Raw genomic sequence first — 461373 nt, 5'->3', positions numbered from 1 at the left:
AGGGAATAAGAATACAAGGGCAAGTTCTCCTAATGGTTATCTTTGGAGCAGCTTTTCTTCTTATGTTTCTAATATATAGATTTGCAGATCTTGATAAATGGATAAGAATATATACCGGAGAGGAATATAGAAACAGAAGAAAAAAAACATAGAAAAACGATGTCTTTTCTTTCGATATCATAGCTTTGAAGGGACAAATGTAGTATCTGGTTTGCGGGGGCAATACGGGAGAAGTGTTGCAATCTCCTCCACCGGAGTCGGAGCGGTTGTAGGCACACCTGCTACAGCCGAAGGTGTTGCAATGGCGACTCACGGCACGTTGATGATGTTCAGTGCCGGCAAGGTGGATTCACAAATATTGTTGCTTTTGCTCAAAACAAAGCCGAATTTAAAAAAGAACAAAAAAGAATATTTGGAATTCCATAAACAAAATCTTATGAAAAAAATAATTTTATTTTTAATAGTTTACGCATTCTACATTGTGGAAGTCTCGGCTCGAAACAATTTATCTGGTCGCTATTATGCAGAGTCTGGAGTTTATATAGAAATAAAAGACAAAAATTTTAAATTAATTATGCCTAATAATGCTATAAACGGATGGAACTCAGAAATAATGGCAGAAGGTACTATCAATAAAATCGGGGATTCTTTTTTAGAATTAAATACAAATAAAAATCCCATTATCGAAGCTCTTAAAAACTTAAATATCACTCAAACACAAGAATCCATTTCCATTCCAAACGACAGTATCAAAGTGAAATTCTTAATTCCTTATCAAAGAGGAAAACTTAAAATATTAGTATTTACCAATACTTCAAAAATTTTTAGCCTGAATTATTCGATGACTGTTAATGAAATAAATATCCCTAAAGATACAAAATCTATTTCATTTTATATTAGTCCTGATTTCATAAAAGCGCATACAACAGATGGGATATTTTATGGTATAGTGGGACTTGATTCTATGCAAGAATATCAAATACAAAAAAATATCAATTTCATTAAAATAGAAATACCAGACATAACTAACTCCTTTTTTGAAACTTATTACATAAGAGGCGATTATGCACGAATGACTAAAGACGGTATAATATGGAAAGGAATAATATACAGAAAATCCCTCAAATAGGATCAATATGTAGTTCGATAAATTCAGTATCCGTTTGGTTTGCGAGGGCAATACGGGAGAAGTGGTGCAGAGCCTCGAATATTTCCCGTCGGGTCTGATATTCCGAAGCATGTGTTTCGAATGGCAACCTTACCGTTTTACAGGAAAGGAGTTGATAACGGAACACGGTCTCAACCGGTACGACTCGAAGGCGAGAATTCAGGATTTTCAGATACCCGGATTCACGACATTAGATCTACTATGTGAGAATTATTACGGAATATCGCCGTATGCGTATTGTTTTAATAACCCAGTTAGATTTCCTCCTGACAAAAAAAACAATAAAAGCGCAAATTCATTCACATGGAAGATTTGAAGAAGGATATGATAATAACAATTTTTCTAATGGAGATAAATGGGTATATTATAATGCAGGAATAGACGGATTTTTAACGACGCCCGATGGATCGTTAAAAAAATACAACGTAAGAACCGCTAAAGTAAATGTCATCTCGGAAGATCTGCCTAGTGATCCGAAAGATCCAGAAAGGAAAAACCAAGTTAACCCGATAGATGTCCCTAAAATAAAAGAAAAATCTTTATATACAAAAAAATATCATATGAAAAAAAATAGATTTATATTTCGGATTATTTTATGTTCAATCGGTCTTTGTTTTTGGGGGTGTTTTTCAGAAGAAAATAGAGAGAATAAAGTTACTGGACAACTTGAAACTCAACAAGACTACATCCCAAATGATTCTTTATCATTAAGCGAATATTCATCTGTTCATGGGTTTATGCCTGAAGATGGCTTGATTCCGACTGCAGAATTGGCGATTCAAGTGGCAGAGCTTGTCCTAAAAAATATATATGGATCAGAGAATATAGAAGAACAAAAACCCTTTTTTATAAATTTAAAAAATGATATCTGGATTATAGAAGGGAATTTAGATGATGGTTATTATGGAGGTGTTGCGCATATAGAAATCCGAAAAAATAATGGTGAGATATTGAAAGTTATCCATGGTAAATAATACAATAATTTATATTCATGTTAGATATAAATTATGGGATGGATTTGGATCAAATCTAATAAGAAAGATGTTATTCTGTTTTTTCTGATGAATATATTATTCGTATTATGCCGGGAATCCGGTAAGTCGGGTTGACCCGAACGGAAGAGATTTTTGGGACGTTCTAAAAGGTATCGGAGTCTCCATTAGCGACAATGCGACATTAGGAGGGGTCAATCGAAGGGGCACAATAGCTTATAAAGATGCTTCCGACTATAATTTAGGCCAGAACATCGGAGACGCGCTTAGTGTTATAATCGGAGGAGGAGAAGCTTTTACCTGAATGGGCGGGACAATATTCGGAACGGGTATATCTGCAACGGGATTCGGCGCAGTCGTAGGAGCACCGGTTATGGCAGAAGGTGCATTAATGACGGCTCATGGTACGTTGATGATGTTTAGTGCCGGCAAGAATCTGAACAGTCAGAAAGGCAGGGTGGATGAAGGTTCTGGAAAAGACAAGAGAAATGTTTCATCCGGAAATAAGAATAGTCCTCATGCAAATCAAAAAGCAAAAATATCTGCCGGTCAAAAATATGAATGAGCGAAAGAACAATTTAATCAATTAAAGAATATGCCAAATAAAACACCTGAACAGAAAAAGGAAAGAGATGCAGCAAAAAGGGAAATGGATTACTGAAAAAAAGCAGGATTTCTCCGGTGAGAATCACAGTAGAAACGCAAAAGGGAATTAAATATGGAAAGATATACGTTTATAGCGGAATATAGAGGCGGTACATATACGAGCCAATATGATGTTGAGAATTTAGAAGACGGACTGAAACTATGGGCTGAAAATCTGGATTTAAAATATTTCTCAAAATCAAAAAAAGAAAAAATCATAGCAGAAACAAAGGACAGAGACTTATTTCCTGTCGAATTGGACGGCATCAAAAATACTTGGTGTGCATCTTATCTGAGAGGGAAATTTGAATTATTATTAAATATAGTAAAAACTGCTATCGATTGACCTCTAACATTTAGCAGAATAGAAAAAGAACAAAGAAAACAGATTGAGACAGACTGTATCCGATGGCAAGGTGACGGATACTGTGACTTATAAATCTAATGAATTATCAAAAAAGATGAAAAATATGTTAGAAACAATTACGACTATATATTTTACACAGAAGGTGTAAATGTAAAAGAACCTCAATATAATGTTAATCCAAAAATAGGTGAAGTTTTCCAAAATCAACCTAAAGTAAGAGAAGCATATCCGGATGAAATTCCTAGATAAAATTAAATTATGAAAAAAAATATATTCAAATTAAACATTTCTCTTTTGTCGGATTATGATGAATTTTTAAATGCTAATCCAGACAACTGGAATATTGTGTCTTATTTAAACTTAAAATATGATACGAATGCGGCTTTAGCATTTTCCAAATTCTTTTTTCCGGATTTTGTGGAAAAAAAAGGTTGTGTAATTTTAGATTTTTTGTTCGACAAAAATATTTTTAAAGATTGGTTTAATTCATATAAGGGAGATATTTCAAGAGTTGAATATATGTGTAATATGTATGAACTGAAAGATTATTTCCATATCAATGATAATAGCGATGATGATACCGTCTATTGGGAACGGTTATTCGCTTTGGGGCGTGTAATGCAGCGGGCTTGGCAGATAAATCTGAAATTGCTTTACCCTGATCGAAAATTCAAGGTCGTACTTGTTGATGATCGAGAAATGGATATGTATTATATTACATTCTTTTCTATCTCCTCAAAAACAAATCGAGCAATAAAGTAGAAGTAAATAACTTTATCATATTTTTGATAGTTTGATATATATGGAAAATTTTAAAATTGAAGATTTTAAAAAAGAATACGGATATGATTTTCCAACTTTTTATCATTTGTCTGAAAAAGAATGTTCTGATATAAAAGAGCGTTGGACTAAAAAGTTTAACAGTAACAATAATGGTTTAGAAATTCTTTGTAAGATTAGGAAATTGTAAAAAAATAAAAAGTGTTAATGCGGAAGATGATAAGATATTCATACTAAAAAATATCTTTAATAAGTTGAATATTCATCCGGAATCGGTATTAATAAATTTTTGTCGTTTTGATGATATAGATGAAATGAAACTGGATGATTTAAATAAATATTTTTATGATATATGGTATCCAGTTGCCGAAGATATAGAAATTTTTGACCGGGAATGTAATTGGATGGTCTTAATTAGTCATGATGGTGATGTTGGATATATTTCATTCTGATAAAAAAACTAAAACTGTTCATGGAATTACCCATACACATGAAACATATACTAATAAAGATACGGGAGGCAAAAAACATACAGGAGTTTCTATAAATAACACACATATTCCTATATTTGAAGAAGTAGAAAGAGTTAAAAATAACACTGTAATAAAAAGCAAATGAAAAAAAACGTATATAAAAATGAAGAAGTAAATGACATAATACTTGACGAATGTGGTATTATTGGTTTTTCATGGATCAATGAAGAATTAGATTTTGATATACAAATAGATTGGAATGGACAATCTGATTTAGCGGATGATTTTGATTTTATGGAGACAAAAGCACATCTTGTTTTTCATTGGATCACAGAACTTAAAATTATGTTGGACTATAAAGACCAAATAAAAGCATCTAGCATAGAATCCTTTTCTTTCAAAAAAAATGAGTATGGATATAATATAAATATTAATTGTAACTTTGATTCTATAGGTTACATTAACTTCAATTGTTATGATTTTTATTTTGAGATTATTGAGAACATTTAATAAGTAAAAAATTATGAGAACACATAAGATCGGATCAATTAGATAATATTTCCAAATTATAGAGTAAGGAGTTGATAACGGAACACGGTCTCAACCGGTACGACTCGAAGGCAAGAATTCAGGATTTTCAGATACCCGGATTCGCGACATTAGATCCGCTATGTGAGAATTATTACGGAATATTGCCGTATTGCGTATTGTGCCGGGAATCCGGTGAGATATGTCGATCCGGACGGAAGAGATTTAAAAGGTATCGGAGTATTCATTAGTGACAATACGACCATGCAAATCAAAAAGCAAAAATATCTGCTGGTCAAAAATATGAACGAGCGAAAGAATGATTTAATCAATTAGATAAAATACAAAATAAAACACCTGAACAGAAAAAGGAAAGAGATGCAGCAAAAAGGGAAATGGATCACTGGAAAAAAAGTAGGATTTCTCCGGTGGGAATCACAGTAGAAACGCAAAAGGGAATTAAATATGGAAAGATATACGTTTATAGCGGAATATAGAGGCGGTACATATACGAGCCAATATGATGTTGAGAATTTAGAAGACGGACTGAAACTATGGGCTGAAAATCTGGATTTAAAATATTTCTCAAAATCAAAAAAAGAAAAAATCATAGCAGAAACAAAGGACAGAGACTTATTTCCTGTCGAATTGGACGGCATTAAAAATGCTTGGTGCAGGTCTTATTTAGGAGGTAAATTTTATTTATTATTGAATATCGTAAAAACTGCTATCGATTGATCTCTAATATTTAGCAGAATAGAAAACAAAGAAAACAGATTGAGACAGACTGTATCCGATGGCAAGGTGACGGATACTGTGACTTATAAATCTAATGAATTATCAAAAAAGATGAAAAATATGCCAGAAACAATAGAATTCAATAATCTTAACGTTCGTAATTTTTCATTATATACATGGGAAACCATACCTAAAAATATTCGTTATTGATGGATATGGATTGGATAAATATTATGGGTAAATTTGATTACAAAAACATTTGTGTGCAGATAAAAGTACGGGAAAACCTTACGGATCAGAGATTTGTTGAATTTACGAAAGAGTGGGGTTTTACAGAAAAGGATTTCGATGCGTTTTTAGATACAATCGAAGGAGGGGCTTGTAATGAGCGCGCAAGAAAAATAATAGAGTTTTTTGTCGAATATGAAGGCGGGTTTATACTCCCGGATAAATATAACGGATACGAGCCTATAAAAAAGATATTTAACAAAGACGATATATCGGATCCCGTTGCATGGCTAAGTTTTCCTGCGGGGAGTCTATATCTGAGGAAGAGATATAAGTTCGATGTGGAAATAGTGAATGAGTACTGGGCGATTATATTCTCGGAAGGAATAGCAGAAAAACCGGTGAGGGTACTACCGGAGTATATGGGAGTTATAACCTTTTGGTTCAGTAAGCAGCGAAAGATAGATATGGAATTTTTGAAACGGCTGTTGAAAGATTTTTGTGAGTATCTGAATACCGATTACGGGGTGATATTCGATCAGGAAACGCATGAGGTATTGTTCGATCTTTTTGAAAAAGAGAAATAGAAAAAAGGTATTTTTCCGTATTTACCGGGCGGATCGGAATTTGAGTATTTGATTTATCAACTCGGTACAAATTTGTTAAACGCAGTACACAAAAGTCTGCCAAAGATGCCGCCAGAAATGAAGGGAAAAATGCGCCTATAAAACATCTTAATCCTGAAAAAGGAAATAGCCATTATCATTCAACGGATATACATAAGGAAAAAAACTAATAGTACACTTCATGAATATTAATCAGCAATTATGGATAGGCTTAGTTGGTGTCCATCCCCATTCTGAAAACTCAATATTAGGAAGTTATTCGGGTGGATTCACAAATATTGTTGTTTTTGCTCAAAACAAAGCCGAATTTAAAAAAGAGGTATCAAAATTTTGTTTAGAAAATAATTTAGATGTTTTTGAAATTGAGGATATTGAACGAGTTAGTAAACGAATGAAAAAACATAAATTAGGAACATCTGTTTTGAAAATTATAGAGTATGTAAGGGTAACAGGATTACCATGTATGAGTGATTTACACGTTATATGAGTCTGATGATTGGGACAATTGCATAAAATATTTGCAATAGAAGCATATCACATGCAATATTCCTTTGATAAATCTTTTCCCGGCAGTAAGGAGGTAAAGGTCTTCAAGGTATCGATTTCCATTCTGTTGGAAATATCCGAAATGGGGGGACATTGGTTTATCCTATCATAGTATATCAATATTGAGATTGATGCTAAGGATGTAGGTTTTGATGATTCGTTTATTTATGATGAGCTTGAATTAAAACCTGCAGATCGTAAGCTTCCTTCTAACTTTGTTGAGGAATGAAGCGATAAAAGCTTTTGAAATGTGGGATACCAAAGCGGATAAAATAGAATATTGAATTAAAATATTGTGAAGAAGTGGAATAGTTAGATTATGATTTCACTCCTTTTTTATTTTTATAATTATAATGGAAAACGTAGATGAGACATTTTAATAAAAGAGAAAAGGATGTAATAAAGATTCTTGTCAGCAAGGATTTTACGAATGTGAGCAGTTTTTCTGTAGAGTTAAATAAGATGTTTTTTAATGAGGAAAACGGAGCGGCTTTGGCCGTTGATCGTTCGGAAAAAGTTTTTTATTTATTTATTCGGAATTTTGAAGACCAAAAGCGTGTGAAGATTTGTATCGGAGAGTTTTTGGAACTGGTAAATTTACTTCTTTATTTGAGTGATAACAATTTGGTGAATATTTTGCCATATTCAAATTTACCGTCGTTTTTCCTTTTGCATGATACATTCAGGCAGGTAGATTCTGATTATGATGGAGGATGTATTTTGGATGGTAAGGGGCATTATTTTAATATTCGGGATTTGCTTTATATTTATAATAGAGAAGGTGTCCCGGAATACAAATCTTTTCGGTTTAACGGAAAATACTATGATTTGGTATTGAGTCTATTATTTGGAGTAATATACCCTACGGCAGAATTGTACGCTTTTGTAGAACGAGGCAATATGACGGAGGAAGAGTTGCGATTTAAAGTTCAGTTCGAGGAGTCAGTCAAACAACACCGATCCGCAATGAAAAATGCAGAGGAACAGTTAGAGAAAACCAAGCGATCGTTAAATATGTCTTATATTGCATTGTTTATATCTTTTGTCGCTTTGATTGCTACCTTATGTTCCAATTTATGGATGAAGACTTCTATTGAACCTTACCAATTTCAAAGTGTTAAAAATCTTTTGGAGAAAATTGAAAAAAATACTAAAATCGAGAGTTTGAAAGATAATGATAATCTGGAGATAAACCCCTCAATTATTGATATGCAAATGAAAGATGACTCATTAAATTTTAAAATAGATAAATAAAACTATTTGATCAATGGTGCGAACAGTTGTAGCGGAATATCTCTTCGTATCTACTTTGTTGTTTTGAATTTCTCATTAATCGGGATATTTCTGTAAAGCAACGCAATTGGGGTTTTATCGTTTTATTAAGGACTGCATCTCTGACTTTGCTGAGATCGGTAATAGGTGCGGTAAAGATATTATCTGTTTCTATGACAATTGTAGATGTGCAGGAAGTGTTGTGTTGACAATTTGAAGCGTACAGGTCATTTGATATTTCGATAAGACTTTCCATTGCTATTTCATCGCACTGTCCTGTACTGAAAGAAAGTTTTTGGCTGTTGTTTTTTATGTATTCGCGTACGGGTTTGAATAACTCCCTTAATAGCATTGTTTCGTCGAGTAATCTTTGGGGATTACCTTTGCTTTTATATACAAGGTATTCACATATTGATGGTAATTTGATTGCCGGTCCTTGATTGATATACAATTTGTTGGATTTTTCTATAACTTGATTGATCGCTTTATAAATCTTTTGGTTAATGAACGCCTCTTCTCTTGCTCGTTTTATTGATGCAGAATAGAGTAGATGTTTGTTTTGGGCAGTTATGCTATTTTGCAAAACACGAGAATCGCTGATCAGTTTTAAAGTAAGATTTTCATTCCATTCATTTTCTTTTTGGAATTCCAGTATCTTTTGAAGTAACGTTTTATTTCGGGTTATGATATCGACAAATGCTCCATCCATTTTATCGTTAAGGGAAATTTCCAATAGTTCACCTGTTAATAAATCTATATTGTTGTCTTTTATAGCATTAGTTATGGTTGTCACTACGGACAAAATATTATCTGACAAATGAGGCAGATATTGTAGAGGATTTTGTGTCATCTTGCAGCTTTCAAGAGTCCAATTGATATTATTTAGTAGATCTTTTGAAACTTCATTGCAAACATTGTTATAGAAGCGAGAAGAGTTGTCGTTAAGAACGGAAATATTATCGAAACCATATCTTGCTATTTTGTCAATGATGTGTATACTGTTGTCTTTGACATAGTCTGGAACGAAATTTGATAATTGCAATTGGTCACAAAAAATTTGCTGTATGCAAATTTGAAGAAAGTCATCAATATCGTCATTGTTTCGGGCTTTTCCATTAAGACATTTATCAATGCATTGGAATGCGTTATGTTCTATTAATAAATCCATGCGGTCGAGATTAAGGTACATTTACAAATATAAGAGATTCTGTATTAAAAAATCTTACTTGATACTTTAATTTTTGTATCTGTCTGTAAATTCAATCGAAAATCGTATCTTTGCTATACGATACAGAAGATTTTGATATTTTCTCGTATTTGCGATAATAATTAATGAACGAGGTAAATAAAATGAGTACTTGGTTTGAATGTAAAGTAAAATACGATAAAATGATGGAGAACGGCATGCAGAAGAAAGTTACCGAACCTTATATGGTCGATGCTCTTTCTTTTACCGAAGCCGAAGCTCGCATTATAAAGGAAATGACACCTTTTATTTCGGGCGATTTTTCTGTCGCTAATATTAAAAGAGCCAATATCAGCGAGTTATTTTTTGATGAGACGGGCGATAAGTGGTTTAAATGCAAAGTCAATTTTATTACGCTCGACGAAAAGAGCGGTGCGGAGAAGCGGACCGCAAGTTATATGCTCGTGCAGGCACAAGACTTGCAGAAAGCTTTGGAAAACCTGTTGGAAGGGATGAAAGGTACTATGGCCGACTTCGAAATAGCTGCTATTAACGAAACGCCTATTATGGATATATATCCCTATGCGGCTGAAGATGAAGACCTTCCTCCTGTTGCAGAATCTTAGATATGAATATTGTTGCAGAAAATATAGAGCGGGTAAAGCAAACTCTTCCTTCGGGAGTGAGATTGGTTGCTGTCTCCAAATTTCATCCGGTAGAGATGATACGGGAGGCATATGATGCCGGTCAACGACTTTTCGGAGAGAGTAAAGTGCAAGAATTGCTTTCTAAAAAGCCTGTTCTGCCGGAGGATATAGAGTGGCATTTCATAGGACATTTGCAAACGAATAAGGTGAAGCAGATCGTACCGTTTGTTTCTATGATACATAGTGCTGATAGTCCTAAATTGCTGCAAGAAATAAATAAGGCGGCGGAAAATGTCGGGCGTGTGGTTTCGTGTTTGTTGCAAATACACATTGCCCGAGAAGAAAGTAAATTCGGTTTTTCTTTTGAGGAGTGCCGTGACTATCTCCGGTCGGGAGCATGGAAAGATCTTCGCCATGTGCGGTTTTGCGGAGTAATGGGAATGGCTACATTTACAAATGATTGTAAACAAATAGAATCGGAGTTTCTATCACTCCGTAGTTTTTTTGATGAAATAAAGAAAGACTATTTTCCCGAAGATAGTTCGTTTTGTGAAATCTCTATGGGGATGTCCGATGACTATCTTTTGGCGGTAAAAGCCGGAAGTACGCTGGTACGCGTGGGAAGTCGTATTTTCGGGGAAAGAGTATATTAAAAATCTAAACTTACCATTATATGGAAACACTACAGACTGCATATGCCGGACTTACATTGCGTAATCCTCTCATTGTCGCAAGTTCAGGGTTAACAAATAATATAGATAAAATTAAGGATCTTGAAAAGGCCGGAGCAGGAGCTGTTGTCTTGAAGTCTCTTTTTGAGGAGCAGATACTTGATCAGGCAGATCATGTTTTGTATCATTCGGCGGATTATCCCGAAGCGTATGATTATGTGCAAAATTATGTGCGGTCGCATAGGATAGAGGAGTACCTGACGTTGATACGTGAAGCCAAAGCTTCGTGTTCGATACCGATTATTGCCAGTATTAATTGTTATGATAATGGGAGTTGGGTATCTTTTGCACGTGATATGGAGGCAGCCGGAGCAGATGCGATAGAGATTAATATTTTAAAAATAGCGACGGTATTAGACGAGAAACCCGGTGAATATGAAAAGCTGCATACCGATATTTTGAAAGCGATTAAAAATGCGGTGAAAATTCCGGTTACGGTAAAAATGGGACAACGTTTCAGCAATATTGTAGCGGTCGTCAACCAACTGAAAGCAAATAATGCAGATGGTGTGGTATTGTTCAATCGCTTCTATCAGCCTGATATTGATATACATAAAATGCAATTTACCTCTGGAACGGTATTCAGCAGTTCTTCTGATTTTAGCAATACGATGCGATGGATCGGAATCGTGTCGGGACAAATTCCGAATTTGTCTTTGGCGGCTTCTACCGGAGTTCATGAGCCGGAAGCGGTAATTAAAGCTTTGCTGGCAGGGGCTTCGGCTGTAGAACTTTGTTCTGTCTTATATCAGCATGGAAACGGTATTATTATGCAGATGCTTACTATTCTTGAAGAGTGGATGCAAAGTCAGGGGTTTAAGACGATAGGAGAATTTAAAGGATTGCTTAATTTTAAGAATGTTCCCGACCAATCGTATTATGAGCGGGTACAATTTATGAAATATTTTTCTAATCGGGATTGATTGTTCATCATGTTAGAGTTGAGGTATGAAAGAAGTCCTTGATCGATAAGTAAGATATGAAGGTGAAAAACCGGAAGTTAGTAACTGTTTATCATTTATTAGCTTCCGGTTTTTTTGTTCCTGTTATCGGTGAAGTCGGTTATATATTGTTCTCTCGGCCGGAAAATTCGATATGTTTTATCGTGTCGATCCATATAGAAGCTGTCTAAGTTTTACTCGGGTCAGTTTTGAAAGTTTTTTTCGAGGTTATTTTTCTGTTTTCCCTTGTCAGATAGTTTGCTATCTGACAAGGGAAAACGGGAAAAAGACCGGAAGAAAACGCAAAGATGAGCTGATCATATTTTTGTTGGAGAATTTAGATAGGTTCTAAATCTGACCCGATAATATTTTCTTATCGGAAAATTTAAACGGGCTTTTATTCAAATGATGTTTTAGGAACAATATTGTATTGTCCTTTTATCGGCTTCCAACGATACTCTCCATTCTCGTCCAGCACTGCTTTTTCAAATCCGTCGAGTTTTCCGTTTCGGTAACAACGACGATATATTCCGAAAACTCCTTTTAAGCCTTCATTTTTTAAATAGCGTTGTATAAAATTCTGTTCTTGAGATTTGCGTTTCTTTTGGTCTATATGAAAGTCTCTGTTGGCATATGTAAATACTCCATCATTCAAGGCTTTCTTCATTTTCTCCTGATCTTCTATCGTTATGTAATATTCGGTATCGGGAGTAAAAGTGGCCATCAATGAATTATTTGTATTTTTGCGGTCTTTTTGAGACTCTGCGAATACCCACATATCTCCCGGAGAAGGAGAGGATGGCCGGGGACCGGGATGCGTATGGATAAAGCCCGTTGTTTCCGTATCCGGTAGGTTATCCATGTCACCGTTCCACGGATGATAAAGGAATCCGTTTTTTACGTATGGCGCTTGTCCTTTCGTGATCGGATCGGCTTTCAATTCGAGTGAGTGGCCGTTGCCGGATGTATTGTATTGTCGGACAACAGTTCCGTATTCTATATCTTTATCTGACCGGGATATCGATCGGAGAGTATCCGCACTTAATCCTGTCGGGTTTGAAGTCAGATATGGTTCGATAATGCGAAGGAAATCGGGGTCGGAAATTTTTTTAGGAATAAGTTCGCCTGTGAGTAGTGAAGGAACCCATGTAATACGATCTTTCATAAACTGATTATTTTTTTAGTTAAGTGAATTATGAAAGCAAATGTAAATACGCTGTTTTATGATATGATGCGATAAATATAAAAAATGAATCGGTTATTTGATTCTGATGCTTTTTACAATGTCGTCCATTACTGTTTTAGCCCGCTCGGTCATAAGGCTGTCATGAGGGAAGCACATAAAAATATCGAATGTCTGTTTTTGTAGGTGAAGGTCTGCCGAATGGCTGTCCGGAGGGAAATCATCGCCTCCGGACAAATATAAACTGTAAGGGTCGTTAAAATATTCGATTCGAGCTACACAAATGAAATTACTGTCGGGATACTCTATATAGTCGTACAGCTCTCGATTCTCCGGTTTTCTCCGCCACTTTTTTGCAGTGCCCGGATCTTTTTTTAAAGAAAAATATAATTCAATAATTTCATTCGTATCTTTACCTTGATAAATATAAGAGGCTATATAATGTTCTTCTCCGATAAGGTCTCTTTCTGAGAATATTTTTTTTCACGGGTTTGCGGTGCGCTGGTCTTCAAATCCCGGAGGAATTATGAGACTGACCTCTTCTCCTTCGGGCGTAGTGAACGAAAACGGAGTTCCTTTTTCCCGACAACCGATAAGAGATAAAAGAAATAAACCTATAACGATGGATAAGGTAGGATAATAATGCTTCATTTCTTTTTGATTTTGATGCTTTTTACGATGTCGTCCATTACAGTTTTAGCCCGTTCGGTCATAAGGCTGTCATGAGGAAAATAAAGTTGAATATCCAAGGAGTTTTTTTGAAGATACATGATTGCATAATGAATATCTACACCATTATTTATCCCTAAAGAAAGTATATACGGGTCGGATATATATTCGACTTGTAATACGCAAATAAAATTACTGTCGGGATATTCTATATAATCATATAGTTCCCGATTTTCCGGTTTTCTCTGCCATTTTTTTGTGTTAATGTCGGAATATTCTCTTAAGTTGAGATACAATTCCATAATTTCCTCGGGATTATCGGCATTGCAAACGTATGCTGAAAAATAGTTTTTAAGATCTTTATCCAATTTCTTCCACGGGCTTGCGGTGCGCTGGTCTTCAAATCCCGGAGGAATTACAAGACTGACCTCTTCTCCTTCGGGCGTAGTGAACGAAAACGGAGTTCCTTTTTCCCGACAACCGATAAGAGATAAAAGAAATAAACCTATAACGATGGATAAGGTAGGATAATAATGCTTCATTTCTTTTTGATTTTGATGCTTTTTACAATGTCGTCCATTACTGTTTTAGCCCGCTCGGTCATAAGGCTGTCATGAGGGAAGCACATAAAAATATCGAATGTCTGTTTTTGTAGGTGAAGGTCTGCCGAATGGCTGTCCGGAGGGAAATCATCGCCTCCGGACAAATATAAACTGTACGGGTCGTTAAAATATTCGATCCGTGCCACACAAATGAAATTACTGTCGGGATACTCTATATAGTCGTACAGCTCTCGATTCTCCGGTTTTCTCCGCCACTTTTTTGTACTGTTATTGATATCTTCTTCTAAATAAAAATACAACTCTATAATTTCATCCGGATTGTCGGCATTGCAAACGTATGCTGAAAAATAGTTTTTGAGATCTTTATCCAATTTCTTCCATGGGCTTGCGGTGCGCTGGTCTTCAAACCCCGGAGGAATTACAAGACTGACCTCTTCTCCTTCGGGCGTAGTGAACGAAAACGGAGTTCCTTTTTCCCGACAACCGATAAGAGATAAAAGAAATATGCCTATAACGATGGATAAGGTAGGATAATAATGCTTCATTTCTTTTTGATTTTGATGCTTTTTACAATGTCGTCCATTACAGTTTTAGCCCGTTCGGTCATAAGGCTGTCATGAGGGAAGTAAAGTAGAATATCCAAAATATTTTTCTGAAGATACAGATCGGCATAATGAATATCTACACCATTATTTATCCCTAAAGAAAGTATATACGGGTCGGATATATATTCGACTTGTAGTACGCAAATAAAATTACTGTCGGGATATTCTATATAATCATATAGTTCCCGATTCTCCGGTTTTCTCTGCCATTTTTTTGTGTTAATATCGGAATATCCTCTTAAGTTGAAATACAATTCCATAATTTCCTCGGGATTATCGGCATTGCAAACGTATGCTGAAAAATAGTTTTTAAGATCTTTATCCAATTTCTTCCACGGGCTTGCGGTGCGCTGCTCTTCAAATCCCGGAGGAATTATGAGACTGACCTCTTCCTCTTCGGGTGTAGTGAACGAAAACGGAGTTCCTTTTTGTACGCAACAGTAAAAGATGGACAAAAAAATAAAAAAAGAGATGATCAACCTAATGTCTGGTAGTTTCATATACAGATGGTTTGGTATATCCAAATATAGCTAAAAAAAATAATTTATGCAAAGTAATATTATTAACGTCTCTCTTTTTCTTATTTAATGAAAGATTCCTTGCTACTTGTTATTTGGAGAGGATCATTTATTATAGAATCAAAACAGATTCGTAATCTGAAACGGGAAAATAGATTTTTATGTTATAAAACATACGCTTTTGAATGACAACATTAGTGAATAAGCGTTATTTTTACACCAAATATACAATATAAAAATAATTATCATGGCAAACACCGATTCTCAAAAAGGAAAGACTCTTTCCGGGCTTCTCAAAGAGAAGTTTGATACTCAGATAGCCGGGAAACCGGTAGCGCTTTATACTCTTACCAATAAAAACGGAGCAGAGATTTGTATTACCAATTTTGGAGGTATTGTGGTTTCTCTTATGATACCCGATGTTTCCGGAAAGATGACCGATGTGGTTTTAGGGCATGAATCGATAGAGGAATATCTGAATACTCCGGAGAAATTTCTCGGAGCTTTGATCGGCCGCTACGGAAATCGTATAAAAAAAGGTTCGTTTGTTTTGGATGGAACACGTTATAATATTCGTTCCAATAATCCGGACTGTGTATTGCATGGCGGTATAGTAGGTTATAACAACGTTGTGTGGGATGCCCGTCAACAAGATGACCAGACATTAGAACTGACTTACCTTTCGAAAGACGGAGAAGAGGGTTTCCCGGGCAACCTTTTCGTGAAAGTGATTTATCAGCTTACTGATAATAATGCGATGAAAATCGATTATGAGGCATTTACCGATAAACCGACCGTAGTAAATCTTACTCATCATTCGTTTTTTAATTTGAATGGAGACGGAGGTGGAGAGGTTACCAACCATAAAGTGATGATCAATGCCGATTATTTTACACCAATGGATGATAAATCTGTACCGACAGGAGAAATACGTCCGGTGAAAGATTCTCCTATGGATTTTACTGAACCTCACGAAGTGGGAGAACGAATTGATAGTAATTATGAACAACTTATTTTCGGAAAAGGGTATGATCATAATTATGTGTTGAATAAGAATTATCCCGGTGAAATGACTTTAGCGGCTAAAGCCGTCTCTCCTAAAACCGGAATTTCTATGGAGGTGTATACGACCGAGCCGGGAGTACAGCTTTATACCGGAAATTGGTTAAATGGATTTATAGGGAAAAAGGGACGCAGTTATTCTGAACGTACGGCAATTTGTTTTGAAACGCAGCATTTCCCCGACAGCCCGAATAAACCGCATTTCCCATCAACGGTATTGCGTCCCGGTGAGATATATGCTCAGACTTGTATATACACGTTCGGCATAGAAAAATGATGAAGTGAAACAGCACAGAAAAATTTTGCGAATATTCGATTACATAGGTATTATGCATTTTAATCTGTACGAAAAAATCAAAATAACTAAATAATTTATCAACAGTAAAAAAACTATGAGTGACACAACTAACAAGAAGAATTATGCATTGCCTATTGCAATGATGTTCGCCCTGTTTGCAATGATTTCGTTTGTAACAGGACTTACCAATCCGCTGGGTGTAATTGTAAAGAATCAGTTCGATGTTCCGAACTGGATGACTCAGTTGGGTAATGCCGCCAATTTTATCGCTTATGCTTTTATGGGTATTCCGGCGGGTATGATGCTTAAAAAAATAGGATATAAAAAAACGGCTCTTGCAGCTATTGCCGTTGGTTTTATCGGTGTAGGTATTCAGTTTTTTTCGGGACAACTCGATAACTCCAGTAGTTTCGGAGTTTATCTTGCAGGTGCATTTGTTTCCGGTTTTTCTATGTGTATGCTGAATACGGTCGTGAACCCGATGTTGAATACATTGGGCGGTGGTGGAAAAAGAGGAAATCAACTGATTCAGTTCGGTGGTTCTTTGAATTCCATTTCGGCAACGATCGTTCCTATTCTCGTAGGTTATTTGATCGGTAACGCAGCTAATGCGAAGATCAGCGATGCTTCTCCGGCATTGTTTATTGCTATGGGTATCTTTGCCGTAGCCTTTATTGTGTTGTCGATAATGAGCATTCCGGAGCCTCACATGGAGCCGGCTAAGGCTAAGACTGAAAAAGATACGCACAGTGCGCTTTCTTTCCGTCATTTTATATTGGGGGCTGTAGCGATTTTCTTATATGTGGGAGTTGAAGTGGGAATCCCGAATTTCTTGAATTTGTTTTTGACGACGTCGCCCGATGCTTCCGGTGCTACCGGCATGGGAATCGATGCTGCTATGGCAGGATCGATTTGCGGTACTTACTGGTTCTTGATGATGGTTGGACGTTTATTCGGAGGTATTCTCGGCGGTAAATATTCAAGTAGAACCCAGATGATTTTTGTGTGTACATTGGCTTTGATATTTTTGTTGATCGGAATATTCGCTCCGACGACCAGTCAAATATCCATGCCGGTATTCAAGTCCGATATCAGTTTCGGTATGACAACAGTTCCCGTAGGAGTAATGTTCTTTGTTCTTTGCGGACTCTGTACGTCGATTATGTGGGGTGGAATCTTTAACCTTGCAGTCGAAGGATTAGGTAAATATACTGCTATGGGATCGGGTATATTTATGGTAATGGTTTGCGGTGGAGGTATTTTGCCGTTGTTACAAGGCGGTGTAGCCGATATCTTCAGCAACTATATTGTCAGCTTCTGGGTAGTATTTGCAGCAGTTTGCTATATGCTGTATTATGCCTTGATCGGTAGTAAAAACGTAAATACCGATATTCCTGTAGAATAAACATTTTTATTTTTTTCCGAATTATTCGGTTTGGAGGTAATATTTAAAAAAGATAATAATTATGGATAATAAAATAGTCAGAGAAAAATTTGCAGAATTATTTGGAACAGCCGGAGATCTTTATTTTTCACCGGGGCGGGTAAATTTAATTGGAGAACATACCGATTATAATGGAGGTTTTGTTTTACCGGGAGCTATTGATAAAGGTATGTTGGCTGAGATAAAACCGAATGGAAAGAATATAATCCGGGCTTTTGCTGTCGATCTTAATGAATATTCGGAGTTCGGTATGAACGAGGAAGACGCTCCGAAAGAAAGCTGGGCTCGTTATATTTTTGGTGTCGTGCGCGAAATAATTAAACGCGGAGGAAAAGTCGAAGGTTTTGATACAGCATTCTCGGGAGATGTTCCTCTGGGGGCGGGTTTGTCTTCTTCTGCAGCGTTGGAAAGTACGTTTGCTTTTGCTCTGAATGAGATATTTAATCTGGGTATCGATAAGTTCGAACTGGCAAAAATAGGACAAGCTACCGAACATAATTATTGCGGTGTGAAATGCGGTATTATGGACCAATTTGCTTCGGTATTTGGTAAGGAAGGTCACTTGATCCGTCTGGATTGTCGTTCTTTGGAATACGAATATGTTCCTTTTGATCCGAAAGGATATAAGGTCGTGCTGATAGACTCTGTGGTGAAACATGAATTGGCTTCATCAGCTTATAACAAACGGAGAGAGTCTTGCGAAGCTGTTGTTGCGGCAATTAAGAAAAGACATCCTGAAGTGGAACTGTTACGTGACGCAGATATGAAAATGCTCGATGAGGTGAAGAATGAAGTGTCGGCAGAAGATTACCGTCGTGCGGAATATGTAATTGAGGAGATACAACGGTTGCTCGATGCTTGTGATGCTCTTGAAAAAGGCGATTATAAAACTGTAGGAGAGAAAATGTATGGTACACATTACGGCATGAGTAAACTTTATGAGGTAAGTTGTGAAGAGCTCGATTACTTGAATGATGTAGCCCGTGAATGCGGAGTTACAGGCTCTCGGGTAATGGGAGGCGGATTTGGCGGTTGTACGATAAATCTTGTGCCTGAAGATAAATATGATAATTTTATCACGACTGCTGTTAAAGGATTTACTCAAAAGTTCGGAAAAGAACCCAAGGTATATCCGGTGAAGATCGGAGCAGGATCACGTAAATTATAATACATAGTCTGATATGGCGGGTATCCGGAATCAAATGTAACATCATTTCGGATACCCGCATTTTATTTTTAACTTATGCATGAAGACAGTTTTTATGGAGTCCAGGCACGTTTCCTGATAGCAGTAGATTGTACTATACTCGGATTTATCGACAATGAGATCAAGCTGCTTACGTTTCGAAGAAAAATCGAACCTAAAAAAGGCGGACTTTCTTTATTGGGAGGTTTTATGAATGAAAATGAAAATATCGATCAGGCGGCGAGTCGGGTGTTGAAGACTTTGACAGGGCTTGACAATATTTATATGCAGCAGGTAAAAGCTTACGGAAATGTAGATCGTGATCCCGGAGAACGAGTGATATCTGTGACCTATTATGCTCTGATTAATGTGACCGATTATGCTAATAGTTTGTTGCCGGAAAGTGATTTGGAATGGATTTCGTTGGACAGGAAAAGAGAACTTATTTTCGACCATGAACAGATGCTTGATGATGCTATATTACTATTGAGGCGTCATGCGGCACTGCATCCGATAGGATTTAATCTGTTGCCTGAGAAGTTTACATTGACGCAATTGCAGTCGCTTTATGAATCGATTTATGGTGAAACGATGGATAAGCGTAACTTCCGTAAAAAAATTTTAGGGATGGACATTCTTGAACGGCTTGATGAAAAAGATAAAAAAAGCTCTAAACGTGGAGCTTATTATTATGTGTTTAATCGTCAACGATATGAATCGATGCTCGATAAAGGATTTGTATTCACTATGTAAGAGGTTGATGTGATCGGGGTGGAGTTTGCTATGAGTGCCATGCGTAAATTTGAAAAATAGTTTTGTAAGTTTTGAGCAGGTTTGTAAATTTGAATTTGTTTACGACTTTTGTTAATGTCGGTGGATTGTAAATTTAAAATGCGATGATTATGAAGAAATTGATTTTTGTTGTTCTTTTGTGTATCACGTCTTTAAGTTTTGCGAATGCGCAAAAAAATGCAGTAGGGTTTCGTTTCGGAGGAGGTGCTGAGTTTCTTTATCAGAGAGATTTGAGTACTAAAAATTTTCTTCAGTTTACATTAGCTATTCCCAATTACGAGGGATTGTCGTTGACTGGTATATATAATTGGCGGTGCTGTCAGTGGGATTGGACACCCCGAACTTGTGATTGGTATTTGAATGCTGGAGTCGGTGGAGCATTAGGATTTTATGATTTCGATGATTCGGGGCTTTTGTTCGGAGTAGCCGGTTCTTGTGCTTTCGGCTGCCAATTTAAAAAAGTGCCCATTTCTCTCGAAGTCGATTATCGTCCGGTTATTGGTACGGTTATCGGAGGATATAGCGAAGGTTTCTTTACTCCCGGTTTTTGGAATTTCGGACTGGCTGTGGCATTTCATTTTTAATGGCGGTTCTATTTTTTTTAAAACATTTATTTAATACCGAACCGGGCGATCATCGAATAGCGTAGTTTGATGGTGCGAAACGAGCCGAAGGATTGGGCTTGAGATGAAATCATATTGCTTTGTACAGAAAGAGTATAGTCGTTTATACTTTCTCGCGGTTCTACAATGCGTATGACATCTCCTAATTGTTTACCGAGAGATTCAGTGAGATAGGCTGCTTTTTTTGCCGCTCTCAATGCCTTTATCTTTCCTCGTTTTCGATATGTCTGCATTTCTTTGTTCTTCAATTCACCTATATACATATTATTGATACCTTTTGTGTCGATATTTTGTACGATTTTGTCGATCAGTTTAAGGGCCTATCTCAATTTTCCGACAAAAAATATTATCAGGTCATCTTTGCGTTTTCTTTCGGTCTTTTTCCCCGTTTTCTCTCGTCAGATACTCGCTATCCTCCTCATAAAAACATACTTGCAAGAAATTCTCAACCCTGATCCGAGTAAAATTTAGACGACAGGCTCTTAGAGTTTTGTTTAAATTTTATCCATTAAGTATATAAACATATTTTATAAGGCGATCTGTTTTTTTTTGTAAGAATTGATGACTGCAATACGACTAACTTTTCAAAACATCTTAAAAAATGGAAAAAATGGAAGAGGACTTCGTAAAGCTGATTAACCAGAATCAAGGAATTTTGCAGAGAATATGCAATATTTATTTTTATCAGCATCCGTACCGTGAGGATTATTATCAGGAGATATTGATTCGATTATGGAAAGCATATCCGAAGTTCAAACAAAAGTGTGCTTTCTCGACTTGGTTGTATCGGGTTGCTTTAAATGCAGCCATTGATCTTGTACGGAAAGAATCGATACTGCCTGTTTGTAAAGGATTGTCGGCACAGGAAGACAGTATATGTGATAGTTGTTTGGAAGAAAATTATGTGGTAGACGAAAGAGAAAGATTATATCAAGCCATTAATCAGTTGCCAGATGTAGAAAAAGCAATTATAATTCTTTATCTCGAAGGTTATGAATACAAAGAAATCTCTGCTATTATAGGAATTTCTGATACGAATGTTGGAGTGAAAATTAATAGAATCAAAAAACAACTTATTAAACGAATACAAAATGGAAGACAATGATTTGAAAAAAATTTGGAAAGAGATGTATACTGGAATGGAATGTAAATCTATTGATATCAAGGAAATAATACATAAAAAGCATTCTGTTGTAATTTCTCGTGTTTTACACCGTCAGAAAAGTCTGATATGTTTATTTGCTTTCTTTTTTATTTTATCGGTAACAAGTAATATTTGGCATTCAGTTTTAATGGGAAGGGCGTCTTTCCCTTTGTGGGTCGTAAATATTTTTTTATTATTTATACTCTTTTCTGTTATTTGGGGGTATCGACTGTTTATAAAATCTGCAGATTTATGTTCTGTTAAAGAGTCGGGAATAATCCTTAAAAAGCAGTTAGAACGGAAGATGCATTTTGATTTTATTATTTGTTTAGTGTTTTTTTACGGTATGGCGATTAGATTTATTATTATGTATTTGAACCAATTTGATGAATTAAAAGAAATGAGTTATATCTTAGTCTTTTTTATAGTCCTTTTTTTAGCTATTCCGTGGTTGATGAGATATTATCAAAAGTGCCGTTACAAGTCTTATTTATTTTCCCTTGAACGGGGTTGGAAACTGTTGGAAGAGATTGAATAGTATATGGAATTTAATCTTTATTTACGATATAAAAATGTCAGATATAATACTTTACCCATAAGTCAGTATCTATATCTACAATAAGATATTGCTTTTATATCTATTTAGTAAATAGACTATGTGAAATTATATAATTGTTATAAATACAGTAAGTACTTTTGGCAGATTACAAATACTTTTTTATAGGCTTTTCATTTCGGTTTTTAACCTTTGGAGAACTCTTTTTTAAATAGAGAATAATCCTTATCTTTGTAAAAAATACATTATCCCATGACAAATACGACTGTACTTAACAAAGCAGCTGATAATATCCGTATCTTGGCTGCATCGATGGTTGAAAAAGCGAAGTCGGGTCATCCCGGTGGAGCGATGGGGGGTGCTGATTTCGTAAACACCCTTTTTGCCGAATTTTTAGTGTATGATCCTTCTGATCCTAAATGGATTAATCGTGACCGCTTTTTTCTTGATCCCGGCCACATGTCTCCGATGCTTTATTCGGTATTGGCATTAACCGGAAAATTTACGCTTGATGAACTGAAACAATTCCGTCAGTGGGGAAGTCCTACACCGGGACATCCCGAAGTCGATGTGATGAGAGGTATCGAGAATACTTCAGGTCCTTTGGGACAAGGTCATGCGATGGCAGTCGGGGCGGCAATAGCCGAACGTTTTTTAGTTGCCCGTTTCGGTGATTGGATGGCTCATAAAACGTATGCATTTATTTCGGACGGAGGTATTCAGGAAGAGATTTCTCAAGGGGCTGGACGCATTGCCGGTTATTTAGGTTTGAACAATCTGATCATGTTCTATGACAGTAATGACATACAATTATCTACCGATACCGATGCCGTAACTAAGGAAGATACTGCCGCCAAATACCGGGCATGGGGATGGAATGTCCTTGAAATAAACGGTAATGATGCAGATGCAATCAGAGGTGCTCTTATCGAGGCCGGGCAGGAGCAGAGCCGTCCGACTTTGATCATCGGTAAAACGATTATGGGTAAGGGTGTTGTGACCGAAGAAGGACAATCTTATGAAGGGAAATGTTCTACGCATGGGCAACCTTTGAGTGCTGCCGGTGCTTCTTTTGCGAAGACCATTGCTCATTTGGGGGGAAATCCGGACGAGCCGTTCGCTATCTTTCCAGAAGTGGAAAAATTGTATGCCGACCGTAAAGCCGAATTGTTGAAAGTTGCTGCTGATCGCAAGGCTAAACAAGCAGCTTGGGAGAAAGAAAATCCTGAGCTTGCAGTGAAATTGCATCAGTTCTTTTCCGGAAAAGCTCCTGAAATCGATTATAAAGCTATTGCTCAGAAACCGGGAATTGCTACTCGTGCTGCATCGGCAAACGTATTGGCTGTTTTTGCGGAGCAGATCGAGAATATGATTGTTTCATCTGCCGATTTAGCTAATTCGGATAAAACCGACGGATTCTTGAAAAAGACGCATGCTTTCAAGAGTGGGGATTTTACCGGAGCTTTTTTACAGGCTGGAGTGAGCGAACTTACTATGGCTGCCATTATGAATGGGATGATGCTGCATGGCGGTGTTATAGGAGCATGCGGAACATTCTTCGTATTTTCCGATTATATGAAACCCGCAGCACGTATGGCGGCACTGATGGAAGTTCCTGTAAAATATATCTGGACGCACGATGCTTTCCGTGTAGGAGAAGATGGCCCTACACATCAACCGGTAGAACAGGAAGCTCAGATTCGTTTATTGGAACAGCTTAAAAATCATCATGGTAAAAACAGTATGTTGGTGTTGCGTCCCGCTGATGGTCCGGAAACTAGTGTGGCATGGAAATTGGCAATGGAAAATACCGAAACTCCTACTGCTTTGATTCTTTCCCGTCAGAATATCAAAGATCTGCCTGCTGCTTCGGGAGATCGTTTCGAAGAAGCTTTGCAAGCGGCTAAAGGAGCTTATGTCGTGATTAAGGATGAAAATCCGGATGTCGTGTTGGTCGCTAACGGATCGGAGGTTTCTACTCTTGCAGAAGCTGCTCCGTTGTTGAATGAAGCAGGAATAAAAGTTCAAGTAGTTTCTGCTCCGTCCGAAGGACTTTTCTTCAATCAGTCGAAAGAATATCAGGAATCTGTAATTCCTTCAAACCTTCCGGTATTCGGACTTACGGCCGGTTTGCCTTCGACTTTGGCTCGTTTGGTAGGAAAGAACGGTGTCGTTTGGGGACTCGAACATTTCGGATATTCTGCTTCTTATCAGGTACTTGATGAGAAACTCGGATTCACGACCGAAAATGTCTTGAAACAGGTGAAGGCTTTGCTGAAGAAATAATTTATCTTTCATTTATCGGGATACGATAATTGACATAAAACAGAATACCCTCGAAATATGAAGATTCGAGGGTATTCTGTTTTTATTTAGTGGGATGGAATTTTTAAGAAACAAAATGTCGATCATTTTTGAGAAAATGGATGGGTAGTATTCTCGGATATTTTTTATGTATTTTATTGAAACGAGGGAATACTGGCAAAGTTTGATTACTTATTTTTTACTTAGGGAGAAAAGTATCCTGTTCGGTCTTATATAGGTAAATAAAGGCCGAATAGGATATTTATTTTATAGAGATAACCCTTTTTACATCTATTTTAATAAAAATGTAATAAATATTATCTCTGTTTTTTAATACTGTATTTTCTAAGTTTGAAATATAAAACAGTAACCAAATTATCTTATCCGATCATGAAAAAACTATATTCTTTGTGTCTCGTTTGTTGTTTTGCAGGGATTTTGCAGGCGCAGACTAAAATTCGCTATTCTTATGATGTTTCGGGAAATCGTGTTAGGAGAGAGATTGTATTAAGTCGGGTTCAAAACCGGGCATTGGCCGATCCGGAAGATGAGAAACCTTTATCTGAAAAATTTGCCGGGCAGACCGTTCGTTTTTACCCTAATCCGACCAAGGGACAAATAACGATTGCCATTTCCGGTAATACGGAAGAACTATCGGGAGATGTGAAAATTTTTACCATGAACGGAAAATGTATTGCCACCCGAAAAATCGTTTCGTCAAAAGTCTCTTTTGACCTTAGCAATCAGCCGGCCGGAAATTACATCCTGAAAATGACATTAAATGGAAAATCTGCAACCTGGAAAATAATAAAGGAATAACTTGCTATCATTGTCATATGCGCACATCGTTAACCTTATTTTTGTTGTGTCTTGCATTCGGAGTTTATGCACAGACTTTAGGAGGATCATATCCTCAACCGATTCGAAATTCGGATACGGCAGTGATAAAACATGTCGATTGGGTACAAAATCCGGAGATTTTGCCGGACTCGACGTTAGAACAATTGATGCGGGATATTCAGGCTTACAAAGAGCCGGAAATGAAAAACGTGTCGACAGCCATAAGTCCTTTATATACCCCCGGAGAGATCACCGTTCATACTTCGGTCAGTCCTTTAGGCTCGACGATCTGCGAGGTCCCTATCGAATTGCCGAAAGGACGAGGAGAATGCGCTCCGGAAATTTCATTATGTTATACACAATTCAGCGGTGACGGAGTTTTGGGATGGGGATGGCGATTACAAGGATTCTCATCCATAAACAGTGTCGATTTCAATGGATATTACAATGATAAGACCGCCCCTGCTGTAACCGATGCTTCGGCTGCATTTCAACTTGACGGATCTCAGCTTGTCGAACAGTCGTCCGGGTGGTATCGTACCGAAAAAGGAAATATCAAGGTAAAATGTCTTACGCAAGGGGACAAAATCGTGTCGTTTACCGTATTTCGTCCTGACGGTTCGCAATCGCTTTATAAGCCGGTTGTTAATGACGGATTGGAGTATCCTTTATCGAGAGTGACCGATGTTGCCGGCAATCATATCGATTATACTTACGAGTATAAATACGGGCATCATTACTTGCTTTCCGTTTCGTATGGAGGTAGAGGTCCGGTCGATAATCCCGGACATTTTGTCCATGTAGATTTTATTTATGGGGAGCATCGACAAGATATTCCTTTATCTTATACGGCAGGCATTGAAAAGAAAGAACCTCGTTTATTGCAGGGAATCATGATAAAACTCGACACCAATATCGTGAAGATTTATTCAATGTCCTACAAAAATACGACACCCTCTTTGTTAAGCGAAATTAATTGCTTGGTCGGTTCGAAAACTCGCCTTGCCCCCTTGCGTTTTGCCTATGCTTCCGGTAATCAGGGAGGTATTAGACAATATACGTCGAGTATTTCTTTATACTATCCCGATATGGAAGAGTTAGTCGTCCGTTCCGGAAAGTTGTCATACGGCAGTGATGATGACGGGATTATCTCATATCCTGATCCCGGACTATACCGAAATCCGCAAGAAGAATATTATTATGTCGCGCTTGATCCGAGTCATAAATTGAACCTTTATCCGGGCATCGGATCGAATTCGGCTTATGCTCTTGAGCTTCAAGTTGAAGCAGGATTTAATTCTGCTTTTTGCGCCAATATCGACTATGTCCCGGGTGACGAGATCGTACGTATCAATAGCGGAGTGATGTCGGGAAAGGATGTGGTTTGCATCGCAGCCTATGCTCCGGCCTATATGAATACCGGAGTGGATCTGAAAGAAGATGTTTATTATTTTACGGGAGATGCGATAAAAAAGAAAGATACCTATTCATTCTGTCCTAAAACCTATTTGAGCGGAGATTTTACAGGGGACGGAAAGGATGAGATATTTGCGGTTTCGATGAATGCCCCGTTAGATATGGCTCAGCATAAATCCGTATGTTATCTGTTCGATTTGGATCAGATATTATCACCTGTGTTTCAAAGACCCGTGTTTAATTACAATATGGGCGCTGATATGGTGACGGTAGTTGATTTCGATGGAGATGGCAAAGCCGATATTTGTCATATTCATCCCGCAGGTTTCGATATCTATACATTTGTTTCTGTAAATGGAGATTGGCAATTAAACAAGATATACTCCGATAACCGGATATCGAATTCTTTTTTGTCGGATAAGCGAATGCTGCTGTCCGATGTAAACGGTGATGCTAAAACCGATTTTATCATTTCCCCGGAATTCGTTCGTACCCGGACCGAATACGTCCCTGTCTATTCTCCGAGAGAATGTCCTGTATGTCATGGGCATGATTTCGGATATGAAGGATTTAATTCCATGACCGGTTTGCCGGATGTATGGTGTTATACCTGTGAACAATATATACAGCCCGGTTATACCTGTGTGGAATGCGGGGCTGGATTAACATCCGATTTTACTTGCCCGGATCATGGCAGTCATGTAAATTATACGTGGCGGACCGAGGATACTCAGTGGCAGGTGTTGTTTTCTACCGGTACGGAGTATAAGTTGGAATCCATACCGGGTTTCCCCGTAGAGAAAAGCGATAATCTGCTTATGCAAGATATGGACAATGACGGGATTCTCGATATTGTGTGTCAAAAGGAGAATAAAGAGGTCAAAATATATCCGGTAAGAAATAACGTCATTGTTTATGAACCGAATAATATCGTCACCGCGACCTTATCCAATCCGGCGATATTAGTCCCCGCTACCGTGATGCAGGCTACTAATCATTTGTTTTTGTACGGGTTGTATAAGAATGAAGTGTATAAGATCAATTACGGAATAGATCAGTCACAATCCCGTTTACTTTCTGCCGCTTATACCAGTACCGGCAACGAGATTCGTTTTTCTTATCAAAAAATGAATAGCGGTTACAATTATAAGATTGGGCAAGGAGCGGTTTTCCCTTATATCGATTTTACTGCGCCGATATGGATAACCACGGCAAAAGACGGTTATAGCGGAGGAACGCTTTTCGAATCGTTGCAATTCAGTTATGAAGGAGGTATATCTCATGTGCAGGGGCTGGGTTTCAGAGGATTTAAAACCGTCAATACGATTGACGGGCTGCGGTTCTGGTATGGTAAAAAGATTTTCGATCCAACCCGTTACGGTATCTTGCTGAAAGAAGAGACCGAGCAGACCGTATCCGATTTTGAATATGATTTTGTGTTGCATGACGATAAGACCGTGAAATCGTTATTGTTGAGGAAAACAGAAAAAGATCTTTTAAACGATAATACTCATATTACGACATATACCTATGACGATAAGGAAAATCCGATAAAAGAGGTGGTCGATTACGGGGACGATCTGAAAACCACGATCGAAAATACTTATCAGAATATCGATACGGAGAGTAAATATTATACCGGATTGTTGAAAACCCGTACTACAACATATTCAGCTTCCGGTCAAACGGATTTACGAACATCGGAAAGTTATGAATATGATGATTATCAAAATCTCATGTATAAATCGGTAGTTAAAGGAGAGTCGTCTCTTGTATCGGAAGAAAATTATACGTATGATGAGGATCAGAATATGATAGCGTACGACATACAAAGTTATGGCTCTATGTATCAAATAACTTTCTATGAATACGATGCTTATGGAAGACCTGTTAAAAAGACCGATCCTATGAATTTGGTTACACAGTGGCAGTATGATATTTACGGTAATATGGTTCGGGAAACCAATCCCGAAGGGTTGCATACATATTATGAATATGACGGTTTGGGACGTACCTTAAGAACTGTTTATCCCGACAGTACCGAGACGGTCGTTACTTATGCGTGGGCTTCGGGACCGGAGTCGGCATTGACCGAGATAACGACAACCCATACGGGTAAACCGACGGAGAAACTGTTTCAGGACGCTTTAGGCCGGGAAGTCCGCAAAGGAGCGCAACGTTTTGACGGACACTATCTCTTTACCGATAAAGTGTATAATCAGCACGGTTTGCTCGAAAAGGAATCGTTGCCTTTTCGTTCTCAGAGTCCCTCGGCGTGGAATCAGATGACGTATGACTTTCATGATCGGCTTGTCCGTACCGATTATGCTTCGGGACGTACCGATGTGTATGATTACGGGCAGAATACCGTTACCGAGACCAAAAAGGGAATAACAGTTTCAAAGACGTTCGATGCAGTCGGTAGGGTGATTCGGGTTTCAGATATGGCGGGAGATATACAATATACATTGCGTCCTGATGGTCAGCCCGAATCGATTACAGCGCCGGGTAACATACACATTCACCTATAATGTGTACGGACAGAAAATCGGAATGTCCGATCCGAGTGCCGGTACGATCGAGTGGAGATACGGTCCTTTTGGAAATCAGACTTATAAAAAAGATGCGAATGGGGTCGAGACCCGAACTTTGTATGATTCTTACGGGCGAAAAGACTCGATTCATATCTCCAAAGACAATAAAGAGTTGCGTACTGTCAAGTTCGGTTATGACAATTATAACCGTTTATTGCAAGTTGTCGAAAATACCGGTTCGCGTTTTTATAAGTACGACCGGTATGGCCGCTTATCGGAAGATATACAGTATATCGATGATTATTTTAGTTTAGAACGCAAGTATGCTTATAATGAGTTGGGGCAGATAAGTTGGATAAATTATTACGGTTATTTGCCGTGTACGATAGGGAGAGTGCATTACACGTATGCCAATGGGCATAAGACCGAGATCAAAGTCGATGCTTCTGCTCCGGCATGGAAGCTTGTTGCCGAGAATGATATGGGATTGCCCGTATCGATAGAGACGGGACCGCTGACCCGGACTTTTGAATACGACCGGTACGGATTTCCGTTAAAACGTACCGTAACCTGCGGTGATCGGATTATTCAGGATATGAGTACCCGATTCGATTCTCATACCGGAAATCTGACCTGGCGGCAAGATAATACGCGGAATATCCGGGAAGATTTTTCTTATGATGCCTTGAACCGTCTCACAGGATTTAACGGCAAGACGATAACTTATGACGGAAAGGGAAACATCACCGACCATTCCGGAGTCGGGTCTTTCGAATATGCCGAAGACCGTCCTTATGCGATAGAGTATATTACACCTTACGGAGATTATGTTCCGGAGGCTGCACAAGAAATTACCTATAATGAATTGTTGCGCCCTCAGAAGATAGTTGAGGGGGATATAGAAACTTCGTTCCAGTATGATTATGACGGAAACTTTAATTATGAGAGGATCGAAGGAACAGATTCTCTCGGAAAAGAATTTTTTAGAGAGCATTTTTCATGGGATAATAAATATGAGGAGCTGAACGGTTATCATTTCGGCGGAGTGTTGTATCTCGACGGAGATGTCTTTTCGGCGACCACCGCTTGGTGTACGTCACCGATAGGGGGAGAAAATGAGTGGGAATACCTCTATATATGTCGTGATTATATGGGTAGCATTACCCATGTTATAGACAAATCCGGAAATGTATTGCAAGAATTGAGTTACGATCCGTGGGGACGTTTCCGCGATCCCGATACGCAGGAACTGTATGCTCCGGGAGAGACGCCCGAATTGCTTTTGTTGCGGGGGTATTGCGGACATAAACATGTTGAGTATCACGGATTGATACACATGAATGCCCGGCTGTATGATCCTGTAATAGGACGCTTTCTCAGCCCCGATCCCTATGTGCAGATGCCGGATTTCAGCCAAAATTTTAACCGTTACACCTATTGCTTGAATAATCCGTTGGTTTATAAAGATGAGAATGGAGAGTTTATTATAGCATTTTTTTCTCATTTTATAAAAGGTTTAGTCAAAAAACAGAATCCTTTTAAAACAGGTTGGCAGGGAGTTAAGAATGAATATATGCTTCTAAAGGGTTTGTTTTCCGGAGGAAGTCAACGGACAAAGAGTCGTTTCACTCGGGAACTTCCGCAAACAGCTGCCGGTTTTTGGGCATCTTATTTTAGTAATTTATTTGGTTTTACTCGTAAAGTAAGCAGTTGGGGCGGGGCGACTGTTTCGCAATTAGAACCGGCATTCTTGAAAGGAAGCAAAGCATTTACATTGGGTTCGTATATTATGGGAGGCAGTAGTATTGAAGCCGATCCCAATAACGTCATCTTTCAGCATGAGTACGGGCACTATTTGCAGAGCCAGGAGATGGGATGGAGTTACCTGTTCAAGGTCGCTATTCCGAGTTTGAAAAGTGCTGCGGGAGATGGGATGCATTGTTTTTTTAAGACGGAGCAAGATGCCAATATGCGGGCGTTAATTTATCTGAGTGAAAATGTTGAGGGATTTTATCGAAGTGAAGATGTAGATTATAATAATTAAAGGATGGGACTTTTGGAAAAATTCATTAGATCCAGAGCAAAAGCAGGTAAGAGGTCGTTATTATGATGTAAGAGATGCTTCCGTTCGTTCTGATTTGATAAAGAGTTTGAGTTTGACAGGAGGTTTATGGTATATAAAATAAAGTTGTTATGAGAAAATTAATTTATGTGGTATCGATAATATTTCTATTCGGGAATTTTTCATGTGGGAAGGTTTTAACACGAGAAGTGACGATTTATAATGACATAGATACAACGATTTTATTTAGTTGTATTGGAGATGTTACTCATATATATGATAATTCTCCTAATCCGAGTCGTTGTTTTACATCCCAAATGCATAAGATAGAACCAAGTGGGACTACTCTATGTACAGTGGAATTAGATTTTTATACCGAAGATATATATGTATATATATATAAAGATTTATCAGGAAAAGATTATGATTTAAATATGGTAAAAGATTGTGAGGAAATAAGTATAAAATATGTTAATAGTATGAATTATACGTTGCAAGATCTTGAAAATATGAAATATACAATTGTTCTGGATAGTCTTACGTTAGGTTTGAAGTCTCCGGAATGATTCAAAGTAAATATTGAGCAAGGTCGTAACACGTTTCACAGCTTTTTATCCTTTCCTAAGAGCAGCATTTGGTATTTAATTTCCCTTTTGAGAGGAGACACAGAGATGTTTGAGGTATGAGTAACGGGTGCTATTCGGAAATTCCGATATGAATACCGGACTAAGAACAATCCGGTATTCATATCGAATAGTAACACGCTATGGAGTCATATCTATAATATATAAAGCTCTTGGAGCAAACTCCATTCGAGGGGAGCATATAAAAGGTTCTCCGCTGATTATATCTATACCTCCCTCACCCGGTTTCAGTATCTCTTTATAGCGACTCATATCGATGCTTTTTGCAGTATCGTTACCGTTCATAATAACGATGATGCGTTTATCTTTAAATTTTCTTTGGTAGAGGTAAATGCCGTTTGTCGGCATGAAATGTGTCATATTGCCTTTACTGATCACTTCATTACCTTTGCGCCATTTCAAGATTTTTTGAATGAAATCGAAAGCTTCATTTTGTAAGGGAGTCCGGTCGGCAGCGATAAAATCATTCACTTTGTCTCCCGGAAAGCCACCCGGAAAGTCGAGCCGTACCAGTCCGTCGCTTTCCTTTTTGTTTCCGTGCATCAGTATTTCCGTTCCATAATAAATTTGCGGGATGCCCCGTGTCGTCAGTAAAAATGCAATGGCTTGTTTGAAGAAACCCAGATTATCGGGCTCTTCCGATAAAAATCGGTCGGTGTCATGATTATCGAGGAATGTAAGTACAGCCATAGGATCGCTATACATAAAATCCAGAGCAAGACGGTCGTATATTTTGTTCAATCCGGTCCAACTGTCGGTTTGGGACATAAAAGCCTCCCGTACGATTCCCTGAAGCGGGAAGTCCATAACCGTTTTCAGATGCGAATTTCGGGTTTTGTCCAATATGCTGTTTTCCTGCCAGTAAGCCGATCCCGCTTCTGTATTGTACCAGCATTCTCCTACGATGTTGAAGTCGGGATATTCGTTCTGAATCTCTTTGCACCACTCCGCCATCGAATCGAAAAATACATACGGATGAGTATCCATTCTTATGCCGTCGATACCGGAGTATTCGATCCACCAGATGCTGTTTTGCGTAAGGTATTTCATCAAGTGCGGATTATGTTGGTTCAGGTCGGGCATCGACTCCACAAACCATCCCATATCCATAATATTTTTATCGTAAGTTGAAACGTAAGGATCGAAATGAGGCGTCAACCGATAAGAAGTCTGTACATATCCGTCCGGAAAGTTGAACCAATCTTTCGAAGGGCGGTCGAGAAACCATATATGTTCACTCCCGCAGTGGTTGAAGATCATGTCCATTACCACTTTCATATTTCGTTCGTGACATTTTTCAATCAGCCCTTTGTAATATTCATTCGTCCCGAAGCGCGGATCTACTTTGTAGTAATCCGTCGTAGCGTATCCGTGATAAGATCCTCCCGGCATGTCGTTCTCCAGTACCGGATTCAGCCAGATAGCTGTCACTCCCAGATTTTGTATATAATCCAGATGTTGTTCTATGCCTTGCAGATCGCCTCCATGACGGGCATTGGGATCATTACGATTTACAGGAGCAGGAAACCGCATGGACGGTATTACATTTGTTTTCGGGTCTCCATCGGCAAATCGGTCGGGCATGATCAAATACAGTACGTCCGATGCATCGAATCCCGTATAGTCCCGGTCGGGTCCGTTCCGTTGTAGTAATTCGAAAGTGCGGGATGTGTGTTCTTTTCCCTGATCGAATCGGATGGTCATCTTACCCGGTTTTGCATTATCCGATATATTCAGATATAAAAATAGGTAATTGGGACTGTCGAGGCGTACGGTTTTTTCTAAGGTGACACCCGGATATTTGAGAGATGCTTTCGCGTCACCGATTTTATCGCCGTATACCATGATTTGCAATTCTTTGTTTTTCATACCGCACCACCAGAAAGCCGGATCTATACGTTTAATATTGATTGCAGCCTGCAACCCGGCTATGCAGAAAAAGAATAAACAAAAGGAAATTAATTTTCTCATATCGTAATTTTAATCAGTGTTTTTATTCTTTAGGTAACCAGATTGGACGTGCTTCCGGAGTTTTATTTATGTCTCCGATGCGTCTTAATCGAATGAAATCGATCAATGCGCTGTTTATCTCTCCGTTCATGTTTTCATCTTGTGGAGAGATAAACCGAATCGAAATTTTATTCCCGCCTCGATTCAGGTTAACGATTACCGGGTTAGAATATCCCCAGTTCGCCCATTCGTTTTCTCCCCGTTGAGGCATTACCAATGCTCCTTTAAATTGTCCGTTTGCAAAAAGCGAGCGTATTGCACATTTGTTTTGTGTGTTGATAGGTCCGTTTCCATTTGCGTATCGTACGTCTATTGCATATTGCCCCGGAATGTTTATCGGAATCATTAAATCTATTTTTCGATTTTTCGTCTTGCTGATTTCGATGAATCCCTTACCCGAATATTCTGATCCTTTTATTGGTGATTTGGGAATTACCGACTCTGCTTCTATCCGTATTTCGCTGTGTGGAGGTAACCACGTAAAAGGTTTGCCGGTAAAACCTGCAACTCCGCTCCGGTTTACCGGGACGGCAGCGACCCGGGTGAAACGATCCAACACCGGAAGACCGTAATAACGCTGCATGATAATGCGCTCGCCTTTACCGTTAAGATAAACGATATATCGGTTGTCGGGGCTATAGTTTAATATTTCGAGGGTATTGTTGTCTTTTTGATAACCCAGTCGACTGGTTTCGGGCATGTCGGTTATAGGACGCACCGTGATGCTGTCCCGTGTCCGGAAATCCGTTTCCAACTCTATTTTGATCGTGTGCATTCCTGTCAGTGTTGCAGGGAAAAAAGCCTCTGCCTGTTCCTCATTGTCGATCGTAAATTTTTTTATGCGGTTTCCCGTACCCGAAAGGTCTATTTGAAGCACGGCTTTCCGGTAGTTGAAGTTCGATATCCTTTTATTGCCTGCAATACTTTGGGGAACAAAAGGAGTAAAACGTATTCCGTCCGTCTCGAATTTCATTCCGTAAAACAGTCGGTATATCATGGCGATATTACCTGACAGACTCCATAACATTTTATCCGAATTTACTGCCGTACCGCTGTAATCACCTGTCGATGCGACGAATAATTCTTTATTCGTGGTAAATAAAGCTGCTGCACGATATAATGCGCCCAAACCTCGAGTTACCGAAGCTTCGTTTTCTGCTTTAGCTGAAGCCAGATTCCAAAACGCTTGTACGAACGGCCACACGGCATTATTATGATACGGCTTTATTTCGCCTATTTGTGGGTAAATGCTCGTTGCACCGTATTCAGCGACCGGTATGCGGGCTATCATGCGGCGTGCCTGTTCGTTGGAGGCTATATCGAACAAAATACTTAGCGATTCGCCGAGATTATCGATGCCCGGTGACAATATGGGATAGATACCTCCGTATAAATATTGTCCGTAATATTCTTTCGTCTCTATCCATAAATGACGGTTTATCGCTGTTTTCAGAGAATCGGCCTGCTGTTGGAATATTGACGCATCTTTCCCCAATTCGGCGGCCATTTCAGCCAAAATGCCGTATGTTCGACAATGTACGGCATTTGTTCCCAGACAAAGCGACTGATAAATATCTGCCGGCTGCATCCAACGAGGATAAGATTGTTCTCTCCAATCGAGATAACTTTGCTCTCCCCTGAATAATCCCGTCGTAGGGTCTTTTAATGTAAATTGATCATCTTGAGCCGAGTTGCGGATTACTTCAAAAGCATATTGCAGCCACTCTTTATCTCCGGTGTATTTATAAAGTTCCCATGCCGCTACGCTCCAGATCATCCGGTCGCTCGATACAGGCCATGCTCCCCCTGTTCCCGTATCTTGAATGATCCGATTATTGTTGACTTTTGCGACAAGACTTTTTTGCGCAGCATCCGGATAAATATAGGCGAGTGCCAGATAAATGGAGTAACTGATGTCGCGAGTCCACACTCCATCCCATGCTGCACCGGCACGGAGAGTTCCGTCCGGACGAATATTGTCTAATAGTTCATTCAAAGACATGCGGTATAAGGCATCTATCAGGAGTTGCTGTGAACCATATTGAGGAAATGCGTCGATGTCGGCAGATAAGCTCCATACAGAATAGTTTTCTTTGCGTGGTTCTTTGGTGTTCATCGTAAGAGAAATCTCATATATACCGTTTTTGTCCGGATCAGAAAGTTCCGTGCCCTCCCGACTATACAGGTTTTCAAAGTCCCATGTCATCGGTTCGCTGCCACCGGCGATATATACTCCTTTGAAATCGGATTCCGAAATGATGTCTCCTGTCGGAGTTTTGTAAAATCCTTGTTTTTTAAAAGCTTCGAACATGGGAGACATATCGACTTTGACTGTCCATACCGTACGATGAGGCAACGGAATAGACTCGGCATTCGTATCGATGGCCGTGTATCTTTCGCCGAACAGAATTACCGGAGAAACACATGTATCGTTCTGGGGTTTTAAAGTGATGATATGTTCTTCACCTGCCGGGAGTTCGTTATCACGGCTATTGATACTGAATTTGAAATGTATGGTAGGAGAGTAACCTTTGTCCGCAGGGCTTTCATAATCAGATCGTATTTCGTCTTTTGAAATGGCAACTGCTCTGAATTTACCTTGTTCTACCCGGTTGTCATATACCGTGTAAGTATTTCCTTTGTATATCACGGTGTTTTCCTTTTGAGTGCATGCTGTCGTAAGAAAGACTCCTGAAATTAGAATCGCAGAAAATATTTTCATGACTTTTACTGTTTATCGTTGCCTAAGAGCCGGTTTAAATTTCCCGATAGAGATTCAATTAGAGCATTCTTTCTATTTTCTTTCGGTCTGTTCGCGGTTATTCTTATAAAAACAAAAAGCGATCACAAAACCGATCCGATCAAAATTTAAACAAGCTTTTAATTAAACAAACTGTTCCGGTGAATAGTTGAATGTTATTCGTTAATTTTCTTACCGGTACGGGAAAAGTCGATTGTCGAAAGAATAGGTGGTGTATGTTATGAGGTTTGTGGATCACATCGGATAAGTGGGTTGGAACGATACAGGAGGTCTCCGGATTACGATCCGATTAAGGACTGTCGTTTTTTTGATCGGGTTATTCGGTTACTTCTATTGCTTCTGTGAATTTCAACAGAGACGTAGCGTCCGGGTCGTGAAATGAGAGTTGATTGAATAGTTTGTGTGTTTTTAGTATTTCTATGGTAGCATTGGCAGTAATTAAGTGAAAAAAAGCATGACATTTGTTTGTTCGATTCGGTTATGCTTGGCTCGGTTCGATTTATGGTTTTATACCTTTTTTAATTGGTGGGATATCCTGTAATTCTCGGTAGAACGGATATCTTATCGTTTATCGGGACGGATAATATTGGGAATATGGCAGGAATTTGATACTTTTGTTTCATTGTTAAACGAAATACTATGTCCGATCATATTGTATTATTGATTACGCCGCCTTTTACGCAGTTAAATACACCTTATCCGGCAACCGCTTGTTTGAAAGGGTATCTTAATACATTAGGAATAAAGTCCGATCAGATGGATCTTGGTTTGGAAGTAATCTTGCGGATTTTTTCAAAAGAAGGGCTTCGTCGGATGTTTCGTGAGGCAGAATTATATTATTCATCGCATATTACTCCGGAATTTCGTAGAACATTTGTCCTCCGGGAAGAATATGTTCTGACAGTAGATAGGGCAATAGCTTATTTGCAAGGAAGAGAGCAAACTTTGGCTCATACGATTTGCGAAAGATCTTTTCTCCCCGCAGGTAATCGAAAACCTGAGGAAGAAGATATGGAGTGGGCATTCGGTACGATGGGATTACAAGATAAGGCCAGGCATCTTGTAACGCTTTATCTCGAGGATATTGCCGACTTTATCACGGGAGTTATCGATCCTCATTTCGGTTTTAGCCGTTATGCCGAGAGACTGGGCCGTTCGGCTTCATCTTTTGACGAGTTGTATAAGGAATTGCATAAATCCCTTACTTATATAGATCGGTTGATGTTTTCTGTTTTGCGGGAAAAAATAGAAAGTTGCAATCCGGATTGGGTGATGCTGTCCGTTCCTTTTCCGGGAAATCTGTACAGTGCATTACGTTGCGGTAAATTTATAAAAGATAATTATCCTGATATTCGGGTGGAGATGGGTGGAGGATTTGCCTCTACCGAATTACGGCAATTGTCCGATGTTCGGGTATTTGAATATGTCGATTTTATTACGTTGGATGACGGTGAAACGCCTTTACGTCAGCTATTGGTCGGGAATGAAGCGAATTATGTCCGCACTTATTTATGTCGGGACGGAGAAGTTCGTTATTTGAACAATCCTGAAATTCCGGATGTTCCGATGCGGGAAAGGGGTGTTCCCGATTATGCAGGACTGCCGTTGGATAAATATCTTTCGGTTATCGAGGTCACTAATCCGATGCATGCCCTGTGGAGTAACGGACGATGGAACAAATTGATTCTGGCGCATGGCTGTTACTGGGGGAAATGTGCTTTTTGCGATGGGTCTCTTGATTATATAGGTCGATATGAGCCTTTGACGGCAGTCGAAATTGCCGATCGAATGGAGGAGATGATACGTCTTACAGGAGAAAGAGGCTTTCATTTTGTAGATGAGGCAGCGCCTCCTATGCTGTTGAAAGAGTTGGCGTTGGAAATATTGAAACGTCGTATGTCTGTTGTGTGGTGGACGAACGTACGGTTTGAAAAGAGTTATACACGAGATCTCTGCCGTTTGTTGAAGCAGTCCGGGTGCATAGCCGTCTCAGGAGGTTTGGAGGTTGCCTCTGACCGTTTGTTGAAATTGATCAATAAAGGTGTCTCTTTGGAGCAGGTTTCTCGAGTGACCGATCATTTTACTGCTGCCGGAATTATGGTGCATGCTTATTTGATGTATGGGTTTCCTTCTGAAACAGCTCAGGAAACGATCGATTCGTTAGAAGTCGTACGGCAACTTTTTTTGAACGGACTGGTGCAATCTGCTTTTTGGCATCGGTTTGCCTTGACAGCTCATAGTCCGGTAGGATGCCATCCCGAGAAATATACGGTGCGAATTACCGAAAAACCGTTCGGAGGGTTTGCACGAAATGATGTTGATTTTGAAGATACTGCCGGAGCTGATCATGATATTTTCGGAGAGGGATTGCGGAAATCTCTATATAATTATATGCGTGGAGCTGGTTTTGAGCTGCCTTTGCATAAATGGTTTGATGATCCGGTTCCCAAGACACAAATTCCGCCAACTTATGTCGCTCGTTTTCTTGTTGATGAACAAGATTGTGTGCAGCGTGATGGGCATAAGAAAGTATATTGTTTGTTAGCGCTACTACCGGAAGTGCGTTATTATGACCGGAATAAGAAAGGAAAAAATGTCCGTACTGCCGAGTTCTTGTTCCGTTTTCGTGATGGAGATGCCCGTTTTCAGTTAAAAGCCGATTGGGGAAAGTGGCTGGAAAATTTGTTAATCCGGTTATCGGATAAAAATGAGAAAACGGTAACTTTGAAAGATTTGGAGATTGAATTCAAAGCCTGTCATTTCGGAAGTTTTGATCAGTTTATCACTACTCCGCTTTGGCAGTCGTTAAGGGAACATGGTTTGTATCTGTTATAATAAATGAAGTATAAGGTTTTCATATCGCTATTATTGTCGCTTTTGTTGTTTTCTTGTGACAAAGAGGAGGAGATTTATACTCCTGTGTATCCCCAGAAAATATATGCAGTTTATCATGAGGGCGAAGAACCTTATCCCGATCTGCCCGTACTGTATCTCGATCACATGTTTTACCTGAAGAAACGAGCTCCGCTTTTTTTTCAGGCTACCGGTAACGATCAGTTGCCGTTCGGGAGCGATCAATCTGTTCAAAATTCGGATGTCCAGGAGACTGATATTTCGGTTGGGATAAATAAATGCGATGTTCCGGTTATGATTACTCGGGTTTCGACAAAATCAACGGTAGGTAAAGGTCGGCAGATACGCTTGCTTCCGATAGGAGATAGTGTGGGTGCCGGATATGGAGGACAGTGGAATTGCCCCGAAGGAAGAGCGTCGGTTTCTTGGTCGATTGCCCGGCAGTTTTTTATGCAGGATAGATATTCTGATGGTACAATGCCGACAGTGTCGGATTTTATAACCATCGGTACGACAAATAAAAATACCTTTAGTGTCCTTACGGACGAGGGAATTGTGACTTGTACCGGATATGGCGAATGCCGGGGCGGTTGGAGGCTTTCGGATTATCTCTATTCTCGTGTTGTAGAAAAAGCCGAAAATCCTTTTTATGATGAAAATCGGCCGGGGGAGAATAAATTCTCATTAGCAGCCTATTTGAAACGTTTTAGAACGCATACCGATAACGGAAAACCTTTGTCGGCAGAAACTGTAACCGATGCGTATGTGTGTACTCCCACACATGTTATTATTCAGTTAGGATTAAATGACCTTTATAATCAGGAATATAAAGACCAGATCGCTTCTTTGGTTTCCCGTATTAAAGAAGAGTTTCCCGATATGATTGTCGGATTGTCACTGACCGATGCGTTCGGTACGGCTTTTTCGAAATATTATCCGGATTATGATTTTTCTTCCAATGCCATGACTTTACTTAAAAATAATCTGCATTATAAATGCTGGTCTTGGAATCCTGTTTTGCAACAGTTGGAAAATCCTGCCGAAAAGATTTTTTATATTCCTAATTATTATGTTCAGCCGTCGGCAGAGTCAGTACCTTATGAAATCTCGAGCTCCGGATTAAGGACACCGGCTTATGATACCTCCCATTATCACCCGAATAGCAATGCCCATTATGCTTGGGGATATCAAATTTATGCGTGGTTGAAATATACATTGACATTAATTTAGGAACTTGGATATCGATGTCTTTTAGTCCGATATCGGCTACGTATAAAAGACATTCTCGAAAGAAACCTTCCAATCTGACCCGTACAAAATTTAGAAAGGCTATAAAACTGAAAAGAGAGTGTGCATAAAATGAAGTGCCCTTTGAATGTTTAGCTTGGAGTCTATTTAATTGAAAATTATGTATAAGTTATTGTACCGTGGAAAATTTATCCTATATATATTTAACTAAAAAAGACTATTTCAAAGAATGTCTGAAATAGTCTTATACATCACCTTTTAAGTCCCCTATTCCCTTTTTTATAAAGTAACATAACAACACTTATTTACTATATGGTTTTGTCTAATTAAATGTTCGTTTGATTGGACAAAAGTAATGCTTTTTTCTCATACTTTATAATAAATATAGAACAATTTGTCTTTCAAACGTTTATAAGATTATATATATAAACATATTTTTCGATTTAAGCTAAAACCCTTTTGTATAATAAAACGAACATTTTTTTGTTCTGTTTTTTTATGATTATTATATTAAGTTGTTGTTTTACAATTTAATATATGAGTGGTTTTTAGTTGACGAAATAGTATTGAAAGTTTTTAGATATATTCAACATACTAAAAATGCGTATAAAAAATATAGTTTATATATTAATTTTGTTATTTATTCCTGTACAGATAAGCCAGGGGCAGGATTGGGAGAAAGGAAAAAATGTCCCTTTTTGTTCGGATACGGCTATTCTATTTCGCTTTGTGCCTAAGCAACTGATGTTTTATTCTCCTTATAATGGTAATGAAAAAGCAATTTCTCAAGCTATGAAATTGCTCAGGATGCATCGTAAAGCGATTGTTAGCGGTGATGCGGTTATTCGCATTCAGGGTTTTTGCCAGTCTTATCCTACAGAAAAGGAAAATATGGCGGCAGCTAAAAATCGCAGTAATCAGGTAAAATCTTATTTTATTACCCATTTGGGAATGAAAGAGGCTTATTATCGTACATCTAATAAAGCCGTACCCTATAAAGGAATGAGGGATATTGTGGCATTAGTGGATGTTGAGTATTTGAATGTCCCTTCCGTAGCACAGAATTCTATTCCGGAAGTAGAAGAAAAATCTGATACGGTATATTCAAGGAAAATATCGACACAATTAGATACGATCCCTTTTGAAGCGGTTATAGAGTTCGACACGATTTTCAAAAAAGAACTTGAAGGAATACCGGAAGTAGAGTCGGTTTCTATAATGAACCGTGAGTCGAAATATTCTCATCGTAACATTCCTTTGTCTATCAAAACCAATCTCCTTTATGATGTATTGCTTATGCCTTCGTTAGAATTGGAATACCGTTTCAACAAACATTGGTCGGTCAATTTAGAAGGTACTATGGCGTGGTGGCATAAAGATACGAAGCATAAATATTACCAGTTGGCACAGATTAGTCCCGAAGTGCGGTATTGGTTCAAATCCGAAGGAACTCGTAAAGGACATTATTTCGGACTGTTCATCGGTGGAGGCTGGTATGATCTGGAGAACGGAAATCGAGGTTATAAAGGTGAAGGCGAGTATGCCGGTATCAGTTACGGATATATGTTTCCTATCGGAAAATATTTTGCTTTAGAAGCCGGTATCGGTGCGGGTTTTCTGCATGCAAATTCTGAAGATTATTTACCTATTGACGAACATTATGTGTATCAACAGTCGATACGTACCAATTATTTCGGTCCATTAAAACTGAAGTTGGCTTTTGTCTGGAATATCGGTTGTTGGATGGAAAGGAAAGGAGGTAGAAGATGAAACACTGTCTCTCTGCGATGATAAGGTACGGAGTGTTTCTGATACTGCTTCTATTGACTTTCGGATGCCGGAAAGATTTATGTTATGACCATGAGCTACATAGTGCTTCGGTAAAAACGATGGTGGCCGCCGATTGGGAACAGGAGTGGGAACGTACTTATGATTTTGATTGGGAACAAAATTGGAACGTTTTGTGGGGACGTGAATATGATGAATTGCGTCCGGATATTGCTGAGGGCATCCGGGCTCTTGTCTATTCTGCCGGTGGCGGTTTCTCCGAAAATAATTTGTCGGCAGAGGGTGGCCGTTTGCCCATGAAAGAGGGTGTCCATTCATTGCTGTTTTATAATAATGATACCGAATACATTCTTTTTAATGATCTTACCACTTCGGCATCTGCTTCGGCTACGACCCGTACTCGTACGCGCAGTAGTTTTAAAGAGTTGCATGCCGGAGAACGCACGGTAAGTCCGCCGGATATGCTTTATGGTGCTTATGTGAAAGAGCATTTTGCAGAACGTACGTTAGAGTCGATAGAGTTACCTGTTATTATGCGTCCGTTGACTTATACCTATCTGATACGTTACGAATTTAAAAAGGGTGCGCAATATGTGGCATTGGCACGAGGTGCATTGGCGGGTATGGCAGAAAGCGTTTACCTCGAAGACGGACATACGGGTGCGGATGCCGTAACGGTGATGTTCGATTGCACGGTAGAAGATTTCGGTGCAGAAGCTCTTGTTTATTCGTTCGGAGTGCCGGATTATCCGGGAGATCATTATGTTACGGGTAGACAGGGAAAGCACTATGCCTTGAACTTGGAGGTACGAATGTTGAACGGAAAATTCAAGACTTTTGAGTTTGATGTGACAGATCAGGTTACAGGGCAGCCTCGCGGTGGCGTTATTGTCGTGAAAGATATTGAAATATCGGATGAAGAAGGAACAGAAGGAAGCGGCAGTTTTGACGTGACAGTGGATGGTTGGGGAGAATATATCGATGTAGAACTTCCGTTAAACTAAAAGATATAAAAAACAATAAGTAATTTATTTAATTTTTAATTGTAGAAGTTATGAAAAAAAGTTTATGGATTCTTGGAGCGGCTGTTATAGCCTTAACCGGTTGTACGAACAATGAAGTGGTAGATATACCTCAGTCTCGTGCAATCAATTTTTCGAATGCTTTTGTAAACAATACCACAAGAGCAGATGTGACGAATGCCGATTTCAAGCAGTTTTGGGTGTATGGTGATTATCAAAATGAATCGTCATGGGTTGATGTGTTCAACAATGTAAAGGTTTCGGGTGCTTCTGTGGGTAGCGGTGCTGTTTGGACTCCTGATGAGACCGCTTATTGGCAAGTAGATAAAACTTATAATTTCGGTGCTTATGCCGACGGAACATCTCAGTTGACTACAGGTATATCATATAATCCTACATCTAAGACTTTGACGTTTTCAGATTATTCCGCTGGAGCAAATGACTTGATTGCTGCTACTTCAGACGATGCATCATGGAATGGTTCTGGAGATCCTTCAAAGGTGCAACTTTCTTTTAAGCACATGCTTTCTAAAGTTAAATTTACGTTCAAAACCGATGCTGCCGAAACCTATACGATGAAAGTTTCAGAATTGAAGATTTCTCAAGCTATTCAGACAGCAACCGGTACAATGGTAGATAAAGTTGTCGGTACGTGGTTAGGAGAAAGTACAGGAGAATATTCTTTTGCCGATATCGACGATTACGCGACAGCTGAAGGTCAGGCAGAGTCAGAAGTAAAATATGTGATTCCTCAAGAAAACACGAATTCTATTGCGGTTTCTTTCAGAGTAACAGTAACTGATGGCGGTGGTTATAGTAAGGAAGGAACTTTTACGGGAACTATGGCTATTGCTGAATCAAATAAGTGGGATGCCGGGTTAGCATATAATTATACGGTTACGATCAATCCAGATAAAGTGGATGATACATTGAAACCTATATTGTTTGATGTAACGACAGTAGAAGAGTGGGACGAATTTACCAATCCTGATCTTGACCTCAATTAAAATATACTTTTAGTTATATATAGGCTATAAGGGGTTGAATGTCCCCTTGTAGTCACTCAAAACAACACTTCAGAGATGTTTTTATCTAAGAAATAAGCTGGTATATATGGGGAGAATCGAAAGAATGGTGAAAAAGTTTTTTTATTTCCCGATGATAACGGTTACGTTACTGTTAACATCATGTACAAACGTTCTCGTACATGATATGGAGAAAGGCGGAGTCGATGGCATGGCGATTGATTTCCGTACTCCGGCATTAACTCGGGTTGCAGTAGAGAGTTTTACTGCGGGTAGTTCTTTTTCTGTTTGGGGATGGTATCTGCCGAAAGATGCTGCCAGTGAGGTTTTTAATGCTACTACGGTATCGACACCGAACGGTTCTGTTTGGACCTATGAGGGATTACGCTATTGGAAAGCGGACAAAACATATTCATTTTACGCTTTATATCCGTCGGTAACCGATCTAATGGCAAATGCAGCGACTGCTGCCCATTATGATGAAGACGGAGATATTTCTGTTACGGCTTTCGACGCTTCTAAAGGATATGATCTCATGGCAGCTTCTGCCTTGAATATTTCCGGCAGTAATACCGGTAAAGTGGCTTTCACGTTCGGTCATTTATTAGCACGTGTGGAGTTTGTGGTAAAACGTAATGCGGCCGCAGACGGTATCGAAGGTTTTAATCCGGTTATCCATTCCGCTAAGCTTTACGGTATGCATAAGACGGCTGATTTTTTAGCCTCGGCAGCCGATTTAACCGATAAAGAAGCTATATCTGCCGGATGGGCTATTTCTACCGATGAGAGCGACCGTACTACAAAGAACGAACCCTTTGCTGTGTTAAGCGAGGAGATTTCGGTAAATGCAGATGGAACGACCTTGATAGACGCTTTACTGTTTCCGCAAGATCTTACTATCGAATATTATTTTGAAGTGACTTATTCTTCGGCGTCGGATAGAGAACCCTGCACATCTACGGTTCCGTTGGTTTCTCTGCCGTTGACGACATGGGAAGCGGGTAAGCATTATCGTTACACGTTTACTGTTTCGGATGAAGACCGGATATTGTTCGATACGCCTACTGTAAATGCGTGGGGTGAAGCTACGGGTGGAATTATTATTGTCGAGTGATAAAATAAAAGGATAGTCTGATATGATAAGCTTGAGACATCTGTTATATGGAGGTGCGTTTTTGGTTGCTTGTGTTGCTTGCAGGGAGGAAAATCTTGTCGGTTCCGTTCCGAAAATGTCCGATCTTATTTTGTTCGATACACCCTCTTTATCGGTAGAAACAGTTTCCCGCAGTACATTGATAAATGCTCTTGTCCCGGGTGATGCGTTCGGTGTACTGGGGTATTGTGTCCCATATACCGTAGGAACTTCTGATCCGAATTATCTTTCCGCTTCCAGTGTTTGGTCATTAAAACGAAACCAATGTCCACCGGATGTATTCTTTAAACAAAAAGTAGTCGTGGGAGTTAACGGATGCACTTATGATAGAGATGGCGGTATGGATAATAATCCGAAATTTTGGTATCGCGACGGTTATGATACGAATAATAATCCGGTTGGAGCTATTACGGGAGCAGATCAATACCGTTATTCATTTATAGCTTATTATCCTTATGAGGGAGCATTTACGATCGATCAGCCTTTAACTGAGACTACGGCAGGAGCTCCTAAATTGACATTTACTATGCCGCAAAGCGGTTCTGCTCTGACTCATCCGCTTTCTCTTTCTGCGACTCCTGATGCAATGCTTGCCGTCTTATATAATAGTAGAAAATCTGATGGTAATTTACATTTCAATTTTAATCACATACTGACAGGTCTTGGTTTCGAGGTGAATAATTTCAGTGAATTCGATTTGACCGTGCATTCCGTTACTTTGAGCGGATCATTCTATAAAACGGTAAAGATAGACTTGACAAAAGATGTGGTGTCTTATACATTTCCGGAAAACGATCGTTATGTAGGAACTTATACGATATTTGACGAAGACTTGCCGTTGCCGCCTCCCGATGTGGAGAAGAATGAAACCGTGACCTCTTCCGGTTTATTGGGAGGAGAGCATTTGTTGTTGATATCGGGGACGGGAACGAGTTTCGGAGAAGATGTAAAAGTCCGGATCGATTATACTTTCAACGGGAGAACGACTTTTTACGAGACACAGCGTCCCGGCACATTTACTCCTCGTCCCGGTATTAAATATACGGCTCAGCTCAATTTTGTAGGAGATGCTTTCATATTGGAGTTTGTCGTCGACAATCAAGGACAGTGGGAAGATGGAGAAGCTGATGATGGTGATGAAACGAATGATGATGTAGTATTCGAGTAACAATTCGTAAAGACGAGGAAAAGATGATAAAGGTAAAGATCAATAAAATTTTAAGTATAGCTTTTCTGTTCCTTATAATAGTTTTTTCAGCTTGTAGGGAAGAAGAATTATTCGATCAGTCCACTGTTTCGACGGGAAATATAACTACTCTTAGTTTCTCCGGTAATCCGATGGATTTGCTGAAGGTGACGACTCGTGCAAGCGATATAAAGGATGAGAACGAGAAAAAAATAAATCAGCTTTATATATTCTTTTTCGGCTCTGATGGTGAATATCTGAAGGGCGGTTATCTTACCGGATATCGGGATGCACCCGATGATGGAGGATATTATGCACCCGGGCAAGGAGTGAGCCTTCTTAAGATAGATAATCAGGCATTTGCGAATAAGGACCTTGCCAGTAAAGCCACTGTGTATGCCATTGCGAACGTAGATCCTGTTATTTTCGGAAGAGACAGGAATGGAGACGGACGGCCTGATGGCATTACGAATCTGTCGGATTTGAAAAATCTTGTTTATGCTCCGGAAAATGTTTCGCTCGGTTTACCTTCCGGAGGAATGCCGATGGTAGGATATAAAGTGATCGATCTTACCAAAACGGAGACTTCGACGGATGATGAGCGACGTATCGATCTGACAGCTTTGATGGTACGTATAGATGTCAATATCCAGCTCGATAGTGAGGTAGAAGAGAATAATTTACCTGCTCTTACTCTTGTAGAATGGACGGCAAAAAATCTTTCTACGAAAGTACCTTTTTCTACTCTCGCAGTAAATACCGAAACAGGAGTCGATTGGGAAGATAGTTGGACAAAGAGCATAACGACATCGATGCAACGTACGATTTTTAATAAGAACGGACAAATTGCTTTTACTTTCTATATGTATGAGAATATGCAGAATGCAGAATGGAAAGTAGATGAGGGAGAGAAATGGGCAGATCCTTCTTTGGCAGGAGAAAAAGGGCTTTATCCCGATAGTATTAAGGATTATCAGAAACAACGTTATAAGCCTTATCTCGCTAATAAAAATGCTGCGGCAGTAGAATTGCATGGTTTTTATACTACCTATAACGGAGCAACTTATGAGGTACGCTATACGCTTTATTTGGGAGCGAATCATACCGATAATTTTCAGGTAAAACGTAATCATCAATATAAAAATAATATTACGATTAAAGGTTTGACTTCTCAAAATATAGAGACAGGAGAGTATACTCTTGATGCCCGGGTGAATATTGAGGAGGATGACAATGAATTTTATATTGCCATGTTGCGTGAACGTAACCATGACGCTCATTTTTGTGTAACGCCGATGGATGTCTATATGTTTGCCGATAAATCGACAAAAAATCCGACTATGGAAGTGATTTTGGGAGAAGTGCCGGATAATAGTGAGACTCCGGTAACTGTTCCCGACTGGATTCGGATGGAGAAAATCAAGGCTTCCGATATGGAGAAGGGGACTGTAACAGAATCGGGTTTTACTGCTTATGATGAGGGTTCTAATACAGGAACTCATTTGGCTACCGGAACGGCGTGGACAGCCGGTAATGGTAAGCGGGCATTCTTTACAAAAGGATTGGTTACAAGAACGTTGAGTGAGACGGGTAAGAGAGTTACGGTCGATAATTCTCGGGATAGGGTTTATTTCTATATTGATGAGAATCTGTCGACAACAGAAAATCGGCGAGTGACAGTTACTTTAATTTATAAGGAGAATAGAAAGGAAATAAAACGTCGTACGGTAGTGTTGGAACAGGTTCATTTATTGCCGGTAAATATGCGTGACGGCGGCACTTTATATATGGAGCAATATGAAGAATACTTGGATCATTATGACCCGTTGGATGAATATTTTACTGAACAAGTTTATACAGGATTGCCTTGGGCCGAACAGAATTCAGACCTTCATGACTTCACAATAGAGGAGTTGTATAGGTATAGTGTTTTAGGTATACCGGGAGGCCCGTATGATCCTCCGGGGCAAATTTTTAATGATGGACATCCTTATACAAGTTTTATCATTTTTAGGTCGGGACAAGTGCTTATGACCTTGAATGATAAGCCTCGGTCTGCTTTTGAATATTGTTATAACAGGAATAAGCGGAGTGATAACGGAACAATCGTGTCGTCATATATACCTCGTAGAACTGCTGGTTTAGTGGGCGATAGAGTTTATGAGGAGGAAAGTAATGAAAGCAAATGGTTCTTGCCCGGTATTCGTCAGATGGAAGATGCGTTAACACAGTATTATACTGTTTTTGGAGAGTTTCAGGACAATTATTATTGGAGTGCTTCAGCGGGGGAAAGAGAGAACGGTTCAAGTGGGCAAAGTAGTGTCCGTGCCCGGGCTACGAAAGTATTGCCAGATGGTAGTTATGCAAATAGTGGAGGCGGTGATGGAGAAGGAGCAGATCATTATGCTTATGAGTTAGGCAATGGTGGTTATGCTTTACGTACGACATCTTTACGTATTCGGGCTTTCCGGGTGGATACTGAGCCTATGGACGATTAACGGAAGTGAATTTTTAATGCATAAGATAAGGATACTACGTATTTATGCGGTATCCTTATTTTTTAATTCTATGTTATAATCAATTTCCTTTGTAATGCTTATATTTGAAATTCTGAAAAGTAATACATGAATATGCGATACGGTGAGATAAAGATTCTTTGTTGGGCTGTTTTGTCTTTTTTTCTCTTTTCCTGTGAGAAAGATGAGCCTGATATAGTGACGACAAGTCGGAAAACACTATTTATGTATTTGCCGTGGTCTTCTAATCTGACGACGAATTTTTATACGAATATTTCGGATATGGAAGAGTGTATAAAAAAGCGGGGATTAAAAGATGAAAAAGTTGTCGTGTTTATGTCTTCCAGCAGCACCGAGGCTTCTATGTTCGAAATTGTTTATAAAAATGGTAAATGCGAACGCAAAACGTTGAAGAGTTATACGAATCCGTCATTTACGACGGCAGAGGGCATTACCTCTATATTGAATGATATGAAGACATTTGCTCCGGCATCTATATATGCCATGACGATCGGGTGTCATGGTATGGGGTGGCTTCCGGTAGATCGAATGAAGACGATGTCTGTATCTTCTGTAAAAATGCATTGGGACTATGAGGGAAAACCGTTGACCCGTTATTTCGGAGGTTTGACAAGCGAATATCAGACAGATATAAGTACCCTTGCTAAAGGTATTGCGGATGCAGGCATAAAAATGGAATATATTTTGTTCGACGATTGCTATATGTCTTCGATCGAGGTTGCTTATGAGTTGAGAAATGTTACTGATTATTTGATTGCTTCTGCCAGTGAGATAATGGCATACGGGATGCCTTATGCCGTGATTGGTGAATATTTATTAGATGATTCTGATTTTCAGGCTGTCTGTGATGGCTTTTACGACTTTTATTCGGCTTATAGTATGCCTTATGGAACGTTGGCGGTAACGGTTTGTGCCGAACTGGAAGATCTTGCGACGATTATGAAAAAAATTAATACGGAATATATTTTCGATGAATCTTCCGAAAATGCTTTGCAACGAATGGATGGCTATACTCCGATAATATTTTACGATTACGGTGATTATGTAGAAAAGTTATGTAAAGATCCCGTTTTGTTGGAACGGTTTGAGCAGCAGTTGTCTCGGGCTGTGCCGTATAAAGTGCATACGGACTATTTTTATTCTGTGACCAAAGGTAGAGTTCCGATTTATACTTTCTCTGGAATAACGACATCAGATCCGAGTAAACATTCCCTTACCGTGTCAAAAACCGATACGGAGTGGTATAAGGCTACGCATTAATTGCTAAGAGCCTGCCTAAATTTTGTTCGGGTCGAACTTGAAAGTTTCTTTTAAGGGTATTTTGTGGTTTTTACGGAGATGGTGGCGGGCTACCAGACAAATGAAAATGGGGAAAAAGACCGGAAGAAGACGTAAAAATGATCTGATAACATTTTCTTATCGGAGAATTAAAACTGGCTCTGAATATGACTTCGATTTATTTGTGGAAGGAAAAAGCCGACCTACATTTTATGATTTCCTTTAAAAGATATATCTTTGTGAAAGAAAGACCGTGCAAACCGAATGTAAAATAAAAATATATTCGATTATTTTGCTGGGATGCAGTCTGTCTTTGTGAAACAAAAATGACGATATGAATTCTTTCAACGCTTTAAAAAAGATATATTCCAGACGGGCTGAGATCAAAAATTTACCGCATATTAAAGTTGCAGTTGTCGGTGATACAGCCACGCAGTTTCTCGCTATGGCAATTTACGGTACTGGCGTGGAGCGAGGTTTTGATATAGAGCTTTTTGAAGCAGAATATAATCAGGTAGAACGACAGTTTCTGGATAAAGCATCTGATCTATATCGGTTTGATGCAGATTATATCGTTGTTTTCCAGTCAACGCATAAATTACTTACTCGGTATGGGAAATGTGGGGATGCAGACCGGTTACGGTTGGCTGATGAACGTTTGGATTTTGTGAGGACAATTTGTGAGACTACCGATGCGAAAATTATTTATTGTAATTATCCGGAAATAGACGATGCCGTTTTCGGTAATTTTGCCAATCAGGTAGAATTTTCTTTCCTTTATCAATTGCGTAAACTTAATTACAAATTGATGGAGGTAGCTCGGGAATGTCCTAATCTTTATATCTGCGATCTAGCGACGATACAGAATAAACTGGGGCGGGATGCCGTATTTCAGCCGTCGATTTATGTCAGTACCGAAATGGTATTGTCTATCGAAGCTTTACCTTGGGTTGCATCCCGAATACTCGATATTATTTGTGCGCTGAAAGGAAAGATAAAGAAATGTCTTGTATTGGATCTCGATAATACGCTTTGGGGAGGGGTTATCGGAGATGACGGTATAGAAAATATTCAGATCGGTCATGGTTTGGGTATCGGCAAAGCTTTTTCAGAGTTCCAATTATGGATTAAAAAACTGAAAGAGAGAGGGGTAATTCTTGCAGTATGCAGTAAGAATACCGAGTCTGTAGCGAAAGAGCCGTTTGTCAAACATCCCGATATGATATTGAAATTGGATGATATCGCGGTGTTTGTCGCTAATTGGGAAAATAAAGCGGATAATATACGTCGAATACAGCAAATTCTGAATATAGGATTTGATTCTATGGTATTTTTGGATGATAATCCTTTTGAACGCAATATGGTGCGTGTGAATATTCCGGATATAGTCGTTCCTGAATTGCCAGAAGATCCCGGTGAATATCTTGAATATTTGTATGGACTGAATCTTTTTGAAACAGTTTCATATTCTGCTGCAGATTCGGAACGTACCCGACAGTATCAAGTAGAAGCCCGGCGAGTATCGGAGAGAATGAGTTTTGCAAATGAAGATGAATTTCTTGCAAGTCTGGAAATGGTTTCCGATATACAAGCGTTTACGCCTTTTAATATTCCCCGTGTCGCACAGCTTTCGCAACGTTCTAATCAATTTAATTTGCGTACGGTACGTTATACTGAAGGAGATATCGAGCGCATGGGTAAAGACCCGGAACGTTATGCTCCTTTTACATTTACGCTTGCAGATAAGTTCGGGGATAACGGACTTATTTGTGTGGTTATACTTGAGAAAGACAACCGTGCTAAGACTCTTTTTATCGATACGTGGTTTATGAGTTGCAGGGTATTGAAACGAGGAATGGAACGGTTTACTCTGAATGTCTTAGTGAGATATGCCAGAGAAAACGGGTTTAAGAAGATTATCGGAGAGTATATCCCGACCGTTAAAAATAAGATGGTGGAGGATCATTATGCACAATTAGGGTTTGTAAAGTTACCGGAAATGGAGAAAAACCTTTATATGCTTGATGTAGATTCTTATATAGATAAAACTTGTTATATATTGTCTAAATAATTTATGATATGACTCAAGAAGATATTTTAAGTAAAGTTCAAAATATTTTTAGGGATGTATTGGATGAAGAAAACATTTCATTGACATCTCAGACAACGGCAAATGATATAGAAGAATGGGACTCCTTAACTCATATTCAGCTCGTTGTGGCAATCGAAAAATCGTTTAAGATAAAATTTACTTCAAAAGAAATTTTATCTTGGAAAAATGTCGGAGAAATGGTTGAAACGATTCATGCTAAATTGTAGTGGTGACCTGTCTGAATTTTTCGGTAAGAAAATTATATCAGGTCATTTTTGCGTTTTTCCGGTCTGTTTCTTGTTTTTGCACGTCATATAGCTTGTTATGCTCTTTTATCGGAAATAGAGAAACACTCTCAAACGCAACTCTCGAAAAAGGACTGTGCAAAATTAAAACAGGTTCTGAACGATTTTGTCGAAGTGTTCAGGAGAGAATATCGAAAGAGAAGGGAATATTTGTAAAATAAACCGATATATAAAGTTATGATTATCAATTCATTTGAATTTTTGCTGTTTTTTATAATTTTCTTCGTTATATATTATATTCCCCGCTTAAATACAAGATATCAGAATCTTTTATTACTTGTCGGAAGTTATTTCTTTTATGGGTATGCAAGTCTGAGAATGTTGCCTTTGCTTATTGCGGTTACGATCATTTTTTATTATTTGGGTTTAGCGATACAAAAAAGCGGAGATACTAAAAAAGCATCGATTCTGACAGCTTTAGGTGTGTGGTCGGGAGTCGGTATTTTATTGTATTTTAAGTATTTCAATTTTTTTATTACTTCTTTTTCTGAATTGTTTGAATCATTCGGTTTACAGACTAATTGGCATACTTTCAATATTATAATGCCTTTGGGCATAAGTTTTTTCACTTTTAAATTAATTAGTTATATTATAGAGATACATCGTGGTCATATAGAAGCAGACCGGGATTTTATCTCTTTTGCAGCTTATGTCTCTTTTTTTCCGTGTATTCTTTCAGGACCGATAGACCGTCCTAATTCGTTTATTCCGCAGTTGTCTCAAACTCGTCGTTTTGATTATGATATGGCATCGGACGGCTTGCGTCAAATATTGTGGGGAATGTTTAAAAAGATGGTATTGGCTGATAATATTGCGGTTGTCGTAGATCAAGTTTGGAGTAGTTATACTGCATTTCCGAGCAGTACGTTGATATTGGCTGCCGTCTTATATTCATTTCAGATGTATACGGACTTTTCAGGTTATTCCGATATGGCAATCGGAGTCGGCAAAATTTTAGGAGTTAAGGTTACTCCCAATTTCAATTATCCGTTTTTTGCGTTGAATATTGCCGATTATTGGCGTCGTTGGCACATGTCTTTGACTTCGTGGTTGACCGATTATATATTTATGCCATTGAATGTACGGTTTCGTGATTGGGGCAATTGGGGTATGATCGTTGCTATTATCATCAATCTTGTGGCAGTAGGTATGTGGCATGGAGATAATTGGACATTTGCCGCATTCGGTTTGTATCATGGTTTGTTGTTTGTTCCGTTAATTCTTACAGGGGCTTTTTTTAAAAAGAACAAGATGAAAACCACTTATTGGGGATTGCCGACATTTCGCATGGTTTTGAAAATGTTGTTTACATTTATGCTGGTCACAATAGGATTGGTCATTTTTAAGGCGCATGATGTGACGCAAGCTTTTGACTACTTGTTATCTTGTTTTGGTACGGGCATATTGTCTTTGCCGAAAGTTCAGGGCGACACGAACGGAACGCTTTTATTCTCGTTGCTGTTTATTATTATGTTGCTTGTTATAGAATGGAAACAAAGAAGCAAGGAGTATGGATTGTCTATTGACAATTTGAGCCGTGTAAAGAGGTTAGGAGCTTATTCGTTTTTTTTGTTGGTGATTTATTTCTTCGGAACAGATACTTCTTCGTTTATATATTTTCAGTTCTAAATTATTTTTGTGTGATGAGATTATGAAACTTACAAAAAAGCAAATTGAAAATGTGGCGCTATTCGGAGGAGTATTTATCGTGTTGTTGATAATACTTAATGTAACAGCTCCCTATGTATATAAATTGTTTCCGAATGATTACTCCCGGATAGGGATTATATTGGATGCTCTGAAAACTCGTACTGTAACTCCGGAAATCGTTGTTTTCGGAAATAGTAAAGCTATGAGCGGAGTAGATGCCAATATGATACAAGAACATTTGTCCGGAAATCCTGAAACATATAACTTCTCATCGGTAGGGCAATCGATCGGGGAGAGCTTATTGTTCTATCCGATGCTACCTGATGATACAAAAGCGGTAATACAATGTTTTAAATTAGAGGAGTTTACGCAACCGCTTGTCTTTAATGAACCCGCGATTATCGCTTTGAAAATGGGGAAATATCCGATGAATGAAGATATAAAGCAATTGCTCCCAAAGGCGTTTTGGGAAAAGTTAGATAGGCCGGATGTTTATTATAATTTCAAGTCCCGCCAAACCGTGAGTTCGGGGTTGATACGTTTTTTACGTCTTCATTTGGATGAGGATGCTCCTGACAGCGGTATTCTCGATGATTTGAAGTTCCCTTATTTATTCCCGTCCGAGATAGATAAAGCTCCGAATTATCAGACCGTAATACAGATGTTGGAGAAGGAAGATTATTCTTGGGCTGATGATTTTTCTATTTCGGAAGAATGTAAAGATTTGCTTATTAAAGCAAATGATTATTTAGAACGAAAGAATGTGAAGTTGTATATAGCAATTATTTCTCATGCTCCGGATGTGAAAGGTCTGTCATCTGAAAAACAAGAAAAGATTATCGGAAAATTGCAGGGAGAACTGCCGCAATTGAAATTCATAGATTGTCGGAAATCTCTTACTTCAGATGATTTTTATGACCCGTTACATCCTAATAAAAAGGGAGCTGAAAAAATTTCGACTATAATCTCGACAGCGGTGAACGCTGATTTTTAGCTGTTTTAAAAGAAAATTGAGGGGAAAATTTTATATTTTTTGATTAACGGTCGTTTTATTTGTATTTGCAGACTTTTTTTCAGGGAATAACTGATCTTGAGGAACTCCCAATTCCTCAGCTATGACTTTTTGAGTCAGAGCATCCGGAGTTTGTACTCCGGCAATCCACATTCGTACAGTTTTTTCCGATTTCAATGTTTTATGTGCGATATATTCCACAAAAGCACTTTTGGGTGCTTTTACTACCCGACGGTCGGGAAGAGATTTGTAATATTCGACAAAGGATGCATTGCCGACAGGAAAATCTTTAAATGTCATTTTTCTGTATCAAAGTTGTTTATTCACTGTAATATTTATATTTTTGTTTCGTAATATATATTATTACGATGCAAATATATAACAATGTTCGTTAAAATCCAAACAAATAATGAATTTTGTTCGTTATATAATTAAAAATACCTGATATGGATTCAGTAAAAGAGAGGCTCAAAGCATTTATAGAATATAAAAAAATTTCGATAAGAAGTTTTGAGAATCGGTGTGGCTTATCATATGGGTATGTAAACAATATGCGGGTTTCTATACAGCCGGCAAAATTGAAAAGCATATCTCTGCAATTTCCTGATCTGAACAAAAGTTGGTTGTTGACAGGAGAGGGGGAGATGCTTGTTCCCACAGAAGGGAAAACCGTAGCGACCGAATCTATCGGTAATTATGGTAGTGTATTTAAGTCTTCGGGAATCGTTTCTATTCCGGCTAAAGTTTGGGATGTTATTGAAAAGCAGGCAGACAGTTTAAAAAGTAAAGATAAGCAGATCGATGATCTTATTTCATTACTGAAAGGTTTGATTCAAAAATAATTTTTGTGGTTGTAAGTATTAGAAGGTGCTTTTATTGAAGAGCACCTTTTTTATATAAATGGATATGCTCATAATTTATTGCTATAATTTGTTTTTATAGATTTGCCCGTCTTTTATAATCAATAGAATATTGTCATCGGGGTTTTCCAGTAATTGAATATTTTCCAGAACATTTTCGTTTATAAGTAACATGTCGGCAAAAGCACCTTCCTTGATTACTCCTAAATCTCCGGGATAGGGTTCCTCGATCCCGAAAGAGACAATAGCCGGGCATTATCATAGGTGACCATTCTCAGTATTTCGAAATTATTGAACCAGTTTTTAAGTTTCCCTATATCTTTATTTTGGTTTTTCGTATTAGCAGGATTGAATAACAGGTCTGTTCCCCATCCGAGTTTTACCTGATATTTCTTTGCCAATCTGTAAGCATTATCTGTATTTTGAACAATCATCTTATGTTTTTCCTGTTGTTCTTGAGTGGGATATTGATTGTCATCGAGGGTAAAAGGTTGCATACAGAGCCATACTTCTTTTCGAGCGATCAATTCCATTGTCGCTTCATCGATCAAGTGTCCGTGTTCTATGCTTTTTACACCGGCTTGTATTGCTCGGGTGATTGCTTGCGGTACATAGACATGTACCATTACATAAGTACCTGCATTTTCAGCCGCTTTTACAGCGGCATGAATCTCTTCTTCAAAATATTGGGAATCTTGCAGGCGATCATAAAGTGAGGCGACTCCGCCTCCGGTCATCAATTTTATTTGGCTAGCACCCAACCTCAGATTATTCCGTGCTGCGATGGTAACGGCATCCACTCCGTCTGCGATAATAGCCGCACCTATTTTTTCGGTGTGAGTCAGACAACAACAGCCGAAAGGTCGGGGATCGTCATATACAGCCCTGAAATCACCATGTCCTCCGGTTTGAGAAATGAGGGATCCGCTCGGATAAATTCTGGGACCCGGAATTATCCCTTCATCGATGGCGCGTTTTAGTCCGAACACCGGACCTCCGGCATCCCGTATCGTAGTGAAACCGCGCATTAGGGTTTTCCCTGCTTCGACACCGGCTTTTAATTGTGTGTAGTCCGTTTCTGCAGTAAGCAAGTCTATCATTGTGTTGCAACACATGTAGGAGTGCCAGTGTGCATCGATGAGTCCGGGCATCAGAAATTTACCTTTTCCGTCGATTATCGTTCCTTCTGCCGATATCGTTCCGGGTTCAGCTATTTTATTTATTCGGTTGTTCAGGATCAGAATATCTCCCATAACCGTTTTTTCGTCTGTTCCGTTGAATATCCGGACGTTTTTTATTAAAATAGTTTGTTCCATATCGAAAGATGCTATTTTGTCGATAAAACGGAATTACGTGAAAAAAGTTTGTCTTTTTACGGATAATTGGATAACGATCTTTGTTCAGTCTGACTGTCGTTTGAATTTTTATATCCGAAGAGAGAAGGGGAGGGGTGATTGAAAAAATGAGTGAGCCGGCAATCATTCAAATGTAAAGAGACTCCTAAAAGTCACGTAAAAACGACTTTTAGGAGTCTCTTCAGATCCGATTTTCAAGAAATATGTCTTTATGTCTGAATTTAGATAATACCTTGAGCCATCATGGCTTTTGCAACTTTCATAAATCCGGCTATATTAGCCCCTTTCATATAATTGATATATCCGTCTTTTTCAGTACCGTATTTTACACATTGGTGATGAATATCGCTCATGATCTGATGCAGTTTGGCATCAACCTCTTCGGCAGACCAACTGATATGCATGGCATTTTGAGTCATTTCGAGTCCGGATGTCGCAACTCCTCCTGCATTTACTGCTTTTCCCGGACCATACATGATACGGTGTTTGATAAACAAATCTATTGCTTCGGGGCGACAACCCATATTCGAAATTTCTCCTACACAGATGACTCCGTTAGCGATTAGTTGCTTGGCGTCGTCTTCGTCCAGTTCGTTTTGTGTAGCGCAAGGAAGGGCTATGTCGACTTTTTGCTCCCAAGGTCGTTTCCCCGGGAAAAACTCTACTCCGAATTTCTCGGCATACGGGGCAACGATATCATTGCCCGAGCTGCGGAGTTCGAGCATGTAATCGATTTTTTCGCCGGAGACTCCGTCTGGATCATAAATGTAACCGTCAGGTCCTGACAAGGTAACGACTTTAGCTCCTAATTCGGTCGCTTTGGTTACTGCTCCCCATGCTACATTTCCAAAACCGCTTACGGCAATTGTTTTTCCTTTGATTTCTATCCCTTTGGTCGATAACATCTGTTTTACGAAGTATAATCCTCCGAATCCTGTGGCTTCGGGGCGGATTAAAGAACCTCCGAATTCCAGTCCTTTACCTGTAAATGTGCCTGTATTTTCTCGTTTCAGTTTTTTATACATTCCGTACATATAACCCACTTCACGGCCGCCTACGCCTATATCGCCGGCAGGGACATCAGTGTCAGGACCTATATGCCGCCATAATTCGAGCATGAAGGCTTGGCAGAAACGCATTATTTCACCATCGGACTTTCCTCGCGGACTGAAGTCCGATCCGCCTTTAGCTCCGCCCATAGGCAGGGTTGTCAATGCATTCTTAAATGTCTGTTCGAATCCTAAAAATTTCAGAATAGACAGGTTTACGGAAGCGTGGAATCTTATGCCGCCTTTATACGGGCCTATCGCATTATTAAACTGTATACGGTATCCGAGATTTACTTGGACATTGCCTTTGTCGTCTACCCAAGGTACTTTAAATGTAAATATCCGGTCAGGTTCGACAAGTCGTTCTATGATTTTAGCTTTTTCAAATTCGGGGTGTTCATTATAGGTTTCCTCGATCGATAGAAGTACCTCGTGGACAGCTTGAAGATACTCCGGTTCGCCCGGGTGTTTAGCCTCGAGCGATGCCATGATGTCTTTTATGTTCATAGCGATGTGTTTTTATAAGGTTACTTATTTATTTTTAAGAGCTTTGGATAGTACCTTTAGCCCTTATTGCAAATTTAATCATTTATGCGGATAAAAAAATTATTTTTGCTAAATTTGAACATCAAAGAGCTAAAATAAATTTTAGCATTTTGTAATCTGAATATACCGAAATTGATTATGGAAACTCAAAATATAAAGCAATTATATTTGAAAGACACCTCTTTTGCTAACTTAATGCAAAAACGAATCTTTAATGTGTTGCTTATTGCCAGTCGTTATGACGCTTTTATTCTTGAAGAGGACGGGCGCGTGGACGAACAGATTTTTTTCGAATATACGTCTTTGAACTTGAGTTCGCCTCCTCGAGTTACTCAGGCAAATAGTTTTGACGAAGCTTTTCGGGAACTATCCGGAAAACGTTATGACCTGATAATTGCTATGCCGGGAATTGAAAATAGTGATACGTTCGAGAAAGCGAAAGAGATAAAAAGCATTTATCCCGATATCCCTATCGTAGTGTTGACCCCGTTCTCTCAAGAAGTATCGCGGCGGATCAGTAACGAGGATCTCAGTGGTGTCGATTATGTGTTCAGTTGGCTTGGTAATGCCGACCTTTTGCTGGCTATCATCAAACTGATAGAAGATAAAATGAATGCTGAGGAGGATATAAACTCCGTAGGGGTACAAGTAATTTTGTTGGTAGAAGATTCGATTCGTTTCTATTCTTCTATTTTGCCGCACCTTTATAAATTTGTATTGAAACAGTCGCAAATATTCTCGACCGAAGCTCTGAATCAGCATGAGCAGATGCTTAGAATGCGTGGACGTCCTAAAATAAAACTTGCCCGTACCTATGAAGAGGCGGTAGCGATTTATAACAAATATCCTAATAACATGTTGGGAATTGTTACTGACGTGTCTTTCAAAAGGGCTGGAGAAAAAGATAAGAAAGCCGGTTTGAAATTTTGTTCTTATATACGAGAGAAAGATGAATTTCTGCCGATTATAATCGAGTCTTCAGAGGTGGAGAATCAAAAAGACGCGATGTTTCTGAATGCTTGTTTTTTGGATAAGAACTCTAAAAAGTTGCCTGTCGATTTGCGTAAAACTATTCTCCGAAATTTTGGTTTCGGGGATTTCGAGTTTATTAATCCTCATACGGGTGAGGTTATTGCAACGGTACGTAATCTGAAGGATTTGCAAAATACGATAATGTCTATTCCCGATGAGTCGCTATATTATCATGGTTCTCGTAATCATATTTCTCGCTGGCTTTATTCCCGGGCGATGTTTCCGATAGCCGAATTGCTTCGCCAGAAACAATTTACCGACATTAGCGAATCGCAAGAAATGCGACAGCTTATTTTTGATGCTATCGTACAGTATCGTAAAATGAAAAATCGGGGAGTCGTTGCTATCTTTCAGCGGGAGAGATTTGATAAATATTCTAATTTTGCCCGTATAGGACAGGGATCTTTAGGGGGAAAGGGACGTGGACTTGCGTTTATCGATTCTATGATCAAGCGGCATCCGATACTTGAGAATTATGAGGGCGTGAGTGTCTCGATTCCTAAAACGGTGGTTCTTTGCACCGATATTTTCGATGAGTTTATGGAGACGAACAATCTTTATCAGATTGCATTATCCGATCTGCCGGATGAGGATATTTTGGAATATTTTTTGAAAGCTAAATTACCGGATAAATTGGTCGATGATTTTATGGCATTCTTCGAGGTAGTAGGGCGTCCGATTGCTGTTCGTTCATCCAGTCTGCTCGAAGATTCTCATTACCAGCCTTTTGCAGGAATATATTCGACTTATATGATTCCGTTTCTTGAAGATAAAGATGAAATGCTCCGGCTGTTGAGCGACGCTATTAAAGGGGTATATGCTTCTGTTTTTTATGCCGACAGCAAAGCATATATGACCGCAACATCTAATGTAATCGATCAGGAAAAGATGGCGATTATTTTACAGGAAGTGGTGGGCTCACAATATGGAGATCGTTATTATCCATCTTTTGCCGGAGTAGGAAGATCTTTGAATTATTATCCGATCAATGATGAGAAAGCGGAAGACGGAGTCGTTGATGTTGCCGTGGGATTAGGGAAATATATTGTCGATGGAGGACGGAGTTTACGTTTTTCGCCTAAACATCCATGTAATGTATTGCAGACCAGTACGCTCGATTTGGCGCTTAGCGATACTCAAACGCGTTTTTATGCTCTTGATTTGAAAAGCATGGGAAAAACTTTTTCGATCGATGATAGTTTTAATTTGTTGAAACTATCTATCCGAGATGCAGAAAAAGATAATTCGTTACGAGGGATGGTTTCGACTTTTGATCCGTATGATCAGATAATCCGTGACGGATATTATGAAGGAGGAAGAAAAGTCGTTACCTTTGCAAATATCTTGCAACATGGGGTATTCCCTTTAGCTGAATTATTAAAAATGATGCTGGAGTTCGGGTCTCAGGAGATGGGACGTCCTGTAGAGATAGAATTTGCAGCGAATTTACCTAATCAGGAACACAAACAGGGGATGCTGTATTGGTTGCAGATACGCCCTATCGTAGATACGAAAGAAATGCGAGATGACGAAATCGGAGAGGTGAGGGATGAGGACCTGCTTTTAAAGACCGACTCGGCATTGGGACATGGCATTATGGATAATATATGTCATGTGGTATATGTAAAAAGCGATAATTTCAGGTCTTCGAACAATTCTTTGATAGCAAGAGAAATAGAGAAGATCAACCGTATGTTTACCGAACGGGGTGAAAATTATATATTGGTAGGACCGGGACGTTGGGGATCGAGTGATACGGCTCTCGGAATACCTGTTAAATGGCCTCATATTTCTAATTCGAAGTTGATTGTCGAGACGGCGTTGGCCGGTTATCATATAGAGCCGAGTCAAGGGACTCATTTTTTTCAGAATCTAACCTCTTTCGGGGTGGGATATTTTACCATCAACCCTTCTTCAAAAGGATGTTTGTTCGATGAAGAGTATTTAAACCGCCTGAATGCGGAACAGGAAACCGATTTTCTTCGGGTCGTACGGTTCGAACGTCCGGTGATAGTAAAGATAAACGGGAAAAAGAGCATAGGTATTGTTATAAAACCGGATGCCGGAAATGTAAAAGAAAAGTAAAATAATTTATATAAAACGGGAATGAAATCAAAATTTATGAAATCGATGCAATTGCTGTGGCAAGCTTCTTCGGTTACAAATGAAGAAGATGAAGTGCTTCAAGAGAAAGAGAGTGCCCGGCAGGATTGCTCTATTGACCCGGCTTTGGCAAAAGAATATGTCCGGGCTCTTACCGAAGAACAGATACCACAACCGTTATTGGATAAAATGGCTGATCTTATCAACGAGTCTATTCCCGAGTTGGTTCGTCAGTCGATAGATAAAGAAGCTGAGAAACGGAATATATATAATCATTTGTTATCTCCGTTTACCGATTATATACGGTTTATATATGAGAAGATACAAACAGAAGGCTCTTCACAGTGGAAACAAGATGAAATCCGGTTGAAAGAGCAGGTAAAAGAGTTGAATGACTATATACATGAGCTTTCTTCGAAACAAGAGGAGTTTCAAAGTCAGTATTTAAGCGCCGAACGGCAAAAAAGGGCATTAGGCGAGCGGGTTCATGAATTGGAAATGCGCATTGTGACTTTTGAGGCTGACAAAGAGCAAAGCGATATGGAAAAAAGTGCACTGAACAATAAGCTTAAAGTTGCGGCTGTGCAGGAAAAAAATAAGGCGGATGAGTTGGCTGCTTTGCAGGAAGAAAAATCTCGTCTTGAGCAGGAGTTGGCGAAAGTGCAACAAGTAGATTTGTCCCTTCCTGATAAATTGCAGAAAGCTACAGAAAAGGCGGAGAATTTGCAGAAACATCTGGATTCTGTTATTGCGAAACAACAAGATGCCGATAATGCCTTTGTTACTTTGCAGACTGAAAATGCCGGATTGCAGGATGAGCTCGATCAGATGATAGCTGAAAATAAGGAATTGCATGAATCTCTGACGAAAGTATTGCACGCCAAAGATGATGCAGTAAGGCAGGCTGTAGAGCGAGAAGAAATGTTGAAACGTAAAGTTGATTCTCTGTTGCTGGAGAAACAACAACTTTTCGACTTGTCGGTTTCTAAAGAGAATGAAATAGAATCTGCTCGAAATGAACTGCGTATATTAACTGAAGAGTTGGAAAAACAGAAAAATGCCGATAAGATGTTGACAGAAACTCTTGATGCAAAAGCTCGTTTGGAAGCGGCTCTTTCAGAATCGGAAGATCAAGTGCGTTCTTTAAAACAGAATATCGGAAATGAAGAGCGTAGGAGTGGAGAATTGCAGTCTTCTGTGAAATTATTGGAAAGTCGGATTGATCTTTTGGAAAAAGAAAAAAAAGATGTATCGGCATTATTGGAAAAAAAGTCTGCTGAATTGGACGCTCAGCGAAAGCAGACTGAGGAAACAGAGGCAAATCTTCGGGATATGATAGATATTAAACACCAATTGTTGGTTGCTAATGATATGTTGGCCGCGGTGAAAGCGCAACGGCAGGATTTGTTTGCAGAAGTAGAAAAAGAGAAGTCGGAACGAACGGAATTGCAACAGAAATTGTTAATATCTGAAGAGACGCTTCGGCAATTTGAAAACGATCAGCAGATCGACAGAAAAAATATCCGGGCATTGATGGCTGAAATAGATGTTTTGAAAGATGAACTGAAGAAAAACAGTCGGGATAGCCGATTTTTAGATGAACCTGAAGAACTTGATTGGTTAGTTCCTACACGTCCTGATACACCGGAAGAAATAGCTCGTAAAAAAGCGGAAAAGAAACTGCAGGAGAAAGAATTGATGGCAGAGGAAGAAAAGACGGAGGTAAAACCGGATCCGTCACAAATGAGTTTATGGTAATTTAAATATAATAAAAATATGCGCAAGATTGATATTTCTGTATTGAAAGATAATGTTATAGATCTTATCGGAAAACAATGGATGTTGATTACGGCTGGAAATATAGATCATTATAATATGATGACGGCCAGTTGGGGGACAATTGGATTTTTATGGGGTAAACCGGTAGCTTGTGTCGTTATACGCCCTCAGAGATATACGCTTGAATTTGTCGAAGAAGAAGAATGTTTTACTCTCTCTTTCTTTAATGAGCAGTATCGGAGTGCCCTTAAATTGTGCGGTACGAAATCGGGAAAGGAAATAGATAAAGCGAAAGCGGCAGGTATAACGCCTTTTGAGCCTTCCCGGGGATGCGTTGCTTTTAAAGAAGCACGATTAATTTTTAAATGTCGGAAGTTATATTGTGATCAATTACGAGAAAATTCTTTTATTGATAAATCTATTTTGGAAACTTGGTATCCTTCCCGAGACCTGCATAAAATATTTATTGGAGAAATAGAAGAGGTCTGGGAAGAATGATCTTAATTCGTTAATTGTTGTGCAGTTGCTGAAGGGTCTTCGTTTTTTTCTTCAATAACCATAGACAGTACTGTTTGTAGGAATTTTATTTGTTCTACAGGCAAATTTCTGGCTATGGTTTCTATCATTATAGCAATTTCTTCAAGTGTGAAAGTTGCGCCCCCTGTAATCGTATGCGATACTTCACTGAAGAAGATACCATAATTGACATGTTCTTCTTCACACTTTTGTTGTAAAGCGATGGCCAGCTTTTTTATCTCATTCATAATGCCGGTTTTTGTGGTTAAAATTTTTTTATCTGTTTATATCGGGTGATGATAAATCTTTAAAATTTTGTATATTAGTTATTGCAAAACTAACAAAATAGTTCTCTGCTTTTGCACAAATAAGTACAAATTTATCGATTAAATATTATTTTAACATGGCTGTGACGAAAAAAATTGTCTATTCCGGAGATAAATTCAGGGAATATTTAAACCGGCATAAGATAACTTATCAAGAAGCTTCGCTACAATTAGGTATAGATAAGAATACGATCGGAAAAGCAGTCAGAGGTGGTAACCTGAATTTGAATGTTTTATTGACGATTTGTAATTTCTACGGTTTAGATATTTCGGAATTTTTTAAATCAGAAACTCTTTCCGACAAAAATAGCGGAGGATATCCTGCTTCGGTATCGTTGTCCGATCTTTCCAAGACTGTTCCTTTTGTTGCGGAAGAGGTTGCCGGATATATTGTCAAGAATGGAGTTACTCCGGAAATAGAAGAACTGATTCTTTCGAAAGATAAAGAAATATCGTTGTTGAAGGAAATGAACAACTTGTATAAAGAGCGACTTGATCTCTATCAAAAGAAATTATTTTCTATCTGATCCTATTTTTGTAGTTTAAAAATTCGGATAGACAGAGGAGTTTTCTCTTGTTTTTGTTCGGTATATTCTGCGAAATCTAAATATTATATCCTAAATAATAGAAATTATAAGTTAATTAATATTAAATAATTTATTTGCAAGAGGTTCTTTGAAGTCTCGTTGGAAATAGAATAAAAAGGTTTTCAAGATAGTTTTAGGAAGACATTTTATTTTTCTCCTATATAGATAGAACATATTCCGAAAGTCAGTTTTTTGCAGTAGGTTTTGGAAAACCCGGCTTTATGAAATATTTTCAGCATTTCTTCTCCTTGCGGAACGGCAGCGATCGATCGGGGTAGGTATGTATAGGCTTGGCTGTCTTTGGTAAACAGTTTTCCCATTAATGGGATAATATGGAATGTATATAATCGGTAAAGTTGTTTGAATGGAAAATGTTCGGGGGTCGAAAATTCGATCACTACCAATGTACCTCCGGGTTTCAATACCCGATACATCTCGGAATATCCTTTTTCCAAATGTTCAAAATTGCGAACGCCGAAAGATACCGTAATCGCATCGAATGTATTGTCTGCAAATGACAGTGAGAGACAGTTCTCGCAGAAGAACTTTATTTTGTCATTGAGATGGTATTCATCTATTTTTTTGCGGGCTATATTTAGCATTCCTTCCGACAGGTCTATTCCCGTAATACTTTCGGGAGAAAACATTTTTTCCATGAGCAGAGGCAAGTCTCCCGTGCCGGTAGCAATGTCGAGTATTGTTTTGGGGCGATATGCTGCGAGCCGTTTCATCGCCGCACGTCTCCATTGTTTGTCTATACCGAAAGTCATCATTCTGTTCAGCATGTCGTATGTCGGGGCAATTGTGTCGAACATTTGCCGGACTTGAGAACTTTTTGACTCTTTTTTATTATAGGGAAGTATCGATTCTGCTTTGTATTTATCCATAAAAAGGATTATTTGAAAAAATAATATTGAAAAGCAAAAGCCGAAGAACGTGTTTATCGGCAATTGCTTTTCATTGTATGATTTATTCCGGCATTTATTGTTTGTTTAAAAATTCCGTGACATTATGCTCTATACGGGCGGCGACATTCTCGGTGTCAGCTTTGATAAATTTTTCACCGACGATATGTTCATAAAGTTCTATATACCGTTCTGAGACGCTTTCGCAATATGCAGGAGTCATTTCCGGCACTTTTTGACCTTCTTTCCCTTGAAAACCATTTTGAATAAGCCATTGACGGACGAATTCTTTAGAAAGCTGTCGTTGTTCTTCGCCTTTGGCAAGACGTTCGGCATAACCATCTGCATAAAAGTAACGAGAAGAGTCCGGAGTATGTATCTCATCAATCAGGATGATTTTACCGTCTTTTTTTCCGAATTCATATTTTGTATCGACAAGAATCAATCCTTTCTCGGCTGCCATTTCAGTACCTCTCTTAAATAATGCCTGTGTATATTTTTCGAGTTGTTCGTAATCTTCTTTTGACACAATACCCTGAGCAATGATCTCTTCTTTCGAAATATTTTCATCATGGCCTTCATCAGCCTTGGTTGTCGGAGTGATGATCGGAGTTTCAAATTTTTGATTTTCTATCATTCCTTCAGGTAAAGTAATACCGCATAATGTTCGATCTCCGGCTTTATAAGCTCGCCATGCGCTACCGGTCAGATAACCTCGAATGACCATTTCTACTTTAAACGGTTCACAGCGAACGCCGACAGTAACCATCGGATCGGGAGTTGCGATTTTCCAGTTCGGGACAATGTCTGAAGTCGCATCAAGAAATTTTGCGGCAATTTGATTCAATACTTGTCCTTTGTAGGGAATCCCTTCTGGAAGTATTACGTCGAAAGCGGAAATTCGGTCACTGGCGACCATTACCAACAGTTCGTCGTTGATATTGTACACATCGCGTACTTTCCCGTGATATACACTTTTCTGACCCGGAAAGTTGAAGTCTGTTTTTACCAAAGCATTTTTCATTTCTGTAATACTTATTATGTTGTTATAGTTCTTTTTTTTCTATATTTATTTCGGGTATCGTTGCAGTTTTTGTTTCTTTTTTTTGTTTTTCTTCAAACTTTTCATAAGCCTCGACAATTCGTTGTACTAGTTTATGTCGTACGATATCTTTCTTCCCGAATTCTACTTTTCCGATTCCCGCCACACCTTTCAATATTTTTATAGCTTGAACCAAACCGGATGTCTGAGAGGAGGGGAGATCGATTTGGCTCATATCTCCGGTAACTATCATTTTTGCATTCATGCCTAATCGTGTAAGGAACATTTTGATCTGGTGCGTCGTAGTATTTTGAGCTTCATCGAGGATGATGACGGCATCGCTCAAAGTTCGTCCCCTCATAAATGCCAGCGGGGCTATTTGTATGACGTTGTTTTCCATTAGGTCTTTCAATTTGGCTGCGGGAATCATATCTTGTAGAGCGTCATAAAGAGGTTGTAGATAAGGGTCGATTTTATCTTTCATATCTCCCGGAAGAAATCCCAGTTTTTCTCCTGCTTCTACTGCGGGACGACTTAGAATAATTTTTTTTACTTCTTTATTTTTTAATGCCCGAACCGCCAAAGCTATAGCTACGTACGTTTTTCCAGATCCGGCAGGGCCTAAAGCAAATACAAGATCGTTCGTTTCGAAGGTTTTTACCAGTTTTTGTTGGTTTTCGGTACGTCCTATGATCGGTTTTCCGTTTACTCCATGTATAATGAGATGTTCCTGTTTTACCTCAGTAGGAGTTTGTCCTTTTATAATGTCGATAATAATTTCTTCATTGAGGATATTGTATTCTGCACAATATTTTTCAAGCTGTTTTATTTTACTTTCGAAAATCGCCGTTTCATTTTCATCTCCGATTACCTTGATAACCATTCCTCGTGCGGTAAAACGTAGTTTCGGAAATAAAGTTTTTATCAATTGTATGTTGCAGTTGTTGATTCCGTAGAATACAATCGGGTCGATGTTTTCCAAAATTATTATTCTCTCGATCATCCGGTAAGTTTATCTTCTCTATTAAAATTGTAATTTATTGTATATAAATGGTTTTGTGATATACGACGATTGTTTCGAATAACACGGGCAAAGGTAATAAATAAAGCATATATTTCCGCATCTGTAAAAGTAAAAGATGAGTAACAGAACATATTATTATCTTTGTATTGTTATAGTAACAATTAATCGAGGAAATATGGCATGGATTTATCTTTTTTTAGGAGGTTTGTTTGAGATAGGGTGGCCGCTCGGATTTAAATTGGCTCATGGTTCGTCAGGTAAAATCTTATGGATAACATTCTCGGTGTTGTCTATGGCTTTGAGCGGTTTGTTTCTTTTTATGGCTCAGAAAACAATTCCGATCGGTACGGCTTATGTCGTTTGGACAGGAATCGGTGCTGTCGGAACTTTATTGATTGGCATATTCTTTTTCAATGATCCGGCTTCGTTTTGGCGGTTATTTTCTGCATTTCTTGTGGTTGCCGGAATAATCGGCATAAAAATAGCCTCTTGATAGTTTGTGCCTGTCGGAATTTTGCTTGATTCAGGTTTGAGGGGGGCTTTTGGGTGTTTTTCTGAGAGAGAAACAGGTTATCGAGTAAAAACGCAAAATAACCTAGTGATATTTTTTATTGGAAAACTCAGACAGGTCTTATATAATTTTATTTCGTTTTGGAGCAAAATTGAATTTGTATTCAAATTTTAGGAAATGTTTGTATGTTAGGAGTGTTGGGTTTAAGTACCGCGGCTGCTGGGATAAACTATCCCAGCAGCCGCGGTACTTAATTTTTTATATTCTTAAAATAAACTCCAGGCGACAGTAAGCCCTGCCATGACAATTGCGACCATACTCATGAGTTTGATCAGAATATTTAAGCTTGGGCCTGAAGTATCTTTAAACGGATCTCCTACGGTGTCGCCTACGACGGTAGCCTTGTGAACCTCACCGCCTTTGCCTCCGAAATTGCCTTCTTCAACATATTTTTTTGCATTATCCCACGCTCCTCCGGCATTTGCCATAAAGATAGCAAGAACAAAACCTGAACTGAGTCCTCCGATTAATAGTCCGATGACTCCCGGAACTCCGAAAATAAGTCCGGTCGCAATGGGTGCGATAATTGCCAATAATGAAGGAAATACCATTTCTCGTTGAGCACCTTTGGTAGAAATTGCCACACAACGGGCATAATCCGGTTCAGCTTCTCCGGTAAGGATACCTTTTATTTCTCTAAATTGTCTGCGAACTTCTTCCACCATGTGTGCTGCAGCTCGCCCCACAGCATTCATTGTAAATCCACAGAAAAGAAATGCCATCATAGAACCGATAAAGATTCCCGACAACACTTTGGGATTCATTAAAGTTACGTCATAGTAATACATAAAATCTACGAATGTAGCTTTATGCGTTTCTATCATACTTCCGTCTGCAAATATAAGAATCTCTTCTCCGATGCGAGTCAGACCGATGCGTATTTCCTCGATATAGGAAGCCAGTAACGCTAATCCGGTCAGTGCTGCCGATCCGATGGCAAAACCTTTTCCTGTGGCGGCAGTGGTATTTCCCAATGAGTCGAGAGCATCGGTACGTTTCCGCACTTCTTGACCTAATTCGCTCATCTCTGCATTTCCTCCTGCATTATCGGCGATAGGTCCGTAAGCATCGGTCGCTAAAGTGATACCTAATGTCGAGAGCATTCCTACTGCAGCAATTCCGATTCCGTAAAGTCCCATAGAGATATTTGCAAAGTCGAATCCTGAAGCGAACCAATAGGAAAGAATGATGCCGAGAACTACGGCCAATACCGGTATGGTTGTGGATACCATACCTAAACCTATTCCTGAAATAATTACGGTAGCAGGTCCGGTTTTACCGCTTTCCGAAAGTTTTTGTGTCGGTTTATAAGATTGAGATGTGTAATATTCTGTAGAACGCCCTATTATGACGCCGACTAATAGTCCTATCACTACGGCGCAAGATATGTATATCCAGTTTTCAAGTTGTAAAGCCCATAAAATCAGAAATGTAGCTGCGATTATCAATATTGAACTGAGGTTTGTCCCCAAAGAAAGAGCTTTGAGAAGGTCCTTCATTTTTGCATTTTCTTTTGTTCTTACGGAAAAGATTCCGATAATAGACAGAACGATACCTACTGCGGCGATCAACATCGGTGCAATAACGGCTTTAAATTGCATATCTATATCTCCGCTACCGATAAATGCCGCCGCACCGAGTGCTGAAGTTGCCAGTATCGAACCGCAATAAGATTCGTACAGGTCAGCTCCCATACCGGCAACATCGCCCACATTATCACCTACGTTGTCAGCAATAGTCGCCGGATTACGCGGATCATCTTCAGGAATTCCTGCTTCCACTTTTCCCACGAGATCTGCACCTACGTCAGCAGCCTTAGTATAAATACCTCCACCGACACGAGCAAATAGAGCTTGGGTAGAAGCACCCATTCCGAATGTCAGCATTGTCGTGGTTATGATACATAATTTATTTGCCGGATTTATTGCGTCAGCCGGAATACAATAGTCGAGAAGAATATACCAGAAAGAAATATCGAAAAGACCTAAGCCTACAACGACAAGTCCCATGACAGCTCCGCTACGAAAAGCAACGGTCAATCCTCCGTTCAGAGAAGTGCGTGCTGCATTTGCCGTTCTTGCAGAAGCATAAGTTGCTGTTTTCATGCCTAAAAAGCCTGATAATCCGGAAAAGAAACCTCCGGTCAGAAAAGCTACGGGCACCCAAGGATTTTGCAAATTAAATCCGTATGCCATAATAGAAAAAAGGATTACTAGTCCCAGAAATACCAGTCCTACAACTTTATATTGCTGTTTGAGATAGGACATAGCGCCTTTGCGGACATGTGAAGCAATTTTTTGCATTGTTTCCGTACCTTCGCTTACGTGCATCATTTGTTTGTAGAAATACCACGCTAAAATCAGGGCGAGGATCGAAGAGGCTGGGATCAGCCAGAATAGTGAACTCTCCATTGTGCTTTCAGATTTAAAGATTATTTTCTAAAAATATGAATTTCAGCTAATAAAACAAACTGAAATCTACTAAATTATTTTAAAGGAAAGAATGTTACAATGGAAATGTTGGAATTGTAGTGTTTGTGTTTTCAGAGCCTGCCTAAATTTTTCTATGAGAATACATATCTTCTATCTTCCTGAATCATTCTTCGATCTGTTTTTTTCTGTTTTTATTCATCAGATAGTTCGCTATCTGATGAATAAAAACGAAGAAAAGGACCGAAAAAACACAAAGATGATCTGATAGTATTTTTTTATTGGGAAATTTAAACAGATTCTTAGTAAAAGATTATTTATTCAATATATCTTTTTTCATTCGGGCAATATCATCCAGATAATCTTGAAGATCTTGTTCATGATCTTCTTCTTCCGCTAAGATAAATTTTGCCATGTTACAGGTAGTAAAGTCTATTCCTTCGGTAAATGAGGCTATATCTTCGTAACGTTTTATGGCGCATCGTTCGGCAATTACGTTTTGAAATAGAATTTTCTGAACATCGAAATCATCGGGAGCGCTGTATTGACAGCGTGCCAGTTCAAACCATTTTTTTGGATTTAATACCGGAACGCCTTCCAGTTCTATAATTCGGTCTGCTACGAGTTTAGCGTGTTTATATTCTGCTTCGGCATGTTTTTGCAGCTCTTTTTGAATTTCGGCTCGCATAGCGCCTTCTGCCACAAGAGCTCCGATCCAGTATTGATAAAAAGATAGCCATTCTTCAGATAGCGCAGCATTCAGTTGTTCCAATACTTTGGAAACATCGATTTTATTCTTTAAAATTTCAAGACTTCCTTTTGCCATAATTTTTTTACATTAAGTTTGTTTGTCTGCTACGTAAAACAATCGATGGCAAGCATCGTTTATAGAATAAGGAATTCTTAACAGTAAAAAATAGCTCTCCTGAGTATCTGAAGTTCGGGAGAGCTATTTGGAGGACTTTATCTTATTGATATCTTATTTCTTCTTTTTCCCGAATAAACGGAAAATTTCACCGATCCATAAGACTAATGATGTAGAGCCGATGATCAGTAACCAATCTTGCCATGAGAGAGGAACTGTACGAAATACGTCCCCTCCGAATGTGACGATAAAAAACTGTCCTATGATAATCAATAATGCAACAGTAATAAATCCTGTATCATGCAGTAATCCGTTAAAGGCCGATTTCCCGGTTGCAAAGGCTTTAGCATTAAATAAATTCCAGAATTGCAGCATTACAAAAATAGTGAAGAAGCAAGCGAGGTCGTGACGGTTTATTTCTCCTTCTGCATTGGTGAAATAGTAGAGTAGTCCCATTAAAAATGCCACGAATGCCAATCCTATCCATAATATTTGATTTCTCATAGGAGGGGTAACGATAAATGCCTCGTTTTTGCGGGGTTTGTCTTTCATTACTTCTTTATTCGGCGGTAATGAAGCCAGGGCTCCGGCGGCAAAAGTGTCCATAATGAGGTTGACCCATAGCATCTGAGTCACCGTGAGAGGCAATTCGTGACCGAAGATCGAACCTAAGAATACGATTACCAGTGCAACGACATTAATTGTAAGCTGGAATAAAAGAAAACGCTGGATATTTTGGTATAAAGAACGTCCCCACATGACTGCTGTCGCAATACTTTTGAATGAGTCGTCCAGTAATGTTATATCACTGGCTTCTTTTGCGACAGAAGTACCAGTTCCCATAGATAATCCTACATTGGCATGGTTCAGAGCCGGAGCATCATTCGTTCCATCTCCGGTTACGGCGACAATTTGTCCGTCTTTTTGAAGCAGTTCTACTAATCGTTGTTTGTCCGTCGGACGTGCCCGGCACATGACTTTCAGTTTCTTTACCCGTTCAAAAGCTTCATCATCCGGCAGTGCCTCGAAATCTGTACCGGTAATGATATTCTCATCCGTATCTTCCGGTTTCCAGATTCCGATCTGACGGGCAATTTCCCGTGCTGTCGCAGTAGTGTCTCCTGTGACGATTTTGACCTGAATACCAGCATTTAAGCATTCGGCTACGGCAGCCGGAACATCTTCTCGAACAGGATCTGAAATTGCAACAAATCCGAGAAATATGAGTCCGGTATCGGCTAATTCAGGAATAGGTTGGTCGTTGTCCTCATTTATAATTTTATATGCAAACCCGAGAGTTCGCATAGCTTGATTTTGGTAAGCAAGCAGTTGCTCCTCTATCTGTCCTTTATATTCCGATACGGGTTTTTCTCCTTCCGGAGTTTCTACGGTCTTGCATTTTGAAAGTACGATTTCAGGTGCACCTTTCATATATAGCACTTTTTTACCGACAAGAGGTGAGTTTACAAGAGTTGCCATATATTTGCGCTCGGTAGAAAATGTCAGTTGTTTATCGACGTGGGCATTTTCACGCAAAGGAGCATACTCTATACCTTTATTGTGCAACCAGAGCAGTAAAGCTGCTTCGGTGGGGTTACCCATTGTCGATATTTTTTGAGGATCGGAGTAATCTAAAAATGCTGTGGAGTTGGCGGCAATACCTTCTTTAATAAGATTGCTGGCAGTGTTGTCTGTCAATTTTTGATTTTTCAAGGCGAAGAAATTGCTTTGGAAGACTCGCATTTGGTTTTGGGTGAGAGTTCCGGTTTTATCGGTACAAATAACGGTTGTTGCTCCCATTGTTTCACAAGCGTGCATTTTGCGTACCAAATTATTGGTTTGCAACATTCGTCTCATACTGAGAGCCAGACTCAGTGTTACACTCATCGGTAATCCTTCAGGGACAGCTACGACAATTAATGTTACTGCAATCATAAAATATTGTAGTATTCTGTTAGCTTCTTCAATATCGATCCATGAAGATGAGTTCAGCGGATTTACACCGAATAATACACCTATGCTACAGAAGATGGCGAAGATTATTATACCGAATATAAGCCATGTTAGCCATCCGAAGCGGTTAATGCAGCGGGGAAGAGGTTTTTCTTTTCCTGCGAGAGAAAATGCATCGTACAGAATCGGTACCCAAACTTTGGATAAAGCAATGATTCCCCCTGCCATAACAGCGCCCAATAGCCCGAATTGTCCCCATGTGATGGGGTGAGTTATCAGATCTTTAATAAATAGAGTTCCGAAAGTAAGGATAGCTAAAGCAAAACCTGCGACACCGATAAATTTTGCCAGCCCGTTTAATTGACGGTTTAGCGGAGTTTCTTCTCCGCTGATTTCTGTCGCTTTTTCGGCTACTTGTCCGTATTGAGTGGCATCGCCTACTTGCTTTACCTCCATAATGCCATGTCCGTCAAGTACTTTTGTTCCCCTCATCACCCAGTTAGAGGGATAGGTTGCTTCTGAATCGAAATCTTCGGGATTCGTGGTTTTGTCGATCATCAATTCTCCGGTAAGGCAAGACTCATCTATTTGGAGAGAGATAGCTTCGAGTAATTCTCCGTCTGCAGGGACTTCTTCTCCTGTTTCGAGTAAAACTATGTCTCCGACGACAATATCTTTTTTAGGAACTTCTTGAAGATTTCCGTTCCTGATTACTTTTATCATAATATCGTCGTTTACTTGATTCAGAATATCAAATTTTTTGTTTGCATCCATTTCAAACCAAAACGCAACGCCGGTTGCTAAAAATATAGCACAAAATATTCCGATTGTTTCAGCATATTCGTTATGAATGAACGAAATACATAATGATAATAATGCTGCGATGAGTAAAATACGGATAATAGGATCTTGAAATTTTTCGAAAAAAAGTTTCCAAAGAGGAGTTTTTTGAGGTGGAGTAAGCAGATTGCTTCCGAATTTTTCCCGACTTTCCTTCACTTGTGCATCGGTAAGTCCGGAATAGTGTTGTTTAACGTCCATTGTTTGATAGTTTAATATAAATAATTTATCGGGTACGAATATAACATTTTAAAATGGAATAGAGTTAGAGCCAGTTTAAATTTTACTCGGGGCAGATTTGAAAGTTTCTTTCGGAAATGTTTTGTCGCTTTTAACGAGGATAATAGCGAGTATCTGACAAGTGAAAATGGGAAAACAGACTGGAAGGAATCACAAAAATAACCTGATAATATATTTTTATCGGAAAATTTAAAATAGCTTCTTATCGTATTATTTTCAGTCGTCTATTTCGGATATAATAAAAAATTTCTACTTCTTTTATCTCTTTTGAGATTTTAGGTAAACTTACTATTACGGTATTCTTAAACGATTCGGAAGATTTTTTATTCTGTTTCGAATGAAATTTCAAATAAATTCTATATCGAAAGATTTTCATTATGACAGTGCATAATAATGGATGCTGAAAGGGTAATGTAATTATTAATTTAGATCAAATGTAATAGTGTATTAATAGCAAATTAAATATTAAACAGATTGATTACTATGCTATTATAAATAAAAAAAGAGGCTTTTTCTCAAAAGTCCCTTTTTAAAGGTTTTCAATAGGTATTAATTTTTTAAGGTAAAAAAGATTGTTCTAGGTTAATGCATGCAAAGATGTACTTTTTCCTGAATCTCGCAAAAAAAATATATATGTTATATAACCTATTTTTAAGTGTCTTTTATACAATTATATATAATTAATTTTCTGTATTTTAGTGCTATATATATAAAAAAATGTATCCTTATGGTGATTAAAAATTTGCTTAAAAACGAATTATTTTCTCTTTTGGAGCTTTAAAACTTGTGCAGATCGAGCCGGCAGATACAATCTCAGCCACTCTTTCTTTTCTTTTTTATATAGAGGATCTGGAATCGTGAAATGCTCGATTGATTCGTCAATCAATCCGTATCCTCCGAATGTATAAGAATCGGTATTTAATACGGTTTTATAGCTGCCTTTGGGTGCTAATATACCGTAATCGGTAAAGGATTTGAACGGATGGAAGTTGAATATGAATAATAGATCTTTTCGCATAAATGCTAAAATCTGGTCTCCTCCGTTGTCCCATAATTTGATGATGGGACTTTGTTCAAAATGTTTTACATCTTTTACCAATTTGATCATTGCCTCGTCAAAGTTTCCTAAATATTCGTATTTAAGATCTTTTCTATCAACAAGACTCCATTGTCTGCGGGCATATTTATAAGACCAACCGTTACCTTCTCTCGGAAAATCGATCCATTCGGGATGACCGAATTCGTTTCCCATAAAATTCAGATAACCTCCATTGATAGTCGATAAAGTGACTAATCGTATCATTTTGTGCAGAGACATGCCCCTGTCAACGGCCATATTGGTGTCGTTTTTCATCATGTGCCAATACATTTGATCGTCGATAAGTCTGAAAATTATTGTCTTATCCCCGACAAGAGCTTGATCGTGACTTTCTGCATAATTGATGGTTTTTTCGTCAGATCGTCGGTTGGTCAGCTCCCAAAAAATTGCAGAAGGATTCCATTCCTCATCTTTCTTTTCTTTGATTATCTTAATCCAGAAATCGGGGATACCCATAGCCATACGGTAATCAAACCCGATACCTCCGTCTTCTGTTTTCGCAGCAAGACCCGGCATTCCGCTCATCTCTTCGGCAATCGTTATTGCATGAGGATTAACTTCATGAATTAATTTATTTGCCAAAGTAAGATACGTGATCGCATTTTCGTCTTGTCCTCCGTCGTAATAATCATTATAACTGCCAAAAGCTTTTCCTAATCCATGATCGTAATAAAGCATCGAGGTGACGCCGTCGAAACGGAAACCGTCGAATTTGAATTCTTCAAGCCAATATTTGCAGTTGGATAATAAAAAATGAATTACCTCATTTTTTCCATAGTCAAAACAAAGAGAGTCCCATGCAGGGTGCTCTCTTCTGTGATCTCCGTAAAAAAATTGGTTGTAAGAACCATCGAAACGCCCTAATCCTTCGACTTCATTTTTTACCGCGTGAGAATGTACTATATCCATGATTACGGCTATGCCCGAAGCATGAGCTTCGTCTATCAGCTGTTTCAGTTCGTCAGGTGTGCCGAAACGGGAAGAGGGTGCGAAAAAACTTGAAACGTGATACCCGAATGATCCGTAATAAGGATGTTCCTGAATAGCCATAATTTGTATAGCATTGTATCCGTCTTTTGCGATGCGTGGGAGAATTTTTTCTCGGAATTCGTTGTAGCTGCCTATTCGTTCTTCTTCTTGTGCCATACCTATATGACACTCGTAAATCAGTAAAGGGGAGATTTGAGGCTTAAATTTTTTTTTCTTGAATTTATAAGGCCTCGAAGGTGACCATACTTGAGCAGAAAATATGTAAGTCTTTTTATCTTGGACAACTCGAGTTGCCCATGCAGGTATGCGTTCACCATGACCGCCATTCCAATGCATCGATAATTTATATAAATCGAGGTGCTTTATTTCTCCGGTTTTTAGTTTAAGCTCCCATACGCCGTTTTTTAGTTTTGAAAAGCGATATTTAGTATTCTCTTTCCATTCCGAGAAATTTCCGATCAGGAAAATATCTGTTGCATTAGGAGCCCATTCTCGTATGACCCAACCTTGCTCTGTTTTGTGAAGCCCGAAATATAAGTATCCGTCTGCGAAATCAGATAAAGATTTGCCTTTTCCGGCCAGTTCTTTTTCTTTGGAAACCGAAAGTTGAAATCGATGTTCGATATCCGTTTTATAAGGTTCGAGCCAAGGATCGTTTTTTATTAAATTGAGAGAATCCATAATATCTTGTATCTTACTTAAAGTGGTAGATAGAATAAAGTTGCAGGAGAATCGTAAAATATCGGTATTACAAAGGGCAGATAAAACGTAATGTCGACTTTTTTATAATTAACTATGTCCAGATTCGGACATAGTTAATTATAAAAAGTGTTTCTATGTTTCGGTATTTATATACGTACTTTAACGATAACTTTTTTGAAGTTTCCTTCAGCGATACCGGGAGCATGTCCGTCTTCAGGAAAGAATATGGCAAATTCTCCGGGTTGCACTTGTATGTAGGTTGTCGGGGTATCAGCAAAGAATGTTATGTCTTTTTCCTCATTATAAGGTTGTGTTATCTTTTTCAATTCTTTTGTCGCTTTCCAGCCCATTGTTTCAGTTGTGGTCAAAGGCATCTGTATGTCGATATATTTATTGTGAGTTTCCATTTTAGCAGCATCTTTACTTTTTCCCACAGGTTCTGCTATGGAAACATATAAATCATCTCCGTCGAGAACTATTTTCCCGGCTTCTTTGGTAGAGAAATCGGTCGATTTTAGAAAATCGAATGCTTTTTTAAATAATGGGTGCAACTGTTCGATCGAAGCTGAGTTGCTGAGAGAATCTAAGATCATGATGTTTGTTTTTTAGTATCTTAATTTAGCAATCGGACATCTTGTTTTTTGTCCGGAACTATGCAAATTTATAAAAATATTTGAGATAAGCCTTGTTTTTCCTGATCTTTTATTATCTACTTGCATGTTATTAATTTTTCATTTAAAAGCGATCGGTAAGGGTTGGGTAGGGGTGTATCCGCTTCGGATACGCCACTCTTGTGGATATAAATTGTTTGCTCTGTTTCCGAGATTTTTTGCCCACCCTAATGGCATTCCCTCGAATGTCAGTAGAAAATAATCACGTTCATTGCTTTGCAGTTGAAAAGACTCTCTACGCAAATAGGATAGAGCCGTGTTTAAAGGTAGCTCTTCTTCCGGAAAAATGTTTCGATTCAGGAATGTTGATAAAGCTAATGCATGTTCGGGAATATAGTCTTTTCCTTTGGCGTAAGCCAGAGGAATTCCTGCATGTATAACGTTTGTCCGGGACTCGAACAGGGGCAGGTCTTCTGAATATTCTGACGGAAATGCGAATATCGAATTTGCGTTAGAACTGAAAAAGAACTTTTCATTGTTTCTGATCCATGATCTGATATTATCGGGAATAGAACATCCATTCCGATTCTTGTTCTTTTTTGCTGATATTCTATTCTGTAGCCTCTCTCTTGGAATAATATCTTCGCTCTCTGATTTGCGGAATACGGTCATGAAAAGACCTTCTCCCTTAGTAACATGCGGCATAAACCGGTAGCAAGGAACAGTACCGGTCAACTCTTTATGGATACCCCATTCCGGATCTGTTTTTACCGGTAGAGGTGTAGCTCCCAATCTATTTTGTATATAATCGGCTATGAGTTCGTTCTCATCGGTGTTGTAGGTGCAAGTACTGTATATCAGTATACCACCGGGACGTAAAGCATCCCAGATATTGTGCAGTATTTCTTTTTGACGTTCCGAACATAGTCCGACATTCGATGCAGACCACTCTTGTACAGCCACCGGATCTTTGCGAAACATGCCTTCTCCGGAACAAGGAACATCGGTGAGAATAACGTCGAAATAGTGTTTCAGTGAATTGAACGTCGCCGAGTCGTTATTCGTGACGATACAGTACGGATTCCCCCACTTGATAATGTTCTCTGCAAGAACATGCGCACGATTGCGGACTATTTCATTGCAGACGACCAGACTGCCTGCGGGCAGAGCTGATAAGGCCAATGTCGTTTTTCCACCGGGTGCGGCACATAAGTCGAGATAACGAACTGGTCGGGTAATATGCTGCCTGATGACGTGATCGAGAAACATGGACGAAGCTTCTTGCACATAATAAGCTCCGGCATGGAATCGAGGGTCGAATGTGAATGCGGGACGATCTTGCAGGTAATAACCGTTTTTGCACCAAGGGACTTGCTCTTGTCCGGATAATCCGGAATTGGTTTTTAAAGGATTTAGCCGGATACTTATCGGAGATTCTTCTCGCAGAGCTTTTTCAAAAGCCGGATATTCGTCTTTCAATAAATTTTTTGTTCGGTCGGTAAAAGCAAGAGGTAATTCCATGTCGTGTTTCTGTTATTTGTACAAAATTACATACTTTTCGGATATAAAGAAACGGTTTTGCATTTATGATAAGTGCCGGGAAATCTTTACCTTTGTCGCAAAGAGTATTGTATCTATGCATTCAGCAGCACTTTATCTGATCCCTGTAACATTGGGAGACACGCCGGTAGATCGAGTATTGCCGGTTTATAATAATACGATAATATCCGGTATCTCTCATTTTATAGTGGAGAATATCCGTACGGCACGTCGTTTTCTAAAAAAGTCGAATCCGGAAATCAATATAGATTCCTTGACATTTTATACATTGAACGGACATACACGTCCTGAAGAGGTTTCGGATTATCTGACGCCATTAGCGGCAGGTTTTTCCGTCGGAATTATTTCGGAGGCCGGATGTCCGGCAATTGCCGATCCCGGTGCGGATGTCGTGGCGATTGCCCAGCGAGCCGGATATAAGGTAGTTCCTTTAGTCGGTCCGTCATCTATTTTGATGTCGTTGATGGCTTCAGGATTTAACGGTCAAAGTTTCGCTTTTCACGGCTATTTGCCGATAGATGCGGGAGAACGGGCTCGGATGCTTAAGAATCTGGAACATCGTATCTATGCCGAGAATGAGACGCAGATATTCATAGAGACACCTTATCGGAACAGTCGCATTATAGATGATTTTATAAAGACATGTAATCCTCTCACTAAATTGTGTATTGCAGCGAATATTACGTGTGAAGATGAGTATATCCGTACCTTGACATTAAAGGAATGGAATAAGGTAAAGCCTGATTTGGGTAAAAAGCCGTGTATCTTTTTACTTTATAAATAGTTTGGCAATCCTCTTTTTTTGACGCAAAAGAATTATCTTTGTAGACTTCAAAGACAAAAAGAGAGTTTGTAGATGAATTTACGTTTTTTGAGCCTTGCCAGCGGAAGCAGTGGAAATTGTTATTATCTTGGAAATGACGAATATGGAATTCTGATCGATGCAGGTATAGGCATACGCACTATAAAGAAGCACTTAAAAGAACATAATATCCCGTTTGAAAATATTGTCGGTCTGTGTATCACTCATGATCATGCCGACCATATAAAGTCTGCAGGTTGTTTGGGTGAAAAATATTTTATTCCGGTATATACGACAAAGGAAATTCTTGCCGGAATGAATCGCAGCTATTGTATGACCGAAAAGATTTATACGGCATGTCATCCTATCTGTAAGGAAGTTCCTTTTGAGATTCGGGATTTTAAGATTACTTCGTTCGAAGTTCCCCATGACGGTACGGATAATGTCGGTTATTTTATAGAATACGGAGACCGAAAATTTGCTTTTGCCACAGATCTCGGACATATTCCTCCGGGTGTGGCACACTATCTCCGCAAAGCGAATTATTTGGTTATAGAGGCGAATTACGATATTGAGATGTTGACCCATGGGACATACCCTCCGCATTTGAAACAAAGAATTATTAACCCGAACGGTCACATGAGCAATGCCGATACGGCCGAGTTTTTGGCTCGGAATTTTACGGAAGATATGCGATATATTTTTCTTTGTCATTTGAGCCGGGAAAATAATCATCCCGAATTGGCCTATAAAACAGTGGAATATCGTCTTTATCAGGAAGGAATACGTGTGGGAAAAGATGTTCAGTTAGTTGCTCTCAAAAGAAATCATCCTTCAGAATATTACAATTTCGAATAAAATTTTATTGAAAACGTTTTGTTGTTTTTTTGAAAAGCATTACTTTTGCAACCGCAACCAGCAAAAGAAATGACTCCGTAGCTCAGTTGGTAGAGCAAATGACTCTTAATCATTGGGTCGAGAGTTCGAGCCTCTCCGGGGTCACAGAAAAAAGTCTTTAGATACAATTTCTAAAGGCTTTTTTGTTTTTAATATGTTTTTAGTGTATGTCTGAATTTTCCGATGCAGAAAATATTATCAAGATATTTTTATAGTTTTTTTCAATACTATAAAAAGCTATTGTTTCTTTTATCTTGATTTCGTTATCACATCCTGTTCATTTGATTATTGTTTTTTACTTTTGCTGACTTATTTACAAAGTGTAGCAGTTTTTCAAAAATGCCTCTTTATAATATTTATTTGTTAAATAGATATTATTGATTACATTTGTTTTTATTATTAATTTTGAAAAAATAAGAGATTGTTATCTAATATCTATGGGCATGAAAAGATTAATATTTGTCATTTGTGCAATTTTATGTAGCAGTTTATTTGTCTCGGCTAAGGATTTTCGAGAAGTCGTTTATTTGAAAAATGGGAGTATAATTAAAGGTATTATTCTTGAGCAGATACCAAATGAAACTATTAAAATAGAAACAAGTGATGGTAGTGTATGGGTTTTCCAAATGTCAGAAGTATTGAAAATCACGAAGGAATTTTCTTCTCGAAATTCTACAATGAGGATGAAGAATAGGCATGGTGAAAGAGATGAGTTTAAAACAAATGGCTATAAAGGATTTGTGGATGTAGGTGGTGCTTTTGGCGTGGGTACTTATGGTGACGGACTTGTTTCCGTGTCTTCTACTCATGGTTATCAGTTTAATCCATATTTCTTTTTAGGTGCTGGAGTGGGAGTGAACTATCATTTTAATTGGTCTACAGTTTTTATTCCGGTATATGCCGATGCGAGGGGGTATTTTATGAATAATGATATTGCTCCTTTTATTGGATTGAAAGTCGGTTATTCTGTTTTTGACGGTATGGGGTTCTATTTTAATCCGAGTGTCGGTGTGCGTTTTATCGCTGCACCTAAATTGGGTTTGAATTTATCTATTGGATATAATATGCAGAGAACAGATATTACATTCCGTCAATATTATTACAATCCACGCACCCATGATAGTTATGTGAATTCGTATGACGAAAGAAATACAATTGGAGGAGTTATGTTCAAATTGGGTTTTGAATTCTAATTTTGATTTATAAAACGATTCCGCTGGCGGATTATCCGCCAGCGGAATCGTTTTATATAGTTTGATAATCAATTATTTGCTTGTATTCCTTCTGCTACGATACGGAAACTCTTTTTTAGTTTTATATCTTCGGATGAAGCTCCGATGCGAACTTCAAATTCTCCCGGTTCTACGTTCCAATTCATATTAATATCCAGTATTTCGAGATCTTCGGGATGCAGAGTGAATTGTATGTTTTTCGTTTCTCCCGGTTGCAGAGAAACACGTTTGAAGCCTCGTAACAGAGATTCGTAAGAGATTACACTGCTCACTTTATCTTTTACATATAACTGTACGATTTCGTCTCCGGCTCTTTTCCCTGTATTCGTGATATCGAACGATACCTGAATATCGCCTTTAGGACCTTGTTTCTCAGGAGAAACTTTCAGATTGGAATATTCGAATGTTGTATAACTGAGTCCGAATCCGAAAGGATACAAAGCCCCGTTGACCCGTGTTTTTCCGTATCCATTCGGTCCGGCTTCGGGCTGTTTCGACTGAGAGGCCGGTTTGAAAGGGAAGTTCAATTCGATCTGTCCCAATGTTTTGGGGAATGTGACCGGAAGTTTCCCCCCCGGATTATAATCTCCGAAAAGAGTTTCTGCAATGGCAGTTCCTCCCATTTGTCCGGGAAACCAAGCTTCCAGAATTGCCGGAATATAACGGTCTGCCCAATTGATAGTAAGCGGTTGTCCATTGATAAGAACCAGTACGATCGGTTTTCCTGTAGCATATAACGCTTCGAGAAGCTGTTGCTGGCGTCCCGGTAAATCGAGTCCTGAACGAGATTTGCTTTCGCCGGTACTTTCTTCATCTTCACCGAGTACGGCAATAACAATATCGCTTAGTTTTGCTTTTTCAACGGCATTTTGTATTTCTTGCTGTTCTTCTGTCGTCAGCGGAGAATGTATTATTTCGCTTTCCGGCCATTTGGCATCTTTAACCTTACAGCCTAAAGCGTAATCGACAGCAACTTTATTTCCGAGATAGTTTTTAATACCTTCATATACCGTGATATTTTCCAGTTCTTGAGGTCCGTAACGGCTTACCATATAATTTTCTTCTTTGGCAAGCGGTCCGGTGATCAGTATTCGGGACAACTTGTTTTTATCGAGAGGCAATAAATTATTTTCGTTTTTTAGAAGAACCAAAGATTGACGTTGTATATCGAGCACAAAGTCTTTGTTCTTGTCTGCTCCGACGATTTTATCTGCAGCTTTAGGATCTGCGACAAAGGGTTGGTCGAAAAGTCCGAGACGGAATTTTACCCGTAAGACGTCAGCGACACGTTCGTCTATGACTTTCATCGATAATCGTCCCTCTTTTACCAATTTTCGGGCAGGCAGAATGAAAATATCTGGTGCGGCAAAAGTCGTTCTTACGTTGAGACCGGCTTCAAGAACCATTCTCACGGCTTCTTCATAAGTTTCGGCGACATGATGTTTGTTATATACATACTCTACCGCATCGCTGTCACTGACTACATAACCGTCGAATCCGAATTCTTGACGAAGTAACTGGGTCAAGAAGTAATAACTTGCGGTAACCGGAACGCCGTCCCAGTCGTTATAACTGCTCATGACTCCCATCGGGTTGGCGTCTTGGATTACTTTTTTGAACGGGTACAGATGCATTTGGTGCATTTCCCGGGGCGCAACATGAGGATCGGTGCGTACACTGCCGTCCCGCCCACCTTTGGGAACGCTATATACGGCAAAGTGTTTTAGAGTTGCTGCCACACCTTGTTCTTGAATACCTTTAACCATCTGTGTTCCGAGTGTAGCGACAAGAAAGGGATCTTCTCCATAACATTCAAGAACACGTCCCCAGCGGGGATCTCTGGCAAGATCTAATATTGGTGCATATATGTTGGTATATCCGAGGGCTTTGGCTTCTTTTCCCGCAATTGATCCGGCTTTGTAGACCAAAGGTGCGTTCCATGTACTTCCTATGCCGATAGGTGCGGGCAGGGGAGTCGCTTTTGTATGATTGAGTCCGTGGATTGTTTCGTTGGAAAAATCTACCGGAATACCCAGACGAGTCTCTTCGATAAACCATTTTTGGGTTTTGTTGATTGCCTCGGCATGTTTGCTGAAAGGATAGATCAGGTCTTGGGCGATTTTCGCTCCACGACCGACTCCGTTCAATTGTTCATCGATATTGGCGATTCCGTCTTTCCAAATTTTATTTTTCCATTCCGGAGTCGGTAACGAGTCGCTCATTACCCTTTTATATCCATATAAAGTTGCCAGTTGACAGGTCTTTTCGTCCAGATTCATTTGGGATAATAAATCTTGCACTCTTTTTTCGATCGGTTGCTTAGGATTTTCGAATATATCCATTTCCCCATTTTTGTTGAAATCGATCCAACCGTCATGATAAATAGAACCTTTGTTCCCTTTGGCAAAAGCCATTTGCCCTGCCAGAAAAACGCTTCCGGCGATTAGCATACATTTTTTCAGCATAGTGTTTTTGTCGCGTGTTTTCATAAAATTCGATTATGCGCAAGTTATTTTTCCACAAAGAAAAGTGCATTCTCTTAATTTTTTTATAATATCGGGTTAACGGGAATCTTAAAAACAGATTAATTCTTTTTTTATACCGATGATTCCGTTTTTCGAGGTTTTATTCTCTGAATTTAGCTGTTCTGTACCTTGTATCTCTAAGAGATAACTTTTACCTTTGTCAGATAAATGCAGCGAAAATGAAAAAAGTTTTATGTCCCAAATGCGATAATGATATAACGTTTAATGAAGATCGTTATGAAAAAAATGTCTCTTTGTTTTTCGTTTGTCCTTATTGCGGGAAACAATTCAATGTGTCGGTTGCCGATTTGACTGATAATCAAGAGATTTCTGATTGCGGTTTTATTGTCGTATTGGAAAATTCATACGGATACCGTCAAGAACTTCCTCTTTTTATGGGAGATAATATAATCGGACGTCGCTCTAAAGGAACGGAAATTCATGTACCGATAGAGACTACGGATGTTACCCTTGCACGTCAGCATTGTGTTATTAATGTAAAGAAAAATAAGGCTGGGGGTTTTATATATACATTACGCGATTTTCCGAGTGTATCCGGAACATATTTACGGCACGAGCGTCTGGGGAAAAAAGACCGTGTGGTTTTGGAAAACGGGGCTATAATAACGGTGGGCTCAACGACATTTATCGTGCATTTTGCAGGAGTACAGGATAATGAAGATTAAAAACAGCATATATGCAGAACATTATTCTTTTTGATACGACGGGAATTCATCAGGAGTTTCTGCCATTGACATTTACAAGGCCGGTTTCGGACATACGTATCGGTATCTTTACGATACGGGAAAAATGGGAATCTCGGTTGCCGGGAATTTATTCTTATGATACGGCTGATTATTTGACAGTGAAATATCCGATGAATATTGCTTCTAATAGCTTTTTCATTGCCGGGAATGTATGTCCGGATGAGAAACTGGTCGCAGCCATTTCTTCTTTGTCGGAGTGTGAATCTCTTTTTTACGGAGATGAGCTGATTGCTTTTTACGGTTCGTTGGATGCTTTCCGTAAGAAAGATTTCGGTGTAAAGCATACTTTGAATGAAGAACCTTTTATGATTCGGAAATTGTATGATATATTTCTGAAGAACGGAGAGGCTTTAGAAGCAGATTATCGATATATCGTCTCTTCCGGGAAATCCGAACCGTTATCCGCATCGAACAGGGTAATCGGTGATCCTTGTTTTCCAGACGGTACACCTAAAATATTTATAGAGCCAGGTGCGGTTGTCGAATGTTCGGTATTGAACGTGACAAAAGGTCCGGTTTATATCGGGAAAGATGCCGAAATCATGGAAGGAGTATGTATTCGTGCTCCTTTTGCGGCTTGTGAGCATGTGGTCGTGAATATGGGAACAAAAATTTATGGAGCGACGACATTAGGTCCTTATTGTAAAGTAGGGGGCGAGTTGAATAATGTGGTGATGCTTGCCTATTCAAATAAAGGACATGATGGATTTCTCGGAAATTCGGTTATCGGAGAGTGGTGCAACTTGGGAGCAGGAACTAATGCATCGAATTTAAAAAATGATTATAGCGAGATAAAACTATGGAATTATCCTACTGGACGTTTTTTGCGTACCGGCTTGCAATTTTGCGGGTTGATGATGGGTGATCATTCTAAGGCAGGAATAAATAGCATGTTCAATACCGCTACGGTTGTTGGAGTGGGAGTGAACATACACGGTTCGGGTTTTCCTCGGAATTTTGTAGCTTCTTTTAGCGAGGGCGGTGCTGCCGGTTTTTCTGATGTGCAGTTGCCCAAGTTTTATTCGATTGCTGAACGGATGATGGCACGGCGCGGAAAAACGCTTACCGATGTCGATAAGGATATTTTGGAAGCGATTTATAATCAGACCGAAAGTTTGAGGTAAAGATCGAAACAGCGGGGAGATTTTTTTCACTAAATTTCCCCGTTGTTCTGGTCTTTGATTATTTTACAATTTTTTTGATTTCTTCTTTTACCAGTTTCTCCATGATCTTGTAACCCTCTCCGTTCGGATGTACGCCGTCTTTGCTCAACTTTTCAGGAAGACCGTTCTTTTCATCTTTCATAGCGGAGAAATAATCTACATATCCGTATTTGTTTGCTTTGGCATAAGCTTCTATTTCTTTGTTTAAGGCTATAATTTTTTGAGGGGCATCTTTGATGTCGAGCCGCCATTTTATTTGTGATGCGGGAAGTACCGATGTAAGAATCACCTTGATTCCGTTTGCTTCGGCGATGGAAGCCATAGCTTTGATATTGTTGAGTGTAAACTCAGGATGATAAGCACCAGTATTTTCTGCGACGTCGTTTGTTCCGGCGTTAATGACTACTGCTTTCGGCTTGAGGGCGACAACATCCCCGTAAAAACGCATAAGCATTTGCGGACTTGTTTGCCCGCTGATTCCACGGCCGATATAATTGTTTTCTGTGAAAAATTCAGGATGTGTACCGACCCAACCTTCGGTTATGGAGTTACCCATAAATACCACGCGTTTTTCTTTTTTTGTGGTAGCCGGAAGTTCTTGATTTGCTTTTTCATATTTCCGGATGTTTGCTTTTTCGTATAAATCTTGAGATTTAACGGAGGAGATGAACGGGAACGAAAATAAGACAGTCCCACAGACGATTAAGATTAACTTTTTCATTTTCATATTATTAATTATGTGTATTTAGATAATCAGAACAGAGTGAATAGGTAATTCCGTCAGCAATACCTATGGTAGGTACCCATATAGATTTACAGTTGAGGTGTCGTGTTATTTGTATGAATAATTCTGCGGCGGGTACGATAACGTCTGCTCTATCAGGTTTCAGATCGTACTGCTTCATTCGTTCTTTTATGGGGAGTGCCTGAAGCATGTTCGATACTTGATACAAGGATTCGAGCGATAACGGTTCTCCTTTTGTCGTACCCGACAGTTTATATATTTTATTGATATTTCCGCCAGATCCTATGATAGAAATATCTGGATATTCCAATGCTAATGATTTCAAGTCGGAGTATAGCTTGAGAAGCTCTTCTTTTTTGACTTTGTTATTGAGAATACGTACGGTTCCTATATTATAGGAACGAGAATCCTTAAGTTTGCAATCTTGGATCAGGCTCGTTTCGGTACTTCCTCCTCCGATATCTACATATAAATAGTCTCCCGGACGGTTTAATATATCGACGATGTGGCTGTCATATACGATTCTCGCTTCTTCTTTTCCGTCTATAATATCAATTTTTATACCGGTTTGTTCGGATATGTAACGGACAACTTCTGATCCGTTCGAAGCATCTCGCATGGCGGAAGTTGCACAAGCTCTGTAACTGATGACTCTATATACTTGCATCATTTGTTTGAATGCGGCAATGAGCCGTAACAGTCGTTCAGTTTTGTCGTTCGATATTCTGCCTAATGTGAAAGCGTCTTGCCCTAATCGCAAGGGAACTCTGACAATAAAAGTCTTTTTTAGTTGGTTTGCCGTCTCCCCTTTGTATATTCCCTTTATGAGCAGGCGCACGGCATTTGATCCTATATCGATTGCTGCAAAATTTATTTGCTCCATAAATTTTTTCGTTTTCTTTTGCGAATATAATGAGAAAAATTTTGTTTTTATCCCGGATGATTCTGAAAATCGTTTTAGTACTTGTTTTAGTTTTTACTCAGTCTCTTTCAGAGAGGGGAATCGTACCGATATATTGTTAACAATGTTATAGTCCGGAAAAAAACACAAAGATGACCTGATCGTACTTTTATTGTAAAATTTAGAAAAGAATTTAATAGCTCTTACCGGGCAAGATCAAGGCGGATCGATACACCGAAACTGCTGTCAGAGATGGGATATGAAGTCGATGATACCAACGGAGTATTGATTTGGTGATCATAGAAAGCCCGTAGTGTAATGAGTTTGCTTAAAGCATAATCGGCAGAGAAATTGAGCATCATTACTTTTGTACCGGAAGTAGCCTGAGTGAAATTCTGTTCAATACGGCGTATTAAGGATTGATCTCTTTTGAAAGAGAAGTTTGCTCGTAATTTCAGATCATTGTTAAATGTCCCTTGTTTACCGCCTTTTCCTCTCCAAATGGCGTTGAAATCGGTAATTGTATAGCCTGCACCGACAGTAACGCCTTGACTTGTATATTCGACAATTTGTCCTGCTGAAGAATTCAGGCTTAATGTACGGGAATTTTGATACTCTACTTTAGCTGTGATACTGTTTTTAAAGGTCATATCTAATCCGAGTAAAGGTGCAAAACTTTCATTAATGCTTACAGAAGAGATATCGTATGGAGAGGACGGTATCGGATTCCCTGTGAGTTCGTCTTTCGCAAAACCGAAATCTTTTTCTTCAGCTTCAGCCCAGTTCAGGAAAGAGGAAAAAGACCCCACGGTATAAGTACATCGGTAGGCATGACTCAGGACGATACTTTTGAAGTATTTCTTTAATGCCTTTATCTTAGATAGACCATCATAGGTTATTTTCCAGTTAGGTAATAAACTTCTGATCGACGGAAAAGCCGTTAATCCGATTTTTCCCGCGTCTTTGCCACTGTAAGCGGCGATAAATGCAGGTATCATGACATCGGGAGAATTACGGTTAACCCCTCCGTTTTCTGAATTATATCGTTGCCCGACTAATCCTTTTTCACTGATAAATCCTGCTGAAGGATATGTCATTTGACTATACTTGGCTTCTAATCGTTGAGCAATAATCTCACGATTTTGCAAAAAGTTCTCAAAAGCTTTGGAATAATATCCGTTCGATGCCTTTGCACTTTTCAGAGATGAGGCAATCGCAACGTGAGTCATTGTGAAACTTCCTCCTCGTATGGTGGGCATTCCGTCATACATAAATTGTATTTGGTTGTTGTTGCTCACGGTGCGGTTGGCATTTAACGTGATTTTGAATCCTTTAAACGGTTCTAAGGTGGCATCTATGCTGAATTCTTCTGTACGATTCATAATAGCAGGGCTTACTAATGAGTCGTTGACAATAAGCCAACCTCGGTCCTTGATTTTTTCGATATAGCTTTCGTCTGTCAATCCGAAAGCGAAATCAAGTCCCGGAGCTAAGGTACTGGTTGCTGTGGATTGTCCGAACATGTCCCCGACATTAGGCAAGAAAGACGGAATATACATTGAGTTACTGTTTTTGTAATGGACGTTCACATTTCTTACCATCATGGCAAACCGTGTTGTGTATTCTGCTGCTTTATACCAGAAAGAATCTTCAGGACGTTTGCCGGGCAGTACGGTTAGTGTTATTTGGGCCGTATCTCTGTTTTCAATAAGAATTGTGTTTTTATCCACAACTTTATATTTGACGGAATAATATATTCCGTCTTTGGTTTTTGCGGAAACTTTTACTTTTTTATTGTCCAAATTGTGTTTCACCGTAGTTGTCGTGTCGCTTTTTAACGAGATATTGCGCTGGAATCTCTTTTTCTGGGTACTGCTACGGGAAGATGACCGAGAGGTATTGGCGAATTTCCGATTTACTTTTTTCAGAAAATCCGATTTATTGTAGAGAGTTTCCAGATTGAAACGACCGTCGATTCCGAATTGACCTTGATTATTCAGATTATTACCCATTGTCGTTTCACTATCAATATAAACCCCTCTGTCCCAAGAATATGTCGAGTTGTATTTCGCCGATAGGGTCATCCAATTCAGCATGGGAATTTTAGATAACGGAACGTCGAAAGAGGCGTTGAATGTTTGGTTATAATTCCAGGGTGTTCCTAAGTGCCATATACTTTGCATGACCGTGTCTTTCCATGCTTTATATTCATCGGGGAAAAGCTTTTTATTTACTACACCCGAAGGTTCGTCGATACGGGCATTTGTCATGGTAGCTAAAGACATGTTTAAGGATTTCAACAGATTCCATTGAATAGAGAACTGCCGATCCCATAAGAAGTTCTTACTTACCGAAATAGGAAGTTGCGTGCTTGTGCCGTCTTCTCCTAACTCTCGCAATTGTTGCTCGTAGTAGTAACGAGACATATTAGTATAGAACGAAATATTATTCGGTACATAGTTAATACTCATGTCTTTGATAACCTTCAAATGTTTCGATCTGCTTTTTAGTGATTTAAAGGGTTGAAGGGGTTTCACATACGGTGTATAACTGTAACTGAAATTTCCTCTTCTGTCCAGTGTATTTTCGAATAGAATTGTCGGGTCTTGCTTATTTTGGATGTTTGACGAGTAGCTAAAAGTAAAGTTTGCCGGATCATAAGGCATCGGATTTTTACTTTGTATGTCGAATCTCAATCCGGAAATACTGAAACTCTTAACTGTCGATATATCGATAGATGCATTTTTGATCGAATCTCTTTCAGCGTCAGAACCGGCAGCGTCTAAAGCATCTGAAAGTAAAATATCCTGATCGAGCGGGTTGTATTTCGGCAACGTCCGTTCTTCAGATAATGAGTAAAATATCGGTGCTTTGAGTTTCAATTTTTCAGGTAAAAAACGACCGACATCTACCATTGTAGCTATATTGTATTGATAATAATCGTCAAGTCGACGTTCATTCAGGCTTTGATCTATCCCTCCGAAGCCGCAAGTTTCGATGTGTCCCCCGAAATTTACGGTGGCTATATCGGATATCGCCAGATTTACATTAGCTCGGGCAGCCCAACCTCCGCTCTCATTAAAACCGGATAGTCTGAGTTCGTTAACCCATACCACAATATCTTTATTCGTCCCCGCATTATTCCGGACACCGATCATAATTGTCGATATGTCGGACAGGCTCGGATTTCCGATTACCGAGACTTTATTTCTTGGATGATCAGGATCGTATATCGAATAAACGTCTTGATAGCTCGAACCTTCATCCCCTCTTCGTTTTGCCGCATTCCGTTTTAATTTCAATTCTGTTACCAGAGATAAGGGAACGTTGATCATGTTTTGTGTAGGCCAAACAGTCTCTTGGTCTTGTGAATTGTATGTGTTATAAGTTCCCGGAGGAGTAAGTGCCAAAGGCACTTCATATTCATAATAATTGTTTCGGTAATCAGACCCGAAACGAATGAATACAGAAGTTTCTCCGTTCCTTAAGTCTGTGTTATCATCAATTAGTTTTTCGGCATGAGTAAACATTTGCAAATATTTGTAATTACGCATGTCAAGACTCGTATTTTTATATACGGCACGAGCATTTTTAGGAGGTAAATCTCTTATTTTTAAAGATAAAGATTGCTCGTTTAATTGAGTGATCTGGGATTGGTCGGGAGAAATTATCCGGCTGACTCCAGGAGGCAGTACATAGTTTACAGGAGTTTGTCCTGCATTTTCTTCTATATTGACAACCGATACATCCAATTCCCCTTCTGCCGGCAGTGATGTGTTGGGTGATTCTCCGGTTTGTAGACGAAGAGAGTAACTTCTCCAGTCTCCCCGTACAAGTTCGAGTGAAGCAAAACGCAGGTGTGTTTCTTTTTCGAATCCGGTCATGAACATCCGTGCAAAACGGATTGTCTTGAAATCTTGTATAGAACCGTATTTTTTTCGTGGAATATGGGTTTCATCGTCGCTGTCGTCTTTCAAAGGTATTTTAAATTGATACCATGTAACTTCTGATTCCTGACCATTTCTCAGACGAACGACAGTCGTGCGTTTATCAGTGATGTAATTTCTTCCTACTTGAAGATTCTGAGGAGATATTTTTATACCGTATTCATAGTATCTTTCGTATTCGTTCAACGTGTTGTCTTGATTGATATCTTCGACGTCCGGAACGCTTTTGGAGGATTGGTAGTACTTGTCTGCTGCATCATCCGGAGAACTTGAGTTCCCTTCTACTCCGTTATAATGTTTATATCGGCTGAGAATATCGAGCTGCATGTCATCGTAGTCTACACCTCTGTAAAAATGATAATTATCTCCTGCAGGGTCGTTCAAAGGAGAAAAAGGATCTTCCAACATTTTGGCTTGAGCTTCTGCCGTCGTATTTTGTTTCAATTTCTCTAAAAAGTCGGAATAGGTGGAAAAAGTAAATTCTTCATTGTTTGTAAGCCCGTCGAGTCCTACGTCTTGTTTTTCACGAGCACCGTCTGCGTTCTCGAAAGCATAGGTCATAGATTGGCGTTTCGAAACTTTTCCCCATACGGTGGTTGTCAGATTCGATTCATCTCCATCGACAGGAAGACCGTTTTCGAACGATTTCATACCATCTTTCAGTATATCTTCCGATATTTCTCCAAAATTGAAATACAGGTATCCGACCTGACTTTCATTCCCCGGATTGTCCGGATCGAGGAACGGGTCCATCATCCAAAATTGTAAATATTCGATGTTTGCAGCTTCAAAGTCGGTATTATCCATTTTTCTCATAATCCCTCCCCAGCGTTGTTCCGGGAATTTGAGAGAACCGTCATTGTTTATTTTATCCGCATCTACATTGTACGGTCCTCTTTCTGTCGGATAATACGATAGGTTCAGAACTTGTAGGACAGAAGATTCGCCGTAACCGAGTTCTTTGTTCGGGAATACCTCGCTGACATCGATTTCCCGTACATAATGATTGGATAATTGATCTAAATCGTTTTTAATATGGGCAGGAGTTAACGAGGAATTTTTTTGAGTAAACATCCGGTCTATATAATACCAAGATATTAAAGCCCGATTCTTTCCGTAATCAGCATTGTTGGAATATTTTGATTCGGGAAACATAGACGGAGTCGAGGCGAGTGACCATGAATATGGTGTCCTCAGATCATAACCCGATTGAGAAGACTCGAAGTCATCGATATAGGAGAGCGAGTTGTTTTTCCCTTTTCCCGGTATTAACTGTGCAAATTCTGCATTTAGCGATAATCGGGACGGGGCTGTTGCATTCACGGTCGGTATTTTGTTGATCAAAGATGTTAGCCATTGGAATTCTGTATTGTAAGAAGTATTTAATCCCCACAGAGTATTATTCAGCACTTCATCTCCGATGTTCACTTTCTCGGTCAGAGACTTTTCTCCCAAGTGCATAATTGTAGCTCCGACATTAAAATCTTTAGAGAAAGCATAGTTAAGATCTAATCCGACCATTGTTTTTCGTTGCATGTTGAATAATGACTGGTCTTCAAGACTGACGCTGATCGGAGTTCCGGAGTCGATATAACTTTGATTTAAAATAGTTACAGTTCCCATTGTGTAATCGACCGAATAATCTACATTCTCGGTCAGGGTCATACCTCCGGCCGTGACTCGTACCGATCCTCGGGGCACGTGCGTGGCGTTAAGTTGTATTTCTGCTCCTGATGATGCTTTATATTCACCTTTGATTACGAACTTGTTCTTATCGGCATACTGTCTGGCTGCTGTTAATGTAGTGTCGTACAGTTCTTGATAGACATATTGGTCAACATTCGGTATGTTTCCGATTTTCTTTTTTAAGTGTGAGCCAAAAGGTTCTACTACCGGGAAAAATACTCGACCTTTGGATGCAAGAATCGTGTACCCTTCTACAAAGTCGAAAAATCCGTCGGGATTTGTCTCTTGGTTGTTATCTAATCGGTCAAGGTTCATAACCTTCAATAAGGTTTCGTTCTTGATGTTTCCGATAGGCATATATGTCAATTGTGTCCCGGCCGTGTCGCTTTTATAGTAAATATTTAACCGGAACTTTTCTTTTTGTATCTGAGTAGCGTTAAGGGAATATACATTTTTCATCATCAACTTCCATGCCGGAACGCTTGTCGAGATTGTTGTCCCTTTTAATAGCTTTACATACAGGCTCTTGTCTGTATCTGTAATATTCCCTGAAAATTCTCCAACCTGATATGTCTGCCCGTTTTTCGTATATTCGAATGCTACTGCCAGTACTTCATCCGGATTGAGCTGACTATTTAAAGAAATATATCCGAGTTGACTGTTCAGTGTATATTCCGAACTGGTGAGCAGTCGGGCACTTTCGACTTTGACATATTCTTGTCCGCCATTGAATCCTTGAGCTTCAAGAGGCTCTAATACCTGAGTCACCTGGTTAATGTTTCTGGCATCGGGATAGTTGGTTTGAATGTATTCATATAAACTATTTGCATTGTTTGCCGGACATGTATAGCTTCCGTTTGTATGCCATAGATCCGGATTTGCTAAATTATTTCTGTTTTGTTCTCCAAGGTCCATAAACCCGACGATGTTACGCGCCTGGTCATAATTTCCTCTTTTATTGGTCACCCATACTTCTATACGGTTAATAGTCACTCCCGAAGATATATAAGGGAGTTTTGACATAGAATTATCATAATTATCTCTAAAATAGTGGGCTAAAAAATAGTGACGATTTTCATCATACTGGTCGGCGCTGAAAGAAAATTCCGTAGTTTGAGCACCGCCTTTTGAGTTGACAGTTTTAGACTCTGATTCTTGTTGGGAGACTAAAGCGGTAACAGTCAGTTTACCGAATTGCATCTTAGTTTTTATCCCGAATAAAGCTGATCCTCCACGTATTAAGGAAGATCCTGTGGTCATACTAACATTACCGGCTTCGATACTTTTGATGATTTCGTCTTCTTTCCCTTCATAATTCAAATTCAGTTTTTGGGAATCGAAATCGAATGTTGCTCCGGTATTATAGTTCATGTTAAAATTGAGCTTGTCTCCTACTTTTGCTGTAATATCCGCTTGGATTTGTTCCTCGAAATCGAAGTAGGTCTTTTTCCTTGCACTCAATGCCAATGCCGGGTTATCGATTTTATTTGTCTTTATACTCATGGTCAGTTCTGCCGACCCTTGAGTTTTAATTTGCACACCACCCGGACCGAAAACTTTTTCTAACGGACCGAGATTGAATTTCATATCGAGAATATCGAAAGGGTCTTTTCCCTTACCTGCATTTTCTTTGTTTTTTTCCCGATAGTAGGCTTCTATGGATTTTCGTAAGGAATAATCTTTGTATTCTTCAGGGGTCAGCATAAAAGGCGTAGACACTTCCATATCTCCGACTTTTGTACGCACAACGTAACATTGAGTTACCGGATCATATTCGAACACTGAGCGTACGTTCTCAGGAGTTTTTAGATCTGCCGGACTGTTTTTATAAAGATCTTCATAAGTCTCTATCGAAGTTTTAGCTACCGGGAAACGGCTTTTTTTTGTAGTATCTTCAGGTGCTGGAATGGATGAGACGGATGCTTCCGGAAGGTTTAGTGAGGAAAAGGTACGGTTATAAGCCGCAAAGGCAGAGTAGATTCCTATCCCGCTGATACATAGAAAAATATATAAAAGATAATAGAGCCTTTTATTCATTGATCCGTGAATCCTTTTCCCTTCTCCCGTATGTGTGTTTTACAGCATTTTAAGTGCAGCTTTGATAATAGCTTCTACTTTTAATGTGGGAGATTCGTTCAATAATTTTTGTACGACCTTCATTGAAGCGGTTTGCGGAAATCCTAACATGACCAAAGCGGCCACAGCCTCATCCTGTACCTCTTGATTTTGGGGCATACTTATATTTAACGTATTGTCCCCCGGTTTTATTTTATCTTTAAGGTCAACAATTATGCGTTGGGCGGTTTTTGCACCGATCCCTTTAACGCTTTTCAATATGTTTACGTTTTCAGAAACGATAACTTGCTCCAGTTCAGGAGCAGAGAGAGAAGAAAGAATCATTCGTGCGGTATTCGGTCCGACTCCGGAAACGGAAATTAACAACAAAAACAAGTCTCTTTCGCGACGGCTGATAAATCCGAAAAGTACGTGAGCATCTTCGCGTATAGATTCATATACAAATAGCTTGGTTGCAGTATTCTGGGATAGTGCACTGTAAGTCGTTAAAGATATATTGAGGAAATAGCCTATTCCATTACATTCTATTACTGCCGATGCCGGAGTTAATTCGGAAATTTTACCTGTGATATATTCTATCATTCTGCTGTTATTTTTCTTGCCTTCAAAGGTAAGAATTATCTATTAATCGTGAAAGAACTGTAAAAAGAAACGCTTTTATATTTTGAATAATCTGTCTTGGTTATTAATAGGAAAATTCAGACAGGCTTTTATTGTATCTTGAATAAAATTAGTCTATTAAATTATTGAAGCGTCGAATGAATTTTAAAATTCATTCGACGCTTCAATAATTTAAGTTAGTCGTGTTATTTTTCTGATTCTTTTACGACAGAAAACTTTTCCATAGCTTGTTTAAACAATTTGCTTCCTGTTGCGGCATCTACATGTGCTGAAGGACCTGTTACACATCCACCCTCACAAGCCATTACTTCGATAAAGTTAACCGGTGCTTTACCTTTGGAGAATGCCCGAAGTAGGCCGATGTTCTTTTTATTAAGATTCGATACTTGCAAAGCTTTCAGATCGGGGATTAGGTTTTGCGCTTTTACAGCTCCGATAACTCCTCCCGACATGCCAAAACCTTTTCCTTCTTTAGGTGCTGAACAATGGAAAGATTCATTATTTTTGGGGGTTATATCAATAGATAATCCGTCGAATATGGCGTTAATTTCTTCAAACGTCATTACATAATCTACAGCTTCGTCCCTGCGGGCTTCTGAACGTTTAGCAACGCAAGGGCCTATGAATACGACAAGACTTTCGGGGTATTTTTCTTTTGCCATTCGTGCTGTGTAGTACATAGGACTTCCGGTAGTTGATACATACGGTTTCATATCTTTGATATGTTTGTTTACCAGCTCTATGTAAGATGGACAGCATGATGTTGTCATAAACGGTTGTCCTTCTTCCAGTTTTTCTTTCAGTTCTTCGGCTTCTCTTCGGGTTGTCTCCATCGCTCCGTCGGCTACTTCGAGAACATCATGAAAACCGATTTCACGTATCGCTTCGAATATGGTTTCCATTTTTTCGGAATATTGTCCCATGATAGAAGGCGCGACGATTGCAATAACTTGTTTTCCTTCTTTTATTTTAGAGAGAACATCGAATACTTCAGATATTTCAAAAATAGATCCGAAAGGACAAGCGTTGATGCATTTGCCGCAATAGATACATTTCGATTCATCGATATGTTCGATGCCGTTCTCGTCTTTAGAAATGGCTTTTACCGGACAGGCTTCTTCACAAGGTACTGGAATATATACGATGGCATGATAAGGACAGGCTTCTTTGCAAATTCCGCAACTGACGCATTTGCTGTGATCGATTCGGGCTTGGCCATTTTCTCCGAAAGAGATTGCTTTTCGAGAACAATTCATATAACAAGCTCTTGCTACACATCCTCGGCAGAGATTGGTTACTTCGTAATTTACCTGAACACATGCAGAGCAAGCTTCATCAATGACACATAAAATATTTTCTTTATTGTTTTTCCCTCTTTTTAAAGCTTTTTCTGCATAATAAGAGAGGGGAATCAGTTCGTCTTGTTCGTCATTCATATCAAAGCCCAGCAACGGAAAAGATTTATATTTCCAGACAGCTCTTTCTTTGTGAATGCAACAGCGTCCCATAATTTTCGCATTACGCGGACTGAGTTCGATAGGTAAACGATCAATGTGTTCTACCAAACGGTCTTGTTTCCATAATTCAACAAGTTTTGCCATTAATACCCGGCGGACAATGAGTACATTATTCGCAAAAGCCATAAATATAATTTTGTATTTGTGATTTTTTAAACGGCTGCAAAGGTACTGCTATTTTCTCAAACAACTGTATGAATGTTATATAAAAATAAGAGAGGTTATAGATATTTTCTATTGCTGGAAAGTCCGCATCGAACATTGCCCGTTTAAATGTGCATTAGGCTCTATTACTAAGGTCGTAACCGTAATATTCCCTTCCAGAAAAGAACTTGACTTTAAAACCAAAGTATCTGCTACAACTATATTACCGCATACAGTTCCCATAATCTCGGCATTGACAGCTTTTATGTCTCCCTGTACACGTCCTTGCTCTCCGATAATGACTTTTCCCTGACAATCAAGATTTCCTTGAAGAATTCCGTCTATACGAATATCCGTAGAGGCCGAAATGTTTCCGGTAACGGTCGTCTCTACAGTCAGTGCGCTATGCGCCATCCCGGTAGGTTGGTTTTCCTTTGCCATATTATTATTTCTCCTATGGTTGCAAAATTACGATTTCTAATGAAAAAACAATTCATGCCGGATAAAAACTTTTATAAGTTCAGTGCTTGGCTGAGTTTAGCTCGGGGTTGATTTGAGAATTTTTTATTGTAAAATTTAGACAGGTTCTTAGTTGGAATTGATATGTCGATGTATGGAAATAGATAGAAAAATGTACTTTTGCGGTAGTCTTTAAATAAAAGCAGATATGAATACGTTTGTAGAGTTGAGAAAAATTCGTTTTTATGCTTATCATGGTGTTGCTGAACAAGAACGATGTGTAGGAAATGATTATGAAATATATGTTAAAGTAAAATATCCTTTCAAGGATGCTATGGAGACGGATAATTTGGACGCTACGCTTAACTATGCGCAGTTGTATGAAATTATTTGTCGGGAAATGAAGATTCCTTCTCATTTGTTAGAGCATGTTGCGGGGAGAATCATACGTGCGATACAAACAGAGTTTCCTCTTTCTGAGGGGGGAATATTGAGTATTTCGAAACAAAAACCCCCTATATCCGGAGATATAGAGGGTGCATCTGTTATTGTTGAATGGTAAGCTATTAGAATAAGATACCGTATTCTGATATAAATAGATCGAGTTTAAGGTTTTTGTTCTCGACCTGCAGTTTATTTTAAATTTAGTTTTTTAGCGATGTCTTTGGGTATGGCTTTTTTGTTAACTACCATATTCATAGTTTTATAAAGAACATACGGCTCTGATGCGTAAAAAAATCCTTTATATACACCGCCATCGCCCCATGAGTTTTTTACTTTATAATAAGTCGTTCCGTTTTGATCGATGGCTTTTCCTACAATTTGCATGCCGTGGTCATCGGTCGTTTCAAACTTGTCGTATGCAGCTTGACGGAGCTCTTGAGTAATTTCTTGCTCTTTTCCCGGACCTTTCTGTTTTGCTGCTTTTCTTTCCTCTGGAGATAGTGTTGTCCAGCGGGCTTTTTCTGTTCCGGCTTCACTTTCGATCTTCTTTTCTTCAGGAATTACAGCATAACCTTTGTTGTAGTTGAATCCTTTTTCACTGACATCGGCTGCCCAGAAAATAGTATATCCATTATCTATGGCGTTATTTAAAATGCGGTCAAAGTCATTTAACGGGACATTGTACGATTCTCCCCATGCCCAGTTGTCAGGAACTTCTATTGCAAATGTCTCGTAGAACGGATGATGAGTGAAAGAGGTGACTGATACGTAATCGTCTATATTCAGACCGAGAGATTCTGCAAAAGATTTGGGTGTGTATTCTTTCCCTTGATAAGTGAACTTTTCTGGGAATTTACCCAGATAAGCATCAAGAATTCCGTTAAATCCTTCTTTCCATGCTGGCGTAATTTGTGATTTGCGATCAACGATAGTCTTAATATATGCAGAAAGTACGGCATCCAATTCTCCGTGGTTGTGTTTTGTCGAACCGTAATTAAGTCCCGAGTATGCTTCTTCAGGAACTATTCCGTACTTTTTGATAATATTCATGACATCATGAGTCGCTCCTCCTGCACTGAAGTTTCCGGTTCCGTGCATACGTACATATTTTTCGGCTTTTTCTAAATATGTCATTCTGACTATAAACATTTCTGAAAGATCGACTTCAGGCTTACCTTGTCGCAACATTTCGCTTTCTAAAAATGCCAAACCGGAAAAACTCCAGCATGTACCTGAGCGGCTCTGATCTTTTACAGGCGTGTATTTGGCAATCTTAGTATCGGTGAATTCGTACCCGTCGGTTTTTGCTTTTTCTTTGTCGTTTTTCGGTTCTTGTGCCCAGCTATAAGATATAAATAGCAGACAAAGGGAAATCGATATTAAATTTTTTATCATAACATATATTGGTTTTAGGTAAGCATAATATAAAAAGTGGGTCAAAGATAACATTTCATTTTTGTATAAGAGGTTAAAATTGGCTGATTTTTCAGGAATATTCTTTTTATCTCTCTAAATATGACTATTTTTGTTTTATAACTTATTGTACGATTATGATGCGATTATGTCTGTTGTTATTATGTTTTTGGATGGTTGTTCCGGTTAAAGGACAAAAAAAGATATATAGAACCGAAGCTCTTGATCCGTTGATCCAGACTTTGCAAGTACGTGTAGAGAATGCTCCTTTATACCCTCCGATAATTTCTTTACGAGGTGATGACCGAATTATCGTTTCATTTGATCAGTTTGTCGATGATCCGCAATATTTGAGTTATAGTGTAATTCATTGTAATGCGGATTGGACTCGTTCGGGCTTATCTGAATTGGAATATTTAGATGGTTTTAACAACCGTCCGGTAGAATATTCAGAAATGTCTCTCAGTACATATAGAAACTATATTCATTATAAAATTGTACTGCCGAATGAATCGATGAGGTTCAAAGTTTCCGGGAATTATGTGGTAATCGTATATCCCGAAGATGAGCCAGATAAAGTACTGTTGCATGCTTGTTTTTCTATTTCTTCAGATCAAGTGTCGGTGCCTTGTCGCATCTTGACAAAAACAGATATCGATTATAATAAGGCTCATCAACAAATAGAGTTTAATGTACAATATCCTCATTATGATATTCGTAGTCCGCAAACTGAATTGAAGATTTATGTCTCGCAGAATAATCGTCGTGATAATGAAGTGCTTATAACACATCCGCTCTATGTCAAATCCAGAGAGTTGGTCTATGCTCATAATAAGGACCTTATTTTTGAAGCAGGAAATGAATACCGCCGTTTTGAGATGGTAACGACGAAGTATAAAGGAATGAGAGTAGCCGAACTGCGTTATTATGATCCGTATTTTAATGTGACGCTTTTTCCGGATTTCCCGAGGGCTGGAAAAAATTATCTCTATGACCAAACTCAAAATGGGCGGTTTACGATCCGCGAGAGCGATGCGGTTGATAGTGACCTTGAAGCAGATTATTTTATAGTTCACTTTTCTTTGGATTACGATAAACCGTTATTGGATGGCAATATTTATTTGGAGGGAGAGTTTACACATGACTTGTTTAATGATCGGAGTCAAATGATATATAATCCGGATACTCGCCGGTATGAAAAAACTCTGTTTTTAAAACAAGGAGCATATAATTATCAATACCTCTATTTACCTTTCGGACAGATGAAGGCGACTCCTTCTCTTATTGAAGGGAATTATGTGGATACTAAAAATGAATATTTGATTAAGGTTTATCATCGAGTACAAGGAGAACGGTATGACCGTTTGATCGGGATAGGACGTTGTATTCTTTAATGGCGTTTAAAGTTCGGTTATGTGTTTATTGCATAGAATATTTAAAGAAAGATATCAATTGTCTGGAGATAATGTTTCTCTTCTTTTTGAGAATATGGAGCAAATTACATTTTCTAAAAGAGATATTATACAGAAAGAGGGACGGCTGAGCTTCTATCTTTATTTTGTGGAAAGAGGTATTGTGCGCAGTTTTATATCAAGAGAAAACAAAGATGTGACGATATATATAGTTGCGGAAGGAGATACTCCTCTGGATTCGGTGGGACTGACTGAAATTTTGAACTCCAAATTCTCGATAGAGGCTATTGAAGATGTTGTTCTTTGGAGAATACATAAAAAACAATTAAAAAGTTTGTGTAGCAATTCTGTAGTTTTTGCTAATTTTTGTAGGCAATTATTGGAGACTCAGATGAGGGAAATCGAAGTTTATTGGACTGAATATTACTGGATGGACAAGAAGGAACAGTATAAGCTTATGCTGAAACGGCAACCTGAAATTTTTCAACGGATTTCACTGAAAGATATAGCTTCTTATTTAAATGTTACTCCACAATCGTTGAGTAGAATTAGAACCTTGATCGATTAATTATCTTATGGTAAATACTTCATATTAGATACTTGTTATTTTTGTCTCCGAAAATTTAAATTTGGAGAATAAGATGATGAAAGGTTATTTATTTTTAATTATTGCGATTATTTTAGAAACGATAGGAACATCTTTACTTAAAGCATCCGACCAATTTACAAAATTGTTTCCATCTCTCGGTGCGATAATAGCTTATATCGGGTGTTTTTATATTTTGAGTTTATCCCTTAAAACGATTCCGATAGGTATTGCTTATGGAATTTGGGCAGGGGCAGGTATCGTGTTGGTTATGCTTGTCGGTTTTTGTTTTTTTAAACAGATTCCGGATTTTGTGGCAGTATTGGGAACGATACTTATTATTTCCGGAATAGTAGTTATTAATGTTTTTTCAAAAATGGGGATTCATTAAATTTGTTTTGAATCTGTTTAGACTAGTTCTTAGCTATAATATTATTGCTAAATTGTTTTTTTGACATAATAAACCATTTTAGCCTTTTTTAGTCTGTATTTAATATAAATGTAATTCGTTGATTAACCTGTTTCGAATTATTTTGAAACAGTTCTTATTATTCTGCGAAAGTATAGAAAGGTGCTATATTTCATTGTGGCTATTATTTTGTCTAACTATTAAATATAAATTTATGGGTTCATCAAAACTTTCTTCGGAGACAGAAAGAATTGTCTTTCTCGATTATTTACGAGTATTTGCCATGTTTTTGGTATTTGGCGTTCATGCATCGGAAAGTGTTTATTCCGATGGTACGTTAAATTTTTTATTTAAAAATGAAACTGACAGACTCAGTGTTTCATTTATGAGTAGTTTTTCTCGTTATGGAGTAGATTTGTATGTAATGGCATCAGCATTCCTTTTATTACCGCTTAAAACAGACAGTAAAACGTTTTTTAGACGGCGTTTTACTCGGGTTGTCATCCCTTTTATTTTTTGGTTATTGATGTATGCGTTTTTGCCCTGTTTATGGGGTGCATGTGATGTTGCGCAATTGAAGGATTATCTCGTACAATTATGTGTAAACACGATTCCGCCAGCTAACCATTTGTGGTTTATATATATGCTTATCGGTCTTTACATGTTAATGCCAATCTTGTCTCCGTGGCTTAAACAGGTGAGCCGTAGAGGAGAAGAATGTTTTCTGTTAGTATGGTTATTAACGACGGTGATTTCTTTTATTCATGACCGTTTTGGCTATATGTATGGAGAGATGCCCGGATATCCTTACGGAATGTTCTATTACTTTTCCGGATTTATCGGATTTTTGGTATTAGCTCATTATATCCGTAATTATGTGAACTGGTCGATGAAAAAGACTCTGATTATTTCTATCCCGTTATTTTTAGCCGGTTATGCTATGTGTGTATATTCTTTTTATAACCGTTCGTTTTATGTCGATTGTGTCGAAGATTTGGAACATGGCTGGGATAATACCGGTATGGCAACAGTTATGATGGCTATCGGGGCATTTATGTTAATTAAAAAGATTACATATTCCAAAGGATTTCTTTATAAGTTGGTAAAAGATATTTCTCTTAAAAGTTACGGTATGTATTTGGTGCATATGATGTTTCTTCCGTTTATATATGCTTATTTAAGTTCTGTGTTACCAACTCCTTGGACGATATTTCTGTCGGTTTTAATTACTTATGTTGTAAGTTATTTAGCTGTAAAAATAATTTCATTTATTCCAAATAGTAAATATATTATTGGGTAAACGAGAAATGGGAGGGACAAGATCGTTCCTCTCTCTTTTTTTATGATAATCATTTTTGCTTTTTTTGATATAAAAAATAATGTTTTTTGTAATAATAGGTATAATAGATAATTTGGGTATAGATAAAAGAAAGATAATCAAAAGAGTGACATAATTTGCTAAAACCTGAGGACGAGTAAATTAATTACGGAAAAAATTCTTTATATTATATATGTTTTATAACAGAATTGTTATCTTTGCACACAAATTAAAAAATCTATTTATTACAACATGGCGAATGTGATAAAGTTAAAAAAAGGCTTGGATATACCTTTGGAAGGAAAGCCGGTCAAAGAGGTCGTTGATGCTCCGAGAAGCGAGTATTATGCTCTTATTCCGGATGACTTTCACGGGGTAATTCCTAAGGTAATTGTGAAAGCCGGTGATCATGTAGATGCGGGAACACCGTTGATGTATGATAAAAATCGCCCGGAAGTGAAGTTTGTTTCTCCAGTAAGCGGAGAAGTCGTAGCAGTAAACCGGGGAGAACGACGTAAAGTGCTGGATATAACGATAAAGTCTGATAATGAACAGACTTATGTCGATTTTGGAAAAGTTGATTTGACGAAACTCTCGGGAGAACAAGTGAAAGAATTTGTTCTCAATGCCGGATTGTTTCCGTTCATTAAGCAGCGTCCTTATGATATAATCGCCAATCCGGAAGTATCTCCTCGTGATATTTTTGTTTCGGCTTGGGATTCTGCCCCTTTAGCCCCTGACTTTGCTTTTGTATCGAAGGGTGAAGAGAAAAATTTTCAAGCAGGATTGGACGCATTGAAGAAGATGACGGCAGGAAAGGTTTATGTAGGTATGTCAGTTCAAAATACGGTTGATATATCTGGGGTAGAAACTGTTCTCTTTGAAGGACCGCATCCTGCCGGGAATGTTGGAGTACAGATTCAGCATATTGCACCTATCAACAAAGGTGAAGTCGTTTGGACACTAAGTGCTTTTGACGTATTGTTGATAGGTCGGTTTTTTAATACCGGGAAAGTCGATTTTTCCCGAATCGTTGCCGTGACGGGATCGGAGATTGTTAAACCGATATATGTGCGTACTGTTGCCGGAGCTCGCTTAGACAGTATATTGGGAAATAACGTCAAAAAAAGTAATTATAATCAACGTTTTATAAGCGGGAATGTCCTTACGGGAGTAAAGGTCGATCCAATGGGGTATTTACGAATGCCTCATAGCCAGTTGACCGTTATACCTGAAGGCGATGATTGTAATGAATTTTTCGGATGGGCGACTCCCGGACTTGATAAATATAGTGTAAGCCACAGTTATTTTACATGGTTGTTGGGACGAAAAAAAGAGTATGCTTTGGATGCTCGTCTGCATGGTGGTGAACGGGCTATTATTATGTCGGGGGAGTATGATAAGGTGTTCCCGATGGATATTTTACCGGAGTTTCTGATTAAAGCGGTTATTGCTTTTGATATTGATAAAATGGAAAATCTTGGTATTTATGAGGTTGCTCCCGAAGATTTTGCATTATGTGAATTTGTTGACACATCGAAACTCGAAATTCAGAAAATTATCCGTAACGGACTCGATCAGTTAATGAAAGAGATGAATTAAGCAGACATAAACCTATTTAAATAAAACTCACATTGAAAGCTTTAAGAAATTATATCAATAGAATTAAACCTAATTTTGAACCGGGCGGGAAGTTTTCGATGTTTCAATCTGTCTTTGAAGGGTTTGAAACATTCCTTTTTGTCCCGAATACAACGTCAAAATCAGGTGTGCATATTCATGACAGCATCGATACGAAACGTACCATGACTGTAGTGATTATTGCTTTACTTCCGGCTCTGTTATTCGGAATGTATAATGTCGGTTATCAACATTATTTGGCGATAGGAGAGTTAGCTCAGACCGGATTTTGGATGACTTTCCTTTTCGGATTTTTAGCCGTACTTCCTAAGATTATCGTTTCTTATGTCGTCGGATTAGGAATCGAATTTGCGGTAGCACAAATGCGAGGACATGAAATTCAGGAAGGTTTTTTGGTTTCGGGGATTCTTATTCCGATGATTGTTCCTATCGACACTCCATTATGGATGATTGCAGTCGCTACGGCTTTTGCAGTTATTTTTGCTAAGGAAGTGTTCGGCGGAACAGGAATGAATGTATTTAATGTTGCTTTGATTACCCGGGCATTCCTTTTCTTCGCTTATCCTTCCAAGATGTCAGGTGATTCTGTTTTTGTTCGTACTTCCGATACATTCGGTTTAGGAGCTGGTCAAGTTGTAGAGGGTTTTTCCGGAGCAACTCCGTTGGGGCAGGTTGCAACATATACGGCGGCCAATGGTGATCTTACGTTAGTGAATATTTTGGGAGAAAAAATTTCTACTTTAGATTCTTTTTTAGGCCTTATTCCCGGTTCTATCGGAGAGACTTCTACGTTGGCTATTTTGATCGGTGCGGCGATTCTTCTTTTTACAGGAATAGCCAATTGGCGGATCATGTTTTCTGTTTTTGTAGGAGGCTTGTTTATGGGATATATTGCGAATCTTTTTGCTTCACCGACATATCCCGGCTCATTCCTTTCTCCATTGGATCAGATTTGTCTCGGCGGATTTGCTTTTGCTGCTGTGTTTATGGCTACCGATCCGGTAACAGGAGCACGTACGACATTAGGAAAATATATATACGGTTTTTTGATCGGGGTTATTGCTATAATTATTCGTGTATATAATAACGGTTATCCAGAAGGAGCTATGTTGGCAGTATTGCTGATGAATGTTTTCGCTCCTTTGATTGATTATTTCGTTGTGGAAGCGAATATGAAAAAGAGATTGAAAAGAGCTAAAACTAACGCATAAAAAAGAGAATCATGAACAAGCAGAGTAATGTATATACAATAATATATGCTTCGGTGATGGTGATCGTTGTTGCCGCCGTATTAGCTTATACAGCTTTATTGCTGAAAGAACCGCAGACTAAAAATGTGGAAATTGATAAAATGAAACAGATCTTGAGTTCGGTGAATATTGCATCCGATGCGACAAATGCTCAGGAACTGTATAAAAAATATATAGTAAATACGTATGTCATCAATGCCGATGGAGAAAAAATCGATGGAGTAAATGCATTTGACGTAAATACGGCTAATCAGGTGAAAAAAGCCTCATCGGATAGAGAGTTGCCGGTTTTTGTCTGTAGATTGGAAGATGGTTCTGAAAAATATGTTATTCCGATGAATGGCGCTGGATTGTGGGGGCCTATCTGGGGATATGTTTCTGTCGATAAAGATGGAAATACCATTTATGGAGCTTATTTTGCACATCAGGGCGAAACTCCGGGATTAGGAGCTGAGATTGAGAAACCTATGTTTTCAGATCAGTATAAAGGTAAGCATTTATTTATTGACGGTGAATTTAAGTCGATTGCTGTAGAGAAAAAAGGACAGAAACCTGTCGATGGGGCTGAATATGTAGATGCTATCTCCGGGGGAACGATTACGAGTAAAGGTGTACAAGATATGATGAAAAATAGTCTTGAACCATATCAGAATTTTTTTAAGTCATTAAAATAAGTGGAGAAATAGATATGTTATCCAAGAAAAATAAAGAAATCCTTTTAGGTCCGCTCTCCAAAAATAACCCGGTCATAGTACAGATATTGGGTATCTGTTCGGCTTTGGCTGTAACGGCAAAATTGGAGCCGGCTTTTGTTATGGCAATTTCTGTAACGGCTGTTGTCGCTTTTGCTAATGTGATAATCTCGTTGTTACGCAATACGATTCCTAACAGCATTCGTATTATTGTTCAATTGGTTGTTGTCGCTGCGTTGGTGATCATTGTCGATCAGGTGTTGAAAGCTTATGCTTATGATGTAAGCAAGCAGCTTTCGGTGTTTGTAGGATTAATTATAACCAACTGTATATTGATGGGACGTCTTGAGGCATTTGCGTTGGGGCATGGCCCGTGGGAATCTTTTCTTGACGGAATAGGCAATGGTATCGGTTACGGACTGATCCTTGTTATTGTGGCTTTTTTTCGTGAGTTGTTAGGTTCTGGAACTCTCTGGGGCTATCAAGTCGTTCCTGACATATTTTATAAATGGGGTTATGAAAATAACGGGTTGATGATATTACCTCCGATGGCATTGATTACGGTAGCATGTATTATTTGGATACATCGTTCCCGAAATAAAGATTTGCAGGAGAAGTAACACATAATTAATGCAGTAGAAAATGGAAAATTTGAATTTATTTATTCGGTCTATATTCATAGACAATATGATATTCGCCTACTTTTTAGGTATGTGTTCTTATCTGGCAGTTTCTAAAAATGTGAAAACGGCGATAGGTTTGGGTATTGCGGTGACATTTGTTTTGGCAATTACCCTTCCTGTGAATTATTTGCTTGAAAATTATATATTGAAATCGGGTGCTCTTTCTTGGTTGGGAGAGGAGTATAAAGGTGTTGATCTGAGTTTCTTAAGCTTAATTTTGTTTATTGCTGTTATTGCCTCTATGGTACAGTTGGTAGAAATGGTAGTTGAGAAATACTCTCCCTCTCTATATGCTTCGCTAGGTATATTTTTACCTTTAATTGCCGTAAATTGCGCGATTCTTGGAGGATCGTTATTTATGCAACAGCGAGAATTCCCGAATGTCGGTACGGCTACCGTGTATGGCATCGGTTCTGGTATCGGGTGGATGCTTGCAATTGTGGGCATTGCTGCAATTCGTGAAAAACTGGCATACTCGAATGTTCCGGCTCCTCTTCGGGGTATTGGCATTACTTTTATTATAACCGGACTAATGGGGATTGCTTTCATGAGTTTTCTGGGGATTAAACTTTAATTGTATTCTAAAATTATAAACGATGATCGAATTAATGATGAGTAATCTCACTATATTGGCAGCAGTTGTAATCTTTTTAATATTGACTCTTTTGCTTGTTGCAATATTATTGCTTGCCAAAGCTAAGTTGACTCCTTCCGGAGAATTGAAGATACGTATTAACGGGGAGCGGGAGGTGATTACTTCTGCCGGTTCTACGCTGTTATCTTCTTTGGCTGCGAATAAGATATTTTTACCTTCTGCTTGCGGCGGTGGTGGAAGTTGTGGCATGTGTCGCTGTCAGGTAGAAGAAGGCGGTGGCGAAATTCTTCCTACAGAGGTGGGCTTTTTTACCCGAAAACAGATTAAAGATCATTATCGCTTGGCATGTCAAGTAAAAGTGAAAAATGATTTGGAAATAAAAATACCGCAATCAATATTGGGTATTAAGAAATGGGAATGTGAAGTCGTTTCGAATAACAATGTGGCATCCTTTATTAAGGAGTTTGTCGTTCGTCTGCCTGAAGGAGAAACATTGAATTTTCAGCCCGGTAGTTATATTCAGATTGATGTTCCTAAATACGATATTAAGTTTGCGGATATGGATATTGATGACAAATATCGTGATGAATGGGATAAATTTAAGATGTGGGGATTAGTTTGTAAAAATGATGAGGAAACTTATCGGGCTTATTCTATGGCGAATCATCCGGCAGAAGGAAATATCGTTATGCTGAATATTCGTATTGCGACACCGCCGTTCGATCGAAATACCGGGACATGGGCGGCTGGTATTAAACCGGGTATCTGTTCTTCTTACATCTTTTCGCGTAAACCCGGAGATAAAGTTACGGTTTCAGGACCTTATGGCGAATTTCATATTTTGAATACAAAGAGAGAAATGTTGTATATAGGTGGAGGAGCTGGTATGGCGCCATTGCGTTCGCATTTGCTGCATCTGTTTAAGACATTGAAGACAACGGATCGTAAGATATCATATTGGTATGGAGCTCGTTCTCGCCGTGAGATTTTCTATGAAGAAGATTTTAGAGCTATCGAACGCGATTTCCCGAACTTCTCTTTCCATATCGCTTTGTCCGACCCTCAGCCTGAAGACAATTGGACAGGGTATACCGGTTTTATTCATCAGGTTATTTATGATCATTATTTGAAAGATCATGATGCTCCTGAAGATATTGAATATTACATGTGTGGTCCTGGACCTATGGCTAATGCTGTGAAAAAAATGTTATGGGACTTAGGAGTTCCTCGAGAAATGTTGATGTATGATGATTTTGGTGCGTAATTGTAAATGAAATATATCAGATACCCGGAGGTTTGCTTCGGGTATTTTTTTGTGTTTGTTTTATGGTTGTTAAATTCGAATTTTGACCGAATAGGGGAATAATAAATATGATAGACAAAAGAATTATTTAAAAAGTCGGAAAGCCCCTTTTTGTTATTTATAGTTTAAAAGTAAAAGGTGTGAAATTATCCTTATGCTTTGATAGAAAAAAGAAATAACCTCAGGTTTATTGAATGATATTTTATTAAAGACTTGCAAATTGTATGTTAAGAAACAAAGAGCAGAGGGAATGGCCTCTTATTAAGGGCAGTTTAAGAGCTACACGGACAAAGTTTGAGAAAAATCCATGTGAATACTCAGTTCTCTTTTCGATAAGGGATAAAAAGGGAGTGTTGATGGTATTGAACTTATGCCAATAGATTCGAAAATTGTATTAACAGTATTGCAACTAAATGACACTCCTGCCCCTTTCAATAAGAGAACTTACTGATAACCGTCAACAACATTGTTATAGGCTGTAAGAAAACGCAAGAATAATCCAATAACGTTTTTCTTATTAAAAAATTTAAATTGACTTTAAGAAGATATGCCTTGTCGAAGACTATTTTTTCACTTGTAATGCAGATAATATTTTAGAAAAAATCTCAGTATTGTCCTGTACTCCTCTGAATAATTGAGCTTGTGGCCCGTATGCATATACCGGAACCATAATAGGACTATGTCCGCTGGTTGCGAAGTGAGCTTTAATATATCCTTTTTCTATGTTTCCATTACTTAAAGACATGCCACCGGTTTCATGATCTGCTGTAATGATAACTAAAGTTTCTCCATTTTTATCGGCGAACTTTAAAGCTTCTTCTACAGCTTTATCAAAATCTAGAACTTCTCGAACCACATTTTCAATAACATTATTATGACTTGCCCAATCGATTTGTGCTCCCTCTACCATCAGAAAAAATCCCTTTTTTGATTTGTTAGATAAAAATTTGATGGCTTGGGCCGTTGTTTCTTTAAGATAGTTCGGGTCACGGCCTTCGCTGATAAATTTGGCATTCATCTCATCACATATCAAGGCAATTTTTTCTGCCTCCATCGATAAGGGTAGATTTTTGTAATCATGCAACACCTTAAAATTTTTCTTTTTTAGTGCGTCTAATTTCTCTGGATTGTTTTTTTCAAAATCTTTTACACTGCTTCCGGCAATAAATAATGCTTTAGTATTGACCAAATCTTCTAATATCTCTTTAGTCATATTTCGCTTGATCTGATGTGCGTAAAATGCCGATGGCGTAGCACCTGTTATTTTATCGGTAGTTACGATTCCTGTTGCGTATCCGAGAGGGGACAAAATTTCTGTCATGTTCGGTAACTTATTGCCTAAAGAATCTACACCTATACATCCATTTTTAGTTTTTTTGCCTGTTGCGTATGCTGTTCCTGCAGCTGCAGAATCGGTAATGAAATCATTGAGAGAGAATGTTTTTATTAAACCGATGTTTTTTAAATTAGAGATTGTCAATGTATTGTGATTTGCATACATTCCGGCCGAGGTTTGAGCTAATCCCATACCGTCTCCTATCAGTAAAATTACATTTTTAACAGGTTTATTTAAACCGTCATTTTTATAATTGGGTTTATAATCTGTGTGAAATTCCGTATTTTGGTATGAAGAAGGAGCTTTTGTCTTTTCTTTATTTTGTGAGAAAGCTACGGTTACACAAAAAAAGACAAATAAAAAAGAGAAAATTTTGTTTTTCATAATGGATTAACTAAAAGTGTTTATTTTAATTTTGATGTAAGCAAAGTTAATAAGTAAAAACCAAGTTTGTTATTAACGCGCTGTTAATTATTTACTACAAATGGATTAAATTATACATTCACAACGTTGGAGAATCGTTGGTTATGTGTTAGAAAAAAGAATATAATATCTTATCTTTTGTTATATTTGTGTACTTATTTAAAAGATTGGTAAATTAAGATAGATTCATGAACCGAAAAATATTCTTTTCTCTATTAGTCGGTGTTTCGGTAATAGCCGAGACCGCTTTTGCTCAGATTTCCGGAGGTATAGATGATGCAATGATGCAAGGAATAAAAAACGCTTATAAAAATACATCGGCAGACAAGGCTATACGTAATGCATTAAATGCTAATAGCATACAGAAGTTGGCTGTAAGTGCGGATCAGAAGGATGTTATAGATGGATATTTTTCTGATCGGGTATATTCCCGTGGAGTTACTGATCAAAAAGCATCGGGGCGGTGTTGGCTATTTACCGGATTGAATGTATTTCGGGCGAAGATGATAGATAAATATAAATTACCGGAATTTGAGTTTTCCCAGAATTATAATTTTTTTTACGATCAGTTGGAGAAGGCTAATTTGTTTCTTCAAGGAGTTATCGATACACGTCAGAAGCCGATGTCTGATCAAATGGTCGAATGGTTGTTTAAGAATCCGTTGAGTGATGGAGGACAGTTTACCGGAATATCTGATATTATAGGTAAATATGGAGTTGTTCCGAAAGAAGTTATGAATGAAACATTTGCCAGCAATAATACTTCGCAAATGGCTTCTCTGCTGAAACTTAAATTACGGGAATATGGTTTGCAACTTCGTGAATTACCTGTTCAGACAGATATGGAGGATATAAAAAGAATAAAAACTGAGATGTTGGGCACTATGTATCGAATGTTAGTGTTAAATCTCGGAGAACCGCCGCTTGAGTTTACTTGGACAAGAAAAGATATAAATGGAAAACCGGTGGAGACTAAACAATATACGCCGAAGTCATTTTATAATGAATATATAGGAAAAGATTTGACAAACGGTTATGTTATGTTAATGAATGACCCGACACGGGAATATTATAAGTTGTATGAAATAGATTATGACCGTCACATGTATGATGGTTATAATTGGAGATATGTAAATCTTCCAGTAGAAGATATAAAGAAAATGGCGATAGCATCTATAAAAGATAGTACGGCAATGTATTTTTCTTGTGATGTGACAAAGTTTTTAAATCGGGATAAAGGAACTTTGGATTTGAATAATTATGATTATGAATCATTGATGGGTACTACTTTCGGAATGAATAAAAAACAGCGTGTGCAATCTTTTGCGAGCGGCTCTTCACATGCGATGACTTTAGTTGCCGTAGATCTGGATGATTCGGGGAACCCGATAAAATGGTTATTGGAAAATAGTTGGGGGGCAACTAATGGATATAAAGGACATTTGATAATGACTGATCGTTGGTTTGATGAGTATATGTTCCGCCTTGTTGTAGAAAAAAAATATGTTCCTAAGAAAATATTGAATATTTTGAGTCAAACTCCGGTACGTTTACCGGCTTGGGATCCGATGTTTGCTCCAGAAAAGTAATGAACTGTGTGAATATGGATACGATTCGTTGGGGAATTATAGGTTGTGGAGATGTCTGTGAAAAGAAAAGCGGACCGGCATTTTATAAAATAGAGCATTCTGAGCTGAACGCTGTAATGAGGCGGGATGCTGTAAAGGTCAAGGATTTTGCTCTCAGGCATCATGTTCAGAAATATTATACCGATGTTCAGGATATAATTTCTGATCCGGATATAGATGCGATATATGTCGCTACACCGCCGAATACGCATAAAGAATATTCTATAAAGGCAATGCGTGCAGGCAAGCCCGTGTATGTGGAGAAACCGATGGCGATGAGTTATGAAGAATGCCGTGAAATGATCGTGGTCGCTCGAGAAACCGGACAAAAGCTTTTTCCTGCGTTTTATCGTCGTGCATTACCATATTTTATTCAAATAAAGTCTTTATTAGAAAAGCAAGCTATCGGGGATATTCTTTTGGTTACAGTTTCTCTTAATAAGACTCCGTTAGAGTCGGATCTCATTCCGGATAAACACTCTTGGCGAGTAGATCGGCAAATTGCAGGTGAAGGATATTTTTATGATCTGGCTCCTCATACGTTCGATATTCTCGATTTTCTTTTGGGGGAGATTGTGGATGCAAAAGGTTTCTCCGCTAATCTTGCCGGTTTTTATGATGTGAAAGATACTTTTTCTGCTTCTTTTTATTTTAAGTCGGGAATAATAGGTTCAGGGCATTGGTGCTTTGCCGTTGCCTCGAATATGGAACGGGATATAGTAGAAATCATCGGTACGAAAGGGAAAATTGTTTTTGCAACATTTTCTTTTGCACCTATACGGTTAGAAACAGATTCTGGTGCCAAAGTTTTTGAGTTTATTCTTCCGGAGCATATCGAACAACCTTTGATTCAGAAAGTTGTAGATGAATTAAGGGGAGTCGGTAGTTCTCCTTCGACAGATGAAAGCGGAGCACGTACCGCTAGGGTGATGGATTGGATTTTAAAAGGAAAATGATGTCCTGATTAAAAGATCGGGACTATTGTTTTTTCTGTACTATTATCGTTTGACAATAAGTATAAATACGGTTGAGAAGTTGCTGAAAGATATATGCGATTAAAATACTTGTCAACAAATATAAGATTCCGATTGGTACTCCTAGATTTTGTTCTACGATTTTTTCTTCACCAATTAGGCCGAAAAAAGCTCCTCGTATAAACGAATGGATAGCAAACAGGTAAAAAGATATTTTACCCATAAATTCCCAAAATGATTTGATCGGAAAGTTTCGGAAAAGGGGAATGAATGCTAAAGGGAACAAAAGAGATGAAAATAACCAAAAATACGCATTGACATTACTACATAAAAATAGTATCATTAATATAATGGGAATTGAAGGTTTGCATGTAGTAACGGGTTTTTTAGCATAATAAATGCCTAAACAGAATATCGGTAACCATCCTATGCTATTGTATCGTAAGCGGAATAAAATATTTTCCCATCCCCAAAATATAGTTATTGCTTGTATAAACAATGCCGATAAACTTATTATAAGCAGAAACCGGTTACTTTTTTTATGTAATAAGAAAATATATATAATATATAATTGGAGTATAGCTCCGAAAAACCACCATGGACCGCTAACGACAAATTCTTTACCGGGAATCAATGTTTGTGTGAATGTTATAATGGATAAATATTCTCCGATGTGATCGGTCAGCGTTTCCCATAGGCCATTCCCATATTTTATCATTTTGACGAGTACAGAGAGCGGTATTAGCGGTATTATGACCTTCCAGAAACGTAATATTCTTTTCCAGATGAAATGTATTTTCTCTATATTGGAAAATTCTTTAGACGAATATTTTATCGTTAATCCATATCCGCTGAGAAATATAAATAAAGCGACTCCGTAATGTCCGAAAAAAGAAAAAAAGTCGGTGAAAAGGGAAGTGATGTTTATCGGTGAAAAGGAATCTATAACGGATTTAAGGTAATAATTGGTATTTTCGATGTTGAAAAAAAATTCATTTTCAATAGGGGCTTGGGGTAATACATGATAAAAGTTATGTAAAACAATCAAAAGAATAGCCATTCCTTTGAATCGATTCGTGTCGTTGTATGATATAGGAGAAATAAGCATTTGTAATTTGTTATAAAGGCTAAGAAAAGAAAAGCATGAAAAACTGTTTTTTCATGCTTTTAATAGAAGTGACCCCGACAGGACTCAAACCTGTGACCTTCAGAACCGGAATCTGACGTTCTATTCACTAAACTACGGGGCCAAATGCGTGGCAAAAGTAAGAAATATTTGTAGCTTTGCAAAAAGTTTTCACGAAAAGTTTTTAATGCCTATGGATGTTCGTATAGAGAAAAGTTGGAAAGACCGGTTACAGAATGAATTTGATAAACCGTACTTCGAGCAACTTACTGATTTTGTTCGTCGCGAGTATAGAACTTCAACTGTATATCCTCCTGGAAATCAAATGTTCAGAGCTTTTGATATCTGTCCTTTTGATAAGGTAAAAGTTGTTATTTTAGGGCAAGATCCTTATCATGAACCGCGTCAGGCGCATGGGTTATGTTTTTCGGTGAACGATGGTATTCCTTTTCCGCCTTCTCTTCTCAATATTTTTAAAGAGATTGAGTCTGATCTTGGTATTCCTATGCCCAAAAGCGGAGATTTGACTCGTTGGGCTGATCAAGGTGTTTTGCTTTTAAATGCAACGTTAACAGTGAGAGCACATCAAGCAGGCTCTCATCAGAATAAGGGTTGGGAGCAGTTTACGGATGCCGTTATTCATCGATTGGCAGAAGAGCGAGAACACCTTGTCTTTATTTTGTGGGGATCATATGCACAACGTAAAGGGGATTTTATCGATCGTTCGAAGCATTTGGTTTTAAAATCTCCTCACCCGTCTCCTTTGTCTGCGCATAGAGGCTTTTTCGGTAATGGGCATTTTAGTAAGGCAAATGCATACCTAAAAGAGCATGGAATAGAGCCTATTCAATGGTAATAAAAATGGGAGAGATGGATATAAATATAGAAGAAAGGGTGCAGAAGGCCGTAGATCTTTTTAAGAGCGGGTATAATTGTTCTCAATCGGTTTTTCTCGCTTACAATGATCTTTTTGCTATCGAAGATACTTTGGCTGCTACATTGTTAGCTCCATTGGGTGGAGGTATGGGACGTCTGAGAGAGGTTTGCGGTGCTGTTTCGGCATCTTTTATGATAATCGGTCTTAAATATCCTGCGAATGATCCGAATGATAAGCCTGCAAAGACCCGTAATTATACTGCAGTTCAGGAACTGGCTGCTGAGTTCAGGAAGAAAAACGGATCGATTGTTTGTCGGGAGTTGTTGGGTTTAGTTCAAAAACAGGATGATCCTGAGCCTTCAGATCGCACGGAAGCGTATTATAAGCGTCGTCCTTGTGCCGATTATGTGGCAGTTGCAGCGCGTATTGTCGGGGAAAAATTGAAGAGTGAATAGTAGATATAATTAGAGAATAAATGCACCAGGAGTTATAAAGTTACATTATTGCCCTTGGTGCATTTTTATTATTATAGATTATTATGATGCTTATAGTCTTGTATTGATTTTTGATACTCTTTCCATGTATTATATTGTTCTTCGGTTAGTATCTTTTTAAGCTTTTTCTCTCTTTTCCGAGTCTCTTTTTTCAGTTTCTCAGGATTCTGTAGCGGTTGGGGATGGGGTCGCATCGGTACTTCATTAAAAAAATTTCTCATAGGGGGACGATCGGGAAATTTATCCTGATTTCTGTCAGGCATAGGAGGAGGCATTATTCCTTGTCTGTTTTTTCGTTGGACATCGATCGATTTTGCCTCTTTCAAATTTAGTTTGAATATTTTTTTGAATTGTTTTTCCGACAGTTGCAGAAGTTTGTCCATCTGTTCAGTCTTTTTCCTGGCTGTTAATTCAGGTGATAGTCGTTCTTGTGGAAAGCCTCTTTTTTCAAATGTTTGAGCTGCAATATCGGTTATGATATTACAGCAAAACAATCCGAATAAGGTAAATAGAATTTTGTGGTTCATCTTATTATATGTTTTGTGTTCGTCCGTGAAAATATTTCTCTTTAAGTGTTTCGACAACATAAATAGATGTAGACAGCTTTTTTATAGATAAAATGCTTGTTTGTTTTTTATATGATAAAGAAAAGCGGAGAATAAATTTTATTCTCCGCTTTTCCTTTATCACTTGTTTTTAACAGAATCAAATTGTGATACCGATAATTCCTTTATCGGAACTTTCAATGAAATTGATCAAATATTTGATTGCCGGACTTTCAGGAATCAATTCCTTGATTCTGAGAAGTGCATTCTCGAGGCTTGTGCCGCATTGGTATATTTGACGATATGCTTTCGCAATATCATCTACTATATTGTCCTTAAATCCTCCGGCTTTAGACATCAATACCGCATTGATTCCATAATAAGTAATCGGATTGTGAGCAGCGACAATAAAAGGAGGTACATCTTTGTTGGCACGGCAACCGTCCCGTAAAAGTGACCAGCTACCTACATGGCATCCGTGTTTCAGAATAACACCGCTTCCTAATATTGCTTTATCATCGAGTTTGCAATTTCCTGCGGTTTTAGTACCATTTCCTAAGATACAGTCATTCCCGATATAGGTATCATGGGCGATATGTACACCTTCTAGTAGGAAGTTTCCATTACCAATAACAGTACTATCTCCTTTATTTGTTGCACGGTTGATAATGACTTTTTCCCGAATTGTATTATTGTCTCCGATGATCAAAAGAGTTTCATCACCTTTAAATTTGAAATCTTGTGGTGCAGCTCCGACGATTGCAGCTTGGTAAACGATATTGTTATTTCCCATACGAGTCCCGTCCAGAATGCTGGCATAAGGCATAATCGTACAATTGTCACCGATTTCTACATTTTTATCGATGTACGCAAACGGATGAATAGTGACATTTTTCCCGATTTTTGCGCTTGAATCGATATAAGCTAATGGACTAATCATATTACATGGAATTTAGGGTTAATTTATTCTGTTCGTCCTCCACCTAAGGCGTGGTATAAATTTACGACAGCTTGTATGCGTTGGAACTCATCCGATATTCCGGATAATTGGGCGCTTAACAATGATTGCTGTGCCGTAAGAACTTCTAGATAAGTAGAAGTCCCTAAAGTTAGCAATTGTTGTGTATATTCGACCGATTTTTCTAAGGAATTTATCTGTTTTTCCCGTTGGATGGTCTTCTCGTTAGCTGCTTGATATTGATAAAGGGCATTGCTGACTTCACTTCCTGCATTTAGTATGGATTGCTGGAAATTGAGAGCAGCTATCTCTTGTTGCGCTTTAGCTGTTTTCAGTTTTGCTAAGTTAGCGCCCCGATAAAATAAAGGTTGAGTCAAAGTTCCAAGAGCAGACATGATCATTTTGGGGACATCGAAAATCGGCATCCCTGTGACACTATTTGTCCATCCTAACGTTCCTGTTATAGATATTTGTGGATAGAAAGCCGATCGCGCTTGATTTGTACTGTAATAAGCTCCGGCCAAAGACATTTCTGCAGCTTTTACGTCTGGACGATTAGCTAATAATTGTATAGGAACTCCGGAATTAAGTACTTCGGGAAGTTTTTGTTCTTCTAATGTCCCTCTTTTGATTTTTTGCGGAGCTTCTTTAAGAACGAGAGAAAGGGAATTTTCTGTTTCTCTGATTTGTTGTTTCAAATCAGGTATTGAGGCTTTAATCATATAACTGTTAGCTTCGCTCTGTACGATTGCCGCCTCATTGACCATTCCGGCTTCTTTCATCGACCGCATGGTCTCGATACTTTTATCCCAGATGATAGAAGTTTCTTCAGTTATAGCCAATTGTTTGTCCAACATCAGTAATGTGTAGTAGCAGTTTGCGATTGTTGCTATTACCTGCGTTTGTACAGCCTGTTTGTAAGCTTTACTTTGTAATAAAGCTACTTTGGCACCTCGCTTTGAATTAAGAAGTTTCCCGAACAAGTCGACCTCCCAGCTTGCAGATATAGGGAGCGTATAAGTCCAGCTTCTTTTAGATCCTTCTAAATGGCTGACTCCTCCTTGTGGTGCAATTGCAAGAGAAGGAGCATAAGCCAGCCGTGCCGACATAAGTCCGGCTTCGGCTGCTTTTACATTTTGTATTGCACTTTGTAGATCAGTATTTTGCTCTAAACCTAATCGGATGAGAGCTTGTAATTGGGGATCGGTGAAGACTTGTTCCCAAGGTAAGTTGCCCATGTTGGTCGTATCCGAAGCGAGAGTATCGTTATCTGATACCGGATCTCGATACAACCCTTGTGTGTCCACTTCAGGACGATCATAGGATTTATATATGTGACAGCTACTCATCATGGCTGCCAGACATACAGTATATAAAATTATTTGTTTCTTCATTTTCTTTTCTTTAATGTGAAAACCTTTATTTGGTATATTGTTCAATCTCTGCCTCGATCTCGCTGTTATCCGTATCGTGCCATTCGATAGGTTTGAATTTTTCCTGTATTATTTCAAATATAACGAAAAGAGCAGGTACGATAAAGATCTGACAAACCATACCGATGAACATACCGCCTACAGCTCCTGTTCCCAGCGTACTGTTTCCATTTGCACCTACACCGTGAGCGAACATCATAGGAAGAAGCCCTATAACCATTGCCAAGGAGGTCATAAGAATAGGACGTAAACGGGCTGCTGCTCCTTGTATCGCAGAATCGACGATACTCATACCTGTTTTTCTACGGTCAAGAGCAAATTCAACGATAAGAATAGCATTCTTTGCCAACAATCCGACCAACATGATTAAAGCGATTTGCAGATAAATATTGTTTTCTACACTCATTATTTGGGCGAAAATAAAACTTCCCGCTAAACCGAACGGTATGGAAAGTATTACTGCCAACGGAAGAATATAACTTTCATATTGGGCACTCAATAGCAGATATACGAAAACAAGACATAAAGCAAAGATTATTACAGTCGTATTGGCTCCTGTGCTTTGTTCTTCCCTCGTTATACCAGAGAATTCGTATCCGTATCCGACAGGCAATGTTTCTGCGGCTACTTCTTCTATAACTTTGATTGCATCTCCTGAGCTGACTCCGGGAACAGGAGACCCGTTTACTTTCATAGAAGTGTACATGTTGAAACGTGTGATATTATCCGGACCGTATACTTTCTTTAATGTTACGAATTGAGTGATCGGAGCCATCTCATTACCATTGCGTACTTTAATACTGTTTAGTGTTTCCGGGCTGATGCGGCTTTGCGGATCGGCTTGGATCATAACACGGTATAGTTTACCGAAACGGTTGAAGTTTGAAGAATACAAACCTCCATAATATCCTTGTAATGTAGTGAGAATATCTCTCGGACTGATGCCGGCTTGCTTACATTTTGCCGCATCAATATCGATCATGTATTGGGGGAATACCGGACTAAATGCTGTTTGTGCTGCCGCAATTTCCGGACGGGCATTCAGCTTTGCTAAGAAATTTTGAGCGACTTCAAAGAAATCGTTCAAATCTCCTCCGGTTTTATCCTGTAAGTTGAGTTCGAAACCGCTACTTACTCCGTAACCCGGAATCATAGGAGGTGCGAAGAAAAGAATCTGTCCTTCATTAAATATTTGGGCAGACTTCCCATATAGCATTTTAATGATATTGTCCGAACTTTCTTCCGAGCTACGCTCTTTCCAATCTTTTAGTTTGACGATGATAGATCCGTAAGAATTACCTTGTCCAGCAACAAAGTTATATCCCGTAATTTGAGTTCGTCCTTTTACGGCCGGGATAGCAGCGATCATGCTGTCAACTTTTTGCATCATGGCATCAGTACGTTCCATAGATGTTCCGGGAGGCATAGATACCATAGCAAAGATTGTTCCTGTATCTTCGTTGGGTACTAGTCCTGTCGGGGTTGATCTCATCAAGAAAACTAATACTATAACGCTAAGGACTACCGTCCCTATAGATAGCCATTTATGATTTATAAAGAACGATGTCTGGCGTTTGTATTTTTTGAGTACGATGTCATATGCCGTGTTGAAAGAAGTGTGAAAACGGTCTATTAAACTCATTTTCTTTTCTCCTTCTTTCTGATGAGGTTTCAAAAACAAAGCACATAATGCCGGACTAAGAGTCAATGCATTGATAGCTGAGAACCCAATGGCTATAGCCATAGTCAATCCGAATTGGCGATAGAATGTACCGGATGTACCTCCCATGAAACTTACAGGGATAAATACGGACATCATTACCAATGTAATAGAAACGATAGCACCACCTAATTCACTCATGGCATCGATGGAAGCTTTACGGGATGATTTATATCCCTGGTCAAGTTTCGCATGGACGCCCTCGACGACGACTATTGCATCATCGACGACTATCGCAATGGCAAGTACCATAGCACATAGAGTCAACAAGTTCAAACTAAATCCGATCAGGTACAAAGCAAAGAATGTACCGATGAGGGCTACCGGGATAGCGATAGCTGGGATCAATGTAGAACGGAAGTCTTGTAAGAATATATATACTACGAAGAATACGAGAATAAATGCTTCGACTAATGTTTTGATAACCTCCTCGATAGAGGCGAAAAGGAAGTCATTGGCATTTAATAAGACTTCAGTTTTTATTCCTGACGGGAATTGTTTTTCCGCTTGAGCAAGATATGCTTCTATATCTTTGATGATTTGGGTTGCATTCGATCCTGCTGTTTGGAATATGATGGTGGTAACACCATTATGTCCGTTGACTTTGTTGTCAAACCCGTATGTTAATCGTCCAAGTTCAATTGTAGCAATGTCCTTTAATCGTAGAATTTCTCCGTTTTCAGTAGCTTTGATAACAATGTCTCCAAACTCTTCTTCGGTTTGTAAACGTCCTTTATATCGCATGACATATTGGAACGACTGATTTCCGTTTTCGCCGAATTGACCTGGTGCAGCTTCGATATTTTGTTCTGCTAAAGCAGCGGATACGTCGGTAGGCATCAATTTATATTGTGCCATAACATCTGGTTTCAACCAGATACGCATGGAATAGTCTGCACCCATCACCATTGCATCTCCGACACCGGGAATACGTTTTACTTCAGGTATGATATTAATGTTTGCATAGTTTTCGAGAAATTTTATATCATATCGATCATCTGTACTATAAATAGCAAATCCCAATAACATACTGGTTTGGCGTTTCTGTGTCGTCACACCGATTTGGGTAACTTCTGACGGCAAGAACCCTTGAGCTTTAGTAACGCGGTTTTGTACGTTTACGGCAGCCATATCCGGATCTGTTCCCTGATTGAAATAGACCTCGATGCTTGCTTCTCCGTTATTAGATGCCGTTGAGGTCATATACATCATATTCTCTACCCCGTTTATCTGTTCTTCCAGAGGTGCGATTACACTATTCAATACAGTTTGGGCATTAGCTCCGGTATAAGTTGCAGATACACGTACGGTAGGGGGGGCGATATCCGGATACTGTGTAATAGGTAAGGATACCAACCCTAATATTCCCAAAATGACTATCAAAATGGAAATAACCGTCGAAAGCACAGGGCGGTTTATAAATCTATCTAGCTTCATATCTTTATTATACTGTTTATGAATTTATTATTTATTTTTTCCGGCAGCTTGTGTTTGTGTCATCGCTTTCAGTTTGGCTGCAGCTTCTTCAGGTGAGATCGGTTTTATTTGAGCACCGTCTTTCAGGGTACCTGCACCTTCAAGAACAATTCTGTCTCCAGCTTTTAGTCCTGACGTTACTACAAAGTTTTTCCCGTCATCTACATTTAGGATTTTTATTTCCGTATTTTTTACGGTAGAATCATCTTGTACGATATATACAAATCGTTTATCTTGCATTTCGTATGTCGCGGCTTGAGGAACTAAAATGGCTGAATCAAGCTTTATCGGAACAAGTATATCTCCTGTATTTCCGCTACGAAGTAACTGGTCGGGGTTTGGGAATGCTGCACGCAAGTTGGAAGTCCCTGTTGACTGATCTATAATTCCGCTGATTGTGGCGATTTTTCCTTTTTTATTATATAAAGTTCCATCTGATAATTTTAGTTGAACTTCCGGAAGATTTTGTACCAGATTGTTTGCTCCATGTTCGCGTGCCAATTCGAGAATCTGCTTTTCGTTTAATGAGAAATAGGCAAACATCTCAGAGTTATCGGAAACGGTTGTTAATGGAGTTGCCGAACTGGGGCTTACCAAACTTCCTACACGTAGGGGAATTGTGCCGACAACACCGTTGGACGGACTGATTACCTTAGTATATGATAAATTTTGTTTGGCATTGATTAATTGGGCTTTTGCTTGTGCCAATGCTGCTTTTTGAGTAGCCAAAGTATTGAATGCCATCTGTTTGTCATAATCGCTGATAATGTTCTTTTTTGCCAGTTCCGCTTTGTTGTCTGCTGTTAGTTGGGCCGTGGCTACATTAGCTTCAGCAACTTTAACTGCTGCTTCGGCAACTTTAACTGCTTCTTCATATTGGACAGGATCTATAACGAATAGAAGTTGTCCTTTGTGAACAGTTGCACCTTCATCTACACAAAGTTGTGTAATGAATCCGCTGACATTAGGTCTGATTTCTATATCTTGACGACCTTTGATTGTTGCCGGATAGGAAGTATTCAGTTCTACTGATTCCGGTTGTAAAGTGGTGACTGGGTATTCTTTTACCATGTTAAACCCACTTTGTTGTTGTTTACCGCATGAAAAAAGTGACAAGCATATTGCTGTCGATAAAATTACTCGTTGTGATTGAATAATCATAGCTTTCCGAATTTTCATATTTGTCTTAATATTGATATATCTAATACCTATTTTTTAAAGAAGGAATAGAATGTATCTTGCCGTTACGGAATCGACTTCCCTACGAAAATTTACCAATCTTCTATACCTTAGAAATTCAAACAATCTAAATTTGGGTACAAATGTACCGTGATAAAAGGAATTGTGTTTTGATATATGTCAAAAATAATTCTTTTGAGATTGTAAATCTCGTTAAATGCTGTGTTAAATTAACAATTTTATCCTTTGGAAATTAACATATCAACTAAGTTTGATCAAAGCGGGTATTTTTCAGAACGTATTCTACTGATCGTTTCTTGGGTGATTCCTAAGAACGAGGCAATTTGTCCTAATGTAGCTCGTTGTAATAAACGAGGGTAACGCGTCACGACCCATTCATACCTTTCGCGGGCGCTTCTGCATTGTAAATTAATGATTCTTTCTTCCAGGAAATAGCTGTAATCGAGCAGAATGCGGTTTATACGTTGTGCTGTTGTAATATCTCTTATTTTTAAGGGCTGTGAAAATAAATTGATATTTATGGTTATTACATGAGAATCTTCGAGGAACTCGATGATTTTAGGCAGTTCGGGCTTATTGATTTGCGAATTGAGACAAAGGACCAAGTCTTGATCAAAAGCGAATGAAAAAGTAATTTCTTTCCCGTCTTTAAGATAAAAAACTCTAGCGCCGCCTTGAGAGATAATATATATATGCTCTTCGATCTCTTTTACACTGCTGATAATTTCTCCTTTTTTGTAGAAATTTTCCGATAATATAGATTTTAATTTCTCTTTGTCTTCTTGGGGTAAAACTGAAATCGATTTATTTAGATAATCGATGTTGTTGTATTTTAACTCCATGTGCTGTATTTATTAATTGTCCGCAAATATAAAGAATATAAACGGTAAAGAATGTAAGTTCTTCTTAAAAACGTATATAATATAAAAATCTGTAATACTTTAATTTTCGGCGATAAAGACCGGTACATGAGTTTGTGTTTCAAGTTCGAATCCGAACCAATAATTACCCGTTTTGTGAGGTAAGCGGCAAAGTTTTAGGGAATCTTTATATTTCCCTTGTAAAATATTCCATGAAGACGGGGGATTTTGATGTTTTGTCATGACTTTTTCCGCAGGAGCTTTTTTTAAGGAAAGTCCGGCAATAATCCATGCAACAGATACGTGGACGGTATATTCGGGATATACCTGTTTACAGAAATCGTAAAGGAGCAGACCTCTTTTCTCTATACTTAAAGGCTTGTCTATTACATCGGAAGCGATAAGAAAGTTCAAAAAGCTTTTTAAAAATCCGGATTCTGATAATATTAATTGGCGTGTGATCTTTTGCCAGACAGGAGTGTTGTAGTAACCGTCGAGTAACCGGGATAATTGTCTTGCGTATTGTAATTCTTCGGCGGTTATTTCATTCGTTTCCAATACTTCGTATGGAGGATAAGGAGAATAGCGGATACCCCATTCTTCAGCTCTTTTTCGCATTTCTGTCCCGGGTAGGACTTTTAATGATTCGAGTTGAATTTCTCCGGCTCCGAAATGGGCGAGGACATGGATATCCTCGAATATTTGTTCTAATTTATATAGCGGAAGTCCGGCTATTAGATCGGCATGTGTTTCCATGTTGGTTAAAGAACATAAATATCTCAATCCTTCGAGAGAGCGTTGTAAATCTCCTGATCGTCGGCTTTGCATAAGTACATTTTCATGTAAACTCTGTATTCCGGCTTCAAGGTGTAAACAACCTGTCGGCATATCTGCTAATGCGGTTTTCAGTTCGTTGGTCAGTAATGCCGGATGAATTTCGAGGTGGAATCGAATTCCCGAAAATTCCCGGAAAAGCTTCAATAATTCCAAAGCACGTTTGTTGTTATAATTAAAAGTCCTGTCCAGTATCCTGACGTTTTTTATTTTATGCTGTTGTATTATTTGCAATCTCTTTCGGATTTGTTCTGTATTGATAGTGCGTACGGGTTTTTCCCCTCCGCTTACGCAGAAGGCGCAAGTGTTGAAACAGCCTCGGGTAGTTTCTAATTGTACGAACGGTTTTTCCCAATTAAAGAATTTACTTTCTTCGGGGGGAATCAGTTTTTCGAAATATTGTACGCGGGCTATTCCCTTATCTATATACTGTTTTTGAGAATCGAGAAAACAAATCCCCTCTATCATATTCCATTTTTCAGGTTTATCCCATATTTGTAGCCAAAGTGGGACGTTTTCTTCTCCTTCACCTCGAAATACACAATCGACAAATGGTGTTGAAAGTAAAAAATCTTTGTTATTTCCTAAAAATTCAGGTCCGCCCAATATGACTTTGCTATCAGGCAGTAAAGCTTTAAGTCTGCAAATAATATGCAATAATATTTCTTTGTTAAATAACCATGCGGTCGCTGCAATAATATCGGGTTTGCATTTTGCAGCGTTCTTTACGATCATGCCTATATTCTCATTGATAGTGCAAGATACGATTTCCCATTCGATATCCGGGTTACCCTTTATTTGTGCATGAATTGCTGGTAATGCCAGAGAAGCATGAGCGTAAGAACTGTTTAAATCTATCCAGAGAATTTTCATATTGCATGATAATTTTTTAATAGATTGCAAAGATATAAATAGCTAAACTATTTCATTGGATAATATGTTATAACGTTAAAGATTTTATAGATAAAAGTATGGATCTGTGTTCTTAAATTAATTGGTAGGTCAATGAAGTGGTTCACGTTTTCTTTATTTGCGATTTTTATGTTCGTAATTAGCAGTTGTAATCACCGACAATCTGCTTATAAGAGTTATGAAGATTATCCGGCTTATGTGGGGGATGATTTGGGGGTAACCGTAGCAGATGGCAAAACATGTTTTGTATTATGGACTCCTACAGCAGAAGCTGTCCAGATTAGGATATATGATAATGGAGAGAATGGAGATCCTGAGAGAATAATCACTATGGATAAAGATGTTGATACAGGAGTGTTTAGAGCGGTTGTCTCTGAGGAGCTTTATGGCAAATATTATACTTACCGGATATTAAAAGATGAAAAATGGCTTTCCGAGACTCCCGGAATTTGGGCAAAGGCTGTCGGGGTGAATGGCAACAGAGGGGCAATTATACGCATGCAAGATACAAATCCTGAAGGTTGGGATAAAGATATACGGCCACCGTTAAAAAACTTCACGGATATTATTTTATATGAGATGCATTATCGGGATTTCTCGATCGATTCGACATCCGGTATTAAAAATAAGGGTAAGTTTCTTGCTCTCACCGAGCGGGGAACTGTGAACCCTGAAGGTTTGAAAACGGGAATAGATCATTTAAAAGAACTGGGTATTACACATGTTCACCTTTTACCCTCTTTTGATTTCGGTTCTATCGATGAAACAAAGTTATATGAAAATAAATATAATTGGGGGTATGATCCTAAAAATTATAATGTGCCTGAAGGATCTTATTCGACAGATCCTTATAAGCCCGAAACCCGTATCCGTGAGATGAAGCAGATGATACAGGTTTTACATAAAAATGGTATTCGGGTAATTATGGATGTAGTATATAATCATACTTACGTGACTGACGGTTCGAATTTTAACTTGACGGTCCCCGGTTATTATTACCGGCATAATCCTGACGGCACTTATTCGGATGCTTCGTATTGTGGAAACGAAACGGCATCAGAAAGAGAAATGGTACGCCGATATATCGTTCAATCTGCTCTGTATTGGGTAAAAGAGTACCATATCGATGGTTTCCGTTTTGATCTGATGGGAATTCATGATCTGGAAACGATGAACATGCTCAGGGATTCTTTAAATCGAATTGATCCTTCCATTTTTGTTTACGGTGAAGGTTGGACTGCCGGACCATCTCCTTATCCTCAGGAGCTACGGGCAATGAAGACAAATGCACCTCAAATGCCGGGCATTGCTGTGTTTAATGATGATGTGCGTGATGCAGTGAAAGGTAGTTTTAAGAAAGATGAAAATCGAGGGTTTGCTACGGGAAAATCAGGGTTGGAAGAAAGTGTAAAATTCGGTATTGTTGCTGCTACTCAGCATCCCCAAATCGATTATAGTCAGATAAATTATTCTACATCGCCGTATGCTTTGTATCCGTCGCAATCTATAAATTATGTGTCGAGTCATGATGATCTGTGTCTGGTCGATAAACTTATTGTTTCTGTACCGAAAAATACTTCCGAGTCTGATTTGCTTCGATATGATAAATTAGCGCAGACTATTATATTTACGTCTCAAGGGATTCCGTTTATGTTTAACGGGGAAGAGGTTTTTAGAAGTAAAAAACTGGTACATAATTCTTTTGAATCTCCAGATTCTATCAACCAAATTAATTGGGCAAATAAATCGATATATTATGATTTGTTCGATTATTATAAAAAATTGATCGCTCTTCGAAAAAAACATTCTGCATTTCGTATGGTTACGACAACCGATATACAGTCAAATTTACATTTTGAAGAACATTTGCCGGAAAATGTTATAGCTTATCGGTTGAATGGGAAAGCTGCAGGGGATATTTGGAGCGAAATATTTGTCGCTTTTAATGGCAATAATTCTCTTCAAGAAATTTCTATTCCGGACGGGAATTGGACAATTGTTTGTTTAGATGGAAAGATCGATGAGGCCGGAATATCCTCAATCTCCGGAAATAAAATAAATTTGCCTCGTTCTTCGGCAGTTATATTAAAAAGATAAATGCTTGAATTATAATCTATTAATTGTTTTATTCCGATCCAAAAAATAAAATCGGATCGGAATAAAATCATATATATCATTAAAAATAACTACGGATATATTTCAATATTCGATCAGAATCTCTATATTTGTATAGAATTTGATATAAAATGGCGGACAATCCGAAGCGGGTACTGGATACTTTGCGGGCTCATATACAAGAGTTGATGAGACGTTGTAATGTTCTGAAGCGCGAAAAAGAGGAATTGGAAAAACGCATTGAAGAACAGAAAAGCACAATTGCAACCTTGCAGAGGGATTTGGATGAGATGAGTATCAAATATCAGGATTTACTGACTGCAAGAGGGCTGGCTCTCGGTGAGAGCGATATTAAAGCAGCACGGAACAGGTTTGGTAAATTGGTGCGGGAAATCGATAAATGCATCTCTTTATTAAATGAATAGATGCTATGAACGATAAATTTAAAATTCACTTAGAAATAGCCGGGCGCAAGTACCCTCTGAATATTAGGAGAGAAGATGAGGAGATTGTGAGACAAGCGGCTGCATTGGTAAATAAAAAGCTGGCTACTTATAGAGAGCAGTTTGGCAAAGATAAATCGAAATCGATATATGATTTTTTAGCGATGACGGCTATTGATTTATCTCATGCATATCTAAGGCTGAGGGAGACACGGGATGTTGAGATTTTTACCGGAATTGTTCGGGAAATAGATGAAGAGTTGGATAGCTATTTGAACCAGAAGTAGATTTTATTTTTTAAGAGACATATATTCCTGCACTGCAACAGGGCATTTTTTGCCTTTGATGTGGTGCATTTTTTTAATAATTAAATAAGAACAAATGGAAATTATATCATTGGTGATTACGGGACTCGTTTGTTTGCTGGTAGGTGCGACAGTGGTTTTTGTAATAGGAAAGACCTTGTTGAAGACACGAGCACAATCGATTATAGAAGAAGCCGCAAAGGAAGCTGAAGTAATTAAAAAGAATAAATTGCTTGAAGTAAAAGAAAAGTTTCTGCATCTGAAGGCAGATATGGAAAAACAGGCAAATGCACGTAATGCGAAATTGCAGTCTGCAGAAGCCAAAGCAAAGCAACGGGAGCTGCAACTTAATCAACAACAGCAGGAGTTGCAACGAAAGAAAGCTGAGTCTGATGCAATACGTGCCAATCTGGACACACAAATAGAAATTGTAGAGAAGAAAAAAGCCGAATTGGAACGTTTGCATAAGGCCGAGGTTGAACGTTTGGAACATCTTTCGGGACTTTCGGCAGAAGAAGCGAAAGAAAAGCTTATCGAATCGTTAAAAGAAGAGGCGAAGACGCAGGCGGCATCTTATATTAATGATATTATGGATGAAGCCAAACTGACTGCAAATAAAGAGGCGAAACGAATTGTAATACAAAGCATTCAGAGAGTGGCGACAGAGACGGCGATAGAAAATTCGGTGACGGTGTTCCATATCGATTCAGATGAAATAAAGGGCCGTATTATCGGTCGTGAAGGCCGTAATATTCGGGCATTAGAGGCCGCAACAGGTGTAGAAATAATTGTGGATGATACTCCCGAGGCGATTGTTTTGTCAGCGTTCGACCCTGTTCGTCGTGAGATTGCTCGTTTGGCATTGCATCAGTTGGTAACGGACGGACGCATTCATCCTGCCCGTATCGAAGAAGTAGTTGCGAAAGTAAGAAAGCAAATCGAGGAGGAAATTATCGAGACCGGAAAACGTACGGCTATAGATTTAGGTATTCACGGGTTACATCCCGAATTGATCAGATTAGTGGGGAAAATGAAATATCGTTCTTCTTACGGACAAAATCTGTTGCAACACTCTCGGGAAACAGCAAATCTTTGTGCTATAATGGCTTCGGAATTAGGGTTAAATCCTAAGAAGGCGAAACGTGCAGGCCTTTTGCACGACATCGGAAAAGTACCCGATGAAGAACCGGAATTACCGCATGCTTTATTGGGTATGAAATTAGCGGAAAAATATAAAGAGAAGTCCGATATTTGCAATGCGATAGGAGCTCATCATGATGAAACGGAAATGGCAAGCTTGCTTGCTCCGATCGTTCAGGTTTGTGATGCGATATCGGGAGCACGTCCGGGAGCACGTCGGGAGATTGTAGAAGCATATATTAAACGTCTTAATGATTTGGAACAGTTAGCCCTTTCATATCCGGGAGTTCTGAAAACATATGCGATACAGGCCGGGCGTGAGTTGCGTGTAATTGTCGGAGCTGATAAGATCGATGATACTGAAACGGAAAACCTGTCGACCGAAATCGCAAAGCGCATTCAAGATGAAATGACCTATCCGGGACAGGTGAAGATTACGGTTATCCGTGAAACCCGTGCGGTAAGCTTTGCCAAATAGGACGAGAGATCGGCTTATCTGCGACAAATAAATATTTAGGGCTGCAGGCTTCACCAAAATCTATGATTCTGAGTGCTGACTGTAGCTTTTTTTGATAAAACAGATTATATGAATAACACGTCAGATAATAATAACGAGAATACCCCGATATCGAAAAAAAGATGTAGGGCGAATAAGCTTGAGTGCTATGATTGGCTGTCTGATCTGCCGGAGTCTCATAGTGAGACGGAGATGGTGGAGGTACAGTTTAAGAATACGCGTAAAGGATATTATAAAAATTCCACCCATATTCATCTTGAAAAAGGAGATATGGTGGCTGTCGAGGGGAATCCGGGTCATGATATCGGAGAGGTGACTTTAACCGGGCGTCTTGTTTTGTTACAGATGAAAAAAAATGGGGTAAAATTGGATAATCCCGATTTGAAAAGGGTTTATCGTAAGGCCAAACCGAACGATTTGGAAAAATATGAAGAGGCCAAATCCCGAGAACATGACACGATGTTGCGTGCCCGTAAGATTGCTGAAGACTTGAATCTGGATATGAAAATTGGTGATGTAGAATATCAGGGAGATGGGAATAAGGCTATTTTCTATTACATTGCAGATGATCGTGTCGATTTCCGTCAATTGATAAAAGTGTTGGCCGAGGCTTTTCGGGTACGTATCGAGATGAAACAGATAGGAGCTCGGCAAGAAGCCGGACGCATCGGGGGAATAGGTCCTTGCGGACGCCAACTTTGTTGTTCTTCTTGGATGACTAATTTTGTATCGGTGGCGACAAGTGCGGCCCGCTATCAGGATATATCGTTGAATCCTCAAAAATTGGCGGGACAGTGTGCCAAGCTGAAATGTTGTTTGAATTTTGAGGTCGATGCTTATGTCGAAGGACAAAAAAAATTACCGTCCCGGGAAGTTGCTCTCGAAACGAAGGACAATACCTATTATCATTTTAAAACCGATATATTCAAACGGCAAATGACCTATTCGACAAGTAAGGAGATAGCCGCAAATCTGGTAACTGTAGATGCTTCCCGGGTTTTTGAGGTCATTGCGTTGAATAAAAAAGGTATAAAGCCCGATAAACTTGAAGTTCTGGACGACCAAGAACCGGTAAAAAAAGATTTTGAGGATGTAGTGGGGCAAGATAGTCTGACCCGTTTTGACAAGAGTAAAAAGCGGTCGGGTAATAATGGCGGAAACGGGCAGAATCGCCGTCGAAAGAAACCGGGTTTTAAGAGGAATAACGGAAACGAGGCTTCCGGAGCGACAACCGGACAGGAGACTGCTTCTTCTCAAAACGGAGTTCGTGGAAATAATAACCGAAATGGGAACAACAATAATGGAAAAAACAATAGCAACAACCGGACGGGAAGTACACCTGAGTAAGGTGATACTGTTATTCTGTCTGCCGATACTGTTTTTTTCTTGTAACACAAAGGACGTGTATCATACGTTTAATCACATTCCCGAACGGGGATGGGATAAGCGTGTGATAGAGCGTTTTTCTCCGGTAATTGAAGATACGATAAGTACCTATGACATAGATTTGTCTTTGCGTTATACCAGCGATTACAATTATAGAAACTTGTGGCTTTTTATTACCTGTGAAGCTGAAACAGGAGAGGAGTTTACCGATACGTTGAATTGTGTCTTGGCCGATGAGTATGGGAAATGGTTTGGTTCGGGTTGGGGAGCTTCCTACCAGCAGACGATTTCTTATAAGACCGATTTTAATTTCCCCCGTAAGGGAAGGTATTCTATTTCTGTTCAACAGGGAATGCGTGATGATGTAATTCCCGGAATTACGGAAGTCGGCATAAAAATAACTCCCGCAACATCCGTTGCTGGAGAATGAACTTAATAAGTCCGGACATAGTCGGTCTCGATATCGCAGGCATAAGCATAACGGGTTAACAAATCTGTCGTTAGCTTTATAGCGTTTTCTACACCGTTTTCTCCTGAATATCCGTTGATAATGATTAGTATTTGTGTCGTATCGGGAGAAAGTTTTGTCCTTTCTTCGTCACTTGTCGGTGTCCCGATAGGACCTGTTGCATCTCTATATACCGGAAGATTTTCTATGTTCAATATACCCCGTCCTATAGCATGGAATAATTCGTTTTCTTTACCGACGCCTAAAGTCAGAAAGTCCCCCTCTATTTTTCCGGCATCAAAACCTCCTATAGAATATCCGGTACGAATAGACACCAAATTGATAAGATCCACTAATGTCGAGATATGATATAATTCCATCCCCTTTGTCAACCGACGGCATAAAGCTTCGGCTGAAGGACGATAGCGATTCGGGTCTTTCCCTAAGTTTTTATATACTTTCCGTGTTGCCAGTATCGTTTCCCGTTTATTGATTGTTTCTAAAGGGTATTCTTGTCGGATTTGAGTTATTTCCTCTTCAATCTCTTTCCAAAGAGATTCGTTATATAAACTGTTTTTTACTTGAGCACAGACAAGTCCAGCAGTAAATTCGGGGCATGTTTGTTTGATTGTATCCGAGATAGAAAGTCGTATTTTCATTTGTTTGTATTGAAAATTGCAAGACAAAAATACGAATTCGCATTCTTAATATATAAGAATCGTCTTAAATTTTATGGAAATGTTTTTTAACTTATTGTTTTTTGTTAACTTTATCGTCATATAGATAAATCTTTATTCGATTTCAATTTTACAATACATACATAATTATTATGAAAGCACCTCGTACAATAAGTTTATTAGTGTTCTTCTGTTGTTGCGTTTTATTACGAGCCGAAGATAACTCTCCGCTGAGGCTGGGTATTGCCGGTCTTTCTCATTCCCATTTACATGAAGTGTTGGTCAGGCTCGATAGAGGCGATTTTCAGATTGTCGGAGTCGCAGAAAGAGATGCAGCTCTTAGAGAAAAAACTCCGTTACGGAAAAAGGTCGACCCTTCTCTTTTTTATGAGAATTTAGAGGAAATGCTCGATAAATCGCAACCTGAAGCTGTTATTGTATATGAGCCTATTTATGATCATTTGCGGGTTGTTGAAGCGTGTGCTCCGAGGGGGATACATGTTATGGTGGAAAAACCTCTTGCCGTAAGTATGAAACATGCCAACCGTATGGCAGAACTTGCGCGGAAGAATGGTATATTGTTGTTGACCAATTATGAAACCACGTGGTATGATACTAATCATGAAGCTTATCGTTTGATAAAGGACAAGGAGAGTATTGGTGACATAACCCGTATGGAGGTTTATGACGGACACCAAGGTCCGGTCGAGATTAAATGCAGCGAAGAGTTTCTCCGGTGGTTGACAGATCCGGTATTGAACGGAGGAGGTGCGGTGACTGATTTCGGGTGTTACGGGGCGAATTTAGCTACATGGTTTTTTGACAATCAAAAACCTGTCAGTGTATATGCGGTCTTGAAACATCAGAAGCCGCATGTATATCCTAAAGTTGATGATGATGCAACGATTATACTTGAGTATCCTTCGGCGACTGTTCAGATTATGGGTTCATGGAATTGGCCGATGAATAGGAAAGATATGCACATTTACGGTTCACAAGGGTATATTTATCAAGATACGCCTGTCAAGATGCGGGTTTATACAGATAGGAAGGAAAATTCTGTCGTTGCTCCTCGATTAAAGACTCCGTATAATGATCCGTTCTATTTTCTGAAAGCTGCGGTACGGAAAGAAATACAAATTTCTCCGCAAGACTTATCTTCATTAGAGAACAATCTGATCGTTGTGGAAATACTTGAGTCTGCCGTGAAAAGTGCGGAAAGAGGCAAGGTGATTCGTCTGAAAAAATAAATTTTTTGAGAGGAATATTATTAAATTATACAATAGAGCTTAGCCGAGATTAGACGACGGGCTCTGAAATTATTATTAATCATAAAAATTTTGAACTATGGAAAATGTTTCTTTTTCCCAAAGTATGATGTTTCGTAAATCTTGGGATTTTATGAAAAAACAAGGAGTTACTATGGTTGGCTTGTATTTAGCCTTTATGGTCGTGTCTCTGTTTTTGAGTCTTATCTCGGGAGAGAATGTTACTTCGGGGCGTTATATCTTGGGAAATTTGCTGGCTGCGATATTGTCTTGGGGATTTGGAATGGGGTTCGGCAAATTGATTTTGAATATTCTTGACGGGATGGAACCGAAAATGAGTGTATTCCTCTCTATTTGGTCTCGGGCATGGACTTATTTGAAGTTAGAGATCTTGATTTTATCGGTTATTGTCGTTTTGGGACTGATTGCTTTTATTGCGGCTGATTTTGCCATAAAAACTCCGCCGGCAATTTCAGTCTTCATACCTTTACTCGGTTATCTTATTTTGGCGGGTTTATCTATCTTGTTATGTTGGATTATGATTCGCATCTCTTTTGCGGGGATAATTATACTCGATACGGAGTTAGGATGCAGGGCGGCGTTAAAAAGGAGTTGGTACATAACAAAAGGTTATGAATGGAAACTCATATTATTGTATTTGTCGATATTGTTGTTGAATGTATTGGGGTTGCTTGCACTGGTCATAGGTGTATTTTTTACTATAGTCATGAGTTCGTTTATAAGTACGATTGCTTATAGAGTGCTTTGGGCGCTTTACCGGGAAAACGAAAATATTACGGACGGGGTCTCTGCAGTAGATTATGATAATGAAGAATTCGATGAATAAATGAGTGTTTAGTTTTTGAGGCATAAAAAGCATTGCCCGACAGATTCAGTTTTTAGGATCTGCCGGGCAATGTTTTTTGTTTTGGAACAACTCTCTTTTTAGTATATCTCGATTTTTTAATGCCGACAGTAAAAATCTTTCTTTTTTTATTGTTAAATATATATTATTGTATGGTATTGATTTTTAGATATTTGTTTTTGCTTTAAATGATATTTCCTGTTTTTTTCAATAAAGTTGACATAAAAAAATTGAAAGTAGCTGACGTTTTTTAAGTCACCTATTTGTCTATTAAATGTTTTTGGAAATATAATAATAGTTTTAAATCTGAATGCCGAAAATATTTATGAAAAAATAATTACTAAAAAACTTTTTGTATTGATCGTAGTGTGTAATAAACTTCTAATGCCAGTCTTTTAATCTTGATGAAAAAACTAAAATCAATCAAACTATATTTATGAGAAAAAACTATTTTGCTAAACTAAGAGCTGCTTTGCTGATCTCTGTTGCTATGTTGCAGGGAATGTCCTTGTATGCAGGTACGGGAGACGCAAGAACTGAAACAAAAAGTTCTGCCGAGAGCGGAGTTGCTCAGAAGAAGATCACCGTAAAGGGGGTCGTAACAGATGAAAAAGGAGAACCGCTGATCGGTGTTAGTATTGCTTTGAAAAATTCTACTCAGGGAACGATGTCTGATATGGATGGGAAATACAGCATTTCTACAGACATTGAGAATCCGACCTTGATTTTCTCTTATGTAGGTTATACTTCGCAAACTATTGTTGTCGGTGGAAAGAAAGAGATAAATGTCGTTCTTAAAGAAGAGAGCCATGCTCTTAATGAAGTTGTAGTAACAGCTATGGGTATCTTGCGTAAAGAGAAATCATTGACTTACGCTACACAACAGATTAAAAGTGACGACCTGAACAGAGTACAAGATCCGAATGTCGCAAACTCTATCGAAGGAAAAGTTTCGGGAGTCGTTATTACTCCGAGTGCCGGTGGCGCCGGAGGAGCTTCGAAAATTATTCTTCGCGGTAACAAGTCGGTTTTCGGTTCTAGTACCCCGTTGATTGTTGTCGATGGTGTTCCCATGACCAATAATATTCGTGGTCAGATGACCGATCTCACGACCATGACGAGTTCTGGCGTAGGTGAAGGATCCGATCCGCTATCTATGATCAATCCCGATGATATAGAATCTATCAATGTGTTGAAGGGGGCTAATGCAGCCGCACTTTACGGATCGGCTGCCGCTAATGGAGTCGTGATGATAACGACAAAGAGAGGAAAGGAAGGCAAGTTAGCCATCAATTTCTCTTCAAATCTTACTTTCGACACACCGCTTTTGACACCGAAAATTCAAAATATTTATGGTGCGGAGGTCACATCCTCGAGTATCGGAGATCAGTTATCTGTAGATAGCTGGGGCGATAAAGTTTCGGCACGCAGTGCAGATAATTTGGTGATCAATGTTCCATTGGATGGAGACCAGTTCGGAGCAGACCGAACACATGAAGTATATCTGCGTAATAGTGCAGGTAACGACCTTGACGATTTTTACCGTACTGGTCTTACTGCCAACAACTCGATTGCATTGTCAGGTGGTACGGATAAGATTCAAACCTATTTTTCTTTTGGTAATTCTCACTCTAAAGGAATGCTAGAAAGTAACTCTTACAATCGTAACTCTTTTGCATTCCGTCAAAGTTATGAATTTTTTAAACGCCTCCATTTCGACATGTCTATGAATTATGTACAAACTGTGACCCGTAATCGTCCCGGTGGCGGTACGACCGGAAACCCGATTTATCACATGTACATGATGCCGCGCAATATCGATATCGGTTATTATCGTAATAATTATGCCATAGACGGAACATGGAACAGTAACGTAAGATCTATTTATGTACTTGACCAGGGTCAGTATGTGTTGACTCCGACTCGTGTAGCGCTTTCCGGTCCTATGCAAAACTGGGCGTATATGGAAGCTAGACAAAATAATCCTTATTGGTTGATGAATCAGAATCGAAACAAAGTGAACGAAGACCGTTTCTATGGTACGATAACCGGTCGTGCCGATATTTATGACGGATTGAGTTTTCAGGCGCGTGTCAGCATCGATCACACTAAATATAAGAAAGATAGTCGTCGTTATGCAACGACATTCCTTCCTTCAAACATGGATGATTACGGAAATTATTGGAAAGACATTGAAACGGCCAATGAAATCTATACCGACTATTTGTTGAGTTACAATAAGACTTTCGGAGATTTTTCCGTGTCGGCTACAGCCGGTTGGGTAGGCCACTTGCGAGAAACGGAGACTCAAAAGACCGATGTGGTGGCTACTTATATAGATCCGAATAATCAAATGCTTTCGACACGTGTCAATTTGTTCCAGACAAATGCCGGAGGAACATCTGCTACCAAGACTACTAAGTTGACAGATTGGGATAAAGCCGCACTTATTACGGCTCAATTGGGTTGGCAGGAAAAAGTATATATCGACGGGTCTTATCGTCGTGACTGGTATCGTGCATATAAGCAATTTTCCGACCGTGGTACTCCAGATAACTATGGTTATTTCGGAGTCGGTGCCAATGCCATTGTCAGCTCTCTTGTTGAATTACCTGATTGGTTCAGTTATTTAAAGTATCGCCTTTCTTATTCAGAAGTAGGAAACTCTATTCCTAATCAGGTTTATGCAAAAGGGACAGAAGATCTTAAAACCGGAGTTATTTCACCGAGTGCATATGCTCGTTTTGCTAATCCGTTACCCGAAAAGACAAAGTCCGTTGAGACCGGTGTCGAAATGATGTTTTTAGATAATCGACTCAATTTAGACCTTACCTATTATAACTCTAAGATGCAAGATCTTTATATGATAGCGACGAATGCATCCGGCTTGTCAGAACCAGTAAACTCTGGCAAGGTTCGCAATCAGGGAATCGAAGCTACAGTCGGGTATAATTTCCGTTTCGGGAAGAACTGGTCTTGGAAAACTTCTTATAACGTATCATTCAATGATAATAAGATACTCGAGACTTCATACGAAGAGGATGGTAGTGAAAAACTCATTTATAACGATTTGATGGGAGTTCGTGTACGTTACCGTAAAGGCGGCTCTATCGGAGATATGTATGTGACGGATTTCAAGCGCGATGAAAAGGGGTATTATGTTCTCGATTCCGAAGGTAAACCTCAATTAGAAACTGAGGCGAACAAGCAGTATGGCGTTTATGCCGGCAATATGAATTCGAAATGGCAAATGGGTTGGAGCAATACCATTCGCTATAAAGATTTTTCTTTGTTCTTCCTGATCAACGGTCGCATTGGCGGTAAAGTAATTTCGTTTACCGAAGCCTATCTCGACGGTTCAGGTTTGTCGGAACGTACGGCCGAAGCCCGTCAATATGCAGAGCAACACAATCTCATAGCTTCTGATTATGGCTCGCAGCCGGGAATGTATCTACCCGATGGCAGTAATCGAGTCGTGCCGATCTCGTCTTATTATAAAGGTATCGGAGGAGCATCGCCGGCTTCTTCGCAATATATCTATAACGGTACCAATTTCCGTTTGCGAGAGCTTTCTTTGGGTTACACGTTCCGTAATCTGATTGGAGAAAATAAGAATTTGACTCTTTCGTTCATTGCCCGCAACCTGTTTTTTATTTACAAGGACAGTCCGGTCGATCCCGATGTATCGCTTTCTACAGCTAACGGAGCCGGAGCATTTGAGATGTTCAACATGCCTTCATCACGATCATTCGGATTCTCTTTGAATGTTAATTTCTAATCATAAAGCAGTATATCTTATGAAAAAAAACAAAATATTTTTCACGCTTTTGGGATCGGTTGCACTACTTGTCTTTCAATCATGTCTGGATTATGATATCCCGACAGACGATTTCGACCAGACAGAAATAAAGGTAGATGATACGATCTACCATGGAGCAGCAGACAGTATCGATTATATGAAATCTATTTCGGAAGAGGGATTAGATGCTGCTATTCAGGCGTTGAACACCTCTTTTAGACAGGCTCGCGGTGGAATATACGCTATGCGAGGTGGAAAAGAAGGCCAGATGCCTGGAGCACACTCCTATCAACGTCAATTTTCTTTAGGACCCGATAACTATGCACAATTCTCGGTTGTTCCGCATTCCGATTTTATGTACGGGGAGCTGAGACATATCTATGCCGTAAGTCCCGATTTCAATCCGGGACCATTCTCCTGCTATGAGATTTCCAAAAATGTATTTGTACCACTGTTAAACCGTCCGGAAATAGACTCTATTCCCGAAATGAAAGCGATTTTCCTGCTTTTATTCAATTATGCCTCTCAGGAAATCGCCGATTTGTACGGACCGTTTCCGTATGTCGATTTCAAGGCGAACAAACAAAGCTCGCCGTTTACGTATAATGATTTGCGAACTATTTATGTGAATATTAAGGCAAATGTAGATACCGTTCTCAAATGTCTTCACTATTTCGATCAGAAACCGGAATGGTATAAATCGAAAGTTAAAGGCCAGATGAGTCAGCATTTGTCCGACTTATCTATGATGAAAGCGACCAATGTCGAGACATGGATTCGTTTTGCCAATTCGTTTAAGTTGCGTATGGCGATGCACATTGTCAAGGTCGATAACCCAATGGCAAAAGAATGGGCGGAAGAAGCTGTTCGTGATGGTGTTATCGAGAGTACGGATGATGAGATCGGTTTGCGTCCTATGTATTTAGGAATGACTCATCCGCTTTTGGAGATAACCAATACTTGGGGAGATTCCCGCTTGAGCGCATCATTCGAAAGTTTGCTTAAAAGTCTGAATCACCCTTACGCCGATTATGTGTTCGAAAAGAATGGAAATGCTTTTGTAAATAAGACGACAGGAGAAGCGACTCCGGCTAATACACGTATTATCGGTATGCGGGAAGGTGTTACTCCGGGAACCGGTCAGGCGTCAGGCTCTAATCCTTATGCCGGATGCAGTAAATTGAGCGCGCAAGTATTTGCAGGATATGCACCGCCTCTTTATTTGATGAAAATGTCGGAAGTGGACTTCTTGCGTGCAGAAGGCCGTCTTTATGGTTGGGATATGGGAGGATCGGAATCGTTTTTCTATAATCGAGGACTTGACAATGCCTATCTCGAAGACCGGGATATGAAAATGGCATCGACTTATGTTACTCGTCTCGATGAATATAAAAATCTCGAAACTCCTGTTGCCTATACTTATGTCGATCCGCAAGGTATTGTAAATAATGAACCGAGCGTTACCCAAATCGGAGTAAAGTGGAACGATGGAGATACTCGTGAGATTAAACTCGAAAAAATCATTACCCAGAAATATATCGCAGCGTATCCGTATAGTTATGAACCGTGGGTAGATATGCGCCGTACGGGCTATCCGAAGGTGTTCCCGGTGATAAATCCGGGTAACGGAGACGGTTCTTTGTCTGAAGGAGATTTGATCCGCCGTATGCCTTTCCCGAATACCGATGATGCTTCTATCCGGGATATTCAGGCTACCGGTCTTAAAGCGCTGGGAGGAGCAGATCTCCAGGCTACGCGCTTGTGGTGGGATGTAGACCAGCCTAACTTTTAATATATGAGAAAACAAGAATAGTATTTCGGCACAATGTCGAAATACTATTCATTAACTAAACAACCTAAATTAAAATTATTTGCTTATGAAAAAAAGACACTTGATTATCAGTGCTATGGTATGTTGTTCGGTAATGGGTACACCGGGCACAGCGATGTCACAGATGTCGGAAACTGCAACGAAAGAGGTGTATGATTTTTCCGGTTTTGTGGATGTAGATTTGATGGAATTGTTCTATAATGCATTGCAGAAGGGACGTAATTACCCGACAGAAGAAGAGTTTGCTGCCAAAGGTATTCTTCCTTCTGACATTGCATTTATTCGTTCGCATGTGCGTAAAGCTCAAATTATAGATCGAGCCAATCGTCTTCTTCCCGATACGTATGAAAAACGGGATCTTTGGATGAATATTCCGATGAGTACGGGTAAAGATGGGGCTGTAGGGCAACCTACGACTAATTTTGCAGATGATGTATTCTCTATGTGGAACTACACTAATCTGTTCGGGTCATGGAATCATGGTTTTTTCTCTGCTCCAGGTGCGTGGGTTGATGCTGCACACAAGAACGGAACCAATATTATGAGCGGTATCAAATTTTTTGAAAGTTGGGGAGTTGATTCCGGAGAGTGGAATAGAATAATCAGCGAGAAGAATACTGACGGTACGTTCAAGTATGTAAAACCGATGATTAATTGCTTGATGTATTTCGGTGCAGATGGTATTAACTATAACTGGGAAGATACCGGATATACCAATGAAACTACGATTGCCTTCAATAAGGCATTGTATAAAGAAGCCGCTGCTTGTGGTTTTGATAATTTCCATTTGGGATTATATACGGCAATGTCATCTATCGTAGGTAATCCGAATGCCTTGTTTGGTGATGAAACCGGACGTACTGCTCATACGATGTTGAATTATGCAGCTTCGGATTTTTCTTATAATATGGGAGCTTCTGTCCGTAAGGCGGAAGAAGTTATGGGTACGTCTGAGGGACTTTATGCAGGCGTATGGATCGTAAGTATGGATCGTGGCTGGTCTCGATTAAATGCTACTGACGATGACAAGAGGTGCGGTATTTGTCTTTGGGGCGAGCATAATGCGAGTCGTTTTTGGACTTATAATTCGGGAGCGGATGCTTATGAAGCACAAAGCAATTATCAATCTTTGCTCGAACGGGCTTTTTCGGGAGGTAACCGCAATCCGTTGAATCGTCCAGAAATAAGTAATACAGGAAACAATTGGGAAAAAGAGGGGGATAAATTACCTCTTTCTACATTTGCCGGTTTGGCAACGTGGATTCCCGAACGTTCGGCTATTCAAGGTAATCTGCCTTTTGCTACCTATTTTAACTTAGGTAACGGTGACCGTTATAATTATAAAGGAAAGAAAACGGCCGGTGCATGGTATAATATGGCTAATCAAGATCGTGTGCCGACCTACCGTTGGTTGGTAACAGAGCCGGAAACTCTGACGGCAAGTGATAAAATTCAACCGGAATTTTCTCATGACGATGCTTATACCGGAGGTTCTTGCTTGAAGTTGACAGGAGAAGCTACTTCTACAGGTACAGATATCGTTCTTTTCCAGACTGCGCTTACATCGAGTGCATCGGGAGCTTATGCCAATATTGCCGTAAAAAGCGGTAAAGAAGGTAATAATGCAACCAATTTGTATGTTATTTTGAAAAAGCAAGACGGTACTTGGTTAGAATTTCCCGTAGGTGAGACAACAGGTACTACCTGGCAGGAAAAGAAAATTATGCTTTCCGGAATTAATCAGGGTGATGTGATCGAACGTATCGGTTTGCGAGTAAAAGGTTCGGACGATAATTATAAACTTTATGTCGGAAAATTGGAGATCAACGACAATGTTAAGACCGTACCGGCTAATGTACAGGATGTGGTTGTAGAAGTAAAAGAAGAAACCAAGACTTCTCTTTCTATTAAAGCAAACTGGAAGTTGGATAAAGCTGCCGAAGATCGTGCTGATTGGGATTTATTATTCAATGACGAGGCTAATGTCGATCATTTCGAAATTCTTTATAAGAACGGTGAAGAGGGGCGTATTTCTGAAATAGCTCGTACTACGCAATGGGCTGTTTATGTTGGTGATATTATTTTTGAAAATGCCGATGATCAACCGTTTATCGGGGTGCGTGCGGTTTCTACCGATTTGAAAACGTATTCTCCGATAGAGTGGGTAGAAGTTGCTCGTGCAGATCAAGATGCTTTGCCTGTTAGAGATGATAATTCTTATGGTATCAGTCAGATGGACCCGAATTGTGAGGGAGCTGATATTGCACGCGAACAACGTTATGTAACTGATTTCACTACAGTCGGAGCTACTCAGAATATTGATTACCATGCTGATGGTCCTCAGACTGACGGAACACAATATGTGAATGCTACTGATAAAGTTTTGAAGGTAGAACAAGGTCAAGAAGTTACTCTTACAATCAAATGTGCAGATTTTTCTGACGGTTTGAAATATTGCTTTGCCGGTGGTTGGATGGATTTGGATGGAAGCGGAACTTTCAATCCTGATCCGATCGATGAAAATCCTGCTCAAGGTGAACGATTGTTCCGTGTAGGTAATATTCGAGCTGCAACTCCTGAATTCCAGACAACGGGTATTACTCATACATTTACTATACCGGAAGATGCTCGTCCGGGTAATAGCCGTTTGCGTATCGTATTCTCAGATGCATGGTTCGAAGGTTCGTTCTTGCCTACAGGGCTTCATGCGAAGGGATTCTCAATCGATTTTGGAGTAGAAATTTCAGGTGACAATGAACCTCGCCCGGCTCCGGCAGATACTCATGATCAAGGTATTGCAGAAGAGCCGGAAGGTCTCGATCAGACTCCGGAAGGTATCAACAACGTTAATAGCGAAGTGTCGAGCTTCTATGTTGCCGACAATGTGATTAACTTTATAAATGTTGATAAGGCTTGGATTTACAGTGTCGACGGTGGTTTGGTTAAATATCTGACTAATCCTGATAAATATAGTGTAGCAGATTTTGCAAACGGAGCTTATATTGTTCGTATGCAATACGGAAAAGTTATTCGTTCCGGTAAATTCGTGAAGTAAGTAAGATTTGCGAAAAGTTGGAATGCCTTTCCGAAACTAAATTTCGGAAGGGCATTTTTTTTGTAAAAGCGGAGTCGATACGTTCTCCTCCTGAGAGAGCAACAGACTATTTGTATGAATTTCTCTACAACTTTGTTCAAGTAAAATTTAGACACTCCTTTATAAACGAACCTACATTAAATATAAAAAAAATAACGACCGTTATTCCCGGATTCCGGAAATAACGGTCTGTTATGTATAAAAGAAAAAATGTCTTATTTAATTAAATAGAGATTTCGCGATGCCGATTTCCAATCCGCGTAATTCGGCCAAACCACGCATCCGACCCAAACAAGAATATCCGGGATTGGTTTTTTTGTGGAGATCATCGATCATTTGGTGTCCGTGGTCGGGACGCATCGGTATGGAGACACCTCTGCGTTGTTGCAACAGCAGGAAGTTTTTCATTACGTTATACATATCGACATTTCCTTCGAGATGATTGGCTTCGTAGAAATTTCCCTCTTCATCCCGTTGCGTACTTCTCAAATGTACAAAATTGATGCGGTCGCCGAAACGTTCCATCATTCCGGCAAGATCATTGTCTCCCCGTACACCGAATGATCCGGTACACAGACAAAGTCCGTTCGATTCGTTCGGAACAGCTTCGATCAGTTTTCTGAAATCTTCTTCGGTACTCAATATTCTTGGCAATCCCAAAATCGGGTAGGGGGGATCATCCGGATGAATGACTAATTTTACGCCGACTTCGTCAGCTATCGGAGTGATTTCTTTTAAGAAATAGATCAAATTGGCACGTAGTTTTTCCGCATCTATGTCTTTATACCGATCGAGGGCTTCCTGAAATTGTTCTACGGTAAAGCTCTCTTCCGATCCCGGTAACCCGGCAATCATGTTGCGTATAAGTAATTGCTTGTCGGCTTCGCTCATTTGATCATAACGGGCTTTTGCCTTGGCCTTTTCTTCATCGGAATATTCTTTTTCAGCACCCGGTCTTTTCAGTATAAAAAGGTCGAAGGCAAGAAAAGCCGCCCGTTCGAAACGCAAGGCTTTCGATCCGTCGGGCATGGTATAGGCGAGATCGGTACGGGTCCAGTCGAGTACCGGCATGAAGTTATAAGTCACGATATATATGCCGCATTGGGCTAGATTCCGTAAACTTTCTTTATAATTATCGATATATTTCTGGAAATCCCCGGTCTGGGTTTTTATATGCTCATGTACCGGAACACTCTCTACGACCGACCATTTGAGTCCGGCATTTTCGATCATTTTTTTGCGTTTCATGATCTCTTCAACAGTCCATACCTCTCCGTTGGGAATTTGATGCAGGGCATTTACGATTCCGGTAGCTCCGGCTTGTTTTATATCTTGCAGGCTGACAGGGTCATTCGGTCCGTACCAGCGCCATGTTTGTTCGCATAAAATCATATCTGTAATTTTCTAAATTGGTTATTAAATCGAGAATGCGTCGAATCCTCCGTCGACGATAGCCACTGTTCCGCTTACGAATTTCGAGGCGTCGCTGATCAGGTATTGGATCGTTCCGACAAGTTCTTCAGGTTCACCGAAACGTCCGAACGGTGTGTGAGCGAGGATAACACGTGAGCGATCGGTCAGTGAACCGTCGGGATTAGTTAATAAAGTGCGGTTTTGTTCGGTCAGGAAAAATCCCGGAGCAATGGCGTTGACACGCAATCCCGGTCCGAATTTCAGAGCCAGTTCGCCGGCCATATATTTTGTAAAGTTCGATATTGCGGCTTTTGCTGCACCATAGCCTACGACACGGGTTAGTGGACGTAGAGCCGATTCGGAGCTGAAATTTACGATAGCCCCTTCTTTTTGTTTCGCCATCTCTTCTGCAAATACCATTGTGGGCAATACCGTACCGAAAAGATTCAAATCGACAACTTTTCGGAAAGCCTCCACGTCAAGATCGAAAATCGTCTTTTCGGGAGGAATCGTAGCACCCGCCATATTACCTCCTGCTGCGTTAAGCAATACATCTATACGACCGTATCTGGCGATAATATCTTTTTTGTTTTGCAATAAGACTTCTTTGTTCAGCACGTCGGTATATAGAAATATGGCTTCGTTTCCGGCAGCTTTAATGTTATTTACCAGTTCGTTTCCCGCTTCTTCATTACGATCGAGGATAACCATTTTTGCACCTTCTCCGGCAAGATATGAAGATATCGTACGTCCGAGAATACCGGCAGCTCCGGTCATTACCACTACTTTGTCTTTTACACTGAATAGATTTGCCATAATTGTAATATTAAGTTTTAAAGATTATTGTTTTGATAATAGCCGATATTTTCTTTAATAAGAATATCTATCGGCATAAAGTTGATTCGAGGCGCTTTTTTACCGTATGTCAGAAAATTCCCCAATGCTTTTATTCCGTTGTATCCTTGTATCTCGGGGCGTTGGGCGATAAGCCATGTAATCGTCCCTTCTGACAGATGTCGTATATTTCTTTCGATAAGGTCATATCCCACCAGCTTTATCTCTCTTTTACCGTTGTTCTCCAAGTAATCTGCCAATACGCAACATACCGAATTAAATACGACAGCTCCTTTTATGCCGGGATTGGCTTTGAATATCCGGTTTAGGATTTTTTCATTATATTCGGGTTCGTCGATATGCAGTTCGCACGAGAAGACATGACCGGAGAAACCAGTTTTATGGAGATATTCCATAAAACCCTTTTCTCTGTTTTTTACCTGAGTAGAACTGTTGTTTCGTTCTCGAATTATTTTTCCGATGAGAATATCGCTTCCTTGTGCTATTTTCCCCGTAAGCAATTTTGCGGCAATATATCCTCCGTCATAAGAATTGGTCCCGAAATATGCCAATTGATTGTTTTCGGGGATGTTGGAATCGATATATACGTATGGTATCTGTTTTTCATCGAGGCGGGCAGAGAGTTCGGTTACCGAGTCTGAAAATAATGTTCCGATCAATACTCCGTTAAATTCATCAGAAAGAACCATTTCACAAACGTGCTTGAATGAGGTTTGGTCATATTGGTCGAAGAATATTTTTTGAACGACAATGTTGTAGTCGTTCAGCTCTCCGGCAGCTTTGTCTATCCCTTCCGCAGCCTTTTCCCAATATTCTCCCGGCCGGAAAGCCGGAATCAAAGCTGCAATATTGAATTGCTTTTTCAATGCCAGCGACCGAGCCATGAGATTGGGTCGGTATTCAACTTCTTGCAATACTCGGTTTACTTTTTCTTGGGCTGTTTTAGACACTTTTCCTCTGTTATGCAGAATCCGATCGACTGTTCCGACGGATACTCCTGCCATACGGGCAATATCTGAAATGCGAACATTTTTTGTTTTATCGGTCATGAGCAATTTTATGCTATGTGTGTGCGTACACATTTATGATTCGCAAATGTAGCGAAAAATATCGGGTATTTATAATATTTTTTATTGTGTGTGCGTGCACATTTTAATTTGGTTATATTTAATATGTTGATTATTACCATTTTATATGTTGTGGTATGTAGATTGACTATGCTGTAAAACATAAAAAGAGTCTGTTTGTATGGTAAACCTATTTTTTCTACTTTCGTTCCATAAAAAACAGATGAAGATGATAAAGTTGGTAATATTTGATTTGGACGGTACTTTGCTGAATACGATCAGTGATTTGGCGGGGAGTACCAATTATGCATTGAAACAATGTGGTTTTCCTGAACATGAAACTGATGCTTATAATTATTTTGTCGGGAACGGAATAAATAAACTTTTTGAAAGGGCTCTTCCCGAGAGTGAGTGTACGCCGGAAAATATAGGAAGGATGAGAGGTTTCTTTTTGGAGCATTATACCCAAAACAATACATGCTTGACAGTTCCTTATCCGGGCATTTCAGAATTATTAAGAGAATTGCAACATAAAGGCATTGCTTTGGCTGTTGCTTCGAATAAGTATCAAGAAGGTACGGAGAAGTTGGTGCGCTACTATTTTAAAGACATCGTTTTTTCCGCGGTACTCGGCCAGCGTGAGGGAATTCCGGTAAAACCTGATCCGGTCATTGTAAAAGAAATCCTACAGGTGAATGGTGTATCGGTGAATGAGGCGCTATATATCGGAGATTCGGGGGTAGATATGCAGACGGCTGCAGCGGCGACAGTTACTTCTGTGGGTGTGACATGGGGTTTCCGCACTCGTGAAGAGCTGGTCGAAAACGGTGCTTGTTATGTCGTGGATTCTCCTGCCGAGATATTGGAACTGTCGGGCCGTCTTTAATTTTTTTATTGCTGCGAAGTTGTTGAGCCGGAATATAAAAAACAACGACAGCCTTTCCTCACGGAATGGCTGCCGAGTAACCAAAATATATAGAATAGTTTAATCAAAAAATCATTCTGTACAGGTAGTATATGCTTTTTTGATCATTACAAAAATAAAATAGAAAAATTATTATGCAAAAAAAAATCGATAAAATCCGTATTGTTATCGCTGAATAGTGAAAAATATCGGTTAAAAATCGTTTTTTCTTATATTTTTATTATGTATGAATGCTTATTTGTTTCGATTTGTATTTTGCTACATGGAATTTGAAAATAAAAAAAGGTCTTGTAATAGAGGCTTCAGTTTTGATTTTAAAGTTTAAATAAAGTTAATGCAAAATATTTTGTTTGATTATTAATATGTTTTATAGCATGTTTTCTCTATATTTGCACAGTGTTTTTCATAGTATTAGATTTAAGGTTAACGAAGATTGGTTGTCGTGAGACAACCATTTTTTGTTTATATGCCACTTATTATTTTGTTGAAATACTGGTTTTATTTTTCTTTTGAAGACTATATAGTACTGCGATTATTTGAGTTTTTGTTGATCGGTATATAAAGAAGACCTGTCCGGCATTCCCCATTTGTCGGGCAGGTCTTTTCATTGATAGAGTTTTAAGACCTGTCTAAACTCCATTTTATTGGAAAATTTAGACAGATTTTTAGTTCAGTCCCGGCCAGTCATTGATGTTTACTCGATTTTTAACTTCGGCAGGAGCTGTCGGGAAAAATTCGAATTCGTTGCCGATCTTTTGTTCTATTTCAGATACCGAGTATATATAGTCGCTTAACGGAGGTGTCGTACTCGGATTTTCGTTGTTAAGATTCTGCGGAAACCAGAATCCGATTGCCATAACTTCGTCCGGTGAACATTCGGCGATCGGTTTACCTGAACTTCCGTTTTTGGTACGAAGTATTACTTTGTATCGAGCTGTTGGAATTACGCATTCTTTGGATAAAGTCGACAGGGTATTCCAATTACTTGCATCATAAGTTTTGTAACCATCATTTGCATAATAACATCCTGCAACGACATATGTCGTATCGGAACATTCCCATGTATCGGATAACAACTCTTCCACTTTGCTCCAATGATCTCCGTATAGATATGCTTCGGGAGCGATATTGGTAGGATAGAAAGTCTGTATGTTCATTTCGCTTCCAGCGCCGCCTCGATCGGCCGAGCGCAGTAAATGTCCTTTGGTAAAGTTTTTGTTATTATAAGGCCTCCAATAATAGTATAAGTCGGTAGGTTCATTACCGTTCATTGACCAAGGCCAATCGTTCCAGTCACTCGGGTAGATAACAGATTGCTGGCTTGCCGAAAATTTCGGGTCGGGACGCCAAGGATCGGGATTTGTACGTCCGAACCCTTTTTCATGGTAACATTGGTGTACAGGATAGGCCACCCACATGGGATTGTGTCGGTATGTGTCGTAACATGCCGTGTAATTGCGTACATGCTTTTGGCTTATCAATGTTTCGGCAAAATGTGTAACATATTTGTAATTACTATTGGTTTTGATAGTTTTGGGTGTCTCTACACATGAATAGTTCGTTGTGGAGAAATCGAATATTTGCTCTGTCGACTGATTGCTCGTTACCAGTTTGATGTCATCCATTCTGATATTGTAGTCGTCGGCTACGAACATGATGGATAGTGTTTGGGGAACTGTGTTATGTATACTGAACAGAGCGGTTGCCAGCGCCCAAGAGTTTGTTGTAGACCGGTTGTAGGCAAGAGGTTTCATCGAACTTCCGTTTCCGCTGATATATACTTTGATATTGGAAGATGTATCGAAGTCGCCTTCGAATTTACAACATCCGAAAGAGAGCTGAAAAGACGTTTGCCCGGGTTGAAGTTGTATATTATTGACCGTCACATAAGCATCTTTTCCTCCGAAATAGAATGCATTTTTGCGAGATGCTCCTGCATATCCCGAAGATTGAAAACTGTTTCGAACAGAAACGGTTCGTCCCGTATATTCGATGTTTTCAGCACCCGTTCCCGTCGCATTTATATAACCGTCCCATTGGTCTATAAATGGGTTTCCGCTTCCGCTCCAAATTGCTTTGTCGAGATTATCGTAATAGACTGTTTCGCTGGTGAAGCCTTTCGGTTGACGAGTTACGGCGATACTTTTTGATATTGTTTTATCTGTCTCGTTTCTTTTTACGGTAGAGATCGTAAGCATATAGGTTTCGCCTGCGGGGATATCGGTTACAGAAACTTTGTTTTCTCCGGGCCCGCCTTCGCTTTTGTCGACTTTCAAAGCGTTGTTGCTGACATTTATACTCCATGAGACATTGGAGATAATGGTAATTTGATTGTTTGACGGATTGTTTTCGTCGAAATTCAGATTTTCGGGAGAAACGGATAATGTCGCTTCTTCAAGTTCTGTTATGGTCTCATCTTTTTCACATCCGGTGAAGTAAACGGATAGGAAAATAAGTAGTAGATAACTATACTTCTTCATACGATAGGTGAGGATTATTGATGAATTTGTAAAAATATTTTGGAATTAAGTTGAAAGCAAATATGAGAATAACCCGAAATATTCAGGGAATCAATCGATAAAAAGAATATTCAATAAATAAATTATCGTGTCATTAAAACAAAAAAAGGAGTCATTCGATAAAAATGACATAGAATATTAGGGACAGCTTGAGTTTTCCGATAAAAAATGTTATCCGGCCTGTTTTCTCGTTTTCATTTGTCAGAAAGCTGCTGTCATTCTTATAAAAACAAGAATATATACTCAAATGGAACTCTCAAAGCCAATCTTGGCAAAATTTGGACAGACTCAAATCTTCAAACCGAATTTTCACTATAATATGTTCACAATAAAATGATTGTAATATTAATATATGCAATAATCATTAAACTACATGTGTTGTATAAATTTTATAATTCTTATATCTTTGTAAATAAAGCCCTATTTGTCAGAATAGATTAACGAGATGAACAATGAATCCATTTTATGAGAACTTAGCACATTTTATACATGGTGCAGCATTTATGTTCTTTATACTTGCCAGTATTCAGTTATATCCTTTAAGACACCGCAGCAATATGATGAGGTTGCTTTTCTGTAGCATGATTTTTCTTGCATTCCTCGAATTCAAGGATATGGGATTTTTGATAAAAGGCGTATGGTACAACCCGTATATAACGAGTATAACAATGAGTACCGATATGTTATATGTTCCGTTAATGGCTCTTTTTTTCTTCGAAGTTATCTCTCCCGGATGGGTCACATTACGCAGAATCATAGGAATGTCTATGCCTTCGGTATTATTTATAGTCGCATACATCATATACCCGTCTTCTGTTATTTTTAAGGCGGCAATGTTATATGCCCTTGTTTTCGGAACAATAATTACTGTTATTGTTTTCATGGCAAGTTCCCGTCGTGACAATTATATAAAAAACAATTTCTCGGATATCGAGAACTTGAGTATTTCATGGGTACGCAAGGCTATAACAGCATTATATATATGTCTTGTACTCTGGACCATTCTCCTTTGGGAAGAAAATTGGTTGAACGATGCCGCTTATTATGCAATATCTATTATCGTTTGGACTTATATTTATCGATTATCCCAAAAACATTCGGTTATAGAAATGCCGAGTACGTCCAGATTATTTATGCCGAAACCTGAACAGAAAGGGTCTCATGAGATACAAAATTTTCCCTTTAAAAAATTGCAAGAATATATGGAAAATGAACGAATGTTTCTAAATCCTAAACTGACTCTTACCGAAGTGGCGACGGCAATAGGGACAAACCGTACTTATCTGTCGGAATATTTAAATAACGATCTCGACACGACTTTCTATGAATATGTAAACGGATTCAGAATAAAGGAGGCTTGTGCTCTGCTCTCATCGGATGAACGCAGGACTTTAATGGAAATAGCCGAATTAAGCGGTTTCAACTCTCTATCTACATTTAATCGTGCTTTTGTTAAAAGCATCGGAGAAACCCCGGCCCGATACCTGAAAAAACGTCAAATCAAATGTTAGAACTGTCTGAATTTTGCTCGGGCCGGGTTTGAGAGAAATTTTATTGTCAATGATTCATTTCCGCAAGAATTTGTATGATCATTACGATAATCATAATAGAGATGTAGTCTTGCAAATTTTCACGGAGTTTCATCTCTGTGCGCATTTTATAACGTTCTACCGACTTTACCGATATACCCAAAGTTTCAGCAATTTCGCGGTAATTTTTGTTTTCGAACCGGCTCATAATGAATACCTGTTGGTATTCAAAAGGTAGTGTTTTCAGAGTTTCTATCATCAAAGATTTAAGTTCGGAGAAAAGAACGACTTCTTCCAGATCGTTACTGCCGATCTCGAACGGGTTTGTCATTTTCCCTTGTATGTAATTTTGTTCTATCCGGTTTCTTTGTAAGTAATTCAGACAGAAATTTCGGGTCATGGTAATCAAATAGTTCTTTGCAGAAGTTTCGATATTTATTCTATGGCGGTTTTCCCATAAGGATGTAAAAACGTCTTGAACCACGTCTTCAACGACCTCTTCTGATTCGATATAACGGCGGCCGAATATACATAAAGATGGATAATAGGATTCAAACAGTAATTTGAAAGCTTTTTGACTATTATTCTCTGATATTTCTATTAATAATTCATCAGCCTGCATATCCCTTTGTAAACTTAATTTGAATTATGCCGTTATTTTGTAAAAGCATTTCTAAAAATTGAGGTATCTGTTTATTTTCTGCATAGAGTTTGTCTACAAAATCAACTGTCTTTATCGTTTGTAAAAAGTGTATAGTTCAGTCAGATTAAATTTAAGATTTACAATTATAAGGTCTAAGATGTTTGGATTAAACTACTCATTTCTGCAATTTTAAATAGAATAACTTCAAATCGTTGGTTTTATTTCCGATCGATTATGATTAATCTCCGACTGAAATACAAAAGATAAATTTTACAAAGAACTTTTGGGATTTTAACTCCGTTTTTTGTGTCGCATATAGAAAAAGTATGATGCCAATCAATTTTATATTATATCCAAAAGTAATAAATCATTGTAACCCGATTTGTAAACACTAAAATGATTTTGTCAAATTAAAAAATCAAAGGCTAAATAAGTAGAAAAAAATGGAATATACAAGGATTAACCTGTTTTTATTTTTTTGAAAAACACTTTTGTATTTAATATTTTAATATTTCTCGCTTCACTCTTTTTATCCAAAAATCGCACGGATTTATTTATAATATTTTTAAAATGTACAAAATCAGATTTTTATAAAAAACTTATGTTGTAACTGTCTGTTTTTGCTGAGGCTGTTTGTCTATTAAACGAATATGCAAAAACAGATATGGAAAAGATTTCAGAAAATATAAAACCCCAACCTCAAAAAGTCTTCGATTATTATAGCGGGAAGCTCGACCCCGAGGAGGGGAAAAAAATAGAAGAGCAGCTTTCGGAAGAAGATGCTGCGTTGTTAGCTTCCGTAAAGAGGTTGTTGTATTTGGACAAACAGATGAGCGAGTTGTCGGAGATTGATACTCGTAAAGCATATAAAAAGGTGGCGTCTCGTATAAATGCCAATAGACGTTCTCGTATATTCGAGATATTCAGCCGTGTAGCCGCAATTATTGTTTTTCCGCTTATCGGATTGACCGGAATCTTAGGTTATCTGCAGGTAAAAGACTCGTTTGCAGATATTACTTATGTCGAAGTGAATGCTGCTCCGGGAACGATTTCTAAGTATCAGTTGCCTGATAAATCGTATGTTTGGCTTAATTCGGGAAGCTGGTTACGTTATCCGACCCGTTTTAGTGAAGAATCCCGGAGAGTAGAAATACGGGGAGAGGCTTATTTTGAGGTGGAGTCGGATAAGAAACATCCTTTTTATGTAAATACTCCCGGAGGATTAAGTGTCCGGGTTACGGGGACGAAATTTAATGTAAGCGCTTATGATGATGAGCGTACGATTGAGGTAGTATTGGAAGAAGGAAGGGTGAATGTTGAAAATGCAGCCGGAAATATTAATATGGCTCTTAGACCCGGGGAGTGTTTCTATTATGATCGCCAAGATAAAAATACATATGTAAAATCGATCGAAACTTATGAAAAAACTGCGTGGAAAGATGGGAAGGTTGTCTTCAGGAATGCCTCGTTGGATAAAATATTCAAGTTCCTGTCTCGTCGTTATAATGTAGACATTCATTTCGTGAATAAAAAGAATACCGAATATAATTACCGTGCAACATTTACCGGAGAAGATATTTTTCAAATCTTGGATTATTTGAGCATGACTGCTCCTATAAAATGGGAGGTTGCTGCTCCTGCCCAGAATTGCGATACGACACTTTCTCGAAAACGAATCAATATATACCTTGAATAAAGTGATGAATAATAATAGAAATTGAAAAATTAAAATTTGTATGCCTATGGAATTTTGAAAAACACGACAGTGAAGCTCTTGAAAATCAGAGCGGTCTGTTATTATGTAAAATTAGAGATTAATTTAAGTTATAAAGAGTATCATGAAAAAAAGGAAAAAGTGTGAATATCATACAGTTACTTCTTGTATGTTTCGAAAAATGAAGATCGGGTTGTTTCTCTCCCTGTTTGCTTTCTCTCAAATTCAAGCTGAGAATCTTTATGCTCAGAGCGGAACAATATCTATTTCAGTGAATAATGAACCGGTAGAACAAGTGATCGAAAAGATCGAAAAGAATTCAGATTATGTCTTTTTGTATAATGACAAATCTATCGATTTGAACCGTAGAGTGTCTGTTAAAGTAAATGGTGGTACTATTAATGCTGTTCTTGATGAAATGTTCAAAGGAACAGGTATTAAATATACTATTTCGAACCGTCAAATTATACTTTCTCGAGAAACAGTTGCTCATGCAGGAAAAATGACCGGATCGGTATCTGAGCCGGTTGCGCAGAATGGGAAAATCTCGGTATCGGGAACTATTGTAGACGAAAAGGGTGAGCCTGTTATTGGTGCTAATATCGCACAAAAGGGAACGACCAATGGTACGATTTCTGATTTTGACGGAAATTTTACAATTAAAGTACCGAAAAATAGCGAATTGCTTATTTCTTATGTAGGTTATGTTCCTCAAACGGTAAAAGCGACCGAAGGTACACTGAAAATCGTTTTAAAAGAGGATGCTAAAGTCTTGGGAGAAGTTGTCGTTACGGCTATGGGTATCGCTCGTAAAGAAGAGACATTGACTTATTCTACTCAGACGGTAGGAGGCGATGAACTTACTCGGGCTAAAGAGACGAATCTTATCAATTCTCTACAGGGGAAAAGTGCGGGACTTGTGATTACGCCTAATTCGGGAGGTGCTGGGGGAGCATCGAAGATATTGCTTCGCGGTAATGCCTCGATAAAGGGAAATAACAGTCCGTTGATTGTTATCGATGGTGTGCCGATGAGAAATGAGGTATCCGGTGAGATGAATATGGATTCCGGAGGTGCTAATTTGATGGTCGATGGATCGACAGAAGGAAGCGATGCGCTTTCCCAACTTAATCCGGACGATATAGAAAGCATTACGGTATTGAAAGGTGCTAATGCGGCTGCCTTATACGGTAGTGCTGCATCTAACGGGGTGTTGATGATTACTACGAAAAAAGGGCGTGAGGGGGCTTTGCGCATCGATGTGTCGAGCAGTACGACATTTGAGACGCCCTTGGTATTGCCTAAAGTGCAGAATACTTATGGAGCGTTGATGGCAGGTTCTGCCGAAAACGGTTTTACGATGGGATCTAACAGTTGGGGACAACGGATGTCCGATCTTTCCGATGATTATTTTAATTCGCAGTATTCACCGTACCATTTGAGCCGGAATCCTTATGACCCGAGCGATTTTTTCAAGGTGGGTTCTAATTTCAATAATACTGTCGCATTAAGCGGTGGCAATAAAACGATACATACTTATTTTTCTTATGGAAATACGACTGCGAACGGCATCGTTGAAACGAATAAATTTCATCGTCATAATCTGGCCTTGCGCGAAAATTTTTCTTTCTTCGATGATAAGTTGAAAATCGATATTTCGGTTAACTACATCAATCAAAAAACCATAAATCGTCCTTCGGGGGGAACATTCTTCAATCCGATTTATCAGTTATATACTGCCCCTCGCAATCTGGATATGAACTATTACCGTAAGAATTATTATGATTTGAACGGTACTTGGACATCTAATCCTTATAGTGTGATCGAGCAACAGACCGGTAAAGACGGACTTCCTATCTCGGTAATTAAATCGGGATATACTTCGCAGCTTTCTGATGCCAATTATGGAAAACAAGTATGGTTTACCGATGCTATCAATCTGAACAACCCTTGGTGGCTACTCAACCGCATGACCAGCGAGGATGTCATAAACCGTACGTTCGGTAGCGTGTCTGCTAATTATCAAATTTTAGACGGGCTTAATTTGCAGGCTCGTGTTAAATATGATTATAACGAGATGAACAGCGAGAACCGCCAATATGCGACTACTTGGGGAAATGCCGAGATGATAGACCGTGGACGTCTTATACTCGATCACACTAAGTATTATGATTTCTACGGAGATTTTATGTTGAGTTATAATAAAAATATAGGAGATTTTACATTAGGCGTAAATGCGGGTGGTTCTATGTTTAATTCTTTTTCCAACCGATGGAAGATTACCCCGATTGCCAAATCTGGAGCTCCTTATATTGTCGATCTTTCTTGTAATCAGTTTGTGTTGGAAGATATTTATTTGAATAGCAGCGAAAATTTTGGAGGATTAGTCGATAAGGATTGGGAGCGTTCTATATTCGCTACTGCGCAATTAACGTATAAAGATAAAGTTACGGTTGAGGGTAGTTATCGAGATGACTGGTATCGTGCTTTCACGCAGTTCCCGGATATGTCTCCGCACTTTGCCTATTACTCTGCCGGTGCTAATGCTCGACTTTCCAATATATTCGAATTGCCTCGTCAGATCAATGAGTTAAAAGTTCGGGCTTCTTATTCTGAGGTAGGTAACTCCGTGCCTAATTTGCTGTTATTGGCTTCTTCAAACCGTAATCCTGTGACCGGAGCCTATATCAATAACGGTGTTGTATCTTTTAAAAATCCGAAACCTGAAACGACGCAATCGGTTGAAGTCGGTTTCGATGTCAGTTTATTGGACCGTACGATCAATTTAGAGGCTACTTATTACAATGCGCTTATGAAAAATCAATATATGACATATCCGGGTGCCGGTAATAAGACGATTTTTATCAATGGTGGAAAAGTCCGCAACCAAGGTATTGAGTTGACCGCTTCTTATGTCTTGGCTCCTAACCGTAATTTCAGTTGGGTAACCAATGTGAACTATGCGTTTAATGATAATAAAATTATTACGGTGGCACGTAAACAAAATGGGCAGCCATATAAATATGAAGTGGATATGGGAAACCTCAGTGGTTTGAAAGTGAAATTTGAGGAAGGCGGCTCTTACGGGGATCTGTATGCGGTAGGGTTTATGACCGATGAGATTACCGGAGAGGTGATTGTTGATGAAGAAGGCAAACCTTTTAAGAAAAACGGACAAGCCAATGAATATTTAGGAAATATGAACGCCAAGCATACGCTTGGGTGGTCGAATACCTTCACATATAAAGATTTTCAATTTTATTTTCTGATCGATGGTAAAATAGGGGGTAAGGTGATTTCGTTTACCGAAGCTTACCTTGATTATTTCGGGACTTCGGAAAGAACCGGTCAGGCTCGGGATAATGCTATAGCGAATAATCTTTATTGGACTTCTGAAGACGGAACTGTTTCCAAACCGGGAATGTATATCCCCGGTACGACACAGATTGTTCCTGTCGAGTCATATTATACTACTATTGGGGGAGGTGCTCCGGTAGGCCGCAATTATGTATATAATGCTACCAATTTCCGGTTACGTGAAGTTTCTATCGGATACACGTTCCGCAACCTTTTCGGAGCAAGCAAAAATTTGACCCTTTCGGCAAATGCCCGGAATCTGTTTTTCCTCTATAAAGATGCACCTATCGATCCCGAAACATCGCTCAGTACACAGAATGCATTAGGTAATGTCGATATTTTCAGTATGCCGACAACGCGCTCTTTTGGTTTAACAGTTAAAGCAACATTCTAAACGAATAAAGTTATGAAGAAAAAATATTTTTCCGTAATGATATTAGCGGCAACGATGTCTTTGGTCGGTTGTGGAGACCCTCTATTGGATGATCTCAGCCTGAATACACAAGTCTCTTCGAGTGATCTTTCTATTGCAGAGAATTATGATCAGGCAGTCGGTTTTTTTCTGACTGCCCAACAGAAAATGCATGATATAGGAACTTCTGGAGGTGCGCATGTTTATCAGGTTCAGTTCAATATCCATATTGACAACTATGCCGGTTATATGGCGGGTACCCAAAATTTTAGCGGTAATTTGCCTTCTACGTACCGTTATTTCCCGGAGTATGCCGATGGTCCTAAGGCCAGTTTCTTTAATGTGGCTCATGCAGCATTGCCTGTTATGCGGTCTGCCGATCAGCTCGATCTGAAAGAGATCGGTGCGATGTGTAATATTATGTACTGTTTCTCGGCATTGGAACTGTCCGATATTTATGGACCGTTTCCTTGGACCGATTACAAAAATGATGTTCAAGAGCCGCCTGTTACTTACGAACCGATGGATGTGATTTACGACTCATTGTTTTACAATTTGAAAAAATCTGCCGAAATATTGAAGGATTTTTCAAATACATCGCAAGAACATCAGGAAAAGATCAATAATGTTCTTGCCCAATATGACCGTATTTGCGGATCGGTGGATGTATGGCGAAGATTCGCCAATTCTATACGTATGCGTATGGCGTTGAGAATGAGTAATGTTAATCCTACAAAAGCGCAAGAAGAGGCTCGTTTGGCATTTAATGACGGACTAATTGAAAAATCGATAGCATATAATCAGAATGTACATGACGGACTGTCTCATCCTATTGTATTTATTTCGACACTTTGGAATGACACCCGTTTGAACGCTTCGATGGAGAATATAATGAAGCGGTTGAATTATCCTTTTATGGAGACAATTTTCTTGAAAAACGGCGGAGCAATAAAAAACACCTCCACAGGAGAGAAGGCTTGGGATGAGAATACGGATATTGTAGGTGTTCGGACGGGTATTTCATTGACTGCTCGTGATGATAACAATCCGTATATTAATTTCTCTATGGTAAATAGTGCCTATAATACTACACCGGTTGCCCTTTTTAAGCTGTCGGAACGTTATTTCCTTGAAGCTGAAGCAGCCCTTCGTTGGAATATCGGTTCTTTGACTTCCAGTTATCTGAGGGGGATCGTGGCGAGTTTTGCAGACTTCGATGTAGCTCAGACTGATGAAAAGTTCCGAAATTATTGGGCTCAAAAAGATGAGGATATCGATACATCTATCGATTATGTAGATCCGAGTAATCCGAGAAATAATATTAAAGGGCTGTTAACTGTCGGTGTTACTATAAATTCGACAGATGCTCCTGCTATAAAACTGGAAAAGATCATTACTCAAAAGTGGTTGGCGAATTTCCCGATGGGGCTTGAGGCTTGGAATGACCTGCGCCGCACTGGTTATCCCCGTATTTTCCCGACAAATGATATTGGTGACGGTACTTTGGGTAGAGGACGCATGATACGCCGTATTCCGTGGAATGAAACTGATGGTTCGGCTGCGCAGGATATTGCCAATAGTGGATTGGCTGCACTTGGTGGCGGTAATTATGAGCGTACGACTCTTTGGTGGGATGTTGAAGACCCTGCCGGTTTGGGAGATAATCGTTGGTGGGAACGGACGGCTGCCGGACAATAGAAGTTATCCTTAAACTTGGGAGGTGATATTAGAAATTTCACCTCCCGGATACTAAATTACATAGTTATTAATTTAAAAATGGAAAAAACATGAAAACAAAGACGTGGTTATTTTCATTGCTTTCGTGTATTGCGGTTTCTTCTGTTTCAGCGCAGAATATTCCGTCGCACGATGCGTATGTGAAGCTTTATGATGATGACGTTTCGCAAAACTTTTGGGAGTATTTTAGGACTTGGGAACCCGGACAGGCATTGTCGGAGGATGAGAATTTCTTTATTTCCCGTGTGCCGTTAAAAAAGCGCTTTGAAAATGCGAATACACAGGTTGATCCTACATTGACGACAGATCGTAAATTTTCGATGTGGACTCCGATGGGAGTTGCCGATACTTATTGGCAGTCGTTGCCTCGTTATGTTTTTGATGGCGATAATTTCAGTATGTGGTCTTATGTCGATTCGCAAGGAGGATGGTCTTTGCCTTGGATTCGTGTTCCGGGTGCATATTTGGATGTAACACATCGGAATGGTGTAGCGAATAGTGGCGGTTTGATCTTTTTCGATTCTTGGGGAGGAGATAATACCAATGCTAACGAGTGTGTGCACATGCTGGTTGAGAAAGAGAACGGTAAATTTAAATATGCCGAAAAGCTTGTGAAATTTATGCGTTATTATGGAGTTGACGGTTTGGGGATCAATCCTGAAGGTACAGTTCCGGATGCATCAGATTTTCAAGATTTTATTATTGAATGCCGTAAAATTGCAAAAGATTTGAATTGGCAGTTCCATATTTATTGGTACGGTACCAGTGCAAATAACGGTGATATGGATTTGGGTTCTGATTTTAATTTCGGTAAACAAGACTGGTTGTGGAAAAATGGCAATCAAGTGACCGACATGTATATGTTGAATTATAGTTGGACTTCTGGTGCTTCAAGTTCTGTGAAGCATGCAAAATCGATCGGAGCAGATCCGTTTACTCTGTATGCCGGTTATGATATTCAGGGAAGTTGGCTCGGCCGTGGATCTTGGAGTGTATTGAAAAATACGGATATGTCGATAGCGTTTTGGGGTAATCATACGACGAATATGATTTATCAGAACTCTTCTGAATTCGGATCGGGAGATGAAGCTGTTCAATATTGTTATTTGGATAAGCAAGAACAAGTATTTTCGGGCGGGTTACGCAATCCGGCCAATCGTCCGAAAATAAAAGATGGAATTTCCAGTGCCAGTGAGGCTGCGATGGAAAGTTTTTGTGGTATTGCCGAATATTTACCTGCTCGCAGCGTATTATCGGAATTGCCTTTTGTGACACGCTTCGGTTTAGGTAATGGTAAGGTTTTCAGAAATGAGGGTAAGGTGACTTTCAATAACAAGTGGTTCAATATCGGTGTGCAGGATTATTTGCCGACATGGCGTTGGTGGATTACCGATGCGAATGGCGATGTTCCGTCAGATGCTATTGATTGCGGGTTTACGTTTGAGGACTCTTGGTATGCCGGTTCTGCATTGAAATTGTCAGGAGCGACTAAAGTTTCTAATATCAGATTGTTCAAAACCAATTTCAATATTGCTAAAGGAGACAAGATATCTATGCGGTATAAGGTAAATAGCGGTACGGAATCTCATTTGAAGCTGATTTGGTCTAAAGTAGGCTCTGAGACTGACTTCCAAACTGCAGAGATTCCGGCTGCTGCAGTGAAAGGAGAATGGACGGAATTCTCAAAAACAGCTAATGCGCTGGGTATGACAGGTAATGTCGCTTGCATTGGTTTGGCTGTTGAAAACACCTCTGCCGATTATGAATTGTTAGTAGGAGAGTTTGCTATTGTCAACAATAATGTAACTCCCCATCCGGTAAAACCGACAATCATTACAGATGAAGATAAGATACTGAAGAAACGCACTTATAATGCGCTTGATTTTAAATTTAGTTGGAAATGTGCAGACCCTAATCCGAGTGATCCGTCTTTGCCTATCTATAATGAAGATGTAGATACGTGGTATTTCGAAGTGTATAGTCAGGCAAAAGGTGAGGAGCCTATTCTTTGCGGAACTACTTCATCTTGGGCTCATTATGTAGTCGGTGCTCCGGTATCTTCGGATAATGCCATATCGGAGTACCGTGTCGGTGTACGGGCTGTTGCGCCTGATGGAAAGACAGCCAGTGATATTGCATGGACTGATTATTTGAATATTCCGGTTACGATGGTTGACGGTATCGAATGCAACAAGGCTGTGATCAAAGCAGGAGAGGAATTTACCGTATCATTGCTCGATCCTAATCAAGAAGAACCGATGTTCTGGGAACTTATCAGTTCGACTACCGGTGAAAATAAAGGAACTTTTGATATGGGGCGCTCATTTACGACATCTCTTTCGGAAGAGGGGTATTATGATGTGAAAATAACAAAACAAGACTTGACCGAATTGACTTATCGGGGATATGTACAAGTATCGCCTGCCGCTACTGGTGCTTTACCGTTGATCGACGATATTACGGCTTCGAAAACAGAGGTAGATCTGAGTCAATCGGATGATCCTGTTACGCTTACATTTACCGGACGTAAAGGTGAAGGTACGGTATCCCGAGGTTTGAAGATAGACGATCCGTATATGTTCCGTATTCCGTCAGAATTCCTTCCTGATAATCAAGGAGCTTATTCTATCGGATTCTGGCTTAAACCCGATAAGTTTTCTCATGCGCAATATGGAACTAATTTAGTAAATCAGAGATCTACATCTCTTAGCTGGCCTAATAATAACTGGGGAGCTTTTTGGGTACATATCTGGCCGAAAACCACAGATAAAAATGATCCTGATGAGGTTTTAATAGAGGACAATATCGTATCGTTTACGATGTATAACAATGAATCTACGATTCCATTTAACGGGAATACCAATAAGCATGAAATACCCAACCTTGCTTGTTGTACTGACGGTACATGGTATAAAACAGAATCTTATAGTCTGACTGCGGGTCAATGGACTCACATCATGATTATGTTCAACGGATCACAACAAAGTATCTATTTTAACGGTAAAAAGGTAGGTTCTTGTGCCGCAAGAGATATCAGTTATGGAGAGGCTCCTATTTATTTCGGCGGATCGAATGTTTATCATTCCGGTTTTACGGGTGTTATAGATGATGTACAGATTTGGCATAAGGCTCTTTCTGACAGTGAAGTGATAGAGGCTATGGGCGGATATGAAAATAAAGATATACCTGCCGGTTTGCAAGGTTATTGGACATTTGAATCGGATACTTATAATGAAGGTGATAAAACTTTTGAAAATAAGGGATTGCTTGCTGCTAAAACAAAAGCTTCTTATATAGAATTTAAAGGTTCGGCCGGTGAAAATACTTCGCTTACCGAGGAAGTTATAATTCCTGCTTCGATTAATATTGAAGGTAATCCGGCACTTTCCGGCTCGATGCCGATTACAACGACCGCCACTTATGAAGTAGAAAATGCTGAAGTCACAAATAATGGTGACGATGCAACTGTTGCTTTTGATACCGATGGTACTTATGATGTTACTCTTACGTTGCAAAATGGTTGGGGTACGGCGACAAAGACAAAAGAGCAATATATCGTAGTTGTAGGTGGTGCTATGGGCGTTGATGAAAATAATGTCGTAGGATCCTTGTCGGTATATCCGAATCCGTTTATTGACAATATAAACTTGCAGTTTGCTGTCGACGGTAATTATCAAGTAGATGTTTTCGATGCGCAGGGTCGTCAGGTAGCGTCTAAAAAATATCAGGCAAGAGCCGGAGAAATCTGTACGATGTCGATGGACAATGCCGCAAAGGGTATTTATTCGGTTGTGATTTCTCAGGATGGGAAACGAGTAAAAGCCTTAAAATTAGTAAAGTAATCTGATCTATAGTTTATTACCTGTGTGTGCATATATGCAGGTAATAAACTCGTATTCATAAGCGGAATAAAATAATTAGATTAAAAAGGAGAGTTGTCCGGTTGTTTTTCGGATGATCGGACAACATCTTCTTATTAAAACTGGATTTGTAAGTTTTGTAAATTAAATCAATAGTGTGGCGGAGGCATTCGTGTTCCGATATGACGAAAATGGAATAATTAAAATCTATAAAATAATAGTATGAAGAAACATTTGTTTGTATTAGGAGTATGTCTCCTGTCATTGTCTATAATTTCGTGCAAACAGCAAAATGCACCGAATACTTATTCTGTTATTCCTTATCCGAACTCATTAGTTCCGGAAGAAGGTTCGTTCGTTTTTAATAAAAAGACAAAAATGATATGCACTTTATCGCTCGATTCGGCATCTCAGGAAGTCGTTCGTAACTTCAGTGCGCTGCTTAACAATGTGGCAGGTCTGAAAACCGAGTGCATAGTTGAAGAAGAGAAAGGTGAAAAGAATATCGTCTTTTTCGATTTAGATACGTCTATTGCTAATGAAGGTTACTCTTTAGATATAGACCCTTCGAAAATTATTATTAAGGCAAGTTCGGCTGCCGGATTCTATTATGCCGTTCAATCATTAAAACAACTGCTTCCCATAGCTGTGTATGGAGATAAAGAGAGTGATTCGGTAGAGAAGTGGGAAGTTCCGTGTGTCCATATCGATGATGCCCCGCGTTTTTCTTACCGGGGAATGCATCTTGATGTAGCACGTCATTTTTTCTCTGTGGATGAAGTAAAAAGATATATAGATTTGCTGGCCATGCATAAGTTGAATGTGTTTCATTGGCATCTTACCGATGATCAGGGCTGGCGTATAGAGATTAAGAAATATCCCAAGCTGACTGAAGTCGGCAGTATTCGCAAACATACGATGGTTGAGAAAAATTTCGATCAATATGATAATACTCCGTATGGGGGATATTATACGCAAGATCAGATTCGGGATATTGTCAATTATGCAAAAGAACGTTTTATTACTATAATTCCGGAAGTCGATCTTCCCGGTCACATGGTGGCTGCTTTGGCTTCTTATCCTTCTTTGGGTTGTACGGGAGGACCGTATGAAGTGCAAGGAATGTGGGGAGTACATCCGGATGTTTTATGTGCCGGAAAAGAAGAGACTTATGAGTTTGTTACGGATGTATTGTCTGAAGTTATAGAATTATTCCCTTCTCGTTATATTCATATAGGGGGAGATGAATGCCCTAAAGACCGTTGGAAAAAGTGTCCGCTTTGTCAGGCGCGCATTCGGAAGTTGGGTTTGAAAACAGATAAGGAACACACGGCTGAAGAACGGTTGCAAAGCTATTTTATGACTCGTGTCGAGAAATTTCTGAATGAAAACGATCGTCAGATCATCGGTTGGGATGAAATTCTTGAAGGGGGTGCTGCTCCTAATGCGACAGTCATGTCGTGGAGAGGTACTGATGGTGGTGTGCAGGCTGCGAAATTGCGTCATAATGTTGTTATGACTCCCAATACTTATCTCTATTTTGATTATTATCAAAGTGAAGATACTCAGGCCGAACCGCTTGCAATAGGCAGTTATGTACCTCTTGAAAGAGTATATGATTTTGAGCCTGTTCCGGATACGTTGGATAATGATTCTAAAAAATATATTCTGGGAGCACAGGCTAATCTTTGGACTGAATATATCTCTGATTTTAAACAGGTCGAGTATATGTTGCTTCCGCGTTTAGATGCTTTGAGTGAGGTACAATGGACTCGGCCGGAGAATAAAAATTGGGTGAATTTTCTCGATCGTCTTCAGCATAATATACAGGTGTATGACTTGAAAGGATATAATTATGGCAAACATATATTCGGTATCAATCCTGAATATAGGATTATTCCGGAAAAGCATTGCATAGAGGTGACTTTGAGAACACAAGGCGATGCTCCGGTTTATTATACACTTGACGGAACGGTGCCGACAGAAAAAAGCACGAGATATACTCAGCCGATCGAGTTGACGGAAAATACCGATCTGAAAGCGATTGTAGTACGTCCGGGAATGAAGACCAATATGTTTGAGAAAGAATATGTATTCAATAAGGCTACGGCACGCAAGATAACGTTGAACAGCGCACCGAATGACCGTTATACGTTTAAGGGAGGTCAGACTCTTGTAGACGGAATGATCGGAGATATGGGTTTTGCTACCGGTCGCTGGATCGGGTTTAGTCCCGGAGATTTGGATGCCGTGATCGATTTAGGTGAGACAACATTTATTTCTAAAGTCGAATTGGGTATTCTATTCGATAAAGATAATTGGATATTCCCTTCCGACCATATTTCGGTATTGGTTTCTCAAGATGGTGTGAAATATAACAGTGTGGCAGATACGGTATTGGTGTTGCCGGATCAGAGTGTGAAGAATGACCGCATGATTCAAGGTGTAGCTTTTGATCCTGTAAATACCCGCTATGTAAAAATTAAGGCTAATAGTGTAAAATCTTTACCTGCATGGCATGGTGCGAAAGGTAAGCCCGGATTTTTATTTGTAGATGAAATAAATATATATTAAGTATTTTATTGAGACGGGTTCTTAGACAAGCTTTTAGAGCTTATTTTAATAATGTTCATAGTTTATGAAACAAATTCTTAATCCGGAAAGTGAGATTTTTCTGAGCAAATAAATTTTCCTCCGGAGAATATTTGGAATTTTCGGTATCTGTCCGAGGTAAACAGGTATAAATGCAAATTGAAATATTCTCCGGAAAAAACAATTCTGGTATGGCGAAAAAGCTGGTATTATTATTTTTTTTATCTCTGTTCTTGTCGCTGCCTTTGAAAGGTCAACGGCAAGAACAGATAACGCTTCAACTTATTCCTTATCCGCAGAAGTTGGTATTCGGTGAGGGGACATTCTTTTCTAAAAATCCGGATGTCGTATTTTCAGGAACATCTTCTGAGGAAGAGAAAATTTTAATGAATGAGTTGCGTTCTTTGTGGAGTACGATTGACCGGAAGAAAAAAGTATCCGGGAAAGATATTATTTATATTCAGAAGATACGAGATGGAGAAGAATCTGTATCCGGCAGTTATAATTTAGAAATCTATCCCGAAAAAATCATTATTTCGGCAAATAATGATGAAGGCTTGTTTTATGGGGTTCAGACTTTGAATCAGATTATGGTGTCTTGTGCCGGTAGTGCGCTCCCTTGTCTGAAAATCGAGGATTATCCCCGATTTCCTTATAGAGGCATGCATCTGGATGTTTCTCGTCATTTTTTCGATACCGAATTTATAAAAAAGCAGTTAGATGTTATTGCCTCATATAAACTCAATCGGTTCCATTGGCACTTGACCGACGGTGCAGGATGGCGGATTCAGATAAAGGAATATCCGCTTTTGACTGAGGTGGCGGCATGGAGACTAGCTCCTACGTGGAAAGAGTGGTGGAACGGAAATCGGCATTATTGTCGGCAGGATGTTCCCGGAGCTTATGGGGGATTTTACACTCGTGAGGATATAAAGGACGTGTTGGAATATGCTCGTTCGAAACACATTACGGTAATACCCGAGATAGAAATGCCGGGACATAGTGAAGAGGTTTTGGCCGTTTATCCCGATTTATCTTGCTCGGGAAAACCATATAAAAACGGAGAGCTTTGTATCGGTAATGAAAATACGTTTAAATTTCTTGAAACCGTATTGGATGAAGTTATTTCGCTTTTTCCTTCGAAATATATTCATATAGGAGGGGACGAGGCAAACAAGGAAGCTTGGAAGAAATGTCCTAAATGTCAGCAAAGAATGAAAGATGAAGGACTGAAGTCTGTCGATGAATTACAGAGTTATCTGGTGCATCGTATAGAAAAGTATCTTAATAGCAAAGGCCGGGAGTTGTTAGGATGGGATGAGATTCTGGACGGCGGACTTTCACCGAATGCTACGGTTATGTCGTGGCGAGGTGAGAAAGGGGGGATTCAGGCTGTAAGAATGGGGCACGATGCGATCATGACCCCTGGAGAATATTGCTATTTCGATGCGTATCAAGATAATCCGTCAGGAGAACCGGAAGCTATCGGCGGATATTTGCCTTTAAAGAAAGTGTATTCTTATAATCCTGTGCCTGATTCTTTAACTTTAGAGGAGAGTAAGCGCATATTGGGTGTACAGGCCAATCTTTGGGTAGAATATATCTCTACGCAAAAACATGTCGAATATATGCTTTATCCTCGTTTGCTCGCACTTTCCGAGGTAGCTTGGAGTAATCTCGAAAATAAATCGTGGACGCGTTTCCGTCTGGCGGCCAATAGACATGTTGCGTGGTTGTGGGACAAGGGGATAAATGCTCATCCTATTGCCAATGGAGTAGTTATGTCTCAGATTGTAGATACTTTGAAGCGTGAAATCCGTGTTTCTTTCGAATGTGACCGTATCCCGTCCGAAATTCGTTATACACTCGACGGGTCAGAACCGACGTTACATTCGACATTATATTCTGTTCCTGTTTCTGTAAAAGATTCGGCCGAGATAACCGTTGCGCTTTTCGGGGAGGGGAAACAGTTGACCCGTTCACAAAAATATAAAGTTTATTATCATAAAGGAATCGGTGCGAAAGTAACTTATAAGTTGCCTTATAGCGATCATTATAAGGCTGCTTGTGAACATACATTAACCGATGGTCATACAGGAGGAAACAGTTACGGAGACGGCAAATGGCAAGGTTTCTCCGGAGATATGGATTGTATCATAGACTTGGGTAAAATTACCGATATTCATACTATCGAAGTTAACTTCATGCAACAGCCCGGTCCTTGGATTTGGTTTCCCGAATGGACCGAAATATGGATCTCTGATGACGGAAAAGAGTATTCTTGTCTGAATCGTATCGATAATCCGGTCGGGCGTGATACGGAAGGCATGATGATCCGAAACTTCGGTTATAACGGATATGCAAAGGCTCGTTATATTCGTTATAAAGCTCATCAAATACCTAAAGAAGGTGCTTATATGTTTATCGATGAAATAAATATACGTTGATAATTCAGGATACTACGATCGATCTTTTCTATGAAAAAACATTTTATGTAGTATGTGTAGTGTTGAACTCCCGGGGCTTGTGAGAATAATTCCCGGGAGTAATTTTTTCTTTATCCCTGTTTTCAAAAATGTACTTACGATTTCTGCAAAAATTTTGAGGAACGGTTTTCGAGAAAGAGTCTCAAAAAGCCCGGATATATGTTTTTTGTGGAAAATTCAGATGGTTTCTAAATAAAAATTTTAGGTTTTGGTGAAAAAAATAAAAAAAGGTGACGTTTTTATGTCCGTTTGTTTGTCTATATATACAAAATAGGAAAATATTTTTCCATTAACCTTGAAGATTTTGACCATGATGGAAGATTTTTTGAAATATCGTATTTTTTTCGTTCCTTATGTCGTCTGCTTATATTTGGGCAGTAGTTTTCGGGTATCGATAAACTTTACCAATCTCTATTTTGCTAAATCTTTTGATATTGATAAACTATGCTATTCTATTGCTTATAGGGTAATAGAAGTAAAAGAATGTTCTTTTTCTTATAATATGTCTTTTTTAAGTAGGGACATTGAAATGAGAGAGAATAAAAGTGCTTTGAAAATATTGCAAAGTCGAAGTTTCCTTAAAAATTAGGACTATTTGATTAATAAATCAATATATCAATGTCTAACTTAAATTTGTTTGAAATGAAAAAACTAAACTTTTTTTTCTTTTTTAGCCTTTTTGCGTTGACGGGGTATTTTGTTCCGGGAATTGCCCAGGATAAAGCTGTTACGAAACAAAGCTCTCCGGTAGCGGTCAGTTCTGCAATTCGTATTCCTCAAATGAGTGGAAATTATCATTACCGTTTCCAGTTTGATGATATGTTGTGTGGAGAACATACGATAGGTACTACGGATAATGATGAGCGGATACGGACATTTACCATGTCAGCGTGGATTAAACCGTCTGTAACTGATGGGGATATAATGGGACATGTTCAGAAAGCATTTTATGTAAATTCTGGTTCGTTTGCGGTAAGATTGACGGGTGGTAAATTAGGCTTATTTAGCCGTTGTTGGAACAATTCGGGATTTGGAGATGATATAAATGTGATGACAGATGTTGCATTGCCGGTCGGAGAATGGGCGTTTGTCAGTGTGGTAGTAGATAATGAAAATAAAACAATGACTTTGTATAAAAACGGGGAGGAAGTGATATCAAAGTCTTTGAACAGAGATGGTTTCCATTTATTGCCCGATGAATCGGTATTTTTTATCGGTTGTATGGATTTTGCAGGAGATATTGAAGATGTACAATTGTGGAATAAGGCATTAGATTCTCAACAGATCAAAGCGTCTCAAACCGGATATACTCAGGCTCCGGAAAATTTGTTATATTATTATAGATTCAATGCGGAAGATACCGATGTGAAACAATTCCCGAATAAGGGAACTGGTGGAGAGTGTTCTTCTGAATTGGTATATGGCAGCCTTAAATATCAGGGAGATCCGTATTGGGCGGATGTATATACTCAAACTCCTCAAGTACCCGAATATGTCCAAGGACATGTTAAGACTCAACATACAGTTACTTATACGGGGATATCCGAAGGTGGAAGTTTTGTTGTTAAGAACGGAGATGCCATAGTAGAAAGTGGCAGTAGCGTAGATGAGGGAGCTTGGCTGACGATAGAAGCTACTCCGGAAGAGAACTATTTGGTTAAAGCAATCAAAGTAAACGGATTAACGATAGAAGGTCAAGGTTTCAATTTGTCGGAAGCCAGCGAGATCACGGTCGAATTTACCAATAAGTTGGTTTACAGGTATTCGTCGGTTGAAGGCGGAACTGTGTCGGCAAGTATAGGGGAGGTATCGTTGGACAATGAAGGTGAGTTCGATAGAGGTAGCGATGTCGTACTGACGGTATTGGCGAATGAACATTACGAGTTATCATCTCTGTTGGTCAACGGAGACGAAAAGAAAGAGTCTTTAGAATCCGGAAAGCTGACGCTAAGCAATGTTCAGGAAAATATAACAGTGTCTGCGGTCTTCACGAAGAAAAAATATTCGGTTACGTTCACGAGTACGGGAGACGGACAATTGGTGTTGAAGAACGGTAGCAGCAGTCTTTCGAGCGGAGCATTGGTTGAATACGGGACAGAGTTGACGGGTAGTTTGGTTTACAGTGATCCGACCCGATTATCGAAATTAACTAACAATGGAGAAAGCATATTGGAGACGGTAGTTAACAAAATGTTTACGATTACGGTAGAAGGACCTGTGGAACTTGTTGCGGAGTTTAAAGGTGCGACCTATAGGGTAACATATCCGACCGAATTGACGGGCGGGAAATTGAAAATCACGAATGATTCTGACGGTAGCGATATTCCTTCGGGAACAGAGTTGCAGAAAAACACTGCCATTACAATTGTAGCGGAAGCTGAATCGGGCTATGAAGTCGGAAGTTTCATGGTTAACGGAGTAGATCGATTGGCCGAATTGTTGGAAAATGGCGGAGAATACTGGATTACGATAGCAGAGGATGTTGAACTGGCTGTGACTTTTACACCGTTGACAGGCATATCCGGAGTTAAATTAACGGAAGTTTATTTTGACCGTGCGACTTCGATACTGCATGCACCGGAAGGGGCAATGTTGCGAGTATATAACATAACAGGGTCTGCAGTATTCGAAGGTCAAGGAACACAGAACTTGCAGAATCTGTCTGTCGGTACTTATATAGCTAAAGTGAAAACGGATAATGTTGTCCGCACGATCAAGTTTATTAAAAAATAAGTTTTAGAGTTTCTCTTTTGTCAGGGGGGAGTGATATCGGATTTCCCGGTTGTCTTCCCCCTTTATTTTTACTCTTAAAGCCTGTCTGGGTTTTACTTGGGTCAGGTTTGGGAATATCTTTCGAGGATATTTTATCGTTTTGCGAGGAGGATAGCGGGCTATTCGGTGAGGATAATATTTTTATCGGAAAATTCAGACCGGATCTTGAATATTTATTTAAAAACTGTTTGATTTTTATGAAAAGAATTTTTACAATTCTTTTTTATTTCATCTCGGATAAAATTTAAAACAGGTTTTTAATCTGTCAATATTTTGTTGTTTTATTGAATAACCTCTTTATTATGAAAAAAACAAAACATCTCATTTTATTTATTTTCTTGTTGTTTGTTCTTCGGTCGTATAGCCAGTCTTATACTGTTTATCCTATACCGCAGAAGATGACTATGGGAAATCAAACTGTAGAATTATCTCCCGTTTTTAATGTAATTATTGAAGACGATATACATACGACGACAATAGACCGGTTGAGAGAAGTAGTTGAGAATGCCGGTTTTACCATGTCGGTCAATGAAGCGGGAACAGCTTCGTCTGTTCAAACCAATATTTGGCTTGGAGTGAATGGTTCGGGAAAGGCTGCGGATCGGGCTTCATCTGTTTCTCGTTCGGTATTTGCCGACGGAAGTAATAAATTCGATCCTTATATATTGGAGGTCAATAAAAACCATCCTTTTGGAGATATCGTTATTTTGGGTAATGATAAAGAATCGGCCTATTACGGTATGGCGACATTGGAGCAGATGTTTGAACAGATGGAGGAAAATAAGTTGACTACCGTTGTTTTCGAAGATTATGCTTATATGGAGTACAGAGGTATTGTAGAGGGTTTTTACGGTTATCCGTACTCTGTGGAAAATCGTTTGAGTTTGTTGGAATATTGTAAACGCTATAAAATGAACCTTTTCGTTTACGGACCTAAGGCCGATCCTTATCATTTGGGATATTGGCGTAGAGATTATCCTACATCGCTTACTCAGGCCGAACAAGAACAAGGAATGATTACTCAAGACGATTTGAGAACGATAGCTGCTAAGGCACAAGCCTGTAACGTTAATTTTGTTTGGGCAGCTCATCCGGCGATGCAGGACGGCATAAGTTTTTCCAGTGAATCGGCAATGGATCCCGGGATAGAGGCGATCATGAATAAATTCGATCATCTCTACGGGTTAGGAGTTCGAGGTTTCGGTGTTTTTATCGATGACATTACTTATACACCGAGTGGAAATATGCAGGCATATTTGGCAGATCAGGTACAAAAGAAATTGAAAGAAAAATATAATACCGTTTCGGCGACAAAAGATGAGATGGTTTGTCCTCTGTTTTTTGTCCCGACAGCTTATGCGCTCAACTATGGCGGCTCTTATTCGTTGAATTCTTTGAAAAGCGTCGATTCGGATGTGGTAATTGCCTTTACAGGATATGATTGTTTTTCGAATATTCGAGGCAGTTCGTGTGCCGATATGGCGGGACGTGTTGGCCGGAATCCGGTAATGTGGTGGAATAATCCGGTGAATGACGATCATGATGAACGAATTTATATGCGTGGAGTGACAGCCCACTGGACTATTGAAGATTCTGAGCCGATACCCTCTTTAAGAGGTTTGATGCTTAATCCGATGGGACAAGCTCAAGCTTCGAAAGTCGCTCTTTTCGGAGGCGCTGATTATGCATGGAATCCGGCTCGTTTTGAAAAAGTTTCTAATTGGGAAGCTTCTATCCGGAGTTTGGTCAAAGACGATGAAGAGTTGAGGAACGCTATGCGGACTTTTGCCATTCATTCTGAATCGGGTATAGAATTGAAAGAAACGGATGAGCTTAAGCCGTTATTCGATACGTTTAAATCATCTTATTCTGCAAGCGGGGAATTGCCTTCTGTTACAGGTCAATTGGTTACTGAAATGCAAAAAATTTATGATGCGTGCGTTCTTTTGCGAACAATGGAGCATAGTGGTGATTCTGATCATGTGTTGTTTTATAAAGAAACGAAATATTGGATAGCTAAATTACAGTCGATGAGTAATATAATATTAAAATCACTCACATTGCTTCAATCAGGGGAGAATAGTCAATGGACTGATTTTTTAGTGGCAAAAGAAGAATATGCCAAGATACATACCGATCCGGATTTTTTTGTCCCTGCATTGGAAGGTTCGGGCACATCGACAGAAAAAAAATCGTATGAGGTAACTCCCTCCGATGTCAATATGATGCCTTTTGCAGACTGGATTATCGGCAAAATTGCAGATAAAGCTCCGGTTTTGCCTGAACGGTCGCGAGATATAGTTATCATTACTAATGTGAAGAATCTTAACGGACCGCAGATAAGCTTAGGAGAATCAAGTGTCGTTTTAGGAAATTTATCCGGAGTTTCTTTAAAAGATGGGGAATATGTAGGAATTTATTTTAATGCGATAAAAAGTGTATCGGTGAACACGCTTCCTGTTTCTATGGCGGAGAAGTTTGCATTCGAATATTCTATTAACGGTAAGGAATGGACTGTGTTTACACCGGATGGTTCTGTTATGGATATGGCATATATTCGGATTCATAATAATAGCGGGAAAGTGCAGGAAATTCCGGAGAATGAATTTACGATGTCCGTGTCCGGGACGACTCCGGGGACTGTAACCGCAACAACCAACATGAGTGTCTATAGCACATATTCTGTAACGAATGTGATCGATGGTGATGTCGATACTTATTTTTGGAAAGACGGCGCTCAAGCTGTCGGTGATTATATTACACTCGATTACGGAGGAACAGTTCCGTTTTTCGATATAACATTGACATTTACTTCGAATGATCGTCCGACAGGCAGCGGTGTGGTAGAAATATCCGGTGATGGGCAGAGCTGGACGGAAGTGTCGACTTTTACTGCATCGGAAATAGAAGCTAATAATTCGGTGTTCTCTTGTAATGCCGACGGGAAGTACGGACGTTATGTCAGGATGCGGTTGACTTCTGTTTCTTTGAATAATTGGTTGCAGGTTGCTGAGTTTTCTGCATCTGTCTCAGGAACTACGCCGGTTGCAAGTGATCAAGATGGGAATCCGATATCCGTATTGGATGATCGTTCGCTGATGAACGGATATAAGTCGGATAAAGCAGGACACTTGATTTATCGTTTTACTGAGAATATATTGATCCAAAAGGTAAAGATTTACCATTATACTCAATTTACAACCGCAGCGGATAAGCCGTCGATTCAAGTCCTGGCAGATGGTGAATGGGTGGATAAAGGATTTTTGGATGATTATTGTACGGAGGTAGATGTAAGCGATTTGGATAATATATCTCAGCTTAAAATTATTTGGAACGAATCGAATATACCGACTTTATATGAAGTATTGCCGGAAGGACTTCCTTATAATGAAGGAGGTGAAGTTGTTACCCATTTTGTCGTTTCTTTTGAACAACCTGCGCATGGAAAAATTTCAGTAATGGCAGGTGATATGCCAATAGATTCGGGAAGCAGTGTAGAACACGACACAGAAATAACTATTTCGGTAAGTGCTGATGAAAACTATGAATTAACTGCATTTACGGTTAATGGAGAAAATCGGATGGGAAGTCTTCATGAAGGAGTTTATACGATGACAGTGACAGAAGCTGTAACTATTGCGGCTGAGTGTAGCGAAAGAATACCGGTTATTGCTGGTTCTGCAATCCGTATTCCTCAGACAGACGGAAATAATCATTATCGCTTCCAGTTTGACGATAAATTATGTGGAAACCATACGGTAGATTCTCAAGTCGGAGATGAGCGCATACGCACTTTTACGATGTCCGTATGGGTAAACCCGTCGGTAAGCAACGGAGATATAATGGGTGCCGTACAGTCGGCATTTTATGTTGGATCAGGTTCTTTTGCCGTGCGTTTGACTAATGGTAAATTAGGCTTTTTTACACGTTGTTACGGTAATGGCGGCTACGGTGATGATGTAACGGTTACGACAGATGTGGCACTGCCGATCGGAGAATGGGCATTTGTAAGTTTAGTAATAGATAGTGAAAATAAAACCATAACCTTGTATAAGAATGGAGAAGAAGTGGCATCCGAAATATTGAATCGAGAAGGATTCCGTCTGTTACCCGATGAGACTGTATTTTTTGTCGGATGTATGGATTTTGCCGGAGATATCGAGGATGTTCAACTATGGAATGTTGCTTTAACACCTGAGCAGATCAAGTCTTCTCAAGCAGGATATGCCCGAATTCCCGAAAACTTGTTGTATTATTATAAATTCAGTTCTTCGGATGTCGGTTTGACAGAATTTCAAAACAAAGGTGCGGGAGGCGATTGTGCTGCTTATTTGATGAAAGGGACGATTCAGGAATTGAGTTGGGTAACTTATTATCAGAATACGACTTCTCAAGTGCCGGAATATGTTCAGGGTCATAATCAAAATTTGTATAAAGTAACTTATCCGGAAAGTTTAACCGGAGGGTATCTTGATGTCAGAAACGAAAGAGATGATTGTAGTGTCATTTCCGGAACGGAATTATCAGAGAATACGGTTATAATAATCGAACCGATAGCTGACCCGGGATATGAAGTAGGCTCATTTACTGTTAATGATGAAGATTGCCTTTCTGATCTATTAAATAACGGGGGCAAATATCAGATTACGGTTACTGAAGATGTAAACATAGCGATAACCTTTACATATTTAGACGGAGTTCGGGATGAAAAGACCCCGATATCTTACTTTAACCGTTCTACTTCGGTTTTGCATGTTCCGTTAGAAGCAAAAGTAAAAGTTTATGATATTACCGGCTCGTTGGTGTTTGAAGGAATGGGAACACAAAATCTGGTAGAGCTTTTAGCCGGTAGTTATATCGCAAAAATAGAAACTGATAAAGGTTTTTGTACGATCAAGTTTATCAAAAAGTAAAGAGATTTGAGGTTTGTTTTTTCATTTAGAAAGATACCCCTTATAGAGAAAAGAGTTTTTATAAGGGGTATTTTTCAATAAAAAATAAGAAAATGGGAAAAAACTTATTGATATTTTTTTTGTTATTTCTGGGTACTCTGTTTACCGGGTTGAAAGCTCAAGAGTATATAACAGATAATCCTTTTGAGACGATGATTAGGCTGGGTTCTATGAATGTTAAGAACCCGATTTATCAAATGCCTTCTGGTCAGGCCGGGAGTGCATATATCGTTTCTGCTATTACATCCGGAAATGCCGTTCGTTATCCTTTAGGCTATACCGTTACCTCTGCACCTGATAGACATTTTATAATTGTTTCTAAAGCTACTACTTTGGTGGAGAAAGAGCGCCAGTTCGATTTAATTATTGAGGAAAATGTATCTATCTCCGGACAATTTGTTACTATTTATACAGATTGGGATCGTGACGGTGTCTTTGTTAGTCAAGATCACTCCTCTTTAAGTATGAGAGATAAGGGGTTTACTGTTTCTTTTCAAGTTCCTGCTGATGCAGAATTGGGAAAAGCCCGGATACGTGTAAGATTAGACTCGTCCCGGCCTTCAGGATCGGATGTTGCAGTTTCTGGAGGACGTGTGTATGATTTTGTCGTTTATGTTATGGATAAGACTGACCGAGAAGATTGTTATATAAGTGTTTCTTCCAGTGATGAGAAATTAGGTACGGCGGTTATTGAGACAGTTGCTAATATAGATGGCAGGTATGATAAAGGCTCTTCAGTCACGGTGAAGGCCGGACACTCTTCTTCTTCTGCAAATTTTGAAGGGTGGAAAGTTGGACAAGATATTATAAGCCGAGATCAGACATACACCTTTACGGTAAATGAGAGCATGCATATTATTGCTGTTTTTTCTACCATAGAGCCCGAATTATCGGCTACTCAAACAAATACCGAAGCAGATCCGGTATGGTATCAGATCAAAAATGCTTATACGGCTACGGAGCGGGCAGACCCTTATATCGCTTATGATGAAAATCTTACGGGCGAATGTACCTCTAATTTATGTGCCGAACGTCCGGCTGATATAAGCAATAAATTTTTATGGAGGTTAGAATCTGTTCCTGAAAATAAGGTCAAGATTATTAATAAAATCAGTATGAAACAGATTTACGGTTTTGGGGGGGAAAACGCAAGAATTGACTGCTTTTTCATTGAAGCTTTATGATGGATATTGATTTTTTTAATTTCATAAAACGAAGAGATACCGATGAATTCAAAGTGTTTTTTATATCTGTCCGGCAGTTTGTTATTTCCGTCTTCTTTATGTAAAGCACAAGTGAAAGATGCCGTTGCGACTACTGACCGTCCTAATGTGATTTACTTATTATGCGACGATATGGGTTACAGCGATATAGAGGCCTACGGGCAGCAAATGATTTCAACTCCGAATCTGACGAGACTCGTACAGCAGGGAATGAGTTTCACTCAATTTTATGCAAGTACGGCTGTAAGTGCTCCTTCCCGGGCATCTTTAATGACGGGACAGCATACAGGACATACCAAAATTCGTGGAAATAGAGAGATACAACCTGAAGGTCAGGAGCCTCTTGATCCGAAAGTGAAAACATTAGGAAATCTTTTTCAAGAAAACGGATATGTCACAGGTTGTTTCGGTAAGTGGGGAATGGGATATCCCGGATCGGGAGGAGAAGCAAATGATATGGGATTTGATGTTTTTTACGGGTATAACTGTCAACGTAAAGCTCATAAATATTATCCTGATTATTTGTGGAATAATAAAACGAAGGAATACCAAGAAGGACGTTATTCGCAGGATGCGATTCACGAGCATGCACTTAAATTTATCAGAGATAATAAGGACAAGGCATTTTTCGGATATTTTACTTATACGATACCTCATGCTGAGTTGACACAGCCTCAGGACAGTATTGTGGAAATGTATAGAAATAAGTTTTATGAGCCTAAGCCTTTTTATTCTGATGGCGATTACGGTACGGCTTTAAATCCCCGCACACAATTTGCCGCGATGATTACCCGTTTGGATACTTATGTTGGGCAGATAATCAAAGAACTTGAACGACAAGGTATTGCCGATAGAACTTTATTCATTTTCACTAGTGATAACGGTCCTCATCAGGAGGGTGGTGCCGATCCTTATTTCTTTAATACAGAAGCACGTTTGAAAGGGCTTAAAAGAGCTCTTTACGAAGGAGGTATGCGAGTACCTTATATTGCTTATTGGCCTGGGAAAATTCAACCCGGTAGTATAAGTCATATTCAGGCTGCCGGATGGGATATGATGCCTACTTTTGTAGATTTGTTAGGTGTTGATTCGAATTGGAGAGCAGAAACAATGGATGGTATTTCTATTTTGCCTACTTTATTGAGTAGAGGGGAGCAGCCGTTACACGAATTTCTGTATTGGGAATTCCATGAAGAAGGTGGGCGTCAGGCCGTACGTGCCGGAGATTGGAAACTTATTCGCCAACAGATCAGTTCGGGAAATCCGACACATGAGTTGTATAATATAGCTGAAGATCCTCATGAAGATAATAATATTGCTGCTCAATATCCTGAAAAAGTGGAAGAGTTGAAAGCAATTATGGATCGTGAGCACGAGCCTTCTTCGTTATTTAATTTCGGTATAGATGCGGATATATAATTTTTTATCGGAAAATTTAGACAGACCTTGAGTCGATAACATGATTCGCAAAGTTTGGGCAGTGACAGCCAATAGAGGGTAAAATGTATCGACAGTATAGATATTAAAGAAAACTCCTGATAAGTTTACTTATCAGGAGTTTTTGATTTACGATTAAAATAAAAAATGGTTGTCTCACGACAACCAATCTTTGTAAACCTTAAATCTAATACTATGAAAAAACATATCGCAAATATAGTTATAGAAAATGTATCTTACAAATACTGTTATAATAAAAAATTGCATATTAACAAAATTTATACATATATCCTTGCTATCAGTGAATACAAGTATCGTTTTTGAATTTATTTTGGTAATCTTTTTTGAAAGAACTTCTTAAAAAACAATATTTGATAGTCAATGGAATTCCCCCAATATTGAGAATTATGTTCACCGGGACGGACAATATAGTCATGTGCGATACCCTGTTTTAATAGGGTATTATGGAGATTATTATTTACTTCAAAAAAGAAATCTTTAAATCCGCAATCAAAAATAATGGCGAGTTTTCCGTCTTGTAATTTATTTATTTGATTGATGACCGTGTGATTGTCCCATATTTCTTTGTTATTTATATATTCACCTAACTGTTTTTTCATATCCCAATTGTCAGGAAAAGGGCGAATATCTACTCCCCCGCTGGTGCTTCCGGCAGCTCCGAATATATCTTGATGACGAATAGCCAACCATAAAGCTCCGTGTCCTCCCATACTTAAGCCAGTGATCGCCCTGCCTGTTCTATCGTTGCGAGTAGAAAAATTTTTATCGACATAAGAGACCAGTTCTTTTGATATGAATGTTTCGAATTGCGACTCTTTATTAAACGGGCTATCCCAGTACCAACTGTTTTCTCCGTTAGGACAGACAAAAATTATGCTGTCTTGCGTAGCTGTTTGCGAAAGATCTTTCTTTATATCTGGCCATGTGTTTTGATTTCCTCCATATCCGTGCAATAAGTAAATGACCGGATAAGTTGCAGACGGATTATAGTTTGTAGGGGTAATGATTACGCAAGGGATGTCCTTATTCATCGCATCGCTTTTTACCTTTGTTTTGATTATTTCTGCCTGTGATGAGAATACACAAAAAATAAAGAGCAAGAAACTTAAAGTCTTTTTCATAATCATATCGGAAAAATAAATTAGAGACGTTATTAACGTTTAATATAACGAAGTATAAAATCTAAGTTATCATGTAATAGTTCGTAGCCTTTTTCTCCGTTGAATCTTAATTCGGGGACTTTACCTTTTTGCACGGCATTTTCCATAAAGGAGACCCCTAATTCATCGCTCAATACGGCTATCCATGCGGTTTCTTCAGGAGTTAACGGCATTTCACCCTCTCCGAGGTTGGTATCTTCCAGTATATCTTTCAAGATAATTTCTTGTTCATTCTCGGGTAAGTCTGTTTTTTCTTCGAAGATGTGCGATTCTTCTTCTGCCCTTTTATCGATTTCTTCTGTTAAATCTTCCGATTTGGGATAAGTATTTACCAATCCCATAATCCACCATTCATTTTGCCAACGTACAAATCCTGCATACAGACTTGTTTTGTCGCTTTTCATGTCTTCGGGAAATCCTTTTAAAGATTTTTGTGTGACTTCGATAATTTCGCCGGTAATGATATGCCGGAAACGAGCATTATATTTGTCTTCGTCGACAAAATCGAAATAACCTGAATATTTACGGGATAAATTTTTTAAAGCTTCATGTGCTGGGTGTTCTTCTCCTAAAAGAATAGCAAGCCATTGAGCAGGAGAGTGTTGCATAAATTCTGTGATCAGGTTATATGCAAAATCATTACACAAGACATTTACCATATCCGGAAGATATTCTTCTGTCCCGTCTTCCTTTGCTGTTGTTACCATGTCGTCTATTTCTTCCTGCATCTGTCTGCCATTGAATTGGAAAAGATAGGATTCGGTTGCTAACCATGCGAAACGTGCTTGTAAAGAATATAAGTTGGTACACTCTTTTGGAGATAGGTCAAAAAATCCTTTTAATTTTTCGTTTGCCGGAGCAGATTCGTATTCTTCGTCCAGAATTTCCATGACCTTTTCTGCTATCCGGGAAAAAAGAGGAGTTTCGGGAGAATAGGGGATTTCTCCTCTGTTTAATTGCATGAAATAGTGCCATGTCAGAAATTGTATATCCTCTGTGTTGATCTCTTCATTTGCATAATCGTTGCATGGAAAAAACGGAAGGGGAGAATTGTATTTCCGGTAATGTTCTTTGGTAAATGCTCTGAAGATACCGGTTTCTGAAATAATATCTTCGAAATATGAGGTAAGGGTACAAGCCAGTTGCTTTTTTTCTTCTTCTTCCAGATAAAAAAGATTTTCATCTGATATTTCGTTTTCCAGTAGATTATCAAGTACGGTATAGATTTTATTTGCAATTGTCGTATAATAAAAATCTGTACGGGCTGATCCTTGATAAGGATGTAAGGATGCCCAGTCTTTACTGTATATTGTTTGTTTTTTCTTTGCCATGAAGTTTGTTTTTGATTTACAAACTTACGGATTAATAGTTAATTCGGCAATGATTCGGGGTATGTTCTATCTGTTTTCATCACATTTTCTTTACTTTTGTCGTCAGGTTTAAAAGTTTTTGAAAAATATGTCCGGTATGGAAAATATGGAATTTATCGTTCCGTTAGAAAAATGGTATTTAGAGAATAAAAGAGATTTGCCTTGGCGGAATACTACCGATCCGTATGTTATCTGGATATCGGAGGTAATTCTTCAGCAAACCCGAGTTATACAAGGACTTGATTATTTTAACCGCTTTATGACTCGTTTCCCGGATGTAGCCTCTTTGGCGGAAGCTGAAGAGGATGAGGTTTTGAAGTATTGGCAGGGACTCGGGTATTATAGTCGTGCTCGTAATTTACATACTGCCGCTCGGCAAATTATGGACGATTTTGGAGGGCTTTTTCCGAAAAATTATAGGGATGTGCTCTCTTTAAAAGGTATAGGAGAATATACGGCAGCGGCAATTTGTTCGTTTGCATATCGTCAACCTTATGCTGTTGTCGATGGAAATGTATATCGGGTTTTGGCTCGTCTTTTCGATATAGATGTCCCTATCGATTCGACTCCGGGGAAAAAACTTTTTGTAAAACTGGCTTCAGATCTTTTGGACAAGAAACGTCCCGATGTGTATAATCAGGCGATTATGGAGTTGGGTGCATTGCAGTGTGTACCTCGTTCACCTCATTGTGAGTTGTGTCCTTTATCGGACAAGTGCCTTTCTCTTATTTCGGGACGTGTAGAAAAACTTCCGGTAAAACAAGGTAAAACGGTTGTGAAGCCGCGTTTTTTTAATTATCTCTGTATTTCCTATCAGGGAGATACATGGATACGACAACGCAAAGGAAAAGATATATGGGAGAATTTGTATGAATTTGTGTTGATCGAAACAGATAAAGAGTATTCATTTGAAGAGTTGCAACATACCGAAGAGTACTGTCGGATATTCAACGGTTTAGGAAAAGTAAAAGTGACGGCCTTACCTTTGCAGAAACGTCATGTTTTGTCGCATCGTATTATAAATGCCTATTTTTATTCTATTGAAATAGAGTCCGTTCCGGAAGGACTTTCCGGATATATCCGTATTCCCTATACCGAATTGGAGAATTATGCTGTTTCCCGGTTGACACATATTTATTTGGAACAGCGCAAGTAAATAAATTGAGCTATTTTACTGTTTTATGAATGTTTCTGAAGAAGCTGAAATTTACACTTCCGTATGTTCGTTTTTGATCAAATCCTGGTAGTGTCGAAAAGTCGTATGATTTCGAATGTTCTATTATGAAAATTCCTTCAGGTTTTAGTAATTCCGAATTGAGTACAAGTTCCGGAATTGTGCCGAATTTGGGTAAATCATAAGGTGGATCGGCAAATATAAGATCGAAATTTTCTTTACATGCCGGAATAAATTTGAACACGTCTCCTTTTATCGGGACTAAATTATCTGCGTGCAGTTGTTGCATGACTTTGCGGATAAAGTTATACTGTACCGGATAATTTTCTACACATACTACTTTGGTACATTCTCGTGATAGTAATTCAAAACTGATAGCTCCGGTTCCTGCAAAAAGATCGAGGGCTGTCATACCACTGAAATCGATCAGATTGTTTAATACGTTGAATAAATTTTCCCGGGCAAAATCTGTCGTGGGACGGGCTTTTATATTGGACGGAACGTCAAATCTTCTTTTTCCGTATTTTCCGCTTATAATTCGCATAGAGGTATAACTGTTAAATCGAAAGGAGCTTCGAGGGTTTCTTTTCCTAATTTAAAAAGTTGAGGAGGAAAAATCGACGGCATTACCTGGCGGATATATTCTTGAGCAATGCGAGTTATGATTTGTCGAGGTTCTTTGTCTCCGGTAAGTTGAAGCTCGTCTTTTTCCTGGTCAAATCCTTGTTGCTCCCAAACATTGAGTATATAATAAGCCGCATCATGAATGTCTCCATATTCGAATGAATTGGCGAATAGTAATCCTTTTTTGTTAAAACACGCTATATCTATCCATTTTTTTTGCAGGTGAATATACATTTTAGAATTATTTCCGACTTTACTTCGCTTATAGAAGTATTCGCATAAAGGAGTCAGTTGATGCAAAAACAGAGGATTGTCGAAAGTCCTTTTTAGAAAAGCATAAATGTCTTTGTTTACACCGAACAGATTATATAACTGATTCCTTTGCCATTCATTGCAAAGGATTTTGTCTGTATGGTCGGGAAAACAAAAATCGTAATATATATTCAGTTTATCAGCTTCCGGTTCAATGGATTGGGGAATGAGCGTGAATCGGGAAGATTGTAGTATTATATATGTTTTACGAAAAGTTTTTAATAAAACGGGTTGATTATACACTGCTTCTTCAATAGATTGAAGAGGGGTATTTCCGGTCGGCGGAAATACGATATTTTGTCCTTTGTAAGAGTTGTTGGTTGTCGGATCGGATATGGCAAAATAACATCCGTCGTTTCTCAAACGAATCGATAAAATGTAATTCTCCGTTTTTTCAGGAGGTGTTATTTTGTATATTTGTTCTCCCATAATTCTTTTTCTGGATATTGCCAGTTTAGACAGACTCTTAAAGCCAGATTCTTATTGCAAAAATAGCAAAAGAAAACGGTATGACCTATTTTTGTATTCTACTTTATTTTTAAATAAGATGATAAACGAATTTTTTATTCGAAAATTTGCAGATAATTTGTCATATGCTCCTACGGAGGAGCAGGCCGAACTGATTGCGCGACTTGCCATGTTTCTTTTCGATCGGGATTCCCGATCTTTGTTTTTAATTAACGGATATGCAGGTACGGGTAAAACTTCTTTGATCGGAGCATTGGTACGGACTTTGTCCGGGTTTCAACGGAAGACCGTTCTGTTAGCACCTACGGGTAGAGCTGCAAAAGTTTTTGCAGGCTATGCAGTTCATCCGGCTTATACGATTCATAAAAAGATATATCGGCAAAAAGTTTTTTCGGCAGATTATGAGGGTTTTCAGATAACCGACAATCTGCATAAAGATACATTGTTTATTGTCGATGAGGCTTCTATGATTGCCAATGGTGGCGGTGAACAGATGATATATGGTTCAGGCCGGTTATTAGATGATTTGGTAGAATATGTTTATGCGGGAGAAGGTTGTCGCTTGATTTTATTGGGTGATTCGGCTCAGTTGCCTCCGGTAGGACAGACTCGAAGCCCTGCACTTGAGAAAAGTAGTCTGATGAAATACGGGTTGTCTGTTATAGATTTTGAATTACGTCAGGTTGCTCGTCAGTCAGATGATTCAGGAATTCTTTTTAATGCTACCCGCTTGCGTATGTTGATGGGCGAAAATCCGTTACCGCTTCCGAAAATACGTTTGCAAGGTTACACTGATGTGCAGCGGGTCGGGGGTGAGGATTTGATCGAAACTTTATCTTCTGCGTATAGTCGGGACGGTATGGATGACACAATTGTAATAACACGTTCCAATAAACGTGCCGGGATTTTTAATCAAGGAATTCGCAATCAGATACTTTATCGGGAAGAAGAGCTTACTTCGGGAGACTTGCTTTTGGTTGCGAAGAATAACTATTTTTGGAGTCGGGAGTATAAAGATCTCGATTTTATAGCCAATGGAGATGTCGCCCGTGTTGTGAAGGTGAGGAATACTCGTGAAATGTACGGATTTCGTTTTGCTGATGTTGCACTTTATTTTCCTGATTATGATGTGGAAATAGAATCTAAAATTATCCTGGATACATTGATGTCCGATGCTCCTTCCTTAACTATGGAAATGAATAATCGTCTTTTTATGAATGTTTTTGAGGATTATTATGATATTCCTAATAAACGAGAGAAGATGAAAAAAATAAAAGTTGATCCTTGGTTTAATGCTTTACAAGTAAAATATGCATACGCTGTTACTTGTCATAAAGCTCAAGGAGGACAATGGAAGAATGTATTTGTGGATATGGGGTATATACGTGCCGAAGGGCTTGAACTGGATTTCCTTCGATGGCTTTATACAGCGTTTACCAGGGCTACGGAGCATCTTTATTTAATAAATTTGGAACAAAATCTCGCAGAAGATAAATTAGAGTTATAATACAGGGCTTAATAATCGTACTACCGATTCGCATATTTTATGCCAAAGGGGTCTTTTTTTCCATAAATTCAGAGTGATGCGTCTGCATTTTTTTTGATCGTCCAAAAAGATATTTTTCATTTGTGTGGTGAGCTCCTTACTATACATGAACGCATTTATTTCAAAATTGTGGTCGAAACTTCTGAAATCCAGATTTGTTGATCCTATCGTTGAAAATTCATTGTCGATCGTGATGCTTTTGGCATGAAGAAAACCGTTCTGATAAAAATATATTTTAATGCCGGCTTTTAGCATAGAGGTCAGGTATGAGTGAGATGCTAATTGCAGGATGGGAGAATCAGACTTTTCTGGCAACATTAATCTTACATCTACTTTAGAAAGTGCTGCGACCTGCAAAGCTTTCATCAGACTTTCAGTAGGCAGAAAATACGGAGTCTGTATGTATATATGCTGTTTGGCGTTTGAAATGGCTTTCAGGAATGAAAGCGAAATACCTTTCCATTCACCTATCGGGCCGCTGGTGAGAATTTGAACATTTATGTTTCCGGTACGTGGTACGGGCGGAAAGTAGATGTTGTCGGACAGCAACTCTCTTGTCGTAAAACTCCAGTCGATAGAAAATGCAGTTTGTAATCCGTACACGGCAGGGCCGGTAATCCGTATGTGCGTATCTCTCCATATTCCCCATGCCACACCATCTTGATATCTGTCGGCGATATTCATTCCTCCGACATATCCTATTTTCCCGTCTATGATGACTATTTTTCGGTGGTTTCGGTAATTCAGTTTATTGGCTAATTGAGGAAAAGTGACTTTTAGAAATGGGCGTACATCGACACCCGCTGCCTCCATTTCGTCAAAAAAATGCTGTTTCACTTTCCAGCAACCCACATCATCATAAATAACTCGTACGATTACTCCTTCCTTAACTTTATCGATTAAAAGTTGTTTAATCGTATTTCCGAGTCGGTCGTTGGCAAAAATATAATATTGCAGGTGAATGAATGTTTGGGCATTTTTAATATCTTCTATCAAAGAGGCGAATTTATCTTTTCCGTTGGTAAAAACTGTTACTTCATTACCGGGATGCAGTCCTGATTTCCCGAGTGTGTATGCCAATCGTATTTGTTGTTTACTTTCTTCGGATAAAGGCATTTCTTGTAGATCTACATCGGGGTCTTCTGTAAGTTGTTGAAGTTTTCTTTTCCCTTTTCGTGAAATCATGTGCTGTCTTCTATATTCCTGACCGAAGAAGAAGTAAAAGACGATGCCGACAATGGGTAGGAAGAGAAGAACGACTATCCACGCAATACTTTTTACCGGATTGCGGTTTTCCGATATAATAACCAAAATTGTACCTATAATAGTGATCAGATATATTACGTACAGACTATTATATACCCACTGATCGATGTTTTGAATTATATTCAGATAAAGCATGGAATCGGTTATTTTGGATATTTTTTGAAAAGCTAAATTAAGTATAAAAAATGAATTTATCAATATTTATGTCGATAAGAACCTATCTAAATTTTGTGTGGGGGAGGTTTTGAGAATTTTTTAGAGGCTATTTTGTTTTTTTATAAGGATGATAACGGGCTATCTGATGAATAAAAGCGGGGAAACCGATTGGAAAAATATAGAGATAACCCGATATAATTTCCTGCATCGGAAAATTTAAGCAGGTTCTAAAGAAAATATACATGATAATGAATTAAAAAATAATACTTTTGCACTCGTTTTAATACAATAGGCAATACTCTATTGTTTTCTTGATAAATTTCAGGTAGAGATATTTTTGAGGAGAATGAAGAAAGATTATTTGAATGATGTGTTTAAAACACTCTTGTGGACATTGTTGTTCCTCGTGTTGTTTTCATTCGTTCCCGAGATAAAAGTAGGTTCGTTTACTTCCCGCAAAGTAGATATGCTTTCCGATATTCGTCTGGTGAAACCGCAGTCGCATGCGAAAGGACCGGATCGGCCTGTTATTGCCGATTCCGATACGCTTGTTGTAAAGAGAGATACGGTCGTTCGGCAAAAAAAGCCTGTACACAAACCTAGTGGAGTCGTTTTATTTGAAGATTATTCTGAAGACGGATCGGGATTGAATCGCTTTTGTCATGCGCTGGATGAAGTGAAAAAACGTCCGGTGAGAATAGCTTTTCTGGGAGATTCTTTTATAGAGGCCGATATTTTGACTCAGAATATTCGAGAAGAATTGCAAGAACGTTTTGGTGGGAGAGGAGTCGGGTATGTTCCTATGGCTTCGATGACAGCGGGTTTTCGACGGACGGTCAGACATCAGTTCGATCATTGGTCGACCGTGTCGACTGTGAGTCATACAAAGCTGGATAAAAATAGTATTTTTATAGCCGGTCAATATTTTATACCTGAAGACGGAGTATCTGCAACTTTTAAAGGTACTTCGTCATTGAAAGGGCTGAGTGCTTTTGGTTCAGCGAAATTTTTGTTTGTAAATCGGGAGAATACGGAGATTCGTTTAGCGATCAATAAGGAGGATGCTCGTGTGTATAAACCGCTTTCGGCAGATAGTTTGCAATGTATCGAAATAGAAGGTGAAATTTCTTCGTTGGATATTAAGTTATCTCATCCGTCGGGATTTACGGCCTTTGGAGTGTATTTAAATGACAAAATCGGGATATGTGTCGATAACTACTCTTTGAGAGGTACTTCCGGAACAAATTTGTCTCAGGTAAATGTTTCTCTTAGCCGTGAAATGTCCCGATATGTAGATTATGATTTGATCGTATTGGAATACGGGCAAAATGTCGTTTCTAAAGATGTTTATGATTATCGTGCATATACCAACCGAATGATAAAAGTCGTTCGACATTTAAAAGAGTGCTATCCCGATTCGGATATTCTCATTATGGGAATCGGTGATCGGAGCAGGCGGGGAACAAACGGATTTGAAACGATGCCCGAGATATACGAAATGATTGCAGCCCAGCGAAAAATCGCACGAGATACGAAATCTGTTTTTTGGGATACTTTTATGGCGATGGGAGGGGAGAACAGTATGGTCTCTTATGTAGAGCATAAACCGGTTTGGGCAAATAAAGATTATACCCATATTACACATGCCGGAGGACGTCCGATAGCAAAAAAATTTGTTGAAGCATTGATGTATCGTTATAATCAGGAGTCTGGATTATGAGATATTTTACCGTTATTTCCATACTTGTATTTTCTTTGTGCTTTTTTCGTGTAACGAATGCACAAACGAATATATCCGTTACTGTCAAGGATAGTTTGACGGAATATCCTTTTATTCGTGTGAAAGAAAATATTTTGTCCGATTCTTTAAATACGATGGCTTTGTTTTATGAAAAATTGAAGATTTTGAAGTCGGATACAGATACGGTTCGGAAAGTAGTTAATATTCTTCATCTTGGGGATTCCCATATTCAGGCCGGTTTCTTGAGCGGACAAATGATGAGCCGTTTTCACTCCGATTTTGGAAATGCGGGTAGAGGACTGATCGTCCCTTTGAAATTGATCAAGAGTAATGAGCCTCGTGACTATGCAATCCGTTCGACAGCATCGTGGTTCGGGAGTCGGTGCGTTGATCGCAAAAATTATCCGTGTCCGGGACTCGGAGGAATGGCTGTCGCAACTCGGGATACATCTTTCTTTTTTGATATTGCAACTTTGAGTAAGACCGATTCTTGCAATGCTTTTTGTTCGGTAACGGTTTTTCATCATCCGAGGACATCGCCTTTATCTGTCATTTCGCAAAAAAAAGGAGTGAATTATTATCCTACTCGGTGGCCGTTTGCTTCTCGTATCGAATTAGATACATTAGTATGTAACCTGCATTTGAAGGGGCAGTCTATGTTCGGCGATACGAGTATTTATTATGCTATGAGTCTTGAAAACCGAAATTCGGGTATATTATATCACTCATCGGGTATTAACGGGAGTTGTTATTCTCATTATGTCGAGGCCGGACAAGTTTTGAATCAGACTGCGGCGTTGACTCCGGATCTTATCATTTTATCATTGGGAACGAATGAAGCTTTCGGAAAATGTGACCAAAAAGATATTTATGACCAGATAGATCGGGTAGTGTCTATGTTGCGGGATATTCATCCCGGAGCAGTATTTCTGTTGACTACACCTCCTGAATGTCATCGGCGAGTCCGGCGAAAGGGGAAAAAGAAGTATTATTATACCTATGTTACTAATACAAAAGTCGAGAAGGTTGCTGAAACAATCCGTAGGTATGCCGTCGATAAAGGCCTCGCCTGTTGGGACCTTTTCTCTATATCCGGAGGTCGGGGATCAGCTAAATCATGGGTGAAATATCAGCTTTCGGCGCGAGACAGGATACATTTTAATATAAAGGGATATGAATTGCAGGGAAACTTGCTGTATGATGCGATTATAAAAGGTTATAACGATTATGTTGGAAAATAATAATTGGTTGGGTGAGATATTTGAAAAGCTTGGATTGGATATTCATAAATTGGGTGTTCAGTTTCTATATGATCCGAATAACCCGATGTTGTTCAATAGCGGTTTTTTCTTTTTCTTGTTCCTTGCATTTTTGTTTTTATACCGCTATTGCCGCAAAAATGAACTGTTGCGGAATCTATATGTAATGTTGTTTTCATTCTATTTCTATTATAAATCGAGCGGTATTTATTTATTGGTGCTTATATTTGTCTGTACATTCGATTTTTTTATAGGCAGACTTTTGTATCGTACAGAACGAAAAGTATCACGCAAATGGTTAGTTACATTAAGCCTTATCGTTAATATTTGCATGTTAGGGTATTTTAAATATACCAATTTTATTTTCGATCTGTTTTATAGTGCTGTCAACAGACAATTCGAACCATTCGATATTGTTTTGCCCGTAGGGATTTCGTTTTTTACTTTTCAGTCGATGAGCTATATCATCGATATTTACCGCAAACAGATAGAACCTTTGCAAAGATGGCGGGATTATGCTTTTTATGTTTCCTTTTTCCCCCAATTAGTTGCCGGGCCTATTGTCAGGGCACGAGATTTTATTCCACAGATGAAACAGCCGGTTTTTGTTTCCGGAGAAATGTTCGGTCGGGGTATGTTTCTTATCATGGCTGGTCTGTTTAAAAAGGTCATTATATCCGACTATATCAGTCTTAATTTCGTAGATCGCATTTTTGATAATCCGACATTATATACCGGTTTTGAAAATTTGATGGGAGTATATGCTTACGCTTTACAGATATATTGTGATTTTTCAGGTTATTCCGATATGGCGATAGGAATAGCGTTGTTGTTAGGCTTTCGTTTTAACATCAATTTTGATTCTCCATATAAATCGACATCGATTACCGAGTTTTGGAGACGGTGGCATATTTCTTTGTCTTCATGGTTAAGAGACTATCTGTATATATCTATGGGGGGCAATCGTAAAGGTAAAGTCCGTACCTATATCAATCTGATGCTGACTATGTTGATCGGCGGATTCTGGCATGGAGCTTCTTTGCTGTTCGTTTTGTGGGGTGCTTGGCACGGATTGTTATTGGTACTTCATAAATGGTTCAGAAGCATATTTCCTGCATCTAAAGAAGTGCGCAGCCGTTGGTATTGGACTAATGTTTTAAGCATAATCCTCACATTTAATTTGGTCTGTATTGGTTGGGTATTTTTCAGGTCTCCCTCTATGGAGGTGGCAAAGTCTGTATTTTCCCGTATTTTCACCGAATTTCATCCGGAGATTGTTTGGGATTTTATATCGGGATATGCCAATGTCTTGTTTTTTATCTGTTTAGGATTTTTGTTGCATTTTCTTCCACATCGTTATTCTGAGGGAATGGCAAGGAAAATAGAAATGTCTCCGGTTTCCGTTAAGGCATTTGCGTTTGCATTGTTGATTGTGTTGGTAATACAGATAAAATCGAGTGAGTTGCAGCCGTTCATTTATTTTCAGTTTTAGAGCTTATTGTCTAAATTTTGCTTGAAATTTGATTGAGAGTTGTTTTTATTATGTCGGATGGTGTGAGACTATTGCTATTCTGCATGGTTTGTCGAAGCCTTGAAAAAGGTAGTGATAAATAGATTTTTACGCCTATTTTGTATTTGGGGAAATGAAAAAAGAATAAATATTTATGATAAATTGTTATAGAAAGTGATAGGATAATGTAAAAAACGTATATTTGCAAAAAGAGGTTCTTTTTCGGAAGAAAAAAGAATTTGGTTGTAATAACAAAATGCGTTTGTCCAAGTGAGATGTAGGAAATTTTACAAAAGTAAACAAACGCGGAGTAGGCGCAGCAATTCCCTTTGGTGTAATTATACGGAACTTTTAAACGTATTCTTTACAGTATTGGGGGTATGCCTGCTGACTTTACTGCCTTTTGGGCTTCCTACAGCCTCACTTGGGTAAAGTTCAGTGGTGTATATCCCCCTTTTTATATTTTCTAATATAGAAAACGACAAAATACCCTCTGAAAACAATTAACATCCGACCTCTTTCCTTGTAGATTTTATTTAGTAAAATTAGTCATTCACACGAAAATATAGAATATGGATAGTGATCGGCCAACTTAAAAACGTATATTTGCAGTAAACAGATTTCTTTTCGGATGAAAAGAGATTGCGATTGCGACGATAAAATGCACTTGTTCAAGTGAAATGTAGGAAATTTTGCAGGGCGACGAGTGCAGAGTAGGCGAAGCAATCCCCCACGATGTAATTATACGTTGTCATGCTTTCTTAGAAGTATGGTATTTGTTCGTATATAAAAATCGGGGGGATATGCCCGCTGACTTTACCGCTTTAAGGCCTCCTACAGCCTCACTTGAGTAATGTTCAGCGTGGTGTATCTCCCTTTCTTTGTGTCCCCGCTAACACAAAAAAACAGGAAAAACACATATACCTGACCGCTTATCGTACCTCAATCGCACACATTCGTAAATTCAGATTATTTTCGGCTAAGACCCGACAATAGAAAAATCTGTCGATATTGCGATGATGAGTAATAATGACCCTTTTATTCGTACAGAGGTTATTATTACCTGTAAAAATTTTCAACGAAAATAAAATTGGAAAGGCACACGAGTACAACTCCATGAGTGCTTGGACTGGAAATCCAGTCCAATGTCCCTCTTCCTCCGGGAAGAGGGATTTCAAACAAGGACTATGTAAAAAACAATTTCCCCTATGTATGAAAGACTCTGTATCTTATAATTTGATAATGGTATTGACCAATGAAGCCATGCCGGACTATATTCTCGTCGTATATTCGGACAGCGATAAAATACATACTGGAGTTATGCGGGGAGGAAACTGACAGACATTTATAATGAAGTTTACGCAAATAATAATAGTACACCTTAAAAATTGTCGTACATTTGTATAGATATTTTTGACGGATTTTTAAATCGTTTTTTGTAGTAGCTTTGTTAATAATTCATTTTAAAAAGGATTTATTTAAGAAAAAGATTATCTTTGTATAATAACTTGAAAAATGATTGTTATGAAGAGGTATTTAAGTCAGATTATATTATTGATGATGTTCGTCCCTGTTTTTGCTCAGGAAAAAAGTAATTCAGGCAGTGGCGATGTAAAAGTGTTGAACGCTTCGATTTTTACTGCCGAAACGGCAAAAGGTGTTGTTTTGGTGGATTTTTGGGCAACATGGTGTCCTCCATGTCGGCAGATGTCTCCGATTGTCGATGAAATAGCTAAAGAATTGAAAGGAAAGGTCAAATTTGGAAAAGTAGATGTCGATTCGAATAAAGATTTGGCTACAAAATATCAAATAAGATCGATTCCGACATTTATTCTTTTTAAGAACGGGAAAAAAGTAGATCAGATTGTCGGAGCTGTGGAGAAAAAAGATCTGAAAGATTTTGTATTGAAGCATGTCGATAAGAAGTAAAAGAAGATCGAATAATATTTAGCGGGAATCTGTCCGAATTGATAAGTTCGGACAGATTTTGTTTTATGGAGTAGTTTTATTTTATGTTAATTGTAATGCGAGGTTTATTTATTGCGTTTGTAGCTTTTTTGTATTCAGGTTTACTATATGCCGGTGACGGTTCTGTTTCTTCCCCTTTTACGGTAGAAGAAGCATTGTCGAAGAAAAACAACAATATGTTGTGTTATGTGAGCGGTTATATTGTAGGAGAATATGTTAATTATAGTAATAATAAGCATTTTTATAATATGGCTCCTCCATTTGAAGGGACATCTACTTATCTAATTGCGGATATGCCTTTTGAATACAGGCTCGAAAAATGTATGACTGTGCAGTTAGGAGCGGCTAATACGGATATTTGTAATTTAGATGAATATCCTGTGTATTGGAATAAGAAGTTGCTTTTGCAAGGTAATTTGTCTTTATTTCAGACATTACCGGGGATTAAGAATCTCAAGAATTTTGTTTTACCCGAACAACCGTTAGAAGATGAAACGGTATATTGGAATATTTTTGAAGATTTTGAAACAAAGAATGGATATAAGCCTGTTTCTGGAGATATGTATGGAGGAGGAGTTTTTTATGGAGAGGATAATGCGATTCCTTGGGTATTCGAAGGTGCTACTTTAGGTGAAACAGGAAAAGATGCCAAATGGGACGGAGCTTCGGCTCATTTGCGGTTGACGGAGAGTACGTCTGGTAATCCCGGAGCTATTTATATGAAAGAGGATAAGTCGAATGGGATCGGTTACATTCGTTTTTGGGCTGCGTTTTATGATACCGATAAAAAAGGACGGATTGCGGTTTATATTTCAGGTGATCAGGGTGAATCTTGGGAGAGCGTGGCTTCTGGACTTACTCCTGAAAAGACTCTGAAAGAGTTTCAGGTATTGGTGAATCGGCCTGGAAACTATCGGGTGAAAATCGCTAAATCTGAAAATTCTTCTGATGGTGTTAACATCGATAATATTCGTATTAGCGATTATTTGCAACCGTCTGCTGTTATTCGTTCAGAGAAGGATGATACTTTTAGCGTATCGGCAAATAACGGAATATTATCTTTGAGTTTTACAGATGAAGTTGATGGCGTCGATATATATACGATAAACGGCTCTTTAGCCTTTTCGATAAAAGATCGTATAGAACATATTTCTATACCTCTATTGCCGGGAGTGTATATTATACGATGTGGATCGTATATTCGGAAAATTGTATTATAGTCTTGATAAAGCCGTTTAAGAGTCGGAACTTGTGAATAGCACATTGTTTACATTGGGTAGAGGAATCGGGCAAGTAATGTTTCAGAACAATGCTTTGTCCGGAATAATAATGCTATTGGGGATATTTCTCAATTCATGGCAGATAGGATTATTGGCTTTAGCCGGTAATGGTGCAGGTACACTGACAGCATACTTGTCGGGATATAAGCAGGAAGATATAAGAGCCGGGTTGTATGGTTTTAACGGTACGTTAGTGGGAATAGCAATAGGCGTATTTATGCAAATTTCGTTGGTATCTTTATTATTGATGATTATCGCATCTGCTTTTTCTACATGGGTTACCCGATTATTCGGTAGTCAAAGATGGTTGCCGGGATTTACAGCCCCGTTTATTATAACAGTATGGTTGTTATTGGGTATATGTTCATTTTTTTTCCCTTCATTATTATTGCCGACATGTTCTTCTGTTATAGAGTGTAAGCCGGACTTGTTTCGTGCGTTCAGTCTGAATATCGGTCAGGTAATGTTTCAGGGTGAGACAATCGTTTCCGGCTTGTTTTTTTTAGCGGCAATTTTTATAAATTCCCGTTTGAATGCTTTTTATGCAGTAATGGCCTCTTTGCTTTCTGTTGTCGTTTCATTATTTTGGGGAGTCGAATATTCGATGTTGAATATGGGGCTGATGGGATATAATGGTGTGTTATGCGCAATTGCTTTAGGAGATAAAACATGGAAAGGCGCATTTTATGCAGTGTTATCTGTCTTGATATCGATATTATTACAGTTTACCGGGATGAAATTTGGAATGGTTACATTAACTGCGCCGTTTGTTTTGTCTGTATGGTGTATAATGGGAATCAATAAATTGGCATCCGGGAAAAAGAGGTTGAACATTCTTGGTTGATAATGTAGCGTCTTTAACTGCCGGAATTTAAACAGGGCTTTTAATGAATGGCTTTCTTTTTAATCGGAAGTTTAGGAAACATTTTCCTGAAACGAACCATATAAGTAGTTATATTTCCTCCTGCGATAATAAGGGTTACAGCCAAAATAATCATTAATATTCCGCAGCATAATCTTGGAGTCAGAACCTCCCCGAAAACGGTTACTCCGAAAAAAACGGCGGTCAGGGGTTCTAATGCTCCGAGAATTGCAGTCGGAGTAGATCCTATATATTGAACAGCCTGAGTAGTACAGAGGAAGGATATGGCTGTCGGGAAAATAGCCAAAGCTATTAAATTTCCCCAAAGATACCATGTATCGACAGTGAGTAAGCTTTTCCCGAAATCGACACGTACCAAAAATAGAGTCATTCCGAATAATAAAATGTAGAAAGTAAGTTTGAGTGTTGCAATTTCTTTTAATATCGACCTGTTGACACCGACTATATAAATTGCATAAGAGAGGGCGGAGACCATTACTAAAATTATTCCGGTCGTGCTAAGAGTTGAACCGCTACTTGTTTTATAGAGTAATCCGATGCCGACTAATGCCAACAAAATACAAGAAATCGTTAGCAGAGTCAGCTTTTCTTTAAAAACGAAAGCCATGATCAGGGCTACCATAATCGGGTAAACAAATAGCAATGTTGATGCAATGCCGGCTTCCATATAATTATAGCTTAAAAATAGCGCTAATGAGGAGAGAGCTACTAATAGCCCCATGATGACCAATGGCAATACTTCTTTTCGTTGTAGTTTGAAGTTACGTCCTCTTGCCTTGATCATGATTCCTAATACCGGAATAGCGAACAGATATCTGAAAAAAAGAACAGAATCCGGATTCATTCCTGCTTTATATAGAGGGAGAGCGAACAGAGGATTCATTCCGTAAGCTGCAGCTGCGATAATACCTAAGATATAACCTTTGGTTTTTGTGTTCATGTTTTTATAATTGAATAATAGATCAACCGTTTGCGTTCTTTTTTCCGTTAAGTATAATTTATCGGAAAAACGACAGCAAAGATACGCTATTGTTTTTGGAAAATATTCTTGTTCGCTATGCATCTTTCTTTTAATTTTGTATTTAACATAGTAGAATTGAATATTCCTTGGAAGATGATGAAAGTAGCTCTATTTATCCCTTGCTATATCAATGCGGTATATCCTCAAGTAGGCATTGCTTCATATAAGTTGCTGAAAAGTTTGGGCGTAGATATTGATTATCCGATAGACCAGACTTGTTGCGGTCAACCGATGGCGAATGCCGGGTTTGAAAATGAAGCAGTTGATTTAGCCCGTCGTTTTGATGAACGTTTTAAAGATTACGATTATATAGTAGGACCTTCGGCAAGTTGTGTCGTATTTGTTCGGGATAATTATGGACGGCTGTTGCAAAAAGATAAGCACCATTGCGCCAGTGAAGGTAAAATATATGATATTTGTGAGTTTATTCATGATGTGATTAAACCGACTTCTCTGAAAGCGAGGTTTCCTCATAAAGTAAGTATCCAGAATAGCTGTCATGGGGTTCGTTTGATGAATTTGTCGTCTCCGAGTGAATTGAATATCCCATATTTCAGTAAATTGCGGGATTTATTGTCTTTGGTGGAAGGAATAGAAATCGTAGAACCGGAACGAAGAGACGAATGTTGTGGTTTCGGCGGTATGTTCGCCATAGAAGAAGATGCCGTATCTGTACAGATGGGACATGATAAAGTAATGCGGCATATAGCTACCGGAGCAGAATATATTGTGGGAGCAGACAGTTCGTGTTTAATGCATCAGAACGGTATTATTCTCCGAGAGAAATTACCGATAAAGACATTGCACATAGTTGAAGTTTTAGCAGCAGGATTATGAGTACGAAGCATTCTAAAGCGGCAGCAGAGTTTTTGAAAAACAAAAAACAGGCTGCATGGCATGATGAAACTCTTTGGTTGGTAAGAGAAAAACGGGATAAATTGAGTAAGGAAGTTCCTGAATGGGAAGAGCTGCGTGATATGGTCTGTGCTACCAAATTATATAGTAACAGCCATTTGGATGAGCTTTTAGTGGAGTTTGAGGCAAATGCGCAGGCAAATGGCGCTCATGTACATTGGGCGAAGGATGGTGAGGAGTATTGTAACATCGTTTATCGCATCTTGGAACAGCATGGTGTCAGGCATTTTATTAAGAGCAAGTCGATGTTGGCGGAGGAGTGTGAATTGAATCCTTTTCTTGAAAGTAAAGGGATTGAGGTAGTGGAGAGTGACTTGGGTGAACGTATTTTGCAATTGATGCATCTTAAACCCAGCCATATTGTTCTTCCTGCTATTCATATAAAGAGAGAACAGGTCGGGAAATTATTCGAAAAAGAGATGGGTACGGAAAAAGGAAATTTTGACCCTACTTATTTAACTCATGCTGCCCGGAAGAATCTTCGCCAAAAATTTATTCATGCAGAAGCCGCAATGACCGGATGCAACTTTGCCGTGGCATCTACGGGTGAAGTTGTCGTGTGTACTAATGAAGGAAATGCCGATATGGGAGTTTCTCAGCCTAAATTGCAGATTGCGGCTTTCGGAATAGAGAAAATTGTTCCGGACCGTAAATCTTTAAGCATATTTACCCGGCTATTGGCGCGTTCGGCAACAGGACAACCTATAACGACATATACCTCTCATTATCGTAAGCCGAGAGCAGGAGGTGAGTTTCATATTATATTGGTCGATAACGGGCGCAGTAAAATTCTTGCAGATCAAAATCACATAAAAGCATTGAATTGCATACGTTGTGGAGCTTGTATGAATACGTGTCCCGTATATCGTAGAAGCGGAGGTTATTCATATACCTATTTTATTCCCGGACCTATAGGTGTCAATTTGGGAATGTTGAAAGCTCCGTTGCAGTATTCAGATAATGTTTCTGCTTGTTCGTTGTGTTATTCATGCTCGAATGTTTGCCCCGCTAAGGTAGATTTGGCAGAACAAATTTATTTGTGGAGACAAGATTTGGATAAATTTAATAAAGCTGATCGAATGAAAAAAATGATGTCCGGAGGTATGAAATTTATAATGAAACGTCCTCCGGTTTTTAATACAGCATTGAGATTAGCCCCGTTATCTAATCACATGCCCCGTTATCTTATTTATAATAAATTGAATACTTGGGGGAATGGTCGTGAGATGCCGCAATTCTCAGGAAAGAGTTTTAATGAAATGTGGAAAAATGGAGATGTGAAGTGAATATGAGCAGTAGAGAAAATATATTGCAGAATATCCGGAATGCTGTGCATAAAAAATATGAAAAACCGGAATTGGAAACTTTGAAAAAGCATGCTTTAGTCTATCCGGATGTGATAATGCAATTTCAAAGTATGGTAAAACAAGTCGGTGGAGAATCGCATCTGTTGAATAAGGGTGAGGATATTAACGATATAATCATAAAAGCATATCCCGAAGCAAAGCGTATAGCTTCTAATATCAGTGAAATTTCTTGTGCGACATTTAATCCGGATGATGTCGCTGACCCGGCGGATTTGGACGGTACGGATCTTGCAATTGTTTCAGGTAAGATCGGTGTAGCGGAAAATGGGGCTGTCTGGATAGAGCAAGATGTAAAGTTGCGAGCTGTTTATTTTATTGCGGAAAAACTCGTTATTTTATTAGATAAGGAGAATATCGTAAATAATATGCACGAGGCATACGAGGAAATCGATACGGGAGAATACGGTTTTGGCGTGTTTATTTCCGGACCGTCTAAAACTGCTGATATAGAGCAAGCATTGGTTATGGGGGCTCATGGTGCGAGAGATGTGATGGTGATATTGAAGTGATGCTGTTAATTTAACTTTTTTGTAAGTAAAAAATCTTTGATCCCTATTGTTATAAAATTTAGAGCGAGAATTTTACGAAATCCAGGCTCTAAATTACCTATATTTGTTTATACGTCTTGCGATAGATTTGTAAAAAAGTCTTCATTATATCTGCTTTTTTATTTGTATTGTTATTTCAGTTCAATATAAATAGTAATTGTGATTCGTTATATAGACGATCTTATAAATTGTTTATACTCATTTTTGATATGGAAATTTGTTTTTCTAAATAAATTGAGTTATCTTGAGACATGAACTTTAAAAATAAAAATGCTATGGAAATGATACCTATCGGAAAAAATGCGGGAATGTTATGGAATCTTTTGGAAAGCGGTTCTGAATTTTCTGTCAGTCAGCTTGTTTCTAAATTAGATATGACACGAGACGATCTTTTTTCTGCTATCGGCTGGTTAGCTCGTGAAGGGAAAATATATTGTCGGAAACAGGATAATGAACTTTTTTTCAGTAATAAATGTATTCAAGGTTATTTTCATTTCGGGTAGTTTTAGAGCCTATAGTCTAAATTTTCCGTCAAAAAATATTATCAAGCCGTCTTTACGTTTTTTTCTAATCTGTTTTTTTAGTTTTCATTTGTGGTAATCCGATATCCTCTTTATAGAAACGGCAAAACATTCTCAAAAGAATTTCTCAAAGCTGACCCGAGTGAAATTAAACAGGCTTTTAAAGATTCTATATTTAGTATAGTATTTTGTTATCTTAAAATAAAAGAGTCCGCTCATTTAATGTCCGGACTCTTTTTATAAATCGTTTAAGAATTATTCTTCTACTTGAAATTTTCGGCTGACTTTCAGTAAATTGCTGGTGTAAGCTACGACATTTTGAGCTTCTTGTATCATTGTAAGATATACCATGCTCACCTTCAGACTTCCGGTTTGTCCTTGTATCCGTTTCAGCTCGGCACGTTTTAATTGGGCAAGACTGTTGATCAGATGATTTGCAGTAGATATGGCCTCTTCAAAATTTGTGTAATCATTTTGAAGAATAATATTCCGTGCTTGTTCCAGAAAATCGGTAATACCTTCTGAAATGTGTTTGAATTCTTCTTTTTGAGCTTCCTGCAAAGGGTTGAAGTTATTGTCGGTATGTTCCAGACAAGGTTCGCATATGCGTCCTATACTATATATGACTTCACTGATAAAATCATTTCCTTGATAATAATACAATCCTTTCTCAATAGCGGTATTATTATCGAGATGAGCAACTCCTAACGTACCTATACGTTTTACTTTTTTGATATGGTCTTTTTCATCGTCGATAAGATTCATTGCCTTGCGTAATCCTCGGTAACTTTCGGACATAAACGAGTTGACTGTTTTGTCAAAAGTTTGTGAGGCAACTTCCAGTATAGCTCCAAGTTCATCTCTGGTATGTTTTCGGAGTAAGGATAGGGCTTCTTGTGTATCGTGACTGCTCATCAATTTTTGTACGGTCGGATCTCCTTTCTGTTTTGTAAGAGCTTTTTTATAGACTAATTGGCTACGAATAAGACTGAATATAGCCAACCCGATAAAAGCTATGATAGCGATTGTTCCTCCAAAATGTATAATAGTAGTAACAAAGAAGCAGATAAAAAATGCTGCTCCGGCAGTAATAAACCAACCGCCTATTACAGATAATACTCCGGTAATACGATATACTGCACTTTCGCGACTCCAAGCTCTGTCTGCAAGAGAACTTCCCATAGCTACCATAAATGCCACATAGGTAGTGGAGAGTGGCAATTTAAGAGCTGTTCCCATTGCTATCAAGAACCCTGCTAATACCAAGTTTACAGAGGCTCTGATTAAGTCGAATGCCGCCCCTTCAGCTAAAATTGCATCATCTGTATTGAATCGTGCATCGATCCAGCGTTTTGTTTTGTCTGGGACAATATTGGATAGGCTTGAACTGATAGAACTTGACAACCGCACGATAACTCGAGCAACGGGTGAAGTTCCGAAAGCTTCTTCTCCTTCTTCCTGACGTGAGAGATCTACTGAAGTTTTTACTACATTATGAGCTTTTTTAGAAGTAAACAGTGCTATAACCATAATGAGTCCGGCAGATACGAGAAAGTACCATGGAGTATGTGCTGATCCCATAAGAGAAGTCATTAAATATGTGTCGGGATCAGCTCCTGATTGAGAGCTGAAATCGATAAATGATGAATAACCGGCAAGAGGAACTCCGATAAAGTTTACAAGGTCGTTTCCTGCAAATGCTAAAGCTAATGCAAATGTTCCCATTAGAACAATAACTTTAAATACATTGATATGTATCCATTGGAATATTTGCATCAATATGGTAGAGCCGATAAAACAATATAAGATCAGAGGTCCTGTATTTTCTTTTATCCATAGTTTGTTTTCTGGGGTCATAAACGATGATTCTTTTAGCCCGCTGATCAGTACGAAATAGATAATTGTCGTTATTGCTATTCCACCGAAGATTGCAGCGAAATATTTCATCTGTTTTTTATAATTGAATGTAAATATGAGGCGGGCGATATATTGTACCACAGTACCGAAAAAGAAAGCAATAGCTACGGAGACGAAAATAGCCAGAATCACGGATAAAGCCTTGTCTGTATTTAGCAATTGTCCGAATTCTAAAGAATGGTCACCGGCGATTTTTATGATAGATAATGCGAATGTTCCGCCTAAAAGTTCAAATACCAAAGAGACTGTAGTCGATGTCGGCATTCCCAATGAATTGAACATGTCGAGAAGTACGACATCTGTAAGCATGACAGCAATGAGAATACACATAATCTCGGTAAAATAGAAATGTTCCGGTTGGTAAATTCCGTGACGTGCTATATCCATCATTCCGTTGGAGAGGGATGCCCCGACAAAAATCCCGATTGCAGCAATACACATGATTGCTTTGAATGGTGCGGCTTTTGCCCCGATTGCCGAATTTAGGAAATTGACGGCATCGTTACTTACTCCGACTACTAAGTCGAATATGGCTAATAGGAAAAGAAAAATAACGATTCCTAAGTAGAATGTTTCCATATAAGTTCCTTTTTGTACTTTTAACGGACGCAAAGGAATGAAAAAGATGTTACAATAAAGTTACAAAATGGGAAATGTTGACTTTTTGAGGAATTATCTTTGTTTAGGGCCTATCTAAATTTTCCAATCTAAACTTTTTCTGGTTTTAGAAGTGCTTTAGACCATTCTTCTTCATTAAAACCGGTAAGAACTGTATTTCCGGATATTAGTACCGGACGTTTGACCAACATTCCTTCAGAAGCAAGTATTCGTAAAAGTTCTTCTTGCTGCGTATTTTTAATTTTGTCTTTAAGATTCAGTTCTTTATAGCGTAATCCGTTTGTATTGAAGAATTTTTGTATAGGCTTCCCGCTTTTCTCAATCCATACCGATAATTCTTGTTGTGTCGGATTATCTGAAACAATATCACGAATTGTTACATCTATATGGTTATTTTTTAGCCATTGAGCAGCTTTCCTGCATGTTCCGCATTTAGGATATTGTATAAAAAGAGGTTTCATAATCATTTTTGTAATAAAAAATTGTACATTGTATTTGAAGCAAATTTATGAAAATCTTTTTAACCCATACCGAGAGAAAAAGATGTTTTTTGTTGGGGGAGTATACGAATAAAGATTTTAAATAAATTTGTTTTTATCATAAAAGCTTGTGTCTTTTTGATAATTAATATTTACATTCGCAAGAGTGAACAAGTGTAAAAAATATTCTGTGAATACACATATAGAAAAAGAAAATGATCAATATAGGAAACTACTGTCTTTGGCACGTATAGGATGGTGGGAAGCTAATTTTAAAAATAGGACGTATCGCTGTTCTGATTTTTTGATAGATTTGTTAAACCTTCAATCCGATACGATCGGTTTTGAAGATTTTAAACTTTTAATAAGGGAAGATTTTCGGGAACGCATTAAGAATGAATTTTCTTCTATTTTATTGCAAGATGTGTATGAGCAGTCTTTCCCTGTTTATTCTAAGTATGGAGTTATATGGGTGCATTCAAAATTAGGAGAAAAGAGTTTGAATGAAGACGGACATTTGTGTGCTTTCGGTTTTTTGCAATGTATTGATAATCCTGAGGATATAAAAGATCGGGGATTGTCATTGGAACGTGTGAATAATCTATTATATCAGCAAAATTCAATTTCCCGTTTATTGTTGCAATTTTTTAGATCAGATAATGTAACGGGGGCTATTGATAAGATATTAGAAGATATTTTGTATCAATTTAAGGGAGGATATGTGTATATAGCCTCATATGATTGGGAAAATGGAGTATTGGATATTCTTTCGGAGTCGGTTAGGGAAAGTATGGAAGGAAAAAATCGGAGTATACGTAAGCTTCCTGTTGATAGTATGCCTTGGTGGACTCAGCAGATTATGAGTATGAAGCCTATCGTATTATTCAATTTAGATGAACTTCCCGAAGAAGCTGTTTTGGAAAAAAAGAGACTTGGGGCTCGAAATATAAAGTCGTTGATGGCTGTTCCGATGGTTACTGATGATAGTGTGTGGGGATTTATGGAAATCGATATGATCGATGTTTATCGGGATTGGAGTAATGAAGATTATCAATGGTTTACCTCGATTGCAAATATTGTCAGTTTATGTTTGGCGTTTCGGATATCAGAAAAGAAAGCGGATATGGAACGACTTTATTTGAAAAACTTGTATAAGCACATGCCAATAGGTTATGTCAGAATGGAGTTGATAAATGACGATCAGAAGAATGTTGTAGATTATAGGCTCGTTGATGCAAATGAGGCGGCACTTGAAATTTCCGGATTGAAAAAGGAAGAGATAGGAATGTTAGCTTCAGAGCTTGATGTTATTTCGTTTTCTCGTTTAGTAAAAAAATTGTCGAGTTTTGATAATTTGAATGAGCATGCAGAGATAGATATAACATTTCCCCGAACAGGGAAAATAGGACATAATATTTTGTATTCTCCTGAACCGGGTGTTGCAGTAGTTTTGTTTAGCGATATTACCGAAAGTGTAAAAGCACATGAAGCGCTTGATCGGAGTGCGAAAATTCTGCATAATATTTATATGAATATTCCTGTGGGAATAGAATTGTATGACGAGAACGGTTATTTAATCGATATGAATAACACGGATATCAATATTTTCGGGTTAAAAAGTAAACAGTCGGCTTTGGGAATCAATATTTTTGAAAATCCGAATATTTCTGATGCGATTAAAAATAAACTAAAACATCAAGAATCGGTTTCTTTTCGCTTTAATTATCCGTTTAAAGCTGTTGAGAATTATTATCCGACAAATAAAAAAGGATACATTGATCTTTATACGAAAGTGAGTATTTTGTATGATAATCGGGGAAATTTTTCTAATTACTTATTTATTAATATCGATAATACCGAGATAAATAAGGCTTATAGCCGTATTGCGGAATTTGAATCGTCGTTTTCGTTGATCAGCAGGTTTGGGAAAATAGGATATTGTAAATTTGACGTGATTTCCCGTACAGGTTATGGAATTACTCAATGGTTTAATAATTTGGGAGAAGAAGACTCTACACCTTTGGATCAGATAATTGGTGTTTATCGTCATGTTCATGAGGAAGATCGTCAGGCATTGTTTGATTATACCGTACAATTGAAGAATAATGAGATAGACAGTTTTAGTAAAGAACTTCGTATTCGTAACGGGAACGGATGGAAGTGGACACGGGTAAATGTTATTCGTGATGTAATGAATAATACTCCCGGTAAGTTGGAGCTTATCTGTGTTAATTACGATATTACGGAGCTTAAGGAAACTGAGCGTAAACTGATAGAAGCCCGGGATAAGGCAGAAGAAAGTGGCCGTCTGAAATCTGCTTTTTTGGCAAATATGAGTCACGAGATACGAACTCCACTTAATGCGATAGTCGGTTTCTCGGAGCTATTGATGAATACTAATTCTTCGGAAGAAAAACAGGAGTTTATGAATATCGTGAAAGAGAATAGAGAATAATGAATTGTTACTGCAATTAATTTCTGATATTCTTGATATATCGAAGATCGAGGCCGGTACATTCGATTTTGTTATAGGGCAGGTAAATGTCAATCTTTTATGCGAGGAAATTGTTCGTTCATTGCAAATGAAAGTTTCTCCTGATGTGCATCTTCTTTTTGAAAAACCGTCTGTCAATCCTATAATTCCCGGAGATAAAAATCGTATAAATCAGATTATTACTAACTTTGTGAATAATGCGATCAAATTTACCAAAAAAGGGTTTATACGTGTGGGCTATAGGGTGCATGATAAAGAATTGGAATTTTATGTCAGTGATACGGGAGTTGGAATCGAACCTGATAAACTCGGTACTATTTTTGATCGTTTTATAAAACTTGATAATTTTGTTCATGGGACGGGACTCGGTCTTTCTATCTGTAAAAGTTTGGTCGAGCAAATGGGCGGAAGAATAGGGGTAGAGTCGAATCCAGGAATCGGTTCTCGATTTTGGTTTACTTATCCGCTGAATGAAAATTTTATTTCTGGTGATATGTGTGAAGAATCGAAACATGCTCTGTCGGAAGGAGTGTTACAGAAAGAAAATAGAAAACCTTTAATTTTGGTTGCAGAAGATACGGATAGTAATTTTTTATTGATTTCCGTTATTTTGAAGAAAGAATATGAGATTATCCGAGCTACAAGTGGAATTGAGGTGATAAAACTTGAAGAGGTATATAATCCGGATGTAATTCTTATGGATATACGTATGCCGGAAATGGATGGTATAGAAGCTACATTTAGATTGCGCGATAAAGGAGTAAAGACTCCGATAATTGCAGTTACGGCTTTTGCTTTTGATCAGGACAGAAACCGGATTCTCGAAGCCGGATGTGATGATTATATCAGCAAGCCTATTTTTTCAGCGATATTAAAAGAACGAATACGATATTGGTTGAATGAGAAAAGAAAATTATAGAAAAAGTATATGTCCTGGAAACTAATGATAATTTCCGGAATATTTTGTTTGGTAAATCCCTTGGTTTCTTTTTGACAAAACTTTTATTTTTTTGCCCATTCTAAAATTATCGGGCTATTAATTGTTACTCCGAATTGTTCGGCTTTAAGTAAAATATTTCGTGCAAGTTCCGCTTTTTCCGTGTCGGGAGCATATCTAAAATAAGCTTCAGCTGCTCTTACGTGAACAGCATCGGGCATAGGGAAGGCTCGTTGTTGCGGGAGGCCGAACTCTGAATTGTTGAGTTCCCTTCGTTCGGTAGTATCGAGTTTGTCAGATGCAGTCATTTTTTATTATTTGTTTTGTTCTACCTTCAATTAAAAACTCTGTTTTTTCTTTAGCTTCTTCCGGAGTCAAGAATCCCGGGATAAAGAGCGGTTTCCCGGTTAGGGGGATGAACATGGTTGTCGGAGATGTTTGAATATCGTATATTTGTGCTATTTGAGGGTCTCGGTCGATCAATACTTGATAGAAATTAACTTGAGGAAATAGTTTTTTTAAGGGATCGTAAACGTCCCGAATACCTTTTTCGTATAGATGAACCGAGTCGTGGAAAACAATGACGGCAGGATTTATACCTCTGTATATCCATTCTGAGCCGTGAGTAAAATCAGCTATTTCTTTTATAAAACGAGCTTTCGATAAATGTTCTAACATATTTGTTGAGTTCTAAGTTTATAGGAGTAGAACACTTGTAGCATCCTGAAAGATTTTTATTTCTCTTTTTTTTAACGTATCATTCAGAAATATGTGTATATATATTTATATTTGTGGCAAATTCTATATTCCAATTCCCGAATTTATTATGCAAAATTTGATCAGAAAGTTCAATATATTTATTCGTAAGCCTTTTTTTAGTGATTACCGGACAGTTTTCGGATTGTGGATGTTGTTGGCGGTGATAGCATGGGTGATGAAATATTTCCATCATTCATACAATAATTTTATGATTTTCCGGCAAACATTTTGGCATGCTCTTTCACGTTTGTCTTTGTATGCAGAATATCCTGCAGAATATTTCGATCACAATCATTATGGTCCTTTTTTTACATTATTTGTCGCTCCGTTCGCATTTACACCAGTATGGTTAGGTTTACTCAGTTGGTTATTGTTTTTGTCATTTTCGTTATATGTTGCGACTCGTACTTTACCGCTTGAAAAGAAAAAATTGATATTTATATATTGGTTTTGTGCTCATGAGCTGTTGACGGCATTGTTTATGTCTCAGTTTAATATCGGCATTGCCGCTATTATTATATTATCGTTTGCTTTGATAGAAAAAGAGAAAGATATTTGGGCGACTTTGCTTATCGTTATCGGATTATTCATAAAGCTGTACGGAGTCGTCGGGTTGGCGTTTTTCTTTTTCTCCCGTCATAAGTTTAAGTTTATCATTTCTTTTATCGGTTGGTCCGTTTTTCTTTTGATATTGCCGATGTGGGTATGGGGCACTGATTATGTATTGAATCAATATGTAGAATGGTTTGTCAGATTATCTGCTAAAAATCAAGATAATCAGTTCGCTTTGATGCAGAATATATCATTATTGGGAATGATCCGAAAAATATCCGGTATAGCGACATATTCCGATTTATATCCGATATGCACAGGTTTGTTGTTATTCGGATTACCTTATTTGCGGATAAAACAATACCAAAATCCAGCTTTTCGATTGACTTTATTGGCATCAGTTCTGATGTTTGTTGTTCTTTTTAGCACGGGTAGCGAGTCTAGTACTTATATTATAGCGTTTATGGGGGTAGCTATTTGGTATGTAGCAGCGCCTTGGAAGAGAAGTCGAACAGATGTTGTTTTGATGGTTTTTGCATTTATTCTGACCAGTATGTCTCCTTCAGATCTTTTTCCGGCTTATTTACGCAAACATTATATAACGCCTTATGCGTTAAAAGCATTACCTTGTGTTGTAATCTGGCTCAAATTGGTATATGAAATGTGCTTTAAAGATTATGCCTTTCCTAATTATAAAATAATGAATATGGTTAAAGAGTAAAAAATTATTCAGATTACCGTTCAAATATTCTCAACCGTTAAAAGTAACCATGAACACTCCTATTCTTAAACCCTCTGAGCGATTGAAAGTAGTAGATTCTCTGCGGGGATTTGCATTGTTGGCAATTGTATTGTTACATAATCTGGAACATTATAATTTATATTTTATTCCAGATTTTTATCCCGAATGGTTGCAATCTATAGATAAGTTTTTCTGGGATATGATTTTTTTCTTGTTTGCGGGGAAGGCGTATGCTACATTTTCGTTATTATTCGGTTTTAGTTTCTATATTCAGTTTAGTAACGCCCGGAAAAAGGGAATTGATTTTCGGGGGCGTTTTGCATGGAGAATGTTCCTTTTATTCTTGTTTTCACAATTTCATGCATTGTTTTATAATGGCGATATTCTTTTGCTTTATGCAGTAGTCGGTCTTGTATTGATACCTGTGTGTAAATTGAGCGATAAGAATGTTTTAGTTATTGCGGTATTTCTTCTTTTACAACCTTATGAGTGGGGACGTTTGTTGTATGCCGCATTTAATCCTGATTATGCAATTACGAATAGATATGTTCCTTATGCTATCTTATCGGGACAAGTTACAAGTCAGGGAACTTTTTGGGAAGTCCTTTGTTCGAATATCTGGACAGGACAACTGTACAGTAATATCTGGCAGGTAGAAGCCGGTCGATTGTTCCAAACTGCAGGATTATTCATGCTCGGGATGCTGTTGGGGCGCAGACGATATTTCGAGAAAAGCGATGTTTCTTGTCGTGTATGGCATCGGATTTTGAAGTCGGGAATTGTTATGTTTATTCCATTATATTGTCTAAGAATTTTTGTTCCGGATTATATAGAGAATTCTTCAGGGAAGATTCCTTATACTATTATAATTCAGTCTTTGTCAAATTTCGTTTTTATGGCAATTCTTATATCGGCATTTACATTGTTATGGTTTAAGAAAGAATCGGGCTATAAATGGCAAAATTTTATAATACCCTATGGCCGAATGAGCCTGACAAATTATATTACGCAGTCTATTATTGGGGTAGCGATTTATTATGGTTATGGATTATGTTTGTATAGAAGTACTGGAGCTGTTGCAACATTATTGATAGGTGCCGCTATTTTTATATTTCAATTATTGTTTAGTCGTTGGTGGTTGAGTAAGCATAAACAAGGTCCGTTTGAGTATTTGTGGCGTAAAGCGACTTGGATGGGATATAAACGAATTTAGGGTTAATAAAGTGTATATAATGAAATGATATATTCAATGTCCTTTGTGATATTTTATGTTAAAGAATAAGGAGGTAGTATAAATAGTTGTCTTTACCGACTATTTATAATAAAAATATGCTTCTTCTTTCAAAATAAATGCCGTTCTTTGACGCATCAATGAAATAAGTTTATTTTAATCTTCATTTTCTGAGTGAGTTCTCATTATACTACATATTGAGCTTTTCTGGCAAACGTAGGCTACATAAACTTTTCTTGTTTTAAACATAGTATTATCAAAAGAAAGTATTTATTATGAAATCTTTTTATATGGGAAATCTAAAGATAGATTTACCTGTAATTCAAGGGGGTATGGGAGTAGGAATTTCCTTATCCGGTTTAGCCTCAGCAGTAGCTAATGAAGGTGGAGTAGGCGTAATCTCTTGTGCCGGGCTCGGTTTGTTATATCCTAAATTGTCGACTGATTATTTAAAAAACAGTATTTTAGGGTTAAGAGAAGAGCTTCGTAAAGCTAAAGAAAAGACTAATGGAGTGATAGGTGTCAATATTATGGTAGCATTAAGTAATTTTTCGGATATGGTGAAGACTGCTATTTCTGAAAAGGCCGACATCATATTTTCCGGTGCTGGTTTGCCGTTAGATTTGCCTTCTTATTTGGAAAAAGAAAGTAAAACAAAGTTGGTACCTATTGTTTCTTCGTCACGAGCTGCGAAACTGATTTGTGAGAAGTGGAGAAATAATTATGATTATCTGCCGGATGCAATTGTTGTAGAAGGTCCTAAGGCCGGGGGACATTTGGGATATAAAAACGATCAAATTGAAGATGAACATTTTTCGCTGGAACATATTGTTCCGGAAGTTATCGAGGTGATAAAAGCCTATGAAAAATCCGGACACTGTAAAATTCCGGTTATTGCTGCCGGAGGGCTTTACACGGGAGAGGATATTTATCGCCTTATGCAGTTGGGAGCTACCGGAGTTCAGTTGGGGAGTAAATTCGTGACGACAGAAGAGTGCGATGCTTCTCCAGTTTTCAAACAAGCATATATCGATGCCGGACAAAGTGATATTGAAATTATTACCAGCCCGGTAGGAATGCCGGGGCGTGCAATATCGGGAGAGTTCACTCGAAAAGTAAAATCAGGAAGTGAAAAGCCTCGACGTTGTGCGTTTCATTGTATCAAAACATGTGACTATACTAAAAGTCCTTATTGTATAATAAAAGCACTTTATAATGCAGCAAAGGGGAATATGCAAAAAGGATATGCTTTTGCTGGGGCAAACGCATATCTGTCGCAGAAGATTGTGAGTGTACGAGAAACTATCGATATCCTTAAAAAAGAGTTTATGCAGGCAAAGGAGTCTGTTAAGTAAGGGGAAGGCTGATATGTAAAATTTTTGTGACCGTTCAGGGTAATATTGATATATTATTTTTGAACGGTTTTTTGTAAAACGAGGTAGATGGTTGTACGGGAAAATCCTAATAAAATGTTAAACGGATTCTAAATTTTTATTCAGATAATTACTAAAGAACATATCCTTTCTCGAAAAATTATTATCTTTGGAAATATTAAAAGGTGTCATGTAAATAGAATTTCCGGTAAATGAGAAACACAGCATTTAAAATAGCATAAAGTTAAAAGTGTAACTTTACCAGAAAATAAAATTATTATAATATTTTGATCGAACATTTCTCACAATAAAACACACGATGTCTATGAAAACAAAAAATTGGGGTAAGGTTTACCTGATAATGTTACTTGTATGGATTCCGTTTTTCGGGAGTGCAAAGAAGAATAATGTTACCATTTATCCGATGCCGAGAGGAGAAAAAATCAGTACAGAATATGCTGTTTCTGTTGCCGGGCGAGATGTCCCGGTTTATATCGCTAAAGTCGCACCTTTGGATAAACGGAAAAGATGGGATGCAATGGATAAGCGTCAATGCGGAGAGGGATATTATGATATTGCGTCTTTTGCTTATTTTGATTTGAACGAAGGGAAGGCTAAAATAACAGTTACAGTTCCGGAACAGATAGATTCAGTGAAAGTATTGCCCTCTTCTTATGGCATAAAACCGGATATTAAAGGGAATAAACTTTCTTTTACGGTGTCTTCACCGCAGAATCTGACGATAGAGGTAAATGGAGAGTGGATTCGATCTTTACATTTGTTTGTAAACGGACCTGAACAGAATATCCCAGACCCGAACGATCCGAATGTTGTTTTTTATGGACCGGGAATTCATGAAATTACTCATGTTGAGGTAGGAGATAATAAGACGGTATATGTTGCCGGAGGTGCGGTTGTCCGTTTGACGATAGGGGCGGATGAGCCTTTCCATGTTTCAAAGTTTGGATTAAAAGGGTATTCGAAGGCTTTTTGGCTGAAGGGAAATAATATAACTTTTCGGGGACGTGGTATTTTAGATGCGAGTGCATGTACTGTGCATTCCCGTCATATGATCGGAGTACGCGGTGAAAATATACGTCTTGAAGGGGTTATTCTCAGAGATGCGCCATTGTGGACAGTTCCGGTCGATTGTTCTAAAAATGTAGTGATAGATAATATTAAGTTATTGGGGCGGCGGGCAAATTCAGATGGTATAGATATTTGTAGCAGTGAAAATGTCTTAATTAAAAATTGCTTTATCCGTACTTTGGATGATTTGATTGTTTTGAAAACACCGAGAGGCATGAAAGATATGAAACATATAAGAGTTGAGAAATGTGTGTTATGGAATCAAATGGCTCATTCTCTGAGTATCGGGGCTGAAATTACACAGCCGATAGATGATGTTTTGTTTACCGATTGCGATATAATTCATGATATCGGAAGGGAGTGGGCTTTGCGTGTGTACCATACAGATAAGGCATTGGTGACGAACGTACGTTTTGAGAATATTCGCATTGAAGAGTGCAATAGGTTGATGTCTGTTTGGATTGGAAAAGATGTGTGGACGACAGATCCTGAACCGGGTAGAATCGATGGCGTTACTTTTCGTAATATAACGGCTTTTGGTAAAACTCCGAATGTGGAGGTTGTCGGTTTTGATGAGATGCATAAGGCAAAGAATATTCTTTTTGAAAATATTCGTGTAAATGGTCGATCGTTGATTAAGGACGATGTATCGGTTAATAAATATTCTGATAATGTTATGGTTAAATAGTGTAGAAAGAATTTTTTCTGATTGAAGAATCCGAATTTTTTAGATACAGTAGTTTGATGTTAATGATTATGCGGACTTTTGGAGGAGACCGTTAGAATGTGATTCGGAAATTTTTTGAAGAATCCGATTCCGGAAATATAGAATTGTCCATTTCCTTAATGTTATAGTTAATGCTTGTGGGTCATGATATCGAGAACTATTTTATCGGTTTCATTCATCCCTTGAGAACCGATAAGAGTAAGATTTCGAATGCATTGATCTACATCATTTTCAATAATGCCTTCTACGGATGTTACACATTTTTGTTCCATTGCCAATATTGCTGATAATACTGCTGTTGATACGCCGCTGGTTAATTTTAATGCACAACTCGGTTTAGCTCCGTCACAAATCATTCCTGTAAGATTTGCGATCATATTTTTTACTGCTGCTGTGATTTGAGGGTATTTACCTCCCATAAGATAAGTTATTCCGCAACTCGATCCGGTAGCTGCAACAACGCAACCGCATAAAGCGGATAATCTTCCGAGACTTTGTTTTATGTAGATTACGGTAAGGTGACTTAATATCAAAGCCCGGATCAATTCTTCCTCTGTTTTTCCATTTTCTTCAGCATAAATGACAATAGGTAATGTTGCCGCTATACCTTGGTTACCGCTACCTGAATTACTCATTATTGGGATCATAGCTCCCGCCATGCGGGCATCACATGCAGCAGAAGTGTAAGATAGTATATGAGAAAATATGCTGTCACCCATAATTTTGTGTTCAAATTTCCCGCGTAAAGTTTTTCCGAGACTATGGCCGAAGTCGTATTTAAAAGACTGTTCTGCAGCGTATTTGTTGGTACGGGCACTTTCGAGAATAAATCGTATCTCGTTTATTGGAGAGGTTGTAGCAAAGTCATAAACTTTTTGTAGATTCAGTTCAAGGACTTGTTTTTCATGATTGTTGTTTTCATCAAGTTTCTTGTCTAATAATACATCATTATTTTTGGATATGTAAATAAAATGAGTATGTTCCCCCGCAATTATTGCGGTAGAATGATTCTGAGATGTCTGACAACAGACTTCGATATAAAGTTTTTCTTGAATATTTTCTTTTAGAGAAATGCTGATCGATTTTTGATCAATCATTTTTTTCCCTCTTTTTACAGCTTCATGTGTACATTCTTTTAGAACCTCCAATTGATATTCAGATTTTCCGATCAAAGCACCTAACGCTATGGCGATAGGTAGTCCGATCATTCCAGTACCCGGTATACCGACACCCATAGCATTTTTTAATATATTGGCACTTAAATATACAGTTATTTTTTCTGGTATTGTCCCTAGAATTTCCTTGGCTTTGGCTGTGCATAGGGCAACAGAAATAGGTTCGGTGCATCCGATTGCCGGAATGACTTCTTGCTGTATCAGTTTAAGAATTTTTGTTCTTTCTAAAGTATCCATCAACCTTATTTTATGCTTCAAAGATAGCGAAATTTAATGGCTTGTATAGGTTTTCTGATAAGAGAATATTATCTGGCCATTTTTGTAAGTTACATCGTCTTCTGCTATTTGAATTTATCGAAACGAAAAAATATTCTTGGAAGTAATTTTTGAAAAATGTTCATGTAAAATTTCGGCAGACTATGGAGCTTGTTTTTATAGGGTATATTTCTCATATATTTTGTAATAGAGTTCTCTGGAATCTTATTTTTCTAATGATAATTTGATACATTTGCAAAATATTTGGGATAAGTATATTTATGGGTAAGATAATGGAAGAAAAAAACAAGGGAACTAAAAAACCGAAAAGGAATGGTACTCGACCAGCTAAGAACAGTGGAAAAAGGATTGGAAAATCTCGTCCGGAAAAAGCAGATAATGCACGTAACCGTATATTAAAACAGGTTTGAATTTTCAAACCTGTTTTATACGGTTATTATTCGTTTGCATGAATAATTTGTGAGAAAGGAATATTATATTCTACTCCTAATAATGTATGATATTCTTTGCAGAAATTATCGTATGTGTTTTTTGCTATTCCTTTTTTCCCGCTGTTATATAATAGAGTACATTTGACTTGTAACGCTTCTTCGTTTAGTATATCGTGAGAAAATATGGTCTCTGCAATTTGTAACCGGAATTTATCATTGTGCAAGAACTCTTCTTTTTTTAAGAGTTCATTTAATAAATCGATAGTTGCACAAGAATAATCGCTTTTAAAATTATCTAACCAGACAAATTGGGTATTAGGAAGTAGTGGCCCGTAAAATAGTAATTCGAGTAAATCATAGAAAAAAGATTCTTCTTTGTGCTGACTGTTAGTAGCTTCTTGAATGTATTGAAGAGCCATTTGATAATCACAGTATGCAGGATTATCGCTTTCTATTTTCCAGAAATTATTATCTTGCACGATACGGACATTTCCGATCTTTTCTAATAATGACCTTAATTTACTTAGTGAGACGTTTCGGTTGTTTTGTGCAGATTTTTCGCTTTTGTCCCCCCATAAAGTCTCGTCTATTTTTTTATTGGTAATACCTCGTTCATCTTTTTGGCTATGCAATAAAATTAATAGCAATAGAGATTTTAGAATAGGTGTGAAACTGCCTGATATATCATTACCTTCTTTATCTTTAACTTGGAATTTTCCCAATAGACGAATACAAGAGTGGGTTGAATCGAAGATAGGCTTGCGTTTAACTTCTTCTTGATCGGTAGAACCTGAAGGTAAAGAGGTTTCTGGTTTGATAATCGGGGCTTTAGTTTCCGAAGAATTATTTTTTCTTTTGAAGAAAATAAAAGCAATACTTGCCAATACAATTGCAATACCGAGAAGGGTGTAAAATATTTTCGGTTCAGATTTTTCTTGTAAAGTATTGACATAAGATAATGTTGGATAATGGATAGAATAAATATCGAATAGTGATGTCGAATCTTTATATTGTTTACAGAATAATGCGTATATTTTTTGTTTTTCAGGGAATTGATACAGAGTGTAATTGATTCGTTCGTCAGATTTTAAATCTACATTGATATCATCTGAAACTCGTTCTAATCCGGGTTTGTCTATTCTTATTTTTACAAGATAGGGTTTAGGATTGATAATAAGAACATAGAAACTATTATCAGACGAATTGTAAATCATGTTTCTTCCCGGGAAAATATTTACGGTGTCGGGCATTTCTATATTCCATAATTTCTCTGTTTTAAAAGTTTGCAAATTGATTTTATACAGATCATAATAATTGTGCGGAGACATTTCTTGGCGACCTGATTTGCACCCTCTTCCTCCAAATATGTATAGATTATTATCGACTACGGCCGATGTTGCAAAGAAACGAGGATCGATGTCTTCGATTTTAATTTTTTCCCATTTCCCGGTATATGGTTTTATTTTGAATAAATCGTTTTTATATATATAATGTCCATATCCTCCGAAGGTAATTATAGAAGTATCCGTCGGATTATAAGTTTGAGTATGATCATAATATTGCATATCTACTTCGGGGACAGATTTGTTTTCCCATTCGTTAGTTGCCGGCATATATCGGGATAATGTTTTGTTATTGAGATCGAAAGATATAAGTTCTTGAGTATCGGGAATATAGAATAATCCGTCATTCTTGTCTCCGGCAGGATATCCCGATATATCTTTTATAATTCTTTCTGTTCTCGTAACTACATTATAAGTATAAAGGGTCTGTAAGTCTTGATTAGACAAAAAATAGAATATTCCGTGAATTGGATCGAAATCGAATTGAGGTTCGTCTTTTTGTTTGATACTGAATACTTTTTCCCATTTACTATGAGTATTGATAAGCCAAATAGGATTATCTGCATGAGCAGGTATATGTCTTATTGAATCTAAACAAAAGCTTTCTTGGTGTTTTCCTAATTGCCAATAACGAATTAGTTTATTTCCTTCATATACTCGTATGTTTTTTATATTTATAGGTGCAGCTTCCGGAGATTTATATTTGGGAATTCTGCAAGCTCCGAAGCTAACTTGAAAATTATGTACATTGGAAAAAGAGTGTTCAAAACTTTTCTTTTGAGAACCGAAAGTAAGTTCTATTTGTTTGTTCTCCGGTAATAATGAAATTTTTACAGGTATCCATCTGTTATGTTCTATTGTGGCGATGTTATATCTTTTTTCATTGACTAATAATGAAACATATACATGTTCTCCATTATTGGGGGAGATTAGAAGATCAATATTCTCTCCGGTATTGGTAATAATCCGGTTTATGAAACCAAAAAGAATGGGTTCTTTACGAATATAAAGATCAAAAGATAAAGAAACCCCTTTAGAGGATAATTGGAAAGGCTTTCTGTCATTCAGAATGAGTCCGGTTCGTTGTGCTCCGGTATATTGGTTTGATTTAATATATAGACCCAAATTCAGATCTTCTGCATGGAGCGATACTGCAATAAGAAAAAAGAAGAATAAAAATAAACGCTTCATTTATTATTTTTTATGCACTTCAAGTTTTAGACAGACTAACTATCATGCAAAGAAACGAAAAAAAAACGGCATTTTTATTTATTTGATGTAAATAATGCTTTTTTTTGTATTTCTACTTGCTTTCTGTTTTAAAATCAGGTATATATAATATAATTGATGGCAGCCTATTAAAAGATAGTTTAGCATTGATTTTAAGGTGAGCAAATTATAGTGAAAACTCGGACAGGCTTTAAGTAGATTATAAAATCTTTTATTCAAGAATATTGAAAATATTTAATTACGTTTTAAGGTTTTTGTAATTTGTATGAGAAGGGCACATTTTGTCGAGAAAGTGTATATTAATGAACAATTAATATTTTATTTGGATGATCGAAAATAAAAATGGACGTATTGTCTTTTTGTATGTTTTTAGACAATCATAAAAAAATGAAAAAACAAAAAAATTCTTTCGTTTAATTTGAATTTTAGGTTCAAATTAATCTGTTATTACTCAAATTTTAAGACAGATATTTTATTTTTGTCTTGAATTTAGAATTGTTTAGATCTTTGTTCAGAATTATTCTGAAAATATTTTTCTGATTTTATGAGATAATAGGCTGAAAGACGAAGTAGGGTTGAGGAAAACATCCCCGAAAGAGGTTCGAAAAATTTGAATATATAATTTTATTATCATTTTATTATCGGAAAATTTAGATAGATTCTTGAAATCGTTTTTATTGTAATTCGAAAAAGTCAGTTGAATCTAAATAAGCTTTTAAGATAGGTTTTAAAGAAGTACTTTAAATATATACAAACACAAAAAAATAATTTATGAGAAACATCCAGAATTTTTTGCTTGGTGCGTTAGCCTTGTTGGTTTCCTGTAGCACACCGAATGTTACAGAAAAAACTCCGGTAGATTACGTAAATCCTTACATGGGAAATATCAGCCATTTGCTGGTTCCGACATTTCCTACTATTCATCTTCCGAACTCTATGTTAAGAGTTTATCCTGAACGTCCTGATTACACGTCCGACCAAATTAAAGGATTACCCTTAATTGTAACCAGCCATCGTGGAAGTAGTGCATTTAATCTGAGTCCTTATCAAGGTCGTGAAGAAACTCTACGTCCTGTCGTGAATTATACTTATGATAATGAGGTTATAAAACCTTATTATTATAGGGTATATCTTGATGAACAAAATACAGATATAAAGTATGCTCCGAGTTATCAATCGGCTCAATATGAAATTTCGTATGAAAAAGATGCTCCGGTTTATTTGATTTTGAATAGTAAAAACGGAGCGATGCGAGTAAATGATAATACGGTAAGCGGATATCAGCAGCTTGAGAATAACACTCGGGTATATCTTTATCTCGAAACGGAAAATAAACCCGAAAAGACCGGTGTATTGCAAGATAATAAGTTAAATACTGAATTGGACACTATTCGCGGAAATAACGCATGTGTTGCATTATATTTCGGAGATAAAGCTCAAGTGCAGAAAATTCGTTATGGCATTTCTTTTATTAGCGAAGAACAAGCTAAGAGCAATATGGAACGTGAACAAAAATTCTATGATGTGAATGCTTTGGCGGAAGCCGGGAAAAAAGTTTGGAATGATGCTTTAGGTAAAATAGAGGTTCAGAGTCCTGATGAAAATGAAAAGACTATATTCTATACTTCTTTATATCGGTGTTATGAGCGTCCCGTCAATATCAGTGAAGATGGAAGATATTTTAGTGCATTTGACGGGAAAGTACATGAAGATGGTGGAAATGCATTTTATACGGACGATTGGATTTGGGATACATATCGGGCGACACATCCTTTGCGCGTATTGATAGACACGTTGACCGAAACGAATGTAATTCGGTCTTATATATTGATGGCAGAACAGATGGGTGATATGTGGATGCCAACCTTCCCTGAAATCACTGGCGATTCTCGTCGGATGAATTCGAATCATGCCGTTGCGACAGTTGCGGATGCATACGCTAAAGGATTGAGAGGTTTTGATTTGGAAAAAGCTTATTTGGTATGTAAAAAAGGAATAGAAGAAAAAACTTTAGCTCCGTGGAGCGGAAAACCTGCAGGTTGGTTAGATGATTTTTATAAAAAGAACGGTTACATTCCGGCTTTAGCACCGGGAGAAAAGGAAACAGTTCCTGAAGTTCATCATTTTGAGAAGCGGCAACCTATAGCGGTTACTTTAGGTACAAGTTATGATCAATGGTGTCTTTCCCAGATTGCTGAAGATTTAGGGAAGAAAGATGATGCGGAACATTATTTAAAGTGCTCGTACAATTATCGAAATGTGTATAACCCTGAGACTCAATTCTTTCATCCGAAAGATAAGAATGGTAAATTTATAGAACCATTTGATTATCGTTTTTCAGGAGGACAAGGTGCTCGCGAATATTATGGTGAAAATAATGCTTGGGTATATCGTTGGGATGTACCTCATAATGTCGGAGATCTGATCGCTATAATGGGAGGAGTTGATCGTTTTATAGAAAATTTGAACCAAACTTTCCGTGAACCGTTGGGACGGGGAAAATATTCTTTCTATGCACAGTTACCGGATCATACGGGTAATGTAGGACAATTTTCTATGGCGAATGAACCCAGTCTTCATATTCCGTATCTTTATAATTATGCCGGTCAACCTTGGATGACACAGAAACGTATTCGCACGTTATTGAAAGAATGGTTTCGCAATGATCTTATGGGAGTTCCGGGAGATGAAGACGGAGGCGGTATGTCTGCTTTTGTTGCATTCAGCTCGATGGGCTTTTATCCGGTGACTCCGGGTAGTCCTACCTATAATATCGGTAGTCCGATGTTTCCGTATGTAAAAATGACTTTAAGCAATGGAAAAATATTTGAAATTATTGCCGAGAATTGTAGCGATGAAAATAAATATATTCAGAGTGCAACCTTAAATGGAAAAGAGTTGAACCAACCGTGGTTTAATCATAGTGATATTGCCAATGGAGGAAAACTTGTGTTAAAAATGGGTGATAAGGCGAATAAAGCATGGGGCAGTGATTTGAAGAATGTCCCTCCATCAGCTAAATCACTGTAATATTATAGTTGATTCGAAATACACACATAATTAAGAAAGCCCCGAGGAAAATTTTCCTCGGGGCTTTTTGTGGTTTTATCCTTTATATTGATATGAGTCATGGGTGTTGTGTATTTATTATTTAATAGAATTTAAGCATGGTAGAAAAAATTGTAAGTACAAGAAAGAATATTTAGATATAGTGTTTGTTAAGTAACAAACAGAAGTCTTGGAATCATTTTTATGATTCCTGATCTGTTAACATTTTCTGAGAGGACGTCTGTAGAGAAGATATATAAAAGAGAATACTTCCTATTTAATTGAAATTAATGTCTTGGGTTAATTCTGAATTAAGAAGTTTTTTAAGGTATCCCGTTTATTTTTGTACCATAATTCAACTATAACACAACATGAAAAACAGAGTATTGATAACATTTGTATTACTCTTATCTGTTATCGGGGTAAATAGAGTTTTCGCGCAAAAATATGAAAATAACCGTTATGGATTGACATTAGAAAAGAAAGAAAACGGTTATGTTTTGAAAGATGCTAAAACAATTGAACGTTTAGAAGTATTCGATATTGAAAAAGCTCCGGCAGATATGTTTGTACCTTATAAGCATAAAATGCGAAAACTTAAATCCGAAGATTTTAATCAGTGTACGACTCTCCATTATGTATTTAAAGAATATCCTAATCACAAATTAGTAATAGAAGTCGATTTACCAAAGAATAATAAGGATAAAAAAATACCGTATATGGTATGGATTCATGGTGGAGGATGGCATGGTGGAGATTGTATGGGACATAAGGGAATTTCTACTTATTTGGCGTCTCATGGTATTGCAGGTATAAGGGTTTCGTATTCTTTTCCGTCTGACGGTTCTAATTTTAAAGACTCTTATCAGGATTTAAAGGATGCATTGAAGTTTATCCATAAACATGCTAAGGAATGGAATCTCGATGAGAAGAATTTCGGTTTCGGAGGGCATTCCGCAGGCGGGCATCTTTCTTCTTATATGGCAATGACGACTAAAGGAACGAAATTTCTGGTTGCATTTAATGGAATATACGATATAGAACATGTCAAACCGGGATTTGTACCTGGAAAAGATTTTACCTATTTCGGAACAACGGATTCCCAACGTGCGGATGCATCTCCGGTTAATAAAGTGCCGAAAAATCCTCCGTATGTGATACTTACATATAGCGGGGGCGATTATTTGGTAGATCAGGACCAGATGCTTCGTTTTGAAAAAGCGCTAAAAGTGCGTAATGCTCGAGTAGAAACTCATTATAAAAATTATTATTCACATGCAGGGTTTATAGGAGGGTCTGATATTTATGAAGACATGATGATTTATGTACTGAAAAAAGCGCAGGAGATTTTACAATAGGAGAAAAAGAGAGGATAGAAATGGAACATGGAATAACATATAAAAGAGAGAAACATTATGAACAAACGATTATCTTCTTATTTTGCTGCCGGGTTGATGGCCTGTTTGGTAGGCTTTTCGGGGAATAAGGCAGAGGCTCAGGAAGTATTTTCCAATAACTGGTATGTCGGAAATACCGAAGCCGGTGAATGGATACGTTACAAACAAGTTTATTTGGCTGAAGGTGACTACCGTTTCACTACCAGAGTCGCTGCTCGTAGGGATAACTGTAAGTTACACCTTGAGTTGAATAACGAAACTTTGGTAAGCGGTGTTAAAGTGCCTGCTACTCAAAACGGAGAATTTACTTTGGTGCATTTAGGCCATAAGCATTTAAAAAAAGGCTATTATGACATAAAACTTGTTTTTGATACGGATGATATCAACTGTGACATGATTTTTATTCGTAAGAGCTCTGCAACATCAAATAATGTATTAGATGATGATATTCAATACAGCTTGAATTGGGATGATCCGATGCCTATTTTTGCGATTACCGCTACGAATTTTACCAGTGCGGCTTTGGCAAAGTGTGGAGATAAAGGCGATAATGGGAGCTGGACGGATAAAAATAATAACTATTTTACTGCCGAGCAAATGCTGAGATGGTATAAGCAGCAATTATATACTTATACGCCAGAAAATACTGAGGAAGCAATGGACCAATTGGTTTCGGAACTGGTCGAAGCTAAAGTGGAAGTAGCTTATATGCATGGACGAGGAGATCATGATAAGGTGCATAATGTCGATGACCGTCTTTATACAGGAGGTCCTGGAGCTTTCGGTCCGCGTCTGATCAAACGATTTGTAGACGCGGTAAAACGTTCACCTTATGCTAAGGACCATTTAAAAATGGCCTATTTTGTAGATAATGCTGTATTTCCACGTGCTTATGATGATCCGAAGTATGGCAATACGACCGGGAAGACAATGGAATGGGGTGATCCTGATTTTCAGGAATATATTTGGAACTATATGTTTAAACCTTGGTATGAGGTCGTTCCGAAAGATATGTTATATATACGTCCTTCTTCCGGAGCTGTACCTATTCAGTTGTGGACGGCTAATTTTTCGGAATACGACTACAATAAAAAGGATAATAAAATATTAGAGTTTTTAGAATATATCGAAGGTAAAATGGATGAAACTTTCGGATTGAAGGTCGATTGGATTTTACCGGATAATTTCTGGAAAAGAGATCCGCGTACTGAAGAGAAAGCTGCAGGTATTCAGGGATGGTTTACTTGGGGAGCTAATATAACACCGACACCATGGGAGTTTAAGGGAAAGTATTATAGTTTTGCTTTTAATGGAGGACGATTGCCCCTGAATAATGTATGGTATAACGATTGGGTATATGATAAAGACCCGATACTTGAGACCGGAACTCCTGTTTTGGATAACAGTGGAAAGCCCAAGGATGATGCTCATTTTTCTTCATTGGCAAAAGATGGAAAAACGCCGGTTATTCGTGAAATTTTCGAAAATGGCAAAAAAGTCAAATCAGAGTGGATTGTATTGGAATCTTGGGTAGACTGGGCCGAGGGGTCAACGTGGTATCGGAGCGATCATCCGGAATATTTATATCCTAATCAATATATATCATTGGTTCGAGAATTTGCCGATGAAGAATCTCAATGTATTCTTCTTGAGGCGGAAGGCTGTGACGATTATTATGATAAAACTCCGGGAAACTCGGGCGGCGCTTATCGGTATGAATGGCATCACGGTAAAGAATCCGATTTGGATATCTATCGTCCTCTGCACAATATCTTAGATTTGTGCAAACAAGGAACTGCTTCTTGGCCGTCAACTGCACACGTAACGAATTTTACGGCAGGATTTAATGATGTATGGCAGAGTACATCGGTAGGAAATATTGTTTGTAAACCGATTCATGGAGAAGATCCGTCCTCATCTTTTCTTCCTATCGATAAAAAGCCGAGTGGATCTTTGAAAAAATTAGCATTGGGAAAATATTATGCTTGGGCTATAACGGATGTAAGCGGAAATAATAAAGTTTATCGTACGGAATTACAGCCGGGGGCGGCTTGCAATCAGGCTTATGGTTGGGTAGATGTGACGAATGGTCAGCCGATGGCGGATCTTGATCTGAATATGCGAGAGGTTTGGGGTATCGATGCCGAAGGTGCTGTATATTATCGCAATTTACACGGGGAAGTTCGTCTTGATGGAGGTACGAAGCAACAGACAAATTGGATCAAAGTGGGAGATGATAATATCCGGTTAAAGTCGATTACGGCCGATGATAAATTCGTATGGGGATTTACTACTGACGGGAAATTAGTTCGGATGTCTTCTGAAAGTAAGAAAGGTTTTCTTGAAGTCGGAAATCCGTATAATCTGACTAAAATTGATGCCGGTGGCGGTGAAGTATGGGGTGTTAATGAAGACAAAGAAATTTATCGAATTAATTCATCCGGAGCAGGAGAATGGGAACGTATTTTGACAAATGGTATTATTCCTGACGATAAGGCAGAAAATGTCAGTGTCGGATATGAATATGTTTGGATACAAGGAGTACCTGTTACTACCGGACGATCGAAATCTTCTACATATTATCGGGCGATTTTGGATGGATTCCAAGGTAAAAGTGTTTATGCTTTGGCGGGCAGTTCTACGGGAACGGGTGTGGATATTACAAATGCAGAAACTAAAGTATCTGCTTTCCCGAATCCGTTTACAGATTTTGTTCGGGTAGATGTTTCTGCATTTATAGCAGAGCCTGCACAGGTTGCATTATATGATATGAAAGGTAATTTGGTTATGTCCAGAATGGAACAGTTGCAGGAGGGACAAAATCGTATTACATTGAATACTTCGAGTCTGAATAATGGTGTCTATATTCTGAAAGTGATTTCAGAACACAGTAAAGCAATAATAAAGCTGGTAAAATAAAAGATTGTTTTAGGTTGATTTAGTTTGGTAAAAAAGAGAGAAAAGGCAAATGTTTTTGGGCATCTGCCTTTTCTCTCTTTAATTAATATCCATTTTTAGTTGTCATTTAACCGTAAAGTAAGTCTTTGGTTAATTTGCTCGAACTATTTTTGAAATTAGAAAACTTTTATTTTGTAATACACATGAAAACAAAAACTCTTTTTTTAGGGATGTGTCTGTTAATAACATCGGGGATAACGGCACAACAACGTACTTCGTTTCAGATTGGAGATGATGGTTGGGCGCTTTGGCTAGACCGAGATGCTTCGTGGAAAAATGATTCGTTGTATTTGCCTCCAGCGGATATTTCGAAAATAACTGTTGCAGAACCGACTTGCGGATGGAATAATCTTTTTTCGTCGCTTCGCCCTGAATCGGAAGCAAGGGAAGTTGTTAAAAATAAGACTTTATCTTTGAAAGTCAGAGTTCCCGGAACGGTAGAAGAATACTATTGGGATGCTCTTTCGAATAATAAAGGTTTAGGAAATACAGGAGATTATAAGGGTGTCAGTTGGTGGGGAACTGATTTTACAGTTTCTCGGGAGATGAAGGGAAAACGTATAAAGATATTTTTCTCAGAAGGTATTCGTCAAAGAGCAGAGGTATTTGTGAACCGTAAGCTGGTAGGTTATGAATTGGTGCATCAGACTCCTTTTGAGATTGATGTGACCGATGTTGTAAATTACGGAAGTAATAATGAATTGGCAGTTCGAATAACCGATCCTTCCGGGAATTTCAGTTGGGGAGATTATACCGGAGATAAATGGGGAGATTACTTGTTTCCCCAGTCCCACGGTTTTGGTGGAATTTTGGGGGCTGTCGAGCTTCGCTCCGTATCACCTCTATATGTATCGGATGTATTTGTTAAAAATAAACCATCTTTAAAGGACATAGATGTCGATATTGAAATTATTAATGAGGCGTCGTCTAAAGTTTTAAAAGGAAGTGTCGATGTGGCTATTGTAGAGGCTTGGAAAAGTAATGCTCCGGTAACTGATCCGAAGACTTTGTTTACGAAGAATTTGGGCAAAGTGAATGTAAAGACCGGAGAAACAATAAAGTTGACTTTTTCGGCCTCAGTACCCGAAGCTCGTTTGTGGGAGTTGAAAAATTCGAATTTGTATAATGTCGTAACAACGATTAAGGATAGTAAAGGTAAGGTTGTAGATCAGCATAAACAGCGTTTCGGATTTCGTTTTTTAAGTGTAGAGGGATATGGTAAGAATGCTACGCTTAATTTTAACGGTAAACGAACATTGCTTATTTCGTCTATTAGTTGGGGGTATTGGCCTACGAACGGGATGTATCCGACTCGGGAACTGGCTCGTAAACATATAGAATCGGCATTTATATTGGGACAGAATATGTTGAATTTTCACCGTTGTCAGGGAAATACGCAGGTACTTGACTTGGCCGATGAAATGGGGATGTTGTATTACGAAGAACCCGGAGGATATAGTAGTTCGAGAGTAAAAGAAGGAAGTGAGCAGAGTAAAATGAAAAATCGACTGCTCGCTAATCAATTGAATTCTCAGCGTTTTTTGAGAATGGTGAAACGAGACCGTAATCATCCGTCTTTAGTCATGTATAATATGATTAACGAGCCGGGATGGATTCCAGATGAAAGGGCGAAGAAAGATATGGCGGATGCCCATTTGCTGGATCCGACTCGTTTGGTTACATACGGTTCTGGATTTATGAATGTCGGAAATGATGAGCCTCGAAAATTGCACATGATCCCGTATGACCAGACTCAACGCACGACAGGATATTGTGATATCCATAATGCCGGAAATTCGGCCGGAGTTTATGTTGATGCTATCTATAATTCTCCTGAGAGTTTTTTGCGAAATGAACGGGCTGAGTCTGAAATTTTTGTTTGGGGAGAAGAAGCTGCTTTGGCATCTCCTCCGCAGTTAGAAAAAGTTGTTGCAGCAATAGAGGAAAACGGTAATCGCAACGGATGGGATGGTGCTGATTATAAAGATTGGTTAAATTCTTATAGAAGTTATATTAAAAATAAAGGACTTGAGAAATATTATCCCTCGATAACAAAACTCATTACTTCACTGGGCGATATAATGTACTATGAACACGGACGTTTTCTTGAAAATGTGCGGATCGCCGACGGTGCGGATATCTATGTTTTCAATGGGTATGAAGATATGAAAAACGATAATTTTTCGGGTGCTGTCGATGTTTTTCGTAATATAAAGGGTACTCCTGAATTGATTAATCATTATGCTCAGCCTGCGTTTGTTGCTGTGAAAGTCCGGGAAAAAATCGGTCATGTAGGAGATACGAATCTGTTCGACATGTTTGTTGTCAATGAACATGCTGTTCCAGGGGGAGATTATAATATAAAAGCTTGGGTTGTCAATCCGAAAGGAGATTCAGACGTATTGTATGACGGAATTGTGAAAGTCTCTGGCGGTGATACGTTCAGCAATTTGGCTGCAGCGAAAATTCCTGTGAAATTAAATAAAGGTATAGGTTATTATAAAATAAATGCAGAATTATCAGATATGTCGGGTAAAAAAGTCGCATCCGGTTATGACGATATTTTTGCAGTAGACTGGAAATCTGACAAGATAAACGGTTATGGTGCTGTGATAGGCGGTGGAATGGAACTTACTAATTTTTTGAAAGATCAGAAAAAAGCGAATGTTGTTGCTTATGACGAGTCTCTCGGAAAATTAGATTATATTTTGGTGGGTTCTATCGATCAGGGTACGGCATTTAATACTATATCGTCATTTTGTTTCAAGGCGAAAGACGGAAAAACAATGGGATTGAATCTGGATTATTTTCGAGGTAAAAATTTTGATATGCAAGTTGACCGTCGTATTTCTGCCGCACCGATAGATTTTAATGTCGGCAGTAAACTCATTCCCGGATATGATATATTGGGCGATACAAAATTCTCACTCCGCTGGGAAGGTTATATTGTAGCACCATATAGCGGAGAAACGGAATTTGAACTTTCGTATGATGATGGAGCGAATCTTTGGTTCGACGGAGAACAGGTTGTCGACAATTTTAGGAACGGGCCTAAAAGAGTTGTGACGTTTAAACGTAATTTGGTAGCCGGAAAATCATATCCTTTAAAGATCGAGGCTTATCAAGACGGAGGAACTTGGGAGTTTGCTTTGAAATGGAAATTACCGGTAAAGATTCAAGAACCTGATATGTCGGCATTATTGAAAAGAGTGCGGGATGATGGAACTAAATTGATGTTGATTGATAATGCAGAATCGTGGATGAGTAAATTAAGGGCTGTCGGCGCAGTTCCCGGTTATAAAGTATTTCATCCTTCAAAAGCTTGGGTGGGAAGTAGTTTTATGGTAAGGGAACATCCTTTTTTCAATGAGTTGCCCGTAAATAAAGGCATGAATTGGGAGTACCAACGACTGGTAGTTTATGATGGACCGAAGCATTTCGGGTTATATGAAATGCAAGGGGAAGAACCTGTGGTATCTTTGGTCGGATCTCCTTTTCACCAGATAACGACATCTGTCGGGGTATTGCCTTATGGAAAGGGGAAAATTGTATTCTCTTCGTTAGATCTGTTGCCGAATTTGAGTTTAGATAGTAAACCGGCGAATGTCCCGAAAAAGATTTTATGTAATTATTTGAAATGGGCTACAGATGTACCGATGACTGAGACCTATTTTAAGTAGTTTATAACTTTGGTGAAAAAGATACTTTTGTTGAAAAATTAAGCGAGAAAAGTCTCTTAAATTAATTAAGAGATTTTTCTTTTGCAGCATAATTTAAAACTTAAGAGAGATGAAAAACATGAAAAGTCGATTGTTGACATGTATTTGTTCGACACTGTTTTTGTTACCTTTTGATTTAATGGCGAAACACCTTGATCGAGATCGTATTGTCGCGAATCCCATAGATCTGAATTATCGGTTTCGTCCGGAGAAACCGAGTCGAAGAGAAGCTGCCGATCCGGTTGTTGTCTTATATAAAGACAAGTATTATATGTTTGCATCCAAGTCAGAAGGATATTGGAGTTCGGCCGATCTGGTGAAGTGGAATTATATCCCTTGTAAATCTATTCCGATTATAGAAGATTATGCTCCTATGGTTATAGAATTGGGCGGTGAGTTATATTATACGGCCGGATGTACCCGTTTCTTTAAAACATCCGATCCGGAAAAAGACGATTGGAAAGAGATAAAAGTCAACAATAAAAATCGGCATGACGATATTACTATTTTTCAGGATGATGACGGCAAAGTTTACTTTTATTGGGGATGTCATGATAAAAAACCGATACAGGGAGTACAGGTAGATCCAGAAAACGGTTTCAAAGAGATCGGTGAGGTAAAAGACTTGATTTTGCATAATTCAGTAAAATATGGAATTGAATCGAACGGAGACAGGAATGAAATGAATAAGGACGGCTATAATGAAGGTGCTACCATGACGAAATATAAAGGGTTGTATTATTTGCAGTATTCTACTCCGGGAACACAATTTATAACGTATGCTGATGCGGTATATGTATCGGAAAATCCGTTAGGTCCTTTTACTTACATGGAGGATAATCCTTATTCGATCAAACCCGGAGGGTTTATTTCCGGAGCAGGTCATGGACATACATTTCAGGATAAATACGGTAATTATTGGCATGTTTCTACAATGGTGATAGCGGTAAAAAATTGGTTTGAACGTCGTTTAGGATTATTTCCGGTCTATTTCGGAGATGAGGGGCACATGTATTGCCACACGGTATTCACCGATTATCCGATGCAGATACCCGATAGAAAGGTCAATTTCAAGAAAGATGATTTATCCGTGGGGTGGAATTTGTTGTCTTATAAAAAGGAAGTTTCGGCATCATCGTTCCAACCGGGATATGAAGCAGTAAATGCCGTGGATGAAAATATCAAGACATGGTGGGCGTCTCAGAGCGGCAGGTCAGGCGAATGGCTTCAGATCGATTTAGGACGGACGATGCAGGTCGAAGCCGTTCAGGTAAATATCAGCGACCAGGATTTCGAAACATTGCGGAGAGATGCAGCACCCGTATACCGTTATGTTTTGGAATCGTCTTGTGACGGAAAGAATTGGCAGATGATAGGCGACCGGAGAAAGAATGATCGGGACGCCGTACATGAATTGCTTGTTTTGGATCGTTCGGTATCAGCCCGTTATATTCGGATAAAGAACATGGAAGATCTCAATGGGGGAGTTTTTTCTCTGTCCGGACTGCGAGTTTTCGGGACGGGAAAGGGAAAAGCTCCGTCTGCAGTTACCGGATTTAAGGTTGTCCGTAATGCAAACGACCGACGTCGAGCCAGTTTCAGATGGAATAGTCAGGGTGAAACGACAGGTTATGTGATCCGTTGGGGAACTTCACCGAAGGTACAGAACAATGCCGTCATGGTTTATGGAGACGAGGCAGAATACGGCTTTTTCAATCGGGATTCTCGATATTATTTTACGATACAGCCGTTCAATGAAAATGGGAAAGGCAAGATAAGCAAAGTTATTTCTGTAGAATGAGTAAGAACCATTATTGAGGAGCATTTGGTATAAGTGAAAATTTTTTAAGAGCTTGTCTAAATTTTTTTGAGAAATTTATGCAGGCTCTTTTAAATTATGTATATAAAAATTTTAATAAGAAATTAATTCAAATACGGTTGAATATTTAATAGAACAAGGCTTTCTTTGTTAAAAATATTTGATTTGCGATACACACATATATTATTTTACAACCATGAAGAATTTCAATTTTTCTCTTTTTCTGTCTTTATTTTTTTTGATAATATTGTTGCCGGAATCGGTTGATGCAAAAAGGATTAATAAAAAGGTCGACGAGCAGGGTGTAGATATGCCGAAAGTTCGTATTGCTCCTTTTAAAGGAGATAAGGCATGCGCTATCAGTTATACTTTTGACGATGCGTTGAGAGATCAAAGTATATTGGCTGCTCCTATGCTTGAAAAATACGGTTTCCGAGGAACTTTTTGGGCAATACCTTCGATGGTTCCTGAGACAGAAGAAGAAATTCTTACAAATTCGAAGAAGAAGTGGGGTGGGATTACATGGAAAAGATTAAAAGAGATGTCGGATAACGGACATGAAATCTCGAATCACGGTTGGTCTCATAAGAATCTTGTAAATCTGAAATCAGAACAGGAGATTCGTGCGGAGATAGAGAAAGCCGATAGTCTTATTCTGTTGAAAATAGGAAAGAAGCCCCGGACATTCTGTTATCCTTATAATGCATTTAATGATCAAGTTCTTGCTATTGCAATGGAGAATCGTGTGGATACTCGTACACGCTGTTCGGGCTGGGGATATAGAACAACGACTCAGTGGATGAATAATTGGGCTGACGGATTAATTAAAAAAGGAGAGTGGGGCATACCGATGATACATGCTATTATTGATGGTTTTGATGCGTTTCCATCAGCGGATGTTTTGGATAATCATATGGCTTATGTGAAATCTAAAGAAAACCAAATATGGGTCGGTACATTTCTCGAAATTGCCAGTTATGTGAAGGAATCTGAAAATGTTCGTTTATCAGTGACTCCCCAAAAGAACGGTTTGATTTGTAAAACGGAGATGACTTTAGATAAAAAGCTTTTTACCGAACCTCTTACGTTGGTTATAGAAATAACAGGAGTAACATCAGTTAAAGCAATACAGAAAGGAAAGAAGCTTCCTGTAACAATTGCTTCAGATAAAATTTGTATTGATTTTATGCCCGGAGATTCTCCGGTTAAAATACGTTGGAAAAAGTAATAGATTAACGATAAGTATTTTTTTGATATTATGAAGAGCGGAAAGAATAGTAAGTTAAAAACTCAGTATTTAAAATTTTTCTGTTTGTTATTTTGTCTTGTATCATTTTCCTCAGGGTATGGACAAGGAGAGCGAGGATGGAAGTCGGATTGGAAAGGTGACCGTTCAGAAGTAAAGATTTTAGAACCAGGTTTAGATGTGACTGGTGTCGCTGTCTTTAAAAACAGATTGTTTTTAGATGCAAAAAAAGATAATATAAAACTTTTCCGTGAATTGTCTGATGAATATCGAAATACTAAAACTTTATGGATAAGTTTTTCAGTTCGGAAGATTGCCGGAAACGGACGTTTCGGATTATCTTTATTAGAAAATTCTCAAGAAAAGTTATTTGTGGGAGCTGTCGGTCAGGATAAAACGATTTGTTTCGGTTCGAAAAAATGCCGTGAAAAAATGGAAAGTGCCGTACAACTTATTTTAAGGGTTGAAAAAAATAAGGCTTATTTATTCATAAATCCTCCCTTAGCATCAGTTCCTGATGTTGAAGGAGCGTCTATGACTTTATCCGGAGATTTTTCTTTTGACCGGATTACCTTTTTATGCGAAAAAGGCAATGCCGGAGAATTTAGTAGGGTTGTTGCGGGAGAACAGTTTGCAGATGTCGTTTTTCCTCGCAAATCGAATGATGATTTAAGAAGTATGGGAAAGCAACCGGTTATTTCATGGAAAAAGGCGGAAGGGGCTTTATGGATAAATACGGAGTCTGGAGTGTTACAGTTGAAACCTTATGAATTCGGAGCTCTTGCGGTTCATTCAGGATCATTGAGTGCGATCGAATCGCAGAAAAATTATGCAGTTTCTCAAGAACCTGCCGGAGCAAAGTTTTCGGTAAAAGAAGACTCCGAGCGGATTTTATTAAAAACAGATCGCTTTTCTGCTACCGTAGAAAAACGTACGGGGCAAATCTGTTTGTATGATCGTTTGGGCAAATTGTTGATACAAGAATATCCGGGTGGAGGCCGTTCTGAAACCGGATATGGAGAAAAAGTGGCTTGTCGCTTTAGTTTATCTCCGGAAGAAGCTCTTTACGGGTTAGGACAATTTAGAGATAATTCGTTGAATTTGAGAGGTAAAAGAAGAGAGTTGGTGCAATTTAATACTCAGGCCGCTGTTCCTGTTATTTATTCGACAAAAGGTTGGGGAATATTATGGAATAATCCGTCTCGAACTATTTTTCAAGATAACAAAATGGGGATGAGTTTTCAGTCTGATATAGGAGATATAATCAGCTATTATTATTTTGTGGGAGATAAATTAGATGATTTGATTGCTTCTTATCGTTCGCTTACCGGTAAAGCTCCTATGATTCCTTATTGGTCTTTGGGGTATCATCAAAGTCGGAATAAATATGCAACGCAAAAAGAAGTTATGGATATTGCAGAACGGATGCACAAGGAAAATATCCCGATGAGCACAATTTTTATCGATTATTTTTATTGGCAGAAGTATGGTACGGGTTCTCATCGATTTGATGAAAATCTTTTCCCTGATGTTCCGGGAATGTTAAGTTCTTTACATAAAAATTATAATACTCGTGCCGTAATTACGATATGGCCGACGTTCCGCCCTGGAATTCCTAATTATGAAGAGTTTAATAGAGCTGGTTTACTACTCGACGGAGCAAAAGCTTTGGATGGCATTATTTATGATGCATTTAGTCCTAAAGCTGCCGAGATTTACTGGAAACAGGTAATGCCGTTAGTCGATTTGGGAATTGACGGCTGGTTCTTGGATGGTTGTGAACCGGATCAGGTAAACTCTTTTTTACCGACTGTAACTCACGACGGACCGGCATTGAAAGTTCGTAATCTTTATCCGTTAGTACACGCTACGACGTTTTATAACGGGTTACTGAAAGCTCGTCCGAATCAGCGGCCTTATATATTGACACGTTGTGCATGGGCTTCTCAGCAAAAAGTGGGTACGGCTGTTTGGTCGGGAGATATACCCACTACTTTTGATGAGTTGCGTAAACAAGTAACGGCCGGGTTAAATTTTGTAGCGTGCGGGATTCCTTATTGGACTACCGATATTGGTGGTTATTCAGGTGGCGATCCTGCTGATAAAAACTATCGGGAGGTGTTCACTCGTTGGTTTCAATATGGCACTTTCTGTCCTGTATTTCGAGCACATGGAAGACGTTATCCGGGTAATACGAAAGTTCCGAATGAATTGTGGGCATATGGTGCTGAAGCGCAAAAAATTTGTACGGAATTTATCAATTTACGCTATGCTTTGTTCCCTTATATTTATACTTTGTCTGGTCAGATAACTCGCAATCATTATACACCGATGCGGCTGTTGGCTTTTGATTTTCCGGAAGATAAAAAAATTCTCGATTGTAAAAATCAGTTTATGTATGGTCCTTCTCTTCTAATTTGTCCGGTTTTGAATGCGGGAGACCGCAAACGTGAGGTATATCTTCCTTCAGGGAAGCGTTGGATTGATTTTTGGACGGGAGAGAACTACGAAAGTGGGCAAACAATCGTAGCAGATGCTCCGATAGAGCGTATTCCTGTATACGTTCCGGCCGGATCGATTATCCCTATGAACGTATCATTATTAATGAATCCTGATTCAAGTGCTCCGGTTGAAGTACGTGTATATCAAGGTGCGGACGGTCGGTTCGAATTGTATGAAGATGACGGGGAAACATTTGATTGTGAGCGAGGAGAATATAGTTTGATTCCTTTTATGTGGAATGAAAAAAAGAGGACGTTAACCATTGGGAAACGGCAGGGTGCGTATAAAGGCATGTCGAAAGAAAGAGAGTTTCGTATTGTTTTAGTTTCTTCCGAGAAGGGAAGAGGTGTAGAAAAAAACTCACCTGATAAAGTTGTTAAATATGTAGGAAAGAAGGTAGATATTAAACTATAAAGCGTTACACGTGATTCAAAAAATAAAAAGATCTTCTCTCACCGGATTTTTGAGATATTGGGGTATATTATTCTTTTGTGTGGGAGGAACTTTGCAAGGTCAAAATATAGTTTCCCCTATATCGTTTGTCCCGGATAATTCTGTGCAAGTCCGTAATTTAGCATTGAATAGGGCTGCTTATCATTCTTCATGTTCGAATTTTGATTATACGGCTCATTTAATTACTGATGGAAATACGGATGTTCAGGGAGATTCGAAAATTACGGTACAATATTCAGATTTTCCATCTGGAGAATCTCCTGAAAATCTGTTTGACGGATCACCGAATTCAAAATATTTGACATTCCATTCGGAGGGTTGGATTCAGTATGAATTTGCAAATGAAGCGTCTTATATAATAGATCGTTATGTCTTGACTTCTGCCAATGATGATGAAAAAAGAGATCCGAAAAATTGGACATTTTCGGGATCGAATGATGGTAAGAATTGGACTTTGTTAGATATGCGTTCCGATATTCGTTTTAACAAACGGAAAGAGTCTCTTTCTTTTACAGTAAAGAACACGAGTGCGTATAGAATGTATAGGCTCGATATTACAGAAAATAGAGGGGACAACCGTACTCAATTGTCTGAGATAGACTTGTTCGAGAAAAATGTCAGTCGAATCGATCGGTCTGTTTTTTCGAGTAAATGGGAGAGTGCCGGAAAGGAGGATCAATGGGTTTATATTGATTTGGGGACGATTTGTCGGATCAATAAAGTAAAGTTGTTTTGGGGAGAAGAGTTTGCACGGTCATATCAAATTCAATTTTCTACTGATAAACGCAATTGGCGTTCGCTGTATTCAACGAATGAGGGAAAAGGAGGGATAGAAGAAATAAAACTGACTACGGCAACTGCGAAATATGTGAGGCTATATATGACAGACGGTATTTCGGAGCATTATTCTTTGGCAGAGATGGAAGTTTATGGGACGGGAGGAGTAATCCCGAAACAAATGGCTGTTCCGTATATGGGAAAAGAAGGGGCTTATTATTTGACCGGAGGAAATTGGAAAGTGCAGCGTGCAAGTTTGGTGAAATTAGATGGTCTTGAGGTTTCTGATCCGGTATTTGATGACCGGGATTGGATCATCGCTACAGTTCCGGGAACGGTGTTGACCAGTTATTTGAATATAGGAGCTATTCCCGATCCTAATTTTGGAGATCAACAACTGCAAATATCAGATGCTTTTTTTACTGCAGATTTTTGGTATCGTACAACTTTTATTGTTCCTAATAAGTATAAAGGGAAAAGAATCTGGCTTAATTTTAACGGAATTAATTGGAAAGCCGATGTTTTTGTAAACGGACATCGTGTTGGAGATATAAAGGGTGCTTTTATTCGTGGAAAATTCGATATAACTCCTTATGTCGTTTCAGGTGAAAAGGCGTGTATTGCAGTATATATTCATAAAAATGATACTCCGGGACAGATAACTGTACAAAGTTTAAATAGTGCCGGGAAAAATGGAGGAGTGCTGGGAGCTGATAATCCGACGATTCACGCCAGTGTGGGCTGGGATTGGTTACCGACGATGCGAGGTAGAAATATAGGAATACAGGATGATGTGTTTATTTCGGCTACCAACGATGTTTCTTTGATTGATCCTTTTATTATATCGGATTTGCCTTTGCCAGATTTGTCCTCTGCTGATTTGACTTTAAGAGTCGAATTACAAAATCATTCGGACAGGGCTTGTAAGGGAAAATTGATGGGAATAATCAATCCGGGAAATATCCGTTTTAGCCGGAGCGTGTCATTGAATGCTTTTGAACATAAAGATTTGGTCTTGGATAAAAATACCTTGCCTCAGTTATGTATCGAAAATCCCGATTTGTGGTGGCCTAACGGTTATGGTGAACAGAATATGTACTCGCTCGAATTATCTTTTGTGGCGAACGGAGGTGTATCCGATAAGAAAACTATACCTTTCGGAATACGGGAGATGAGTTATGATGATAGTGACGGTGTCTTGAAAACGTATGTAAACGGTACTCGTATATTTTTCAGAGGGGGCAATTGGGGACTTAGCGAGTCTATGCTTCGATTGGATAAAGAGGGATATGATGTTCGGGTTCGTTTACATAAGGAAGAAAATTTCAATATGATCCGTAATTGGGTAGGAATGACTGGAGATGAGGATTTTTATCGGGCTTGTGATAAATATGGAGTTATGGTTTGGGATGATTTTTGGTTAGCTAATCCGGGAGATGGCCCTAATCCGAATGATGAAAAGATGTTTATGAAGAATGCTGTCGATAAAATAAAACATTTTAGAAATCATCCTTCGATAGCTTTGTATTGCGGACGCAATGAGGGTAATCCTCCGGAAACATTAAATAAGGCGTTGCGAGAGCAGACATCTTTGTTGGACGGAACTCGTTTGTATATACCTCATTCTGCGACCGGTACGGTTTCTGGATTTGGACCTTACAGCGTTCAGAATCCGAGGCATTATTTTAAGATAAGAACGCATAGGAAACTTCACTCGGAGATGGGAATGCCTAATATCCCCTCAATAGAAAGTATGAAGAAGATGTTGCCGGAAGATAAATATTGGCCGGTGAATGATGTCTGGGGGCTACATGATTTTTGTATTCATTCGGCGCAAGGTGCATCCGGTTTTATGAATGCAGTGAACCGTTATGGCAAGGCCTCAGATTTGCAGGATTTTTGCAAGAAAGCGCAGATGGTCAATATGGAAAATCATAAGGCTATGTTCGAATCTTTTGTCGGTGCTCAGAGTAATGGTATGTTAATGTGGATGAGTCAGTCTGCATGGCCGAGCACTGTATGGCAGACTTATGATTATTACCTTGATCAGACAGCCGGTTATTATGGTTGTAAAAAAGCTTTAGAACCGTTACATATTCTGTGGGATAGTCAGCTTGATAAAGTCAAAGTTGCGAATAATACTCGCCAAGGATATAAAAATTTGATTGCAGAAGTGCTTATCTATAATATGGACGGTACTTTGATGTTGCGAGATTCTGTACGACTGGATTCCGGATCTGATACCGTTACGGATTGCATGTCTATCGTTTATCCGAAAAAACTTTCTCCGGTTCATTTTATAAAATTGGAACTGAAAGACGGAAATAAAATTATTGCCGATAATTTTTACTGGAGGGGAAATGAGTATCAAGAGTATTCCGATTTGTCGAATATGTTTCCGGCCGACCTGCAATATAGTCTTTATTGGGAAAAAAGTGGAGGAAAGGTATTTTTGACGGTCGATATTAAAAATGTAGGAAAGAATATTGCGTTGATGACTCGTTTGAAAGTTTTGCGTGATAGATCAAAAGAACGGGTGCTTCCGGTTTATTATAGTGATAATTATTTTTCTTTATTACCGGGAGAGACCAAGCAAGTGATTCTTGAGTTTAATGCAAAAGATTTACAAGGAGAGAATCCTGTCTTAGGTATAGAAGGTTGGAATATCGATTATATGGAAATTGTAGAATTTTAGGTGTTAAGGGTTAGGCTGGTTATTCTGAATAATACAAATAAAGTATTATTCAGAATAATTTTTTCTCCGTAGTTAGTTTATAATCAAATTACTGATTTGTTTTGTTACTTGAAATGGAAGTTCCGGATATTCATAGAGTTTGAAACGGGGTTCTGTTTCTCCTTGATAATATTTCCAGATTGTTGCATAATCTTCGGCATCTTCTCCTATTTTTATGAGCTGGCGCAAATATTCTGCAATAGATTTGTTTTCTTTGATATAGACATATTCCATTTTATCGATAATCGGACTGTGTTTACGGGTATGATCGTGATCGAAGCGTAATATTCGTTTCCCATCTTCAGTAATTCCGATCGTTTGGAATGTCATGCTTTTACCTATTCCCGGGAGATTTAACACATTTCTGTCTGTAGCGGCAAAAGGTAGATGATATTTGCTCAAGAAAGAACGGAGACTATTCGCTGTATTTTCTCCGGATTCGAGGATAGAACACAATTCTTTTGCTTGCTCGGCAGAAAGGTTGCCATAAATTTTTTCTTCGTGTTGTTCTTGCAAGGAACGGCTGTTAGGAGTAAATACGGCATGATTCTCGTTAAATCCTTTTACCGAAAAGGTATAGTAACAGACTACTCCTAAATGATTAAGAATCTGGCGAAGACGAGTTGTGTGTCCTCGGCGGGAAGCAGCCACTGTATATACGAGCTGGTTAGTAATCAACCATCCGGCGGATAGTATTTTTCGGATAGCATTTTTAGCTTCGGGAGTGACTTCAAGCGGTGTTTGAAAATGTGTTTGTATAATAAATTGCTTGACACCGATTGCGGAAGCTTTTTCTTTGAACTCTTTAAGTATGTCGATCAATTCTTGGTCGATGCGCATCGGCAAATAAGCCAGAAGACGTGATCCTAACCGGATGCGTTGCAGCTCTGCATATTTTTCTCCTTCAGGACGATTTTTGTTTGCTTTACGTTTACGGACAGCCATTCGGTAAACCGCTTCTAATATATTGCGTAAAGTTTTGTTCTGACTCATTAATGCATCGCCTCCGGTAATGAGTATATCGCGTAATTGAGTATCCGTTTCGAAATAGTCCATTAGTCGTTTGAGTTTTTTCTCCCAGCTTTCTTTCGGGCGTAAATTTTCGAATTCGAAGTTTAGCCGTTCACTTTGAAAATCATACATTCTTTGACAAGACGCACATAAACCTCCACAGGCTCGTCCCATTGTATCAGGTATGAGAATTGCCACTTCCGGATAACGTCTGTGAATATTATGACCTTCAGGAAGCAACCACCCGGCAGCATTTGGCCTTCCGTCTTTTACAATATCTTCTTTTTCCCAAGCTTTTATATGGCCGTATGTTTCGACTAGTTCGGGAGAATATAAGATATAACTACGTATAGAAATATCATTATATCCTTCTTCATTTATATTTAATAGTGAAAGATAATACGGAGTGACAAAGAATGGCATTCCGATTTTTTTTGCCCGTTGCAATAGATACATGGTTTCGTCAGAGAGAGAATTTCCTAAAAATCTATTCAGTTCTTTGGGACTTTTTACGGCTGTCGAAAGATGAAATCTGAAGTCGTTCCACCATTCTTTGACAAGTTCGTATTTTTCATTATAGTTTAGGTCAGATTCGAAATGATAACGAGACGCAGTTTTCCTATTTTCGATTTTTTGTATCAGAATATGTAAAATTCGTTCTTTGTTTTGTTCCCGAATTTCTATTACTTTCTTATCCAGACCGCTTTCCCATCGGTGTGTACGTTTTTTGATTTGTTGTAAAGATGGGGAGGTATAATTGTTTTCTGATCCTTTAAATAGAAAATATAGATCGATGAATAAATCTGTTGGAGTTTCTTCGTCGTTTAAATTTTCTGTGAGAAATCGATATAAGAGAGAGATTGTTTTTATTTGGATGTTTTGTCCCGTAGAGAGTTCGAAGATAGATTTTCCATCGTAGTCTATCAACATTTTGATCGTTTCTTGAGTATTGTTTGTCGGTATAGTATCTATAAATGCATTTAATTGTATCTTGAATTTTTCTTCATTGGGACTATTTTGCACGATTGATATAAGTGCAGGAAGTTCTTGTTTATATAGTTGCTTTAGTTGAGAGAGTGTGAGAGTTAGTATTTTTTTCTGTTTCATAGGCTATTTTATTTATATAGTTATTAAAAGTATTTTACCGGCTGATTAATAATAACAAACAAGTTTTTTATTAGTTGTTTGTTTTCTATGATTAAGATACGCTGAAAATTATTGGATCTATGTATGCGTATGATTATGAATGATCCGGAACAATCCGTTTTGAATTTTTTAAGTCTGTCTGAATTTTTCGATAAGGACCTCTTTGCATTTTTTTCCAGTCTTTCTTTCCGTTTTCACTTGTCTTGCTATTTGACAAGTGAAAACAATAAAATATCCTTGAAAGAAACTTTTAAACTTGACCCGGGTAAAATTTAGACAAACTCATATATTTTGAGTAGAATAAACTCCAATATTTCAAATATACAAAAAAAATTCGGATATTGATTTGAAGTGATTTTTCTTTAACGTTGTTTATCTTCAGTATAAAAATGCAAAAGAGGAGAATAATTAATTATTCTCCTCTTTTGCATTTTTATTAATTAAGGAATTAATAAGCGAAGATGGGATATGATTTCATTGTTTGGTTCACTTTTTCACGAACGGCTTTAATAATGTTTCCATCTTCAGGATGAGCTAAAACAGTATCTATCATTTCAACGATTTCGAGCATGAGATCTTCTTTTGCTCCTCGTGTCGTAATCGCCGGAGTTCCTATACGAATACCGGATGTCTGGAATGGTGAACGGCTGTCGAAAGGAACCATATTTTTATTTACGGTAATATCTGCTTCGACCAGAACTTTCTCGGCAACTTTACCGGTAAGTTCAGGGAATTTTGTACGGAGATCAATCAGCATGCAATGATTATCCGTTCCGTTTGAAATAATCTTGTATCCCTTATCCATAAACGCTTGAGCCATAACTGCGGCATTTTTCTTGACTTGCATCTGATAAGCTTTATATTCTGGTTGCAATGCTTCTCCGAATGAAACGGCTTTAGCTGCAATAACGTGTTCCAACGGTCCACCTTGCACTCCGGGGAATACTGCAGAATCAAGAAGCGCTGACATTTTCTTGATTTCTCCTTTAGGAGTTGTTTTTCCCCAAGGATTGTCAAAATCTTTTCCTAATAAAATGATTCCGCCACGAGGTCCACGCAAGGTTTTATGAGTCGTAGAGGTTACTATGTGTGCATATTTTAACGGATTATCCAATAATCCGGCAGCAATAAGTCCTGCAGGATGAGCCATGTCTATCATGAAAATAGCTCCTATTTCATCTGCGATTTTGCGCATGCGAGCATAATCCCATTCGCGAGAATAAGCCGAAGCTCCACCGATGATTAATTTCGGACGTTCACGAAGGGCGACTTCTTCCATCATATCGTAATCCACATATCCGGTATCTTCTTTTACACCGTATTCCAGTGGCTGGAACATCAGCCCTGAAAAGTTAACAGGTGAACCATGAGATAAATGCCCTCCGTGAGATAAATTTAACCCGAGGAACTTATCTCCGGGATTCAACACTGCCATGAAAACAGCCATATTGGCCTGTGCTCCGGAATGCGGTTGCACATTAGCCCATTCTGCTCCGAAAATTTCTTTGATTCTGTCTATTGCGATTTGTTCACTTTGGTCTATTACCTCACATCCGCCGTAATATCTCTTTCCGGGATATCCTTCTGCATATTTGTTGGTTAGGCAAGATCCCATAGCTTGCATTACTTGATCACTTACAAAATTCTCTGAAGCGATGAGTTCTATTCCCTTCAGTTGCCTTTGATGTTCTTGTTCGATAATGTCGAAAATAGCATTGTCTCTTTTCATTGTTGTGCTTTATATAAGATGGTGTTTATGTTTTCGTTGTGCAAAGATACCTTTTTCGTTGTTCTTATAAAATAATACCGACCGAAAAACTGAGAAGATTAATACCTCTTTTTAAATAAATGTTTCCTTCTGATATATTTATTCCGTCTTTATAGAGGACGTATGTCGTAGGATGTGTGAGGTTTGTAATTCCGAATTCATAGCGAAAATCGATAAAAAAGCGAGAGATGGATGTTCCAAGTCCCAAAACGAAATTTGCAGTTAACGGACGGATGTGTTCATCCATGACAAATTCATACGTTTCCGGTGCGGAGAGTTCGCTCTTTTTCTTATATAGATATTTAAGTTTTGGACCAGCAAAAAAAGACAACTCGTACGGACCTTGTTTGATGAAGTTATATCCGTATAATAAAGGTATGTCTAAAGAATAAATTCTATTACCGACCGTTATTCCTTCCATGTACCCGATAGATCCGTCGGTAATGACCGATTCGGGTCTCGGACTCATCCGATAACGCATATAATGCGTTTCTGCTTCGAGTTGAAGATAATGTTTATTGAAATTGGTTCGGGCAAACAGGGATATGAGAATCCCCATTTTTGAATTTGTTGACGGTTCTTCTATTTTTATACCGTTGATTTGACTTTTTCGCATATCGACGAAAGGGGCGTTTACTCCGATACGGACTCCCCAATTGAATAATTTTTTTGGGGACATACCGGACTGTGCCGATACCGTACCGGTAAAAAATAAATATGTACAGAATAAAAATAGAATGTACAGTCTCATTTCTTCTTTTTCTTTTTTTGTACCGACCAACCGAACTTACCTATTTCTTTGCCGATCCCGTAATAATGACCGTGCGAATAAACCAATAATCGAGCTTTTTCGAGATCGAAAGCTCCGTTTTCGGGATTAATGAATTGCTCGTCGGCAATAACGTTGACAACCTCTGATATAAACATATCATGAGAACCTAAGTTCACGATTTCCTTAACTTTACATTCTATGCATAAAGGCGATTCTTCAATATAGGGAGCAGCTATTTTTTCTGAAGGAACGGGAGTCAGCTCGCTTTCTGCAAATTTATTATAATCTTTTCCAGATCGAATACCGCACCAGTCGGTTGCTCTTGCCATATTTTCTGTTGTCAGATTAATGACAAATTCCTTGTTCTCCTTTAAAATAGAGTATGAATGTCGTTCGGGACGTACGGATATATAACACATTGGCGGATTGGTGCAGATAGTTCCTACCCAGCTTACGGTAAATAAATTATACTGTTCCGGACGGTTCCCGCAACTGACCAATACCGCAGGTAACGGATAAATCATCGTACCCGGTTTCCAATTCTGTTTTTTCCTGTTTGCCATTAACGAATTTCTATATCTTTTTGAGAAATAGCCCGTTCGCAATATTTGCATTTTACTTCAACGGTTTCTTTATTAATGACACGAAAGACCGTATTCATCGGTTCGTTGTTGGTGATGCATTTAGGGTTATTGCAACGGATAATGCCTGTTAATTCATCAGGTAGGGTAACGACTCTTTTTTCGGTTACCTGATAGTCTCTGATGATATTGATCTTTGCATTCGGAGCTATTAATGCGATTTTATTGATCTCTTCTTCTTTGAAGAACGTATCAGCGATTTTGATAATTCCTTTATGTCCTATTTTTTTACTTATCAGATTATTTCCGATAGTAATACTTTTGTTTAGATGTTCTAATCCGAGGAGTGAAACGACTTTGAACAGTTGGTTTGAAGGAATATGATCGATAACCGTTCCGTTTTCCAATGCAGCTACTTCGAGCTCTTTTTTATGTATAGCCATGATTCTATTTTCTTTTCTTAAAATTAAATTTCGATACCTAATACTTTGCATATAATAGCTTGACGGGCATATAATCCGTTTTTAGCTTGCTCGAAATAATAGGCTTTCGGATTATCATCTACGTCGTATGCTATTTCGTTTACACGAGGAAGCGGGTGCAGTATTCGTAAGTTCGGTTTGCTGTTTTCCAACATTTGATTATGTAGTGTATATACATTTTTTACTTTTTCATATTCCATGAGATCGGTAAAACGTTCTCGTTGCACACGTGTCATGTATAATATATCCGCTTGATTGATGACTTCTTCTGTGAAATCTTGGTGCTCTTGATAAGGTATTCCTAATTTATCGCAATATATTTTATATTCTTCCGGCATTTTCAGTTCCTCAGGGGCTACGAAGTGAAACGTAGGTTTGAAGTGTGACATTGCCATAAGTAAAGAGTGTACGGTTCTTCCGTATTTTAGATCTCCCACCATTGTAATGTTTAGATTCTCTAATGTCCCTTGAGTCTTATATATAGAGTAAAGATCGAGCATTGTTTGCGACGGATGCTGATTAGCTCCATCTCCAGCATTTATAATAGGAATTGAAGAAACCTCAGATGCATATCGAGCGGCTCCGTCTAAATAATGACGCATAATGATGAGATCTACATAATTACTAACCATCATTATCGTATCTTTAAGGGTTTCGCCCTTGGTCGAACTCGTAGTAGATGCATCGGAAAAACCGATAATTCTCCCTCCCAATCGGTTTACTGCCGTTTCGAAACTAAGTCGGGTACGTGTAGATGGTTCAAAAAATAGGGTTGCAATCACTTTTCCTTCCAATACTTTTCTGTTTGGGTTTTCTTCAAATTTTCTTGCTTGTTCCAGCAGATCCAGAATTTCTTCCTTAGAGTAGTCGGTGATAGATACTAAACTCTCTTTTCTCATATTGCGGTATGTTTTAAGAATATAGATTTATATGACAAATAGACCGGTTTGGCATGAAGAGTCAAATCGGTCTATTTACAATTTCTGATCGAGTGTTTATATTCCCTACACTTCTGTAAGTGTATGAAATCGAAATGTTTATATTTCTTTGTATTTTGTTTCATCTACACTACAAAAATAGTAAAAAAAGTCTATATCAAAGCTTTTCTGCTTAAATTTTCTTGTTCTGTATTTCAATCAATTTATAAATGAAATATTTATATTACCTTTGGCGAAAAATATGAGAATTCATAATTTGTATGTCCGGAAACCGTACGGATATAATTTGAGATATTGCTAAACGAATATGTTTCAAAACAAAATTTGAAATGCCAGAACTGCCTAAGAAAAAATCCGGATCTATTTCCAGAATTATAATTAAATGTCTTTGGATATTTTTTTGTGTAGGAATTGTTTCGATAACCCTCTTATTCTTTTTTATAGCAAAAGGGTTTATCGGTTATATGCCTCCGATCGAAGAGTTGCAAAATCCGAAAGATAAATTCGCCTCCGAGATATATTCTTCCGATATGGAAGTGATCGGGCGATATTATCAGAGTAAAGGAAACCGGGTGTATGTGGGATATAATGAAATTTCTCCTTATCTGGTTAATGCCCTTATTGCGACCGAAGACGCCCGTTTTGAAGATCACTCGGGAATCGATGTGAAAGCCTTGGCGAGGGCAGTGATAAAAAGAGGTTTGTTTTTTCAAAAAAGTGCAGGGGGGGGGAGTACAATTTCTCAGCAGTTAGCCAAGCAGTTGTTTTCTCCAAGTGCCGAAAATGTAATGGAACGGCTTTTTCAAAAGCCGATAGAATGGGTAATTGCCGTTCAGTTAGAACGTTTTTATACAAAAGAGGAAATTGTAAATATGTACTTAAATAAATTTGATTTTCTCTATAATGCCGTTGGAATACAGTCGGCAGCACAAATTTATTTTAATACGACTCCCGATAAACTATCGATAGAACAAGCGGCTACATTGATCGGAATGTGCAAAAATCCATCGTATTTTAATCCTGTTCGTCAACCCGAAAGAACGAGAGGTCGTCGTAATACGGTTTTAGAACAAATGTATAAATCGGATTATATTACTCGGGAGGAGAGAGATTCATTGCAAGCTCTTCCGTTGAAGCTCTACTTTAACCGTGTAGATCATAAAGAAGGGTTAGCTCCTTATTTTAGGGAACATCTGCGTTTGATGATGACTGCCAAAAAACCGGATCGAAGAGATTACAGAGGATGGCAGGGACAAAAATTTGTCGATGATTCTATCGCTTGGGAAACAAATCCTCTTTTCGGATGGTGTGAAAAAAATCGGAAAGCAGACGGTTCAAAATATAATATCTATACAGATGGGTTGAAAATATATACGTCATTAGATTCTCGGATGCAAAAATATGCAGAAGAGGCTGTTGAAGAGCATATCGGAGGTTTTCTGCAGCCTAAATTCTTTAATGAGAAGAAGGGGCGCAGTTACGCTCCGTTTGCAAGGAATTTATCTAAATCGGATATCGAAACTATTCTTAATAAGGCGATGAAACAGAGTGATCGGTACAGATATATGTCGGAAGCGGGTGCATCTGAAAAGGAAATCAGGAAAGCTTTCGATACACCTGTGGATATGCAAGTTTTTTCTTGGCATGGAATGATCGATACGGTTATGACTCCTATGGATTCTATTCGATATAATAAATCGTTTCTCCGTACTGGCTTTATGGTAATGGATTCTAAAACAGGGCATGTGAAAGCGTACGTCGGAGGAATTGATTTTCGCAATTTCCAGTATGACATGGTTTCAGATGGTAGGCGTCAAGTAGGTTCTACCATAAAACCGTTTTTATATACGTTGGCTATGGAAGAAGGTTTCAGTCCATGTGACGAAGCTCCGAATGTACAACCTCATATTCTTGATCCGGCTACAGGAAAGGTTTGGTCTCCGAGAAACTCTTCCAAGGCCCGGATTGGAGAGAATGTGACTTTACGTTGGGGATTGGCTAATTCTAATAACTGGATTTCAGCTTATTTAATGGAACGGTTATCTCCAAGTTCTTTAGTGCGTTTGATGCATTCGTTCGGTATTCGCAATTATATCGATCCGGTTATTTCTCTTTGTTTAGGACCGGCAGAAGTCTCTGTTGAAGAGATGGTGACAGCTTATACAGCCTTTTCGAATAAAGGTATTCGAGTTGATCCGTTATATGTTACCCGAATAGAGGATAATTTTGGAAATGTAATTGCCGAGTTTACTCCGAAAGTAACCGAAGTATTCAGTGAGGCTGCATATTATAAAATACTTCCGATGCTTAGAGATGTTATAGATCATGGTACAGGAGGGCGCATTCGGTATCGTCATAAAATAACAGCCCCGATGGGAGGAAAAACCGGGACTACCAATAATAACTCGGATGGTTGGTTTATGGGATTTACACCGAGTTTGGCTGCCGGTGTATGGGTTGGAGGAGAGGAGCGTTCTATCCATTTTGATGGTATGGCAAACGGTCAGGGAGCAACGATGGCATTGCCTATCTATGGTATCTTTATGAAAAAAGTTTATGGCGATAAATCTTTGGGATATTCTGAAACGGAAGATTTTGTAATACCTGAACAATATAAAGATCCGTGTACGACCGGACCATATTCTGAAGAGGAATTTTCATCAGAGCCTGCTGAAGCTATAGAAGGTATTTTTGATTAGTTGATTCTATATTGAAATGAAATAGGTGTATCAAATTTTGATACACCTATACACACCCATTCAAGCTCCTACTCATCTTTTTTGATGAAATTTTTATAACAACACCTATGCTTTGAATGTATGAATTATAAGTTTGTCTAATTAAATGTTCGTTTAATTGGACAAATCCATAGGAGTTTTTCATAATGGAATATGCTGAGATCACATATTATAAAGAATTGTTTTATAATATATTTAAATAATAGTTTGTTTGATGTGAATAAATTGTATATTTGTCCGATCAAACGAAGGTTTTTTTGGAGCTATTTATATAATTATTCCTGAATTTTAGTTGCTATTTTCTACTTTTGGGTAAGAGGTAATTCCTTTTCTATTTTTTTTGTTTTCAGCAGATATGGAAGGCTATTTATAAAGAATAAAGGTTAATATATTATTAGGTGGGGTGATTGGGTAGTATTGATATTGTGAAATTAAAATTATAAAACGGGCAGTTTTAACTTATAAAATAAAAACTGCCCGTATCTATTGTTTACAGTTTACTAGATAAGCATAAAAGTTTATAATCCGGGTTTATTACTGGTGATATAACTGTCTTTGCTACCTTCGATAAAAACTTGTTTTGTGTACCATTGGGGAGCATAATGGTAATTTGAAGTATATGTTCGTACGTAAAAATTATAATATCCTCCGGTACGAGGCCATTGTTTTATGACATTTGTTCCGTTACTATTAAAAAACGATGCGTCACTACCGGAATATTTTACTCCATCGATAGGATTTTTCGGATTATTTATCACGACTACAATCCCTGCGGCATCCGGATCATCGCAAGCCCAAGAATAAGTTACTTGTGAAAACGTGCGTACAAGTAGTCTCCATTTATTGTTTCCCATATAAGTAGAATTGAGTAATTGTTGTATCGGTTGTACAGATACATTGAAATAATTTACATTATCCGGTGTTGAAGTTGAAGGAGTATTACCGCCTCCTTCTCCGCTTGTGCCACTATCATTATCGCTTGGCGGGGTTATTTCCCAACTCATACCGTCATAAGTCCATACTTTTCCATATACTCTGCCAATAGTCGGTCCCATAACATAAGGCCGGAAGTATTGCTTTTTCATGTGGGAAACAGTTAATTTAAAATCTGCACAATTATTTTCATCCAGGTCTTTTTCTGAACGTGCCCAATCACTGAAATCTTGAACGAAACTACATTCATATCCTCCTTTGAGAATTGTCAGATTGTCAGGATTATTGACTTTTACAGTCATTTGGATAGCATTGTCTTTATGTTCGAATTTAGAGAATATTACCCAGAATTTTGCCGGGTCATTTCTGTCCGTTTTCTTTTTACCACCGCCTCCGCCAGAAAAATCATCATCTCCACAGGCTGTTGAAATTATAAGAGGAATTGCTAATAGTAAGGATAGAGCGTGTTTTGGGAGTTTCATAATCATGATTATTTTAAACTTATAAACTATTCTAATATGCAAAGGAAAAGCTAATTTTTATAATTGAGTATACTTGTTGTATATTTAACATAAGAAAAACTGAATATTTGCTAAATAATTGTTGGTGTAGAATAGTGAAAAGAGCGATATCAACCGATACCGCTCTTTTTGAAAAATAAAAATTCAGGTAATTAATAATTTTTTGATATTGAAATTATTAATTTTAGATTTTTGTAATAGTAACAGCTCTGTCAAGTGCATATGCTCCGAACTGATTTAATGTTTGGTCACTTGTTTTCTTAACCAATTGATCTTTATCAACTCCTAAACGAATTAAGGTATTAATAACATTATTTGCGCGTTTTTCTCTTAATGCAGAATTATATTCAGGAGTTCCGGTTTTACTGTCTGTATATCCGCATATTTCGTATTTGCTATCAGTATTTTTCTTCATTTCTTTAGCAAGAGCTTTTAATAAGATCATATCTTTATCTTTGATCGAATAAGAATCTGCTGTATAATAAATAATAAGCTGTGGTTTTACAGGTTCTTTTACAACTTCTTTGACCGGAGTCTCAGTATTCTTAGCATTTTTCAAAGCTTCTTTTAAATCGTTATTTTCTGCTTGCAAACGACCGGCTTTGTTATTGGCAGCATCATATTTTGCTTTCCATTCGTTGGCAGCTTTAGTGTCTTTGATATATTTGGGCTGATAAGGTACGAATTTGCGGGTCTTAAACCGGTAAGTTGCGCTTAAACCCACAGAGAATAATCCATCACCTCTTGATCCACCTTCTGCATCAAAGTCATTTCCGATCCAAGCTCCTTTTATGTCCAAGTTGATATCCCAAGCTTTACTTACTCTGAATTTATTGATAAATGCAAATTGTACGGCTTGGCTGTAATTACCACCTTTAGAGTCTGCTATGAATCCCGCACCTCCCGTAATAATAGGGTTATATACTCGGTTTTCTTTATATTTTCCGAATAAATTTGCCATGTTTACCATTAAATCCGCATGGGGCATAAATGAGAACCATTTTTGTTTGTAATAGCCATTAGAAAGAAGTTCGTCATTTTTTACATACGTCATTCCCATAGCAGGAGCTGCACCTTTTAATTGCATTCCGTCTAATCCTAATTGTACACCTAACCATGGTGTTACCCACTTTCCTGCAGAAATTGTGAATCCGGGTGCTATGCGTTTCCCAAAATCCAATTTACTGTCATTTTGTCCTAAATAAACATTTGCATTAGCCCCGAAATTAAGAAACCAATTACTTTTAAAACGAGTAACAACGAAACTGTTTTTGGTTGTAATTGAATCTTCTGAAGCATTTTGAGCATTAATATCGAATGATAATAATGCTAAAAGAGAGAAAAATACAATCTTTTTCATAAGTTACATTTGTTATACAAGCTGTTTTTTTAATTCAGCCTTAATTTTCACCTAAATACTGTTCAAAGGTACTATAAAATCAAAAAGCATCAACATTTTTCAGTAATAAATTGTTTGTAAAGTGTTAAAATGTTTGTATTTTAATAAGAATGGTATCTTTGTGAATTAATTTTTAGGGAGATAAAATGGAGAAGGTAGGAAAGATTATAAAGTAAAAAAGAGTATTTCTAATCATTTTAAGCGATGAAATCGCTGGTATATTTAAGTTTTTGAAGACTCTATACTCGATTTTGCTAAAACCGGAATAAAATGCAAAAATTGATGGTATTTTTTATTGAAAAATATAGATGGACTCTAAATCGTAAAAAATATTCCTGTAAAATTCAGAGCGGGTCATTTTGCTTAAAAATAGTATAATAGACTTATAATAATAGGGACAGAGATATCGACAAGGATACCATGAAATATAGAAATGACGATAAATTGTTCTCCGCAACTTTTTGCAATAATAGGCAATGTCGTGTCGATAGATGTGGCCCCTGCCGCAGAGATAGGAGATAGTTTCCCGCAATAACGAGCTAAAATGGGTATAAAAAGGAGTGCTGTTATCTCACGGGTCATATTACTGATAAGAGCCATCATTCCTATTTCATATCCGGCTAATTTATTTAAGAATATAGCAGATAAACTGTAATAACCAAAACCAGACCCGATGGCAATTGTTTCTTTTGTTGTAATATCGAATAGCGGAGAGATAAGTGCTGTAATGATGATTGAACCGAAAATAGTTGCCAAGGGGATTAGTATGATTTTTAGTTTATATTTCTTGATAGGGACATATAAACTTTTAATGTCGCCGCCTATTCCTATGCCAACAAAGAACATCATGACCGGTAATATGTAGTTGCTGTAGTCATATGTCAGGAATATGTCCGGAACGTATCGATAATATGCTAATAAGATGCCGGTAATAAAACAGCATAAAATGATGAAACTGCTTTTCATTTATCAGATTGTCTTTTAAATAGAAATTTATAAAGAGGTATAGATAACAATACACTGCCGGCAGTGGCTGCAAGTCCTATTATTATTGCTGTTATGCCAAAATGATCGAGACTTTCTATGATGCTTTTGTTGTTGCCTATGGAAAGCCCCATACTGAATAAAAGAAGGAAGATAATCCACATATTCAGTTTCCCGATAATTTTGAATAGCTTTTTTTGCTGTTTTAGAAAATAGCCGATAAAAATACCGGCTAACATGAATCCCATTACGCTGAACATTATGCAAGAGTATTTTATTTAAGCATATCGTTTTTGATGTTGATTTTACTTATCAATTTGGTATAGTCTTTTGTCGTCAAAAAACTACTGATTGCCTGGACATGGTTCATATTATGTAAATCTGTTCCTAAAAAGTCGATATAGCCTTGCTCTGCGAGCCAAAAAGCTGCTTCTTTTACACTTTTTCCGTAATATCCGGAAAAAGATAAAAGGTTTACTTGAAATGCACAACCATTGTTGTGCATTGTCGTATATATGTTTTTTTGATTATGATAGTAGGCATATCTTTCGGGATGTGCAAGAATGGGTTTGAATTCTTTCAATTGCAGTTGAAAAAGCAGTTCATCTAAATTCCAGAAAGCTTGTATAAAAGAATTTTCAACTAATAGATAGTTATCGGGAAGAGGGATTAGCTGATTCGATTCAAACATTCGTATGAAACCGTCATCGATGCGATATTCGGCAGAATAACAAATTTCTTGTTCGATCCCTTCAGTCTTGAGTGTGGCCTTCAATAAATCCCATGCATTTTTTATAGTTTCTGGAGTATTTTCGAAAGTTTCTTCTGCAATATGAGGAGTTGCGATAATTTTTCTAATTCCCCAATTTTGCATTTCGCGGATTAAGCCGATCGATTTTTCTGTATTCGGTGATCCATCATCTATTCCCGGAAGGATGTGAGAATGAAGATCTACTTCGTAGCAAAGTTTATGTGTTTGGCTATTTTTTTTCTTGAAAAAACTGAACATTTTGTATGAATATATCTTAATTAATTAGTTACAAAAATACAAGATTAAATTTTAAAAAAGCAGTAGCCCTTTATATTTTATAATTTCTCTATTCATGATAAGAGATATTAAGAGCCTGTTTAAAGTTTACTCAAAAATAGTTTTATGTAAAAATTAGATGGGTTTCTATTATTCCTTGTTTATGTAAAAAGAATTGGAAAAATTTTCGTGTATAAGAATTTCTTTATACATTTGCGAGCCATTACAAAAAAGTCACGCTTACCAACGTGGATTTATATTATTTGAAATAATTAAAAAGATATAATAATGAAAAAAGGTCTTCATCCTGAGAATTATCGTCCGGTAGTATTTAAAGATATGTCTAATGATGACATATTTATTACTCGTTCTACTGTAGCTGCTAAAGAAACTATTGAGATAGACGGGGTAACATATCCGTTGGTAAAACTTGAAATCACGAATACTTCACATCCGTTCTTTACCGGAAAACAGAAATTGGTGGATACTGCAGGACGTGTTGATAAGTTTATGAGCCGTTATTCTAAACATATGCAGAATAAGCAGAAATAATTTATATTATAGATATTTCAAACAAAAAGGAGTGATATTATCACTCCTTTTTGTTTATATTCGTTTATTCATTATATCTTCTATCTACAATACTCCAGTCTATGATATTCCAAAGTCCGTCGATGTGTTCTGCTCTTCGGTTTTGGTAATCTAAATAATAAGCATGTTCCCAAATATCGACGCCTAATAGAGGTTTTCCATTTCCTTTTAAAACATTACCTGCGTTACTTTCTCCAATAATATCCAGTGTTCCGTTTTTATTTTTGATTAACCATACCCATCCTGAGCCAAATAAATTATTTGCCGTATTGGTGAATGCTGTTTTAAAATTTTCGAAGTTTCCCCACTGTTTATTTATTTGTTTTTCTAAGTTGCCAGATGGTAAATGTTGTGCATGCGGAGAAAAAGCGTCAAAATAAAAAATATGATTCCATGCTTGGGCGGCATTATTATAGAGAGAGCCTTCCGATTGTTTGACAATTGTTTCCAAGTCTTTTCCTTCCAGATTAGATATTTCTTTTATTAAACGATTTACATTATCAATATAGCCTTTTAGGTGCTTACCATAATGAAGCATTACTGTCTGTGCACTGATGTACGGTTCTAATTCGTTTTCGGCATAAGGAAGAGGAGGAAGAACAATTTCTCTATTTTCGGATTTTGTTTTTACTATATTATTTTGGGCGTATGGATTTTGAGTGAAAATAAATCCTGATAAAACCAGTACTATTGTTATCTGCTTTAGTCTTTTCATTTGGTAATTTATTTTTATAGGAACATTTTATTATAATAACCATAGAAAGCGAGAATGGTTCTTTTTTAGAACCAATTTAAATTTTCCGATGCAGAAAATCAGTTAGTTCGTTTTTATTTTTTTCGATCTGTTTTTTACATTTTTATTCTTTAGGTAACCTGTTGTTATTCTTGTGAAGACAAGAAAAATGTTTTTAAAGTCGACTCGAGCAAGGTCTAAACAAACTCGTATAGATTTTATTGGAGAAAATTGCAAATATTTTAATAGTTAAGATAGAACTTTCTATAACCTTTTACTGTTTTATTGAAAACAAAAGTTTGAAAATGATGAATAGATATGGTAAACAGTTCCGTTATGGAATAATTATAATATTGTGTATCAGCTTATTGACAGAAACAGGATGTTCTGCATGGCAAGGTATGTCTAAAACCGGTCAAGGTGCTACTATCGGTGCTGGTTCTGGTGCTGCAGCAGGTGCAGGGATCGGGGCATTGGTAGGAGGTGGCAAAGGTGCATGGATAGGTTCTTTGATCGGTGCTGCTGTAGGTTCTGGTACAGGAGCTTTGATCGGTCGGAAAATGGATAAGCAGCAGCAGGAACTTGAAGCTCAGCTAAAAAATGCACAGATCGAGAAAGTAAAAGACAGTAATAATTTGCAGGCGATAAAGGTTACTTTTGAGAATGGAATTTTATTTGCGATTAATTCTTCTCAGTTAAATGCTTCTTCTAAAGCCGATTTAAATAAACTCGCTCAAAATTTGGTACAGAACCCTGAGACGAATGTACAAGTTTTCGGTTATACAGACAATACTGGAAGTCAACAACTCAATGAACGTTTGTCTCTGCAACGTGCAGAGTCGGTCGTCAATTACTTGGTCAGTGACGGAGTCCGTTCGAGTCGTGTTTCTGCAAAAGGATTCGGATGGAATGATCCGGTGGCATCGAATGCGACTCCGGAAGGGCGTGCGCAAAATAGGAGAGTGGAAATATATATTACGGCAGCTCCGGAAATGATTCAGAATGCTCAATAAATAGATTTTTTTGATGTGTGTGTTGGTGAAAAGGTGTAGAAAAGCAATATTGCTTTCTGCACCTTTTTGGTTTTTCAAATGAAAAGTCTTTCTTTGTAAGAACCTGTTAAATGTTGTGCGGATGTTTTTGGGTTGATATTTTCGGAAAAACAGGCTAAGCAAAACACAAAGGTGATCTGATTGATTTTTTGCATCGGAAAATAAAAATTAAAATGGTTATAAAAATGAGTTTTGTAATAGAAGAATCCTTTGTAAAAGGTAAGTCTTTAACCGGATTATGTGAAGACGGATGGGTTGCAACACCAGATTATGTTGTGGTGATTGATGGGGCGACTTCCAAGTCTGATTATAGGATAGATGGTATTACTACCGGAAGGAAGGCAATGGAAATTATTTCGGATGAGGTTCAGAGGTTACCTTCGGGAATTTCGGCATCAGAGTTTGTGAATATTATAAATGAACGCATTATTCGGTATTATAAAACAAATCATATTTTAGATCTTGTAGAGCAATTCCCTGAAACAAGATTAACTGCGAGTGTTGCTGTTTATTGTCATTCTCGAAATGAAGTTTGGCTTATCGGTGACTGCCAGTGTAAAATAGGGGAATGCTGTTTTAAGAATAATAAAAAGATAGATTCTATACTTTCTGAGCTAAGATCTTTTGTTTTGTGTTCGGCTTTGCGGGACGGATCTTCGATAAAGGAGTTACAGAAACGGGATATAGGCCGGGAGTTTATATATCCTATGTTGAAGAGACAGTATTTGTGGCAAAATAATTTAGATGATAATTCTGAGTATCGTTATATTGTATTAGACGGTTTTCCAGTCGATTATGCTTTAATCCGGATTATTCCGGTTGGTGACCGTTCTATTGTTTTGGCAACCGACGGTTATTTTGATCTGTATGGGACATTGCAGGAAACAGAACAGGCTCTTTGTCATCAAATAGAAACAGACCCTTTGTGTATAGGAATGGGCTGTGATAAAAATAACAAAAGTACGAAAGGCGTTCTTCCCGGAAATTGTTCTTTTGATGACCGGACTTATGTTCGTATTTCTTGTTTTTAAGAATCGTTTAACTTGTTATGGATAAATTTTTCTGCGGTTTTATTTCTTTGTGCTGAACAAAAGACCTTCTTTCCGTATACCTATTTGTATTCCCCAATTGTCTCCGAACAGAGTACCTTTATCAAATGCTCCCGATAATCGAAATGTCCAACCTTTAATTTTTTCAGGTCGGTAATTTATTTCTGCTAAAGCTGAAAATTCGTGTGTGATATGGGTAAAAGGTAAATATCCAGTACCCCAGCCTTGTTGATGCCCTGCTAAAATTTTGTATGAGAGCTCTGAAAATATGTATCCGTCTATCCCGGCGTGAAAAGCAAGACTTCTGGAACTTTTAAATCCGAGAAATCCGTCGGTATTATAACCGGGCGAAGCGATAAACGGTGTTCCCATCGTATGTCCTCTATGTGTCCACCCGTTGTATGCCATGTGTCCGTAATAAAAATCAGCTCCGCTTGTTTTTAGAGGCAATTCTTCTGTTTTATCGAATAAGAACGGACCGCTTTGATCTTTTGAATTCATTATTTCGAATACTGCACCGGTTATTAGTTTTTTCTTGATAGTTCTATATTCTATTCCCCATAATCCGTCCCATTTGTTTTTAAAGATCATGCCTGAATGATCATCAAAATAACGTTCATGATATAATTTTGCATGCCAGTTTTTTTTACGATAACCTATTTCTAAGAGATAACTGCCTAAGTGATTGCCTGTAACGTTTACCTGATCTATTAGTGGGGAATCATTACCTCCGGATAATGGTACGAATACTTTAAAAAAGCTTTTGATTCCTGATGGAAATTTGGTTACGGAAGTTTTGAAATTGGGGTTATCATATATTGTACCTCCAAATTGTGCTGCCATGTCTATTCCGATCGAACCGTAAAAAGGTTTTTCTTTTTCAAATTTTAATATTAGATATTTACGGTGATACAAAACATGTTTGCTGTAGGGTTTCCCTTCTCCTTTATGCTCTTTTTGATAAGCATCATCAACAAATATACCGTAAGAAATTTCTCCTTTAATTTGCATCCATCCATTTGTTCCCGGAAAATTGACAAAATGAGGTATTCCTACCGATACTTGTGGTATCGGACGGCTGTTCCCGGACCAAACCATACTTCCGCTACTCAGTTCTCTGTCACGCATCAGGGAGTATTGTTCTTTACTACCTATCATAAGTCCGAGACAACGATATTTTATTTCACCGTATAATTGTTGTAAATAGATTGTTGCATCGTTATTGTATGATCCGATAAGATCGATACCGAATCCGTATGAAAAACGTTTGTCATTATCGATTTTTTTGCTCACACCTGCTCTTAGATAACCGTTATTCGGGGTGAATGAAATTACACCTCCGCGATTATTCATTAAATAAAAAGGAGTAAATTCTCCATTTCCTGTAATTATATTTGTCTCTGCACTGTATTGGAGGGTGAATTGTGCATGAATAATGCTGTATATAGAGCCGAAGAAAACAAGGAGGAATAGTATAATTATTTTTTTTAGCATAAAGATCAGAATTTACGAAATGTGTAGATGGTGTCATTACAGGATAATATTAGTGCCGAATGATCTAATTTTTTGATTGCAAAGTTTTTTTCAGCGGTATGCCATCCATAATAAGGACTTTTTAGTGCATTTCCCATGTAAGATGGTGTTACTGTCATAAAAATAGAGTCTGTTTTTATGGTATAGATACCGTTTGTTTTTTCGGCACTAAAGTCATTTCCCTGTACTAATGTCGCCAATTCGAATATATTCAACTGAAAACTGTAAAATACCGAATCTGTCGATATTTGGCTGTTGTTGGGCATGTCGATGTGTCTTAATTGCCATTTTCCTCTGATAAGATTTTCGTTATCCTTATTGCAGCCGGAAAATAGTAATGTTAGAATAATGGTCGATAATGGCAGAAATTTTTTTATCATTATATTTCAAATTATTTTTTGTTTAGGATAAGCTGATATACCGAATCGACTTGTTCGGCGATATTATCCCAGTTATAAGAAGACAAATCGTACTTTCGGTCAAGCTGTATGTTCTCGATTTTATATTGTAACTTATTTTTTAAATCGGGAATCGAGCCGGTTTTGAAATAATCATCAAGAGTTAGTTCCGGTAACCGATTTGCCGGAATATCACTGACAAGCACATCTAAATCATAACTCATCGCCTCGAGAAGAGATATAGGCAAGCCCTCATGGAAAGAAGGAAGTATGAACAATGCTGCATTAGACATTATCTCATTCAGTTTTTCCCCTTTTATAAAACCTGTTAATATAACATGTTCTTCCAGAGCTTGTCGTTTCAGATTTTCTGAATATGCCGAAGGGTGGTCGGCATCTCCGGCGATTACCAGCTTATATTTATTTTGTTTCAATGCAGAGAATGCTCTTATTAGTAAATCGAAACCCTTTTCTTCGACAAATCTTCCCATTGCTAATATATATTTATGGGTAGTTAATCCTAACTGATCGATATAACAGGTTGATTGGGATTTTTTAGGGAGAGTTACACCGTTAAAAATCAAGTGAGTATCATTTCTACCATATTTCTCGCGAAGAATATTGTCGATTACACTGGAAATAACGATAATTTCATTTGCATATTTTGCACTCATTCGTTCTCCGGTGCGAAGCATCCATTTAGCTAGATGTCCCCATTTCTGGCGGTCATAGTCAGGACCATGGTGAGTCATGACTACTTTTAAACCTAATACTCGGGCAAAAGGTATTAACAATGAAGGCCCTATCGCATGAATGTGTAAGATGTCGGCATGTGATTTTTTTGCATATAGGATAGCCAAAAAGGTGTGAACGATGGCTTCCAGACTTTTTTTACGGGGAGCGTAAATGTCTTTTAAAGAGATTCCTTTATAATTATCTATTCGAATATTATCAGTAATATAACAGCTACGTCGTACAATAGTGATTGTATATTTGTTATTAGCAAGACGAGGATATAATTCTTCACAATGCGTCTCTACTCCCCCTAAAATATCAGGAATGCCTCTTGTCCCGGTAACAATGATTTTTATTTTTCTTTCAGATTTCATGGAAATATGCAGATAGACACACTAATATATAACGGAGAGAGGATCTATTTTCGTATATAATTTGTCGAATTTAAAGGAAGACCGATTATTTGCTTTTCTCCTTTAAATTCCCCTGTTCGGGATCTTGTCCTACATCATACCATTTTTTATCGATACATACGGGCTTTCCGGTCATAGATCTCCATTTATTTTTTAATACCCAGTGTATAGGATGTTGAATATATTTTTTCATTACAGGAGATGCAGTTCCCACCATCCAGCAATTTTTTGGACATTTGCGTACTAATTCTCTTACCCGTGCAGCCTGTTCGCTTTCCCAAATTTCTTTAAAATCGGTTACATTTCGAATGTTACCCATACTTTCCTGCCAATATTTTTCTTCAAGTCCATTACATGGATAAACTTCTCCATAGGGATCAACGAAAAAGTTTACTAATCCGGCTTCACAAGGTAACATACGGCGGTTTCCTTCAATGTAGTTGATAAGCCCCATATTGAAGAATGCTCTGAACCAAGATTTGGGGTGGGTTTCTTTCATTTGCATTTCAATTAAACGGGTAAAGTTGTCGATAACCTCGTTTGTATTGGTTATCACATTGTCGTGTTTGTGGAAATAATAAGAATTATGAAATGCCGCAGTGGCGAACTCCATTCCCAAATTTTTTGAGAGGCGGTATAAAGAGAGCATATCTTCGGAATTATTATTGGAAACAGTAATGCCGAAACCAATATCTTTTACTCCCATTTCTTTGAGGAGCATGAGTGTCCGTAATCCTTTATCGAAACCTCCGGCTCTTCCTCTTAATTCGTCATTTTTACATGATAGCCCCTCTATACTGATTCTGATACCTATGTTCGGGAATTTCTCGGCCAGTTTTATGACTCTATCTTCAAACCATCCGGATGTGGAAATCACTACCCGTGGAGATTTCCGAAACATTACCTCGACAATTTCTTCAAGATCTTCCCGTACAAATGGTTCACCTCCGGTGAGATTCACAAATTTTACTTTGGGGAGTTTTTCGAGCTCCTTTACTTGTATTTCTTTGCTTTTTTCTGTTGGATTCTGCCATATACTGCACATTTTACATTGCATCGGACACCTGTAAGTAGTGATGATGCACATATCTGTAGGGGATGAAATTGCCATATCGTCTGATTGTAAATCGTAATAAGGCACAAAAATAATAAAATAAGCGTTCTTTACAGAATGATTTGTGATGTTATTTTATTCCTTGCGATTTTTGATAAGTTTTGCAGGAACACCTCCGACAATGCTATATGCAGGAACATCTTTTGTTACGACACTACCGGCCGCGACGATCGCATGCTTGCCGATAGTAACACCGTCTAAAATCGTGCATTTAGCTCCTAACCATACTCCATCTTCAATAGTTATGCCCTTTCGGGTCGCACCTTGGTTCATAATATATTCGTCAGTATTGTCTGCATTATGATTTTCTGAAAATATAGATACTCCGGGACCCATGATAACGTAAGAGCCTATTCTTACATTCCCTCGTACTTGAATAAAACATGATTGAGAAATACCGACATTGTCACCTATTTCTATACCTTCTCCCAATTCTCTGATTACTCCGGTACATTCGATAATAGAATTTTTTAGAATAGTGACATTATTCCCTATTTTTACCCCGTTTTTTGATAGTGCATTAATCTCGACATTATCGCCTAAAGTCAGTGTTTTCCCAATAGTAATCAGATATTTATGGCGGAGTTTACAATGGCGTCCGGCAAATAATATTCCGGAAGATTTTTTTAGTCCGATTTTTTTTATCGATCCCCGTATAATGCAGGGTATTTTAGATAGCACCTCGATTATTAAACCTTTGCTGGTAAGATTCTTATCAAGTTTATAATCTTTTTTCCCGAGTTTATGGATTATATTTTCTATAAAGTGTTTCATTTATCCTATATATCTAAATGCAAAGATGGAGATATTCGTTATTTTTTCCAAAATTGCTATTCAGAATTTTTAGAAGAGAAATTATTTATCTAAAAATTTGAAAAATGTAATCTCTACTATAACGGTATGAATAAAAATTTATTTTATAGAAGGATGATTTTATATCGATATTATGTAGAGATATGTTCTTTAAATGCTCTGTCGGTATATATTGCAAAGATGAGTATAATAATTTTCTTCTGAGAATTGGGTTATAGCAGTTTGAGATATTTGTTCATAATCAAATTTTTTATTCTCGAATAGTTCGATAATACTTTTTCTCAATTCTTCTTTGTCAAATGGTTCGAATAGTATTCCGTTATTTTCCGTGATAAGTTCGGGAATTCCTCCGATTCGTGAGCCGATAACGGGAGTTCCCATACATAGCGATTCTATTATGCTTAGGGGATTATTCTCATACCATTCGGACGGAATTATTGAGGCTTTGGCCTTTCCTAATAGATCTGCTACTTCTTGAGTAGATAAGTGTCCTGTAAATGTTATTTTTTCTGAAGCATATTCTTTTTTTAGTGTTTCTAATAATGGGCCGTTTCCTGCAATTATGAGTTTATAAGGAAGATTATCGGCTATTTCGAGTAAAGTTTTGATTCCTTTTTCCTGTGAAATTCTTCCGATAAAGCAGTAGTGATTACTTCTTTCATTGGAGAAATTTTGTTTTATGAAATCGATTTTTTCTTTCTCGATAAAGTTGCATCGTGTTTTTATTTTGTTAGGAGAATAACCTCCTTTTATCATCATATCGGCCATAAATTGGCTAGGACAGATGAATGCTTCTATCCATTGTTCTAATTTTTCTTTTGACCAATATATAGATTCAATATATCCGAGTAAACTCGCTGTTAAGCTGTTTTTTAGACATCTGTTTATGACGACTTGTTTTTTGTCAGATAAACATTGTTGGCATATTTGATTTTTATTTAAACAAGCAGACGCTGGACATAATAGTTTATAATCATGCATAGTCCAGAATACTTTACAACCGTATGCCTTTGCTTGTTTGGCAACTATGGGAGACAGGTAAGAGTGAATATTATGTAGGTGAACAATATCCGGCTGAAAATCGAATAATAATTGATTGAATTTTGTTTTTATAGTATCTATACCAAATATCCGTTTTGCTGCATTTACTTTATTTTTAATGTTGCCTGAAAAGGATATTTCGTTAGGAAAATAAGGAGAATATTGAGACTCTATATTTTGTGAATGCTGCATACTGAATGTTGCGACATCATGTCCTTTGCTTTTCAGTAATTTTTCAAGGTTTAGGGTAACCATACAATCTCCACCACGAGGATAATAGAATTTATTAACTAAAAGTATGCGTTCTTTTTTTATCATATACCAGAAAACTATATTAAAATGGTTTGATTCTAGCAATAACGAAGATAGTATTTTTTTTGTAATGTATGTAATATGTTGGTAAGACTTTTTCCATATACTGATTAAAAATGTTTTTAAGAATAATAAGTGTTAAGAGTCTGTCGTCTAAATTTTGCTTAGGTTAGATTTGAGAGTTTCTTTCGTGGATATTTTTTGTTCTTATGAGGAGGATAGAGGGGGATTGGACGAGTGCAAATGGGAAAACAGACCGAGAGAAAATGCAAAAATGATCTGATAATATTTTCTTATCGGAAAATTTAGACAGATACTTGACAAGCTTTACAAATTTTTCTACTCTCATTAATTGAAAAGTTTGTAGATGACATTGTATATCTTAAATAAAAAAGGTATTTTTGTTTATACTTATAGTGAGTTCGGACGATTTTAAGCAAGTTTATTATACATGAAAGTTCTTATATTAAATTCAATTTTGTTTACGGCTGAAAATAATATTATTCCTAAAGTCAAGAGCATTAAAGATACGATGATTTATAATCTGTGTGTCGGATTCAAAAATTTAGGTCATGAGGTAACTCTTGCAGCAGCAGCAGATTACAAACCATCCGTTTTGGAGGAATATGAGTTTGATATATTGTTTTTTGAATCTGAATTGAAACAGATATTTTTACCAAGTGTATTACCTTTTTCTCTATCTTTGTATAAGTTTTTGAAGAATAATGCTAAAAATTTTGATTTTATTATTTCGAGTGAAATATTTGCCTTCCCTTCTCTCTTTGCATGTATGATTTGTCCTTCAAAAGTTTTTGTTTGGCAAGAACTTGGAGTACATAATCGAAAAATGAAAAAAATACCCTCTAAGGTTTGGTATAACATTATTGGACGGTTTTTTATGCGCAGATGTTTTGTCGTGCCTCGCTCTTATGCGGCTCGTTCTTTTATTTTAAATTATCATCGCAATACGTCAAATGAAATAATTGTGCATGGTATGAATTTTGATAATTTGAAATATAGTACGGATAAAGTTGATTATTTTATAACAGTAGGACAATTAATTTATAGAAAAAATATTGAGAGCATAATTCGAAAATTTGACCTCTTTTTAAAAAAATATAATCTTTTGCATTATCGCTTATATATAGCGGGGACAGGCATATTATATGAGGATCTTCGAGTTTTGGTAAAACAGTTGAATTTAGAAAATAGTGTAATTTTTTTAGGTCATTTGTCGCATGTAGAGCTAAATGAGTATCTTTCTCATGCGAAAGCAATATTATTAAATTCAAGGATGGAGTTGAATATGATAAGCTTGTCCGAATCGATTGCTGTTGCAACACCTGTGATTACCAATTTAGTACCTTATAGCAGCTATGATGTGATTCAGAATAAATTAGGTATAGCAAAGGATAATTGGAATGAACATGATATGATGGAGATCATTCGAAATAATAAGTACTATGTAGATAATTGTTTAATTTATAGAGAGCAATTATCGGTAGAAGCCGTAGCTGGTAAATTTATCGCTCTTTTCAATAAAAAGATGTCTGATAGAAATAATTAATTATAGATAGATTTTTATGTAATTTATGCGTTTTGAGGAGATTCTTCTATAAATGCACTTTTTATTATTAAAGCTAATATTATCATAGCGCATATACCACCTCCTTGTAAAAATACAGATCCGGCTACTGATTCGATCATAATAAAACCTATCATTAACAAACCGATTTTTAGGAATTGTACTTTCCCGTTTTCATTGTATGCTTGATATAATTTTTTAATGATAAATCTCCATAAAACGATGTATAGAATAATTCCTATAATACCGAACTGAACTAATTCGGGAAAGAATGTATCGGATATGAACCGGCAGTCTCCTTCAATAAGCCCGTAAACGTTATCGAGTCCGTATTTGCTGTATATATCGGAATATCCGATTTCTCCTGAAGCGTGAGTTGCATAGGAAGCTAATCCTGTCCCTAAAAAAGGATAATCTGATATTATAGAAGGTGTTACTGCATATAAAGCTGCTCTTGCTGCGGTTTCGGTAAATTCTTCTGTTTGGTCAATATCTGCTCCTATAAAATAATAATTGATTTTTCTCCATGCAACTAATATGATTACGGCAAATATAATTATACATAACAAGATATATTTTAGACGAATTTTTTTTAGCATTTCCGGCTTGAACCAGAAAAAAACAAAAATTGCTAAAACAAAGAATCCATAAAACTTTGAGCGAGTGCCGAATAGACCTATTGATAATAATAGTATGGTGAAAATCCTGTTTCTGGATGTGTCTTCGCTACATAGATAAAAGAGGGAGGCAATAATAGTCATGTTAATACCGGCATATGCTACGTGAAAGAATACGGTTTTAAGTTGTCCGAGAAGACAAACGGTTAACATAACGAAACTCAAAAACAGACAAATATTTCGTAGTATTTTTTTTTGCTTGACAGAAAATTTAGGTGCAATTGCGTATGTACAAAAAAATGCAATGAGAGGCTTTAACTGAATGACAAAGTCTGTAACTACGGCTTTAGGAGTATTAACTTTTAAGTTAAACAAACTGTGAAACAAGTATACGAAGAGAATTCCCAAGACAAGAAACAGACCCTTATAATTAGAGATTTTCTTAGTCGTGAGAATATGTATTCCGCTAAAGCATAGTAATAGAAATATTAGTAATTCATCTACAATTTCTATACCGAAAGTATTGTAGAAGTAAAAACCGAAAAGTAATGTAAATAGAAAAAAAACGTAATATGTCCTTGTAAGCGAAATCATATTTTTTGTGATTTCTGTGTCTGTCCGTAACCGTAGCCATAGCCTTGTTTTGCCGGAGTTCCATTAATGATTAATGCAACGTTTTTCAACTTATGTTCTGCTACAAGGTTATTTACATATTTGATATTGTCTTTGTGTGTGTAATTAGCTCTGCAAATGTAAACTGTTGCATCTGCTATCCGGGTAAGACTGAATGTGTCGGATACCATTCCTACCGGAGCTGAATCGACAACGATATAGTCATATTCTTTTTTTAATTCGGAGAATAATTCTTCAATCCGGTTACCTAATAATAATTCTGCTGGATTGGGGGGAATCGGGCCAGCAAGAATTACATCCATATTTTTTTGAATGGCATTTGGTATAATAATTTCTTGTAAAGAAAGATTATTGGAAGCTAAAAAGTTCGTTACGCCCTTTTTGTCGGTTTGTTGTATGTTTAAATATTCTTTTAATTTGGGGCTTCGTATATCCATTCCGATTAAAATTACTTTTTTCCCCAATAAAGCCAATGATGCTGCAAAGTTACTGCATATAAATGATTTGCCTTCACCGCTTACACTTGATGTAACTAAAATGACTTTTTCGTTTTGGTTGGTTAGTAAAAATTGTATATTGGTACGTATTAATCTGAATAATTCTGCTCCGGAACTGTATTGACCTTCTTTGACTATAATATGATCTTTAGACGTGTTGGTACACATTTCTCCAAGTATTGGTAAATTGGTTAATTTTTGGAGTTCTTCTTTTGTCGAGAATTTGGTTCGTGTTATATCTTTGAGATAGAGATATATGATAGGTAATATTAGTCCCAATGCAAGACCTATCAAAAGTAACATGGATTTGGATAGACTTACAGGTCTGTTTTGATTATAAGCCTGGTCGATGATTTGTCCTTTAGGAGTCTGGCTTGCCAAAGTCAATGCATTCTCTTCTTTTTTTTGTAATAAGAAGAGGAAAAGATTTTCTTTTATTACTTGTTGTCTTTTTATTGATATGAACTCTCTTTCTTGAGTCGGCATATTTTTAATTCTCGAAACAAAAGCATTTTCTTGTTTTTGCAAGTCATTCAATGTTATATTTATGCTGGATTTAGTCTCCTTAATAGAGTTTATAACATTATTTCTTGTTGCATCGATAACTTCATTCAGACTTTGTAAGGCAGGACTGTTTTCTTTTACCGAACGAAGTAGTTTTATTCGTTTTAATATCAATTCATTATAATCTTCAATCGGTGAAGAATTTTCTGATAATTTCGTATTAAAAGGAATTAATGAATACTTGTTGTCAGGGTTGTGCAAAAAAGATTCGATTAATTCTATAATTTGATATTGAGTCTCTGTCTCAATCAACTTTGACCTGAATTCTCCGGATTGTTCAAGAATGATTTTCACTTCCGATCCAATATCCGTGAGATTATTGGCTTTTTTATATGTTTCTATTTCTTCTTCTGCATTAGATAGTTCTTTTGTAAGAATATTGATTCTTTCGTCAAGAAAATTTGCCGTGTTAAGGGCTTCCTGTTTTTTTTCGATAAGGCCCTTGCTATTATATAAATTTATGATAGTATTGAGAAGGTCTTTTCCTTTTTGAATATTTGTTTCTTTTGTACTTAATCCTATAACATTCGCTTTTTTATCCGGTAAATATATATCTATATTTTGCTTTACATTTTCTGCAGCTTCATCGAATGGGGCTAAAGTAATTTCCATATTTAAACTTTTTCCTTCTTTAAAGTATTGAGTTTTATTGAAAATAAAATTCCCGTATACTGTAGATAAGGAAACCGGAAACTTGTCTGTTTTTTTGTATCCTATTTTTTTACGGCCTCTTTTGGCATCTACTGTTATAATCCCGTTTTTAGAGGCTTTTATTTTAAAGGTCAAACTTTTACTTAGTGTATCTTCTAATGTAGACGGCATATAAATATCAACAGGTTGGGTCTGATATATATTTACGGATCTTATAAAATCCCTATGAATTGTGTAAGTTTTATTCAATCCGAGTTTTTTTACTGCGTCATATAGCATTGAATGAGAAGATACGATAAATATTTCGTCTTCGACAATTCCCCCTCCGAGAGCACTTCCGAAAGAAAAACTTTTTAGAAGAGATGCTTGGGGATTTGATCCTTTTTCGTTGTCTTGACTAACCAAAAAGTTTGCATTTATTTGATATACGGGTTTATTGAGCTTGTAATATAAAAACGCTCCACCGGTACACGCTATTATACATATAGCAAAGATGTACCAATGTTTTATATAATTCTTAAAAAGAGAAACAACATCTATCTGATCATTGTTGTTTGAAGAATTTATATTTTCCATAATATGTAATGAAGCCTTTCAGGTTGATAACTTATTTAAATATTGCAATAAATAAGGCTGCAATTGTAGATACAGCACTGATGATAGTTGATGTGATTGTTATATTAAACTGTTTGTCTGATCCGTATTTTGCCGTAGCTTTTTTGGCTTTGTTAGGTTCTACGTATATGACATCATTTTTTTGTAAATAGTAATATGGGGATGAAAAAATTGCTGGATCGGTCAGGTCGAACCGGCAAAATTCCTTTTTTCCGTTTTTTTCTCTGACTAATAATACATTTTTTCTTTCTCCGTATATGGTTAAATCTTCAGCCATACCGATTGCATCCAGGATGGATACACGTTCACTTTCTATTTTTAATACTCCGGGTTTGTTTACCTCTCCTAAGACGACGATTTTAGAGTTAAGAGTGTTTACTGTTACTAAAGGACTTTTGACGTATGCCTCGATCTCTTTTTTTATTGTTGTTTCGAGTTGTCTCGTTGTCAATCCGGCAACTTGAATTTTACCGAGTTGCGGATAATTGATATATCCGTATTTATCGACAAGATATGTTTGAAGTTTCGGCGTTCCGCTGATTTCAGTGTCACCGGCTTGTAAATAGCTGATAGCTGGAAGATTGAACATTGCTACCGCATTAGGATCTTCTGCCGATACATAGATAGATAATATGTCGTCCGGGATAATTTTAGATTCGTAGTTTAATAAAGTATCGATTGCTATACCTTGGTCGTATTTATTTTCTAAGTCTTGAAAATAAGCAATATCTGATTGTGTTTTACAAGAGAAAAAGGCGACGGAAATAAGGAATAAGTAAAATATATTTGTTTTCATTAAAAATAATTTTTGCAGATAAACATAATTCAATGGGACAAATATAGCCTTTTTATCGTATGTTCCCAATAAAATTTGCTCACTTAATTATGTAACGGTTCTTTCTGTTTTTTATTGTCGTTGTAGAATAAAAATTTTTGTAAAATGTAGCGTGTTTTATATCTGCTTTATTACCAAATATTTATTTTGATATAAAATTATTCTGATAATTTATTGCCATTTGCTTTAGAGTATTTTTTATTTCAAAAATAGGTTTTGTTTCATAAAAAAAGATTGTGTACGTTTGCATAAAATATTACGAAATATGCAGGTCAGTTTTGATTTTAATGGTATAGAGATCATTTTTTTTATTGTAATGTTTATTCTTTTTTCGATTCAGATATTCTATTATCTATATTTTTACCGAAAACCCTTGAAATATCTGGAATCGGAAGAAAAAGGAGATGTCCCATATACCGATAAACAGCCGGGAGTATCTGTCATCGTGTATGCTAAAAATGACGCTGAGCATTTAGAGGTTTTTTTACCTTCGATTTTGTCACAAAACTATCCCGATTTTGATGTGATTGTTGTAAATGACGGTTCTACAGACGAGACTCGTGATGTTGTGACCCGTTTAGAATCTGAATATGACAATTTATATCAAACTTATATTCCGGATGAAGCCCGAAGCCTTAGCCGGAAAAAATTGGCCTTAACGGTTGGAATTAAGGCGGCAAAGCATGATATTGTAATGTTGACAAATGCCAATTGTGCACCTGAAGGAAGTGATTGGCTTACTTATATGATGCGGAATTTTGTTGAAGGAGTGGATATCGTAGCAGGATACGCATATATAGACGGGGAGGGGCAACGGAAAAGAAGATACGTCGCTTATGATCGGTTAATGTTTACTTTGCGTTATATCTCTTATATTCTATTGCATAAGACTTATATGGCCGAAGGATATAATCTTGCCTATCGGAAAGATCTGTTTTTCAGAAATAAAGGTTTTTCCAAACATTTAAATCTCCATTATGGAGACGATGATTTATTTATTAATGAGGTTGCGACGGCAGATAATACCCGTATCGAACTTTCTCCTGAAAGTAGAATGGTAATTCATTATGAAAATAATTTTAAGGCTTGGAGAGAATTAAAGTTAAGGTATGATTTTACTGCTGCCTATTTAAAGACCGATTCGAAGTTTGTATTTGGCTTTGAGCGAATGACCGTGTATTTATTTTATATTTCGATCGTTTTATTTTTTGTTTACGGACTTTATTATAATCTGTTGTTTTCGGCTGTATCGTTTTTGTTTTGGTTATTACGGTTTATTGTACAAGTAACCATATATCGTAAATCTGCAAAAAGATTATCATCCAATAAATTATTCTTTTTACTTCCAGTTTTTGATCTTTTACAGTCTGTAATTAATCTATATTATAAGATTATCGGGATTTGTAGTAAAAGTAAAAATTTTACATGGCAGAATTTGTAAAAGTCTGTTTAATTTTGCTCGAGTCGGTTTCGTGAATTTCTGTATCGGAAAATTAGAACAAGTTTTTAGATAGATTGAATAGACTTTTGGAAGTATTTTTTAAGTCTTTCGATTTTATATAAAGAATTATTTTTCTTGTTCTGTGATAGTTTGTGTGTTATCTTTGATTTTCGGGTTTCTCTTTTTTTTGAAAAGACGATGTATCGATTCTCCTATGCGCTGGAATAGTTCCTGAAATTTTGTAAAATCACGTTTATACATGATTCCTACGCCTTGAGTTGTCAGGGCCGATTTTATGTAGTAGTTTTTATCATTGTAGTGATTATATGCTTTTAAGCGTAAATTTCCGCTTTTGCTGAGTAAATATTCTAAGTCGAAATCACCGATAAATGTATTGCTGTTTACGGCGTCATCTCGATATCCGAAATTTCCGTTAAATATTAATCGATTGTTGAGCAGTTGACTTGATAAAGCAAGTTCGAATTCTACATCAGAGAAATCCCCTTTATCACTTCGGATATTTGTACCGATATTCCATTTGTCGCTAATTTGCCCGAGCATATTGCTTAACTGTGAGGATAAGGTCGATGAGGCTACCGAAACGAGTTCGTTATTTCGGGCCTGTCCCACGTTCATATAATCCGGAGTATAGAATTTGTTTAGTGCCAGCAAATATATGATTTGCCGGTTCATCATCTCGTCAGTGCTGACAATGCTGCGTATCCGTCGGTCAACATCCTGACTTAAAGTCGGAAAATTCAAATCGAATTTAAAATCGGGACGTTGTAAATCTCCGGTAAGACGTAAAACCGTTTGAACAGGAACGTTCGTTCTTGCCAGTTCCTTATCATCGGCAAAACTTTCATCCAGATCTTGTAGATTTGCTGTCAGTGCGTAATAAGCCTCGATGTTGAGCTCGGCATTCAGAGGTGTACCTCTGAACGAGATACTGCTTCCTGAACGTATGGCAAAATCTCTTGTGATAAGATCTTGCAAATTAAAGTTATAATTTCCTTTTTCCAAGGTATATGTACCATACATTTTCATGTCGGATAACGTATTATATTCTATACGCATTGCCCCAGTTCCGTTTGCCTTGATTATATCTCCTGTGGCCGGGTCCATGACCAGTTGCATCGTTATATCGGGAGTAGCATCGATTTGAAGATTTATATTTAATAAATGATTCTTTTTTTCAATAACCGGAGTAGAAATCGGAGTATCGATGCTATCCTGTTGTAATTTCTGCTTTTCAAAATTCAATGCACGTCTATTTATGAAAGTAATGAACGGGTAATCGCTTGCTGTTTCGTTTCCCGTAAGAACATAGGTAAATTTAGAGTTCGGTCCGGTACTCATATTGACATCTATATTCGTTTTTACAAGATCCCCGTTGATAGTTGCAGCTCCGCTTCCATATATTGTGCCGTAATAAATAGGGCTGAGTTTTTCTGTCATATTATATACCAGAAAATTCTGTAATCCTGAAATCCCGATATCATAGCTGAGATTCTTGAAGTTTTTATGATGCAATATACCTTTGACCTTAGCGAGTTTCCCATTTCGATCGCGCAACGAGGCATCATTAAAATATATCGAAGTAGGAGTCATGTGTACGGTATCAGTAACGGAAAATGACGTGTTCAAATATCCGATGTCGAAAGTAAAATTATCGACAAAAGCATCTCCTGTTACGTTTAAGGCTTTGAATTTCCCGTAAAAATCCAGTTTTCCGGTGGCCCGTCCTGTCGCATTGCTTAAAATATTATCCATAAACGGACGGAGAAATTCAAGGTTCAGCCGATTTGCATCGAATGACAGATGTAGCGAATCTCTGGTCGGAAATATATATCCCTCGATCCGGGTATCATCTGTATTCGATTGAGATATTTTACCTTGTAGTAAAATACCTTTTGTTTCTCGCTCCCATTGGCTGAATAGATGAAGATTTCCCAATAAAGAGTGATTGTATGCAAAATTAATTACATCAAACTGTTTTGTACTCAGGCGGATTTCTTTATTCAGTAATCCGGCGATGCTGAATATACCCGTGGCTTGACCTCCGAAAACGACATGTTTGATATTCAGTGATCCGAAAATATAATCAAGGTTGATGTCATTCAATTGCAAAGTCAATTCATCTTCAGGAAGTTTTGATATGTTACCGTCAAGACGTAAAAATTGAGAATCATGTCTTACTTCGAAATGGCTGATTTGTATTTTACCATCGTTAATGTTGATTTGGGACGGGGAGACTTGCCATATTGTGTCATTCAGTATCAGTTGGGTCGGGTTGATATGTATGTCGGCATCGGCAGATTTTTCGGTTTTGATAAATTTACTTTGGGATGATAATTCTCCACAAAACGTTGCCGTACCGGAGTTGCTCCAGTTGATTTTTGTGTCAAGATAGTCGTCATGAGCTTTTGCAGCTACATTCCAATGAATCTGTTTGTCCTGCTTGTTAAGTAGCATAGCTCCAAGCTGGAAAGAAATATTTTCTTTTTGTTTTTCTGCGTAGATTCCCGCCGAAGCAAAGCGCATGTTTTTTATTTGAAATTCGGGCAAATTTCCTTCTATCCTGAAATTGCGGTTTTCATCACTGAAAAATCCTGATATTTTTGCCGGATTTTTTAAAATAAAAGGCAGTTCGAGAACATCCGATAAATGATTGCTGTTCTGAATCTCGAAGTTAAAAGTGAAGTTGTTTTGTGCTACTTGTTTAGAGGTAGGTGGCTGAATGAGTGAAGGTAGCGCAGATGCTAACATTCGAGTGAAAGAGTCCTTTAGTGTATTAAAAGAATATCGGCCGGATATTCTTCCTGATATTAAGTCCGATTCGATGCTTACTGACTGAGGAGTTTGTTCATTGTGAGCTTCGATATGAAAATTTCGAGTTGAGAATATTTTTCCGTTATTGTTAAAAGAGAGGGTGTCTATCGATAAGACTCCTTCTGCATTATCCAGATTATTTCCTTCGAAATTGGCACTGAGAATGAATCCTAAAGTCGAGTTTGAGTATTGAGGGGCTAATTGTAGTTCCTGTAAACGTATATTTTCACCTCGTGCTACTAATTGAAATATCGGACGCTTATCTAATAGATCGATAGTTCCGTTCATTTGCAAGTTCCCGTTCGGATCGTCTATATTGAGAGTGCCGTCATATTTCGAACCTTTGTAGTTCCCGTTCAGGCTGATGTTCTCGTATGTGTATCCTTTAAAGTCGATATGGCCTATATCTCCAATGACTTTACCTTCGGGCATTTCATTATGCGGGTGGTGTCCATCGAGATCAAATTTAAAACTGATTTCTCCCAAGGGATTCCCTTGGGGCAGAAGCTCCCTGATTTGAAGCCCTGAAGTTTCTACAGTTCCTTTATATGCCAGATTTTCTTTTGCATTCCGGGAGATCATCATGTCCGCCCGTAACTTTCCGATATTGCTGTCAAATTCTCCGAAGGTGATCAATTGAGTTATAAATCCCGATATTTCACCGTGAAAACTAACTGTTCCTAAATGAGCAAGAATCGGGTTCACATCTTTGCGGACCGAAGATAAATCGTTGATTAAAGATTGTATTCCTTTGGGAGATGCATTCAATTCTTGTATTTCACCGAATATGAACGCATTTTGTGGTGATGTAACGCCATCGAGACTACCTTTGCTTTTCAAATGGATACTTTTCTCTCCATAAGATAAATTCATGTGTTCGAGTCGTAGGTTGTTTATAGTTCCGCCGATATTACATGTCAAATCTATCGGGGTAGAAAAGTTCCGTAAGATCGGAGCAAAAGGAGCAATGTCTTTTAATACGACATGAGCTTCATCAATATTGAAATTCAAATCCGTACTGTCACAGAATTGTTTCAGCGTATTTGTCTTTGACAAGTCGATGTCTGTTTTTCGGATACTCAGGTGTGAATTTGCAAGATTGAGCCGAAAATTAGACAATGTCGCTTTATCTTCGTTCCCTTGTAACTTAAATGCCAATTTTGATAATGAAAAGCCCGATTTTTCTTCAAAACTGATGCGCCTGACATTGATGTTTATAGAGTCTTTCCGTAAAGCTTTTAGTGATACGGTAGATACTACTTTGTCCAAAAGGATATGGTTCTTGTCAAAAGTTCCCGGATCTTTGTACGGTTCGGATAAAATATCATAACGGATACTTCCCCGGCGAATCAGGATAGTATTAAGCTGTATATCGAACGGTTTATAACGATTCTTTTTTCGAGGAGTAAAAGCATCTATTAAAAATTGGAGATTGGTTTGTGAATTTGAAGAATCCCGTTGTATTTCGATTTTGAAATCGAAAAGTTGGGCCGTTGTAAATATCAATTGATGTTCCAATAAAGCAAAAGGGGAAAATCCGGCAGTTAGTTTTTGAGCATAAAGCAATGTATCGTTTTTCTGGTCATATAGACAAAGCCCTTCCAATACTGCTTTATTGAACGGGAAAAGCTGTACCTGTTTTATAGTTAATTTCGTTTCTAATACTTGAGATAGTTCACGTTCGCTTATATTCTTGATTTCCTGTTGAACAGCGGGTATGCTCAACAATAAATAAAGTCCGGCATATACGATAATTAAAATCGTTAATATGCTGATTGTTATGTATTTGAAAATCTTGAATATCTGTTTCATGACAATGTGGTACAAATTTATCATTTTTCGGAGAATAAATCTTTGACGTTGTCGAATTTTTCGATCATGCAACATTTATTCTTGATTTGTGATTATAATATTGTTAAAAGAATTATGCAAAATATAACATTTTGCGTAAAAAGTTGTGTTTTGGGTAAACAAAAATCGGATGCTTTTCCTAATAATTCCCTTTTAATGATTAATTTCGTCCGCAGAAATATTGTGAGAAAATCAATTATATGAACCATATAACTATTTTAGGAATAGAGTCATCATGCGACGATACGTCGGCAGCTGTAATTCGAGATGGCGTTATGTTGTCTAACGTTATAGCCAGCCAGGCTGTGCATGAGGCTTTCGGAGGAGTTGTTCCCGAACTGGCATCTCGTGCACATCAGCAGAATATTATACCGGTAGTGTCCGAAGCATTGAAACGTGCAGGAATCGATAAGAGCGAATTGAGTGCATTGGCGTTTACTCGCGGACCGGGATTGATGGGGTCTTTACTTGTCGGTACGTCTTTTGCCAAAGGTTTTGTAACCGCTTTGGACATTCCTCTGATCGATGTAAATCATTTGCAGGCACATGTCATGGCGCATTTTATCAAGGAGAGCGAAGATGACCATAATCAACCGTCGTTTCCGTTTATCTGTTTATTGGTGTCCGGAGGAAATTCCCAGATTATTCGGGTAAATTCGTATAAGGATATGGAGGTGATCGGGCAGACGATAGATGATGCTGCCGGAGAGGCTTTCGATAAGTGCGCTAAAGTCATGGATTTGGGCTATCCCGGCGGACCGGTAGTGGATCGTTTGGCTAAAGAAGGGAATCCGAAGGCCTTTACCTTGAATAAACCGCACATTCCCGGGTATAATTACAGTTTTAGCGGATTGAAGACTTCTTTCCTTTATTTACTCCGTGACCGCATTAAAGAAGATCCTGATTTTATAGAAAAAAATAAACAAGATCTGTGCGCTTCTTTACAGTTTACTATTGTGGATATATTAATGGATAAATTGCGTAAAGCGGTAAAGGATACCGGTATTACCGAAGTGGCGGTAGCCGGGGGAGTGTCGGCTAATTCGGGAGTGCGAAACGCTTTTGAAGATCATGCCCGTCGGTATGGCTGGAAGATTCATTTGCCGAAATTTTCTTTTACGACCGATAATGCAGCTATGGTGGCGATAACGGGATATTACAAATATTTGGACAAAGATTTTTGTTCGATCGACGAAGCTCCTTTTTCTCGAGTAGTATTGTAAGCTGTTTATAAAATGTATAATTGGGTATTTTATATCATTGTGTTTTTTGTCGTGGGAGAATATATTTTTTCCCAATGGTTGGCATCGAGAAACCGTCGTGCTGCATCTCCGGTTTTGCCGGAAATGTTGCGGGGACTTTACGATGAGCGGAAATATGCCGATCAGCAAAATTATTTCAAAGTCAACAATCGTTTCGGTCTTATAACTTCTACATATACGACTTTGCTCGTCTTGTTGATGCTGTTTTTGGGCGGATTCGGATGGCTCGATACATGGGCTTTTTCATTGTTTGAAAAGTTGATTCCGGCTACATTATTCTTTTTTTTCGTTCTTTTTTTGGTGAATGATCTGTTGACTATACCTTTTGATTGGTACGATACATTTGTTATAGAGGATCGTTTCGGATTTAATAAAACAACTCGTAAAACGTTCGTTGCCGATAAGTTGAAATCTTGGCTGTTCGGTATAGTTATAGGTGGATTACTTTTGGCTGCGATTCTTTGGTTATATCTGTGGTTGGGAACTTCTTTTTGGTGGGTTGCCTGTATTGTGGTCGTGGCTTTCAGTATGTTGATGAATATGTTCTATTCGGAATGGATCGTTCCGTTATTTAATAAACAGACGCCATTAGAAGAGGGCGAATTGAGAAATGCGATAGAGAAGTTCGCTAATCGTGCCGGTTTCAAACTGAATAATATTTATGTGATAGACGGTTCTAAACGTTCTACAAAAGCAAATGCCTATTTTAGCGGATTAGGACCTAAAAAACGGATCGTACTTTATGATACGTTGATAGATGATTTGAGCACGGAAGAAATTGTTGCAGTTCTTGCTCATGAGATAGGCCATTATAAACATAAACATACATGGCAAATGATGGGAGTATCGGTAATGAATACGGTTCTGATGTTTTTTTTGTTGTCTTTGGTGTTGGACAGTTCGGTGTTGGCTGAGGCGATGGGGGGAAGTACGCCTTCTTTTCCGTTAGCTTTGGTCGCATTCGGTTTGTTATATACTCCTTTGGAGCTGTTGACAGGGATCGGGATAAATGCTCTTTCTCGTCGAAATGAATATCAGGCAGATGCTTTTGCCGCATCTTTTGGCTTAGCGAATGCTTTGATAGGTGGTCTGAAAAAACTTTCCGTGAAATCGTTAAGTAACTTGACTCCCGATTCTCTATATGTAAAAGTATATTATTCTCACCCTACGTTATTGCAACGCATGGCGGCTTTGCAAAAATATAAATGATATGAATGTTGAGATTATAGTAATCGGAGATGAATTGCTGATCGGGCAGGTAACCGATACGAATTCGTCTTGGATAGCCCGTAACTTGAATAAAATCGGTTGGGAGGTAATGGAAATTACGACGGTGCGTGATCGTCGTGCTGAAATTATATCCGCTATCCGCCAGTCGTTCGATCGAGTGGATGTCGTATTAATGACAGGTGGACTCGGGCCTACGAAAGATGATATTACTAAACAGACGCTTTGTGAATATTTTGGTGGAAAATTGATCTTTGATGCTGAAGTTCAGAAAAATAATGATCTTTTTTTTGAACGAAGGGGATTGCAAATGAATGACTCCACTCGTACACAGGCGATGGTGCCGGACAGTTGTACCGTAATACAGAATCCGGTAGGAACAGCTCCTATTATGTGGTTTGAAAAGGATGGAAAAGTATTAGTGTCGATGCCCGGAGTTCCGGCAGAGATGCAGCGAGCCATGACAGCGGAGGTGCTACCCAGATTGAGAAAGCGTTACCCTGATCATACGGCAATTTTGCATAAAACTTGCCTTGTGAAAGATTTCTCAGAATCGGCTTTGTCTGAATTTCTCTCGGATTTTGAAGCCGGATTACCGGCATCAATTAAATTAGCTTATTTGCCCGTTCCGGGAGTTATCCGGTTGAGGCTGACGGCACGGGGAGAGAACGAGGAAATTTTATCTCGGCAGTTGGACGACTCTTTCTCCCGTTTAGAAGATTTGTTGGGAAAACATATATTCTGTCATCGAGATGCTACTATGGCGGAGGCGTTAGGGTTGCTGTTATCCTATAAAGGATTGACAATTGCTACGGCAGAAAGTTGTACCGGAGGAAATATCGCACATGAAATTACATTGATACCCGGCAGTTCGGCCTATTATAAAGGGAGTGTGGTATCTTATGCCAATGAAGTGAAGGTGCAGGTTCTGGATGTCGATCCTTCGACAATAGAAAAACACGGAGTCGTGAGTTGTGAAGTTGTGGAACAGATGGCTAAGGGGGTACGACGTTTATTGAAAACCGATTGTGCTATTGCTACATCGGGTATTGCCGGACCGGACGGGGCAGTACCCGGTAAGCCTGTCGGTACGGTTTGTATTGCTGTAGCTGTCGGAGATCGGATAGTCAGTCGTAAATATTGTTTTGAAAATTCACGGGCGATAAACATAAATCGTTTTACGCATACGGCACTGTTGCAGATGATCTCTGTTTTAAGTGAATGATCAGGAATAGAGAGTTCTAAAAAAAAGAGTATTTAATAGAAAAAAATTTGGAAGGTATTCTTAAAAACGTTTACTTTGCACTCTGTTTGTGAAAGCAGTAGAAAATCAATAAAAAAATAGATAAAGCGATGTCGAAGATTTGTCAAATTACCGGAAAAAAAGCATTGGTTGGCAATAACGTATCTCACTCAAAGAGACGCACAAAAAGAAGATTTAATGTCAACTTGTTTACCAAAAAGTTCTATTGGGTAGAACAAGATTGTTGGATCAGCCTGAAAATATCAGCTGCCGGTCTCCGTACCATTAATAAAATGGGATTGGATGCAGCTTTGAAACAAGCTGCGGAAAAAGGTTATTTAAACGCATAATTAGAAGGAAGTTAAGAAGATGGCAAAGAAAGCTAAAGGTAATAGAGTACAAGTTATTCTTGAATGTACGGAGCACAAAGCAAGTGGTATGCCCGGTACTTCGAGATACATTACCACTAAAAACAGAAAAAATACCACAGAGAGATTGGAATTGAAAAAATACAATCCTATCTTGAAAAAAGTAACTATTCACAAAGAAATTAAATAATATTGAGCTATGGCAAAGAAAACCGTTGCGTCTCTTCAGAAAGGTGATGGACGTACTTATTCAAAGGTGATTAAAATGGTAAAATCACCGAAGACAGGAGCTTATATTTTCCAGGAAGAAATGGTTCCTAATGAAAAAGTAAATGAAGTGCTCGCTAAATAATTGAGAATATCAGATACTTAATATAAAGAGCTTCCTTACAATTCTGTAAGGAAGTTTTTTTTTGTCGCTTTATTTTGTAATTTTGTGCTTTGAAGATTGTATGATATGCTGGAAAGTACCTCGAAATCTTCATTTCATATCCGATAACCGATGGCCGGGAAAGCAGAGAGTTTGAAAGATATAATTGCAATTGTAATCAATGATAAAAAATAGATATGGGATTATTCGGTTTCTTTTCTAAAGAAAAAAAGGAGACACTTGATAAAGGTCTTTCCAAAACCAAAGAAGGGGTATTTTCGAAACTTGCCCGTGTCGTAGCGGGAAAATCGAAAGTTGATGACGATATCTTGGACGATCTGGAAGAGGTGCTTATCACATCGGATGTCGGAGTGGAGACGACTTTGCGTATTATCGAACGGATTGAAAAGCGAGTCGAACGGGACAAATATATTTCTACCGGGGAGTTGAAGGGAATGTTGCGTGAAGAGATTGCCGCTTTATTGACAGAAAACGATAATGAAACTGAGGGGGAATTTACTGTTCCGGAGAGTAAACGTCCTTATGTGATAATGGTGGTTGGTGTAAACGGTGTAGGGAAAACAACAACAATCGGAAAACTGGCCTATCAATATAAGAAGAACGGAAATAAAGTCTATTTGGGTGCAGCCGATACCTTTAGAGCAGCTGCGGTAGAACAGCTTGTAATATGGGGTGAAAGAGTAGGTGTTCCGGTTGTGAAACAAAAAATGGGAGCTGATCCAGCTTCTGTTGCTTTTGATACCCTAAGTTCGGCTAAAGCTAATGATGCGGATGTCGTAATTATCGATACGGCAGGACGCTTACATAATAAAATCAGTTTGATGAATGAGCTTTCTAAAATTAAGAAAGTAATGGACAAGGTTATTCTGGGAGCACCTCATGAAGTGTTGCTCGTATTGGATGGCTCTACCGGACAGAATGCTTTTGAACAGGCGAAACAATTTACCGCTGCGACAGAAGTAAATGCATTGGCAATTACCAAACTTGATGGTACTGCAAAGGGCGGGGTAGTGATCGGAATATCCGACCAGTTTAAAACACCGGTTAAGTATATAGGTTTGGGAGAAGGAATGGAAGATTTACAGGTATTCCACAGAAAAGAATTTGTAGATTCTCTTTTCGGAGACGAATAAGATATGTAATTTACGATATTTCGCATGAACAAGATCGCGCAGAGAAGACCTATATCGCTTTGCGCGATTTCTGTACAGTAAAGGTCGGAAGACTATTTAATTATAGAACAAATGGTAAAGAACAGAGTAGATATAATAACATTAGGATGTTCTAAAAATTTGGTGGATTCGGAACATCTTATGCGGCAGTTCGAAGCGGCCGGATATGAAGTCCGGCATGATGCAGAAAAAGTAACGGGAGAGATCGTGGTGATCAATACCTGTGGGTTTATAGGCGATGCCAAAGAAGAATCGATCAATATGATTTTGAATTTTGTTGCGGCAAAAGCAAAGAAAAAAATCAAAAAGCTTTATGTAATGGGATGCCTGTCTGAACGTTTCATGACCGAGCTTGCAGGAGAGATTCCTGAAGTCGATAAGTTTTACGGAAAGTTCGATTGGAATAAATTGCTGGATGATTTGGGAAAGGAATATGTGCCTGACCTTCGTTTGGAACGTATATTGACAACGCCTTCTCATTATGCATATATAAAAATAGCTGAAGGTTGTAACCGGATGTGTTCTTATTGTGCTATACCTATTATAACGGGACATTACCAGTCTCGTCCTATGGAAGATATCATTGAAGAGATTGAGATGTTGGTACGGAAAGGAGTAAAAGAATTTCAGATTATAGCTCAAGACCTTACCTATTATGGGATGGATATTTACAAAAAATTTTGTATTGCCGAATTGGTAGATCGCATTGCTTCTGTTCCCGGAGTAGAATGGGTGCGATTACATTATGCTTATCCGGCACGTTTCCCGTATGATCTGTTACCCGTAATGCGTAAACATGCTAACGTTTGCAAATATCTCGATATTGCATTGCAGCATATTAGCGATAATATGTTACGGATGATGCATCGACATGTGACCAAGGAAGAAACTTATGAACTGCTTTCCCGTATTCGGAAAGAAGTGCCCGGAATACATATCCGCACTACTCTGATGGTTGGGCATCCCGGAGAGGGAGAATCTGATTTTGAAGAACTGAAAGAGTTTGTCCGGAAAGCCCGGTTTGAACGTATGGGAGCATTTGCTTATTCCGAAGAAGAAGGGACTTTTTCGGCTGAACATTATTCGGATGATATACCGGAAGAAGTGAAACAGAGGCGGTTGGATGAATTGATGGCTATACAAGAAGAGATTGCTGCCGAGATAAATGTTTCCAAGGTAGGACAGGAAATGAAAGTGATTATCGATCGGGAGGAAGAAGAATATTATATAGGACGTACAGAGTTCGATTCGCCGGAAGTTGATCCTGAAGTTTTGATTGGAAAAGAAAAGCCGTTGATTATTGGAGATTTTTATAACGTTCGGATTACTGATGCCCAAACATTTGATTTGTTCGGAGAGGTTTTATAGAATATCTGTGTTTTATAATCATGTGTAAAGATGTGACAATTTCAGAAATCAAAGAGGCTCAGCGGATATGTTTGGAAAGAGGCATCCCATTTTTTGCATATCGTTTACCTGATAGTGGAAATTTCTGCTTTGGAGCACAAATATCGGGGGAGGTTGCAGGAAATTGTAGTCCCTCTGTTTTTCTCGAAGATTCCGGTTTTTTGTTTTCTCCGTTTCATGTGGCAAATAACTCTCCTGTACGTTTCCTTCGGAATGATATTGACTTGTCGAAGGCTGGAGACTTGGATATATTGAAAGTTACGCCGAAGAAAAATGTGCCGGACACTGTTCCGGTAGGTGAGATAGGAAAAGGTATTTATATAAAGCAGGCAGAGAGGGTTATTTCTGCACTGAGATCCGGGAAAATTCGAAAAGCGGTATTGTCAAGAGTAAGACAGTTTTTTTGTGATCCCTATAAAAAAGCTCCGGAATGGTTTGACGGATTGTGCGAGACTTATCCCGATGCTTTTGTCTTTTTGGTTTCGATTCCCGGAGAGACTCTATGGATGGGGGCTACCCCGGAAACTTTTCTACGTTGTTCTGCTTCCTGTATTCAAACTATGTCGTTGGCCGGAACAAAGAGAAAAGACGATTTTTCTGAATGGGGAGAAAAAGATCGGGAGGAGCAACGGATTGTAACGGAATATATAGAATCTTGTTTCCGGAATATAGTTGGAACAGAACCTCTGATATCCGGTCCGGAATTGAGGCAAGCTGGGGTTGTTTCACATTTATGTACCATGTTTACGTTGAATAAATCGCTATCTCCGGGCGAAATATCTCGGTTAATAAATGCCTTGCATCCTACGCCTGCAGTGGGAGGATTTCCATTACGGGAGGCTTTAAAAATAATCTGTGAAACCGAGAACCGAGAACGTCGGTATTATGCCGGATACTTAGGACCGGTTTATGGTAACGGACAATTTGATTTATTTGTAAATTTGCGGAGTATGGAACTTTTTCGGGATAGGGTGGAACTACATGTCGGTGGAGGTTTGACGGCTTTATCCGATGCTGATTCGGAATGGAACGAGACAGAAATAAAATCCCGTACTTTGTTGAATTTGATAGAATGATTAAATAAAAGTAGATAATCGGTTTGTCAGATAACTTAAGGGCGAATATATACCAAAATAGATGAATATGTTGGATTCGGATAAAGAATGTTGTACAATATTAGCGAATTTGCTGATTGCCAAGGGAGTGAAACGGATTGTATTGTCTCCCGGGTCTCGGAATGCACCTTTGATCGTCTCTTTTGCTCGTCGTAAGGAGTTTGAGAAATTTGTCGTTTTAGATGAACGAAGTGCAGCTTTTATGGCAATGGGGATAGCCCAGCAATCAGGAGAACCGGTTGCCGTGGTTTGTACCTCAGGAACGGCTTTGTTAAATTATGCTCCGGCTGTTGCTGAAGCATATTACCAACATATTCCTTTGATTGTCATTTCTGCCGATCGGCCTGAAGAATGGATCGACCAAGAGGATAGCCAGACGCTCCGACAGAAAAATTTGTTCGCCCCATTCGTTAAGGCATCTTACTCCTTGCCTCCTGAAATTACTTGTGATGACGAACGTTGGTGGGTAAATCGTTTGGTGAATGACGCTGTTAATTTGTCTGTTCGGTCTAAACCCGGTCCTGTGCATATTAATGTTCCCTTAAGAGAACCTCTTTATTGTTTGCGAGAAGTTCGCGACAGTCGCTCAGAGCAGGTAATTACATCTGTGAGCATTAATACTTGCCTTAATGAAGAAATCGTAAAAGAGTTGTCCGGATTAATTTCCCGAAGCAAAAAGGTGATGATTTTGGTATCATTCGGTAAGCCGGATTCGATGCTATCATCGTTGTTAAATCGATTGTCATCATTACCTCAAGTGATTGTCCTTACCGAGACGATTTCGAATTTGTGTGTAAACGATTCTATTTCGACTATCGACAGGGTTTTATCGGTAATTTCCGATGAAGAAAAATCGAAATTTACCCCCGATTTATTAATTACTTTTGGTGGGTCTCTTGTTTCACGCATGATAAAGCAGTTTTTAAGAAAATATTCTCCTTCTGAGCATTGGAGTCTGGATGAGAATACTCATGTTGCAGATACGATGCAGTGTATGACCCGGCATATACGGATGAATCCTGTTGACTTTTTCTCTCAAATTATAGATCACATACACCCTTCGGATAGTTATTATCATAATTTATGGATAGATTGCAGAGCAGAAGCGACAGATCGGCATGAGCATTATCTTGCGAATGTCGAATGGAGTGATTTAAAGGCATTCTCGCTGATATTTCCTGCTATTCCGCAAGGAAGCGCATTGCAGTTGTCGAACAGTACGCCTGTACGTTATGCTCAGTTATTTGAATATAACCAGATAGAACGCTCGGATTGTAATCGTGGGGTAAGCGGTATAGACGGAGCGACGTCTACTGCTGTAGGGGCTGCTTGCGTGAGGAGAGAACTTACGGTCTTTATTACCGGAGATATGGGATTTTTATATGATTCCAATGCCTTGTGGAACAGATATGTTCCGCCTACACTTAAAATTATCGTGATGAAAAATGGCGGAGGAGGAATATTTCGTTTTATACAAGGCCCATCTGAATTGCCGGAATTGGAAGAATACTTTGAAACAGCACAGGAAGTTGATGTCGAAGGTTTTGCTCGTTTACATGGATTTGATTACTATGTTGCAGATTCTGAAGATGAATTGAGAAAAATCCTCTCTGTTTTTTTTAGAATTTCCGACAAACCTGCTATTTTGTCGGTAGAGACTCCTCGAACTGTTAATGATCGGATTTTAAGGGGATATTTTAAGCGATAAATAATTAATGTAAAATAATATTATGGCAACAAGAGAATGGAAAACTATAAAAGAGTATGAAGATATTAAATTCGAATTCTTCGAAGGAATAGCGAAAATAACGATCAATCGTCCCGAAGTATATAATGCATTTCGTCCGCAAACCAATTTTGAAATGTTGGATGCCATGTCTATTTGTCGGGAACGGAGTGATATAGGTGTTGTGGTGTTTACTGGGGCCGGAGATAAAGCATTTTGTTCAGGAGGAGACCAAAATGTAAAAGGTATCGGTGGCTATATTGATAAAGACGGAGTTCCCCGTTTGAATGTCCTTGATCTGCACAAGGCGATACGTTCTATTCCTAAGCCTGTGATTGCGATGGTCAACGGCTATGCAATCGGAGGCGGTCATGTTTTGCATGTTGTTTGTGATTTGACCATTGCTTCGGAAAACGCACGTTTCGGGCAGACCGGACCTAAAGTAGGCAGTTTCGATGCCGGTTTCGGCTCTTCTTATTTGGCGCGTTGTGTCGGACAGAAGAAAGCTCGGGAAATTTGGTTCTTGTGTCGTCAATATACAGCGAGAGAAGCAGAAGAGATGGGTATGGTCAATAAAGTAGTTCCTTTTGAACGGCTTGAAGATGAGACGGTAGATTGGTGCAAAACTATATTAAAACGTAGCCCGATGGCGATACGCATGATCAAACGGGCGTTGAATGCCGAACTTGACGGACAGCGTGGCCTTATGGAGTTTGCCGGAGATGCAACGTTGATGTATTATTTGATGGAAGAGGCACAAGAAGGGAAAAATGCTTTTTTGGAAAAGAGAGATCCCGATTTTCAGAAATTTCCTAAATTCCCCGGATAAGAAGAAATAAATGAAAGCTGCTTATACTCGGTATATTCTTGATTTTAAAGTGCCCGGAGGTACTTCAAGAGGTATATTAACTCAGAAAGAAACATGGTTTGTCCGTATATGGCATGATGAAACACCTTGGATATTCGGAATTGGAGAGTGTGCTTTGTTTCGAGGGTTGAGTGCGGATGATCGTCCCGGATATGAAGAAAAATTAAAAGAAATTTGCGAACAGATCGATACGTTGGATACGGTTTCGTTGAGAGATTGGAGTTCGATCCGTTTCGGTGTTGAGACGGCTCTTCTCGATTTAAAAAACGGTGGTAGACGAAAAATCTGTCCGGGAGCTTTTTATGAGGGCAAGCAATCGATCGAGATCAACGGTTTGATTTGGATGGGTGATAAAGAAGCTATGTATAGCCGTATCGAAGAAAAACTGACTGCCGGATTTCGTTGTGTCAAATTGAAAATCGGGGCGATAGATTTTAATTCGGAATTAGAGTTGTTAAAGTCTATACGTTCACGTTACGGAAAGGATGAAATAGAGTTGCGGGTGGATGCGAATGGTGCGTTTTTACCGTCGGAAGCGATGTTTAAATTGGATCGGCTGTCCCGGTATGACATTCATTCTATCGAACAACCTATCCGACAAGGGCAGTGGAGGGAGATGGAGGCTTTATGCCGGAATACACCGATTCCGATTGCCTTGGATGAGGAATTGATCGGAATTAATGATCCGAAATTAAAAGAACAGATGTTGGATGTAATAAATCCTCAGTATATAATTTTAAAACCTGCATTGGCCGGAGGTTTGAGCGGATCTGCCGAATGGATCGATAAAGCCGAGAAACGAAATATCGGATGGTGGATAACTTCTGCTCTGGAATCGAATGTGGGACTGAATGCCATTGCTCAATGGACAGCAATGCTACAATCCTCTATTCCTCAGGGATTAGGTACCGGGCAATTATATAAGAATAATATTATTTCTCCTTTAGTTCAGAAAGGATCTACAATACAGTATGACCCTTCGTTGAGTTGGGATTTATCATCGTTAATATGGGAATAGTGCTGAATGATAGATGTTATTCGGATGTCGATGAGATTTCTGTAACAGAGGATAATATCGATGTCGTTTCATTTTTGACCGAATGGTTCGATGACCGTGAATATGTTGTCGGACATACGTCCGGATCGACCGGAACGCCTAAGAAAATTCATTTATTGAAATCGGATATGGAGGCTTCGGCTCGCCTGACAAACGAGTTCTTCGGAATAGATACCGATTCGGTTCTTTTACTTTGTCTGTCTCCGAATTATATCGCAGGAAAGATGATGATTGTAAGAGCTCTTCTTGCAGGTGCGAATTTATTGGTCGTAAAACCCTCTTCTTCTCCATTAAAAGAGATAAATCGTAGTGTCGATTTTGCAGCGATGGTTCCCATGCAGGTTCAAGAATCTCTTTCAGATTCGGTAACCCGGAATAAGATTTCTTATATAAAACAATTAATTATCGGAGGTGCTGCTGTGTCTTCGACTTTAGAATCTGCTTTATCAGCATTTCCAATACGTTGTTTTTCTACTTATGGCATGACGGAAACTGTTTCGCATATCGCTTTGCGGGAATTAAATACCGCTTATTCCGGATATAAGGCTTTGGGAAATATTACATTCTTACAAGATGATAGGGGGTGTCTTTGCATTCATGCTCCGCATTTGAGTAATACGTTTTTTATAACAAACGATATAGTCAGGCTTTCGGGAAAAACGAGTTTTGAATGGTTGGGGCGCTTTGATAATGTGATTAATTCGGGAGGTGTAAAACTTTTTCCTGAAGAGATCGAGAAGAAAATATCCGAATTGATACCTGATAAACGTTTTTATGTGACAGGAGTGTTGGATGAGCGGTTGGGAGAGAAAGCCGTTCTTATAATCGAGGATCAAAACTGGACGCAAGAGAAGATAGCTTCTTTTATGAAAGAGGTAAGATTTATCTTATCTCCTTATCAGATTCCTAAAGAAATACGTTTTGTATCAAATTTTCGTGAAACCTATTCCGGAAAAATAATACGTGAAAATCAAGAATAGCGACGGGGGTATCGCAATAAAATAGCTGCCAGTGCGAAAATACCCATGAGCATAGGATAATAGAGATATCGGATAATAGAAAGCGGGGAGATACTTGCAAGAGAAGCCGCTATCAGCATCTGTGCTCCATAAGGTATCAATCCTTGCACTAAACAGGAAAAAGTGTCTAAAATACTGGCAGATTTTCTTTTATCTATATGAAATCGGTTTGCTATGTCACGGGCTATTTCTCCGGTGGTAATAATAGCTATCGTGTTGTTTGCCGTACAAAGATTTGCAAAACTGACCAAACCTGCGATACTAAGTTCAGCTCCCCGTTTTGAGTTGACCTTTCGAGTCAGTTTTTCAATAATGTAATCAATTCCTCCATTAAAGCGTATCATCTCGAGCATACCTCCAGCTAATAATGTGATTATGATTAGTTCTCCCATTCCTGTTATACCTGTTCCCATAGCACCGAACCAACCGAAAAAATCAAAACCGTTTGTTGCGATTCCTATAATTCCAGATGTGATGATTCCGAGTAATAGAACCAACATGACATTAAACCCTGCAACGGCACTTCCTAAAACAATCAGATAGGGAATAACTTTTATCCATTGTACCTCTGTAAGGTGCGACGGTGAGTGAATATTTAATCCAGCGAATATATAATAAAGCAATACACAAAAAGCTGCCGGAACAACGATCATACTGTTGACCTTGAATTTATCTTTCATCAAACATCCTTGTGTTTTTGTTGCGGCGATTGTCGTATCTGATATGAAGGAGAGGTTATCCCCGAAAAATGCTCCTCCGACAACGATGGCAACCATGTAAGGTAATTCCGTATCTGTTTGATTTGCTATTCCTATGGCAACTGGGGCAAGGGCAACGATCGTTCCGACAGATGTTCCTATGGAAAGGGAGATGAAACAGGAAGCTATGAATATGCCTGCTAATAAGAGATTATCGGGTAATATCTGAAGCGTAAGATTTACGGTTGCATCGATCGCTCCCATCGATTTAGCGGATTGAGCAAATGCTCCGGCAAGTATGAATATCCAGATCATTTGTATGATATTTCCGTTTGCTGCTCCTGAGGAAAAATGTGCTATGCGCTCATTTATGCTACCTCCTCGTGATATGATGACGGCAAAAGCCGAAGATATGAGAAATGCCACAGCGATAGGAACTTTATAAAAATCGTTTACTAAAAGAGAGGTAATGAGATATATGCCCAGAAAAACAAAAAGAGGACTGAGTGCCCAAAAATTAGGTTTTCTGGTTTTATGTATGTGATAAAGTGAATCGGATGATCTCTGCATTCAGAAAATTTTAATTTGTATAATTCTGCAAATGTACTGATAATATGGCTTCGGGTAGTAAAAAGGATTTGAAAAATCCCTAATGTTATTCTTTAAACTTTTTGTTGTACCTCTCTGTTATAAATTACAGATCTGTTTACTTGAAGAGTGATATTAATTTAATAAATTATTTTTATATGAAAAAGTTTTTTTATTTTTTCTCAGCTTTGTTGGTTTCTGCAGGATGTTCGAATGACGATGATTGTTTTAATGAAAGTAACCCTAAATCCAGCAACCTAACAAGTCCGGAATTATTTGTAACCGAGTTGAGTACAAATTCTCCGTATTCTGGAATCTTGGATATTTATCCATGTGTGTCTGGAACTTCTACTTATTATGGGAATTATAGAAACGGACAATTGAGTCCTTTGAATCCTGTATATACAATTGCTTCGGGTTCTATACAAAACTATATTCGTCCGCTACTTTTGCCGGTAGGCACTTATACTTTGTTATATTGGGGTGTTGCCTCTGCAGGAGCAGACGGAACTTATGATTATCCTGCGTCAACAGAACCTGCACTTGTGTTGAATGAAGATATGAGTTCGCAATATTATGGATTACGACAATATTCTTCAGATACGATTTGTTATCCGATATACGATTATGTGTTTGCTGTAAAACAAGTTGATTTAGGAAGTGAGAATATAGCTGTTGCTTTACAACGTAAAACAGCTGGTATTAATGTGACTTTAAAAAATGAGGATAGCAGCTCTTTAGCTACTTCTATTGATTCAGTCAGAGTGTATGTCGGAAATTTGGCGGAAAAAGTAAATGTATATAATGGAAATTATGAGAATTATACAAAAACAGTAATGATTCCTTTAACAATTTCTGGAACGCAGGCTGTCAACAAAACTGCAATGGTATTGCCTTCAGATGTACCTCCTTATTTCAGGGTAGAAATTGATTTGAAAAATGGGGAAACAAAAAAATATGAGACACACCTCTCTTCGATTTTATCTCCGGGAACAAAGTTGTCGATAATAATGGTCTCGAATATAATATTTTCAGAGACAACTGAAGGATCAGGGTTTGAAGTAAGCGACTGGACAGAAACTGAAGAAACAATTACTTTACCCCCTTTAAGTTGATTTGTTTTATACAAAACGGGCTGATTCATAAAAATCAGCCCGTTTTATTTTATTTTTTATTTTGCAGAATCCGGTTGTGCAATCGGTGCTGTAGTTTGTTGTGTTTCAAATCCCGGTTGTGCAGTGGCGGGAATTTCTTTTTTTATGGCATCTTTAATTTCTGATCCGTGACTGCCTGTATTGGCAGATGGTAAGAATGCTGAAGCTACGATACTTAAGATAACGACCGTACCGGCGAGTGTCCAAGTTGCTTTTTCAACAAAATCGGTTGTCTTTCTGACTCCCATAATCTGATTAGTTGAAGAGAAGCCTGATGCAAGACCTCCTCCTTTGGAGTTTTGTACCAATACGATCAATATTAAAAATATTGATGCGATTAGAATTAAGATGGTAATGAACAAATACATTTTATTCGGTTTTTATGTTAATAATCAATTTTTCTAAAAATCTTATTTGGTCTGCAAAGTAAATATTTTTTTCTGGATATTTCAAACTTAATTTTTTAATTATTTCCAAAGCCTTGGAATATCTTCTTTGCTTAATGTATATTTTTGCCAGACTTTCAGTTAGGAAAGCTTCATCTGTAGATTCTGTTAGTGGTGTTTCGGGGATATTTTTTGTATTTCCCGGTTTTATTGTGGCATCTATGTCGGTAACCAGAGGATTCCCTTTTTCCGATTTTTCAATGAAAGAATTTATCAGGTCGATATTTTGCAATTCGTTTAAATTTGAAGTATCATTTCCACTTTCAGTTTTGGAGAGAGACAAATAATCTGTTGCTGGTATTCCTCCTGTTTGAAAAATAAGCTGTTCGATACTTTCGGAAAAATTTTCATTTTGTGCCGACAAGAAAGAATCTATTAATGAAAAAGATTCCTTACTCTTTTCTGATTCGATATTTTGTCGGTAAAGGGAAGTCCAGGATTGGCGAGCACCTTCCAGTAAAAAAAATAGAGATTTGCGATCACCTGAATAAATAGCATTTCTTTCAAGGGCCTCAGGGTAGAGAAGCGGTTCTTCTTTTTGTACTCTTTTTAAATATAAAAAACGGATAGCTTGGAAATAAGGATAATCGGATTGTAATGTACGTAAGTCTTCTAATGGTATTTGCGGAATACCTTCAGACAATTCTTTTCGTATTTTTTCTCCGTTTATCGACATAATTACCAACTTCCTACGGTTGCGTTAAATATTAGTTCCGCTAATTCATCCACAATTTGGGAGATTAACTCATCTTGGACTTGAGTCAACATCTGGCTACTGGAAAAATCTCTATAAGCTCTAAAAGTCTGATCAACGTTAAGATTAGGATTTTTCGTATTGGTATATCTTACTTTTACCGAGATGGTCAGCCTTGTTTGTGATGCATAAGCATCTTCGGTTACAGCTTGAGGACTCAGGTCATAACCCGTAATTTCTCCTTCAACTTGCAAATCTCCTCCGGTTTTGACCATGCTTAATCTGGTTTGTCGTGTGTATATATCTTTCAAGGCTTCATTAAATGCAGGACCGAGAGGAGGGTATACCAATGCTGCCCTGATCGGAAACTCGGCTACGGATATGGTTTTTGTCGTATTATAGTCGATTGCTGCTCCGTTGAATTTGTAAGATATGGTACAAGAGGTCAATATGATCAGCAATAGTATGGTTAATCGTTTCATTTGTGTGGCTTACTCCAAATTATATTCTTTAATTTTACGGTAAAGTGTACGCTCCGATATTTTCAGTTCTTCTGCAGTTTTTTTTCGTTTCCCATTATTTCTTTCCAAGGATTTTCGGATCATCTCTTTTTCTGCGTCCTCCAAAGATAGAGAAGTTTCTTCGAACACACTTTCATCGTGCACATCTTCTGTAGATTCTTTATCGATATGGAATGTCTTAACGACCGGAACGGTGGGATGGGTTATTGCTGTATTGTGTTCCGGTGTGTAAACTTTCAACCCATGTCCGTTTTCAGATGCTGCCAGATTATCCACGATACTTTTCAGCTCGTTCATCTCTTTACGCATTTCGAAGATAATCTGATACAACATTTCTCGTTCGTTTCCGAATAGAAAGCCGTCTTTCCCTTCTGAACCGCTTACGACCGGTAACCGTTCTACATTATATGACGGTAAATATGACTTTATAATATCGGCTGATACTTCACGAGAAGTCTCAAAGATAGATATTTGTTCTGTTACGTTTTTTAGTTGTCTGATGTTTCCCGGCCATCGGTAAGTCAGTAATAAATTTTTTGCATCATCGGTCAGTTGTATCGCCGGCATCCGGTATTTTTCAGCAAAATCATTTGAGAATTTTCTAAACAGAAGGAGTATATCATCCATTCTATCTCGTAACGGAGGCAATTCGATAGGTACGGTATTTAATCGATAAAATAGGTCTTCCCTGAATTTTCCTTCTGAGATCGCTTTAATCATATTGACATTTGTCGCAGCAACGATACGGACATTGGTTTTTTGAACTTTGGAAGAACCGACTTTTATGAACTCTCCGCTTTCCAAAACTCTCAATAAACGAGCTTGTGTTGTTAGGGGTAGTTCTCCGACTTCGTCTAAGAATATCGTTCCTCCATCAGCCTCTTCGAAGTATCCTTTACGATCGGCAAGAGCTCCGGTAAACGAACCTTTTTCGTGCCCGAAAAGCTCTGAGTCAATAGTACCTTCAGGTATAGCGCCGCAATTTACCGCAATATAACGTCCATGTTTACGATGACTGTTTGTGTGTATAATCTGCGGAAAAAATTCTTTACCCGTTCCGCTTTCTCCGGTTATTAGTACGGAGAGATCGGTCGGAGCGATTTGCAGAGCTCGACTGACAGCTCTTAATAATCCCGGTGTATTTCCAATGATACCGAATCTTTGTTTGGCTTGTTGTATATCTGAAAGTGCGACCATATTCCTTAATTCTCTATTGCAAAAGTAGCAAAAGAGAGATTATAAGCCAAATGTATGCAATATATTTAACGGGTCGGTAATTTAAAATTTGTATAAACGCTTTATGTTCTGTATTTTTTTAGACGTTTTTTCTAAATGGAAAATATATTCTTTATATTTTGTTGATTAGTAGGTGATTGTGTTTTGTTTGTATTTACATAATTTTTCTAAGGTCGTATAAAATCAAGCCTTTTTTCTTCTTCTGCAAAAAGAATTGCTGTATTTACTAATGCTAAATGAGAATATGCCTGAGGAAAATTACCAAGTTGCTCTTTTGTGTCGAAATTGATGTCTTCACTAAACAGGCCTAAATGATTAGAATAGGAGAGAACCTCATTAAATAGACAACGAGCTTCTTCTTTTTCACCTATGACGTATAATGCTCGGATAAGCCAGAATGTACAGATTGTGAAAGCGGAAGATGGTAGTCCGAAATCATCCTCATTGTTATATCTGTACATCAGACCTTTATGAAATAAAGCTTTTTTTACGGCTTTTACGGTTTTGTGGTAGCGTATATCGTCTGCTTGTAGAAAGCCGTATGGCTCCATCAATAATAGAGAAGAATCTAAATATAGATTTTCATAAGTTTGTGAAAAGCTCTGTATTTCTTCTTTCCAGCCATATTTTAAAACATCGGATTTTATCTTGTCCGCTTCTTTTTTCCAGCGTTCGCTATAACTGTACTTGTCGAGCATGATTGCGATGCGAGAAGCCCTGTCCAAAGCAACCCAACACATGACTTTAGAGGATACGAAATGCTGTTCTTTTCCTCGTATTTCCCAAATGCCTTTGTCCGGTTTATGCCAATCTTCGATGACTATGGCTATAATGCTTTTAACCATTTCCCAAATGTCTTCAATTTCATCGAGAGTGCCCGGCATTAATTGATAATACTGATAAATGAGGTCCATCAAATATCCGAACGAGTCGTTTTGCCGTTGATGGTAAGCATCGTTTCCTATACGTACTGGTTTTGAGTTTTTGTATCCTGAGAGATGATCGAGGATGATTTCTGTTAATTTACGTTCGCCTCGAATTCCATACATGATCTGAAATGACTCATGTTTGGCAACAAATGTTGATTGTATGAACTTCATGAATCGACGTGCTGCATCCGGATGTCCTATTTGGAATAATGTTTCGATAGACATAGATGCGTCACGTAACCAGCAGAAACGATAATCCCAGTTTCTTACTTCTCCGATAGCTTCCGGCAAGCTGGTCGTTAAAGCCGCTAATACAGCACCGTTGTAGTATGACATTAGTTTTAAGATTAATAGACTCCTTTCTATAATATCGTTATATATAGAATATTTTTTTGTTCGGTTTATCCAGTTAAGCCAGTATACTAATGTCCTGCAATATTCTAATTTTTCTCGTTCGATGTTGACGGGTATGACTTTTTCATTATAGGATAAAAGAAGAAATTCATCTTTTTCTAATATAATTTCTTGATGATTTAGGATTGTTTCTAAAGGGAGCGATGAATATAAATATTGTCGGTCTTTGTTATTTTGGGAACTATAAGTTTCTATATATTGAGGTGTCATGTTATAAATTACTTTACCTCTTGCGTAGTCTGGAGCTGGGTTATAATCGATTTTAAATCGGGGATGTCCTTTGATGCGATTAATATAACGATAAATTTCTGCAGGACGGTAATGCTCATCTTTATTTTGGGAATGATAACACGGCATAAAATCGACAACAACGAATTCTCCTTCCTCTGAAGAAAAACGAGTAGATAGGATATTGGTGTGAGGTACGTATGATTGTGAAATAGAATATTTATTCGATACCTGAAATCCGAAATTACCACCATTTTTACGGTCTAATAATGCTGCGAAAATAGAGGGTGAATCGAATTCGGGGAAACATAACCATTCGATATTTCCGGTTTCAGAGATGAGGGCTGCCGTGCGGCAGTTTCCTATAACACCATAATTCAGATTACTCATATTCGTTTTTATTATTTGTTGTTTGGAAGTAATTTTTTGAAGAAATTCATAATAGAAAAAATATTCTCCTTTCTGTCGAGATTTTTTTGTTGAAATAAATCTCGATGTATTAGAGCTTGGAGAAAAGGTATGACTTCTGATTGAGCAGTCAGATTGTATCGTGCATTTTTTGATGCAGTTCCGATTTTTACGGTAACAGATGTTGACGGAAGCGCTTGGAACATGTCGTCATCAGTCACATCGTCCCCTATGGCCAGTATAAAATCGTAGTGGTCTTTTTGAAGTAAGCGATTTACTTCAGAGCCTTTGTTACAGTGTGGAGATTTAATTTCGACTACTTTATCTCCTTGTAATATTTGTAATTTTTGCTGTAAGCATATTTTTATTAAAGAATTGGTTAATTGTTGAGCACGTAGTGCTCCTAACCAACTGTCTGTCTGTCGGTAATGAAATGCCAGTGCCGTATCTTTTACTTCGAGGTGAGAACGGGGGGTTTTAGATACAAAGAGTTTTAATGTAGAGAGTAAAGATGGACTCCATTCGGTCGATTGTATATTTTTATTCCATTTCCCGTTTTCTTTATAAAATGCCCCATGCTCAGCGGCAAAAGATATAGGCAGTTGTCCCAACCATTTTTCTAAAGTCAGATGGTCTCTTCCGCTATTGATTACGATATGATTTTTTTTATCTTCCGCTAATTGTTGCAACAATTCTATCAGTTCAGGATCGGGTTTGGCATCTTCCGGACGATTTCGTATAGCGGTCAATGTTCCGTCGTAATCAAGTAATATAAGACGTTTATGAGCATGTTTATATCTCGATCGTATGTCACTTATAACAGGACCTACAATGCGTTTTAATCTGAATCGTTGATTTTTGCTGCATATATCATTCCATTCGGTCATAAAATCTGCAGCCCATTTGTTAATAGTTTGATTAGATAAAATTGCCTGCATGTGATTAATTCTGTTTTTTTGTTCTCTTTCAGGCATTTCTAATGCTTTTACGATAGCTTGTTCTATTTCCTCAATATCGTTCGGATTAATTTGTATGGCATCTGTTAGTTCTACCGCACAACCGGCCATTTCGCTTAGTATCAGTACTCCGGGATTGTTTTGTTTTGTTGCGACATATTCCTTAGCTACTAAGTTCATCCCGTCACGCAGTGGAGTAACTAATGCTATATCTGCAACAAAGTACATAGCGGCTAATTCTTCAAAAGAAAATCCATGATAGAAATAGCATACGGGTGTCCAGTCTATTGTTGAATATTTTCCATTGATTGCTCCTATTTCTTCGTCTATTTTAGTTTTTAATTCTGCATATTGATTTACTTGATCTCTCGATGGTACGATTACCATCGCTAATGTCACTTTACCGAGGTATTCGGGATGGTGTTCTAAGAATAGAGAAAAGCCCCATAAACGATGTAAAATTCCTTTGCTGTAATCTAATCGATCGACGGATAATATCATTTTATGGTTGCCGAACAAATTTTGAAAGCGATTGATGGCCTTTTGTACTTCAGGATTTTCCGATACACTATGATAAAGATCATAATTGATACCCATAGGTAATGCTTCGACACGTATAACCCGATTTCCTATTTGAATTTCGTCTAATTGGAAGTCTATGTTGAGTACCCGTTCTGCTGCACTGATGAAATGACGCATATAATCGTGTGTATGGAATGCGATGAAATCAGCACCCAATAATCCTTGTAGAATTTCTCCTCGCTCAGGCAAAATTCTGAATAATTCGTATGAGGGAAAAGGTATATGGTGGAAATAACCGATACGCAGATGGGGCATGCGTTTTCGCAGCATGCCCGGTAGCAGCATTAACTGATAATCTTGTATCCAAACATAATCATCTGCGGATACGATACTGCAAATTTTTTCACAGAAAAGAGCATTTACTTCTTGATAAGCTTTCCAAAAACAGTTTTTATATTCTGTATATGCGAAAAAATAGTGGCATAAGGGCCAAATTGTACTATTACTATATCCTTCATAGTAATTTTTATATTGATCGCATGATAAAAAGACGGGGTGGAAATTTAATTTTTCTAATTGTTCTGAAATGATCTGTTCGTCCTCTTTTTTATCTACACAAATACCCGGCCATCCGATCCAATGTTTCTCGTCGGTGGTTTTTAGAGAATTTAACCCTGTCGCTAATCCTCCTTCACTTCGAGAAAAAATGAATGTGCCGTTTTTCTCTTTACAGGCTTTGGCCGGTAATCTATTTGATATAATATATAGTTTCATATTATAACTTGAGCAAAGGGCATGCCATATATAAATTTGTTTTATGTAAATATTTGATATTTAGTATAATATGGTTATTTATTCTATAAAAATACCTTTTCAAAATGAAAAAGTGCTTTTCTTTTTGAAAAGGTTGTAGATAGGGGAAGTAGTTGGTTTTGCCGAATTGCGACAGGATTAAATCAAATATAAAAATAGCTCTTAGGCTGTAAACGGGTGAAAGCGATTATTGATAAATACTGTTTTTGTGTTTTATAGAATTATATTTTAAATATAATTTTTGTGTACTAAAAATCGCTTTTAGATTGTTAATCAATTTTATTTATGTATTTTTGCCATGATTTTTTGACAATAAGTTACTAAAATAAAAAGATAATTTATTGTCGTGTGTATAGTTTTAGGTGTGAAATTCTTTATTTAAATTTATTTCTTTGAAAGCGAAAATTGTACATTGCCGTAAAATTTGTTTTATTTTACTTTGTTTGTTTTCAATCAATGGATATGCACAAAAATTGGCGTTGAAGACCAATTTAGTACAATGGGCGACTGTTTCTCCGAATTTAGGTGCTGAATTTGTATTAAGTAATCATTTATCGTTAGATCTTTCAGCTTCATTTAACGTTTGGTTTCCCGGTTCATCTTTAGATTTGAAGCATGTTTTAGTACAACCTGAATTAAGGTATTGGTTCGGTAGACCTATGTCCCGGCACTATTTAGGAGCTACAGCTTTTTATACCAGTTACGATGCATTGCTGAAACGTAAATACTATTACGGAGACGCTGTCGCTGCAGGTGTGACATACGGTTATGCAGTAGTGATCAATAAACATTGGAATTTTGAAGCATCGGTAGGGATAGGAGCTCTTCGTTACCGTCAATATAAATATCCTAATACAGAACCTCGACCTTTATCTGTCAATGATAGGGGATGGGCGCTTGTCCCTGTGAAGTTAGCTCTCTCTTTTGTTTATATACTGCGCTGATTTTATATATTTTGTGTTGATAATACAGTGTATTTGTGGTAAAATATAATTAAGTGTACACGATGAAAAGTTTTATACAGATATGTTTTTTATCTGCTTTGATCTTCCTACTTTCGGGAGTTGATATTATTGCTCAAAATTTACGTGTGGCAGGAGTTGTCAGGGGCAATAATGAAGAGCGTTTGGCGGGGGTTACTATTATAAATAAAGAAACGAAAAAGGTGGTCGGTTTGACGGATGAAGATGGTAAGTATTCTGTTATTGTACCGGTAAATGGCATTTTGAATTTTACATGCCTTGGATATGACGGGCAAGATATAAAGGTAAAAGGACGCCAGATAATTGATGTTGTTTTGGTTTCTACTGCGGTAAAAATACAAGAAGTTTCGGTCGTTGCAAAAATTAAGAATAAGGTTATTTTCGAGCCTTCCGAGATCGAGGTTGTCGGAAATTATTTTCATTTAAGAACTCGTTTTAAAGTACCTGCGGAGATGTTCTCCAGCAATACCCGACTTATCGTTCAACCGACATTATATAATATTACTCATAAAAAGGGTGTTTTGTTAAAACCTGTAGTGACAGATGGGCGAGAATATACGCTTACGCAGGAACGTATGTATGAGTTTGATCTGAAAAACGATCCTTTAGAGCCTTATATACGTAAGAGTGAAATGACTAAGAACGGAGAATTGGTTGCATACCATGATTCTGCCTATATCGAAAATCTTAAAGAAGATTTTCGTGCCGATATTCGATTGTCTCTTGAAAATTATAACCGGATTTTATTTACGGATAGTTTTCAGATAGCTCGGGGACTTGTTAATCCTTTACGTTTTTTTGAATATAAATTGAAAGCGAAGGACATTACGGATGAACGCTATTTCCCGAAACCCGAATTACAGTTGCGTAATGACAGAGGGGAAGTAGAACTTTCCTTTTTACCTGGTAAGGCGGATATCAATGATAGAGATCCGAAAAATGCATCGGAATTGGCAAAATTGAGGGAACGGTTGTCTTCTATAGAAACTAATCCGGATGCAAAATTGCAGACTTTTTCTATCTTGGGTGTTTCTTCTCCGGAAGGGCCTCATGATAAAAACCTTGTTTTGGCTAAAAAACGTATGGATTTGGCGGTAAATCGTATTTTATCGCATTTGAATAAAGAGACTCTGGATTTTTTGAAAATTCAGACAGGTTCGAAGGTTGAAACTTGGCAGACTGCAATCGAAATGATGAGACGAGATTCTCTTTTCGGGCAGGCTCAAGATTTACAAAATATCGTAAATAAATATCCCGATAGTCCGGATAAACAATGGCGGGCAATAATCAGACTCCCTTATTATAGAAGTGTAATCGTACCGCACTATTTGCCTTTAATGAGACGGGTAGAGTATAATTTTGATTATTCGATATATCGTTTTCTCACAGATGCAGAGATCAAAGAACTTTATCTTAAAGATTATAAGCAGTTGTCACGTCATGAATTTTGGCGGATGTTTGAAATCGCTGAGTCGGATGAAGAGAAAGAAACGATTTATAAACAAGCTCTTGAAGTTTATCCTAAATTTATGTTAGCGGCGAATAATCTTTCGGCTCTTTATATAAATCAAGGTAGACCCGATGATTCTATTTTAGAATCATTTATTAGTAAAGATGCTCCTGAAGAGGTCTTAACCAATCAGGCTGTAGCATTGTTGAGCAATTGGAAATATGAAAAAGCTGATTCTGTCGTTTCTTTGATTCCAGACGGAGTTTCTTCGGAATATTTAAAGTCTGTAACTCGTGCGTTAAACGGCAATTATGAAGAAGCACTGGCAACTTTCGGACAAGAAGGTGGCATTAACGAGGTGGTGTTGTTATTAGCATTGAAACGTAATGACGAGGCTTGGGAAAAGGCTCAGAATTTACCTGAAACAGCCCGATCAGAGTATGTTAAGGCAATAGCGGCCAATCGGTTAGATAAAGTAATGGATGCGATCAATCACATAGAAAAGGCTTTTGAATTAGATCCGTCCTTAAGAGATGTGGCCAAAGTGGATGCGGATGTGATGGATTTATTGTGATAAAGAACGTAAATAAAAGATTGAAAGTAATATTGCTATGTCATCATCGAGATATTTCTGGTTGTTTGTTCTGAGTCTGTTTTTTGTATCAGGATTTACTCAAGCTCAGATTAATGGATTGGATTATACTTTGCAGAAGCGACGTAAAGCCGAGAAGTTCGAGTCCGGACGTTTTTCTGACCATATGTTCATATCAGGAGGTTTAGGGGCTAATATGAAGCTGAGTCGTGAAGCTTCCGGTATATATGTCGGTCCTTTGGCTTCTTTTTATGTTGGCAAATGGTTTACTCCGGTTATAGGTTCTCGTGTAGGATTAGATGCCAGTTATATGTCTGTTAATAATGGATTTACTGGGAATAAAGCTGGAATTATCGGCGTTAATTGGGATTATCTTATGAATTTGAGCGCATTTGCCAATCGATATAATCCGGATCGATTATTTGAACTGGTCGGTATTTTGGGTATTAGTTACCATAATGCGTTTCGTCATGCAAGTTATCGCCATGTGTGGGGACTAAGTGGCGGGTTTCAAGGTAAGTTCAATTTATCACCTTTGGTAGATTTGTTTATCGAGCCGGAGTTGTCAATCTATCGAGATAATATTGATGATAGGTCTTCATGGCGTAAATATGATCTTTTCGGATCTGTAATGCTTGGGGTTTCATATAAGATGATCCCTGTCGAGAAACGTGTTACGACAGCATTTTTTCGTCCTTTCCGAAATAATATGTTTATATCCGGAGGGGTAGGTACTCGTGCATTGATTTCGAGACAAATGTTTTCTAATGGCGTTTTCGACTTTTTTGGCCCATCTGCGCAAGTTGCAATAGGAGGATGGATAACTCCGGTTTCCGGAATTCGTTTTTCAGCAGATGGAGGTTTCTCAGATTGGAAAGCTCCTGTGAACGGAGTGCATTATCGATTAAAGACTGTTGGACTGAGAGCTGATTATTTGTTGAATTTCAATACGGCTTTCGGGGGATACAACCGGAATCGTTTATTTGAAGTTGTCGGGGTTGCAGGAATAGAAGGGATTTATGCAAAGAAAAGCACGGATAAGGCGGCGATTGTTCCGGGTGCAGGAATTGGTTTACAAGGAAATCTTCGCCTGACAAAAGATATAGACTTTTACGTTGAGCCTCGTATGTCATTTTATACGAATCGCTTAGCCGGAGGGAAGACTGTGTCGAAATTGGATGCTTTAGGTTCTTTGAGTGTCGGTATAATATATAATACGGTTGAACGGGAAATCCGTAAAAACCAAGATAAATTTGCTGATAGAGTGTTTTCTGATAATATGTTTATTGCTCTTAGCGGAGGTTTAGGGAGAATAGTCTCCAGACCCAAGTTGGGACTTTCTGCTCGGCAAGCTTTAAGTGCCAGAGCGACAATATCTTTAGGAAAATGGTTTACTGCTATTTCCGGTTTGAGAGTTAATGGTACGGGGATGATAATCGGTTCGGCTTTTCCTGCAGGAAAGGCTACCCGTTACAATGCAATTATAGCAGGAGCTGATTATATGTTTAATATAACATCGGTTTTTGCCGGATATAAAGAAGATCGATTATTTAATTTGATCGCAGCTGCCGGTCCATCGGCTTTTTACCGGAATCAAAAAGTCTATCCGGCATTAGAAGCTGGTTTGCAGGCGCAATTTAATGTTACTTCTCATTGGAATCTTTTTCTCGAGCCTCATCTTCTTTGGGTTGCCGATCGGAATGCTCTTTCGGGATTATCGACATATAAAACGGTCCTTCCAACTGTGAATATCGGTGTCGGTTATACATTCCGTGGATATGACCGGGAGACCAGTTGTTCTCTGTTTGAGGGTGAAAAAGGCTTTTCTTATTTTGCTTCTGTTTCGGGCGGAATATCTACTTATGTTAATAATGAAATGTTTCGGAATATGAATGTCGGACCTATCGGCAGGATTTCTTTAGGACGTTGGTTTTCTCCTTTATCGGCATGGCGTTTGTCTTTATCGGGAGAACAAGTTGAAGATCAAAGCGGAGAGTTTACTGTACATGGAGGTTTGGATGCAGATTATATGCTGAATTTGAGTACTCTTGCTGCAGGATATAATCCGGATAGATTGTTTTCGTTAAGCGGTATTTTAGGTGCTAAGTTAGGATTGGGAGTAGCTTCCTCTTATAAAAAGATACGTTTTATTCCGGGAATTTCTGCCGGATTGCAGGGTGCATTTCGTGTAACTCCAGCTTTAGATATATTTTTAGAGCCTCAAATTTCGGCATATTTCAATCGATTTGATGGAATCAGGAATCAGGTGGTTGCCGGAGATTTGCTTTTGGGATTGACCTACAAGTTTAAAAATAGGTCGGAGCGATACTTAAATACGGAAAAGGTTGATAATTCAACGTTCGTTTCGGCTGGCGTTGGTACAGGTGTTTGGGGAAATACCGTTGTTTCCCGTATAGGAAAAGTAAAAGATAAGCTTTCTTTTAATGCAGATGTGTCGTTGGGTTATTGGTTTAATTCTATTTCCGGAGTTCGTTTGTCTTTCGGAACAAATACTTTCCGTCCTGCGGTATGGTATGATGCAGATAAGATGACAATTTTATCTTTACGTAGTGATTATTTAGTAAATCTGACTTCTTGTTTTTCGGGATATGATCCGGATCGATTATTTGATATGATAGGAATTGTGGGAGTCGGAGCTGCTTTCCCGACTAACGTTACAGATGCAAAAACGACATATACGGCGATCGTCGGTATGCAAGCTAAATTCAATATAAATCGTAGATTGAGTATATTTGTTGAACCGAGAGGTTCGTTTTTCGGAGATAAAGTCGATGGAAAAAAATGTTCTGCAAAGTTTGATGCGGCGGCTAATCTCTTGGTCGGTACGACATATTCTTTTTAGAACCGATTAGTAACCAGTCTAAATTTTCCAATAAGAAAATTTAGGCTGGCTAAAAACTCAGTATTTTATTTACTTTTCAAATGCTTTAAATATTCTGATGGGGATATTCCGAATTCTTCTTTGAAACATTGTCTGAAATAGACGGGACTATTCATTCCTACTCTAAAAGCTATTTCAGAAATCGTGTATCTGCCTTCCAACATTAGTTTTTCTGCATTTTGCATTTTTATCTTTCGTACATACTCATTTGTCGAGATTCCGGTTAAGGCTTTTATTTTCCGGTAAAGAGTAGATTTGCTCATGCATAGTTTATCTGCAAGGTAGGTAACATCTATTTTTTCTGATTTAAGATTGTCTTCGATGATTTGTGTGATCTTTTGTATAAATTCATTATCAAGTTGGTTTAGAGATTCGTGAAGTATTATACTTTTATCGGAATTGATGTTTAGGTTGTTACTGAACTGATTAGCCAGTTTTTTACGGGATTCTAATAAATTATGAATACGGCTTCTCAATAAACTCGCACTGAAAGGTTTTGTCAAATACGAGTCTGCACCGGCTAGATAACCTTCTTCTTTATTCTGTAAAGAGTCCTTTGCTGTGAGCATTATAACCGGAATATGGCTTGTGCGTACATCCCCTTTTATGATTTTACAAAAAGTGATTCCATCCATACCGGCCATCATAATATCTGTTACTATAATGTCGGGAATTTGAGAGATTGCCATACGATAACCAGCCTCACCTTCTTCTGCAGTAATGACTTCGAATGAATCGGAGAATGATTCAGATATATATTCGCATATATCGGGATTGTCTTCTACTACTAATAAAATGGGTTTTTCTCCGGAAATGTTATTGTTAAGCATACTATCTTCGGCAGATTCTGTATCGTGGTTACTGTTTTGTTCTTTTTCTTTGGAGTCTGTATGAAGGGCATTCGGATATATATTGTTTATGATAAGAGAAAATCTGAAACTACTACCTTTCCCGAGAATACTTTCTGCATGTATTTCTCCTTGATGTAACTTAACAAGATTTTTTACTAAAGCCAACCCTATACCGGTACCCGATACTTGACGGTCATTCTTGGCTTGATAATATCTTTCAAAGATATGAGGCAACTCTTCGGAAGGAATGCCTTGTCCTGTATCGGAAACTCTGATTTCTGCATAATCTGTATTATTTTTTCGGATAGTATAAAGAGATATGTTGATATAACCTTTCTCCGTATATTTTATGGCATTTGAAATTAAATTGTCGAGTATTATCGTTATGATCTCTTTATCGAAATATAAGGGGAGAGGATCACTTTCGATCGCAATGTTGAATTCAATATTTTTCTTAGGATTCAGTTCTTTGTATTTGAGACCGACTTCTGTAACCAATGCAGCAAGGTTATCTTTACTTACACAAAGTTTTTTGTTTTGTGTCTCTGTTTTGCGAAATTCGAGTATTTGGTTGATTAAATTTAAAAGTCGAATGGCACTATTATGAATGATTGATATCTTTTTTTGTTGATACGGGAGCAGATCTTTATCTTCTTGCAAATCTTCCAAAGGGCCTAAAATTAAAGTTAACGGTGTGCGCAATTCGTGTGTGATGTTAGTAAAGAAACGTAACCGTTCGTTATTCAGTTCTTCTTCTTGTTCGTGATTTTTCTTTTCCAACTCATACAAAAGTTGCATATCCATTTTTTTCTTATAAAGTCTGAAAAGACAGAAAAAGATGCATCCTGCAAAAATAAGATAAAGTGTTTTTGCCCACCAAGATAACCAAATCGGTGGTGTAATATGTATCGGGAGAGTATTGATTTCCTCAGTCCATTCTTGGTTACGAATCCTGGCTTTTATTTGGAATTCATATTCTCCCGGAGGAATATTACGGAATAATACTGTATTTTCATCAACAGTGTACCATGAGTCATCAAACCCTTTTAAGCGATATGCATAGTCAACTAAATTAGCTTGGGAATGATCTTGTACACTGTATGTTAGATTAAAAGTATTTTGTTTATAAGTCAATTTTATACCTTTATTATCTTGTCCATAAAAATTTATAGTATTATTATCTTTATATGTAGATTGTCCGTCAAATACTTTTATTTCGGTAATGATAATAGGTGATACTTTACGTTTGCTTAGAACTGCGCTCGGATCAAAATAACGAGCTCCATTTATAGATCCGAAATAAATAATTCCGTTTTCGTCTTTGGCTACGGCTGCACTGGCAAAATTACCCATCGGGACTTTTTCGAAATAATTGTAATTTATAAATTGTTCGGTGTCTGCCGTGTAACAGCTTATGCCGGCATTGGTGCTAAACCAGATATTTCCTTCATTGTCTTCGGTAATTGCCCGGATGTGAGCATTATGAATGCCGTCTTGCCGGTTATAAACTTTATATTTTCGGTTTTCGTTAGCAGCAAAACAAGCTAATCCGTCTCCGGTTGCTATCCAAATTCTGTTTTTTGAATCTTTGAAAATATGATTTATACAATTGGAACAAAATCCGTTATTTTCATTGAAGTGACCGATAAGATGCATATTTTTTGTGAAAACAGACAATCCTTGTCCGAAAGTGCCGACCCATATTTGACCTTTATTATCCTGAACAATACTACGTATCATATTTTCAGGAAGAGGAGAATTTATTGTAGTATAATGATGTGTATTTTCTTGAGTTTGAGTATTGACGATGAATATTCCGGAACTAGTCCCTATCCACATGTTGTGTTCCTGGTCTTCATAAAAACAACGGGCGTCATGAGTCGTAGCTTCTTTTAAGTTGATATGGGAAAAAGTATTTTTCTCGTTGTTATAGACATCTACACCTCCCATGAATGTACCTATCCATATATTATTTTGTGAATCGCAATATTCACTTGTAACAGAATTATGGCTTAAATTTTTGTTTTCTTCGGTGTAAATGGCTGTACGATTGCCTTTTTCAAAAACATTAATTCCTCCGCCGTCAGTGCCGATCCATAATTTATTATTTTTATCAATACATAGGCTCAGTACGATTCTGTTGTTGAGGTTGTTTTTATACTCTTCGATCGGAGAATAACTATAAGTTCTAAAAAATGGAGGAATATGACCGATAAAATCAACACCTCCTCCGTAAGTCCCGATCCATACATTTTTAAAAGAGTCTTGAAATAAACATCTTACTGTCGGATTGGATAAACTGTAATTATCGCTTCCTACTGTGATATGTTCGGGGTTGATCTGGTTTTGTGATAGATAATATTGGTGTTTGGTATCTATGATAAAAATTCCATTTAGCTCTGTAGCTATCCAGATTTTGTCATTATCCATTTGACGAATATCAAAAACAGCAGATATTGAAGGTATATTTGTAAATTGATTTATAGGGAAAAATTGCTCTGTTTTCGGGTCGAATAAGGCTGCACCTTTTTCAGTTCCTACCCAAATGTTATTCGAATTATCTTTGTATATGCAATTAACTCGGTTACCGGGTATGCTGTTCCTATTTTGGGGATTATGTCTGAAATTCTTTATGCTTTTGGATTTCAAAGAAATAATACTCATTCCGTGTTTTACATGCCCGATATATATATTCCCGTTTTCATCTTCTAATACAGTCCAAGTATTATTGGAGGGTAAATCGGGGAATGTGTTGGTATTGAAATGAACGAACTCTCCGGTATTTTTATTGAAATATTCTATTCCCCGATAGTAAGTACTGAGCCATAGATTCCCGTCTTTTGCAGGGGAGATGTGTGTGACATCGTTTGTAATGAGGCTGCTGGGTATCGAATCGTTATGTGAGAATACGGTTAATTCGTTTTTTTCATAATTATAAGCGTTCATTCCCGCTCGTTGAGTAGCTATCCATATAATAGGCTCTGAGGGGTCGGCATAAATACAGTTCAATTCGTTCCCACTGAGATGATTGGTATGTTTATAATAATTAATAAAACGACTGCCGTCAAATTTATTTAGACCTTCTTCGGTAGCAAACCATAAAAATCCGTCTTTATCTTGAGTAATATTTACGACATAGTTGTTTGATAGACCTTGTTCTATTCCCAATTGTTTGACATAATGGTTTTGGGAATATAAGAAAGTGGAAATAATAATACCGAGACTTATTAATAAAATTTTCATGATTGGTATGTATGTTAGAAATAGGTAATTAAGGCTGTATAAGCCGTTTGTGATGTTTCTATGTAGTTTAAAAATAAATTCGAATAGTTATAAAGCAATCATTTTCAGAATAACCGAAAAAGTTCTATGCGTTATAAAATTCCTTTTGTCTATGCTAATTTACGAATATATCATTTAATCCGTTCTATTTTTTGATGAAATAAGAATATTTTGCATGATTTACTATCTGTATTTGAATGATTTGATATATTCTGTCTTTAAAAAAGAATTCGCTGTTGGTCGTTTTTTTAAGTCAGAAAAACACATTATGCATGAATTGCTATCTGTCAATGCTTAATTTTTGTCTTGTTACTTTGTCGTTGAATCGATAAATTTGTCATAATTAAATTTTTAATAGAGATTGCAGTAATTCTCTATAAAATTGTTTCTGCTATTATAGTGATTGTTGTCCGATTAAGTTGTTTTACTATAATTTTTGTATCATGAAAAAAATGTGTGTTTGTTATGTGGAACGTATCTTCTCTGTATAATCGGTCTTGATTTTTAACTTGGTTAGATGGTGATCGATTGTCTTTGTATCGATTGATTGCATTATTAAGTATTTGGGTCTCCGCTAATGGCGATTATTTGGTAAATGAGAGTTTTTATAGAAATAGTAATTAAAAATAAAAAATATGGATGTAAAGAAACTGTTGATACTTATTGCTTTGACTTTGCCGGGTTGGCTATTGGCTCAAAATTATGCGGATTATAAATTGTATGCATCCTATAATTTTGAACAAGGTACGGCTGAGGACAACCAGTCCAATACGAGTATGGAGCTAAAAGGGGCGAGAATAGTCGATGATCCTGTTCGAGGAAAAGTGCTTTCATTCGACAGGGTTAAGTCTCAGTATGCAGTGATAACGCCTGCACCTGTCATAGGAGATACGTTGTCACTTTCTTTCTGGTATAAACGCAGCTCTTTCGATGGAGATGAGCTATGGAAACAGATTTTTGAATTTTATAGTTCCACTAATGGCAGCAATATTTATTTGATGCCGATATACGGGTATGATGATAATTCAAGTGGTATTGTTTCCTGTGCCAATAAGATCAATAATGGTATTTGGGAGCCGTTATATGGTCCTCGAATAGAAAAGGATAATACATGGCATCATATTGCGTTGGTAGTTGCCGGAGTTTCTTGGAATTATTATCTGGACGGTAAGAAAGTTGGTTCGAAAAAGATCTTAGCTCCTATATCTTTGTTGGATCTGACACATCTTTATTTCGGTGTTAATCCCGATCGTTCACCGCATCCAAGCACCGGATCGATAGATGATGTCAACATCTATCATTATCCGTTGAGTGCGAGTCAGGTAGCTCAAATATATGCGGGCGAAGCCATAACGGAGCCTCTTCCGGAAGGCCCTATAACTTTCCTTTTCGATAATGATTTGAAAGAGGAAGGCGGACGCATCACTATCGAGGGGTCAGGATATTCATTTGAAGAGGATTCACAGAGGGGTCAGGTGGTAAAGTTGGAAGCAGGCGGACAGTTGCAGTTTTCCGATAATATCATTCCCGATGAAGCTTCGACGTTGAATTTTCTGTATAAGAAAGAATCTATTGACGATGCAGATCATGGCAAATATATTTATCGGGCTTTTAAGGATGAAAACAACGGTTATGGCCTTAAGATAAAGGTTGACGGGGATGCAGCCTATGTGGTTTTGGAGACCATCGTAGAAGGGGAGAAGACCGAGACGGTGGGCAGTGAGCTTTTAGAGTCCGGGAAATGGAATGCAATAAGTGTGGTGCATGCGGTAACCCCCAGAATCATTATACGCGTTTATCAGAACGGTAAGCAGACGGCAGCGAAAGTAGCGGTAAATCCTTATAATTTAGGTCTTGATAAATGGTTTTTAGGTAGTACTGTTGCATCAGAGAGTGCCGGAGGGCTTTATGATGAGTTGATGGTCGATGATTATGCGATGGATGTCGAAGATGTTGCCTATTACTATTCATCAACGCTTATGTCTCCGGTCGAAGTAACCGTCGACTGTTCAAATAAATATCAGACAATACGGAATTTCGGATCGTCTGATGCCTGGAATGCCGATTGGTTGGGGCGGCTTTGGCCTGAAGCGAAGAAGAATCGTTTAGCTGAACTGCTGTTCAGTAAAGAGCTGGATGAAAACGGAAATCCGAAAGGGATGGGCCTCTCTTGCTGGCGGTTCAATATCGGTTCGGGTTCGGCAACGCAAGGCGATGATGCAGGAATGGGCGATTCGAAACGTACCGAATGTTTTTTGAATCCCGATGGAACTTATACATGGGAGAGACAGACCGGGCAGCTCTGGTTTCTTAGAAAGGCGGCATTGGAATATGGCGTAGAAGACCTTTTAGGATTTATGAATTCTCCTCCTATATATATGACGAAACACGGTTATGCTTATAATAAAGATAATGGATCAAACTATATTCTTGCGGAAGATAAATACGACGATTATGCGTTATTTGCAGCAGAGGTTGTCGATCATTTTGACAAGGAGGGTATTCATTTCGATTATATCAGCCCGATGAATGAGCCACAGTATGCTTGGGCAGGAGGGCAAGAAGGATCACCGGCTACCGATCAGGAGATTGCAGATGTGATAAAGGCTATGAGCAGTGCGTTTGCGGCAAAACAGTTGACGACACAGTTGACTTTCGCAGAAGCCGGTTTTCTTGGTAGTGCAGAGTCTCAGATTCCGAAATTTTGGGGGAATGAACAGCCGACGATGAAAGTAGCGGGATTGCCGAATGTTTCTAATATCGTATCTGCACATAGTTATTGGGCAGATCAGGATGCTCAGGGCATGTATGATACCCGCGTTAATTTTAGGAAAGCTATGGATGCCGTGAATCCTCCACTCGAATATTTTCAGTCGGAGTACAGTCTTTTGGACGGCGGATACAGTTGGGGGCATCCAGGTTCAGAAGGGGGATTCAGTGAAATAGAATGTGCCATCTCCCTGGCCCGTATGCTGCATGTCGATCTGGTGGTAGCTAATGCTACCGGGTGGCATTGGTGGACAACTTTTGAATCGGGTAGTCATTACGGAGAAAGCCGCTTTGCTTTAATTGAAGCTCCGACGGTAGAAGGTCTTAATGATGGCTTTATTCACGGAACAAAACTTCTTTACACATTAGGACAATATTCCCGATTCGTACGTCCTGGAATGAAGCGGGTGGAAGCGAAACGGTCAGATAATTTAAGTGTTGTCGATGCGTTGAAGAACGATATGTATTCTTCGTACATTAATGAAGCAACGCAGCAAGTCGTAATTATTGCGACAAATTCGAGAACTGTGAAAAGACCGTTTACGTTTAAGGTAGAGAATATATCCGGTAATACAGACTTGGAGTTTACTCCTTATGTGACTTCAGAGGGTGACAATATGAAAGCTTATCCTAAGATTAAAGAAGGCGATGTGTTTAAGATACCCCCTCTTTCAGTGGTGACATTTGTGTCGGGTTCAGGAGATATTTCTTCTGTTACAACGGTAAAGGAGGAAGATAAGAATAGGGATATTCATATTCAGCCGAATCCTGTTAGGGATGAAGTTACGGTTAGTAGTGGAAGTCCTATGAAAAATGTCACTTTATATGATGTTTACGGAAAACTTGTTTACCGGCAATCGGATATAAATGAAAAAATCTGTAAATTATCTTTGTCTGGCTTATTACCGGGAATGTATGTTGTAAAAGTGGAGACAGATAATGGTTGTAAAACACAAAAGATGATAAAGAAATGATTTGAAATGTGTTAGATTATGACTTGAGGAGATATGAATATTAAGAAGTTATTAGTACTTATTGCTTTGACTTTGCCGAGTTGGCTATTGGCTCAAAATTATGCGGATTATAAATTGTATGCATCCTATAATTTTGAACAAGGTACGGCCGAGGACAACCTGTCCAATACGAGCATGGAGTTAAAAGGGGCGAGGATCGTCGATGATCCTGTTCGAGGAAAGGTACTTTCATTCGACAGGGTTAAGTCCCAGTATGCGGTAATAACTCCTGCACCTGTCATAGGAGATACGTTGTCACTTTCTTTCTGGTATAAACGCAGTTCTTTCGATTCGGATGGAGCTTGGAAACAGATTTTTGAATTTTATAGTTCCACTAATGGCAGCAATATTTATTTGATGCCTATGTATGAAAATACGTCATCTTCTGCTATTGTTTGCGATGCTAAATCTTTTAATGAAGGTGTTTGGGAGACGCTGTACGGCTCTCAAATAGAAAAGAACAATACATGGCATCATATTGCGTTGGTAGTTGCCGGAGTTTCTTGGAATTATTATCTGGACGGTAAGAAAGTAGGTTCGAGAAAGATCTTGTCTCTTATATCTTTGTTGGATCTGACACATCTTTATTTCGGTGTTAATCCCGATCGTTCACCGTACCCGAGCACCGGATCGATAGATGATGTCAACATCTATCATTATCCGTTGAGTGCGAGTCAGGTAGCTCAAATATATGCGGGCGAAGCCATAACGGAGCCTCTTCCGGAAGGCCCTATAACTTTCCTTTTCGATAATGATTTGAAAGAGGAAGGCGGACGCATCACTATCGAGGGGTCAGGATATTCATTTGAAGAGGATTCACAGAGGGGTCAGGTGGTAAAGTTGGAAGCAGGCGGACAGTTGCAGTTTTCCGATAATATCATTCCCGATGAAGCTTCGACGTTGAATTTTCTGTATAAGAAAGAATCTATTGACGATGCAGATCATGGCAAATATATTTATCGGGCTTTTAAGGATGAAAACAACGGTTATGGCCTTAAGATAAAGGTTGACGGGGATGCAGCCTATGTGGTTTTGGAGACCATCGTAGAAGGGGAGAAGACCGAGACGGTGGGCAGTGAGCTTTTAGAGTCCGGGAAATGGAATGCAATAAGTGTAGTGCATGCGATAGATGATTCTGAAAGTGTTATGTATATATACCAAAATGGTAAGCAGACGGCTGTAAAGGTAGCGGTAAATCCTTATAATTTAGGTCTTGATAAATGGTTTTTAGGTAGTACTGTTGCATCAGAGAGTGCCGGAGGGCTTTATGATGAGTTGATGGTCGATGATTATGCGATGGATGTCGAAGATGTTGCCTATTACTATTCATCAACGCTTATGTCTCCGGTCGAAATAACCGTCAATTGTTCAAATAAATATCAGACAATACGGAATTTCGGATCGTCAGATGCTTGGGATACGGATTTATTGGGACGTTACTGGCCTGAAGCGAAGAAGAATCGTTTAGCTGAACTGCTGTTCAGTAAAGAGCTGGATGAAAACGGAAATCCGAAAGGGATAGGCCTCTCTTGCTGGCGGTTCAATATCGGTTCGGGTTCGGCAGAACAAGGTGAGGATAGTAAAATATCAAAACCTAGTAGGCGTACCGAATGTTTCTTGAATCCCGATGGAACTTATACATGGGAGAGACAGACCGGGCAGCTCTGGTTTCTTAGAAAGGCGGCATTGGAATATGGCGTAGAAGACCTTTTAGGATTTATGAATTCTCCTCCTATATATATGACGAAGCATGGGTATGCTTATAATGAAGAAAAAAAATGGAATTATATTCTTGCGGAAGATAAATACGACGATTATGCGTTGTTTGCAGCAGAGGTTGTCGATCATTTTGACAAGGAGGGTATTCATTTCGATTATATCAGTCCGATGAATGAACCACAATATGCTTGGAATGATGGAGAACAGGAGGGATCGCCGGCCACCGATCAGGAGATTGCAGATGTGATAAAGGCTATGAGCAGTGCGTTTGCGGCAAAACAGTTGACGACGCAGTTGACTTTTGCAGAGGCTGGTTCTCTTAGTCGTTCGATGTCCCAAATTCCGAAATTCTGGGGAAGTGAGCAGTCGGCGATGAAAGTAGCGGGATTGCCGAATGTTTCTAATATCGTATCTGCACATAGTTATTGGGATGATACTAATGCTGAAAGGATGTATAATACCCGTGTCAAATTTCGCGAAAAGTTGAATACAACAAATACTGATTTGGAATATTTTCAGTCGGAGTACAGCCTTTTGGATAATGGATATACTTGGGGACATCCCGGTAGTCATGGCGGGAATCTTCGTGAGATAGAGTGTGCTATGTCTCTTGCCCGTATGCTGCATGTCGATCTGGTGGTAGCTAATGCTACCGGGTGGCATTGGTGGACAACTTTTGCGCCAGCCAATCATTATGGAGAAAGCCGTTTCGCCCTGATCGAAGCCCAAACGACTAAAGATCTTACGGATGGTTTTTTTAGCGATACAAAGCTTCTTTACACATTAGGACAATATTCCCGATTCGTACGTCCTGGAATGAAGCGGGTGGAAGCGAAACGGTCAGATAATTTAAGTGTTGTCGATGCGTTGAAGAACGATATGTATTCTTCGTACATTAATGAAGCAACGCAGCAAGTCGTAATTATTGCGACAAATTCGAGAACTGTGAAAAGACCGTTTACGTTTAAGGTAGAGAATATATCCGGTAATACAGACTTGGAGTTTACTCCTTATGTGACTTCAGAGGGTGACAATATGAAAGCTTATCCTAAGATTAAAGAAGGCGATGTGTTTAAGATACCCCCTCTTTCAGTGGTGACATTTGTGTCGGGTTCAGGAGATATTTCTTCTGTTACAACGGTAAAGGAGGAAGATAAGAATAGGGATATTCATATTCAGCCGAATCCTGTTAGGGATGAAGTTACGGTTAGTAGTGGAAGTTCTATAAAAAATGTCACTTTATATGATGTTTACGGAAAACTTGTTTACCGGCAATCGGATATAAATGAAAAAATCTGTAAATTATCTTTGTCTGGCTTATTACCGGGAATGTATGTTGTAAAAGTGGAGACAGATAACGGTTGTAAAACACAAAAGATGATAAAAAAATGATTTATAGAAGTCCGGAATATTCCGGACTTCTTTTTTATCGGACATCATATAATTATTCCGGATTCTAAACATTTTATCTCATAGTTTGTTTTAAGTAATAAATCGACATTTATTTACATAATAAAAATAGAATTATGGGAAAAAAAGGAGTTGAAATTCTTACATTGGATGTAAAGAGTTTGATCGATGTTCTGAATCAGGCATTGGCAGAAGAATGGTTGGCATATTATCAATATTGGGTAGGAGCACGTGTAATGAAAGGTCCGATGCATGATGACATTGAAAAAGAATTATTGAAACATGCAGATGAAGAACTTGATCATGCAAAACTGTTAATTGACAGAATTATTCAGTTGGATGGTACTCCGGTTCTGTCGCCTGAAGAATGGTTTAAATTAGCTCATTGTAAATATCTTCCTCCGGTAGATCCTAATATTGAGGCTATATTGAAACAAAATCTCGGATCAGAAAGATGTGCTATTCAGAGATACGAAGATATCGCTAATTTCACTAATGGAAAAGATTTTACGACTTTCAATATCGCTACTCATATTCTTGCAGAAGAATTGGAGCATGAAGAAGATATTGAGTCATGGTTGGAAGATATGCGTATTTTCCGCCAAGAAGTTTGCAAAGCTTAATATGTTGGGGTGTTTTTGATGAAGAAAAGACTTTGTCTGAGTGATCGGGCAGAGTCTTTTTGATATTGTTTGCAGATAAAAATCCTGATTTATTTTATAAATATGAAAAATAGTTTTTAAGTTTGTATTCGTAAGCTTTCTAATACCGAATAGAGAATGACCTTGATAAATAATAAAAATGTATTTGTTCGTATATTTCGATTTTATGTAGACGGATTCAGAAATATGACTTTGGGCAAGACCTTATGGACGATTATTCTGATTAAATTATTTATTATGTTTTTCGTACTGAAACTATTTTTTTTCCCTAATATTTTAAATGCAAATTTCAATACTGATGAGGAGCGGGCCGAGCATGTAGGTATGGAACTTACGTTTCCTGTTCCTGAAAGTAGATAAATACTATAAATTATAAACGTCTGAGTTATGAATGATCTATTTTCTGTTGTGGATTGGTCGAGGGCGCAGTTTGCTTTGACGGCCATGTATCATTGGCTTTTTGTTCCGTTGACGTTGGGGCTGGGAGTTATTGTCGGGATTATGGAGACGATTTATTATCGTTCTGGAGATGAACGGTGGAAACAAATGACAAAATTCTGGATGACTCTATTCGGAATAAATTTTGCCATTGGCGTTGCAACCGGTATTATTTTGGAGTTTCAGTTCGGAACGAATTGGTCTAATTATAGTTGGTTTGTCGGTGATATATTCGGAGCTCCGTTGGCTATTGAGGGAATTATGGCCTTTTTTATGGAATCGACTTTTATTGCAATTATGTTCTTCGGATGGAATAAGGTGAGCAAAGGCATGCATTTGGCTGCTACTTGGTTGACAACTTTGGGTGCTACGATTTCGGCTTTGTGGATATTGGTGGCCAATGCTTGGATGCAGTATCCGGCAGGAATGAAATTTAATCCTGATACCGTCCGCAATGAAATGGATAGTTTTGCAGATGTCGTATTATCACCGGTTGCAATCAATAAGTTTTTTCATACCGTATCTGCAGGTTGGGTATTCGGGGCTATATTCGTTGTCAGTATTAGTGCTTGGTATTTATTAAAGAATAGAGAACGTTTTATGGCTGTCAAAAGTATGAAAGTCGCTTCATGGGTCGGGCTTATAGGAATGATTGTTGTTGCTTATACCGGAGATGGATCAGCGTATCAGGTTGCAGAAAAACAACCGATGAAACTTGCAGCTATGGAAGGGGTATATCATGGAGAAAATAGACAGGGATTGGTCGCTTTCGGCATTCTTAATCCTGAAAAAAAGAGTTATACGGACAATATCGATCCGTTTTTATTCGAGGTGAAAATTCCCGGACTTTTGTCTTTCCTTGCTACTCGCCATATTGACGGTTTTGTACCGGGAATTAATGATATTATCGATGGTGGGTATGAGATGAAAAATGCAAAGGGAGAAGTGATTATCGCCCCTTCTGCGCAAGAACGTATCGAAAGAGGGAAATTGGCTATTAAGGCATTGTCTGATTATAAAGTAGCTCAAAAAGCTGGAGATAAAGCAGCCATGGAAGAAGCGGGAAAACGATTGGAAGAAAATTATTCTGATTTCGGATATGGGTATGTGACTGATATGGAACAATTGATACCACATGTTCCTTTTGTTTTCTATTCGTTTCATGATCATGATTACATTAGCATTCTTCTTCATTGCGCTTTTTCTATTGATATTGGCTTATATCTCTAAAGATAAGTTAGATAAAGCTAAATGGGTATTATGGATCTCTCTCTTATCTCTTCCTTTGGGATATATCTGTCTGGAGTCGGGATGGATTGTTGCGGAGATGGGACGCCAGCCTTGGGTGATACAGGATATTATGCCGACGTTTGCTGCAGTATCGAAAATTCAGACATCTGCAGTACAGACGACATTTTGGATGTTTGCCGTTCTTTTTACGGTATTGCTTGTTGCCGAGATCGGGATTATGTTGAAACAAATAAAAAAAGGACCTGTTCAAAAATAGAAGATTATGGAACTGAATGAATTTTTTTACCAGCATTATTGGTGGTTTATTATTTCGCTGTTAGGGGCGTTGTTGGTGTTCTTACTTTTTGTGCAGGGTGGGCAGACTTTACTGACGACTATTGCCAAGAAGCCGATAGAGAAAACTATGCTCGTTAATTCTTTAGGTAGGAAATGGGAGTTTACGTTTACGACTTTGGTGGTGTTCGGAGGGGCTTTTTTTGCATCATTCCCATTATTTTATTCTACGAGTTTCGGAGGAGCATATTGGTTATGGATGGCTATTCTTTTTAGTTTTATCATACAAGCTGTTTCTTACGAATATCGTTCTCGTAAAGGGAATCTTTTGGGAACGAAAGTGTATGATATATTTTTATTGATTAACGGTGTTGTCGGAATCATTTTATTAGGAGTTGCTGTCGGTACTTTTTTCAGCGGAGCTGATTTCAAAGTTGATAAAGAAAATCTAATGGATATATATCAGCCTGTAATTTCTACGTGGGTAAATCCGTATCATGGATTAGAAGCGATAGCCGATTGGCGTAATCTTTTGTTAGGAGTGACTGTTTTCTTTTTGGCAAGAGTTCAGGCCTCGCTTTATTTTATGAATAATATTGCGGACGAAACGATCTTTAATCGTGCCCGTCGGCAAGTATTGATTAATGCAGTTCCTTTTGTCGTGTTGTTCCTTATATTTGTCGGTGCAACGCTTACAGCCGACGGTTATGAACTGAATCCTGTAAATGGAGAAGTGTTTGTGAGAAAATATAAATATTTCTTTAATTTGATAGAGATGCCTTGGGTTGCGGTTATGTTTCTGATTGGTGTCGTGTCGGTATTGTATGCAATTATACGAGCAGCATTTTCCAAGACATGGATTTGCGGTATTTGGTATAGCGGTATTGGGACAGTGTTAGTCGTTTTGAGCCTATTCTTCTTGGCAGGTTATAATAATACTCCGTATTATTCTTCTGCTGTTGATTTGCAAAGTTCTCTGACGATTTATAACAGTTCATCGAGTCTCTTTACCTTAGAAGTAATGACTGTCGTCTCTTTCTTAGTTCCTTTTGTTTTAGCTTATATTGTCTATGCGTGGAGAGCTATGGACAAAAAGCCTATTACCGAACAGGAGATGGAAAGTGGGGAACATACCTATTAGAAGTTTGTTGTATTAGAAAAACGGAATCGCCGAAAACTAAATGGTTTTCGGCGATTCCGTTTTTCTAATAACAAGTATTTATCCGATTTTTATACCCGAAAATCCCATGAAAGCCATAGCTAAAAGTCCTGCGACTACTAAAGCGATAGGAATTCCTTGCATGGCTTTAGGAACTTTAGTCGTACTCAATTGTTCCCGAATGCCGGCGAATAAAACCATTGCTAATGTAAAGCCGATAGCTGTCGAAATGGCAAATACGACAGATTCCATCAGATTATAATCTTTTTGTATTACCAAAATAGCAACTCCCAGAATAGCACAGTTGGTAGTAATCAAAGGAAGAAAGACTCCTAATGCCTGATAGAGTGGAGGTGATACTTTTTTCAGAATGATTTCTACCATTTGTACCAATGCCGCTATTACTAAAATAAAAATTATGGTTTGCATAAATTGCAGTCCGGCAGCATCCAGCAGATATTTTTGCAACAAGTATGTGACGATTGTTGCAATTGTCATTACAAATGTTACGGCAGCCCCCATTCCGATTGCAGTACTGACCTTTTTAGAAACCCCCAAAAAAGGGCATATCCCTAAAAATTGAGCCAATACGATATTATTGACGAATATGGCGGTAATGAATATAGATATATAGGTAATCATCTCTTATTTGGTTTTAAGTTTGTTAACAATGAGAATGAGATATCCCAGCACGATGAAAGCTCCCGGAGCAAGAACGAAGACTAAAGCTCCGTATTGTTCGGGGAAGATTGTAACGCTGAATATTTTTCCTGTACCTAAAAACTCCCGTACAGCACCTAAAAGAGTCAGTGCTCCGGTAAATCCCAAACCGATACCTACACCGTCGAGCATCGAATCGAATGCGTTGTGTTTTGCCGCAAAAGATTCGGCGCGACCTAAGACAATACAGTTTACTACAATTAGAGGAATAAACAATCCGAGACTTGCGTATAGTGCCGGTACATAAGCTTTCATGCACATTTCTAAAATAGTAACGAAAGCTGCGATTATCACAATAAATGCCGGAATACGGATTTTATCGGGAATAAAGTTTTTTACTAAAGATATAGCTACGTTCGAACAAATCAGAACAAATGTTGTCGCCAGTCCCATTCCCATTCCGTTTTCTGCGGATGAGGTCGTTCCCAAAGTAGGACACATCCCCAATAATAGGACAAATGTCGGATTCTCTTTAATAACTCCGTTTAGTATGATACTCATTTTATTCATAATATCATCTCCTGTTTATTTGGTATGCGCTTTATATGATGCACCGCTTTGAGCATCGGTACGATTCATATAAGCATTATAAGCTGTTTGTATGGCATCCAGAAATGCTCTTGAACTAATAGTTGCAGCAGTGATGGCATCTACACTTCCGCCATCTTTACTTACTGTCAGACGGTCGGTTGCCGGGTTCTTACCTAAAATATTTTGATTGTTTTTGTCTGTTCGAAACCACTCATCCATTTTAGAACCTAATCCCGGAGTCTCTGCATGTTTCAAAACTCTATAATTACGTATTGAACCGTCTGCATTAAATCCTACCATGATTTTTATTTCTCCTCCAAAACCCTTTTTTGTGATTGCTTCTACTGCCGCACCGACTTTTTGTCCTCCTTTTTTTGCCGGGAAAACGGTAACTTCCAAACTGTCTGCTCCGATTTTCAGTGAATATTTATCCTTGATCGGTGAATTGTCAAATTCCGGAGCTACCATTTGTATGGCTTCTATTTGCTGTTTCTGTTCTGCTTCGGCAATAGGTTTTTTGGTGATGTTGTACACATATCCCAATGCTGCTCCGACAATTAGAGTGGTGACCGTCAAGACGACAAGCATATTTAAAAATGTAGATTCTGTTTTAGCCATGTTTTACGACCTCCCCGAAACGTTTAGGTTTGACATACATATTAATTAACGGTGTGAAAGCGTTCATAATCAATATAGCGAACGACATTCCTTCAGGATAGGCAGCCCATTGGCGGATAATGATTGTCAAGAGACCGATGGCAACGCCATAAATAATCATTCCTTTGTGAGACATCGGTGATGTAACATAATCGGTAGCCATGAATATCGATCCTAACAACAGCCCTCCGGTAAGAAGTTGGGTCAGAGGATCTATGCCTATTAAAAGAGAGAAAATTGCGACGGTTGCCAATATTGACACCGGAATGTGCCATGTAATGATTTTTTTCCATAACATATAGGCAAAACCTAAAAGTAGGGCGATTGCCCCGATTTCACCGAGACTACCTCCGACGTTTCCGAGTAATAAATCTAAAGTTGTGTTTTCTATCGGCATACCTTGTTTTAACATACTAAGAGGTGTCGCACCTGTTGTCGCATCCAGATAATGTGAGTTGAATGCTTCCGGTTTTGGCCATGTTGTCATTTGTACGGGAAAAGAAATCAATAGAAATACCCTCCCTACTAATGCCGGATTGAAAATATTGTTTCCCAATCCTCCGAACGACATTTTCCCGATCCCGATAGCGACCAATGCTCCTATGATAATGATCCATACCGGAAGGTTTGAGGGGACATTGAATGCTAATAAGACCCCGGTAAGAATTGCTGATCCGTTAGAAATAGTTACTTTTCCTTTTAAAATGTATTTTTGAATCAGGTATTCGAATAAGACACATGCCAATACCGATGTAACAGTTACGATCAATGCTCCTAACCCGAAAAAATAGAGTGCTACAAGAAATGCCGGGATCAAAGCAATCAGAACGCCGTACATACATCCTTCTACAGAATTTCCGCTATGAATATGCGGTGAAGGTGATATTATAAATTTTTTATCCATAAATTAAAGAATTTCTTTTTGTTATTTTTTGACAACCCGGTTACGGATAATATTTCCGACTTTACTTTTGCCTAAACGAATAAAATCGAGTAAGGGACGGTGTGCCGGACATGTGTAGCTACATGAACCGCATTCGATGCAATCCATGACATGTTCTTTTTCCGATTTTTCCCAATCGGAAAAGTCCGATAATTTCGCTAAAAGATTAGGTTCGAGTCCCATCGGGCATACAGCTACACATTTTGCGCATCGAATACATGGATACATTTCTTTTCTTTCGGCTTCTCGATTTTGAATCAGGAGAATACCGGAACAGCCTTTTGTTGTCGGTATATCTGTCGATACTACCGCTTTCCCCATCATAGGACCTCCGGATACGATTTTTTCGGTGTCGTCAGGCAATCCTCCGGCAGCATCGATTAGTTGTCCGATAGGAGTTCCTATTCGTACTAGAAAATTAGACGGAGATTTTAACGATTTCCCTGTTACGGTTACTATACGTTCGAATAGCGGTTTATTCTTTTGTATCGCTTCATATACTGCAAATGCCGTTCCTACGTTTTGTACTACAGCTCCGGTAGAGATAGGCAATCCGCCACTTGGAACTTGACGGTGGATAATAGCATCAATTAGTTGTTTTTCACCTCCTTGCGGGTATCTTACTTTTAGTGGACAAATTGTAATTCCGGAATATGAAGACACCAGACTTTGCATCTTGGATATAGCGTCTTTTTTATTATTTTCTATTCCGATTACCGCATGTTCTACTCCAACCGCTTTTTTCAATATCATGATTCCGACGAGAATCTCTTCGGTTTTTTCCATCATCAATTGATGATCTGAAGTGAGATAAGGTTCACATTCTACGGCATTTATAATCAGTATCGATGCTTTCATCCCCGGAGGCGGAGACAGTTTTACTTGAGTAGGAAATGTTGCTCCTCCAAGTCCTACGATACCGCAATCACTGATTCGTTGTATTATTTCTTTTTCGCTAAGAGCACACTCTTTTTTCAGAGCTTTGCTACGGTCGATACTTTCTTCCCATTCATCACCTTCAACATCAATAAATATTGCCGGGCGTTTGTAACCTGACGTATCGGTAATCTGATCTATTTTTGCTACTGTTCCGGAAACAGAAGAGTGAATATTAGCGGAAACAAAACCTCCGGCTTTTGCCAATAACGTTCCCACTTTTACCGAATCACCTTTGTTTACGACAACTTGAGCCGGAGCTCCTATATGTTGTCCTAAAAGAATTACAGCTTGTTTGGGAAGAGTTGCCGTTTGTATGTTTTTTCCGGCAGATAATTTATTTTCCGGTGGATGTATTCCACCTATCCGAAATGATTTTAACATATATAATTATGTTTATAATTGGATTCTGATTTGATAATTCGTAATGGTTATTTTCAGGTTTATGTTTCGGCAGTTACCGTAGTTTCTGCCGGTTTTCGGAGAGGAAAGTTTATTGTATGAATTGCCCCGGTGGGACATACGGCTTCGCATTTACGGCATAAACGGCATTTGTTATCATCTATATATGCGAGATTATTTTCTACAGTAATCGCGTCGAATGGGCATTCTTTAGCACATTTCCCGCAGCCTATACATGCGGCAGTACAGGCTTTTCGTGCTATACCACCTTTGTCTTTGTTCATGCAACTGACAAATATACGGCGTGATTTAGGCCCTTTTTTCCTCAGTTCGATAATCATTTTAGGGCACGCTTTTACACATGCACCGCATCCTGTACATTTTTCGTCATCGATTTCGGGTAGCCCGGTTTCAGGGTTCATATGTATAGCCCCAAAAGCGCAGGCTTTTACACAATCTCCGTTTCCCAAGCATCCGAAAGAACATCCGGTGTCGCCTCCATAAAGAGCAGCTTCGATAGCACAACTTTTAGCCCCATCGTAAATATTCGTTTTCACTCTGTTGTTACAAGTGCCGTTACAACGGATTACAGCGACTTTGGGAGTACTTTCGATTACTTCTTTACCTAAAATTGCAGCAACTTTGGCCATAACGGGAGTACCCCCTACGGGGCATAGAAGTTCGTCCAATGACTCAGCTTTGACGCAAGCATCAGCGAAACCTTTACATCCGGGGTATCCGCATCCTCCGCAGTTAGCTCCCGGAAGCACCTCTTCTACTTGTCCGTTTCGAGGATCTTCGTACACCTTAAATTTTTGTGCGACAAAATACAGGATAACAGCACTTATTGCCCCGATTGCTCCAAGTGAAAAAGTCGCAATTAATACTAAATTCATGTGTTTGTTCTATTTAAAGTTTAAGTCGTTCTGTTTATTCTTTCTCCAATGTGAATATGAAATCTTTTCTTAGTTTGCTTTTACGAAAATATAGAACTGTGTAATAGGGTATTAGAGCTATAATGGATAAAATACCGGATAGCAATTCATTTACAGAAAAAGCGTATGCAATGCAAAGTATGCCGAAAAGACAAAAAAACGGATATATGATTGCCAGTTTTAAAGCCTTTCGGCTCATTGTTTCGTTTCCGACTATAAAAACACGCTCCCCTATTTTTATATTGCATCCCGAACAAACCGTTTCAATAATTTTTTCTTGTTGATCTGCTATCGTACAAGCTGCTTTGACATGACATCCTGAACATGCGGAATGTTGTATGATTTTTACATAAGCAATACCGTTTTCAATTCGTTCTACGATACCTTCGTGTTTTATAGTATTATCCATTTTGCTATCTCGACATTGCAATTATGGGGCAAATATAGGAAATTTTTATTTCTTTGTATCTTATATTCGTACAATAAATGTGTAAAAAATGACGATTTTTATTTGAGAAAATAATTTTAGCTTATATCTATATTATATTAAAAGCCAGTTTGAATTTTTTATCAGGTTATAAAAAAAAGAATCCGATTTAAGTTTAAATTTACGGTATTCCATGAAAAAATATTCGTATCTTGCAACGTTTTATTTTAATAAATGATTTATGAAAACATACTTGGTAACGGGAGCAGCCGGGTTTATTGGTGCAAATTTTGTAAAGTACATGCTTAAAAAATATGAAGATATTCATATTGTTATTTTAGATAAGTTGACTTATGCCGGTAATTTAGGGACGATAAAGACCGAATTGAAAGATCCTCGTGTAAAATTTGTAAAAGGAGATATCGGCAATGAAGAATTGGTTTCTTATATTTTTGCGGAAAATGATATTGATTATGTTGTCAATTTTGCTGCCGAGTCTCATGTAGACAGAAGTATTACAAACCCTCAGTTATTTTTACAGACGAATATTTTGGGAACTCAAAATTTGTTGGAATGTGCTAAAAAAGCATGGATGACAGGTAAAGATGCAGATGGTTATCCGACTTATCGCGAAGGTAAAAAATATTTGCAGGTATCTACTGATGAGGTATATGGATCATTAAATAAAGATTTTGTAGATCCTCAGCCTTTGGTTATTAAAGATGAAGCGGTGAAGTCTGTTGTGAAAGGACGTTCGGCAATACATACTTACGGTAAGTATTTTTTTACGGAAGATACACCTTTAGATCCGCGTTCTCCATATTCATCTTCAAAGACAGGTGCCGATTTGATTGTTAGAGCATATCATGAAACATATAAATTTCCTGTAAATATTACTCGTTGTTCGAACAATTACGGTCCGTATCATTTTCCGGAAAAATTGATACCTTTGATTATTAAAAATATTCTTGAAGGTAAAAAGCTGCCGGTATATGGTAAAGGTGAGAATGTTCGCGATTGGTTATATGTCGAAGATCATGCTAAAGCAATTGATATGGTATTGAATTCGGGAAGAATAGGAGAGGTGTATAATATAGGAGGATTTAATGAAGAACAAAATGTCAATATCGTAAAGCTGATTATCGATACTGTCGTGCGTTTAATGAAGGAAGAACCCCATTATCAAAAAGTTCTTAGAACCGATATTTCGAATATAAATTATGATCTGATTATTTATGTGGGAGACCGTTTGGGGCATGATATGCGTTATGCGATAGACCCTTCGAAAACAGCGAAAGAGTTAGGTTGGTATCCTGAAACTCCATTTACAGAGGGGATTGAGAAGACAATCCGTTGGTATCTTGAGAATCAGGATTGGGTTGAGGAAGTAGCCAGTGGAGACTATCAAAAGTATTATGAACAAATGTACGGACATAAAAATTAAAAAAAATGAAAGGGATTGTTTTGGCCGGAGGCTCTGGGACACGTTTGTATCCAATTACGAAGGGTGTTTCAAAACAGTTATTGCCGGTATATGATAAACCGATGATATATTATCCTATTTCGGTATTGATGTTAGCCGGCATTCGGGATATTTTGATTATTTCTACACCTTTCGATTTACCCGGATTCGAACGTTTGTTAGGTGATGGATCTCAGTTTGGCGTTCGTTTTGAATATGCCGAACAACCGACTCCAGACGGTTTGGCACAGGCATTTATTATCGGAGAAGAATTTATAGGTAATGATTCGGTCTGCTTGGTGTTAGGTGATAATATTTTTTACGGGCAGAGTTTTTCTGCGATGTTGCGTGCTGCTGTTGAAAATGTCGGGAACGGATATGCTACGGTATTCGGGTACAGAGTCAGTGATCCTGAACGATATGGAGTTGCGGCTTTTGATACAGAAGGAAATGTGACTTCTATTGAGGAAAAACCCGAAAAACCGAAATCTAACTATGCGGTAGTAGGACTTTATTTTTACCCGAATAAGGTTGTAGATATAGCTAAATCGATAAAACCTTCTGCACGTGGAGAACTTGAAATAACTTCGGTAAATCAAGCTTTTTTAGAAACTGGAGAGTTAAAAGTTCAGTTAATGGGACGAGGGTTTGCATGGCTTGATACGGGAACACATGATTCGCTGTTCGAAGCATCGGCTTTTATAGAAACTATCGAGCATCGTCAGGGACTGAAAGTTGCTTGTCTGGAGGAGATTGCATACAGAAAAGGATGGATCTCGAAAGAATCTGTGTTGCAACAAGCGAAACCTATGTTGAAGAATCAGTACGGGCAATATATGATTAATCTTATCAAAGATGAAGTCGATGGGGTTGGAGGCCGTTAAAATAGTCGATTTGCCTAAAATTGTAGATGCGCGCGGAAATCTTTCTTTCATAGAAGAATTTCGGCATATTCCTTTTCCTATAAAACGGTCTTATTGGGTGTATGACGTTCCTGGAGGTGAAAAGCGAGACGGGCATGCTTTTATAGAGCAGCAAGAGTTCATTGTGGCTTTGTCCGGTAGTTTCGATGTAATTCTGAATGATGGGCGGCAAGAAAAGGTATATCCTTTGAATCGGTCTTATTACGGAGTGTATATCCCTAATATGATTTGGCGCAGATTGGAAAATTTTTCCACCAATTCGTTAGCCTTGGTATTATCTTCTACATTGTATGATCCCGAAGATTATATTGAGGATTATGATCTATATTTAAAATGTCTTGAGCATGGATAATATATTTGTAATGAGTAGAGTCGGTGATTGTCAGGTGATAGAACTGGACAAACATTCTCGCCTCAATGGAAATATAACAGTGGTAGAAGACTGCATAACCGTACCGTTCGATATTCGTCGTATTTATTATTTATATGATGTTCCCGGAGGAGAAGAACGAGGAGGACATGCCCATCGTGTTTTATACCAGTTGATCGTTGCTGCCAGTGGAAGCTTTGATGTCATTTTGGATGATGGGAGAGAGCGTCGTATTGTATCGTTGAATCGTCCTTATTACGGATTATTAATCCGTCCCGGAATTTGGCGTGAGTTGAACAATTTTTCTTCGGGAGCGGTTTCTTTGGTATTAGCTTCCGAATTGTATGATGAAAATGATTATATTCGAGAATATTCCGATTTCTTAAAAGAGAAAGAGATTCCGTTGAGTAATGTCTAAAGGGGGCGCATCTTTTAACTTCCTTTTTTAATTGTAGTTTTTATGGTATTAGTCTGGGCTAATACTATTTTTGTCGAAATAGCTTTGAGAGTTTATACAACAAGTATCCCGATATTGCCCCTGCAATGGAATAGGACATTTTTGTCCCTTCAAAAAAATTTCGAATTAGTGAGTCGAAGTTTATATTATAGTTGATATGAAGACTTATCCACCATGGGATATGTGTAACAACGATACCTGTTAATAATGCATATAAAATTGTATTCGGTTTAAGGAATTTGTTGGTCATTGCACAAATAAGATAAGTCAAGGCAACAAATAGTAACCCCCATATAATTTTTGACTTAATTTCGAAAATCGTTAGACCATACGATATTAAGATCACAATTATCACAAGACCGACGATACTTATAACTCGCTTTTTCATAATCATGCTATTGGAGATTTGCAAATACCATTACAATCAAACTTTTACAATGTTTCGTTATTGCAAGAAATAGATATATTGATTTCAACATTCAATCTAAATGTACATAAAAAATTCAAATTTATATACAGATAATCTTATTATTTTATCTCCTTCAGGGATGATTTTGAATTGAATAAAATAATATTTGCAGTCGTTGTTGGAATAATTTAATAGAATAAAGAGGTGTGAGATTCAAGAACTTTTTGTACTAAAGTTCTTTGAACCTCTTTTTTTACTAATTTTGTGCTCCCAAAATTAGAAGTTATGCAAGAGCAATCTTTCCCGAAAGCTGCTGAGAGTACAGCTTTTCGAGTGTTATTGGCATTGGGCCTTTCTCATTTATTAAATGATACATTACAGTCTGTAATTACAGCTGTATATCCTTTGTTGAAAGAGAGTATGGCTTTGAGTTTTGTCCAGATCGGATTCATAACATTGGTTTACCAGATCTCGGCTTCGGTATTTCAACCGTTAGTCGGGTTTTATCTGGATAAAAAGCCTAATCCGTGGTTTTTGCCGATCGGGATGAGTTTTACTCTCATCGGACTTGTTGTTTTAGCTTTTTCGGGAACTTTGCATCAGGTTTTATTCTCTGTGTTTTTGGTGGGTATAGGATCTTCTATACTGCATCCGGAGGCGTCTCGTCTTACTTCTTTAGCTTCCGGTGGGAAGCGAGGACTTGCCCAATCGGTTTTTCAGGTCGGTGGGAATATGGGAAGTTCATTAGGCCCGTTACTTGCTGCGTTGTGTATAGCGCCTTATGGACAGCGTAATATCGTGTTTTTTGCCCTATTGGCTTTATGTGCCATAATTGTAATGATACCTATTTGCCGGTGGTACAAAAGAAAACTGAAGGCTTTACGGTTAAATAAGGATGGAATGAAAACTGAGGTTATGTCACCGTTATCTCGTAAAAAGACGATATTTTCGTTGTCGGTTTTGTTGATTTTGATTTTCTCCAAATATGTTTATTTAGCAAGTATAACCAGCTACTATACATTTTTTCTAATAGAGAAATTCGATGTAACTGTTCGTGATTCGCAATTCTTTCTGTTTGCTTTTCTGTTCGCTTCGGCACTTGGCATTCTGTTGGGAGGGCCGGTTGGAGATAAAGTAGGCCGGAAATATGTAATCTGGGCTTCTATTTTAGGAGTAGCACCTTTCAGTTTGATTATGCCTCATGCAAATCTTTTATGGACTTGTATTTTAAGTATCCTTATCGGATTGATTCTTTCTTCGGCTTTTTCTGCCATATTGGTTTATGCTCAAGAATTATTACCATCTAAACTCGGCCTGATTTCGGGGCTTTTTTTTGGTTTGGCTTTTGGAATTGCTGGAATTGCTTCGGCTGTTTTAGGAGGTTTGGCAGATAAGTTCGGAATAGAGTATGTATATCAATTGTGTGCTTATATGCCTTTATTGGGATTGATTGCTTGGTTTTTACCGGATATACGTAAGATAAAAAAATAGAGATGTATCTTTGGGTAATTATATTTGAATAATCCATTAAGATACATCTCCGAGCGAATTATTCTTTTTTAGCTCCGGCTTTAATCCATTCTTTCAGTAAAGTTATATCGTCATTTTTTAAAGAAGATAAGGTCGTATGGTTTGTTTTGGTAGCTTGAGCGTCTGTCAGTACCGTAATGATAAAACTGCTGTTTGGAAGTCCCGGTTCGACTAACATTTTATCCGGATGGGTTGAAGAAGCTTTATTTACCAAGGCATCGTAACTTTTATCTTCCGTAAGATACAAACCTCCGGCACCGCCATGACAGGCAGTACATTGGTTAAATACCTGTTCCTGGATGCGGTTATATTGTACAAGGTTTACATTCATATCAGATAGGGATATATTTGTTTCACTACCGGATAATTGTTGTTCATTGAGATTACATACCCATTTTCTGTTATTCATGATCGATACGGCAATATTCTTGGCTTCGAATGGCACATTGTGCATCAGGTAAGTACCTGAGCCTTCATCGTTTTTTTCCAGCAGTAGGGTAGTTAGCGGAGTATCCTCGTTATCACCGAAAGATGTGAGTTTCAGTTCATATTCTTCGGGCCATGCATTAACACCGAAGAAATGGAGAGTTACATTTACATTGCGTCCGCTGTACTCTTCTTCCTTGGGATATATGTCTCCACTGTCACAAGCTGAAAATGCAAGTAATCCTGCTATTATAATAAAAGAATATTTCATTTTTGGAATTTTTAAAAAGTATATTGCAACATTACTGTGGCGCTGTGCATTGCCATTCCGTTATCGTCCATGTCTCTGTCGAGTTGAGTTTCATGTCCCCAACGACCTATGTATTGGTACATTGCTTGCAATTTTAGATTACACCGAGAAAAGAAATAGTTGAGACCCACGGCAGGCATGTTCAAGCTTCCGTCTTTATCCGTTCCGTTTCTGTCAAAAAAGTCGTATCGTAAAGCTGTTTGTAGTTTGCTCGTAACAAAATATCCCCCTTGTATATAAGCTCCCCAAGCCGTAAAATCGGCTGCAGATTGCATCCGTTTAGTGAAATTCATACGCAACATATAAACCTCGCCCGATATATAAAATCGGTTTTTTAACCATGCGAATTCAAATCCGGCACGTAAATCATCGCTACTTTCGTCTTCGGCTTCTACATTATAATTTCCCGAAATGGCAAATAAAAGTTTGTTGTTGTGCAGATCGTCCGGATTTCCTTGATAGGTCGGCATCGGACCGAACGGCATATATGCAAAACGTGCGGCATATAAAAGAGATGGGATACCTTTATGATCATCGCTTGTCGTTTTGGTTGCAGTGTTTACGTCTATTCCTGTCCCATTAAATACGCCGACCTGATATCCCCATTTTTGTTTGATGAGTCCGTGTAATTCTATTCCTAAGTCGAAGCCTGTTGCAATATTGGGCTTTACGGCATTTAATGATTTGTCGAGATTGACTCCTGTGGTTAGCGATGACGGTAATACCGGGAAAAGTGTTTCTCCTAAAGTAACTAAGTAAGCCTGATTATAAGGCGTTTTAAATTTCCCTGCACGTAATTGCAAAGCCTCTTTCATTTTTACATCGAACCAAGCTTGTTGTAACAATGCTCCTCCGCTTTGGGATGCGTTCAGGGCAAAGTTGAATGTCAGTCTGCCAAATGCTCTGCCTGAAAAACCTATGATCGCATTTGGTATGGCAAATCCCGAATTTGCGACTTTATCCTGATCTGCAAGATTTAAACCTTCATCATCATAATAATTAAATTTTCCGGCTATTTGTATGAGGGCGTACGGTTTAAATAGAAATTTTTTATTTTTTGTTTGAAAGCTGAATCCTTGCCTTCCTGCCGAAGAGATTACCCCGTTATCGATGTCGTTATCATCATTATTTTGAGCTGTTACCGGAATTATTAAGAAAGAAAATAACAGCAGAGCTATACTTAGTTTTGAATAGATATATTTCATAATTTGTAGATCGTAATAAAATGAATGTTTTATAAACTTTCGATAAAAAGAATCAGTGCGTCCCGGTCTTCCTTGCTCATCCTTTTGAACAGTTCGCGCGACACGGCACCTTCACCTCCGTGCCACATGATCGCCTCTTTTAAGTTGCGTGCACGTCCGTCATGTAAGAATTCTGTATGTCCGTTAACCACCTCTTGCAAGCCTATACCCCATAATGGCGTTGTCCGCCATTCAGCTCCGGTTGCCAGACCTGCCGAAAGGTGGTCGTCTAATTCGGGCCCATATCGTGTAGAAGATAATCTGAATATGGGTGTATAACCTGATTGCAAAGCCAAGGCAGTCGAGTACCGTTAAGTAATAAAGGCGCATCTGCACGGGTGTGTAAAGTGGGCATATGGCACAAATCGCATTTCGCTTTATAGAAGTTTTCTTCACCTTTTTTTACTTCGGCGTTATTGACATATCTTCGGGCAGGTACACCTAAAGCGTGCAGATAGAAATCGACATATTCCATATCTTTCGTACTTATTTGTATCCCCTGTAATCCGTGAGGCGATTGGCTTTGGCCTTCGCAAACTTCTTCAGGATAACGGTCGTTTGTGACACCCAGATCCGAAGAAAAACCGAGTTCTACCGTCAAGTCCAAATGGTTGGCTTTATTTCCGGATACTCCGATTTTCCGTACCCCTTTTTCCGTTACATAATTTAGTTTTCCGCTGATTCCGTATTCCGGATAATTGCTTTGAGCTGCAATTTTTATGAGTTCCGTTTGGCTGAGTGCCATCATTTGTCCCATCCCTACATGACGCAACGGAATACGAGGACTTATATATAGGTCTTCGGGACGAATACTATCGGCATACCATTCGGTAACTCGATAATGCGGTGTTTGTAGTTCATATTCTTCTCCGTCCGGAAATTTGAACTTTTCTGTTGTATATGTTACAGAAAGTTTTCCTTCAGCTTGGCTACCCACAATGCTTTGATCATGCAGTACGCGCCCGTATTGGCGAAAATAACCGCCGTCTTTACGTGTTATGTAGATTAATATGGAGGAAAAGCCGTTTCCCGAACCTCCATGAGTAAACAAAGTTGATGAGGTTCTTCCTGCATTATTATGGCAGCTTCCGCAAGAATAGCCTCCATATACTGGTCCTAATCCTCCTGTAGAAGGATCGTTCCCGCTAACCCTGGGGTCATCATATAACATATCTCCATTGGTGAACATTGTTTCCAGATCGCCTGTTACCCAGTTAGCTTCGGTGTCGTATGCACGGCTGGAGGATGAGAATATTGTAGAAGTTCCGGCGGATAGTTCTTTATAACTGGCTACAGTTCCGTTCGGCTTCAGTATTACCGTGTCATCGAGAGCTTCGCTACAACTATAGAGAAGCATTGCCGGGACAATGGTCCGGGCAATGCTGAGTACAAGGGGAAACGAGAACAAATTTTTAAAAAATCTGTATTTTGTCATTTTAAGAATTCAAAAAATATTTTTAAAGGACACTTTTAATTTTTTCAAGTGATTTATTCAATTCGGCTAATTTATCCATTGCTGTATCTATTGTTGCAACTTTTCCTTTTGTGACTTGATCCCGGAAGGGTGCAGGAATGTCCCGAATCGCTTTTCTTGCATCAGAAATCGCTTTGGTTATTTCCGCATCCAAGTCACTATTTTTTGATGCTACGTAAGCTGACATGCTGGTTTCTGATTTCCGGGTTGCCGCCGGTCCTCCCAAATAAGAATTCTCAATACTGATTATGTTATTTTCATAATCGTCCAAAGAATTGAAACTATACCATGATTCTACGGCATATACATCTTGTTCGCGATAAGGATTTCCGATTTTTTGTGTTCCTACCTCATTCGCTATGTTACACAATCCGTTATCGATTATTTCTTCAAGTACTTGATTTTGAGTTTTATATTTTTGATACATGTTCGGATTTCTCAGTAATTCGGCAAATCCGTCTTCTCCTCCGGCAATTGTGATTTCATCATTTTCAATCAACTCTGCATCGCGTTGATCGCTTATTGCTTTTTCACCGTGCCATTCTGCCCAAAGACGTACGGTATCATCCAATAATTTTTTTGTTACATAATAGATGTACTCTTTTTGGCGGGAAGAAATGGATGAAATATCTCGGGGATTTCCGTTTAAGAAAATAAGATATTCAAGTGTATGAAACCCTGAATTATCTTGTGCGAAAGTTTGTTCCGCTATGTTTTGGCTACTATTTAACAACGCCTCTATATTTACTTGGTCGAGAGGCCATGAGTCTAAAGATGGGTCTATGCTGTAATTAGCTGCCGGACCATATAGAAATCCCTCGCTCAATTCCCACGGTTCACGGGCATTTCTCCATGCCGCACAAACAGCATTGAGCTGATCTTGTGTTGCTGTTTCGCTTTCGAACATAACGGTTACGGCGTCCATCAGATCCCATACTTTAGCTTTCATGTCATCGTAAGTAGGCAGTACGGTAAGATCGATATAATCATTGATAAGGGCGGTTTTAACCGGATCCATAGCCGAATCATCCACTGTGTTATCATTGTTATTATCATCGCTACATGATGATACGGCAAATGCCATAGAGCTTATGAATAAGCTCATTACTAACCAATTTTTCTTTTTCATACGTTTTGTAGATTATTTATTAATTTATTTTGTTATTTAGAAAAGAACCAACCGATATAAGCTAATCCTAATGATATAGTACTTTCATTATTGAAACGTCCTCCTCCGATCCATCTGCGTGTATAGTCTGCTTTGGCAACGAGATTGGGGAGTATATAATAGTTTAAGCCTGCAGTAATAAGATCCACTTTATAACGAGGATCGGCAGAAATATTGTTTGCTGTTTTGTGCATCGAATTATAATATTCGTAACGTACAAATGGAAATAAATTGAATTTGTGGTTAAAAAATGCACCGATGTTGTATCCTACCTCTGCACCGTATGTCAAAACATCTTTTGCAACAGGGGTCTCTGAATATCCCAGTGCTGTGGGATTTCTTAAATTTTCTTTGTAAATAAGGTCGCTTTCGGTCAGATTTCCGTATATAACGTTTGCTCGTGCAATAATATCACGGCTGTAATATTGCGCATCGGCAGACAAAATTGTGATTGCACCTTTTATCCCTTCCATTCGGCTTGGTTTAGTCGAGTTTTTGGCGGTGCTTGGGGTATAATATGCCGATATACCGAATCTCGTATTTTTAACGCCCGAATAATCTACCCGTGCTACATATGCCGGATTGGTCATATTCGGTATTTCGAATTTGTTCTGTTTTCCGTTTTTAATCCAATTAGCAGCATCGAATCCGTTGGGATCTAATCCGCTGATGACCATTGCTTGATAGTCGAAATCTCCGGCCTTTCCCAAAATGGCGATCCCGGTTTCATGCCAAGTAGACGGGATTATCTGTGTTTCGCCTTCCGGTCGTGTAGCACCGAAAAAGAATATCGGTTCGTGATGTGCATTTGTCAATCCTATAGGTACGATCATGTGTCCTGCTCGTACGGCAAATGCCGGATGAAATATTTTAGTAATGTGGAATTGTTCCAATGCAACTTCTCCACCTTTTTCTATTTCAGCTTCGTATTCGCCTCCTTCGGTGTATTCATGTTCTATACTTGCACCCGTACCTCCGTATTCGAATTCTATTTCAGCAGATAAAATGATAGATGGAGTAAATTTGTAATCGAAAGCTAATACAAAACGGGGAAGCGATATAGAAGATCGTTTATCACTCGGAGAGCCAGCTCCGCCGTTTCCAAAACGATATGGGCCATAGTCCATATGTTGGAAAAGCATTTCTCCGTAACTACCGACTCTGAATTTTTTATATTCTTCGTGATTTTTTACTTTTGTAGTATCGTTATTTTGAAAATTTCGGGCTTGTATTCCCTGACATAAAAGTAGAATAAGGAATGTTAAAGTAGTAAATCTTTTCATTTTTTTTGACGTTTTTACAGGGGCAAAGGTATAAGTGCTGTAAAGTGTTGACAATACCTAAAAATAAGTATTGTTTTGTTTATTCTCATTATAAATCGGGATTCTTGTCTGTCATTATTTATACTGAAAAAGCTTTGTTGAAATACCTATAAATGGGGATTGTATTTTTAGCTAATAATCTGTTATTTTGCGCCTGTGCTTAAACATATAAAAGAGAGAATATGAGTGACAACATTCCTAAATATAAAGCGACAGATAAGATGAGCGATCTTATTTGTGAAAACTATACTCTATTGATGGTGATGAGCCGTTTCGGTTTGCCGTTAGGGTTCGGGGATAAAAATGTAAAAGAGGTTTGCGATGCTTGTAACGTGGATTATAAAACGTTTTTGGCAGTCGTTAATTTTATGGATACCGGACAATTTGTTGTCGGAGGAGCAGATCTTTCTATCCAAGCATTAATGGAGTATTTGAAAAATTCTCATTCTTATTTTCTTGATTTTTGTCTGCCGGCGATTCGTCGTAAATTGATTGAAGCGATAGATTGTTCTCAAGATGGTGTAGCTATTCTGATTTTGAAATTTTATGATGAATATGTTAACGAAGTACGCCGGCATATGGAATATGAAGACAATATGGTTTTCGGATATGTTTCGTCTTTATTAGAGGGGAAGAAGAATTCTGATTATAATATATTGGTATTTGCCCGAAAGCATAATCAGATACAGACGAAACTTACCGAACTGAAAAATATAATTATTAAATATTATCCGGCAGAAAGAAGTAATAATAGTTTGAACTCCGTCTTGTTCGATATTTATTCTTGTGAACAAGATTTGGCATCACATTGTAATTTGGAAGATTTGTTGTTTGTTCCGGCTGTAGCCCAACTTGAAAAAAAATTCGAGGAAAATGAAAAGTAATGAAGCGATAAGAATTGTTATTGCTGAAAATTCTGTGATTATCCGGAATGGTATGACTGCGGTACTTAAACGTGTTCCGAATTTGAAGATACAGCCGATGGAGGTGTTGAGTACAGATGCTTTACAAGAGTTCATACGAATGCATACGCCGGATATACTTATTGTCAATCCCGTGTTTGACGGATATTTCGATTTGAATCGATTTAGAGAAAATCCTCGTACATCCCATATTAAATGTATTGCGTTACAAGGTGCTTTGTTGGATACGACTCTTTTGAATAAATATGATGGGGTTATTTCTATATTCGATGATATGGATACGATAACCGGGAAGATTCTTCAATTATTACAGAGAGATTCTGGAAATGAAGATATTGAAGAAGAATCTGAGTCACTCAGTTATCGGGAGAAAGAGATCGTGGTTTGTGTTGTTAAGGGAATGACTAACAAAGAAATTGCATCGAAATTGTGTTTGTCTATCCATACCGTTATTACTCATCGTCGTAATATTGTACGTAAATTGCAGATACATTCTCCTGCCGGACTGACGATTTATGCCATAGTAAATAAGTTGGTTGAGCTTGATGATGTGAAGAAATAAACAATTTTCCATGAAAATCCGTTTAATTAGGAGATGTTTCTATTTTTTGAGGAAGAGTAGTGGACTATTATCTGTCGATTGAAAACGTAAAAAAGACCTGAGAGGGTTATCTTATTGAAAAATTGTTTTTTTAGAACTGAGACATATCGTTGATTTTATTGTGACTAAACCTCTTCTTATTCAGTATTTTATGAATGAGAGATAAAATACCATAAATGTGGTATAGGATGAGTTTTTCTTAAAACCTACCTTTGCCGAATATGATATGATAATTGTTAAATGGAGAATGATATGGCAAGAATAGCTAAAAGTTTGACCGAATTGGTCGGGAATACACCATTATTGGAGTTTTCTAATTTTAATGCAAGCAAGAATTTGCGGGCGAGAGTAGTAGGTAAGCTGGAATATTTTAATCCTGCAGGTAGTGTGAAAGATCGAATTGCTTTGGCAATGATTGAGGATGCAGAGACACGTGGAGTCTTAAAACCGGGTGCTACGATTATAGAACCGACCAGTGGAAATACCGGAGTCGGATTGGCTTTTGTATCTTCTTCTAAAGGATATAACCTAATTCTCACAATGCCCGATACTATGAGTATTGAACGTAGAAATTTGCTCAAGGCATTGGGGGCTCAACTTGTACTGACTCCCGGAGCAGAAGGAATGAAGGGGGCTATTGCCAAAGCCGAATCTTTAAAGAATGAAATTCCCGGATCGATTATTCTGCAACAATTTGAGAATCCTGCTAATCCGGCTGTTCATCGAAGAACTACTGGAGAAGAAATTTGGAGGGATACTGATGGTAAAATCGATATATTCGTGGCTGGAGTAGGTACTGGAGGAACAATAAGCGGTGTCGGAGAAACATTGAAGAAGCATAATCCTGCGATAAAAATTGTTGCAGTAGAGCCTGCGGATTCTCCTGTCTTATCTGGAGGAGAACCCGGACCTCATAAAATACAGGGTATAGGAGCTGGGTTTATTCCCCGAACTTATAAAGGGGAAGTTGTTGATCAGATTATTCCAGTACAGAATGACGATGCTATACGTACCAGTAGAGAATTGGCAAAAAAAGAAGGACTTTTAGTCGGAATATCTTCCGGAGCAGCAGTTTATGCTGCATCTGAATTGGCGAAGCTTCCGGAGAATGCCGGGAAAACTATCGTTGCATTACTTCCTGATACCGGTGAACGTTATTTGTCCACAGTCCTTTATGCTTTTGAAGAATATCCTTTGGATTAAAAGGTAAATAACAGAGGCCTGCACGGGTCTGATTTGAGAATTTTTTATTGAGAAACTTAAAATGATTCTAAGGCTGTCTTTATGACAGCCTTATTTTTTATATGCAGTATTCTGCCATGTCGATTATTCCGGCACGAAAGGCATACCGGGTTGCTTCATGTATATTGTTAACGTTCAGTTTTCGGAATATATTTTTTTTGTGAGTAATAATGGTATGTACGCTTGATATGCGGATTGCCGCGATTTCTTTAACGGATTTTCCTTGTGCCACCAGTTTTAGTATTTCTATTTCCGTAGTAGTTAGTAAAGATTGTCCGATGATTCCTTGTTCTGTATTATTTTGCAGTTGATTTTTTGATTGGGCACACAAATATTGTTTATCGGAAATCGTATATTTTAAGGCATCAGAAATTTCTTGAAATGAGGAATTTTTGAATAAGACGCTGAATGCCTTGTCAGAATAAATGTTGCGGATAAATTCGGTAGTAAGTTCTTCCGAGAATAAGATCCATCGGACAGAGGGAAATCGTTCGTGTAAGTTTATCAACTCCTCGATTCTTGAAAAATCGAAAAGTGTATAATCTAAGATGATTATAGCTTGAGAATTTTTTTTAAGTAAATCGGGCAGTTCCTGTTTTGAATATATATGTATAATACGTTCGGAAAGATGTAATTCCCGTATTATGAAATTTAATCCGGCTCGTGTAATAGCCTGGTTATCGGCAAGTATATAATATTTTTGAGACATGCAGATTTAATAATGAGCATTCGGTTTATTCGAATTTTTCGTGATAAGCCTTTTCAAGTTGATTTAAAGCACGGTTGAGAATAGCTCGTGGACATGCGATATTCATACGCATAAAACCTTCTCCTTCTTTTCCGAACATGCTTCCGTCATTTAGGGCAAGATGGGCTTTGTCGACAAAAAAATCGACCAGATCTTTTTGTGACAAGCAAAGCTCTCTGCAATCTAAAAAAATTAAAAAAGAGGCTTGTGGAATTATTGCTTTTATACGGGGCATTTTTTCTTTTAGGTACTGTTCGGTATAAATTACATTCTCTTGAAGGTATTCCAATACTTGCGATAACCATTCTTCTCCGTAAGTATAGGCAGCTTCTACGCTCCTGAATGCAAATACATGTCCTTCGGTAAGATCGCTTCCTTCTGTGAATTTTTTGAATTTTTCTCGAAGGAATTCGTTTTTTATTATGCAGAATGAACTGGCGAGTCCTGCCATATTGAATGCTTTACTGGGTGACATGAAAACCAGCGAATTATCTGCGGCTTCTTTTGATACTGTAGCAAAAGGTATATGTTGATATGGCGGGAAAGTGAGATCGGCATGAATTTCATCAGAAAAAACTAATACATTGTTTTGGGCACAAATAGAAGCAATCCGTTTCAGTTCTTCCATATTCCACACTCGTCCGCCAGGATTGTGTGGGTTACAAAGAATAAAGACTTTACAGCCTTTTATCTGTTTTTCAAATTGTTCGAAATCGATTTGGTATTGTCCGTCTTTTAAGATTAACGGACAAAATACGACCTTACGGTTTTCATTTTCCGTAACTAAAAAGAACGGGTGATAAACAGGAGGCATTACCAATATTTTATCTTTCGGTGAAGTAAAACATTTTATTGCGAAAGCAAGTCCGGGGACGATACCCGGAGTATAAGAGATCGATTTGCGTTCTATACTCCAATTATATCGTTTTTTCAGCCAATTGATAATTGCCGAATAATAAGAATCGGGCTTGCTCGTATAGCCTAAAATAGGGTGTTGACACCGTTTTTGTAATACTTCCATGATAAATGGAGGTGTCGCTAAGTCCATATCGGCTACCCAAAGCGGAATAAGATCATTTCTTCCCCATCGGGTAAGCAATGCTTCTTGTTTTATAGCATCAGTGTTATTTCTGTCTATTATTGTGTCGAAATTATATTTCATAATAGGGGCGGTTTTTAATATAGAGTCTTATTGTTTTTATTATGCAGAGACTTATTTTCTTAAAAAGAACTTTTGTACAGAACGTGTCTGCATAGACGATTCTCGGAAATTATATTCGGATGATCGAATTCTCCGATTTTTTGTAATCCGATTTTTTGCATGATACGTTCAGATCGTTTATTGATAGCAGCAGTGAAAGAGTATATCTCTTTAATATTTAAATTAATAAATCCATATTGAAGGCATGCTTTGGCAGCTTCTGTTGCATAGCCTTGATTCCATACATCTTTTATGAGTCTCCATCCGATTTCGATACAAGGGGTAAAGTTTGCAGGGAAATCGGTTTTATGTAATCCTGTATATCCGATGAATTTATGATCCGATTTCTTTTCTACGGCAAACAATCCGTATTTTACTTTATCAAACTCTTTGCAGATACGTTGATAAAAATCAATAGATTCTTTACTGTCTAATATTTTAGGAAAAAACTCCATTACCTCCGGATCTTGATTCATTTTAATAAAAGTCGGTAAATCATTTGGAGTCCATTCTCGTAATAAGAGCCTCTCTGTTTCTATGTATAGTTTCATAATTAATATCCGATAATTTACAAACTTACGTTTTATTTGAAAAACAGAGAAGCTTCTTTTCCAAAAAATAAGGAGTATGTCAGAAATAGTGTTATTTCAATTTAGACATACCCTTTATTCAGGCAGATTTAAGAACCGGTTTAAATTTGCTAATGTAGAAAATCTGTCAGACCATTTTAATATTTTCTTTCGGTTTGTTTTTTCATTTTCATTCGACAGATAGTTTGTTATCATTTAAAAATAAAAAACATCCTCAAAAGAAATTTTCAAAACCGACCATAGTAAAATTTAGATAGGCTCTTAGAGTCGGTTTTTATTTACTTTTTTCATGAATAATGTCGATTCCTTGTCGAACTTTTTCTTTGACAGTGTCAGCAGCGTGTGTTGCTTTCTCTTTTACTGTATGTGCTGCATGTTGTGCTTTTTCTTTTAATTCTTGAGTCTTTTCCTGCGCTTTTTCTTTGACTTTATCAGCAGATTTTTTTGTTTTAGCTGTAGCTACATTTGCGGCGTCTTTAGCCTGTTCTTTTATTGCATAGACTTTTTGTTCTAGTTTTTCCATATTTGTTTACTATTTAGAAATTAATTGATATAAATACAATACGAAGCTTAAAAATGTTGATTTGGTTAAAGTAATTTATAGAACTTTCTGATTTACTTCGTTTATGCCGTACAGTTGTTTTTGGGAGATTTATTGGATATCTGTCTTTTGGAAGTAGTCAACAAAATATCGGTTATGCTTGTTATCTGAGAGTGAAAAGAAAATTATTTATTAAATAATCTGTGATATGGAGACAATCTTACATTTTTTTCGTACCTATCCGGAGATGGCTATATTTCTTACAATCGGCATTGGGTTCTGGTTGGGACAATTGAAATATAAATCTTTTTCTCTGGGGACGGTAACTTCTGTGCTCTTAGTAGGTGTGGTAGTAGGACAAATGGATATTCCTATACCAGGACCTGTAAAATCGGTTTTCTTTTTATTATTTCTTTTCTCTATTGGTTACAGTGTCGGTCCTCAGTTTTTTCAGTCATTAAAAAGCGATGGCATCCCGCAAGTTATATTCGCTTGTGTACTTTGTATTCTCTGTTTAGGCGTGACGGTTATTATTGCCAAGATATTGGGTTATAATCCTGGAGAAACCATTGGATTGTTTGCCGGAGCTCAGACAATCTCTGCCGTAATTGGTGTCGGGACTGATACGATCGGGACATTGGGCGTTTCAGAGTCCGAAAAACAGGCTTGGTTGAATATTATTCCTGTTTGTTATGCCGTGACCTATATTTACGGAACGATCGGTTCTGCTTATATTTTGGGGACATTAGGACCAAAAATGCTGGGTGGGTTGGAAAAAGTAAAACAGAAAACCCGGGAACTTGAAGCTCAAATGAGAAAAGGTTCTATCGAAGATGATCCGGCTTTGATCGATGCGAATCGTCCGGTTGTTTTTCGAGCCTATTGTGCTTGTAGCGATTGGTTCGATACTCAGAGAACAGTTGCCGATGTGGAGAAACAAATGCAGACTTTGGGACGGAGAATATTTGTAGAGAGAGTTCGTTCTGCAGGTAAAGTAGTAGATGCGACTCCTGATCAAATCATTCATAAAAACGACGAGCTTGTTTTGAGCGGAAGACGGGAGACTGTCATAGAAGATGAAAGCTGGATCGGTGATGAGGTAAATGATCCTGAATTGTTGACATTTCCGGTTGAAGATATTTTTGTCATGCTTACTCAGAAGACGGCAAAGGGGAAAACAATAAGAGAATTACGCCGGCAGCCGTTCATGCATGGCATTATTATTAAGAAAGTAAAAAGAACAGGAGTTGAATTACCTATTTTAGCAAATACGAAGTTGCAAGCAGGGGATCTGCTTGAAATTGTCGGTATGGCAAACGATATAAAGCAAGCTTCTCCTAAATTGGGATATGTAGATCGTCCGACTAATAAAACAGACCTTATTTTTGTCGGTTTAGGAATATTGATCGGCGGTATTGTAGGAGCATTGACTATACGTTTAGGCGGTATTCCTATTAGTCTAAGTACCAGTGGCGGGGCTTTGATATCGGGTTTGTTTTTCGGATGGCTGAGAACCAAACATCCGACCTTTGGCCGTATTCCCGATCCGGCGGTATGGATTTTTAATAATCTCGGATTGAATATGTTTATTGCAGTAATCGGAATTACTGCCGGACCTACTTTTCTATCCGGAATAAAAGAAATGGGATTCATAATTTTCTTTGCGGGTATTTTGTCCACTTCTATACCGTTGATATTAGGGATATGGATCGGTGACAAGATATTTAAGTTTCATCCAGCCATTAATTTGGGATGTAATGCCGGTTCTCGTACTACGACAGCGGCCTTAGGTGCAATACAGGAGTCGATAGAGAGCACAGTCCCTGCTCTCGGATATACGGTAACGTATGCCGTCGGGAATACTTTATTGATTCTTTGGGGAGTGGTTATCGTATTGCTGATGTCGTAAATAATAAATGTAGAATAATATCGATAATTTAAATTTGTAATATGGATTGTAAAGAAAAATTACCTTCGGCTTTAATGAAAGGATATAGCCGGAAGTTTGAAAAAGGACTTGAATTGATGAGTCCGTTCGAGATTAAGAATAAGTTAATAGAGTTTGCTGAAGAGCATACTCGAAAAGCTTTTTGTTTATTTCTGAATGCCGGACGAGGAAATCCTAACTGGATTGCAACAGTCCCTCGTGAAGCTTTCTTTTTATTGGGAAAATTCGGTCTGGAAGAGTGCCGTCGGGTATTCGATCTTTCTGAAGGAATTGCAGGTATTCCTGTAGAGAAAGGCATTGCTAAACGCTTTGAAGATTTTATTCAGCAGCACAAGACCTTACCGGGTGCTGATCTGTTGAAAGAGGCTTATCATTATTTTGTCGATAAGAAAAGAGTCGATCCGGATTCGTTGATACACGAATGGGCTGAAGCGATTATCGGAGATCAATATCCTGTACCTGATCGTATGTTGAAATATGCCGAAATGATTGTACACGATTATCTGTTACAAGAGATGTGTGATCGTCAGCCGGTAAATTTCAAGTATGATCTGTTTGCTACGGAGGGAGGCACGGCAGCTATGTGTTATATTTTCGATTCTTTGCAAGAAAATCGTTTGCTGGCCAAGGGAGATCGGGTCGCTCTTATGATACCCATATTTACCCCTTATATCGAAATTCCGGAACTTGATCGTTTTCAGTTTCAGGTGACTAAAATTCAGGCAAGTCAAATGACAGGAAAAGGACTTCATACTTGGCAGTATCCCGATTCGGAGCTCGATAAATTGAAAGATAAATCGATAAAGGTTCTTTATATCGTCAATCCGAGTAATCCACCCTCTTATACGTTAGACAAACGGTCTTTGGATAAGATCGTAGATATTGTCAAGAAAGATAATCCGCATCTGATGATTATTACGGATGATGTGTATGGGACATTTGTGCCGCATTTCAAATCTTTGATGTATGAATTACCGTTGAATACATTGTGTGTATATTCTTTCTCTAAATATTTCGGAGCTACCGGGTGGCGCTTGGCGGTAATAGCATTGAGCGAGAATAATATTTATGATGAGATGATTGCTGCGCTTCCGAAATCGGATATTGAAGATTTGCATAAACGTTATGAGTCTATAACTCTTAATCCGGAGAAGCTTAAATTTATAGACCGTATGGTAGCGGATAGTCGTATGGTGGCGTTGAATCATACGGCAGGACTTTCTACTCCGCAGCAAATGCAGATGGCTCTTTTTGCGGCTTATGCTCTTTTTGATAAGGAAGACCGATATAAGAAAAAAATGCAGAAAATGATTAAAGAGCGGCTCGATGCCATGTGGGAAAATACAGGTTTCGAGCTTGTTCCTGATCCTTTGCGTGCCGGATATTATTCAGAAATAGATATTATGGTGTGGGCAAAGAAATTATACGGAGATGAATTTGCCTGTTATCTTGAAGCTAATTATGATCCTCTTGATTTTGTAATTCATTTAGCAAAAGATACTTGTATAGTGTTGCTTAACGGTAGCGGTTTTGATGGTCCTGATTGGTCGATACGTGCATCTTTGGCCAATCTCGATAAAGATGATTATAAGAAAATCGGGAAGGGGGTACGGTTGATATTGGATGAGTATGCTTTGGCATGGAAAAAGGCGAAAGGTGAATCAAAATAGTTTTTTGTAAAACGGGAGAGAAAATTTTTGTCTCCCGTTTTTGTTATCTTTTTTTCTTATAATATTTTGTTTTCAGTTTTTGAAATTCCGGACTTTTTTTGATGTCTTTTAGCCAGATATTGAGGCTGTCGAGAAGTAAAGGCGATGTAAGTCGTAGAGCCCAAGATCGGAATTGTGTAAAACTTATATCGGTGCTGAAATCGATTTCCGGATAATGTTTACTCATTTCTCGGGCAATTGTTTCATCGCATACGGCAAAATCAATTTCACCTTTGGCTACCATAATAATTAATTGTTCGTCACCGTAGGTGTTTTCTTCATTGACATAAATCGTATCGCCTATTTCATGTGCCAAATTCATAATCCGTAAACGGGTAGGGGCGTCACTGATAATATTCAAATGTTTTTGAGCCAGATCGAGTTGATTTCGTATAGGGTCTTTCCCATTGTTATATTCGGCTTTTCTTTGCACTAATACTTGTTTGTTGAGTAAGATGGGATCGGTAAATAAAAAATTTTCTTTACTGTCCGTAGTGACAGGAATAGGACGCCCGATAATATCGTAACGATTTTTCTCGAGTCCTTCTATGCTTTTGCTTAAACTGACTTCGGGATATACTTTTACATGCAGACCGCTTCGCTTGGCAATCAGTTGTGATAATTCATAATCAAATCCCGATATGGTATCATCAGATATGTAGTAATTTATCGGAGTATAGTCCGTTACAATACGTAGTGTGTCTTGCTTGATTTCCGGAATATCTCTCGGGGTATATGACGGAACGAGTATTTGGGTACGTATCATATACATGATGAAAAGTACTATGACCAACAGAACGATATAGAGAATAAATCGCGTTTTGTATTTCATATATTCTTTCTTTATCTCTATATAGGTTTAATTTGCAAAATCGACTGAGACTCCGAATTGCAGGGTTGCAGGGTTTATTGGGTAATGCAACATAGAAAAATAGTTGTTTCCACCGAACATTCCTTGATTGAAATTCGAGTATAAAACGTAAAAACGCACCATTTTCAATTTCATGTTTGCATAAACATTCATCATTGGATAATTGCCTATTTTAAATTCCCTTTGGTTATAAAACGACAAAGTTGCCGGTTGGTATCCTTCTGCATAATATTCGGTGTGATACCGGCAATCTACGCCTATTTGAGTATTCAATACCTTCGCTATCGGAAAAGATAAATACAGATTTCCGTATGCGCTGAGGTCGGGAAGGGGAATAATAGAAGGTCTGCTCGATTTTTGATAAACTGCTTCGAGATCTAAATTAAGAATCCCGACTTTGAATGATTGGTTTAGTTTGGCACTAAAAACTTGCATGATCGAACTTTCTTGACGAGGCATGCAGTTTTCATCAAAATAGACGTAGTTTTGGACATTTTCTACACCAACGTTCAATCGAGTGCCCCAACGTTCTATTGCAAATTCTCCTCCGACTCGAAAATTCCTGATTTTATTGAAGTTATTGTTCCATATAAAATGATTGGAAACATAATGCTTATAATAAAATGCAGGTTCAAGATTTTTAAAGAAGCCATATGCACGTAATTGGACGGTATCTTTAAAAATAGGAAAGCGAGTCTGTATTTCTCCATTCACATCGAACGATCCTACTTCCGGACCGGTTAATCCCAATTTCCCGTTTACAGTATAGGTCAGTATTTTCCCTTGCCGTTTCGAAACTTCAGCACCTATCCATAGTAAATTCTCAGTATAGTATCGGCTCGATGATCGTCTTATAAATGTTACAGGCTCTCCGAGTACCGGTGTTTCAGGTGCGAAAGCGAAGGCTGAGGGAACAGTATCCGGCATTAGTTTGAATTGGCGTATTTCGTATGTCATATAGGCCGCCAATCCCATTTTTGCATATTTGTTAAAACCTTCAAGCAGAGAGATTCCCAGTGTATTTTTGAGAGACCAATAAGAGGTCGTGTCATTCGATCCGTTTTTGTTGAAATAGGTATTTTTGAAAAATTTTTGATCTTCGTCAGCCGAGAGATTGACAAAACGACGGAAATTTCGGTTGTATTCTATCGTATGAATAAAACTGGTGACAGGAACAAATGTCTCTATTGTTGTCGTGTCTTTTGTCTCTGTTTTATAAAAACCTACATTATAACGTTGTGTGGCATAATAGTTTTGTCCTCTCACACGGTTGTATGCATCGCTTAGGTTGATTGGAATACTTTGCGAATCGATACCCGTTCCTCCATCCATTTCGGTAGGATGAAGGATGTAGTTGTCGTCAGCAAGCCCTCCGTTTTCTTGACATACAAAATTATATGTGTTGAACATTACTTGTAATTGATATTTTTCTCCGATATAATTAGATGAGAGTTGCCAAGAAAGCTCATTTGTTGCCTGATGATCATAACTTCCCCGAGAATAGAGATATTGAATATTTGCCCCGAATCCCAATTTGGCATTTACATTTCCTGAAAAGACGGCTTTCAAGTCGTCTTGTTTTTTCACTTTAGAACCTCCTGTGAGGTAGGATAAAAGTGTCATGGGAATGCGGGTATTGTAAAAGTCAAAATTCTCGGGAGTTGTTATCCAAGGATGAAAAGGCGCTTTGAATATGAACTGGGGCATCTGCGGGCGATCGAAAAATATTTTTGAAAATCCCGGACCTCCTAAATTACCCGTATAACCATAAGCCGTCGAATATGAAGAGGGTTGGTCAGTTTGGTAAAAATTGAGCTGAAGTGTGTCCATCGGTACACGATACCTGTTGCCCAACGGTTGTGTATTGCGCCATGCATACGGTTCTGCAATAACCGGCTTTTTCTTGGCAAATACCGAGAAAACACAGCAGATACCGATAATAAAGAGTACCGAAATTCTTTTCATACGGCTGCAAAGATAAAATTAAAAAATCAGAATTAAAGGAGTCGGGCCTATAAAAAGGCTTTCGTAAAGAGAGGGTTGTTTGGGTTTTGATAATCTTTAACGTGTATAAATCAATCTAAACGGCCATTATTCTTGTTATACATGCAGATTAAGAGCCTATCTGAATTTTGTCGGGGCAGATTTGTGAGTTTTCTTTTAAGAACATATTTCTGTTCAGAGGAAAATGCAAAAGTAACCGGATAACATTTTCTTATCAGAGAATTTAGATAGACTTTAAACATTTCGAATTAATATGATAAATCAATAAAAGTAAAGATTATGGAACTTACGACTTTTAATTTTTGGGGAAAGACCAAATATTGGTGGGGAATAATGCTGGTAGGGATTTTGTTGATACCTGCGGGTTTATGGTTGTTGTTTCAACCGGTTATGGGATATGCTGTCATTTCGATGCTGTTAGGATGGGGATTGATACTTTTCGGAGTGGTTCAATTAACTGTTTCGGGAGATATAGAAAAACGAGGACAAGGATGGGGCTGGTGGCTTGCTGGAGGAATATTCGATATATTTATCGGATTTTTGTTGATCAGCAATTTGGCATTGAGCGAATTGACTCTTCCTTATTTTTTCGCTTTTATATTTTTGTTTAAGGGACTTAGCAATATTATTTCTGCATTTTCTATGACATCGGCTTATAAATATTGGTGGCTGTATTTGATTAACGGAATTATCATGCTTTTGATCTCATTCTTGTTTTTCTTTACACCTTTTACTGCAGCCTACAGTATCGTATTTCTCTGTTCATTTGTTTTTGTTTATTGGGGAGTGGCATTGATTATCTTCTCTTATGATGTAAAGCCAGACAAGACAATAGAACAGCCTAAGTAATCAGGCCAATTGTGTTTTATATATTTCCTATTTTCTTTATCGATAAGGCATGTTTTGCGTGAGCAAAGCATGCCTTTTAATGTATTTTATAGGGTAAATTATTCATTATTAAGTATTCTTTGACCAGTATAAATCTTATCTTTGCTTCGGGATGCAGCGAAATATCCGAATTGTTGCATCTTTACAATAAGATAATGCTTGTTCTTGTATTTATTCGTTGATGTATAGACATTTGAATAAAATATAATATATGGTAAAGAGTGACAGTATAGTTAAACTTTTGCCGGCAGGACAAGTCAAAATAGAAAATTATTATAGGGAGGACATCGCAATGAAAATAAAAAGATTATCGTCTGTCCTGATATTTTTAGGATTATCGGTTGTTGCTTTTGGGCAAAAATATATTCCCGAAGATGATTTATATTATCAGCCGAAAGATAAAAATCCGATTGTAGAAAAGAAAAAACAGGAAAAATCGACTTCGGTTTATCAACAGCCGGTAGCGACGACAACAACGACTACTACAACAGTTACGACAACTACTGCTCAATCTGATTATGATCGGGAAGTAGATGCATATAATCGCCGTTATTCTCCGGAAACTACAGATACGATTCCATCTATTACTCTTGATGAGTTTACCCGAATGGCTCAGAAGAATGAGCAGGATGCGGATGATGATAATACGGGATATTATCTTAATGGTTTTGAAGGTTCTCAAAGTGATCTTGAATATGCCGAACGGATACGCCGTTTTCACAATCCGAAATTTACCATACATATTTCCGATCCTGCTTATACGGATATATATTTCTTAGATCCTACGGATTGGAATGTATATATTGATAATTCGTATGCATTTGTGACACCGACATGGACCAATCCATGGTATTGGAATTATATGTGGGCGCCTTACAGTTATTCGAGTTTGTCTTGGCGTTGGAATTTCGGGTTCGGTTCATGGGGATTCTCATGGGGATATGGTTATCCGGGATGGGGCTACAATCCTTATTGGGGTTGGGCAGGACCATGGTATCCGCATTGGGGCTGGGGAGGTCATCACCATCACCCCGGCTATTATCCCGGACATCGTCCCGGATGGAATAACGGACGGGATATCCGTTATTCGAATGGTGGACGAACGACTTACGGAAATTACGGTTCTTCAAATCGTTATAGTGGAGGAAGAAACACTATAAATACCCGTCCGTCTTCTACGGGGAACAAATACACTTCGGGGGCTTCTTCAAGCAAGCAACCTATAATGAGAGAAACCAATTCGAATCGTGGACGTACTCGTATCGGTACATCAAGTGGTAATTCTACGTATAGCCGTCCTTCAGGAACAACCAATCGCCGATCGACTTATACTCCGGGATCTTCTTCAGGACGTACTTCCGGCTCTTCATCGCGAGTACGGAACAGTAGCGGAGGACGCAGCACATATACTCCATCAAGCAGTCAGAGGCGGGAATCGAGGAGTAGCTATAGCCCGTCCACATCTCGCAGTAGCGGATCGAGCGGTAGTGTTGGCCGTAGTAGCGGAGGTTCCCGGGGGCGTACGAGATAAAGAGATAAGATAAGTTTAAGATAATATTCGATAATGAAATAGTGTAATGAAAGCCCATAATCATTGTGAATGAGAATTCGAGGAGTGATGTGGGCTTCCGTTTTTTATATCAGAAATATTTATGAAAATGAAACGGTCAATTTGTATTATGGCGATAACGATGTGTTGCGTAGCTTCGCTATTCGCGCAAGGCAGTATGAATGCCTATAATTATTCTCGTACCGATATAAAAGGTACGGCCCGTTACATGGGAATGGGAGGGGCTTTTGGAGCTTTAGGCGGTGATATATCGACGTTGTCGCAAAATCCGGCGGGTATCGGAGTGTATAGAAGTAATGAAATCGTTACGACTTTGGGTATAGCCGGAATTTCTGCGGAGACAAAAACTTCTGTCAATGTGAGTAATAATCTGACAAAATTTGTTTTTGATAATGTCGGTATAATAGGAACTTTTAATACCGGAAAAGATTTGGGAATGGTCTCTTATAATTTCGGATTTGCGTATAATCGTCGTAATTCTTATGATCAGACATATCGGGTACAATATAGCAATCTTCGTTCCTCTGTAACGAATTATATTGCCGATAAATCTTTCGGAATTTGGGAGAACGATTTGGCCGGAGCTGATGTGCAAAGTGGGGATGCTTATGATATAAACGGCCTTCCTTGGTTGAGTATTTTAGGATATGAGTCGTTGCTGATCTCTCCTCAGGAAAATCCGGAAGGAGGTTATTATGATGACAGTTATGAGGGCCTTTTCGGAGCAAAAGCCACCGGATCGGGATCGCTTTATGTCAGGGAAAGAGGTCGGACAAACGAATATACGTTCAATTTCGGGGGAAATGTGTCGAATGTGGTTTATTTCGGAATAGGGCTCGGTATAATGGACTTGGATTATGAAATGACTTCTTCTCATGATGAAAATTTATCCAATACATCAGGATTTGTTCCTATATATGAGGAAGAAGATGGTGATAATGGTCAGGTTTATAATTATCCGATAACGAGCAGTAATTTCTCTTTATGGAATCGGTTGAAAACAGAAGGTACGGGTTTTAATGTCAAACTCGGATTAATAGCTCGTGTTACCGATTATTGGCGATTGGGCTTGGCGTTTCATACACCGACCTACTATTCGATGAGCGATTATTATATGGCGAGTGTGGACAATAGCTATACTTATTTAAAAAATAATAGTAATGAATCGCGTAATGATATTACCGATAGTCCCGAAGGTCGTTATGATTATAGTTTGGTTACTCCGTGGAAATTTATGGCGAGTACGGCATTTATAATCGGGAAAAAGGGAATTGTCAGTTTTGATTATGAATATACGGCGTATGACAAAATGAGTTTAAGCGAAACCGACGGATTGGAGATGAATGATGTCAATGATGATATTTCTTCTTATTTTAAAGCTGGACATACATTCCGGGTAGGAGGAGAATATCGCATTACTCCTCAGTTAAGTGCTCGTTTGGGATATGCCAATCAGTTATCTCCTATGAAAGTGAGTACAGAAGATGAATTGAATATCGCGGGTATGGCTCCTCACTATACGCTTGATCGGGGTACGCAATATTATACTTGTGGTTTGGGTTATCGGTTCGGAATTTTTTATGCAGATATGGCTTATATTCATAAAAATGCAAAAAGCGATGTTTTAGCGTTTTCCCCGATTCCGAGTACGGGCCTGACTTCGGAGGTAGCTACTTTGCATACTAAAAATAATTCGTTTATATTGACTCTTGGTTTTAAGTTCTGATAAGAAGCTGAATCTCTTTATCGGAAGATTTAGGCAGCCTTTAAGGTTTATTGAATGAGAATGTAATATTTTTTATGCCCGACTTGTTCGGGCGTTCTTTTGTTAAACAGATCGAATGAAAGATTTTATAGAAAAAATCAGAAAAGTATATCCTCTTTCGGATGAAGCGTTGTCCTTGTTTATTGCAGAGACAGAACGAGTATCTTTTCCGAAAGGTCATTTGTTGATACGAAGCGATGTTAAAGAAAAATATTCTTATTTCATTATAAAGGGATATGCACGGGGATTTTTTTATAAAGAAGATCGGGATGTGACTATTTGGTTTGCCTCATCGGGTATGTCGTTATTATCGATGAATGGTTATATGTTTGGTTCTGCAGGATATGAAAATATCGAATTACTTGAGGAGTGTGACTTGTTGAAAATATCGAATGATGCTCTTAACCGGCTTTTCGACCGTAATATCGAATTAGCTAATTGGGGAAGAAGAATGTCTGATCAGATAATTTTAGAGTTGGAGAAATTGATTATGGAACGTTGTTTTATTTCGGCTTCCGAACGGTATCATCTGTTGATAGAGCAAGAACCGGAAATTTTACAAAAAGTGCCACTCAGACACATTGCTTCCTATTTAGGTATTTCTCAAGTTTCTTTGAGCCGGATACGTGCCGGAATACAATAATAGGTCTCTGTTCTTTTTTTACATATGTAAATTGATAATTGTTTTATTATTCCCAATTTTGCGCCTCGAAAAATACTTTACTTTAAAAATAGAGAATAAATGAAACAATTCAGAGGCATATTTTTAGCGATATTATCTTCTTCTACGTTCGGGATGATTCCGTTTTTTGCTTTACCGGTCATACAGGAGGGAGTAGGTATCGATTCTATATTGTTTTACCGTTTTGCCGTATCAGCAGTTATAGTAGGGCTTTATTTGTTATTTGTAAAGAGCGATTTTCGTATTACGGCTAAGGAACTTGTTACATTATTTTTTCTTGGAGTTTTTTATGCCCTTACTTCTTTATGCCTTACGGCGTCTTATTTGTATATTCCCAGCAGTGTTGCGACCACTGTGCATTTTTTATATCCGGTATTGGTGACGACTATTATGATATTATTTTTCAAAAGTAAGGTTTCTTTATCTGTTGTTACGGCGGCGGTGATGGCGATTGTCGGAGTCTATTTTTTAAGTGGAGGCAAGGATGGGGGAGTCATTAATGTAAGGGGATTGGCATTGGTCTTAGTAACGGTGCTCACTTATGCGATATATATTGTCGGTGTGAATAAGTCTTGTGTTCAAAAAATGGACGGGTTAAAAATGACTTTTTATGTTTTGTTGTCATCGGCACTTATTTTTGGAGGAAATCTTTTGATAAAGGGAAACGGTTTAGATGCGATTCCGTCTTATAAAGCAGGCATAAACTTATTTTTACTTGCACTGATCCCGACCCTTATTTCTGATTTTACTTTGATTTTAGCAATTAAGCAAGTCGGGTCTACTATTACTGCTATCTTGGGCTGTATGGAGCCTCTTACCGCATTGTTCTTAGGAGTATGTTTTTTAAATGAGACTCTTGATGGGGAACAGTTGGTCGGTATCTTTGTTATTTTATCGGCGGTGTTTATTATTATATCCGAGAATAGGATAAATAGTGATTTTGTAAAACGGTTTATTCCCGTATTTTTGTTTAACCGTTCTAAATAAATAATCTATGATGCAATTAATTCGAATTACTGATTCTGATGATGCTTTCTTGAAAAGACTCATTTCTTTATATGAAGAATCTTTTCCATTGGAAGAAAGACGCCCGGTAGAACAATTGAAACGTTTGATAAAATCTGCCGACTCGATGCATTTTAATGCTGTCGTTTTGGATGGAGAATTATGCGGACTTTTTGTGTTTTGGGATTTCGAAACATTCTATTATCTGGAACATTTCGCTATATATCCTCATTTAAGGAATAAGAAAATCGGACAGCAGGTTTTAGATTATGTGGCAAGGAATCTTTCGGGATTGAGATTGCTTGAAGTAGAGCCCGCAATTGATGATGAGATTGCTATACGACGTGTGGAATATTATCGTAGAAACGGATATAAGGTTCTTGAAAAAGAATATATCCAGCCTTCTTATCATAAGCGAGAAGATGCATGTCCGTTATGGATTATGGGAAACGAGAACTCTGACTTTTTACCTCAATATATAGAGCGGATTAAAGATGAGGTTTATCGCCGGAATATATCGGAATAGCAATAGTTTATAAAAAAATCACCGGAAAGAATAAGTTGTATTCCGGTGATTCTTTTTATTGAAAAATTTACCCAATCTTAGAAGATCGCTCCTTTGGTACTCGGTAACTCATAGTGGAATATATCTCGTCGTATAGCCATTTTTAGGGCACGAGCCAAAGCTTTGAATATTCCTTCTATTTTATGGTGTTCATTGTCTCCTTCAGCTTTGATGTTGAGATTCATTCGGGCTGCATCGCTGAACGACTTAAAGAAATGGAAAAACATTTCCGTAGGCATGTCTCCGATTTTCTCTCTTTTAAATTCTGCATTCCATACCAGCCATGCCCTTCCTCCGAAGTCCAATGCGACAGAACAGAGGCAGTCATCCATTGGCAGATAGTAACCATACCGTTCTATGCCTCTTTTATCTCCTAAAGCTTTGCCGATAGCTTCACCAAGAGCGATACCTGTGTCTTCGATTGTATGATGTTCATCAACGTTCAGGTCTCCTTTTACCTGAATTGTCAGGTCTATTCCCGAATGTTTTCCGATCTGATCGAGCATATGATCGAAAAATCCGAGTCCGGTAGAAATATTACATTTACCGTTACCGTCTAAATTGATCGTTACATGTATGTCGGTTTCAGAAGTTTTACGTATTATTTCTGCACGTCTTTCTCCGGCAAAAAGGAATTCTGTGATTTTATCCCAGTCGGGAGTGACCAATACGCAGGTTTGATCGAGCCCGTTATCTGTTATTTCTTGTAATCCTTGTTCTTCATTTTTTAAGAATATTCCCCGACAACCCATATTTTTTGCAAGCTGCATATCGGTGATGCGATCACCTATGACAAAAGATTGTTTCATGTCATAACTTCCGTCAAGATATTCTTTTAACATTCCGGTTCCGGGTTTTCGAGTAGGGAGATTTTCTTCAGGGAAAGAACGGTCTATTAAAATATTATCAAAAGTCACCCCTTCATTTTCAAAAGCACGTATGATTTTATTTTGTGCAGGCCAAAAAGTCTCTTCAGGAAAAGAATCTGTCCCTAAACCGTCTTGATTACTTACCATGACCAATTCGAAATCGAGTTTTTCTTTAATGAAATGCAGGTTGCGGAATACTTTCGGAATAAATTCTAATTTTTCAAGACTATCCAGTTGATAATCGACAGGAGGTTCTACTACGAGAGTTCCGTCCCGGTCTATGAATAGGACTTTTTTTATAGAGTTCATAACGTTACTTTTTTTAATGCGTCGATCAATGCCTTGTTTTCTTCGGGTGTACCGACTGTAATACGGAGGCAGTTTTCGCATAAGGTGATCTTGTTGCGGTTACGGACGATGATCCCTTTTGCGACCAAATAATCATATAAGGCTTGAGCGTCCCGGGTTTTTACCAGTAAAAAATTTGCATCGCTTGGGTATATGTGCAGTATGACCGGAAGTGCGGATAACTCTTTTTGAAGGATTTCTCTTTCTGAGACAAGCTCTTTTACCCATGCTTGTATTTCTCCGTTTCGTTTCAAGAGCTCCAAAGCGTGTTCCTGTGTCAACCGGTTAATATTATAAGGATATTTTATCTTATTGAATATCTGAATAATATTTTTTGATGCAAAAGCCATTCCTAAACGTATTCCTGCACTTCCCCATGCTTTGGAAAAAGTCTGTAATACCACCAAGTTAGGGTATTGGTCGAGTTTCTCCAAAAGAGAAGGATAAGCAGAGAAATCTATATAGGCTTCATCGACAATAACAATGCCTTGAAAATTATCTAATATATACCGTATCTTTTCAAAGGAAAACGAATTCCCCGAAGGATTGTTCGGAGAGCATAGAAATAGCAGTTTACTGTTAGAGTCGGCTTCTGCCAAAAGTTTGTCCGGTTCGAAATCGAAATCGTTGTTGAGTCGGACAGGGCGGTATTCCACATTATTGATGTCGGCGCATACTTTGTACATTCCGTAGGTCGGATCGATGGCTATAACGTTGTCTATACCCGGCTCGCAGAAAGCCCGATATAAGAGATCTATCGGTTCGTCGCTTCCTACGCCGAGAAAAATAGACTCTATGTTTACCCCTTTTAAATCGGCTATTTTTTCTTTAACTTTCCATTGTAGAGGGTCAGGATAGCGGTTATACGGAGTATTGTACGGATTTTCGTTGGCATCGAGAAAAACAGATGCTTCACCTTTAAATTCATCTCGTGCCGAAGAGTAAGGCTTGAGCCTCCATATATTGGGTCGAACCAGTTTTTCTAATTTTTTCATGCTGTGTTTATTATTGGTTTATTTTTGCGAGTCTTACCGATACGGCGTTTTTATGAGCGTCGAGCATTTCATTGGCGGCCATTGTCTCTATAGTGTTCCCGAGATTCTGCAGTCCTTTCCGGCTGATTTCCTGAAATGTTATCTTTCGTATAAAGCTGTCCAGATTTACTCCGCTGTAAGCTTTTGCATATCCGCTTGTCGGTAAGGTATGATTTGTTCCCGAAGCATAGTCTCCGGCACTTTCAGGAGTATATGGTCCGAGAAAGACAGATCCTGCATTGATGACTTTTTCACTCAATTCCTGGTAGTTACTGCTTTGAATGATGAGATGTTCGGGAGCGTACTCATTGGTAAGGTCGATCACTTCATCCCAGTCGTTTAATAATACAAGGCGGCTGTGTTCTAATGATTTTTTTGCCAGATCTTTTCTGGGGAGCTGTTCGAGTTGACGCTCGATCTCTTGTTTTACGTTTTCGATCACCGATTTTTCGGTAGTGAGCAATATCGATTGACTGTCTGCACCGTGTTCGGCCTGTGATAAAAAGTCCGAAGCCACAAATTCGGGAAAAGAAGAGCTGTCTGCAATAACTTCGACCTCTGATGGTCCGGCAGGCATATCTATTGCTACATCTTTCAGGCTCACGATCTGTTTTGCTGCAGTTACGTATTGGTTTCCGGGACCGAATATTTTATAAACTTTAGGAACACTTTTCGTGCCGTATGCCATTGCTCCGATTGCTTGAACACCTCCTAATTTGAAAACCCTATCGACCCCTGCGGTACGAGCTGCAAAAAGAATTGCCGGGTGGATGTTTTCGTTTGCGTTACACGGGCTGCACATGATGATCTCACGGCAGCCGGCGATGCGAGCCGGTACGGCAAGCATTAATACCGTAGAGAACAAAGGTGCTGTACCTCCCGGAATATAAAGCCCGACTCGTTCTATGCCTACTGCTTTTTGCCAGCATGTTACTCCTTCGGTAGTCTCTATTTTTTGAGGTGTTATAGCCTGTGAAGCATGGAATTTAGCTATATTTTTTTTTGCCGTCAAAATAGCTTCTTTCAACTCTTTGTCAAGCAGCTTTTCGGCTTCGGCGAATTCGTTTTCCTGAACTTCCAGTTCTGACAATCTGACTCCTTGAAATTGTTCTGTATATGAACGTATCGCACAATCTCCGTTTTCTCGGATTTCGTTTAATATGTTTCTGATCTTTTCGTGTAAGGCTAAAGTATTCAAATGCGGACGTTCAGTGATTTTGTTCCAGTCATCTCGGGACGGATATTCGATGATTTCCATAATTATAATACCATTTTTTCGATGTTCAGTACCAATATACCTTCAGCTCCGGCAGTTTTTAGTTTGTTGATGATTTCCCAAAAACGTTTTTCTTCAAGAACCGTATGCACCGAACTCCATCCCTCTTTTGCGAGAGGCATGATGGTGGGACTTTTGATTCCCGGTAAGACCTCAAGTATTTTATCTAAAGAGTTATTGGGAACATTCATCAGTATATATTTTTTGTCTTCGGCGGCTTGAACGGCATTGATTCGGAATATCAACTCTTCCAGTATTTCGAGTTTTTCGTCTGTCAGATTATTGTTGGCAATGAGTATAGCCTCCGATTCTACAACGACCTCGACTTCTTTCAGTCGGTTACTGACAAGGGTACTTCCCGAACTCACAATATCGAAAATCGCATCGGCAAGGCCTATTCCCGGAGCAATCTCTACAGATCCTGTGATAACGTGTATATCGGCATTTATGTGGTTGTCTTTTAGAAATTTGTTTAAGATTACCGGATAAGATGTCGCAATTTTACGTCCCGAGAACCATTCCAGACCTTGATACTCTTCGTCTTTAGGAATTGCGAGAGAAAGCCTGCATTTGCTGAATCCCAGATTTTTAACGATGCGAGCTTGCTTTTCCTTTTCCATAAATTCGTTTTTACCTACGATCCCTATGTCGGCGACACCGGAAGAGACCGAATCGGGAATATCATCGTCTCTTAGAAAAAGAATTTCTACGGGAAAATTCCGGGCGGGGATCAATAAAGTTCGTTTGGCTGAGGATAATTTGATTCCGGCTTCCGTGAGAAGTCCCATTGTGTCTTCATATAAACGACCTTTTGATTGAACAGCAATGCGTAACATGATAAATTGTTTTTATAAGTTTATAAATTAATTTTGTTCCGGACATAAAAAAAAGGCTTACCCGATCGGCAAGCCTTCTATTTATATTTCTTTTTTACAATACAATTACAGCTCACCTCATTTGAGTTAAGAATGATGATGACCGTGATGTAAAGTAATATTTGTCATAAGTCTTTTATTTTGATGTTGCAAATGTACATTAAATATTATTATTTGCAAATAATATGGCGTTTTTTCTTTTTGAATGTTCTTGAAAAAATGTCGAAACCGATAATTCGTTATTTATTTTTCTCTTTTTGACAAAGGAATGAAAGCTCCGAGAACGATACCGAATATTCCGTAAGCGATAAGCATACCGATTGTGTCTAATATGAGGTTCGGAAGAATGATATTATCCACTGCTATGTATAGACCTATTTCCATTAATATAGCTATTACGATCCCATATATCAAGCCCCTTATCCAATCATTTTTTGCCCAACTCAGTATTTTAATAAAGAAAAGACTGTATATGAATGCAAATATCCAGCCTGCAATTAATTGCAAGAAGAAAGCTCCTAAAATAGAATCGTCTGCTATTGATGATAAAAATATAGGTGAAATATAATTGAATGATCCGCTGATATTTTCGATAAAAGAGACAAATAATAAGGCAAGGGTTGCAAAAAATCCTCCTATGATAGGTTCTTGTATTTTTTTCATATTACTATAATTTTGCGGTTTGAAATAAAAAGATAACCGATATTTGTAGTGTTTATTCGTTTAGAGATCTCTTCAACAAACCGGACGATTTGTTGGTTAAACACATTTTATGGTCATTTTGTTTTTGTGTATTTATTTTTCGGGACGAAAAAATATTTAAAATTCGGAGAATTTTTTGTTGCAGTTGGATGGAAATAGGGGAGAAATAAATAATCTTAGAGCCTGTTTGAATTTTGCTCGGGTCAGGTTTTGGAGTTTCTTTCCGTTTTGTTTTCCTGTTTCTGTATATCATGTAGTCCGACATTCTTTATCGAACTGAAAAACGCTCTCAAAAGATTCTCAGAAAATGTCTGTACGAAATTTGGGTGAGCTCTTACTTTTCTTCTTTTATTTCTTCAAACTCGACATATTCACCATCTGTTTTGTCGAATATTTTTTCTCTTCTTTTTTGGTAAGTATACCATTTTGTTGAACTGCGTCCGTCCTGACGATTGCCGGAGTTTTTTGTCGTATCGGCAGGGTTACGTCGTGTATTTCCAAAAAGGACACGTATTATTGTGCCAATAAAACCTAATCCTAAAAGAAGGATAAAGATGAATATAAATAGGAGACTATAGAGAATAATAACCATAACTGAGAATATTTTGTGTGCATCGATTATATTTTAACAAAAACCGTTCCGTTTTTGTTTTCACAGTTTTATATTAATAACTGATAAAACGATGTAAAGTACAATGGCTGCGGCGAATCCGCCGAATCCGAATAATGTAATAAAGACTATTGCTCCTAATAAAAGAATATACCGTATGTAATTATTACGCAATGATAAGTCTTTAAATTTTAAAGAAAACATCGGCAATTCGGATACCAATAAATAGGAAAAGATTAGGATCAAACAGCCTAATACATAAATATTGAATCCGTTTTCAAGTCCCCAAAAGCAAACTCCGATCCAGAAAAGTGCATCAGCTGGAACCGGTAATCCGATGAAAGACGTAGTTTGACGTGTATCGATATTGAATTTGGCCAGTCTCAAACCGGAGAAAACCGGTATTAAGAATGCTAAATAAGGGAAGTATTCTTGAATGAATATCGGATATTCGGGAGTGATTAATTGTCCGGTAAAAGAGAATATCAAGATACCTGGAGCCATGCCGAAACTGCTCAGGTCTGCTAAAGAATCCAACTCTTTTCCCATAGGGGAGTAGGCATTTAATAATCGGGCGGCAAATCCGTCCATAAAATCGAACAGTGCAGCCAGACAGATAAACAAAGCAGACGTTTCAAAATCGGTTTTAAATGCGAAAAGACAAGCAAAACATCCGGATAGTAAATTCAGACATGTAATTGCATTGGGTATGTGGACTATAATTTTTTTCATAATGATGTCATTTAGGCCTTGTCTTTTCCTGTTTTTCGACAAAGCTATAATCTGGCAATTTGAGTTATATTCCCTGTCGTTTTGTCATTTAATTTGACAAGAACCTCTGTCCCTAAAGGAAGAAATACATCTACGCGGGAACCGAATTTTATGAACCCCATATGTTCGTTTATATGACATTTATCTCCGACTTCTGCATAGGTGACAATGCGGCGTGCCATAGCTCCGGCAATTTGACGCATAAGAATTTCTTCACCTTTATCTGTTTTGATAACTACTGTAGAACGTTCGTTTTCTGTACTTGATTTGGGAAGATATGCTGCCATAAAACGTCCGTTTTGGTGGCTTACATGAGTTACCGTTCCGTTTACCGGAAACCAGTTGGCATGTACGTTGAATATGCTCATGAAAATAGATACCTGAATTCTTTTATCATGGAAATATTCATTTTCCATAACCTCTTCTACGGCTACGATCGTACCATCGGCGGGGGCTACGATGCTGTTTTCTATATCTCCTTTATAATGTCTTTTGGGTGATCTGAAAAAATTGAGAACCAATAAAAAGAATATGATCGAAATTACAAGAAAAGGGATAGAAACATAATGTATGTTTATAAAATAGTGAATGAGGCTATTCAGTATCAGTAAGATAATACATAATATAATAAGTATGTTTTGTCCTTCCTGATGTATTTTCATTTTCATAATATCGCAACGTAAAAATTTATCATGCAAAAGTAATGACATTTTTATGGAATAGCAAAAGAACTCTTTTAAAATCTTATAGACAGGCTTTCAGAGACAGTCCGAATTTTTCGATGAATTATATATCTGGACTTTTTGAATATCTTTTCTGAATTTATGAAATATACCCCGTAAAATATTCTTGAATGTCTATCTTTGTAACTTGAAATAAAAAGAACGCTTAACATGAGACAAACTCGTAATAATAGAAAAAGCAATAGAAGATATAATCAGGAAAGTTCGGTAAAGACATATTCGGTGCAGGAAGGTCCTGTCAAATTGTTGGATTATCTGTTCTCGTTGTTTCCTGAAAAGAGTAAGACAACGGTAAAGTCTCTTTTGTCCCATCGTCAGGTTGCAATAAATAATATTCCTACGACACAGTTCGATGATCTTTTGCATTCCGGTGATGAATTGGCGATAAATTTTGAAAGAGGATTTAGGGTGTTTAAGCATAGTCGTCTGCGTATTGTGTACGAAGACGAGTTTTTGATTGTCATTGATAAAGGATACGGACTTCTTTCGATGTCAACAGACCGCATTAAAGAAAAAACAGCCTATCATATACTTAGCGATTACGTAAAAGCAGATGATCCTGCCGGCAGAATATTCATTATCCATCGGCTCGATCGGGATACTTCCGGGTTGATGATGTTTGCCAAAAGCCAACAGATTCAGGAAACTATGCAACGGTCTTGGAACGATATGGTGCTGGACCGACGTTATGTTGCAGTTGTGGAAGGTGCTTTCGATAAAGATAAGGGAGAGGTGTCTTCTTATCTTGCCGAAAATGCTGCTTATGAGGTTTATTCTACACAGAATAAGGATGAGGGACAATATGCGCTTACTCGCTATGAGGTGCTCAAAAGCAACGGAAAATTTTCTTTAGTAGAATTGCAATTGGCCACCGGACGGAAAAATCAGATTCGGGTACACATGAAGGATTTAGGACACAGCATTATCGGAGATAAAAAATATGGAGCTACATGCAACCCTTTAGGACGTTTGGCTCTTCATGCTTCTCGTTTGAGGTTCGTTCATCCCGTAACGAGGAGAGACATGTTTTTTGAAACGCCGATTCCTGCTAAATTCAGGTATATTGTAAAAGGTCGATGAAAAAGATGCGGGTAAGAGGCTCGTTTTGAGAATACTTTTCGCTCGCTACTTTTTAATAACACAAATAATCTTATTAACTTTGCATACTTTTTTTATTAAAGTGCGGTTTTGGGTCATTTGTTTTTATTATTTTATGACGTTGAGAAAATAAATTATATAAGCAGCAAGGTGAATTTTCTTTACCTGACCAGTAAAATTTGTAACCTTTGTCCTGCTGAACCTTTAAAATTATATACAAAATGAATATTTCGTATAATTGGCTGAAAGATTATTTGAATATCTCGCAGACTCCGGAAGAAGTTGCAGCTGCCCTTACCTCGATAGGTCTCGAAACGGGTGGAGTAGAAGAGGTACAAACGATAAAAGGCGGATTGGAAGGTCTGGTAATCGGTAAAGTGTTGACTTGTATAGATCATCCTAACTCTGACCATCTCCATATAACTACTGTCGATTTGGGTAACGGCGAACCTGTGCAGATTGTTTGCGGAGCTCCTAATGTTGCGGCAGGTCAGCATGTCGTTGTTGCAACTCTCGGTACTGTACTTTATTCAGGAGACGAAACATTCACGATTAAGAAATCAAAAATACGCGGAGAAGAATCTTTCGGGATGATTTGTGCCGAAGATGAGATAGGAATCGGTGATAGTCATGACGGGATTATCGTATTGCCCGATACGGTTGCTCCCGGTACATTGGCTAAAGATTATTATAATGTAAAAAGTGATTATGTATTGGAGGTAGATATAACTCCGAATCGTGTCGATGCCGCTTCACATTATGGTGTAGCTCGTGATTTGGCGGCTTATTTAAAACAAAACGGGTATGATGCCGTCTTAAGACGTCCTTCCGTAGAGGCATTTGCTGTCGATGATAAAGAGGGGAAAGCTATATCGGTATCGGTCGAAAATACCGAGGCTTGTCCTCGTTATTGCGGGATTACAATACGGGATGTAAAAGTGACAGAGAGTCCCGAATGGCTGCAGCAACGATTATTGGCGATAGGTTTGCGGCCTATCAATAATGTTGTAGATATTACCAACTTTCTATTGCATGAAACCGGACAACCTTTGCATTGTTTCGATTTGAATCATATCGAGGGAGGAAAGGTTATTGTAAAAACACTTCCGGAGGGGACTAAGTTTGTAACCCTGGATGGTGTCGAACGTTCTTTGTCGGATCGAGATCTGATGATTTGTAATGAAAAAGAAGGAATGTGTATTGCCGGGGTGTTCGGCGGCCTGAAATCGGGTGTAACCGAACAAACAACGGATGTATTCCTCGAATCGGCATATTTCAGTCCGATGTGGGTGCGTAAGACGGCACGTCGTCACGGGCTTAATACCGACTCTTCATTCCGTTTTGAAAGAGGTGCTGATCCTAATAATTTGATCTATGTACTTAAACGTGCGGCATTATTGGTGAAAGAGTTGGCCGGAGGAAAGATAACGGGAGAAATCGTAGATGTGTATCCGAACAAAATCGATAATTTCAGGGTAGAACTCAGCTATGACCGTTTGAACAGTCTTGTCGGTAAGGTAATTCCTCAGGATATGGTAAAAAGTATTCTTTCCAGTCTTGAAATTGAAATCTTAGATGAAAAAGATGGAGTTCTGACATTGAGTGTACCTACTTATCGAGTAGATGTTCAAAGAGATGTCGATGTTATAGAGGATATTCTCCGTATTTATGGATATAATAATGTCGAATTTACAGATTCTGTACATTCTAATCTTTCATACAAAACAATGACGGATGAGAATCATCGGCTGTATAATTTGATTGCAGAACAGTTGACCGGATGCGGATTCAACGAGATCATGAATAATTCTTTGACAAAAAGTGCCTATTATACCTCTTTGACGACTTATCCTGAAAAGAACTGTGTTCCGCTTCTTAATCCGCTGAGTAATGATCTCAATGTTATGAGACAAACTTTACTTTTCGGAGGGTTGGAGAGTTTAGCTTATAATATCAACCGTCGCCGGCCGGATTTGAAATTCTACGAATTCGGGAATTGTTATAATTATGATGCAGATGCCGATACGTCTAAAAATGTACTGGCATCTTATTCGGAAGCACAGCATCTCGGTTTGTGGATTACAGGTAATCGTGTATCGGGAAGTTGGGCACATCCGGATGAAAAATCTTCGGTATTCGAGCTGAAAGGGTATGTCGAGAATATCTTTGCTCGTTTGGGTGTGGATATGAAGAAATTACAATTTTCTCAGATTTCAGACGATATATTTGATGTTGCATTGGTTTATACAATGCGGAACGGTGGAAAAATTCTTGCGAAGTTCGGATTAGTCTCGAAAAAAATATTGAAATCGTTCGATATTGAAACTGGGGTATCTTATGCTGAAATGAATTGGACTCTTCTTGTAAAAGAAGCCGTAAAAAATAAAGTCACGTTTAGTGAAATTTCTAAATTTCCTCCTGTGAAACGAGATTTAGCATTATTGGTTGATACATCCGTACAGTTTGCCGAAATAGAGAAAGTCGCTTATGACACTGAACGTAGGCTGTTGAAAGATGTGTACCTCTTCGATGTTTATGAAGGAAAGAATCTGGAATCGGGGAAAAAGTCTTATGCTGTTTCTTTTATTTTGCAGGATGAAACCAAGACATTGAATGATAAGCAAATCGAATCGATAATGAACCGGATTATTGCTAATTTGCAACAGAAGCTTAATGCGAAACTCAGATAATTTATTATATAAGAAATACAAGAATAGAATACAATGGGAAGAGCGTTTGAATATCGTAAAGCCAGAAAGTTAAAGCGCTGGGGAAACATGGCGCGTACATTTACAAAATTAGGTAAAGAAATTTCGATTGCCGTGAAGGCCAGCGGCCCTGATCCCGATGCTAATCCGCGTTTGCGTGTTCTTATGCAGAATGCTAAGGCTGCCAATATGCCGAAAGAAAATGTGGAGCGTGCAATTAAAAAGGCGACATCAAAAGATGAGGGCGATTATAAAGAAATCGTTTATGAAGGATACGGACCTTTCGGTATCGCTATTGTAGTAGAGACTGCGACAGATAATCCTACCCGTACCGTTGCCAATGTACGCAGTTATTTTAATAAATTCGGCGGATCGTTAGGAACCAGCGGTAGTTTGTCTTTCCTTTTCGATCATAAGAGCGTGTTTAAGATTAAGGCTAAAGAAGGAGTGTCCCTTGAGGATCTTGAACTTGAACTTATCGACTATGGTGTAGATGAACTTGAAGCTGACGGGGAAGAGATTGTATTATACGGAGAGTTCGAATCTTTCAGTAACATTCAGAAATATCTTGAAGAAAATGGATTCGAGATAGAAAGTGCTGAGTTTGAACGTATTCCGAATGATACTAAAGAAGTGACGGAAGAGCAGCGTGCTTCAATTGAAAAACTTCTTGAAAAATTTGAGGATGATGAAGACGTTCAGAATGTTTTCCATGATCTGAAAGAAGCTGACGATGAGGAATAACACCCTTTAGGTTTAAGATATAAAAAGAGGTCTTTTAAGGCCTCTTTTTATGTTCTTGATAGGTGGCTCTTAGAATTCGAAGCCGAGTTTTATAGATATTCCGTTGATTGCCATATTATCTTTATAATTTTTGATGTTCTTCGGTCTGTCGTTGATTTTCGCTTTTTGCATATTATATCCTATTGTTAAATTCATACCGAATCGAGGAGAGCTGGAAAGAGTGACTCCGATATGAGGGTTTATATAACAGCCTTTGCCGTCATAAACCGAGTATCCAGCTTTCAGTCCTAAAAACGGAGATATATTCTTGTTGAGAAAATACGTTTTAATATCAGCAAAAACAGGAATAAAAAAAGTTTCCCAATTCATGTGGTATTCTATTCCGATACCAGCTCCGAAGAAAAAATATGGGTTAAACTGATATCCGTGAGTTGTTGATACGGCAATTGCCCCGTCTCCTCTATTTCCGATCCCTATTACTCCTCCGAAATCTATGAATCCTTTGTAACCAGTTTTGTCATAAGTCGGATTGTTGTTGTACTGTTTGAGACGAAATTTTTTTTGAAAGATTTCATCTTCGGGCGATATAATTTTTTCTATTTCATGTATAGAATAGACAAGTATGCTGCCGTTCGATGTTTTTACTTTTATAGATGTATTGGGTATTTCTTCGATGATGATTCCCTTTACTTTGTTTCCGTTTTTCAGATATACAATTTCTTGATTGTTTTGGGCGAATGCGAGTAATGTGTTGCACAAGACCATGCAGATAATGAATAATATATTTTTCATATTGTAAATTATATTTTTCGAGACAGACTCCCTTTATGAAGAAATGGGATATTCATATATCAGCAAAGATAATTAATTTTATTATTTCCCGTTTTTTGTACTGTAAAGACTTTACAGATTAAAAAATTTTATTGTCTTAATCGTTTATAATCTATAATTTTGTAGCGGTAAATATATTCGGATGTAATGAAAATAAATTATAAACCCAAAGGTACGTGTAGTACTGATATTGAGCTGGAAATACAAGATGGGAGAGTAGAAAAAGTCGTTTTCAAAGGAGGTTGTAATGGTAATTTACAGGGAATATCGTCTTTGGTGAAAGGAATGAGAGTCGAAGATGTCATTTCGCGTTTAGAGGGTATCCGTTGCGGAACACGTTCTACCTCTTGTCCCGATCAATTATGTAAGGCATTGAGGACCTTAACTTCTGTTTAGTCTTTTTGTTTAAGGTCGTTCTTTCTTGAGATAGCAGGAATGCGAAAAAAACTCTTGAAACACGTTTTTTATACACTCTTTTCAGGAGTGGAGTTTATATGATAATCTATTAATAACATACTGTTTTTATTGTAAAATTCAGGCAAGCTCTAAATTTATAGAACTAAGATTTTTGCTTGTTCTGTATTCTGTCTGTTAAGATGGCATCCATGTTATTTTTTGCCCATGTTATCAGATCATTGATATGGGGCAATAAGGAGATGGCTCTCTCTGTCAGCGAATATTCAACCCTTGGCGGCACTTCGGCATATACTTTTCTTTTGACAAATCCGTCCTCTTCAAGGGTTCTTAAAGTCACAGTCAGCATTTTCTGTGAAATGTCCGGGATATTTTTTTGCAAGGTATTAAAACGCATTAATGCAGATTGGTTTAATGTAAAAAGAACTAATATCGACCATTTGTCACTTATGCGAGCAAGTATATTCCGAATAGGGCAATCGGGATATAATTCATTTTGTATTTTTGTTCTTACCATACTATCTTTTCTATATTACACTACAAAAGTAACAAACATTCTTCAAACAAGCAAGAATAAAATAGTAATTGTTTAAATAGTGTTAAATGTATATTTTTCAAATTCTTTATAATCAACAATAGTTTCATATCGGTAACTATCTGAGTACAAAGTGCCTTCTTGTATAACTAAAAAAAGAATTTCATTTTTGCATCCGAAAAGAGATAAACGATCTTTTGGATAGTAATATTGATTATTAAATATTTATAGTTATGAAGCATGTAGTATTGATCGGAGCAAGCGGTTTTGTTGGAACTGCAATCCTTAATGAGTTATTGAACAGAGGAAACAAGGTTACAGCAATAGTTCGCAATCCTGAAAAGATTGCAATTAGTAACAGTAATTTATCAGTAGTTAAAGCAGATGTATCTGATGTGGAAACGATAGCTGCTACTTGTAAGGGAAAAGATGTTGTTATCAGCGCTTATAATCCCGGCTGGACAAACCCTGACATTTACAAAGAAACGTTGAAAAATTATCCATTAATCCTCAAAGCGGTGAAGCAATCAGGTATTAAACGACTGTTGTGTGTCGGTGGTGCTGGTACTTTATTCTGCGCTCCGGGGGTTAGAGTGGTGGATTCAGGTGCAATTCCTGCTGAGATTATGGGTGGTGTGAAATCTTTAGGTGAGTTTTACCTAAATACATTGTGCAACGAAAAAGAAATCGACTGGGTGTTTTTCTCCCCTGCCGGAACTCTTGAACCGGGACAACGTACAGGAAAGTTCCGTTTGGGAAAGGACGATCTTATTGTTGACGAAAATGGGAACAGTCATATTTCAGTAGAAGATTATGCGGTTGCAATGGTAGATGAGATGGAACAGGCAAATCACCATCGGGAACGTTTTACTATCGGTTATTAAATAAAATATAGAAATTATGAAAAAGATATTTTTATTATTACTGGTTTTTGTGGCGGTAGTGGCAGAAGCACAGATAAAAGGAAATTTTGAGGTCTTGGATTTAGGCAGTTTCAAACTTCATGTATATAATACGAATGATGCACTTGGAGATGCAAGCTACATTATAGAGGGCAAGACCGGGCTTGTTACTTTGGAACAGCCGCTGTTTAAAGATAATGTATCGGAATTTGACGCTTATGTGGTTTCATTAAATAAACCTGTACAGAAAATTATCACCGATTATCATGTAGGCGGAACGGGTAATCATGATGTCGTGATGATTGAGGGAATGCCGGATTTTGTCAAGGGGAGTGTTTACGGCGGAATGATGCAGAATTTTGCAAAAATATTTGGTGATGCCATAGTTCCCATGCCAACCGGAAAAACAGAGGAAATTCCTTTGGGAAGTACTCAATATTGGGATGGCGTGAAGTTCTCTTTTCAAAAAGGAGCTCCAACCGATTTTCCGGCGGCAAGTATTATAATCGGTGATAAGGTCTATTATACGCATTGGACACCTGCAAAATCCCATGCCAGCCATTTGCAAATATCTTCTTTAACTGCGATTGATGCGGAAATAACAGAAGCGGAGAGGGCTTTAAAATCCGGTTGTGAATATTTTATCGGCGGACACGGGGGTGCTGCGAAAAAAGATATGGTAGAATTTAAAATTGATTATTTGAAAACAATGAAGCGTATAATTGCAGCAAATAAAACGGCCGATTCATTTATCGCAGCCATGAAAAAGACTTATCCCGATTTGCCGGGAGAAGCCGGGTTAACAGAGTTGGCTAATATATTTTATAAATAAAGTCGGGTTTCCTTTTTAATGTAAGGTTACCGCATGCGGTAACCTTATTATTTATATTTAGAAAAATTGAGATAATAAAAAAAATTAGATGAATCGAATATAAAATGTTGAATGTAGATTGATCGTGTCTATTTTACTTTTTTAAATCTTTTTGCTTTTTCCAAAGTTGCCAAGAATTGATGCTGTTTTGCCACACGACATAAGATGCAGGTCCTATGGAAGCCAGAGGGTGCAGATAAATGAGAGCCATCCAAATGGCAAGAACCGTATTTTTCTGACCCAATCCTTGACCTCCGGCGATTAAGTTATTGTTTTTATATCCGACCCATTTCCCGATAATGAATTGAGCGATACAGGCGATTAGTGCGAAAAGAGCAATTAAAATTTCTTCCTTGATATTTCCCGATCCCTGATTGATTATGAAAGAAACTGTTTTTCCCATCACTATAGTGAGAGATATAGCCCACATATAGAATGATATGCTTTGACGGTTTTGTAAGGCATTATGCGCTTTAGGAAAAAACTTCCTCAGAAAAATTGCTGCAATAAATGGCAAGATGAGGAGAGGGATCATCTGTTTGCATATAACCAGAAATGATTCCCAAAACGGCATTGTCCCGTGTGCTTCCATGAAAGAGAAGATGATGGGAGATGTCAGGGCTACGGTCATATTACTGAGAAGACTGTATGTCGCCAAACAGGCTATATCGCCTCCTAACATACCCGTGATAACGGCTGCTGCTGTTGCCGTAGGAGCGAATATACAGATAAATGTTCCTTCTGCTATCATCGAGTCGAGAGGTAACAAAAAGTAATAGACCAGCAGGCTTCCGAATATTTGTATCAATAGTAACCAAAAATGAAGCGGGGATATATTCATGTTGCGTAAAGACAATTTGCAGTAGGTGATCAACAGCATAGAAAAGATAAGGTAAGGAGTCAAAAAAGATACTGATTCGACATATTTATAAAATATCGCCCCTACTATCATGGCGATAGGCAACATGTATGTTTTGAGTTTCTGCAACATAATCATCATATAAAAATAAACGAGAAACAATCAGAAAATTCCGTTATGTTTCTCTCTCTTTTATTGTATCTTATAATTTTTTGATGGTGCAAAAATACGATTTATTATTGGGATAGACTTTGGTTATAACAAATTATTTGTTGTTTGTCTGATTCTTATGCTTTTTCATTGGAGAATATCCGGGGGTAGATAAAAAATCACACACCCATTTAAAGAGTGTGTGATTTTTGGATTATCGAATAATCGATACGTTCTGTTTTACTATCGGTTTACTTCTTTTGCCAGATAAATAAGTGTCGGGAAATGGTCGCTATATCCGTTCAGATATACCCCTCCGGCATGTGTTCTTTTGGGATATCCTTTATATTTACCTTCTGTTTGTTTCAGAAAATCTCGGTTGAATATTTCTGCTTTGATAAATTTTAGTGTAGAGCGGTCTTTACCTAAAAAATTCTCTGAGATAATGATCTGGTCGAAAAGATTCCATGATCCCTGATAAGCTAATGATCCGATGCCTTTGTCAAAAAAGTTCCACATCGTGTTATAGTAACCTCCCGGCTTAACATCTTTCTGGTCTTTTTTAGCTCCTAAGACAACTTTGCAGCTGGTATTGTTAGGATCATCGTTTAAATCTCCCATAATAATGACTTTAGAGTTCGGATCAGCAGTCAGTACCGAGTCGGCAATATGTTTGGTCAATGCAGCGGCAGCTTCTCTTTTAGGTCTTGATTGTTTCTCTCCTCCTAATCTTGAAGGCCAGTGATTTACGATTATATGTACCCGTTCTCCTCCGAGTATGCCGTTTACCAATAATTGATCCCGAGTACGCAACGAGGTGTCTGCAGGATATACCAGCCTGAAACTATCGCTGTTTTCGAGAGTAAACTGGTCTTTATCGTATATAAGACCTACATCTACGCCACGTCTGTCGGGTGAGTCGTAATGAACGATTCCGTAATTTCTTTCTGCCAGTTTACCGGTTTTGATAAGGTCTTCCACTACACCCCGATTTTCAATTTCGGATATACCGATGATTGCAGGACCGTTTGGCAGAGGAAACGGTCCGTCGGTAGCCAGTTGGCTGATGGCATAGGACATATTTTTCAATTTGTTGTTGTATTTCAATGAAGTCCAACGCATTCCGCCATGAGGAGTGAATTCTTCGTCCAAAACGTCCGGCTGGTCGATTGTGTCGAACAGGTTTTCAAGGTTATAAAAAGCAACGGCATATACGGCGAATTGTTTCCTTTGTTCATTGTTTTGAGCACTTAATGATAGGAAGCATAAAAAGATTAATGCCAGAAGTAAGCTGCATTTTTTCATAAGTCAAAATATTTAGTTTCTAATCTGTAAAATTATTCCTTACAATTTATAACTGGTATTTGCATATTAAACATGCTTTACGGGAAAACGAATTTTGAAAACCGCGTAAGAACAGCATATCATAATACAAAGATTCGAAAAAAAAATGAAATAAACATCTCGTTTCTATGAAATTTCAGAAAATTGTAAGGATTTTATCTGCGTGTATCGTGTAATGTATTTATAGTGAGTGGTATATGGGGTTTTAATTGATAATTTGCAAGCGCTCTCATCTTTTGAAAAGAAAAGTAAATACTTACTTTTAACACATCTGTGTAGAAAATATAATGCGAATGTAATATGAATAATCAAAAAAAATATATTAATTTGCCCAACTATTTCGCTCCTAAAAATATAGGGAAGTATGATAGAGACACAACAACAACAAATTATAAACTAAACCTACGTATTTTATGAATCGAAATTTATGGCTGTTTATAATGCTTTTTTTCAGTGTTTCCGCTTTTGCTCAAAAGGCGTCGTTGAGAGGAGTACTTATAGACTTTGGAACCAAAGCACCGATTGCCGGTGTTAAGGTTTCTTTAAAAAACAAGAACATTTCGGTAACGTCTTCTAAAGACGGAGTATTTATTTTCAAAAATTTATCTTCCGGAGCCGACGAACTTTTAGTCGTTTCGGCAGACTACCAGCCTTACCAGCAGAGTATTCTGATTGGCAAGGATGAAAAAATCGATCTTGGTAATATCGCCTTAATTAGAGTAGAGAAAGCCAGTCAGCAAGAAGAGAATATACAGCTTTTTGATGAGTCGGTTTTGGATGACGATAATGAAACTTCGTCTCAATCATCTTCTTATTTATCCGGAGCTTCAGATGATATTTATCTGAATGCAGCCAGTTACAATTACAGTCCGATGCGTTTTTCTATAAGAGGTTATGATCAGTCGGCATCTACGACTTATATAAACGGTATCAATTTCAATGATCAGGAACGAGGACGTTTCAATTATTCGAGCCTTGGGGGACTGAACGATGCGTTTAGAAATAAGGATGTAATTAATGGTATTGAGAATGCTCCGTTTGCTTTCGGCAGTCTGGGAGGAACGACGAACATCAATACTCGGGCTACGGCATTTGCAGCCGGAACAAAAGCAAGCGTTGCCTATTCTAATCGTTCGTATAATATGCGGGCTACGGCTACACACTCTACCGGTTTGATGAATAACGGCTGGGCATTTACCGGATCTGCAGTATGGCGTTGGGCAAAAGAGGGTATTATAGAAGGAACATTCTATAATTCTTGGGGTTATTTTCTTTCGGCAGAAAAAATGATCAATGATCGTCATAGCATTTCATTGGCAACTTACGGAGCTCCTACAAAACGTTCGCAATCGGCTGCAGTGACTCAGGAGGTTTATGATTTCAGAGGTATTTATTATAATCCGTATTGGGGATACCAGAATGGAGAAAAAAGAAGTTCTCGCGTGGTGAACAGCTTCGATCCTACTGTCGTTGCCAATTGGGATTTTAAGATTACGGATAAGCAAAATTTGAAAACCGGTTTCGGATTCCATTATAGCAATTACAGTAATACGGCTCTCGGTTTTTATAATGCAGCCGATCCGCGTCCCGATTATTACCGCAATTTGCCGAGTTATCAAATCAATGATGTTCTCGGATCGTATGGACTTGAAGACCAACAGAATCACATGGATATAATAATGGGTAATGTAGATCAGGATTTAGTGGATGAACTGACCGGGCAATGGGTAAACAATAATACGGATGTAACGCAAATCAATTGGAACTCCTTATATCAGTCTAATTATTTGAATAATGTCGCTAACCCTGACGGAAGTGCCAAGTATGTGTTGGAAGAACGTCATAACGATTTGATGACTACGGCATTAAACTCTGTTTATTCAAATCAGATAAACCGTCGTCTTAAACTTACGGCAGGAGTCGAAGCCAATTATTCGAGGGGTATGCACTACAAGACAATGAACGATCTGTTAGGCGGTAATCAATGGATCGATATTGACCAGTTTGCCGAACGAGACTTTACCGGGAATATGACGATTATACAAAATGACCTTCGTCATCCGAACCGGAAAATTGTAGAAGGTGATCGTTTCGGGTATGACTATAATATGCACATTGTAAAAGCCGGGGTATTTGCCCAAAATGAGTGGAATTGGACGAAATTCGATCTTTCTTATGCAGCGAGATTTACTTATACGACTTTCTGGCGTGAGGGAAAGATGGAGAACGGTCGTGCTGCGGTTATCGGAGTTCAGTCTTACGGGAAAGGAAAATCCTTGAGTTTTTATGATCCGAGTTTCAAGGCGGGATTGGTATATAAGATCAACGGTCGCCAACGTTTGGTTTTGAACGGCTTGGTAGAGACTCGCGCTCCTTATGCCGGGTATGCTTATGTCGCCCCTCGTGTTAAGGACACGCAAATACAAAAAGTCGTGGTGAATCCGAAGAATCCGAAACAGTATCGTTTGGAAGATTTGCCTTCTGAAAAAATTTATTCTTATGACCTGACCTACCAATTTACGACTCCGATTGTTAAAGGGCGTATTACCGGATTCCATACGATTACCCGTGACGGAGTAGAAGGTACAGGGTACTACAACGATGAATTCCGTACATACATTAACCATACGTTATCGGGTGTAAATAAACGTTATATGGGTGTCGAAGCCGGAATCTCCGTAAAACTGAACAATAGCTTCTCTGTCGAACTGGCGGGAACTTACGGTGATTATCGTTATACCGATGACGCAATGGGAACGATGAGTGCGGAGAACGGTGCGAATCTGTTGACCGGAGAATTGCCTGTAAATGCTGAAGCCGCTAAAAAGTCGGATATTCGTGAACGGGTATATATCAAAGATTTGAAGGTAAATAACGGGCCTCAATTAGCAGCCAGTATAACTTTGGATTATTTCCATCCGAAAATGTGGTTTGCCGATATAACGCTTTCGTATTTCGATAATAATTATCTCGATTTCTCTCCTTCTCATTTTACCGAAATGAACTATTACGGCGGTACTTATCAAGATGAAGCCGGACAGGATATTCAATACAGCGGTTATCGTAAGAAAGGAACATATACGGCTGAAGAGAGAAAAAGCGGCAAGTATGCTCAAGACAAGGCTTTGGTAGAAATGTTCGGTACACAAGAAAAGTTGAAAGGCGGATTTATGTTAGATGCTTCGGTCGGAAAAGTTCTTTATCTGAATAATCGCAAGCAGTCGTTAAATATTAATTTGAGCTTTAGTAATATCTTGAATAATAAAGATATGGTTACCGGCGGTTACCAGCAGGGACGTATAGCACGTAATAATAAGAGTCAGACCAAAGATATTCAGTTGGTAGATCGTTATCCGAATAAATACTATTATGCATGGGGATTCAACTGTTTCTTAAATCTCGGGTACAAGTTCTAAATTTTAGCGAAGAATAGTTATGAAAAAGATTAAATATATAGTTTGTGCATTATTGGCGGCAGTATCATTTACTTCGTGTGTGAATGATTATGATGAGATCACGCAGGAAATGGCGGTTTTACCGGAAAACGATCCTCGAGTTTGGCCGGCAAATATGTCTATCGGCGAGTTGGTGGCAATGTATGACCGAATCGATAGCTTGTATGTGTTCGGTAAAGACGATACGTTACGTTATCATGCTCCGATAGATGAAGCGACAGGAAGTATAAAAAACGCTTATTATACGGTGAATCAGGGCGATGTGGAATATCCGATTATTGGAGCGGAATATGTTGACGGGCGTCTTAAATTGCCGATCGAATATAAAGGTAAGAAATTTACCATTTATCGGGAAGAAGGAGAGACTTATAAGAATCTCTTTACACTGAATCCGATCGAAGGTCCGCAAGATATTTATATAAAGGGGCGTATTATTTCTGCGGATACTGCTTCTAATATTTACAAATATTTTGTTTTGGAAGATTTGAATACTCGTCAATCGTTGAAAGTAGCGATAGATGCCGGAAGTTTGAGCGGTGTTTTCCCGTTAGGGCAAGTGGTTGCCGTGAAATGTAACGGTTTGATGATGGGACGTTATGCCGAAATGCCGCAATTGGGAGTTTACTCTTTCCGGAATGATGACAAGACCCGTTATGAACCGGGACGTATTCCTTATGCTATGGTATATGACCATTTTCAACGTATCGGATGGCCTGATAAGAGTAAAGTGACAGTACCGGAAGAAGCTGTATTGACAATGGCTGAAATTGCAGCGTTGGATTCTACTTGGTACGGACGGTTGATCAAAATTGAGAATGTCGAATTTACATGGAAGAATGATCGAGATGCTGATTTAAAGACCGAATTTGTTTCATTACGTCGCTCTATCGAGAAAACCGGGAATGTAAATGCCCATCAGTTGAGTCCGGTTTTTGCACCTTCTACCTATGATATGAGTAAGAAATACAATATCGGTTATCCGATGTCTCGAGAGGTATCGGACGATACGGGAACATTATATATTTCAACGAGTGAATATGCCCATTTTGCCGAAACGTTTATTCCGAAAAAAGGAAGTGTGGGAACTGTAACGGCTATTTTGGGATGGTTTCATGATAAAAATGATAATTACGGAGGAAAATATCAATTGACACTTCGTTCTTTGGATGATCTCGAAGGGTTTGAATATTATAATGGTCCTCGTGAATATGCCGAAGGCGAAAGACCTCAATAAAAATAAGACAATATAAAATATACCAATAATTATAATTTAAATTGAGTTTAACTATGAAAGCAATGAGAAAATTAGTATGGATGCTTCTTGCTGTTTCGATGGTGGGATTTACATCTTGTGACAGCGATGATGATGACTGGATCGATGATGGCGGACAAGGCAGTGGCGGTTCGGACGAAGGAGGCGTTGCTACTCCCTCGGGTAGCGGTACTTATGCGGATCCTTGGAATGTTGCCGCAGCAAAAGAAAATCAAGATACCGATTATAAGTTCGTAAAAGGGTTTATTGTAGGACAAGTTCCCAGTGGAGATTTGGAAGAAGCTCAATTCGAGGCTCCGTTTAGCGGAACCAGTGTATCTGGTGAACCTCTGACTGAAGGTCAGAATATTTTGATCGCAGCAACTGCAGATGAAAAAAATGTAAATAATTGTCTTGTTGTACAATTGAATCCCGGTGCTTTGCGTACAGGTTTGAATCTGATTACCGAAGGCAATGCGGCTAAAGTTTTGGGTAAAGAAGTAATTTTACAAGGAAACCTTGAGAAATATTTTGGTGTGGCCGGGATGAAAAGCTCTTCTTATGCGACATTGGTAGAGAGTGGAGAAGAATTCGGTGCTATAATAGATCCGGATGGGGATTTTAATGTTCCTGAAATATCTATTGCTGACATTCGAGCTATGCATCAAGGTTCTGATATTACCATCACTGAAGATAAAAAACTTGTGGGTGTGGTGATTTCAGATGTTGTAAACAATAATATTTCTTCTTTGAAACAGTTGTATGTTGCAGCCGAAGACAACTCATGCGGTATCGTTGTGTTCTGTAGTGAAAATGCTTCATTCAATCTCGGAGATAAGATTGAAGTCAGAGTAAAAGATTTGTCGCTGGAAAATTATAAGGGATTATTGGAGTTGAATGGTGTACCTTTGGTTAATATTCGGAAAGTCGGTACGGGAACGATAACTCCTCGTCAGACGACTGTTGCTGAAGTAATAGCCAACATTGATCAATGGCAGTCAACTTTGGTTACGGTACAGGGAGAATATATTCCTAAACTTGATACGGGTACGTTTGGGGCTGATAAAAAAGCAACAACGAATACGATTAAAGATGGAGAAACAACGATAAATTCTTATGTTTCTGGATATGCTAAATTTTATTCAGAAACAGTTCCTACCGGAGTAAAAACAATTACGGGTATTGCTGGTGTTAATAATAACACACCTCAATTAAATATTCGTAATGTTGATGATATAAAATAAATCGTGGATTTTAAGATAATAAAAGAGCTGGCCGTTTGGTCAGCTCTTTTTATTTCAGTATATTTGCTCGCTTTATTAATTAATTTCGGAGTCATAAACCTATGTTGAAAAAATTTCGGATATTTCTTTTATTCTTATCGATCTTCAGTCTTATCCGTGCTGAAATTCCGGAGGGATATTACCCGGCGACGTTAAATGGAAAGAAAGAACGGGAACTGAAAACTGCCTTTCATTTATTGCTCAAAGATCACACTCGTATCGGATATGGTGCTTCGGGGACGTGGAAAGTATTCAGGTATAGCGATGCCAAACCGGGAGGGATAGTTTGGGACATGTATTCCAATACGGTACGTTACTTTACATCGGGAAGTACGGGAGCGACGAAAAATATGAATATCGAACACTCCGTACCGAAGAGTTGGTGGGGGGATGCGGCAGATTATAACGGTACGACTCCGTTTACGCGTTTTAAGTATGAGGCGTCGTATGATTTACACCACTTGACTCCGGCCGATGCTGGTGCGAATGAACAGAAAAGTAATTATCCTTTGGGGGTGGTCTATACTGAATCTTGGTCTAACGGAGTTACGAAAGTCGGTACCGGATATATCGGTGGTAAAGCTGTATCTGTATTTGAACCGGCAGATGAATATAAGGGAGATTTTGCCCGAATGTATTTTTATTTTGTAACCTGTTATCAAGACTATACATGGGTGAGTCTCGGAACAAAAATGTTCCAGAGAAACGATTATCCTACATTAACCGACTATGCCCGGAACTTGTTGCTGGAGTGGAGCCGTCAAGATCCTGTCAGCCAGAAAGAGATAGATCGGAATGACGGTGTTTATAAGTTTCAGCATAACCGTAATCCGTTTATAGATTTTCCTGATCTTGCCGAATATATCTGGGGAACAAAGACGGACGAGGCTTTTTATTTGGGCGCGGGAATTACAAACTGGCAGACCGGAGATTATTTTATCTTTCCGAATTCGACTATCGGAGAGTCTGTCGAAAAGTCATTCAGAATTGAGGGAATACAAATAGCATCGGCAGTGTCGTTGATTCTTGACGGTGACGATAAAAATATGTTTTCTTTTGCCGTATCGTCACTTTCGGCTGATGAAGTGAATGCCGGGACGGATGTCGGCGCTACTTATATGCCTTCTTCAGCCGGATTGCATAAGGCAACGCTTACGTTGGCTGCCGATAATATCGCTTCGGTCGCTGTTGAATTACGGGGAGTATCTGTTCCTCAGACGATAAGGCGGATTGTTCCTGTGGGGTTGAAAAAGGAATATTCTTTGAACGATTCGGGAGTCGCCTTGAAATTGAGTGAAACGCTTCCCGGTTGTACATGGGAAGGCGATGGGGTGAGTGCGAATGTCTTTACTCCGGGAAAAGCCGGTAAGGGTACACATACACTGAAATGGAAGTCTTCATCCGGTTGCGGGTCGGTACAAGTTGTCGTTAAATGATAAAAAACTGGTAATGATGAAAATATGCAATATAAACTATATGGGGGTAGTGGCTTTATTTTTGTTTTCTATCCTTTTTGTTTCGTGTAAGGATGAAAATAAAAATGATGCGCCCAAAATACAGCTCGATGTTTCTGAGATTATTGTAGAAGAGGGAGAGGCTGTCGTGGTGACAGTTTCCGGAGTAGAGAGTTTTACAGCTTCTATAGCACCCGAAAATATTGCAAGTGCCGGAGTCTCGGGGAATGTAATTCGAGTCAAGGGGATACAGGCCGGTAAGGGTACTTTGACAGTAACTTCCGGAGAATATACTGTCTCATGTCCTGTGACCGTCTCCGGGGATTTTTATAAGGATACGGATGTCCGTATCGAAGGGTGGAAGAATGATATTGTATATCCTGAAAAAGAAGAGGGATATTCTTTCTCGAGAGAGAAAGGTTTTGATGCATTGGGGCTGGCAAAGAGTCGGTCGATTGTTTGGGACTATGCTCCGTTAGGGGATGATGCGACTTTTTTTCGGATAAGCGTTTCCGGTGATTTTGTAGAAGAAGGGGAAATATTGGAAGACGGTTTGGTGGTGATTCGTGAAGCCGGACAACCGGATCGTTCTCTGATTGCCGAGAGGACCGTTTTAAATAAAATTTCCGGTAAGAGATATTGGATAACATTCGAGTTCGGAGGTTCTCGACAAGATATTCGTTTAGTTGCCGACGGATTTTAATCGTTAACTGTTGATAAGACAAGCAGGGTGACTCGAAGAAAATTTATTCCTCGGTCACCCTGCTTGTTTCGGTGTAAGAGCCAATCTGTATTTCTCCGATAAAGATGAAACAGGCCCTGAAAATAGCGTTACTTATAATCTTTCAACATCTCTTGTAAACGTTGACGGGCAAAGAAGATGCGGCTTTTGACTGTGCCTAACGGCAACTCCATCTTTTCTGCAATTTCATGATATTTGAATCCCGCCACGTGCATAGAGAACGGAACTTTGTATTCGTCCGTAAAACTGTTTATTGCTTTGGTAATTTCTTTCACGGTAAAAGAGCCTTCGGGAGTATTGAATCCTGATTCTTGAGGGAGATTAAGATGATATAAATCTTCGGTTTGATCGACGATGGTCTGATTGCGGACTATGCGTCTGTAATTGTTTATAAAGATGTTCCGCATAATCGTAAATACCCAACCTTTGAAATTTATATTATCGATATACTTCTCCTCGTTATCGAGGGCTTTTAATGTTGTGTCTTGAAGCAGATCTTTTGCTTCTTCCCGGTTCGATGTCAGCATATAAGCAAAATTTAGCAGATTGTCTTGTAATCCCAACAATCTCTGTTGAAACGAATTTGAATTCATACATTCAAGAATTTAGATTAATTAATTGATATTGTCTTATATTGCTACTGCTCTTTTATCGAAGTTATTAAGATAAAGGGAGAGTTCAAAAAATATTTTCTTAAAAAAATCCCTTTTGTATAGTTAAATAACAAAAGTTGTGCTTTTTTGAAATGTGTTGAGTCTTTTTGAGGGCATTTTGACATTGATTGCTTTTTTGATGCCTCTTCTTCGAGATCTGCTTGACTTGTAGTTTTTCTCATTGTTGTAGATTTTGTTTTTTGGTTAATATAAATAATTTATGTTCAATGGTCGAATTTTGATTTCAAGACCCGAGTTTGTCGTTTTTATTCGCTTTTTTCTGAATAAAAATCGTAACTTCGGCAATGTGTTCCGAAAGAAAAGCGGATAACAGAAATAGTCTGTATCCATCTGTTGAAATCGGACACATCTTTTTATATAACGTATAAGTGATGAAAAAGTTCTGGATTATAACTATTATTTCACTATTTACTTACATTCAGGTAGGATATTCCGGTGAAAAACCGTTGTATTATAAGATTGATATTAAAAAAGAGATCGGGAGTACTACGTGGAGGTATATGCAACGCGGTTATAAAGAAGCTGTAGATCATGATGCGCAAGGAATAATATTGCATATGAATACATACGGAGGAACTGTCGTTCATGCAGATTCTATACGTACCCTTATTTTGAACAGTGCGATACCGGTATATGCTTTTATCGATAATAATGCGGCCTCCGCCGGTGCGCTGATCGCCATAGCTTGTGACAGTATTTACATGCGTCCCGGAGGAAATATCGGTGCTGCAACCGTTGTGAATGAGACAGGGGCGGCTATGCCGGATAAGTACCAGTCTTATATGCGGGCGACGATTCGTTCTACTGCCGAGGCTCACGGAAAAGACACGACAATTACCTTGTCTGGCGATACGGTTATCAAATGGTTAAGAGATCCTCTTATTGCGGAGGCGATGGTCGATACTCGAATCGTTGTCCCCGGATTGGATGATTCTACCAAAGTCCTTACGTTAACAGCTCAGGAAGCTCTAAAATGGGGATATAATGAAGCAATCGTGAATAATGTTCATGAAATAGTGACCGAACGGCTTGGTGTGCCGGAATATACGTTGCAGACATTCAAACCGTCTGTATATGATGATCTTGTCGGTTTTTTGCTCAATCCGGCGTTGCAGGCGATTTTGATAATGATAATTATCGGAGGAATTTATTTTGAGCTGCAAACTCCCGGCATCGGTTTTCCATCTGCTGCCGCCTTGATTGCTGCCGTACTTTATTTTGCACCTTTGTATCTGGACGGACTGGCTGCAAGTTGGGAGATTTTAATATTCATTGCCGGAATTATTTTGATGGTTCTGGAACTGATTGTGATTCCCGGATTCGGAGTGGCGGGTATATTGGGTATTATTTGCATGCTTGCCGGGCTTGTTCTTGCGTTGGTAAATAATGTCGATTTTGATTTTGAAGGGGTATCTTCCCGGGAAATGAATCGTGGTATTTTTACCGTAATATCCGGACTTGTCTGTGCTTTTATTCTGGTGATTTATCTGTCTCATAAAATTGGGCGTAAGGGGATTTTGCATCATCTTGCATTAGATTCATCCCAATCTGTGGAAAAAGGTTTTATTGCAGTATCTTCGGAGTATATGGATATGGTAGGTCAAGAGGGTGTGACAGTAACCATCTTGAGGCCTTCCGGAAAAGTTCGCATCGGAGAAGATGATTATGATGCCGTTTCTTTATATAATAAATTTATTGAACGAGGAACGCCCGTACGGGTAGTAAAGGTGGAGAATGCACAATTATATGTGGTAACTATCGATAATAAAGAAAAATAAAAATAAGACTTATGAAATTTATAGGGATTATTCCGGCACGATATGCTTCGACCCGATTTCCGGGAAAACCGCTTGCCGATATGAAAGGCAAATATATGATTCAACGAGTATATGAACAAGTAGAGACTGTGCTGGATCGGGTTTATGTCGCTACGGATGACCGGCGTATTTTTGATGCGGTTCACTCTTTCGGAGGAAAGGCCGTGATGACTTCCGAAAATCATAAAAGCGGTACGGATCGCTGTTTCGAGGCCTATTCCCGTATAGGAGAGGGAGAAGATGTCATTATCAATATACAAGGCGACGAGCCGTTTATACAGACTCGGCAAATAGAGGCGATTATGGAGTGTTTTGAATCTGAGGGAACACAAATCGCAACTTTGGTAAAGCCGTTTACGAAAGAAGACGGTTTTGATGCTTTGTTCAATAGCAATTCTCCCAAAGTCGTACTGAATAATCGGAATGAAGCTCTTTATTTCAGCCGTTCTATTATTCCGTATATTCGTAATTATAAATATGACACATGGCTCGATCATCATGTTTTTTATAAACATATAGGGATGTATGCTTACCGGGCAGATGTATTGTCTGAAATAACTGCGTTGCCTCAGTCTTCGTTGGAGATCGCCGAATCGTTGGAACAATTGAGATGGCTGCAGAACGGTTATCGTATCAAGGTGGGAATTACTACGCAAGAAACGATAGGGATCGATACGCCGGAGGATCTTGAAAGAGCTTTGAAATATTTATAGAGTTTCTTTGAGATTTTATCTGAAAAATAAAAATGATTTATTATAGGAGATTATAAATATGCTTGACCGGAAAACAGAGCCGGAAATACATGACTTCGATTTGTTAACGTTGCCTAAGGCAGATTGCCGTATTCTTCCGAATGGAGTGCCGTTATACGTGATCGATATGGGAGATCAGGAAGTGAACCGTATCGATATAATGTTTAATGCCGGACGATATGAACAGAATGTTCCGTTAGCTGCAGAAGCTGCTAATGCTATGTTGAGGGAAGGTTGTAGGGGACTGACATCTGTGGATATTGCAGAAAAACTCGATTTTTACGGAGCATGGTTGCAAAGTTCCGTATCTTATCACAATTCATATATGACACTCTATTCGCTGAACCGGAGTTTCGGTGAAGTGTTGCCTATACTTGAGTCTGTCATTTATGAACCTATGTTTCCGGAGAAAGAATTTAGGACATATATAGAACGGAGTAAACAAAGATTATTGGTTGAACAAGAAAAGGTGCAGACTTTAGTAAATCGGGAATTTTTCGGACAATTATTCGGGAAAGATCATCCTTATGGCCGTCCGGTAGAAGTTGAGGACTACGATCGTTTGACCATAGAAGATTTGAAGATATATCATAGAGACTTTTATTGTCCTGAACATTGCAAGATCGTTATTTCGGGGAAAGTTACGGAGTCTATGATTGATAGAGTTTCCGATTGTTTCGGGCAAAAGAGGGAATCTCCGGTGATAAAATCCGAGCAAAAGAATTATCCGATTGTCCGTTCAAAAGAACATTTCAGGTATTTTGAGAAACCCGGAGCTTTGCAGTCGGCTGTGAGAATCGGTATGCCGGTAATCAGCCGAACTCATCCCGATTATATGAAGCTCAGAATTCTGAATACTGTATTAGGTGGATATTTCGGAAGTCGTCTTATGTTGAATATTCGCGAAGATAAAGGTTTTACTTACGGAATATCATCTTCTGTAATCGGGCTGAAAGAAGATGCTTACCTTTCTGTGTCGACGCAGACCGGTACGGAATATGTACAGCCTCTGATAGAAGAGGTATTCAATGAAATAGAGAGGTTACGGGAAGAAAAAGTGCCTGAAGAAGAACTGAAAATGGTAAAAAGTTATCTGTCGGGAGAGTTAGCTCGTATTTTCGACGGTCCGTTTTCTATTTGTGATGCTTATATTTCTTTGATTGCGAATCAACTCGATTTTGAATATTATGACCGACAATTTATGATGGTTCAGTCTATAACGGCAGAGGAACTACAAGAGGTTGCTTGCAAATATTTTGTCAGAGATAAATTTTATACTTCGGTTGCCGGTCAGATGTAATAAAGAGTTATTTATTCTATCAGATTCGTGTTACTGAAATGATAGAATAACAAATTATTCATTATCTTTGTTATTAACTAAAAAGGTGTTGATTATGAATAAAACATTGACTATTGCATTGGTTGCTCATGATAATCGTAAGGCCGATTTGGTCGAATGGGCGGTGCATAACGCCGAATTGCTTTCCAAACATCATCTGGTATGTACCGGTACTACCGGAAGTTTGATTAAAAAAGCGTTTGATGAACATGGGATAAAGGCAGATATAACCTGCATGAATTCCGGACCTCTCGGTGGAGATGCGGAGATTGCGGCGATGGTAGTAAAGCATCAGATAAATCTGGCTGTTTTTCTGATCGATGATTTGAATCCCCAACCGCATGAAGCGGACATTCAGATGCTGCTTCGTCAGTGTCGGGTTCATAATGTACCTATTGCTTGTAACCGTTATAGTGCCGATTTAATGATTACGAGTACGCTATGGGACAATGACGATTATGTGCCTACTGAGCCGAAATATGTGTATTTTAAAAGATAATTCGGAAAATAAGAATAGCGAGGGAGGAAAAGATCTTTTCCTCCCTCGCTATTCTTATTTTATTTCACCTATTTGAAATTTTATTCGGAATTGCAATATTGTTCGGGAAATAGATTTTTAGAACGGAACATCATTATTTTGTTGTTGCAAAAAATCTTCTGCAGCATTAGAAGAAGTATGAGAAGGAATAGGAGCGGAAGAAAATGTTTTTCCGCTGTTCATCCCTGATCCGAATGTTCCGTATATCTCAGTATCGTCGTTAAGATTTTGGAATCTTGCATATTCTCCTTTGAAACGTAATCGCACATCGCCTACAGCACCGTTACGGTGCTTGGCTATGATTATTTCTGCAAGTCCGATCAGGGAATTTCCTTTTTCGTCTTCGGTTATTTTATAATATTCCGGACGGTGGATAAAACACACCATATCGGCATCCTGTTCGATTGCACCCGATTCACGCAGGTCGGCCAATTGGGGACGTTTTCCGTCGCCTTGTCGGGTTTCTACACCACGATTCAACTGGGAAAGAGCGATGATAGGAATATTCAGTTCTTTCGCCAATCCTTTTAATGACCGGGAGATCGTACTTACTTCTTGTTCACGGCTTCCGAAATTCATGCCACTGGCATTCATAAGCTGCAAGTAGTCGATAATGATCATCTTTATATTGTGTTCTCTGACGAGTCTTCGTGCTTTGGTACGAAGTTCGAATACCGATAAACTCGGAGTATCGTCTATATATATAGGTGCATCGTAGAGGTCCTTGATTTTTGCCATTAATTGTTCCCATTCGTATGGTGCTAATTGTCCGCTTTTTATTTTCTCTCCGGTAATTTCGCACGTATTTACAATCAATCGGTTAACTAATTGTACATTAGACATTTCAAGAGAAAAGATAGCTACCGGCGTATTATAATTGATGGCCATATTCTTTGCCATGGACAGAACGAATGCGGTCTTTCCCATTGCAGGACGAGCGGCGATGATAACCAAATCCGAATTTTGCCAGCCCGATGTCATTTTATCCAAATCATGAAATCCCGATTGCAATCCGCTTAGTCCGTCTTTTCGGTTCGATGCGATTTCCAGAATGTTGAGCGCTTCTTTAATAACCGGATTGATTTGAGTGACATCTTTTTTTACATTTCGTTGGGATATTTCAAATAATTTGCCTTCGGCTTCCTGCATCAGGTCATCGACATCATTTGTCTCATCGAAAGCTTTCGTTTGTATTTCACTGGAAAAGCGGATCAATTCGCGGGCAAGATATTTTTGTGCGATAATGCGGGCATGGAATTCTATATTTGCGGCAGAAGCCACCCGACCGGTAAGTACGGTTATCGTATATTCTCCACCGACTTCTTCCAATTCGCCTCTCCGCCGGAGTTGTTCGGTAACGGTAAGCATATCGATAGGTTGCTGTCTGAGTGCCAGATCTACGATAGCCGAATAAATAAGTTGGTGAGTATGCTCATAAAAACACTCCGGTTTTAAAATATCGCTGACGATAGAATAAGCGTCTTTTTCGAGCATAAGAGCGCCCAATACCGCTTCTTCGAGCTCTTTTGCCTGAGGTTGAAGTTTCCCTAAGTCGGTGATAGACGGTAAATTATTTTTTGCAGATCGATAATTGCGTTTCTGTTCCATAAGTAATATTGAAGATGTATTGCAAACGTAGATAAACTTTTTAGCCTGACAAAATTAAGAAATAGAATCTTATTAACGGATTATTCTTCTCTATCTTTATCGAAATGTGGATAAATAATCTGTATTTTTGCAAATAAATCTTGTTAAGCTATGATTACATTTCCGAATGCAAAAATAAATCTCGGACTGAATATTGTCGCAAAACGTCCGGATAATTATCATAATCTTGAGACGATATTTTACCCTATTCCGTTGGAAGACGCATTGGAAGTTGTCGATTTACCCGGAAAAACGGATGCTTGTTTGCATATTTCGGGTTTACAAATAGACGGAGAACCGAATAAAAATTTGATAATTCGGGCTTATGATTTATTGAAAGCAAGCTTTGATTTACCTGCCGTAGATATTTATTTGCATAAGGTGATTCCTTTCGGTGCAGGTCTGGGAGGCGGATCATCGGATGCTGCATTTATGCTCCGTCTTTTAAAAGACAAGTATAAGTTGCCCGTTTCGGAAGAGATGCTATTGTCTTTAGCCGCTCGTTTAGGGGCAGACTGTCCTTTTTTTCTTTTGAATAGGCCGGTATTGGCTACAGGTATAGGGAATGAATTCACGCCGGTTTCTCTTACTTTAAAAAATTATTATCTGGTGCTTGTCAAGCCCGATATTATGATTCCTACGGCAAAAGCTTATTCTTTGGTGAAGCCCGAGCAACCGAAAGTGCCGTTGTCCGAGATCGTAAAGAAACCTGTGGAAGAGTGGAAAAATCTTATGACAAATGATTTCGAAAAAAGCGTATTTTCCCATTATCCGGAAATTGCGGAGATAAAATCCCGATTATATGATATCGGTGCTGTTTATGCATCAATGTCTGGATCGGGTTCTTCGGTTTATGGCCTGTTCAGTAATTTGCCGGAGTTGCCGGACGATCTTTTTCCCGGAAGTTTTGTCTGGCAAGGAGAGTGCCGGTATTGATGTGAACGATTTGCCCGCTAAACTGTTATAAGGTCAAAGAAGAATTTCGGAGAACTTATATAATGTTATTATGTTGAAGAAACGGGTAGAAGAAGCGCTAAATGCTCAAATTAATGCCGAAATATGGTCGGCTCATTTCTTTTTAGCCATATCCCTTCATTTTGCAGAGAACGGTTATCCCGGGTTTGCCGCACGAATGAAATATCAGCATCAAGAAGAACATCGGCATGCTTTGAGACTTATGGATTATGTGATAGAACAAGGTGGAAAGGTCGAATTGCAAGATATAGTGGATATCCCTTCTGATTTTGGTGATCCAGTAGAATCTTTTGAACAGGTTTTGGTACACCTAATGCGGATTACAGATACTTTCGATACTTTGCTTGATGTTGTTTGTGACGAAAGAGATAGAGCTACGCGGGCTGTATTGGATTGGTTTGTGTTAAATCAAGTGAAAGAAGAAGCCGAGATTTCTCAGATTATTGCCTATCTAAAGCGAATGACGAACGAAAACGGATATTATATGATGGATTTAGAACTTATTAAAAAATATTAAAATATAAAGACTGACAAAACAACCTCGCAGAGGTGACAAAAATGCTGCCGATTCCTATTTGGCAGCATTTTTGTTGAACAAGAGGTGAGGTATTTTGTCGGATGATGATAATTTGTAGAGTCATGTCTCTGAATGCTTCGGTAAAATTTGATAAGAAAAGAAAAATATAGATAGCTATGAGTGATAAAAAGAACAAAAAGAATGAGATACATGATGAGAAGTCAGGTACTCAATCGACCGAAGAGGCTGCTGTTGAAACTTCTGAAGTTCCGGAGAATGTAGCAGATGAAAATCTTCCGGAGGCAGAAGATGCAGCATCAGATGCTGCCAGTTTGACAGCAGAAATAGAAGAGCTGAAGGCGCAAATCGAACAACTTAATAAGGATAAGTTGTTGTTGATGGCCGATTTTGAGAATTATAGAAAAAGAACTCTTCGTGAAAAAGCTGATCTTATCAAAAGCGGTGGTGAGGATTGTTTGAAACGGATATTGCCGTTAGTCGATGATTTCGAACGTGGTTTACTTGCTATTAACGAAAGCGCGGATGTCGAAGCGGTTAAAGAAGGTATGACTTTGATATATAATAAGTTCAAAACTTTCCTTGATCAACATGGTATAAAAGAAATTCCGGCCAAAGATGAAGATTTCAATACAGAATATCATGAGGCTGTAACGACATTCCCTGCTCCGAGTCCTGAGATGAAAGGCAAGGTAATCGATTGTGTACAAAAAGGATATACGATGAATGACAAAGTGATTCGCTTTGCCAAGGTTGTTGTCGGTGAATAATTGAAAGGGTAAGAAATGGCTAAGCGAGATTATTATGAAGTGCTGGATGTTGCCAAAAATGCAACAGACGAGGAGATAAAAAAAGCATATCGTAAGAAAGCTATACAGTATCACCCGGATAAGAACCCCGGCGATAAGGAAGCTGAAGAGAAGTTTAAAGAAGCAGCCGAGGCTTATGAAGTATTGAGCAATCCCGATAAGCGAAGTCGTTATGATCAGTTCGGACACGAAGGGTTGAACGGTGCGGCCGGTGGTGGCGGATTCAGTGCCGGAGGAATGTCTATGGAAGATATATTTTCTCATTTCGGAGATATTTTCGGTGGCGGATTCGGCGGATTCAGCGGTTTCGGTGGCGGTAGCAGTGGCCGAACACGGCGTCACGTTAACCGGGGATCAGATCTTCGGGTAAAAGTAAAACTTACATTAAAAGAAATATCTACCGGAGTCGAGAAGAAAATAAAAGTAAAAAAATATGTCGGATGTAAGGCATGTCACGGAACAGGAGCTGAGAACGGTACAGCTTACACGACATGTTCTACTTGTAACGGGAGCGGTGTCGTTACTCAGGTACAACAAACATTTTTAGGTGCGATGCAATCGACGACTACATGTCCCACGTGTGGAGGGGAAGGTCGCATTATAACAAAAAAATGTAATGTTTGTAACGGAGAAGGCATCTTAAAGGAAGATGAGGTTATTACATTGAATATTCCGGCAGGGGTAGCTGAAGGAATGCAGCTTTCGATGAGCGGAAAAGGAAATGCTGCCCGTCACGGGGGTGTAAACGGTGATTTGCTGATCGTGATAGAGGAAGAACCGCATCCGGAATTGTTACGTGATGAAAATGATCTGATATACAATGCTCTTCTTGATTTCCCGACAGCGGCTTTAGGAGGGTCTCTTGAAGTTCCTACGATAGATGGCAAGGCGAAAGTCAAGATAGAACCCGGAACTCAGCCCGGAAAGGTATTGAGGCTGAGAGGAAAAGGTTTGCCCTCTATTAATCGTTACGGTGTAGGAGATTTGTTGGTGAATGTTTCGGTATATGTGCCGGAGAGTCTGACTACATCGGAAAGACAGGAAATAGAGAAAATGAAAGGTGCTTCTAACTTTACTCCTTCCAAGTCTGTAAAAGATCGTATATTCAGCAAGCTGAAACACATGTTTGATTGATAGTGGTAATGTGAATTGAAAATAGCAATACGGCATCTGCGATTATTTGTGTAGATGCCGTATTTTTGTGAAAATACTTATGGTAGATTGTCCCGTCTATTTTGCTCCTCTACAAGGTTATACCGATGCTCCTTATCGAAATTATTTTCACACTTATTTCGGTGGAGTAGATGTTTATTATACTCCCTTTGTTCGTTTAGAGAATGGAAATAAATTTCGGAATAGAGATATTTCGGATATTGATCCTTTGCGGAATTCTGTGCCGATTCTTGTTCCTCAGGTTATAGCTTCCATTCCGGAAGAATTACGTTCTATACTATGTTTATTTGAAAAACAAGGTTATACAAGAGCAGATCTTAATTTGGGATGTCCGTTTCCTCTTTTGGTAAAACGCCATAAAGGTTCGGGTATATTGCCGTTTCCGGAAGAAGTAGAAGCCCTTCTTAAAGTATTTTTGGAGTTTCCTGCTATCGACTTTTCCATTAAGGCGAGATTAGGATGGGAGAGTGCAGATGAAATTTTTCGCTTATTACCTTTGTTGGAAAAATATCCGGTTTCACGAGTGGTTTTGCATCCCCGTTTAGGGATTCAACAATATAAAGGAAAAACCGATCTGAAAACTTTTTCCCGTTTTTATGAACTTTGTCCTGTTCCGTTGATTTATAATGGTGATCTGGTAACTTTGGAAGATATAGAGTGTATTATTGCAGATTATCCTCATCTTGCCGGTGTCATGTTGGGAAGAGGTTTATTGACCGATCCATCATTAGCTTTGACGTATAAATCGGGTACTAAATTGCCGGATAGTGAATTTAGAGAACGTTTATATTGTTTCCACAACGCCTTGTTACAATATTATTCGTCTCATTATCAGGGAGGAGATCATCAAGTTTTGGCAAAGATGAAAACTTTGTGGGAATATTTATGCCCTGATATGGACAGAAAATTAAGAAAATGTATTCTTAAATCTCGTAACTTGGATGCTTATCGGAGTTATGTACAGGAAATATTGAAGAAATAGGATTGTTTATTTGATTTTATTTTTCTACTTTTCCCGAAGAAAAGATTTATTGTTATGCTATCTGTATTGATTCCGATATATAATTATGACTGTCGCAGGTTGATCAATTCTTTGTCTGCCCAAGCAGAGAATTTGGACGTTGAATATGAGATTTTAGCATTTGACGATGGATCATCTCTTTTTTTGGAAGAGAACAGGGAAGTAAAAAACTTGCCTCATGTCGTATATCGTGAATTGGGAAAGAATATAGGCCGTTCAGCTATACGGAATCTTTTGGCAGATGAAGCTCATTATCTATATCTTGTTTTTATGGATTGCGATATGCAAGTCGTATCGGACTCTTATTTGAAAAATTATCTTGATCAGATTGGGAATGCTCAGGTGATGTGCGGTGGGCATATATATTGTCGAAAAGAAGATTTATCAAGGGATAGATTTCTACATTGGGCATATGGGATGAAACGAGAGTCGAAAATTAAAGGAAACAAAAGAGCGTTTCTTTCAGGTAATTTTTTCATTGAGAAAAATATATTCGAAAAAGTTCGTTTTGATGGAAAAATATGGAATTATGGACATGAGGATACTCTTTTCGGAATAGAATTGATGAAAAATAATATTGCAGTTTTGTATGTAGATAACCCTTTATTGCATCAAGGATTAAATACGAATAAGGAGTTTCTTGAGAAAACAAAAAATAGTCTGAAAAATCTTTTTTTGATTTATATGAATCTTCTTTCGGAAAAAGATGCCCAAAATATACGACTTATTGCTACTTATGAAAAACTCAAAAAAATGCGAATGACCGGGGTAATTCGTGTTTTAGGAAGCGCTTTAAAGCCTATTATAGAGCGTAATTTGAATAGTCGTTATCCATCCATGTTTCTATTCGACTTTTATAAACTCGCTTATTTTTGTTCAGTACTGCATTCTGAAAGGAAAGTTTGATGCGTATTTTCTGTTTTTTTAGAAAAAATCAGATACTTTGAATACAAGTAAAGAGTTTGTCCTTATCATTTTTGAAAATGTTTATTTTGAGGATGCATTATTTCCTGTTTCTGTTATTTGACTGAGGGTACAAGACAGCGTAAGGCAAGTAATACCGGACATATTCATGTGTAATATCAAATTCTGTAGAGTTCGTGTATTTGTTTCAGTTGATTTCCTTCTAATTTACTTTTTTATTGGAAAATTTAGCCAGGCTCTTAAACAATCTCTAAGTATTATATTGGCTATTGCGCAAACAGCAAAAGATAGAGTTCCCGTAAACATTCTTTAGAATTTGATTGTTCTTTCTTTACGGGATGAAGTGAAATATGAAAAATGGTTTTAAGCTAACCTATTAAATACAGAAAATTATGAATATGTTTTGTTTTCAATGTCAGGAAACTGCTCGGGGCACAGGGTGCACGGTAAAGGGTGTTTGCGGTAAAGACCCTCAAACAGCAGCTTATATGGATGTGTTGTTGTATGCTGTCAGGGGAATAGCTATCGTGAACCGGACTTTACGTGAGAAAGGCACGGCAGATAACGAAATAGACCATTTTGTTTTGGATGCTTTGTTTTGTACGATAACCAATGCTAATTTTGATGATGAGGCTATAATAGTACGGATAAAAAAAGCGTTTGAAATAAAAAACATTCTTGTTGGAACAGCCAAAAAGCGGAATATCGCTTTACCGGATATGCCTGAAGTCGCTTATTTTGTTTCTGAAGAGAATTATCTTGCTGAAGCTGCTGAAGTGGGTGTATTGAGTGAGCCGAACGAAGATTTGCGCTCTTTGAAACAAATGGTAATTTATGGAGTGAAGGGTGCGGCAGCTTATACAGAACATGCTTTAAATCTCGGATTTGAGGATCATGACATATATGCGATGATAGAAAATGCCCTTGCAGAAATATCTCGCTCGGATATTTCTGCCGAGGAGCTTGTTTCTTTGGTGTTGAATGTCGGAGAGTGCGGGGTGAAGGCTATGGCTCTTCTTGATAAGGCGAATACCTCTTCTTATGGAAATCCTGAAATTACGAAAGTTAATATCGGAGTAGGTAAACGCCCGGGGATTTTGGTAAGCGGACATGATCTGAAAGATTTTGAAGAGTTGCTCGAGCAGACGGACGGTCAGGGTGTGGATGTTTATACTCATAGTGAAATGTTGCCTGCACATTATTATCCGGCTTTTAAGAAATATAAGCATTTTGTCGGTAATTACGGAAATTCATGGTGGCGTCAAAAAGAAGAATTCGAGACATTTAACGGTGTATTTCTTTTTACGACCAACTGTATTGTACCTCCATTGAAAAGTGCGACTTATGCCGATCGCATTTATACTACCGGTTCTGCCGGATTGCCGGGTGCAAAACATATTCCGAATCGTCAGAAAGGCGGAAAAAAAGACTTTTCGGCACTGATCGCTCATGCAAAACAGTGCCAGCCTCCTGTAGAGATAGAACATGGTGAGATAATCGGAGGTTTTGCCCATCATCAGGTATTGGCATTGGCCGATAAGATTGTCGATGCAGTCAAGTCTGGGGCAATTAAAAAATTTGTCGTAATGGCAGGGTGTGACGGACGTATGAAGTCACGTGAATATTATACGAATTTTGCGGAAGCATTGCCTAAAGACGATGTTATACTTACTGCCGGGTGTGCTAAATATCGTTATAATAAATTGTCTTTGGGTGATATAAATGGTATACCTCGTGTATTGGATGCCGGTCAATGTAACGACAGCTATTCTTTAGTGGTTATAGCTCTTGCTTTACGTGATGCTTTGGGATTGAAAAATATAAATGATTTACCAATTGTTTATAATATTGCATGGTATGAACAGAAGGCTGTTATCGTATTGTTGGCATTGTTGAGTCTCGGAATAAAAAATATTCATCTTGGACCGACTTTTCCGGCTTTCTTTTCACCGAATGTCCTGAAAGTTTTAGTTGAAAAATTCGGAATAACGACAATTTCTTCGGTGGAGGAAGATATGAAACGTTGGATTCGTGCGTAACGTAGTTTGTATTGTGTTCCCCTTATCTGCCTGAATTGGAAAGAGGCAAATAAGGGGATTTGAATTTAATTTTCAGGCAGCAAGGGTAGCGCAAATACTCATATAAATGAGCATTCCTATAATATCGTTTGTGATGGTGATAAACGGACCGGTTGCAATAGCCGGATCTATTTTGAATTTTTCTAAAGTGATAGGTACTATCGTTCCGAAAATTGAAGCGAATATGACTACGGAAAAAAGAGATAAAGATACGGCTATGGTGACAGCATCAATACCCATACGAAACCAGTTGTATCCGAATACAAGAAGAGAAATCATGCTGGCATTGATTAAAGCGACGGCCAATTCTTTCAGTATCTGTTTCCCTGCATTGTGTAATGCCAATGATCCGTTTGCCAGACCTTGTACTACGATAGCGGAAGATTGTATCCCGACATTTCCGCCAGTCCCTCCGATAAGGGGGATAAAAAGGGCCATTGCAGGGTTTGTAATAAATCCGGTTTCGAAATTTCCGAGAATAATCGAATTGGTAAGTCCTCCGAACATACCTATCAATAGCCACGGAAGCCGGGCAGAAGTTTGTGTATAAATGGTGTCGGTAGTCTCTACGTCTTGGGAGATACCGGATGCCAACTGGTATTCCCTTTCTGCTTGTTCGCGGACTTCGTCCATGACATCATCGACCGTAATGCGTCCTACTAACCGCCCGATACTGTCTATTACGGGAACGGCGACAAGGTCATATTTCTCGAATACCTGTGCGACTTCTTCGATAGGAGTGTCTGTTTTTACCGATACCGGATCTTTTTTCATGACGTGTTTGATCTTCGATACCGATGGGTTGGTTATCATCTTTTTTAGAGGAAAAACACCTTTTAGCCGTTCATCATCATCGACAACATATACATAATATATTTCGTCCATCTCTTCTGCTTGGATGCGCATCTCTTTCAGACATTCGGGCATACTCCAATTCTCATTTACGACAACCATCTCCGTACCCATAAGTCCCCCGGCGGTATCTTCGTCGTATTTCAATAAATCGACAATATCTCCGGCCTGTTCCACATCATCGATATGGGATAAGATTTCTTCCTGAGCCTCTTCATCCATTTCACGGATCAGATCGACAGCATCGTCCGTGTCCAAGTGGTCTATAAATTGTTTAGCTATGACCTCATTGGGAAGATGTTTCAATAATTTTTTACGATCATCTTCATCTAATTCGATCAATACATCTGCTGCTTTCTCGCTATCGAGAAGCATATAGATGAATTCTGCTTCATCTAGATCCAAAGCCTGATAAAGTTCCGCAATATCGGCGGGATGCAGACCTTTTAACAGTTCTTTGGCTTTTTCTGTATCGTTATTTTTAATAATATCTCGTACTTCCTTGATATATTCTTCTGAAAATTGTTCCATAATAAATTAAGCTTAAGGTTGAGGAATAAACTTTTCTATTTGGTTGGTAAGGTCGATAAATTGCTTTACCGAAAGCTGTTCAGGGCGTTTGTCGAAAACGGGATCTTCCAGTAATTCGCATTTTTTGCCTAATAGTTGTCTAAGTGAATTCCGAAGCGTTTTTCTTCTTTGATTAAAGCCTGTTTTCACTATGGTTTTGAATAATTTCTCGTTACATCCCAGCCGTTCTGTTTTATTTCGGGTCATTTTTATTACGGCAGATTTGACTTTTGGAGGAGGGTTGAAGACGTGTTCGGGAACGGTAAACAGATATTCTATATCGTACCAAGCCTGCATAAGTACACTCAATATTCCGTAAGCTTTACATCCGGGCTTAGAAGCTATACGTTCTGCTACCTCTTTCTGAATCATTCCGCTGCAACATGGAATTTGGTTTTTATAATCGAGAACCTTGAAAAATATCTGGCTCGATATGTTATAAGGATAGTTTCCGATAACACAAAATTTTCCCGTGAAAAGATTTGTTAGATCCAATTTTAAAAAGTCTTGTTCCAATATTCTGCCGTTTAATTGGGGAAAATGTTCACTCAAATATCTGACAGATTCTGAATCTAACTCTACTACAGTGAGGTCATGATTGTTTTGTATCAGGTATTGGGTCAATACTCCCATTCCCGGACCTATTTCGAGAATAGGAATATCCTTATAATCGCCTACGGTATCTGCTATTCGGCGGGCTATATCGAGGTCTTTCAAAAAATGTTGTCCTAAAAATTTTTTAGGTTTTACCGAGTCTGTCATAAAAATTCAGGTAGCAGGATCGTTAATCAATGTATAATTTGCAAAGAGATTTTAATTAAATCCGGTAAAGAGATGTTTCTTTTATGGATAAAATCTATCTTTGCAATACACAAAGGTACAATAATATTTTTTTATCCCGATAAGTTGAAGAAATTACTCGGCAGTATATTGAAGTTTTTTATTCCGTTATTATGCGGAGCGGCTCTTTTTTGGTATCTGTACAGTCATTTGGACATGCACCAGATCGGAGTCATTTTACAATCTGAAATTAATTACTTTTGGATCGCTCTTTCTATGATTATCGGGTTGATGAGTCATATATTCAGAGCATTGCGTTGGAAGTTGCAGTTAAAGACCTTAGGAGTAGATCCTTCGGTAAAAGCTCTGACAAACGCTGTTTTCGGTATGTATGCCATGAATTTGTTGATTCCTCGTGTAGGGGAAGTGTGGCGTTGTACTTATTTGGCGCGTCGGGAAAAAATGTCTTTTACGCAGGTTTTGGGGTCTATTATATCCGAACGTTTGTGCGATACGTTAACATTGGTTTTTCTTACTGTTATAACATTTTTCTTGCAGATGAAGGTTTTCCGGGACTTTTTACGAAAGTTTCCTACAATTGAGGAAACCCTCTGGCGGATGATTACAACACCTTGGCTGTATATCTGCCTGCTTGTGATGGTCGGATTTTTGATTTGGCTTTTTACAAAGAAAACCGAAAATAGATGGGTAGCGAAGGTAAAAAGCATTGTGAAGAATCTATGGTATGGTTTTCGTACGATATTGCGGATGAAACAAGTAACGATGTTTTTGCTATATACCGTTGCGATATGGTTCTGTTATTTTTTGGAACTTTATGTATGTTTTTTTGCTTTCGGTTCGATGCAGCATTTAGGAGTTTTGGCAGCTATGACGTTATTTGTTATGGGAAGCCTCAGTATGGGAATTCCGGTACAGGGAGGTGTCGGCCCATGGCACTTGGCTATTATTGCGGCACTTTCTATATATGGTATAGGAGAAAATATTGCCGGAGCGTTTGCTTTGGTTGCACATGGATCTCAAATGTTATTGATCATATTATTAGGAATTTATACTCTGTTTTCTGTTTCGTTAGAGAAAAAAAAAGACCGAAGTGCCGGATTGGCGGATTTTGTCGGATCGAGGCGGGAAAATGATAATTATTAACTGTAAAAACAGATAAATTTATGAAATCTGAAATCGAAACTTTACAGCCCGAAGCCGTATGGCGTCATTTTAGTGCTATTTGTAAAATCCCGCGTCCTTCCGGACATTTGGAGAAAATAACGCAATATATTCTGGATTTTGGTAAAAATTTGGGATTAGAAACGGTTTTGGATGAGGCGGGAAATGTTTTGATACGTAAACCAGCAACTCCCGGTATGGAAAATCGAAAACCTGTGGTTTTGCAAGGACACATGGATATGGTGCCTCAGAAAAATGCGGATAAAGTTCATAATTTTGAGACAGATCCGATAACTTCTTACATCGATGGGGAATGGGTCACAGCTAATGGTACGACCTTAGGGGCGGATAATGGAATCGGAATCTCTTCGATTTTGGCGATTCTTGAGTCTGAGGCATTGAAGCACGGGCCGTTAGAGGCATTGTTTACTTATGATGAAGAGACGGGGATGTATGGAGCTTTAGGGTTGCAACCTGATTTATTGCAGGCAGAGATATTATTGAATACTGATTCGGAACAAGAAGGTGAATTATATATGAGTTGTGCGGGAGGAATTGATCTTACTGCTAGTTTTAGATATAAAGATGAACCTTATATTCCTGAAAATGAAATAGCTTTAAAGATTATTGTGTCTGGATTAAAAGGGGGACATTCTGGTGTGGATATTCATTTGGGGCGTGCAAATGCAAATAAGCTGCTGTTTCGTTTCTTGAAACATGCCGTACAAGAGTATGATGCTCGGCTGGCATGGGTCAGCGGAGGAAATTTGCGTAATGCTATTCCTCGTGAAGCTGAGGCGGTTGTTACTATTCCGGCCGAATATAAATCGGACTTTTTAGATGAAGTAGCCGATTTTGAGGCTCTCTATATCCACGAATACGGTTTGATTGAAGATGATTTGACTTTGACAGCAGAGGAAACCGGATTACCGGATTTTTTGATTCCTGAGCCTATACAGGACGATTTGATAAATGCCGTTGTCGGTTGTCGTAATGGGGTAGCCCGAATGATTCCGGGAGTACCTGAAGTAGTGGAGACATCTTCTAATTTGGCGATTGTTCGCTCGTCTGAAGGCTCGATAGAGGTACTTATCTTAATAAGAAGCTCGAGTGAAAGTATGAAGCAAGCTTTGGTCTCAAGTCTGGAGAGTGTATTTTTATTAGCCGGTGCTAAGGTAGAGACCAGCGGGGATTATCCCGGTTGGGAGCCGAACCTCAATTCACCGGTGCTTAAGGTGGCAAAAGATGTACATAAGAAAGTATTGGGATTTGATCCTGAAGTAAAGATTATGCATGCGGGACTCGAGTGCGGCATTATTGGTGCGGCATATCCTAATTTAGATATGATTTCGTTCGGTCCTACGATTAAGTTTCCTCATTCTCCGGATGAGAGAGTAAATATAGCATCGGTTGAACATTTTTGGAATTTTCTGACAAATTTGGTGGAAAATATTCCTGCTCGTTAAACCTTTGTAGGATTTCGCTGTCTAAGGACTGTTTTTGGACAAGAAAGGAGGCTGAAATCAACCGTATAAATATTTGAACTATTATATATAGGATTCTGCCCCATGACAGAGTCCTATATTTTTATAAGTATACGCACATCTACAAAAAATAAATAGCTCAGAGATTGCATGAAAAACAGGTATGTAAAGAATTTATTGAAAATCGGTATTCCCGTTTTACTTATTGGTGGGTTGATTGCAGTTAAGTTGATGGATTCTCCAGTGGGAGAAAGTAAAAAAGATATTAAGAAGGGAACGCAGATTCCGGTCAATGCATTTATTGTGAAGCCGTTCAGGTTGAGTTCCGATATTCAGGCTGTCGGAACATTGTTGCCGAATGAAGAAGTCGATTTGGTCGCTGAAACGACGGGAAAAATTGTCGGAATTTATTTTAAGGAAGGGCAACATGTCGAAAAAGGAGCATTGTTGCTTAAAGTCGATGATTCTGATTTGCAAGCACAGTTGAAGCGTGCACTTTTTCAGCAGAAACTGTTGTCCGAGAAATTGGAACGTCAACGCATATTATTTGAAAAAGATGCTGTTAGCCGTGAAGAGTTTGATCAGGTACAAACTGATTATAATTTGATAGAAGCAGATATTTCTCTTTTGAAAGTAAAAATAGATAAGACGGAATTAAGAGCTCCTTTTGCCGGAGTTCTCGGGTTTCGTAATGTCAGTTTAGGAGCATATTTACAACCGAGTACGATCGTCACACGTTTAGTTGATGACGGGTTATTGAAAGTCGAATTTTCAGTTCCGGAAAAATATGCGGGAAAAGCATTGGTCGGGGCAATGGTACAGTTTACGACGGAATCGTCCGACAAGAAATTCAATGCGTCGGTATATGCTGTTGACTCTAAAGTCGATTCGGATACTCGTACTATTTCGATACGTGCCCGTTGTGAAAATCCCGGTCGATTATTAGCTCCGGGAATGTTTGCCCGGTTAAATCTTATAACCAGAGTCTCCAATCATTCGTTGCTTGTTCCTACACAGTCGGTTGTCCCTGAAATGGAAGGTAAAAAAGTTTGGATGTTAAGAAATGGGAAAGCTCATTCTACCGTTATAGAGACAGGACAACGTACAGAGAATAAAATCGAGGTAATCTCGGGTTTGTCGGTCGGGGATACCATATTGGTAACCGGATTGATGCAAGTAAAAGAAGGGGCTGCCGTAAAGCCTGAAACCGTAGAATAACATTAAACTGTATTGTCCGCCATGAGTCTATCTTCTGTCAGTATAAAACGTCCGGTCCTTGCTACGGTGATGAATTTGGTATTTATCATTATAGGTATGATCGGTATAACATTTTTAGGTGTCCGAGATTATCCCAGTGTCGATCCTCCTATTATATCGGTGAGTACGACTTTCACCGGAGCAAATGCCGATGTTGTGGAAACGCAAATTACCGAACCGTTAGAGTCTGCTATTAATGGGATTCCCGGAATCCGTTCTTTGGTAAGTCAGAGTCGGGATGGTCGGAGTAATATAAGAATAGAGTTTGAGTTGGAAGTGCCTCTCGAGACAGCGGCGAACGATGTTCGTGACAAAGTTTCGGGAGCGTTGAGAAAATTACCTGAAGATATAGATCCTCCGGTAGTTTCAAAAGCCGATGCCGACGCTCAGCCGATTTTTGGCCTTTATTTAAGTAGCGATACCCGTTCGATTATCGATGTAAGTACGTATGCCGATTTGCATCTTAAAGAACGGTTGCAAACGATTCCCGGTGTAAGTAGCGTAGAAATATGGGGAGAGAAAAGGCTGGCGATCCGGCTTAAAATGGACCCGATGTTATTGTCTGCCTACGGTCTTACGCCGATGGACGTGAGTAACGCCGTTTCTGCCGGAAATGTAGAGTTGCCTTCGGGACGTATCGAGGGAGATAACACAGAATTGACGGTGCGTACGATGGGACGGTTGTTGACGGTAGAGGATTTTAATAACCTCGTGCTGCGTCGGGATGGGGATAAAGTCGTTCGTTTCAGAGATGTAGGAAAAGCTACCGTCGATTCGGAGAATAATCGTTATATAATGAAGATGAATAACAACCCTATGGTGGGGTGTGTTATTATCCCGCAGCCGGGAGCTAATTATGTGGATATTGTGGATCGGGCATATAAGGTAGTGGAAGATATTAAAGCCGATTTGCCGGATGATATGCAATGCGGTATTTATCAAGATGATACAGTGTTTATCCGCAATTCGATCAATGAAGTTAAAAGTACGATTGTAGAAGCTTTTGTTCTCGTTGTTCTTATTATATTTTTATTTTTACGTAACTGGCGTACGACGCTTATACCTGTGTTGACGATACCGATATCTTTGGTCGGTACATTTTTTATAATGTATTTGGCCGGATTCACGATAAATATCCTTACACTTTTGGCAATCGTTCTTTCAATAGGTCTTGTTGTCGATGATGCTATTGTCGTGATGGAGAATATTTATAATAAGGTAGAAAAAGGCATGTCTCCTTTGGAAGCCGGGTTTAAAGGTTCTCAGGAAATATTCTTTGCGGTAATTGCTACGACGGTTGCATTAGTTGCCGTATTTGTGCCTATTGTCTTTTTACAAGGAACGACCGGTCGTCTTTTTCGTGAGTTTAGTGTCGTAATCGCGGGAGCTGTAGCGATATCTTCATTTGTTGCGTTGTCGTTCACACCGATGCTTTCGACTAAATTGTTAACCCGAAATGTGACCGGTAATTGGTTTTACAGAGTTACCGAACCTTTTTTCGTATGGTTTACGAATGCGTATCGCAGTAGCCTGGAATCTTTTATGCGGCATCGTTATATCGCTCCGATTATTTTATTATTGTCGGGTGTAGCCATCTATTATTTTTGGATGACGTTACCCTCCGAAATGTCTCCGATGGAAGATCGTGCTCAGTTGAGGGTCGTATCTACGGCGACAGAGGGATCGAGTTTTGAATATATGGACCAGTATATGACGGATTTGACTACCTATTTAGAAAAAGAAGTTCCGGAAGAAGATTTGATTATGTCTTTGACCGGAAGAGGAGGACAAACCAATTCTGCATTTTGTAATGTAATGTTAGTTCCGTCAGAAGATCGTGATCGTACTCAGCAGGAAATTGCCGATGATTTAGCTCCTCAATTGAAGCAGCTTACCGGTGCTCGTACTATGGTAACACAACGTCAGACTTTCGGCAATCAGCGGGGAGGATTACCGGTAGAGTATGTCATACAAGCAAAGAATCTGGATGATTTGAAAGGTATTCTGCCTAAATTTATGAATGAGGTTTCTCAAAGTCCGGAATTTTCTACTTATGATTTGGACTTGAAATTTACTAAACCGGAACTGACGATTAATATTAATCGGGATAAGGCCGCTTTGTTAGGGGTATCGGTAGAAGATATTTCGAGAACATTGCAGCTAACCATGAGTGATCAGAGGATAGGATATTATATCCTGAATGGAAAACAATATCAGATCATAAGCGAGTTCGATAAATCGCAACGGAATAAACCTGCCGATTTGGCAACGGTTTATGTGAGGGGAAAAGATAATAAACTGGTCAGTTTAGATAATTTGGTGACAATGGAAGAGAGTAGTACGCCCCCTCGATTATTTAGATACGACCGTTTTGTCTCGGCAACAGTTTCTGCGTCTCCGGCAAAAGGAAAGACATTAGGACAGGGTATCGATGAGATGGACAGAATCGCAGACAAAGTTTTGAATGAAGATTTTAAAACGACTCTGTCCGGAAGTTCAAAAGATTTTGTAGAAAGCTCTTCCAGTCTTTTGTTTGCATTTGTTTTTGCATTGATATTTATTTATCTTGTTCTTTCAGCCCAATTTGAAAGTTTCCGAGATCCGTTGATTATTATGCTTACAGTCCCGTTGGCATTGGTGGGAGCATTACTTTCTTTATGGTATTTCGGACAAACGATGAATATTTTTAGCCAAATCGGTATAATTATGCTGATAGGGTTGGTTTCGAAGAACGGTATTTTAATTGTCGAGTTTGCTAATCAGCGTAAGGCTGACGGTTTAAGTATGCATGAGGCTATACTTGATTCTGCTGTAGCACGTTTTCGACCCATATTGATGACCAGTCTTTCTACGGTGTTGGGAACACTACCTATGGCGTTGGCTACAGGTTCGGGTTCGGAGAGCCGTATCGCTATGGGTATTGCTGTTGTCGGCGGAATGGTATGTGCTACCGGATTGACACTTTATGTAATTCCGGCAATTTATACATATTTGTCGGCTTCTAAGATCAAAGTGGTTAATGAAGAAACTTATACGAAATCATGATAAGAAGTATTGTAATATTTTTTTTATTGATTTGTCCGTTGGGAGTAACGGCGCAAGAGACCTTAACGCTTTCCGATTGCATCAGTAAAGCATTGGAATCTAATTACGGTATCCGTATTGCAAAGAATGAAGAACAGATAGAGCGTAATAACCAGAATTATTCTTCTTTTTTGCCTTCACTTTCGGCAGAAGGTACACAGAAAGAATCGATTATAAATTCGAAAAGGAAAGATGCGAATAGCGGAACAGAGAAAAAATTCAGTGGCAGCATTACCGATAATTATGGTGCTAATATAAATTTGAACTGGACTATTTTTGATGGTTTGGCGATGTTTACGACCCATGAAAAACTCAATGAGTTTATTGCTATCGGAGAACTGAAAACTCGTATGGCTGTTGAGAATTTGATAGCACAAGTTAATACAGAATATTATAATGTATTGGTACAGAAGAGTTTGCTGGATGCAGCTAAGCAAAGTCTTGATCTTTCCCGTCAACGATATGAAATAGCCTTACAGAAAAACCGGATTGGGAGTCTTTCAGGTTTGGAGCTGAAGCAGACCAAAATCGATCTGAATTCTGATAGTTCGACATTAGTAAAGCAGCAAGAGCAGTTGCGTAGTGCTTATATTACATTGAATACGCTGATGAATATCGATCTGCATAAAAGAGGATATGTAAAAGATACGATACTGTTACATCCGATGTACCCGAAAGATGAAGTACAAACGTTGATGTTGAATAACAATACGACACTATTGATTGCTCGTCGGGAACAGAAAGTGTCGGAGCTTGATCTTAAATTGGCCCGGTCGGCTTATTTCCCTTCGGTAGATTTTACGGCAGGGTATAGTTTTTCACGGACTGAATCACCGGCATCTATATCGACTTTTAATCAGAATACCGGCCCGTTTTGGGGGGTTACACTTTCCGTACCGTTGTTTAATCGTTTAGAAACCCGTAAGAAGGTAAGAAATGCGAAGATTGAGATAGAAAATAGTAAGCTGAGTTATCAGGAAGTAGAGTTACAGATGTTAAGTGACTTGGCTCAACTTTATAACAGTTATGAGAATAACTTGATTATGGTCGGTTTTGAGTCGGAAAGTGCAGAAGTAGCATTGGTCAGCCTTAAAACCGCATTAGAAAGATATCGGCTCGGGAGTCTTTCGGGATTGGAGTTCAGAGAATTTCAACGAAGCTATTTAGATGCTGTAACTCGAAAAATTTCGGCTCAATTTCAGGCAAAATCAACCGAAGTCTCATTGTTGTTGTTGAGTGGTCGTTTACAGATTCAGTAAAAACCTATTTAAATTTTGTACAGATCTTTTTTGAGTTGAAAAATTTAAATAGGTTCTGAACCTAAAAATCTATTGTATAATTCCGCTGGCCAGACAAAGTTCTTTATCATGGCTGTATATGACACCGAATTGTCCGGGGGCGATACCTTGTATTTTTTTTTCGGAAGTGATTCTGACAATATTATTGTCGATGCATTGTATCGTTCCCGGTGTAAATTCCGGAGTGTGCCGGTTTTTAAATGTGATCGGTGTATTATGTGAAAGGTCTCCGAGAGGATTTCCGGATATGAACTGGAATCCACTTAAATCAAGAATGTTTCCGTATTGTGTTTCCGGGTCAGATCCGTTCGAAACATATAGTATATTCTGTTCCGGATCTTTTTTTATGACAAACCACGGCCCCCCGCTGAGGCCGAGACCTTTTCTTTGTCCGATGGTGTGAAACCAGTATCCTTTATGTCTTCCGACTATATGCCCACTTTTTAAGTCTATTATATCTCCTTCTTTTTCTCCTAAATAATTACGTATAAATTGGTTATAGTTAATATTCCCCAAGAAGCAAATTCCCTGACTGTCTTTTCTTCGAGCACTCGGAAGATTCTGTTGTAAGGCAATTGTTCTGACTTCGCCTTTCATCATATTTCCGATAGGAAATAGTAATTTGGAGATTTGTACGTGATTAAGTTGTGCCAAAAAATCGGTTTGATCTTTTATCGTATCTTTTGCAGTGGCGAGATAAGTAATATCATCCATGATTCGGGTATTAGCATAATGCCCTGTAGCTATTTTATCGAAGTCTTTTCCCCAATATTTTTCAAAAAATCCGAATTTGATGAATTTATTGCACATTACATCAGGATTAGGAGTCAGACCTCTTTTTATCGTTTCGAAAGCATACCCCATGACATATTCCCAATATTCGTTATGTAGAGAAACTATCTCCATCGGACATCCGTATTTACGAGCTATATAAGTGACTATTTCTATATCTTCCTCCGAGTGGCAGTCCAGATTTTTATCTTTATCTTCCATACCGATACGGATGTAAAATAGAGTAGGAGTATATCCGGCTTCTTTCAATTGATAGACGGCAACCGAACTATCGACCCCGCCGGAGGCTAACATGGCTATATTCATTGATATATTATGTTTTCTTAGTGTAGTTGTTTTGTTTTTTGAATAACGATATGATCATTCTTTTGTCTGCAAATGTACATGAAAATGGTGTAGATTAAATTAGAAAACACTTTTTTAATTATAATTTAGGTGCTTTTATAATATAGGTTCTTAATCAGTATAAATTTATTTTTAAATGCATTTTATTCGTTTGTATTTACAAATTAAGGCAGAATTATGAGTATTATTAATATCACTCTTTTACATTTGTTCTAAATAAATTTATACATAGTGAAAGCACATATACTAAATTTGAAAGCATACGTCCTGACCGTTGCTTTAGGTGCGGCATTTAATTATGGAATTGCCGCAGAGAAGAAATCAGAAACTCCGGATACGAAAATTTACCAGCATTTTATCATTTACGGGCAAAGCCTTTCTACCGGACATCAATCTTATCCGGCTTTGACAACAGAACCTTTGTCGGGGAATTATATGATCGGAGATCAAATATGGATTAATCAAGGTAATCGTAATTCTGCGATTTTGAATCCGTTAAAATCCTCTTTGGCTCTAACCGAGAAAAGATCTCCTTTGAGTCGGAATGGCGGTATTGCCGAATGTCCGATCGTTGCCGCAGTCAATCATTTGAGATTAAAGATAAATGATCCGTCTGTTAATTATATTGCGACTTCTACGGGTGTGGGAGGAAAGACGATCGACCAATTATCGAAACATTGCCGGAATAAAAATATTTATCAGGAAGGTTTTTTGAAAGCGGCATTTGCCGCACCGCAGATAGCGGCTAAAGAAAATGCAACTGTGACGTGTCCTTTAGTGATTTGGATGCAAGGGGAATATAATTATTGGGCAGATACGACGAGGGGATTATTACCCCATATTCCGAATGTGGTGGGAAAAGATGAATATAAGACTTTAATGCTACGGTTGAAAAACGATATGCAAAATGATGTCGTTTCTATTTATAATCAGCACAGTAAGCCTCTTTTTATAACCTATCAGGTCGGTGCGCAATATACTCGAGGGAGAACCTTGAATATCGGTATGGCCCAATTAGAGGCTGCAAACGAAACGGAAGATATTATTTGTGCCGGTCCGGTGTATCCGATGACGGACCGCGGGGGACATCTCGATGCGAACGGTTACCGTTGGTATGGAGAGATGTTGGCTAAGGCTTATTACCGTACTATAATCGGGGGAAAACCTTTTATTCCTTTACAACCCGAAGAATTATCGAGAACTTCTGATTCTAAAGAAATTAAAATTTGTTTTAGAGTTCCTGTGAAGCCGTTGGTACTTGATGATTATACTACGGAAAAGATAAAAGATTACGGTTTCGCTATTTATAATGATGGTATCCGGCAAAAGATTACGGATGTAAAGGTAAAGGGTGACTGTGTGTATATAACTTGTGAAAAGGATTTATCGGGAGCAATAGAGGTGACTTATGCCGGAGCTGATGAATTTAAAGGCCATGGTAATTTGCGGGATAGTGACGATTATAAAGCATATTATACATATATCGATCAGGATGAAAAGAATAGCGATGGGACTTTTGTTTTTGCCCGGGATAAAGATAAGAATGGGAATTATGTCACTTTGCGTCCTAATTATGAACCGAGAGATAAGTCTGGCAATATCATATACGGTCGCCCGTATCCATTATATAACTTCAGCGTGGCTTTTTATTATAAGTTAGATAAAGGTGTAAAAAAATACCGGATATATATTCCTGAAAAAGATAAGTCCAAATTAGATAAAGTCTTGGAGATAAATAAATAATTAATTAATTAATTAATCTTTATTCTATATCAGTATGAAAAATAATTTACTAAAAAATGTACTCGTTGCTGCATTGTTTTGCAGTTCAGGCAACTATCTTTCGGCTACCGATTTGTATCTTTCTTCTGCCGGAAATGATACAAATAACGGTTTATCGGCAGAAACTCCGGTAAAAACTTTGTCACGGGCATTCACTTTGGCTGAAAACGGTGATGAGATACATGTGCTTGATTTTATCGATATTTCTGCCGAGCCTAAGAAAGAGGGTAGTACTTCGAATAATGATATTAAAGTAGATGGTTCTACCTCATTCGAACTTGGTGGTATAACCTATGCAACTTGGAATGTTCAGGGTAAAAATGGTGTGAGACCTTTGGATAAATCTTTGAAAATTATAGGGAAAAGTGCTGAAACTTGCGGATTTGTCGGAAATGGAACGACACGTTTGATTCGTATCGATTCTTTTAATCAATCGATAGAGTTTGCTAATCTTTCTTTCAGAGAAGGGAATAGTATTCCTATGGGAAATGATTTCGGCGGAGCGGTGTATATTCGGAATGCATCGGCATCTTTTACCGATTGTGTTTTTGACGGTAACTCTGCTGACGGAAGAGGTGGTGCGGCTGTTTATGCTTTGTTGGAACAAGATCGGTTTAGTGTGTCTTTTACCGGTTGCTCATTTTCCGATAATACGACGGGTAAAGGGAACGGAGCTGTAGCTCATATTTTAGGAGGTAAAAATATTTTGTTCAAAGAATGTCTTTTTGAGAATAATACGACAACGGGTCTGGGAGGCGTATTTTTCGTGCAAGGAGATCTTATGCTTAGAGTTGAAAAATCTGTATTCAAAAATAATACCGCAAAAGACGGAGGCGTGTTTGCATTTTTGGATAATGCGGCTAAAAATACCGGAGCTTATTTTGAAGGTTGTGCATTTTTGTATAATTCCGTTACAGAACATGGTGGTGCTGTTTATGTAGATAATAAAACAACCGGATCGACATGTGATTTGTCTTTTATCAATACGACTTTTTACGGTAACCATGCCGCATCTTTCGGAGGTACTATTATGATGAATAACGGTAAAGACGGAAGCGTGCTTAATCTTGTAAATTGTACGATTACCCGTAATACGAGTGCTTTCGGTGGGGCGACACCTCAAGCCGGAATACGTGTTACTGCTGGCGCTGCCAATACCGTAATCTATAATATATATAATTCTATTATTGAAAATAATTATCTGAAAGATGATCCTACGAAAGTCTTGGATATGTCTGTACAAGGTAATGATTCTTATCTGATAGACGGGAAGAATTTTAATCTTAAAAATTCTTTTTTGGGACGTTTGTTGGCGGATCATGGATATACTTCTCCTCTCGAAAATGAGAATTATATAAATTATAATGGCGGATCGATTGCGGGATTGGCTATCGATCCGGATCAATATATTGCTACGCAAAACAGTGTCCCGGTTTATACCACTTCTCCGGCATATCGTCAGGGGAATGCTGAATTTTTGCAGGATTTAGGCATTATGACCGATCAATTGGGTGCGATACGTTCCTTTGCCAACGGACGTTGTGCATCAGGAGCGATCGAGACGCCGCTGACTCCCGGTGGCGGAGAAGGAGAATCGTCGGTTTATGAGCATTTTATAATATACGGTCAGAGTCTTTCTACCGGGCATCAGTCTTATCCTTCTATGTCTACCGAATCTTTAGAGGGTAATTATATGATCGGAGATCAGGTTTGGATAAATCTCGGGAATACGACTTTTGATAAGTTTAATCCATTAAAAGCATCTTTGGCTATTTCGGATAAAAATTCGGCTAAGACTAAAAATGGCGGAATTGCCGAATGTCCTATCGTTGCAGCGGTGAATCATCTTCGTTTAAAATTGAATGACCCTGATGTAAAATATGTAGCGACTTCTACCGGTACGGGAGGCAAGACGATAGAACAGCTTTCAAAACATTGTACCAACGGATATTTATATAATGATTTTAAATATGCGATGTTTTACGGGGCTAAAATTTCTCGGGAACTGAACAGCGTGATTTCTTGTCCGGCAATTATTTGGATGCAAGGAGAATATAATTATACTTCGGATTCTGAAAAGGGATTGACTCCGGGTGTACCCAATACAACTGATAAGAATGAATATAAAGCGTTGTTGTATAAATTGAAGAATGACATGCAGCAGGATGTTATGAACAGTTATGCTCAAAATGAGAAACCTTTGTTTATCACTTACCAGACCGGCGCGCAATATACTCGGGGGAAAACTTTGGAAATAGGTATGGCTCAATTAGAAACCGCTAATGAGAATGAGGATATGATTTGTGCCGGTCCGGTGTATCCGATGACAGACCGGGGTGGTCATCTCGATGCGAACGGTTACCGTTGGTATGGCGAGATGTTGGGCAAAGCATATTACCGTACGAAGGTATTGGGGCAACGCTTTGTTCCTTTGCAGCCGATAGAAATCTCCCGTACGGATAATGCTAAAGAGATAAAAATTCGCTTCCTTGTTCCAAAATTACCTTTGGTGTTGGACGATTGGACAGTACAAAAGAAAACGGATTATGGCTTTAGAGTATATAATGATAACGCACAACAGACAATAACGAATATCCGGATAGAAGGAGATTGCGTTTATTTGACTTGTGCTCAGGATTTGAGTGGTGTAGTTGAAGTAAATTATGCCGGAGATGGAGCAAACGGCGGACATGGTAATTTGCGTGATAGTGATGATTATGAGGCTTATTACAAATATATCGATCATGATAAGAAAAATCCTGATAACTCTTATTTCTATCCTCGTGATAAAGAAAATGATAACTATGTGACTTTGAGACCTGATTATGAACCGAAAACGCAGTCGGGAGAGATTATATACGATCAACCTTATCCGCTTTATAATTTTAGCGTAGCATTTTATTATAAATTAGATAAGGGCGAGCAAAATTATAAAGTTCCGAATCTGGATGATATTACCGATTCGGCAGAGGCTGTTCAAGTAAGTGGAGCATCTTTGCATCAAGCCGGTAATTCTATTCTGTTAAAAGGAATTAAGACTCCTGTACAGGTAAAACTTTATTCTCTTTCAGGAAGTTTGTTGCAAATTATTGATGCACCTCAAGCCGGTTTATATTCTTTGAATGATTTTAATAAAGGTATTTATATCGCTAAAGCGGTAATTGACGGGAATCCTTGTACTCTGAAAATATCGATACGGTAAAATTTTAATAATTAAGTGAGAAATGGGCTGTCTTTTGAGGGCAGCCCATTTTTATTGATAATGAAGAGCTTGTTGCCGTTCAATTATCAAAGAATAACTTTCTTTATTTCATTTCCTGCTTTAATCAGATAAACTCCTCGAACAGATAAGTTTATAAAACATGAGTTTTCAATTGTTACGGTATCATAGATGATTGCACCGTTTAATGAGAATACAGTTATCTTTTCTCCTGAGGAAAGTCCGGACAAATGTATTTTTCCGTTTGATACTGTTACGTTAAAAGAGCTGTTTTCAGATTTATCGACAGCCGAAGTTCCTTTATTCACATTTTCCGATTTTTCTCCGAGACTTCCGGCTTCGTTGACGGCCTGGATGCAATATTCGTCGTTGTCTTTACTTGCTGCATCGGTATAAGATGTTTCGGTAGTAAATCCGATTACTTCATTATTGCGAAGTATTACGTAACAGATGGCATAAGGTACGGCTTCCCAACTAAGCACATTTTCTGAGATCGTTACATTTTGCGGTATGCCTATTGTTTCTATTAAGCTGCGAGGATTCCAGTTGTCATTGCCGCTGACGATATTTTCATAGGTATAGTGGGCTGCTTCATCGGCAGAAAGTTCAGCTTTACACTCACCGCCTTCTTCCATACCTTCGTCAGTACCTGTATAAAATGTTCTTCTGTTATTTAGATCTACGGGATTTCCATCTATATCCATACTGTTATATTCTGCAAATAGGGCGGGTATTCCTCCCATTTCACTCCAGCCCTCCGGAGCAATTCCTACTTTCATGGTCGTGTTTAACCATACGCAAATCGGGTTATTATGCCAAGGTCGTCCTAATTTGTTTTTGCCGTCGTTCGAAGCTTCATTCCCATCGATGGTACAGTGATCGAAAACATATCCCCATTGAGTTCCTTTTTCATGCTCTGGAGCAGTGATGACCGATCCGCTTCTGACATTGTATAATGTGCAATCTTCGAATAGGCAATCTCCAGCTCCATAGACATAATCGACAGCTCCTTCGATATAGCATCCTTTTACATAATGACGGTATCCGGTGTTTCCCGGAGTCATCCATGTATCTTGGTAAGAGCGGAATTTACAATTATGAAAAGTTATGCGGTCACCCTTTGTCATCATAGCTAATGATTGCGGTCCGTTTTGGCGTTCTACACCCCAGTCGTTAATGAAGGAAATATTTTCGGAAAAGAAGTCGTTACTATTTATTCTGACAACAGTTCCTTCCATTTGGTATGTCGGAGATTCGGGATTATGTACCGAATATTTCCATGCTGCCGTGTCGTTCTGATACCATTGTGACCCTTCTTGCGGTTCGCTTTGAACATTGATTTTCAAATGTATGTTTGTTTTTTCTTTATCTTGACCGATAAGGTGTATGTTCGGTTTGTCAGAGGGAATAACGACTTGTTCTTCGTAAGATCCGTTTTTAATGAATATCAAATAAGGAGTAGTTCTGTTTTTCGGGGCAGCGTCTATTGCGGCCTGCACCGATTCATAATCTCCGGTTTTATCTGCTGCGACTACGGCATCAAATACCCGTGCAATCGGCTGGGGACGATTCATTGTCGTGAAATTCAATGTAACGCCTTCAAATGGATTTCCTGCACGGTCGGTAATTGCACCGGCTGGTACGGTAAAAGTATAGGATGTATTATACTCGAGACCTTTGTATTCAAAGGATGCTGTACTGCTTCCGAATATCGGTTCGATAGCAGAACCGTTAAATTCTATTTCTTCTGTACCGGCTTGTACTTGTTCGTTAAAAGATAAAACGATTTTTCCGTTTGCAGATGCCGTATTAGAATCGTTTTCAGGAGAAGTCGATAGTAGTATCGGCGCTTCTTTATCATCGATGCTGGAATTATCGGCATAGACAAAAATATTTGTTAAATAGAAGCCTTCGGTATCACTACTTCCCGGAGTTCCGATCAAATCGCTTGTCGCATCTGCCGCCCAACGAATATATACCATATTTGCTCCTTCAGCTTCTTCGGGTAAAAAAGCTTCCATTTTTTCCCAATTTGCACTGGTCTCTTCCATAGTAATAGTCGTTAAATCTGTAAAATCGTTTCCGTTTAGGGAATATTGCATTTTTTGCGTTTTGTGTACGCATGCGTTGTCTGCAGCAACTAAGGAAGTTACTTTTATATTTACATAGTCTTTTGCTGAAAATTTAGCCTGAAAATAACGGGGATTATTCATTGAGGCATAATCGGTATAACGTCGTGCACAGTTATAAGTGATACCTCCGAAGGTACGAGTACTTCCTCCCCAGTTTGTCGTACTTCCATCTCCATTATATAAGGAAAGTAATCCCTTATTGTCTGTTGTGGCGGCATAGTCGGCCGGACGTTCTCCTCTTGGTTCGCTTGTTTCCAAGTCCCAGCCTACGATAAATGGGATTTTGTCGAAAGTTGCGGTATAAGCTTTATCTCCATCGATTTTAACCGTACGTTTATTTTCGCTCGAACCGTCCTCCCATTGCAGGAAAGATGTAATAGGATTAGTCTCTATGGTCATGGTTACAATCGTACCTTCGATATATTTTCCGTCAGTTGGTTCGGGATTAAGATTTACTATTCCCCATTGAGCGCCTGCCCCATCTTTATTTACAGTAAATGTGTAAGTGGTCAGTTTGTCAAATACAGCGACTATCTCTAAATCATTTTCGATATTGAAGGAATAAGGATTTTCTGTCGATAATATTTCCCCGTTTTTTGTTTCCCATTGCTTAAAAGAGTATCCGAAATTCTCGGTAGCGGTGACTGTGACCGGATCACCTTGATTAAAAGTGACGTTTGTGGGAGAGACGCTTCCGGCATTTTCCGGCATTACCGTTACTGAAAATTGTGCAGGAGATGTGACCTGCTTGATCCATCTCGCATCTCCCACACATTTGCCGTCTTTTCCTGCGGTAGCTAATGGAGAGCTTGATAAAATGGTAAAATCACCGTTGGCGGCATCGGGAAATCCGATAGTGGTTAATCCTAAGCTCTCTAAAGTAATATCGTTTATCGTCTCTGTCCGGTTATATCCGCCGTAGTTGACAATCAGGTTTTTTTCGGCAGTAAGTGTTCCTCCGGTTGCATTTAGAATCGATGGTGTTTTGCCGCTTACTCCCGGTTCATTGATAATATTGTTTGTGAAATTGTAAATAGAATTTGTACTGTAATTTTTTGCCGTGTTGCAAATAGCGTATTTTGTATCTTTAGACCATTTGTAAACCGTATTGTTCTCAAAAATAAAAGTAAATATATTGTTATTGTCCGATCCGGTAGGAGAGAAAAAGCTTTCGCCTAAATAGTTATACAGTGAACAATTTTTTACAGATACCTTTTTAACGATATGTTTAGGATATAAAAAATTCCATCCGTTATTTCCACAATCGTGGATTAAGCAATTTTCGAATTCTATGTTGTTTATCGTGCCTTCATTGCTTGTCCGTAATAGACAACGTCCAATGTTCGTAATTTCTGAATTCTTGAATTCCAGAGTAGATATATTTCCGAAATTTCCGCTTATAAAATAATCTGCCGAACGGTTTATTTTTACGCCATCGAAGATCAATCCTCCTCCATTTTCAGATGTATCGTCATTTCCCGTTATGTCGAAAGTAATAACCACTTCTGCATTTTTTTCCGCTTTTAAAGTAATACTTTTGTCTGAGGGAAAAGATATTTGCTTATTATATGTTCCGCTACTCATCAATAATATATCTCCGCTTTCGGCTAGAGTATAAGCTTCATTGAAAGTTTGAGTGGTAACATTGATTTCTTTTGCGTAGATTTGAGGTAGCAGAGAGCTTAAAAAAGCGATGCTTCCAAAAAGTTTTTTAATATTCATACAGTAAAGTTCTAAAGTTAATGATAATAATTTTGTGCTCGTTTTACACGAGCACAAAAAAGGGTGTTATTCTTTTACGATTAGTTTGATGATCTGGCTATCGGCTTTTATAAGATAGATGCCGTTATTCAGTTTTATCGAAAATTGCTGTCCATAGATTTTATCAAGAAGAATTCTTCCCTGCATATCTGAAATACATAAATTTTCACAAGGATATTGCAGTGATAGAATGCCGTTCCGGTAATTGGCCTGATTCCCGTTTTGGACGGTTTCTTCCTTAATATCGGAAGTATTCCCTTTTACAGTCAGTGTCCCATTACCTTCGAAAAATTCAGAATGAGAATTTGCATCGAATGTTCCTTCCGTATATTCTGTATCGTTTAAAATCAATTTGCCTACTATACCGTTTGTGTTCATAACAGCTTTACTTCCGGAAAGAAGGGATAATGTAGTCGATTCTCCTGCGGCGTTTGCATGTTTAAATATAACCTTGTTTCCAGCACCTACTTGTATTTCTGAAGCACCGAAAGCATTTGCTCCTTCCCCTGATATACAGATAGAAGAACCTTCGGTACGAGGACTGTTCGTGATATTCCATATTCCTGAAAATTCCGAATTATTTCCTTTTAAAACAATACTGGCTTCAGTTATGCTGTTCGAACTATTATCTATCGTTACGGTAGATTTTCCATCGATGTTTCCGGGAAAAGTCATTGCATTTATCTCACCTCCACTTAATTGCAGATTTATTTCTCCATTAATATGGATCGGAGCATTCAGAGAGAAACCGCTTCCACTGGTTGCATAGTTAAGTTTAGTGCCGCCTGCCATATATAATTCTTTGATTTCAGTATCTTTTCTTAACCTGATATTGGCACTGTTCAGATAGATTATTACCGGAAAACTCGCTGTTTCAGCTTCTATTTCCGATTCAACGATTACGGTGTCTCCTTCTGTGGGCAATATGGCGGGAGTATAATTGGCCGCCACATTCCATTTTTTATTATCTTTAGGAGTCCATATAAACGGATATTGAGGATGTGTGATTGTCAACGTTCCGTTTCCTTCCAAATATGCAGGTAGTGAAGATGCTGTATATTTTCCTTCGGCGAGCAGATTGTTATTTGTATAGACTTCACTTAAAGAAATGTTTGTGCTGAGGTTGATTTTTCCTCCTTCTGCTACCTCTATTTTAGTTTTATGAAAAAGACAATTGTCAGATTTTACGGTCAGTTTAGCAGAATTCTCGATTTTGATGTTTCCTGTTCCTGCTGCATTCATACCCGAAACAGCTAATTCACCGTCATTGATATTCAAATCCCCGCTGAAGTTACTGTTGTCGCCTTGTATAGTTAGTGTTCCTGAACCTTTTTTATCGATAGAGCCTTCTCCTGAAATCGAAGTTGCAAGTATTAAAGTACCTGTTATTTGAAAATTCGTGTTATTTTCGATAGATGCACTTCCGGCAGTGAAAATAACTCCGTTTTGATCATTCTTTACAGAACCGCCTTCAAAAGATAAGTTGCCTTTTAATTCTGATGTTTTGGATATGTTGACAATGGAATTTTCGTGTATGCTGATACTTCCGGCAAAAGAATTTCCGTTAATATCGATTTCTCCGCTGTTGACGATGCCTAAATCTTTATCTCCGGGAACTCCTACCGGATTCCAGTTATTTGCTTCATTCCAGGTCGAAGATGAAGATCCTGTCCATTCATAGATGTTGCTGACAGGAACTAATGTATAAGATTGCCCGGCTTCTGTCTGAAGATCGTATACTGTTGTTTCTTGTAATACTAATTCCGGAATTTTAGATTCGTCTTTGATAATTGGATCGGGAATTTCGTAAACAGAATTCAACGGGTTGCTGTTGTTTCCTGTGGCAACACTTAATGTGAAATTTCCGTTAGCTTTTAACGGAGTTGCCGTACGAATGCGCAAATTTCCTCCGATACTGGATTTTATCGTTACCGAAACAATTTCTCCCCATTTCCATTGCATATCGACAATTTCAAAACCTCCACGAGCTTTTAATCCTTTTACGTTTCCTTCAGACCATGCGTCGGGTAGGGCAGGTAATAGATGCACTGTCCCGTCATGGCTTTGCAACAACATTTCGGCAATACCTGCACAACATCCGAAATTTCCGTCAATCTGGAAAGGTGGATGTGCATCGAACATGTTTGCATAAGTACCACCGTCGGGATCATCAATTGTTGCATTAGGGTCTTTCAATTTTAATTGGTTTTGTATCAATTTATATGCATGATTTCCATCAAGGAGTCTCGCCCATAAACATACTTTCCAGCCCATAGACCATCCTCTGCTTGCATCGCCTCTTCCTTCTAATGATTTTTTTGCTGCTTGAAACAGTTGAGGATTGGTATATGGCGAAATTTGGTTACCGGGAAACATTCCCCATAAATGGGATACATGACGGTGTCCGGAAGTTTCTCTGTCCCAGTCTTCAAGCCATTCTTGTAGTTGTCCGTATTTTCCGACATGCATAGGGGGCAGTTGATCTTTCAACTTTTTCAGATCTGCTGCGAAGTCGGCGTCTTTACCGAGAATTTCGGCTGCATCGATCGTGTTTTTAAGTAAGTCGAAAACCATTTGATTATCCATTGTAACTCCGCTGAAAAGTGCGACATTCTGTTTGTTTCCGCTGTCATCGACATAAGAAAACAGTCCCGGATGATTTTCCGGAGAGTTTGATGGAGAGACGACCTTATATCCTGTTTTGGGGTCGGTAATAAGGAAATCTTGATAAAATTCGCAAGCGCTTTTGAGTATAGGATATACTTCGGATAAAAATTCTTTATCTCCGGTAAACAAGTAATGTTCCCAAAGATGAGAACAGAACCATGCATTACATGTCGGCCATATTCCGCAGGCACTTTTATCGACTGCGCCTGTGGAGCGCCACAAGTCGGTATTGTGATGAAGTGTCCATCCCCTGCAACCATACATCGTTTCTGCAGATTCTTGTCCGGTGACGCTTACATCTTTCACCATTTCAAGAAACGGTTGGTGGCATTCGCTCAAATTGGTTACTTCTGCAGGCCAATAGTTCATTTCCACATTTATATTTGTCGTATATTTGCTGTCCCATGCAGGATATTGTCCTGCATTCGGATTCCATATACCTTGCAAATTAGCCGGTTGTGATCCCGGTTGAGAGCTGGATATCAATAAGTAACGTCCGAACTGAAAATAGAGAGATGCTAATGACGGGTCATTTGTGTTGGAGAATTCCTCGATACGTTTATCTGTCGGTTTCTTTTCTTGAACGCTATTATTTCCGAGGTCAAGAGAAACTCGTCCGAATTGCTCTTGATATCGGGTGATATGATCATTCTTTGCCTGCTCATAATCTTTGTCGAACTTGTTTAAATAGGAAAGTGCTTTTGCATCGCTGTCTCCACTTATGTCTTTATAATTTATAAAGTTTGTGGCTGATGAGATGTATATGTAAGCGATGTCGGCATCAGAGACTTTTAGTATTTTATTACTGCTGTCTGCCGATTGAGTTCCTCCCTCTGCCACTACCCTAATATAGGTTGTCGGTCTTAAAAGATTGGGAATGTTTTCTTCAGCAGTTTTGCCGGGTGTATTTTTTACTCTTATCGTATTATTTGTTCCACTGACGATTTCGGTAGATGCTTTGACTCGGTTGCTTTTCAACGGCCCTACAAAAGATGTGTTAAAATTTACCATTCCTTGTTTTGATGCGGAAATTTTGATGATAATCAAATCGTCGGTAAATGATGTAAATGCTTCACGTGTATAATCTACTCCGTCAACTGTGTAAGTTACTTTCGCTATTGCATTGGAAAGGTCTAACTCTCTATAATAATTTGTTGGAGTTTTATGGCTTTCCGGAAAATCTAATAGCAGATTACCGATAGATTCATAAATCATGCCGTGCCCGGTAATATTGCGGTCTGCAATAATGTTTGCCAGTGCTATTTTTTGAGCTTCGGCATATTCTCCGTCATTGATATATTCTCGAATTTGATTTAAATGTGTTTTCGCATTGGGATTTGCATTGTTATACGGACTTCCTGACCAATAAGTATCTTCATTGATCTGGATCGTGTCTTGTAGAATTGTACCGTATACCATGGCTGCCAATCTTCCGTTTCCTAACGGAAGGGCTTCCACCCAATAATCGGCGGGGCGATCATACCAGAGTTTCAGATCTTCTGCTTTTACAGGTGTTATCCATGTGATAAATGACAGGATAATCAGCAATAAATGTTTGTTCATTGTCATTCGATATTAAATTTAGTAGTTAAAATTTTGATAACAAACATACGAATGCAGGGTGGAAACAGGTAGGTAAAAATGTACGGAAAAGAGGGTAAATTTGTGTATCGATAATAAATTTATTTTTTTTGAAATAGTTCTCGATGTGGAAAATTTGATAGCTTGAAGTATCATTATTTTATTGATGTCGCTGTTAAAAGGTATTTTTAATGTGTTTTTTTTGTTATAGCCCATTTAAATTTTCCGATAAGGAAATATCATCATGTTAGGTTCTTAGAGTAGTTGAAAACTTTTTTAAGAAATTGGGAAATAAGAAATTCTATTTTGTTGTAAAAAATACACGAATTTTCTTTTTTATTCTGAATTCATCATGATTAGTTTATACTTTTTTTCTATTTTTGGCATATAGGAAAACACACACAATATGTATAATATGAGAATATACCTACTATGTATTTGCATTTGGATGCTGGGAACCCGCCTTTTTGCAGAATCATATCCCGAATCTACAGACCGTTTTAGTGTCGGCTTGCAAGATGCATTCGCTCAAATAAAGGGTTTGAACGGAAAATCATCTGAGCAAGAGATTGATCGGATGAAGAAAAATTTTCATAGAAGTTTAATGAAAGAATATCCGGTGGGATATGATTGGTGGTTGCAAGATGGGGAAAAAATAGATTGGTTTGACGGTGATATGGCTTCGCAAGTGAAATTACGGTTATTGAAATTAGGAATTTCTTATCCGGTAAAAGATAATTTCTCTTCTTTGTCGAAGGCTATATCCCTCTATGTCGATGCCTGTGTGGAACGGAGGGAAAAGAGGTTGCAGGTATTCTTGAAAAATAAGCCGGAAATTGTCTTTACTAAATTTCATATACTTCGCCCATCTTATTTTGCCTATACAGAGGGATTGTCCGATGCCAGAGGCGAAAAATGTTTTATTCCGGACAGCGAATTGTCTTTATTGCGAATGAAAGGAATTTGGGGAGAACAAGAGCTTTTGGGAAAAGCTCCTGAAGGAGTTTTTCGTGATCCTGAAGTTCATTTTGATGGGAAACATATTTTATACTCATTAAAAAAGTCTTCTAAAAAAGATGATTTTCATTTGTATGAAATGAATCTTGATACTCGGGAAGTTAAGCAAGTAACGTCCGGAATAGGATTTGCTGATATTGAGGGTATATATCTCCCCGATGATAATATTTTATTTAATTCGACTCGTTGTGGAACTTCTGTCGATTGTTGGTTTACAGAAGTGAGTAATCTTTTTATTTGTGACCGGAGCGGGAAATATATGCGTCAGATAGGATTCGATCAGGTTCATACCTTACATCCGGTTCTTTTAGAAGACGGTAGGGTAGTATATACGCGTTGGGACTATAATGATCGGGGGCAGATTTTCCCTCAACCTTTATTTCAGATGAATTTTGATGGTACAGGACAGGCTGAATATTATGGTGGAAACAGTTGGTTCCCGACTACTATAACACAGCCTTGTGCTATACCAGGAAGTCGTAAGGTGATGGCTGTGCTTATGGGACATCACAATCCTCAGCACGGAAAACTTGCTATTATCGATCCTGAAGCCGGACGGGATGAAAATGAAGGTGTGATGTTCGTTGCTCCTGTACGAAAACCGGAAGCTGTGCGTGTGGATGGATATGGACAAGAAGGTGAGCAGTTTCAGCATCCTTTTGCTTTAAATCAGACTGACTTTTTGATTTCTTATACTCCATTAGGATATAATATCGGTACTCCCATAGAATTTGCTATTTATTGGATGAATATCGATGGAGAAAGAGAACTTTTGGTAGCTGATTCTAAAATATCTTGTAATCAGCCGGTACTGGTTGCACCTCGTAGGCGTCCTTTCCAGCGAGTGAATATGGTCGACTATACAAAAAATACCGGGATATATTATTTACAGAATATCTATGAGGGGCGTAGTATGAAAGGAGTGACTCCGGGTACGGTTAAGAAATTGCGTATTGTAGAGTTGGAATATCGGGCGGCCGGAGTAGGCTGTGCGTATGGGCATGGAAAGGGCGGAGGAGGTCATGCCTTCTCTCCGGTGGGAGTTGGTAATGCGAGCTGGGACTTGAAAAAAGTTTTAGGGGAGGTTGATGTAGAACCTGATGGTTCGGCATTTTTTGAAGTTCCTTCTCGAAAACCCCTTTATTTCCAAGCGTTAGATGAGAACGGGCATGTTGTACAAACCATGCGAAGCTGGTCAACTTTGCAACCGGGTGAAATTCAAAGTTGCGTAGGGTGTCACGAACATAAAAACTCTGTCCCTTCGGCGCAACATCCGGTTTCGGATGCGATGAATAAGAAAATACAAAAGATCGTACCGATAGATGATAAAGGGATTAGAAATTTCGGATTTATTAATGAAGTTCAGCCGATTATAGATAAGCATTGTATTTCTTGTCATGACGGGGTAAAACATCCTATGAGCTTAAAAGGAGATTTGAAGGTTGTCGATAATCAAACTAAACGAATGTTTTCGGACGCTTATCTAAATCTTACGCATGCTCGTAAGACGACAGGGGATAACGATTCGTGGCAGGGACAGACTGATCACCCTGAAGTAAATTGGATCAGTGCGCTTTCAGAGCCGTCCGTATTGCGTCCCTATTCGGCAGGATCGGCGACGAGTAATTTGATAAAACGGTTGAAGTCCGGACATGGTAATACGCAACTTTCTCAGGATGAAATAGATGTATTTGCTTTGTGGATCGATCTTTTAGTTCCGTTTATCAGTGATTATCGACAAGCGAATAATTGGACTGAGCAAGAAAAAGCTTATTATGATTATTATGATAAAAAAAGAGAGCAAGCAAAAAGTGCCGAAAGAGAAAATATAAGAGAGTATATTCGTTCTTTAAATGAAAAAATGGTAAAATGATGAGGGTTTGGATTATAAATTTTTGCTTGTTGTTTTGGGGAATGTCCGAGATATGGGCTGCATCGGAAAATATTGTTTCTCCGGATGTTCTGGCTTGTTCGACAGATGGTAAGACTTTATGGGTCGGCAATAGATTCTCTTCGGAATTGTTGAAAGTCGATTCTCGAACACTTGCTGTAAAAAAGAGAATTGCCCTAAATGCTCCGGTAACGGCAATAACTGTTATGCCTGACGGCTCTTTGTGGGTTTCTTCCGATGGAGTATCCGGAAAATTATATAAGATAGACGGGAGGAGCATGAAAGTGTTGGGGGCGTTCGATACCGGTTATTCGCCCTCTTCTTTGTTGATAGATTCTTCCGGTAAAGCTGTTTGGGCTACCTTACGTTATAATAATGAGATTAGAAAATATGATTGTGACAAAGGTTCTCTTATTTGTAAGATTTCGGTCGGGCGTGAACCTGTCGGGGCTGTTTCCTTTGCTGATGGAAGGCGTATTTTAGTTGTAAATAATATGCCTGAGATGTCGGCTTTGGCTTTTCCGGTTGCTGCTAAAATGGATATTATCGATACAGAAAAAAGTAAGGTTATCAAGAGGTTGCTTTTGCCGAATGGGTCAACTGACGTAAAGTCTGTGACGACAGATGTTACAGGTGAGCATGCTTATGTAACCCACTTATTAGCAAGATATCAGTTGCCTACAAATCAGGTGGATAGAGGATGGATGTACACGAATGCGCTGACTATTGTGGATTTGAAAAATGAGAAGGTGGAAGTAACTGTACTTTTAGATACGCCTCAAAAAGGAGCTGCCAATCCTTGGCAAGTGATGGTCTCTCCCGATAATAAAGAGATTTGTGTTGCTCTGTCGGGAGTACATGAGGTTTGTCGTATAGATAGAGAAAAATTGCATGATCGTTTGGCTCAGGCAAAACAGGGAGTAGCGGTAACACCATCTTATAACGGGTGGGAGAATGTGATGAATGATGCCGGAATGCTTTATGGTATTGCTCAGTACCAACCTGTCGGGGGGAAAGGGATAAGAGCCATAGCAATGAACGGAAAAACTTTATATGCTGCGGGATATTTTTCAGGAGATATCCATGTCGCAAAAGGGGATGTATTTGATGTACAGCGGAAGTTGGGCAATAACATGCTTGCTTCTGCCGAAGGAAGAGGGAATATGTATTTTCATGATGCGACATTAGGTTTTCAAGGATGGCAAAGTTGTGCAAGTTGTCATCCGAATGATGCCCGTGCAGACGGCTTGAATTGGGATTTGCTGAATGATGGCCTCGGTAATCCTAAAAATACCAAATCTTTGTTATTGTCACACCAGACGCCTCCTTGTATGGTGACAGGGATTCGTGCAAATGCTGAAATAGCGGTACGTTCCGGAATAAAATATATTCTTTTTGCTGTTACTCCGCCATCGGTTGCTGATGATATGGATGCTTATCTGCGTTCTTTAAAACCTTTGCCGAGCCCTTATCTGCAAAATGGACGTCTCTCTGAAAAAGCTAATAAGGGGAAAGCGATCTTTGATAAAGATTGTTTATCATGTCATTCCGGACCTTATTTTACAGATGGAAAACTATATCCTGTAGATTGGGCTTCGGGAACGGAGGTCGGGAAAAAAATGGATGTTCCGACGTTGATCGAAATATGGAGAACTGTTCCGTATCTGTATGATGGACGTTGTGCTACGATGAAGGATATGTTAAAGGTACATGGACCTCGCATACGCGTTTCGGAAAAAGAAATTGAAGAGTTAGAAGAGTATATCTTGTCTTTATAGTCGTGTTTGTTCGGTTTGTTATGAAACGTTTTTATTTGTCTGTTCTGTTTTTGTGTTCCTTTGGGTCTTTGTTTGCCGGAGGACCGTCTTTTGCATTTTGTGATTATTCGCAAGGTAAAGTATTTATTCAAGAAAACGGTGAAATCGTATGGGAACACAAAGCTCCTGATTCGAATGATATTTGGGTGCTTCCTAATAAGAATATCTTATTTACGGCTGGGAAAGAAGTTCTTGAGGTTAGCCGGAAAAACGATACGATTTTCCATTATACGTCCGAAAGTAATATTTTTGCTTGTCAGCGTTTGAAAAACGGAAATACATTTATCGGAGAGTGTGATAACGGACGACTTTTAGAGGTCTCTCCCGATGGTAGTATTGTAAAAGATGTATCGATTTTGCCGTTTGGAGTAAAAACCGGAGGACATGCGTTTATGAGGAATGCCCGGTGTTTGGACAATGGGCATTATCTGGTTGCGCATTATGGCGGTAAATCGGTTGTTGAATATGACGAAAATGGAAAAGCAGTCTGGAATATACCTGTTCCCGGAGGTGCACATTCGGTTATACGCTTGCCATCGGGAAATACATTAGTTGCTGTTACGGATAAAGATAATAATCCTGGTGTATTTGAATATGATATGGCCGGAAATATTGTTTGGTCATTGACGAATAAAGATTTACCGGGAACTCTGAAATTTGCCGGAGGTATGCATTATTTGTCAGATGGACGATTGTTTCTTACCAACTGGGTCGGGCATGTCGATGCGAAAAATCCTGTACATTTATTAGTTATAGATAAACTTTCGAAGAAAGTTCTTTATAAAGTTTCGGACAGGAATGAAATAAAGACAATGTCTTCTGTATTTGCTTTAGATGCATTGAAAAAACGGGTGAGATCTTATCATTGATGTTTGTCTAATTTATTGGTTTTGACAAAGATATTGTAGAATTTTTGAATAATGTTTTTTGTCGGTATAATTAAAAAATAGCATAGTTCAATAAAAAACGTTTCCGGTTCATGAACCGGAAACGTTTTTTATTGAATACTCAAATAATTGTTTTTATTTAACTGTGATTTTTTCTACTTTTTGATTATTCTCTGTTTTGATAGCTACCATATAAATTCCGGGTATAAATTCATCTATATCGATTTTTTCGATTGATGCCGGAGCTTTTATTGTTTTCATGACAATACCTTGTAGATTTATAATCTGGATTATTTGAGCATTTTCAGTTTCGATTATTAGATTTTCTCCGTGTTTAACAGGATTGGGATAAATGGAGATCGTTTTTTCCGACTTTGAGTCGAGTCCGGTTATTGTCTGTTCTTTTACTTCTGCCGTAAATATTTGGGTAGCGGAAGTTCCGTTATTGAAAACATAGACATTCACATAACTTGATCCGACTCCTATACCTGTTAAGTTGAAAGAAATAACTTGTTCGTCTTTGTCTATATTTACATTGGAGATTCTCACATTAGGGTCTATTACCATATTTGTATATACCATATAACTGAAATCTGCTTGTTCTGCTTCTCCATCGAAGTCATAATTTACTTTTACAGAAATAGTTTCACCCTTTTTGAATGTTTGTCTTGGAATTTCGGCAATGTTTACTACAGGATCTTTAGGTTCGATAGTAACGGAAAAATCTTGAGTGATAGTATGCCCGTTGTTTATGAGTGTAACAGTAATGATAGATTCTCCGGCAGTAACTCCCGCAATATCAAAAGAATAAGTTTCATTACTTATATTTTCATTTGAGATAGTAATAAAATCATTATTAGCAATGGCTTTAATACTGAAATCAGATCCTTGTTCTTCTCCTCCTAAACTGAAGAATGCGTTTATGGTAGTAGGTTCATTCCCAATTTTTATTGTTGTATTTTCGATCGGGTCGATGACAGGCTCTACTGGAGTAGGAGTATTGTCTTGCAATGCAGAAATTGCGAAAACAAATAATCTTGAAGCGTAAGAGTCTCCAGGTTTCGAACCACCAGATTCGTTTGTAAATGATATAGATTTGATTTTCTTTTTGTAATTAGTGATGTTTAATTTATATTCATATATAGAGAAGTTGCGGGTATCAATGGCATTATCATTTCTTCCAATGAGATAGAGTTTGTTTTGGGCTGTAGAAGCATCAGGTTCTCCCGATTGAAACCAATCTTTTACATTGATTGATGAATAAGTTTCTGTTGTATTGTCTTCGAATGTGATTTTTCCTGTTCCACTGCTACCAGCACCGAAATCAGATGCTCCATTCGTTGAGGTTGCGAGTATCATTAAAGATTTAGTACTTACGGGAGTGGCGAATTGAATTTCAACTAAACCTCGGTCGGTGTAACAGTCGGAGAAGAAAGCATTATTACTTTCATAAGAAGCCAATTGGTATTTTACGCCACTGTTGATACTTGTTATGATTCCGTTTGCAGGAAGTGCTCCTGTACCGTTGTTGACATTGTTTCCGAAGAAAACTTTGCCATCGTTATCCAATCCGGCATCTGTTGTTCCGGAAGCCGGAACATCCTCTGCAATAACATCTTTATTGAATCCGGTTAAAGTGACAGGTATGTACGCAGGTTCTTCTTCAACTGCGGTAATAGAGATAGAGAAGGTCGATTCTTTACTAAATTCTCCATTTGTCAGTTTAATAGTAATATTTGCTGATCCTTCGGAAACTCCATTTACATTGAAATTGACCTGAGAATCTGTGTTGGAAATTTCTGTAATAGATGCTGCGGCATTGTCCGATGTAATGTCGAATTTAAAATTCTCTTCTTTAGGTGCATTTCCTAAACTGTATGTAGCGGATAACGTCAAAGACTTTCCTATTTCTACCGTTTGATTGTCTAAATTTTGCAGTTCTAAAGTGTTGACGGGAGTCTGTTCGACTAATGCAGAAACAGCGAATACATATAATCTGGATGCATCGCTTGATCCGGGTTTTGAGCCTCCGGACTCATTTAAAAAAGAGATTGATTTTATTTCTTTTCCTATATTTTCTTCAGAAATCGTTAATTTATTTTCGTATAATCCGAAATTTCTTTCATCGATGGCATCGTTGCCTCTTTCAATAAGATAAAGACTTTTTACCGCTACATTGTTCTTGGGATCGAACCAATCGTTTACCGTAAAGAAGTTATAAGACTGACTTGTTCCGTCAGAGAAATAAATTTCTCCGCTACCGAAATCCGATGATCCGTTGGCAGAAGTTGCCAATATCATTAATTCTTTTGTTTTTATTGGTTCTGCAAACTGAATATTCGTTAATCCAGCAGCTTTGTAACAATCGGAGAAGAATGCGTTATTTTCATTATATGGAGCTAATTGGTAAGAGGCCTTGCTGGTTTCTCCTATTATGATTCCATTTGCAGGAAGAGCTCCGATGCTGTTCACATCTGTGGTATAAAATACTTTACCGTCGTTATCCATTCCGTCATTTGTAAATGAAGATGCCGGCTTATTTTCTGCAATAATATCTTTAGTATAACCGACTAATTTTACTGGGACGTATTTTGTTGTAATTTGTACATTCTCAGATATGGATACGTTGAAAGAAATTTCTTTAACAAACTTTCCGTTTGTTAAAGTAACAGTGATATTGGCAGTTCCTTTGTTGATGCCATTTATAGAGAAATTTATTTTGTCTTCTGTGTTGGATATGTCTGAAATTGTTACAGAGGTATTGTCTGAAGTAATATCGATTTTAAAATTATCATCCTTTTTAGCTCCTCCAAGACTGTATATCGTTGATATTGCCACTGTTTTCCCGACTTCGACATTTTGATTTTCTATAGTTTGAATCTCGAGAGTATTTTGTTCTGGCGTTTCTCCTCCGATAATTGCCGATACAGCGAACGGAATCAGGTATCCTTCATTTCCTGTTCCCTTGATAGTTATCGAGTTTACTATTTGGGCGGGGTCACTGCTTATCGAAACTTCTGAAAGCCTGAAATTAGCTCCGTCAATATCGTCATCGTATGCTCCACTGTCAAAACCGCCTTCTTTCCAAGTACGGAAAATGCGACCTAATCCTGTAATAGCACCTTCGTTACCGTTCCAGTCATCTATAGATAGCTCTGTGGCGGTATCATTAGAACCGTCATCGTAGTTGAGTGTAACTTGGAATAACGATTTCCCGTTAGTACTGGTTGCTAAAAGCATCAGTTTATTAGCTTTTACCGGGTTGCCGAAAGTCAGAGTTTTTTCTTCCTTGTTTTTCACAACGATTCGAGTTGCGTTGTTCCCTGTATATGGAGCTAATTGATAAGTGACATTTCCTGATTTTACTATACCATCGGAAGGAAGACCTCCTGAACTTTGTAAATCTGCACTGTAATATACCCAAGAAACATCATCCATACGTTCAGAAGAATGGGTTTGTGCAGGTTTTGCTTCTGCGATGAAATCTTTATCGAATCCGCTCGAAATTGTGAGAGGGATGACTTCTTCTGTGGTTTTGGTATTCGGATTTGTTGGAAAGGATAGGGTATGTTCTTCTGATATAGCTTTGACGAAGAAAGCTCCCGTTAAAAATACTCCTGCAAATAGCAGAGATCTGTGTGGTAATTTTTTTACTTTCATAACAGATATTATTTTAAGGTTGAAAATAGTTTGATAAACTATATATAAAACAAGAAGAGCGTAAAAAACACTTATTTAAAAAATGAATAAAAATAAAAGGCATTGAAATTTTTCAATGCCTTTTTTAGATTTTATAAAATTTGAATTATTTTACGATGATCTTCATAGTCTTTGTATAGTCTTTTCCGGAAATTATTAATAAATATGTGCCTGTTGTCAGATTGTCTGTCTGAATAGTCGTTATCGGAGTGTTTATATTTTGATTAGAAATCGTTACTCCTTGTAATGTCATCAGACGTATTGTTTTTGCATCGGTAGTTTCTACGGTCAGACTATTTCCTTTTCGTACGGGATTCGGATAAATTTTGATTTCGGAATTGTCTGCGGTAGATTTTTCTATTCCTACGATCCAGCTAACTTCTTCTGCTGTTGCCGCCAAAATATATCCCCATTCGTCATTTTGGTAACCTTGCAGTTCGACGGATGCAATTTCCTTTTCTGGATTTGTATTTATCGATATTTCTGCTAAACAACATTCTGAATCGAATAAAGCTTCACTATTCCAATTGTAGCCTTTTATTCCTTTTATTGCAATCGGGTTGGCTGTTACTTGTTGGTCTGATTCATTTAGGTTGTTGAATCTTCTCATCCAGAAAAAGCTTCCGTTATTGTGGTCTGCCGTAGTTCCGTCAGTATATCTTACCCGTGCATAGGCGGCTTTAGTAGTCGAATAAGGAGAATCTCCTGGACCGGCGGTTACCAGAATATGTATTTTTTTTGCTTTTACTCCTTTATTTAAAGAGAGAATAGCATTTTCTTTTCCTACACTTTTAACCGCATTAGCTCCGTTATATGGTGCTAATTGGTAGCGTACTCCCGATTGGCTGGTTATTTTTCCGCTTTCAGGTAATCCGTATTCTGGCAATATGCTCCGGCTAACCCATACAAAAGACGGTAGATTATTTGTCTGAGTGCTCATAGCAACTGAAGAGGATTGTATTGGAGTGCTTTCAGCAATGATGTCTATATTATACCCGCTTAGTTCTAAAGGCATATATTTATCTGCGACTTCTTTTCCGAAAATGCGCACTTCACATACGGCATACCCCATTAATTCATCGGTAGCAGGGAGAACTAATTTTACAAAACGCATGTTTTGTCTGCTTATTTCGTATGTATTTGTCCCTACATTGCAGGATTTTGAGATAAATTCACGATATTCTTTCGTTTCGTCATCGGCAGCATAAAATTTTAAATTCTTAGGAACTGCAGTTACTCCGGAAATATTTTTCAGTACGATTTCGACTTTATTGATTCCGTAAATAGCCCCTAAATCAAACTCTAATTCGGTATCTACCTCATCATAAGATGTCATTGCGAATGTTTCATCGTTTTCGTCGGTCAGATATTCTATATGTTTTTTGATGGAAGGATATTGAGTCATGCCATCGTCCTCATCATAACTTGTACCGGCTTTTAGGATCGTAGCTATTTTTCCGGCAGCTCGATTAATATTTTCCAGATCGGTGACATTCACATTGAATATCGTAGATCGGGTATATTCTCCTTTTCTGAAATGTACGGCAACCTTTGCAACTCCTTGTTCCGTACCGGTTTTCATTTTATAGCTTACGGTTTTGGCTTGCAAATCGATTTTACCTATTTCTGTAGTCAGTAGGTTTTCATTGAATGATTCGACAGTAAAAGCATAATCGTCATCAGCTTCGCCGCCCCAGTCAAATGTAAGTTTATTTTCTTGTTCTGCAGAAAGACCCATGACAAGATCTTCTTGTTGCTGAATAGAATGTTCTCCTAATTCAGTCCCGTATATTTCAAATTCCCATACTCGTATTGTAAAAGGAGATTTGTCGTATATATTGAGTTTTACATAGCGACCTTCCGTAGGAGCAATATAATCATCTTTAATTTTTACACTTCTCTGTTCGGTTTTTTCAATAACGGGTTTCCAATCTTGTGCATCTTTGCTGATATATATTCGGTAATTGTTGAAATTATCTCCCGATTCTGCGACCTGACAGTCCATTATGCGGGTTCTGTATATGTTATATATCTGTTCAAGGTCTATAATAACTGTATATTCCCGATTGCCGGATGCACACCATTTCTCATGCATGGTTACATCATCGGAAGAATATTTACCGTCTAACAGATATTCCGGAGCTTCATTGTCTCCTTCGTTCCATTTGCTGCAAGAATATATGCTTTTGTCAACACTTACCAGTTCTAATGACTTATCATTATTTACTTCTATCATGTTAGATTGTGAATAGGTCACACTGGCAACTTCGTTTGCCACGGTAACGGAAATGTCATACAAACCTTCCTGTGAGAAGCTGAAAACAGCTTTTGAAGTACCTTGTCCGCTTACCAAGGTCGCATTTTGCGGTATTGCCCAAGTATATGATGTCGGAGAATTATCGGCTTCCGCCGTAATTGTAACATTAGTTCCTGTTTTTACTAAGGTTTGAGAAGCATAGCATTTGACCGTAATTTGTTCACGAGAAGGATATTTCACTTCTAAAACAGAGGGAATACCTTCTTTATAATCGTTAGAAACTGTAACTACTTCTATCTTTACAGATGTTTCGTTTGTGGATGTACGTTTAAATTCAGGAATGTAAAAACCTCCGTTACGAGTTTGACCGATCAATTTTCTTTCGTTTCCCTGAGTCATGTATATGTTGTAATGATGTACGTCGGTAGATTCTTGTACATCCCATGTAATTCTTAGATCGCCTCCTTCTGTTGTTAATTTACTTTCTGTTTTTAAGTTAGTTACCGGCAGAGCAGAAGGTGTATATGATTTGTTGAATATACCTAATTGTCCTAAAGATGCTGTATAGGAGGAGGTTGTTGAGGTTGATTTGAAATTTAATGCGATGACGCATACCGTTTTTCCTGAAATGGAGGAAAGGTCGGCTTCTCCTATTGTCCATCCGTTTTCTGTTTTTACAGTATTCAGTTTGAAAGTTTCTAAATCAAAGGTGTTGTTAGAAGTACCTAACTTAACTTCAATCGAGCCCGATACTGATGTTTTGTAAACTAATTGTACTTTGTCACCGGATTTGATAATCATGTTCGTCTTGAATAGCCGTATTAGGTTATCTCTGTTCGCAGTCAAAGAACCTTCGACACTGATAGAAGTTCCGTTGTTATAAGCATCATCCCAATTGTAATCGAAAGATAAATTACACCCTGCTTCGGTCCACCAGCGCCATGTCGGTAAAATGTCCTGCATACCTCTATGATACCAATCTTGTGTATTTCGTTTTTCTCCATTGACAAAACGATGCTTTCCTAATCCTGCACTGAACGAGGTAATAAAAGGTGTATTTTGAATGACAGATCTTTCGGACATAGCTGTGGACAGAGCGCAAACTTGTGCACTCCAACCATCGGTAGATGAAGGATTTGCATTTTGTACCCAATAAGTAGATTCGGCTTTGAAAGAGCTTTTCATTGCAGAGTAAGCCGTTTCACCGGATGCTGAAGGTTTGCCGATAAGATTTCCTACGAATTTTTTCCAAGTCGTTTCTTCTGGCTTAAAAATAAAAACAGAAGCATTGTGTTTGTTCTTCGAAAATATTTTACTGAATTCATCGCTCGCTATATCTTGTTGGCATCCCATATAATTTCTCTGTACAAAGTCTTCTTCGTCCCAGCCGAATCCTAACCATCTTTGAAGATTTTCGTTAATATGTTTCGAACTTGCGTATTCTTGCATGTAGTAAATGCCGTTTTGTAGTAGCCCTTGACGAGAGCTTACATTCATAGAATTGTCGTACCAGCCGATAATCATGTGATCATTGCCGTCGGCTTTTTTACAGTCTTCAAATTCTTTGATAAATCCAGACCATCCCGGATTTCCTCCATGATAAGTTTCCTCATTGATCATCCAGCCGTCAAAACCGTATGCAACTGCGATTTCATATAGTTTTTTAGCGTAAATATATTCTCCGTTTTCCATTGTCAGCATTTGATCGATCCATTCTCCTGTGCCACCATAAGCTGATGGTGGGAAAAATATAGTTCCCAGTATTTTTACTCCATTCATGTGGGCGACATCGATTGCCGGGGCTGAGGGAGGTACGATGATACCTTCGCTGGCAGAGCCTCCCCACCAAACCAATATATCGATGTATTGCCAGAATGTGGGGTTGCAGCCGATGAAATTGAAAGCATCTTGAGATGGAGTCGTGCTGCATGCATCATTCATAGTTATCATAGCGCATAATTGACCCTCGTAATGTTGGTAAGGATTTGCATTCAAATTTATGTTTTGAAAACGGGGTTGCAATTTTATTGTAGCTTTGTTGAACTGAAAATCGGGATCCATTGACGGATTCCATCCTTTTAAATTTAGAGGATGCCAACATGGTGCATAAGGTTGTTGGGACATTGCAATTTGTCCGCTCCATAAAAAGAGCAACACAAGAAAAAAAAGTTTTTTCACTTTCATCGGTTTATGATTTAAAAATTAACATATTATTGGTTGTGCAATATTTAATAATTATAAAACGTATGGTCGTCATAAAAACACTTAGTCATAAATTTCATTTTTCATTACATATTTTTAATCCGAAAATCTACATTGTCATCTGAAATTGTCAGGAGTCTGTCTGATTCCCGAATCATTATTTGTATCAGCTATGTCCCAAAATATCTTGGTATCTTGACGATCGATGTAATTTTGGGGTATATTCTCCTGATTGCTGGTATATTCGCTGTTCGGGTAACGGATGCGTTTGATGAATTTTCCGACGGGGACATCTTCTGATATATTGCCGATATGGTTTTGTAGACGGGGATAATCTGTCCGACGAAATTCTGCCCAGCCTTCGTTTCCATTCGGGAAAACAGCTAACCATTTTTGTGTTATGATAGCTTCTAAAGCTTTTTCTTTGTTGTTAGTAAATACTCCTTCGTCAAGGTTGCTCATAACTCCGTTAACATAAGCTGTTGTGAGTCGTGATAAGATTCCGTAGTAGTCGCAGGATGCTTGAATTCCTTCTTTAAAGTATGTCTCTGCATCTTTTTCTGTTCCCCAGTTTCTTAATGCAGCTTCTGCAAGGAGAAACTTTGTTTCGGCATAACTCAACCATACAGATTCACGAGCATATCCAAACCATCGTGAGTTATCTAATGTCGTAGAGTTTCTTGAATAACTGCGTATTACCGAATATTTAGCTGAAGAGCGGTCTATATCGGAACTGCCGATTGCACATCCCGTAAACTCTGATGAAGTATCTTCGGTATCTTGATCTTTTAATTGAGTTGTCGGTGTGGGACGGTACCAGCATACCTGCATACGAGGATCATCCCGTGAACTTTGTGTTTTATATGCCAGTTCCATGTCTTTAGACATAACGACATCCAAATAAATATAGCTACACATGGCATGAACATTTTCGTTGCCACCGATACCGTCTCCTCCTAAATCGGTAGGAGCGTGTTTCGGTATTGTACGCATATTATCTTCATTGTTTTGAATTAATCCTCCTTTAGCTGTTAATGCGGCAGTTCCTTCCTTACGAGCCCAATCCGGGTCATAATTAGATATCCGTAAAGCCATGCGTAGCCGCAAAGTATTTGCAAATCTGACCCATTTTGAGGCATCTCCATGATAACAATTATCATTATTCCCGGAGAATGTGAATTGACTTGCATCGTCGGGATTTATGTTTTCTACGGCTTCGGCTAAAATGCGAAAACACATGTCATATACTTCTGCACCTGTATCGTATCTGGCTTTTTCTCGCGGATTTTGTCCCCGAACATAATCTGAGAAAGGAATATTTCCGTATGTATCTACCATTTGTACTCCCAAAAAGGCGAAATAGATGCGGGTGATATAAAATGCGTTTTTGTATTTCTCGGGATTAACATATTTGAATACACGGGTTAGTCGGGAATATTCTTTGCAACGGTCGCGATAGAAATGTTCCCAGCGTGTTGATGAATAGCGATCGGTATAACGATAGTTGGGAGACTCGTTAACGAAAGATGGGTGGTTGTTGGCAAAATATCCTGCGTATATATCATGTGTTAAGTTTGTCGTTTTTTGATAATCGTTGTACATCCCTTCATACGAGAATGTTTTAAAATCTGACTCAACAGATGCTTCGTTTTCTTTGGCAAAAGCTAATTCGTCATCCGGGATGGTTTCAGGAAAATCTATACTGGTAGAACGTTCGTCATCGTTTGAGTCATTCCCTGTATCTCCAGCTCCTACGTATATAGAGTTTTCAGGATCGATATTTATTTTATCGAAATCTGCACATGATGTCACAGATAGAAGTATTGCCGATATCGTAATATAATGTAATTTCATAATCTTATATTTTCAAATAAAATGATTAAAATCCGACATTAACAGAAAATCCTAATGTTCGTGTATAAGGTATGGATGTGAAATCGAATGCTTGAGAAAACATTGTCGTATCATAACCTCCTTCTGGGCTTGTTCCCGGAGTGTGACTCATCAAATAACAAAGGTTACGGGTGACAAATGCGACTTTTAAACTGTTAAAAGGAGTTTTCTTCAACAATGTTTTGGGAAATGAGTAACCGAGTGACAGCTCTTTTAGCTTGATGAATGATGCATCATATAAGAATTCTTCTGCTACGTTGGCTATTCGTTTGTAGTAACTTTCTGCATCAACGGCTGTCGTGTTGGGTGTGCCGTCTTCATTTACTCCTTTTACAGTAATTGTTCCCCGATTTTCTGTGCGTTTTGCCATACCGTAGTTTGTAGCTACCGATTCGGACATGGATACTATATCTCCACCGAATTTCATGTCGAAAAGTGCAGTCAGGTAAATACCTTTATATGCAAATGACGGAGTAACAGACATTAGTAATTTAGGTTGTATATTACCGATCGCTTTACGGTCATTACCTTTGCTTTCTTCGATCAATGGGTAACCATCGCGAATAATGATATTTCCGTTGTTATCGCGTTTGTAAGATTGTATCGGGTAGATATCTCCTAATTTCCCTCCTTCACGAGCTCCGACGTCTATGATAAAGTTAGACTCTCCTTCGTTAAATATGACTTCTTTCTTTTCTGGTGTTAGTTCTACCACTTCAGAGAGGTTGTGAGCCATGTTTATTGTAAGATCAAATGAAAAATCTTTAGTTTTTACAGGAGTACCGTATAGCATGAGTTCTACCCCTTTATTGCTTACCAGTCCGGCATTGATATATTTTCCGTTGAAAGAACCGGTCATCGGGACTATTAACACTTGATTTTTTGTCCGACTGTTATAATAGGTAAAATCTATTCCTAACCGGTTTTGCAAAAATTTTAATTCTAATCCGCCTTCATACGAAGTAGAGATTTCAGGCTTTAAGGTAGCATTAGCTCTGATTGAAGTATCGGGAGAAGTTAAATCTCCTGTATTCCCGTTTTGCTTATAATTCAGCCAGTTGCACAGTTGATATGGATCGGTATCTTTACCTACTTGTGCCGCCGAAAGTCTTACTTTTGCGAATGTTAACCAAGCCGGAAGCGCCCAATTTTGATTACGAATAAAATCGCTTACTACAAAACTTAAATTGGCAGAAGGATAAAAGAATGACCGGTTATTTGAAGGTAATGTAGAAGACCAGTCATTTCGCGCTGTCAAGTCGAGAGTAAGATAATTGTCAAATGTAAATTGGAAAGTTCCGAAAACCGAATTGATCTGTTTTTTCATATATGAAGCATTCGCTCCGTTTACACCTAATGCGGAATTCATCTGCCATACTAATTTTTTTCGCATGTTTACAGAGAATGCATCTAGTCCTGTCCTTTGTTGAATCATGATATTACTTCCTAAAGAGTAACCTATTTGTATGCGGTCTCCGATATTGTTATTTCCTAACAACATAAATTCTGCATTTTGTTCGAAGAAACGACTTTCTGATCGGTCTAATCGATCTTGTTTTTGTTCGTCTAGAGTCGTGACATCCAGACATTTGGTAATGTCCGTAGTTTTGAAGGTTGTGTTATAATAATCGAAAGCATATTTGGCTGAGCCATGTAACCAGTCGGTAAAGTTCAGTTTTGCAGTATAGTAACCGAATGCCCTCCAGCGTTCGTCATTATTGCTGTATTGATTTTCTATAAAATAGGGATTTAATACTTCTTCAAAAGGTCCTGTCCAATTGATATGAGCTTTTTCAGGAGACATATAATGATCTTTCAAATCACTTAACCGGATATTATTGGGTATGAATAATAGTTGATATACAATACCGTTTTTCCCGTAGAGGGGACGATTTTCGGTTTTAGTGCGAGATAAGGATATTTTGGAATCCATAGACAAGTATTTATTCATTTTCATCCCAGCAGTCAGATCTACATTGATTTTATTCATCTTTTCACGGGAAAATATGCCGTTGGCATTTGTACTTCCGAAAGATGCCCTGTAATTAGAATCTTCTTTTACGTTTCCGATAGCGACGTTATGAGTCTGAGCAAATCCCGTATCGAAAAAATCTTTTAGTTTATTTCCGTATTTTTGAAAAGGGATGTTTTCTCCGGTAAAAGTCGTATATTCATGTCCGTCAAGCTCTGGCCCGAAACTATAAGGCGTGTCACTGTATATACCATTTGTTCCTTGACCGTATTTATCTTGCATTTCCAATGTCGAAGCGACTTGAGTCCATGTAAAGTTGTTGTTGTATGTGACTCCGAATCCGTTAGACTTTGTCCCCTTTTTCGTAGTAATTAAGATCACTCCGTTTCCGGCTCTTGATCCGTATAACGCAGCAGCATTAGGACCTTTCAAAACGGATATTGATTCGATATCTTCTGGATTAATATCGACAGTAGTACTTCCTCGGTCATATCCGCTGTATGCAGAAGCAGTGGAAGTACTTTCTTCTGTAAAAGGGACACCATCTACGATCCATAACGGTTGATTATTATCTACGAGAGAGCTATTGCCTCGTATGGTTATTTTGGTAGATCCATTTAATCCGGTATTTGATGTAGTCATTTGCAAACCTGCAACTTTCCCTTGTAAAGCTCCTGTTATAGACGGATCTCCGGTTTGGTTGAGCTTGTCGCCTTTTATTTCTTGTACCGAATATCCTAACATTTTTTTCTCTTTTTTGATTCCCAATGCCGTAACGACGACTTCGTCGAGGGTATGAGTATCCTCTTGCATTTGAATGTTAATTTTATCTCCTTTAATTGCGTGCTGTTCGGTTTTAAAGCCGACGTAAGAAAATTGAATATCTTTATATCCCTCCGGAACGATTAATGTATAATTTCCGTCCATGTCGGTCATTGTTCCGGATGTCGATCCTTTTACGGATACGCTGACCCCGATTAGAGGTTCTCCTGAAGCATCGGTTACTTGTCCTTTTATAATTTGTTTTGAGTCTTTTTCCTTCGGCGTAGATTTTATTTCTTTTTTATTGGGGTATAGATAAATGATTTGAGAATCTATTTTATAAGTGACGCCGATGGGTGGCAATACTTTGTTTAATAACTCTTTTACCGGGATATTTTTTTCGTTTATATCTCCGACCTTCAGTTTGGTTAGTTCGTCATCATAAAAAAACTTATACTCAGTTTGAGTTTTAATTGTTTGGATAATGTTTCCTAAAGTCCCGTTTTTAAGAGACAAAGTAACTTGTGAGAATGTTAAGTGTGTAGAAAGAAACAAGAACAGAATCATCGAGGCTATTTTTATATGCCTCTTTTTTGTTAAAACATTTTTCATAGGTATTTATTATTGAATCAAACACATAAAGGGATAAATTCCTTTGTTTTTTCCCCCCTTTGCATATAAAACAGTCGTATTTGAGAAAACACTTACTCGAAAATTTGTTTTTTATGTGAATGTTGAGATTTTCTTGATCTACAAAATTTAAACGGCGACAGGCAAGAAAGAATCGCTTTCTTGCCTGTCACCGTTTAAGGATAAATTGTTATTGTATAAGATGATTTACTTTTTAATCGGTTTTATGTATATTTTGCCTTCATTTTTTGTATATTCTATCGGCATGGCTAATGTCAAATTAAGTAATACGGAGTCGAGGTTTTCTTTTTGATAAATAACTCCGGAGTAAGTGCTTTTATCAATGTCTGGAGATAGAATGATCTCTGTTTTGTATAAATGTTGGAGAGTCGAAACGATTTCCGAGATTGTCGCATCTTCGAATGGAATCATTCCGTCATGCCAAACTGCATCGAGTTGCGTATTGAATGTTCTTACGTGCATTTGTTTCGTTGATTTGTTTAATTCAGCTTTTTGTCCCGACGAAAGAACAATCATTCCTTCGTCATGTTTTCCTGTGACTTTGACAGATCCGCGAATTAGAGAAACTTCTGCCAATTGTCTATTTTTATCGCAATTCATATTAAATACAGTTCCGAGCACCTGTACGTCTAAAGTTTCATTCTGTACTGAAAACGGGCGTTTGGTATCTTTTGTTACTTCAAAATAAGCCTCACCTTCTAATTCTACAACTCGTTTCTTTTCAGTAAATTTTTTAGGATATTTTAGAATAGAAGAGTGGTTTAACCACACTTTCGTACCGTCGGGTAGAATAATCTGCCGTACAGGATCGGTTTTTGAAGTAGAGACAATCTCATAATCAGTCACATTAAATCCGAAGTAATTTATCGCAAAGTATGTTCCGATGAATAAAATGATGATGGCGGCTGCGTATTTTATTGTAGAATATAGCCACTTTGATTTGCTGATATTTTGTTTCTTTTCTTCTATATCTTTGATTCGGCTATATAAAAGTTTCTCGGCGCGGAGTATATGACTCTCTTTTGCAAAACGGATTTTGTCTCCGGAATGCCAAATTCTTTCCATCTCTAATAATCGATTACGATTATCTTTAGACAAGTTCATCCACGAATTAACGATCGCTAATTCCTCTTCTGAGCAGTTGTTCTGTAAATATTTCAATAATAGTATTTCGTCTAATTCATTCATTATATAAATCTTTTATTATAAAAAAACAACTGGTTGCTGTAAAACACTTACTTGTATTTCATAAAAAATACTTGTATCCATAAAATAACAGGCATCAAGTGGGATAAATTAGCACGAAGAAATTTTAATGCTTTATACATATGGGCTTCTACAGTTCGTAAAGAAATATTCAGTAATTCAGCAATTTCTTTATTTTTCATATCATTGAGATAACTCAGTTTAAAGACCTCTTTACATTTTTCAGGTAAAGACTCTATTACCGAGAAAATTTCTTTATTGATTTCGTTACTTTCCATTTTTCGGATCGTATCGTTTTCATCCGGATGAAAGTAATCTATTTTCTTTTGGTATATATCAATTAAAGATTGAGAGTAATTATTTTCTACATTTTTATGTCGAATTATGTTGATAGCCTTAAAATAAACCGAACGGTACATAAATGTGTGGATAGAATCTCCTAAGTCTATTTCATTTCGTTTTTCCCATAATTCTACAAATGCATCTTGTACTACATCTTCTGCCTCATCTTCATCCAAAAAGCGATTTGCATAAAACATCAATCCCGGATATAACCGTTTGAATAATAGATTATATTCTTGTTCTATTTTTCCTTTTTCAATCAATATATTTTTCTCTTCAAATTTCATAATTTATGATTTCCCTTTTGTTGTTAAATGATAAGGGAATTTCTCCAATGTGTATAATTTATTTATATACAGACTTTTAAAATAATATTTAAAATATATATTGTTGAATTTAAGAGCAATATTAATATATTTTTTTTGTTCTTTTTGTACTTGACTGCAAAAATTTACACAATAAATATATGATTATTGCTTAAAAGTTTGTATAATAGAGCTTAAAACTTATAATTCCCTTTTTTTGATGAATTCTCAATTCAAATATATTGAAAATAGATTGATATATTCCAAAAGTCGATATTATTTTATATAGAGAATCGCACTTGTTTTATCAGAGTTTTTTTTCATAGCATATAAAATTCCCTCGATTTCTTGTTATCGTTCCGGTTTTTGTATATCCTAATTGTTCATAAAGGTTTGCTGCTGTATGGTTGCTGATGCGGGTATCCAGTTGTAACGATGTGTATCCTTGTTCACGGCCAAATGTTTCTGCAAAATTCATTAATCGGCTTCCGATGCCCTCTCTTTGTCGATGAGGATCAACACATAGTCGATGTAATACTAAGGGTGATGTTCCGGAATTTTTCCATATAATACTTTGGTAGTCGGGATCTGGTCCGGGAATAAGAGATATGATGCCGATGACAATATGGTTGTCTTCATAAACATATAGATACTGATTATCTATATCTTTAACGAAAATTTCTTTGGTGGGGTAAGTTTTGTTCCAACCAGAAGATGATTGTCCGGATATTACTGTCCTGGTAATTAATTCCATGATTTCTTCTATATCATTTTCTTTTGCCAGACGTATGGTCATCATATTCGGTTGTTAATATATAAAAAACAGTCCTTCATACATATGAGAACTGTAAAAGTGACTCCGACAGGATTCAAACCTGTAACCTTCTGATCCGTAGTCAGATGCTCTATTCAGTTGAGCCACGGAGCCGTTTTATAAATATGTGACCGCGACAGGATTCAAACCTGTAACCTTCTGATCCGTAGTCAGATGCTCTATTCAGTTGAGCCACGCGGCCGTTTCATTGCCGAATCCGGTTTTGTTTTTGAGCCGCAAGCCGGAATCGAACCGGCGACCTTTTCATTACGAGTGAAACGCTCTACCGACTGAGCTATTGCGGCGAAAACGGTGCAAAGGTAGTGCTTTTTTTCTAAAATACTACTTTTTGATGCACCAATTTTTTTCTTTTTTAGGTGCTAAAATTATATATTCCTATATATCAATATGTTTTTGTACTGTAAACCATCTCAATTTTTATATTTTTCGTATCAAGTTCGACAAATGTCGGAGCTGAGATGTAAGGAGTTATTGCATTGATTATTGTCCCGTAATAATCACTGGTCGTTGTAGAAAGCATAACTGGGACAAGAATGAGATCGGAATCGATGGGATAACCGTTTTCTATGCTTCCTCCATTGGGATTTTTTTGTATGATATTGGTAATAAATCCTCGTATATTTCCGAAATCGTAGGTATTTGTCGTTGAATTATAAGATGCGTAGAAGTAATTCAATCCATCGGTTAATTTGCGATCGAGGAAGAACTGATTCTTGTCCATTTCTACAATATCTCCATTACTGTCGGCAACTTTTCCTCCGGCGCGCATCAGCAATAGATAGGGAGGAGGGGTAAGCCCGTAGTTTGAGAAAATATCGTTTGCTGATTTCTTAATGGGAATTGAAAAGTTTATTGCGTTTATCAATCCAGATACAGCTCCTGTATTTTCAGCTTCTTCCGGTACTACTTCCCGGTATTTTTTTATAATGTCCGTAACCGGGAAAGTTATATGGGCATCGTAACCGTCAGGAGATTTTATAATTGCACGGTCATCGGCAATGGCATTTTCTATATAAGATGCGTTTGTCGATATGATATGGTTGATTGTCGGAACTTCATTGCTTGAAACCAAAACAGAAGTTGTCGCTTTGTTTACTACAAGGGGGTGAGTTCCGTCGTCATTTGTTATATCTTCATTTTCTTCCAGACCACCACCGCCTTGGTCGTTATATACGTACGTATCGTGGTATATTTTAATTACTGAAGAAAGAATATTGATCAATACGCCTTTTCCATAAGTATTTGTTACATAAACACCTGGGAAGAAGTCTGCTATATCGCTTTCTGTTAATATGCCGCCTTTGTCATTATATAGTTTGAAAAATTCTTGTGCCAATTCTTTGGATGTGTGTCCGGGACGTGCTAACTTGATTTTGATGATTCGTGAACCGTCGCTATTGATTAACGAATCAGGATAACTTTGCCGAGAAGTTGTATAAATTTGCTGTCCGAGTATTTCTTCAGGTGAGAAATAATCTGTGGGATCAAGATTGCTGTATATCGGTTTCTCAAGCACTTTATTAAGCGGATATACACTTACTTGCATCGGGGTCAGAGAATCTCCTAAAAAGCTACTGGGCAGAAATCCGAGTTCGAGAACCAAAGAATCCAGCATATCTTCTGTAACCAGTCTGGAATCGAATTTGGCTATCGGTCTCATCTGAGTAAGAAAATCTGCACGTATAGATCCGTAATCTACCATATCGACAGCTCCGAGCATTTGAATAATGGTACGATTCGTGACAGGACCGGCAGGAATAGAATATACCGAATCGGCAGTTGTATATGCTAAAGAGTTATCTACTTTAATAGAAATAAGTGTATCGTCGATCGATGTCCCTATTTTGTTAATGTCGTCATTACAAGAGATCGTTAAGGCGATCAGGACAAATGGTAATAACCAATTTAACTTCATACTGGTTTATTATTTATGAGCGTTTTCCCATACAACGTCATAAAATTCGTTGTATGCATCGATATAGTTCTCCGGATCTTGATAAGGTAAAAACGGAATGCCGGCATTTTTAGTATATTCGAGAATGTCCGGCTGCATTGTTTCGCTTGCCTGAATGACTCCGTCCGAAAAACGTATGGCCAATTTAGTGAGTTCAGAGAAATCTATCGGTTTATCAGTAAAATTCAAGTCTTCTTTCCGTATGCCTTCCAATAGAAGTTTGTCGGAGAAAGATGCCGGGAAAGGAGAGTTGAAACTATTATTATAAGAAGAGTAGATAACTTTGGTATCTCTGAAACATGGGTCTTCGGCATAGGCTTTTTTAATATAAAGAGGAGCTAATGCTGTCATCCATCCGTGACAATGAATGATGTCCGGTACCCAACGAAGCTTTTTGACAGTTTCCATTACACCTCTCACAAAGAAAATGCTTCGTTCATCGTTATCGTCAAAACTATTTCCGTTTTCGTCTTCGGTAGTGAATTTTCGTTGAAAGTAATCTTCATTATCTATAAAATATACTTGCATGCGGGCTGCCTGAATAGATGCGACCTTTATGATCAAGGGATGGTCTGTGTCATCGATAATGAGATTCATTCCCGAAAGTCTTATCACTTCGTGTAATTGGTTTCTCCGTTCGTTGATATTCCCGTATTTGGGCATGAATGTCCTTATTTCACGACCTCTTTCCTGAACTCCCTGAGGGAGATAGCGACAAACGTTCGCTATTTCCGATTCAGGCAAATAAGGAGTTATCTCTTGTGCAATAAATAATACCTTAGTGGCTTTCATTTTATAAATTTCTCTTGTCTCAATATTATTCTGCAAATATAATAAAAAAATCATCTTGAATCTCCAAATATTAGAAGTATTAACAAGCTTTCCGTTTATATCGGGTAAAAATGCAGATAAAATAAGTTTTGTTAGAGCCCGTATAATTAAATCACTTTATCGGAAAATTAGGCTAAGCTTTTATTGGAAAAGTATGCTTCTTCGGTATCTTGATAGTATGTTTTTTTAATTTTCTTGTCAGAATACTTCGGGATGTGGGTTTTATTTACTTCTTTTGCACCGATTTTTAAAATTATGGTAATGGAAGTTGTTACTAAAATAGCTGATTTACAGAAGAAAATAGCTGAAATACGTACCAATGGCGGTACTGTGGGGCTTGTCCCGACTATGGGAGCATTGCATAACGGACACCTTGAATTGGTGAAACGTTGTGTTGCGGAAAACAGTATTTGTGTGGTTAGTGTATTTGTAAATCCTACTCAGTTTAATGATAAAAACGATTTATTGCATTATCCCCGTACTTTGGATGCTGATTGTAAGTTGTTAGAATCTGCAGGTTGTGCAATAGCATTTGCTCCTGAAGTTGAAGAGATGTATCCTGTTGAGGATACTCGGGTTTTTAACTTGGGAGCTGTAGCGGAGGTTATGGAAGGCAAATATCGTCCGGGACATTTCAACGGAGTCGCTCAAATTGTAAGTAAACTGTTCGATGCCGTACAGCCCGATCGGGCATATTTCGGTGAAAAGGATTTTCAACAGATTGCTGTCATACGTTCAATGGTAAAATTGTTGAATTATCCTGTGGAGATTGTCGCATGTCCGATTGTGAGAGAAGATGATGGTATGGCATTGAGCAGCCGTAATTTACGTTTGACCCCCGAACAGAGAAAAAATGCGGTGAGCATATCTCAGACTTTGTTTAAAAGTCGTACCTTTGCCGAACAACATTCAGTTGCTGAAACGATAGACTATGTCGTGAATACATTGAATTCTGTGACGGATCTAGATGTGGAATATTTTGAAATCGTAAATGGGAATACATTGCTCTCGGTAAATGATTGGTCAGATTCGGATTATATTGTAGGATGTATTACGGTATATTGCGGGGAGGTGAGACTGATCGATAATATCGCTTATCGCCGTTAATGGAAAGCCTGAATTTAAAACAAAAAGAAATGCTGGTAGAGGTAGTAAAATCGAAAATACACAGGGTTACGGTCACGCAAGCCGATTTGAATTATATCGGTAGTATTACGATTGATGAGGATTTGATGGATGCTGCTAATATTATTGCTAACGAGAAAGTGTATATCGTAAACAATAATAATGGTGAACGTTTTTCTACTTATGTTATTAAAGGAGAACGTGGCTCAGGAGTTATCTGTTTGAATGGAGCTGCAGCCCGTAAAGTGCAGCCGGGAGATGTCGTGATTATCATGGCTTATGCGATGATGGATTTTGAAGAAGCTAAACACTTTACTCCTGCTGTAATATTTCCCGATACAAAGACAAATAAGCTGATTTAATATTGACAATAAGATAAATCGAGATTTGTGGCTTGACATTTCCGATAGAGATAAATTAAGAAAACCCGTCATTTCGATGGGTTTTCTTTCACTTAGACGATATTGTAAATTATGTATACAAAAAAAGAGATCTGGAAAATATCTTATCCCATATTGATCAGTCTCGTTGTTCAGAATTTGATTAACATTACTGATACGGCATATTTAGGGCATGTCGGAGAAATCGAATTAGGAGCTTCGGCTTTGGCCGGTGTTTTCTATATGGCTATCTATATGATAGGATTCGGGTTCAGTATCGGTTCTCAAATTCTTATCGGCAGACGTAACGGAGAGAAACGTTATGAAAGTATCGGAACGATAGTTGTGCAGGGAAGCTTGTTTTTGGTTATTCTCGCATTTGTGTTGTTCGGTATTTCTCATTTTTATGCTCCTCATCTAATGCGGAGTATCATTTCCTCAGAGGTAGTTTTCAGTGCGACCATGCAATATCTCGATTATCGGATATATGGGTTATTCTTTTCTTTTGTTGCTGTCATGTTCCGTGCGTTTTATGTCGGAATAACTCGGACTAAGATATTGACGGTGAACGCATTGGTAATGGCTATTGCAAATATTGTATTCAATTATATGTTTATATTCGGGAAGTGGGGGTGTCCTCAAATGGGAATAGCCGGGGCAGCTTTAGGCTCTGTACTTGCTGAAGCACTTTCGTTGTTTTTCTTTATTATTTATACAATTTGCAAAGCAGATATTCATAAATATGCTTTTTTTGAGACGATACATGTCGATGTTAAAGTAATTGCCCGTATATTGAATATCTCGGTATGGACTATGTTGCAATCTTTTCTGCCTATTATCACGTGGTTCTTTTTCTTTATTTCTATAGAACATTTGGGAGAAAGACCTTTGGCTGTATCGAATATCGTGCGTAGTATATCGACGTTGTTCTTTATGCCTGTAAATGCATTTGCTGTCACTGCAAGTTCGTTGGTGAGCAATGCAATCGGTGCGGGAAAACCGGAAGAGGTTATGTCTATAAGCCGTCGGATAATAGGTCTTTGCTATATGATTGTTATTCCGATGATGGCATTGGTCTATCTGATACCTGCTCCTGTTTTGAGGATATATACCGATTCTGCATCTTTACTTCAAGATTGCATTCCTGCACTGTATGTGATGTTGGGATACTATTTCATTGCCGTGCCGGGAAGTGTTTGGTTCAATACGATGTCGGGAACGGGAAATACACGTTCTGCATTGTTGGCAGAATTGATTACGGCTGTTGCTTATACTTTGGCAATCTATTTTCTGATATTCCGTTTGCGGCCTAATATTGCATCGTGTTGGATTGTAGAATATGTTTATTGGGGTGTTTTACTGCTGTTTTCATTTGTATATTTGAAAAAAGCCGATTGGTGGAATAAAAAGATATAGAGCCTATTTCAATTTTGTTCGTGTCGGGTTTGAGAGGGTGTCGTCTTGTTTTTAAAAGGGGATGTGAGTTATCTGACAGGCGAAAACGGGAAAACAGACCGAAAGAAAACATAAAGAGGACCTGATCGTATTTCCTTATCGGAAAATTTAAACTGGCTCGTAGATAATCTCAACCTTTTTTGTATTTTTGCACTTTCAGAAATTAAAACGGAAATATTACCATGTTTGAGAATCTAAGCGACAGACTTGAGCGGTCATTTAAAATATTGAAAGGTGAGGGCAAAATTACGGAAATTAATGTTGCCGAAACTTTGAAAGATGTGCGGAAAGCTTTACTCGATGCCGATGTTAACTATAAAGTTGCTAAGCAATTTACCGATACTGTTAAGGCTAAAGCCTTAGGAATGGATGTCCTTACGGCTGTGAAGCCGAGCCAGTTAATGGTTAAGATCGTTCATGATGAGTTGGCTTTGTTAATGGGGGGAGATTCTGTCGACGTCAATATTACCGGATCTCCGGCAGTGATATTGATGTCAGGTCTGCAAGGTTCGGGTAAAACGACCTTTTCCGGTAAGTTAGCTCAACTGCTTAAGGGAAAACGCGGAAAGAAGCCTTTATTGGTGGCTTGTGATGTTTATCGTCCTGCTGCAATCGAACAGTTGAAAGTGTTGGGTGAGCAGATCGGCATTCCGGTTTATAGCGAACCGGATTGTAAAAACCCCGTTCAGATTGCACAGAATGCCATTAAACAAGCTCGTCAGGACGGACAGGATTTGGTCATTGTTGATACGGCCGGACGTCTCGCTGTAGATGAAGAGATGATGCGTGAGATAAAAGCGATCAAAGATGCCATAAACCCGAATGAAATACTGTTCGTTGTCGATTCTATGACAGGGCAGGATGCTGTTAATACAGCGAAAGAGTTTAATGATCGTCTTGATTTTACCGGTGTTGTTCTTACCAAATTAGATGGAGATACTCGTGGTGGTGCGGCGTTATCGATTCGGACGGTTGTCAACAAACCGATAAAATTTGTGGGAACAGGCGAGAAGATGGATGCTCTCGATGTTTTCCATCCGGCACGTATGGCAGACCGTATTCTCGGAATGGGTGATATTGTTTCTTTAGTGGAACGAGCTCAAGAACAATACGATGAAGAGGAAGCGAAGCGATTACAAAAGAAAATTGCGAAAAACCAGTTTGATTTTAACGATTTTATCAGCCAGATACAGCAGATCAAGAAGATGGGTAATCTGAAGGACCTTGCTTCGATGATACCGGGTGTCGGTAAAGCGATTAAAGATATAGATATTGATGACAACGCATTTAAAAGCGTCGAAGCCATTATTTATTCGATGACTCCGAAAGAAAGGAGTAATCCTGAATTGTTGAACGGCAGCCGTCGTCAAAGAATTGCAAAAGGTAGCGGAACATCAATACAGGAAGTAAATCGGTTGATAAAACAATTTGACCAGACACGGAAAATGATGAAAATGGTAGCGGGTGGAAAAATGGGAAAAATGATGCCCAGAATGAAACGCTGATATGAATTTTGATATAGGAGAGGAGAGAGTTTTTTACTTTCTCCTTTCTTTATTTTGTAATATGAATAGAGTCCATTATATTTGTTTTGATTGATCTAAAAATTTGAAAATTAAATAATATGCAATTAATCGACGGGAAAGCTATTGCCGATCAGGTAAAACAGGAAATTGCTCAGGAAGTTGAGCTAATTAAAGCAGCAGGAGGGAAAATTCCCCATTTAGCGGCTGTATTAGTGGGGCATGATGGAGGGAGTGAAACTTATGTCGCCCATAAAGTGAAAGCATGCGAGCAATGCGGATTCAAATCTACATTAATTCGTTTTGAGAGTGATGTAACAGAGGAAGAGTTGCTCAGAGAGGTAGATAGATTGAATAAAGATGAAGATATAGACGGATTTATTGTACAACTTCCTTTACCTAAGCATATTTCGGAACAAAAGGTGATCGAGGCAATCGATTATCGGAAAGATGTGGACGGATTTCACCCGATCAATGTCGGACGTATGTCTATCGGATTACCATGTTTCGTGTCGGCGACTCCAGCCGGTATCATGGAGTTGTTGAAGCGTTATGACATTGATACGAAAGGGAAACATTGTGTCGTATTGGGTCGTAGTAATATCGTAGGGAAACCGGTTGCGACGTTGATGATGCAAAAGTCAAATCCGGGAAATGCGACAGTTACCGTATGTCATAGTTACTCTGAAAATCTCAAGGAAATGTGTTTACAGGCAGACATCATTATTGCAGCATTGGGAGTTCCTGAATTTTTGAAAGGGGATATGGTAAAAGAAGGAGTTACTGTTATAGATGTCGGTACGACGAGAGTTCCTTCGGATAAAACAAAATCGGGATTTAAGCTGACCGGTGATGTGAAGTTTGATGAGGTTGCTCCGAAGTGTGCATATATCACTCCTGTTCCCGGAGGTGTCGGTCCTATGACAATCGTTTCTTTAATGCGTAATACACTGTTGGCAGGAAAGAAAGCAATCTATAAAGATTGACGAATTAAAAAAGAGAATAAACTATCCTGTTTTAATATTTTGAAATTAAAGCAGGATAGTTTATTTTTATAACCGTATAAATTCTAATTTATGAAAACACGATTTTATCTCCTGTCCCTTTTCTTTTTAGTTTCAGTATATATACAAGCTCAACAACGTATTACGCTTTTGTTTGCAGGAGATGCGATGCAGCATTTGGCACAAATAGAAGATGCCCGGACTCCATCGGGGTATGATTATGATTCGTGTTTTGTACAAGTCAAGAATGAAATACAATCTGCGGGATTGGCTGTTGTTAATTTGGAAGCTCCTTTAGGCGGATTTCCGTATTCCGGTTATCCTCAGTTTTGTGCTCCGGATGCTTTTGCTCAGGCTCTCAAAAAGGCCGGATTCGACCTGTTTTTAACGGCAAACAATCATTGTCTTGATCGTCGAGAAAAGGGACTGGAGCGTACTATACGGCAATTGGATTCTTTGGAAGTTTTTCGTGCAGGAACATATTGCTCTGAAAATGAACGTAAACGTTTACATCCTTTACTTTTACGAAAAAACGGAATACGATTGGCTTTTTTGAATTATACTTATGGTACGAATGGAATACAAGTGCGTCCTCCTTATATCGTTAATTATATACAACTCGAGAATATATTACGAGATGTAGAAACTGCAAAGAAAAATGGAGCTGATGTGATTATTGTGTGTCCTCATTGGGGGGACGAGTATCGAACTCTATCGAATGTTTCACAAAAAAAATTAGCGGATACATTGGTCGATGCCGGAGTACATCTTATAGTGGGAGCGCATCCTCACGTAGTACAACCGATTGAAGCTCGTTTGGATTCTATAGGTAGAATTAAGTCTGTAGTCGCATATTCTTTAGGTAATTTTATTTCTAATATGAAAACCCGAACAACAATGGGAAGTATTGTTTTTAAAGTTGATGTTGTAAAGGATTCATCGGATATTCGTATCGAAAATCCTCGTTATGCCCTGATATTTACTCAGCGACCTGTACATGTTCCGGAACAAGGTTTTACCGTACTTCCGGCTGCTCGTTGGCTGGCTAAAGGCGATTCTATACCATCATCTTTGTCGATTCCTTTAACCCGTTTTGTTCAAGACACAAGGAAACTTTTTTCACAACAAAATAAAGGTACGGTTACAGAGTATGAGTTTTAGAGAGGCTTAGAAAAGCAGTTTAAATTTTCTAATATAGAAAAATTATCAGATCATTTTTGTATTTTTTCTGGTCTGTCTTCCTATTTTCACTCATCAGATAGCCTGCTATTTTCTTTTCGTAAAAACAACAAAATATCCTTGAAAGAGACTCTCAAAACTGTTCTAAACAAAATTAAGCAGACTCTTAGAGCCTGTTTCTGAGTAAATAAAAGTGGGATTACAAGAATCTGATTTGGTTTTTGATAAAAAAGTATAGTTTACTATTGTATGTTTCAAAAACAAATACTATCTTTGCATCGCAATTGAAAATGGTGAATGTAGCTCAGTTGGTTAGAGCATTGGATTGTGGTTCCAAGGGTCGTGGGTTCGAGCCCCATCTTTCACCCTTCTCTAAATTAAATAAGAGGTCAGGTTTATCTGACCTCTTTTGTTTTATCCCGAAATATATTTTCCGATTCTGGGTATTTTGTGAATTGTCATTATCAATAAAAGAGATAGAAACAGACAAGAAATTACTAATGTCGGAATGCCTATTGCCGGATGTATATAATAGGTATATTTAATCCAATATACAGATTTTAATTGTTCTAATACATATACATGGCATAAATAAATTCCGTAACTGTAAGTGCATATCCATTTTCCGGGAATTTTTTCTTTTTTGAATTCGATATGTTTGAATAATAGAAAAATTCCGAAAGACATGAGCACAACAGTCGGAGAGAGGCAATTGAAAAATAGCTCGTTGGTTTTTCCTTTATATAGAGAGAGGATGTAAGTTCCGGATAAAGTTAGAAGTATTCCGATGATAATAGCTGCAATTGAAAATCTGCGTATTGTTTGATGAGGTTTATGAAATTTGAGTATCGATAAATAATAACCGGCAATAGGATATCCCAAGTAGTAAAAAAATTCGATATTGAGACTTTTTACCAATTTACCGGTTTCATCGGTTAGCCTTAGTAGAAGTAATATTCCCCAGAACAACAAAATAATTCGAATACTTTGGGTAGATATATTCTGTACCCATATACGTACTGCGGGAATAGCCAAATATATTCCCACAAGCATGTAAATATACCAGAGGTGATAACTGCTTCCGGAACATATTCCGTTCAATAACCGATAAAATTTTTCGGATAGAGATATGTTTACGGGGAGATTATGGAAATAGTATATTGTCAGCCATAATAAAAAAGGAATAAGTATGCGGTGCAACCTCTTTGAGTAAAAGCTTTTCATATCCTCTTTTTTAGGCAGTAATAAAGCTCCCGAAATCATTAAAAATATCGGAACTCCAAATCTTGCTATTGTGTCGAAAAATGTAGCGATCCACCATGACTCGCTTCCTATAGGTCTATGGTAAAATAATGTACTTGATGCGTGTATGGTAATTACGGCAATTGTTGCTAATGTCCTTAGTTTATTATAATATATTGTGTCGTTTATAGACATTTGTTTGAGTAAGTTGTGGAATGCTTTTAAAATAGCAGTGATATATGATAATTCTTTACAAAACAAAATAGATTTAAATGAAAAATCCTTCAAGCAATTTTGCTCAAAGGATTTTTTGTGACTCCGACAGGATTCAAACCTGTAACCTTCTGATCCGTAGTCAGATGCTCTATTCAGTTGAGCCACGGAGCCATTTTTCGAATGCAAAGATATAAATAATTTTTGTTTTGCAAATAATAAATCAGAATCTTTTTTTGCAGAAAATAGATTATGCAAATCAAGAGATGATAACGCTTGAAATGTCCGGGCTAAATTTAAACAATTTCTTATTCTAAGAATTTAGGATTATATAATAATAGTCCTAACCCGATACCGAAGTTCCAGTTCTTTTTGGGGTAGCTATAATGATTAGTATAAATGCTGATTGAGGCAAAAGGCAGATCGTACACTAAAGCAATTTCTCCCATATATTTAAAAGAGTTCATGAAGCGTCCGTAATAAGGCTGATTGTTTTTACCTTGTTTAATTTCAAAAAAGGGTACAAATCCATATAACTCTGTACGTAATTGTAAATTGTTAATGATTTTCCAAATAGGAAGAATCCCGGCAGCAATATATTGGTTTGCTCTAAAAGCCTCATTAAAGACCATTTTGCTGTGCGGGGTAGGAGTGAATGCCGGAGCTTGAATAATAGTAGCAGTATAATTACTGAAAAAGTTTTTGCTGGAAACAACTATTTCACTGCGTACTCCGAGTGTGAATTTGGGTGCGGTATTGAAATATTGATCGTAAGTTCCAGAAAGTTGCAACCATGAGTGAGTCGCTTTTTCAGTGTGTAAATTGGGGTCGGAGGGTCTGAACATTTCTCGTCCATAAACGGCCTCTCCGATTACGGAAACTCGATTTCCTGTTACCGGAAACATAAAACTGTTCAGAGTATTTTTTTCAAAACGTAGTGACCCCATTGCCAATCGATAAGAACTTCTATCTGCCTGAATTTGTGAATAGTCAACCGTATTTGATTGGTAATATTTGTCATATAAATATCCGTATCCTAACGTTACTTCGGTTTTTGCGTTTGTAAGGAACGGAAGACCCATACGGAGTTTTACGTAATTTTCGCTTTGAGTGATAAATGTCGGAGATTCTTCGATTTGAAAAAGTTTTTCACTTTCGTAATATTTCTTTTTGGACACTACTCCGATAAATTTCAGGTACATAGGTATTGTTCCCGGCAGTTCGAAACGAGCGGAGGCCAATCCTGTATTATACGATCTTCCGAATTGTCCGTTTAAGTCGAAATCCAAAGAATAGAGACTTAAAGTTCTGTATTTTGCTCCTAAATAGATTTGATTGGTATTTCCTGAAGAGATATATCCTCCTAATCCTATGGCTATATTATCCTCGAGCTTTGCATTCAATAAAAGTTTGAAGTTCCCGGATTCTTCATCGTATACAGCGTGTGGAATAAGATCGGAGATTTTCGAATCGGAGAGTAGTTTGTAGTAAGATTGTTTGACATCTTCTTGATCGAGGAGTTTATTTTCGTCTAATTGAAACTGTTTACGAATATAATTTTGTTGAGAGTGATTGCCTCCTTTAATAGATATATCTTCGAATAAGAGTTCCGGAGTTTTGCTTTTGAATACCATTCTTTGGAGTTTCCGTGTTTCAGATGGCAGTTCTCTGGGTATTCTTGATTTTATAGAATCCATCATCGACACGGCTTTATCATATCCGATTTTGAAAATTTGGTCTGCTTTCGGAAAATCGAGGAGATTATACTCTTTTAAATTGAAATCGATTAGAATTCCGTCTTCTTCTTTGATCTTATAATCTGTCTTTTGCATGACCATATTTTCGATTTGCGCCATGAGATTATCTTCCTTAGGCTTTTCAGGATTTGAAGATACATTGCTTCCGATGATAATATCCGGATTGAAGTCCTTTTTCATGACATCTATCGGGAAATTATTATAGATACCTCCATCATATAGCAATACACTATCTATTTCGATAGGTTTAAATACGAATGGGAAACTCATAGAGGCACGTACGGCATCACCTAAATCTCCTTTTTCGAATATAACCGGACGTTTATGGTAAACATCCGAAGCTACGGCCCGGAACGGTACGAACAAATTGTTGAAATTTCCTCCTGATTGTGCTGTATAAGGAGCAAATATACGCATGAATGCCAAATTCATCGGGAGAGGATTTATTAAACTTTTGGGCAAAAAATGCGGCGTTATTTTACTGGAATCTTTCAAACCTATTTTGAAAGAAGCAAATTCAGGTGTTTGATCGGGTTTTTTGAAATAGTAGATATATTTTTCTTCCATTTTTCCTGTTGACCAAGATGCAAAATCATCGGACTTTATCAGTTCGATCATTTCGGCAGGAGTATATCCCATTGCATATAAAGCGCCTACGATAGCACCCATTGAAGTTCCTGCAATGTAATCGATGGGAACATTGTTCTCCTCAAGAGCTTGGATAATTCCGATATGAGCGATTCCTTTCGCCCCGCCTCCGCTGAGTACTAATCCGACAGTTTGAGAAAAAGAAACGGATGAAAGTGTCAGAAATGCGGTAAATATGAGCAAGAATCTTTTCATATACAGTTTTCAGTCAAAAAGAATAATCAGTCAAATGTACAGATTTTTTTAGAACAAATCTTTATGGATAAAATGATTTTGAGATACTATATACTTTTTTTAATTGATATGCTTAAATAGCAAAAGAACAGTTATCCGTTTAACAAAATTACTTTTTTGCTTGTTCTTTGTTTTATGAAATATTTTCTTTTGCTTTATTTCCGATCTTGTTTTTTGTTGGGACAGATCGGTATCGATAGAAGAGATAGATTCAAAAACTGTATTTCTGTTTTCAGGGATAGGAGATTTATTATTTATCGAGTATTAATTTTTGTCGGTTATAAGAGCCGGCTTAAACTTTGTTCAAGCAAAATTCAGGCCGGCTTGTAAATACTATATTTTGTTTTGCCTATTTATCTTATGTATATCTTATCGGTTATTATTATTTATCGTTTTCTTTTTCATAAATTCCTGTTTCTTCTATTCGACTGAGCTCGGCAAATAACTGGGCATATTTATCGGCTATGACATTGGCAAAGCATTTCCCTTTTTCTGCTGTGGAGAGAGCCGGATCGCCGATACCGGTATCTTCAGATACTTTTTGCCAATTGCGAGGTATCCAAGCAACTTTTTCTCTTAGAGATTCTAAAGCGAATGATTTATATTTCCCTTTACCGGCGTTTTTGAGATTGACTAATTCCGGATAATAATGCATCATGACCGAAGTTTCTACTTCATCTGCATGATCTCCCGGAGTGTCGAAATATTGTTTTGCAGGGAGTACTGTATACCATTCACTTGTGGCAATTAAAAAATCCGGATAATCTATCGACAGATCTCGGATCATATTTTTAAAGCAATTTCCACCATGACCGTTAATGATGACTAACTTATTGATCCTTTGTATGTGGAGAGACGAGACAATATCTGTCAGAATTGCTTTTTGAGTCTCATAACGGGCATGTATGCAGAAACTTAATTCCCGCTGACCCGGGTTTTGAGCACCCAAAGTAATCGGAGGCATAACCATACTGTTTACGCCGAAATGATCTTTTGCGATTTTTGCTGCATCGACAGCGATACTATGCGATAAAATACAGTCGGTTAAATACGGTAAATGCAAATTATGCGGTTCGGTAGCTCCCCATGGCAATATGACCAGATCATATTTTTTATTTAATACATCTCCAAATGAAGATACTAAAAGATCAGTTCCTTTATTTTTAATATTCATTTTTATTAGGGATAATTCGGTTTATTGGTTTTGAATTTGTTTCTGTTTTTAGCAGAATTCTTGTTATATCCGGAGTACGAATGCCGGGTTTTAGTTCCCCGTTGATAAGTAAATAACCATAGCCGTCGAAAATGAGAGATGCTCCGGCTCTGGCAGTCTCAGATACTTTTGCAATTTCTTTCCATCTTTTTTGACGAGAGTTATATACCAGTAAACGATTATTGAAACGATACCATTCTATGGGATGTAACAGGTAGTCGGGAGCATTGTGTTTAAGGGCTTGTAAAAATATATCTTTGTTTACTCCTCCTGTACATAATATCAAGCTGTCGGATAAGGCAATGATGCTACCACCTCCTAAAGAAACTGTCTCTCCTTCGTTGTTTGTAGGATCGGGTAATGAAACCCATTTTTTTGTACTTGGAGAATAAGCATAACCGTCTGTCGATAAAGTTGCCTGTCGATTTCCGTCAGAAGTAGAGAAGCCTCCCCATAAACAAAATATTTGTTCTCCGTGTGGGCCGATTTGTGCTACACTGACGGCTTGTATGCGTGGAGATCTCGGGAAGTCCTGTAATTTTTGCCAGCCTTTTGAAAGACTGTCTAAATCTAAACAATAAAGATCGTTACAAGGGATACCGTTTTTATTACCTCCGGCTACATACACTACGTTGCCGAGCAATGAACCTGTCATGTTGTCTAAAGTACAAGGTAAGGCCGGTAAAGTTTCCAATACAGCTTTTTTGTTTTTTAGTGTAATTCTATATACTGTATTCAGCCTTTTTTTTGCATTCATGCCTCCAATACAAAGAATACCGTCGGGTGTAGATATGGTAACACCATAGGCAACATCTTGAGGAAATTCTCCGATTTTTTCCCATGTGAAAAGCGAGTCTTCGGTAACTTCGGCGGCATATATACTTCGGTAATATTTTTTAGATCCTCCGTCTGCCGCCGAAATATCGGGAAAATTGCATCCTCCTCCTATCATCAGTGTACTATGTCCGTTGAAAATACCGGCAAAACAGGCAGAAATGCCTTTTGTAAAATCTTTTTCTTTGTCAGGAAATCCTTTTATCCGGTAAACGTAATCGAGTCTGACCGGAAATTCCAAAATCTCTGCTTGAAAAGAGGATACTGGGATATTGCATTCTGAATCATATATGATTTTGTAATCGGTTTTGGGGGATTTAGGCTCTTTTTTTATTTCAGAGTATGTATATGACTCTTCTCCGGCAAAACTTGGCAGGAAGAATAAAGACATATAGAAAAAAAAGACGATTCTTTTTGTCATTTATTTATTATTTTAAACTATCGTTCAGAATAAATATTGTGCCTTGGCATAACTAACTGAGTAAACTCGTTGTTTTGCTCTTGGTGTGCAAATTGTTTTATAAATGAGTCCCCATGTTATTTTCAAATCATTTCTTTACAAAGCATATAGCTGCATATCATCATTCTCGGAATATGAAAAGGCCCTTTGAATAAGTTCCCTTTGGCGGGTTGGGCTACTGTTCCGTCACGATGCAAATAGCCATACCATTCCCCGAATTTTTTATCCGGAAAATGAGAATAAGTCCAATCGCTGATCTGTTTATGCATGATAAGATATTTTTCATCATGTGTAGCTCGATATGCATATAGTGTAGCGATGATGGCTTCTGTTTGCGGCCACCAGAATTTCATATCTTGAGAATAGTCTTGAGGTGGAAAATTTTTGCAGTCACGAAAGTTGATAATGCCGCCGTATTCTTTATCCCAGCCCCATTCCCAAGACCAGTCGAGAATTTGTAGAGCCAATTGTACTAAGTCTTTATCCCAGTTCCTGTGTCGGGCTTCTTCCATAATAAACCATGAAGTCTCAATGCAATGTCCCGGATTAATGGTTCGACCGTTGCAAGTATCTATCAGTTCTCCCTTAGGACCGACCATTTCGAGTAAAGCTTTAAATTCGGGATGCATGAAATATTGACGTATAGAGGTCAGAGATTCATTTATTTGTCGGTCGAGTACAGGATCTTCAATTACTTCCCGTATTCGAGATGCCGTGTTGATGAGGATCATTGTGATCGAATGTCCACGAGATTGCAGTGTCGGTAAATATTTCGGTTCTAAAAAACCGGGTGTAGAGAGAAACTTGAGAATCCTCTTAAACATCTCCAATGCCTTTGTTGCATAGCTTTTGTCTCCAGAGGCTATGGCATATTCCGACATTGCGATAGCGGCAAAACATTCAGAAAAAACATAACGTCTTTTTCGTAAAGGTATTCCCTCTTCTGTTACTTCGAAAAACAGATGTCCGTCAATATCGGTACAATGAGTCTCTATGAAATCGATGCAACTTTTGGACGCAGCCAGCCATTCTTGTTTTTTTTCTATGTGATTGTAGGCATAAGATGCGATAAAACCGAAACGCCCCTGAAACCATACCGATTTTGTGGAGTCCATTAATTTGCCGTCTCGGTCGAGACAGGTATATATTCCGCCATGTTTACGATCGAGACCGAATTTCATCCAAAAGGGCATTATGTTCTCTATGAGATCATTTCGATAAGCAGCAGCCCATGTATCTAAATATTTTGTTATATCCATCTTTGTCTAAAGTTTGTTGCAACGATCAAAAAAGTTGATAGCTTCAAGCTCGGCTTTCATTTGAATTTCTTCTTCTTCAGTCATATTTTGAAAAGGCGTTCGGTTTTTGCCTAAATCCAGACCGATAAGTTTCATAATGCGTTTTCCGCCTACAATATTGCCCCGATAGTGGCATATGACATTTATTACTTCTTGAGAGAAGTTCTGGCGTTCGCGTGCCAACTCGAGATCTCCTTTTTCCCAAGCATCAATGATTCCAACTAGTTCTCGACCGTTATAATTCGTTGTTCCGCCGATGCCTCCACGTGCACCTCCCATAGCCAAGCAAGGCAATATCGTTTCGTCTTGTCCGTGTAGCATATCATATTTTCCTCTTTTGTAAAGCCGGCATTGATTATATTCATACATGCTTTCGAATGTATATTTGATACCGGCAAAATTAAGAATCCGCCCGTCAACAGCCTCCAATAATTTTACCATAGGTAGAAAAGCTCCGTTAAAGGCCGGAATATGGTAATAGTAGAATGGCAAATTCGGAGCTCCTATTGCGATCTCTTCGATATATTTCACCAATTCTTCGATACGTCCGATTTTAGGGAAAGGAGGAGCCATCGCTCCAATACCCCATGCGCCTATTTTTTGTGCATGTTCAGCCAAAATTCGACTTGATTTTACACAGCAACTGCCTACATGAACTATGACTTTAAACCC

At 38.3% G+C, this 461373-nt stretch carries 340 protein-coding genes, 7 tRNA genes and 4 pseudogenes (1 of these 351 only partly in view); 205 read left to right on the top strand and 146 right to left on the bottom strand.

What is annotated here, in order from left to right:
- The first annotated feature begins 211 nt into the window (after positions 1-211).
- From QUE35_RS06180 to QUE35_RS06115, 15 genes and pseudogenes are all read left to right on the top strand, one after another.
- Positions 212-1129: a hypothetical protein gene (locus QUE35_RS06180; protein WP_022602309.1), complete on the top strand. Its 918-nt coding sequence runs from the start codon at positions 212-214 to the stop codon at positions 1127-1129.
- A 109-nt stretch (positions 1130-1238) separates the two neighbouring features.
- Complete coding sequence (locus QUE35_RS13690; protein WP_350226622.1) at positions 1239-1484, top strand: RHS repeat-associated core domain-containing protein; 246 nt, start codon at positions 1239-1241, stop codon at positions 1482-1484.
- Positions 1372-2142 (top strand): NTF2 fold immunity protein, encoded by a 771-nt coding sequence (locus tag QUE35_RS06175; protein ID WP_154659344.1) that lies wholly within the window; start codon positions 1372-1374, stop codon positions 2140-2142. Before QUE35_RS13690 ends, QUE35_RS06175 begins: the two co-directional genes overlap by 113 nt.
- Before the next feature lie 322 nt (positions 2143-2464).
- Positions 2465-2725 carry a hypothetical protein gene (locus tag QUE35_RS06170; RefSeq protein WP_022601749.1) on the top strand — a complete coding sequence of 87 codons (261 nt, stop codon included), beginning with the start codon at positions 2465-2467 and terminating at the stop codon, positions 2723-2725.
- 153 nt (positions 2726-2878) lie between these two features.
- A complete protein-coding gene (locus QUE35_RS06165; protein WP_022601748.1) occupies positions 2879-3151 on the top strand; it encodes a hypothetical protein in 273 nt (90 codons plus the stop codon).
- A gap of 279 nt (positions 3152-3430) precedes the next feature.
- A complete protein-coding gene (locus tag QUE35_RS06160) occupies positions 3431-3934 on the top strand; it encodes a hypothetical protein (protein WP_022601746.1) in 504 nt (167 codons plus the stop codon).
- A gap of 40 nt (positions 3935-3974) precedes the next feature.
- Positions 3975-4142 carry a hypothetical protein gene (locus tag QUE35_RS06155; protein ID WP_022601744.1) on the top strand — a complete coding sequence of 56 codons (168 nt, stop codon included), beginning with the start codon at positions 3975-3977 and terminating at the stop codon, positions 4140-4142.
- A gap of 230 nt (positions 4143-4372) precedes the next feature.
- Entirely contained in the window at positions 4373-4570 is a 198-nt protein-coding gene (locus QUE35_RS06150) for a hypothetical protein (protein WP_147404868.1), read from the top strand.
- On the top strand, positions 4567-4935 hold the full coding sequence (locus QUE35_RS06145; RefSeq protein WP_022601739.1) for a hypothetical protein: 369 nt from the start codon (positions 4567-4569) through the stop codon (positions 4933-4935). The genes QUE35_RS06150 and QUE35_RS06145 overlap by 4 nt, the downstream gene beginning before the upstream one ends.
- Positions 4936-5097: 162 nt before the next feature.
- Positions 5098-5289 carry an RHS repeat-associated core domain-containing protein gene (locus QUE35_RS06140; protein WP_022601737.1) on the top strand — a complete coding sequence of 64 codons (192 nt, stop codon included), beginning with the start codon at positions 5098-5100 and terminating at the stop codon, positions 5287-5289.
- A 129-nt stretch (positions 5290-5418) separates the two neighbouring features.
- Positions 5419-5691 carry a hypothetical protein gene (locus QUE35_RS06135; protein WP_022601735.1) on the top strand — a complete coding sequence of 91 codons (273 nt, stop codon included), beginning with the start codon at positions 5419-5421 and terminating at the stop codon, positions 5689-5691.
- A 209-nt stretch (positions 5692-5900) separates the two neighbouring features.
- A complete protein-coding gene (locus QUE35_RS06130) occupies positions 5901-6506 on the top strand; it encodes a hypothetical protein (protein ID WP_022601733.1) in 606 nt (201 codons plus the stop codon).
- Positions 6507-6726: 220 nt separating this feature from the next.
- A complete protein-coding gene (locus tag QUE35_RS06125; RefSeq protein ID WP_022601731.1) occupies positions 6727-7032 on the top strand; it encodes a hypothetical protein in 306 nt (101 codons plus the stop codon).
- A gap of 171 nt (positions 7033-7203) precedes the next feature.
- Positions 7204-7375: pseudogene (locus QUE35_RS06120) on the top strand (nucleoside deaminase); the annotation flags it as partial.
- Between the two features lie 82 nt (positions 7376-7457).
- Complete coding sequence (locus tag QUE35_RS06115; protein ID WP_022601729.1) at positions 7458-8345, top strand: hypothetical protein; 888 nt, start codon at positions 7458-7460, stop codon at positions 8343-8345.
- A gap of 10 nt (positions 8346-8355) precedes the next feature.
- Here QUE35_RS06115 and QUE35_RS06110 read toward each other — a convergent pair whose 3' ends face one another.
- Complete coding sequence (locus tag QUE35_RS06110; protein ID WP_022601727.1) at positions 8356-9531, bottom strand: hypothetical protein; 1176 nt, start codon at positions 9529-9531, stop codon at positions 8356-8358.
- Between the two features lie 182 nt (positions 9532-9713).
- Between QUE35_RS06110 and QUE35_RS06105 the strand changes: the two genes are divergently transcribed.
- From QUE35_RS06105 to QUE35_RS06090, 4 genes are read left to right on the top strand one after another with little or no spacing between them, the layout of a single operon-like run.
- On the top strand, positions 9714-10175 hold the full coding sequence (locus QUE35_RS06105; RefSeq protein ID WP_031258719.1) for a DUF4494 domain-containing protein: 462 nt from the start codon (positions 9714-9716) through the stop codon (positions 10173-10175).
- Between the two features lie 2 nt (positions 10176-10177).
- Positions 10178-10849 carry a YggS family pyridoxal phosphate-dependent enzyme gene (locus QUE35_RS06100; protein WP_022601725.1) on the top strand — a complete coding sequence of 224 codons (672 nt, stop codon included), beginning with the start codon at positions 10178-10180 and terminating at the stop codon, positions 10847-10849.
- A gap of 20 nt (positions 10850-10869) precedes the next feature.
- Positions 10870-11850 carry a dihydroorotate dehydrogenase-like protein gene (locus tag QUE35_RS06095; protein WP_022601723.1) on the top strand — a complete coding sequence of 327 codons (981 nt, stop codon included), beginning with the start codon at positions 10870-10872 and terminating at the stop codon, positions 11848-11850.
- Positions 11851-11906: 56 nt separating this feature from the next.
- A complete protein-coding gene (locus QUE35_RS06090; RefSeq protein ID WP_022601721.1) occupies positions 11907-12059 on the top strand; it encodes a hypothetical protein in 153 nt (50 codons plus the stop codon).
- Positions 12060-12265: 206 nt separating this feature from the next.
- On the opposite strand, the gene QUE35_RS06085 is transcribed toward QUE35_RS06090, so the two are convergent.
- From QUE35_RS06085 to QUE35_RS06060, 6 genes are all read right to left on the bottom strand, one after another.
- Entirely contained in the window at positions 12266-13033 is a 768-nt protein-coding gene (locus tag QUE35_RS06085; RefSeq protein ID WP_022601719.1) for a hypothetical protein, read from the bottom strand.
- Positions 13034-13126: 93 nt separating this feature from the next.
- Complete coding sequence (locus QUE35_RS06080; protein WP_022601717.1) at positions 13127-13288, bottom strand: hypothetical protein; 162 nt, start codon at positions 13286-13288, stop codon at positions 13127-13129.
- Positions 13289-13534: 246 nt separating this feature from the next.
- Positions 13535-13702 (bottom strand): hypothetical protein, encoded by a 168-nt coding sequence (locus QUE35_RS06075; RefSeq protein ID WP_022601715.1) that lies wholly within the window; start codon positions 13700-13702, stop codon positions 13535-13537.
- On the bottom strand, positions 13699-14262 hold the full coding sequence (locus QUE35_RS06070) for a hypothetical protein (protein ID WP_022601714.1): 564 nt from the start codon (positions 14260-14262) through the stop codon (positions 13699-13701). The genes QUE35_RS06075 and QUE35_RS06070 overlap by 4 nt, the downstream gene beginning before the upstream one ends.
- The gene (locus tag QUE35_RS06065; protein ID WP_009318721.1) at positions 14259-14828 is read right to left on the bottom strand and encodes a hypothetical protein; all 570 of its coding nucleotides are present in this window, start codon (positions 14826-14828) and stop codon (positions 14259-14261) included. The genes QUE35_RS06070 and QUE35_RS06065 overlap by 4 nt, the downstream gene beginning before the upstream one ends.
- Positions 14825-15388 carry a hypothetical protein gene (locus tag QUE35_RS06060; RefSeq protein WP_022601712.1) on the bottom strand — a complete coding sequence of 188 codons (564 nt, stop codon included), beginning with the start codon at positions 15386-15388 and terminating at the stop codon, positions 14825-14827. Before QUE35_RS06060 ends, QUE35_RS06065 begins: the two co-directional genes overlap by 4 nt.
- Before the next feature lie 265 nt (positions 15389-15653).
- Here QUE35_RS06060 and QUE35_RS06055 point away from each other — a divergent pair, with 265 nt between their 5' ends.
- From QUE35_RS06055 to QUE35_RS06035, 5 genes are all read left to right on the top strand, one after another.
- On the top strand, positions 15654-16745 hold the full coding sequence (locus QUE35_RS06055; RefSeq protein ID WP_022601710.1) for an aldose epimerase family protein: 1092 nt from the start codon (positions 15654-15656) through the stop codon (positions 16743-16745).
- A gap of 115 nt (positions 16746-16860) precedes the next feature.
- Positions 16861-18171: an MFS transporter gene (locus QUE35_RS06050; RefSeq protein WP_009318724.1), complete on the top strand. Its 1311-nt coding sequence runs from the start codon at positions 16861-16863 to the stop codon at positions 18169-18171.
- 61 nt (positions 18172-18232) lie between these two features.
- Entirely contained in the window at positions 18233-19378 is a 1146-nt protein-coding gene (gene galK / locus QUE35_RS06045; RefSeq protein ID WP_022601709.1) for a galactokinase, read from the top strand.
- A gap of 75 nt (positions 19379-19453) precedes the next feature.
- The gene (locus QUE35_RS06040) at positions 19454-20149 is read left to right on the top strand and encodes an NUDIX hydrolase (protein ID WP_022601708.1); all 696 of its coding nucleotides are present in this window, start codon (positions 19454-19456) and stop codon (positions 20147-20149) included.
- Between the two features lie 149 nt (positions 20150-20298).
- Positions 20299-20772, top strand: a complete 474-nt coding sequence (locus QUE35_RS06035) for a hypothetical protein (RefSeq protein WP_009318727.1) — start codon at positions 20299-20301, stop codon at positions 20770-20772.
- Between the two features lie 26 nt (positions 20773-20798).
- On the opposite strand, the gene QUE35_RS06030 is transcribed toward QUE35_RS06035, so the two are convergent.
- Positions 20799-21074, bottom strand: a complete 276-nt coding sequence (locus QUE35_RS06030) for a hypothetical protein (protein WP_022601706.1) — start codon at positions 21072-21074, stop codon at positions 20799-20801.
- Between the two features lie 338 nt (positions 21075-21412).
- Here QUE35_RS06030 and QUE35_RS06025 point away from each other — a divergent pair, with 338 nt between their 5' ends.
- The 7 genes from QUE35_RS06025 (at position 21413) to QUE35_RS05995 (ending at position 32233) form a co-directional block, all read left to right on the top strand.
- Positions 21413-21916, top strand: coding sequence for an RNA polymerase sigma factor (locus QUE35_RS06025; protein ID WP_022601705.1), 504 nt, complete (start codon positions 21413-21415; stop codon positions 21914-21916).
- Positions 21903-22493, top strand: coding sequence for a hypothetical protein (locus tag QUE35_RS06020; protein ID WP_022601704.1), 591 nt, complete (start codon positions 21903-21905; stop codon positions 22491-22493). Before QUE35_RS06025 ends, QUE35_RS06020 begins: the two co-directional genes overlap by 14 nt.
- A gap of 270 nt (positions 22494-22763) precedes the next feature.
- Positions 22764-24797, top strand: a complete 2034-nt coding sequence (locus tag QUE35_RS06015) for a transketolase family protein (RefSeq protein ID WP_022601703.1) — start codon at positions 22764-22766, stop codon at positions 24795-24797.
- Positions 24798-25205: 408 nt separating this feature from the next.
- Entirely contained in the window at positions 25206-25634 is a 429-nt protein-coding gene (locus QUE35_RS06010) for a T9SS type A sorting domain-containing protein (protein ID WP_022390189.1), read from the top strand.
- Between the two features lie 17 nt (positions 25635-25651).
- Positions 25652-29602 (top strand): SpvB/TcaC N-terminal domain-containing protein, encoded by a 3951-nt coding sequence (locus tag QUE35_RS06005; protein ID WP_022601700.1) that lies wholly within the window; start codon positions 25652-25654, stop codon positions 29600-29602.
- Positions 29550-31649: an RHS repeat domain-containing protein gene (locus tag QUE35_RS06000; protein WP_081705702.1), complete on the top strand. Its 2100-nt coding sequence runs from the start codon at positions 29550-29552 to the stop codon at positions 31647-31649. The genes QUE35_RS06005 and QUE35_RS06000 overlap by 53 nt, the downstream gene beginning before the upstream one ends.
- Positions 31650-31798: 149 nt before the next feature.
- Positions 31799-32233 (top strand): hypothetical protein, encoded by a 435-nt coding sequence (locus QUE35_RS05995; protein WP_022601697.1) that lies wholly within the window; start codon positions 31799-31801, stop codon positions 32231-32233.
- A gap of 198 nt (positions 32234-32431) precedes the next feature.
- Here QUE35_RS05995 and QUE35_RS05990 read toward each other — a convergent pair whose 3' ends face one another.
- Positions 32432-34282, bottom strand: a complete 1851-nt coding sequence (locus QUE35_RS05990) for a glycoside hydrolase family 13 protein (RefSeq protein ID WP_022390186.1) — start codon at positions 34280-34282, stop codon at positions 32432-32434.
- 22 nt (positions 34283-34304) lie between these two features.
- Positions 34305-37043, bottom strand: a complete 2739-nt coding sequence (locus QUE35_RS05985) for an alpha-L-rhamnosidase-related protein (RefSeq protein ID WP_022601694.1) — start codon at positions 37041-37043, stop codon at positions 34305-34307.
- Between the two features lie 678 nt (positions 37044-37721).
- Between QUE35_RS05985 and QUE35_RS05980 the strand changes: the two genes are divergently transcribed.
- The 13 genes from QUE35_RS05980 (at position 37722) to QUE35_RS05920 (ending at position 56213) form a co-directional block, all read left to right on the top strand.
- Positions 37722-39917, top strand: coding sequence for a B12-binding domain-containing radical SAM protein (locus QUE35_RS05980; protein WP_022601692.1), 2196 nt, complete (start codon positions 37722-37724; stop codon positions 39915-39917).
- Positions 39918-39920: 3 nt separating this feature from the next.
- Positions 39921-41165 carry an SGNH/GDSL hydrolase family protein gene (locus tag QUE35_RS05975; RefSeq protein WP_022601690.1) on the top strand — a complete coding sequence of 415 codons (1245 nt, stop codon included), beginning with the start codon at positions 39921-39923 and terminating at the stop codon, positions 41163-41165.
- Between the two features lie 618 nt (positions 41166-41783).
- Entirely contained in the window at positions 41784-42953 is a 1170-nt protein-coding gene (locus QUE35_RS05970) for a DUF3575 domain-containing protein (protein ID WP_286262919.1), read from the top strand.
- A 17-nt stretch (positions 42954-42970) separates the two neighbouring features.
- Positions 42971-43975 carry a DUF5119 domain-containing protein gene (locus tag QUE35_RS05965; RefSeq protein ID WP_022601686.1) on the top strand — a complete coding sequence of 335 codons (1005 nt, stop codon included), beginning with the start codon at positions 42971-42973 and terminating at the stop codon, positions 43973-43975.
- A 50-nt stretch (positions 43976-44025) separates the two neighbouring features.
- The gene (locus QUE35_RS05960) at positions 44026-45000 is read left to right on the top strand and encodes a fimbrillin family protein (RefSeq protein WP_022601685.1); all 975 of its coding nucleotides are present in this window, start codon (positions 44026-44028) and stop codon (positions 44998-45000) included.
- Positions 45001-45106: 106 nt separating this feature from the next.
- Positions 45107-46132 carry a fimbrillin family protein gene (locus QUE35_RS05955; protein ID WP_022601683.1) on the top strand — a complete coding sequence of 342 codons (1026 nt, stop codon included), beginning with the start codon at positions 45107-45109 and terminating at the stop codon, positions 46130-46132.
- 22 nt (positions 46133-46154) lie between these two features.
- A complete protein-coding gene (locus QUE35_RS05950; RefSeq protein WP_022601682.1) occupies positions 46155-47339 on the top strand; it encodes a fimbrillin family protein in 1185 nt (394 codons plus the stop codon).
- A gap of 23 nt (positions 47340-47362) precedes the next feature.
- A complete protein-coding gene (locus QUE35_RS05945) occupies positions 47363-49855 on the top strand; it encodes a DUF4906 domain-containing protein (RefSeq protein ID WP_022601680.1) in 2493 nt (830 codons plus the stop codon).
- A gap of 126 nt (positions 49856-49981) precedes the next feature.
- The gene (locus tag QUE35_RS05940; protein WP_022601679.1) at positions 49982-51154 is read left to right on the top strand and encodes a clostripain-related cysteine peptidase; all 1173 of its coding nucleotides are present in this window, start codon (positions 49982-49984) and stop codon (positions 51152-51154) included.
- Between the two features lie 352 nt (positions 51155-51506).
- Positions 51507-53243 (top strand): HAD-IIIC family phosphatase, encoded by a 1737-nt coding sequence (locus QUE35_RS05935; RefSeq protein WP_022601675.1) that lies wholly within the window; start codon positions 51507-51509, stop codon positions 53241-53243.
- Positions 53244-53251: 8 nt separating this feature from the next.
- Positions 53252-53491: an acyl carrier protein gene (locus QUE35_RS05930; RefSeq protein ID WP_022601674.1), complete on the top strand. Its 240-nt coding sequence runs from the start codon at positions 53252-53254 to the stop codon at positions 53489-53491.
- Positions 53492-53887: 396 nt separating this feature from the next.
- Positions 53888-55198 carry an MBOAT family O-acyltransferase gene (locus QUE35_RS05925; protein WP_169721135.1) on the top strand — a complete coding sequence of 437 codons (1311 nt, stop codon included), beginning with the start codon at positions 53888-53890 and terminating at the stop codon, positions 55196-55198.
- A gap of 22 nt (positions 55199-55220) precedes the next feature.
- Entirely contained in the window at positions 55221-56213 is a 993-nt protein-coding gene (locus QUE35_RS05920; RefSeq protein ID WP_022601669.1) for a hypothetical protein, read from the top strand.
- A 30-nt stretch (positions 56214-56243) separates the two neighbouring features.
- Here QUE35_RS05920 and QUE35_RS05915 read toward each other — a convergent pair whose 3' ends face one another.
- Positions 56244-56531 (bottom strand): helix-turn-helix domain-containing protein, encoded by a 288-nt coding sequence (locus QUE35_RS05915; RefSeq protein ID WP_009318754.1) that lies wholly within the window; start codon positions 56529-56531, stop codon positions 56244-56246.
- A 146-nt stretch (positions 56532-56677) separates the two neighbouring features.
- On the opposite strand from QUE35_RS05915, the gene QUE35_RS05910 reads away from it, so the two are divergent.
- On the top strand, positions 56678-57073 hold the full coding sequence (locus QUE35_RS05910) for a hypothetical protein (protein ID WP_022601668.1): 396 nt from the start codon (positions 56678-56680) through the stop codon (positions 57071-57073).
- 81 nt (positions 57074-57154) lie between these two features.
- On the opposite strand, the pseudogene QUE35_RS05905 reads toward QUE35_RS05910, so the two are convergent.
- A pseudogene (locus QUE35_RS05905) lies at positions 57155-58407 on the bottom strand (metal-dependent hydrolase family protein).
- 260 nt (positions 58408-58667) lie between these two features.
- Positions 58668-60002 carry an NADP-specific glutamate dehydrogenase gene (gene gdhA, locus QUE35_RS05900; protein ID WP_009318757.1) on the bottom strand — a complete coding sequence of 445 codons (1335 nt, stop codon included), beginning with the start codon at positions 60000-60002 and terminating at the stop codon, positions 58668-58670.
- A gap of 174 nt (positions 60003-60176) precedes the next feature.
- Here gdhA and QUE35_RS05895 point away from each other — a divergent pair, with 174 nt between their 5' ends.
- From QUE35_RS05895 to QUE35_RS05885, 3 genes are read left to right on the top strand one after another with little or no spacing between them, the layout of a single operon-like run.
- Positions 60177-63158 (top strand): PEP/pyruvate-binding domain-containing protein, encoded by a 2982-nt coding sequence (locus QUE35_RS05895; protein ID WP_416241635.1) that lies wholly within the window; start codon positions 60177-60179, stop codon positions 63156-63158.
- Positions 63159-63179: 21 nt separating this feature from the next.
- On the top strand, positions 63180-64934 hold the full coding sequence (locus QUE35_RS05890) for a coiled-coil domain-containing protein (RefSeq protein WP_147404867.1): 1755 nt from the start codon (positions 63180-63182) through the stop codon (positions 64932-64934).
- An 18-nt stretch (positions 64935-64952) separates the two neighbouring features.
- A complete protein-coding gene (locus QUE35_RS05885) occupies positions 64953-65453 on the top strand; it encodes a flavin reductase family protein (RefSeq protein WP_022390173.1) in 501 nt (166 codons plus the stop codon).
- A 2-nt stretch (positions 65454-65455) separates the two neighbouring features.
- Here the strand turns inward: QUE35_RS05885 and QUE35_RS05880 are convergent, their stop codons facing one another.
- Positions 65456-65719, bottom strand: a complete 264-nt coding sequence (locus QUE35_RS05880) for a hypothetical protein (protein ID WP_022390172.1) — start codon at positions 65717-65719, stop codon at positions 65456-65458.
- A gap of 155 nt (positions 65720-65874) precedes the next feature.
- Between QUE35_RS05880 and QUE35_RS05875 the strand changes: the two genes are divergently transcribed.
- Positions 65875-66324: a helix-turn-helix transcriptional regulator gene (locus QUE35_RS05875; protein WP_009318763.1), complete on the top strand. Its 450-nt coding sequence runs from the start codon at positions 65875-65877 to the stop codon at positions 66322-66324.
- Between the two features lie 206 nt (positions 66325-66530).
- On the opposite strand, the gene ubiE is transcribed toward QUE35_RS05875, so the two are convergent.
- From ubiE to QUE35_RS05860, 3 genes are all read right to left on the bottom strand, one after another.
- Positions 66531-67271 (bottom strand): bifunctional demethylmenaquinone methyltransferase/2-methoxy-6-polyprenyl-1,4-benzoquinol methylase UbiE, encoded by a 741-nt coding sequence (gene ubiE / locus QUE35_RS05870; protein WP_022601661.1) that lies wholly within the window; start codon positions 67269-67271, stop codon positions 66531-66533.
- A 94-nt stretch (positions 67272-67365) separates the two neighbouring features.
- A complete protein-coding gene (locus tag QUE35_RS05865; protein ID WP_022601659.1) occupies positions 67366-68313 on the bottom strand; it encodes a phosphoribosylaminoimidazolesuccinocarboxamide synthase in 948 nt (315 codons plus the stop codon).
- Between the two features lie 22 nt (positions 68314-68335).
- Positions 68336-69334 (bottom strand): PhoH family protein, encoded by a 999-nt coding sequence (locus QUE35_RS05860; RefSeq protein WP_009318766.1) that lies wholly within the window; start codon positions 69332-69334, stop codon positions 68336-68338.
- A 196-nt stretch (positions 69335-69530) separates the two neighbouring features.
- Here QUE35_RS05860 and QUE35_RS05855 point away from each other — a divergent pair, with 196 nt between their 5' ends.
- Positions 69531-69848 carry a DMT family transporter gene (locus tag QUE35_RS05855; RefSeq protein ID WP_009318768.1) on the top strand — a complete coding sequence of 106 codons (318 nt, stop codon included), beginning with the start codon at positions 69531-69533 and terminating at the stop codon, positions 69846-69848.
- Positions 69849-70132: 284 nt separating this feature from the next.
- Here QUE35_RS05855 and QUE35_RS05850 read toward each other — a convergent pair whose 3' ends face one another.
- From QUE35_RS05850 to QUE35_RS05825, 6 genes are all read right to left on the bottom strand, one after another.
- Entirely contained in the window at positions 70133-72337 is a 2205-nt protein-coding gene (locus tag QUE35_RS05850; protein ID WP_122329709.1) for a sodium-translocating pyrophosphatase, read from the bottom strand.
- Between the two features lie 331 nt (positions 72338-72668).
- The gene (locus tag QUE35_RS05845; RefSeq protein WP_022602066.1) at positions 72669-73181 is read right to left on the bottom strand and encodes a ferritin-like domain-containing protein; all 513 of its coding nucleotides are present in this window, start codon (positions 73179-73181) and stop codon (positions 72669-72671) included.
- A 153-nt stretch (positions 73182-73334) separates the two neighbouring features.
- On the bottom strand, positions 73335-76214 hold the full coding sequence (locus QUE35_RS05840) for a calcium-translocating P-type ATPase, PMCA-type (RefSeq protein WP_022602065.1): 2880 nt from the start codon (positions 76212-76214) through the stop codon (positions 73335-73337).
- A 796-nt stretch (positions 76215-77010) separates the two neighbouring features.
- On the bottom strand, positions 77011-79023 hold the full coding sequence (locus QUE35_RS05835; RefSeq protein ID WP_022602064.1) for an alpha amylase C-terminal domain-containing protein: 2013 nt from the start codon (positions 79021-79023) through the stop codon (positions 77011-77013).
- Positions 79024-79190: 167 nt separating this feature from the next.
- Complete coding sequence (locus QUE35_RS05830; protein ID WP_122303946.1) at positions 79191-79637, bottom strand: NanQ anomerase/TabA/YiaL family protein; 447 nt, start codon at positions 79635-79637, stop codon at positions 79191-79193.
- Positions 79638-79775: 138 nt separating this feature from the next.
- Positions 79776-81176, bottom strand: coding sequence for a methyltransferase RsmF C-terminal domain-like protein (locus QUE35_RS05825; protein ID WP_022390866.1), 1401 nt, complete (start codon positions 81174-81176; stop codon positions 79776-79778).
- Between the two features lie 115 nt (positions 81177-81291).
- On the opposite strand from QUE35_RS05825, the gene QUE35_RS05820 reads away from it, so the two are divergent.
- From QUE35_RS05820 to QUE35_RS05805, 4 genes are all read left to right on the top strand, one after another.
- Complete coding sequence (locus QUE35_RS05820) at positions 81292-81999, top strand: SAM-dependent methyltransferase (protein WP_009318777.1); 708 nt, start codon at positions 81292-81294, stop codon at positions 81997-81999.
- A 72-nt stretch (positions 82000-82071) separates the two neighbouring features.
- Positions 82072-82875: an MBL fold metallo-hydrolase gene (locus QUE35_RS05815; protein WP_009318778.1), complete on the top strand. Its 804-nt coding sequence runs from the start codon at positions 82072-82074 to the stop codon at positions 82873-82875.
- A gap of 71 nt (positions 82876-82946) precedes the next feature.
- A tRNA-Lys gene (locus tag QUE35_RS05810) sits at positions 82947-83019 on the top strand.
- Positions 83020-83357: 338 nt separating this feature from the next.
- Entirely contained in the window at positions 83358-84107 is a 750-nt protein-coding gene (locus QUE35_RS05805; protein ID WP_031258830.1) for a hypothetical protein, read from the top strand.
- A gap of 68 nt (positions 84108-84175) precedes the next feature.
- Here the strand turns inward: QUE35_RS05805 and QUE35_RS05800 are convergent, their stop codons facing one another.
- Complete coding sequence (locus QUE35_RS05800; RefSeq protein ID WP_022390868.1) at positions 84176-86635, bottom strand: glycoside hydrolase family 3 N-terminal domain-containing protein; 2460 nt, start codon at positions 86633-86635, stop codon at positions 84176-84178.
- A 215-nt stretch (positions 86636-86850) separates the two neighbouring features.
- On the opposite strand from QUE35_RS05800, the gene QUE35_RS05795 reads away from it, so the two are divergent.
- Complete coding sequence (locus QUE35_RS05795) at positions 86851-87357, top strand: FHA domain-containing protein (protein ID WP_009318781.1); 507 nt, start codon at positions 86851-86853, stop codon at positions 87355-87357.
- Positions 87358-87368: 11 nt separating this feature from the next.
- Positions 87369-88562, top strand: a complete 1194-nt coding sequence (locus QUE35_RS05790) for a putative sugar nucleotidyl transferase (RefSeq protein WP_022602058.1) — start codon at positions 87369-87371, stop codon at positions 88560-88562.
- A gap of 58 nt (positions 88563-88620) precedes the next feature.
- Here QUE35_RS05790 and QUE35_RS05785 read toward each other — a convergent pair whose 3' ends face one another.
- From QUE35_RS05785 to QUE35_RS05760, 6 genes are all read right to left on the bottom strand, one after another.
- On the bottom strand, positions 88621-89322 hold the full coding sequence (locus tag QUE35_RS05785) for an SGNH/GDSL hydrolase family protein (protein WP_031258828.1): 702 nt from the start codon (positions 89320-89322) through the stop codon (positions 88621-88623).
- Positions 89323-89332: 10 nt separating this feature from the next.
- Positions 89333-90229, bottom strand: a complete 897-nt coding sequence (locus tag QUE35_RS05780) for a Ppx/GppA phosphatase family protein (protein WP_022390870.1) — start codon at positions 90227-90229, stop codon at positions 89333-89335.
- A gap of 221 nt (positions 90230-90450) precedes the next feature.
- A complete protein-coding gene (gene sov / locus QUE35_RS05775) occupies positions 90451-97917 on the bottom strand; it encodes a T9SS outer membrane translocon Sov/SprA (protein ID WP_022602054.1) in 7467 nt (2488 codons plus the stop codon).
- Positions 97918-97956: 39 nt separating this feature from the next.
- Entirely contained in the window at positions 97957-98538 is a 582-nt protein-coding gene (ruvA, locus tag QUE35_RS05770; protein WP_009318786.1) for a Holliday junction branch migration protein RuvA, read from the bottom strand.
- 224 nt (positions 98539-98762) lie between these two features.
- Positions 98763-100220 (bottom strand): monomeric [FeFe] hydrogenase, encoded by a 1458-nt coding sequence (locus tag QUE35_RS05765; RefSeq protein ID WP_022602052.1) that lies wholly within the window; start codon positions 100218-100220, stop codon positions 98763-98765.
- A gap of 108 nt (positions 100221-100328) precedes the next feature.
- On the bottom strand, positions 100329-100679 hold the full coding sequence (locus tag QUE35_RS05760; RefSeq protein ID WP_009318789.1) for a bactofilin family protein: 351 nt from the start codon (positions 100677-100679) through the stop codon (positions 100329-100331).
- A gap of 226 nt (positions 100680-100905) precedes the next feature.
- Here QUE35_RS05760 and folB point away from each other — a divergent pair, with 226 nt between their 5' ends.
- Complete coding sequence (gene folB, locus QUE35_RS05755) at positions 100906-101259, top strand: dihydroneopterin aldolase (protein WP_022602050.1); 354 nt, start codon at positions 100906-100908, stop codon at positions 101257-101259.
- Positions 101260-101330: 71 nt separating this feature from the next.
- Here folB and QUE35_RS05750 read toward each other — a convergent pair whose 3' ends face one another.
- A complete protein-coding gene (locus QUE35_RS05750) occupies positions 101331-102536 on the bottom strand; it encodes a C1 family peptidase (protein WP_022602049.1) in 1206 nt (401 codons plus the stop codon).
- A 155-nt stretch (positions 102537-102691) separates the two neighbouring features.
- Here QUE35_RS05750 and QUE35_RS05745 point away from each other — a divergent pair, with 155 nt between their 5' ends.
- The 10 genes from QUE35_RS05745 (at position 102692) to nqrF (ending at position 112404) form a co-directional block, all read left to right on the top strand.
- Positions 102692-103948: a type IX secretion system plug protein gene (locus QUE35_RS05745; RefSeq protein ID WP_009318792.1), complete on the top strand. Its 1257-nt coding sequence runs from the start codon at positions 102692-102694 to the stop codon at positions 103946-103948.
- Positions 103949-103967: 19 nt separating this feature from the next.
- Positions 103968-104534, top strand: a complete 567-nt coding sequence (locus QUE35_RS05740; protein WP_022602047.1) for a Crp/Fnr family transcriptional regulator — start codon at positions 103968-103970, stop codon at positions 104532-104534.
- A gap of 76 nt (positions 104535-104610) precedes the next feature.
- Positions 104611-104943, top strand: coding sequence for a DMT family transporter (locus tag QUE35_RS05735; protein WP_031258825.1), 333 nt, complete (start codon positions 104611-104613; stop codon positions 104941-104943).
- Between the two features lie 232 nt (positions 104944-105175).
- Positions 105176-106261 carry an acyltransferase gene (locus tag QUE35_RS05730; RefSeq protein ID WP_022602045.1) on the top strand — a complete coding sequence of 362 codons (1086 nt, stop codon included), beginning with the start codon at positions 105176-105178 and terminating at the stop codon, positions 106259-106261.
- 270 nt (positions 106262-106531) lie between these two features.
- Positions 106532-107881 (top strand): Na(+)-translocating NADH-quinone reductase subunit A, encoded by a 1350-nt coding sequence (locus tag QUE35_RS05725; RefSeq protein ID WP_009318797.1) that lies wholly within the window; start codon positions 106532-106534, stop codon positions 107879-107881.
- A 32-nt stretch (positions 107882-107913) separates the two neighbouring features.
- A complete protein-coding gene (locus QUE35_RS05720; RefSeq protein ID WP_009318798.1) occupies positions 107914-109131 on the top strand; it encodes an NADH:ubiquinone reductase (Na(+)-transporting) subunit B in 1218 nt (405 codons plus the stop codon).
- Between the two features lie 11 nt (positions 109132-109142).
- Entirely contained in the window at positions 109143-109844 is a 702-nt protein-coding gene (nqrC, locus tag QUE35_RS05715; protein WP_009318799.1) for an NADH:ubiquinone reductase (Na(+)-transporting) subunit C, read from the top strand.
- Between the two features lie 14 nt (positions 109845-109858).
- Positions 109859-110482, top strand: a complete 624-nt coding sequence (locus QUE35_RS05710; RefSeq protein ID WP_022390879.1) for an NADH:ubiquinone reductase (Na(+)-transporting) subunit D — start codon at positions 109859-109861, stop codon at positions 110480-110482.
- 22 nt (positions 110483-110504) lie between these two features.
- On the top strand, positions 110505-111119 hold the full coding sequence (nqrE, locus tag QUE35_RS05705; RefSeq protein ID WP_022390880.1) for an NADH:ubiquinone reductase (Na(+)-transporting) subunit E: 615 nt from the start codon (positions 110505-110507) through the stop codon (positions 111117-111119).
- 22 nt (positions 111120-111141) lie between these two features.
- Complete coding sequence (nqrF, locus tag QUE35_RS05700) at positions 111142-112404, top strand: NADH:ubiquinone reductase (Na(+)-transporting) subunit F (RefSeq protein WP_022602041.1); 1263 nt, start codon at positions 111142-111144, stop codon at positions 112402-112404.
- A gap of 601 nt (positions 112405-113005) precedes the next feature.
- On the opposite strand, the gene QUE35_RS05695 is transcribed toward nqrF, so the two are convergent.
- Positions 113006-114163: an alkaline phosphatase gene (locus QUE35_RS05695; protein ID WP_022602039.1), complete on the bottom strand. Its 1158-nt coding sequence runs from the start codon at positions 114161-114163 to the stop codon at positions 113006-113008.
- A gap of 227 nt (positions 114164-114390) precedes the next feature.
- On the opposite strand from QUE35_RS05695, the gene QUE35_RS05690 reads away from it, so the two are divergent.
- Both QUE35_RS05690 and QUE35_RS05685 read left to right on the top strand, forming a co-directional pair.
- Positions 114391-115791: a C1 family peptidase gene (locus QUE35_RS05690; protein WP_009318804.1), complete on the top strand. Its 1401-nt coding sequence runs from the start codon at positions 114391-114393 to the stop codon at positions 115789-115791.
- Positions 115791-116786, top strand: a complete 996-nt coding sequence (locus QUE35_RS05685) for a Gfo/Idh/MocA family protein (protein ID WP_022602037.1) — start codon at positions 115791-115793, stop codon at positions 116784-116786. Before QUE35_RS05690 ends, QUE35_RS05685 begins: the two co-directional genes overlap by 1 nt.
- 22 nt (positions 116787-116808) lie before the next feature.
- Here the strand turns inward: QUE35_RS05685 and QUE35_RS05680 are convergent, their stop codons facing one another.
- Together QUE35_RS05680 and QUE35_RS05675 are read right to left on the bottom strand one after the other, a co-directional pair.
- Complete coding sequence (locus QUE35_RS05680; protein ID WP_022602035.1) at positions 116809-117912, bottom strand: acyltransferase family protein; 1104 nt, start codon at positions 117910-117912, stop codon at positions 116809-116811.
- 69 nt (positions 117913-117981) lie between these two features.
- Positions 117982-118054: transfer RNA gene (locus QUE35_RS05675), tRNA-Arg, on the bottom strand.
- A gap of 69 nt (positions 118055-118123) precedes the next feature.
- Here QUE35_RS05675 and ung point away from each other — a divergent pair.
- A complete protein-coding gene (gene ung / locus QUE35_RS05670) occupies positions 118124-118786 on the top strand; it encodes a uracil-DNA glycosylase (protein ID WP_031258821.1) in 663 nt (220 codons plus the stop codon).
- A 14-nt stretch (positions 118787-118800) separates the two neighbouring features.
- Positions 118801-119262 (top strand): C-GCAxxG-C-C family protein, encoded by a 462-nt coding sequence (locus tag QUE35_RS05665; protein ID WP_009318808.1) that lies wholly within the window; start codon positions 118801-118803, stop codon positions 119260-119262.
- Between the two features lie 71 nt (positions 119263-119333).
- On the opposite strand, the gene QUE35_RS05660 is transcribed toward QUE35_RS05665, so the two are convergent.
- From QUE35_RS05660 to QUE35_RS05630, 7 genes are all read right to left on the bottom strand, one after another.
- Entirely contained in the window at positions 119334-119828 is a 495-nt protein-coding gene (locus QUE35_RS05660; protein ID WP_009318809.1) for a DUF4890 domain-containing protein, read from the bottom strand.
- 178 nt (positions 119829-120006) lie between these two features.
- On the bottom strand, positions 120007-120786 hold the full coding sequence (gene lpxA / locus QUE35_RS05655) for an acyl-ACP--UDP-N-acetylglucosamine O-acyltransferase (RefSeq protein WP_022602028.1): 780 nt from the start codon (positions 120784-120786) through the stop codon (positions 120007-120009).
- Positions 120787-120809: 23 nt separating this feature from the next.
- Positions 120810-122198: a TolC family protein gene (locus QUE35_RS05650; RefSeq protein ID WP_022602026.1), complete on the bottom strand. Its 1389-nt coding sequence runs from the start codon at positions 122196-122198 to the stop codon at positions 120810-120812.
- A 25-nt stretch (positions 122199-122223) separates the two neighbouring features.
- Positions 122224-125394 carry an efflux RND transporter permease subunit gene (locus tag QUE35_RS05645; protein WP_022602024.1) on the bottom strand — a complete coding sequence of 1057 codons (3171 nt, stop codon included), beginning with the start codon at positions 125392-125394 and terminating at the stop codon, positions 122224-122226.
- Positions 125395-125421: 27 nt separating this feature from the next.
- Positions 125422-126612, bottom strand: coding sequence for an efflux RND transporter periplasmic adaptor subunit (locus QUE35_RS05640; protein ID WP_044261768.1), 1191 nt, complete (start codon positions 126610-126612; stop codon positions 125422-125424).
- Positions 126613-126887: 275 nt separating this feature from the next.
- Positions 126888-127475 carry a Crp/Fnr family transcriptional regulator gene (locus QUE35_RS05635; protein WP_022602020.1) on the bottom strand — a complete coding sequence of 196 codons (588 nt, stop codon included), beginning with the start codon at positions 127473-127475 and terminating at the stop codon, positions 126888-126890.
- Positions 127476-127574: 99 nt separating this feature from the next.
- On the bottom strand, positions 127575-129200 hold the full coding sequence (locus QUE35_RS05630) for a B12-binding domain-containing radical SAM protein (protein WP_022602019.1): 1626 nt from the start codon (positions 129198-129200) through the stop codon (positions 127575-127577).
- A 132-nt stretch (positions 129201-129332) separates the two neighbouring features.
- Between QUE35_RS05630 and pulA the strand changes: the two genes are divergently transcribed.
- From pulA to QUE35_RS05600, 6 genes are all read left to right on the top strand, one after another.
- Entirely contained in the window at positions 129333-131336 is a 2004-nt protein-coding gene (gene pulA, locus QUE35_RS05625; protein WP_031258818.1) for a type I pullulanase, read from the top strand.
- 149 nt (positions 131337-131485) lie between these two features.
- Positions 131486-131779: a coiled-coil domain-containing protein gene (locus QUE35_RS05620; protein ID WP_022390893.1), complete on the top strand. Its 294-nt coding sequence runs from the start codon at positions 131486-131488 to the stop codon at positions 131777-131779.
- A 5-nt stretch (positions 131780-131784) separates the two neighbouring features.
- A complete protein-coding gene (locus QUE35_RS05615) occupies positions 131785-132084 on the top strand; it encodes a cell division protein ZapA (protein WP_009318822.1) in 300 nt (99 codons plus the stop codon).
- A gap of 94 nt (positions 132085-132178) precedes the next feature.
- The gene (gene rny / locus QUE35_RS05610; RefSeq protein ID WP_022602014.1) at positions 132179-133720 is read left to right on the top strand and encodes a ribonuclease Y; all 1542 of its coding nucleotides are present in this window, start codon (positions 132179-132181) and stop codon (positions 133718-133720) included.
- Positions 133721-133828: 108 nt separating this feature from the next.
- Entirely contained in the window at positions 133829-135106 is a 1278-nt protein-coding gene (locus QUE35_RS05605; RefSeq protein ID WP_022602012.1) for a PSP1 domain-containing protein, read from the top strand.
- The gene (locus QUE35_RS05600; protein WP_031258815.1) at positions 135045-135575 is read left to right on the top strand and encodes a gliding motility lipoprotein GldH; all 531 of its coding nucleotides are present in this window, start codon (positions 135045-135047) and stop codon (positions 135573-135575) included. Before QUE35_RS05605 ends, QUE35_RS05600 begins: the two co-directional genes overlap by 62 nt.
- 2 nt (positions 135576-135577) lie before the next feature.
- Here the strand turns inward: QUE35_RS05600 and QUE35_RS05595 are convergent, their stop codons facing one another.
- Entirely contained in the window at positions 135578-136252 is a 675-nt protein-coding gene (locus QUE35_RS05595; protein ID WP_022602008.1) for a B3/B4 domain-containing protein, read from the bottom strand.
- A gap of 170 nt (positions 136253-136422) precedes the next feature.
- Here QUE35_RS05595 and QUE35_RS05590 point away from each other — a divergent pair, with 170 nt between their 5' ends.
- The 5 genes from QUE35_RS05590 to QUE35_RS05570 all read left to right on the top strand — a co-directional run bounded on the left by QUE35_RS05590 (position 136423) and on the right by QUE35_RS05570 (position 147088).
- A complete protein-coding gene (locus QUE35_RS05590; protein WP_022602007.1) occupies positions 136423-137520 on the top strand; it encodes a Gfo/Idh/MocA family protein in 1098 nt (365 codons plus the stop codon).
- Positions 137521-137617: 97 nt separating this feature from the next.
- Positions 137618-138385 carry a hypothetical protein gene (locus QUE35_RS05585; protein ID WP_022602006.1) on the top strand — a complete coding sequence of 256 codons (768 nt, stop codon included), beginning with the start codon at positions 137618-137620 and terminating at the stop codon, positions 138383-138385.
- Positions 138386-138839: 454 nt separating this feature from the next.
- Positions 138840-142181 carry a SusC/RagA family TonB-linked outer membrane protein gene (locus QUE35_RS05580; RefSeq protein ID WP_031258813.1) on the top strand — a complete coding sequence of 1114 codons (3342 nt, stop codon included), beginning with the start codon at positions 138840-138842 and terminating at the stop codon, positions 142179-142181.
- Between the two features lie 19 nt (positions 142182-142200).
- Positions 142201-143994, top strand: coding sequence for a SusD/RagB family nutrient-binding outer membrane lipoprotein (locus QUE35_RS05575; protein WP_031258811.1), 1794 nt, complete (start codon positions 142201-142203; stop codon positions 143992-143994).
- Positions 143995-144079: 85 nt separating this feature from the next.
- The gene (locus tag QUE35_RS05570) at positions 144080-147088 is read left to right on the top strand and encodes an endo-beta-N-acetylglucosaminidase (RefSeq protein WP_022602003.1); all 3009 of its coding nucleotides are present in this window, start codon (positions 144080-144082) and stop codon (positions 147086-147088) included.
- Between the two features lie 258 nt (positions 147089-147346).
- Here the strand turns inward: QUE35_RS05570 and uxuA are convergent, their stop codons facing one another.
- Genes uxuA through QUE35_RS05555 form a run of 3 tightly spaced genes read right to left on the bottom strand, consistent with a single transcriptional unit; the run spans position 147347 to position 150444 of the window.
- Complete coding sequence (gene uxuA, locus QUE35_RS05565; protein WP_022602002.1) at positions 147347-148519, bottom strand: mannonate dehydratase; 1173 nt, start codon at positions 148517-148519, stop codon at positions 147347-147349.
- Between the two features lie 24 nt (positions 148520-148543).
- On the bottom strand, positions 148544-149356 hold the full coding sequence (locus QUE35_RS05560) for an SDR family oxidoreductase (protein ID WP_022602001.1): 813 nt from the start codon (positions 149354-149356) through the stop codon (positions 148544-148546).
- 17 nt (positions 149357-149373) lie between these two features.
- Positions 149374-150444 (bottom strand): LacI family DNA-binding transcriptional regulator, encoded by a 1071-nt coding sequence (locus QUE35_RS05555; protein ID WP_022602000.1) that lies wholly within the window; start codon positions 150442-150444, stop codon positions 149374-149376.
- 247 nt (positions 150445-150691) lie between these two features.
- Between QUE35_RS05555 and QUE35_RS05550 the strand changes: the two genes are divergently transcribed.
- Entirely contained in the window at positions 150692-151348 is a 657-nt protein-coding gene (locus QUE35_RS05550; RefSeq protein WP_031258809.1) for an HAD family hydrolase, read from the top strand.
- Positions 151349-152052: 704 nt separating this feature from the next.
- Here the strand turns inward: QUE35_RS05550 and QUE35_RS05545 are convergent.
- Positions 152053-153867, bottom strand: coding sequence for a DNA/RNA non-specific endonuclease (locus tag QUE35_RS05545; protein WP_022601995.1), 1815 nt, complete (start codon positions 153865-153867; stop codon positions 152053-152055).
- Between the two features lie 491 nt (positions 153868-154358).
- Here QUE35_RS05545 and QUE35_RS05540 point away from each other — a divergent pair, with 491 nt between their 5' ends.
- Entirely contained in the window at positions 154359-155417 is a 1059-nt protein-coding gene (locus QUE35_RS05540) for a helix-turn-helix domain-containing protein (RefSeq protein WP_022601993.1), read from the top strand.
- 46 nt (positions 155418-155463) lie between these two features.
- Here the strand turns inward: QUE35_RS05540 and QUE35_RS05535 are convergent, their stop codons facing one another.
- On the bottom strand, positions 155464-156057 hold the full coding sequence (locus QUE35_RS05535; protein ID WP_009318838.1) for an RNA polymerase sigma-70 factor: 594 nt from the start codon (positions 156055-156057) through the stop codon (positions 155464-155466).
- 685 nt (positions 156058-156742) lie between these two features.
- On the opposite strand from QUE35_RS05535, the gene QUE35_RS05530 reads away from it, so the two are divergent.
- The 10 genes from QUE35_RS05530 to QUE35_RS05485 all read left to right on the top strand — a co-directional run bounded on the left by QUE35_RS05530 (position 156743) and on the right by QUE35_RS05485 (position 182602).
- Positions 156743-157774 (top strand): FecR family protein, encoded by a 1032-nt coding sequence (locus QUE35_RS05530; protein ID WP_022601991.1) that lies wholly within the window; start codon positions 156743-156745, stop codon positions 157772-157774.
- Between the two features lie 142 nt (positions 157775-157916).
- Positions 157917-161543, top strand: coding sequence for a SusC/RagA family TonB-linked outer membrane protein (locus QUE35_RS05525; protein WP_022601989.1), 3627 nt, complete (start codon positions 157917-157919; stop codon positions 161541-161543).
- Between the two features lie 12 nt (positions 161544-161555).
- The gene (locus QUE35_RS05520) at positions 161556-163259 is read left to right on the top strand and encodes a SusD/RagB family nutrient-binding outer membrane lipoprotein (protein WP_022601988.1); all 1704 of its coding nucleotides are present in this window, start codon (positions 161556-161558) and stop codon (positions 163257-163259) included.
- Positions 163260-163348: 89 nt separating this feature from the next.
- Positions 163349-167140 (top strand): endo-beta-N-acetylglucosaminidase, encoded by a 3792-nt coding sequence (locus QUE35_RS05515; protein WP_022601986.1) that lies wholly within the window; start codon positions 163349-163351, stop codon positions 167138-167140.
- 240 nt (positions 167141-167380) lie between these two features.
- Positions 167381-169732, top strand: a complete 2352-nt coding sequence (locus tag QUE35_RS05510) for a glycoside hydrolase family 20 protein (RefSeq protein WP_031258804.1) — start codon at positions 167381-167383, stop codon at positions 169730-169732.
- Between the two features lie 209 nt (positions 169733-169941).
- On the top strand, positions 169942-172197 hold the full coding sequence (locus tag QUE35_RS05505) for a beta-N-acetylhexosaminidase (RefSeq protein ID WP_031258803.1): 2256 nt from the start codon (positions 169942-169944) through the stop codon (positions 172195-172197).
- Between the two features lie 681 nt (positions 172198-172878).
- The gene (locus QUE35_RS05500; protein WP_022601976.1) at positions 172879-174969 is read left to right on the top strand and encodes a LamG-like jellyroll fold domain-containing protein; all 2091 of its coding nucleotides are present in this window, start codon (positions 172879-172881) and stop codon (positions 174967-174969) included.
- A 341-nt stretch (positions 174970-175310) separates the two neighbouring features.
- A complete protein-coding gene (locus QUE35_RS05495) occupies positions 175311-179921 on the top strand; it encodes a beta-N-acetylglucosaminidase domain-containing protein (protein WP_022601973.1) in 4611 nt (1536 codons plus the stop codon).
- 92 nt (positions 179922-180013) lie between these two features.
- A complete protein-coding gene (locus QUE35_RS05490; RefSeq protein ID WP_022601972.1) occupies positions 180014-181144 on the top strand; it encodes a GEVED domain-containing protein in 1131 nt (376 codons plus the stop codon).
- Positions 181145-181186: 42 nt separating this feature from the next.
- Complete coding sequence (locus tag QUE35_RS05485; protein ID WP_022601971.1) at positions 181187-182602, top strand: arylsulfatase; 1416 nt, start codon at positions 181187-181189, stop codon at positions 182600-182602.
- Between the two features lie 344 nt (positions 182603-182946).
- On the opposite strand, the gene QUE35_RS05480 is transcribed toward QUE35_RS05485, so the two are convergent.
- On the bottom strand, positions 182947-183762 hold the full coding sequence (locus QUE35_RS05480; RefSeq protein ID WP_022601969.1) for an alpha/beta hydrolase: 816 nt from the start codon (positions 183760-183762) through the stop codon (positions 182947-182949).
- A 32-nt stretch (positions 183763-183794) separates the two neighbouring features.
- Complete coding sequence (locus QUE35_RS05475) at positions 183795-185132, bottom strand: DUF3843 family protein (protein ID WP_022601968.1); 1338 nt, start codon at positions 185130-185132, stop codon at positions 183795-183797.
- A 136-nt stretch (positions 185133-185268) separates the two neighbouring features.
- Here QUE35_RS05475 and mutY point away from each other — a divergent pair, with 136 nt between their 5' ends.
- Positions 185269-186327, top strand: coding sequence for an A/G-specific adenine glycosylase (gene mutY, locus QUE35_RS05470; protein WP_031258797.1), 1059 nt, complete (start codon positions 185269-185271; stop codon positions 186325-186327).
- A 10-nt stretch (positions 186328-186337) separates the two neighbouring features.
- On the opposite strand, the gene QUE35_RS05465 is transcribed toward mutY, so the two are convergent.
- Both QUE35_RS05465 and QUE35_RS05460 read right to left on the bottom strand, forming a co-directional pair.
- Positions 186338-186889, bottom strand: coding sequence for an RsmD family RNA methyltransferase (locus QUE35_RS05465; protein ID WP_022390532.1), 552 nt, complete (start codon positions 186887-186889; stop codon positions 186338-186340).
- Positions 186877-187710, bottom strand: coding sequence for a DUF3822 family protein (locus QUE35_RS05460; protein WP_009318860.1), 834 nt, complete (start codon positions 187708-187710; stop codon positions 186877-186879). The genes QUE35_RS05465 and QUE35_RS05460 overlap by 13 nt, the downstream gene beginning before the upstream one ends.
- Before the next feature lie 118 nt (positions 187711-187828).
- On the opposite strand from QUE35_RS05460, the gene QUE35_RS05455 reads away from it, so the two are divergent.
- Positions 187829-189256, top strand: a complete 1428-nt coding sequence (locus tag QUE35_RS05455; RefSeq protein ID WP_022601966.1) for an ATP-dependent DNA helicase — start codon at positions 187829-187831, stop codon at positions 189254-189256.
- Here the strand turns inward: QUE35_RS05455 and cls are convergent.
- Entirely contained in the window at positions 189251-190696 is a 1446-nt protein-coding gene (gene cls / locus QUE35_RS05450; protein ID WP_009318862.1) for a cardiolipin synthase, read from the bottom strand. The genes QUE35_RS05455 and cls overlap by 6 nt on opposite strands.
- A gap of 367 nt (positions 190697-191063) precedes the next feature.
- Between cls and QUE35_RS05445 the strand changes: the two genes are divergently transcribed.
- The 7 genes from QUE35_RS05445 to QUE35_RS05415 all read left to right on the top strand — a co-directional run bounded on the left by QUE35_RS05445 (position 191064) and on the right by QUE35_RS05415 (position 199319).
- Positions 191064-192437: an SGNH/GDSL hydrolase family protein gene (locus QUE35_RS05445; RefSeq protein ID WP_022601962.1), complete on the top strand. Its 1374-nt coding sequence runs from the start codon at positions 191064-191066 to the stop codon at positions 192435-192437.
- Positions 192434-193699: a GDSL-type esterase/lipase family protein gene (locus QUE35_RS05440; RefSeq protein WP_022601960.1), complete on the top strand. Its 1266-nt coding sequence runs from the start codon at positions 192434-192436 to the stop codon at positions 193697-193699. The genes QUE35_RS05445 and QUE35_RS05440 overlap by 4 nt, the downstream gene beginning before the upstream one ends.
- Positions 193686-195209: an MBOAT family O-acyltransferase gene (locus QUE35_RS05435; protein ID WP_022601959.1), complete on the top strand. Its 1524-nt coding sequence runs from the start codon at positions 193686-193688 to the stop codon at positions 195207-195209. Before QUE35_RS05440 ends, QUE35_RS05435 begins: the two co-directional genes overlap by 14 nt.
- A gap of 1230 nt (positions 195210-196439) precedes the next feature.
- On the top strand, positions 196440-196565 hold the full coding sequence (locus QUE35_RS05430) for a hypothetical protein (protein WP_256998648.1): 126 nt from the start codon (positions 196440-196442) through the stop codon (positions 196563-196565).
- A gap of 186 nt (positions 196566-196751) precedes the next feature.
- On the top strand, positions 196752-197156 hold the full coding sequence (gene trxA, locus QUE35_RS05425; RefSeq protein WP_022601955.1) for a thioredoxin: 405 nt from the start codon (positions 196752-196754) through the stop codon (positions 197154-197156).
- A gap of 95 nt (positions 197157-197251) precedes the next feature.
- Positions 197252-198415, top strand: coding sequence for a DUF6359 domain-containing protein (locus QUE35_RS05420; RefSeq protein ID WP_022601953.1), 1164 nt, complete (start codon positions 197252-197254; stop codon positions 198413-198415).
- A 31-nt stretch (positions 198416-198446) separates the two neighbouring features.
- Positions 198447-199319: an urea transporter gene (locus tag QUE35_RS05415; RefSeq protein ID WP_031258794.1), complete on the top strand. Its 873-nt coding sequence runs from the start codon at positions 198447-198449 to the stop codon at positions 199317-199319.
- Between the two features lie 40 nt (positions 199320-199359).
- Here QUE35_RS05415 and QUE35_RS05410 read toward each other — a convergent pair whose 3' ends face one another.
- Positions 199360-200298: a DMT family transporter gene (locus QUE35_RS05410; RefSeq protein WP_009318871.1), complete on the bottom strand. Its 939-nt coding sequence runs from the start codon at positions 200296-200298 to the stop codon at positions 199360-199362.
- Between the two features lie 177 nt (positions 200299-200475).
- On the opposite strand from QUE35_RS05410, the gene QUE35_RS05405 reads away from it, so the two are divergent.
- The 4 genes from QUE35_RS05405 (at position 200476) to QUE35_RS05390 (ending at position 203712) form a co-directional block, all read left to right on the top strand.
- Entirely contained in the window at positions 200476-201216 is a 741-nt protein-coding gene (locus QUE35_RS05405) for a (Fe-S)-binding protein (RefSeq protein WP_031258792.1), read from the top strand.
- A complete protein-coding gene (locus QUE35_RS05400) occupies positions 201213-202580 on the top strand; it encodes a lactate utilization protein B (RefSeq protein WP_022601947.1) in 1368 nt (455 codons plus the stop codon). The genes QUE35_RS05405 and QUE35_RS05400 overlap by 4 nt, the downstream gene beginning before the upstream one ends.
- A gap of 2 nt (positions 202581-202582) precedes the next feature.
- Positions 202583-203170, top strand: coding sequence for a LutC/YkgG family protein (locus QUE35_RS05395; RefSeq protein WP_022601945.1), 588 nt, complete (start codon positions 202583-202585; stop codon positions 203168-203170).
- A 314-nt stretch (positions 203171-203484) separates the two neighbouring features.
- Positions 203485-203712 (top strand): winged helix-turn-helix domain-containing protein, encoded by a 228-nt coding sequence (locus QUE35_RS05390; protein WP_009318875.1) that lies wholly within the window; start codon positions 203485-203487, stop codon positions 203710-203712.
- Positions 203713-203985: 273 nt separating this feature from the next.
- Here the strand turns inward: QUE35_RS05390 and QUE35_RS05385 are convergent, their stop codons facing one another.
- Together QUE35_RS05385 and QUE35_RS05380 are read right to left on the bottom strand one after the other, a co-directional pair.
- Complete coding sequence (locus tag QUE35_RS05385; protein ID WP_031258790.1) at positions 203986-206226, bottom strand: inorganic phosphate transporter; 2241 nt, start codon at positions 206224-206226, stop codon at positions 203986-203988.
- 128 nt (positions 206227-206354) lie between these two features.
- Entirely contained in the window at positions 206355-206726 is a 372-nt protein-coding gene (locus QUE35_RS05380) for an arsenate reductase family protein (protein WP_031258788.1), read from the bottom strand.
- 208 nt (positions 206727-206934) lie between these two features.
- Between QUE35_RS05380 and QUE35_RS05375 the strand changes: the two genes are divergently transcribed.
- On the top strand, positions 206935-209199 hold the full coding sequence (locus QUE35_RS05375) for a histidine kinase dimerization/phospho-acceptor domain-containing protein (protein WP_022601937.1): 2265 nt from the start codon (positions 206935-206937) through the stop codon (positions 209197-209199).
- A gap of 4 nt (positions 209200-209203) precedes the next feature.
- The gene (locus tag QUE35_RS05370) at positions 209204-210157 is read left to right on the top strand and encodes an ATP-binding response regulator (protein WP_022601936.1); all 954 of its coding nucleotides are present in this window, start codon (positions 209204-209206) and stop codon (positions 210155-210157) included.
- A gap of 83 nt (positions 210158-210240) precedes the next feature.
- On the opposite strand, the gene QUE35_RS05365 is transcribed toward QUE35_RS05370, so the two are convergent.
- Together QUE35_RS05365 and QUE35_RS05360 are read right to left on the bottom strand one after the other, a co-directional pair.
- Positions 210241-210483, bottom strand: coding sequence for a hypothetical protein (locus QUE35_RS05365; protein WP_022601934.1), 243 nt, complete (start codon positions 210481-210483; stop codon positions 210241-210243).
- Positions 210470-210853 (bottom strand): YbbN family protein, encoded by a 384-nt coding sequence (locus QUE35_RS05360; RefSeq protein ID WP_022601931.1) that lies wholly within the window; start codon positions 210851-210853, stop codon positions 210470-210472. Before QUE35_RS05360 ends, QUE35_RS05365 begins: the two co-directional genes overlap by 14 nt.
- Positions 210854-211001: 148 nt before the next feature.
- On the opposite strand from QUE35_RS05360, the gene QUE35_RS05355 reads away from it, so the two are divergent.
- The 4 genes from QUE35_RS05355 (at position 211002) to QUE35_RS05340 (ending at position 216609) form a co-directional block, all read left to right on the top strand.
- Positions 211002-212207 (top strand): glycosyltransferase family 87 protein, encoded by a 1206-nt coding sequence (locus tag QUE35_RS05355; protein ID WP_031258786.1) that lies wholly within the window; start codon positions 211002-211004, stop codon positions 212205-212207.
- Positions 212208-212256: 49 nt separating this feature from the next.
- Positions 212257-213441 carry a DUF418 domain-containing protein gene (locus QUE35_RS05350; RefSeq protein WP_022390549.1) on the top strand — a complete coding sequence of 395 codons (1185 nt, stop codon included), beginning with the start codon at positions 212257-212259 and terminating at the stop codon, positions 213439-213441.
- Positions 213442-213734: 293 nt separating this feature from the next.
- On the top strand, positions 213735-214814 hold the full coding sequence (locus QUE35_RS05345; RefSeq protein ID WP_022601927.1) for an NAD(P)H-dependent flavin oxidoreductase: 1080 nt from the start codon (positions 213735-213737) through the stop codon (positions 214812-214814).
- A gap of 343 nt (positions 214815-215157) precedes the next feature.
- Positions 215158-216609 carry a glycosyl hydrolase family 28 protein gene (locus QUE35_RS05340; RefSeq protein WP_031258783.1) on the top strand — a complete coding sequence of 484 codons (1452 nt, stop codon included), beginning with the start codon at positions 215158-215160 and terminating at the stop codon, positions 216607-216609.
- A 167-nt stretch (positions 216610-216776) separates the two neighbouring features.
- On the opposite strand, the gene QUE35_RS05335 is transcribed toward QUE35_RS05340, so the two are convergent.
- Both QUE35_RS05335 and QUE35_RS05330 read right to left on the bottom strand, forming a co-directional pair.
- A complete protein-coding gene (locus QUE35_RS05335) occupies positions 216777-218060 on the bottom strand; it encodes an L-cysteine desulfidase family protein (RefSeq protein WP_022601923.1) in 1284 nt (427 codons plus the stop codon).
- A 475-nt stretch (positions 218061-218535) separates the two neighbouring features.
- Positions 218536-221064 (bottom strand): Kelch repeat-containing protein, encoded by a 2529-nt coding sequence (locus QUE35_RS05330; protein ID WP_022601921.1) that lies wholly within the window; start codon positions 221062-221064, stop codon positions 218536-218538.
- Between the two features lie 810 nt (positions 221065-221874).
- On the opposite strand from QUE35_RS05330, the gene QUE35_RS05325 reads away from it, so the two are divergent.
- The 8 genes from QUE35_RS05325 to QUE35_RS05290 all read left to right on the top strand — a co-directional run bounded on the left by QUE35_RS05325 (position 221875) and on the right by QUE35_RS05290 (position 241717).
- A complete protein-coding gene (locus QUE35_RS05325) occupies positions 221875-224133 on the top strand; it encodes a GH92 family glycosyl hydrolase (protein WP_022601919.1) in 2259 nt (752 codons plus the stop codon).
- A 389-nt stretch (positions 224134-224522) separates the two neighbouring features.
- Positions 224523-225509 (top strand): alpha/beta hydrolase, encoded by a 987-nt coding sequence (locus QUE35_RS05320; RefSeq protein ID WP_022601917.1) that lies wholly within the window; start codon positions 224523-224525, stop codon positions 225507-225509.
- Positions 225510-225566: 57 nt separating this feature from the next.
- Complete coding sequence (locus tag QUE35_RS05315) at positions 225567-228467, top strand: DUF5010 domain-containing protein (RefSeq protein WP_081705715.1); 2901 nt, start codon at positions 225567-225569, stop codon at positions 228465-228467.
- Between the two features lie 182 nt (positions 228468-228649).
- A complete protein-coding gene (locus QUE35_RS05310) occupies positions 228650-232186 on the top strand; it encodes a glycoside hydrolase family 2 (RefSeq protein WP_022601913.1) in 3537 nt (1178 codons plus the stop codon).
- A 109-nt stretch (positions 232187-232295) separates the two neighbouring features.
- A complete protein-coding gene (locus QUE35_RS05305; protein ID WP_022601911.1) occupies positions 232296-234026 on the top strand; it encodes a family 43 glycosylhydrolase in 1731 nt (576 codons plus the stop codon).
- A 214-nt stretch (positions 234027-234240) separates the two neighbouring features.
- Complete coding sequence (locus QUE35_RS05300; protein ID WP_022601909.1) at positions 234241-235272, top strand: polysaccharide deacetylase family protein; 1032 nt, start codon at positions 234241-234243, stop codon at positions 235270-235272.
- 84 nt (positions 235273-235356) lie between these two features.
- Positions 235357-238206 carry a glycoside hydrolase family 31 protein gene (locus QUE35_RS05295; protein ID WP_244925449.1) on the top strand — a complete coding sequence of 950 codons (2850 nt, stop codon included), beginning with the start codon at positions 235357-235359 and terminating at the stop codon, positions 238204-238206.
- A 10-nt stretch (positions 238207-238216) separates the two neighbouring features.
- Positions 238217-241717, top strand: a complete 3501-nt coding sequence (locus QUE35_RS05290; protein ID WP_081705712.1) for a glycosyl hydrolase 2 galactose-binding domain-containing protein — start codon at positions 238217-238219, stop codon at positions 241715-241717.
- A 72-nt stretch (positions 241718-241789) separates the two neighbouring features.
- Here QUE35_RS05290 and QUE35_RS05285 read toward each other — a convergent pair whose 3' ends face one another.
- The 6 genes from QUE35_RS05285 to pyrB all read right to left on the bottom strand — a co-directional run bounded on the left by QUE35_RS05285 (position 241790) and on the right by pyrB (position 248415).
- Entirely contained in the window at positions 241790-243874 is a 2085-nt protein-coding gene (locus QUE35_RS05285) for a KamA family radical SAM protein (protein ID WP_022601903.1), read from the bottom strand.
- 487 nt (positions 243875-244361) lie between these two features.
- On the bottom strand, positions 244362-245642 hold the full coding sequence (gene glyA / locus QUE35_RS05280; RefSeq protein ID WP_009319526.1) for a serine hydroxymethyltransferase: 1281 nt from the start codon (positions 245640-245642) through the stop codon (positions 244362-244364).
- A 64-nt stretch (positions 245643-245706) separates the two neighbouring features.
- Positions 245707-246432, bottom strand: a complete 726-nt coding sequence (locus QUE35_RS05275; RefSeq protein ID WP_009319527.1) for a porin family protein — start codon at positions 246430-246432, stop codon at positions 245707-245709.
- Positions 246429-247016, bottom strand: coding sequence for a flavin reductase family protein (locus tag QUE35_RS05270; protein WP_009319528.1), 588 nt, complete (start codon positions 247014-247016; stop codon positions 246429-246431). Before QUE35_RS05270 ends, QUE35_RS05275 begins: the two co-directional genes overlap by 4 nt.
- Complete coding sequence (gene pyrI, locus QUE35_RS05265; RefSeq protein WP_174371910.1) at positions 247016-247480, bottom strand: aspartate carbamoyltransferase regulatory subunit; 465 nt, start codon at positions 247478-247480, stop codon at positions 247016-247018. Before pyrI ends, QUE35_RS05270 begins: the two co-directional genes overlap by 1 nt.
- Positions 247481-247500: 20 nt before the next feature.
- Positions 247501-248415, bottom strand: a complete 915-nt coding sequence (pyrB, locus tag QUE35_RS05260; protein ID WP_022601897.1) for an aspartate carbamoyltransferase — start codon at positions 248413-248415, stop codon at positions 247501-247503.
- Between the two features lie 368 nt (positions 248416-248783).
- Here pyrB and QUE35_RS05255 point away from each other — a divergent pair, with 368 nt between their 5' ends.
- On the top strand, positions 248784-251153 hold the full coding sequence (locus QUE35_RS05255; protein WP_009319531.1) for a transglycosylase domain-containing protein: 2370 nt from the start codon (positions 248784-248786) through the stop codon (positions 251151-251153).
- Positions 251154-251710: 557 nt separating this feature from the next.
- Here QUE35_RS05255 and QUE35_RS05250 read toward each other — a convergent pair.
- The 5 genes from QUE35_RS05250 to QUE35_RS05230 all read right to left on the bottom strand — a co-directional run bounded on the left by QUE35_RS05250 (position 251711) and on the right by QUE35_RS05230 (position 256038).
- On the bottom strand, positions 251711-252607 hold the full coding sequence (locus QUE35_RS05250) for a hypothetical protein (protein ID WP_147404866.1): 897 nt from the start codon (positions 252605-252607) through the stop codon (positions 251711-251713).
- A 223-nt stretch (positions 252608-252830) separates the two neighbouring features.
- On the bottom strand, positions 252831-254006 hold the full coding sequence (locus QUE35_RS05245) for an OmpA family protein (RefSeq protein WP_022601893.1): 1176 nt from the start codon (positions 254004-254006) through the stop codon (positions 252831-252833).
- A gap of 402 nt (positions 254007-254408) precedes the next feature.
- On the bottom strand, positions 254409-255011 hold the full coding sequence (locus QUE35_RS05240; RefSeq protein WP_022389549.1) for a LysO family transporter: 603 nt from the start codon (positions 255009-255011) through the stop codon (positions 254409-254411).
- Complete coding sequence (locus QUE35_RS05235; protein ID WP_050807146.1) at positions 255008-255277, bottom strand: LysO family transporter; 270 nt, start codon at positions 255275-255277, stop codon at positions 255008-255010. The genes QUE35_RS05240 and QUE35_RS05235 overlap by 4 nt, the downstream gene beginning before the upstream one ends.
- Positions 255278-255303: 26 nt before the next feature.
- Positions 255304-256038, bottom strand: coding sequence for a tyrosine-protein phosphatase (locus tag QUE35_RS05230; protein WP_022601890.1), 735 nt, complete (start codon positions 256036-256038; stop codon positions 255304-255306).
- A 306-nt stretch (positions 256039-256344) separates the two neighbouring features.
- On the opposite strand from QUE35_RS05230, the gene QUE35_RS05225 reads away from it, so the two are divergent.
- Positions 256345-256608 carry a type B 50S ribosomal protein L31 gene (locus QUE35_RS05225; protein ID WP_009319538.1) on the top strand — a complete coding sequence of 88 codons (264 nt, stop codon included), beginning with the start codon at positions 256345-256347 and terminating at the stop codon, positions 256606-256608.
- A gap of 64 nt (positions 256609-256672) precedes the next feature.
- Here the strand turns inward: QUE35_RS05225 and QUE35_RS05220 are convergent, their stop codons facing one another.
- Positions 256673-257362 carry a superoxide dismutase gene (locus tag QUE35_RS05220; protein WP_022601888.1) on the bottom strand — a complete coding sequence of 230 codons (690 nt, stop codon included), beginning with the start codon at positions 257360-257362 and terminating at the stop codon, positions 256673-256675.
- A 326-nt stretch (positions 257363-257688) separates the two neighbouring features.
- Here QUE35_RS05220 and QUE35_RS05215 point away from each other — a divergent pair, with 326 nt between their 5' ends.
- Positions 257689-258393: a YiaD family glycine zipper/OmpA-like lipoprotein gene (locus tag QUE35_RS05215; protein WP_031258780.1), complete on the top strand. Its 705-nt coding sequence runs from the start codon at positions 257689-257691 to the stop codon at positions 258391-258393.
- A 224-nt stretch (positions 258394-258617) separates the two neighbouring features.
- Positions 258618-259463, top strand: coding sequence for a hypothetical protein (locus QUE35_RS05210; protein ID WP_147404865.1), 846 nt, complete (start codon positions 258618-258620; stop codon positions 259461-259463).
- A 39-nt stretch (positions 259464-259502) separates the two neighbouring features.
- Here the strand turns inward: QUE35_RS05210 and QUE35_RS05205 are convergent, their stop codons facing one another.
- The 6 genes from QUE35_RS05205 to QUE35_RS05180 all read right to left on the bottom strand — a co-directional run bounded on the left by QUE35_RS05205 (position 259503) and on the right by QUE35_RS05180 (position 265846).
- The gene (locus QUE35_RS05205; RefSeq protein WP_022601882.1) at positions 259503-260975 is read right to left on the bottom strand and encodes a capsule assembly Wzi family protein; all 1473 of its coding nucleotides are present in this window, start codon (positions 260973-260975) and stop codon (positions 259503-259505) included.
- A 5-nt stretch (positions 260976-260980) separates the two neighbouring features.
- Positions 260981-261394, bottom strand: coding sequence for a lipocalin-like domain-containing protein (locus QUE35_RS05200; RefSeq protein WP_022601880.1), 414 nt, complete (start codon positions 261392-261394; stop codon positions 260981-260983).
- An 11-nt stretch (positions 261395-261405) separates the two neighbouring features.
- Complete coding sequence (locus QUE35_RS05195; protein ID WP_022601878.1) at positions 261406-262521, bottom strand: glycosyltransferase family 4 protein; 1116 nt, start codon at positions 262519-262521, stop codon at positions 261406-261408.
- 85 nt (positions 262522-262606) lie between these two features.
- A complete protein-coding gene (locus QUE35_RS05190; RefSeq protein ID WP_009319545.1) occupies positions 262607-263671 on the bottom strand; it encodes a radical SAM protein in 1065 nt (354 codons plus the stop codon).
- Positions 263672-263749: 78 nt separating this feature from the next.
- On the bottom strand, positions 263750-263947 hold the full coding sequence (locus QUE35_RS13740) for an acyltransferase (RefSeq protein WP_416337132.1): 198 nt from the start codon (positions 263945-263947) through the stop codon (positions 263750-263752).
- A gap of 690 nt (positions 263948-264637) precedes the next feature.
- Positions 264638-265846 carry a glycosyltransferase gene (locus QUE35_RS05180; RefSeq protein WP_022601873.1) on the bottom strand — a complete coding sequence of 403 codons (1209 nt, stop codon included), beginning with the start codon at positions 265844-265846 and terminating at the stop codon, positions 264638-264640.
- Between the two features lie 445 nt (positions 265847-266291).
- Between QUE35_RS05180 and QUE35_RS05175 the strand changes: the two genes are divergently transcribed.
- Positions 266292-267407 carry a glycosyltransferase gene (locus QUE35_RS05175; RefSeq protein WP_022601871.1) on the top strand — a complete coding sequence of 372 codons (1116 nt, stop codon included), beginning with the start codon at positions 266292-266294 and terminating at the stop codon, positions 267405-267407.
- 23 nt (positions 267408-267430) lie between these two features.
- On the opposite strand, the gene QUE35_RS05170 is transcribed toward QUE35_RS05175, so the two are convergent.
- The 3 genes from QUE35_RS05170 to QUE35_RS05160 all read right to left on the bottom strand — a co-directional run bounded on the left by QUE35_RS05170 (position 267431) and on the right by QUE35_RS05160 (position 271798).
- Positions 267431-268186 (bottom strand): O-antigen ligase family protein, encoded by a 756-nt coding sequence (locus tag QUE35_RS05170; protein WP_244925455.1) that lies wholly within the window; start codon positions 268184-268186, stop codon positions 267431-267433.
- A 446-nt stretch (positions 268187-268632) separates the two neighbouring features.
- Complete coding sequence (locus QUE35_RS05165; RefSeq protein ID WP_022601867.1) at positions 268633-270963, bottom strand: GumC family protein; 2331 nt, start codon at positions 270961-270963, stop codon at positions 268633-268635.
- A gap of 31 nt (positions 270964-270994) precedes the next feature.
- Complete coding sequence (locus tag QUE35_RS05160) at positions 270995-271798, bottom strand: polysaccharide biosynthesis/export family protein (protein WP_031258769.1); 804 nt, start codon at positions 271796-271798, stop codon at positions 270995-270997.
- 304 nt (positions 271799-272102) lie between these two features.
- Between QUE35_RS05160 and QUE35_RS05155 the strand changes: the two genes are divergently transcribed.
- The gene (locus QUE35_RS05155; RefSeq protein ID WP_022601863.1) at positions 272103-273278 is read left to right on the top strand and encodes a glycosyltransferase; all 1176 of its coding nucleotides are present in this window, start codon (positions 272103-272105) and stop codon (positions 273276-273278) included.
- 126 nt (positions 273279-273404) lie between these two features.
- Here the strand turns inward: QUE35_RS05155 and QUE35_RS05150 are convergent, their stop codons facing one another.
- Positions 273405-277922, bottom strand: a complete 4518-nt coding sequence (locus tag QUE35_RS05150; protein WP_022601862.1) for a translocation/assembly module TamB domain-containing protein — start codon at positions 277920-277922, stop codon at positions 273405-273407.
- Positions 277923-278161: 239 nt separating this feature from the next.
- Between QUE35_RS05150 and tsaD the strand changes: the two genes are divergently transcribed.
- The 13 genes from tsaD to QUE35_RS05085 all read left to right on the top strand — a co-directional run bounded on the left by tsaD (position 278162) and on the right by QUE35_RS05085 (position 290777).
- Positions 278162-279184 (top strand): tRNA (adenosine(37)-N6)-threonylcarbamoyltransferase complex transferase subunit TsaD, encoded by a 1023-nt coding sequence (gene tsaD, locus QUE35_RS05145; protein WP_022389753.1) that lies wholly within the window; start codon positions 278162-278164, stop codon positions 279182-279184.
- Positions 279185-279196: 12 nt separating this feature from the next.
- Positions 279197-280432, top strand: coding sequence for a M48 family metallopeptidase (locus QUE35_RS05140; protein ID WP_022601860.1), 1236 nt, complete (start codon positions 279197-279199; stop codon positions 280430-280432).
- Between the two features lies 1 nt (position 280433).
- On the top strand, positions 280434-281675 hold the full coding sequence (locus tag QUE35_RS05135) for a CinA family nicotinamide mononucleotide deamidase-related protein (RefSeq protein ID WP_022389755.1): 1242 nt from the start codon (positions 280434-280436) through the stop codon (positions 281673-281675).
- Between the two features lie 128 nt (positions 281676-281803).
- Positions 281804-282043 carry a 50S ribosomal protein L28 gene (rpmB, locus tag QUE35_RS05130; protein WP_009319564.1) on the top strand — a complete coding sequence of 80 codons (240 nt, stop codon included), beginning with the start codon at positions 281804-281806 and terminating at the stop codon, positions 282041-282043.
- Positions 282044-282062: 19 nt separating this feature from the next.
- Positions 282063-282251 (top strand): 50S ribosomal protein L33, encoded by a 189-nt coding sequence (gene rpmG, locus QUE35_RS05125; protein WP_009319565.1) that lies wholly within the window; start codon positions 282063-282065, stop codon positions 282249-282251.
- 9 nt (positions 282252-282260) lie between these two features.
- A complete protein-coding gene (locus tag QUE35_RS05120) occupies positions 282261-282413 on the top strand; it encodes a DUF4295 domain-containing protein (RefSeq protein WP_009319566.1) in 153 nt (50 codons plus the stop codon).
- 215 nt (positions 282414-282628) lie between these two features.
- Entirely contained in the window at positions 282629-283585 is a 957-nt protein-coding gene (ftsY, locus tag QUE35_RS05115) for a signal recognition particle-docking protein FtsY (RefSeq protein WP_022601859.1), read from the top strand.
- Between the two features lie 111 nt (positions 283586-283696).
- Positions 283697-284992, top strand: a complete 1296-nt coding sequence (gene rimO / locus QUE35_RS05110; RefSeq protein ID WP_022389757.1) for a 30S ribosomal protein S12 methylthiotransferase RimO — start codon at positions 283697-283699, stop codon at positions 284990-284992.
- Positions 284993-285012: 20 nt separating this feature from the next.
- Positions 285013-286107, top strand: a complete 1095-nt coding sequence (locus QUE35_RS05105) for a chorismate-binding protein (RefSeq protein WP_022389758.1) — start codon at positions 285013-285015, stop codon at positions 286105-286107.
- Between the two features lie 67 nt (positions 286108-286174).
- On the top strand, positions 286175-287854 hold the full coding sequence (menD, locus tag QUE35_RS05100; RefSeq protein WP_031258766.1) for a 2-succinyl-5-enolpyruvyl-6-hydroxy-3-cyclohexene-1-carboxylic-acid synthase: 1680 nt from the start codon (positions 286175-286177) through the stop codon (positions 287852-287854).
- A 22-nt stretch (positions 287855-287876) separates the two neighbouring features.
- Entirely contained in the window at positions 287877-288701 is an 825-nt protein-coding gene (gene menB, locus QUE35_RS05095) for a 1,4-dihydroxy-2-naphthoyl-CoA synthase (RefSeq protein ID WP_022389760.1), read from the top strand.
- A gap of 10 nt (positions 288702-288711) precedes the next feature.
- Positions 288712-289758, top strand: a complete 1047-nt coding sequence (locus tag QUE35_RS05090) for an o-succinylbenzoate synthase (protein WP_022389761.1) — start codon at positions 288712-288714, stop codon at positions 289756-289758.
- Positions 289749-290777, top strand: coding sequence for an AMP-binding protein (locus QUE35_RS05085; protein WP_022601857.1), 1029 nt, complete (start codon positions 289749-289751; stop codon positions 290775-290777). Before QUE35_RS05090 ends, QUE35_RS05085 begins: the two co-directional genes overlap by 10 nt.
- On the opposite strand, the gene QUE35_RS05080 is transcribed toward QUE35_RS05085, so the two are convergent.
- A complete protein-coding gene (locus tag QUE35_RS05080) occupies positions 290768-292084 on the bottom strand; it encodes a Na+/H+ antiporter NhaC family protein (RefSeq protein ID WP_022601856.1) in 1317 nt (438 codons plus the stop codon). The two genes, QUE35_RS05085 and QUE35_RS05080, sit on opposite strands and share 10 nt — an antisense overlap.
- Positions 292085-292260: 176 nt before the next feature.
- On the opposite strand from QUE35_RS05080, the gene QUE35_RS05075 reads away from it, so the two are divergent.
- Positions 292261-293217, top strand: coding sequence for a FimB/Mfa2 family fimbrial subunit (locus QUE35_RS05075; protein WP_022601855.1), 957 nt, complete (start codon positions 292261-292263; stop codon positions 293215-293217).
- 56 nt (positions 293218-293273) lie between these two features.
- On the opposite strand, the gene secG is transcribed toward QUE35_RS05075, so the two are convergent.
- From secG to QUE35_RS05045, 6 genes are all read right to left on the bottom strand, one after another.
- Entirely contained in the window at positions 293274-293624 is a 351-nt protein-coding gene (gene secG, locus QUE35_RS05070; RefSeq protein WP_009319576.1) for a preprotein translocase subunit SecG, read from the bottom strand.
- A gap of 1 nt (position 293625) precedes the next feature.
- A complete protein-coding gene (locus tag QUE35_RS05065) occupies positions 293626-294345 on the bottom strand; it encodes a DUF8458 domain-containing protein (protein ID WP_147404864.1) in 720 nt (239 codons plus the stop codon).
- 35 nt (positions 294346-294380) lie between these two features.
- Positions 294381-294878, bottom strand: coding sequence for an LptE family protein (locus QUE35_RS05060; protein WP_009319578.1), 498 nt, complete (start codon positions 294876-294878; stop codon positions 294381-294383).
- 9 nt (positions 294879-294887) lie between these two features.
- On the bottom strand, positions 294888-296114 hold the full coding sequence (locus QUE35_RS05055) for a sigma-54 interaction domain-containing protein (protein ID WP_009319579.1): 1227 nt from the start codon (positions 296112-296114) through the stop codon (positions 294888-294890).
- A 206-nt stretch (positions 296115-296320) separates the two neighbouring features.
- Positions 296321-298114 carry a glycoside hydrolase family 15 protein gene (locus tag QUE35_RS05050; protein ID WP_022390134.1) on the bottom strand — a complete coding sequence of 598 codons (1794 nt, stop codon included), beginning with the start codon at positions 298112-298114 and terminating at the stop codon, positions 296321-296323.
- Positions 298115-298125: 11 nt separating this feature from the next.
- Positions 298126-300384 (bottom strand): bifunctional alpha,alpha-trehalose-phosphate synthase (UDP-forming)/trehalose-phosphatase, encoded by a 2259-nt coding sequence (locus QUE35_RS05045; protein ID WP_022601853.1) that lies wholly within the window; start codon positions 300382-300384, stop codon positions 298126-298128.
- A gap of 431 nt (positions 300385-300815) precedes the next feature.
- On the opposite strand from QUE35_RS05045, the gene QUE35_RS05040 reads away from it, so the two are divergent.
- The 3 genes from QUE35_RS05040 to QUE35_RS05030 all read left to right on the top strand — a co-directional run bounded on the left by QUE35_RS05040 (position 300816) and on the right by QUE35_RS05030 (position 306311).
- Positions 300816-301367, top strand: a complete 552-nt coding sequence (locus tag QUE35_RS05040; protein ID WP_022390132.1) for a DUF3575 domain-containing protein — start codon at positions 300816-300818, stop codon at positions 301365-301367.
- Between the two features lie 62 nt (positions 301368-301429).
- Positions 301430-303430 carry a carboxypeptidase-like regulatory domain-containing protein gene (locus QUE35_RS05035; protein ID WP_022601851.1) on the top strand — a complete coding sequence of 667 codons (2001 nt, stop codon included), beginning with the start codon at positions 301430-301432 and terminating at the stop codon, positions 303428-303430.
- A 37-nt stretch (positions 303431-303467) separates the two neighbouring features.
- Entirely contained in the window at positions 303468-306311 is a 2844-nt protein-coding gene (locus tag QUE35_RS05030; RefSeq protein WP_022601850.1) for a hypothetical protein, read from the top strand.
- A gap of 65 nt (positions 306312-306376) precedes the next feature.
- Here QUE35_RS05030 and QUE35_RS05025 read toward each other — a convergent pair whose 3' ends face one another.
- Entirely contained in the window at positions 306377-310444 is a 4068-nt protein-coding gene (locus tag QUE35_RS05025; protein ID WP_022601849.1) for a hybrid sensor histidine kinase/response regulator transcription factor, read from the bottom strand.
- A 674-nt stretch (positions 310445-311118) separates the two neighbouring features.
- On the opposite strand from QUE35_RS05025, the gene QUE35_RS05020 reads away from it, so the two are divergent.
- From QUE35_RS05020 to QUE35_RS04995, 6 genes and pseudogenes are all read left to right on the top strand, one after another.
- A complete protein-coding gene (locus QUE35_RS05020) occupies positions 311119-314226 on the top strand; it encodes a glycoside hydrolase (protein ID WP_286262762.1) in 3108 nt (1035 codons plus the stop codon).
- Between the two features lie 33 nt (positions 314227-314259).
- On the top strand, positions 314260-317376 hold the full coding sequence (locus QUE35_RS05015) for a glycoside hydrolase (RefSeq protein WP_286262761.1): 3117 nt from the start codon (positions 314260-314262) through the stop codon (positions 317374-317376).
- Positions 317377-317510: 134 nt separating this feature from the next.
- Positions 317511-318017, top strand: coding sequence for a ferritin-like domain-containing protein (locus QUE35_RS05010; protein ID WP_009316473.1), 507 nt, complete (start codon positions 317511-317513; stop codon positions 318015-318017).
- Positions 318018-318173: 156 nt separating this feature from the next.
- The gene (locus QUE35_RS05005) at positions 318174-318416 is read left to right on the top strand and encodes a DUF4492 domain-containing protein (protein ID WP_022602772.1); all 243 of its coding nucleotides are present in this window, start codon (positions 318174-318176) and stop codon (positions 318414-318416) included.
- Between the two features lie 27 nt (positions 318417-318443).
- Positions 318444-320001, top strand: a pseudogene (locus QUE35_RS05000) (cytochrome ubiquinol oxidase subunit I).
- 6 nt (positions 320002-320007) lie between these two features.
- Positions 320008-321159: a cytochrome d ubiquinol oxidase subunit II gene (locus tag QUE35_RS04995; RefSeq protein WP_022602775.1), complete on the top strand. Its 1152-nt coding sequence runs from the start codon at positions 320008-320010 to the stop codon at positions 321157-321159.
- Between the two features lie 78 nt (positions 321160-321237).
- On the opposite strand, the gene rsxA is transcribed toward QUE35_RS04995, so the two are convergent.
- The 7 genes from rsxA to QUE35_RS04960 are packed head-to-tail and all read right to left on the bottom strand — an operon-like array spanning position 321238 to position 326710.
- Positions 321238-321816: an electron transport complex subunit RsxA gene (rsxA, locus tag QUE35_RS04990; protein ID WP_031258911.1), complete on the bottom strand. Its 579-nt coding sequence runs from the start codon at positions 321814-321816 to the stop codon at positions 321238-321240.
- Positions 321817-321822: 6 nt separating this feature from the next.
- Positions 321823-322407: an RnfABCDGE type electron transport complex subunit E gene (locus QUE35_RS04985; RefSeq protein WP_031258912.1), complete on the bottom strand. Its 585-nt coding sequence runs from the start codon at positions 322405-322407 to the stop codon at positions 321823-321825.
- 15 nt (positions 322408-322422) lie between these two features.
- Positions 322423-323046, bottom strand: coding sequence for an RnfABCDGE type electron transport complex subunit G (locus QUE35_RS04980; protein WP_022602779.1), 624 nt, complete (start codon positions 323044-323046; stop codon positions 322423-322425).
- Positions 323039-323989, bottom strand: a complete 951-nt coding sequence (locus QUE35_RS04975) for an RnfABCDGE type electron transport complex subunit D (protein WP_009316480.1) — start codon at positions 323987-323989, stop codon at positions 323039-323041. The genes QUE35_RS04980 and QUE35_RS04975 overlap by 8 nt, the downstream gene beginning before the upstream one ends.
- A gap of 21 nt (positions 323990-324010) precedes the next feature.
- On the bottom strand, positions 324011-325348 hold the full coding sequence (gene rsxC, locus QUE35_RS04970; protein ID WP_022602782.1) for an electron transport complex subunit RsxC: 1338 nt from the start codon (positions 325346-325348) through the stop codon (positions 324011-324013).
- A 59-nt stretch (positions 325349-325407) separates the two neighbouring features.
- Positions 325408-326262: a Fe-S cluster domain-containing protein gene (locus tag QUE35_RS04965; protein ID WP_022602783.1), complete on the bottom strand. Its 855-nt coding sequence runs from the start codon at positions 326260-326262 to the stop codon at positions 325408-325410.
- Positions 326263-326296: 34 nt separating this feature from the next.
- Positions 326297-326710, bottom strand: coding sequence for a SoxR reducing system RseC family protein (locus QUE35_RS04960; RefSeq protein WP_009316483.1), 414 nt, complete (start codon positions 326708-326710; stop codon positions 326297-326299).
- A gap of 259 nt (positions 326711-326969) precedes the next feature.
- Between QUE35_RS04960 and QUE35_RS04955 the strand changes: the two genes are divergently transcribed.
- From QUE35_RS04955 to QUE35_RS04935, 5 genes are all read left to right on the top strand, one after another.
- Positions 326970-328172 (top strand): dTDP-glucose 4,6-dehydratase, encoded by a 1203-nt coding sequence (locus QUE35_RS04955; RefSeq protein ID WP_022602784.1) that lies wholly within the window; start codon positions 326970-326972, stop codon positions 328170-328172.
- Between the two features lie 5 nt (positions 328173-328177).
- Positions 328178-329074, top strand: coding sequence for a glucose-1-phosphate thymidylyltransferase RfbA (gene rfbA, locus QUE35_RS04950; RefSeq protein ID WP_009316485.1), 897 nt, complete (start codon positions 328178-328180; stop codon positions 329072-329074).
- Positions 329055-329465 (top strand): sugar 3,4-ketoisomerase, encoded by a 411-nt coding sequence (locus tag QUE35_RS04945; protein WP_022602785.1) that lies wholly within the window; start codon positions 329055-329057, stop codon positions 329463-329465. Before rfbA ends, QUE35_RS04945 begins: the two co-directional genes overlap by 20 nt.
- Positions 329458-329901 carry a sugar 3,4-ketoisomerase gene (locus tag QUE35_RS04940; protein ID WP_022602786.1) on the top strand — a complete coding sequence of 148 codons (444 nt, stop codon included), beginning with the start codon at positions 329458-329460 and terminating at the stop codon, positions 329899-329901. Before QUE35_RS04945 ends, QUE35_RS04940 begins: the two co-directional genes overlap by 8 nt.
- Positions 329902-330634: 733 nt before the next feature.
- The gene (locus tag QUE35_RS04935) at positions 330635-331840 is read left to right on the top strand and encodes an MFS transporter (protein ID WP_022602787.1); all 1206 of its coding nucleotides are present in this window, start codon (positions 330635-330637) and stop codon (positions 331838-331840) included.
- A 58-nt stretch (positions 331841-331898) separates the two neighbouring features.
- On the opposite strand, the gene QUE35_RS04930 is transcribed toward QUE35_RS04935, so the two are convergent.
- The 5 genes and pseudogenes from QUE35_RS04930 to QUE35_RS04910 form a co-directional block, all read right to left on the bottom strand.
- A complete protein-coding gene (locus QUE35_RS04930; protein WP_009316491.1) occupies positions 331899-332576 on the bottom strand; it encodes a hypothetical protein in 678 nt (225 codons plus the stop codon).
- Positions 332577-332587: 11 nt separating this feature from the next.
- Complete coding sequence (locus QUE35_RS04925) at positions 332588-333820, bottom strand: porin (protein WP_022602788.1); 1233 nt, start codon at positions 333818-333820, stop codon at positions 332588-332590.
- A gap of 29 nt (positions 333821-333849) precedes the next feature.
- Positions 333850-335216, bottom strand: a pseudogene (locus QUE35_RS04920) (di-heme oxidoredictase family protein).
- 100 nt (positions 335217-335316) lie between these two features.
- Positions 335317-336462: an imelysin family protein gene (locus tag QUE35_RS04915; protein ID WP_031258913.1), complete on the bottom strand. Its 1146-nt coding sequence runs from the start codon at positions 336460-336462 to the stop codon at positions 335317-335319.
- A 32-nt stretch (positions 336463-336494) separates the two neighbouring features.
- On the bottom strand, positions 336495-337784 hold the full coding sequence (locus QUE35_RS04910; protein ID WP_022602791.1) for a hypothetical protein: 1290 nt from the start codon (positions 337782-337784) through the stop codon (positions 336495-336497).
- A 221-nt stretch (positions 337785-338005) separates the two neighbouring features.
- On the opposite strand from QUE35_RS04910, the gene QUE35_RS04905 reads away from it, so the two are divergent.
- The 3 genes from QUE35_RS04905 to cysK all read left to right on the top strand — a co-directional run bounded on the left by QUE35_RS04905 (position 338006) and on the right by cysK (position 340550).
- On the top strand, positions 338006-338707 hold the full coding sequence (locus QUE35_RS04905; RefSeq protein WP_009316496.1) for a hemerythrin domain-containing protein: 702 nt from the start codon (positions 338006-338008) through the stop codon (positions 338705-338707).
- Positions 338697-339308, top strand: a complete 612-nt coding sequence (locus tag QUE35_RS04900) for a response regulator transcription factor (protein WP_009316497.1) — start codon at positions 338697-338699, stop codon at positions 339306-339308. The genes QUE35_RS04905 and QUE35_RS04900 overlap by 11 nt, the downstream gene beginning before the upstream one ends.
- Positions 339309-339599: 291 nt before the next feature.
- Positions 339600-340550, top strand: a complete 951-nt coding sequence (gene cysK / locus QUE35_RS04895) for a cysteine synthase A (protein ID WP_031258914.1) — start codon at positions 339600-339602, stop codon at positions 340548-340550.
- Positions 340551-340647: 97 nt separating this feature from the next.
- Here the strand turns inward: cysK and QUE35_RS04890 are convergent, their stop codons facing one another.
- The 4 genes from QUE35_RS04890 to QUE35_RS04875 form a co-directional block, all read right to left on the bottom strand.
- On the bottom strand, positions 340648-341298 hold the full coding sequence (locus QUE35_RS04890) for a response regulator transcription factor (protein WP_009316500.1): 651 nt from the start codon (positions 341296-341298) through the stop codon (positions 340648-340650).
- A gap of 25 nt (positions 341299-341323) precedes the next feature.
- Entirely contained in the window at positions 341324-342499 is a 1176-nt protein-coding gene (locus QUE35_RS04885; RefSeq protein ID WP_022602794.1) for a MalY/PatB family protein, read from the bottom strand.
- 59 nt (positions 342500-342558) lie between these two features.
- Positions 342559-343089, bottom strand: coding sequence for a GNAT family N-acetyltransferase (locus QUE35_RS04880; protein ID WP_022602795.1), 531 nt, complete (start codon positions 343087-343089; stop codon positions 342559-342561).
- 313 nt (positions 343090-343402) lie between these two features.
- Positions 343403-343651 carry a hypothetical protein gene (locus QUE35_RS04875; protein ID WP_009316503.1) on the bottom strand — a complete coding sequence of 83 codons (249 nt, stop codon included), beginning with the start codon at positions 343649-343651 and terminating at the stop codon, positions 343403-343405.
- Between the two features lie 226 nt (positions 343652-343877).
- On the opposite strand from QUE35_RS04875, the gene aspT reads away from it, so the two are divergent.
- Positions 343878-345578, top strand: a complete 1701-nt coding sequence (aspT, locus tag QUE35_RS04870) for an aspartate-alanine antiporter (RefSeq protein ID WP_009316504.1) — start codon at positions 343878-343880, stop codon at positions 345576-345578.
- Positions 345579-345619: 41 nt separating this feature from the next.
- A complete protein-coding gene (locus tag QUE35_RS04865; protein WP_022602796.1) occupies positions 345620-347287 on the top strand; it encodes a bifunctional aspartate transaminase/aspartate 4-decarboxylase in 1668 nt (555 codons plus the stop codon).
- A gap of 43 nt (positions 347288-347330) precedes the next feature.
- Here the strand turns inward: QUE35_RS04865 and QUE35_RS04860 are convergent, their stop codons facing one another.
- Together QUE35_RS04860 and QUE35_RS04855 are read right to left on the bottom strand one after the other, a co-directional pair.
- Positions 347331-348158, bottom strand: a complete 828-nt coding sequence (locus QUE35_RS04860) for a transporter substrate-binding domain-containing protein (protein ID WP_022602797.1) — start codon at positions 348156-348158, stop codon at positions 347331-347333.
- A gap of 27 nt (positions 348159-348185) precedes the next feature.
- On the bottom strand, positions 348186-350162 hold the full coding sequence (locus QUE35_RS04855) for a putative porin (protein WP_022602798.1): 1977 nt from the start codon (positions 350160-350162) through the stop codon (positions 348186-348188).
- A gap of 318 nt (positions 350163-350480) precedes the next feature.
- On the opposite strand from QUE35_RS04855, the gene QUE35_RS04850 reads away from it, so the two are divergent.
- From QUE35_RS04850 to QUE35_RS04825, 6 genes are all read left to right on the top strand, one after another.
- Positions 350481-351050 carry an HdeD family acid-resistance protein gene (locus QUE35_RS04850; RefSeq protein WP_009316508.1) on the top strand — a complete coding sequence of 190 codons (570 nt, stop codon included), beginning with the start codon at positions 350481-350483 and terminating at the stop codon, positions 351048-351050.
- Positions 351051-351300: 250 nt separating this feature from the next.
- A complete protein-coding gene (locus QUE35_RS04845; RefSeq protein ID WP_022602799.1) occupies positions 351301-352620 on the top strand; it encodes a hypothetical protein in 1320 nt (439 codons plus the stop codon).
- 127 nt (positions 352621-352747) lie between these two features.
- Positions 352748-354385 carry an OmpP1/FadL family transporter gene (locus QUE35_RS04840; protein ID WP_169721145.1) on the top strand — a complete coding sequence of 546 codons (1638 nt, stop codon included), beginning with the start codon at positions 352748-352750 and terminating at the stop codon, positions 354383-354385.
- Between the two features lie 115 nt (positions 354386-354500).
- Complete coding sequence (locus QUE35_RS04835) at positions 354501-355067, top strand: Crp/Fnr family transcriptional regulator (RefSeq protein WP_009316511.1); 567 nt, start codon at positions 354501-354503, stop codon at positions 355065-355067.
- Between the two features lie 99 nt (positions 355068-355166).
- On the top strand, positions 355167-356093 hold the full coding sequence (locus tag QUE35_RS04830; protein ID WP_009316512.1) for an EamA family transporter: 927 nt from the start codon (positions 355167-355169) through the stop codon (positions 356091-356093).
- Between the two features lie 7 nt (positions 356094-356100).
- Positions 356101-356637: a GNAT family N-acetyltransferase gene (locus QUE35_RS04825; RefSeq protein WP_022602802.1), complete on the top strand. Its 537-nt coding sequence runs from the start codon at positions 356101-356103 to the stop codon at positions 356635-356637.
- 77 nt (positions 356638-356714) lie between these two features.
- Here the strand turns inward: QUE35_RS04825 and hisB are convergent, their stop codons facing one another.
- The 8 genes from hisB to QUE35_RS04785 form a co-directional block, all read right to left on the bottom strand.
- A complete protein-coding gene (gene hisB / locus QUE35_RS04820) occupies positions 356715-357845 on the bottom strand; it encodes a bifunctional histidinol-phosphatase/imidazoleglycerol-phosphate dehydratase HisB (RefSeq protein ID WP_031258916.1) in 1131 nt (376 codons plus the stop codon).
- 5 nt (positions 357846-357850) lie between these two features.
- Positions 357851-358888, bottom strand: a complete 1038-nt coding sequence (gene hisC, locus QUE35_RS04815; RefSeq protein ID WP_009316516.1) for a histidinol-phosphate transaminase — start codon at positions 358886-358888, stop codon at positions 357851-357853.
- A 10-nt stretch (positions 358889-358898) separates the two neighbouring features.
- Positions 358899-360185, bottom strand: coding sequence for a histidinol dehydrogenase (gene hisD / locus QUE35_RS04810; RefSeq protein ID WP_022602806.1), 1287 nt, complete (start codon positions 360183-360185; stop codon positions 358899-358901).
- A 2-nt stretch (positions 360186-360187) separates the two neighbouring features.
- Positions 360188-361039 (bottom strand): ATP phosphoribosyltransferase, encoded by an 852-nt coding sequence (hisG, locus tag QUE35_RS04805; RefSeq protein ID WP_009316521.1) that lies wholly within the window; start codon positions 361037-361039, stop codon positions 360188-360190.
- A 282-nt stretch (positions 361040-361321) separates the two neighbouring features.
- Entirely contained in the window at positions 361322-361741 is a 420-nt protein-coding gene (locus QUE35_RS04800) for a DUF6789 family protein (RefSeq protein WP_009316523.1), read from the bottom strand.
- Between the two features lie 373 nt (positions 361742-362114).
- Positions 362115-362372 carry a DUF4834 family protein gene (locus tag QUE35_RS04795; protein WP_022602809.1) on the bottom strand — a complete coding sequence of 86 codons (258 nt, stop codon included), beginning with the start codon at positions 362370-362372 and terminating at the stop codon, positions 362115-362117.
- 60 nt (positions 362373-362432) lie between these two features.
- Complete coding sequence (gene pssA, locus QUE35_RS04790; RefSeq protein ID WP_022602810.1) at positions 362433-363122, bottom strand: CDP-diacylglycerol--serine O-phosphatidyltransferase; 690 nt, start codon at positions 363120-363122, stop codon at positions 362433-362435.
- Positions 363123-363166: 44 nt separating this feature from the next.
- Positions 363167-363823: a phosphatidylserine decarboxylase family protein gene (locus tag QUE35_RS04785; protein WP_031258917.1), complete on the bottom strand. Its 657-nt coding sequence runs from the start codon at positions 363821-363823 to the stop codon at positions 363167-363169.
- A 231-nt stretch (positions 363824-364054) separates the two neighbouring features.
- Between QUE35_RS04785 and QUE35_RS04780 the strand changes: the two genes are divergently transcribed.
- From QUE35_RS04780 to QUE35_RS04770, 3 genes are all read left to right on the top strand, one after another.
- A complete protein-coding gene (locus QUE35_RS04780) occupies positions 364055-364984 on the top strand; it encodes an RluA family pseudouridine synthase (RefSeq protein WP_022602811.1) in 930 nt (309 codons plus the stop codon).
- 239 nt (positions 364985-365223) lie between these two features.
- Positions 365224-367692 (top strand): phenylalanine--tRNA ligase subunit beta, encoded by a 2469-nt coding sequence (gene pheT, locus QUE35_RS04775; protein WP_022602812.1) that lies wholly within the window; start codon positions 365224-365226, stop codon positions 367690-367692.
- A 33-nt stretch (positions 367693-367725) separates the two neighbouring features.
- The gene (locus QUE35_RS04770; RefSeq protein WP_286262724.1) at positions 367726-368454 is read left to right on the top strand and encodes a YebC/PmpR family DNA-binding transcriptional regulator; all 729 of its coding nucleotides are present in this window, start codon (positions 367726-367728) and stop codon (positions 368452-368454) included.
- Between the two features lie 69 nt (positions 368455-368523).
- On the opposite strand, the gene QUE35_RS04765 is transcribed toward QUE35_RS04770, so the two are convergent.
- On the bottom strand, positions 368524-369246 hold the full coding sequence (locus tag QUE35_RS04765; RefSeq protein ID WP_022602813.1) for a hypothetical protein: 723 nt from the start codon (positions 369244-369246) through the stop codon (positions 368524-368526).
- 186 nt (positions 369247-369432) lie between these two features.
- Between QUE35_RS04765 and QUE35_RS04760 the strand changes: the two genes are divergently transcribed.
- Positions 369433-369681 (top strand): TIGR03905 family TSCPD domain-containing protein, encoded by a 249-nt coding sequence (locus tag QUE35_RS04760; protein WP_022602814.1) that lies wholly within the window; start codon positions 369433-369435, stop codon positions 369679-369681.
- Between the two features lie 163 nt (positions 369682-369844).
- Here QUE35_RS04760 and QUE35_RS04755 read toward each other — a convergent pair whose 3' ends face one another.
- The gene (locus tag QUE35_RS04755) at positions 369845-370216 is read right to left on the bottom strand and encodes a winged helix-turn-helix transcriptional regulator (protein WP_009316545.1); all 372 of its coding nucleotides are present in this window, start codon (positions 370214-370216) and stop codon (positions 369845-369847) included.
- Positions 370217-370467: 251 nt separating this feature from the next.
- Between QUE35_RS04755 and QUE35_RS04750 the strand changes: the two genes are divergently transcribed.
- Positions 370468-371118 carry an NAD(P)-dependent oxidoreductase gene (locus tag QUE35_RS04750; protein ID WP_022602815.1) on the top strand — a complete coding sequence of 217 codons (651 nt, stop codon included), beginning with the start codon at positions 370468-370470 and terminating at the stop codon, positions 371116-371118.
- A gap of 16 nt (positions 371119-371134) precedes the next feature.
- Entirely contained in the window at positions 371135-371968 is an 834-nt protein-coding gene (locus QUE35_RS04745; protein ID WP_022602817.1) for a hypothetical protein, read from the top strand.
- 133 nt (positions 371969-372101) lie between these two features.
- Here QUE35_RS04745 and QUE35_RS04740 read toward each other — a convergent pair whose 3' ends face one another.
- Both QUE35_RS04740 and QUE35_RS04735 read right to left on the bottom strand, forming a co-directional pair.
- The gene (locus QUE35_RS04740) at positions 372102-372998 is read right to left on the bottom strand and encodes a bile acid:sodium symporter family protein (RefSeq protein WP_031258918.1); all 897 of its coding nucleotides are present in this window, start codon (positions 372996-372998) and stop codon (positions 372102-372104) included.
- A 261-nt stretch (positions 372999-373259) separates the two neighbouring features.
- Positions 373260-374321 carry an endonuclease/exonuclease/phosphatase family protein gene (locus QUE35_RS04735; protein WP_009316605.1) on the bottom strand — a complete coding sequence of 354 codons (1062 nt, stop codon included), beginning with the start codon at positions 374319-374321 and terminating at the stop codon, positions 373260-373262.
- A gap of 452 nt (positions 374322-374773) precedes the next feature.
- Here QUE35_RS04735 and QUE35_RS04730 point away from each other — a divergent pair, with 452 nt between their 5' ends.
- The 5 genes from QUE35_RS04730 (at position 374774) to QUE35_RS04710 (ending at position 382507) form a co-directional block, all read left to right on the top strand.
- Positions 374774-377776: a carboxypeptidase-like regulatory domain-containing protein gene (locus QUE35_RS04730; RefSeq protein ID WP_031258919.1), complete on the top strand. Its 3003-nt coding sequence runs from the start codon at positions 374774-374776 to the stop codon at positions 377774-377776.
- A gap of 19 nt (positions 377777-377795) precedes the next feature.
- On the top strand, positions 377796-379049 hold the full coding sequence (locus QUE35_RS04725; protein WP_022390928.1) for a DUF5689 domain-containing protein: 1254 nt from the start codon (positions 377796-377798) through the stop codon (positions 379047-379049).
- Between the two features lie 53 nt (positions 379050-379102).
- Positions 379103-380311, top strand: coding sequence for a DUF5689 domain-containing protein (locus QUE35_RS04720; protein ID WP_022390929.1), 1209 nt, complete (start codon positions 379103-379105; stop codon positions 380309-380311).
- Positions 380312-380412: 101 nt separating this feature from the next.
- Positions 380413-381786, top strand: a complete 1374-nt coding sequence (locus QUE35_RS04715; RefSeq protein WP_022602823.1) for an endonuclease I family protein — start codon at positions 380413-380415, stop codon at positions 381784-381786.
- A gap of 13 nt (positions 381787-381799) precedes the next feature.
- Entirely contained in the window at positions 381800-382507 is a 708-nt protein-coding gene (locus tag QUE35_RS04710) for a hypothetical protein (RefSeq protein ID WP_147404904.1), read from the top strand.
- 128 nt (positions 382508-382635) lie between these two features.
- Here QUE35_RS04710 and QUE35_RS04705 read toward each other — a convergent pair whose 3' ends face one another.
- The gene (locus QUE35_RS04705) at positions 382636-383139 is read right to left on the bottom strand and encodes an RNA polymerase sigma factor (RefSeq protein ID WP_009316612.1); all 504 of its coding nucleotides are present in this window, start codon (positions 383137-383139) and stop codon (positions 382636-382638) included.
- Between the two features lie 44 nt (positions 383140-383183).
- Entirely contained in the window at positions 383184-383381 is a 198-nt protein-coding gene (locus QUE35_RS04700) for a hypothetical protein (protein WP_022602827.1), read from the bottom strand.
- A 210-nt stretch (positions 383382-383591) separates the two neighbouring features.
- Between QUE35_RS04700 and QUE35_RS04695 the strand changes: the two genes are divergently transcribed.
- From QUE35_RS04695 to QUE35_RS04680, 4 genes are all read left to right on the top strand, one after another.
- Positions 383592-384998 (top strand): NfeD family protein, encoded by a 1407-nt coding sequence (locus QUE35_RS04695; protein WP_022602830.1) that lies wholly within the window; start codon positions 383592-383594, stop codon positions 384996-384998.
- Between the two features lie 11 nt (positions 384999-385009).
- Entirely contained in the window at positions 385010-385750 is a 741-nt protein-coding gene (gene kdsB, locus QUE35_RS04690; protein WP_022602832.1) for a 3-deoxy-manno-octulosonate cytidylyltransferase, read from the top strand.
- A gap of 58 nt (positions 385751-385808) precedes the next feature.
- Positions 385809-387089 (top strand): M16 family metallopeptidase, encoded by a 1281-nt coding sequence (locus tag QUE35_RS04685; RefSeq protein WP_022602834.1) that lies wholly within the window; start codon positions 385809-385811, stop codon positions 387087-387089.
- A 94-nt stretch (positions 387090-387183) separates the two neighbouring features.
- A complete protein-coding gene (locus tag QUE35_RS04680; protein WP_009316617.1) occupies positions 387184-387627 on the top strand; it encodes a methylglyoxal synthase in 444 nt (147 codons plus the stop codon).
- A 117-nt stretch (positions 387628-387744) separates the two neighbouring features.
- Here QUE35_RS04680 and dnaB read toward each other — a convergent pair whose 3' ends face one another.
- Positions 387745-389274 (bottom strand): replicative DNA helicase, encoded by a 1530-nt coding sequence (dnaB, locus tag QUE35_RS04675; RefSeq protein ID WP_009316618.1) that lies wholly within the window; start codon positions 389272-389274, stop codon positions 387745-387747.
- Positions 389275-389424: 150 nt separating this feature from the next.
- Here dnaB and ispE point away from each other — a divergent pair, with 150 nt between their 5' ends.
- The 7 genes from ispE to hcp all read left to right on the top strand — a co-directional run bounded on the left by ispE (position 389425) and on the right by hcp (position 396789).
- Positions 389425-390249 carry a 4-(cytidine 5'-diphospho)-2-C-methyl-D-erythritol kinase gene (ispE, locus tag QUE35_RS04670; protein WP_022602836.1) on the top strand — a complete coding sequence of 275 codons (825 nt, stop codon included), beginning with the start codon at positions 389425-389427 and terminating at the stop codon, positions 390247-390249.
- Positions 390250-390319: 70 nt separating this feature from the next.
- Entirely contained in the window at positions 390320-390805 is a 486-nt protein-coding gene (locus QUE35_RS04665) for a ferritin (RefSeq protein WP_009316620.1), read from the top strand.
- 176 nt (positions 390806-390981) lie between these two features.
- Positions 390982-391593 (top strand): nucleotide exchange factor GrpE, encoded by a 612-nt coding sequence (locus tag QUE35_RS04660; RefSeq protein WP_022602838.1) that lies wholly within the window; start codon positions 390982-390984, stop codon positions 391591-391593.
- A 15-nt stretch (positions 391594-391608) separates the two neighbouring features.
- Positions 391609-392766, top strand: a complete 1158-nt coding sequence (dnaJ, locus tag QUE35_RS04655) for a molecular chaperone DnaJ (protein WP_009316622.1) — start codon at positions 391609-391611, stop codon at positions 392764-392766.
- 79 nt (positions 392767-392845) lie between these two features.
- Entirely contained in the window at positions 392846-393787 is a 942-nt protein-coding gene (locus tag QUE35_RS04650) for a tRNA-dihydrouridine synthase family protein (RefSeq protein ID WP_009316623.1), read from the top strand.
- A 54-nt stretch (positions 393788-393841) separates the two neighbouring features.
- Positions 393842-394732 carry a glycosyltransferase family 2 protein gene (locus QUE35_RS04645; RefSeq protein WP_022602840.1) on the top strand — a complete coding sequence of 297 codons (891 nt, stop codon included), beginning with the start codon at positions 393842-393844 and terminating at the stop codon, positions 394730-394732.
- Positions 394733-395142: 410 nt separating this feature from the next.
- Positions 395143-396789, top strand: coding sequence for a hydroxylamine reductase (gene hcp, locus QUE35_RS04640; protein ID WP_009316625.1), 1647 nt, complete (start codon positions 395143-395145; stop codon positions 396787-396789).
- A gap of 72 nt (positions 396790-396861) precedes the next feature.
- Here hcp and mgtE read toward each other — a convergent pair whose 3' ends face one another.
- Complete coding sequence (gene mgtE / locus QUE35_RS04635; protein WP_009316626.1) at positions 396862-398211, bottom strand: magnesium transporter; 1350 nt, start codon at positions 398209-398211, stop codon at positions 396862-396864.
- Positions 398212-398223: 12 nt separating this feature from the next.
- A complete protein-coding gene (gene rsmA, locus QUE35_RS04630; protein ID WP_009316627.1) occupies positions 398224-399012 on the bottom strand; it encodes a 16S rRNA (adenine(1518)-N(6)/adenine(1519)-N(6))-dimethyltransferase RsmA in 789 nt (262 codons plus the stop codon).
- A gap of 72 nt (positions 399013-399084) precedes the next feature.
- On the opposite strand from rsmA, the gene QUE35_RS04625 reads away from it, so the two are divergent.
- The 5 genes from QUE35_RS04625 (at position 399085) to QUE35_RS04605 (ending at position 407296) form a co-directional block, all read left to right on the top strand.
- Positions 399085-400194, top strand: a complete 1110-nt coding sequence (locus QUE35_RS04625; protein WP_022602843.1) for a lysylphosphatidylglycerol synthase transmembrane domain-containing protein — start codon at positions 399085-399087, stop codon at positions 400192-400194.
- Positions 400195-400214: 20 nt separating this feature from the next.
- Positions 400215-401678 carry an aminoacyl-histidine dipeptidase gene (locus QUE35_RS04620; RefSeq protein WP_022602844.1) on the top strand — a complete coding sequence of 488 codons (1464 nt, stop codon included), beginning with the start codon at positions 400215-400217 and terminating at the stop codon, positions 401676-401678.
- Between the two features lie 168 nt (positions 401679-401846).
- The gene (locus tag QUE35_RS04615) at positions 401847-402914 is read left to right on the top strand and encodes an efflux RND transporter periplasmic adaptor subunit (protein WP_022390942.1); all 1068 of its coding nucleotides are present in this window, start codon (positions 401847-401849) and stop codon (positions 402912-402914) included.
- Positions 402915-402935: 21 nt separating this feature from the next.
- Positions 402936-405998: an efflux RND transporter permease subunit gene (locus QUE35_RS04610; protein WP_022390943.1), complete on the top strand. Its 3063-nt coding sequence runs from the start codon at positions 402936-402938 to the stop codon at positions 405996-405998.
- On the top strand, positions 405995-407296 hold the full coding sequence (locus tag QUE35_RS04605; RefSeq protein ID WP_022602846.1) for a TolC family protein: 1302 nt from the start codon (positions 405995-405997) through the stop codon (positions 407294-407296). Before QUE35_RS04610 ends, QUE35_RS04605 begins: the two co-directional genes overlap by 4 nt.
- Positions 407297-407365: 69 nt before the next feature.
- Here QUE35_RS04605 and mnmA read toward each other — a convergent pair whose 3' ends face one another.
- Positions 407366-408433, bottom strand: coding sequence for a tRNA 2-thiouridine(34) synthase MnmA (gene mnmA / locus QUE35_RS04600; RefSeq protein WP_022602848.1), 1068 nt, complete (start codon positions 408431-408433; stop codon positions 407366-407368).
- Positions 408434-408703: 270 nt separating this feature from the next.
- Between mnmA and QUE35_RS04595 the strand changes: the two genes are divergently transcribed.
- Positions 408704-410215, top strand: a complete 1512-nt coding sequence (locus QUE35_RS04595; protein WP_022602849.1) for a hypothetical protein — start codon at positions 408704-408706, stop codon at positions 410213-410215.
- Between the two features lie 34 nt (positions 410216-410249).
- The gene (locus QUE35_RS04590; RefSeq protein WP_022602851.1) at positions 410250-413456 is read left to right on the top strand and encodes a hypothetical protein; all 3207 of its coding nucleotides are present in this window, start codon (positions 410250-410252) and stop codon (positions 413454-413456) included.
- 86 nt (positions 413457-413542) lie between these two features.
- Here the strand turns inward: QUE35_RS04590 and QUE35_RS04585 are convergent, their stop codons facing one another.
- Both QUE35_RS04585 and QUE35_RS04580 read right to left on the bottom strand, forming a co-directional pair.
- Positions 413543-417328 carry a pectinesterase family protein gene (locus QUE35_RS04585; protein WP_022602854.1) on the bottom strand — a complete coding sequence of 1262 codons (3786 nt, stop codon included), beginning with the start codon at positions 417326-417328 and terminating at the stop codon, positions 413543-413545.
- 66 nt (positions 417329-417394) lie between these two features.
- Entirely contained in the window at positions 417395-421597 is a 4203-nt protein-coding gene (locus QUE35_RS04580; protein WP_031258923.1) for a glycoside hydrolase family 95 protein, read from the bottom strand.
- 466 nt (positions 421598-422063) lie between these two features.
- On the opposite strand from QUE35_RS04580, the gene QUE35_RS04575 reads away from it, so the two are divergent.
- From QUE35_RS04575 to QUE35_RS04565, 3 genes are read left to right on the top strand one after another with little or no spacing between them, the layout of a single operon-like run.
- Entirely contained in the window at positions 422064-424505 is a 2442-nt protein-coding gene (locus QUE35_RS04575; protein ID WP_022602857.1) for an HzsA-related protein, read from the top strand.
- The gene (locus tag QUE35_RS04570) at positions 424502-426301 is read left to right on the top strand and encodes a surface layer protein (RefSeq protein ID WP_022602859.1); all 1800 of its coding nucleotides are present in this window, start codon (positions 424502-424504) and stop codon (positions 426299-426301) included. The genes QUE35_RS04575 and QUE35_RS04570 overlap by 4 nt, the downstream gene beginning before the upstream one ends.
- A 20-nt stretch (positions 426302-426321) precedes the next feature.
- Complete coding sequence (locus QUE35_RS04565) at positions 426322-427209, top strand: NHL repeat-containing protein (protein WP_022602861.1); 888 nt, start codon at positions 426322-426324, stop codon at positions 427207-427209.
- 153 nt (positions 427210-427362) lie between these two features.
- Here the strand turns inward: QUE35_RS04565 and QUE35_RS04560 are convergent, their stop codons facing one another.
- The 12 genes from QUE35_RS04560 to QUE35_RS04505 form a co-directional block, all read right to left on the bottom strand.
- A complete protein-coding gene (locus tag QUE35_RS04560; RefSeq protein WP_022602863.1) occupies positions 427363-430887 on the bottom strand; it encodes a T9SS type A sorting domain-containing protein in 3525 nt (1174 codons plus the stop codon).
- Between the two features lie 145 nt (positions 430888-431032).
- A complete protein-coding gene (locus QUE35_RS04555; RefSeq protein ID WP_022602865.1) occupies positions 431033-435367 on the bottom strand; it encodes an endo-beta-N-acetylglucosaminidase in 4335 nt (1444 codons plus the stop codon).
- Between the two features lie 135 nt (positions 435368-435502).
- Positions 435503-437239 (bottom strand): SusD/RagB family nutrient-binding outer membrane lipoprotein, encoded by a 1737-nt coding sequence (locus QUE35_RS04550; protein ID WP_022602867.1) that lies wholly within the window; start codon positions 437237-437239, stop codon positions 435503-435505.
- A gap of 25 nt (positions 437240-437264) precedes the next feature.
- Positions 437265-440624, bottom strand: coding sequence for a SusC/RagA family TonB-linked outer membrane protein (locus QUE35_RS04545; protein WP_022602869.1), 3360 nt, complete (start codon positions 440622-440624; stop codon positions 437265-437267).
- Between the two features lie 225 nt (positions 440625-440849).
- On the bottom strand, positions 440850-441851 hold the full coding sequence (locus QUE35_RS04540) for a FecR family protein (protein ID WP_022602871.1): 1002 nt from the start codon (positions 441849-441851) through the stop codon (positions 440850-440852).
- A 47-nt stretch (positions 441852-441898) separates the two neighbouring features.
- Positions 441899-442498, bottom strand: coding sequence for an RNA polymerase sigma-70 factor (locus tag QUE35_RS04535; protein ID WP_009316648.1), 600 nt, complete (start codon positions 442496-442498; stop codon positions 441899-441901).
- 325 nt (positions 442499-442823) lie between these two features.
- Positions 442824-443315: a GNAT family N-acetyltransferase gene (locus tag QUE35_RS04530; RefSeq protein ID WP_031258926.1), complete on the bottom strand. Its 492-nt coding sequence runs from the start codon at positions 443313-443315 to the stop codon at positions 442824-442826.
- A 55-nt stretch (positions 443316-443370) separates the two neighbouring features.
- Positions 443371-443444 (bottom strand) — tRNA-Arg (locus tag QUE35_RS04525).
- A gap of 14 nt (positions 443445-443458) precedes the next feature.
- Positions 443459-443532, bottom strand: a tRNA-Arg gene (locus tag QUE35_RS04520).
- 30 nt (positions 443533-443562) lie between these two features.
- Positions 443563-443635, bottom strand: a tRNA-Thr gene (locus QUE35_RS04515).
- 98 nt (positions 443636-443733) lie between these two features.
- Positions 443734-445266 carry a DUF4270 family protein gene (locus QUE35_RS04510; RefSeq protein ID WP_022602874.1) on the bottom strand — a complete coding sequence of 511 codons (1533 nt, stop codon included), beginning with the start codon at positions 445264-445266 and terminating at the stop codon, positions 443734-443736.
- Positions 445267-445275: 9 nt separating this feature from the next.
- Complete coding sequence (locus QUE35_RS04505) at positions 445276-446097, bottom strand: glycogen/starch synthase (RefSeq protein ID WP_031258927.1); 822 nt, start codon at positions 446095-446097, stop codon at positions 445276-445278.
- A gap of 300 nt (positions 446098-446397) precedes the next feature.
- On the opposite strand from QUE35_RS04505, the gene panC reads away from it, so the two are divergent.
- The 7 genes from panC (at position 446398) to QUE35_RS04470 (ending at position 453170) form a co-directional block, all read left to right on the top strand.
- Positions 446398-447243: a pantoate--beta-alanine ligase gene (gene panC / locus QUE35_RS04500; protein WP_031258928.1), complete on the top strand. Its 846-nt coding sequence runs from the start codon at positions 446398-446400 to the stop codon at positions 447241-447243.
- A 29-nt stretch (positions 447244-447272) separates the two neighbouring features.
- A complete protein-coding gene (gene panD, locus QUE35_RS04495) occupies positions 447273-447623 on the top strand; it encodes an aspartate 1-decarboxylase (RefSeq protein WP_031258929.1) in 351 nt (116 codons plus the stop codon).
- A gap of 108 nt (positions 447624-447731) precedes the next feature.
- Positions 447732-449057 carry an MATE family efflux transporter gene (locus QUE35_RS04490; RefSeq protein ID WP_031258930.1) on the top strand — a complete coding sequence of 442 codons (1326 nt, stop codon included), beginning with the start codon at positions 447732-447734 and terminating at the stop codon, positions 449055-449057.
- Positions 449058-449278: 221 nt separating this feature from the next.
- Entirely contained in the window at positions 449279-450601 is a 1323-nt protein-coding gene (gene ffh / locus QUE35_RS04485) for a signal recognition particle protein (RefSeq protein WP_009316655.1), read from the top strand.
- Between the two features lie 119 nt (positions 450602-450720).
- Positions 450721-451605 (top strand): bifunctional methylenetetrahydrofolate dehydrogenase/methenyltetrahydrofolate cyclohydrolase FolD, encoded by an 885-nt coding sequence (gene folD / locus QUE35_RS04480; RefSeq protein WP_022390962.1) that lies wholly within the window; start codon positions 450721-450723, stop codon positions 451603-451605.
- A 90-nt stretch (positions 451606-451695) separates the two neighbouring features.
- Entirely contained in the window at positions 451696-452784 is a 1089-nt protein-coding gene (locus tag QUE35_RS04475) for a CapA family protein (protein ID WP_022602884.1), read from the top strand.
- 310 nt (positions 452785-453094) lie between these two features.
- A tRNA-His gene (locus QUE35_RS04470) sits at positions 453095-453170 on the top strand.
- 46 nt (positions 453171-453216) lie between these two features.
- Here QUE35_RS04470 and QUE35_RS04465 read toward each other — a convergent pair.
- The 7 genes from QUE35_RS04465 to QUE35_RS04435 form a co-directional block, all read right to left on the bottom strand.
- Positions 453217-454239, bottom strand: a complete 1023-nt coding sequence (locus tag QUE35_RS04465) for an acyltransferase (protein WP_081705750.1) — start codon at positions 454237-454239, stop codon at positions 453217-453219.
- Between the two features lie 118 nt (positions 454240-454357).
- Positions 454358-454431 (bottom strand) — tRNA-Arg (locus QUE35_RS04460).
- 134 nt (positions 454432-454565) lie between these two features.
- On the bottom strand, positions 454566-456857 hold the full coding sequence (locus QUE35_RS04455) for a patatin-like phospholipase family protein (protein WP_022390965.1): 2292 nt from the start codon (positions 456855-456857) through the stop codon (positions 454566-454568).
- Positions 456858-457278: 421 nt separating this feature from the next.
- Positions 457279-458070, bottom strand: a complete 792-nt coding sequence (locus QUE35_RS04450) for a creatininase family protein (protein ID WP_022602889.1) — start codon at positions 458068-458070, stop codon at positions 457279-457281.
- Positions 458060-459364, bottom strand: coding sequence for a cyclically-permuted mutarotase family protein (locus tag QUE35_RS04445; RefSeq protein WP_022602891.1), 1305 nt, complete (start codon positions 459362-459364; stop codon positions 458060-458062). The genes QUE35_RS04450 and QUE35_RS04445 overlap by 11 nt, the downstream gene beginning before the upstream one ends.
- A gap of 122 nt (positions 459365-459486) precedes the next feature.
- The gene (locus QUE35_RS04440; RefSeq protein WP_022602893.1) at positions 459487-460662 is read right to left on the bottom strand and encodes an AGE family epimerase/isomerase; all 1176 of its coding nucleotides are present in this window, start codon (positions 460660-460662) and stop codon (positions 459487-459489) included.
- 6 nt (positions 460663-460668) lie between these two features.
- Positions 460669-461373, bottom strand: partial view of a dihydrodipicolinate synthase family protein gene (locus QUE35_RS04435; RefSeq protein WP_022602895.1) — the 3' portion only. Its footprint extends 213 nt past the window's final position; 705 of the gene's 918 nt are visible here — the last part of the coding sequence; its start codon lies beyond the right edge, outside the window; the stop codon is at positions 460669-460671.

The sequence above is a fragment of the Coprobacter fastidiosus genome (assembly GCF_030296935.1).
GTDB lineage: Bacteria > Bacteroidota > Bacteroidia > Bacteroidales > Coprobacteraceae > Coprobacter > Coprobacter fastidiosus.
Note: the sequence above shows the minus strand (reverse complement) of the source record. Positions and strands in the feature narration are given on the sequence as shown.

What these genes read in the sequence shown, in the direction of transcription:
- QUE35_RS05760 (WP_009318789.1), bottom strand. Translation starts at nt 100,679, where the DNA reads ATGGCAAAGGAAAACCAACCTACCGGGATGGCGCATAGCGCACTGACT.
- QUE35_RS05650 (WP_022602026.1), bottom strand. Translation starts at nt 122,198, where the DNA reads ATGAAGAAACAAATAATTTTATATACTGTATGTCTGGCAGCCATGATG.
- QUE35_RS04770 (WP_286262724.1), top strand. Translation starts at nt 367,726, where the DNA reads ATGGGAAGAGCGTTTGAATATCGTAAAGCCAGAAAGTTAAAGCGCTGG.
- menB (WP_022389760.1), top strand. Translation starts at nt 287,877, where the DNA reads ATGGCAACAAGAGAATGGAAAACTATAAAAGAGTATGAAGATATTAAA.
- rsxC (WP_022602782.1), bottom strand. Translation starts at nt 325,348, where the DNA reads ATGTTAAAATCATTTCGGATAGGTGGAATACATCCACCGGAAAATAAA.
- dnaJ (WP_009316622.1), top strand. Translation starts at nt 391,609, where the DNA reads ATGGCTAAGCGAGATTATTATGAAGTGCTGGATGTTGCCAAAAATGCA.
- QUE35_RS04695 (WP_022602830.1), top strand. Translation starts at nt 383,592, where the DNA reads ATGAAAAAGTTCTGGATTATAACTATTATTTCACTATTTACTTACATT.
- QUE35_RS04590 (WP_022602851.1), top strand. Translation starts at nt 410,250, where the DNA reads ATGAAAAATAATTTACTAAAAAATGTACTCGTTGCTGCATTGTTTTGC.
- folD (WP_022390962.1), top strand. Translation starts at nt 450,721, where the DNA reads ATGCAATTAATCGACGGGAAAGCTATTGCCGATCAGGTAAAACAGGAA.
- QUE35_RS05620 (WP_022390893.1), top strand. Translation starts at nt 131,486, where the DNA reads ATGGCGGACAATCCGAAGCGGGTACTGGATACTTTGCGGGCTCATATA.
- QUE35_RS05520 (WP_022601988.1), top strand. Translation starts at nt 161,556, where the DNA reads ATGAAGAAAAAATATTTTTCCGTAATGATATTAGCGGCAACGATGTCT.
- QUE35_RS06105 (WP_031258719.1), top strand. Translation starts at nt 9,714, where the DNA reads ATGAGTACTTGGTTTGAATGTAAAGTAAAATACGATAAAATGATGGAG.
- QUE35_RS05015 (WP_286262761.1), top strand. Translation starts at nt 314,260, where the DNA reads ATGAATATTAAGAAGTTATTAGTACTTATTGCTTTGACTTTGCCGAGT.
- QUE35_RS04535 (WP_009316648.1), bottom strand. Translation starts at nt 442,498, where the DNA reads ATGAAATTTGAAGAGAAAAATATATTGATTGAAAAAGGAAAAATAGAA.
- QUE35_RS05785 (WP_031258828.1), bottom strand. Translation starts at nt 89,322, where the DNA reads ATGAAAAAGTTAATCTTAATCGTCTGTGGGACTGTCTTATTTTCGTTC.
- QUE35_RS05355 (WP_031258786.1), top strand. Translation starts at nt 211,002, where the DNA reads ATGCAAAATTTGATCAGAAAGTTCAATATATTTATTCGTAAGCCTTTT.
- QUE35_RS04835 (WP_009316511.1), top strand. Translation starts at nt 354,501, where the DNA reads ATGAAAGATTTTATAGAAAAAATCAGAAAAGTATATCCTCTTTCGGAT.
- QUE35_RS05495 (WP_022601973.1), top strand. Translation starts at nt 175,311, where the DNA reads ATGAAAAAAACAAAACATCTCATTTTATTTATTTTCTTGTTGTTTGTT.
- QUE35_RS04625 (WP_022602843.1), top strand. Translation starts at nt 399,085, where the DNA reads ATGTTTCTTTTATGGATAAAATCTATCTTTGCAATACACAAAGGTACA.
- QUE35_RS05310 (WP_022601913.1), top strand. Translation starts at nt 228,650, where the DNA reads ATGAAAACAAAAACTCTTTTTTTAGGGATGTGTCTGTTAATAACATCG.
- QUE35_RS05230 (WP_022601890.1), bottom strand. Translation starts at nt 256,038, where the DNA reads ATGTTCAGTTTTTTCAAGAAAAAAAATAGCCAAACACATAAACTTTGC.
- QUE35_RS05270 (WP_009319528.1), bottom strand. Translation starts at nt 247,016, where the DNA reads ATGGCAAACAGGAAAAAACAGAATTGGAAACCGGGTACGATGATTTAT.
- QUE35_RS05515 (WP_022601986.1), top strand. Translation starts at nt 163,349, where the DNA reads ATGAAAACAAAGACGTGGTTATTTTCATTGCTTTCGTGTATTGCGGTT.
- QUE35_RS05750 (WP_022602049.1), bottom strand. Translation starts at nt 102,536, where the DNA reads ATGATAAAAAATTTAATATCGATTTCCCTTTGTCTGCTATTTATATCT.
- QUE35_RS05350 (WP_022390549.1), top strand. Translation starts at nt 212,257, where the DNA reads ATGAACACTCCTATTCTTAAACCCTCTGAGCGATTGAAAGTAGTAGAT.
- QUE35_RS04475 (WP_022602884.1), top strand. Translation starts at nt 451,696, where the DNA reads ATGAAAACACGATTTTATCTCCTGTCCCTTTTCTTTTTAGTTTCAGTA.
- folB (WP_022602050.1), top strand. Translation starts at nt 100,906, where the DNA reads ATGAATACGTTTGTAGAGTTGAGAAAAATTCGTTTTTATGCTTATCAT.
- hisC (WP_009316516.1), bottom strand. Translation starts at nt 358,888, where the DNA reads ATGAAAAAATTAGAAAAACTGGTTCGACCCAATATATGGAGGCTCAAG.
- QUE35_RS13740 (WP_416337132.1), bottom strand. Translation starts at nt 263,947, where the DNA reads ATGAACCAAGGTGCGACCCGAAAGGGCATAACTATTGAAGATGGAGTA.
- mgtE (WP_009316626.1), bottom strand. Translation starts at nt 398,211, where the DNA reads ATGGAACAATTTTCAGAAGAATATATCAAGGAAGTACGAGATATTATT.
- QUE35_RS05780 (WP_022390870.1), bottom strand. Translation starts at nt 90,229, where the DNA reads ATGGAGCAAATAAATTTTGCAGCAATCGATATAGGATCAAATGCCGTG.
- QUE35_RS05060 (WP_009319578.1), bottom strand. Translation starts at nt 294,878, where the DNA reads ATGAAACGATTAACCATACTATTGCTGATCATATTGACCTCTTGTACC.
- QUE35_RS05325 (WP_022601919.1), top strand. Translation starts at nt 221,875, where the DNA reads ATGAGAAACATCCAGAATTTTTTGCTTGGTGCGTTAGCCTTGTTGGTT.
- QUE35_RS05820 (WP_009318777.1), top strand. Translation starts at nt 81,292, where the DNA reads ATGCATTCAGCAGCACTTTATCTGATCCCTGTAACATTGGGAGACACG.
- QUE35_RS05850 (WP_122329709.1), bottom strand. Translation starts at nt 72,337, where the DNA reads ATGGAGAGTTCACTATTCTGGCTGATCCCAGCCTCTTCGATCCTCGCC.
- QUE35_RS05865 (WP_022601659.1), bottom strand. Translation starts at nt 68,313, where the DNA reads ATGAAAAATGCTTTGGTAAAAACAGACTTCAACTTTCCGGGTCAGAAA.
- QUE35_RS05455 (WP_022601966.1), top strand. Translation starts at nt 187,829, where the DNA reads ATGATAAACGAATTTTTTATTCGAAAATTTGCAGATAATTTGTCATAT.
- QUE35_RS04925 (WP_022602788.1), bottom strand. Translation starts at nt 333,820, where the DNA reads ATGAAATATATCTATTCAAAACTAAGTATAGCTCTGCTGTTATTTTCT.
- nqrF (WP_022602041.1), top strand. Translation starts at nt 111,142, where the DNA reads ATGATCGAATTAATGATGAGTAATCTCACTATATTGGCAGCAGTTGTA.
- galK (WP_022601709.1), top strand. Translation starts at nt 18,233, where the DNA reads ATGGATAATAAAATAGTCAGAGAAAAATTTGCAGAATTATTTGGAACA.
- uxuA (WP_022602002.1), bottom strand. Translation starts at nt 148,519, where the DNA reads ATGATTTTATGCGAACAAACATGGCGCTGGTACGGACCGAATGACCCT.
- QUE35_RS05220 (WP_022601888.1), bottom strand. Translation starts at nt 257,362, where the DNA reads ATGAAAAGACTAAAGCAGATAACAATAGTACTGGTTTTATCAGGATTT.
- QUE35_RS04680 (WP_009316617.1), top strand. Translation starts at nt 387,184, where the DNA reads ATGAATAAAACATTGACTATTGCATTGGTTGCTCATGATAATCGTAAG.
- lpxA (WP_022602028.1), bottom strand. Translation starts at nt 120,786, where the DNA reads ATGATTAGTCCATTAGCTTATATCGATTCAAGCGCAAAAATCGGGAAA.
- QUE35_RS04750 (WP_022602815.1), top strand. Translation starts at nt 370,468, where the DNA reads ATGAAGCATGTAGTATTGATCGGAGCAAGCGGTTTTGTTGGAACTGCA.
- gdhA (WP_009318757.1), bottom strand. Translation starts at nt 60,002, where the DNA reads ATGAACATAAAAGACATCATGGCATCGCTCGAGGCTAAACACCCGGGC.
- QUE35_RS04570 (WP_022602859.1), top strand. Translation starts at nt 424,502, where the DNA reads ATGATGAGGGTTTGGATTATAAATTTTTGCTTGTTGTTTTGGGGAATG.
- QUE35_RS05255 (WP_009319531.1), top strand. Translation starts at nt 248,784, where the DNA reads ATGCCAGAACTGCCTAAGAAAAAATCCGGATCTATTTCCAGAATTATA.
- QUE35_RS05410 (WP_009318871.1), bottom strand. Translation starts at nt 200,298, where the DNA reads ATGAACACAAAAACCAAAGGTTATATCTTAGGTATTATCGCAGCTGCA.
- QUE35_RS05540 (WP_022601993.1), top strand. Translation starts at nt 154,359, where the DNA reads ATGAATCCATTTTATGAGAACTTAGCACATTTTATACATGGTGCAGCA.
- QUE35_RS04710 (WP_147404904.1), top strand. Translation starts at nt 381,800, where the DNA reads ATGATGAAAATATGCAATATAAACTATATGGGGGTAGTGGCTTTATTT.
- rpmB (WP_009319564.1), top strand. Translation starts at nt 281,804, where the DNA reads ATGTCGAAGATTTGTCAAATTACCGGAAAAAAAGCATTGGTTGGCAAT.
- QUE35_RS05035 (WP_022601851.1), top strand. Translation starts at nt 301,430, where the DNA reads ATGAAAAGTTTTATACAGATATGTTTTTTATCTGCTTTGATCTTCCTA.
- QUE35_RS04955 (WP_022602784.1), top strand. Translation starts at nt 326,970, where the DNA reads ATGAAAACATACTTGGTAACGGGAGCAGCCGGGTTTATTGGTGCAAAT.
- QUE35_RS04445 (WP_022602891.1), bottom strand. Translation starts at nt 459,364, where the DNA reads ATGACAAAAAGAATCGTCTTTTTTTTCTATATGTCTTTATTCTTCCTG.
- QUE35_RS04510 (WP_022602874.1), bottom strand. Translation starts at nt 445,266, where the DNA reads ATGAAGTTAAATTGGTTATTACCATTTGTCCTGATCGCCTTAACGATC.
- QUE35_RS04620 (WP_022602844.1), top strand. Translation starts at nt 400,215, where the DNA reads ATGAAATCTGAAATCGAAACTTTACAGCCCGAAGCCGTATGGCGTCAT.
- QUE35_RS04705 (WP_009316612.1), bottom strand. Translation starts at nt 383,139, where the DNA reads ATGAATTCAAATTCGTTTCAACAGAGATTGTTGGGATTACAAGACAAT.
- QUE35_RS05380 (WP_031258788.1), bottom strand. Translation starts at nt 206,726, where the DNA reads ATGAAACCTCTTTTTATACAATATCCTAAATGCGGAACATGCAGGAAA.
- QUE35_RS06030 (WP_022601706.1), bottom strand. Translation starts at nt 21,074, where the DNA reads ATGTATATAGGTGAATTGAAGAACAAAGAAATGCAGACATATCGAAAA.
- QUE35_RS05250 (WP_147404866.1), bottom strand. Translation starts at nt 252,607, where the DNA reads ATGAAACTCCCAAAACACGCTCTATCCTTACTATTAGCAATTCCTCTT.
- QUE35_RS04645 (WP_022602840.1), top strand. Translation starts at nt 393,842, where the DNA reads ATGCTATCTGTATTGATTCCGATATATAATTATGACTGTCGCAGGTTG.
- kdsB (WP_022602832.1), top strand. Translation starts at nt 385,010, where the DNA reads ATGAAATTTATAGGGATTATTCCGGCACGATATGCTTCGACCCGATTT.
- QUE35_RS04580 (WP_031258923.1), bottom strand. Translation starts at nt 421,597, where the DNA reads ATGAACAAACATTTATTGCTGATTATCCTGTCATTTATCACATGGATA.
- rfbA (WP_009316485.1), top strand. Translation starts at nt 328,178, where the DNA reads ATGAAAGGGATTGTTTTGGCCGGAGGCTCTGGGACACGTTTGTATCCA.
- QUE35_RS05915 (WP_009318754.1), bottom strand. Translation starts at nt 56,531, where the DNA reads ATGACATTTAAAGATTTTCCTGTCGGCAATGCATCCTTTGTCGAATAT.
- QUE35_RS04585 (WP_022602854.1), bottom strand. Translation starts at nt 417,328, where the DNA reads ATGAATATTAAAAAACTTTTTGGAAGCATCGCTTTTTTAAGCTCTCTG.
- QUE35_RS04800 (WP_009316523.1), bottom strand. Translation starts at nt 361,741, where the DNA reads ATGAAAAAAATACAAGAACCTATCATAGGAGGATTTTTTGCAACCCTT.
- dnaB (WP_009316618.1), bottom strand. Translation starts at nt 389,274, where the DNA reads ATGGAACAGAAACGCAATTATCGATCTGCAAAAAATAATTTACCGTCT.
- trxA (WP_022601955.1), top strand. Translation starts at nt 196,752, where the DNA reads ATGAAGAGGTATTTAAGTCAGATTATATTATTGATGATGTTCGTCCCT.
- QUE35_RS05360 (WP_022601931.1), bottom strand. Translation starts at nt 210,853, where the DNA reads ATGTTAGAACATTTATCGAAAGCTCGTTTTATAAAAGAAATAGCTGAT.
- QUE35_RS04465 (WP_081705750.1), bottom strand. Translation starts at nt 454,239, where the DNA reads ATGTCTATAAACGACACAATATATTATAATAAACTAAGGACATTAGCA.
- QUE35_RS05680 (WP_022602035.1), bottom strand. Translation starts at nt 117,912, where the DNA reads ATGCTTATTTCTCCTATATCATACAACGACACGAATCGATTCAAAGGA.
- QUE35_RS05235 (WP_050807146.1), bottom strand. Translation starts at nt 255,277, where the DNA reads ATGGGATTCATGTTAGCCGGTATTTTTATCGGCTATTTTCTAAAACAG.
- QUE35_RS04785 (WP_031258917.1), bottom strand. Translation starts at nt 363,823, where the DNA reads ATGAAAATACATCAGGAAGGACAAAACATACTTATTATATTATGTATT.
- QUE35_RS05395 (WP_022601945.1), top strand. Translation starts at nt 202,583, where the DNA reads ATGAGCAGTAGAGAAAATATATTGCAGAATATCCGGAATGCTGTGCAT.
- QUE35_RS04555 (WP_022602865.1), bottom strand. Translation starts at nt 435,367, where the DNA reads ATGAAAGTGAAAAAACTTTTTTTTCTTGTGTTGCTCTTTTTATGGAGC.
- QUE35_RS05595 (WP_022602008.1), bottom strand. Translation starts at nt 136,252, where the DNA reads ATGAAAATACGACTTTCTATCTCGGATACAATCAAACAAACATGCCCC.
- QUE35_RS05330 (WP_022601921.1), bottom strand. Translation starts at nt 221,064, where the DNA reads ATGAAGCGTTTATTTTTATTCTTCTTTTTTCTTATTGCAGTATCGCTC.
- QUE35_RS05740 (WP_022602047.1), top strand. Translation starts at nt 103,968, where the DNA reads ATGTGTTTATTGCATAGAATATTTAAAGAAAGATATCAATTGTCTGGA.
- QUE35_RS05580 (WP_031258813.1), top strand. Translation starts at nt 138,840, where the DNA reads ATGAGAAAAAACTATTTTGCTAAACTAAGAGCTGCTTTGCTGATCTCT.
- QUE35_RS04795 (WP_022602809.1), bottom strand. Translation starts at nt 362,372, where the DNA reads ATGGTTATTATTCTCTATAGTCTCCTATTTATATTCATCTTTATCCTT.
- QUE35_RS04935 (WP_022602787.1), top strand. Translation starts at nt 330,635, where the DNA reads ATGCAAGAGCAATCTTTCCCGAAAGCTGCTGAGAGTACAGCTTTTCGA.
- QUE35_RS04735 (WP_009316605.1), bottom strand. Translation starts at nt 374,321, where the DNA reads ATGAAAAAATGCAGCTTACTTCTGGCATTAATCTTTTTATGCTTCCTA.
- QUE35_RS06155 (WP_022601744.1), top strand. Translation starts at nt 3,975, where the DNA reads ATGGAAAATTTTAAAATTGAAGATTTTAAAAAAGAATACGGATATGAT.
- QUE35_RS05955 (WP_022601683.1), top strand. Translation starts at nt 45,107, where the DNA reads ATGGGGAGAATCGAAAGAATGGTGAAAAAGTTTTTTTATTTCCCGATG.
- QUE35_RS04965 (WP_022602783.1), bottom strand. Translation starts at nt 326,262, where the DNA reads ATGAATTTAGTATTAATTGCGACTTTTTCACTTGGAGCAATCGGGGCA.
- QUE35_RS05505 (WP_031258803.1), top strand. Translation starts at nt 169,942, where the DNA reads ATGGCGAAAAAGCTGGTATTATTATTTTTTTTATCTCTGTTCTTGTCG.
- ffh (WP_009316655.1), top strand. Translation starts at nt 449,279, where the DNA reads ATGTTTGAGAATCTAAGCGACAGACTTGAGCGGTCATTTAAAATATTG.
- QUE35_RS05830 (WP_122303946.1), bottom strand. Translation starts at nt 79,637, where the DNA reads ATGATCTTAGATTCTCTCAGCAACTCAGCTTCGATCGAACAGTTGCAC.
- QUE35_RS06075 (WP_022601715.1), bottom strand. Translation starts at nt 13,702, where the DNA reads ATGAAGCATTATTATCCTACCTTATCCATCGTTATAGGTTTATTTCTT.
- QUE35_RS05570 (WP_022602003.1), top strand. Translation starts at nt 144,080, where the DNA reads ATGAAAAAAAGACACTTGATTATCAGTGCTATGGTATGTTGTTCGGTA.
- QUE35_RS05105 (WP_022389758.1), top strand. Translation starts at nt 285,013, where the DNA reads ATGTGTAAAGATGTGACAATTTCAGAAATCAAAGAGGCTCAGCGGATA.
- mnmA (WP_022602848.1), bottom strand. Translation starts at nt 408,433, where the DNA reads ATGAATATAGCCATGTTAGCCTCCGGCGGGGTCGATAGTTCGGTTGCC.
- QUE35_RS04725 (WP_022390928.1), top strand. Translation starts at nt 377,796, where the DNA reads ATGAAAAAGATTAAATATATAGTTTGTGCATTATTGGCGGCAGTATCA.
- QUE35_RS05950 (WP_022601682.1), top strand. Translation starts at nt 46,155, where the DNA reads ATGATAAGCTTGAGACATCTGTTATATGGAGGTGCGTTTTTGGTTGCT.
- QUE35_RS04840 (WP_169721145.1), top strand. Translation starts at nt 352,748, where the DNA reads ATGAAACGGTCAATTTGTATTATGGCGATAACGATGTGTTGCGTAGCT.
- QUE35_RS04910 (WP_022602791.1), bottom strand. Translation starts at nt 337,784, where the DNA reads ATGAAAAGATTTACTACTTTAACATTCCTTATTCTACTTTTATGTCAG.
- pheT (WP_022602812.1), top strand. Translation starts at nt 365,224, where the DNA reads ATGAATATTTCGTATAATTGGCTGAAAGATTATTTGAATATCTCGCAG.
- QUE35_RS05440 (WP_022601960.1), top strand. Translation starts at nt 192,434, where the DNA reads ATGAGATATTTTACCGTTATTTCCATACTTGTATTTTCTTTGTGCTTT.
- QUE35_RS05435 (WP_022601959.1), top strand. Translation starts at nt 193,686, where the DNA reads ATGTTGGAAAATAATAATTGGTTGGGTGAGATATTTGAAAAGCTTGGA.
- QUE35_RS06110 (WP_022601727.1), bottom strand. Translation starts at nt 9,531, where the DNA reads ATGGATTTATTAATAGAACATAACGCATTCCAATGCATTGATAAATGT.
- QUE35_RS05960 (WP_022601685.1), top strand. Translation starts at nt 44,026, where the DNA reads ATGAAAAAAAGTTTATGGATTCTTGGAGCGGCTGTTATAGCCTTAACC.
- QUE35_RS04755 (WP_009316545.1), bottom strand. Translation starts at nt 370,216, where the DNA reads ATGGTAAGAACAAAAATACAAAATGAATTATATCCCGATTGCCCTATT.
- QUE35_RS04850 (WP_009316508.1), top strand. Translation starts at nt 350,481, where the DNA reads ATGGAACTTACGACTTTTAATTTTTGGGGAAAGACCAAATATTGGTGG.
- cls (WP_009318862.1), bottom strand. Translation starts at nt 190,696, where the DNA reads ATGCTTTATCTGAATATAATTCAAAACATCGATCAGTGGGTATATAAT.
- QUE35_RS05480 (WP_022601969.1), bottom strand. Translation starts at nt 183,762, where the DNA reads ATGAAAAAGACTTTAAGTTTCTTGCTCTTTATTTTTTGTGTATTCTCA.
- QUE35_RS05800 (WP_022390868.1), bottom strand. Translation starts at nt 86,635, where the DNA reads ATGAAAACACGCGACAAAAACACTATGCTGAAAAAATGTATGCTAATC.
- QUE35_RS05025 (WP_022601849.1), bottom strand. Translation starts at nt 310,444, where the DNA reads ATGAAAATTTTATTAATAAGTCTCGGTATTATTATTTCCACTTTCTTA.
- QUE35_RS05790 (WP_022602058.1), top strand. Translation starts at nt 87,369, where the DNA reads ATGCAGAACATTATTCTTTTTGATACGACGGGAATTCATCAGGAGTTT.
- QUE35_RS05285 (WP_022601903.1), bottom strand. Translation starts at nt 243,874, where the DNA reads ATGAAACAGAAAAAAATACTAACTCTCACACTCTCTCAACTAAAGCAA.
- QUE35_RS06170 (WP_022601749.1), top strand. Translation starts at nt 2,465, where the DNA reads ATGGGCGGGACAATATTCGGAACGGGTATATCTGCAACGGGATTCGGC.
- mutY (WP_031258797.1), top strand. Translation starts at nt 185,269, where the DNA reads ATGGAAAATATGGAATTTATCGTTCCGTTAGAAAAATGGTATTTAGAG.
- QUE35_RS04615 (WP_022390942.1), top strand. Translation starts at nt 401,847, where the DNA reads ATGAAAAACAGGTATGTAAAGAATTTATTGAAAATCGGTATTCCCGTT.
- QUE35_RS05155 (WP_022601863.1), top strand. Translation starts at nt 272,103, where the DNA reads ATGCAGGTCAGTTTTGATTTTAATGGTATAGAGATCATTTTTTTTATT.
- QUE35_RS05645 (WP_022602024.1), bottom strand. Translation starts at nt 125,394, where the DNA reads ATGAAGCTAGATAGATTTATAAACCGCCCTGTGCTTTCGACGGTTATT.
- QUE35_RS05020 (WP_286262762.1), top strand. Translation starts at nt 311,119, where the DNA reads ATGGATGTAAAGAAACTGTTGATACTTATTGCTTTGACTTTGCCGGGT.
- QUE35_RS04845 (WP_022602799.1), top strand. Translation starts at nt 351,301, where the DNA reads ATGGTAAAGAGTGACAGTATAGTTAAACTTTTGCCGGCAGGACAAGTC.
- QUE35_RS05400 (WP_022601947.1), top strand. Translation starts at nt 201,213, where the DNA reads ATGAGTACGAAGCATTCTAAAGCGGCAGCAGAGTTTTTGAAAAACAAA.
- ung (WP_031258821.1), top strand. Translation starts at nt 118,124, where the DNA reads ATGGATGTTCGTATAGAGAAAAGTTGGAAAGACCGGTTACAGAATGAA.
- QUE35_RS05150 (WP_022601862.1), bottom strand. Translation starts at nt 277,922, where the DNA reads ATGAAACAGATATTCAAGATTTTCAAATACATAACAATCAGCATATTA.
- QUE35_RS05605 (WP_022602012.1), top strand. Translation starts at nt 133,829, where the DNA reads ATGAATAACACGTCAGATAATAATAACGAGAATACCCCGATATCGAAA.
- QUE35_RS04900 (WP_009316497.1), top strand. Translation starts at nt 338,697, where the DNA reads ATGAAAAGTAATGAAGCGATAAGAATTGTTATTGCTGAAAATTCTGTG.
- QUE35_RS05525 (WP_022601989.1), top strand. Translation starts at nt 157,917, where the DNA reads ATGAAAAAAAGGAAAAAGTGTGAATATCATACAGTTACTTCTTGTATG.
- QUE35_RS05765 (WP_022602052.1), bottom strand. Translation starts at nt 100,220, where the DNA reads ATGGCTTTTGCGAATAATGTACTCATTGTCCGCCGGGTATTAATGGCA.
- QUE35_RS05445 (WP_022601962.1), top strand. Translation starts at nt 191,064, where the DNA reads ATGAAGAAAGATTATTTGAATGATGTGTTTAAAACACTCTTGTGGACA.
- QUE35_RS05165 (WP_022601867.1), bottom strand. Translation starts at nt 270,963, where the DNA reads ATGGAAAATATAAATTCTTCAAACAACAATGATCAGATAGATGTTGTT.
- QUE35_RS05965 (WP_022601686.1), top strand. Translation starts at nt 42,971, where the DNA reads ATGATAAGGTACGGAGTGTTTCTGATACTGCTTCTATTGACTTTCGGA.
- QUE35_RS05920 (WP_022601669.1), top strand. Translation starts at nt 55,221, where the DNA reads ATGAAACTTACAAAAAAGCAAATTGAAAATGTGGCGCTATTCGGAGGA.
- QUE35_RS04865 (WP_022602796.1), top strand. Translation starts at nt 345,620, where the DNA reads ATGGATTGTAAAGAAAAATTACCTTCGGCTTTAATGAAAGGATATAGC.
- QUE35_RS04565 (WP_022602861.1), top strand. Translation starts at nt 426,322, where the DNA reads ATGAAACGTTTTTATTTGTCTGTTCTGTTTTTGTGTTCCTTTGGGTCT.
- QUE35_RS06020 (WP_022601704.1), top strand. Translation starts at nt 21,903, where the DNA reads ATGGAAGACAATGATTTGAAAAAAATTTGGAAAGAGATGTATACTGGA.
- QUE35_RS04740 (WP_031258918.1), bottom strand. Translation starts at nt 372,998, where the DNA reads ATGTTGCAGAAACTCAAAACATACATGTTGCCTATCGCCATGATAGTA.
- QUE35_RS06050 (WP_009318724.1), top strand. Translation starts at nt 16,861, where the DNA reads ATGAGTGACACAACTAACAAGAAGAATTATGCATTGCCTATTGCAATG.
- QUE35_RS05690 (WP_009318804.1), top strand. Translation starts at nt 114,391, where the DNA reads ATGAACCGAAAAATATTCTTTTCTCTATTAGTCGGTGTTTCGGTAATA.
- QUE35_RS04880 (WP_022602795.1), bottom strand. Translation starts at nt 343,089, where the DNA reads ATGAAACTATACATAGAAACAGAGAGGCTCTTATTACGAGAATGGACT.
- hisD (WP_022602806.1), bottom strand. Translation starts at nt 360,185, where the DNA reads ATGGAAATCATCGAATATCCGTCCCGAGATGACTGGAACAAAATCACT.
- pulA (WP_031258818.1), top strand. Translation starts at nt 129,333, where the DNA reads ATGAAGTGGTTCACGTTTTCTTTATTTGCGATTTTTATGTTCGTAATT.
- QUE35_RS04545 (WP_022602869.1), bottom strand. Translation starts at nt 440,624, where the DNA reads ATGAAAAATGTTTTAACAAAAAAGAGGCATATAAAAATAGCCTCGATG.
- QUE35_RS04550 (WP_022602867.1), bottom strand. Translation starts at nt 437,239, where the DNA reads ATGAAATTACATTATATTACGATATCGGCAATACTTCTATCTGTGACA.
- QUE35_RS05175 (WP_022601871.1), top strand. Translation starts at nt 266,292, where the DNA reads ATGAAAGTTCTTATATTAAATTCAATTTTGTTTACGGCTGAAAATAAT.
- QUE35_RS06055 (WP_022601710.1), top strand. Translation starts at nt 15,654, where the DNA reads ATGGCAAACACCGATTCTCAAAAAGGAAAGACTCTTTCCGGGCTTCTC.
- QUE35_RS05340 (WP_031258783.1), top strand. Translation starts at nt 215,158, where the DNA reads ATGAAAACAAAAAATTGGGGTAAGGTTTACCTGATAATGTTACTTGTA.
- QUE35_RS05875 (WP_009318763.1), top strand. Translation starts at nt 65,875, where the DNA reads ATGGCTGTGACGAAAAAAATTGTCTATTCCGGAGATAAATTCAGGGAA.
- QUE35_RS04985 (WP_031258912.1), bottom strand. Translation starts at nt 322,407, where the DNA reads ATGAATAAAATGAGTATCATACTAAACGGAGTTATTAAAGAGAATCCG.
- QUE35_RS05305 (WP_022601911.1), top strand. Translation starts at nt 232,296, where the DNA reads ATGAAAAACATGAAAAGTCGATTGTTGACATGTATTTGTTCGACACTG.
- QUE35_RS05390 (WP_009318875.1), top strand. Translation starts at nt 203,485, where the DNA reads ATGGAAATGATACCTATCGGAAAAAATGCGGGAATGTTATGGAATCTT.
- QUE35_RS04765 (WP_022602813.1), bottom strand. Translation starts at nt 369,246, where the DNA reads ATGAAAAATATATTATTCATTATCTGCATGGTCTTGTGCAACACATTA.
- QUE35_RS04885 (WP_022602794.1), bottom strand. Translation starts at nt 342,499, where the DNA reads ATGAAATATAATTTCGACACAATAATAGACAGAAATAACACTGATGCT.
- QUE35_RS06060 (WP_022601712.1), bottom strand. Translation starts at nt 15,388, where the DNA reads ATGAAACTACCAGACATTAGGTTGATCATCTCTTTTTTTATTTTTTTG.
- ubiE (WP_022601661.1), bottom strand. Translation starts at nt 67,271, where the DNA reads ATGGATAAATACAAAGCAGAATCGATACTTCCCTATAATAAAAAAGAG.
- QUE35_RS04780 (WP_022602811.1), top strand. Translation starts at nt 364,055, where the DNA reads ATGAGACAAACTCGTAATAATAGAAAAAGCAATAGAAGATATAATCAG.
- QUE35_RS05945 (WP_022601680.1), top strand. Translation starts at nt 47,363, where the DNA reads ATGATAAAGGTAAAGATCAATAAAATTTTAAGTATAGCTTTTCTGTTC.
- QUE35_RS05585 (WP_022602006.1), top strand. Translation starts at nt 137,618, where the DNA reads ATGGAAAATGTTTCTTTTTCCCAAAGTATGATGTTTCGTAAATCTTGG.
- QUE35_RS05825 (WP_022390866.1), bottom strand. Translation starts at nt 81,176, where the DNA reads ATGGAATTACCTCTTGCTTTTACCGACCGAACAAAAAATTTATTGAAA.
- QUE35_RS05815 (WP_009318778.1), top strand. Translation starts at nt 82,072, where the DNA reads ATGAATTTACGTTTTTTGAGCCTTGCCAGCGGAAGCAGTGGAAATTGT.
- QUE35_RS05975 (WP_022601690.1), top strand. Translation starts at nt 39,921, where the DNA reads ATGAAGTATAAGGTTTTCATATCGCTATTATTGTCGCTTTTGTTGTTT.
- QUE35_RS06115 (WP_022601729.1), top strand. Translation starts at nt 7,458, where the DNA reads ATGAGACATTTTAATAAAAGAGAAAAGGATGTAATAAAGATTCTTGTC.
- QUE35_RS05860 (WP_009318766.1), bottom strand. Translation starts at nt 69,334, where the DNA reads ATGATCGAGAGAATAATAATTTTGGAAAACATCGACCCGATTGTATTC.
- QUE35_RS06130 (WP_022601733.1), top strand. Translation starts at nt 5,901, where the DNA reads ATGGATATGGATTGGATAAATATTATGGGTAAATTTGATTACAAAAAC.
- QUE35_RS04715 (WP_022602823.1), top strand. Translation starts at nt 380,413, where the DNA reads ATGTTGAAAAAATTTCGGATATTTCTTTTATTCTTATCGATCTTCAGT.
- QUE35_RS05245 (WP_022601893.1), bottom strand. Translation starts at nt 254,006, where the DNA reads ATGAAAAAGATTGTATTTTTCTCTCTTTTAGCATTATTATCATTCGAT.
- QUE35_RS04825 (WP_022602802.1), top strand. Translation starts at nt 356,101, where the DNA reads ATGATGCAATTAATTCGAATTACTGATTCTGATGATGCTTTCTTGAAA.
- QUE35_RS05225 (WP_009319538.1), top strand. Translation starts at nt 256,345, where the DNA reads ATGAAAAAAGGTCTTCATCCTGAGAATTATCGTCCGGTAGTATTTAAA.
- QUE35_RS05460 (WP_009318860.1), bottom strand. Translation starts at nt 187,710, where the DNA reads ATGGGAGAACAAATATACAAAATAACACCTCCTGAAAAAACGGAGAAT.
- QUE35_RS05120 (WP_009319566.1), top strand. Translation starts at nt 282,261, where the DNA reads ATGGCAAAGAAAACCGTTGCGTCTCTTCAGAAAGGTGATGGACGTACT.
- QUE35_RS05475 (WP_022601968.1), bottom strand. Translation starts at nt 185,132, where the DNA reads ATGGCAAAGAAAAAACAAACAATATACAGTAAAGACTGGGCATCCTTA.
- QUE35_RS05320 (WP_022601917.1), top strand. Translation starts at nt 224,523, where the DNA reads ATGAAAAACAGAGTATTGATAACATTTGTATTACTCTTATCTGTTATC.
- QUE35_RS05630 (WP_022602019.1), bottom strand. Translation starts at nt 129,200, where the DNA reads ATGAAAATTCTCTGGATAGATTTAAACAGTTCTTACGCTCATGCTTCT.
- QUE35_RS05430 (WP_256998648.1), top strand. Translation starts at nt 196,440, where the DNA reads ATGAAAGACTCTGTATCTTATAATTTGATAATGGTATTGACCAATGAA.
- QUE35_RS05335 (WP_022601923.1), bottom strand. Translation starts at nt 218,060, where the DNA reads ATGGATACTTTAGAAAGAACAAAAATTCTTAAACTGATACAGCAAGAA.
- QUE35_RS05180 (WP_022601873.1), bottom strand. Translation starts at nt 265,846, where the DNA reads ATGATAAAAAAAGAACGCATACTTTTAGTTAATAAATTCTATTATCCT.
- QUE35_RS05725 (WP_009318797.1), top strand. Translation starts at nt 106,532, where the DNA reads ATGGCGAATGTGATAAAGTTAAAAAAAGGCTTGGATATACCTTTGGAA.
- QUE35_RS04540 (WP_022602871.1), bottom strand. Translation starts at nt 441,851, where the DNA reads ATGAATGAATTAGACGAAATACTATTATTGAAATATTTACAGAACAAC.
- QUE35_RS04995 (WP_022602775.1), top strand. Translation starts at nt 320,008, where the DNA reads ATGGAACTGAATGAATTTTTTTACCAGCATTATTGGTGGTTTATTATT.
- ftsY (WP_022601859.1), top strand. Translation starts at nt 282,629, where the DNA reads ATGGGATTATTCGGTTTCTTTTCTAAAGAAAAAAAGGAGACACTTGAT.
- QUE35_RS13690 (WP_350226622.1), top strand. Translation starts at nt 1,239, where the DNA reads ATGTGTTTCGAATGGCAACCTTACCGTTTTACAGGAAAGGAGTTGATA.
- QUE35_RS05735 (WP_031258825.1), top strand. Translation starts at nt 104,611, where the DNA reads ATGAAAGGTTATTTATTTTTAATTATTGCGATTATTTTAGAAACGATA.
- QUE35_RS05730 (WP_022602045.1), top strand. Translation starts at nt 105,176, where the DNA reads ATGGGTTCATCAAAACTTTCTTCGGAGACAGAAAGAATTGTCTTTCTC.
- sov (WP_022602054.1), bottom strand. Translation starts at nt 97,917, where the DNA reads ATGAATAAAAGGCTCTATTATCTTTTATATATTTTTCTATGTATCAGC.
- QUE35_RS05510 (WP_031258804.1), top strand. Translation starts at nt 167,381, where the DNA reads ATGAAGAAACATTTGTTTGTATTAGGAGTATGTCTCCTGTCATTGTCT.
- QUE35_RS05990 (WP_022390186.1), bottom strand. Translation starts at nt 34,282, where the DNA reads ATGAGAAAATTAATTTCCTTTTGTTTATTCTTTTTCTGCATAGCCGGG.
- ispE (WP_022602836.1), top strand. Translation starts at nt 389,425, where the DNA reads ATGATTACATTTCCGAATGCAAAAATAAATCTCGGACTGAATATTGTC.
- QUE35_RS06095 (WP_022601723.1), top strand. Translation starts at nt 10,870, where the DNA reads ATGGAAACACTACAGACTGCATATGCCGGACTTACATTGCGTAATCCT.
- QUE35_RS05845 (WP_022602066.1), bottom strand. Translation starts at nt 73,181, where the DNA reads ATGGCAAAAGGAAGTCTTGAAATTTTAAAGAATAAAATCGATGTTTCC.
- QUE35_RS05085 (WP_022601857.1), top strand. Translation starts at nt 289,749, where the DNA reads ATGGGAATAGTGCTGAATGATAGATGTTATTCGGATGTCGATGAGATT.
- QUE35_RS04665 (WP_009316620.1), top strand. Translation starts at nt 390,320, where the DNA reads ATGTTGAAGAAACGGGTAGAAGAAGCGCTAAATGCTCAAATTAATGCC.
- QUE35_RS05685 (WP_022602037.1), top strand. Translation starts at nt 115,791, where the DNA reads ATGAACTGTGTGAATATGGATACGATTCGTTGGGGAATTATAGGTTGT.
- QUE35_RS05835 (WP_022602064.1), bottom strand. Translation starts at nt 79,023, where the DNA reads ATGGATTCTCTCAATTTAATAAAAAACGATCCTTGGCTCGAACCTTAT.
- QUE35_RS05635 (WP_022602020.1), bottom strand. Translation starts at nt 127,475, where the DNA reads ATGGAGTTAAAATACAACAACATCGATTATCTAAATAAATCGATTTCA.
- rny (WP_022602014.1), top strand. Translation starts at nt 132,179, where the DNA reads ATGGAAATTATATCATTGGTGATTACGGGACTCGTTTGTTTGCTGGTA.
- QUE35_RS04760 (WP_022602814.1), top strand. Translation starts at nt 369,433, where the DNA reads ATGAAAATAAATTATAAACCCAAAGGTACGTGTAGTACTGATATTGAG.
- QUE35_RS06005 (WP_022601700.1), top strand. Translation starts at nt 25,652, where the DNA reads ATGCGCACATCGTTAACCTTATTTTTGTTGTGTCTTGCATTCGGAGTT.
- QUE35_RS05640 (WP_044261768.1), bottom strand. Translation starts at nt 126,612, where the DNA reads ATGAAAATTCGGAAAGCTATGATTATTCAATCACAACGAGTAATTTTA.
- QUE35_RS04610 (WP_022390943.1), top strand. Translation starts at nt 402,936, where the DNA reads ATGAGTCTATCTTCTGTCAGTATAAAACGTCCGGTCCTTGCTACGGTG.
- QUE35_RS04530 (WP_031258926.1), bottom strand. Translation starts at nt 443,315, where the DNA reads ATGATGACCATACGTCTGGCAAAAGAAAATGATATAGAAGAAATCATG.
- QUE35_RS05695 (WP_022602039.1), bottom strand. Translation starts at nt 114,163, where the DNA reads ATGAAAAACAAAATTTTCTCTTTTTTATTTGTCTTTTTTTGTGTAACC.
- QUE35_RS06010 (WP_022390189.1), top strand. Translation starts at nt 25,206, where the DNA reads ATGAAAAAACTATATTCTTTGTGTCTCGTTTGTTGTTTTGCAGGGATT.
- QUE35_RS05980 (WP_022601692.1), top strand. Translation starts at nt 37,722, where the DNA reads ATGTCCGATCATATTGTATTATTGATTACGCCGCCTTTTACGCAGTTA.
- QUE35_RS05135 (WP_022389755.1), top strand. Translation starts at nt 280,434, where the DNA reads ATGAATGTTGAGATTATAGTAATCGGAGATGAATTGCTGATCGGGCAG.
- QUE35_RS06125 (WP_022601731.1), top strand. Translation starts at nt 6,727, where the DNA reads ATGAATATTAATCAGCAATTATGGATAGGCTTAGTTGGTGTCCATCCC.
- QUE35_RS04660 (WP_022602838.1), top strand. Translation starts at nt 390,982, where the DNA reads ATGAGTGATAAAAAGAACAAAAAGAATGAGATACATGATGAGAAGTCA.
- QUE35_RS05010 (WP_009316473.1), top strand. Translation starts at nt 317,511, where the DNA reads ATGGGAAAAAAAGGAGTTGAAATTCTTACATTGGATGTAAAGAGTTTG.
- QUE35_RS06090 (WP_022601721.1), top strand. Translation starts at nt 11,907, where the DNA reads ATGAAGGTGAAAAACCGGAAGTTAGTAACTGTTTATCATTTATTAGCT.
- QUE35_RS04455 (WP_022390965.1), bottom strand. Translation starts at nt 456,857, where the DNA reads ATGAAAAGATTCTTGCTCATATTTACCGCATTTCTGACACTTTCATCC.
- pyrB (WP_022601897.1), bottom strand. Translation starts at nt 248,415, where the DNA reads ATGAGAAAAGAGAGTTTAGTATCTATCACCGACTACTCTAAGGAAGAA.
- QUE35_RS06000 (WP_081705702.1), top strand. Translation starts at nt 29,550, where the DNA reads ATGGTCAGCCCGAATCGATTACAGCGCCGGGTAACATACACATTCACC.
- QUE35_RS05080 (WP_022601856.1), bottom strand. Translation starts at nt 292,084, where the DNA reads ATGCAGAGATCATCCGATTCACTTTATCACATACATAAAACCAGAAAA.
- QUE35_RS04975 (WP_009316480.1), bottom strand. Translation starts at nt 323,989, where the DNA reads ATGGATAAAAAATTTATAATATCACCTTCACCGCATATTCATAGCGGA.
- QUE35_RS05215 (WP_031258780.1), top strand. Translation starts at nt 257,689, where the DNA reads ATGAATAGATATGGTAAACAGTTCCGTTATGGAATAATTATAATATTG.
- QUE35_RS05880 (WP_022390172.1), bottom strand. Translation starts at nt 65,719, where the DNA reads ATGAATGAGATAAAAAAGCTGGCCATCGCTTTACAACAAAAGTGTGAA.
- QUE35_RS06135 (WP_022601735.1), top strand. Translation starts at nt 5,419, where the DNA reads ATGGAAAGATATACGTTTATAGCGGAATATAGAGGCGGTACATATACG.
- QUE35_RS04730 (WP_031258919.1), top strand. Translation starts at nt 374,774, where the DNA reads ATGAATCGAAATTTATGGCTGTTTATAATGCTTTTTTTCAGTGTTTCC.
- QUE35_RS05615 (WP_009318822.1), top strand. Translation starts at nt 131,785, where the DNA reads ATGAACGATAAATTTAAAATTCACTTAGAAATAGCCGGGCGCAAGTAC.
- QUE35_RS05045 (WP_022601853.1), bottom strand. Translation starts at nt 300,384, where the DNA reads ATGAAACTATATATTATATCAAATAGATTACCGGCCAAAGCCTGTAAA.
- QUE35_RS05300 (WP_022601909.1), top strand. Translation starts at nt 234,241, where the DNA reads ATGAAGAATTTCAATTTTTCTCTTTTTCTGTCTTTATTTTTTTTGATA.
- ruvA (WP_009318786.1), bottom strand. Translation starts at nt 98,538, where the DNA reads ATGATAGAATATATCACAGGTAAAATTTCCGAATTAACTCCGGCATCG.
- QUE35_RS06015 (WP_022601703.1), top strand. Translation starts at nt 22,764, where the DNA reads ATGACAAATACGACTGTACTTAACAAAGCAGCTGATAATATCCGTATC.
- QUE35_RS04860 (WP_022602797.1), bottom strand. Translation starts at nt 348,158, where the DNA reads ATGAAATACAAAACGCGATTTATTCTCTATATCGTTCTGTTGGTCATA.
- QUE35_RS05050 (WP_022390134.1), bottom strand. Translation starts at nt 298,114, where the DNA reads ATGAGTAATCTGAATTATGGTGTTATAGGAAACTGCCGCACGGCAGCC.
- QUE35_RS05925 (WP_169721135.1), top strand. Translation starts at nt 53,888, where the DNA reads ATGTTGCCTTTGCTTATTGCGGTTACGATCATTTTTTATTATTTGGGT.
- QUE35_RS05465 (WP_022390532.1), bottom strand. Translation starts at nt 186,889, where the DNA reads ATGCGAATTATAAGCGGAAAATACGGAAAAAGAAGATTTGACGTTCCG.
- QUE35_RS05985 (WP_022601694.1), bottom strand. Translation starts at nt 37,043, where the DNA reads ATGAAAATATTTTCTGCGATTCTAATTTCAGGAGTCTTTCTTACGACA.
- QUE35_RS04930 (WP_009316491.1), bottom strand. Translation starts at nt 332,576, where the DNA reads ATGAAATATTCTTTTATTATAATAGCAGGATTACTTGCATTTTCAGCT.
- QUE35_RS05560 (WP_022602001.1), bottom strand. Translation starts at nt 149,356, where the DNA reads ATGGCAAATCTATTCAGTGTAAAAGACAAAGTAGTGGTAATGACCGGA.
- QUE35_RS06065 (WP_009318721.1), bottom strand. Translation starts at nt 14,828, where the DNA reads ATGAAGCATTATTATCCTACCTTATCCATCGTTATAGGCATATTTCTT.
- QUE35_RS04940 (WP_022602786.1), top strand. Translation starts at nt 329,458, where the DNA reads ATGGATAATATATTTGTAATGAGTAGAGTCGGTGATTGTCAGGTGATA.
- QUE35_RS04855 (WP_022602798.1), bottom strand. Translation starts at nt 350,162, where the DNA reads ATGAAAAGAATTTCGGTACTCTTTATTATCGGTATCTGCTGTGTTTTC.
- QUE35_RS05660 (WP_009318809.1), bottom strand. Translation starts at nt 119,828, where the DNA reads ATGAACCACAAAATTCTATTTACCTTATTCGGATTGTTTTGCTGTAAT.
- hcp (WP_009316625.1), top strand. Translation starts at nt 395,143, where the DNA reads ATGAATATGTTTTGTTTTCAATGTCAGGAAACTGCTCGGGGCACAGGG.
- QUE35_RS05210 (WP_147404865.1), top strand. Translation starts at nt 258,618, where the DNA reads ATGAGTTTTGTAATAGAAGAATCCTTTGTAAAAGGTAAGTCTTTAACC.
- QUE35_RS04650 (WP_009316623.1), top strand. Translation starts at nt 392,846, where the DNA reads ATGGTAGATTGTCCCGTCTATTTTGCTCCTCTACAAGGTTATACCGAT.
- panC (WP_031258928.1), top strand. Translation starts at nt 446,398, where the DNA reads ATGGAAGTTGTTACTAAAATAGCTGATTTACAGAAGAAAATAGCTGAA.
- QUE35_RS04830 (WP_009316512.1), top strand. Translation starts at nt 355,167, where the DNA reads ATGAAACAATTCAGAGGCATATTTTTAGCGATATTATCTTCTTCTACG.
- QUE35_RS04890 (WP_009316500.1), bottom strand. Translation starts at nt 341,298, where the DNA reads ATGTCTCAAAAATATTATATACTTGCCGATAACCAGGCTATTACACGA.
- tsaD (WP_022389753.1), top strand. Translation starts at nt 278,162, where the DNA reads ATGAACCATATAACTATTTTAGGAATAGAGTCATCATGCGACGATACG.
- QUE35_RS05090 (WP_022389761.1), top strand. Translation starts at nt 288,712, where the DNA reads ATGAAAGCTGCTTATACTCGGTATATTCTTGATTTTAAAGTGCCCGGA.
- rpmG (WP_009319565.1), top strand. Translation starts at nt 282,063, where the DNA reads ATGGCAAAGAAAGCTAAAGGTAATAGAGTACAAGTTATTCTTGAATGT.
- QUE35_RS04945 (WP_022602785.1), top strand. Translation starts at nt 329,055, where the DNA reads ATGGGGTTGGAGGCCGTTAAAATAGTCGATTTGCCTAAAATTGTAGAT.
- QUE35_RS05890 (WP_147404867.1), top strand. Translation starts at nt 63,180, where the DNA reads ATGAAATCAAAATTTATGAAATCGATGCAATTGCTGTGGCAAGCTTCT.
- QUE35_RS06085 (WP_022601719.1), bottom strand. Translation starts at nt 13,033, where the DNA reads ATGAAAGATCGTATTACATGGGTTCCTTCACTACTCACAGGCGAACTT.
- QUE35_RS05600 (WP_031258815.1), top strand. Translation starts at nt 135,045, where the DNA reads ATGGGAACAACAATAATGGAAAAAACAATAGCAACAACCGGACGGGAA.
- nqrE (WP_022390880.1), top strand. Translation starts at nt 110,505, where the DNA reads ATGGAAAATTTGAATTTATTTATTCGGTCTATATTCATAGACAATATG.
- QUE35_RS05535 (WP_009318838.1), bottom strand. Translation starts at nt 156,057, where the DNA reads ATGCAGGCTGATGAATTATTAATAGAAATATCAGAGAATAATAGTCAA.
- QUE35_RS05140 (WP_022601860.1), top strand. Translation starts at nt 279,197, where the DNA reads ATGTATAATTGGGTATTTTATATCATTGTGTTTTTTGTCGTGGGAGAA.
- QUE35_RS05490 (WP_022601972.1), top strand. Translation starts at nt 180,014, where the DNA reads ATGGGAAAAAACTTATTGATATTTTTTTTGTTATTTCTGGGTACTCTG.
- QUE35_RS05590 (WP_022602007.1), top strand. Translation starts at nt 136,423, where the DNA reads ATGAAAGCACCTCGTACAATAAGTTTATTAGTGTTCTTCTGTTGTTGC.
- QUE35_RS04605 (WP_022602846.1), top strand. Translation starts at nt 405,995, where the DNA reads ATGATAAGAAGTATTGTAATATTTTTTTTATTGATTTGTCCGTTGGGA.
- QUE35_RS05055 (WP_009319579.1), bottom strand. Translation starts at nt 296,114, where the DNA reads ATGGTCGCACTTTCAGATATACAACAAGCCAAACAAAGATTCGGTATC.
- QUE35_RS04440 (WP_022602893.1), bottom strand. Translation starts at nt 460,662, where the DNA reads ATGGATATAACAAAATATTTAGATACATGGGCTGCTGCTTATCGAAAT.
- glyA (WP_009319526.1), bottom strand. Translation starts at nt 245,642, where the DNA reads ATGAAAAGAGACAATGCTATTTTCGACATTATCGAACAAGAACATCAA.
- panD (WP_031258929.1), top strand. Translation starts at nt 447,273, where the DNA reads ATGCTGGTAGAGGTAGTAAAATCGAAAATACACAGGGTTACGGTCACG.
- QUE35_RS05940 (WP_022601679.1), top strand. Translation starts at nt 49,982, where the DNA reads ATGAATATGCGATACGGTGAGATAAAGATTCTTTGTTGGGCTGTTTTG.
- QUE35_RS04700 (WP_022602827.1), bottom strand. Translation starts at nt 383,381, where the DNA reads ATGAGAAAAACTACAAGTCAAGCAGATCTCGAAGAAGAGGCATCAAAA.
- QUE35_RS05555 (WP_022602000.1), bottom strand. Translation starts at nt 150,444, where the DNA reads ATGACCGATAAAACAAAAAATGTTCGCATTTCAGATATTGCCCGTATG.
- menD (WP_031258766.1), top strand. Translation starts at nt 286,175, where the DNA reads ATGTTGGATTCGGATAAAGAATGTTGTACAATATTAGCGAATTTGCTG.
- QUE35_RS04575 (WP_022602857.1), top strand. Translation starts at nt 422,064, where the DNA reads ATGCTGGGAACCCGCCTTTTTGCAGAATCATATCCCGAATCTACAGAC.
- QUE35_RS05970 (WP_286262919.1), top strand. Translation starts at nt 41,784, where the DNA reads ATGCGTATAAAAAATATAGTTTATATATTAATTTTGTTATTTATTCCT.
- pssA (WP_022602810.1), bottom strand. Translation starts at nt 363,122, where the DNA reads ATGAAAAAAATTATAGTCCACATACCCAATGCAATTACATGTCTGAAT.
- QUE35_RS05710 (WP_022390879.1), top strand. Translation starts at nt 109,859, where the DNA reads ATGTTATCCAAGAAAAATAAAGAAATCCTTTTAGGTCCGCTCTCCAAA.
- QUE35_RS05170 (WP_244925455.1), bottom strand. Translation starts at nt 268,186, where the DNA reads ATGACTATTATTGCCTCCCTCTTTTATCTATGTAGCGAAGACACATCC.
- QUE35_RS05795 (WP_009318781.1), top strand. Translation starts at nt 86,851, where the DNA reads ATGAAAAAAGTTTTATGTCCCAAATGCGATAATGATATAACGTTTAAT.
- QUE35_RS05345 (WP_022601927.1), top strand. Translation starts at nt 213,735, where the DNA reads ATGAAATCTTTTTATATGGGAAATCTAAAGATAGATTTACCTGTAATT.
- QUE35_RS06100 (WP_022601725.1), top strand. Translation starts at nt 10,178, where the DNA reads ATGAATATTGTTGCAGAAAATATAGAGCGGGTAAAGCAAACTCTTCCT.
- QUE35_RS06145 (WP_022601739.1), top strand. Translation starts at nt 4,567, where the DNA reads ATGAAAAAAAACGTATATAAAAATGAAGAAGTAAATGACATAATACTT.
- QUE35_RS05500 (WP_022601976.1), top strand. Translation starts at nt 172,879, where the DNA reads ATGAAAAAACTAAACTTTTTTTTCTTTTTTAGCCTTTTTGCGTTGACG.
- QUE35_RS04685 (WP_022602834.1), top strand. Translation starts at nt 385,809, where the DNA reads ATGCTTGACCGGAAAACAGAGCCGGAAATACATGACTTCGATTTGTTA.
- QUE35_RS05665 (WP_009318808.1), top strand. Translation starts at nt 118,801, where the DNA reads ATGGATATAAATATAGAAGAAAGGGTGCAGAAGGCCGTAGATCTTTTT.
- QUE35_RS05195 (WP_022601878.1), bottom strand. Translation starts at nt 262,521, where the DNA reads ATGAAATCTGAAAGAAAAATAAAAATCATTGTTACCGGGACAAGAGGC.
- QUE35_RS05530 (WP_022601991.1), top strand. Translation starts at nt 156,743, where the DNA reads ATGGAAAAGATTTCAGAAAATATAAAACCCCAACCTCAAAAAGTCTTC.
- QUE35_RS05935 (WP_022601675.1), top strand. Translation starts at nt 51,507, where the DNA reads ATGAATTCTTTCAACGCTTTAAAAAAGATATATTCCAGACGGGCTGAG.
- QUE35_RS05550 (WP_031258809.1), top strand. Translation starts at nt 150,692, where the DNA reads ATGATAAAGTTGGTAATATTTGATTTGGACGGTACTTTGCTGAATACG.
- QUE35_RS04450 (WP_022602889.1), bottom strand. Translation starts at nt 458,070, where the DNA reads ATGAATATTAAAAATAAAGGAACTGATCTTTTAGTATCTTCATTTGGA.
- QUE35_RS04960 (WP_009316483.1), bottom strand. Translation starts at nt 326,710, where the DNA reads ATGGATAATACTATAAAACACGAAGGTATCGTAGAACGAATTGAAAAC.
- QUE35_RS06150 (WP_147404868.1), top strand. Translation starts at nt 4,373, where the DNA reads ATGATGGTGATGTTGGATATATTTCATTCTGATAAAAAAACTAAAACT.
- QUE35_RS04980 (WP_022602779.1), bottom strand. Translation starts at nt 323,046, where the DNA reads ATGGCTAAAACAGAATCTACATTTTTAAATATGCTTGTCGTCTTGACG.
- QUE35_RS05005 (WP_022602772.1), top strand. Translation starts at nt 318,174, where the DNA reads ATGACCTTGATAAATAATAAAAATGTATTTGTTCGTATATTTCGATTT.
- QUE35_RS04875 (WP_009316503.1), bottom strand. Translation starts at nt 343,651, where the DNA reads ATGGAAAAACTAGAACAAAAAGTCTATGCAATAAAAGAACAGGCTAAA.
- QUE35_RS06165 (WP_022601748.1), top strand. Translation starts at nt 2,879, where the DNA reads ATGGAAAGATATACGTTTATAGCGGAATATAGAGGCGGTACATATACG.
- QUE35_RS05240 (WP_022389549.1), bottom strand. Translation starts at nt 255,011, where the DNA reads ATGAAAAGCAGTTTCATCATTTTATGCTGTTTTATTACCGGCATCTTA.
- QUE35_RS05840 (WP_022602065.1), bottom strand. Translation starts at nt 76,214, where the DNA reads ATGGACGTTAAACAACACTATTCCGGACTTACCGATGCACAAGTGAAG.
- QUE35_RS06070 (WP_022601714.1), bottom strand. Translation starts at nt 14,262, where the DNA reads ATGAAGCATTATTATCCTACCTTATCCATCGTTATAGGTTTATTTCTT.
- QUE35_RS05190 (WP_009319545.1), bottom strand. Translation starts at nt 263,671, where the DNA reads ATGGCAATTTCATCCCCTACAGATATGTGCATCATCACTACTTACAGG.
- rimO (WP_022389757.1), top strand. Translation starts at nt 283,697, where the DNA reads ATGGTAAAGAACAGAGTAGATATAATAACATTAGGATGTTCTAAAAAT.
- QUE35_RS05315 (WP_081705715.1), top strand. Translation starts at nt 225,567, where the DNA reads ATGAACAAACGATTATCTTCTTATTTTGCTGCCGGGTTGATGGCCTGT.
- nqrC (WP_009318799.1), top strand. Translation starts at nt 109,143, where the DNA reads ATGAACAAGCAGAGTAATGTATATACAATAATATATGCTTCGGTGATG.
- QUE35_RS06040 (WP_022601708.1), top strand. Translation starts at nt 19,454, where the DNA reads ATGCATGAAGACAGTTTTTATGGAGTCCAGGCACGTTTCCTGATAGCA.
- aspT (WP_009316504.1), top strand. Translation starts at nt 343,878, where the DNA reads ATGGAGACAATCTTACATTTTTTTCGTACCTATCCGGAGATGGCTATA.
- QUE35_RS05885 (WP_022390173.1), top strand. Translation starts at nt 64,953, where the DNA reads ATGCGCAAGATTGATATTTCTGTATTGAAAGATAATGTTATAGATCTT.
- rsmA (WP_009316627.1), bottom strand. Translation starts at nt 399,012, where the DNA reads ATGACAGACTCGGTAAAACCTAAAAAATTTTTAGGACAACATTTTTTG.
- QUE35_RS06160 (WP_022601746.1), top strand. Translation starts at nt 3,431, where the DNA reads ATGAAAAAAAATATATTCAAATTAAACATTTCTCTTTTGTCGGATTAT.
- QUE35_RS05275 (WP_009319527.1), bottom strand. Translation starts at nt 246,432, where the DNA reads ATGAGACTGTACATTCTATTTTTATTCTGTACATATTTATTTTTTACC.
- hisG (WP_009316521.1), bottom strand. Translation starts at nt 361,039, where the DNA reads ATGTTACGCATTGCTGTTCAATCAAAAGGTCGTTTATATGAAGACACA.
- QUE35_RS05910 (WP_022601668.1), top strand. Translation starts at nt 56,678, where the DNA reads ATGGATTCAGTAAAAGAGAGGCTCAAAGCATTTATAGAATATAAAAAA.
- QUE35_RS05485 (WP_022601971.1), top strand. Translation starts at nt 181,187, where the DNA reads ATGAATTCAAAGTGTTTTTTATATCTGTCCGGCAGTTTGTTATTTCCG.
- secG (WP_009319576.1), bottom strand. Translation starts at nt 293,624, where the DNA reads ATGTATTTGTTCATTACCATCTTAATTCTAATCGCATCAATATTTTTA.
- QUE35_RS05365 (WP_022601934.1), bottom strand. Translation starts at nt 210,483, where the DNA reads ATGACTGCATCTGACAAACTCGATACTACCGAACGAAGGGAACTCAAC.
- cysK (WP_031258914.1), top strand. Translation starts at nt 339,600, where the DNA reads ATGGCAAGAATAGCTAAAAGTTTGACCGAATTGGTCGGGAATACACCA.
- QUE35_RS05205 (WP_022601882.1), bottom strand. Translation starts at nt 260,975, where the DNA reads ATGCTAAAAAAAATAATTATACTATTCCTCCTTGTTTTCTTCGGCTCT.
- QUE35_RS05160 (WP_031258769.1), bottom strand. Translation starts at nt 271,798, where the DNA reads ATGAAAACAAATATATTTTACTTATTCCTTATTTCCGTCGCCTTTTTC.
- QUE35_RS06035 (WP_009318727.1), top strand. Translation starts at nt 20,299, where the DNA reads ATGAAGAAATTGATTTTTGTTGTTCTTTTGTGTATCACGTCTTTAAGT.
- QUE35_RS04505 (WP_031258927.1), bottom strand. Translation starts at nt 446,097, where the DNA reads ATGAAAGCCACTAAGGTATTATTTATTGCACAAGAGATAACTCCTTAT.
- QUE35_RS04720 (WP_022390929.1), top strand. Translation starts at nt 379,103, where the DNA reads ATGAAAGCAATGAGAAAATTAGTATGGATGCTTCTTGCTGTTTCGATG.
- QUE35_RS05405 (WP_031258792.1), top strand. Translation starts at nt 200,476, where the DNA reads ATGAAAGTAGCTCTATTTATCCCTTGCTATATCAATGCGGTATATCCT.
- QUE35_RS05805 (WP_031258830.1), top strand. Translation starts at nt 83,358, where the DNA reads ATGAAAAGATTAATATTTGTCATTTGTGCAATTTTATGTAGCAGTTTA.
- QUE35_RS04745 (WP_022602817.1), top strand. Translation starts at nt 371,135, where the DNA reads ATGAAAAAGATATTTTTATTATTACTGGTTTTTGTGGCGGTAGTGGCA.
- QUE35_RS05995 (WP_022601697.1), top strand. Translation starts at nt 31,799, where the DNA reads ATGAGAAAATTAATTTATGTGGTATCGATAATATTTCTATTCGGGAAT.
- QUE35_RS05075 (WP_022601855.1), top strand. Translation starts at nt 292,261, where the DNA reads ATGAAAAAGTTTTTTTATTTTTTCTCAGCTTTGTTGGTTTCTGCAGGA.
- QUE35_RS05745 (WP_009318792.1), top strand. Translation starts at nt 102,692, where the DNA reads ATGATGCGATTATGTCTGTTGTTATTATGTTTTTGGATGGTTGTTCCG.
- QUE35_RS05030 (WP_022601850.1), top strand. Translation starts at nt 303,468, where the DNA reads ATGTCATCATCGAGATATTTCTGGTTGTTTGTTCTGAGTCTGTTTTTT.
- QUE35_RS04905 (WP_009316496.1), top strand. Translation starts at nt 338,006, where the DNA reads ATGAGTGACAACATTCCTAAATATAAAGCGACAGATAAGATGAGCGAT.
- QUE35_RS05930 (WP_022601674.1), top strand. Translation starts at nt 53,252, where the DNA reads ATGACTCAAGAAGATATTTTAAGTAAAGTTCAAAATATTTTTAGGGAT.
- QUE35_RS05420 (WP_022601953.1), top strand. Translation starts at nt 197,252, where the DNA reads ATGCGAGGTTTATTTATTGCGTTTGTAGCTTTTTTGTATTCAGGTTTA.
- QUE35_RS04915 (WP_031258913.1), bottom strand. Translation starts at nt 336,462, where the DNA reads ATGAAAAAGAAAAATTGGTTAGTAATGAGCTTATTCATAAGCTCTATG.
- QUE35_RS05575 (WP_031258811.1), top strand. Translation starts at nt 142,201, where the DNA reads ATGAAAAAAAACAAAATATTTTTCACGCTTTTGGGATCGGTTGCACTA.
- QUE35_RS05385 (WP_031258790.1), bottom strand. Translation starts at nt 206,226, where the DNA reads ATGGAAACATTCTACTTAGGAATCGTTATTTTTCTTTTCCTATTAGCC.
- QUE35_RS05855 (WP_009318768.1), top strand. Translation starts at nt 69,531, where the DNA reads ATGGCATGGATTTATCTTTTTTTAGGAGGTTTGTTTGAGATAGGGTGG.
- QUE35_RS06025 (WP_022601705.1), top strand. Translation starts at nt 21,413, where the DNA reads ATGGAAAAAATGGAAGAGGACTTCGTAAAGCTGATTAACCAGAATCAA.
- QUE35_RS05545 (WP_022601995.1), bottom strand. Translation starts at nt 153,867, where the DNA reads ATGAAGAAGTATAGTTATCTACTACTTATTTTCCTATCCGTTTACTTC.
- QUE35_RS04560 (WP_022602863.1), bottom strand. Translation starts at nt 430,887, where the DNA reads ATGAAAGTAAAAAAATTACCACACAGATCTCTGCTATTTGCAGGAGTA.
- QUE35_RS05200 (WP_022601880.1), bottom strand. Translation starts at nt 261,394, where the DNA reads ATGATAAAAAAATTTCTGCCATTATCGACCATTATTCTAACATTACTA.